Here is a 461,373-nt window from a genome sequence, read left to right as displayed (position 1 = left end):
GGACATTTTTATTATTCATAAAATAGATAAACATTTCTGATCGTTCATAATTTCGTGTAAAATATATGGGGATGGACCAAAGTGAACTATCATCAGATATCTGCATTAAGTTTCGCTTGGACTCTCCTGATTTTAAATCGATTTCAACTTTTGCAAATCCTCGTTTTGCAATTCTATCGGTGAAAATCTCAATTTCCTTCGGCTTTAAGAAATCACCTGTTTCCCCATAATTCTTCTGATGGTCATTAAAAAATAAATAATATGTATCATTCAAAAAATAACCACGCAAAGAACCTCCAATTCCGCTATCATTAAGCGACCATTGGTGTTTTGGAATTTCAACTATCCACTCAGCTCCACCATCTTCTTTCATTTTAAAAACAAATGCTTTTTTATAGTGATAACTCACTCCATTATCAGAAGATTTGCCATAATATTCTTCCATCAAAACAATCAAATCACCATTCGCATCCATATTAATTTCTCGAATGGTTTCATTCTTCGTAATTAAATCAGGTTTAAATTGCATGTGTTTAATCTCTTTCTTTTTTACAATATCAATGATTGAAAAGCTATAGCTATTCATTATATCTCCCTCATTCTTGAATGCTCCAAACAAAACCAACTGATTACTCGCAGGGATGAACGATTTAAAACTGGAATATCTCCTTCCATTAAAATCAATATCCAATTCACTTTCTTCTCCTCCTTGAAATAATTTCAACTGATAGGAAACCAACACTTTTGTTGGTTCACCTCTTTCATTCCTCTCATATTCTGCAAGCCCCATAATATACGTCCCGTCATCTGCAACAAGTGTATTGTTAATCATTTGAGACGATGGCTTGTATTCACCTTCTAACTTTACCGCAAAATTTGAATCTATTACTTTATAGCTTACTTGATTATTTCCGCCATTCTCAACTAGTTGGAAATACTCAAACAAAGCAAACATTTTATCCGAAGAGAGTTTAAAAGAAAAAATACTGCCTACTTGATCTGTATACTTGTTTTTATATTCGCCAATTAAAACAGGGTCTCCAACGGGATTACATGATTTGTCATATACTTGATAAAAAAACCTCTCAATGGTTTTTTCTTTTTGTTTTATGATAATAACCAGCTTACCATTGAAAGAAAACCCATCAAAAATCCATGCAGCATTACCCGGTATATTAAATGTGATTTTTTGTTCTGCAACTTTTACTTTATTCTCAAATCGAATCAATTGCGAAGAAATAATATAGAAATCACCACCTTCATCCCAGATCACTGTGGAAAAATCGGATTTATTTTTAGGAGTTAGCCATTCTACGGTTTGAGCATTTAAGGTGTTTACAAAAAATAAACAGCCTAGAATTAATTTAAGTGTTTTCATAGAGTTTGATTAATAGTTGGACAAATATAGCACAATAACAAGAAAAGACGCCCTAAAGCGTCTTTTCTCCTAATTTACAACTGAATCAATTCAACCCAGCCAATTTTTCTTCCAAAATGGCGATTTTTTGCAAAGCATCCGCTTCTTTCTTTCGTTCGCTAGCCAAAACCTGCTCTGGCGCTCCATTAACGAATTTTTCGTTACTCAGTTTACCTTGAACACTTTTTAAGAATCCTTTCGTATAGTTCAATTCTTCTTCCATCTTTTCTTTTTCTGCAGACACATCAATGGTATCTCCAAAAGGAATGAAATATTCGTTGGATTGTACCATGAATGAATTTGCATTGGCAACATTTTCTGTTGTGTATTCCATCAAGGAAAGATTTCCCATTTTTAAAATCACAGAATCGAAAGAAGGATCAATTTCACTATTCTTTTTCACGAATAATTCAATACGAACTTTGTTTGCAATATTGTTTTTCTTGCGAATGTTACGAATGTTTGTAACCACTTCTTCTGCAAGCGTGAATTGCTTCAATACAGAAGGATCGAACGCTTCAACTATTGGCCATTTCGCAATGATGATATCTTCACCTTCTTGGCGTTCTCTCAATAAATGCCACAATTCTTCGGCAACGAATGGAGTAAACGGTTGAACCAAACACAATAATTTCTCAAAGAAAACGATCGTTTGATCCAATGTCGCTTGATCAATTGGCTGCTCATAACCTGGTTTTATCATTTCTAAATACCAAGCACAGAAATCATCCCAAACCAATTTATAAATTGCCATCAATGCCTCAGAAATCTTGAATTTATTCATCAACTCATTGATGTTTTCCAATTCCTGATTGAATCGTGCGCTAAACCATTCGATTGCTTTGATAGAAGCTTTTGGTTGTTCAATTGGTTTTACTTCCCATCCTTTTACCAAACGAGCAGCATTCCAAATCTTATTGGTAAAGTTTCGTCCTTGTTCGCACTGACTTGAATCGAAAGGTAAATCGTTTCCTGCTGGTGAAGACAATAGCATCCCCAAACGAACTCCATCTGCCCCGTATTTTTCAATCAACTCAATCGGATCTGGAGAATTCCCCAAAGATTTTGACATCTTACGGCCCAATTTATCGCGAACAATTCCAGTGTAATAGACATTTTTGAACGGTAATTCGCCCATATACTCGTACCCAGCAATAATCATTCGAGCAACCCAGAAGAACATAATCTCAGGAGCCGTTACTAAATCATTCGTCGGATAGTAATATTTTATCTCTTCATTTCCAGGACGAGTCAATCCGTTGAAAACAGAAATTGGCCATAACCAAGAAGAGAACCATGTATCTAAAACATCTTCGTCTTGCTTTAAATCTGCTGCCGAAAGTGCATTATTTCCCGATTTAGCTTTTGCCAATTCAATAGCTTCTTCCATCGTTCTTGCAACAACGAAATCTTCTGGACCATTTCCATAGAAAAACGCTGGAATGCGATGTCCCCACCAAAGTTGACGAGAAATACACCAATCCTTTACGTTCTCCATCCAATGACGATACGTATTCTTGAACTTATCAGGATGGAATGAAATATTTCCATTCATTACGTTTTCCAAAGCTGGTTGAGCCAATTCTTTCATCGACACGAACCATTGCAAAGACAAACGCGGCTCGATGACGCAATTCGTTCTTTCAGAATAACCAATCTTATTGATATGATCTTCTACTTTTACCAAATATCCTTTATCATCTAATTCTTTCGCGATTTCTTTACGAACATCAAAACGATTCATTCCTGCATAATGCAAACCATTTTCGTTTACAATTCCGTTATCGTGGAAAATATCAATCGTTTCTAAGTCGTATTTCTTTCCCAATTCGTAGTCATTCACATCATGAGCTGGAGTTACTTTCAAACATCCTGTTCCAAATTCCATTTCTACGTATTCATCACAAATAATAGGAACTGTGCGGTTTGCAATAGGCACAATAGCATGTTTTCCATGCAAATGCTTGTAACGCGGATCATCTGGATGAATACAAATTGCCGAGTCACCCAAAATCGTTTCCGGACGCGTTGTTGCAATAGTTAGCCATTGATCTTCCGTTCCTGCAATTTTATAGCGAACGTGAAACAGTTTGGAATTTACTTCTTTGTGAATCACTTCCTCATCTGACAGAGCAGTGCTCGCTTCAGGATCCCAGTTGATCATTCGAACCCCTCGGTAAATCTTCCCTTTTTGGAATAAATCAATGAATATATTTACTACCGAATCAGAATACTCTGGATCCATTGTAAACGCTGTCCTTTCCCAATCACAAGAAGCACCTAACTTCTTCAATTGTTGCAAGATTACACCACCGTATTTTTCTTTCCAAGCAAATGCATGGTTCAAAAATTCATCGCGAGAAAGATCCGATTTTTTGATTCCTTCTTCACGCAATTTCTGAACGACTTTCGCTTCAGTAGCAATCGATGCATGATCGGTTCCAGGAACCCAACACGCATTTTTACCTTCCATACGCGCTTTGCGAACTAGTACGTCTTGAATGGTATTGTTCAACATGTGTCCCATGTGCAAGACACCCGTAACATTTGGCGGAGGAATGACGACGGTAAACGGCTCACGATCATCTGGTTCTGAATGAAAGTAACCCTTAGCCATCCAATGGCTATACCATCGTTCTTCTGCTGAACGGGGTTCGTACGTTTTTGGAATTTCCATGTTATTTTTTTATTTTAAGTTGCAAAGGTACTAAAAGAGGCCAATTTAATCAAGCCGTAATCAGAGTGATTTACACTATTTTTTACACGAAACAAGCTGTCGAATTTTTGCTATTTTTGCTCAAACAACCTCCATGAAAAAAGCTTGGAATATACTTGCTATCAGTGTCAGAACTTTCTTCGAGGTACTCTTTGCCTTCATTGCTGTTTACATCCTCATTTTCCTATCTATTTCTCCATTTACTTTTCAGGCCGAGAAAACAAGTGCTCCGAAAACCGAGATTATTTACATTTCCACCAATGGAATTCATTCGGATGTCATTCTACCAATCCAGCATCCATTAATGAATTGGAAGAAAACCCTGAACATGGAGAAAATGCTATCCGTTGATACGTTTCAAACGCATTTAAAATTTGGCTGGGGAGACAAAAATTTCTTCCTAAGAACAAAGGAATGGAGCGATATGGAAGTAGGAACTGTTCTAAATACAGTCTTCGGAAGAGGTCCTGGAGCTATGCATCTCATCTTATGCACCCCAAAAGATTTAGACAAAAAAAGTTTGGTGGAAATTCACCTAACAAAAAGGCAATATCAAAAATTATGCGCTTTTATCAAATGTAGTTTCTTGTTTGAAAATGGAAAAGCGAAAGTCATTCAAGATCATCCTTACGGAACGTATGATTTCTTTTACGATTCGAGTATTGAGTACAATATGAGTTATACCTGTAATACTTGGACGAATAATGCATTGAAACGTGCGGGACAAAAAGCGTGCGTGTGGACTCCCTTTAAAGGTGCCATTTTTTCGAAGTATTAAAATTTACCATGGTAAATGGTGGATAAGCTTGCACTTATCCCTAAAACATGAAAAACCAAAAGGGGCAGTTAACCCCTTTCTTGTTGTCTTAAATAAAAATTGGGATTATTTGATTTCCCTTTTTGACGTATTAAAATCTTTGTTTACGACTACGCTAACGCTTGTCTGTACTAAATCGTCAGCCGAAGCTGACTCTCATTTCTTTCCTTTTCCGTTGCCATTCGACTTGCCAGAATTCCCTTTCGACTTGCCGTTGCCATTTCCGTTACCATTACTATTACCAGTAGTTTTCGCTTTGGAATTACCTTTCGATTTATCTTTAGCTTTCCCTTTCAATGCATGAAACTCAGCAGAACCTGGTTTAATACCCAATTCTTTTGCCATAGCTCCCCAACCTTTTGATTTACTCGTTTTGTAAACAGTAATCACATCTTCAATGGGTTTTCTTGTAATATTCGAAATCTGGAACGCCATAAACGCATCACCTGCTGTCATTCCAACACTAAAACATGCTTCAACCTTTGGAAGAGTCACATTGAATGTTTTGGTTAAATCTAACTTAAATGAAGCCAAATCTTTGTTTCCATCTGTATTGACAATTTTAAGATTTGCATCAAGCTCCACATCACCAGATTTGTAATCTTGTCCTAAAGCGATTCCTGAAATCAGAATCACTGCTAAAAAAATAGTTTTTTTCATCGTATTATACTGTTTTTAATAAGTAAGTATACACTTTTTAAACCATTACTAACTCAATCTCTGCAATCCTACCCGTTTTCGCGCTTCATCAATTTCCATTACACGCACTTCAACGTGTTCATGCAGCGAAATAAACTGCGTTGGATCTTCGACATACACATCTGCCAACTGCGATTTGTGGATTAAGCCGTTTTCTTTAATTCCAATATTAACAAAAGCTCCGAAATTGGTTACATTGGTTACAATTCCAGTGAGAATCATTCCTTCTTTTAAGTCGGAAATAGTGCGAATGCGACTGTCGAACTCCAAAACCTGGGCTTTTTTACGCGGATCTCGACCTGGTTTTTTCAATTCCTTGATGATATCCGTAAACGTAAATGAATCGATTTCTGAAAAATCAGCATGTTTTACTTCATTTAATTTTGTTTCATTTCCAATCAAGTCTTTTAGCTCAATACCCAGTTTTTTAGCTACTTGCTTCACAAATTTGTAACTTTCCGGATGAACGGATGAATTATCTAATGGATTTTCACCGTCTCGAACACGTAAAAATCCTGCTGCTTGTTCGTAAGCCTTATCACCTAAACGTTTTACTTTTTTGAGTTCTTCGCGCGATTTAATTCCACCGTTTTCTGTTCTGTAAGCAACGATATTCTCTGCTAAACCTAAACCAAGACCTGAAACGTAACTCAATAAATAAGGAGAGGCGGTATTCAAATCAACTCCAACTGCATTCACAGCTGAAACAACTACATCATCCAAGGCATCTTTCAAGGAAGTTTGATTTACTTCATGCTGATACTGTCCCACTCCAACAGATTTCGCGTCAATTTTAACCAATTCAGCCAATGGATCCATTAATCTGCGACCAATTGAAACTGCTCCGCGAACAGTTACGTCGTAATCTGGAAATTCTTTTCTTGCAATCGGACTTGCGGAGTAAATAGAAGCTCCGTCTTCGCGAACAACATATACATCCAAATCTCTGTCGAAGCGAACGTGTTTGATAAAAGCTTCCGTTTCTCTACCCGCTGTTCCATCACCAATTGCAATAGCTTCAATTTTATAGGCTTGAACCAATTGAAAGATTTTAGAAGAAGCTTTGTCTTTTTCATTTTGAGGAGCATGCGGAAAAATTGTCACATTCGTCAATAAATTCCCATGTTCGTCCAAACAAACTACTTTACATCCTGTTCTAAATCCTGGATCAATTGCTAAGGTGCGCTTGTTTCCAACTGGTGGAGCAAGCAATAATTGGCGCAAGTTTGTAGAGAAAACCGAAATTGCTTCTTTGTCCGCTTTTTCTTTGGCTTGGGCAAGCAATTCATTCTCCAATGAAGAACACATCAATCTGGAATAAGATTCTTTACAAGCTTTGGCTACCAAATCACCACATTCGTCTTCTGTTTTCACAAAAAATCGTTCCAAAGATTCCAATGCATCATCCTTCTCTGGCTGTGCTTTCAAAGACAAAACCCCTTCTCTTTCCGCACGGATAATTGCCAAAAACCGGTGAGAAGCCACTTTGTAAAGCGGTTCTGAAAAATCGAAATAATCACGGTATTTTGCACCTTCTTCCTCTTTTCCTTTTACTAATTTGGAAGCAAAAATTGCCTTGCGCTGAAATAAAGTTCGCACTCGTCCACGGGCAATGGCATTTTCATTGATCCATTCTGCCATAATATCAACAGCGCCTTGAATAGCCATATCTTCGTCCACAACATCACCTTTCAAAAAGCGCTCTGCCATTTGCTCTGGATCACCACCACGCTGCGACATAATCATTCGTGCCAAAGGTTCCAATCCTAACTTCTTCGCTTTATCTCCTTTTGTTTGGCGTTTTTGCTTGTAAGGCAAATAAATATCTTCTAATACTATTGAATCAAAACAAGTCAACACTTTTGTTTTCAACTCATCCGTCAATTTTCCTTGTTCTTCAATTGAACCAATAATGGTTTGCTGACGCGAAATTAATTCCTCGTATTTTTTTGCTAAATCGCGAATCTGAGCAACTTGAACCTCATCCAAACCACCAGTCATTTCTTTACGGTATCTGGAAATAAAGGGAATCGTTGCTCCTCCGTCCAATAATTGTATTGTATTTTGAATTGCCTTTTCTTTTAATCCTGAGGCATTTAGTACGAATTCATTTTTTTGCATAGGTACAAATATAAAAGTTCGGAAAAACTCTTCATGAAACATCCGGAAAAAGAAGTCCACAATTCGATTTAAAGCAGTTTTTCAACTCTAAAATTAGTCGTTAAAACAGGCCTCAAATCAACTTTAAACCTGTTAACTAATTGTAAATACTTGGCATAGACTATCCAGTTTAACTATATTAGCTATCCAACTTTTAATTTTAGACGGTTTGAGATATTTGATTTTTGGAATAATTGCAGCAGGTTTTTTAGTAAGTTTTCAACTTGTGCCATCGCTAAAGCTACCGGCGACATGCGATCAAAACCCTTTTACACAAACAGGTAATGCGAGTTATTACGCAAACAAATTTCAAGGAAGAAGAACAGCTTCTGGTGCAACTTATCATAAAGACAGCATGTACTGCGCGCATAAATCATTGAAATTTGGGACCATTTTGAAGGTCACAAACACGAAGAATGATTCCGTAATTATTGTCAAGGTTGTTGACCGTATGGGAAAATCTTCGCCACACATCATTGATTTAAGTATGGCGGGAGCCCAAAAATTGAATTTTGTTCGAAATGGAATCGCCAAAGTCAAAGTAGAAGAAGTTATTCCAACTCCTGTGGCGAAAGCAAACTAAGATTTCATAATTTTACTTCATGTTTGAAGATTTAATTGTCATTGATTGCTCAACCGTTTTGGCTGGACCTTCTGTAGGAACTTTTTTTGCAGAATTAGGGGCAGCGGTAACAAAAATCGAAAATCCAGCCATTCCGGATGTTACTCGAACGTGGAAACTTCTTTCCGAAGAGAAAAATACTGCTATTTCTGCCTACTTTGCATCGGTCAATTATCACAAACAATACCTGCAACTCGACTTTAAAAATACCACTCATTTCAATGAGCTCGTAAGATTAATTGAAAAAGCAGACATTTTTTTGAGCAATTTCAAAAAAGGCGATGCTGAAAAATTTGGATTAACAGATACTTTCTTGCATTCCATAAATCCACGATTAATTATCGGGAAAATTTCGGGATTTGGAACAGAAAGTGATCGCGTGGCTTACGATTTAATCCTTCAAGCAGAAACCGGTTTTATGTCAATGAATGGAACAGCTGAATCTGGACCTGTGAAAATGCCAGTAGCTTTAATTGACGTTTTAGCAGCTCATCAATTAAAAGAAGGAATTTTGACTTCTTTATTACAACGAACTAAAACCAATAAAGGACAAACGGTTTCTGTTTCTCTCTACGATGCCGCTATTTCTTCATTGGCAAATCAAGCATCCAATTATTTGATGGAAAAACACATTCCACAACGCATTGGAAGTTTGCATCCAAATATTGCTCCTTATGGTGAAATTTTCGTTACCAAAGATGGAAAACTAATCACTTTTGCCATTGGCAGTAATAAACATTTTCAAATTCTTTGTTCGTTTTTGGAATTAAATGAATTTGTTTCAGATGTGCGTTTTGCAACAAATGTAGACCGAGTTTCAAATAGAAAAGAGCTAAAAGAATTTATTCAAACGGAAATATTAAACCTTGAAGCGAGCGAAATTCTAACATTCATGCATCAACATTTTGTTCCAGTTGGACTGATTCAAAATCTGAAGGAAGTATTTGAAAATTCCGAAAGTCAAAAACTTGTTAGAACCGAAACAATCGAAAACAAAGAAACCAAACGTGTGTCACAAATCGCATTTCAATTGAAATCATGATAGAAGTAAAAAATCCAAAGACAGAACAAGAATGGGAATCGTATTATGATCTCCGATATCGCATTTTAAGAGAGCCATTACGGAAAGAAAGAGGTTCTGAACGAAATGATGGAGATGAAAACGGGATTCATTTTGCTTTGTATGAAAATGATCAATTAATTGCGGTTGCTCGATTAGATGCTGTAGATCAAACAACTTGTCAAGCTCGTTTTGTAGCTGTTGAATCGAATTTACAAGGCAAAGGATATGGAAAAGAAATTATGACTGAACTTGAAAATAAAGCGGAGCGACTTGGATACAATAAATTGATTCTACATGCCAGAGATTACGCCTTACCTTTCTATGAAAAATTGGGTTATACTTTAGTGGGGCCTTCGTATAAACTATTTGATATTTTACAACACTTTGAGATGTACAAAGAACTAACGCATGGAGAATGAAACGCAAATTTTCATTCCGTTCGTTCCATCAATATCTAAGTTTCCATTGAGGTGTTCAACCATTCCACGAATTATTTCGACACCACTTCCTGTCAATTCTCGGTTTTCTTTGATTCCTTTTCCATTATCGCTAATTTCTAGTACTCCTTTTGGTCCATGCATTTGAAAATCGATCCGGATTACTCCAATTTCATTTTCTTCAAAAGCGTGTTTGTATGCATTCAAAACAGCTTCGTTGATAATAATTCCAATGCAAATTGCAAGTGAGCTCTTCACTTCGCAACTATCAATACTTGTCAATAATTGGAGTTGTTTCTGCGGAAAAGAGAGACTATCTCTCAAACTTTGAACTAGTTTGTTGATGTATTGATTCAATGATACACGTAAATTCTTAGAGCCTTCTGTTAACATTTCATGTAAATTCAAAATACTTTGCACCCGATTCACAGAATCTAACATCAAATTTTTGTGATAAGAATCACGCGCTTTATTCACTTGTATATTCAACAAACTAGAAGTGATTTTCAAATTATTTACTATCCGATGATTCGTCTCAACAAGCAATCTTTTTTGTTGACGCAAAGCAGCTTCCAATTCTTGTTGTGCTATTTTACGTTTATGTGTTTCAACAGCAAGAGATGTCATTTGAGCTGCTATTAAGCCAAATTTCTGGTCATTTAAAGTCCAATTCCGCGTTTGTTTTACTTGCTCAAAACAGATTACACCAATAATACTTCCTTCCGAACGGATAGGAATATCCATCAAGGAAACAATTCCATTAGGAACTAAATAGCTATCATTTAATTCAGAGGTATAAGGTGAGGTCTGCGCGTTTGCCGCTAAAATTATTTTCTCCGTCTCAAAAAGCATAAAATAGGTCGGCATTTCAATAACAGGCAACGATTCTTGAGGAATCATCTTACCTAGTCGCGTATCATAATTGCCAATGCATTCAATATGTTCATGGGATTCATCAAAGAGCCAAGCACTTACACGCGTTACTCCAACTGCTTTTGATGACATTTCCAATATTTCATAAATAGCATCATGCAACTTTCCATTTCGGATTTTTTTCGATTTTGAAAGTAATTCAATCGTCAATGTTTTTCGAAGTAAATCTCTTCTTTTTCGCTCAAGTTGTGTAGAATCAACTAAGCTTCCTAATACGACAAACTCGTTATCTGCCACTTTCCAAGAAGCCAATCTCATCCGAGCAGTGAAACTTCCAACTGACTTTTTCAAAACAACTTGTAGATCCATGTATTTGGAAGTATTCAGATCTCGCAAAAAATGCTCAACCCGTTCATGTTCGTAAGTTAAATGCTCAAAAATTGTAGTTCCAACAATATCTGATTTCTCAAGGAGTTTTTCTAAATCATAAGAAGCATGTAAAACACTTCCATTTTGATCAAAAATGACCAAGCTCTCATCCATGCCTGAGATCAGCTTTCGAAGTGTAGAGAGAATATCTTGTTGTGCCATAGCAGTTTAGAATGCTCAAAAGTAACTTATTTCTGTTAACTTTCATGACAACAACAACTTCATTTTGTGTAAATTTATCGTATTGTACTTGAGAATGAACAAATCCCATTTTTTAAGATAAATTAAACTGAAATAGGCGGCCTTAAATCAATCAAATTGAGCTAATTTACAACTAAAATAGTTATTTTTATTGATGAATCAATGAATAGACTCATGATATTGAATTCACAACTGTTCAGTCGAGAAATGACAACCTTTAAAAGAAATGTTCTTTGAAGAAATTATTATTACTATGCTTGCATAATAATATTATTATTTCTATATTAGCACTAGAAACGAAATTAAAAACAATATAAAATTATGTCACAAGCTATTAAAGGTGGAGAATTCATTATCCGCGACGTTACCCCAAATGAGATTTTCACTCCAGAAGAATGGACTGAAGAGCAAAATATGATTGCCCAAACATGTGATGATTTCATTGAACAAGAAATTACTCCATTATTAGATCGAATTGATAAAATGGAAGAAGGATTGATGCCTTCATTAATTGAAAAAGCTGGTGAACTAGGAATGTTAGGATTATCCGTTCCAGAAGATTTAGGAGGAATGGGCGTTGATTTTAAAACTTCTTTGCTTGCAACAGAACGATTAGGAAAAGGTCATTCATTTTCAGTAGCATACGGTGCTCACACAGGAATTGGTACTTTACCTCTATTGTATTACGGAAATGCTGAGCAAAAGGCGAAATACATTCCTAAATTGGCAAGTGGTGAATGGAAAGCTGCTTATTGTTTGACAGAACCAAGCGCTGGATCTGACGCAAACTCAGGAAAAACAAAAGCGGCATTATCTCCGGATGGGAAACATTACATCATCAATGGTCAGAAAATGTGGATTACTAATGGAGGCTTTGCTAACTTCTTCACAGTCTTTGCTAAAATAGATGATGATAAAAATCTTTCGGCATTCTTAGTTGAAGCAGATTCAGAAGGAATCTCTTTAAATCCAGAAGAGAAAAAAATGGGAATTAAAGGTTCATCTACTCGTCAAGTATTCTTTAATAACGTGAAAGTACCTGTTGAAAACATGCTTTCAGAACGAGAAAATGGATTTAAAATCGCATTAAACATCTTAAATATTGGTCGCATCAAATTGGCTGCTGGAGTTTTAGGTGGAGCTAAACAAACAATTACAGACTCTGTTCGCTATGCAAATGAGCGTGAGCAATTTGGAAGAATGATTTCTAAATACGGAGCCATTCGCTATAAAATTGCGGAACAAGCCATTAGAACTTACGTTGCTGAATCTGCCATTTACCGCGCTGGACAAAACATTGACGACGCTATTCAAGCATTTGTAGCTGGTGGAATGGAAAAAGGTCAGGCAACATTAAAAGGAATTGAACAATTCGCTCCTGAATGTGCAATTTTAAAAGTTGCAGGATCAGAGTGTTTGGATTACGTTGCTGATGAAGGTGTTCAAATTTTTGGAGGAATGGGCTATTCAGCTGAATCATCTGTTGAAAGAGGATACCGCGATTCTCGTATCAACCGTATTTTCGAAGGAACGAATGAGATCAATCGTTTATTAATTGTAGACATGGTTCTTCGTCGTGCAATGAAAGGTGAATTGGATTTAATGGGCCCTGCAATGAAAGTTGCTTCCGAGTTAATGAGCATTCCAGAAATGACAGAACTAGGTTCAAGTCCATTAGCTGTTCAACGTCAAGCTTTGGCTGGATTTAAGAAAACCATTTTGATGGTTGCTGGATCTGCTGTTCAAAAGTTGATGCAAACAATGTCGAAAGAACAAGAAATTTTGATGAATATTGCTGATCTTGCTATCTGGGTTTACCAAGCAGAATCAGTGTTATTGCGTGTAGAGAAATTAATTGAAACAAAAGGTGAAGCTGCAGCTGCGGTTCAAATTGCAATTGTAAAAACCTATTTCTACGATACAGCTGAACGCATTGACAAAGCTGCCAAAGATGCAATCTACAGTTTTGCTGATGGCGATGAAGCTCGCATGATGACAACTGGTGTAAAACGTTTTACTAAAATTGATCCAATCAATCCGAAAAATGAAAGACAAACAATTGCAGAATTTGTAATTGAGAAAAACGCATACACTTTGTAATCTCTTTACCGATAACTCGGAAATTACAAATAGGAGGAGCCATCTATCTTTTGATAGGTGGCTTTCTTGATTTATGGTGAATACTAGTTACTCAATCAAACATGGAATTCACCTATCCCATTCAACTTCCAACAACAAGTGCGTTTCACAATCAACTATTATTGAATATCTTTATAGCCATATTACTTATAATTATGAAAAAAACCATACTATTCATTACCTTTTTAGGAAGCTTTTTTAGTTTCTCACAAACCTATTATCTCGAAGATTTCGACGGAATTCCAGGGCCAACTGCTGGAGGAGCAGGAACCTACACTTTTCCTTCTGGATTTTTACTCAGAAATGTAGACAACCGAACACCAGCTGCATCAGTACCCTATGTGAATGAAGCTTGGGAACGAAGAGAAGATTTTGGAGGTAATGTGGCTGATTCCGTTGCATTCAGCACTTCTTTTTATACTCCAACCGGAGCTGCAGATGATTTCATGTGGATCCCTGCTCAGGTAATCCAACCAAATACCACACTCTTTTGGAATGCGAAAGCCTATGATGCTGCCTTTGCGGATGGTTATGAAGTACGTATTATGACCGTTGCTCCAACCGGCGGTACTGCGGTTATTGGAAATCAGTTAAGTAATTCTACTGTGCTTTTTTCAACTCCTGCCGAAAACTCAACATGGACAACTCATTCGGTTCCGCTAATTGCTTTCACTGGGCAAACTGTTTACATCGGTTTTAGAAACAATTCCAATGATAAATTTATCCTGGTAATTGATGATATCGAATTGCGTGTCATTAACAACTTCGATCTGGAGGTAACTACACCAACCCAAAATCCGTATACACTAGCTCCGGCAAATCAATTGACAACTACACAGAATTTAAAACTGGAAGCTGTTATCCATAATCAAGGAATACAAGCCATGACCAATGTTGCATTGGGCTGTCGTGTATTTAAAGATGGTTTATTGGAAACTACTGTAACAAGCAGCATCCTTCCTTCATTAGCTTCAGGAGCTGCTTCAGCCCCAATGACAGCAAACTATACTCCTACTTCAAATGGTGTATACACTTTCAAGTATTTCCCTATCGCTACTGAAGCAGATATGAGCACTAGTAATGACACCATTTTATCCACTATTCCAATTACCGTTACAGATGCAGAAATGGCCAGAGACAATGGCGTCATTGTTGGGCAGCTTGGAATTGGTTCCGGAACTGGCGGGTTTATGGGTCAAGTCTTCAACATTGAAAACACAACCTCCCTAAAAGAGGTCAAAGTACACTTCACCAGAGGATATACCGGAAAAAAATTGGCAACTGCCATTTTCAATACCAATGGCAGCGGTGTGCCAACCACATTCTTAGCGTCAACAGACACACTTCTTTACATTGATGATAGTGCCAGAACATACATTCTTCCGATGCACGGAGGTCCTTTAACACTTGCACCCGGAAAATATGGATTTATTCAAATCGAATTCGATTCTACCTTAGCTCTTGCTCAAACATCCGCTGTCTTTCAGTCAAATACTGTCTTTGTTAAATGGCCCGCGAACGGACCAAACTTTACTACTGTTGAGACCTTTGGGGGAAGCTTTGCAAAAACTTTCTTTATCAGACCTCAGTTTGATATCTGTTTCGGAGAAATCGGTGGAACACTTGCTTCATCCGACAATTCAACCTGTGAGCTTGCAAATGGAACTGCAACAATCACACTAGATCCTGGATATAATGTAACATGGGAAGACGCATCTACAAATCCAGTTATTACCGATTTAAGTGCTGGATACCATACTTATACTATTTCAAATGGAGATTGTTCATTTATTGATTCAGTTGAAATCACAACTACACAAGCTCCTGATGCAACCATATTATCTTCAACAAATCCATTATGTATTGGAGATTCTGGGCAGATCGAAATTGATATTCAAAACGGTCTGGCACCTTATAATGTGACTTGGAATATTGCAGGAAGTTCAACCACCTTAGTTGCTCCTGCAGGAACATATACTGCAACAATTACGGATGATAATGGTTGTATGACAACTATTTCAAGTACGCTATTAGATCCAACCCTAATTTTAGCAAATCCAACTTCAACGAGCACCACTTGTGCAACTTGCCCCGATGGTATTGCTACAGTTGCTCCAACAGGCGGAATAGCTCCATACTCATATGACTGGAGTAATGGTGCAACTACTCCTTCAATTACAAATGTGCTTCCAGGAACATATACGGTAACAATTACAGATGCAAACGGATGTGATATGATCGCTTCAATTACAATCAATGCATCTTCAGTTGGATTAGATGAATTAGTACAGTTCGGACTTTCAGTTTATCCAAATCCAGTAACTGATTTTGTTACTATACAATCAGAGAAGTTCGTTATTGAAAAAATTCAGTTAATTGATAATAGCGGGAAAATCGTTTCAGAAAATAAAGTAGGTACTACTTCAAGTACCATTGAAACCGCTCATTTGTCAAAAGGGACTTATCAATTAGTGATAAAAACTTCCAATCAGACTTTCACTACTGCATTGATTAAATAATATCGCATTCAGTCAAAGTAGGATTCAAGAAAATAGAAATTAAAAAGTCCCTGATAAACAAACATCAGGGACTTTTTAATTTTATCGAAAGCAGTGCTTAGAACGGCACTACCGCTTGTTCATGATCGAAAGCGTTGCTTTCTCCTATTTCAAATATTTATCCATCACATCTTGAAAAGTCATTTCCTGACCATTTACAGATACTGTACGCAAATCCAAAGCAACTAACATACGATTCATTACTTTAATATTCATTTCTTCATTTTTCAATAAAGTTAATTTCAGTTTATCTGTAGATTCATTAAAATCTACCGAAAAATAGTCTTTGTAATATCCTTTCACAGCATCAACCTTCTCAGAGGTGATTGATTCTGGAACTCCAAATTCATACACGCCATTTGACTTACCTGATTTCAATTGACCTTCACTAATTGAGGCAGAATTTTGACTAAAAGCAAATGAAGTTGCCAAAGACAAAACGAATAACATTACTAACTTTTTCATAATTCTATAACAGTTTAAATAAGTAGACGACAAAAAATACCCAAAGGTTGTTTGTGATAAATATACAATATTTTTAATAACATTTGCAGTATGCAATTATTAGACCATTTTGACGAAACAAAATTAGAAGCTGGATGCGATGAAGCTGGCAGAGGCTGTCTAGCTGGACCTGTGGTTTGTGCTTCGGTTATTCTTCCAAAAGGATTTTCACATCCATTATTAAATGATTCTAAACAACTTTCTGAAAAAAGCAGAAATTTATTACGACCTATTATTGAGCAAGAAGCATTAGCTTTCTCCGTTCAGTTTCTTCAACCAGACGAAATAGTTGTACTCAATATTTTAAAGGCTTCATTAACTGGAATGCATCGTGCGGCAATGGCCTTAAAAATCAGACCTGAGCTATTACTCATTGATGGTAATAAAACATTGCTTTCAAATGAGATTCCTTCGATTGCTTTCATCAAAGGAGATGGTAAATACAAAAGCATTGCAGCTGCATCAATTCTTGCAAAAACCTATCGAGACGAATACATGGAAAAATTGCATGAGGATTTTACTCATTACGATTGGAAAATAAACAAAGGATACCCCACAAAAGCACATCGAAAAGCAATAGAAATTCATGGAGCATGCATTCATCATCGTCCTGGATTTAATCTTCTTGGAAAAGGTCAATTATCACTATTTATGGAGTAAACACTCCACTGTTAACTTCTTCATGAGAAAAATGCAAACGGCTCTACACGAAGCATTATTTTTGACGAATAGTCAAAGAGTATGCTCAATCGTTCGATAATTATTTTTCTAGTAATCTGTTCCTTGGGTTGGATTAGTTACATAACTTTCACTCTTGTTGAAGGTTCTAGTACACCACCAACACCTGAAAATACTTTTTCCGAAAAAGATGACACCATTATTGTTGTCCATAATTATTTGGAGATTGATTATAATAATTCCATAGTTTCCTCCCTACAAAAAAATAGCTTTTACTCCATTTTGTTGAATGAACCAGAACGAATTCAACATTTTTATTTTTCAACCAACAGAGAGTTGGTTTTACTAGAAAGAAGCAAACCTTGGACGAGTGAACTTGTAAAAAAATACTTCGAAACCCTTTCTATTTCATCAACCATATCAACTCAAAAACACCTATCGTTATCCAATAATTGGAAAGGTGAATTTCATGGAAAATACTTAATTATCTACTTAAATGAATGGACTCCAACTGAAAAAAGTATCGTTTCTTGGAAGTATCTTGATCGAAAAAGTAGTCTTTCACTCGTTTATAAAACAGCTGATCAGACATACGAAATCGAAGATTCTTACTACATTTCAAGTAACCATGCAAAATACATCACGCATACAGGATCGAAAGCTTTACCTCTCATCAATGATCAAGAAATTTTTCAAGAACTGATTCCCGCCGATTTTCATTCTTACACTTTTTTTGAGAAAAACTACTTGAAAACAAAGTATCCTAAAAAATCCATTTTAGACGAATGGATGAATTACGGATTAGCACTTGTTTCAAATCAGAATGACACTTGTTTAATCACAGATTACAAACCAGGGCAAGATCCTTTAGCTATTTTAAGCGAACTAAACAACGTTGATATTTCTACCAAACAAAAGCAAGCTACTTTGAAAGGGCATTATTTTCCTTTTCTTCATTCAACTAAGAAAGTTTACATCGAAATTTTTAATAATAATGTTCTTATCTCAAACTCTCAACAAAGTATTAATCGACTGATTGGAGCTTATGAAACAGGTGGGAATTTAGAACAATCTACCACCTTGAAGTACAAACTATTCAGCAATAGTCCTCAAAAGGTTTCGTATCGAAATTTTGATCACAATCAGCAACTTACGATGAGTCGTTTAACACATGCCAATCACAGCACTCTTCAAGTGTACACTGAAAATAGTTCGCATGCTGATACAGATTCGAAAGAACTTCCAAAGCTAAATCCATTGCGTTTAGATGACAATCTAATCAGTCTCAATCCAATTCCAAATTCCAATTTTTTGGTTGCAATTACCCGATCAAACATGCTCTACTTTATTGGAAGCAAACAAATTCTTTGGAGTAAAAATCTAGAATCAGACCCCATTGGTAATCCTGTATTCATCGGCAATGGGGTTTTCTTAACAACCAAGAACGGAATTATTGGTTTAGATAGAGCTGGAAACAATTTGGGTGGATTCCCAATCTCAAGTAATGAGGTTACAAGCAATCTATTTTCCTATTACTGGAATAAGAAAGATTACATCGCTTTCGTTTCAGATGGTCAACTACAGGGATATAGCACCGATGGAAAACTCAGTTACAAAATCGGTATTGGTGGTAATCTTCAAAAAAATGCACAATTAGTTATCCAAGGCAAAAAAGGAGATCTGATTGCCCATATTTGCACAGAATCCACTTGGTCATCTATCTCAGTAAAACGAAAAAAAACGCTTAAAACGACTTCTCTAAATGAAGGAGAATGGAATCTCGTAAAAGTCAACGGAACAGTTAGTTTACTCGGTTTAGTCAAAAAACAATTTGTGAGAATCACTGAAAATGGTACCAAAGCGATGTTAATTGGAAATGTATCTTCTATTTTGTCCTCTCAAACACTTGGAGAAGAACGCATTTTCTTTTTGACACAACAAAATATTATTTATGTAATCAACGGTTCTGGGATAATTTTAGGGCAATTTAATTCCACTATTACTTCTATAGATGACGCCTCTATTATCAAGCTATCCACTAATAAAATTATCGTTGGAATAATTGATGGAATTGCCAATAATTGTTATATTTATACTATAAATGGAAACGAATTAAATAAAGAAAATTTAGAAGGTTCGAATAAAATCATGTTTCAAAAGCAAACAGATGGAACGGTTTTATTAGTTTCGCAAGCAAATGGTTATTTAATTCGTTACCCATTGAACTATTAAAAGACTACTTATGAAGAAACAGTTACTTAAATTAACTCTCTTTGCTTTTTCATGTTTAACTACTATCAGTGCAATTTCTCAAAATTACTTGGGTGTACATAGTAGTAATTATGCTGGAGTAATGGGATTAGACGCCCAACCAGCAAGTTTTGTTGACGGTCGATTTATCGTTGACATCAACCTTGGAAGTGCGAATGTTGGTGCATGGCAAAACGCCAAGTATTTTAAAACTGACGTAATGCCAAAATGGTGGTTGAAATCTTTCAAAAAAGATACTATGTGGATGCAACCAGACAGTACCCTTTATGAACGATCAATGTTTAATCTTTATGATTATTCAAAGGCTGGAGTTAAACCAAGAGGTGTTTATTTAAATTACCAGATTGACATCTTAAACTTTGCTTTCCATATTACGCCAAAAATTGCATTAGGCTTTTCTGCAAAAAGTAGAATGATTACCAATGTCGAAGATCTTGACCCAAAATTATCAAAATTAGCAGAAGAAGGTCTCGATTTCGCGGGTCTTTGGAACTTGCAATTGAATGATAAATTGGTAACAATGAATTCAATGGCATGGAATGAGTATGGTATTAATTATGGACAAGTAGTAATGGACAAGGGTGAGCATTTCTTGAAAATAGGTGGTCGTGTGAAATTGCTTCAAGGACTTGCATCTGCGTATGCTTATACTGATGAATTAGATTACAACTTACTAAATAAGGATACAGCAAACAATCTAAAAGCAAAAATCAAATACGGTTATTCGGATAATTTGGATCAATTAAAAGATTTCAATGCAAATTCCTTTTTTAAATCTGCATCAAAACTTGGATTTGGTTTAGACTTAGGTGTCGTTTACGAATGGCGTCCTAAATACAAAGAATTCAAATATGAAATGGATGGAAAAACTGACTTATGGATGCGTAACGAAAACAAGTATGAACTAAGAGCTGGAGTTTCCGTAATAGATATCGGTGGAATGAAATTCACCAAAGGAGGTAGCAGTAGAGATTTCTCTGTTGAAACAAGTGTTTTTGATTTACGTGTTTTTGAAAAAGCAAACTCATTCGCATCCTTTGATTCCATTATTGACAGTTTAATTACTTCTGGAAATGGATGGAATTCAAATGAAGGTACTGGTGAAACATATTATATGAATACACCAACTGCATTAAGCATTCAATTGGATTACCATATTTGGAAATGGTTTTACATCAATGCAACGGGTAACATTAACATGATTGGTAAAAGAAACCCTTCTAAAGTAAAAACACCACATCAATTTTCAATTACTCCAAGCTTTGATTATGCATGGTTCGGATTGTATGTTCCAGTTTCATACAACAATTATTCAGGTTGGAAAGCAGGTATTGCATCTCGTTTAGGACCAATCACTATTGGAGTGGTAGATTTTAATTCGCTTTTTGCAGTTGGAAAAGTAAGGGGAACCGAATTCTTTGTCGGACTTCGTCTTCCTATTCTTTATTCGAAACCAAACGATAGAGATGGTGATAAAGTATCTGACAAAAAAGATGAATGTGTTGATATCCCAGGAATTTGGACTTTCAAAGGTTGTCCTGATACAGATGGTGATGGAATCAAAGACACTGAAGACCTTTGTCCAGAGACACCAGGTTTATTAGAATTCCAAGGTTGTCCTGACCGTGATGGTGATAAAATTCCAGATAAAGATGATGCCTGTCCAGATTTACCAGGTCTTGCATTGTACAGAGGATGTCCAGATACAGATGAGGATGGAATTATCGATCCAAATGATAGCTGTCCTACAGTAAAAGGTTTGGCTGCATTCAATGGTTGTCCTGACCGTGATGGAGATGGATTACAAGATTCTGAAGACCTTTGTCCAGATCTTCCTGGCCCATTGGCAAATCAAGGATGCCCAGATAGTGATAACGACGGATTATATGACAACGTAGATAAGTGTCCAAACGAATATGGTTCAAGAGAAAACGAAGGTTGTCCTTGGCCAGATACAGACAAAGATGGATTGTACGATAAAGATGATGCTTGTCCAACAATTCCAGGTCCAATCGAAAATCGTGGATGTCCTAAGATTGAGAAAGAAGAGCAAGAAATTTTGAATACTGCATTTGAGAACTTAGAGTTCGCATCAGGTAAAGCAATTATTCTTGCAACTTCGTTCAAATCATTGGATGACTTAGCTGCATTGTTAATCAAAAAACCAGAGTGGAAATTACAAATCGCTGGTCACACAGATAACAAAGGTGATGCTAAGAAAAACTTAACATTGTCTAAAAACCGTGCTGAAGCAGTTAAGAAATACTTAACTAGCAAAGGTGTTGATGCGACTAAATTGAAACCAGAATGGTTCGGTCAAACAAAACCAATTGCTACAAATGCTACACCAGAAGGTCGTCAGAAAAACAGACGTGTTGAAATGAATGTGATTTTTGAATAAAATCATTAACTGATAAAACAAAGAAGAAGGGACGCAATGCATTGCGTCCCTTCTTTGTTTTAATCACTTCCCCAAAACTTCCTTTCGATGGGCCAAACCCCAATAGTGCAACTCTTCAATGACTTTCTCCAATGATTTTCCGTGTTCTGTAATTGTATATTCTACGGCTGGCGGAAACGTATCAAAAACTTTTCGAGTAATTAACTTATTCGATTCAAGTAGTTTTAATTCTCGCGATAATGTTTTGTCTGTAATCCATGAAACTTCTCTTCCAAGCTCCTTAAATCGTTTCGTTCCTGTGGAAAGGGAGAATAAAATCAATAGTTTCCAGCGACCTTCAACAGCTTCCAAAGCATCTTTGATTGACAAAATATTTTTAGGACATTTTCCGTTTGATAACATATTCGTTGTTTTTAGACGTTACTTTCCTTTTAGATAGTACTATCCAAAGGTAAAGCGCTTTCGTTTGGATAGCAAACCTACTTACTTTTACCTAACAATTCAAAACAATTTACAGATGAAAAAAACAACCAACGTGTTCTTATGGATTGCACAAACACTGTTATCGATTACTTTAATTTGGGCAGGTGCCTTAAAAAATATTCAACCGATTGAAAAACTGGAACTCATGTGGCCTTGGGCAGGTCAAGTTTCCCCAGCTTTTGTTCAATTCACAGGAGTCATTGATTTATTAGGAGGAATCGGATTAATTGTACCAGCTCTTTTTCGAATTAAACCGATTCTAACACCCATTGCAGCTCTTGGAATCATTCTACTTATGATTTCGGCTAGTGTTTTTCATATTTCTCGGGGAGAAGGAACACAAATTGGGTTCAACATCGTAGTTGCGGCAATTGCAGGTTTTATAGCTTATGGAAGATTAAAGGTTGTTGTGATACGTTCGAAATAATTTCCCGCATTTAAGGTAACAATCCTTTCACCCAAACATCTAACGTGATTTTGGCATTAAAGGCTACAATCCCTTTAACTTGTTCAATTAGATCTCTTAGTGTTTTTTCTGCTAATTCTTGATTATATGAAAATGAATACGTCGCTGCAATAAGTCTGATGTATGGATCTTCATCATTCAAAAAAGGTTCAATAACTTGTATTTCATGTGAATATCGAAATTTTTCATACAACACTTTTGTATGTTGAATGACCTCATTTGCTTCTTTTAATTTTTTATTTCGTTCTGAATTAGCTAAATTTTCTTTGTACAATAATTTCTGGGTTCTAGAATACTCAGAAAATAATTGGTCAAACTCATTAAACAGATTTTTCATAAATTCGTTTTCTACTGCAGTGAAAATTTTTGTTTACGACTGTACTAACGCTTACGAAGTAGCTTCAGCGAAGGCGCAACGTTTATTTGTATCAAATCGAAAGCAGTGCTTTCTCTTCTACTTCAACAAATTCACATGCCCCACATATTCGTGATGCTTGTCTTTATTTCGTTCCTTGATAGTAATCTTCCAAGTATAAACTCCTTCTTTACACAACTGTCCAATATAAGTTCCGTCCCAACCAAAATCCACATCGTGAGACTCGAAGATGATTTCCCCCCAACGATCAAAAATCAACAAAGTATAATTCTGCGCGTCGAATCCAGAACTGAAGACTGGGAAGAAGGTGTTATTAAATTCATCACCATCTGGTGTGAAGGTATTTGGAATATAAAAAATCAGCTCGTCAATTACTGACACAACAATTACAGCACTGTCATTACAACCCGCAGGATTCGATGCATACAAATAAATACGATACACCCCTGGCGTTTCTGTATATGTATGTGTTGGATTCGTTTGAGTAGAAGTTGTTCCATCTCCAAATTCCCACAAATAAGCCGTCGCATTTGTTGAATTATTTGTCAATTGGAATACCGGATTCAAAATTGATTGCTCAAGAACATTTACTCCGAAGGAAGCATCAACTTCAGGATAAATCGTAATCATTCCTGAATTAGTCATCGAATTTACGCAACCATTTGCATCTGTAATAGTTAAGCTTACATCAAAGACCCCAGCAGTATTGAACTGTTGAGTGATTGATCCACAACCAACTTGAGTTCCAACACCTGGAATGGTCCAAACACAATTGACAGAATTCGTAGGGTCGTCATTCGTAAATGTGATTGAAACGGGTGCGCAACCTTCATCAGAACTCGCTTGGAATGAAACAGCCGGTAATGGATGAATCGTAATAGAAACTTGATCCGTAGATTCACAACCTAATGTATTTGTCACTGTCACTGTGTATTGCGTTGTTCCTTGGACTGTTGTGTTCACCGTGGGATTGGAAATTGTTGCATCGCTCAAATCAGTTGCTGGGTTCCAAGAATACGTATTTCCTACAACAGCTGGCGATCCAATTTGATTTCCTGAAGTTGAATTGATACAAAGGCTTAAATCAACACCCGCATTTGCCGCTGGATTATTGCTAACACCAATTGTAAATGTTACCGCTAAACCAGAACAACCATTTAAAGTTGGGATAACGGTTATGGTTCCACTGATTGGAGTTGTTCCTGGATTTACCCCAACAAAATTTGGAATATCTCCACTCCCACTTGCTCCAAGTCCAGTAGCTGTATTTGTATTTGTCCAAGCATAAGTGGCTCCTGCTGGATTGGATGTAAAAGCTGGAATCGTAACGTTGTCTCCAGGACAAACCACTGTATTTGCAACTGGATTCATCACAGGAATTGGATTTACCGTTACAACAATTGATCCAGTTAAGGTATTTGTACAAGATGCCGGAGTTGCCGATTGGGCTGAAACCAACGTATACGTAGTTGTTGCATTTAGCACTCCTGTGTTTACAGTAGCATTTCCAGCAGCGTTCAACACGACATTCGAATTGACTGTTCCATTCGAATAAATTACGGTTGCATTTGGTGTTCCAGAAATGGTGAATGTTGTACTTGACCCAGCACAAATAGTTGAAGCACCTGCAATTGCTGCTGTAGGAAGAGCATTTACGGTAATACTTGCCGTTTGGGAACACGCATTGTTATTTAAATAAGTAATCGTTGCTGTTCCTGCAGAAACTCCAGTAACTAATCCTGTATTGGAAATCGTTGCTACCGAAGTATTCGAAGAAGTCCATGGATTTGTCGTATTTGCGGTACCAGAACCAGTCAGTTGAGTAGTTAATCCTGCGCAAACGGAAAGAGTTCCAGTAATTGTTGGCAATGAGTTAATTGTTACAACAGTTGTCGTTTGGCAAGAGCCCGAATTCGTATATGTGATTGTAGTAGTTCCTGCTGAAACTCCTGTAACAAGCCCTGTATTAGAAACCGTTGCAACACCTGTATTAGATGATGCCCATGGATTTGTAATATTTGGCGTACCTGTCGCAGATAATTGAGTTGTTGCTCCGATACAAGCATTTAAAGTCCCTGAAATCACTGGTAATCCAAGCACATTTAGAGTCATGGTATTGGAACACCCATTTGAATTTGTGTAAGTCATAACCGCAGAACCAGCAGAAATGCCATTTACCAAACCTGTAGCACTTATTGTTGCTATCGTAGGATTAGAAGAAACCCATGGATTGGTTGCATTAGCAGTTCCAGAAGCTGTTAATTGAGTAGTCGCTCCAATACAAACATCCGAACCTGTAATTGTTGGCAATGGATTTACGGTTAATACTTCATTATCCAAACATCCTGTTGAATTGGTATAAGTTATTGTTGTCGTTCCAGCACTTATGCCTGTAACTAATCCAGTATTGGAAACAGTTGCTACCGCATTATTTGAAGAACTCCACGGACTTGTTGTTGCTGGAGTTCCACTTCCCGTTAATTGAGTTGTCGATCCCGTACAAACATTTAGCGTCCCTGTAATTGTTGCGCCAGATGTAATTGTTACGGCTTGCGTAATCGAACATCCATCCGAATTAGTATAAGTAATGGTACTCGTTCCTGGGTTCACTCCAGCCACCAAACCAGTAGTAGAGATTGTTGCTATTGCTGTATTTGAAGAGGTCCATGGAGTCGCTAATGCTGGAGTTCCACTTCCAGTTAATTGAGTTGTTGATCCGGCACATACTGTAAAAGTCCCTCCAATTGTTGGAGCTGGATTCACCGTTATACTGAAATTTTGAGATATCCCAACACAGCCATTCAACGTTGGTGTTACTGTAATCGTAGCTGTAACAGGAGTAGCAGTTGCATTTGTTGCTGTAAACGAACCAATATTTCCTGTTCCGTTTGCTCCCAATCCAATGGAAGTGTTGTTATTCGTCCAGTTAAAAGTTGTTGTTGCTGTGTTATTTCCGGTGAAAGTAACCGTCGTTGCAGATGTGTTTGCACAAATCGTTTGTGGCGTTGGTACATTGACCGTTGGAATTGGATTGACCGTTATGGTGAAATTTTGTGAAGTTCCAACACAGGTGTTCAAAGTTGGAGTTACTGTAATGGTAGCCGTAACGGGTGAAGCAGTTGCATTCGTTCCTGTAAATGAAGCTATATTTCCTGTTCCATTTGCTACCAATCCAATGGAAGTGGTATTATTCGTCCAGTCGAAAGTTGTGGTTGCAGTATTATTACCTGTAAAAGTAACAGCCGTTGTTGATGTATTTGCACAAATCGTTTGTGGTGTCGGTGCATTAACAGTTGGAATTGGATTGACCGTTATGGTGAAATTCTGAGGAGTTCCACTACACACATTCAACGTTGGAGTTACTGTAATTGTAGCAACTACCGGTGCAGCCGTTCCATTTGTTGCTGTAAAAGCCCCAATAGTTCCTGTTCCATTCGCTCCTAATCCAATGGAAGTGGTATTATTCGTCCAATTGAAAGTTGTTGTGGCGGTATTATTTCCTGTAAAAACAACAGGTGTTGTAGATGTATTGGCACAAACCGTTTGCGGTGTTGGCGCATTCACAGTTGGAGTTGGATTGACCGTTATGGTGAAGTTTTGTGGAGTTCCAACACAAGTATTCAAAGTTGGAGTTACTGTAATGGTAGCCGTAATGGGTGAAGCAGTTGCATTCGTTCCTGTAAATGAAGCTATATTTCCTGTTCCATTTGCCCCCAATCCAATGGAAGTGCTATTATTCGTCCAGTCGAAGGTTGTGATTGCAGTATTATTACCTGTAAAAGTAACAGCCGTTGTTGATGTATTTGCACAAACCGTTTGAGGCGCTGGTGCGTTGACGGTTGGAATCGGATTTACGGTAATTACGGCTGTTCCTGGCTGATTTTGAGAACAACCCATTGCACTCGTTACACTCACTAAATTATAAGTAAATGTTCCTGAAACTGTAGTTGGTGCGGTAACGGTTGCTGTTACTCCCGCTCCGCTACTTACCGTTTGATTCGCCCCCCCATTGATATTGTAAGTAAATGTATAAGGCGCTATTCCATTCGCTCCCGTGAAAGTAACAGTTGGTGCCGTCGCATTCTGACAAACCGTTGTCGTTCCTGAGATTGTTGCTGTTGGAAGTGGGTTTACAGTTATCGTAACTTGATCCGTTGAGGTACAACCTCCAATTGAATTGGTTCCAGTTAAGGTATAAATGGTTGTGGTAGTTGGTGCAACTGTTGGAGTTAATGTCGTAGAATTGGTCATATTGGTAGTTGGCGACCAAACAAATGTAGGAGGAACAAAATTATTAAAGGTAATAGACCAATCGGTTAGTGTTCCTACATCTCCTACCCCCAAATCATACACCTGGAGTGTCCAAACCCCATTAACTGCGCAGGAATTCAATAAAGAAAAGGCCTGTTCTGGAGTGAAACTTCCAGTAAAAGGTGCAGTTCCGGTTGTGATAGAAGGAGAACCTGTCGGAACAAAAGTGGTGTTGGTATAGTTTTGCCCTGCCCCTCCATTATCAGATGTTAGCTCAATAGTGCTTCCGTTTGGACAGCGAAGCCAAACAGTCACGTCACCAACATATGTATGTGGAATATTCAGATTTACGGAAACAATTGGCAGAACTCCAGCTGTTTGTGGGGTAATTCCTGTTACTGTAATCGGAGAATTAATCGGCGTTACACTTCCATCATTCAACGAGAAATCCGTTGTATTCGTAAACGTCACCGGATTATTATAACCTGCGGGTGTAAGTGTTGCATTCAAATTCACACTTGCACCAGGACAAATCGCCTGATCAAGGGTTGTAACATCCGCCGTTGGACTTGCATTCACAACGACAGTTACTGGTTCTATTTCAAAGCACCCATTTGCATTTAAGATCCGAATGTAATAAGTTCCACTGACCGAAATAGCACTTGGAGAAGCTATAGGAATGGTACAAGCCGCATCCGAAAAATATCCAATCGTTCCTGTACCTGAATTAATTGTAACCACGCCAGCACTTGTCAAATTAACCGTCCCCGGCGAACAAACAGACGCTGGATTCGTAACCGTAATTTGCGGTGATGGCAAAACAGTAACAGATGTAGTCAAAGTCGAACTACAACCTGCAACCGATGTCATCGTACACTGATAATTAAACGTACCTGTTGTAGTTGGCGTAACGGAAAGCGTATTCGCAGTTCCTAAAACTGTTCCAGGAGCAGAAGTTTCCACCCAAGAATAAGTTGCTGCACCAGCAGGAGCTGTTAATGTAGAAGTTTGAAACTGACAAATAGTTGGTGGTGCAACAATACTCATTGGTCCACATGTTGCATCCAAATAAGCATAAGCATAGTGTGCTCCGATCGAACAATCACCTAAAGTAAATCTCATCGTTACACACGAACCAATATAAGGAGTTAGATCCAACATCACTGCTGTCCAATCTTTCCAGTAAATACCTGATGTTCCAAGCTGGGTAAACCCAGGGATTCCAGGACCTCCGGTCACCAATAAATTTCCACAAGCAATAGGAACTCCACCACAATCCAGTGCATCAATCTTAAAATAAGGTTGTTCTTGGTCGGTATGAGCTGTTGTACTTCCTCCACCGGCTGCTCCTCCATCTTGGATCACCAATGCATAATAATAAATAAACAATGCATTGGAAGCTGTGACTTGAAATTTCTGTTCAATACTCGCTCCGCCATAAGCTCCATTTGGTCCATCTCCGAGCAACAATGAATTCGTGTTTCCCGGAATTTGAGGGCAAACTTTCTGAATGGGTGCTTGTATGTCAATTCCTGGAGTTGTAATCGTATGATGACCACCAGTTGTATTATAAAAAATAGGCGTATAAGTTGGTGTTGGTTGTGGAGATACTCCAGTTTGCATCGAATGCCCCCAAGAACCTAACCAACCAGCTGTTGAAGCTGCATCAAAGCCAATATTTGTACAGGCTGGTTGTGTTGGATTCGCAGGATGTGGAGGAACAGTATTTGACATACTGATGTTGTAATTGAATCCTCCAGTTGCTCCATCATTATCTATCACAAAATAATAGCATTGTCCTGCAGTTGGTGTATATGGAATTCCATAAGTTCCTGAATTATCTCCGAAAATTTGTGTTTGTCCCAATAAAGTAACACCTGTAGCATCCAAAATTGTTATTGATGGCAATACGGGATTGGTGATATTTGGTGTAAAAGTGATCGTAACCCAAATGGTTGCATTGGATGTAGCACAGTGGTAGTAAAACCAATCTGGTCCATCATCTACCGTAGTACCTCCAATATCATAATTATTTGTTGCTGAAACGGTTGATCCCGTTGCTGCAAATGGTAAAGTAACTGGAACACCAGTTGCTCCGGCTTGAGTATCTGACCCTTGAGAGAATGCAGATAGACCTAAAAGGGTAAATAGAGGAAATAGGAAATAACCCCAAAAAATAGTTGTTTTCATACTGGAGAGAGTAGTATTAAGAATTATCTTGTTTTTGGATTCTTGTTGATGTACAACATTTCCATCCGCTGAATGAATGGATAAATCATCTCATTTGTTGTAGCCTCTTTGAATTGAATGAAAACATCCAAGCCTTGAATATCGACCTGTGTAATTGCATTCATTGATTCCAGATAATTTTCTAGTTCAACTAACACATTATCTTTCAATGATTCTGTCAAATGATATACAACTGTAGAAGTACCAACACCTGTAATGTGTTGATTTTGATAAATACTATCATCATGTCTATCAAGCTGTTGCCCATAACTATGAAACGCGGAGAATAAAGAGAGCGTAGTAGTAATGTACAAGCAGTTAATGAAATTTTTGTTCATTAAAAGTATATTTTAGTTCTGTACAAATGTGACGAAAAAATTGCGGAGGGTTGTCTTTTTTTTGAATAAAATCTATTTTTTAACAGTTTATTTTCATTTTTTCGTGTGATAATTCACAATGAAAAACCAATATTCGTCTGTGTTTTCAAGGTATTCGTCGAAATTGAATCATCTATCTGAAACAAATTGTAATTTCGTATCATGATAGAAAAAATCATTCAAAAAAGACTAAATCGTTGGTTGCTAAGTATATTATCTGGTATTCTTTTAACGATTTCTTTTCCCGAAACAGGTGGGATTACCTTTTTAGCATTCGTTTCTTGGATCCCACTTCTTTTAGTTGAATCCCATTTTCACACTCAAAAAAAGGCTTTTAGCTTGTTTCTACATGCTTATTTAACCTTCTTCATTTACAATTTGGGGACTACTTGGTGGGTTTACAATGCAAGTCCAGGTGGTGCGTATATGGCATTTTTTGCGAATAGTTTATTAATGGCACTGGCTTTTTTGTTATACCATTTACTGAAACGAAAATTAGGCACAAAATGGAATGGACCAATCCTTATATGTGTTTGGCTATCCTTTGAATTTTCTCATTTTCACTGGGAATTATCATGGCCATGGCTAACCTTAGGAAATGTTTTTGCTTCTAAAACCACTTGGATTCAATGGTACTCAATTACTGGAGTTTTGGGAGGATCGTTGTGGATTTTGATCCTTAATTTATTGCTCTATAAAATCCTCATCCAACCAAAAAACTGGTATAAAAGCACTTATTTTATTCTTGGGGTTATAGTTCTCTCCATTCCACTTATTTTTTCAACTATCCTTTATTTCTCGAAAAGCACGGAAGGAAAACCTTATAATGTGGCAATTCTTCAACCCAATGTTGATCCTTATGATGAAAAATTTGTACTAAGCAATGATGAACAATTGAAGATTCTATTAGAGCAAGCCGATAAATCCATTTCAAAAGAGACACAACTCGTAATCGCTCCTGAAACAGCACTTTATCCAATCGGATATATTTATGAAGACGGATTGCGAAAAGAAACATTTTTCCATATAATCAATGAACATCGTGCACGTTGGGCAAATGCCGGCTTCTTAATTGGTGCATCTACATTTCAATTATTCGATACTAAAAATTCAGCTGCCAGTCATTTTGAACCTCAATTCAATTCGTATTTGGAAAAATACAATTCTTCCATCCTTTTTGATAATACCCCAGAACCGAAAATCATTCACAAATCAAAACTGGTATTGGGTGTCGAGAAAATCCCTTTTGTTGGGATATTCCCCTTTTTAGAAGACCTAGCAGTAGAAATGGAAGGCGGATCAGGAAGTATGGGAATTGAAAAAGAGCCTAAAATTTTCGAGAAAAATCGCGTAAAATTCTCTTCAGCAGTTTGTTATGAATCAATCTATGGTGGTTTCATTGCAAAACAAGCTAAAAAAGGGTCGGAATTTATCGCTATTATTACCAATGATGGCTGGTGGGGCGACACTCCTGGCTACAAGCAACATTTTCAATTTGCGCGCTTGAGAGCTATCGAGAATAATAAATACGTTGTTCGATCTGCAAACACTGGAAAATCCGGAGTAATCAACAACCGTGGGGATATTTTGAAAGAAACCGCATGGTGGAAAAAAACACAGTTCAATTATACCATTCAGCTGAATTCAAAGAAAACACTCTATCAGATTCTTGGAGATTTTATCGGTTATTTTGCACTAGCTGGATTGGGCATGTTTGCATTCTTAAGATTTTTACGAATCTTTAAAAGAAGGACGGAAATTTGATTTGATAAACTAAGACTTTAGCTTATCAAATAACAATTAGCGAAACAGTCTCTTACTCAAAATGTAAAATTCCGTACTTGTCTTTTTTACTCATTGCAGAGAAAATAACCTGATGCGTTTGATAATTTACACACGATAATTTCAAACAAACAAAACCTTCAATGGCGTCGTAATGGGAAAATAAATTGCGTTTGGTATCTCCCGTTTCTAGATTCACAACCGTTCGTGCTAGGCAATATTCTTTGTATCTCAAAGAGTTTGAAAATGAAATTCGGGTTCCTTTGTAAGTTCCTAATTCATCGTAATTTTGAGTATTATCATTGAAAAATAAAATTAGGTCTCCCTTACTAAAATAGCTAATTAAAGAGGAAAACTGACCATAATCATTGATGGACTCTTGCTTTTTAGGAATTTTTCGAAACCAGTTTAACTCCCCCAATTTTGAAATAGAATAAACGATACAATCGTTGTAATTGTAATAATTGGTAATCTGATTCATTCCTCTGGAATCCGCAGAATTCACTTCATAAATGTAATATTGTTCTGCAAGTACATTGATGGAACCATCTGGCAACAAAGCAATATTTCTAAATGCATAATTGAGTAATTCTCCATTCACATTTTGCATCGAATAGATATCGTCTGAATCCTTGTTTTCTTGATCCAAAATTTCTTTAGGAAATTCTAAAAATCGTGTAGAATCTAAAGAATTCGTCAATAAAGAAAAGGTTGAATAAAAGATTCCTTTTGCCCCTTTAGATTCTTCATCTCCCCAAGTACCTGTGATTATTGCCAGTGAATCGTTAGATGTAATTGAAAAATTGTAAACTTTCGTCTGAACCATATCCAGTTCGTGAATTTTCAATGAATCTTCCGCGCTCATGTGAATAATCACCGATTTATCTACTAATCCAAAATCCTTCCAAGTACTAAGATATGCCTTTGAAAACACTGAAACACCTAAGAAATAATCTCCTTTGTTGGTTAAATGTCGGGCCTCAACAGATGTCACCTTCGAATCGTATGGAATTTCATACTCTCCCTCACGAATTGATTTCAATTGAACATTTAAGATATTGTATCCAAATCGATCATAGGTTTCCTTTTTAGCTGGAATTAAATAATCAACAACTAAATAGTTACTACTAGGCGAAATTTTTGTTGTCACCAAAACGTTTCTACTCCACCCTTTTGGAACCACATAAGAAGCAACCACAAAAGGCAAACCATACTGATCTACATCATCATCATACTCTTGTAAATACAGAGTAACTGAGGCCCCAACTTTATCAGAGAAAAGTGCGAAAAGACGATTATCGAATAGAAACACATCCTCCAATGTGACCATTTTTTGGTCAATTCTAGGTTCTATCTTTTTCGAAATAACCTCCATCCCATTTTCAAAACGCGAAACTTTCGCTGCTGGCATTAGGGATGAATTGGAATAATGAAATGTGAAAAACACCCCATTATTCTTGGGTAGAATTGCTAAAGTATTCGGACGGGAAAGATTATTCGGCCCCCAGTCAATTTGCAGTGGCAATTGCGCCCAAAAAGAAGTGCTTAATCCTAGAAAAAAGAGAAATTGAATAAATCGCAAGGCTTTTTTTCTGTAATATACTAAAAGATTTGTTACACCAGTTTAACTCCTGTATAATTCGATGGGGTTATCTCTTTCAATCTGTTTTTCATCGTTTCATCGACAGCTAGAGTATCAATAAATTCGTGAACGGTGGCCTGAGTAACTTTCTCATTCTTACGAGTTAATCCCTTCAAAGCCTCGTAAGGTTTTGGAAAACCAATACTTCTCAAAATCGTTTGAATTGCTTCTGCAACAACGGCCCAATTGTTCTCCAAATCTTCTTGAATCGCTTGTTCATTCAACAACAACTTTTTCAATCCAGCGATTGAAGCCTTGAAAGCAATCAATGAATGTGCTAATGGCATTCCAATGGCTCTTAAAACAGTTGAATCCGTTAAGTCACGTTGCAATCTTGACACAGGTAATTTAGCTGAAAGATGCTCATACAAAGCATTTGCAATTCCAATATTTCCTTCTGAATTTTCAAAATCAATTGGATTTACTTTATGTGGCATCGCTGAAGAACCAACTTCACCTTCTTTCAATTTTTGCTTGAAATAATCCATTGAAATGTAAGTCCACATATCACGGTCTAAATCCAAAATAATCGTATTGATTCGTTTCAAACAATCAAACAAATTTGCCAATTGGTCATAATTTTCAATTTGAGTGGTCAACTGACTTCTTGTTAAACCCAATTGATCATTGACAAATTTATTTGAAAATGCCACCCAATCAGTTTCTGGAAACGCCACTTGATGAGCATTGAAATTACCTGTAGCACCACCAAATTTGGCTGCAAATGGAATGGTTTTAAGAATTTCCAATTGCGTTTCCAATCGGTAAACAAAAACTCCAATTTCTTTTCCTAAAACAGTTGGAGAAGCTGGCTGACCATGTGTTCTAGCTAAAAGCGCAATCGAAGACCAATCGTTTGTATATCCTCTCAACACTTGAATTAACTCATTCAATGCAGGAATATAAACCTCACCAACAGCTTCTTTTAGACTTAAAGGAATTGATGTGTTATTAATATCTTGAGACGTCAAACCAAAATGAATAAACTCCAAGTAGTTTTCCAATCCCAGATTTTGCATTTTATCTTTCAAGAAATATTCAACCGCTTTCACATCGTGATTGGTTGTTTTCTCAATGTTTTTAATCTCTAAAGCATCATTCTCGGAAAAAGCGCTTACAATTTCACGCAGCCTCGGAAAAACGGAAGTTGATACTTCTTTCAAAGGACCAATTTCTGCTTCAACCAAAGCAATGAAGTATTCAACTTCCACATGCACCCGGTACTTAATCAATCCGAATTCGGAAAAATAAGGTGCCAATTCGTTCACTTTTGAACGGTAGCGCCCATCAACTGGACTAATTGCTGTTAGCGATGTGAGAGACATTGAATTACTCATACTTAGATTTTTTTGAAGGTGCAACACTTACGCTGAAGCTTCAGCGAAGGCGCAAAGATAGTTCTTAATTAATTACGAATTACGAATGCTTAATCCCTAATTGAGCGAAGTTCACTAACTTTGAGAATGCGATTTTTTAAAAACTTGCTGATTGGATATCGAGCTTACATCAAGGCCTTTCGTTTAATTCTTGATTACAAGCTTTATCTGTATATTATATTCCCAGCAATCTTGATGCTTGGAATTTATCAGATTGGGTTTATGATTCATATTCACGAACCAAAAGCGAACGCCACCAATATGAATGGGATTATTTGGTTCTTGATTAAATTAATGACAGAAATTCTCATTGCCACAACTTTGATGCGCTTTGCAAAATACTTGGTGGTGATTCTACTTGCGCCTCTCTTTTCTAAAATATCTCAAAAAGTAGAGTTTATTTTAACTGGAAACAGGTATCGATTCAATTTCAAACAGTTGGTTCAAGATATTCAACGAGGACTCAAAATTGGCATCCGAAATATCATGTGGGAAGTCTTTTTCTTCACGATCATTTTCCTTGTTGGAATACTTGGATGGGGAGATTTCAACCAAAGTCCTATTCGCCATATTTTATTTTTTATCAGTTTCTATTATTACGGCTTTTCCTTCATGGACTACATTCACGAAAGGTTGCAGATGAATGTTCAAGAAAGCACGCAATTAGCACGTGAAAACAGAGGGATTGCTCTTTCTATCGGATCTGTATATTCCATTTTAATTTGGAATTTCATTGATCTAAATACCCTTTTTGATTGGTCCACTTTTAGCACCGATCCTGGACATTTTATCCTCACCTTTTTAACCAATCTAGGACTTTGGCTTTGCGCTTCTTTTGCTCCAATTTGGGCAATCGTTGCAGCAACCATTGCTATGAATGATTTATTAGATTTGAAAACCACGCCCAAAGATCAATTTTCTGAGAATGTTTTGAGATGAAGGGAAAGTTCAAAAGGTGTTTAAGGAAATCTATATTGAACTATTGAACTATTGAACTATTGAACTATTGAACTATTGAACTATTGAACTATTGAACTATTGAACTATTGAACTATTGAACTATTGAACTATTGAACTATCAATAAATATGAATTCAACAACATCCGTTATTATTCTCTGCTGATTTTTAATTTTTTTGTATTACTTTGTCTCCAAATTATTCAACAAATAAATATGAAAATCCTATTCGGAACTCTATTACTACTGCTAGTTTCAACGAAATCTTTCGCTTTAACTGCTAATCCAAAAGATAGTATCACTGGAATTATCGATAAATCAGCAGCATTAATCAAAATTGATCAAGGAAAACAATTAGTCACAGACAATAAAATTCGTGAAGCATTATTGGTTTTTCGTGAAGCTGCAATTAAGGATCCTAACACTTGGAAAGCATCTTATTGGATTTCATTCTGTCATTACCGCTTGAAAAACTTCGGGTATGCAAAACAATATGGAGTTGACGCTATAACAAAAGGACCAGATGACGTGGATGCTGAAATATATGACATTTTGGGTGTCGCTTGTCAAAATTTAAATGAATTGGACTCAGCGGCAACGTATTTTCAACTCGCTTTAAAACACCTTTCAAAAGCAAGAGCGAAAGATTTAAATATTGAGCATAAGATTGCTTCGGTAGAATTTGCAAAACAAAATGCCACTCAGAAAAATTTAAGATTATCCTTATTGGGAGATGTGAATTCTGGTTACAACGATTATTCTCCTGTATTGACTAGTAACGGAAAACGCATTTATTTTACATCTCGTAGAGCCAATACAACTGGCGGATTGATGAATCCAGATGATCAGGAATATTTCGAAGATGTTTACACAGGTGTTTGGAATGAAAAGATGCAAAAGTTTGATAGTATCTCGAACAATGTGGAACGAATCAACGGACCTGGCTTTGAATCCATGTCTTGGATGTCAAAAGATGGACTTCATGCTTTTGTTACTTTAAACAATACTGCAACGAGTGCTAAAAAAATGACTGGAAGTTCTGATATCTGCGAAGTGGAATTCACCAAAAAAGGAAAGTGGAATGTTCCAAAAGTTATTTCAAACAAATCAATAAATTCCAGTTTCTTTGAAGGCTCAGCAGCATTAACTGCAGATGGAAATACGATGTATTTTGTTTCCGACAGAAAAGGAGATAAACGATCTACAGATATTTATGTCGTACAGAGAACTGGTAAAAAATGGGGTGACGCAAAAATATTAAGCGATAGTATTAATAGCGATTTCCGTGAAACTACGCCATTTATTTCTGCAGATGGAAGATTCTTGTTCTTCAGCTCTGAAGGCCATGTTGGAATGGGTGGATTGGATGTTTTTGTTTCTGAAAACACAGGAACAGGTTGGACAAAAGCTAAAAACCTTGGTGGTTCTGTAAATTCAGTAAATGATGATACTCATTTTGTGATTTACAAAGAATTAGGGAAAGCTTATTTAAGCGGACTAACTATCAACGAAAAGAAAAGTAGTATTGATATTTTTGAAATTGATTTAAGTAAATTGATTTTACCAGTTAAACTATAAATTGAACGAATTGAATAGATAAACGTACCTAACTGGGTACGTTTTTTTTTACCCCAATAAACCATGAAAAAAATCACATTTATTTTACTATTACTTCCTTTTTTCGGTTGGAATCAAAAGGAAAGTAAAGCAGAATCGGTTATCCAAAAAGTAACCGTTTTTAAAGAAGGTGCTCAAGTGGAGCATGCTAAAAAAATGAACCTAACTGCAGGGAAACAAGTAGTCGTCTTTCAAAAACTAACCGATTTCTTAGATCCTAGCTCTATTCAGTTGAAATGCTCTCAAGAAGCAACTATTCTAAGTGTTCGAACAAGAAAGAACTTTGATGATAAAACAATTGCTGAAACAGAATTGACTGAAAAGAATGACCGTAAAAAAACACTCGAAAAGCAAGAGCGCGTTTTACGTGATGAATACAAAGTATTGCTTCTCGATGAACAATTATTATTAAAAAATAATAGTTTAAGTAGTCAGCAGCAAGCCATGAAGATTGCTGAGCTAAAGGAAGCTTCCCTTTTCTTCCATGCCAAGTTATCTGAAATCAACACGCGTAAATCCCAATTGGATTCCGAGATTGAAATCGTCGTTCGAAAAATCAATACAATCGAGCAAGAAATCAATACGAGAAAAGGATTACCCGTTGTTAACTACACTGAAATTGAAGTTGAACTAGACGTTAAAAACGCTGGAAATATCGATTTCACATTTACCTACATTACACACAAAGCTTCTTGGAAACCCTATTACGACATGCGAAGCAATGGTGTTGGAGCTCCAGTAATTCTGGAAGCTAAAGGATTAGTGACTCAAAGTACGGGAATTGATTGGAAAGACGTCCAATTGATTCTTTCAACAAATGATCCTTATGACAACACATTGGAACCTACGATTTATCCTTGGGAAGTAGATTATTACAGACCTGCACCAAGTAAACAAATCATCGAACGAGAAATTCCAGAATACAACTTTGATGGAGAAACCATTCACGGAGAAATTACGGATGCCACTTCCGGTGAACCTTTAGCTTTTGCTAAAATTTCCATGAACAGCAATCCATTGAACAGTTTCACCACTGATGCTACTGGTCATTTTTCATTCGCGGTTCCAAGAGGAGAACGCGGTTATTCCATCACATATTTGGGATACCACACGAAATATGTAACAATCAATGCTCCATATATCAAAACACAACTATATCCCGAAGCCGTTGCAATGGAAAAATTGAACAATCCTTTTGGAGGAAATGGAAAATGGGCAGAATCGGAACAAGAAGTGAGTGATTCATATAAAAGTCTAGAAGAAGTTTCTATCAGTGCAGAATCGAGAAACACAAAATCGAAAGTTCAAATGAGTACAATTAAATTTGACAAGAAAGCTCTGGAACGAACTCCTGGAGTAGCTTCTAAAGATGTTTATTCTGCTACAATTGCAAATCAAGTGGAGAAAGACTTACGTATGGAATTCCAGATCGAAACACCCTTTTCAATTCCTTCAGATGATGCCGATCACCGTGTGGCAATTGCTACTTATCAAATGAAAGCCGATTATGAATACCACGCCGTTCCAAAATTGGATGAATCGGTTTATTTGGTAGCGCAAATATCTGGTTGGGAAAAATTGAATTTATTGAATGGAGAGTCAAATTTATACTTTGATGGAACTTATATTGGTAAAAGCTTCATTGATGTAAATTCTGCCAAAGACACTTTGAGTTTCTCTTTAGGAAAAGATAAGAAAATTGTTGTGCAAAGAAAACGAAGTGAGGAAATGAGTAAAACACGTTTGCTCGGAAATCGCTACAAATATGAAGTAACTTGGGATTTCACCATTCGAAATAACGGTGGAGCTGCAATTCCTATTATCGTTAAAGATCACTTCCCTATTTCCATCAATGATGATATCAAGGTGAAACAAGGAACGTATATTGGGGCAACTTTGGATGAAAAAACAGGAATCTTGACTTGGAAATTCATCACAAACAAAGGTGAATCAAAGCAATTCAAGTTTGATTATCAAGTAGATTATGGCAAAAACCAGCCAGTTTACTTGGAATGAAAAACCTTATAAACTTCAAAAGCATCCGTCAGTGACGGATGCTTTTACCTGATTATGAAGAAAAATTACTATTGCTTCACCAACTGAATCTGAAAGACCAGAAAGTGGCGCAATAAAATATGCTGTTAATTAAAATAATACCGTAGAACTTAGTAGTAAGTATGCAGTGTGTCTCTTAGCTTTCAGCATTACGAAATTAAAAAATCAATTTTAATCTCCAAATATTAATCTACCAGAATTATCGATTAAATGATAAGAGGTTCGTTTTCAGTCTAAACGGCAAAATGATTTGTTAGCCCACTCAAATGATTCCAAAAGTCAGGATAACTTTTAGAAACTGCTTCTGCATTCGTAATATTTGTTTCTCCTATTGCTAGTGTTCCAGCGATAGCCATACACATTGCAATCCGATGATCGTGGTGAGAATCGACAGCTGCTCCATTCAATAATCCAGTACCAAAAACGGTCATGAAATTGCCTTTCAGTTCGATTTTCAATCCCATCTTACCAAATTCACTTTGCAAAACCACTCCTCGATTACTCTCTTTGTGAATCAATCTATCGACTCCTTTGAAAGTCGAGATTCCATTACATTTAGCTGCCAAAACCACCAGTGCTGGAAATAAATCCGGGCAATCGGTCGCATCAAACATAAACGAATGAAGCTCCGAACCATCGATACGTATTGTTTGCGCTTCAAAACTGATTTTGCAACCAGCACTAATCAAAGCATCCAATAACACTTTATCCGCTTGTAAGCTATTCATCTTTAATCCTGAAACGGTGATTGAATGCCCTACAGCCGCAGCAACCAACCAATAACTCGCAGAGCTCCAATCTGCTTCTATGGAATAATCAGTTGATTGATACAATTGATTTCCCAATATTTCAAATTGACTACCAGCTTGTTCTATTTTGATTCCAAATTGTTTCAAGGTACGTATTGTCATCTGAATATAGGGTCCAGATTTCATGTCTAAAACAGTCAAAACACTTGATTGACGACTTCTTGGAAGTGCCATCAACAATCCAGAAATGAATTGAGAACTCAACGATCCATCAACAGTTATAGTCGTTCCTACAAGTGGCCCTTGAACTTCAAGCGGTAAAAATCCGTGATTCGATGCAACTGCGCAGCCAAATTGAGGCAAAACGGCATCTAAAAAATTCATAGGTCTTTTAAGTAAACTTCCTCTCCCAGTCAAAATTACTTTTTGATTAAAACTAGCAGCCACACAAGTCAACAAACGCAACCCTAGACCAGATTCTGCAGCAGATAATTCAACATTTTCAGGAAAGTGACTTATCCCACTAATTTCCACCTTCGAATCAGAAAGAACATTGATTTTCGCGCCCATTTCTGCAACTGCTCGAAGCATCGCTTGTTCGTCATCACTTTTACCAACTCCTGTTAAAACGGATACACCATCAGATAGTGCAGCACAAAGGATTGCTCGTTGAGAATCACTTTTAGATGCTGGAATTTGAATAGTTCCAGAAAGTAAACCAGGCTGAACAATCTGTTTCATCACTCTTCCTTCTTTGCGGAATTATTCATCACCCTTACTTGATGTCGAATCGATTCTTGATGAATGGCATCCATCACTTGTCTCACAAACCGCTCACTCAAATTATATTCAGTCGCTTTATTCAATCGAGCAGAAATCAGTTTTTTCCAATGCTCGGGCTGTAGAATCGTAATATTATGTTCCTTTTTGAAAAGCCCCAAATCTTCACTCAACAACATCCTTGCAGTCAGAATTTCGAATAAACGATCATCCAAATCACCAATTTTCTCTCGAATGATGGAAATTTGTTCGCTATCCAATTTTTCGGATTTCTGAGATCTTAAAACCAACGAATCTAAGAGAATTCCTAAATTTTCAGGTGTCAACTGTTGTGCTGCATCCGACCAAGCAGCATCTGGATTTCGATGTGTTTCAATAATCAATCCATCAAAATTCAAATCCATTGCTTTTTGAGAAACTTCTAACAACAAATTACGATTTCCTGTAATGTGACTTGGATCATTAATAATAGGCAAATTAGGAAGTCGTTCATGTAATGCAATTGGAATTTCCCAATTGGGCACATTTCTATATTTAGGGTGTTTATAGACCGAAAAACCACGATGAATGGCTGCAAGATCTTTGATCCCCACTTTTTCTAGGCGTTCAAAAGCCCCAATCCACAATTCTAAATCAGGATTTACGGGATTTTTGACCATTACTGGAATTGTTACTCCTTTCAACGAATCAGCAATTTCTTGCACAGCAAAAGGATTCACAGTTGTTCGAGCTCCAATCCAAAGCACATCTACTCCAGCTTTTAAAGCTTGTTCCACATGTTTGGTATTAGCTACTTCAGTAGTCGTTGGAACACCCAACTCTTTTCCTGCATTGACTAACCAACTCAATCCGATTTCTCCAACTCCTTCAAACGAGTCTGGTCGCGTTCGAGGCTTCCAAATTCCAGCCCGCAACATATCGATATTACAAAATTGTTTAATCTGAAGTGCCGTTTCTATTACTTGCTCTTCTGTTTCTGCACTACACGGTCCTGCTATAAGAATCGGTCTTTTGCTCCCTTTTTGAAAGATGCTATTCATGATAAAACCAAATTACCTAATAATTACGAATTATGAATGCCTAATTCGTAAGAATAGAATTTTATAGATGAATAATGGTCAGCTAAAGTAAGGGGGATTATTTTTAAAATAAGCACTTGAGTTAACAACTCTGTAACGAAGTAACAATTAAATTTGCAGCATGAAAGCGGATACGAAATCATACGACACAACAAAAACGACCTATCCGATTCTTTTCGCAATTGCTTTTGGGCATCTACTGAATGATTTGATTCAAGGAGTTTTGCAGCCCTTATTCCCTCTGATTAAAGAAACGCAGAATCTGGATTATGGACAAATCGGCTTCATCATGTTTGCATTTCAAATTACTTCCTCGCTTTTTCAGCCTATAATAGGTTCCATTACAGATAAATATCCCCAGCCTTATTCCTTTAGTTTCGGAATGCTATTTGCAATTGCTGGAATTATTATTTTGTCCTATTCAGAGAACTTCACCATGACCCTCACTGCAGCTTGTTGTATTGGGCTTGCATCGTCAGTATTTCATCCAGAAGCTTCACGTGTTGCTTATTCTGCTTCAGGCGGAAGGAGGAGTCTCGCTCAAGCCATTTTTCAATTAGGTGGAAACGGCGGCACAGCTCTTGGCCCAGTTTTAGTAGCCTTGTGCGTTATCCCATTCGGACAAAAATACACCTTGTTGTTTGTCATCGCTGGATTAGCTGGGTTTGCAATTCTGTTATTTGTTAGCCGCTGGTACAAAGGATATTTACAAGAGCATCTCAAAAACACAAAAGCAAGAATCATCACACATCAACTTTCCAAACGACGAATTTACATCTCGGTAGGAATCCTGTTACTATTGCTTTTCTCCAAATACTTTTACACTGCCAGTATTTCGAGTTATTTGATTTTCTATGCGGAAGAGCGGTTTAATTTGCAGGGAACACAAGGCCAATTGTTGTTGGCAGTTTATCTTTTTGCAATTACACTTGGAACAATAATCGGAGGATTAGCAGGCGACAAATACGGTCGTAGAAACATCATTTGGTTTTCAATCTTAGGAGCAGCTCCATTTACCTTGCTTTTACCTTACATGGATCTGACTGGAACGATTGTTTGTTTGGCATGTGCAGGTTTTATTCTCGCTTCAGCCTTTCCATCAATTCTTGTGTATGCTCAGGAATTACTTCCAGGAAGAATTGGAATGATCTCAGGAATGTTTTATGGTTTCGCTTTCGGAATGGGTGGAATTGGCGCTGCTTTCCTTGGCGATTTAATCGATAAGCGCGGAATTATTGAAGTATATCACATCTGCTCATATCTACCACTTATAGGAATTGCTGCAGTGTTCTTGCCTTCGTTTCGAGTGAAAAAGAATTCTTAATTTGGTGAGTTATTTTTTCGCTGGCGCCTGATAAAACTCTTTCAAATAAGCGGGTTCAAAATAAGCCACATCTTCGAACTGTTTATTCAAAAATTTCTGATACGCTATGTGAATCTGTCCTTTTGCAGACGGTTCCAGCTCTAGATCAAAAATAATGTTTCGAGCGCTCCAAATCTCTTGCATTTTCGAAGCCCCATCCCCAAAACAAACAAACGGCTCAAAATCACTATATGAATCTTCATCCAAAACATCCGCACTTACTGGTTTTAATATTTCCAACTCGAAATTGGTTATCAATGAAAAAACCTCCATTCTACGTGCGTCAATCATCGGACAGAGAACGGAATTGGGATATAAAATACTTGCCACTTCTGCCATCGATTGAAGCGTATCAACAGAAATAAGTGGAATATTCAATGCGTAACACAAACCTTTTACTGTTGAAACGCCAATCCGCAGCCCGGTATATGAACCAGGTCCAGCAGAAACTGAAACAGCCGATAAACTTTGAACGGTAATTCCTTGAAGATCCAACACTTTTTGAATGAGAATCGTGAGTTGTTCACCATGCGAATAACCATCATCTTTAAATTCCTGAAGCTGGGTTAATTCACCATTTAAGGACAAAGCAACCGAACATACTTTTGTGGCGGTTTCAATGTGTAAAATTGTTGTCATGCTATTTATTACAGGGATTCTAAATCACTAAAAACTTTTAAGGAAGAACTTCCAATTTAAATCCAATTCCATGAATATTAGAAATTGAAATTTGGGGATCCATCGAAAAATACTTCCGCAGTTTTGTGATAAATACATCCATACTTCTTCCTGCGAAATAATCATCTTGTCCCCAAACAGCAGTAAGGATATTTTCTCTTGGAACAACTGAGTTAATGTATTTACCTAATATTTTTAAAACCATTGCCTCCTTCTTCGTAAGCGTTTTTTCAAATTCAGGATGTTTCAATGTGAAATTTTCAGTGTCAAACAGATAAGATCCTATCTGAACAATTTTTTGTTCTGGCTCATCTTGAATATTTACACGTTTCAAAAGCGCTTTTACACGAACAGAAAGCTCATCAAAGGAAAATGGTTTTGTCAAATAATCGTCTCCTCCAGCATTGAATCCCGCCACCTTGTCTTCTGTCATAGCTTTCGCAGTAAGGAAAATAATTGGAACCTCTTGATTCATGGTACGAATCTCTTTCGCTAACGTAAACCCATCTTTTTTTGGCATCATTACATCAAAAATGCACAGATGAAATTCATCTTCTGAAAAACGCATGTGCCCTTCCATTCCATTGGAGCATAAAACGACCTGATATCCTTCAGATTTTAATTGATCAGAAATAACAAACCCCAAATTGGTATCGTCTTCAACTAATAATATTTTAGCCTTTGATTTCATTCTAAAATGATTGTTTGTGTGAAGATAGTAAGAAAATAATTGGAAGTGATTGTTGATAAGAAATAGAACCGAATAGCCTAAAAAAAGATAAGAGCTCAAGACGGGCGTCTCAAGCTCTTATCACACTAATCAACCTAACCTACTACTACTTCAGCAAAGATACGGCATATTAGTATTCCAATTTCACTTTTAATTGAGTCTTACAAAAATTGACAAATAAAGGATTTAAAGAATAGCGTAAACGATTTGGTGATCATCTGTTAAATTATTAACCTGTTTACACAATACATTGGCATTTGAACCGAATAATCAATCAATACACCCGATAAAATATTACCTAGGCAAGTATGATTACAAATTAAGATTCCAAGAAAGAGTAGTTTTTTTGACTAAAAAATTGGTGTTTTTTGATGTTGAATGGATGAATTTGTTGATGAGTGGAATATGCGTCCAAAAAGTGTAACTCATTAATTTCAAGCCTCTGAATCAGCTATCTCGATTTAGTGTATCAATATAATTAGTAATTAACTCGTTCACTCGAAATACTTTACTACCTTTGAAAGTATCTCAGAACTCATTAAGAATGGATAAAATTTTAATAGTTGATGATGAAGAAGATATCCGAGAAATCCTTGGATATAATCTGAAAAAAGAAGGATTCAAAGTCTTTCTTGCCGAAAATGGCCAAACGGGAATTAGCATTTGTAAAGAGGAGAAACCTGATTTAGTGATTCTCGATGTGATGATGCCTGGTATGGACGGAATCGAAGTGTGCGACCAAATTAGAAATACAAAAGGTTTAGAAAACGTATTGATTTGTTTTTTGACAGCTCGAAATGAAGATTATAGTCAAATTGCTGGATTGGATGCTGGGGCGGATGATTACATTTCAAAACCCATTAAACCACGCGTTTTGATTAGTCGTGTTCATGCACTATTAAGAAGAAAAGAGTCTGTGCAAGCCAAACCTACTGGCACCCCTGATTTAGTGATTAATCGGGAAAAGTATTTGGTCATCAAAAATGGTGAAACACTTCACCTTCCCAAGAAAGAATTTGAATTGCTTTCACTTTTGGCGTCAAGACCCGAAGTTGTATTTGAAAGAGATTTAATCTTAGAACGTGTTTGGGGAACCGACATCATTGTTGGTGACAGAACGATTGATGTTCATGTAAGGAAACTGCGTGAAAAAATTGGCGACGACTACATTCAAACAGTAAAAGGAATCGGATATAAATTTCGAGGAGAGAAATAAAAAATTAGGGGAGAAAATTATTTCTCCCCTAATTTTTATATACCTAATTCAATCTGGAATATAGCTCCAAACTTGCCTGCATTGGTTCGAGCTTTTAAATCATCAACTAGTTGATAAAGAATATTTCCTTGAACTTTCACGCGATGACCATAAATGTATTTAGTAACTCCTAATTGAAATTCTTGGTGTTTTTTCAGATTAATAGAGGGAAATGCTGAATTGTTATAAATTGAAGAAAAAGGCGTTATTTCTGCATAGCGCAAAGCAATCTCCCAATTGGATTTGAAACAATAACTTACTTGTTGTAAAAATCCATTTCCTGCATAAACGGGTTGAAGACTTAAGCTATCGGAAGTATATGTGATCGGATTCGAACAATTCCGTTGCATAAATTCAGTATACAATGCAAATCCTTTGTACTTAAATAACAAATCCAAAGACAAAGTACTCATATCCGTTTTCACAAACAAATCCCTTCCCAATTGGCCTCCAGCTCGAACAGCATCATCATTGAAATTGTAAGAAGCTCCAATAGACAATTTTGGTTTTTGCTCACGTTCCAAATCCCCTTCTTGATAATCATTTTTATCCGTGAAAGAACCAAATGGTAAAACTTCAACTCTTCCAGTATAGCTCAATCCACTATTCGACTGGCTACTATTTCTACCTTCACCTGAAGTAAGAGATCCTAAAATGGCGAAATATTTATGCTTATAAGCTCCAAAGAATCCAAAATCACGATCTATTGTAAAGGTTGCATTAACTATTGAACGATCTGCAAACTGCTGATCACCAGATGAAATAACGCGCTGTCTGTTTCCTGGAAGCTTTGTTTGACCGAAACTAAATTTCACATTTTTCCAAGGTTCATAGCTAATAACAGCATCACGCACAATATTAACACTTGTATTGACCTGAGACATTTGAGTCATGTCCCAATCCATATCACCTCTCGAAAAAGCCAACTGAAGTTTATAGGTCAATTTTGGACTATATACAAACCCTTCCATTTTCAATCGCACTCGGCGAACACGAAATTCATACGTTTCAGCAGATAAATCGGTATCACTTCTCGTTAGCATAGCCGCTCTATTCTGCATACGAAACTGAAGACGTAATGAGAATAATGAATCTTTTCCAATAAATTCAATACCTCTTTGGGGTTTAGTGAGAATCGATAGATCAATCTTTTTTTGTGCAAAAACCCAATTGCTAGCTAATAATGTACTGAAAATTAGAATATTCTTCATGCTTAGTAAGTCATTAAACGTGTTTCATTACTACTTCTTTTTGCGCTAACTATTGCAAAGCACTTCTAGAATTAGTTGTTTTCGGGAGCAAAACTAATAGCTTCACATTGAATTAACACACGGCAAATCACAGTTTAATTTTTTGATAACATTTTTAATATTTAGTTAACATTAGACGCGATTTTAACACTCATTCAGCATCTATTTTAATCTTACATGAGCAAATGTTTGCGATTCAAACAGGCTTTCTTAACATTTACATAACATACAAATTAATCTAAACACCTCTAACACTGATGCTTTAGTGATTTTTCCATCTTTCCCCAAGCTAATCGTCCCAACTTTACCATTTCGTTAACATTTACATTTAGCGAAACATCCTCTCTTTACAAGGATTACATTTGCGCCATCATTAATTAAGTTTAAAAAAATGGCATCAGGATTTTTAAAGTTTTTCTTACCAAAAGACAAAGTGTTTTACTCTTTATTTGAAGAGGCTTCTCAAAACTTAGAAGCAATTGCAGGAAAATTGGTATTGTGTGTAAACGAATCTGATTATAACAAAAGAGCGACCATTATTAAAGAAATGGAAGATCTAGAGCATCAAAATGATGATTTGACGCATAAAATATTTGTAGAGCTGGGAAGAAACTTCATTACTCCTTTTGACCGTGAAGATATTCATGCATTGGCTACATCATTGGATGATATTGCAGATTATATTTATGCTTCTGCGAAGAAAATCAATTTCTATAAAGTTGATCCGAACGATTCTGGAATTTTGAAAATGGCCGATGCCATTCACGATGCCGTTTTAGCAGTGAATGCAGCAGTAAAAGAACTTCGAAATTTGAAAAACACACAAAAAATTGTTGAGTGTGTAATCAAAATTAATTACGTGGAGAATCAGGCGGATGATATTTTTGATCTAAGTATCGAAAAATTATTTGATTCCGATATTGATGCGAAAAGCTTGATCAAAAAACGTGAAATCTACCAAATTATGGAGGTTGCAACGGACAAATGTGAAGATGCTGGAAATGTAATCGAATCGATCGTTGTAAAATACGCTTAATACTAATTGGAAAACCAATAAGATATGTTCTCATTATTAATTGCTATCATCATTCTTGCATTGTTGTTTGACTTGGTGAATGGTTTCCATGATGCTGCAAATTCCATTGCAACAGTTGTTTCTACCAAAGTATTGACTCCATTTCAAGCAGTTGTTTGGGCCGCAGTTTTCAACGTTGTTGCGTTCTGGGTATTCGACATGAGCGTTGGAAATACAGTAGCGAAAACAGTTGACAATAGCGCCATCGATTTATACGTAATCTTAGCTGGACTAATCGCAGCAATGATTTGGAACCTACTCACTTGGTGGCTAGGTATTCCTTCCTCCTCTTCGCATACACTAATTGGTGGTTTTGCTGGAGCTGCAGTTGCTCATGCAGGTTTCGATGTAATTGCTTCTGCTGAAATCATTAAGGTTACCATGTTTATCTTCTTAGCTCCTTTCATTGGTGGTATTATTGCTTTTGTTATTGCGATGATTACCGTGAGTAGAAGTTTCGCGAAAAAAATGATTTCCATTTTAATTCTTTCTACAGTTACTTATTTCATCATGGATTATATGGTTGAATATTTAGATGTGAAGCCAATAATGATGTATATCGTGATGGGAATGATCATTCTATTTATTCTTACTTACACTTGGTACCAAATAGTTCATGGAAAGCGTCAAACTGCCATGAAGGAATCAAATATGTATAAGAAATTACAATTACTTTCCTCAGCAGCCTTCTCTTTGGGACATGGTGGTGCGGATTCACAAAAAGTAATGGGTATTATTTGTGCGGCTTTGATGGTATTCGCAAATTCACAACGTAACGATCAGGGACAAATTACTGGGGACATCCCTAAAATGTTTCAGATATCTGAGGTTTTTCAAATTGAATTTGAAGACGCTGATGGTAAAAAGGCTAAGTTCAAACCTGAATACACAAAAAATGTCGATTCCCTTGAAATTGAAAAAGAAGATCACATTTTGATATACACCAAAGGTGAAGACATTTACGATGCAAAAACTCACGATATTATTTTCAAGGGAAAACACTTGAATCAAGAATATATGGAGGCAAGCATCTTTAATGAATATGTCAACAAAGAAGGTGAAATTCGCCAAGGACATAAAATAAAGGCAAAAGTGAATTCTGAAACAATGCCTGGTTGGATTGCTTTTTCTTGTTACTTAATGATTGGTTTAGGAACAATGATGGGTGGATGGAAAATTGTAAAAACAATGGGAACAAAAATTACCAAAGTAACTCCACTGGAAGGTGTTTGTGCTGAAACAGCAGGTGCTTTGACCTTGTTTACTGTTTCCAACTTAGGAATTCCAGTTTCTACCACACATACCATTACTGGTTCAATCATTGGTGTTGGAGCAACAAAACGTTTAAGTGCTGTTCGATGGGGAGTTACGATCAACTTACTTTGGGCATGGATTTTAACAATTCCAGTTTCAGGATTATTAGCCGCAGGAATTTACTATCTAACAAAGTTATTTCATTAAACTGTAGATAATTTACGAAGAGAGCTCTCATCATTTTTGGTGGGAGTTTTTTTTGTTTTACAGTACTTTGCACAGGATCAGGAGATCCAGCGCAGTGGTGGTGATTCGACGCAACCGTTTAAAACTTGCTCGCTGCGTAGGATTTCCTAATCCTACGCTATTTTTTCACTTCACGATAGTTAGAGGTGGTGTCAACCGATATATCTCAGGAAAAACGCTAATCATTTCCTGATAATTTGAAGCAGATGAATATTTCCAAAACTCCGCAGAAGTAACTAAACCAGCTCGAACAGGATTTTGATGAATGTACTGAACTTTTGTCCATGTGAATCTTTCATTATACAATTCAATCGCATGGTTTCCATCTTGCCAAACTTTGTGATTTTTTGTTTTTGAATGTATTATTGCTGCCGTCTCAAAATGTTTCAATAACCATTCTCGTCTGCTCTCTGGTTCAGTTCTAATAGTTTCTACTATTTTTCGCGAGGTGTATTTCTTAAAGTCACGAATGATATCGCTGAGACTAAATTCCATATCAACATTTACTATGAGGTGAATATGATTACTCATGATACAATAAGAGTAAACATGCAAAGTTTTGTTTTTTATATAATATTGAAGAGTTTCAATAATTATTTTTTGATAGCATTCTCTAGTAAAAATATCAACCCATCCTACAATTGTAAGTGTTAAGTAATAAGAACCCTGAGGCTTTTTAATTGTTAGTTTATTTCCTGAAAGCATATTTTAAGATAAGAACTATTTTTATCTTTTACTAATTTTTGGCGCAGGATCAGGAGATCCAGCGCAGCGATTAAGCTTCGCTCCATCGTCACTTTCGCACTGACGTTTGTCGTGCCTCAGTCTTCAAAAGCTTCGCTCCATCGTCACTTTCGCACTGACGTTTGTCGTGCCTCAGTCTTCAAAAGCTTCGCTTTTTCTTATATTTGCAAAAACACAAAACAATGACACTCAAAGAAACAATTTCAGCAGTTGAAGTATTTCACGACGCTTTCAAGATTTCAAATAATTATAAGCCAACAGCAGAATTGTCGGAAGCAGATATCACCCTTCGTTACAACTTAATGAAAGAGGAAAACGAAGAGTATTTGGAAGCTGCAAAAAATGGCGATATCGTAGAAATAGCAGATGCTTTGGGCGATCAATTGTATATTTTGTGTGGAACGATTTTAAAACACGGACTTCAAGATAAAATTGCCGAAGTATTTGCTGAAATTCAACGCTCAAACATGAGTAAGTTAGATGCTGATGGCTTACCGATTTACCGCGAAGATGGAAAAGTGATGAAATCAGAATTGTATTTCAAGCCAAACATTCTTGCTGTTTTAGAAAAATAAGATGCAGCGATTCAACATTCGTGTTTACGGTATTTGTCTCAACGAACGAAATGAAGTTCTACTTTCAGATGAATCTTATCGAAACCTGAATTTTACCAAGTTTCCAGGTGGAGGATTGGAATTTGGGGAAGGAATGATTGATTGTTTAAATCGCGAATTTCAGGAAGAATTTAATCTGGCAATTGAAGTCGGTGAATTGTTTTATTTAACCGACTTTTTTCAAGTATCCGCTTTCTCAGATAAAGATCAGGTTATTTCTGTCTATTATTTGATTCAAGCAAATCTAGATTCCTTGGATGAATTAGTGAGAAATCAATCAAGCGAAGAGAAACTCCATTGGGTCAATCTTTCAAAATTGAAGGAGGACTTACTTACTTTCCCCATTGATAAAATAGTCGTGAAACAAATTATAAATTATCAATAAAAATCTCCACTTTCTCGTTGAATCGCGGCAATTCTTTTTGATATGACATTTGTACAACTCATGTTGATTAATCTGGATGACTCTTATTTAAAGCCATTCATCAATCATTGTTAATCTCACAATTAGAATTATCTTTGGCTCATTACTGCTCGAATTAAATAAACCCAATAATCGTAATCACAATGTTTAAATTAATTCTTCTTTTAGCTTATATTTCAGCCTTAACCACTGCTCATTCCCAAGATTTATTCCCAATGAAAGGGGATTACATCTACTATGATTTCGAAGAAGAAACACACAATACAAAACATTGTTTGAAGTATTATTCTTCTCAGTTAGATAGTGCTAATCAATATAATCAGGGAGCAAGTGAATTGATGACAGCAGTCAGAAGTAAGGCTCAAAATTTGAATGAGTTGAAAGTTACTCTAGTCGGTCTGAAAAATACAACAGTGAACTTTACAGCGAGTCCATCGCTTGCAAAAATGACAAGCTGTATCGGTGAAATAAAAAATCCAGCGAGTCTTCTATTAGGTCTTCCAACTGGGGCTCAACTTTTGGAAGAGAGCTTACTGTTTTCTCTTTCCTCGGTTGGCAAGTTCAAAGTGTCTGGGCAATACATTACGGCTACTGTGAAAGTAGTTTTTAAATCGGACAATAAATACTCACTTGTATTTACAAACTTCCAGATCACGTATATTGGAACACAGGGTCTAAAGGCTGTTACTGAAGTTTTGAATCTTGAAGAAGTTTACAAAAGTTTGAAGAATGGAGATTCAAGGAGTAAGATGTATAATCGTGGAATGAAGTCGATGAAAGAGATTGATGATTTAGTTAAAAGCTGTGCCCGAATTTATTCTCAGGAACTCAAAAGAATTTACGAGATTGACGATTTGTAGGTTAAATTTGAGATTATGGTGAAACAACAATAAACTCCTTGAAACATGAACCAAACAGAATTAATGTTCGAATCATTAAAGATTCAAATACATGCTATTGCTTCAGTTCTTACTGACCAACAAAAAGAAAGATATAATAAAGAAGTTAATAATGCTATACTGAGTCTTTCTTCAACCAATAGTATCAATTATGGTAATGGAGGTTATTCAGCGAATTACTCTACTGAAGAAATTAAGCAGATAGTTGCTCATTTGAAAGCCTCACTTTATCCCTGACATTTAGCTGATTTATAAATTCAAAATAATAAAACATACCGTTTCCTAAGTTTTACGAAGAAATCTTCAACCTTTTGTACTTGTAACTCATTGCCATTATTAATTAACCCTTTGACAATCATTTGATTTCTTTAGGTAGCACAAAATATTTCTCTTTCAAGCCCAAATAATCCGTTGGAAAATACACTTTCAAGATAGCTGTATAGTAATTGTAAGGCTTGTGCTGCAACAAAGTCTTGTCTTTTTTGTATACACTTTTGTCTTCAAACACACCATTTGCATCACGTTTGTATATGCGCATCAATGAATCATTTGCCAACATATTGGAATCTTTCAATTCCAACGGATATTCTGTTGGAGGCAACAACAGCGGCGTGGAAGTATGCATGTAATTGGATTCTGGTTGATACTTCGGCATCTTAAAATCTCCCAATGTCTTCACCAACTGAGTTTGTACGTTTCCAGAGAACATATTACTAAACTGACCCATTTTACTTCCCATCATACTCATCAATCCATCCTTCATTCCATCTTTGAAACTGAAATTTTCACGATCTGAAATTAAATTTTGAAAACTGCTTTTCCAAAATGTGGTATCGTTGTAAGAAGCAGGCATCTTAGGAACCATGTCTGCCGGATTGTGAATCAAAAAGCTCAATCCTGGATCTGCAAATCGTTTTTGATATTCGTGCGCAAAATCCATGTTTCCAATCATTGGATTTGCGAAAGCGTACACTTTAAAAGTGTTTTTGGAATTCAACTTCGATTTCGGAACAAATTCCAAATATGCACGAGTCATCTGTGCCAAAGCTCCACCTTGTGAGTGTCCAGTAATGTAAATGGTGTAAATTCCTTGTTTGTTAAGAATTTCAATTTGTTTCAATACCTCATCCATGAGATAAGATGTTGCTAAAATATATCCCGCATGAATCCCCGCTTTTGAGCTCGCTGCGCATTTGTAATGAAAAGCAACTTTCCCTTTGTAAATCGTATCATCAGCAGGAACCATCGAAGAATACATATTCGCCAACCAACTTGATTGCTGATCGGTTGAACCTCTAAAATTCAAAATAGCTTTCGTTTTCGATTGATTGACATACACTTGGAACTTATTGTCCATTCCAAGGGACTCTGAAGTGTAAATTCGCTGGTAATCTTTCGGAATAATAACATCATCGGAACCAGTCAAATTCAAATATGTAAAAGAATTACAAATTTGAATGCAATCACGGGCTTCTTGTGCATCAAAACCTGAAGAATGTTGACTAAAAGTTGGTAAAGAAATACTAATCAGAAGAAAAAGAAGAAACTTATTCATGGAGCGTTTTATTACTGAATTCAATTGGATAAAACAAAAATCATTCCGCGGTTACAAAATATGTATACTTAACAAACAATTCAATGGATGTTTTGTTCTTGAAAAAATGCAATTAGTCTGTTAACTTCTTGTTTTCTTTATGTCGGGTTGAATCTCTTTGCGTTTTCTTATCTAAATTCTTTTTCAAAGCCTCTTCCAAATCAACACCTGTTTGATTTGCCAAGCAAATCAAAACGAAAAGTACATCTGCCAATTCGTCTCCCAAATCTTTGTTTTTGTCGGATTCTTTTTCACTTTGTTCGCCATATCTACGAGCAATGATCCGAGCCACCTCACCAACCTCTTCCGTTAGCATGGCCAAGTTGGTTAACTCATTGAAGTAACGAACTCCTACTTCTTTGATCCATTGATCGACTATTTTTTGAGCTTCTGAAATTTCCATTATTCTTTGTTTTTTGAATCAATTGTAATCGTAACCGGACCATCATTTACCAACGCCACTTTCATGTCAGCGCCAAACGCCCCACATTGAACCGATTTCCCCAAAGCAACTTGTGCTTTCCGTATAAATGATTCATACAAAGGAATGGCTTGTTCGGGTCGAGCAGCAGCAATAAAACTGGGTCTATTTCCTTTTTTTGTAGAAGCATGCAGGGTAAACTGACTAACAATAAGAAGTTCACCATCAATATCTTGCAAGGAACAGTTCATTTTCCCCTCTTGATCCGAGAAAATCCGCATTTGAAGTGTTTTTTGAATCAACCAATCCACATCTTCTTCCGAATCTTCGTGTTCAATTCCCAAAAGCACCAATAATCCAGATGCAATTTGACCAATTATTTGTTGATCTACCGTTACACTTGCTTGAGAAACTCGTTGAATGACTAATCGCATGTTCAAATTTAATATAATTACGAATGTCGAATTCCTAATTACGAATTGAATTTCCTCCTGAGGGCTTATGTCTTAGCCTTGGAGCAAGAGTTCTGTGGGAAAATCAAACCGAATTCTAGAAGAAAACTCAATTACACTATTCCAATCCGCGTTTATTTCTTCGGTGAACATCGTCATCATCGCCTGTCATTAGCTGCAAATAGGTGAAATACCGACTTTCATAAATGCCCCCATTCTTTACAGCTTCTTTTACTGCACAAGCGGGTTCATTCAAATGTTGACAGTTGTGAAACTTACAAGCTCCAATCAATTCACGCATTTCGGGGAAATAATGTGAAATCACTTCCTTTTCCAAATTAACGATTCCAAACGCTCGAATTCCAGGTGTATCAATAATGAATCCACCAGATTGTAAGGGATGCATTTCTGCAAAAGTAGTAGTGTGTTGTCCTTGATGATGCGCTGCTGAAATTTCTCCAATTCGCAAATCCAAATTCGGATCAAGAGCATTCACCAAGGTACTTTTTCCTGTTCCTGAATGACCAGCAATCATTACTTGCTTGTCTTTTATTTCCTCTCTCAAAAACTGAATATCTTTATCATTTGTAGCAGAAATTGCATGACAGGTATAGCCAATTGATTCGTACATGAACATGATTGCTTTCAAATCTAACAATCCCTCATCATCCAATAAATCCACTTTATTAAAAATCAAGGTAGTAGGAATTCGAAAAGATTCTGCGGCAACTAAAAATCGGTCGATGAAAACAAAATGAGTTTCGGGAAATTTCAAGGTAACCATCAAGTAAGCGCAATCCACATTCGCCGCCAAAATATGCATTTGCTTGCTCAGATTGGTGCTTTTTCTGACAATGTAATTATCACGCATTTCATAATCAACAATTACGCGTTTTCCTTCTTCATCGCTTTTAGGATCTAAAATCACAATATCTCCAACCGAAATTGGATTGGTTGTTTTCAACCCTTCCAAACGAAGTCTTCCTCGAATTCTACATTCAACAACCTCTCCAGTTGGCATCAAAACTTGGTACCATTTCCCTGTAGATTTTAAAACTCTTCCACGAAGACCATCACTCATGCTGTAAATTTAAGGAAAGGTTTTCCATAATTCTCATTTGACACCCATTTGTATCAAATTTGAAACAAAAATGACAATCGGTTTTAATCGAAACCAACTTTATTCCATTCCCAATCGTTATCTTCGTAGCCAAAGTTTTTAGTATGTCGATTGAAGTAAAGAACCTTTCCAAATATTACGGTGAACAAGCAGCAGTGAATGATATTACTTTTTCAGTTGGGAAAGGTGAGATTATAGGTTTCTTGGGGCCAAATGGCGCTGGTAAGTCGACTACAATGAAAATGATCACTGGATTCATTCCTTCAACACATGGCGAAATAAGTGTTTGCGGCATTCCTGTTTCCGTTGATGCTATTGAAACACGAAAATTGATTGGTTATCTTCCAGAAAACAATCCGTTGTATCTAGACATGTATGTGAAAGAGTATTTGGAGTTTGTAGGGAAAATCTACAAAATCAAAAACTTGAAGGAACGGGTGAAGGAAATGATACAGCTTGTAGGATTGGAAGTGGAACAAAACAAAAAAATTGGGATGCTTTCGAAAGGTTATCGCCAACGTGTTGGTTTAGCCCAAGCAATTATTCACAATCCAGATGTATTGATTTTAGATGAGCCAACTTCCGGATTAGATCCGAACCAATTGGTTGAAATTCGGGAATTGATCAAACAAATCGGAAAACAAAAAACGGTGATGCTTTCCACGCATATTTTGCAGGAAGTAGAAGCAATTTGTGACCGTGTAGTAATCATCAGACAAGGAAAATTAGTTGCTGACAATTTAGCTTCCAACCTTCAAATTGAAAATGACACACAAGTTGTATACGCTGAATTTGACGGTTCTGTTTCTAAAAGCTTGTTGCAAAAAATTCCAGGCGTTTCAAAAATTGAGCGTGTTTCAGATTCTGTTTACCTCATCGAGAGTCAATCTGTGGATGATTTACGTAAAACAGTGGCACAATTTGCACAGAAAAATGATTTACTCGTTCTGACATTAAGAACGGAAGAAAAATCATTGGAAGAAGTCTTCAAATCATTGACAAAGTAATTATTTAACCAAAAAAGACTCCAAATTTGGAGCCTTTTCATGTTTCGTGTTCGAATTCTATCTACTCGTTATTTGGAGCCAAATATTTATATACTAATCCAGCTATAATCGCTCCAACTATTGGCGCTACCCAAAACAACCACAATTGTTCCAATGCCCAACCTTGCACAAAAATCGCTTGACTCGTGCTTCTTGCCGGATTTACCGAAGTATTGGTAACAGGAATACTGATTAGATGAATCAAGGTTAATCCCAAACCAATTGCCATTCCTGCAAAACCAGCAGATGCTTTTTTATGAGTTGTTCCTAAAATGATAATTAAAAAGGCAAAAGTCATAACGATTTCAGTGATCAACGCAGACTGCATGTTGTAACCTCCAGGTGAATGTTCATCAAAACCATTTGCAGCGAATCCACCCAATTCAAAACCCGATTTTCCACTTGCAATGAGATACAAAATTCCTGCTCCAGCAATTCCGCCCAAAACTTGTGAGAGAATGTAAGGAAAAACATCCTTTCCTTCAAATCTTCCTCCAACCCATAGTCCAACTGTAACCGCAGGATTTAAGTGACAACCTGAAATATGTCCGATTGCATACGCCATCGTTAAAACGGTTAATCCAAAGGCAATAGAAACTCCTACAAATCCAATTCCAAGCTCTGGAAAACCAGCTGCTAAAACAGCACTTCCACAACCTCCCAATACTAACCAAAAGGTTCCAATAAATTCAGCGATTAATTTTTTCATAAATAGTGTTTTAGTAAGTAAAATTCTTCATCCTTTCGATGAATTTACACTAAATATAAAATTTTAGTTGAAATAAATCACTCGCTCTAAACTATTGATTGGCTTTCTCCCCTAAAATACTTTTCGCTAAATAATGCATCAAATAAACCAACGGCGTTAGACAAACTGCGATTACCAATTTTGTCAGATATCCAGTTATTGCTAAAACGAGTACCATTTTTAGAGGATATGCGCCGGAAAGATACAATCCGATTAGTGCTACAATAAATGAATCGACCAATTGAGAAACAACCGTTGAACCTGTGCTTCTTAGCCAAATCATCTTTCCTTTAGTTAGTTTACTGAAAAAATGAAACAGCTGAACATCCAACAATTGGGAGACAATGAAGGCACAAATACTTCCAATCATGATCCACAAAGAACCACCAAATGCTTTCGCAAATTCTTTATCAGACAGCCAAGAACCTTCTGCAGTTGGGAGTTGGACAGCAACATAAACAATGAAAAAACAAAATGCTATCAAACCAGTAGTGATCCAACTCAATCTGCGAACAGCCTGCTTTCCGAAATATTCGTTCATGACATCTGTTAGTAGAAAAACAACTGGCCAAGGAACAATTCCTGCAATCATTGGAGCTAAATAGGATCCCATGTAAACCAATTTGGCAGAAATCAATTCAGCAACAATGGCACTGGTAATAAAAATACCCGCCATGACCATAAATGCTATTTCTTTTCGTGTTCGAAGCATGGTCTAAATTAGCTAAAACTTTTTCAAGGGATTAACTATTCATCAAAAACGTTTGTTTCAACTCGACACAAGTGTATTTGAAACAAACGTTTTAACCATTGATCAAAATTTATTTAATCACTTTCACCTGTTTAAATATTCCACCAGCTGTTTGAATGCGAATTAAATAAATACCTTCTGAATAATAACTTAGATCAATCACTTTATCAGCAGTTGTTGACAAGATCTGTCCATTCATATTTACCACGTTTACTAGTGCATTTTCATCTAATAACAATGTAAACAGCTGATTATTGAAAATGTATTCATTTGGACTTAAATGCTCTTCGATAGAAGCCGTACTTCCTCCTGAAATTGTAAGCTTGTAATCTTCCGTTTCTCCCCAATCTGCATCGGTTCCATTAAACTGACAAGGTAATACAGGCATATCTGCTCCAGAGAAGGTGTAATCATCGTCTTCGTAGACTCGGATGCGCATACGTGTAGTTCCGCTTACGGCATTGGTTGGTATTGTTACGGAATATGTCTGTGAATTTCCAGTGGTCAAATCATCATCTCCAGGCCAAAGTGTTTCTCCCACTTTTTCTCCCGCGTCGTTAAAATCATTATCCCCATTGAAATCAATCCAAGCGGCCATTCCATGAATAGTTGTCCCGTCATCATGGGTAATTTTCAAGTTCAATGTTTGTCCTTTATTCACTGTTACCGACAAATTGTTGTAAAAAACATAATGAGGCGCAGCATATTGATTTGCACCCGAATTATTGTCCAATGTTCCAAATTGCACTCGTTCCACACTATGTGATACATTCATAAAATCATCTGAATATTGTGAAGCACAATACGGTGATGGATTGGTTGTTTGTGCTTGTCCAAATCCTGCAACAAACACGGAGAGATACATGTAGTTTTTCATTTCTATTACTTTTCTATTTAAACAAAAACAATCCTAGTTGCGTTGCCTTGTCAAACCTCCACAAAGCCCGTTACTATTGAATTCCCATGTCTTCTACTGGCTTTTCAAGTATTGCAATCATTTTAGAGGCAACCCTCTAACTTTAAATAAAGTTGATGATTCTATTTTCAAGCGCTTTGATTCAAAGCCAAAAGACCTATTTTTGCACCAACAATAAAAAAGTCATGAAAAAGAATGTCATTGAAGAATTAAGATGGAGAGGAATGGTACAAGATATCATGCCCGGTTTGGAAGAACAACTACTTAAAGAAATGACTTCTGGCTATGTGGGCTTTGATCCAACTTCAGATTCCTTACACGTAGGGAATTTACTTCCTATTATGTTATTGAAACATTTTCAATTAGCAGGACACAAACCTTATGCTTTGGTTGGTGGAGCAACTGGAATGGTTGGAGATCCTTCCGGGAAATCGGCAGAACGCAACTTATTGGATGAAAAAACATTGAATCACAATATAGCTGCCGTTCAAAATCAATTGCGTCAATTTTTGGACTTTGAAGAGGGCGAAAACAAAGCGGAATTGGTAAACAATTTTGATTGGATGCGCCATTTCTCCTTCTTGGAATTTATTCGCGACGTTGGAAAACACATTACTGTGAATTACATGAGTGCGAAAGATTCTGTGAAGAAACGTGTGGAAACTGGTATTTCATTTACAGAATTCTCGTACCAATTGATTCAGGGATACGATTTCTTGCACCTTTACAAAAACAACAACGTAAAAGTACAATTCGGAGGTTCAGACCAATGGGGAAATATTACGACGGGAACTGAATTGGTTCGTAAAATTGCAAGTGGAGAAGCATACGCTTTTACGTGTCCTTTGTTGACAAAAGCTGATGGTGGAAAATTTGGAAAAACAGAATCGGGAACCGTTTGGTTGGATCCAGAAAAAACGAGTCCGTATGCGTTCTACCAATTTTGGCTAAATGCTTCAGATGCTGATGCTACAAAATTGATTCGTTTCTATACCTTGAAAACAAAAGAGGAAATTGAAGCAATTGAAAAAGAGCACAACGAAGCTCCTCATTTGCGCATCTTGCAAAAAGCAATTGCAGAAGAAGTAACCATTCGCGTTCATGGAAAAGAAGCATTGGACATGGCAATTGCAGCTTCCAATATCTTGTTTGGAAAATCAACTTCAGAAGATTTGAAAAAATTATCGAACGATACATTCTTAAGCATCTTTGATGGTGTGCCAATGGCTACAGTAAAACGTTCAGAATTGATTGAAGGAATTAGTATTGTTGACCTATTAGCTTCTAAAACTGGATTTTTACCATCCAACGGCGAAGCAAAACGCGAATTGAAAGCCAATGCAATATCTTTGAACAAAGACAAAGTTGCTGATGGACTTCTAGTTGGTCCAAGTGACTTAATAAACGACAAGTTCATCCTTTTAGGCAAAGGAAAAAAGAATAATTACATTGTAATTGTAGAATAAAAATCAAAAAAAAGTAGTTGCGTAATTAATCGCGCAACTACTTTTGAATAACTGGAATTGTCATTTTTACAATTGTTCCAATTGGATTTCCATCCGAATCAACATTCGATTCCATCCTATATTTAAACTCACCACCATATCTTTGCTTAAATAAATCCAAGCGTTCTGTTGTGATTTTAGTTCCATATGATTTGTGTTCTAAATCGGATTTTTGAAGGGTGCTTTGAAACCCAACCCCATTATCAATAATTTCCACAAATAAAAGATGGCCCTCAATTTTCAAGAATCGAATGGTTATTTCACCTCCTCCTTTTAAATTTTTGAATCCATGAATAATAGAATTCTCAGCGAATGGCTGAACAAGCATCGGAGGAATAAACATACTTAATTCAGAGGCAGAAAGTGAAAGTTGAAAGTTGAACTCAAATCTATTTTTGAACCTCATTTGTTCTAATTCAAGATATTTTTTCAAGGCATCTATTTCTTTTTCGATGGTGATTTCACTTTCCCTTGAATTCGTCAATGTCATTCGAATTAATTGAGATAATTTCAACAAATATCTCTCCGCTAATTCATTTTCTTCATAAAGTAAAAAGCTTTGAATCGAATTTAGTGCATTAAAAATAAAATGGGGATTCATTTGTGCTAAAAGCGCTTTCTGCTCTAGGTGCTCCATATTTCGCTGGATCTCATTTTTTCTATTAATTGCCCGAATTCTTCTAGCTAAAATAAAAGCAACCAAAGCCAACAAACAAATAGTGACCAAAATAAAAAACCAAATTGTTTGATAAAATGGAGGTGAGATCTGTACAGAAATTAAAAAATAAGGTTTAGACCAAATTCCATTCTCATTCTTATACTGAATCTCAATATTGAATTTTTCATATGCTGGATTCAAAAGCAAAATCTCTCCACTGTAACCTTCAATCCATGACGAATTCTTAGACAATCGAAACTTGTAAGGCGACCTTTTTTTCGTCTTAAAATTAGTAGTTGATAAGCGAATTTTAATCACCTTAGACCGATGATCTAAAGCAATCAAATTCTTCCTAGTTCCAATTCTGCGGCCGTTTGCAAAAACATCTAAAACCGTTATCTGTTTAGTGTGGCTTGAATTAATCCAATTGTATGATTGATCTAATTTAGAAAGCCCGCCTTTTGTAGCCAGGTAAATCGTTTTATCGTATTTAAAACAAGCATTTACTTCTGAAGCACTAATCCCTTGGAAATTCGTTACATTTTGAATCTCATATCTCGTTTTTCCATCAAATAAAATTCTTGATACCCCTTTATTTGAACATACATATAAGTAGTTCTCATTATCAACATATAAACGATTAATATGATTCGACAAAAGTCCATTATGCTCTCCAATGATTTTAATCACTTTTTCATTTCGTACAATAAAAATTCCCTTCCCGCTGGTTGCAATGATTAAACCCCAATGATTTGAATATTCCAATGCTGCAATTCGCGTATCTTTCAGTTGTTTAAAAATCGTAACTGGTTTAAATACTCCATCAGTATACTTAAACAAACCTTTAAGATCTGCGATATACAGTTCTTTATTCGGTAATAAAACAACACTCTTAAATTGATATTTTATATGTCTAAACTTTTCACTTTCAACAATAGGGTGGTGAAGCATCTTTTTTTTTCCATGGATATTTACCCTTGCAACACCAGAACCAGATATTAAAACTGACGTATCGCTTTCTGGACACCAATTGGTGAATCCAAAATGAAAAAACACCAAACCTGTTTTTTTTTGCTCATTCAAGATATCTGATGTGGCAATGAATGGAGTTTTTCCTATAAATGGAATCACATTTGTATAACTTCTAGCTACCTTCGAAAGACTCTTCTTGGATTGAAAATTGTAATATCCATTGATGTTAGAGACTAAAATAACCTCCCTATTCTTATAAACGTCCTGTAAATTATTCTCTCTAGGATTATCCGAAAATTTAGAATTGAGAATCGTTAAATTGGGAGAATAAACAACCCCATTTTCTAAGGTTGAAAACCAATATCCGCCTTCATTATCTTTGCAAACACTTGTAACTGCATACTGTTTTAAGAATTGTTTTGGTTTACTCTTTAACCCTTTTTTTTCGATATTTTCAAAAAAATAAACTCCTTTCAAGGTTTCAACCCACAAATCCTTACCAATTTTATTCGTTCCCACTATAAAATCTACTATACATGAATCTCCCTTGGAAGAATAGACATTGGAATTATTTGTAATATAAATCGTATTTCCAAATTGCTGAATTTCCTGCCTATCAATAGCAAAGTCTGAAGCACTCGATCTTGAATCTATCCAGCTTTTATTCCCATCATAACATAACTGAATTTTTTCATGGATTTTGATTATCGGCGTACTAGAAAACAACCATCTCCCATTAATTTTAGTGTAGCTTATTGGTTCATTTTTGTTTAAAACAGTAGACTTACCCGTTTTGGAAATTTTAAGAATTGGTTTCTTTTTTACAGAAAAAAATAAATTATCCTGTTTATCTATACTTACCCATGAGAAAGGCACATAATTCCTTCCCCGGTATTTCTTGATAACGGCATTAAACTTATAGGGGCGAATTTTGTCATTCTCATAATAGCAGAGCAGATTATTATAACTAATAAACCAAATACGACCTTTATAATCCTCCATCACTTTAAAAACCACATTATCTACAAGTCCATCCTTCTTGGTAAATACTTTAAAACGATATCCATCATATTTCACCACTCCTCTATCGGTACAAATCCAAATAAAACCCTTTCGATCCTGATGTACGTAATACGTTTCAGAACTGGGTAAACCTTCATTTACAGAAAAGTTCGTAAACGATGGTTCCCAATCGATTTTTTGGGAATAGCCGATTCTTGTAGCAACAAGTAAAACAATAATTAATATGGTGGCTTTTTTATACAACAGTTGTTTTTTTTTATTTGAACACTTTCATTTATTCTCGTTTCGCTTTTCTGATCAAGAAATTTTCAGGATATTCAATATTCACCAAAAATAATCCTTTTGCTGGAACTGAAAGTTTCGCCTCTCCTCTATCTTTCAATGCGACAATTTTAGTGATGTCATTTTCGCCCAAATTACCATACCCTACTTCTAGCAATGTACCTACAACTGCGCGAACCATGTTTCTCAAAAACCGATCTGCTTTTATTTCAAAATACCACTCCGATTCAGAAACTTGATTCCATTTTGCTTCAGAAACCGTACAAATATTTGTTTTAACATCGGTGTGTAACTTGGAAAAAGAGGTGAAATCTTGGGTTCCAAGTAACAATCTTGCTGCGCGATTCATTGCTTCAAAATCAATTTCAGAGACAATGCGATGGCTGTCTAGCAAAAAAGGATTCTTCTTTTGATGAATGAAATAATGATATGTTCTAGTAGTTGGAGAAAATCGAGCATGAAACTCTTCGCTAACAAGTTGCGCTGAAAACAGAGAAATATCCTCTGGTAGCATTTTGTTTAATTTAAACACCAATTGCTCAGTATCCAACTCTTTTTGACTATCAAAATGCAACACATAATACGTCGCATGAACTCCCGTATCGGTTCTTCCACAGCCAACTACCGAAATAGGCAAATTTCCATTCAATTGAGTCAATCGTCGTTCAATTTCTTCTTGAATGGAAGAAGCATTCGGTTGGATTTGCCAACCGTGATAATTCGTTCCTCGGTAAGCCAGTTCTAGTGCATATCGAAATGTCATAGAACAAAGTTAATCAAACCTTTTGCTTCGTGAAAACTATTCGCATCAACCAAAACTGTTAACATTAAAGTAATGAATCCCTCATAAATTAATTATTTCGTAACACCGCAGTAATTATTAAGGAAACTGCCAAAGATACTTTTGCTTAAACTTTAACAAGAAGCGAAATGCAAGTAAGTAAGGGACAAACCATACTTTTAGTGGATGATGAAAAAGATATATTGGAATTTCTACAATATAATCTAGAGAGAGAAGGTTACAAAGTGTTTGTTGCAAGCGACGGCTTGGAAGGAGTTGAAATGGCACAGAAAGTTTCTCCCGATTTAATTTTGATGGATGTAATGATGCCTCGAATGGATGGTATTGAAGCCTGTCAAACAATTCGTCAAGATTTACAATTGAAATCTCCATTAATTGCTTTTCTAACATCTCGCGCTGAAGACTACTCGCAAGTTGCTGGTTTTGAAGCTGGAGCAGATGATTACATCACCAAACCTATCAGACCGCGTTTATTAGTCTCAAAAGTGGAGGCTTTATTGCGAAGAGCAGGAAGAATGAATGGTGGAGAACCTGAAATTAAGACTTCATCCATTACTGTAAACCGAGAAAAATTCTTAGTTTATATGAATGAGGAAGAAATTCAGCTTCCTAAAAAAGAGTTCGAATTAATTGAATTATTGGCATCTCGACCTGGAAAAGTATTTACACGTGAACAAATTCTGACAACTGTTTGGGGCGATGAAACGATTGTTGGAGAACGAACAATTGACGTTCATATCAGAAAATTAAGAGAGAAACTAGGAGAATCGTATATTCGTACCATTAAAGGTGTTGGTTATACATTTTCTGAGAAGTGAAAAAATTAAATCCGTTTACAATTGTTCTTTTAGGAAGCGTTATTGTTGGAGCTTGTTTAACACTTGTTCTTATAATCGTTAACTTCTTTTATCCAATTCCAGTTGGTCCTTTTATCTCGATCATCCTGTTTGGGGCATTGGCAACTTTTATTGCCTTTCATTTTCTTTTTCGCGAATTCATATACAATAGATTACGCATTCTTTACCGTTCAATCCGAAAAGGAAAAACCTCTTCAGATGATAAGGTGTATATCAACATGTCGAAGGATGTTATTGGAAATGCAGAAACAGATTCCAAAAAATGGAGTGAAGAACGCAAGTCTGAAATAACACAACTTCAGGAGCAAGATAAATTTAGACGGGAATTCTTAGGAAACTTAGCGCACGAGTTAAAAACACCCGTTTTCTCTATTCAAGGATATGTTTTAACCTTATTAGAAGGTGGTTTGGAGGACGACAAAGTGAATCGAATGTTTTTAGAAAGAGCTTCCAAAGCAATTGATCGAATGACAAATATCTTGAACGACTTGGATGAGTTGACCAAATTAGAGGTTAATGATCTGAAAATGGATTTGCGCCCGTTCGACCTGAAAGAATTAGCCAAAGAAGTATTGGAGAGCTTAGAACTTCGTTCGCAAGAAAAACACATCAAATTGCGCTTCGCCAAAGATTACTACAAAGAAATAATGGTGCGTGCGGACAGAGGAAAAATTGCCCAAGTATTGACGAATTTAGTCAGCAATTCCATTTCTTATGGAAACGAAAATGGAGAAACACTGATTCGCTTTTACGAAGTAGATGACCTAGTTTCTGTAGAAATTTCAGACAACGGGCCTGGAATTGAGCCGCATGAACTACCGCGTTTATTTGAACGCTTCTACCGCGTAGAAAAAAGCAGAAACAGAAATGAAGGAGGCTCTGGTCTTGGTCTTTCCATTGTGAAACACATTCTGGATTCCCACAATCAAACAATTTCTGTTCGAAGTACAATAGGTGTCGGAAGTACATTTACGTTCTCATTAGACAAATTTGAAGGAAGTTCAAGTACATTAATTTCTTCTCGAGGGGTTACCATAAAATAATTGAAAAATGTGAAATTGAGGATTGAAAAGATTTTTAATTCACCAAAATACTCCTGATTCAATTGTCCAGAAGTTGGAATCAAAACCGCTTTCTTCTCTAGTGTTATACTTCAAAAGACAGATAGACATGTGTCTATTTACCCAATCACAGCAATAAATTCAGGTGCTCTTGGTCCAACTCCAACTATCCTAGTATTAGAATCAAAACCACTTTCTTCTTTAAAAATTAGACTTCAAAATACGGATAGACATGTATCTATTTTGATCGAAAAAATGAAGCCAAATATTCTTGTTCCAATTGCCCCGGTGTTGGAATCAAAACCGCTTTTTTCTTTAAAAACTGAAGATCCATCAAGGTAGAATACCCATTGCGGGAAATGATTGTTTCTGCAGAAGCAATTTCCGCATCTCCGAGTTTCCAATCGCAGATTACAGTTATATTATTCGGTACTTCAGAATACAACTTCGGAGAAATGAGTGTGAGATTTTCTGTTCTGTATTTTTCGACAATCCACTGAAAAAACTGTTTAGAATACGGTTCTGGTCCGCTGATAATTCCCACTATTTTGTTTGAAATAACGGATGTTTCCTGATCCTGAAAACGAGAATAAAAACCAATGTATGTTGATTTTGGAACTGAATTACTTAAAGCTCCAGCAAGACGTTGTTGCGCATCATCCATGATCCAAATTTCGTTGAATCTGTTCATCCATTTCCGATGAACCTGTTGGGCGATCCAACCTGCTTTTGGAGGTAGCGAAACCTGATGTGTAATGAAAATTGATAAAACCTTCTTGGAACGAAAGCCGTAGCAATGATCTGATAAAACAAGTGAAATCTGATATTTACCTACCAATTTCTCCGTTTGTCTCTGTTCTTGCTTAATCCAACGGAAAAAATGCCACACATTTCGTCTCATTTCTGAAGTGAAATTCCCATCTCCTTTGAAACGAAATTGAAAGCCATCGTTCTTCAAATAAGTAGCCCTTATTTCGTACCCTTCAAAAATAGATTTCTGATTCGTTGTGCAACTAATAAATAACTCGTTACCCTGTTTGGATAATTGCTTCAGCAATGAAATGGATCTGGAAACATGTCCACTTCCCCAATCGAGGCATGCAACTAAAATGCGTTCTTGCGACAATTCGACTGGAATCATTTCTTACTCTCTTCTCGTCATTTTAATAGGAGCGGCTTTCGACAAGACATACGGAAATGTTTCTTCCACATAAGAACTTGGATCTAACCCGAATTCATTTTTCTCTGACAAACTTCTTCCTTTAATGAAGAAATAGGCATTCATAATCAATTTATGGAACCAAGGCAACTCATTATCATTTGATAGGAACTTGCGGATTACGATAAATTTAAAATCTCCAATGTGATCACTGTGATGATATTCACAAGCATATCTTGAGAGAATTTCGATTTCTTTATTTTCCACCAATTCTTCCACAACCTGTTTAAACATCATATCTAATTTCGGTTGAATTCGGAATCCTAACTTGAAATCAATCCGAATCAAATCGTTTTCATCGTGTTTGGTCACTTTATATTCCTTGGTATAAGGCTCATCCGTTGTATGAACGTGCACAAACCAATAACGCTCTGCACGCTTGGGTTGTTGTTCCAAAATGGAATAAAACACCTTCGATTCCACTTCATCTATACGCTCTGCACTCGTCAAATAAACCAAATGAGTTGCATACGTTGGAATTTGATCGTCGACAGAAAGCTTTTGTAAAATAGGGAGATAACTTTTTACTTTTACGAAATCGATGATGCTGTTTCGAATGATCTTACTTTTGAAAATCACATACATGACTGACATCACAGTAATCGCAATGGCCAATGTAATATAACCTCCATGAGGGAATTTTTCGATTTGAGCAATCAAGAAACTACTTTCAACAATGAGAAATAAGCCAATCAAACCGTGTCGCAAGATCGGATTCCAATGTTTACGGAGGAAGTAGAAATACAACAATACCGTGGAGCTAATCATTGTAAGAATAATCGATAATCCATAAGCGGCTTCCATTCTTTCCGATTTTCTTAGGAAGAAAACAATCGCAATACAACCCAACATTAAGAACCAATTAATCGAAGGAACGTAAAGTTGACCTTTTATTTCAGATGGAAAATTGACTTTCACACGAGGCCACAAATTCAAGCGAATTGCTTCATTAATCAAGGTAAACGAACCTGAAATCATAGCTTGGGAAGCAACAACAGCTGCGGCAGTTGCAATAATAACTGATGCTAATCGGAATCCTTCTGGTACAATAGAATAGAATGGATTTCCTTCAATATGACCGTTCACGTTGCTTAATAAATAAACTCCTTGACCAAAATAATTAAGCAGCAACATGGCTTTTACAAAAATCCAACTTACGCGAATATTCTCTTTTCCACAGTGCCCCAAATCGGAATAAAGCGCTTCACCACCAGTTGTACAAAGAAATACAGCTCCCAATAACCAAAATCCTTTTGGATAGTGGACAAGTAAATCATATGCATAATAAGGATTCAATGCTTTCAAGATCGTAGGATCTTTCATAAAATACATACAACCAATCGTTCCAATCATTAGGAACCAAATCATCATCACTGGTCCAAAAAAACGCCCGATGAATTTCGTTCCAAACTGCTGAATAACAAAAATTCCGATGATAATTGCAATGGCTATCGGAACCGTATTGATCTTTGGATTAATGTATCCTAAACCTTCTACGGCCGAAGAAACAGAAATTGGTGGCGTAATAATTCCATCTGCTAATAAAGAAGCTCCACCAATCATTGCAGGAATTACCAACCATTTTTTTTGCCTGCGAACCAAGGTATACAAGGAAAAAATTCCTCCCTCCCCTTTGTTATCTGCTCGCAAAGTGATAATTACATACTTTAATGTTGTTTGGAGTGTGAGCGTCCAAAAAATACAGGACAAACCGCCTAAAATTAATTGCTCAGTAAGTTTTCGTTCGCCTGCCACAGCTTTCAAAACATAAAGTGGCGAGGTACCGATATCTCCGAAGATAATTCCTACCGTAATAATCAATCCCGCGAACGAGAGCGCGTGATGATGCTTCTTTGACATAAGACGTATGTATTAAAGTGTAAATGTACATATTGCACTCTAACCAATACTAGAAAATAGGAAAAATTCGACAAAAAAATTTAACGCGGAAATGCGTACTTTTGCACCGATTTATGGCAAAGAATAAACTAAAGCGTTTCGCAGAAATGAAATCGTGGAACAATGTTTTTGAACCAACATTGGATCCCAATCCGCAGGATGTATTCCCATTGAAAGGAAAATGGCGAACAGACTACTTCAAGAATGACAACCCGATTGTGTTGGAGCTTGGATGTGGAAAAGGAGAATACACAGTTGGATTAGCCAAACATTACCCGAATAAAAATTTTATTGGTGTGGACATCAAAGGCTCTCGCATGTTTGTTGGAGCAAAAGAAGCGTTGGATGAAAACCTTCCAAACGTAGCTTTTTTAAGAACCAAAGTGGATTTCATAGAACAGTATTTTCTTGAAAATGAGGTAGACGAAATTTGGTTGACATTCTCTGATCCTCAACCTGAAAAACCCAAAAAACGATTGAGTTCTAGACCATTTATTGAGCGTTACCAACGTATATTGAAAAACGGCGGATTGGTTCACCTAAAAACAGATTCTGATTTGTTATTTGAATCTACAGAAGAACAAATCAACGAACACAAATACGAAGTTCTAGAATTAACATGGGATTTGTACAAAAGCATTCCTGCGGATTTAGATCCTACGATCCGAGATATCTTGCACATAAAGACACATTACGAACAGTTATTTACTGCAAAAGGATCGGTGATTAAGTATTGTTCGTTTAGAATTCACTAAAAATCATAGCAAGTATAACGCTTTCATCAGCAGGTTGAACCTTTCTATTTTTGGATTGTATTCATTATCAACTTACTAAACTAAATCGATGAATACGTTGATGAAATTACTCTTCTTAATGACTTTCTTACTGGGAAGCGGTTATTCGTTTGCTCAAACTCCGTCTGTCAAACCAGTTAAAAAAGAATTTTTTCTAAATGATACACTGAGCTTCATTTTCGATGGCGTAATACGCAATGATCGATTTCATGAATGGAAAAAACCAGTGTGGGGAGTATTAAGACGTTCAATAACTGGCTGGGATACACTTATTCACGTACAACGCCAGGAAAGGATGGATACCCTTGTACCATACAGTATATTTCAGAACTACAAACATGATTTTATCATTATCGATACTTTATACAGAGCATATAAAGACAATGAATTGTATCCAAAAGAATGTCTTTTTAAACAGAATGGAACGTACATGCTTACAATCTTGAGTGGTGACGGAAAAGAGATTGTTTATTCCGAACCATTTTCTATTTCTACAAAAACCACCATTGACGCCCAACTAGCAGAAGAGTTACGGTTAAGTCTGGATACATTATCTATTGGTGATAATAAATTTACATTAGAAGCAAGTTTATGGCGGGATATGTCTCAAAGAATGGGAGGTAATCAAACAAATTGTTACAGTGAGCTGAAGGAAGTTAATCATTTATTGCCAAACGAAATAGTATTAAAAAAGCAATACGTTGTACATGAAAACGAAGTTTGGATAGGTGATTATGAACAAATAAAAAAAACAAAAACGGTCATTGAAACAATAGTCAGAAATGGGCCTAAATGGTCAGAGAACGTCAAAGTAGATGTGATTTGTGAATTTGAATATGCGGGAAAAACCTACCGAGTAATTTCAAAATCACGATTAATTGGATCCGTAGAATAACAAAACCACAGATTGATTTCTAATGAATACTATTGTTAAAAACAAAAGGGATTCGTCTTTCTAAGACAAATCCCCTTAATCATTATTCCATTTATAATTGATAATTCTCTAAGCTACTTTCAATCGAGCAACTTTGCTTTTTGAGAATTGTGCTTTCGCATATTCCAAATCCACGCGGAATTCTGTTTCATTTTTAGATGGTAATTCGTACATCGCATCTGTAAGGATAGCCTCACAAATAGAACGCAATCCACGAGCTCCTAATTTGAATTCAATTGCTTTCTCCACAATGAAATCCAAAACATCTGCATCGAATTTCAAACGAATCCCATCAATTTCAAATAATCGCATGTATTGTTTGATAATTGCGTTTTTGGGCTCCGTAATGATTCTTTTCAGACTTTTTGCATCCAGTGGCTCCAAGTAAGTTAATACTGGGAAACGACCAATCAATTCGGGAATCAATCCGTAAGATTTCACATCTGTTGGTGTAATGTATTTCAAGAAATTATCTTCATCTACTTTCTCCGTAACCTGAGATCCAAACCCGATAGTTTGTCTGTTTACACGACTTGCTATGATGCGTTCAATTCCATCAAAAGCTCCACCACAAACAAATAAAATATTCTTTGTATCAATGGCAATCATCTTTTGCTCTGGGTGTTTTCTACCTCCCTGAGGTGGAACATTTACAACCGAACCTTCCAATAATTTCAACAAAGCTTGCTGAACACCTTCACCAGAAACATCACGAGTAATGGATGGATTATCACTTTTACGCGCAATCTTATCAATTTCATCAATGAAAACGATTCCGTGTTGTGCTGCTTGAACATTGTAATCTGCTGCTTGCAGTAAGCGAGAAAGAATACTTTCTACATCTTCGCCCACATAACCAGCTTCCGTTAAAACAGTTGCATCAGCGATACAAAACGGAACATTCAACATTTTCGCAATGGTTTTAGCTAACAATGTTTTACCCGTTCCAGTACGTCCCACCAAAATGACATTTGATTTTTCAATCTCAACATCCTCTATTTTGGTTTGGTGTAATCGTTTGTAATGATTGTAAACAGCTACTGAAAGTGTTTTCTTCGCATCATCCTGACCAATGACGTATTCATCTAAGCGCTCTTTAATATCTTGAGGTTTCAACACATTTACAGGAGCACTTTCTGATGAAACTTTGGTGGATTGATCTTCTTCCACAATTGTTTTCGCCTGCGTAATACAGTGATCACAAATATGACCTGACAATCCTGCTATTAATAAACCTACTTGACTTCGTGGTCTTCCACAAAATGAGCAAGAAGTTTCTTTTTTTGACATATTCTACTTTTTATCGACAAAAAAGTCATCCCAATTAGATAATCGAGATGACTTAGATTCTATTATGCAAAGTTAGATTATTTTGGGTTACGAAGCAATATCTCGTCTACCATTCCATAATCTTTCGCTTCAGCAGCTGTCATCCAGTAATCACGGTCTGAATCAGCCCACACTTTTTCGTACGTTTGTTTTGAGTGTGTTGCGATAATATCGTACAATTCTTTTTTCAATTTCTGAATTTCACGAGCTGTGATTTCGATATCAGAAGCCTGACCCTGAGCACCTCCAAGCGGTTGGTGAATCATGACGCGTGCATGTTTCAATGCAGAACGTTTTCCTTCAGCACCAGCACACATCAATACAGCTCCCATTGAAGCTGCCATTCCAGTACAAATCGTTGCGACATCTGGTTTGATGTATTGCATCGTATCGTAAATTCCTAAACCTGCGTAAACAGAACCTCCAGGAGAGTTCAGGTAAATTTGAATATCTTTCTTCGCATCAACTGATTCCAAGAATAACAATTGTGCATTGATGATATTTGCGACTTGATCGTTGATACCAGTTCCTAAGAAAATGATACGATCCATCATTAAACGTGAGAACACGTCCATTTGTGTCATATTCATATGACGTTCTTCAATAATATAAGGTGTTAATGAAGATTCGATGTAGCTTTCTAAGTGCATGCTGGAAAGTCCGACATGCTTTGTTGCGTACTTGTGAAATTCGTTTTTATCGAACATGTTTGATAGTTTTTTAGAAGTATTAAAATTAATAGGTTTCGACTGAATTGATTCTTTTTTTTGCAGAAATTAACGAGAATAATTACAACAACAAAAAGTTCAAAACTTAAATTCTAAAAAAGAGTTGTATTCCAAGTTTTTTTATTGTGAACCAAACTGATTGAAAAACCTTCTTTCTTTTGCATAATCAGATAGATAAACCTCACAGTTTTCCTTTGAGTAATTCCCGCAAAAATAAAACTTCTTCTTTTAGTACCTGAATCTGTGACTGGTGAGCTTCCAGCAACTCTTTCGGAATATTGTTGTTAACGGTATTTCCTGATAAAGTACACTGATACCAATAATTTGCTGGACTGAAGGAAATCAAAAAATCAAGCTGTACACCCAGTTCATTAGCAATCACATTAGCACGTTCAACATCAAGTTTAGTAACTCCGCTTTCAATCTTCTGATACGCCTGTTGGGAAATTCCTAATTGCATTGCAAGTGCTTGTTGAGACAAACCTTTCATATCTCTAAAAAAACGGATTTTGATACCTAAATTTAGTGTGGTTATTTGTTGTTCCATGATTCTGTAACTAGTGAGTTAATACAAAGGTACCAATTAGAAGTTGTAATCCACAATATGAGCTTGTAGCTTACAACAAGAGGGTTGTTATTTACAGTGTAAATCATTCGACTAGTGTGGTCTTCGAAGTATAATTTTGACTCAAATTTTAATCGTATGAAAAAAATAACCTTAACTTTTTATTCACTGCTGAGCATTTTCTTAGCTCATGCACAACCAGAAACTCCACCCGCACCAAAACCACCATCTCTTTTGATTAAACTGGCAACAAACGAAAACAACAGTAATGTTGTAAATTTTAACTCAATAGATTGGAAAGACTATCCCAACACAACGGAATTTGATTTTAGTAGAATGACACCTTTATCAAAACTTCAATCTGCCGTATCAGAATCTTGGGTTACCCCTGAGGATTTACCCATATCAATTATTGATATTGATGATGAGACATATACAATTGAAGGTACTGTTAGTCCGACATCAACTAAGACGCAAAAAATTATACTTGGAAACTCAACATATATGACTACGCGAGTTGAGTTTAAAGAGGAGTATAAACTCTTGAACAATGGATCAACTCTAGCAACTTACACAAGTCATTATTACTCGTATTTTGATAGTAGTCAATTAGTATTTGAAGTTTTTACTAAATGGCAAGATCTGGGAGATGATTTGAGTCAATTTTATGAGGGAATCTCTTTTAACATTGAAGATAAATCACAGCAACAAAATGATATTTCTCTTATTTTGAATCCAAATCCTTCCAATGGGGCGAATCAAGTACTTGCCAACTTTAACCTGTGGGCTAATGGTTTTACTACTGTTAGCATATCCAATCAATTATCGACTTTCAATCGAGTAGTTTATTCTGGAGATTTGCAGAGTGGTTCCAACAGTATTCCAATACCAATTAGAGACTTTCAGTCTGGTATTTATGTTGTAACCGTTTTGTTCAATGGGCAAATGTTTTCTTCTAATCTAATCATTCAATAACCATGAAAAATTTTATCATCGTATTTTTCACGCTTCTTTTACTTTGTGAAGCAAAAGCACAATGCCCAAATGGAAATGCTGAAAGTAACAATTTCAACAATTGGCAAACCTTCTACTCAAATGCTCAGCATCCTCAGGTATTGAATGCCTTTACTCCAGGGTTTAGTTCTGATCGTTTTGGAGTTCAAAGTAGTACTTCGACTTATCCTGCAGTAGCCCCTTATATGCTAGTAAACGGTGTTGATCAATACTCCGGCATTACCGTTCCAAGTCAGGGTGCATATTGTTTTAGTTTAAATAGTAATTTAGCAGGAGGTGCTGCTGAAATGATGAAATATACCTTTCTAGTGACAAATCAGAACAAAATATTTAAGTTCAGATATGCAATTGTTCTTAGGGATGGAGGACACAGTGAAGGAAATCCTGCTGGATGGTTCTATATGGTAAAGGGAAATAACACAGTTCCTACTTTATCTGGGATGACACTATATCATCAAACACAAAAAACATTTATTGCTAATACAAGTGATCCTTTTTTTAAGCGGTCAGCGATTCAATCTGATATCGTTTATAGAAATTGGGAATGTGTTGAATATAATTTATCGGCTTATGTAGGTCAAGTGGTATCGTTTGTCGCAATTGCTAGGGATTGTGTACCTACTCAACATTTCGGTTATATGTATATTGATGCTTTGTGTGACGCATGGCCCGCGACAGCAGAAGGCACTTTAAATGGGTCTGCTTTCTGTTTGGAGCAACCTATTATTTTAAATGCATCCGCCTCATCCGGAGAAGACAGTTATTTTGTAGAAGTATCAGAAGTAGATGCAAATGGAGATTATTACCCTGCGGGTAGTGGTACCATGCTCGTAAGTGATTGGTATATTGCACAACAGGCTCCGTCAAACTTTAATATCACTAACTACCTGAATAGCAAAGGTGTTAAACTAAAATGCGGAAAGAAGTACAAAGTAAAGATTGCCGTTACTAATCGATGTGCACCCTGGAACGAAAAGAGTATGTGGTTTGATATGGTATGCCCGCAAGTAAATGCAGGACCAGACATAACGAAATGTTGTTCAGGAGAGGTAATAGCAACCGATCCGCTTCAAATCGGTTCGCCAGCGATTCCTGGAAACACCTATAATTGGACCTCTGTTCCGTCAGGATTCACAAGCACCTCTTCATCACCTGGAATCAGTCCAAATAACACTACGGCATATTTGGTTGAAATGGCGCAACCTAATGGATGTATTGGCCGGGATACTGTTGTCGTCCGCTTTTTACCGCCTGGATATATGTTGTCCTTAACGTCAAAATATAAATTGTGTGATTATCAACCTTACGTAACAGCCCATGTTCTGTATAATGGTTGCCCTGCATTAGATCAACAATTTTTAAATACTTTCGGTTATCCAGATGCATCCTTCGTAAATTGGTATTTTAAACCAACAGGGGGTACAAATCAATTAATAGGAACAGGTGGCACTATCCATGCTCCTAATGCGGATGGGCTTTTAACGGCTACTATTTCATCAGCATGTGCTCCGAACCCTGTAAGCGTAACCAAGCAACTGTTTTATAGACCTGGCGGACATCAATTTGTTCAACCGAATTCATTTACACCAAATGGGGATGGCACTAACGACATTTTCAGAATACTGGAATCTGGTCCTGCCGCACCTCTCAATATTGGAGACGAACCAGCATACGGAATTAAAGACTTTAAATTACGAATTTACAATCGATGGGGAACAAACTTTAAAACAATTACTAAAGCAGATGTAGGTAGACAACCACATGAAAATGTTCGTCAAGGTGATATTTCATGGAATGGAACAGACAATAACGGGGTTGTTCAGTTTGGAACTTATGTTTACACATTAGAAGTCATGTATTGTGGCTCTGATACTTTTCAACGGATTCAATTATCAGGAGCTACAAAAGATCCATGTTTGAGATGGGTGTGGATTTTCTGTGTGAATAGGGTCAGCGGTTGGGCTTCACATGTGAATGTAATATTGTAATAAAATCATCGTTAATTATTGTGAACTGATCTCATTATCTGAAATCAGTTCACATTTTTTTATATCTGTGCGATCCTGAACAAAATTGGGGTTACCTTAGTTCGATAAAATTCTAAATGTTGGAAAAGAAAAAGAATATAAAAATTTTAACAGTAGCTCTTATACTGAATGCCCTTTTTTCATTTCAGCCACTTGCTCAAAAAGAAACAGCAAATTGGATTTTATGTCCCAATTCACTGTTAAACTTTAATAATCCAACACCTACATTTAATTATGATTCCGCATTACCCTTTAATACATGGGAGTCTTCTGCAAGTATTTCGGATTCCAACGGAAATCTACTTTTTTATACTGATGGAGATACTGTCAGAGGATCAAACGGAACTATTTTACCTAATGGAGAAGATGTATCCTATGTTAAATCAGTTGATTTACAAAGTACTACCCAAGGAGCATTATTCATTCAAAAACCAAATTCAGCCAATTTATATTATCTCTTTTCTCTGGGCTTTTATCAAGACAGATTTGACAAAGGACTTTTTAGCTACTCAGTAATTGACAAAAACTTAAATGGGGGACTAGGATCAGTTGTATCAAAGAATAATCACTTATGCTTAGATACTTTGGCTGAAAAAATGACTGCAACAAAGCATTGTAATGGAAAGGATTATTGGATTGTGGTCGTAAAATGTATCGCCACCAAGTTAAATGATGGCGCTCCTATTGAATATTTAACCGAGTTTCAAAGTTATTTATTGACTGAAAACGGAGTTCAAATATCTCCAATAAAATCAACTCTGAAAACCCATTGTGGCAGATTCGGACAAATGAAATTCAATAACAAAGGCAATGAGTTAGCCTTTGCACAAAATAATTACTTGACTCTTCTAGCGTTTGACAAATCAAGTGGAAAAGTCTCTTTAAAGACAGAAAGAAATTTACCTCTTAAAAATGGGTACGGATTAGAATACGCCCCAAATGATTCGATTATTTATATTAATCAGCTTCAATACGAAATTGCTTCGAATTCATTAACTCAATTGAATGACCCAAATTATCTTGCACAGCTTCAAAGAGGTATAGATGGAAAAATATATTCTATTAGAGTGACAGATGAAGGTGGAGGATTTTCGTCTGCTTCAATTCCTTTTTATTGGACTCAAAGTAATTGGGGTAATTCCTATTTTATCGGTTCACCAGATAATTCTACGAATTTGGTTGCCATTGAGAACCCTAATTTGGCAGGTCTATCCTGTCAATATAGTGCAAATTATTTGGTAGCAAATACAATTTCTTTCTCTTGGAGCGTTGCTCTGCCTAATTTTCCATCGTTTTATTTCAATCATCCTATTAGTGAATTCACATATTCAGGCACTTGTGTAGGAGAAACATTTCAATTTTCATTGGTAAACAATCCTGTTCCAGATTCGGTACATTGGATTTTTCATGATACAGGTTATGAAGTAACTTCATTGGGTGCATCATTCACTTTTCCGTCATCTGGAGAATGGGAAGTAAGTTGTTTTGTTTATATAAATGGTGTTGTAACATCCAGCACCCAATGTGTGAACGTTTGTGGGGTAAATGATGTTTCATTTCCTGACAAAATAAATTTGTGTGAAGTACCTACACCTTTTGAATTGAATGGATTAAATACATGTACTGCGAACTATTTATGGAATACAGGAGATACAACTGCTGCGATAACCATATTAAAAGAAGGAATTTATACACTAGAGACAACGAATAGCTGTGGTATTCATAAATACACGGTTGAAGTATTCAAAGGCGATGATTGTACTGTTTTAACAGAAATCCCAAATATAATTACAGTAAACAATGATCAAACCAATGACAATTTCAGTATTAAAGTAAAAAATGCCAAGTCGTTTACCTATTCGATTGTTAATCGCTGGGGAAATCTAATTACCCTAGGAGAAATAACTGTTCCTCCGACATCTGTTTTTGATTGGAGCACTTTTGATCTTTGGGATGGAAAAACTGAAAGAGGTGAAATCGTAAATGATGGTACCTATTTCTACATCATTGAATTCGTCTTGTTCAATGATTCTAAGTTTTCAAAAAATGGATTTGTGTTCGTAGTCAATTAACTTGAGTTCTGAATGAATCTTAATCGTGTGAAAATTCGATTTCGTAGCTCGTATGTTTCCGAATATTCAGAACACTTTCGTCCTCAAAAATCAAGTATTGACCTTTGATTCCTACTAGCTTACCTCGAATTATTGGTGTTTTGTCGAAGCTAACGCTTTTTACTTTTACGGGATATTTTTCAACGGGATAACTCAAGGAGATAATCGTGTCATCCATACTCACGAAATCACGCATATCGAATGGAAGAAAATCCTCTACCCTCCCTTTTTCATCGACCAAATCAATGTCTTCATTGATCTCATTCTTCAACATCCGTTGCCAATTCGTTTTATCGGTCATCATCGATTTCAAAGCAACTTCAATCATTCCTGCCTCATAGCGATTCGCTGTTTCGGCTAAAACAATTGCTTGTGAAGCTCCTTGATCCATCCAACGTGTCATTTTTTGTTCTGCCCTCGTTACACCTACTTTTACCGTATCGGAAGCAGCCAAATAAACAACATGCGGTTGATTATGGTGTTTTTCTTCCCATTCCACATCTCTTCCTTCACCCAAATGCGCTTTACATAGTTCTGGATTAATGATACAAGGTGCAGCTTGAGGAGCTGATTGAAAACAAGGATAACAAAAACCTTGACCAAAAGAGTTTTTCGTTTGTTTTCCACAATTGGAACAAACAATTTTCCCAGTCCAAGCTAATTCGATTTCTTTTCCAATCAACTCATTCATTTTAATTTGCGGTTCTCCATTGAGCACCAATTGATATTGAATTGGATCCGCAAAAGAAACCCTCATTTTATCTAATAATCCTTTCATTTCTTTTAGATTTTAAGACTGAAGACAAAAGACTACAGACAGATTTGTCTTAAGTCTTCTATCTTTTGTCTAATGTCTCAAAATATTAATCCTGTATACTTTCCAACTCTTCAGTTGCTTCGAGCCACATTTCAGAATAATAATCCAATTTTGATTTCGCTTCATCGAATGACTTTAAAACTGGAGCAGTTGATGAAGAATCGGTAAAATCCATCGTTGCTAATTGCTCTTCCAAACCTTTCACCTCCTTTTCCAATTCTTGAATGCGCTCTTCGTGCTGTCTTACTTTGGTTTGAAGTTGATTCTTTTTGCGTTTATTCTCCTTTCGTTCTTCCTGAGATTGTGCTTTCACAGGTTCTTCAACAACCACTACCTTCTGAACAACCTTTGCGGTTTCCTTTTTGGGAGTACTTGCATTCATTGCCATTTTGCGTTGTAAGTATTCATAAACGCCAAAATGATGAATCTTAAGGGTTTGATTTTCAATATCCCAAATACGATTCGTTAATCCATCTAAAAATTCGCGGTCGTGAGATACAATCAAAAATGTTCCTTCGTATTGCAACAAGGCTTTTTTGAGAACTTGCTTACTCTGAATATCCAAGTGATTGGTTGGCTCATCGAGAATCAATACGTTTGAAGGGCTCAATAACAATTGACACAAAGCCAAACGCGTTCGTTCACCTCCTGATAAAACGCCAACTTTCTTGTCGATATCTTCTCCAGAGAATAAAAAAGCTCCCAAAATAGAACGCAATTCTTTTCGAACTTCACCTGAAGCAACCAAATCAACAGTTTCATAAATCGTCAAATTCTTATTCAAACGTTCAGCCTGATCTTGGGCGAAATAGGTAATCTTCACATTATGACCATATTCTACCTTTCCATCGAAATCAATTTCTTTGGTCATACATTTAAACAAGGTCGATTTACCCACACCATTTGGTCCTAAAAGTGCAATCTTTTCTCCTCTTCCAACAGTGATGGAAATATCTCTAAACAACGTTCTATCACCATAGGTTTTCCCCAAATGTTCCATTTCAAGTACCCACTTTCCAGGTTGCACATTCAAAGGGAAGAAGATATTCATCTTTGCAACAGCATCGTTTTCTACTTCAATACGTTCTGTTCGATCCAATTTTTTGATCAATGATTGAGCAAATGCCGCCTTATTCTTTTTCGCACGGAATTTATCAATCAATTCCTGTGTTTGTTTAATGTCTTTATCTTGCTGTTTCTTCGCATCAACCAAACGATCCAATTCTTCGGAGCGCAATTCCTTGTACTTCGAATAATGGTATGGAAAATCGAGAATCTTCCCGAAGGAAATTTCCCAAGTTCTATTTGTGACGTTATCCAAGAACAATCTATCGTGAGAAATAACTACGACCGCTCCATCAAATTTCGTTAAGTAATTCTCTAACCATTGAATGGAAACAATATCCAAGTGATTTGTTGGCTCATCGAGCAATAACAAATTTGGGCGATTGACTAATATTTTAGCCAACTCAGCTCTCATTTTCCATCCTCCAGAGAAAGAATTCAGCTGCTTTTCGAAATCATCTTTGTGAAAACCAAGTCCATCTAAAACAGACGCAATTTTCTCTTCCCATTGGAATCCATCGTGAATATTGAATAAATCATTAGTAGCATTCAAATCATTCAACAACTCCAAATAAGATTCCGACTCATAATCTTGTCGTGTAGTCAATTGGTGATTAATCTCATCAATATGTTTCCGAAGGTGATTTAATTGTTCATTCGAAAAAAACAAATAATTAAACACACTTTGATTGGTGTCAATGACGATATCTTGAGTCAGAAATCCTACTTCCAGACCTTTTTGTCTGTGAATTTGACCATCAGTAGCCTTTTCAGTTTGGGCGATCAACCTCAACAATGTTGACTTTCCTGCACCATTTTTACCTACTAAACCAATTCTATCCCCTTGATTAACCTGAGCCGAACAATCCTCAAACAAATAACCCTGTGGGAAATGCACTCCCAATTTTTCTAAAACAAGCATGTGCAAAGGTAGACAAAGTCTGAGAGAATTGAGAATTGAAAAGTGAGAAGTTCAAAAATTGAAGATTAATTGAAATGGGGAAAGAATTTACAAAAAAGTCAAGCTAAGAAACCCTTAGCCTGACTCGTATTAACAATCTAAAATTCTATAGAACAAATGATGCTAATTTTTTTCTTACAATTTGATCTGGTCCAACATAATCCATTTTAATATTTACAATAGTTCCTGATTTTCCTTGTCTCAATAAACGTGTTGCGTCATCAGAAAGGTGATTTCCTTTTCCCTTCTCAGGTTTTGGAGCACTACTTAAACTCAATTCCCAATTCAAGATTGTGAACTTGGCGTCTAAAGGGCTGTTTTTATAACGTGAGAATAAATTCTTTTCTAGAGGAGAAATTTTTCCTCCTTCTTCTGCAGCCCCAAAGAAAAAGTCGGGATTTGGGAGAATCATTACGCGGAATGGGAATGAGCCCAATTTCACTTTTTTCTTTGAAACCGAATTTACTCCATAGATATCAATAGTTGCAGTTTTGCCACTCGTTGTCACTTTAGCGATATGTTGATTTCCATCTTTTGATAAACTCACTCCATTTCCCTCCAATATTGTTTGATCATAACCAGATGCCACACCTTCTACTCGATTATTGTATCCTTTATACAAGACATTCAATTGCGGCAATGAAATGGTTCCTTGCGGTTTCATGATTTTTACGGTATGCGTCCAATCTTCCATTTTCACCTGACCCGATTTATTTTTAATGGAAATCGTTCCTTTCAAGACCATTTCACCACTCGAACCCACTTTCGTGCGAATGATACCTTTTCCTTCAGAACCTAAAAAGGATGATCCATTGTAAGTCACCGTAGGTTGATTATCTGAATCAAAAGCGGCCATCATTACATTCAACTCTACTTCGTCGCCACTATTTGCAATCTCTGGTCCGTAAGCCAATCCAACTATGCTATTAAAGGAATATTCTCCAGTAGAAACTTTTGATTTTAAATGAGCCAAGGCCAAAGAACGAGCCGAAAGAATGTCTTGTTGCATGGAAGAAAGAGAAGCCAAGGCAGCAACAAGTGGCGAGTGATCAAAGGTTTGTCCAATCCAATGGACTCCTTCTATATCATTTTGTGTAACTCGTTCTTGTTTAGTAAGATTCATATAGATGGATGAGAGAATTTCTTCATCATCCCTCATATTTACGTGTGATGATCGAAGCATTTGAGCTACTTGTCTCTTCAAGTCTTTATTGTCCTTAAAACTATTAATCTCTTTCGGATTAACAGAATACGAATTCTTTCCTTCTTTGTAAGTTCCCACTGCATGAATCAACTTTGATCGAAAATTGTTGTAATGTTCCCAAATCATTTTTCCTTTTCCTGTGGGATTCTTGATATCATCTCCAACTAAAATATGCATTGGAATATCGTATTGATCCTTTGCCTGAACAGCCATCAAATTCATCCGTATTGGTCTGCAATCTTTTCCCTTTTCCCAAATAATAGTTTCTTTGTCTTCTGGTTTGATTATCGTAGTCTCTTCTCCAGATTCCCTCAATAGTTCTAATTTCACACGATCAATTTCTTGAATCAAACTAGCCGATAATTGATCAACTTGCTTCATTTGCTTCATCACCTTTTTTAATTTATGAAGCTTTTGAGCATTCTCTTTTCCGCGAGTTGAGGCAATCTCATTAGAAATGTCAGACACAAATTCAGAGCCTCTATCTACTTGCATCACATTCGATTTTTGGGTATTCTCTTCTATCGCTACAAACGCATCCAAAATGGTTTTCGATACGTTTAATGCCAAAAGTGCGGTGAGTACTAAATACATCATTCCAATCATCTTTTGTCTCGGTGTTTCTTTTCCTCCAGCCATGACTTAAATTTTTAAGGTTATACTTATCGAATGTTCTTTTTTCAATAAGTAACATGAAGGCAAAAAAAATGTCCCGACGTTCGCTATACGAAGTCGGGACAGTATTAACTTTCAAAAATTCCAAACATCTTGTTCAAAGGTTCGAATGCTTTCAATGATATCCGCAGATTCTATTAACGCATCAACTCCCGTTCGGTAACTATCGATTGAGCGATCAAACACATTGCTTTCCTTATAAACGGTACTCGAAAATCTTCTTTTCCAAAACAAATCATCGTAGCTCATCCATTGTGCATCATTTTTGTCGTTGTAGACATAATAATTGGTCAATAAATACCGCAAATGTGGAAAATAAACCCAAAATTTCGTTTCCAAGCCTGAAATCATTTTTTGTCCATTTGAACTCGTTTCCTCTTTCGCAATAACGGGAGCTATTCCCAAGATTCGAACATCCATTACAGAACGTTCCTTGTCAAAGAACCAGTCTTCTTTGATCAAATATTTTACAATATGTTCCGAATCAATCCAGGTAGTATCTCTTGGTGGATACACAAATTGGTTAATCCCATTGATTATTGCCGTTGAATCTTGTCCGTCATAGGTAGAATAAGGTACATCAGTTTGATCACCCAACTTTCCCAGATAATAAAACACATTGTTTCTAAAAACGGAATCATTGCAATAATTCCCTCCAGATTCAGGAACAATTGGATACTTGAACTGATCTCCATCAATAATATCAAATTGATAGGGATTGTAGGGGGAAAATACTTTGAGTTCTCCGTTCATAATGTGATGACGCATGATTGTCCATAAAGACCAACAATTGGTATTTCGAACATATTGCCCAGAAGGAGTATGGTGATCCAATGGGTAATAAATAGGGTGATTGATTTTTTCTCTCAGATCAATTTGTCGCCAAACCCGTTTACTCCAAACAACATCAGACTCACGCACATACTCATACGGTACGGTACGTTTGGTCAAAACATGTTCTTTGAGATACGGATTATCAATAGTAGGATTAGAGGAAAGAAAATCAGTGGATTCACATTGTGCAGAAGCATTCTGGGTCCCGATTAAAAATAGGATAAAGGAGTATTTTTTCATGGCATGGGGTTTTCTTAATAGTGAAAATCTGTTCCATTCGTTACATGATTAAGCCCTAATTATCATTACAATCTAATTAAAAATCAATTCCTACTTTTTGCCTAGGCATAAAAAGTAGGCAAAAATGCCTTTGTCTCAATTACTGCATTCAAACAGTCTTTCGTTTCTGACCGATCTAGGAAAGACGAGATCAGGACCTCAAATGACAAGCACTTTCCAAGATCGATAACAGAAACGAAAGGCTTTTCCTTCTATGTTACATAGAATAGGTCGGGTGACATTTTTTTTGCTTCGAAACAAAATTTTCCCTGTCGCGTAATTGAGACTTCTGTCCGCAACCAAAAATCCCACTAATTAGCAAGTCATTTTTAACGAAAAAAGCACTCTGCAAAATAGCTCTGAGTAACATCCAAATGAAATTCATTTATCTGAAATTCAAATTCTACGAACAATAATTATTCGTAGAATCAAAAAATCCCGTCTCAGCTAAGCCAAGACGGGATTCATTATTTTTAGTTTCAATTAGAAGTTCCAAACATCGTGTTCGAAGTTTCTAATCTCTTCTGTTACTTTTTCTGCTTCCATTAGTGCATCTACACCAGTTTTGTAACTATCAATCTTGCGATCATATACGTTACTTTCACGGTAGATAGTACTTGTGAAGCGACGTTGCCAAAACAAGTCATCGAAACTTTGCCATTGCGCATCATTCTTTTCGTTGTACACAAAGTAGTTAGCCAAAATGTAACGACAATGAGGAAAATACAACCAGAATTTTTCTTCCATACCAACGATGTTTTTACCACCCGTTGGGGATTCTTCTTCTTTGTAAACTACTGGTGCAATTCCAAGAATACGAACATCTAAAACCGAACGTTCTTTATCAAAGAACCAATCTTCTTTCAAACGATACTGAACAATGTGCTCCGAATCTACCCAAACTGTATCTGCAGGAGGATATTTGAAAGAGATAACACCAGTTACAGGGTCTGTAACCTCAATTGGATCTCCATTTTCATCAGTCAATGGAACATCACTTTGAGCTCCCAATTTCCCCATGTAGTAGAAAGCTTTGTCACGGAATAAAGAATCCGTTAAAAAGTTCTTTCCTGGTTCTGGTACGATTGGATATTTGAATTGATCTCCATCTAACATATCAAACTGATATGGATTGTAAGGAGAGAACATTTTCAAGTCCCCGTTGATAATGTGGTGACGTAAAATTGTCCACAAAGACCAACGACTCGTATTTCGAACGTATTGTCCAGAAGGAGTATGCTTATCTAATGGCAAATAAATCGGAAGATTCATTTTTTCACGCATATCAATCATTCGCCAAACACGATGACTCCAAACCACATCAGCTTCACGAACAAACTCGTACGGAATCATTCTTTTAGTTGGAATATGTTCCGTCATATAAACCCCATCAATGACATCCGCTTGCGGCACATTTACAGGTCCACCATTGATTTCTTGAGCATTAACAAATGCTCCAGTCAACAATGCACTTAATAGAACTAAACGTTTCATGTTTGACAAAAATTATTGATTAAATGGTGAATACACCACCTTTTTTACGTTGAATTTTATCTGGTCCAACTACTTTAGTCATAAAACTAATTTGAGAACCAGGCTTTGCTTGTTTCAACAAGTTCATTGCTTCACCACTCAAAACGTTTCCAGCGCCTTTAGCAGGTCTTGGAGCACCAGCAACATTTAATTCGTATTCTAATACTGTAAATGTTGCATTCAATGGGCTATTTGAGTATTTAGCAAACAAACGAGTTTCCACTTTAGATGCTTTACCGCCTTCTTCAGTTGCTCCAAAGAACAAAGAAGGATTAGGCAATGTCATCACACGGAAAGGGAAAGAACCTAATGTTACTGTTTTATTAGTTGTAGTGTTTCTTCCTGCAACAGTAATTGATGCAGTTTTACCTGCTCCACTAACCGTTCCGATATAGCCTGTTCCATTTTGAGTCAATGTAACTCCAGAACCAGTCAAAATTGTTTTGTCGTAACCAGAAGCTACACCCTCCACTTTATTTGCGTATCCTTTGTACAATACATTCAATTCAGGAAGAGAAACTGTCCCTTGTGGCTTCATTACTTGAATTTTCTTTGTCCAAGGTAATGTTTTTGCTACACCTGACTTATTCAAAATCGTAATTGTACCACTTAAATTCATTTCAGTAGATCCAGCTTTAGTCTTAATAAATGCTTTCCCGTCGCGAATATTCTCTTTAGAAACAGGTGCATTTCCCATAGTAACTGATGGTTGTTTATCAGAATCAAAAGCGGCCATCAAAACTTGAAGTTCAACATCTTCATTTTGATTTACTACTTCTGGTCCATAAGCAAGTGCCATAATTTTATTGAATGAGTACTCACCTCCACCAACTCTTAAACGAATCAATGATACAGCATCAGCACGAGCAGTCAAAATCTCTTTTTGCAAAGAAGACAATGACGCTAAAGCAGCTACTGATGGCGAGTGGTCAAAAGTACGTCCAATCCAATGTACATCCTTGATTTCACCCTCATGCATATCATCTAATTCTTTCTTGGTAAGTGACATGTAGATTTTCTTTAACATATCCTGATCATCTGGAGCAACATTCTTCATTGCTTTATCCAAAGTCTTACTCACTTCAGCAATTTCTTTATAATTACGAATGTTCGGATCTTTAAAAGAATACTTTTTTTCTTTAGTACTTGCAGACGAAGCAATCAATGATGCTAAATCTCCACGGAATTTCATGTAGCTATCCCACATTTTAATACCATTTCCAGTAGGACGCTTGATATCATCTGCAATACCCATAACATCCATTGGCTCATCGTATTTATCCTTACCATCCACTTTCATCAAGTTCATGCGGATTGGTTTCAATGGATCTTTATCCGTGTAGGCCTTAGTAACAATGAATTCAGGACCAACTTCTTTCACGTTTTCACCACATTTCTCTAAAATTTCCATTTTCAACCCATCAAGTAATTTGATCTGATCAATGGTCATTTTATCAATTTTGTCGACAACGCCCATCAAAATTTTAGCCTTCTTCATAGCTTCAGGATTACTTTTATCCTCTGCTACTTCTTTCAAATCGAGTCTTTTTTCTTCACCTCGACCGTATTCATTCAAATTTGATATTTGGATATTTTCTTCAATTGCCACGAAAGCATCCAATATGGCCTTCGAGACGTTTAGTGCCAGAAGTGCGGTAAGTACTAAGTACATCATACCGATCATCTTCTGTCTTGGGGTTTCTTTTCCACCTGCCATGACTTCTAAATTTTATTGGTTTACTTGTTAGTAATATTCAATTTTAATAAAGTAACTATCGATTAAAAAATTAATCTCTAGAAATTGTCATAGCTTTCAACATGTTGCCATAAACTGAATTTAAATCAGTTAAGTTTTTAGACAACATTGCCATATTTTCTTTATAACGTTTTGTATCTTCAGCTGAATCAGATAAATTCTTCATCATTTCAGTTACTTGACCTTGGAATTTCTCTGTTGCCTCTAAATGAGCCGAAGAACCTTTCAATTGCAATTCGTAAACATTGTTCAATGCAGACAAGTTTTTAGAAACTTTTTGCATTTGCTCACCGAACGACTCACCTTCTTGTGTGTTTGAAGTCATTCCAGAAATTGAAACTGATGCTCTTTCATAAGCTTCAGATAAATTAGATACTTTGTCAGACGCTGCTTGCAATGAAGAAACATAAGAGTCAGTTGCCGCTGCTGCAGATGTTACACCTTTCAATTGAGCAGCATTTTCACCCAACTGACGCATTCCATCACCTAAACGCTCTAACAATTGACCATCAATTTTTGCTTCCTCTAACATTTTGTCTAAGTGCTCAGTAATTCCAGATCCACCAGAATTTCTTCCTCCTCTTCCTCCTGCAGCTGGCAAAGCATCGTGATCTAAATCATCACTGTGACCTAAAGCTAACTCTGGGTACACCAATTCCCAATTTGGATCCTCATGAATCGGCTCAAATGCCGAGAAAATGAAAATCAATGCCTCTGTACTTAATCCGACGATCAACATGGGACCTGCAAAAGGCCAGTGCATGATTTTAAATAAGGCTCCTACGATTACGACTGCCGCACCGAAACCGTATAATTTCGCCATAAACTTTTTCCATCCTTTACTTCCTGGTTTCATAGTTTTCTTTGTTTTTTAGGTTTAACCAAATTTATTGTTTTGTAAATTGTTTGTTGTATTCCTAGCGAAGTTGGATATCGCTACGAATTTCTTCCCCACCCTCTTTCGAGAAGTCACGTCCACCACGTCCTAAGTGTGTTGCCACATTTCGGAATCCGACGTACGATTTGGCTGTATCCTGATACTCGTATGTACGAGTTGAAGTTTGCAAATAATAACCTACATCTTTCCAAGAACCCCCGCGGATAACTTTACGTTTCATTGCTGGCGGATCCCAGTCCATTGCATCATATCTATAATCAGTATTCAAATCATGAGAGAACTCATACATCGCTTCGTCATAAGCAGTTTCACACCACTCAGAAACGTTTCCAGCCATACAATATAACCCCCATCCGTTCGGATTGTAAGAATATGCTTTTACAGTATGGAAACCACCGTCTTCAAAATAACGACCTCGCATTGGTTTAAAGTTACCTAAGAAACATCCGCTCTGGTTACGAATATAAGGGCCTCCCCAAGGGTAAGGTGAGTTATTCAAATCTCCACGAGCAGCTCGTTCCCATTCAGCTTCTGTTGGCAAACGGAAATCATTTACAAATAAATCTCCCATTGCTGTTAACCAGCTATTCAATAATTGAGTTCTCCAAATTGAAAATGCTTTTGCTTGTACCCAAGTAATACCAATAACTGGATAGTTATCGTACGCTGGATGCCAGAAATACATATTCGTCATTGGATCATGGAAAGCATAAGTAAAGTCACGCACCCAAACCAAAGTATCTGGATACACATTAATTTCCTCATCAATGATAAAACGTTGACGATTCTCGTGACCACGAAGACCTGTACTTTGTCCTTTTTTATTGAAATAACTCAAATCCTTATCCAAACCTTGAGGTTCTTCAGTAAACGGATGGTTTGGAGTATTCAAGTCACGGTGCTCTGGACTAACCTCATTTCCATCTTTATCAATTCCATTGTGAACGATATCAATTCGACCTCTTCTAGCCGCTTCTCTCAAATCTATCCAATAGTACTTGAAATTCAATTTACGAGTATCAATTTCACGACGTCTGTAAAAACGCTCAGGCTGAGGATAGTACATGTCAGCTAAGAAAGGCATCAACTCTTCGTCAGTGTAAGAAAAACGACGATCCCAATTCAACGTAAATTGAGCGCGATTCACATCTCGATCAGAAGGCTCAAATTCAGCCATTTCTAAAGCACCTTCATCAAAATACATGTCTGCATAATTGATGTAGCGAGATGCATCTTCATCATCCTCCACTCCAGAGTAAATACGTTCACGAGCCATTGAGTCACGAACCCAATCAACGAATTGACGATACTCATTATTTGTAATCTCCGTTTGGTCAATATAAAATGCCTGAACAGAAACCGTTTTTGCACGTGTTTGGTGCAAGAAAGGAACATCTTGGTCATTTTCTCCCATAATATAGGAGCCAGATGGAACATACACCATCCCAAGAGGAATCTCAGGCTGGTAAACTCGACGACCCAAAGTCCCAGTCAAGTGACCGCTTCGCGAGCTACAAGAGGCAATTAAAGCCCCAATTAAACCGATAAACAACAGTTTTTTCATTCTAGTTCAATTTTACAGTTCCGGATTTATCAATTAACATTCTACAGGATCAATTTGTGATAATAACGGAATTGAATAAAAAATGGTTACAAAGATTCTTATTTTTTTTCAATTTTACAACCAACGTGGATTATGTGCTTTCGTAATTGGTATAATTGGAATATAACAAAACTTCAACGCAATCTCATGTGTACCAGTAGATATCTTAGCTAATTTACCTACCGTAATATCATAAGAATATCCAATCCACATAAACGCTCTACCTTTACCACTTGCCAATGTTTTATCAAAAGGTTTAAATCCAACCAATACAGATAATGCATCGCTATTACGGAAAGCTAAACCACCATACAAAAAGTTTCTAAAGATATAGCGTACATTCACGTTTCCAGATACTTTTCTCAAATTACTCTCCACAAAACCTTGAACATCGATATCACCATCACCAATTCTTCTAAAAGTATACCCACCCATCGCATAGAAATGGCGAGCCAAATCAAGCTGAACAGTTCCTGTTCCCGTTTGAGAAGTCAAAGGTAATGGAGATGCTTGTAAATGCGTTGCTGAAATACCTGCATACCAATTATTAGTTCGGTAATAGGCGCCTAAATTAATATCGTAAGTAATCGCAGAGCTTGCTCCAGGAAAAGTCGCATCGATTTGAGTCTGTGGACCAATCCATGTTGGACTCATCCCTAAATTAACCATTCCGACACCTAAGCCTAAACCTAGTTTCCCTTGTCCAATTTGGAAATGGTGAGAATAATTCAATGAAACATTATTCTGTCTATTAAATCCAATTGCATCATGCGTGAAATTCAATCCAAAGCCGCCCGACCACTTGCCGAAACTTTCCATGTTAATCTCAGCATTGAATAGAACTGAGTTTGGTGCTCCTGAAATCTTATCCCATTGATTGCGATACATCAAATTTCCACACAAACCTTCTTCTATACCTGAAGCTCCTGGGTTAACAGAGAACTTATTATAAAAGAAATGTGTTAGTGCAATGTCTTGTTGAGCTACTGCTCCAAAAGAACAGAACACAAACGCTGATAAAATACGTAACGTTTTATTCATATTAAAGGGTCCTAAATTTTGGTTTTAACATGTTTGACTTTAACAAATTTTAGCCAATTGGCGACTAAAATAAGTATTTTTTAGAACAAACAAAATTTTTTCGTGCATTCAATTCATCTTTTCCACAATGAAATGTTGAATAGATAAATATTTAACACACTACTCTGATACGAAAGTCTCCGCAAAAGGTTACCCTAACTTTTGATATGTCTTCCACCACAGGTTCGGTATATCACCATTCAAAGCGTTGTTATACTGGGATTTATCACACGGAACAAGGTGATGTCTTTCGTATTTAATTCCTTCTTTTGGAGGATAAGGAACCTCCATCCACCACCGCTCAGAGCGGTTGCTGCGGTAAAAAATAAGTTCGTGATTTATTTCGTCGAGAAAAACAGTAAACTTGGTATATTCCTTTTTTGAGCCAATTGGAAAGTCTCCAACCCTTTGAGCGTACCCATCCATAAAATACCAAATAATTTGAGCGATTTCTGCATGTGCGCTTTCAGCAATTTCTCCTGGTAATAGGTTAAACAAGCCCAAAGACGTTAGTTTGTCAGAAATTCCAGCGTATTTGGCTATTTGACACACATCTTGGTTATCCAACCCATTTGGTTGAGAAAAGTATTTTCCTTTAAAATCAGATGCTTTGATCGATTGCAAATCAATACTTAACAAATCTGTATTTCTTAACAAAGGCTCTGCGATTTTAAAATCTGCTTTAAATTCCCCTAAACGAATCGCATCAAAGAATAATTTTTCAAATAAATCGATTTCTGAAGACTTCACGAGTGGTGTTTGATAACCAACGACTGAAAAATTGAATAAGTAACAAGGTCGGTGCATCAATAATTTACTCACATACCCATCCTTGCTGATAGGAAGTTCGGGATCTCCCAAATCCAATTTAGAATCAATATTTAAGACATTGATTAGTTGTTCCAACTCTTCATATCCTTGATACATGGCGTAAGTTAAATCTTGAGAACCACCAATTACTAAAGGAATAACCGATTTTTTTACCAACTCAGCAACAACCTGTCTCAATGCAAAATAGGTGTCTTCTACTCGTTCTCCAGGCATTAAGTTTCCTAAATCATAACTTTTAAAGTTCCAGTTACTTCCCGAAAAATAAGTTGCTAAGTGGTTTCGAAAACGATCGTCGGTTTGGCCATGTAAAGAAGGTTCGCCATTTCTGAACTCAGGAATATAGATGATTGCAATTCCAGCTTGATCGATTTCAGGAAAGCCTGATCCGTCATTTCGAACAAATCGTTCACCCAAAGATTCTGCAATGGGATTTTCAATCGGATCAATTGGACTAAAATAAATAGAGATATCCTTCATTCTAAAAATGTCTTTGGACAAAAATAGCCGAATGACTCTTTGTTGAAACGTCTCATTCAATTAAGAATAAAGAGTCGAAAGTTAATAACTCGGGGAATTCAAAAATGAGAATTCAAAAGTCAAAAGTTTTATTGACCGTTTTATAACTTTTGACTACTCACTTTTATCCTGAATTAATTTCGCACTGACGCTTGTCGTAATTCAGTCTTCATCAGCCATAGCTGATTCTTATTTCTTCTTAGCCGCAGGTTTTTTAGCCGCAGCTTTCTTGGCAGGAGCTTTTTTCGCTGGCGTTTTCTTTTCAATCATTTCTTTCACCTTGTCAAGAGTCAGGGTCGTAGCTTCAACGGAACTTGGAAGTTCAATCTTCAATTTACCTTTCAATATGACTGTTTTCCCCCAACGTGCCTTTTCAACGCGAATACCTTCTTCTTTCCAATCGTAGATAACTTTATCTATGTCCTTCTGAATTTTTTCAGCGACTAACGTATCAATATCTTGCTGAGTAAGGTTATCAAAATCATATTTCTTGCTGACATTAATAAAGATTCCATTCCATTTGATAAATGGTCCAAAACGACCAACCCCTTTTTGAACAGGCAATCCTTCATAGGTCCCAATGGGTGCATCAGCCTGCAATTTTGAGTCGATGAGTATTATTGCCTGATCCATTGTGAAACCCATTGGATCATCCCCTTTTGCAAGTGAAATAAACTGATCTCCAAATTTTACATAAGGACCAAAACGACCAACATTTACTTCTACTGGAGAACCTTTATATTCCCCCAAATTTTTAGGTAATTGAAATAATTCAAGAGCATCTTCCAACGTAATCGTATGGATGGATTGATTCCCTAATAAGGATGCAAAGCGCGGTTTTTCTCCGTCTTCTTTTTCATCTCCAATTTGAATCATTGGTCCAAAACGACCAATTCGAGCAATTACTTTTTTATTAGAAGCTGGATCAATACCTAAATCGCGCTCACCAGTAGCACGGTCTGAATTTTCCAAGGTATCTTCTACACTGTGATGGAAAGGCTTATAAAAGGAAGTCAACATAGCTGTCCATTCCATTTTACCGCGCGCAATTTCATCAAACTGCTCTTCCACTTCAGCTGTGAAATGATAATCCATAATTCCTCCAAAATGGTCTACCAAGAAATCGGTTACAACCATTCCAATATCTGTTGGGAATAATTTATTTTTTTCTTTACCAGTAACTTCTTTCTTCGTTTGCTTGTCAATAGCAGAACCTTTTAGTTCCAATACTTGATAAGCACGCTCATCCCCTTCTCTTTCTTGCTTCTCCACATATCCGCGTTTTTGAATCGTTGAAATGGTTGGTGCGTAAGTAGACGGTCTTCCAATTCCTAGTTCTTCTAATTTTTTCACCAAAGAAGCTTCTACATATCTCGCAGAAGGACGTGTAAAGCGTTGAGTTGCACGAATAAAATCACGGTCTAGATTCTCTCCAACACGAACAGCTGGCAACAAACCTTCCGTTTCGTTCTCATTGTCTTCGTCGTCTATATTTGCTTCCAAATACACTTTTAAGAACCCATCAAATTTGATGACTTCTCCTTTTGCTTGGAAAACTTCAGCTAATTTTTGATTCCCAATAGAAATCGTTGTTCTTTCCAACTCAGCATGACTCATTTGAGATGCGATTGAACGTTTCCAAATCAAATCATACAGGCGTACCTCCTCTCTTTCACCCCGACTCAAAGAATGCATCCCAAAATTAGTCGGACGAATTGCTTCGTGAGCCTCTTGTGCATTCGAATTCTTATTGGTGTATTTCATTGGATGCGAATATTCTTTTCCGTAAGCAGAATGAATTTCATTTTTCGCACCTTCCATTGCTGTTTCCGATAAATTCACGGAATCCGTTCTCATGTACGTGATATGTCCAGCTTCGTATAATCTTTGTGCAACTTGCATGGTTCTTGAAACCGAGAATCCCAATTTCAAAGATGCTTCTTGTTGCAAGGTAGAAGTTGTAAATGGCGATGCGGGAGTTTTCTTAGCTGGTTTTTGTTGTACATCCAGTACTTCGAAATCAACTTTCGCACAATTTTCTAAGAATGAATTCACTTCGGTATCTGTTCCAAAATGTTTGGATACTTCCGCTTTGATTCGCTCTTTTCCTTTTAAAAACTCTCCTGTAACTCGAAAATAGCTTTCTGCGTTAAATTGTTGAATTTCTTTTTCCCGTTCAACAATTAATCGTACTGCAACCGATTGCACACGACCTGCTGACAAGCTTGGTCTCACTTTTTTCCATAAAACAGGAGAAAGTTCAAAACCTACCAAACGATCCAATACTCGTCTCGCCTGCTGTGCATCTACTAATGGTTTATTTATTTGGCGCGGGTTCTCAATTGCTTTTAAGATGGCACCTTTTGTAATTTCATTGAAAGTGATTCGCTTGGTGTCCTTTTTATCCAATCCAAGTGTTTCATATAAATGCCAAGAAATAGCTTCTCCCTCGCGGTCCTCATCGGTAGCGAGCCAAACCACATCTGATTCCTTCGCTAATTTTTTTAATTCTGCCACTAGGGCTTTCTTATCGGGGCTGACCTCGTATTCGGGTGCAAAATTATTTTCGACATCAATTGCTAAACCTTTCGAAGCTAAATCGCGCACATGGCCAAAACTTGATTTTACAGTAAAGTCTTTTCCGAGGTATCCCTCAATGGTTTTCGCCTTTGCAGGTGACTCAACTATGACTAAATTCTTGCTCATGCTAACTAATTTTCTGGCTCGAAACGATTCGAATCGGTGCAAATATAAACGGTTTTAAAAACAAAAAACAAGATAAAGCGTTTTGAAAAAAAATGAAGTCCCTATTAAACTATAGTTTATATTTTTTACAAAACCAATATTTCAGCCCGAAACCAGTTAAAGTTTTCCGAAAAATTAACAGAGAACATCTCCTGACATTTTGACATATCTGTCATAAAAACTATTTTTGCACACAATAAAATTCAAACATGTTAGAGAATCACGGATTAAATAAAGTTATTGACGAAGGCAGACAAGGAGAAGCGATCATTTTAGAAGGTGGTACTGGTTCCAAAAAACTTTATGTGGAAAGCTATGGATGTCAAATGAATTTCAGTGATAGTGAAGTAGTTGCTTCTATTATGACAAAGGAAGGTTATACTACCACTCGAAACATTGACGAGGCAGATGTCGTTTTAATTAATACATGCTCCATTCGTGAAAATGCAGAAACGCGTGTTCGTAATAGACTAACTGAATTTAAAAAACGGAAAGCGGAACAACCAAACTTAGTAGTAGGAATTTTAGGCTGCATGGCGGAACGTTTAAAACAAGCCTTATTGGAAGAGGAACAATTGGTTGATCTAGTAGCTGGTCCAGATGCTTACCGCGATTTGCCAAACTTAATAGATGAAGTTGGAACAGGTCAGCGCGCTGTGAACGTATTGCTTTCTCGTGAAGAAACGTATGCAGACATTTCTCCTGTGAGAATGGATCAAGGTGGTGTAAGCGCTTTCGTTACGATTACTCGTGGTTGTGATAACATGTGCTCATTCTGTGTTGTTCCATTTACACGCGGAAGAGAACGTTCGAGAGATCCACTTACAATTGTTCAAGAATGCAAAGATTTATTTGCAAACGGATACCGCGAAGTTACTTTATTGGGACAAAACGTGGATAGTTACCGTTGGAATATGAGTAGTAAGGGAGTATTGAAGGATGAAACAATTCCAACAACAAACTTTGCACAACTGATGGAGATGGTCGCATTGATTCATCCAGATTTACGCATTCGTTTTTCTACTTCTCATCCCAAAGACATGACAGACGACGTGCTGGAAATGATGGCGAAATATGAAAATATTTGTCCATATATTCATTTGCCCGTTCAATCTGGAAATTCAAATGTATTGGAACGTATGAATCGCGGGTATTCTCGCGAATGGTATTTAGAGCGCATCGCAGCCATTAAACGCATCATCCCAGACTGTGCTATTTCAACAGATATTATCACTGGATTTTGTGGTGAAACAGAAGAAGAGCATCAAGAAACTGTGTCTTTAATGCGTGAGGTTGGATATGATTTCGCCTATATGTTTAAATATTCCGAGCGACCGAAAACATTAGCAGAACGCAAATTTGAAGATGATGTTCCAGAAGAAGTGAAAGGAAAACGATTGGAGGAGATTATTGCTTTGCAATTGAAAAATGCTTCTGCCGCTCACAAAAGTCAAGTAGGTAAAATTGCAAAAGTATTGGTGGAGGGTCCTTCAAAACGTTCTGCAGAACACTTTAGCGGAAGAGATGGAAGAAATTCAAAAGTTGTTTTCCCGAAAGGAGATTCGAAAAAAGGCCAGTATGTATTCGTGAAAATTACTGATTATACCTCAGCAACGTTGATGGGAGAATTGGTAAATCACGCTAATTAAAATACTTATGAGTAATATGTCACTTCCCCAAATCAAACAACGATTTGGAATTATTGGAAATGCTCCTCAGCTAAATAGAGCTTTGGAAGTTGCTATGCAAGTGGCACCAACGGATATTTCAGTACTTGTAACTGGAGAAAGCGGGACAGGTAAAGAGATTATTCCACAAGTTATTCATCAATTGAGTACCCGCAAACACAATGAATATATTGCTGTAAACTGTGGTGCAATTCCAGAAGGAACGATTGATTCGGAATTATTCGGTCACGAAAAAGGATCTTTTACTGGAGCAACAGGAAGCAGACAAGGATATTTTGAAGTAGCAGATGGTGGAACCATTTTCCTCGATGAAGTTGCGGAATTACCCATGCAAACGCAAGTTCGTTTATTACGTGTCTTAGAAACTGGAGAATTTATTCGGGTTGGTTCATCGAAAGTAATTAAAACAAATGTGCGTGTTGTTGCTGCAACCAATGAAAATATGCATCGAGCAATCCAATCAGGAAAGTTTCGGGAAGATTTGCTTTACCGTTTGAGTACCGTTCCAATTCCATTGCCCCCATTACGTCAACGACAAGAAGATATTTATTTACTGTTCCGAAAATTCGCAAGTGACTTCGCGGAAAAATACCGCATGCCAGCAGTGAAATTAACTGGAGATGCTGTGGAAATATTAACCACTTACCATTGGCCAGGAAATATTCGCCAGTTGAAAAATTTGGTGGAACAAATTTCAGTTATTGAGCAAGAACGAGATATTGATGGTCCTCGCTTACAATCTTATTTACCGCAAGCAGAAGAATTTTTTCCAGCTGTGGTTGGTGCACAAGAAACTAAAATTGATGAACGCGAATTGATGTACAAGTTCTTGTTTGACATGAAAAACGACTTGAACGAATTGAAAAAATTGGTTGTCGAACTATTGAACCATCAAGGAGACTTTAGTCTTTCAAATGACCAAGCTGCTGTTGTGAACCGTTTATATCACGATATTAATCTAGGAGACCAGCGCATTTTACCTTCAGCTCCATTGAAGCCTGAAACAGTAAAGCCTGTTGTTTTTGATACTGAGAACTATCAAAACCCTGAAACAGAAGATTACGAGATTCACGAAGAAGTTCAGGAATCGCTGTCATTGGAAGATCGAGAACGAGAATTGATTCAAAAAGCCTTGGATAAACACCGTGGAAGAAGAAAATACGCTGCAGAAGAGTTGGGTATTTCGGAACGAACTTTGTATCGCAAGATTAAAGAATATGACATTCAAGGATGAAAAAACTCGCTTTAGCACTCATTTTACTCATAGGATTAGCCAGTTGTTGGCCGAAAACTTTCATGAGCCCATTTGATACCTCCATGCCTGAAGATTGGAAAACATTCTACATTGCTCCTTTGGAATTAACAGCAACAACAGCTCCATCTAATTATCCAGCAAATTTATCGGAAGCTCTTAGAAGTGGAATTCAAAACAATACGCGCTTAAAACTAGATTCCAATTTGGAAAATGCGAATTTAAAAATCAGCGGAATCGTTTCTGGTTACAACACTTCTCCCATTGCAATTCAACAAGGAGATTTAGCTGCAAAAAACAGATTAACAGTTTCGGTTAATTTCACTATACTTACACCTACAAAAGGCTTGGAAAAAATGGAATTTACCAGTTCGCGCTTTGCAGATTACGAATCCAATGAAAATTTGGTGGATGTAGAAACACGTTTGCTGGAAGCCATCAATCAACAAGTGGTACAGGATGTCATCAATAAACTTTTATCCAACTGGTAATGTTAAATACCGAGCAAATAGCTGAATTTATTGTCAATCCTGACTTGATGCGCCCAGAGGATGTAGATGTACTCCGCACACTTTCTGAAAAACATCCGTATTCATCTGTTTATTCGTTGTTGTATTTACAAGGTGTTTCACGCTTTCAATCTATTCATCTAGACGAAGTTCTTCCAAAGCAAGCTTACAAGTTATCAGATAGAACACGTTTATTTCACTTATTGCACTCCGCATTTAAAGGAGAAGCATTGATCGAAAATTCAACGGAGGAAGTAGTAGCAACAGAAGTTCAATCAAAAACAGAAGTCGTTACTCATGTTACAGAAAAGACATCCGAAGTTTCATCTGACAAAGAGGAAGAACCGACCCAAGAGCCAATTACTGCAATTACTTCAGAGGTGAAAACTGTTCTTGAAGATGCTCCTGAAATAGAATTAATCGAAGAACAAGCTACTAGCCCAGAACCAATTGTTGAGAAAGATATTTTTGATTTTGAAACGGTAGCAGCAACTTTGAGCCAAGATTACTTGACAGTTGAACCCGTTTTGCACGAAATCAATGAAGAACCATCTATCGAATCTCACATTCAAGAGACTTCGATTGAGGAGCCAATTCAGGAAGAGATTCCTGTAATAAAACCAGTTCAAACAGACGAAAAACGTTCTTTCAGCAGTTGGTTAAAAGCAGGTGAGCATGCCAATTCAGGAAGTAAATCATCAGAAATAAAAGAAGTCAAAGCATCGCAACAAGAAATCATTGATAAATTCATTGAAACGAGTCCAAGTATGCCAAGACCTAAAACAGAATTCTATTCTCCTTCTAAAAAAGCAAAAGAAAGTTTGGACGACGAAAAGATTCCTGTTTCTGAAACATTAGCCAAAATATATGCTGCTCAAGGAAATTTTCCGAAAGCAATTCATGTTTATCATCAATTAAGTTTGGCGTTTCCAGAAAAAAAGAGTTTATTTGCACTCCAAATCGAAGAATTAAAGAAAAAAATTACCTCATAAAATGATAGCATTAATTTCAATTTTACTAGTATTAGCAAGTGTTTTATTAATCGTAGTAGTGTTTGTTCAGAACCCAAAAGGAGGAGGTTTATCTTCTGATTTTGGTGCAGCACAACAGATTGGTGGTGTACAACGCACAAATGATTTCATCGAAAAAGCAACTTGGGTTCTTTCAGCAGTAATTCTTGTTGGAAGTATCGCAATGACAACCATGATGAAACCTGCAAAAGCAAAAGTTGATCCGAAAAAAGAACAACAAGGTCCTGGTGGTCAACAAGGAGGAACTGCTCCAGCTGGTGGTGCTCAAAAATAAGATTTTAAAATTTCTATATAAAATGTCAGTATGTCACAACGTACTGACATTTTTTGTTTCTAATCCTCTGTAAAAGGAAAATTTGACACGATTTGAAGAATGGCATAATCTTGGTCATTTTGAATCGTCAAATTTTATCTAAAATTAAAACAACAATATGTCAACAACATTTAAACCCTTAGCGGATAGAGTGCTTATCGAAGCAGCACCTGCAGAGCAAGTAACAGCAAGTGGTATTATTATTCCAGACACAGCAAAAGAGAAACCATTGAAAGGGAAAGTTATCGCTGTTGGAGTTGGAAAAAAAGACGAGCCAATGACTTTAAAAGTAAATGATACAGTTATTTATGGTCAATATTCAGGTACTGAAATTAAAATTGATGGTAACGATTACTTGATCATGAAAGAAGGTGATATCTACGGAATCATCGGATAGAAAAGAGTTCAAAAGGTTCCAACAGTTTAAAGGGTTCAAATTTGAACATTGTACAGAATTTAAATCAGTAAGAAATAAGAAAAAATGGCAAAACAAATATATTTTGACGTAGAAGCTCGCGAGAAGCTTAAAAAAGGAGTTGATGCATTGGCAAATGCAGTGAAAGTAACTCTTGGACCAAAAGGAAGAAACGTTGTAATCGGAAAAAAATTCGGTGCTCCACAAGTAACAAAAGATGGTGTTTCTGTAGCTAAAGAAATTGAACTGGCTGACCCAATTGAAAACATGGGTGCTCAGATGGTGAAAGAAGTAGCTTCAAAAACAGCAGATATCGCTGGAGATGGAACAACAACTGCAACTGTATTGGCTCAGGCAATCATCACTGCAGGATTGAAAAATGTTGCTGCTGGTGCAAACCCAATGGACTTAAAACGCGGAATCGATAAAGCAGTTCTTTCTGTGGTTGCCGATTTGAAAAAAATGTCAAAGGAAGTTGGTTCTGACAATGACAAAATCAAGCAAATTGCTACAATTTCAGCAAACAATGACGATACAATCGGTTCATTAATCGCTGAAGCAATGAAAGTGGTTGGAAACGACGGTGTAATCACTGTTGAAGAAGCAAAAGGAACTGAAACTGATGTGAAAACAGTGGAAGGAATGCAGTTTGACCGTGGATATTTATCTCCTTATTTTGTGACAAACACAGATAAGATGATTGCTGAAATGGAACATCCTTTGATTTTGATTTACGACAAGAAAATCAGCAACATGAAGGAATTGCTTCCAATTTTGGAACCAGTTGTTCAAAATGGAAAATCGTTGATCATTATCGCTGAAGATGTGGATGGTGAAGCATTGACGACTTTGGTGGTAAACCGTTTACGCGGATCATTGAAAATTGCAGCTGTAAAAGCTCCAGGTTTTGGAGATCGGAGAAAAGCTATGTTGGAAGACATCGCAATTTTGACAGGTGGACAAGTCATTACTGAAGAGCGAGGTTTAACATTGGAAAACGCGACGTTAGACATGTTGGGAACTGCTGAAAAAGTAGAAATCGACAAAGACAATACAACGATTATCAACGGAGCTGGTCAAAAAGAGAATATTCAAGCTCGCATTGGTCAAATCAAAGCTCAAATGGAGTCTACAACATCAGATTACGACCGAGAAAAATTGCAAGAGCGTTTAGCTAAATTGGCTGGCGGTGTTGCAGTTTTGTACATTGGTGCTCCAACTGAAGTTGAGATGAAAGAGAAAAAAGACCGTGTAGATGATGCTTTAGCTGCGACAAGAGCTGCTGTGGAAGAAGGAATTGTTCCTGGTGGAGGTGTTGCATTGATTCGTGCAATGGATGCGTTGGAAACATTGACAGGAATAAACGACGATGAAACAACAGGAATTGCAATCGTGAAACGTGCTATTGAAGAGCCATTGCGTCAAATCATTGCCAATGCTGGTGGTGAAGGAGCTGTAGTTGTTCAAAAAGTACGCGAAGGAAAAGGTGATTTCGGATACAATGCTCGCACAGATCAGTACCAAAATTTGTACGAAGCTGGTGTAATTGATCCAACGAAAGTAACACGTATCGCAATCGAAAATGCAGCATCAATCGCAGCGATGTTATTGACTACCGAATGTGTGATTGCAGATGAGCCAGAAGTTGAAGGAGCTCACTCACATGGAATGCCAGGCGGAATGCCAGGAATGATGTAATTTCGACTTCGCTCAATTACCTGGTGTAAATTTCCAGCGAAGTTATTTACTGATTATTTCAAAACATAGAACAACAAAAAAGCGCGGTGAAATTCACCGCGCTTTTTGCTATCCTAATTAGAGTTACTTCTATTACAATTTACCAATAACCATTTTAAAGTCAGATAATCTTGCAGCTACACCTGCTCCGCCACCTCTGTAATCGCAATGCACAAAAACAATTTCAGAACCAACTTTACGAACAACTACCCGATCGTCCTTAATCATGTAATTCATTTTAGTTTCGCTCAAAATCGGTTTTATTAGGTTATCCATTTCTTCCTCCGTAATGTCACGTTCCAATGTTAGAAAGCGCATTCGTTTAAGATCATTGTCATAGAATGCAAAATCCCAAGCAGCATGTTTCTCATGTCCATTTTTAAATTCAATAGTTCCTTCATTATCCAACATAACAACCATCGGAACTGGATTTTTGTCTTTTTTAGACTTTACAAAATTTCCTTGTACAAAAGCCCATTGCTTATTATTTAAGTCCGTATAATCAATAATTGGCAGGGGAATTGGTTTCATTAATGCAACAACTTCTTGTGGAAAATGAATAGTATTTTCTTCTATTTCAGATCCACCCTCTTTTAATCGATACGAACTGCTGTGTAAGGAGAAATTTGGTGTTCCAGTGATCGGCTCAACCCAGCTAAGTCTAACTGCATTCTCGAAATAAGAATAATTCATCGCTACAGAAGCTGCTGGTGCAGCAATTTCTACAGATTGAATTTTTTCCAGTTCCAACGATTTCAAATCCAAACTATACACTTCAAAAATACCCTTAGTCGATTGTCTCAAATCATAATAATAGCCTTCACTACCTCCACTCATTACAGATTTACATTTTCTCAAACCTAAAATCAGTTTGTTTTCATCCTGATTAAGTACTTTAAATTCCACATCGTTGTAAACATCTCTTGTTTCAGGAACCAAATCAATGCATGTATAGAATTCTTCCGTTTTCTTTTCTTTGATATTAATTCTCACAATTTGCAAAAAGGTATAAAGCTTGTCGGATGAAAATTTTTGGTTTGCATGAGACTTTTCTGATCTGGAGACATAACTAGCGTAATAGATTGCATTATAATCATCTATCATCTGAACTCCGGAACTATAGGAATGTACATCACGCGCTTTTGGGGCGGTTCCCGAGCTTGTAACACCTTTCATCTGTTTCAGTGGAACGTCGTAGACTTCATTCGGACCGTCAGACTTCATGTATGTGAATTCTATACTCTCGCCAAAACGATTATAGCGCAAATTTCGGTCGTTAAAATAACCACTCAAGCTCTCTGATGTAGGTGATGTAGAATTTGAAATCGTACTAGGAACGCGTTCAGGCTCTCCTAATTTATTTCCATTTGCATCCAGTTTGAAGATCCTTTTCATATTAGTCAACTGGATAGTTCCATCATTTAAAATATAGACTCCGTCTAGTCCCTCAAATTTACCATTGAAGAGTTCAAGCACATCAATGGTCTTTTGTTGAGCTGCGGCATAAAACACAGAGAGAATGGATAAGATGGTGAAGATTGATTTTTTCATTTTACTTGTTTTTTTTGCAAACATACTCAGATTACTGAAATCGTCAGAATTTTCGAGGTTAAATTTGCACTCCATTTATTCTAACAGTTACAACAATTGATTTGGTGTGTATTTTGAATTCAATAAAAAAGCGCCATGAAATCCAAGGCGCTTTTTTCTGCATTCGTTCATCTTACAATTCAATCTCAATAAATTGCATTAAAAATGTTGCCGGAGCAGCAGCATTCCCAAATCCAGTTTTAAATTCCATGAAATACTTCACTGCAATGAACTTCTTGTTTCCAACTTGTGTGATTGAACAATTTTTGCGAAGATCATACACATTCAGTCCCTTTTCAGCTAGGGGTTTACTTAGTTTAGCAATTAATTCCTGTTGGTCCTGAAATTCGATATCGAATTGATAATAGGCATCTTTTCCAGCATCAAAATAACCTAACCCTTCTTCGCTTCTATCAAAAACATCTGCATTTTGTTCTTTATTGATTAATACGTAAGCTGGTACTGGATCTTTACCTCTTTTGTTCTTAACAAAATCACCCGCAAGAACGCAATACTTATCACCCTTTAAATTCTCATAATCAAATACACCAAAAACCTGCGGTTGAAGAAGAGAAACCACATCAACAGGAAAAACGTAATCAGTCGTTTCAACTTCTCCAGAATCTAAAATCCTGTATGTCTTTCTTTTTAAAGCATATTTATCTGAATTTTCAATATGTTCCGTCCACGATACAGAAAGTGCATTTTTAGTCGTTTCAATCGAAGAGTATACCGAATTTTGAACAGGTTCAATAGTTATTTTCCCAATATTCTTTGTTTCCTTCGTTTTGATATTGTACGTGTACATTTCATAATCCCCTGAATACTTATATCCTCTAATTTGAGGATGGATCAACTTTTTATTGAAATTGGAAACTCCTATTTTAAATTCATCATTTTCGAATCCTAAAATTTCAATCAGCGCTTCAGTATCATTGTCCCTGTTGATTTTAAAAACATCTTTCATTACATACTCCTCATTGATTTCCATTGATTTCAAATTGATATATGTCAATCTTACGAATGAATTATACTTATCCTTTTTAGGCGCTTCAGATTCATGGCTATTCTTTGACATGGAGACATAGCTTCTTGCAATCAGAACATTGTCATCATTAAGAAAATTAATATTTGTACTTATAGCAGGTTTACTGGAATAATAATTAAAATCAGCCTTTTTGTCATCGTATTTATAAACTGAGCCTCTAAGATTCTCCAGTTTCGGAACCCCAACTTCTACAACTTCCGGTTTTTCAGATGAATAGTTCTTAACAAAAACGTAGTTCCCGTCCATCAACAAAAAAAATACATCATTCTGTTGATTATACCCCTGAGCTTGATCCAGATCGTATTTATATTTTTTAGCCGTGATCGGGTTTATTGCACGATGTACTATCTTTCCCTGCGGATTAATTAGTATTAATTCCGAGTCAAAACCAACAAGCATACTTCCGTCCTTTGTCTGGGTCATACTAGGCGCATTGTATTTGCCCTTTCCTAAAAGTTCTTTTACATCAATTACTTGGTTTTGCGAGACAGCTTTTGAAACAGATAGTAGACAGACGATGGTTAGAAAAATAAATTTCATAGTTGTTGTTTTTTAAGTTTTAGATTAATTACCTAAGCAAATATACGAACCAAATCAACAGACTCCTACTAGGATCTATTGACAATAACTAGACTTTAACCTGCGAAATTTAAGATTTCCTAAATTAGTTTCTTTAAGAGCGAAAGTCTGTATCTTTGAAACAACTATAGTCCCGAATAAAAAGTCGGGACTTTCCGATCCTCCTTCCCCATTCTTTAAGTTTGGGATAGACAGGAACGACACTATATAGAAAGGGCAGATATCAATTGACATCTGCCCTTTCAACTATAAATCTCAGTTCGATTACAAAGCAATCACTCCTGTTTTCAGGTAAAGTTCCTTGATCTTTTCCACGTGCCCTGTTTCAACAAGTTTATTGGCCGTTTCAATATGCACATACCTGATTTGATTTTCTACTTTTCTAAATCGTAGGATTCGAGTATGATTCGCTCCCCATTCTATTTCTTTTGGCAATCCAGATAAGTTTTCCAAATCAATCTCTGAGAGATTCTTAATTGTAGGTAAACACATCAACTCATTATCCGCAAGAATGTAGTTTTTGAGCAAATCCCATTTCAACTTATTATTATCAAAGACAGTCAGTTCTAATTGCTCATTCATACTCAAAATTGAAGGATATTCTGGATCACTCACACAAAATTGCTTTTTTCCTTGAAGATCTTTGAAGATTCGAATATTGGGCGTTTGCAATTTCTTCAATTTCAAGCTTTGAATAGGGAAATTCAATTTTACCTCATTTAGATCCTGATCTTTATCTAAAGCAAAAACTCGGGCATGAAAGGAATAATACTTGGCTTCGACTGATTCAGTCCAAGAGAGCATCCATCCATCACTCGTATAACTAAAACTTACTGATGATGCTTTTAATGGCGATTCTACAGAGGTGCTAATCACTTTCTTTTGCGAGAAATCATCTAGATTGACAGACCAAACATCCATGGAAGCATTACAATAATCCACTCCTTTGTAATCACTCAATGTTAATAGTTGCGCATTTCGATCTTTCAAAACGGCTTTACTTAGGCTAAAAAGTAATTCGTGCTTATCATTCAATCCAATGCATTTAAAGTCATACTTATCAAGCACTTCCTTCTTCTTTCCAAAGGTCGAATTAAAGACATCTATTAAAACATATTCGTAAGAAACAGAATAATCCTTTAGGTTTACAATACTCAATCTCAAATAGGTATTCATTCCTTTGGGTTTAAATAAATGGGGATGAGTATTCGTTGAAATCGCAAAATAGGTCTGATAAAGAATGATTTTATCCTCAATAGAAGTAATGATTCCAACATCTGTATGATTTGCAACATTTGAATATTCATCCCAAACACTTTTTACAACATGTGTCTGCTCTTCTAAACGGATTACTTTGTACTCATTCTTTTTATCCGAAAAATATTGCTCTACATGAATCAAGTTATCTTCTAACGTATAGCGAATATTCTTCTTCATATCGTAAGTAGTACATCCACCTGTTTTTTGAGCTGCTGTAGACTTCTCTTCACGAATAACCTGAATCAAATCCTTGTTCAGAATTCCTTGAGCATTGAATTTGAGCCTATAATCTCCATCCGAAATTTGGAACGAACCATCTTCAAAGAGGAACGGATTTAATTGATAAGGGGGCTTCTCTTTGAAATACTCTGAATTTTGCACCCATGGATTTGACTGAGAAAAACAATTATTCCAAAAGAAGCTCAAAAAGAATATTAGTAGGATGCGCATATTTAGGGTTTTTATTTTGTCAAATATAACATTTTAGAAATACCGCTTGGAATAGTTAGTACCTTTGCAAAAAAAACCAAATGGCTGATATTACAGTAACGATTATTGATAGAGAAGGGTTGGTACATGAATTAATTGGTCCAACTGATATGAATATGAATATCATGGAGCTTTGCAAGGCATATGAGCTTCCTGTAAAAGGTGAATGTGGTGGAATGGCTATGTGTGCTACTTGTCAATGTTATTTGGAATCAGAAACTGAATTAGAAGAACAAAGCGATGCTGAATTAGACATGCTCGATCAAGCGTTTTATGTGAAAGGAAACAGCCGTTTGGGTTGTCAAATTCCTATTACGGAAGAAATTGACGGAATTGTACTACGTTTGGCGCCAGAAGCAGAGTAATCTTTGATAATTACGAATTAAAATTTGGATTAAATGTGGTTAATTGTTTTTCCAATTTAACATTTGAATTCATTCGGAACTCGGAATTAGGAATTCGTCATTACAATGTAAAAGTCAATCCTGTTCCGAGACTAAAGATTCCTAATTGTCTTCGAAGATTGATCTTAGACCAAGTTTCTCTCGGTGAAAACCAATACTCAGATTCTTCCATTCTGCGGTATTTCTTTTTGCCAAATTGCAGAGCGTATTGATACCGAAATCCAATATGGAATAAAACCCGTTTGTTGATGGCGTAGTTCATCCGAAATCCATACATGAAGACCATTCCTTGGAAATCATCTCCTTTTGGATCGATTAATTGCTCTTTTACGGACGTTTGCAACCCACTGAATTCTGAATCCAATGCAATGTCCAAGTCTTTATTTGGCAGTTGAATCAAAGAATACCCAATTCCAATCTCACTGGCAAAACCACAAGGGATTCTACCGTCATTCAAGGCAATTAAGACCCGTGGCATAAAAACAGTTTCTCGAATAGGAAGATAGCTAACTTTTGCAGGCAAATACTGAGAAATCAAGGATCCGCTTGAATCTTTGAAACTTCTCGTAATCTCATCTATCGCTTCTAGATTGACTGCATAAAATCGTTGTGAAAATTCCAATCCAAATCCTACTCTTTCTGTAATTGCAATATTTAGACTCGCTCTGTAAGCCAAATCAATCAAATTAAAGGATCTCTTTGGAGAACCATTATGAAAAGTATATCCTTTTCGCTCACCAAAAATTGCTTGTAGGACCGGAATTTGACCTTGACCATCAATTTCCAAAAAAACGCGCTTCCCATAATAGCCAACTTCTTGCGCATTTGAGCACAAACAAAAAAACAACAAACAAACAAGTAATCCTCTTTTAATTCGCATTCTTTACTTGTTTTAATTGATGAAATAGTGCATTCAGTCGAGACCCGATAATATGTTTACTAGCAGGTTCATTTGCAAAATAAGACCGATCCAAAATCAATTCACCCGATTTCAAATCCAAAATATAGAATTGCCAATCAGAATAATGTCCAGAAAGGAGTTCTATGGGGAAATAAAACAATCCAACAGGCAAAAGAACTGTAAACAAAGCAATATTCCCAAAATACAAATCAGGCTTGTAGGTATGCTGATATTCCATAAACAGCAACTTTTCGGTGCCGTAAGTTTTTCTGATTTCATTTAACTGCACTACATCCATTACAAAATAATCGTTTTTATAGTCGCTTATTGCTCGCGTTAAACTCCGTTGAATAGCTGCATAATTGTTCCAATCTGAAGCTTTCAAAGTATCTAATTGTTGTAAGCTCAGGTTACGGACATGAATATCCTGATCTTCTGCATTATCGGAAACCTCTCTAAAAATCAAGTCCTTTGTTTTGAAAGTCTTATACACATCAATTTCTGAAAATTTCTTTGTTTCAAAAATAGCTGGTTGAAACAGAAGCATAGAATCTATTTTTAGATGCAGTTCTTCATTGTACTTTGAAACATTCAAATTCGCTTGCTCGTAGTCTGTCATTAAATTGAAATTATCATCGTCTTTTTCGATCAAATTTCTCTTCGCATTTAGCAGACGGATCTTTTTTAAGAACGAACTATCTTTTATAATATCCGAAATTCCATACATGTAGAACTTAGTAGAATCAATACCAAAATCCTCTGTCATTCCTTTCGACTGATTTTCGATCACTGCATATTTATCCCATTCTTCTCTAATGAATTTTGCTTTAGCAGAAGAATCACTTTTAATTTCATTCAAAAATGCTACCGTTTTCGAAAAGCTTTTATCTGAATAATTCGAAATCGAAAAGTCATTGCTTTTCACCAAAATACTCAATGCCGTTTCTAAGCATTTTTTAGCAACCAAATCAGTAGTGTCTTTGTTATAAGCATCATAAATAATCCTTAAACCCATTGTCAGTTTCCCCGCTTTTGGAAGCGCAGTAATAAGCTGATTCAGAACTGAAATTTGTCCTTCATAATACTTTGGTCTTTTGCGGTTTGCAATCGAAACGTATGCTTCTTGTTTGATAGTAGTTTTCATCACATCCAACCATGCTTGTGACTTACATTTTTTTAGAAACTTAGAATTCGGATATTTTTTTTCAAGGATATAAATGGCATACAATGCTTCTATCGGTTCTTCTGAATACACTTTGTTCAATACATATTCAAATCTTGATATATCACGGATGAAAAAAAAGCTTGTACTGTCTTCAAATAATTTTTCGCTATTCCAATTCTTAAAATTACTGACTTGATTAGAAACCTGTTCTTTGCGCTTTGCCAAGTTAGGATGCGACATCAAATAATCATTGTATTTGAACTTGGCAGAAATTTCATTTTTCTTGAATTCAAAAAACAACTCTGGAACATACATTTCATCGGTGTTGAAATATGCTTTATCTAACTTCAATTCTTCGAAAGGCAAGTATGAATAAAGCAAAACATCGAATGTTTTATTGATTTCATTCGCTTTGTACCCAGCATCGTGAACCATTTTAACTGCAATTCGATCAGCTTCCAATTCATTTTCTCGTGAATAGTTACTTAAGAATCGCGCTTTTTCATTGTATGAATAAAATTTCTCTTTCGTTGCATATTGATAAAAATCCAATACATGATGTTCCATGTAATGAACAATTTCATGAGATAGAACAAATGCCAATTGAGCTTCCGAAGTTAATTGAGCCAACAAACCAGTTGTTACGAAAACAATTCCTTGCCTCGTTGAAAAAGCATTTGCATCCGTAGAATTGTAGCAGTAAAAACGCAATTTCCCTTTTAAGTCCACATTGGATTCAATTAAACGATCACCCAATTTTTGAAGGTAAATACTAATCGTATCTCCAAAAGTCACATTTCCAGAATGAAGTACTTCATCAATCGAATAATTGATTTGCTCTACGAAAAATTGACGTTTTTTGGATGAAAGTGATTTCAAATCGGATTGATTGTCCTGTTTGATTTTAGTCAATGTGCTAACCGAAAAGTCTGCAGGAACCATTCCCTTACTGCATAAAGGCTGATAGTGATTAAAGGAGGTTTGTGCAATTGATTGAGAGATGCCAATCAACAAGAAGAAAATGAGTATTAATTGATTTCTTACCATTTACTATTTTCTGGAAGGATACAAACTGGAATAGGTTCCATTTTGTGCTTATTCGCCTTATTGAGTTTCTGGAAAATTTCCAAAACGTCTTTTTGTCTTTCATTCAAAATTTCTGGGTTACCAGTAAAATCCATAGCCCATTCCAATTCTGGATAGGTTGCTCCTATTTGGTCTTCATCTGACCTCCCATCTTCCCACAAACCATCCGTTGGTTTTGCGGTTAAAATAGATGGGACAATATTCAAAGAACCTGCTAACTCGAAAACTTCTGTTTTTGTTAAATCCGCAATTGGACTTAAATCTACACCTCCATCCCCATACTTTGTAAAGAAGCCAACTCCAAAATCTTCAATTTTATTTCCTGTTCCTGCAACAAGCAAACCATGTGTTTGACCCAAAGCATACAAGGTGGTCATTCTCAATCGCGCTCTTGAATTAGCCATTGCTAGATGATTTTCAACCGTTTGAACTGGAAATATTTTCTCTAACTGGAAAAAAGCATCCGTTAAATCAATTGTCTGAGCTTCCACATTTGAAAAATGAGTCTGTAACCAATCAATGTGTTCTGTAGCGCGTGTAAACTCAGCTTTGGTTTGACGAATTGGCATGTTTAACACCAAAACCTTCATTCCCGTTTTCGCACAAAGAGCAGATGTTACTGCGCTGTCAACACCTCCAGAAATTCCCACAACAAATCCGTTTACTCCTGCAGTTACTGCATATTGTTTCAACCAATTTGAAATATAATCAATTACTTCTAATTCTTTTTCCATAAATCTCGATAGTAAAAATAAAAAAAAATCCCGTCTCTGCTAAGCCTAGACGGGATTCTAATTTCTAATTTCTGTTAATTAGAACAGAATACCAATTTTCAAACAAAGTTGCGTTTGATTTGCTTTAATTCTAAAGTAATCATTCGTTGTATTTGAATCCACGCGGTTAAACATGGTCATATTATCTTCTTTTTTGTCTTTACTAACATGCATTGGAGTTAAACCATAGTAGAACCCAATTTCAGCAAATAACAAGGTGTTTCCTGTAAAATTCCACTGAGCACCACCTGCAATTCCTAAAGCACTTCGGATAATAAAAGCATCATTCCCATAAGGAACTTTCATTCCCTCATTCTCCTTAGGAGCCGCTGTAAAAGTAGATCCGGGAGCTTCAATTAAAGCTACATCATTCGTGGAAAATACATTCCCCACATCATTCATAGCTGATTTTACCAAAAAGCTTGTTCTAGCGCCGAATTTTCCATAGTAACGGAAATCTCCAATTGCATTTGTACGAAACATAAGCATCAATGGAATTGTTGCATAAATGTTTTTATACTTTCTTCCCGTTAATTCAAATAAATCTTCACCACCCTGAAGCTCATTCTTTTTAGAAATTTTCTTATCACTATAGTTATAATAAGTGCTTTTTGAATCAACAAAACTATACTTAAACGATTCAAAATCAAACTCAACCCCAGTTGAAAGACCGATGTTTTCATTGAAATTAAAATTGACATTCAACCCAATCATATTCTGAGCTCCAACTCCATCACGTTCAATTACGTTTGTTCCCGGTTTGTTGAAATTCATTCCAAATTGATATGCAATACCAACGTTTGCTTTTTTATCTGTACCAGTTTCTTGAGCAAAAACCAAAGCTGAAAAACTTACAGCCAAACATGTTACTATTAATCTTTTCATAAGTTATATAAAAGTGGGTCAAATATAGTTTCTTTAGTTGAAATTAGAATGATTATTTTTGAGCAATCTAAAATTTATGAGAAAAATTCAATTCTTATCTTGCTTCATGATACTGCTTCTAGCTATCCAATCATGTTCTAGCGACGCACTTGACGTAGATATTTCAGCTAGCAGCTACAACTTGTCAAGTATCCAATTAGACAGTATTCTCCAAAACACAAAAGAACAGAATCTGGAGAAAGAACTAAATCAGTTATCTCAAGAAATTCCAGAAATCATTGACTACGAATTTTACTATTGTTACAAAACTGGTCTACCGAAAGACAGTGCTTTTAGTGCAAATTGGACTGATTTCTCCAACAGTCCTTATTACAAACGTCTTTCAAAAAGAATTACGGAGAAATTTCCACATGTTTCATCGTCAACAAAAACGATTGAAGATGGATTCAAACGTTTACAAGTTCATTTACCGAGTGTAAAGCTTCCAAAAACAATCGTTTATATGAATTCTTATTTTTCTTCAAGTGTTTATTGCACAGAAAATGAATTGGCTATTGGCTTGGAGCGGTATTTGGGGGCTAAAACAGATGTCATCAAAGAGTTGCCTTCTGATGTTTTCTACGAATGGATCAAAGAAGCTATGGAACCTGAATACATGGAGCGAGATGCTGTGTGTGCTTGGATTTTGACACATATCTGTGAGCCAGGAAAAGATCACAATAATATCCAAGCAATGATTCAATGGGGGAAAATTCTTTACTTAACGAGAGCTTCCATCCCACAACAAGACGAGCGAATTCTTTTGCGCTACAACGCTTCCGACTATCAATGGGCGATTACTAACGAGCGAAGTATATGGGAGCACATTGTAAAGCAAAATATGCTTTTTACAAAAAGTGAAAAAGATCAAGCAGCATTTTTACAAGAAGGTCCATTTACATCCGGATTATCTCAAAAAGGCCCAGATCGTTTGGGACAATTTTTAGGTTATCGAATTGTTTGTAGTTATATGGAGCAAACTAATGTAACTTTGCAGCAACTTCTTGACAAAAGCTACAACGAAATTTTAGCAGAATACGAAATAAACGATTAAAAATGGAAGAAATAGTAAGCAAACAATCTGCAATTACCGTAAAAATTGGGCTGAATGCCAATAACCTACCTTTAGAAATGCATTGGTCTGCCGACGACGGTGGAATTAAAGATTCTCCCGCAAAAGCAGTAATGCTCTCCTTATGGAATCCGGAAGACAATAATACCATGAAAATTGATCTTTGGACAAAAGACATGTCAGTAGAAGAGATGAAACAGTTTTTTCATCAAACCTTACTTACAATGGCAGATACGTTTGAAAAAGCAACAGGGGAAAACCTAATTGCTGAAGATTTAAGAGATTATTGTTACCACTTCGCTGAGAAGATGGATATTATGCCAGAGAAATAAATGAAATTGTAATAAACAAAATGGGCGTCCTGGTTAAACCGGGACGCCCATTTTGTTTTCATATAATCATGTCATGTAGGCACGCGACGCATCGCGTGCCTACATGTTTTATATCGGATCGTTTTTACTTCACCAAAGTCATTTCGTCTACCAAATTTTTAGCTCCGCAATAAATATCCATTACCCACATCACATAACGGATATCCACCACTATATTTCTACAACGGTTCGGGTCAAAGTAAAAGTCACTCATGGTGCTTTCCCAACTGCGATCAAAATTCAATCCCATTAAATTTCCGTTTGCATCCAAAACTGGTGAACCTGAGTTACCCCCTGTCGTGTGATTGGAACCTGTGAAACACACCCACAACTCATCATCTTGAGCGTAATCTCCGTAATTTTTTGCTTTGTACAAATCAATCATTTTTGGATCCAAATCGAAATCCGGATTCCCTGTATTATACTTATCAATCATTCCCTTCAAGGTTGTATGCTCTGTATATGCCATACCGTCAACAGGAGCTGAACCTTCCAACTGCCCATAAGTTACGCGCAATGTCGAATTTGCATCTGGCCAGTTTTTCCCGTCAGGAAACATTTTCAGTTTTCCTTCTACGAAATCTTTCAACAAAGCATCCATTTCCATATTGTAATCAGTAGCTCCTGTCGCGATTTCATTGCGCATCAAAGAGAAACTCTCAACAAACAATTTGTAGCCTGGATCTTTCGCTAATTTGGAAAATGATTTTTCTGTCAGCTTATTCAGGAATCCGACAAACTTTTCTTTGTTTACCAAAATTGATTTGGAATAGATTGCTTCAGTCAATTTTGGATTAGTTAAAGAAGGAATTACAAAACGTTTGTCTAAATAATTTTTAAACGTTGGTGTTAGTGCATCAAATATTCCTTTATCCACATTTACATCGTAGTTTTTAAAGAATCCTTCAGCTCCTTTGATTATTGATTGAACCTTTGCGTCCAATTCTCCACTCTCACGATACTTTCCATAAAAACGTTCCAAATCTTCCATGCTTCTAGCTAAACGGAAAAATTCAGGACCTACAAACAAGTACTCTACGAAGAGTGTGTAATTGTATTCATACACGCTTTTTTCATCAACCAATTTATTCATCCGATCGATCAATGGAGCATAGCGATTCCATTCTTCTTTCGAATTTGCTTTCGCAATATATTCTGCTTCAAACTTTTTCTTTAATGAAACCGCATCTAATTGTTTTAGACCATCAATTTGACCAATGTATTTTTTCCATGCGTTTGCAATACGAGCTTGTTTAGCCATATATTGAATACGCGTTGCATCTGATTTTTTCATTGCTTCATTGATTACAGCTAAACTTTTTGTTCGCATATCAATTTCCATCGGTCTTTGCTTCTCCACATAGTATTTCAAATTTCCAGAAGTCAAATGTTGTTCTGTTTGCCCCGGAAATCCATAAACCATCGTAAAATCACCTTTCTTACGATCATTAAATGCAATTTTTAAGTGCTTGATAGGCTCATAAGGAACGTTTTCAACGTTGTACTCAGCCGGCTTGTTATCTTTTCCGGCATAAACACGGAACACCGAAAAATCTCCTGTATGTCTTGGCCAAACCCAGTTATCTGTATCACCACCAAATTTACCAATGGAGCTTGGAGGAGCACCAACTAGTCGAACATCTGTAAAAACCTCTTTAACCATTAAATAAAAACTATTCCCATAATCAAAAGCTTGAATATCTCCTTGATAATGCGTACCTCTTGTAGCATCTTCAATCAATTTTTTCATGTTTCTTTTTAGAACCTCAGCAATCTTATTTCCATCTTCTAAACCTTGAATTCCAAACATCATAGAGGCAGTTACATCTTCTATTCGAACAATCCGTGTAGCTGTAAGTCCTGCATTTGGTAGTTCATCCGTAAAATTTTTCGCCCAAAATCCATTTTTCAAATAATCGTGTTCGGTGGATGAATGTCTTTGAACGGCATCCAAGCCACAATGGTGATTGGTTAGCATTAACCCTTTATCAGATACTAATTCGGCAGTACAACCTCCACCAAAATGCATAATTGCATCTTTCAATGATGCATTATTCACTGAATAAATATCAGCTGCCGAAAGTTTCATTCCTTTTGCCTTCATATCAGACTCAAAAGCTTGAAGCAAGGAAGGGATAAGCATTCCCTCTTCTGCATGAAGAGTAAAGCCTAATAAGACAATAAAACCAACCAAACAATTTTTCATAATCACAATTTTGCTCAAATATACCAATACCCTGCCAAAACAAGTTGTTCAATTCAACCCTTTTTCGCATTTTTGCTTTGTGGAATTTATCAGTTTAATTTTTAGGCTAGGTGTTATTTTAGCCATCTTCAGTTTTATCTGGGGAATCTTAAAATTCGGTTTAGTATTGCTTAGAGGAGGTGTGCCTATGTCATACCCACTTAGTGTCGCTTTAAAAACCGTTCAATATTTGTTGATTGCGGATGTCGCGATTTTGTTTTGCACAGATGATCCTAAGGGAAATTTTTCTTCCGCAATAACCGTTGGATTCATTGTTTTGATGTATTTCATCGGAAAAGTTCAGAATATGCAATTCAAATCTATGATGTCTATTCAAATTCAAGGAAGAGTTCCAACAGAAGGTCCTAAGCCAAAAATGGCTCTTGAATTTGGAATTGTAGCATTGGCAATGGCTGTTTTTGGATTCTTGTTGTGGAAACCCGAGTTTGCAGAAAACAGCGTTTCTCATTGGTTCTATTCGAATATCATTGACATAGAGAAAACTCCGATCTTTGGATTTATTTTTAAAATAGTTGGATTCTTTTTCACAATAACAATGCTTTTACGTATGCTCAATGCATTAAGTATGATTTTTTCGGGACAGGCTCTTGGAAGAAGAAATAACAACGATTGCAACAATCGAAATGATGGTAACAACCAATCCAATCACTTTGATGATTACGAAGAAGTGGACTGATTTTTAAATTCTCTTGAGTAAATCAAGTATCTGAGGTACTAAAAACACATCTCCATTGTTGTATATGACAAAAGGCGTTAACTTCTTTTTTTCTTCTTCTAACATCTGAGAATTGAATCGCCCTCGAATTTCTTTTTCAGAGAGATTATCTCGCAACTTGATTCGTTCTAATCGCACTTTTTCAGATGCTGTAACAAGAATCACTCCATCAAACGCTTTATAATTTCCTGTTTCAAATAAAAGTGCTGATTCTTGAAAGACCAAATGTGAAACTTGATTTTCTGTCCATCTTTTAAAATCTGCTCGAACAGCAGGATGAACAATTTGATTCATTTGGATGCGCTTTGAATCATCCTGAAAAATTTGACTAGCGATAAAGGGTCGATTTAGCTCCTTGTTTAAATAAGCTTGGTTGCCAAATAGACTTGTCAATTGTTGGATGATTTTTTGATCCTCATGCATGATTTCTTTTGCACGCTGATCAGATGAGTAAACAGGATACCCTATGAGTTGCAGAATTTTAGACACAACTGATTTACCAGAGCCTATTCCTCCTGTTATACCGATAACTTTTGTCATAAAAAATCCTCCGTAAAAAACGGAGGATCGATTTAAATTTCTTCTACTTCAATGATTTTGAAAGGCAAACTGATGATAGCTTGGTAATCTTGACCAGCTTCTTCCATATCTTCATCATCTTCTTCAAAATACCAATTTACAGTCACGTTTGTTTTGGAACCAGAAATCGCTTCTAATTTTTTAAACAAATCCAAAATACATTTAGACGACGAAGTATTGAAATATTCCAACTTCACATCGACAGATGTTTCCGCAATCGGTTCTTTACCATAAGCATCAATCCAATCATTTAGTGGTTTGTAAAATTCAACTGAGTTTTCAGGGATAGAACGACCTTTCAACTCAAGTTTTCCTGAAATTGCATCAAAATGGATTGAAGGTGTTTTAGCAGAACCTTCTAGGTGTAAATTTTCCATATTCTTTATTAATCAATTTTAATATTCAAGCAGAAAAAACTATTCTCATCAGTAATTGGCAAAAACTGATAATCGAGTTTGTTTCCTGACTTTCTTGCTATATCAATCATACCGAGTCCAGCTGTTCCTTTTTCAGATAAAGTACCATTACTTAAGACATCTTGGTAATATTTTTTTAATTCTTCTTTGTCCATTCCATTAATGACATCTATGCGTCTCTGTAATTCAGTTGCGCTTTCGACATCAATATAATTCCCCGTACGAATGACAAAATGATCATCTTTCTTGGCAATCATGAACAAAGCAGATTTCGCTTCTATCCGAAGCATATTTCGTTCACGATCTTCATTTGAATCTATGTGATGATAGAGATTTTGCAAACATTCTACCAAAACATTGAAAACTTTCTTTTTCAATTTTGGAGATTCATCCATGTAGTCCATTTTAGATTCCATGATTGAAAGAACAGATGACAACAAATCTGAGGTCACCACACCCTTAAATGATAACAAGATGTTTTCCCGCTCCATTGTTTGGTATAGTTCGTAGATATCGTTTTTTATCATTGTCAGTTTTCGAAGTGGAACAAATATAATAATCCTATCGAACTAAATAAGCTATTCGACGAAAAAAATGATCAAATGGTAGAATTTATCATTGGAATTCACCAACTGAGTACCTACCTAACTTTGACACCATAATTGTTGTTTATTAGATGGGTTTTTGTACTTTTGCAACAATGATGCGTTTAGAGAAGCAAAAAGAATGGTTTTCAACCTGGTTTGACTCCCCATTTTACCATGTATTGTATGATGAAAGGAATGATGATGAGGCAAATGAGTTTCTATCCAACTTGGTTGCATACTTAAAACCTGCACAAAACTCAACGGCTTTAGATTTAGCTTGTGGTGCTGGTAGACATTCCAGAGCCTTGGCTTCTCACGGTTTACATGTTTCCGGTTGTGATTTATCTCCAAACAGCATTGAAGAAGCAAAACGCGTTTCAGATTCCAGTCTCACTTTTTTCGTTCATGATATGCGTGAAAAACTGGATAATCAGTATCAATACGTTTTCAATTTATTTACCAGTTTTGGATATTTTGAAGACATCAGCCAGAATGCACTAGTACTAAAAAGCATCTATGATTCATTAGTGGAACCTGGAATTTTGGTCATTGATTTCATGAATGCACAAAAAGTTATTCAAAATTTGCGTTTTCGGCAAGAAATCAGAAAAGGTGACATTCTATTTCATATCAAGAAAGAGGTTGTGAATGGTCGTATTATTAAATCCATTGCTTTTGAGGCTAATGGGAATTCCTATTTTTTCCAAGAAAAAGTTCAGGCACTGGAGCTTTCTGATTTTGAGAAATTAATTACCGAATCGAATTTTGAAATTGAAAGAATCGCTGGAAACTATCAATTAGATTCTTTTGATTCTGAAAACTCTGACCGTTTAATTTTAATTTGTAAAAAGAAATGAGTGAATTAATACTGATTATTTTTTTCCTCATCCTTTCAGTTGTTGTTGGAGGACTTTTAGTTGTCTTTTTGGAAAAGAAAAACCAAGCGGCATTTATCAAACTATCATTGGCATTTAGTGGCGGATTTCTACTTGCTATCGCATTCATTCATTTTTTACCCGAATTATACGCCGAACAGCATACAAAAATTGGAATCTGGGTACTTGTAGGCTTTTTAGTTCAACTTTTCTTGGAATATTTTTCTGGTGGAATCGAACATGGGCACATTCATGCTCACGCAAACAAGAAAATTCCATACGGCTTATTGATTTCTTTGAGTATCCACTCATTTATTGAAGGAATTCCTTTGGCAAATAATGCTTTACACAATCATAATCACGAGCATTTGGTTGGGAACCATCAAAATTCACTGCTACTTGGAATCATTTTGCATCAGCTTCCTGTGGCTATTGCTTTGATGACTTTATTGCGTAAATCTTTAATTAAATCAAGTACTTCTTGGCTACTACTGATCATTTTTGGAATGATGACTCCACTCGGATTAATTTTTGGAAAATTCATTCCAATGAGCGATAGTGTTCCAATTATGGATATTCTATTAGCAATTGTAGTGGGAATGTTCTTACATATTTCAACTACCATCATTTTTGAAACAAACGAAAATCACCGATTCAATCTCGCTAAGTTAACTGCCATATTGTTAGGTGTTGGATTAAGCATTGGATTGATCTAAAAGGAAAAAAACTCCATTCGACTAAAACATTTGAACATACCATATAATTTTTAATTTTACCTAAAAAATCAACTCATGAAAATCCTTTTCGTTCTTTTAGTAATCATTTGTGGAGCAACTATTTTCAAATTTAACGATCTCGAATTAAGCTTGTTAAATAATGGATTTTCTTGGACTATGTCTAAAATGATTCCTTATTTGATTCTAACAATTGGAGGTATATTAATCGCTTATTCATTTGCAAAAGCATTTAAAATCAAATCAAAAGTTCTAAAATTCAGTTTAATCATTCTTCTTTTTGCAACACCTTTCGCTCTTGGATTTATTTTGAATCCGATTTATGAAGGAGATTTCAGTTCTGAAGGAACAGATCTTAAAAATTCAGACGTTCGATTAGCGAAAGAAAATTATGATTTAGTAGTCATTACGATTCCAAATTGTCCTTATTGCCTTGAATCAATTGGAAAGTTAAAGTTGATTAAAAAGAGGAATCCAAACGCAAAAATTCTCTTTTCTGTTTGCACATCAGATAAAGAAAATTTGGCTTTATACCGTCAATTAATTAATGGTGATTTTGATATTGATTTAGCGAAAAATTTAGAAGAATCGAGCAAACTTGCAGACTTCGCATTCCCCTCTTTTGTACAGGTAAAAAAAGGAGTTCCTGTTTACAAATGGTCGAACGATCAATTTGGGGCCGGAGCGATGGATAAGTTTGAAGGAGAAGTTAAGTAAGTTTCCGGAATTGAGCTAGAATAAATAGAATTTCTCACAAGGAATCTATTAAATTTGCTTGCTATGTTCTTTATTGCCGGTTTCAGCATTGCTTGTTTTCTCCTGTTTCTTTTTTTGTTCAAAAAACGAAAAGAAGTACCCGACTACATTCTGGCTTCCTGGCTGGTAATCATCGCTCTTCACCTTGCACTCCATTACCTGCGTTTTTCGGAACTGGACATAAAACACCCATGGCTTTTGGGCATAATTCTTCCAATACCGGTTTTACACGCCCTTTTCCTGTACTTTTATACTATTACCCTTACCGAAAACCGCATTCCACGCGTACCAGTCATTTTCCTTCATTTCATCCCCTTCTTTTGTTTGATAGGTTTAGCAATTCCCTTCTATACATTAACACCGGCTGAAAAAGTTACGGTGTTTAAAAACCAAGGGCAAGGCTTCGAATGGTATTCCATTGTACAACTATCATTTATACTGCTTTCAGGAGCTTTTTATTCCCTTGCAACAATATTAAAGATTCGCACACATCGGAGAAAGATCCAGGATTACCTATCAAATACAGATCAAAAAATGCTCCGCTGGTTAGAATACCTGGTTGTTGGGCTTGGACTAATCTGGCTTCTCACACTGTTTTTCGACGACACCATCATTTTCGGAGGAGTAACCGTATTTATCTTATTCATTGGCTTTTTTGGAATTAATCAGATTTCTATTTTTACCACCATTAGCGTTGCGAACTCATCGGTTGATCCGAATCCAACTTCGATTCCTGATTCTGAAAACAAAAAAGAAAAATACCTCAAATCAGGTCTGGAACGGGAACAGGTTTCAATGATCATGTCAAAACTGGAACAATTCATGACGCAGGAAAAACCTTTCAAAGAAAGTGAACTGACCTTAAACGACCTGGCAAGAAGAATGGACCTAAATCCCAATCAGCTTTCACAGGTCATTAACTCTGAAACCGGAAATACCTTTTACCATTACATCAACACCTTCCGTATCAATGAATTTTTGTACTTGTTGTCACTCCCAGAAAACAAGAAATTCACCTTTCTGGCACTAGCCTATGATTGCGGATTCAATTCAAAAACCACTTTCAATAAATATTTCAGGATTCAAACCGGGAAAACACCCACCGAATACTTTTCAACGATATAACCTGATATACAGCTATTTACTGTATTAAATATTCTTCTTGTTGCATCCGCCTATAAGGACGAACGCCTGTTTCGCTTCCAAGTCATTGCTTTGCATCAAAAAAAAATCATGAACAAATTTACTTTCAGTCCGTTCCGCCATGGCAGACCAGCGCATTGGATACCTATCATTATTCTTATCAACTTATGCTGGACCACATCCTGCAAAAAGGTTGATATGTCGAAACCGGGGGCACTTGTCCCTCTAACCGTTGATCAGGACCCTTCAATACCTTCACTTACAATCAACGGAACAATGCTCCATGTTGAAACGCATGGAACCCCCTCAGATCCAATATTAATAATGGTTCATGGCGGACCAGGTGGTGATTATCGTTCCTTACTAAATGCAGTTGATTTCGTCAATGACGGATTTTATGTGGTTTTTTATGACCAGCGCGGTACTGGACTTTCTAAACGAGAAGATAAAAGTCAATACGAGCAGGCAGACGCTGTCCAGCTTTACATCAACGACCTGAATGCGCTGGTAGATCATTTTCAGCAAACATCCGCTCAAAAAGTGTTTTTGATGGGACATTCCTGGGGAGCCATGTTGTCTACAGCTTATATCAATCAACATCCCGAAAAGATCAGCGGAGTTGTTCTGGCCGAACCAGGAGGATTTACCTGGGATCAAACCAGTGATTACCTGAGTCGTTCAAACAAGATCAAATTCTTTTCCGAAGCATTGAATGATGCTGTTTTTCCAGAACAAATCATTGCAGGAAGAGACGATCAGGAAATCCTGGATTACAAAGCCAGTTTCTTTTCTACTTTTGAAAATGCTCCAGGAAATACGATTGGAAACCCGGGATCCTATCCTTTTTGGAGAAACGGAGCCGTCGTTTTTGAAAAACTGCTTGAAAATGCAGAAAAATACAATTTCGATTTCACCACAAACCTACATTCCTTTTCTACCAGGGTATTGTTCATGTACAGTGAGCGAAACCAAGCTTACGGACCTGATTGGGCTGCAACCGTTTCTTCACCCTATCCGAATGTCAAACTGGAACAAGTCCAGAATTGCGGTCACGAAATGCTCTATTTCGGTTGGACCGATCTTTATCCAAAAGCTGCTTCTTACTTAAACTCTTTAAAATGAAACCAATTTTACACATTTTTTTCTTGCTTTTAAGTATCCTGAAAACCAACGCCCAGGAAATTAACTGGCGTGCATTGAATAATCAATCAAACCATTTGATATCTGCTCATTTCGGAGCTGATTACAGCTCTTACTACGGGGTTTCTTATGCATATGGAATCAAAAACAAGTACAAACCCGTTTTTATCGGTACTGAATTTACGCTACCCTTCGGAAAACAAGTAACAGATGACTGGCGTGGAAACCTGAACATACAAACAGAACTTTGGCACAACGAACATTTGTCTCTTGGAACAAAGCTCTCGTTCTTTACCCGAAGATATGCCTCGCCAATGGCAACCATTTACAATACTTCTACCGCATTATCCATTCATTTTGGATATTTGCGACCTAAAGTGGGAGCAGTATTGGTAGTAGCTTACGACCAAACACTTGTAGCTCACGTCAGTCATAAATTAATGAAAGAGTACTATCCTCAAATCAGGGATGGATGGTATGATGCTTCAGGCGGAACTTTTAAATTCGGGATTCGCGGAAACTGGTCACACAAATCATGGAGTACAACCCTAACTCTGGGAAAAGCCTTTGCACGAAACTTCAAGGATAATCCAACACTGCCTTTTTTCGCAGAACTTAGTGTGCAGAAAAGATTTGGGAGATAGCCAAAAAGCGCGCGAAACAGTTTCGCGCGCTTTATTATTCAATCGATTATTAATGATCTGTTTTAGTAGTCATTTCTATACTCTGACATTGATTCGGAGCAGATCCAAAAGTTCCTGAAAATAGAGCGTTCCTATATTTGTGAACGTGCTTCATCTTTACCGCCCTTATTCTCAGAAATTGGTTCTCACCAAATCCTCTAAACAATCGATAAATCTCGGATGATCATTAGAACTCGGAACCAACTGCACTTTCTCGCCGCCATGTTCTTCGAAGATTTCTTGGTATTCTCCACCGATTTCGATCAAAGTCTCTAGGCAATCTGCCACAAAAGCTGGACTAAAAGCCAAAACGCGTTTGTTCCCTTCTTTCCCCCATTGCTCGATCACTTTATCAGAGAAAGGTTGAATCCATTTTTCATCCAAACGCGACTGGAAACTAACAATATATTGATCATCTGTCAAACCTAATTTAGCTGCAATTAAACGCGTAGTTTCATAACTTGTAGCTTTGTAACAGAACTTATTTTCTTCAGTGATTTCTTTCTCACAATCATGATCGGTACAAAGCCCTTCTTCATAAACTTTATCGACTTGTCTTTCAGGTAAACCGTGATACGAAAACATGATTTTATCATAAGAAGGAATATCGAACTCTTTGGCTCTTTCTATGATAGAATCAATATATCCTTCGTGATTGTAGAATTGAGAAATGATTTTTATTTCTGGAATTACCCACCATTTTTTGATAATACTCATTGCCTTTTCAACAGCAGAACCTGTTGAAGCACTTGCGTATTGCGGGAATAAAGGCAAAATAATCAATTGGTCATAATTTGCTTTATGCATACGGTCCAAAACAGAATCCATGGAAGGGTTTTGATAACGCATTGCCATTTCTATTGTCACATTATCCGAATCAAATCGCTTTTGAAGCAAACTTTTCACAGACTCTGTATAAGTCAAAAGTGGTGATTTTCCGTTTCCTAAATCCCACAATTGCTTATATATCTTAGCTGATTTAGGTGTTCTAAACGGAACGATGATTCCTCGAACCAATAACAAGCGAGAGAAAAACGGAATATCAATTACTCTTGGGTCCATTAAAAACTCTTTCAAATAGCGACGAACATCACTATTCTTAGGACTATCTGGTGTTCCTAACTGAATCAATAATACACCAATTTTTTTACTCATCGTTCTCGTTTAAAGGTGCTGCAAAAGTACATAAAAGTGAAGAATGGAAAATGACGTAAATCATTAATTTAAAAAGATAATTCTCTTTGATTAATCAAATAGTTATAGCAAATTTCTCTATATGTTCTTTGTGGCGCTATGTGGTTGTAATTATTAGATAGCCCTAGAACAACAAAAGCCCTTCCGAATATCCGAAAGAGCTTTTTTATTTTGTTTTGAGAATCTCTTAAATATGTAATGCTCTGTTATCCGTTGCAGCAAGCGCAGCTTCTTTGATTGCTTCAGAGAATGTTGGATGCGCGTGACAAATACGGGAAATATCTTCTGCAGATGCACGGAATTCCATTGCTGTAACAGCTTCCATAATCATATCTGCAGCGCGTGCAGCGATCATGTGAACTCCCAAAACCTCATCTGTTTTAGCATCTGCCAATACTTTTACAAATCCTGTAATATCCATCGAAGCGCGCGCTCTTCCCAATGCTTTCATAGGAAAAGAACCAGCTTTGTATTCAACTCCAGCAGCTTTCAATTCTTCTTCTGTTTTTCCAACTGAAGCGATTTCTGGCCAAGTATAGACAACTCCTGGAATCAAATTGTAATTGATGTGTGGTTTTTGTCCCGCCAATTGCTCAGCAACAACAACACCCTCTTCTTCTGCTTTATGTGCCAACATCGCTCCACGAACAACGTCACCAATTGCATAAATGTTTGGAACGGATGTCTGTAAATGATCATTCACATCGATTTGACCGCGGTTATTTGCAGTTAATCCGATATTTTCCAAACCTAAACCTTCTGTGTATGCTTTACGCCCAACAGCTACCAAACAATAGTCTGCTTCCAAAGTAACTTCTTCATTTTTCTTATTCAAAGCAGTCAATTTCACACCTTTTCCCGTGTTTTCGACTTTCTGAACTTTATGCTCCAAATGGAATTTGAATCCTTCTTTCTTCAATATTTTAGTTAATTCTTTTCCTAATGAAAGATCCATTGTTGGAAGAATCGTTGGTGCAAATTCAACTACATCAACTTCTGTTCCCAAACGGGCATAAACAGATCCCAATTCCAATCCAATAACTCCACCTCCAATAACAATCATTCTTTTTGGAATTTCTGTCATTTTCAATGCTTCAGTTGAAGTAATGATTCGTTTTTTATCGGGTTCCATTCCAGGAAAGAAATTTGGTTTTGAACCCGTTGCAATGATTGTGTTTTTTGCAGTAATGTTCGTGCTATTTCCCTTTTCGTCTTTAATTGCAATCGTTGTTTTATCAACGAATGAACCAACACCTTGGTAAACTGTCACCTTGTTTTTGTCCATCAGGAATTTAATCCCGTTACACGTTTGTGTGATTACCTCTTCTTTGCGCGCAATCATTTGAGTGATATCTGCTTCCACATTATCCACTTTGATTCCGTGAGTTGCAAAGTTGTGCTTCGCATTGAAAAAGTGTTCCGAAGAATCCAACAACGCTTTTGAAGGAATACATCCTACGTTTAAGCAAGTTCCTCCAAGAGTTGGGTATTTTTCGATCAAAGCAGTATTCAATCCTAATTGTGCACAGCGAAGAGCAGCTACGTATCCACCTGGACCAGAACCGATTATCGCAACATCAAACGTACTCATAGTTTCAATTTCTAAAATGTGGGTTAAAGGTAAGTATTAATTGAAAATGGAAAATGGAAAATGTGAAAGAATGTGCTAAAAAGAGATAGTGTGAAATGTTAGAATCGAAGGCTTAATACTTCTATCTATTAAGCGTTTCTTTTTTCCGAGGCTTTAAATACCAATAAAATCCTGGTCTTATCGTAACCCCGCCCCAACCAACAGAATAACCTTGAGAGCCAGCTAAGTTTGTCTGTCCCATAAAATTTATGTCTAGATGAAAATACATAACTGGAGTAAGTTTGAACTCCTGACTAACAGTAATATGAGGCCCCAACATAATACGAGAAGTTGGGTTAACCTTTGTATTTACTTCATGTTCCAACTGATTATTCGAAAAATAATACCAACTTCTTCGATACTTGTACATCAAAAGTGAGCCAACTGCAAATCCGGGTGCAAAAATTAAACGATATCGATCCCTATGGATAATTGGAATATGCCATTTTAATCCAACATTAAACACCTGCGACTTATAATGACTTACAGCATAAGTGGTATCGAACTCATAACTTTTGTAGTAATTATCTCTGGAATCTCCCACATAATTATATTCTGTGTACTGCAGATAAACCTCCATTCGTCTTTTGAAATCCCCCTTCTTTTTGATAATCGTACTCTGTCCTAGCTCATAGGCCATTCCCTTTCGATACTTTTCAGCAACAAGTGTAACTCCGGCTCCGGCATAGATACCGAATTGAACACGTCGTGGAGCTTCTTGGCTTTGCAAGCCAAAAGGAATGCAGATGATTAATAGAATTAAGGTTTTCATAACGATGATTTAAGTGAATTTATTTGATATAACAGATGTCTAAAAGATGTATGCCACACCCGTTGTTACATTTCCTCCTGAATAGATATTCCCGTCATAAAATTCAAATTCAAAGCTAGTAAACGCATTCAATCCCATGTTAAGTGCCCAGTGTTCAGCAAATTTATATTCAACAGCGATTGCTGCATGCATTCCGAAATAAGCGACCTCATTGGTTCCTCTTTTTTCCCAACCTTGCGTCGTTGTAATTCCATTTTCGGTTGTCACTCGTTTTTCTAGAAACGAATAAAAAGCACTAAATCTCGGACCAACACCAATATACATAGATACGAGTTCTTTATTCATAATCTTGAATTCAGGTCGGAAAAAGACACTTACTCCTTTGACCCTTCGTTCAATATCTGTAAACCTATTTATAGCTATTGTTTTGTCTTCCAACTTGTATTGGTCATAAATCATACCTACCGAGTAAACCAATCTCAGACGACCGTTTCTTGTAGAATGTTTGATGTTTATTCCAGCATCTAATCCAATCCTTGTTTTTACGGTTGAATAAGAAGTTGTAAAATCTCTTAGTCCACCATTTACAAAAGCCCCAAATTGAGGGCTCGAATCATATTGTGCAATTCCTAAAAACGGAATAAGTATTACAATAGCAAGAATAAGTTTCATAGTTGTCAATTTTCAGTTCTCAAAACTACCATTAGACCAGAAATTCAGAAAACGGAAAAATGCGTTTGCGAAAAGCATGTTGCGAAAAGCCGTACAATATAAGAGAATGAGATTGAGAGAACAAAGCAAACTCGGAAACTACAATTTGAAAATAGGCTTTTCAACATAATAGGAATCAACTACTTTTGAATAGACCTGAAAATGGTCACAAAAGTCAAACATTCCTCCTGACGAATCCACGATTTGGTGTCCAGCCAATTAAGGGATGAATGATAAGCGTTATCTACGCTGATATTTGGCTTAATATTTTCAGCGCTCATTTTTGAGAACAGGGAACTTAGAAACCCCATAGTAGTAGGTTTAGTTAATAAGTTATTAGTGCTTAGTTGTTGTTTTATTACAAGTCAAAAATGTGTTTTTCAGCATGATAGGAAGAACGAACAAGCGGGCCGCTTTCTACGAAACGAAAGCCCATTTCCAATCCTAATTTTTCGTATTTCTGAAAACGCTCTGGCTCTACAAACTCTACAATTGGCAGATGCTTTGGAGTTGGTTGCAAGTATTGTCCTAAAGTGATAATATCTACTCCAACGGATCTTAAATCTTGCATTGCTTCGATCACTTCTTCATCAGTTTCACCCAAACCAAGCATGATGCCTGATTTAGTTCTCATTCCTCCTTTTTTCAAACGGAACAAAACCTCTAAGCTCCGATCGTATTTTGCTTGAATGCGCACTTGTTTTGTCAAACGACGAACTGTTTCCAAGTTATGTGAAACAATTTCAGGAGCCACATCGATAATCTGTTGCAGGTTTTCCCATTTTCCAGCGAAATCGGGAATCAAGGTTTCCATCGTTGTCCTAGGGCTTTGATGACGAACCGCGCGAACAGTTTGTACCCAAATTCCTGCTCCGCCATCCTTCAAATCGTCACGGTCTACCGAAGTAATTACCGCGTGTTTGATCTGCATGGTTTTAATGGAATGAGCTACTTTTCCAGGCTCAAATTCATCGATTGCATCTGGTTTTCCTGTTTGGACAGCACAGAAACCACACGAACGTGTACAGATATTTCCAAGGATCATGAACGTTGCAGTTCCTTCACCCCAACATTCACCCATATTTGGGCAAGAACCACTTTCGCAAATAGTGTGTAATTTATGCTCATCCACCAATGCCCGAACCTTGCGGTAATTTTCTCCAATTGGAAGTTTTACGCGCAACCAGCTTGGCTTTTTGATGCGAACTTTATTATCTGCTGTTGTTATTTCTTCTGACATAGTCGTGCCTTTCCGCTATTCAAAAATAGATTTACCATCGGGACGCAAAATTCCGTACCTTTGGCCTCGCTAATTTTGATTTTACAAAAGTACAAAGAAGCATTCAAAAGAAGTGGAAAAAGTTCAAAAGGTTAAAGGGTTTAACAATTTTGAAGAAAGAATCAAAAGCTAAAGAATCATTTCTTAGAAGGAAAACCATCATCATTCACGAGAATGATCAATACTTCGTTTTTCATTTCAAATTTCAACAAATACTCTTTGAGTTTTTTGAGCATTATTTTCGAATAATGATTTGACCAAATATTCCAATAAATAACAATGGTATATTTTTTCTCTTGCGCGCCTAACAAAATTCGTTGCTCTTCTGATTCATTGATGTTCCATAGTGATAAATTGTCTTTGAATTTCAACTCATAATTCGTTGGTAAATGTTCAAATTTTTTAAATCCTTTCTCTGATAGGATATTCAGTCTATTCATATCTCCATAACATTGACAGTATCCATTTATTAATTTCCCAAGAGAATCATAAATACGAAGTTGCATTTGAGATTGCATAGTTCCTTTTTCTAATTTATATAAATCCAACGCATGTTTTTTAGCGGACAAGGAATCTATCAATTCATCTTTCATCAAAATACTGTGGTCGTAGTAGATGATATTATTTTTCGCAAGATATGTTTCTACTTCATACCTGGTTTTATCCATAAAAGGTTTTGTTCCCATATAATGAATCAAACCACAAGATGAAATTGTTGTTAAATATAATAAGGTTAGTATTATTATTTTCATAATTCATTAATTCATAACTGTTTCTACAAGCGCATAGTAATAATGTGTAGTTTCATCAAAAACAACAATATACTTTCCTTTTATAAACTTAATATTATTTTTGCCCATCGCACTAGACATATTCGAACTAGCTGATATATCATTTTCAATATAGAAATAACCATCCTTTGTGAAATCAGCTAAATCTAAATTAAAAACAAACATCATTGCTTGCTCATGAGTTTCTTTGTTTTCAATCAAACTTAATCCATAAACCCTCAGTCCGTCTGCATAAGTTTCAGGAGTTGCCGAATCACCATTATTATTATTTCCACTAATGGTAGCGCCACCTATACAAAGCCCAGGACAAGGGCCACATGCACCACCACCAGCACAACCCTGGAACAAATGTGTACCTGAGTGGTCATTGAACCATTTTTTAACCTTCTCAAACCAGCCTGGACCAACCTTTTCACTAGAATTTATTGATTGAATAATGCTTGTAACATCTTTTTCTGAATAGGTTTGTTCAAAATTAACAACAGATTCATTTTCTCTTTTAGAAACTTCTTGATTCTTGTTGCAAGACACAGCGATAAAGGATATCGTTACTAACGATAGATAAATTAACTTTTTCATTTTTGATTAAAATTTAGATATTTCCTTTTAAAACAGTAAGGAATTATTAGACTGACTTAAACGTGAATAATGGCCATTAAGTGAATTAAGTTTTTAAAACTAAAAAAAAAAAAATAGAACCCCACAACTTTTTAAAAAAAAATCGAAAATATTTTCCAATAATCATTTCTTTGCGCTCTTCCTTCTAATAAACCCTACATTTGCAATAATATTATTTTCTATGGCAACATCTACAGTGAAGTACTTGGGAGGATTGAGAACAGAATGTACTCATCTTCAATCTGGCACAGTCATTCATACCGACGCGCCTACAGACAATCATGGAAAAGGAGAGAAATTCTCCCCAACAGATTTAGTAGCAACGGCTTATGCTTCTTGTATGATCAGTATAATTGGAATATACTGCAATGAACATGGACATGCTTACGAAAATGGCTTTGCAACGGTGACTAAAATCATGGCTGTTTCTCCGCGAAGAATTGGAAAATTGGTGATTGATATTGACCTGAGAAACAATGGTTGGGACGAAGCAACTATTGAAAAAGTAAAACGTGCTGCTTTGGCTTGTCCAGTTGCAAAATCAGTTAGTGAAGAACTCGAACTAGAAATTACATTCAATGTATAATAAGAAAAACGACCGCGAAGAAAGAGGCGGAGGATTTAATCAAGACAAACGCAATTTTGAACGTAAACCGAAGGAAGATCCAACGGACATTATTTACGGAATTCGTGTGGTGATTGAAGCCATTAAAAATGAAGTTGAAATCAACAAAATCCTTATTCAAAAAGGAATTGACAAGGATCTATTTGAAGAGTTGAGAACCGTTTTAACTGGTAAAGAATATCAGTTGCAGTTTGTTCCAGTTGAAAAATTGAACAAATTGACGGTAAACAATCATCAAGGAGTGATTGCATTTACTTCTCCAGTGGAATATAAGAACATTGAAGAATTGTGTGACCAATGGCTTTCTGAAGGGAAAGAACCTTGCATCTTGGTGCTTGATCGCATTACAGATGTTCGAAATTTTGGTGGAATTGCACGTACGGCTGCATGTATGGGAGTGGATGCGATTCTAGTTCCATCAAAAGGTAGTGCATTGGTTTCTGCAGATGCCATTAAAACTTCAGCAGGAGCTTTACACAGCATTCCTGTTTGTAAAACCGATTTATTGAAAAACAGTTTGTTCTATTTGCAGCAAAGTGGATTCCAATTGGTTTCATGTACTGAAAAATCGAAAGTTTCAGCAGAAAATTATTCGTTCTTTGGCCCAACAGCGATTATTGTTGGATCTGAAGAGGATGGAATTTCTCACGATTTATTGAAAATGTCGGATGTGCGTTTGAGCATTCCAATGGCTGGAGATATTTCTTCGTTGAACGTTGGTGTGGCAACTGGAATGATTTTATACGAACGATTGAAGCAAGTGAAGGCTGCAAAATAATATAGATATTAAGATATCAGGACTTTAGGATATTAATACTGAATAGACAAAAGCCTTCTGAAATTCAGAAGGCTTTCGTTTTAAATACACTCCAATATTTGTAACTTTTCCATTTTATGAATTTATAGATTAAATGAGATTTTTTTATCTGTTTTTGTTTCTTCATCCATTAGTCTTATTGAGTCAAGCTCCGATACCACGACCTGATTGCGATAACTCACCTTATATCATCGTAAATAATTACAGTGATACCACAATTCATTTCGGACAGTATCTTTTTGGATTAAATGATCGTAATGGGAATGTGATTTTACCCATACAATACAATCAACTCTTTCCCATTCGGATTGTAAATGACAGCTGTGGCAGGATGACTTCCAAATTCATTGTTACTAATGGCAATTTTCAATACGTCTATGACGCAATCACAAAAGAGGAAAGCGAAAAACACCAGCATATTTTCTACTTGGAGAATTATTTTCTATTCAAAGACTCCTTGTATTGGGGAGTAATAGATAGTTCACTGAACACCATTTTAAGAAACATTCCTGGCGAACCCGGAACCACAACTATCCCTGAAAGTCTTTACAGCTTTAATTTGGATAAGTCATACAGTCCGTTTGACCTCTTCTATGAAGACCTTTTCGAGTATCGGCGTTATCTTGAGGAGGGAAATTCGTTAGAAAAATGGCCGAGTGTACTTTTATACAAAAAGGATTGCACAAAAAAATTTGCATCACCATTAGATGTCACATATTCCGATTTACCCTGGAATCATAAAATTCCAAGCAGTATGAACAAATACGGACTTTTTGATCTTCAAAGTAAAAAACTAATTCCTGCTATTTACCATGAAATCAGCTTCAAAACACTCGATAAAAAGATCTATTACTGGTGCGCGATCTTTAAACAATATAATACTCCAATCACAAACTGGTCATACCAGGGAGAATTACATATCTATGACCAATCTTTGAATCTCATTAAAAAACTTCCTTTTCATACAAATCCACCTGTTAAGTATGATTACAATAACGATTATCATCCTTACAAAACCAAACGAGATATTTATCCCTTAGAAAACCTACGCAACAAATATGGAGCAATTGATGCAAAAGGAATTACCGTTCTTTCATTCGAATACGATAATATCTCTCCTCCTGTTAATTACTCGTACTATAGTCCTTATCTAAAAGCCGTAAAAAAAAATAGTGTTCAGCTATTAGATACGGAAGGCAAACAAATTATTGATGGAAGCTATTTAGATATTAATGTATTATCAAAAGACCAACCATACTTTGCCGCAAAAACAGACACTGCATTAAACTCGTGGCATCTTATTTCAAAAGAAGGAAAAATCTTAACTTCTGGATTCGAGCAACTTTTCTACAATAAAGATTTGATCTATCATTTGGATATTCCATATGAATACAGAAGGAATGACCAACCGATTTTTTGTGCAATAGGAAACAGCAAAATGTACCTTATCAGTAACAATACCAGTTATTTATGCGACAGCACACGTTTCAATTTCAAACAAGAAACATTTTACATGAATCAATTCATCGTCAATAAAACAGGTGATCTCATTTATCACGGAAATTTCCTGGTCATGATAAACAAGTTGGGGTATGTAGATATCAACTCAGGATGCACCACAATTATATCAATTGATGGGAAACAAAAACAGGAGATTGATCTACCCTTCAGTGAAATTGACTGGCTAAATAATTTGGTTTGCCTCAAAACTGAAGATAATCAGTTTGTTACTTTTGACTTACGAAATTGGAAATGGTTGAAAGACTAACAGGCTTTCACAACTAAAAGTAAAAAGTCCTAATCCTGACAGATTAGGACTTTTTCAATATTATAGATTCGCTCCACCAGAAACTTCGATTCTCTGACCATTGATCCAACGAGATTCATCTGAACAAAGGAAGGCAACAACATCACCGATGTCATCTGGCATTCCTACTCTTCCTAAAGCCGTTTTGTCTGCAACCATCTTGTTGTAAACTGCATTATCACGTACAGCTCCTCCTCCAAAATCGGTTTCAATTGCTCCTGGTGCCACACAATTTGCGCGAATCTGACGTGTTCCTAATTCGCTTGCCAAGTAACGTGTGTATTGTTCAATTCCTGCTTTCAAAGAGCCATAAACGGAATAGCCGGGTCCTGTGAAACGCGCTAATCCACTGGAAATATTTACGATTCCTCCTCCATCATTCAATATAGGAAGGATTTCTTGTGTCAAGAATACAGGTGCTTTCATGTGGATATCTGAAAGTAATTCGAAAACAGCTAATTCAGTAGCACCAATTGGAGTCATTGCACCAATTCCAGCATTGTTTACCAAAAAATCGAGTTTATCTATACTGAAAGTATTAGTCATTACTGACCGTAAATCTGCTCCAAACTGCTGGAAAGTATCTACTTTACTCACATCCAAAGGAAGAGCAAATGCTTTTACTCCTCTTGCTTCTACTTCTGCAACTACTTTATCCGCTTCTGCTTTGTTTGTGTGATAAGTAATTACAACGTTGATTTCCTTATCTGCCAATTTGTTTGCCATGCTTCTTCCCAGACCACGGCTTCCTCCTGTAATGAGTGCTAATTTGTTTGGTTTCATCTGATTTAAATTTGATCAAACAAAGGTAGGCCGAACTTCCTCTCCACATTTGCAAAGAGCAATCCAACTATTGCAAAAATCAAATATTGATTATACTCTAAAAGAATTCGGAGTAACCTGGGTATGTTTTCGAAAGAAATTGGAAAAATGAGCTACTTCCTCAAATCCCAAACAATACCCGATTTCTGAAACTGTCCAATTTGTTTGTTTCAAGAGAATCTTTGCTTCCTGCGTAATTCTGTTTCCAATAACCTCTGTTGTTGTTCGTCCTGTATTTTCCTTCAGAACTTTATTGAGGTGATTGACATGAACTGCCAAGCGATTCGCATAATCTTTCGCAGTTCTCAAACCAATGCGCTGCTGATTAGATTCAATAGGAAATTGTCGTTCCAACAACTCGACAAACAAGGATGTTACTCGTTCAGAAGCAGAATGCTTCGGATATAAAACAGATGCTGGCTGTAGTTTTTGTCCCAAATGAATAAGCTCCATAATATAATTTCGAATCAAATCGTATTTGAAGGCATAATCGGATGCTTGTTCTTTCTTCATCTTTGAAAAAACAGTTCGTAGATAGTGATACTCACTTTCTGACAGCTCAAAAACAGGAATACTTCCCGGACTAAAGATTGGCAGTTCATCCAATATAAACCCTGTATTCGCTCTCGTTATAAAATCTACCGTAAAAACACAAAATACAGCGCTGTGATTTTCATCTTCAGAAGTGTAATTATAAGGAACTTTAGGTGTAGCGAAAAGCAATGCATATTTCTCAATATCAATTACTTTATCAGCATATTCAGCTTGGCTTTGCCCTTCAATCAAACTAATCTTGTAATACAAGCGTCGGTTGTAGGGCATTTTTCCTTTCGTTCCATTATTCTGTGCAAGCAATTCAACAGTGTCAAAAACATTGAAATGCCCTAACTCCTTACTGATTCCTTCTGGAACCAAAGACGAACCATTAATAGTACAGATTGATTGATAAAACTCCTCTAAGCTGATAAAATCCATGACCGAACAAATTGCAAAATTCAAAGATACGGAGATTAATGATCAATTAACAATGGAGAAATTATCAAGAAGATTTTTGCTTTTCGAATAAAACCCTCTTGATAATTGATAATTAAACCATTGCTAATTCGAATCAACGAAAGCTACTCTTCAATACATCACAGCAAAAGCACTAAATAACTGTTTCTATATTTAGTATATTCGCTTTAAAAATAGTTCCACAGTGTGGGTTATTGCATTTCTTACGCGGATACTTCTCTCCGCCTCGCGTTTTTGAGAAAAGAGGATGCTTTAGAAGCAAAGGATAAATTCTTTGAAATTTACAAATTAAGCAGAAACACATGAAAGGACACTTTATTGTAAACAAGAACACAGCTGTATATGTTGCAGATCGCTCTGAAAAAGAATTGCTATCTCAAGGAATTGAATGGCACAATCCAACAATCAACGATAAAACAATATTATGCGCAAATAAGGATTTAAAAAACTTCCCTTTTAAAACTATTGATCATGGAGCATTTCCTTATAAACTAGTTTTATTAAAATTGTTACAAGAAACTTTATTTGGAGATTCAAATATTGAGTACGCAGATGTATCAGAGGAAGAGAGAGATTATGTTTGGAGCAATCAGTTTTCACTTTCTTATATAGAACACTTTAAACTAAAAAGATATAAAGTAATACAAGCAATAAAATCTGCAACAAGTTTTGATAACAATGGAGTAACATATTATTTAAACAGAAAACAGGATGTTATTTATTTACTCCAAGCTTTGCAATACTGTTGTAAAGAATACATAGAGGAAGAAAGAAAATTTAAAATTGTTTTTCCAGAAGATTTTATAGAAAATTATAAACATTGCGAAGTGATTAATTTAAAAGGATCACTTTCATGAGACACGTGGATTACATAGGGTGGTCATTACCAAAAACAAACAAGACTATCTGTGGAATTTTCTCTGAAACACAAGTTGCGAAGGGATATGAAAATTACCGCCAATTAGTAGCAAAAACTGTATTGGCTCTCGGATTAGGTATTTCTGCAAATGCTCAAGCACAAGAAGAAAATGATCCTTTCAGATCTTCCTTGAAAACTCCTAAAGAACATGTCATAGCAGGAGTTGTCATTGATGAAACACCAACAGCCGATTATCCAAGTGGAATTGCAGCATTGTGCAGCTTTTTCAAAGAGAACATTATTTATCCTTCCGACAGTGTGGAAGGGAAAGTATATGTTTCACTCACCATTGACACGGTGGGTCGCGTAACAAATGTCCGGATCAAGAAATCCCTGAGTCCATTAGCCGATGCTGAAGTCATTCGAGTCGTGAGATTAATGGTTTTCAAACCAGCAATTATAAACGGAAAACCAGTGAATTCTAAGATCTCGCTTCCTTGTTCGTTCAGTTTAGGAAAGAACGATTAAGTGTATCTCTTCGATATATCTGATTCTTTTCATTTTCCCACGGACGAGCACGGAAGTACACTAAAGTTGATATCTTGAAAAACTCAACAAATTATAATGCTACCGTGTTCACTACATATGGATCCGTGTTCCTGCAGATAAGGCATAAGCGTTCTGTGGGAAATATAGACCAATCGAATTCTAAACCTCAACCGCGCCTTTACTCGCCATTCGATAAGTATGAGAAGAGAAAATATGTCTACGTGCAAAACGTTCTGGAGTAGCTGATTGTGTCAACTTTTTGTAAACGTTATTTGGAACCGCGAAATACTCAAATACTTGACCATTCAAGAATGTCACTTTTAATGTGAGTCCTTTGTAATGGAAATCAGCAATCATGGAAGTATTGATCGTTTCTTGATATTCCTCCATATTCTGTTCCAACGTTTCTGGTGCAATACTCACCAAAAAATGGTAAGCGTCGATAATTTCCAAGCTTTTCACTTCTGCTTCTGCTTTCATCGGATCTTCTTCCTGAAATTTATCCGGATGCCATTCTTTTACCAACTTGCGGTAAGTTGTTTTCAATTGAGCTAAGCTAATTTCCTCTTCTACTTGGAAAAGTTTTTTGTACAATGCAATGCGTTTCATATAATATGCGTGTTCCTGGGAATGGAGTTAATTATGCGTTTAAATCAAGTCCGTCTGTTTCTTCAAACGGAACCTGTTTTCCCATTTTCTTTTGGATAATTTTAAAATGATGTTCGTCTTCTGGTGTTACAAAAGTCAATGCCTCACCAGTTGATTCCGCTCTTCCTGTACGACCAATGCGGTGTACATAATCTTTGGGAGAGCGCGGTAATTCGTAGTTAATTACGAAGGGTAAAAATTCGATATCGATTCCACGAGAGATCAAATCTGTGGCGACCAACACTTTCAAATGTCCCGCTTTGAAATTACGGAGGACTTTATTTCGCGCATCCTGACTTTTCTTACTGTGAATGGCTTGCGCATCAATGTTATTTTTACGAAGCTTTTCAACTACTTGATCTGCTTTGAATGTAGAACTCGTGAAAATCAACACTTGTTTCATATTGCGAGACCGAATCAAATAACGCAACAACGGGCCTTTTCGCTCATCGGAAACACGGTAAGCTGTTTGCTGGATTAGCTCAACCGAATCCTCTTCATTTTCAATTTTGAGTACGATTGGTTCATGCAAAATCAATTGAGTGATTTCAGAAACTTTGTCATTCAGAGTTGCCGAAAACAATAAATTCTGTCTTTTCTTCGGGATCCAGCTCAAAATGCGTTTCATTTCCTCTTGAAAATCCAAGTTCAGCAATTTATCTGCCTCATCTAAAACCAAAGACTTTAAAGTACTTAAGTGAATTGCATTGGATTCAGCGAGTTCAATCAAACGACCAGGAGTTGCGATGAGAATAGAAACTCCCATCATTGCCTTCATTTGCGGATTGATGGAAACACCTCCGTAAACAGCTTTCACTTTTAATGGTTCAGGAAGTTTATGTGCAAAAGATTTGAAGACTTCTTCCACTTGAATCGCTAATTCACGCGTTGGAACTAAAATAAGCGATTGAATATGTCGGTTTTTTGCTTTTTCAACTTTAGATAGTTGTGCTAAAACAGGGAGTACATAACTCGCTGTTTTTCCAGAGCCTGTTGGGGCAATTCCTAGCACATCTTTTCCAGTTAAAATAGCTGGAATAGCCAATTCCTGAATCGGAGTAGGCTTCTCGTAGGTCATTTCGGTTAAAGCTTGAAGTAAAAAAGGCGATAAGCCGAAAGAAGAAAAAGACATCCAATTTTATTTGAGGGCACAAAGATAGGTAATTAGATTTTAAGATGTCAGGATATTAAGATATTAGGACTTCAAGATTTTAAGACTGAAGACGAAGACTTGATAAGAGAAACCAAAAAAAGTCTTGAATCTTAACTCTCCTCGTTTTAAATGTCTAAAAAAACAAGTGTTAATTCCCAACAATCGGCAACAAATTTACCACTTCAGGTATTTCCAACAGTTCACGAATGCGTGGAACATTTCGTTCTTTTTTGTACCTGTGCTCTGGATCAAAATGAATGGCAGTCCAACCCGCGTTTAAAGCTCCAATGATATCTGCTTTGAAATCATCACCGATCATAATGGCATGTTCTCTTTTGCAAGATGTTAATCGCTGTGCTTCTTGAAAAATTTCGCGATGCGGTTTTGTAACGCCAATTTCTTCTGAACATAGAACTGTTTTGAAAAACTGACTAATTCCGCTTTTTGCCAATTTAATGTGCTGTACTTCTTTGAACCCATTCGTAATGATGTGTAACGAATAATCCTGTTCTCGTAAAGATTCCAACATTTCAACAGCTCCAGGAAACAGGTTTGTTTGCTGAGGCGATAATTCAATATAACCATCACTCATTTGTTGTGCGAGCTCATTGTTGTTAATTCCGTGATGAGCTAGGGTTTGTTTGAAACGATTATCCCGCAATTCTTCCTTCGTCAATTTTCCATTCCCATATTTTTGCCACAAATCTGCATTGATCTTGATATACGTATGGTGAAAATGTCTGAAATGATCAATGGTATCCCCCAACTTTAAATCATCATACAACTGCTGTAATGCGAAACGCGAATTGGTTTCAAAATCCCACAGGGTTCTGTCAAGGTCAAAAAATAACTGACGAATTTTCATCTAAAAAAGTGCTTTGATTCCGTAGGCTAATCCAGTTGTAACAGCTCCATTGATGCAAATCCCCAATAAAATCAACGGAAATGTACGTTTTTCTTTTCCGTAGAATTTAGCCGTCACAATTGATCCAACGGGAACCGATAAAAATAAGGGGGCGTAAAATGCTATTCCATAAATTCCAAGGCGGCGTTTCAATTTCACAATAAGTTTGTTGAACCGTGTAAACTTTGGTTTATACTTTAATGGTGTTCCATTTGTAATGGATGCGTGTAAAAGTGCTTTGCGTTTCTTGTGTGCGCGAATCATGAAAAACTCACTCGAAAAGTAAAAAATAAATGCAGCCACGAAAGCTCCAGCTACGCAGGAAAGATAGGTTTCAAGAAAATTTAGTTTCATTGCTGGTCCTCCAAACGGGGCAAACATAAATTTGATCATTGATAAACCAAAGAGTGATATATATAAGTGCCAGTGCATAGTATTTTATCTCCTTAACATTTTACTCCATAAGCCAAATCTCCTGCATCGCCCAAACCTGGGACAATGTAAGATTGAGCGGTTAATTCTTTATCAATAGCACCTACCCAAATCGTAATTGTTTCTGGTAAATGCTTTTTCACATATTCAATAGCCTCAGGAGCTGCAATAGCTGCAACAATATGAACTTTAGCTGGTTTCCCTTGCTTTAAAAGCGCTTTGTAAACCATGACCATCGAACTTCCTGTTGCTAACATTGGATCTGAAATAATTACTGTTTTTCCATCAATAGAAGGAGCAGCCAAATATTCCACGTGAATGTCAAAATCTTCCGCGTTCTTATGTTTTCTATAAGCCGAAACAAAAGCACTTTCTGCGCGATCAAAGTAATTCAATAAACCTTGATGCATGGGCAATCCTGCACGTAAAATAGTTGCTAAAACAGGTTGTTGCTTTAACCTTGAAACCTCCGCTTCACCCAAAGGAGTTGTCACCAATTCTGTTTGATAATCCAATTGTTTGCTAACTTCATAAGCCAAAACCTCCGCAACACGCTCTAGATTCCTTCTAAATCGCATGGGATCAGTTTGAAGGGTGCAATCTCTTAATTCCCCCAAGAACGTATTGAAAATCGATGTCGATTGACCTAAATTGTGAACCATATTTATTGAATATTGGAGGTGAAAATTACTCGTTTACAGGAGCTCCTTTGTCTCCTCACAAATAAAAGCAATAAAAGGCAACAATGGAAATAAAAATGTGATTTCTTAATGAATTTTAGCAGTTAAATTATAGTTCTAAATCAATCCTTAGATGTAATTTTGCAACATGGCTAAACAAAGCAAAATTGATTTCCGAATTTTCAAACGCTTATTAAAGTTTGCAAAGCCCTATTCTGGACTTTTAATTTTAGCCCTTATTTGCACCATTCTCCTTTCAATTATTGGTCCTTTACGTCCAATGATCATTGGAAATACCGTAGAGCAATACTTAGTTAAAACCCAAAATGCATCGCTCTTTTTGAAATGGATTCTTATTGTAGCAGGAATGTTATTATTCGAAGGATTGCTGCAATTTTTGACCACTTTCTTCTCCAATTTCATGGCGCAATCCGTTATTCGAGATATTCGAGTAACCGTTTTCAATCATTTATCTACTTTCCGAATGCAATTCTTCGATCGTTCGCCTGTTGGTGGATTGGTTACTCGGGTTGTTTCAGATATTGAAGCCATCTCCGAAGTTTTCTCTTCAGGTCTCATCGATATTTTAGGCGATTTATTGATGCTGATTGTCGTTTTAACGCTGATGTTTTTAAGCAATTGGCAATTGTCTTTAATGGCATTGATTCCCATTCCGATATTGATTTTGGCAACGCGAATTTTTGCGAAAGCCATGCGAAAAAGCTTTCAACAAGAAGGAACGGCGGTTCATCGCTTGAACTCATTTGTTCAGGAACGTTTGACAGGAATGAACATTGTTCAAATATTTGGACGAGAAAAAAAGGAATATCAATCCTTTCAAGAAGCGAATAAAACGCATCGCCAAGCACATGTAAATGCAGTTTGGGCATTCTCAATTTTCTTTCCTGTGGTTGAATTTTTGAGTTCACTATCTATTGCCTTATTAATTGTTTGGGCAGCATTTTCAATGACTGGAAAAAGAATAGATGACAATCAATTATTTGGTACCGTATTCAGTTTCACCCTTTGGATTCAAATGCTATTCCGACCAATTCGGATGCTAGCAGATAAATTCAATATTTTACAACGAGGAATAGTTCGAGCAGATAAAGTATTTGAATTATTGGATACACAAGATCATGTGCAAGAATCTGGAACGATTGAGATTTGCGATTTTGAACAACCTTTGAAATTTGAACACGTATCTTTCGCTTACAAGGAAGAAGATTGGGTACTGAAAGACATTAATCTGATTATTCAACCAAAAGAAACAATAGCATTTGTTGGTGCAACAGGAGCAGGAAAAACGTCAATTGTCAATCTATTGAGTCGTTTTTATGAATATCAGAAAGGAACTATTCATATTGGAGAAGTTGAATTGCGCGAAATTCACATGGATACTTTACGAAAAAACATTGCAATTGTACTTCAAGATGTATTCTTGTTTTCCGACACGATTCACAACAATATTACCTTAGGTAATGAGGAGATTACCCGCGAAGAAGTTATCGCAGCAGCAAAAGCAGTTGGAGCCGATAGTTTCATTGAAAAATTACCAAATGGCTACGATTACCAAGTGGGTGAACGCGGAGGAGTGCTTTCTGTTGGACAACGACAATTGCTCGCTTTCATTCGAGCTTATGTTTACAATCCACACATTTTGATTTTGGACGAAGCAACTTCAAGCGTTGACAACGAATCTGAATTATTGATTCAACAAGCCACTGAAAGATTAACCAAGGGAAGAACTTCCATCGTTATTGCACACCGATTATCTACCATACAAGCGGCAAATAAAATCATTGTCCTTGACAAAGGTGAAATTCAAGAAATTGGATCTCACGAAGAATTATTACGCAAAGATGGTTTGTACAAAAAGCTGCATTCCATGCAATTTTCAAAGCAATGAAAAACGAATTAGGCCTAAAAATAGGTGGTGTTCCCGAACATTTTAACTTGCCATGGAGATTGGCAATTGAAGAAGGTAAATTTCAAGAAATCGGTTTAAATCTTCATTGGTCGGATATGAGCGGGGGAACTGGTCAAATGATTCGCGGTTTAGAAACTGGATCTATTGACATTGCGGTACTTTTAACAGAAGGAATTACCAAATCTATTTTACAAGGATTAGACGCAAAGATTCTTCAGGTTTATGTTGTTTCACCGTTAAGCTGGGGAATTCATGTTCCAAAAAATGGTGCAATTAAAAAACCAGAAGACATCGAAAATCAAACATTTGCCATTTCTAGATACGGATCAGGTTCACATTTGATGGCTTATGTGATGGCAGATCAATATGGTTGGAATCTGGAAGGATTAAAATTCAACGTAATTGGCGACGTTTATGGTGGTTTGTGGGCATTGGGAAACAAGGAAGCTGAAGCATTTCTATGGGAAAAATACACAACATCTCCATTTGTAGAGCAAGGGAAATGTGATTACGTTGGTGATGTAGTAACTCCATGGCCTTGTTTTGTAATTGCAGCTCGTACTGAAGTTGCCGAGAAGCATGCTGACTTATTAAAGCAAATGTGCGAAATCGTCAATCAAAAAGCAAGCGAGGTAAAAGCACATCCAGATTCAGCAGAAATCATTTCATGGCGTTATAACTTACCGTTGGATCAGGTGAAAAATTGGCTCAATGAAACAGATTGGAATTACAAAGGAATTGAGTATCCACTTGCTTTTGAAAAGACTACGAAATACTTGAAGCAATTAAATTTACTGACAGAAGAAGAAGCGGAAGGCTGGAAGGAAAAGCTGTTTGTCTAAAACAATGTTCAAATACAATTTGTTTTAAACATTTTGAACTCCTTTTAACTTTTTAAACCCTTTTCTATCATCCCCTCGAACCCCGAGAAGATTGCCGTTGTCTTCGGGCATTTCGTTTCACGCTTTTTTTAGCAGACTTGGATTGTTTTGACCAAAATGCCTTCTTCGATTTTTTTGCTTCTTTCTTAGCAGCTTTCGCATCTTTCTTTCTGCGTTTTGCAATTGTTTTCTCCGCTTTAGCAACCGATCCGTCTTGACTATAAGAGGAAGTTACGGATCCTGCACCAAAAATAAGTAGCCCACACAATACAAAGCCTTGTAAAATCGTTCTTAAGTTCATAAATTTATCATTCCAATAACGTAAAGTGAAAATACGAATCTTTTTATTGATATTCCTCTTGATTGGTGTTTCTTGTAAAAAAAACAAAACCCATCCAGTTCCAAGTATTGCTTTTGATTTTCAAATAGATCTTACTTTGCCAAGTTACCAAGACTTAAATAGTGTTGGTGGCTGGGCTTATGTTTCAGGTGGAATCAAAGGAATTATTGTTTACAGACAATCGTTTGATGTCTTTGTAGCTTGGGAGCGCATGTCACCGGAAGACCCAGAGAATATTTGTGCAACTGGATTAACTACTGATTCTACTAATTTTCTTCAATTAAACGATCCTTGTTCAAGCGCTCGTTTCTCCCTGTATGATGGATCGCCAATTGCCAACTCTAGTTGGGGATTAAGGAAATACGAAACCACTTGGAACGGAAGTAATTTATTGCGGATTTATAATTAATCCTTCACCTCCGTTTTCCAAATTTCTACATAAGAATTCGAATTTCTTGGATTTATCCCATGTAGGAACTTGTCTACAAAACTGGGATTTATTTGAGCCTCACGATGCATTTTTGGATAAATCACTTGAAAGGTATCTATTCGCTGTTCCAAGTTTTTTTGTCCGAAGAAGAAAATATAATCCTTCGGTTCTGCGGTGTAAAAACTTGCTGGATTAATAGTATCCAAACTCCAACGTTCGGTCACTGTATAATTCCACTTCCCTGAATAGAAAAATGGCATCATTTCAGGATTTGTTTCACCCGTAGCTTCAATCAAAATACGTTCGTTTCCTTTCACCCTTCCGTTAAGAGAATACATCGTATTAATTCGTGATTGCTTCGATGGCATTACTGTTAGAACACACAATAAAGGAGTATTCAAAATCCAAAAGGAAACCCATGATATTTTCCAAAATTTATTCCAGAATGGACGTTCTCTTAACTGCTCAATACCTAAGAAAACAAGAATAACCACTAAGGGGAAAATAGTCAAAATAAAGCGCTCTTGACGATTTGGAAACCACGAATGAAACAGTAAAAAGATAACCGTCGGCACAAATAAAATCGCATATTTTTTAGCACTTTTGAAATAGGCTACTAAGGCCATTATTCCTAATGGAAAAAGCAATAATCCAAAGAGGACATAGAAATACATAAAGTAATTGTGTCGATTCACTCCCATGTATTGTGTTCCTTCATTCATATTATACACCACATACCCTCTAAATTCTGCAAAAGGATACCCCCAAATGAAATAATCGACTACACCCTGAGTTAAAACGAACAGAAGGATCGAACCTGCCGACATTAATATCAGCTTCCGCCATTCTAATTTGAACACATAATAAATACCGAGCCCTACAGCATAAATGGCAATTTGATACCGAAAAGAAATCGCAACTCCAATGAGTAAACCTGCATAAAACAATGCCCATTTACTATTTTCTTTCAAAGTCAACCAAACTGCCCACATCAAGAATGGAATACTTACCACTTCAACTAAGTTTCTAACTGATAAGAAAGGCATTGCCCACAAAAGTGCCAATAACCAACCGACATAAGTTGCTGTTTTCTTACTTGATAATTTCTCAGTAATCAAATATCCAAATCGAATAATGAGCAATGAAAAGAGTGCATGAACAAACCGATTGATGAGCATCAATACTTTCGGATCTGAAATCCCAAGAGACTTTAGTCCTGAGAAAAAGAGGTAATTCAATCCAACATAGGTAAAACTATGGCCTTCTGGAGTAGAACCCGCTGGTTTGTTCCAAGGCAACCAATGATTGTAATCAAAACCATCTGCCCAAGAGCCAGCCGCCTCAATGACCAAAAAGTGATCGTCGTGCATGGCATAACCTTCTGAAAAAATGGCTGCAATTAAGCGCACAATCAATCCCACAAATAGGATTGTTTTTAATGAAGACCAGTCAATTGTTTTTATTCTTTCTGAAAGTTGCATACACGAAATTAGTGAAGTTCATGCATATAATTAAGTCTGGAGATAAATAACTTCTAAAAACAGATTGAAAACTTGATTTAGAAAATTGGAATCTATTCGAAAACTGTTAAAATTGAAAATTTATTTGGAACTAGTTGTTTTTTTTTTTTACCATTGAACTGTACACCTCGGCCGAAGTAATACATTGTATTATTAATTATTATTCACATTTTATGAAACGAACATTTTTAAGCCTGTCTATCATGGCAGCAATCACTCTCTCTTCTTGCGAGAAGGAAGCAATTAATCCACGAAGCTCAACAGAGAGCTCCTCTAAAACACAAACTTCAACAAATTTTGAGAAATCGAGTGGTGAACCTACTGCATCATCTACTTGGTTTGATCGTGGTGGGAATGACTTTGGTTGTGAAGGATCTCCAACAAACTGCCTGGAAGTAACAATTATAGGTCTTAGTGTGGCCGAGCTTATAACAGATTTTAGTAACAGTGATAACCAAGGAGGATTTGCAACTGCTCATCATGGCACTTTAAGAACAGTTATTGATCCATCTTTGCTAGACAACGTTGTTGCAGGAATAAACACTGTTAAACTAAAAGGAACAATCTCTGCTTCAACCACAGGTTACTTGGTTATTAAAGAACTTGGGGCAGCAAAAATGGTGTATCCATTTCAATTGTAATTTTAAATCTAAAGTTGGGAGAGAAATTTCTCTCCCAACTTAACCCTTCCTAAAATGATGAAATATCTATTCACAACGCTCACAATCTGTTTACTGATTAGTTGCTCTACTAAGAACACGACTATTAAACATGCTCATCTTCAATTGAAGTCGCCGCAATCTTGGTATAATTTATATGATTTTCAAGAAAACGGACTTAAATACTATTACACCTATGAGTTACTAACTGGAAAAAAAATCATTATTTATGATGAAAAAGGAAAACTTCAAAATGAAATTGAACTCACAAAATTTATGGAACAAAACGCTTGTGAATTAAGCGCTGTATTCATTGAAAGTAACAAACAGTTCATTTTACTTAGTAAGAATAACCATATTTTTATAGTTGATGCCGATTTGAAAATTAAAAAAGAATTTTCCTTTTCTAATTTTCACTACAAAGGTCTACATTTCAATCCACCTCTATTTGTAAGTAAAAATGAGATTATTACTGCCGTTTCTGCAACATGGCCTGATGGAAAAAAATTTGATTCAGACTATTCATCCAATGCTCATTTGCATAAGCAACCTAAATTTGTAAAAATAAATAGAACGACGGGAAGGGTGAAAACAACGGGGAGAGATCTCATTAGAAGATATTTAAAGCCGCTAAATCTTGATCTTCAGAGTGTCTTTTATACTTGTGCGAAGGATAGTGAAATAATTTATAATTCAGCATTCACTGATACCATTTATCACATTTCAAGAGCAGGAAAAACAACATCGATAACTCGTGTCGAATCAAAAATTGGAACAATTATTAGTCCTGCTTTTTTATCAAAAGAAATAAGAAAAAATCCAGATATGATACGCAATACGTATGTTTCAAATTCATGGATTTACAAAGTGCTTATTGATGACTTTCAAAAACTGAATTATGTCATCGTCCGAAGACCACTTGAACAATTCGAAGATTTTCCATTTAATGTCTTGATTTATGATGAAAACTGGGAAAAATTGGATGAATTGGAATTTAAAGGTGATACGTATAGACTCAATTTTTTGGTTACCAAAGATGGTTTGCTCATGGAACGTGCCAATAATAATTCAGAAAAACGGGTTTTTGATTGCTTGGAATATACTAACTAAAAAACTAACTATGAAAATGATAAAATATCTATTCACAGCACTCACAATCTGTTTACTGATTAGTTGCTCCACTAAAAACGCTACTATTAAACAAGCTCAGCTTCAATTGAAGTCTCCCAAATCCTGTTACTGGATAAAAATGTATCAGGATAAAGAGCAACATTACTATTATACCTTTGATTTTCTAACCCAGAAAATAATCATGGTTTACAACAAAGCTGGTTATTTGGTCAACGAAATTAATCTTACAAATTTCGAAAAAGAAAATTCTATTGAATTAATTGATGTATTAATCGTAAATCACAACCATTTCATTTTTCTCGCTAACCAGAATAAAATTTTCATTACAGATAGCAAACTCACTATCCAAAAAGAATATGCCTTTTTCAATCAATCTCATCAAGGACACAAAATGTCTCCTTTCTTGTTTTTGAATGACCAGAATGAGCTTACTACCTTCATTTTATCAACATGGCCAGATGGAATACGATTCAAAAACAGCTATCTTTCTGGGCAATACTTACATGCTCAACCTCATTTTGCGAAAATCAACATTGAAAATGGAAAAATGAGGTTAATTGGCAAAAACCTAAGCAATCGTTTCCTAAAACCGAATGAGTTGGAGGCTGATATGATAACACGAACTTGTACTCAAAAGGGCTCCATAATTTACAATACAGCATTCACAGATACCATTTATGAAATTAGTCCTCGTGGTAAAATAAAACCACTTATTCGCATAACATCAAAAATTGGAAACATTACTGTACCTGTAATAACTGCAGAGCAACATAAAAAAGATGCATCAATTGTTCGTTCTACATTTGTATCGAGCTCGTATATCAATAGGGTTTTTATGGATGACTATCGAAAATTGGCTTATGTTATTATTCGAAGACCACTTGAACAATTCGAAGATTTTCCATTTAATATTTTGATCTATGATGAAAACTGGGAGAAATTGGATGAATTGGAATTTAAAGGCGATACGTATAGATTCATTTTTTTGGTTACCAAAGATGGTTTGCTCATGGAACGTGCCAATAATAATTCAGAAAAACGGGTTTTTGATTGCTTGGAATATACTAACTAAAAAACTAACTATGAAAATGATAAAATATCTATTCACAGCACTCACAATCTGTTTACTGATTAGTTGCTCCACTAAGAACACTACTATTAAACAAGCTCATCTTCAATTGAAATCACCTCTATCCTGTTACCGAATAAAAATGTATCAGAATAAAGAGAAAGATTACTACTATACCTTTGATTTACTAACCCAGAAAATAATCATGGTTTACAACAAAGCTGGTTATTTGGTCAACGAAATTAATATTACAAATTTCGAAAAAGAAAATTCTATTGAATTAATCGATGTATTGATCGTAAATCACAACCATTTCATTTTTCTCGCCAACCAGAATAAAATTTTCATTACAGATGGCAAACTCACTATCCAAAAAGAATATGCATTTTTCAATCAATCTCATCAAGGACACAAAATGGCTCCTTTCTTGTTTTTGAATGACCAGAATGAACTTACTACCTTCATTTTATCAACATGGCCAGATGGAATACGATTCAAAAACAGCTATCTTTCTGGGCAATACTTAAATGCTCAACCTCATTTTGCGAAAATCAACATTGAAAATGGTAAAATGAGGTTAATTGGCCAAAACCTAAGCAATCGTTTCCTAAAACCGAATGAATTGAAGGCTGATGTACCAATTGAGAGAACCTTCACTCAAAATGGCACAGTCATTTACTGTGCACCATTCACAGACACCATTTATGAAATTAGTCCTCGTAGTAAAATAAAACCACTTATTCGCATAACATCAAAAATTGGAAACATTACTGTACCTGTAATAACTGCAGAGCAACATAAAAAAGATGCATCCATTGTTCGTTCTACATTTGTATCGAGCTCGTATATCAATAGGGTTTTTATGGATGACTATCGAAAATTGGCTTATGTTATTATTCGAAGACCACTTGAACAATTCGAAGATTTTCCATTTAATATTTTGATCTATGATGAAAACTGGGAGAAATTGGATGAATTGGAATTTAAAGGCGATACGTATAGATTCATTTTTTTGGTAACCAAAGATGGTTTGCTCATGGAACGTGCCAATAATAATTCAGAAAAACGGATTTTTGATTGCTTGGAATATACTAACTAAAAACTAACTATGAAAATGATGAAACTATTCATATCACTATTGTTTGTGAGTCTTGTGATTTTTTCTTGTGGAGATTCGAAAGGAAAGAAATCGGTACAAAAACTACTTTCTAATTATGAGAAATTGGTTCAATATTGTACAGATAAAAATCAGACTCTCGATCACTATACAACAATCATTGTGATTAATGAAATTGGAACATGTATCAATTGCAATAATATTTTCTCCAAAAGTCAGGGTAAAAATCTAGATTCCGATTCTATTCTTTTCATTGTTTCAGGCATTGGAACTAAAGTAGATCTTTCTGCATACGTAGACCGAAAAGCTCCGAATCTGATATACGACGATTCTGCTGGATTTGATACGCTCAATATTGTGAAATCCTGTGCAATTATTACCATTTCTGGAAAAAAAATCAATTCAATTGAAGAAATCAATGTGAAAAATGTGTATGAGGTTTCAAATCGCGGCCAAGGAGTGAATTAGATGAAGGTGTGGAACCAAGAGGATGAATCCCTTGGGACGCGCGTGCGTATGAAACAAAAAAGGAACCCCTTTGCGCTACAGCGTAAGCGTTCGGGATTCCTTTCCAGCAAATTAATGTCTGTTCTTAATATCTGTAAGCATCAGATTTGTAAGGACCATCAACCGTTACACCGATATAAGCAGCCTGCTCATTCGATAACGTTTCCAATTCTACTCCGATTTTTGCTAAATGCAAACGAGCTACTTTTTCATCCAAATGTTTTGGCAAAACGTACACATCATTCTCATAGTTTTTATGGTTTTCCCACAATTCCAATTGAGCCAATGTTTGGTTTGTAAATGAATTCGACATTACGAATGAAGGGTGACCAGTTGCACAACCTAAATTCACCAAACGACCTTCAGCCAAGATAATCACATCGTTTCCTTTTACATTGTAAATATCCACTTGTGGCTTCACTGTGTTTTTAGTACTTCCGTAATTTCCATTCAACCAAGCCATATCGATTTCGTTATCGAAGTGACCAATGTTACAAACGATCGCTTTGTCTTTCATGTTCTCAAAGTGACGACCAACGATGATGTCTTTGTTTCCTGTTGTAGTAACAATGATATCTGCGTTCGAAACAACTGTATCCAATTTTTTCACTTCATATCCGTCCATCGCAGCTTGCAACGCACAGATTGGATCGATTTCAGTAACAATTACACGAGCTCCAGCACCGCTTAATGAAGCAGCAGAACCTTTACCAACGTCACCATAACCACAAACAACAGCTACTTTTCCAGCCATCATTACGTCAGTTGCACGACGAATTGAATCTACCAAAGATTCTTTACATCCGTATTTGTTATCGAATTTTGATTTTGTAACTGAATCATTTACATTGATTGCAGGCATCACCAACGTTCCGTTTTTCTTACGTTCGTGTAAACGGTGAACTCCTGTTGTAGTTTCTTCAGATAAACCACGAATTCCAGCAGTCAATTCAGGAAAACGATCAAAAACCATATTCGTTAAATCACCGCCATCATCCAAAATCATATTCAAAGGTTCTCCACCTTCAAATGCGAAGATTGTTTGCTCAATACACCAGTCAAATTCCTCTTCATTCATACCTTTCCAAGCATAAACAGGAATTCCAGCAGCAGCAATTGCAGCAGCAGCGTGATCTTGAGTTGAGAAGATATTACAAGAAGACCAAGTAACTTCTGCTCCTAATTCAACCAATGTTTCGATCAAAACGGCAGTTTGAATAGTCATGTGTAAACATCCTGCAATACGTGCACCTTTCAACGGTTTTTTCGCACCGTAATCTGCACGCAAGGACATTAATCCTGGCATTTCTGCTTCTGCTAAAACGATCTCTTTGCGACCCCATTCAGCCAATGAGATGTCTTTTACTTTGTAAGCTAATTTTTCTGTTGTATTACTCATAAATGATTATTTGCTCTAATTTTAAGATTGCAAAGTTAGCAAACTGCTTTGTGAATAAAAAATTAAAATTAGAAGTATTATACATAATCATAAAACAGTTCATCCCAGAAAAAGTTCAAACGGTTTCGTACAAATATTCATTTTGAATCTATAACTTCTAAGAACCCTTCGGTTCGCCTATTAAATACAGAATACCAGCTGGGCCTGATTTTTGTCTTCCTACTTTCCAATCGAAATTTTCATGCCCATTCACTCGAGAAATCAACTCGTTCATTTCTGGTATGGTATAAGTCCTCAATGCAGATAGAATCCCATCGAGCATCACGAAAAGAGGAACTAAAGGAATAAGATAGGTGAAAACAATTCGACCGATTGAAAAGGGTTTAATAAATGGTGTCATCAACAGAACATTTATTGGAGAAAAAATCATAGCAAGGATACTTTTTAAATTGCGTTCCTGGGATTCAAAAATTGCAATCGAACTTTTGGAGTCGACCGCATTTTGAAGAATTTGAACCGCATCTTCTTCTTTGAAATGATGTAAGGACAAAAACTGAGTACGCACACCTTTTAAGTCAGAAGGAACTAAACGAGCATCTATCGATTGTGTTTCGTATTTAAAATTCGACGCTTGTTTGGCAACATACTCAAAGGCTTTCAAATTGGGATAATAATCTGTAAGAACAATTTCCAAATTTGGGTGTTCTTCTTTCAAGCGGTTAGACAACTTGAATAAACCGCCGCCGCCGCCAGAGGCCAAATCAATAATTCGTTGCTCTCCACTATTTTTAATCGTTTCTGATAAAAGCGGTGTAATTGCTTTATAAATATCAAATTGATTGGAAATAAACTGCAAAAAATCGGTCAAGTAATTTCTTAAAAAACCTGGAAACCAAGATTGATCTTCGAATTCAAATAATTGTTTACGCTTCATAACGGAATTTTTAATTATCTTTAGGTCAAAGGTACTAAAATTATTGATTTAGGTCAAGATTACTAAAAATAAAATGAAAACAAGAGATAAAATATTGCATACAGCCTTGAACTTATTCAACACCCATGGAGTTCCAAATGTTACTTTGCGGAGAATTGCAGCCGAAATGTTTATCAGTCAAGGGAATTTGAACTACCATTTCAAACACCGAGAAGATATTATTGAGGCACTTTTTTTCCAATTAATGGAAACATTTGAAGAAGAAAAGGCGAAATTGGATACCGAAAAAATGGATTTTCAGTTTGTTCTGGATTCTACCAGAAACGGCATGGAAGCATTATTCAAATTTCGATTTTTAATGATTGATTTCAATCAGAACATGCGTGAAAATCCAAAACTGCACGAACATTTCAAGCAACTCGAAGAAGTCAGACGAACAACTTATTTGTATTCCTTTGATTTAGCGATTAAAGCTGGAATCATGCGGGCACCTGCATTTGAAGGAGAATATAACGGATTGAATGAGCGCATTCGCGTTTTCAGTGATTATTGGATTGCATCCGCAGAAGTTTATGGCGAACCAGTTGAAAGTACGGTAGATAAATATCACAACTTGTTGGTAGAAATGTTCTTTCCATATTTCACGAAAGATTCGCAACGGGAGTTTTTGTTAAAGAGATTATAGTTTGTGGACGCTATGCATCGCGTCACAACAAAAAATCCCGCTCAAACGAACGGGATTCTCCAACAATAAAAACTGAGTCTAAGGAAAACTCGTTTATTACTATAATTCTATTTAGCCAATGCTTCTTTGACCAATTCAGCAACACGTTTTCCGTCAGCTTTACCAGCCAACTGAGCACTTACAGGCCCCATTACTTTACCCATATCTTGCGGTCCGCTTGCGCCAACTTCAGCAACTTTAGCCGCTATAATTGCACGAACTTCGTCTTCAGACATCATTTTTGGCAAGTAATCTTCTAATACTTTTGCTTGAAACAATTCTTCTTCCGCCAAATCATTTCTCCCTTGATCTACATAAATCTGATACGTTTCCATGCGTTGTTTGTGCAATTTCAAAACGATTTTATTCGCTGCTTCTTCGCTCAACTCGCCAGAACTACCCGACGTTGCCTCAAGTAATAATTTGCTTTTAATATCACGCAAAACTGCAAGGCGTTCTTTTTCCTTTGCAAGCATTGCAGTTTTTATATCCTGATTTATTTTTTCTGTGAAATTCATTTTCTTAGATTTAAGACTGAAGACACAAGACCAAAGACGGATTTGTCTTTAGTCTTAAGTCTCTAGTCTATTCAGTCTTTTATTAATCTACGTTATCGTGTAAGAAAGAGTTGTTTGTTTTGATTCCATCATCTGAAAGTCCGAAACGGCTTACATTCGATTCTTCACTTTTTACAACTTGATCCAAGTGAATGTTTCTACGAACAAATGCTGGCTCATCTTCCAATTCTTTCAAACCTTCAGCTTTCTTCAATTTACTGTTGTAATTTTTGATGCGATCCATACGCTCCATATTACGACGTTGCAATTCTTCAGCGCTTACTGGAGCTTTTTGAACGACGTTCTCCAATTCAACCTTCGCTTGTGTCTCATCTTCTAAGAAAAAACGTTTTGGCGCTTCCTTTTCTTCGATAGAAGACGTTGGACTCGTCATTGGTTTTACTTCCGATTTTACATCCCAGTCAAATTCAATAGTTCCAGCAGAAGGAGCAACTTTCACTTCCTCTACTTTAGCTTCCGCTTTTAAAAAAGGTTGTTCTTCTTCTTTTTTCTCAGGAACTATTTGATGCGTTGGAGATGTCAAGGGAGTTTTAATTTCATTTCTAGGCTCATCTTCCAAAACAGAAATCGTTTTTTCTGGAGCTTTTTCAAAACCCGTAAATGGTAAAGAATTAAATCCCGTTGCTACCAAAGTAACGCTCAATTTATTTCCTAAACTTGGATCGTAACCATGTCCCCAAATAACATCTGCAGAAGAACCTGCTTCATCTTGAATGTAATCCGTGATTTCACCGATTTCATCCATAGTAACTTCGATATCACCGTAAGTAATATTCAACAAGATGTATTTAGCACCTTCAATATTGTTGTCATTCAACAACGGAGAATTCAATGCTTCTTGAACTGCGTTGATTGCACGACCTTCACCTTCAGAAACAGAAGACCCCATGATTGCAACACCTGAATTACGCATTACCGTATTCACATCGTTGAAATCCACGTTGATTGCTCCAGTAGTTGTAATTACGTCAGCAATTCCTTTTGCAGCAGTTGCCAATACATTATCAGCCAAAGCAAATGCTTGAGCCAATGACATATTTCCACCCACTTCACGCAAACGTTCGTTATTGATTACCAATAAGGTATCAACACATTGACGCATAACATCTAATCCTTCTTCGGCCTGCTGACGACGACGACGACCTTCAAAAGCGAAAGGAATCGTTACGATACCAACAGTTAAAATATTTAATTCTTTAGCAACTTGAGCAATCACAGGAGCAGCACCAGTTCCCGTTCCACCACCCATTCCAGCAGTTACGAAAACCATTTTTGTTCCATTTGAAAGCAATGCGCGAATATCTTCAATGTTTTCAACGGCAGCATTTCTTCCAATTTCAGGAATTGCGCCCGCACCACGTCCTTCAGTTAAACTTGGGCCTAATTGAATTTTATAAGGCACTGGAGAAATATCCAAAGCCTGACGGTCTGTATTACAAACGATGAAATCAACACCTTTGATTTCTTGATCGAACATGTGGTTTACAGCATTACTTCCACCACCACCAACACCAATCACTTTGATAATTGACGTTGTTCCTTTTGGCAAATCGAACTCCATATGCTTTTTTTTATTGTTGTTGTTTTTATTGTCTTTTAATTTTCAGCTTCACTCTCACTACAAAAGCTAAGCTTTTTACCCCCCGATATCTATCCGTTGACAGACTCAATCGGGGCTAATTTACTATTACTCCTCTTCCGCGAAGAAATTTTTACTCTTTGTTAACAAAGTATCAAAGAAACTTCCTCTCGTTTTCGTAGAATGTCCTTTTACTTGCCCAGTTACAGCTTCTGTTACGGCCTTCTGAGGAACATCGTTTTCAAATCCTTTCATCACCAATCCAATACCCGTTGCATACATCGGAGACGTAATTGCTTCAATCGTATTTGTAGAAGCCAAATGCTCTGTTGGAAGCCCAATTCTTGTTGTCATCCCAGTCATATACTCAAACAACTGAGTGATGTGTTTCAATTGAGAACCACCTCCAGTAACTACAATTCCAGCTATCATTCTCTTCTCATATCCAGAATTCACAATTTCGTAGTGAACATGCTCAATGATTTCTTCCATACGAGCCTGAATGATACTTGCCAAATTACGAAGTGTAATCTCTTTTGGATCTCTTCCTCTTAAACCTGGAATACAAACAACTTCTGTTTCCAAACTTTCTGAAGCCAAAGCAGAACCGAATTTTACTTTCAATGCTTCCGCATGACGGCGTAAAATCGTACATCCCTCTTTGATATCGTCAGTAATCACATTTCCTCCGAAAGGAATAACAGCTGTATGACGAATAACTCCTTCGTGGAAAATAGCAACATCCGTAGTTCCACCACCGATATCAACCAAAACCACTCCAGCTTCTTTCTCTTCGTCGTTCAAAACAGCATCTGCAGAAGCAATAGGCTCCAAAATGATATCTTTTACTTGAAGTCCAGATTTATCAACACAAATCTTAATATTCTTCGCCGCATTTATTTGACCTGTAATAATGTGGAAATTTGCCTCTAAGCGAACTCCCATCATTCCAATTGGATCAATAATACCTGTTTCGTTATCAACAATATATTCCTGTGGCAACACATGGATAATTTCTTCTCCTGGAGGCATTACCAATTTATACATATCATCAATCAATGCATTGATATCCTTTTGAGAAATCTCAACATCTGGATTGTTTCTTGTATATATCCCTCGGTGCTGTAAGCTTTTAATGTGCTGACCAGCGATCCCTACATTCACCACGCGAATAATCAAATCTGCATCCACTCGGTTTTGAGCTTCTTCTACTGCCGATTTAATAGACTGCACTGTTTTCTCAATATTGGACACGATTCCTCTGGCAACACCTAAAGACTCGCTTTTTCCCATGGAAATAATTTCAATTTTCCCATGTTCATTCTTCGTTCCCACCAAACATGCAATTTTAGTGGTCCCAATATCCAATCCAACTACAATCTTTTTTCCCGCTGACATAAACTCTTCTTTTTCTTCAATTTACATCCCGACAACTATCGGGACTAAACTTCATCGTTTAACATTCCTCAAATAGAATTTATCCAATTAATTCCTGTCTTTATCGATTGAAAACCATCACATATCGATGTTTTGGTTCTTACCTATAATAGGGTATGTACAAACTTAAATTTTATTTCGCCCCGTTCCCCGTGAATTTAGAATACTTATTAAACAAGTATTGTTAATAAAGGTTACTCCTTTTTTCATCTCAAAACAGAGCTGGACAGACTGAAAACAGTGCCTTTCAACTAGTTACTTAATCGTTAAATTGGTCTCGTTTTTTAAATTGAAAATTTATGTATCTTTAATTTTAGCATTCAAACTGTTTTTTACAATGTCAAAACGACTACCATTAGTCTTCTTTTTCTTACTAATCATTCAATCATTAGCTGCTCAAAAAGCTGATTTGAAAAAGTTGGAGGATCTTAAGATTAAAATCAAGCAAGCAACATACTACGATAGTTCAACCGTTTTTTCACTTGGCGAACAGTTTATCCAACTCGCAAAAAAGCTACACAAGGAAAATGAAATTGGCTACATCTATCAGTATTATGGGAGTTTCAATTATTATTCAAACAATCTGAAAGAAGCAAAAAGGTACTACGCTAAGAGTATATCAATTGGAAAAAAAACAAAAGATTACAAGTTAATTAACTCAACAAAAATTAGACTAAACTTCCTCACCTTAGACCACGATATTTTAAAAGCAGATAATGGCTTCAAAGAACTGTTGAAGGATGCTAAAAAAGGAAATTATATCGAAAACCAATTAGAAATATACAACGGTATAGGAATCATGTATGAAGCTCGTCTGATGTATGACAAGGCAACCGAAAGCTATTTAAAAGGATTGCGTATTTCAGAAAAACATCGTGAAAAGTTTGCAACTGGATACTTACTAAACAACCTTGCACTTCTAAAATTAAAAGCTAAAAAATACAATGAAGCTAAGAAAGATTTAGAACGAGCATTGATTCTTGCAACGGAAACCCAGGAATCTCGTCTGCGACTAAATGTTTTAAATAACTTAGGTCTAGTAACTCATCAAATTCAAGATTTTAAAGGATCCATTATTCATTACAAACAAACGGTAATTGAAGCTAAAAAAATTGGTTTCCCAGCTGGAATTGCAGCAGCATATGTCAATTTATCATCTTCTTATTTAGATAACAAGCAATTGAATGAAGCATCGAGAAATAGTGATTCTGCACTTGCAATTGTACAAACCTATCGAGATCCAATGTACCTGATTACTTCATTTATAATGAGAGGAATGGTTTCCGTTGAACAAAAAGATTTCCAAACAGCAGAAAGATGTATTGATTCAGTAGAGTTTTACATTCAATCATACAACGACCCCTACTTTCAAATGGAATTAATTGCTCTGCAATCAAAACTAGCCTCTGCGCAGGGAAATTTCAAGTTAGCTTATGAATTAGAACGTAATTACAGCTCCCTTTCAGATAGCATAAGAGAAGTGTCTAATGAAAATGAACAAACACGACTACAGACTATTTACGGAAAAGAACGGCTTGAAAATGAGCTTTCAGACTCTAAACAAAGAAACAAATTTCTTCAAACAAAAAGTGAATTAAAATCAGCCAACTATCGTTTTACTTTCTTGGTCATTTTTTCAATATTCTTAGTCATTTTGGGAGCTATTTATATCTACAACGTTCGCAAATCTCGCAAGATAAAGTCCCTTTTTTCGCAAAAATTGATCGAACAAATTGATGAAGAACGCTCTCGTATTTCGAAAGATTTACACGATGATATTGGACAGAGTTTAGCAGTTGTAAAATCAAAACTCAATCTTTTTAGTACTGGAAAAATTACTAAAATTGATGGTGTAGACCTGGAAATTGGAGATATTTTAGAGCAAACAAGGGTCCTCAGTCATCAGTTACATCCAGCTGCATTGGAAAAAATAGGTTTGGAAACTGCTTTAAATTCCCTGATTGAGAAAACACAATCTGGTACAGATATGTTGTGCACCTTTGAGTATGAATTAAACGGCACAAATTTTAGCATTGAAACGAGTTCTCAAATTTACCGCATCATTCAAGAATGCATTTCTAACACCATTAAACATGCACATGCTAGCGCATTGAAAGTAACACTTGAACGCAAAAATGGCGAACTAATCATCCAATATCGCGACAATGGAATTGGAATTTCAGATTCACAAGATAAAAATGGGCTGGGTCTTTTAACCATTCGAGAAAGAACCGCAATAATCGGCGGGCGGTTAGATTTAAAAACAGGAAATAACAAAGGAATCTCTTTGACAATAACGATTTAAATGAAAGTAATTCTAGCTGATGATCATCCCATATTTAGAAGCGGGCTTCAATTTCTTCTTCAATCTTCCTTTGAAGAAGTGGAAATACAGGCCTACGAAAATGGATCTGAAGTCATTGAAAACATTCCTCATTTCAATCCAGACATTGTTCTTCTAGATATTGATATGCCTGTAAAAAACGGCCTGGAGACTTGCAGTGAAATTCAACAAGAATTTCCAGATTTAGCAGTCATTATATTATCTATCCATAAAACTACAGATGTTATTAAACTCGCCTTTTACAATGGCGCAAAAGGTTATTTAATCAAAGACAATACTTCAGAAGAAATTGTAGAATGCATCAATTGGGTACTAGCTGGAAAAACTTACCTTCCATTGGTCCTAAGAGACCAACACAACAAACGCGAAATAGATCCTCGCATGGATTTAATTACAGATGAAATCAAATCATTAACACCTACTGAATTAAAGGTTTTAAAGTTAGTTAGCAAAAAATACTCCAGCAAAGATATTGCTAATATGCTTTTTGTATCGCCCAAATCAGTTGAAAACTATCGTTCACGTATTTGCAAAAAACTGAATCTAGATGCCAGAAATAATAGCTTAATTCTTTGGGTTATGGAAAATAAATTCCTTTTGGATTCAGACCAACTTCAATAAAACAGCAAAGAGACTACAGGTGCAGTCTCTTTGTTTCGGGGCATAGTTGTGTGTGCTTATGCTTTGTAGTAGTAGTAGTGGGTAGTTATTTTAATCTTGTAAAAACACTTTTTCCGAGGTTCCATCTTCATATATCAATATCACCAATCCTTTTTGATTGTCTGAGATTGTCTGACCTAATAGGTTTGTTCTACCAATAATTACTTTTGACTGAATACGGTTATCAATAGAGACCATTTTATCCGCAACTACTCTTTTACCATCATTCTCTTTTTGAATCAATCGGTAATAATTTATTTTATCTCTCGTAAACGAATAATCACTCACCGAATAATCATGCGTTAATTCGTTGGAATTGCCACTTGGATCTACATTTGTAACAAATTCCCAATTGATTCCATCTGGACTTCTTTCAAGGATGAAATAATCTAAATCAACCTCATTTTCAGTAATCCAAATCAACTTATTTTCGCGCTCTTTTTTCTCTCCTTTAAATTCCAACAAACCAACAGGAAGCGGATTGCAATCAATCACCGCAATTGAACTCGCCATTGGGCATCCATCACAGCGTGTTGCAGTCATGGTGTAATTTGTTGCAGCAGTTGGATTAGCGGTAGCATTAACAGTACTAGCTGTAAATCCAGCGGGTGAAGAAACCCAAGCATAACTATACGTCGTGTTATCTGTAAATACAACATCATCTATACATGCAGCACTATTATTCGGTGAGCCAGGCGAAAATAATGAAGGTTCACTTCTCCATTGGAAAACGATACGAACAGATTGTCCAGCGTAATTTGCTAGACTTAGAACCACATTTGAAAATGCATTTGATCCAGAATATGGACCTCCCAATAAAACATTCCCTCCAGTTGCGGTAATCGCTGTACCAGCTGTTGGCGTAATTGTAGTTGGCACTGCCCAAATGGTGAGTTCAGAAGTTCCTCCTAAACCATTGCATCTCCAATTGAAGCTCAAAGTAGGACTACAATAGCTAGTAATGGTATAATTCTTATAGGCAAAATTAATGCTCGATTGAGCCAGACCCAAGAAGTTAGTAGTTACGTAATTATTATTCCCTGTAGCTGTTCCAACATAAATTGATTTTGTACCATTTGCTGCGGCTCCCGTTCCATAATACCACCTGTTAACTGTTCCATTTACAAATGTAAATGAATTAGCACTTTCAAAATTTTCAGTTTGAGTAATGTAAGTTTCAGCTGGTGCAGTTGAAGTTAAATTTACAGGAACTCCTGGACATGCTGATGCTGGACTTACATTTGTAGTCAAAGTACCCAAAGGATGAACTGGAACAGTTACGCTTGCACTACCCGTACAACCAACCGTCGTGCTTACTGCTGTATAAGTTGTTGTTGCACTTGGTGAAACTGTTAATGGTGTATTTGCCGTTCCAACAGGTGTCCCAGCCTGATTCCATGTATAAGCAGTCATACTTCCTGGCAATGTTAAGGTAACGGATGAACCTTGACAAACAAAAGGCGGCGCAGTTATCCCAAATGTTCCTGAACCAATGGTAATTTTAATAAAATCTTTTCCTGTACAACCTTGGGCATTTGTCACATTTACTTGATAATATATCGTTCCTGTAGGACTAGCAGTATATGACGAACCCGTTGCTCCACCAATGTTTGCCCAACCTGTTGGAGTTCCAAAGAAACCACCATTCGTTGTAGATTGCCATTGGTATGTTCCACCTCCACTTGCATTTAAGGTTACAGGAAATCCAGAACAAATCGTTTGATCTGGACCTAAATTAACAACTGGCGAAGCAGAAACAGTAACGTTTACCTGATCCGTTGAAGAACAATTACCTGAAATAGCTGTTAATGTATAAGTCGTACTTGAACTTGGTGAAACAGAAACAGAAGCACCCGTTTGCCCCGTACTCCAAATGTAACTCGTCCCTCCTGAACCGGTTAATGTAACAGAACCATAACTTGGAATCCCGAAGAAACCGATAGTAGAACAAGCAACTCTATCTGGTCCCGCATTAGCAGTTGGTGTAACCAATGTATTAATTGGATAAACCTGATTAAGTGGATTTCCGCAGAGATCATTCATATCATTGACTGTCATCGAATAATTTCCTGGAGGCATTGAAGGTGAAACTCCAAGTACAACACTATTGGTTTTTCCATTGACGCAATTTGTTGTAATAATTGTAACGGTATAGCCAGGAATCGCAAAATCGGATGCTTGTAACGTATTACAGTCGATATATTCTGAAAAATTTACTGTAAACGATGTCGATGCCGCACAATTCGAACTATATGCACTGCTAATCGTTGGGGGAGTATTATCCACAATATTTACGGTAGATGCAATATTATGAAATCCTAAAGTAAATCCAGCATTGGTTCCACCATAGTAATTGATACACAAAGCATAAACCTTTGTCGTTTGCACAGCCACCAATGAATTATTCGTGGTTCCTGACGCATCTTGTGAATTACTGGAACCAGATGAATTCAATCCTGTTGCTCCCTGTGTTGCAGAATAATTGCAGGAGAGCTGTGTTTTATTTGCACAACCAGCAGTAATATCCCACAACACAAAGTCATAATCAGTTGATCCTGTTGGATTAATCATGAAATCAAGATTCCCATTCGTTTGAGGGGAAAAAGAATACCACACAGAACCACCATTTCCTGTCCCTGAATAACAACTTCCGTTATCATCATTTACATTTCCTGTATTTTCATATTGGTTAGCAGAAGTATTTACCGTAAGATTACTACATAAAGGAATCGCTCCAATACAATCGCTTTCAGGCAAAGTAGCTTTTTCCATGACATCTTGCACCGGAATTGGTTGAACTAACCCAGAAAATCCAGGCGCTGTACCGACAGATGATTTGGGGTCATATACGATTGTAAATGATTTCCCAAAAAAATCCATTGGTTTATAAGTACCATTGTAAAGTCCGATTAATTGAATCGTGTCTTGACCTTTGTAGATTCGCAACTCGCTCCCACTGGGAATATCAATCGCTGTAAAAAAAGCGTGAATATAACCAGTAGGAGCTTTAATAGTTGCTCGCAAATATTCATTTGGCATCTCTCCATTTTCACCTCCTTGATCAAAGAAGCGTCCACTACCAAGTTGAACAATTTGCTGATGATGTAACGTAATATCTTGTTGCGATACAGAACTAAAATACACAACAGTAATAAAAAAAAGTAGTAGTAGATTATTACGTTTCATCTATGCTCTTAATAAATCCTTAATTTCATTTTAATAAGGCAAATCTAGATGGACAATCCAATATAATAAAGAGGGCTAGCCCCTCAAAAAAATGTTACTAAACTTTAGTTGCATTGAATTACAACAAAATAATAAACTAAATGTTAATATAACAACACTAGAGCGTGTCGTTCATATAAGTACATACCACTTGGTTGCGGTATTTCAGATTGATTGTCTTGTATTTATTCCAACCAACGAATGGTAATCCATTGTTGTAAAAGACCACCAACTTTTTCAATTTCTCATTTACATCCTTTTCAGTAGATGCAGGTCCTAAAACAATCCGTTGAGCTCCAACTCGAGGAATTAAAATAAAATCGCCCCATTTATCTCTATGGACTTGACTAATTTGTGCTGATAAAAATGGACTTTCATGAATAACTTTTGAAATGCGGAAAATCTCGTCCAAACTTCGTTCATTTTTGAGTTTTGGATTCGCCTCAATATCACTAACTAATAAAGTGTCTATTTTATCCTTAATGTTTCCGCTAAAAACTAAAATGCGAGCAGTGAAATTGGTCGACGGAGCCATTGTTGCTCCTTTTGAATCAACATAAAAACTTTCCCCAAATTGGTTAAAAACGCGCGCGTATGGCTGCCTGATTTTTAAACGAATCCCCCAATTTCCTCCCAACTGCTTAAAAACATTCACCTCTTCCACCTCGTGCATTTTCCGAATATGAACTTCAATATCTGTAGTTTTTAAGTTTTTCATAAGTTGATTTGGATAAAGCAGATTCAATCTCTCCAAACGAGCTAAGAGCTCCATTTCTGTCAAAAATGCATTCTCATCTACTACTGAAATAGAGATTGTTGGCTTCAAAGCAATTGCCTCATCCTGACTTTTACGTGCAAGATAAAGTATGGAGATGATTCCAACAGCAAATAATGCCCAAGCTGCTATTTTCAGTTTATCCTTCAAATTACTTATTCTCTAATATTTTACCTACTTCAGGTACTATTCGATCTATGTCTCCTGCTCCAATTGTTAAAACCACACCTTCATCAACGGAACTCATGAATTCCAGTACTTCTTTCGGTGTTTTTAAACTGGCTTTTTTTCCAATTTTCCGCACCAACTCATCGCTCGTTACTCCTTCAATCGGTTCTTCTCTTGCAGGATAAATAGGCATAATAATCGCCTGATCTAACTTTGATAACTCCACTACAAATCCATCTTCAAAATCACGTGTTCTTGAAAAAAGATGCGGTTGAAAAACACCAATTATTTTTTTATCCGGATAAAGCAAACGAATGGATGAAACCAATGCTGCAATCTCTGTTGGATGGTGCGCATAATCGTCTATGTAAATCAATTTTTCGGTGCGCAAATGATATTCGAATCTTCGTTTAACTCCTTTGAAATTTTTTAATCCTGATCGAATCTCTTCTTCGGAAAGTCCCAATTCTCTGCACATCATTGCAACTGCCAAGGCATTTTCCGCATTATGAATCCCTGGTAAACCAAGTGAAACACTTTCCCACAACTCGTCTTGAAACTGAATATCTAGTATGAATTTTCCATCTTCGTAATGCAAATTACTTCCATTCACTTGTGCACTCGGAGTATTGATTCCATAACTAATCCCTCTAAAACCGGTTTGTTTCAAAGGCAGATTATATTTATAAATGAGTAACTGATTGTCCGAATGCTTATTTGCATATTCTTGAAAGCCTTCTTGGAACAATTCTTCCGTGCCGTAAATATCTAGATGATCAGGATCCATTGCCGTAATAATACTCGCATAGGGTTTCAATCTTAAAAACGAACGATCAAATTCATCTGCTTCTATGACCGAATAATCTGCAGAAGCATCCACTAAAACATTCGAATTAAAATTGGAAGAAATTCCTCCCAAAAATGCAGAACATTTCAAGTGCGATTGACTCAAAACATAAGCTAGCATTGTTGAAGTAGTTGTCTTACCATGAGTTCCCGCAACTCCAAGTCCTTTGCTTGTTTGGGTAATCAAACCCAAAACCTCACTTCTCTTTAATACTTTATGCCTTTTCTCCACGTAAACGAGCTCTCCCATATTCTTGGGAATAGCTGGTGTGTAAACCGCTAATGTAGATTCAATAGTTCGATATTCAGAAGGAATGTTTTCTCCCAAATCGTCAAAATGAACAGGGATTCCTTCTTTTTGTAACTCATCTGTCAAAGGTGAAGGCGTTTTATCGTAACCAGCAACATCAAACCCTTTCGCTTTGAAATAGCGTGCCAAGGCAGACATCCCGATTCCGCCGATGCCTATGAAGTAAAAACGTTTTATATTGTCTAATTCCATTTTTATTGCTCCCATTTTGTATGGACGCGAGGCATCGCATCCCTACGCCAATTGTTCAATCACATCCACAATATCTTTTGTTGCATTGGGTTTTGCCATTCTTTTAATTGCAATACGTAACCCATGCCCCTTATCTTCATTATTTAAAATCCCAATAGCTTCTGAAATCAATTGTTCTTTTGCTACATCATCTTTAATCAAAATAGCTGCCTGACCATTCACTAAAGCCATGGCATTTTTGGTTTGGTGATCTTCAGAAACATTTGGGGAAGGAACCAAAATAATAGGTTTTCCTACAATGCACAATTCAGAAATAGATAATGCTCCGGCACGTGAAACAATCACATCTGCAACCGCATAAGCGGCATCCATTCTGGCAATAAAATCAGTCAAATAAATTGCAGCTTTTTTCCGAATCTCTACTTCTTTTTTCATGGCTTCGAAATAATACTTCCCGCATTGCCACAAAATTTGGGTGTTTGCATCAGCCAATTGATCCAATCCATAAATCACTCCTTCATTCAAAGTACGAGCACCTAAACTTCCGCCCATTACCAAAATGGTTTTCTTTGTAGGATCCAATACTGGAAATTCCGCAAAGGCTTCTTCTCTGCTTAAATTTGTTTGATTCAACTCTTCCCGAACAGGATTCCCCGTTAAACGAATCGTTTCTGGTGGAAAAACAGTATCCAAACCTTCATAAGCGGTACAAACTGCTTTCACTTTCTTAGACAATAAGCGGTTGGTTTTTCCTGGATATGAATTTTGTTCTTGAATCAGGGTGGGAATTCCTAAACGTTGCGCCATTTTCAATGTGGGTCCGCTAGCATATCCCCCAACTCCAATAACCACTTGCGGTTTAAAATCTTTCAAGATATTCTTTGCCAATGAAAGACTCTTGAGTAATTTGAAAGGAAGCGCTAAATTCTTCAAGGTCAATTTTCGTTGGAGACCAACAATAGGCAAACCAACAATTTTATAGCCCGCAGCTGGAACTTTTTCCATTTCCATTTTCCCTTCAGCACCAACAAATAGGATTTCTACTTGAGGAAAACGCTTTTTAATCTCATTCGCAATGGCCAAAGCAGGAAAGATATGTCCGCCTGTTCCGCCACCCGATATCACTATTTTTTTTAATTCTTTCATGCAAAAGCAGGTTCAGATTCTACAGAAACTTTTTCTTCTTGTTTTTGCGCAACACCTTGCACAATTCCAATTGCAACACACGCCATAATCATGGCAGATCCACCCATAGCTAAAAAGGGCATATTTTGTCCGGTTACAGGAAATATCCCTGTACAAACCATCATATTTACAGCTGCCTGAGAGAGCAATAAAATCCCAATCCCCAGACAAACATAAGTCTCAAAGAGATGCTCAGCTCGAAGTGCAATTCGCATAATGCGATAGAGCATAATGAGGTAAAGTAACACTAAAATAATTGCCGAAAACGAACCGAATTCCTCCACGAAAGAAGCAAAGAAAAAATCTGCATACGCCTCAGGAATAAATTCCTTTACTTTTCCTTTTCCAATTCCTTGACCAAGAAATCCTCCAGAATAAATAGCTTGTTCGGCACTCTTTGCCTGCAAATTTCCTGGCGCATCAATATCATCCGCATTTTCATACCGATTCGTAAAACGATTGACCCACGTTTCGTAACGAGGAAGAATATTCAAATCAGGTAATGCTTTGTGTAAACCGATGGCCATCACAAACAATAATATCCCTGCAAAAATGACCGAAAAAAGTTTGGAAAAAGGTACTCTTCCGAGGAAAAGCAACATAAAGCAAATCATGAACAGGATGGCAGCCGTTGAAAAGTTATCCTTAACAATCAACCCACAAATAATAACTATCGGTGCCATCACTGGTAAAAAGCCTTTTTTCCAATCATTCATTTCATCTTTCTTCTTAACGAGCATTCTGGACACATAAATCAACAAAGCCAATTTTGCAAAATCGGACGATTGAAAGGTCAATCCAACGAATGGAATTTTTACCCAGCGACCTGCTTCATTCACTTTAGTTCCGAAAAACAAAGTGAAAATCAACAAGGCAATTGAGCCGTAATAAATGATCTTCGACATCTTGGAAATGTACATCGGATCACGTTTATGAACCCAATACATCGCCAAGACAGCTAGAAGTATATAAATAAAATGTTTGAACAAATATTTGAATGGTGTTCCTCCCTCAATCTTGACTAAAATCGGAACGAAACTGTAAACAGAAACCAACGAAAACCCAAGCAAGATGAGTGTAACCACCCAAATCACCAAATCTCCTTTAAAGTGCTTTCTTAGAAACTGTACCATTTTTTATTGATGTAGCTTGACAAAATTTTCAAAGAGTTCCATCTTCGTTTTCCATTCATTTCCTTGAACGGTAAACAATAAAATATGTCTTGTTTGTTTTGTTGTTTTCAAAAATTCCAACGCATCTTCCAATGATTCAGTTCCAGTAACCAAATTCATTTCAGAGATAATATCAGAAGGAATTGAAAGTTGCGGATTATCAAACTGAGCACACCATTTTACCGAACGCAATGTTCCAGGATCCACTTGTGCCATTTCTTGAATATTCATTTCATTTGACAACCAAAAAACAGGAAATGGAAATGTAGAAATCGTCGCAGACAACTCCTCAACTTCTGGCTTGTACCACGTAAACACATCCATACCCCACAATTTACCCAATGGTCTGAGGGACATTCTTTCAGCTGCATCCAAAGACTCTCGTCGTGCTTGAAGCAATTGCGTTTGCTGATCTACCTTTTTAATTTCCATGACTCGTTGGTTTTAAAGTGAACGAACCGCCTCTTTAAATTGATTTCCTCTGTCTTCGTAATTTTCGAATAAGTCAAAGCTCGCACACGCTGGAGACAACAAAACTGTTTCGTCTTTCTTTGCCAAACGGTAACCATAAGCAACAGCTTCCATTGCTGAACCTGCCTCTACGATTGTTTCCACATGGCCAGAGAACGTATCGATGATTTTTTGATTGTCTTTTCCAAGGCAAATAATTGCTTTCACCTTTTCTTTCACCAATTCCACCAATTCGGAATAGTCATTTCCTTTATCAACACCACCAACAATCCAAATCGTTGGTTGCTCCATGCTTTCCAAAGCAAACCAAGTTGAATTGATATTTGTTGCTTTAGAATCGTTGATGAATTCGATACCACATACTTTGGCAACAAATTCCAAACGGTGTTCTACATTCACGAAGTCAGACAGACTTTCGCGTACAATATCCTTGCGAATATCAAGAATTCTTCCTGCAAGCCCTGAAGCTAAGGAATTTTGGGTATTGTGCTTACCCTTCAAAGCTAGTTCATGTATAGACATAGTGAATTGATTGTTAAAGTTTATGATGAGTTGTTTGTTTGCTGTATAAGCTCCTTGTTCAAATTCTTGCGTCAATGAAAAAGGAAGTTTTTGTGCTGAAATGGAGCGTTTCTCCAATTCAGCAAGTATTGTTTTATCGTCTGCGTTGTAAATGAAATAATCCCCCGCAGTTTGATTATTCAGAATCCGAAATTTCGAATTCACATATAATTGCATGTTGTATTCGTAGCGATCCAAGTGATCTGGAGTAATATTCGTCAGGATGGCAATTTCCGCTTTGAAATCTTCCATATCATCCAATTGGAAAGAACTCAATTCCAACACGTAAATCTCATTATCCTCTAACGCCACTTGCTTTGCGAAACTGTAACCGACATTTCCAGCCAATCCAACTTTTAACCCCGCTTTTTTCAGCATGTGGTGAATCAACATAGTTGTCGTTGTTTTCCCGTTGCTTCCAGTGATGCACACTTTTTTAGCAGTAGTGAAATATCCTGCGAATTCGATTTCTGAAATCACCTTGATTCCCTTTTCACGAATTGCTTTCATTACTGGCGCTTTCTGCGGAATTCCTGGCGATTTAATCACCAAGTCAGCTTCTAAGATGCGATCCATTGAATGCGTTCTTTGCTCCCAATCCAATTGATGCTCATTCAATTCCCCTTGAAAAGAATCCTTGATACTTCCAAAATCTGAAACGAACACATTCGCCCCTTTCACTTTTGCAAGAATCGCAGCACCGACACCGCTTTCGCCAGCGCCCAAAACAACCACTATTTTGTTTTGAATATTCATTAACGCAGTTTCAGAGTTACAATGGATACTACAGCTAGAAGAATCGCTACAATCCAGAAGCGGGAAACAATTTTCGCTTCATGCAATCCTTTTTTCTGGTAATGGTGATGCAAAGGAGCCATTCTAAAAATACGTCGGCCTTCACCAAATCGTTTTTTCGTGTATTTGAAATAACCCACCTGCATAATCACGGACAAGTTCTCAACCAGGAAGATTCCACATAGTACCGGAATCAATAATTCCTTACGAATGGAAATAGCGAATACCGCGATGATTCCTCCCAAAGCCAAACTCCCTGTATCCCCCATAAAAACCTGAGCGGGATAACTGTTGTACCACAAGAATCCGATACAAGCGCCAACAAATGCCGCAATAAATATTACGAGCTCTTCTGCATACGGAACATACATCACATTCAAGTAATCCGCGAAATGCACATTGGAAGTCACATAAGCCAAAACAGCTAAAGCAATTCCAGCAATGGCACTCGTTCCAGTGGCCAAACCATCCAATCCGTCGGTCATATTTGCCCCATTCGAAACAGCAATTACCACAATGATTACAAATGGAATAAACAATACCCATCCGTACGATTTATCGATATCACCAATCAACCAGTTGTAATTGAACTCATTGTTCTTTACAAAAGGAATTGTCGTTGTCATATCGCGCGTTACAATCCATTTGGAAGGAATTGTATCCACCACATCTTTCGAATGTTGGTGTGTTACGAAGGATTCACCGGCTTGCAAATGATAGTTTGCTGCTACTTTTTTATGAACTTGAACATCTGGGTGGAAATACAAAATGGAACCAACGATAATTCCCACTCCAATTTGACCAACTACCTTGAACTTTCCTTTTAATCCTTCTTTGTTCTTTTTGAAAACCTTGATGTAATCGTCCAATAAGCCAATTGCCCCCAACCAAACTGTTGCCACCAACATGGTGAACACATATACATTGTGCAGTTTTGCAAACAAAAGGGTCGGAATTAATATCGCTGAAAGAATGATAATTCCTCCCATAGTTGGCGTTCCTGATTTCTCAATTTGACCAGCCAAACCTAAATCCCGAACCGTTTCACCAATTTGCTGACGACGCAACAAGTTGATCAAACGTTTTCCGAAAATAATAGATACGATTAACGAAGTAATCAATGCCATTGCAGCTCTGAATGAGATGTACTGGAAAAGTCCCGCTCCCGGGAAATCCATTTGTGCTAAATAATTAAAGAGGTATGTTAACATAGCTTTTTAGTATTTGGTTTGTGCTCGCTCCGCTCGCTTTTTGCCACGAATTCACGAATTTTTGCTCGCTTAACAGGCTCGCTGAATCCAATGCATACTCGCTTTGCTCGTATGGGTTTGTATTCTTAATCGCTACCTGTCTGCTCATTATTTTTTCAGTTTAGTGAAGTAATTTTTTACAACATCGAAATCATCGAAAGGGTGTTTCACCCCATTGATATCCTGGTATTTTTCATGTCCTTTTCCTGCAATCAGGATAATATCTTTTGGTTGCGCCAAGGAAACTGCGGTTTTAATCGCTTGGTCTCTATCTAAAATGGTCAAAACCTTCATACTTTGATGCGCTCCAACTCCAGCTTCCATTTGTTTTAAAATCTCAGCTGGGTCTTCTGTTCGTGGATTATCGGATGTCAAAATCACCTTATTGCTCAACTCACAAGCTATGCGAGCCATTTCCGGTCTTTTCAACGCATCACGATCTCCGCCACAACCCACAACTGTAATAACCTGTTCGTTTCTTGTGCGAATATTTTCTATCGTTTTCAATACATTCTCCAAAGCATCTGGCGTGTGTGCATAATCCACAACTGCGGTAATATCTGTTTCACTTTTTGTGAACTGAAAACGTCCGTCCACAGCTTCCAACTTGCTTAAAACTGTCAATACCTCTGTGGAATCGGAACCCAGCAATTGACTGATTCCGTAAACTGTTGCGATGTTATATGCATTGAAGTCACCAATTAATCGTGTCCACAATTCAATTCCGTTAATTGTCAAAAGCAAACCGCTGAAGCTATTCTCCAAAACCTTCGCTTTGAAATCTGCATGTGTCTTCAATCCGAATGTGGAAACTTTGGCTTTGGTATTCTGAACCATCACCATTCCATTCTTGTCATCTGCATTTACCAATGCAAAAGCATCTTTCTTCAACTCATCAAAGAAGGTTTTTTTCGCAGCGATGTATTCCTTAAATGTTCCGTGGTAATCCAAATGATCGTGCGTAATATTTGTAAACGCTCCACCTTTGAAAACCAATCCCGCAATTCGATGTTGAGAGATCGCATGTGAACTCACCTCCATAAAACAATGCGAACAACCTTGATCAACCATATCTGCTAAAAGCGCATTCAATGCAATTTGATCTGGAGTTGTATGTGTAGATGGAATCACTTCTTTTCCAATCAGATTTACAACCGTGGAAAGCAATCCCACTTTATATCCCAATTCCGTATACAAATCATGTAAAAGCGTAGTAGTTGTGGTTTTTCCATTTGTCCCAGTAACACCCACTAATTCCAATGAACGAGAAGGATAATCGTAAAACGCATGTGCTAATTCTCCTAAAGCCAAAGCCGAATTTGGAACCACCAAAACAGTTACATGTTCAGGAACTTCAATAACTCTTTCAGCAACAATTACTCTACATCCTTTCTCAATTACCTGAGAAATGAAATCGTGTGCATCGACTTGTGTTCCCTTAACCGCAATGAAAAGCGTTCCTGCAAGAGCCTTGCGAGAATCTGAAACAAGCGCAGAAACCACCACATCAGTTGGACCAATCCACTGCGTAATTTCCGTTGCTTTTGCTAATTCATTTACCGTTTTCATTCTAATACTAATTCTATTAAACCTCCTGGAACAATTGGTGATCCCGCAGAGATTGTTTGTTTAACTACTTTTCCGCTTCCGCGCACATACACATGCATTTTCAAATGCTCAATCAACCAAACAGCATCTTTTGCAGTAAGTCCAATGACATTTGGAACTGTTGTTGATGAAATTTTTCGAGGTACAATTGAAATGTTTGAACCAGATGTTCGCACTCTCGACCATTCGCTATACGCATCTAATTGATACGGTAAATGCAGACCTTTCAAAACAGTCAACAAATCAGAGATATTCCCATCCTTGATTGAAGGCGCATCTTTGATTCGATTCTTTTCTTCATTGATTGCTTTGTGGTAATTCAATGAATTGGAGTACACTTTATTCGCAATCGCCGAGAAAACAGTTCCTGAAACAGTTGCTCCGTAAATATCTTTGGATGGAGCAGCTACAACAACAATACATGAGTAAAGCGGCTCATCTGCAGGAAAATATCCTACGAAAGATGCTTGATAGGTTTTATTTCCATCTTCTCCGTAACGTCCATCTGCATTTTGCACAACAGCCGTTCCCGTTTTCCCCGCAATATCGAAAAGCGAAGATTTCAATGCACTTCCTGTCCCTCTTTTCACAACGCCTTTCAAGCACTCCTGCATCAAACGAAGTGTTTTATCCGAACAAATTTTCGGACGAAGAACCACTGGTTTATACGATTTAACAATGCGTTGACCTCGACGAATGTGTTCCACGAACTGTGGACGAACCAAAGTTCCGTTATTCGCAACTGCATTGTAAAATGCCAAGGTTTGAAGTGGAGTTTGTTGAATTTCATATCCTATCGACATGATAGGAAGCGAAACCCCCGACCATTGCTTCGTTCCTGGCGAATACAACGTTGGTTTAGATTCACCTTGCAGATCAATCCCTAAGGAGTCTCCAATTCCGAAAGTACGCAGACGATCGATAAACAATTGAGGTTCTTTACGGTACGCATTGTTGATTACACGAGCAATCACATTGGAAGACAATTCAAAAGCTCTCCGAATAGTAATTCTACCATAACCGTAAGGATTGGAATCATCCAATTCTAGATCATAGAATTGATACTTACCAACCGCATTGACCGTATCGTCCAAACTAATCTTTTTATCTTCCAGCGCAGCCATTAGCGATGCCAACTTAAAAGTTGAACCAGGTACCTCTTTCGTTCCAATGGCATGATTGTACAACTCGTAATATTCACCATCAGAAGCTAATTGCAAGTTCGATATCGCACGAACAAAGCCCGTTTTCACATCCATCACAATCACACAACCGCTTTTCGCATTCTGGTTTTTCAACTGGCGATACAATTCCGTGTGTGCCACCTCTTGAATATCCATATCGATGGAAGTGATTAGATCCGCACCTTCTATTGGCTCGCGAATCATTTTACCCGTTTTCTTCCAACCAGAAGAAATTCGCTGTTCGATTTCTTTTCCAGGCTCTCCCGCCAATACTTCATTGAAAGCACCTTCGATTCCTACACGTAACTCTTTCGAATTCTCATTGTGCTGGTAATACCCCAAGGTTCTTTTTAAAATTTCACCATGAGGGCGTTTCCGCAAAATCGTTTCATCGGTATCAATCAACCCTCCTTTATTTCTTCCCAAATTGAAAATTGGCAATTCAGCCAATCGATGCTTTTGTTCATTTGTAGCTTTTAGTTTGATGGTAATATACCTTCTTCCTCTTGCTCGTCCTTTTCGAATGTAATTTTCAAAATCACGCGCTGAAGTTTCTGGAAACAACTTACTCAAACCGATGCTTAAAGCACCTATTTCTTTATCGAAAATTTCTTGATCCACAACAGTAGGATCCATGTGTATGTCAAAGAACGACACTGACGTAATCAGTGGTGTATAATTTCTATCCAATACTTCTCCACGTCTTGGGTAGCGCTCTACCGATCGTGTTGGAATCTTTTCTTCCGTTGCAGCAAACAAAGAAGTACTTCCTTCCGTTTGAATCATGATTGTTTTTACAATCACCACTATCAAGGCGATAAAAAAACCTATGTAAACCAGGTAAGCCCGCCACATCAAGTCTTTTTTATCACTCATCTCCACCACGTTTTAATCGTATCACCTTTGCAGGATTTACCGTTTCTTTCAACCCTCTTTTCTCCAATGCCTGCACCAAACGGTAACGCGAAGTCGATTCTTCTAAACGCGCTTTATTCTCAATATATTCAGCAGTTTGAGCATCTACATTCGTCTGTAAATCAGAAATGTCTTTTTGCAACTGCTTTCCATAATATCCTTTTGCAACCATCAACAACAAAAGCAACAAAATGAAGAAAATGAATGTCAAATTATTCAAGACAAAGTCTCTCGTCAAGATATCTCCGTTGAGTACCTGAATGATTATATTTGGTCGTTTCGCTTTAGAAGCAGCAGCCGTTTTCGGCTTAGCTCCCGAATTTGCCTGAGCCTTCTTTTCTTTTCGCTCCTTCTTTTCGGTTGGAGGGATTTCCGTTGAATACTTCTCACGGGTTGATTTCCCTCGCACAGCATCCATCGGATTCGCACCCTCACGTTCTCTGTACTCATTTTCCATCTTCAACTCGTTTAGCAATCCTCAACTTGGCACTACGCGCTCGTGTATTTCGCTGAATCTCCTCTTCACTTGGAAGAATCGGTTTTCTATTTATTTCCTCAAAAGGCTTCAGCACTTTCCCGAAAAAATCCTTCTCAATAGAACCATCTAAACTTCCGCGCTTCATCAAGTTCTTCACCAAGCGATCCTCCAAAGAATGGTAAGACATCACCACCAAACGTCCATCTGGCTTTAAGGAATCTGCCGTTTGAAGTAAGAACTTCTCCAAGACATCCATCTCCTGGTTCACCTCAATACGAAGCGCCTGAAATACTTGAGCAAAGAATTTATGATCTTTAAATTTCGGAGCAACAGGCATCAAAGCCTCCATCAACTCACCCGTAGTCTTGATTTTTGATTTGTTACGCGCTTTTACTAACTCAACAGCCGTTTTAAACGGATGATCCAATTCACCGTATTTTCTGAAAATTGCAGCCAATTGCTCTTCGTCATACGTCTGAACAATTTTAGCCGCCGTAAAATCTCCTGCTTGATTCATACGCATATCCAACACCTCATTGGAACGAATGGAAAACCCTCGTTTTGCATCATCAAACTGATGGGATGAAACACCCAAATCAGCCAAAATTCCATCAACAGCAGGAATTCCCATCACCCGAAGGTGATTTCTTAGAAACGCAAAATTGGCAGCTACGAAATGAAAATTAGGAGCTTCCCAAGCGTTTGCGCGAGCATCTGGATCCTGATCAAAAACAATCAGCTTGCCTTTTGGAGAAAGTTTTTCGAAAATTGCGCGAGAATGACCACCACCACCAAAGGTAACATCAACATAGATTCCATCTGGATTAATTACCAATCCATCCAGACATTCCTGCAACATGACAGGCACATGGTATGTAGCGTCGTTATTCGTCATCGTTCCCTAAATCACCCATTACTTGATCTGCTAAATCAGCAAAATCAGCCATGCTTCCATCAATCAGTTGGAAGTACTTAGACTTGTCCCAGATCTCAATTCGGTCGTTGTATGCGATAAGCATCACATCTTTATCCAAACCCACACGCTCCATGTGCATCACCGGAATCAAAACGCGACCAGCATTATCTAGCGCAATTTGCTTTGCTCCTTGATGGAACAAACGGTAAAACATACGATTCTGAGGCTTAAACAAATTCAACTTTGACAATTTCACTGACAATTTCTCCCATTCGTTCATCGGATAGAGCGTCAAACATTCTTCAAAGCCTTTATTCAACATGAATTGTTCCTGAGCATCCGGAGAAAGTTGTTTGCGCAAACCAGCAGGAAAAAGGAATCTTCCTTTTCCGTCCAGCTTCACCTCAAATTCTCCGACAAGTCCAGCCATAGCTATTAATAATGGGTAAAATTAGGGGAAATAACCCACTTTTTACCACTCAATTACACTTTGTTGATAACTTCTAACGTTAAACAACCTCACAAGGTTACAACAATTAATTCAAAAGGTTTGATTTTATTGATTTTTTAAGCTTTTAAAATGTAGTGGTAAAAAGTGGTAAAGAATTTTAGATTGTGGAAAAATAAGTCGCAATGACCTGTTTATGTCAGGTATACAAAAGGGACTATTGATCAGGAAATTGATGAGCAATCTGAAATTTATACAATAACCGTCCATACCAAAGAAAAAATCAAAATTATAGGTGAACACCCCTGTATTAAATTTAAAAACATGAATATCAGATAGTTAAATACAAAAACCTTCATGAAACCTCTTTCAAATTGCGGAAAACCACATTTGCATTTTCAGTATTTATACTGATGCATAACTGATATGAATCATTTACCTTTGTTGTATCACTATTCACAAATAGAGTCAGATTTGAAAACTGATTTAGGCAAACCGTTTGAAATAATAACAGGTACATTGTCTATACGGGTATTAGATGACTTAACAAGATTGAGTAAAGCTGGGTAATTGACCAATTATCCAGCCTATTCAACCGATAGGAAAGTATTATAAAATAGGAAGTAGCTTGCTATTCAAACAGCGCAAAATAGCAAGTCTTTAAAATACTCTTACGCAAGAGTTAGTTAGGTTAAGTTGTAGTAGAAAGCCCCGACATGTATCGTTGGGGCTTTTCCATTATATAAATCTGAGCTTAATTATTATTCTTGCTTTTTCACGAAAAGCAGATAAAAAAAGAAATTCAGCTAACCAAAATTTGGTTGTATAAAACGAGAGTGATTCTGAATTTAGGGTATTAGAAAGCGATTCCAAAAATCAGGAAACGGCTCTTGAAGCCACACTAACTCTCCTGTAAATGGCTGTTTAAATTTCAGACTTTGGGCATGTAAAAACAACTCGTGAATCCCAAGCACCTCTTGAAAATAGTGATTATGGTGGCGGTTTCCGTATTTGGGATCATTGATGATCGGATGCGCGATTTTATTTGCATGAATACGCAATTGGTGCATCCTTCCTGTAATTGGTGTCAACTCAACCAAACTATAGCGCTGTTTTTCATACGGAGGAATAACATACGCTCTTTCAAAATGCTCCAAACAAGTATATTTGGTCAGCGCATCTTTGTAATTTCCACGGTCATTTTTAACTGGCGAATCAATACTTCCTTCAGCTTCCAAATGACCGCGCAAGAGAGCTAAATACTTCTTTTCAATCTCACCATTTTCGAATAGCTTTTGAAAATCAGCTACCCATTCCGCTTTCTTTGCAAAGAGAATCAATCCAGAAGTTTTTCGATCTAAGCGATGAACAGGGCACGCTTCTAAGCAACCTTGCTCTCGGATCAAATCCGTCAATGAAGTTTCTTCAATATTTCGCGCATAGTAAGAATGATGCACAATGAGGTTACTTGGCTTAGAAACCACCAAACAATATTCATCTTCGTAAATTAACTTCACTGATTCCTGACTCACTCAATTTCTATTTAAAGAACAAAAGTAGTTTGGATAGAATTAGAAACAAAAAAACGCAGGATAAAGTCTCCCGCGTTTTTAATTCAGGTAGAGGTAATTTATTCGATCGTTACTGTTAATTGATTCACTCGCTCTTTACCGAAATAATAAGTTTTCCCATTAATTGTTGTTTGCATCAATTTATAAGGTACAATGCTTACAATTGACGTTCCTGAACTTAGCCCATTTAATTCAGCAGGTGAGAAAGTACATGAGTTCGCACTTCCTGAAACCGTTTTAGAAACATTTCCAACCATAAACAAGGTCGAATCTGCCCCAGAAACTGTTGCACAGGACAATGTATATCCGTTTGCTTTATTTACTGTTGCTGAACTTGTCACAGCTGATCCAGTAGGAAATACCAAGGAGCTTGCATCATAAGTAAAGGCTGCATGTCCACTTCCTCCAGTTACTGACCAATCTGTAGAAGAGGAAAAATCCAACCCCATCGGTGAAGTCTGACTTGGCGTAAATGTATACGCATTGTTTGTAGCTGCGGTTAAATCTTGTGAATTAACAGAAACTGTTCCCACATTTACCAAATCAGTGTTCCCATTCATGAATATTCCAACAGCAGTACCAATCTCTATGGTGATTCCTTGAATTGTACTCGATGATTTAATTGCCCACATAACTCCATCTGCATCTGTAGGTGTCGGAGTAGTACTCCCTGCAGGAGTATTTACTGGTGTTGGAGTTTCCACAACTGGTTCAGGTGTCTCTTTTTTACAAGAAACTACAAGCAAGCCCATTCCGAGTAGAATGGTAAAAATTGATTTTTTTGAATTTTTCATACGTTATTGATTTTGATTGAGACAAAACTACTGCTGCTTCAAGAACTAGTCAATACTTCAATTGCCTTATTTTGAGGGCTTCAGTAAATCCAAAACATTCTCTTACCCTCACGAAAAGAATCAATCCAAAGGTTGTATAATTCAACTGGTGAACAGGACAAACTTCAACGAAACCTTGCTCTGGAATCAAATCGGTCAATGAAGTTTCTTCGATATTTCTGACATAATCAGAATAATGCACTTGGTTTAGAAACTATCAAACAAAAGTCATCTTCATATACGAACCCCACCTGATTCACCTTAAAGAACAAATGTATGCGTTCACCAATAATAAAAAAGCACGAAATGAATTTCGTGCTTTCTTTCTTTAATTAAGGGATTATTATGTCTAATTGTTTTTTTCGGGTTATATCAAACATGTCTTAACACAAACAATCAACTACCTAATGCTTGTTAATCGATGTGAAAGTTCCTGTAACGGTGGTAATTGTGCCTCCAGTAACTGGCGCAGAAAAATTTCCCGAAATACTATTTCCAGAAACAGCTGTAATTTCAAGTGTTTGCCCACTTGTACCAGTATAAGAATCTGAATTTTTCAAAAAGGTAAACCCATAAGCTGAATCCAATGTTTTAATACCTACCGAATTATTGTCTGCTCCCTGCCAGTTAATCTCAAAGAAATTAGCCATACCACCTTTGTAAGCTCGGATTCCTGTTCCCCATGCTCCAGTAGTCCAAAATGCGCTATCTGCAACCATTTCAGAACCTCCGTTTTCCTTCCAGGTAAAACCAGTCTGAGCAACGGGTGGATAAGTACATGATCCATTATCTTTCTTTGCATCCTCGTTGTAATTACTTGCAGAAGAATCCGTACAACCTTCTTTTTTACAAGAAACTACAAGCAAGCCCATTCCGAGTAGAATGGTAAAAAAGGATTTTTTTGAGTTTTTCATAAGTTATTGATTTTGATTGAGGCAAAGCTAATGCTGCTTCCAGAAGTAGTCAATACTTCAATTGCCTTATTTTGAGGACATCAGTAAGCCAAAATATTCTCTTACCTTTGTGGTAAATAATGAAGTAATGATTATCAAGGAAGCCAAATTTATCATCAGTAATACGGACATCAAACTTTGTCCAACAGACGGAAAGCCAGAATATGCATTTATCGGTCGTTCAAACGTTGGTAAATCTTCCTTGATCAACATGTTGGTAGAGAAGAAAGACATGGCAAAAACTTCTGGGAGACCTGGAAAAACGCAATTAATCAACCATTTTTTGATTAATAACGAATGGTATTTAGTTGATTTACCTGGGTATGGTTATGCCAAAGCATCTAAATCAAGCAGAAATCAATGGGAGAAGTTTATTTCTCAATTTCTAACAAGAAGAGAAACCTTGATCAACACATTTGTATTAATTGACTCCCGTTTGGAACCTCAAAAAATTGATATTGAATTCATGTCTTGGTGTGCTGAAGAACAATTGCCATTTTCCATTGTTTTCACTAAAATTGATAAGCTTTCAAGTTCTGCATTACAGAAAAACTTAGCAGCCTATAAAAAAGAAATGTTGAAATATTGGGAAGCTCTTCCGCCTGTTTTCACCACTTCCAGCGAATCACATTTTGGACGTGAGAAAATATTAAATTACATTGACCAAATTAATCTTGACTGGCACGAAAGTAAGAACGGATAAGTGACAAATTTTGAATTTATTCCATTCTTCCTTTAATGGTAACATCGATGGTGTCTTCTAATTTTGTGAATTCGAAATCTGGAAAATCCTTTAGCAATTTTTCATTCGAGAATTTGGAGTCGCTGTGTGAACTTCTAGCGCTTTCTTTGGTAATAGTAGGTCTTGTACCTTGAATTCTTCCAAGAATACCCGATAATCGCCACGCAAGGGTTGTTAAGAAAGGTCCTGCCAATTTAGAAGGAGCTTTCACCTGTAGTTGCTTGCATATTTGATCAAATAATTGCTTGAACGATAAATTCGACCCAGTAACTAAATAACGGTGACCCGTTTTCTCGGTTTCAATGAGTTTCAAAATGAGTTTTGTGACATCCCGAACATCCACAAAAGAATTTGATCCTTTGGTATAATAACTCAATCCCTTATTCAATGTTCTAAAAATCTGCAAAGAACTTTCCTCCCAAGAACCAGGACCAAACATCACACTTGGATTTACGACAGAAACAGGCAATCCTTCTTCACTTGCTCGCCACACTTCTTTTTCAGCACTAAATTTAGACAATGAATAGCCACTCACCTCATCGTTTGGATTCCATAAATTGGATTCGCGTTTCAACCCATCTTTATATTGAGAATCACTTCCAATAGCAGCAGTTGAAGAAACATGAACAAATTGATTGACATTCGAATCCAGGGCAAAGTTCACCATGTTTGCAGTTCCCCTTCTATTGACTTTAAACAAAGAATTAAAATCTCTTCGATGAAAAGATACAAGAGCAGCACAATGAACGACTTTGGAGACTCCGATTAAAGAATTTTGAACATCTACCAAATCCAAAACATTTCCTTGAAACCACTTTAGTTTTTGGAGCAATGTTTCTTTTTCGGATGGGTAATAAAATTCTATTAAACGGAAAACGACTTCTTTTCTAATAGGATCACGATACATTGCTCTTACCTCATATCCTTTATGAAGTAATTCAACCACTACATGTGATCCGAGAAGTCCCGTAGATCCAGTTACTAAAATCATGTTTACAAATGTAATCAGTAATCTTGAGCAAGAATACGAATGCTTAGAATAATCAATTGACTATTTAATCGGAATCAATGAATATTTAACGCATTTAAAAAAACAACCAGTTTTTCTAATCAAATGCTTTGTTTGTACCTTTGAATTATGAAATGGACAAATCTTCTACAAGTCATTTCAATTCTTGCGTTAATGAGTTCATGTCAATCAGAATATGAGCGCCAGATTGAATGTGCGAAAAAATTAGTTAAAAAAGAGCGCGTTTTAATCGATCGCATGAGTGAAATTGAAACAGTTTCGCATAGCTATACCACTTTGGCATCAATTAAAGATGAACTGTCCATTCGAGCCCATCTTTCAGGAAATGAAGAGTTATTCAATAAACAGATTGCAAATTACAGAAGCGATTGTGAACTTAAAACTAAAAAGGAACAGAAACACTTGATTTCTAAATTCCCTTAATCAATTTGTAATTCAATCATTGGATCCCAAAAAACAATCTTCCAATTTACAATCTGATCATTCAAGACTTCAATCCCATCCAATCGGAGCAATTCTTCCATTTTGGTTGGTGTTTCAAAGTGCATTTTCCCAGTCAGTAAACCATTTCGATTTACTACTCTTTGAGCAGGAACATGCTCCAAACTATGTGCTGCATTCATGGCCCAACCAACCATCCGACTTCCACTTTTCGCACCCAAATAGTTAGCAATCGCACCATAAGACGTTGCTCTTCCTTTCGGAATGAGTTCTACAACTTGATATACACGATCAAAAAAATCGGCATTTGCCTCAGAAAGTTTAATTGGTTTTACCATCCTTTAAAAGTAGAAAATTGTTCAAAGAGTTGAAACAAAAAAATTGAACGATCAAATAATTATTTTTCATAAAGCTGTAACCTATCATTTAGAGAGTAGTTATTAATACAAATCCAAAAGCCATGAAAACCGTAGTTTTATTAGGTGGGCTACTCCTTATTTCCAGCTCATTATTTGCTCAAATTTCTGATCCGACAGAAGAAAATCAATTACCAAATTGGGAGCTAAAAGTTTATCCAAATCCAACGAGTGATTTATTAGTAATTTCATCCTCCATTGAAATTAAAGATGTTACGTTAATGGATTTGAATGGACAAGTAATCAAGAAAAATGCATTGCCAAACTGGTGTTACTCGTTACAAGAATTGCCTACTGGGTGGATCTTTGTTTACATCGAGAGCACAGATGGAAGAGTTGAAAAGAAAAACGTTTATAAAAACTAGCCTTCCAAGGCTGCAAGTTCAAATTTTTAAAAGGTTTAAGTGTTAAAACCTTATTTTGAACTATTCAAAACACAAATTGAACCTCGCTTTTGCGGGGTTTCTTTTTTGAATCTATTACATTTGCAAAAATGCTTTTATGAGAATACTCATTACTATTGCGTTGTTAATCGTTTCCAATTCATTTATGACATATGCTTGGTATGGTCATTTAAAAGAACAACCAGAAGACAAGAAAACGGGAATTTGGGTTTTTGCAACGACCATTTTAATTAGTTGGGGAATTGCCTTTTTTGAATACATTTTCATGGTTCCAGCAAACAAAATTGGTTATCAAGGAAATGGAGGTCCGTTTTCTTTGATTCAATTAAAAATCATTCAAGAAGTTACTTCCATTATTATCTTCATGATTTTCTCACTGATTTTTTTCAAAGGTGAAGTCTTCAAATGGAATCATGCAGTGGCGTTTTTATTGATATTGATTGCGGTTTATTTGGTGTTTAAAAAATAGAAAAGAGTTCAAAATTTAAGTGAATTTATTTGAACATTTGAACATTTGAACATTTGAACATTTGAACATTTAAATTATTTAACCATCTTCAAAAAAGTCAACCACATAATTTTAATGTCTTGACCTAAAGTTGGATTCGCAATGTATTTTTTATTTAATTCGATTTTAGCAGGCATGATTTCCTGAATATAGGTTTCTCTCGGGTTTTCTGATTTACCCAACAATTCATTTTCTGTGAAATACTCCAGCGAAGCATAATCGGTGATTCCTGGTTTTACTGTAAGAACCTCACGTTGTTCGAGCGTATACAAATCTACGTATTCTTGCACCTCTGGCCGTGGACCAACAACACTCATTTGCCCCAAAAAAACATTGATAAATTGAGGAAATTCGTCCAACTTAGACTTTCGAATGAAATAACCCACTTTAGTAATCCTCGAATCGCGCATCCCAACAGTCAACTTACCCAGTTTATCGGCATTGACACGCATGGTCCGGAATTTCCACAATCGAAATAATTTTCCGTTTTTACCCACGCGAATTTGTCTGTAAAAAACCCCTCCACGACTTTCACAAATAATCGCCATTGAAATCAAGATTCCAACTGGTAAAAAGAGAATCAAAACTAGGAGAGAAACAAGTATGTCGAACAGACGCTTCATTATCCCAACACCTGTTTTACGGCATTCTTTACAGCTTGAATAACTATCTGAACTTGTGCATCCGTTAAATCAAAATAGACTGGCAAGGTGATTTCATTTTGATATTTATCCCAAGCTTCTGGATAGTCTTCCATTTTATAACCCCTCTTTTTATATGCAGTTAAAATAGGAAGTGGCTGAAAATGAACATTTACAGAAACATCTTGATCGAAAATGGCTTGCATGATCGCATCTCTTTGCACTTCAGAAGCTCCTCCAATTCTCAATTGATACAAATGATAACATGTTTCACGCTTTTCGTCCTTCATTTTTGGTAAAAGAGCCCAAGATTCATTTTTAAATCCATCATTATATCCTAAACAAATTGCTTTTCTTCGGTCCAAATTTTCTTGAAAACGATCCAATTCAATTAAACCAATTGCTGCTTGAATATCAGTCATATTGCATTTGAAACCTGGTTCAACAACATCATATCGCCAATTTCCTTTTTGTGCTTTTGCTAATGCATCTTTACTTTGTCCATGAAGAATCTTGATACATAATTCTTTGTAAATCTCCTCATGATCAAAAGAGTCTGGTAAATTGATTGACATTGTTCCTCCTTCAGCAGTAGTCAAATTCTTCACAGCATGGAAGGAGAAACAACTCACATCCGCTATAGCTCCAGATCGTTTTCCTTTATAAGTTGCCCCAAAAGAATGTGCCGCATCAGCAGCAATTAGAATTCTTCCCAATTTTCGTTGGTAGTCTGAATTTGCTTGAAACAGGCTTTTTATCGAGGGTTCGTTTACAATTGCAAAAATGGCATCATAATCGCATGGAAGCCCCGCAATATCAACAGGCATTATTGCTTTCGTTTTCGAAGTAATCGCTTTTCGAATTGCCTCAACTGAAATATTAAAATCATCAGGATTGATATCTACCATCACTGGTTTCGCCCCTGCATGAATCACCACATTTGCTGAAGCGCAATAAGTAATTGCTGGAATAATGACCTCATCACCTGGTCCAATTCCCCACCAACGAAGGATTAACTCCATTCCAGCCGTCCAAGATGAAACCGCAACCGTACACTTATTCCCACAATATTCAGTCAATTGTTTTTCGAACAATTTCGTGCGAGGACCAGTTGTAATCCAACCTGAAGTCAAAGCACTTGTAACTTCATCAATTACACGTTGATCTATTCTAGGAGGTGAAAAAGGAATCATATTATTAATTTAATGTGAAATTAGTGAATATTTTGTCCTATCGAGACATTTTTTTGTACTTGTCGCCTGGTTTCTTATTCGCTATTAAGAAGGCAACGATGCCTTTCAAATAACCCCAGCCATAAGAAATATGCAAAATCGGAAATATGATAAAAATTCGATTGAAATCTGAAACACTTTCTGCTATTCTGGAAGTAATGAAAAGTCCGAGCATTATATATACTCCAAAAAAAGACAATCCATAAAGCCAAAGTAGCGGATGAATCAAAAATAAAAACTGAACGAGTATCAAGTATAGCACAAATACAGGCGGAACCAATTGGCGAAGTGTTGTTACTGCTTTGTGTTTCTTATTCACGTAAACTTTCCAATAACCGTATTGCATAAATTGTTTCCATAATTGAGAAACGCTTCCTCTCACATAATATTTCAATGAAATGGAATGATTGTATAGAATCTTTCCTCCAGCTTTTAGTACCCTGAAATTAAAATCATCGTCTTGATTGCGAATTAGCTCTTCATCAAAATAGCCAATTTTCTCAAAAACCCATGCAGGATACATCGGAGTACCAACTGTATCTACAAATCCCGATTCATTGAGAGTTCTAAAATTACCCAATCCCATTCCAAAGGAAGTACTCATTGCTTGAGCAATCATTTTACTTTCTTTATTCAAATAGACATTGTTTACTTGTCCTCCAACACACCAAATAGTCTCATCGCTTTGAAGACTTTCAACGGCTTCTTTCAAGTAATTCTGGCTTACAATTTGTCTCGCTCCGATTATCTGATAATAATCCGCATCTTTTGTTGCGTAAATTCCCAAATTAAAAGCAAAAGGAGTTAGTTGTTTTTCATTCGTAACAATGTGCAATTCTGCATATTTTTTCTGAAGTGATTCCAGGAGTTCTAATGTTCCATCATTACTGACTCCATCCACTACATTTACCACTAACTTCCAATCTGATGGTAAGTTGGATTGGTAAATGGCATCAATACATTCTTCGATGTTTTTGATTTCATTTCTGCATGGAATAACTACTGCAATTTTCATTTCTTCTCAAATGGTTTAGCTGGATTTCCTGCAACAACCGAATTTGCTGACACATTTTTCACCACAACACTTCCCAAACCAATAAGGGAATTGTCTTCGATAATTAATTTTTGTCTGACTGATGCAGAAGGAGAAACCCACACATTTTTACCAATTTCCACACTTCCAGCAATCATTGCATTGGCAATAATCAAACTGTTTTTTCCGATTTTTACGCCATGAGCTATGTGAACAAGATTATCCACCTTTACATTTTCTTCCAGTAAAGTTGAACCCATTACAGCACGGTCAATACATACATTATTCCCGATTTCCACCCCGTTTTTCAAGACAACGTTTCCAATGTGAGGCATTAATTCGTATTCATTTTCATCATTCAATTCGTATCCAAAGCCAACCCCTCCAATCGTGTTGTTAGATCCAATGCTACAATTGTCTCCAATAATAGTTCTTGATTTTATGACCGTATTTGCACCTATTGACACATGATTTCCTAAAATGCACTCCTTTTCAACAACCACATTTGCAGCAATATTGACTGTGTTGTGATTAAAAATCACGGAAGAATCAATGATTGCTGATGGATGTATAAATCCAACTTGCGGCTTTTCTGCAAAAAATTCTCGCAGTACTTGCAAAAATGCACTTCTCGGTTTTTCTACTGGAATTAGACTAATTTGATGGACCTGATTCTGAAATTGATTGTATGTTTCAAAACTTACAATGACAATACCTTCATTCAAAGTTGTTAGCAGTTCAGCATTCTTATCTGAACACCAACCAAGCGATTTTTGATCAAAGTCTGCATCCGTAATTGACCGAACATGTGAAATTTCCTGAGTAGAATTTAAAGTAGATGTTTGAAGATTCAATAACTCAACAATCTGGCTTAGCACTATCATATCAATCAATTATCCAACGAACAATATTAAACGCTTCCGCATATTTGGTTCCAATTTGAACCCCCCTTGTTCGTGCTACTGATCTTAAAAAATCTTCATCCGAATAGGGTCTATGAGCTTGAGATTGGTATTCTTTCAAGGCGTTTACCTTTGTTTGAACGTGTCTTTCATCCAAATGAACAAAACTAGAAGTTGTGAAGGACAAATTGTTCCATGGTAATTCGTATGATAAAATAGAAGAAAATTTAAACGCCCGCAACCCTTCTGTTGCAACAGTTGCATGATCTTGATGCACATCTTGCAAATCTGGCATAAGAATCAAATCCGGTTTAAAGTCTGCCCGAATCTTAATTAAGTCATCCAAAATTTCCTGACGGTGATATCCAAAAGTTCTCACATCGTAATCAAACAAAAGCAAGTTATCCGGTTTAATTCCAAGAACCTTAGTAGCTGCTTTTACCTCTGTAATTAAAATATCAGATGGAAATTGAGGAAGCACAGATTGCTGGCAAGCAGAAAATGCCGCATAAGTTACTTCATGACCTTCCTCTATGAATTTAGCAATTGTTCCTCCGCAACCAAATTCACCATCATCTGTGTGAGGCGCTAGAACAAGTACTCTTTTTTTATCTTTCATTATTCAGTGTTTTATTCGCTATTAATGTGTCTTAAATTGAAGTTACTCAAAATAGCTGTAATTAACTCAATTGATATTGTTTAATCCATTCAATCATGCGATGAACGGAATTTCCATCACCAAAACTGTTAGTTGGGATAGTTGTTGGATTAAAAGTTAATATGGCTTCTTGAATATGTTTTTCATTTGCTCCAACAAGTATATTCCATCCGTCTTGAACAGTTTCAACCCATTCGGTTTCGTCGCGCAAAGTTATACAAGGAATTTTTAGAAAAAAAGCTTCCTTTTGAACACCTCCACTATCTGTTACAATTTTCTTAGCTGCAGATTCCAATCGAACCATATCCAAGTAACCAATAGGTTCAATTATCAAAATGTGTTCTCCGATGGAAATTCCATATTCTTGAACGTATTTTAATGTGCGTGGATGAAGCGGAAGAACAATTTTCTCATTCACTGCATTTAACCCGTTGAAAATTGATTGCAAGCGATTCATGTCATTCGTATTCTCCGCCCGATGAATCGTACAAAGTATAAATTGCTTCTCTAAAAGATTCAAATCTTGAATGATTGTACTTTTCTTTTTCGCAATTTCAGTGAAATGTAAAATTCCATCATACATAACATCTCCCACTAAATGAAGTCCTTTTTTAATTCCTTCATTTTGTAGATTTTGAATCGCCGTTTGGGTGGGAGCAAAAAGTAATTCGGAAACATGATCTGTTAAAATCCGATTTTGTTCTTCTGGCATTGTTTTGTTGAAGCTTCTTAGACCTGCTTCTACATGAATAACTGGTATCAACATTTTGGAAGCCGCCAATGCTCCAGCTAAAGTTGAATTGGTATCTCCATAAACTAATACAAAATCAGGTTTTTCTTCAATAAGCACTTTTTCGATTGCAATTAACATCGCACCAGTCATAGCACCATGAGATCCTGAACCAATATTCAACTGATATTTAGGTTTCGGGATTTCTAGTTCTTGGAAAAAAACATCCGACATATTGGAATCGTAATGTTGACCAGTATGTACCAAAATCTCATCAAAATTCTCCTTGAACAAAGAAGAAACTGCTGCTGCTTTTATAAATTGTGGCCTAGCACCAAGTATAGTAACTATCTTCAACTTTCCCATTGACAACAAAATAAACTATTTCCTTTGAATACTTGAATAAATTCTTTTCAGGGAAGCCGAATCTGGGTAAGAAATTAATACTGCCTGATGCTTTCCGTGAAGTACAAATAAACTCCCTGCTGCTACCGCATTAGCTCCTGATTGAATTACCCACTGGAAATCAGCTATAGTATCAGCTCCTCCATAAGCTATGATTGGAATTGTTACTGCTTGACGAAGCAATTGAATTAATTCCAAATCATACCCCATTCTTGTACCATCACGGTCAATGGAATGGACAAATAATTCACCAACACCTAATTCTTCTAACTTTTGGGCAAAATAAACAGGTTTTAAATCCGTCGGAATAGTTCCTGATTGTGTCCATAAACAATATTCCCCGGAAGTATTTTTTTTTATATCCAATACAACACAAATACTCGAACTTCCAAATTCGGTGACGGCTTGTTTCAAAAAATCCGGATTCTGAATAGCTTCTGTTCCAATAATAACTTTCTCTATTCCCAACTGAATAATTTGACGAATACTTTCAATTGTTTTTATCCCACCTCCATATGATAGTGGCATAAAACATTCTTCCGCAATTTCTTTCAGTAATTTGAATGGAATTGGAGTACCTTTAACTGAAGCATCAATATCCAAAAATACCAACTCATCTACTTCCTTTTCATTGAAAATCCGAATTGTATTCAAAGGATCACCAATGTATTTTGGTTGCTGAAACTGAGTTGTTTTAACCAACCCTCCATTTTGAAGCAAAAGAACCGGAATGCATCTTGGTAAAGCCATCAGAATTTAGAAGCAAAATTGGTTAATAACTGCATCCCGTACTTGTGACTTTTTTCTGGATGAAACTGAACGCCCAAGATATTTCCCTTTTGAATTGCTGCATCAAATGAATGTACATAATCTGCCTCCAAAAGCACTTCTTCCCTATTTACACACGTTACATAATAAGAATGTGCAAAATAGAACTTCGTTTCTTCATTAAATCCGGACAATAAGCTGCTCTGACTTCCATTATCCGAAACATACTCCCATCCTAAATGAGGAACAGGAAAGGATTTAGGGTCTAAGAAACTAAATTTTTTACTTTCCTGATTGATCCACGACAAACCTGGCAATATTCCTTCTTCACTTTTGATTCCCATCAACTGCATTCCTAAACAAATTCCCAATATCGGAACTTGATCCACTAAAACCCTCTGATTTAAAGTAGGAATAAGACTTCTTTCATACAAATTAGTCATGCCTTGATCAAAAGATCCAATACCAGGAAGAACGAGTTTAGTAGCAGCTAAAAGTTGGTCTTGATTGCTTGAAATTACAGCGTCAAACCCAATATGTTGAAACATATTCTTTATCGAACCTAGATTCCCCAAACCATAATCAACGATTACTATCATGCACTCACATCCAATTTTGACAAATCAAAGATATAACATTCCTTCTTCCTTCAGTTATTGCAAACACCTATCATCAATGAATATTATCCTTTTTAGTATCTTTGTTCAACAATTCACCTCATGCGTTTAAAAGGAAAAAAAGTGCTAGTTACTGGTGCTGATGGTTTCATCGGTTCTCATCTAGTTGAAAATTTAATTAAAGAAGGAGCTCAAGTAAGAGCCTTTTGCTACTATAACAGCTTTAATAACTGGGGATGGTTAGATTCTTTTCCCCGCGAATTATTGCAGCAAATTGAAGTCTTTACAGGTGATGTTCGAGATCCAAACGGAGTAAGAACCGCTATGAAAGGAATTGATATTGTTTATCACCTTGCAGCTCTTATTGCAATCCCATATTCTTATCACTCACCTGATGCTTATGTAGACACAAATGTAAAAGGGACTTTAAATATCGTTCAGGCCGCTCGAGATTTGGGAACTGAACGCGTTCTTGTTACTTCAACTTCGGAGGTTTACGGAACAGCACAGTATGTGCCGATCGATGAAAAGCACCCACGTCAAGGTCAATCGCCCTATTCCGCAACAAAAATTGGAGCAGATAGCATTGCTGAATCTTTCTACAGAAGTTTTGAAATGCCGATTACCATTGTTCGACCTTTTAATACATACGGCCCTCGTCAATCTGCTAGAGCAATTATTCCAACGATTATCACCCAATTATTGAACGGATATAACGAAATCAACTTGGGAGATTTAACACCAACGAGAGATTTAGTTTTTGCCAAAGATACTGCTCAAGGTTTCGTTGAAATTTCCCTTTGTGACAAATTGAATGGACACGATGTAAACATTGCAACTCACAATGAAATTTCAATTGGTGATTTAGCCAATGAGTTGATTAAACAGATTAATCCTGGGGCAACAATTCAGCAGGAAGAGCAACGTTTGAGACCTGAAAAATCGGAAGTTTTTAGACTTTTTGGCGACAATAGCAAATTGTTCGAATACACTGGATGGAAACCCGAAACAACATTAGAGGAAGGTTTACGTCAAACAATAGAATGGTTCAAACAGCCAGAGAACTTGAAACAATACAAGGCTGATATTTACAATATTTAATTTTTCGTCATGGATTTCGCTTCCATTGTTAACACTGTTCGAAATCGCTTCGGGAAAGAAGGATTTATTCCACTTCATGCCCCCTATTTTGGGGGAAATGAAAAAGAATATTTGATTGAATGTATCGATAGTACGTTTGTATCTTCAGTTGGACCTTTTGTAGATCGTTTTGAAAAAGACATGTGCGAAATCACAGGTTCAAAATTTGCAATTGCTGCAGTAAATGGAACCGCCGCACTTCACATGGCACTAATTATTGCTGGTGTTGAACAAAATGATGAGGTGATTTCTCAAGCATTAACTTTCGTAGCAACTGCAAATGCTATTTCTTATATCGGAGCCTTACCTGTTTTTTTAGATGTAGACAAAGATACACTTGGACTTTCTCCCAATGCCGTTCTTCATTTTCTAAAAAATGAAACGCATCAAAATGAGAAGAACGAATGTATCAACTCTAAAACAGGAAACCGAATTAAGGCCTGTGTACCCATGCATACTTTTGGTTTTCCAATGCGTATCAACGAGCTACTTGAAATTTGTAACCAATATAACATTGTCTTAGTGGAGGATGCCGCTGAGTCCCTAGGATCTTACGTTGGAGAGAAGCACACTGGAACAATCGGTCATATTGCAGCTTTCAGTTTCAATGGAAACAAAACTGTGACTTCTGGTGGTGGTGGTGCCATTATTACAAATAACGAAGAATGGGCAAAGCGCGCAAAATATTTGACTACAACAGCGAAAGTTCCACACGCTTGGGATTTCTTTCACGATGAAATTGGATACAACTACCGCATGCCAAATATTAATGCTGCCTTGGCTTGTGCGCAATTAGAAATTCTGCCGAAGATTCTTGAAAACAAAAGAGAAACTGCAAACTCCTATCTCCAAGAACTTCCCAAAGTAGGTATACATGTTGTTGCTGAACGAGAAGGTACAAAAGCCAATTACTGGTTAAATACCATTGTTTTAGATTCGAAAGATGAACGTGATGCTTTCTTGAAATTTTCTAATGAACAAGGTGTAATGACTCGACCAATTTGGACATTGATGAATCGTTTACCTGCATTTAAAGATTGTCAAACAGATAGTTTGGAAAACTCAATTTGGCTTGAAGATAGAGTTGTAAATTTACCTAGTAGTGTAGTGAAATAGTACTTCCCACAGACGAGCACCGAAGAACACAGAAGTTTTACATTATATTAGCAAAACAAAAAAACTCCTCCGTGACCCTCTGTTTACCTCCGTGGGAGAAAATGAAAAGCAATATCTTTGTAGCTTTAAAAGAAAATTGTACATGTTTGGAGATAAAATATACATCATCGCAGAAGCTGGCGTAAATCACAATGGAGATATCAACTTAGCCAAAAAGCTAATTGATGCTGGAAAAACTGCTGGCGTTGATTGCGTCAAGTTTCAAACGTGGAAAACAGAGTCCTTAATTACAAAAGATGCTCCAAAAGCCGCTTATCAACTAGAAAATGATGGAGAAGGATCTCAATTTGAGATGCTGAAGAAACTAGAGTTATCCTATGAAGACTTCAAAGAACTTCAAGCATATTCGAAACAAGTTGGGGTAGCATTTCTATCCACTCCTGACGAACAAGAAAGTTTGAATTTTTTAGTGGATGAATTAAATATTCCCATAATAAAAGTAGGTTCAGGCGAAATAAACAACCTGCTTTATCTCAAGCAAATTGCACGTAAAAAACGTCCTGTAATCCTTTCAACTGGAATGTGTAATCTCGCAGATGTTGAGCGTGCCTATTTAACACTCGTTGAAAATGGTGCATCAGAAGTAGCTATTCTGCATTGCACATCTGAATATCCTGCACCGCTAGAGACGGTGAATCTGAAGGCAATGGATACGTTGAAAAATGCATTTCAAGTTACCGTTGGCTATTCCGATCATACCGATGGAATAGCAATTTCACTGGCTGCCGCAGCACGTGGAGCAAGAATCATTGAAAAGCATTTCACCCTAGACAAAACCATGGATGGTCCAGATCACAAAGCTTCTCTCGATCCAATCGAATTGAAAACCTTGGTTGATGGAATTCGCGCGATTGAATTAGCACTTGGCGACGGAATAAAACGCATACAAGAAGTTGAAAAAGCTACACAATTGGTGGTGAAAAAAGGAATTTACGCTCTCTCAAGCTTGAAAGCTGGAGATGTCATTATGGAAGAACACCTAGTCGGAAAACGTCCAATTACTGATTTAGGGATGGAAGAGTACGAATCTATTGTTGGCAAACGTCTAGCAACTGATGTAGAAAAAGATACAGCAATTAGTCGCAAACACATTTCATGGGAGTAGATAAAAAGAAAATTGCAGTTTTCACGGGAGCTCGCTCCGAATATGGCCCATTGAAACCACTTCTCTCGGCATTTCAAGAAGATCCTTATTTCGACATGGAATTGATTGTTGCAGCGGGACATCTAAGTCCATCACAAGGAAATACCATTTCGGAAATCGAAAAAGATGGATTTCCAATTGGAATTCGCATCCATAATATGCTAGAAGAAAACAATGCTTCAGCCATCAGTATTTCAAATGGCCAATTACAAATAGAACTTGCTGAATACCTGAATCAATGTAACCCTGATTTAGTGATTGTACTTGGAGATCGTTCTGAATTAGTCGCAGTTGTTTCAACAGCCTTGTTTCAATCTATTCCTGTAGCACACTTGTCGGGAGGAGAAGTTACCGAAGGTGCAACAGATAATCAAATCCGTCATGCCGTCACAAAAATGAGTCATATTCATTTTCCGACTACCGAAATTTATGGGGAAAACATTCGTAAAATGGGTGAAGAGGATTGGCGCATTTGTGTTGCTGGCGAGCCTGGATTAGATGATGTACTTCATCTTGTGGTTCCAACAGAAAAAGAATTCAGAACACACTACGGAATTCCAGAAAATACACCTTTTATTCTATCTACTTTTCACAGTGAAACAATCAATCAAACAATAAATAAGGCATTCATTTCAGAATTGATCGACAAACTTTGTTCTTTGACCAATTATCACCTGCTATTCACAGCAGCAAATACGGATGTTGGAGGAATTGAAATCAACGAAACATTATTAAAAACAAGTCAATCCAATCCAAGAGTTTCATTCGTTGAAAGCTTAGGAAAGACAAACTATTATGCGGCCCAACACTATGCATCATGCATGTTAGGGAATTCATCCAGTGGTTTAATCGAAGCACAGAGTTTTCAAATCCCTGTTGTAAATGTAGGTTCTCGTCAACAAGGCAGATTGCGAAATCCGAATTCGGTAGATGTAGCGGTTGACGTAAACAAAGTAATAGGAGCCGTTCAATTTGTTTCATCGGAGGAATTTAAAGACCAATACATCGGAAAACCTAATTTGTTTGGAGACGGAAGAGCGAGCGAGCGAATACTGCAGTTTCTAAAAACGATTGATTGGAATAATTTGCTCCTCAAAAAATCTACGTTCTAGACCGTTATGGAAGCTCAACTGAGAATCTATACAAAACACAATGTTTCACTTCTAAAAGCGGAACTAACTACTTTTTTGGAAGGTCTGGATATTTACTATCAACCTGAATTTCTAATCTGTGATGCAAAAATGCAACATGGAGAATATGAAATTGCCGTTTGTTCATCGGAGGAGAAAATTTGGTTATATCCTTACATTCTATTGCCTATAAAAGAAACAAGCTATTTCGATATCAGCTCACCTTATGGGTATGCTGGTCCAGTTTCAAATAGCTCGGAAATTCAAAAAATCGCAGAGGAATTGTTTTTACAGTACATTTCTAGTAAGCAAAATATCGTCACTGAATTTGTTCGGTATCATCCTATATACAACGAGAACAATTTTTTTCAAAAAGACATACAGAATCTATTGAATAGAAGAGTTGTTCTAGTTCCAACATGTGATCAAGAAGAAATTTGGATGAATGAATTCTCTGGAACCAACAGAAATCTTGTCCGGAAATTGGAAAAAGAAGAATTTCAATTTACAGTAAGTCCCTTTTCAAAAACAGACATCTCAGCATTTGATGAAGCATATAGAGCAAATATGATTCATTCTGGAGCAACCGATTTTTATTTTTTCTCTCCCGATTTTTATACAGAAATGATTGACCAACTCGGTCAGAAATTACTTCTAGCAAAAGTTGAAAAAGAAGGTGAAATTTATAGTAGTGCCTTGTTTTTTGTTTCTGGAGGGATTGTAACATATTACCTTTCTGCCCGAAATTTAAACTATCCAAAAGTTCCAGGATCCAATCTTTTACTTTCTAAAATGGTATTCTGGGCACAGGAAAACGGAATGAAAACACTCCATTTTGGAGGTGGTTTAAGCTTAGATGAAGCGGATTATTTATTCAAGTTTAAATCTAATTTCGGAAAGACAATCAAGGATTTTACTATTGGAAAACGAATCCATCAACCAACTTTATACAAAGAGCTCCAAGATAAATACATAGAAAAAAACGGAAATGAGGCTTATCAAAAGGTAAAGTACATTTTGCAGTTTTATAGATAATTACCAACTTCGCAACTTATGATCAATAGCGCAATACATACGCTTCCAGATAATGCATCTATAAAAGATGGTTTGGAACAATTAAACACTGTTAATGGAGAAGCAGTATTCGTACTCGATGCAAATGAGAAAGTGATTGGAACAATCACGGATGGAGATATCCGTAGAGGTTTGATAAACGGAAAAACAATCAACGATTCCATTCGCGAGGTAATGCACACGGAATTCCGACATATCAAATTAGAAAACTATCGCATTTCTGCTATTGATAAAATAAAGCAGCAATTGATTGGAATGCTCCCCGTGATTGATGAAGCAGGAAAATTGGTCAAATTACTTGATTTAAAAAAATTAAGAACCGTTCTTCCTGTTGAAGTATTGTTAATGGCAGGTGGCAGAGGTGAGCGTTTAAAGCCGCTTACTGACGATATTCCCAAACCTATGTTACAAGTGGGCACAAAACCAATTATTGAACACAATATTGATCGCCTTGCGCTTTATGGAATTGAAAAACTCCATGTCTCTGTAAAATATAAAGCAGAACAAATCATGGATTATTTCAAAGATGGAAGCGAAAAAGGGCTGAATATCAAGTATATTCGTGAAGAAGAGCCTTTAGGAACCCTTGGAGCTATTCGTTTGATTGATGAAATCGCAACTCCTGCAATTTTGGTGATGAATTCGGATTTATTGACGAACATTGATTTTGAAGATTTTTATCGATTGTTTGAGGAAAGTGAAGCGGATATGATTGTTGCAAGTACTCCGTATCGCGTAGACATTCCATACGGTGTTTTAGAGACCAATGGAAATCAAATTACTTCTTTGAAAGAAAAACCATCTTATGTGTATTTTTCAAATGCAGGGATTTACCTGATTAGAACCTCTTTATTAGACCGAGTACCAAAAGGAAAATTCTACAATGCTACGGATTTAATGGATGAATTAATTGCTGAAGGAAAGAAGGTAATAAATTATCCTATTGTTCATTATTGGTTAGACATTGGTAAACCCGAAGATTTCAAAAAAGCACAGGAAGATATTAAACACATTCGATTTTAAATGAAACCGAACAACTCAAATACCATTGCATTGATTCCTGCTAGAGCAGGATCAAAAGGTGTTCCTCAAAAAAACTCAAAATCGTTTGCTAATGGAAAATCGCTCGTCGAACGGGCCATTGAAATCGCATTAACATACTTTCCAAAAAATAAAATCATACTCAGCACAGATGATCAAGAACTCTTAACTCAAGGAGATGCATTTGGAATCAATTTAATCAATCGTGAACCACATTTAGCATCCGATACAGCCGGAATGCTGGAAGTAATGCTTGATGCAATTGATAAACAAGAAAATCAGCCAGAATATTTATTGCTTTTGCAACCAACTAGCCCATTCCGCACAGCAAAGAATATCGAAGATGCTTTTGAACTATTTCAAGAAAATGACGATGCAATTGTTGCCGTAAATGAACCTGCTGGACATCCTTTTTACACATTATTTCAGGAAGAAAACGGATACATCAGCAAGTTTCAGAAAAACCAGGTTGTACGCCGACAAGATCTCCCGCCTATGTATGATGTCAACGGCTTACTCTATCTTTTCAAAATATCCGAATTGAAGAAGCATAGTTGGGTAGAGTGTGAGAAAATTCGTCCACTGATCATACCGAAATGGCAAGCCTTGGATATTGATACTGAAGAAGATTGGTGGTTAGCAGAATTGATTCAACGAGGAATTGATTCTAGCCTTTGACTTTGTTGACAAAGAAATACAAACAAGAGGCAAAATGGAACAATTCCAGCTTGTGTTTCAATAAATGATTCGAACAACATTGTTATAAAAAAAGTCAACCCGAATAAAATTAGTTGAAAGGATTTTTGCTTAATCGCTATTGAAAATGCAACGATAAAAATACTTAGTAGTAATGTGAAACCAATTATTCCAAGTTGAACCCAGGTATTTAAAAATTGGTTGTGAGAATTTAGCTTTTTTTCCGCCACTCCCAAATTTTTCAAACGTAAATTTGTACTGATCAATTCGTCCTTTACATCACCCGTTCCAACACCCAACAACCAGTTTTGCTTAATAATTTTAATAGACGTTGACCACATAATTAAACGAGCCGCATTACTCTCCGTTTCATTATTCCCCTCCGTTTTAATATGGCTTATTGAATAAGGAATGTATTGGAAGCGTTGCGCTATTCTTGAATTAGAAAAAAACAAAAAGCAAACCAAAGCAATCATCCCAGCCAACGCTGAAAGTCCAAAAAATTTCCATTTTCGAATAATGACAACATGTAATACGACTATTGAATTCAGAAGAATCCAAATGATAATACCAGCCTTTGAAATAGTTAGAATTGTGGAAACACTTAATACCAACCAAGCTAAAAAATAATATTTCTTGAATTGCTTTTTACCTTTTGAAAAGAGCGAAAACAACATCCAAGTAGCAGCTAGGGCAGTATATGTTGCCCAATAACTTCGATGCATAAATGCTGAAAATTCACTTTCATAAAAATAGGAAAATCCAGTATGTTTCTTAGTAATGGAATTATACGTTGCGTAAAGAAAGAGCACTAGCGTAAGGAATGTTAAACACCAAGAAAAAAAGTATATCAACTGCGACCTTGTTATTGTAAACCTTCCAATTATTGCAATCAATGGCACGACAAAAAAGGACATCTTCATCCCCACATCCATCCACCCAAAAGCAGTATTCTCGCTCCAAAACATACCAACAAGGTGATAAACAAAAAATAGAATGAACAAATAATTCAAGATGGACAATGGGGAGAATAACTCCATCTTTAATTCACCAACTGATTTTCGTTTATACAGGCTCCATAAAAGCAGCACCACTAAAACTATTGGAGCTAATTTGATAACGGAAATTGAAAGCAAAATGGTCAAACAAAGTAGCAAATCGCTCATTGTATGTTCTCCCCAAAATCGTCTTACTACTTGTTTTAATTCTTCCATATTTTCCAATTACCCCAAGGCATCGATACAATTCTCAAACTCCATGCCCATGTCAACAAAAATTGAATAAAAAATGCGGTCATTGTAGCAATTGCAGCTCCTGTATACCCATATTTAGGAACCATCCAAAATACAAAAAAGACATTAACCACAGCAGTAAAAATGGAAATGATTGCTATGTAATTTGTTTTTTCAGTATAGAAAAAATAGACACTGACCATCTTATACATACCATTGAAAGCAAAACCTAATGAAATCCATAATACCAATGCAATTCCATCTTGATAGGCCTTTCCTAAAAAGGAGAAGATAATTGGTGTACACAAATAAAAGACTACTGTCACAAGAATAATCGCAATGAAATAAATATAGGTCCATTTAACGATCTTCTGTTTCACCACTTCATTCCCACTTTTTAACCCTTTAAAAACATAAGGCACCCAAGCTTGATTGAATGAATTTTGAAGTAATCCTATTGCTTGACCAACCATAAATCCAACACTATAAATTCCATTTGAAGAGAGACCTTCGTATTTTGTAATGACTAATTTATCCGTGTACATAATTAATGTGCTCCCAAGAACATGTGGAATTAATGGAGCTCCATACGTGACCAAATGTTTCACGTGTTTCCATTGAAAATCCCAGACCAGTAAACCTTGTCGGTACATAAAAAAAATAGCAACAATAGCACCTATTCCATAAGAGTAAGCAAGGGCATAAATTGACCCTTCAAAAGAGAGATTAAATGAGATAATTAATACTGTAGCAATACTCAATTCTACAATGGTTCTAACAATGCGAAAAACACCATAACCCCATGCTTTTTCTTCCATTCTCCAAATAGATAGCAGAATCTCAACAATGTTTTGATATGTTGCGTAAAAAGTTGTAAAAATCACTAGTTCTTCAGGTACTCCTGTTAGTTTCGCCAAGTTTGAAGCATTGAAATAAAATAACGCACTAAAAAACAAGGTAAGGGCAAGAATTGTAAGTAATCCGCTACTGATATAAGATGCAAACCCTGGACGATTCTTGATATATATCACTTGTAAGGATGACATCAAGTTGAAACTTACGAAAGGAATTATGATGCTAATTAGTGAATTATAATTTGTTAATACACCGTAATCGTCAGTAGCCAAATTTTGGGTTAACAAAGGCAATAAAAGAAAAGGTATTGCCGAATTGATAACATTCGAAATTGTATAAATCCCTAAGGATTTTACCAGTTTGCTTTTAAATAGATTCATTCAAAAGTTTTTTCAAATATTCTTTCGAGCGTTCCAAATAGCCATTGACAATATTGTCATCATTCGAAGATGCAATTTCCTCATTTGAAATAAGTGGTAAATTTTCTAAGTTTTTCACAAACTCCTCCACCGAATCACAAAAATAGACGTGTTTATTGTTTTCCAAAAATGAGCCCAAAAAATCTTTCGCTGCATTCTTGTAATTGTATAAAAATGTTGCTTTACCAATAGATAATGATTCAATTGATGTTGTTGAAAAAATAGTCAAATGTGCATCTGTTTTAGAAATAGCTTCATAAACAGAAACTTCCGAGAACTCAAAGTTTGAAGGGAAATCATACTTTGATTGATACTCAGAAGCACTCGTTCGTCTAGTCTGAATAATCCAAGTAATCTTATTACTCATAATTTTATCGCATTCCAATACAAAATTCAATAATTCAATACTCCAATCTGAATCCTGCAATGAAACAACAATACGTTTAATTGGAAGCCTATTTGGGCTGGCTTTAATTTTAAAATAATCGATGATAGAACGGCCCAATGGAGTTGCTTTCTGAACAGGCATTTTAGTGAACTCTTGAAAAAACCGAACATCAGCATCTCCAAAAACACAAATTTCATCTGGAAATTGAATACTATTCAATTTCTTTCCATAAAAATAACCGTAATGTTCCTCACCGATTAAACCATGTTGCATTTCAATAACTTTGATACCAGCTTCTTTCCATGCTTGAATATATCCGAAATTAGCGTAAGAAACTGTTAAGAAGATAAACTTGGGCTTGGGTAAAATTCGAAGGAAAAACTTCATTACCCGATACTGAGCTAAGTATTTCTTAATGATTCCATCTGTATCAACTGTTGTTTGCAACTTCTGCTGAACTTGATCAAGTACTTTGCGTCCTTCAATAACTGGTTTCCGACGCAAAAATAACAAGGTGTAAAACTCTTCCACAAAAATAAAAATGGATCTAGAAATCACATGCTTAGAAGCCACCGATTTGCGTTTGTATTTCTTAAACAAACAAAGTTCTACCGTTAACCATTTTAAATTGCTTTCTTTTGCAAGAAAATCAAAAGACTTATCCCAATATTTATTATCAACTAAAACACGTTCGCTGCTATTTGTAAAAACCCAAACATCATAGCGTTTGAACAAGTTGAAGAATCCGTAACTCAAAGATTTGAATTGGCTCCAGAAAACAGATTTATTTTTCTCCTGTAACACTTCATTTCCCATAATCACTTTATGAAAAATGCGACTTTTAATCCACGGATAAATTTGAAAGTTGCGATTATATTTCCGCACTATAATATTCTCAATCTCAAGATTTTCTATTTCACGAACGAGATGGTTTACTTCCAAAATTTACATTATTATAATTTGATATTATAAGAAAGACAAAAATAACATCTATAAACGACATTCCCCAAAAAATACCATATTGCATCATTGAATAAATAAGTATTGTGATAATAAATGGCGAATTTTTCTTTTGCCACCACATACCAATCATCAAAAGGTACATCAAACCTAGAAGAAGTCCGTTGGTTGCAAACAATTCTAAAAATGAATTATGCGCATGCATTAATTCTAATTCATTATTACGAGGATTCAAGGCTGTGAAATATAATTTCTCAGATCCATTTCCGACTAACGGATTTTTTTCAATAAACTGAATGTAATTTAACCAGATCAATTTGCGTCCACTAGATTGAATTGATTCTGTAAGAGCCAAAAAATTTCGCGTAAAAGCTCCTAAGGAATCTAATTCATAAATCTCCTTCAATTGGGGATAATGTAAAATTGACAACGAATTCTTCTGTGCATTTATTTGTTTGAGAGAAGAAGAAGTATCGCTTCGATTTTCCACTGAAACGTCATTATTCGACTGAACTGAACTAGAATCATTTGAATATTCGGTGTTTAATCCATTTTCACTATTTCCATCAAAAAACTTTTTTTCTTTTTCAGTAGTATTCAATTGTACTAATAATTCTTCTCTCTTAACACCATCTCGATTCATGCCCTTCATCATGAAGTCACTTCCAAAAACAAGGGCTAAAAGAATGAATGTTACTAACGAATCATAGAAATACTTATTTCTTACCAATTGTCTCAGTGAATGTCTTTGATTCCATGCCAATTGAACAAACTGTAATGAATAAAAAACAAGACAGCAAATGACCACACTTCTATTGAATGAAACAATGACCCCTAAGAATAAAATCACTTTAAATATCCATTTCAAGTATCTTTTCCAAGGGATGAATTCTAAAATGAAGAGTGCAATCAAACATCTTAATCCAAAAATCGGTGAATTAGTGGCAAAACCAAAAACACGTGTCCCATAAATCGATATATCGTTAAAAATCATCGATTCATTATTTAATGGTACAAAGAAACTCCTTGTTTTAAAATAATACTCTAGAATACCCACAAAGCATTCAATGATTACAAAAATCACTGCAACCTTAAAAACGCGAATCGAAAAAATCCCTCTGGCAGTAATCAGTAAGAAAGGAAGCAACATAAATGAGGAATACAAGTCCCTTAAGCTTCTTAATTCATGCCCATTAAATAATTTATTCAATCCAGCTAAAAAGAGAAACAAACATGGAATCCAAAAATATCTTATCGCATTATAATTCCATTTATTGTTCTTCCAATTAACATACATTTTTTTCCAAAACGAATGGTCATAAATAAGTGTAATTAAAGGAAGCGCGAGCATTATATACTCATTACCGAAATAATACCCAGGTGAAAAAAGACAGAAAACAATTAATATTTCTACCCACCACGGTCTACTATCTGCTAAAGAATTTGTTAAATCATTCACTGATTTGGATAATTGAATTAAAAAATCAGGTTAATTAAATAAAACCCACGATAGATGAATTTGTGCAAAATTAATAAAACCTAACACATTTGTTTCAATCCAATAATAGAAACACATTAGTTTAGAGTGATTCTATTCTTTGCAAAATTCAAGTACATCTTCAATACTATAACGTAAACAATAGACAAAAGGATAGTATTAACTACAAGAATAAATTCAAATGAATGGAAATTAATGGATAAAACCCTTAATCTCATCAAGCCTGAAAATAATAAAGGGAGAACACCAAAGCAAAAACAATGTATAAAGGCTACAATAATTCCAATTCCAAACATTGCTTTTTGCTTTGATAAAATAAGAGCCAATGTTGAAATTGGCGAAATCAAGAAATTTAGCACTAACGCTGGAGCTAAAATTTCGGCTATTCGACCCGACTCTTCCCACTGGTCTCCAAAAATGAATTTAAAAATCGGAACACCGTAAAAAAACAAAACGGTAAAAGGCACAACAGCAATCAAAAACAATGTTCGAGTTGTCTTCTTAACCAATGGATAAATATCTTGTCCCTTATTGATCATATCAGAACATTTATTGAAAAATACTTGTCCGATAGATTGCCCGAAAAATAGCAACGGTAATCTCAACATCATATATGCATGACTAAAAGATCCAAAAACATCTTTGTCATAAAACAGAACTATGAAGAAAGCTATCAACAAATCAATACCTAAATCCAATAAGGTATGTGGCAAATTAATTAATGGAAACGACTTGTATTCTTTTGCCAAAATTCGAAATCTTTTCAAATCCTTCGTTGGCCGATAGATTTTCAAGTCCGAAAGAAAGGTTCGTATAAAAACAAAAATAGATGCGAATGAACCTAATAAGCTACCTAAAATCAATCCAAAGGCACCAAAATTAGCCAGTCCAAAAAATAATCTCAATCCGTTTACCGACACTGAATTAACCACTCTTTGTCTCGAAACTTGATGAAATAGTTTCTTTCTAATCGACCAGGAGGTTCCTAAATTTATCCAGACCATGATGTAAGAACTCACTACAACAATGAGTAAAAAAACGTAGTTTGATAAATCGAATGGTTTTAATAAATAAAAAATAAATCCTAGTAATAATATCGAACTTAAAACAATTAAAGAAATCCTGAAAGACAATCGATACAATAAGAAAGCATGATGATCTTGTTTTGCAATTGGCAAGGTCAATTCATATCTTGCAGTAGCAAAAGCTGCAATAAAAGCAACAAGACGTGTATAAACTCCTAATTCACCTATATCCGAGGTAGAATATATACGGGTAAGAATTGGATAAATGAGATACGTAATTAGTTGAGCAATTGCGGTACCCGTCATCAAAGTGAGAACGGATTTTACAAAGTCAGATTTTAGCGCCTTTAGTTGCATTGTAATACATGACGAAGGTATTCATTGATTCCTTCCTCAAAGGTATATACGGGTTTATAATTCAAATATTGCTCCATTCGAGTAATTGATGCTAAAGAATCTTTGATGTCACCTTTTCTTGGCGGACCGTAAGTGATTGTGTTTTTTGGAGTCGTTCCCAAGAGAATCAATTCTGCTTGCAAACTGTTTATTACATCGTTCAGTGTTAAACTTCGACCACAAGCAACATTGTAAACCTTTCCAAACGCTTCCACATTATCAGAAATCAAAGCTAAAAGATTTGCATGAACAGCATTCTTCACATAGGTAAAATCACGGGATTGTTCTCCGTCTCCGTTAACAACAATTTCCCCGCCTTCCAACATTTTGTCTAAGAATTTTGGAATGGCCGCTGCGTAAACTCCATTGGGATTTTGAAAAGGACCAAAAACATTGAAATAACGCAAACCAATGGTTTCCATTCCATGTAATTGATGATATACTTGTCCATATTCTTCATTCAATTGTTTCGTTGCCGCATAAGGAGAAAGCACTTTTCCTTCTTGACCTTCATGTTTTGGCGAAGCAATAGAATCTCCATAAACGGATGAAGAACTAGCATATACAAACCGTTTCACGTTTGCTTGTTTTGCTTCGTGTAGAATCGTCAAAAACCCAGTACCATTGACACGATGTGTATTCAATGGAAATTCAATAGATCTTGGAACAGACCCTAAAGCTGCTTGATTCGAAATCGCATCGACTTCCTTCAACAAATCACGGTAATCATCTGGATTACAAATGTCGCCTTTTACAAAACGATAATTCTCGTAATGAGACAATCTATCGACATTTGATTGAAGCCCCGTTTCCAAGTTATCTAAAACAATAACAGAGGCTCCTATTTTTAATAGTGCCTCTGTTAAATTTGACCCAATGAAACCAGCTCCTCCGGTTACCAAAATGGTTTTATTTTTTAATCGATCAGATATAAGCTGAACATCTATCATACTACTTGGCGTAATTGACAGAACGTTTTTCACGAATCACAGTCACTTTTACCTGACCTGGATAAGTCATCTCTGTTTGGATTTTTTGAGAGATTGCAAACGACAATTCATCTGCACGCAAATCCGTTACTTTTTCACTTTCCACCAATACACGTAGTTCTCTACCTGCTTGAATAGCGTATGCTGAATTTACACCATCATAAGACAATGCCAAATTCTCTAAGTCTTTGATTCGTTTGATATATGATTCTACCACCTCACGACGTGCTCCAGGGCGAGCACCAGAAATGGAGTCACAAATTTGAACGATTGGTGAAATCAACGAAGTCATTTCGATCTCATCGTGGTGAGCCCCAATTGCATTCAATACATCTGGTTTCTCACCAAATTTCTCAGCAATTTTCATCCCTAGAATAGCATGTGGTAATTCAGGCTCTTCATCTGGAACTTTACCAATATCGTGAAGTAAACCTGCTCTTTTAGCAACTTTCACATTCAATCCTAACTCAGCCGCCATAATCGCACAAAGGTTTGCTACCTCGCGACTATGTTGCAATAAATTTTGTCCATAAGAAGAACGGTATTTCATACGTCCAACCATTCGGATTAACTCAGGATGCAATCCGTGAATTCCCAAATCGATACATGTTCTTCGTCCCGTTTCAGCAATTTCTTCTTCCAAAGATTTTTTTGTTTTCACAACAACCTCTTCAATCCGAGCAGGGTGAATACGTCCATCAGAAACCAATTGGTGCAAAGCCAAACGAGCAATCTCTCTTCTTACAGGGTCGAAACAAGACAAAATAATTGCTTCTGGAGTATCGTCAACAATAATCTCAACACCTGTTGCAGCTTCTAGCGCACGGATATTTCGACCTTCACGACCAATGATTCTACCTTTTACTTCATCCGATTCAATATTAAATACAGAAACTGCATTTTCAACAGCTTGCTCGGAAGCCACACGTTGAATTGTCTGAATAACAATGCGTTTTGCTTCTCTGTTTGCATTCAATTTTGCTTCTTCCGTAATTTCCTTGATGTGAACCATTGCAGAAGTTCTCGCTTCGTCTTTCAAAGACTCCATCAACAAATTCTTTGCATCCTCAATGGACATTCCAGTAATTTTGGTCAATTCTGCAACACGTTTTTGATGCATTTTTTCCAATTCCTGATAGCGCACTTCATTCGCTTCAACTTTCGTAGCCAACTCACCTTGCAGACGATCTGTATCTTTTTCTTTTCGAGAAACCTCTTCAATTTTTTGCGTCAACGATTTTTCTTTTCCTTTTACACGATCCTCATTAGATTGCATGCGTCTTTCGCGTTCTTTCACGTTTTCTTCATGCTCTTCCTTTAATTTCAAAAAGCGTTCTTTTGCTTGGAGAATCTTATCTTTTTTCATCGCTTCCCCTTCTAGATCCGCTTCTTTCAAGATTTGTGCTCTTCTGTTTTTGAGCATTGTATTTTGGATAATGAACGTGATAATACCACCTCCTATTAATCCAACCAATGCTCCAATAATTACATTTACCATAGTTTCTTAAATAAAAAAATCTCACAGCTTACGGATATGTTACGTAAACAAGTGAGAAAAAGACCAGCTATAAAGCAATTAATTCAATGCATCCAAATCATCGGAAAGTGCTTTCAATGCAGCCGTAGCTTCAGAGAAATCAGCTTGAGGAGCTGCGCCAGTTATAGGTGCTTTACCTCCTCTTGTAGACAATTGTAAGGCGGTCATCGCCAACAAGTCTTGCATATCACGAACAGCAAAATTATCTTGTAATTGTTTGATGGCTTTATTGATATCATCTGCTGCACGCTGTACCTTTTCAACTTCCGATTCTTGGACAGTTAATGGATACGTGCGACCAGCAACAACTACTTTTAAAGATACTTTACTCATTCGCTATTTTTAATTGTTGAATGCAGAAATCAATCTCCTTCACAAGCACATCAATTTCAACTCCATTTGCTGAAACAGGTGTTACTTGAACTTGTTCACGCGCTTGGTTCAATTCTGAATTCAAACTTTGGAGCTCTTCCTCCATTGTCTTTTTCTGATTTTGATACTCAGAAACCTCAGCATTCAGACGATTAATTTCATCAGTCATAGAACGAACACGTTCTCTTTCAGTCACCAACGATTGGTGTAACTGACGAGATTTCGCGCCAATATGTTCAATTAAAGATTTCAACTCAGACGTCATCCAATAAGCGTTTGTACAAAAATAACAGGTAAAACCAATTCTACAACAATTTTACAGGAAGTTGTGAACAGTTTTTTTGCGATAAATCAAAATAAGGGGGTTATTCTTAGAAAATGTTGATTGAAACAAATCACTATTTACAAAAATAGTTAGATCCATTTCTATCCTTTTGGATTCAATTCGATGGTGTTGTTTAAAGACACTATCTATTCAAGAATGCTTTTAACGGAAAGCACCCTTCTTTTTGAGCAATTCGGCATACTTCTCTTCCACTACCTTCATATTATTTGACCAGATTCCTTTTTCTTCAAATATTTGTTGATTAACTGGAGAAGCCTTAGACTGAAGCTCTAGATGATTCAAATACACTTTTCGAATTTTATCTGCTAAATTTTCCACATCATTTGTTTCCACTAGAAAGCCATTAAATCCATCCTTTACCCAAGGAAGGTTTGCTGGCAAATTAGTCACGATGCAAAACACATCACATCCAATTGCTTCGTTTAAAGAATTACTGCTTCCATCGGAAAGGGAAACTGAAACATATAAATGAGAATCCTTCAGAACCTTTGCAACATCCTCTTGATTCATTCTCCCTTTGAAAAAAACGACGTTTTCAATTCCTAAGTCTGCAGACAAATCCTCCAATTTCTCTTTCAAACTACCAGATCCAAATAAATTCACATGCAGATTAGGAATCTCCTCATGCAAAATTTTAATTGCGTGTAATAAATGTGGAATATTGTAAACCTCTTCAAAATTTCGAGTACTCGTAATTACAAATTTATCTTTGGATAGCTCTTTACCTTTTGCATTGAAAATAGCTGGATCTACGCCAAAAGGAAGGATTGTTACTTTTGACATATCCACTCCAATTTCACGAGTAGATTCCTTCATTTGTTCGGACATTACGATAATCCATTTTGCCCTTTTAAATGCAAATCGAAGTGCTTTTCGAATATTTGATGAAGACTTGCTGCTTATTAGTATATCTGAACCAAGAGCACTTATAACATAATTTCTATGTCCCGCTAGTGCGCCTGTAACTCCATAACTTGTTGCATAAAGCGCATGAAAAATATCAGGATTTATTTTTTTCAACAATTTTCTTACTTTCCAAAAACGAGTGATTAAATGCCAATTGCCTCCAGCAACTTTGATTCTCCCTCCATCAACTACATGAATATGAATATTTGGAATTGCAGTAATTGAAAACGTAATCAAATGTACTTCATAGCCTAACGAATAAAAATATTCGCACCACCTGATTGTATGAATGCTTTCACCGTCTGCAAAAAAACAAATCTTCATAAATTGATGCGTGAATCCGTACTATTGAAATTTAAATACTTGACAAGTTAACTCTTGACAAGACTAAATTAGCTATTAATTAGTTATCTGAAAACAAATTATTCTTTTCAAAGCCATACTTTATCTTTTGAGATCTGGTTTTACCTCAGTGCTTGAAATGTATCGTTGACAATCAAATATACTATTCAGCATTTAATGAACTTGAATTCTTAGTGGTTAATCATTTCCAGATATTTTTGCTCAATAACCTTCATGTTTTTCGTCCAAATGCCTTTCTCTTCAATGATTTTCTTATTGAAAGGAATTGCTTTCCCTTGCAAAGTTTCATAATTAGAATACACTTCTAAAATTCGATTTGCCAAGCCTTCTACGTCATTAATTTGAACCAAAAATCCATTTTCCCCATCCTGTATCCATTGTCGATTGGCAGGAATGTCAGTCGCAATACAAAAAGCACCGCAAGCCATTGCTTCATTTAGAGAAATATTGTTCCCATCTGATTGTGAAACAGAAACAAAAACATGAGATTGATTTAAGGTTTCTGCAATTTGAAATTGATTCACTTTCCCCCAGAAGGTAACTTGTTTGGACAAATTCAATTTGGTGTTTAAATCTTCCAACTTTTCTTGTAAACTACCCGACCCCATGATATTTACCCTGAGATTAGGAACTTTATCTTTTATTAAAGCTAACGCGTTTAAGAGATGTGGAATGTTATAAATTTGCTCCAAATTCCGTGTACTCGTAATAACAAATTCATCTGCCATTAGCGCTCTTGAATTAGAGTTAAACACATCGGGATTAATGCCAAATGGAACGATTGAAACCTTTGACATATTTGTTCCGATTTCTTGAGCAACATCCCTCATTTCTGGCGACATAACAGTAATCCATTTCGCCTTTCGAAAGGCAAACTGAATGGCTTTTTTATAGAGGAATGAATTCCTAACACTCACCAATAAATCTGACCCCAATGCCGTTATTATGTAGTTTTCATGTCCAACAAGCGCACCCGTTACCCCATAGCTAGTCGCATAAAGCGCATGGAAAATATCTGGATTAATTTGTCTAACTAATCTCTTAATTTTCCGGAAATGTGTCAGTAAATGCCAGTTCCCTCCCGAAACTTTTACGTTCCCTGAGTTTACAATATGTAAATGAATGTTTGGATAATCATCCTTTGAAACGTGAGCGAATGTTATCAGATGAACTTCATACCCTAATGAACTGAAATGATTGCACCATCTAATCGTATGATAACTTTCTCCAAAAGCAAAATAACAAATTTTCATACTCACAATTACTCCAATGCTTTTTCTAATCAAATACCCAACGAAGCTTCACGAAGTTACCTAATATATTGAAAATAATTGTGTAAATTAAATGTGTGACTAGGTAATTCCATTCGGCGGATTGAATACTCTCGGAATTGTATAGATATACGCTTTTAATTTTAAGTAATAGATTCTCTTAAACGGGGAAAGTAATCCGAAAACAATAATCTTAGAAAAGACGAGTGCCAAACTGATACAAACAATGATGAAGGTTGCAAATTTGGAGTGATGCTTTCTAAAAAACTTCACTTTATTATAAACCTGATTAGAGATTGAAATATTGTAATTTTTTTTTGCGCTTTGTCCAATATGGTGGATAATACGGGTTTCTGGAAAATACAAACATTTGAAATGATGATGATTTGCTCTCCAACAAAACTCGACATCTTCAATCCAAAACATCGTTTCATCTAAAGTTCCAATATTATCCAAAAGTTCCTTTCTAAAAAATAAAGCAGCACCAGAAAAAGTTTCTCCTTCAAAAATTTCATCGAAATTTTTATCCTGGTAATTTTTCTTTTTCAAGAAAGGTCTAAGGTAAAATGATTCACAAAACACAGAAGTAATCGATGGATATCTCCAAGTACTTTGTTGCAAGCTTCCATCCGTATTCATTAATTTGGGTGCAAGCAACATTGCTTCTGGATGATTATCCAAATAATTCAGCATTCTATCAATGGAATTTTCGGTGAATTCAGTATCTGGATTTAGCATAAAGATATAATCACCTGTCGCGATTTCAAATCCTTGGTTATTTCCTTTCGGAAATCCTGCATTATACTTATTTTCAAGTAATATCACTTGAGGAAATTCTTTTTTAATCGCCAAACAAGAATCATCAGCCGAATGATTATCAACAACAATAACCTCTACATTTTCTGAAGCGTTAAACTTGTATAGCGTTCTTAGACTTGTGAGAATTAAGTCTTTTACATTATAATTAACAATTACTACTGAAACCTTCTTTATTAGCATGTTTTTTTTGTTTCAATTTCAATACAAATAGCCCCAGTAAAAACCAATACAAATAGCTAAACAAATAAAAATCCAATGCATTGCTTGTAATATTTACCAAGCCTGTGGCAACAAAAATGGTAAAAATCACACTACCGATATCAAATACTTTTTTTCTGAAAGCACGAATCATCGTAATGAAGAACATGAGCGCCATACCCAAATACAAAATTAATGCAGTAATTCCTGTTTCAAGCATTAATTTGAAGTACCAACCATCTGTTGAGGTAAATGAAACACCTGGAGTATTCCGTGGAAACAGTTGTACCGCGACATGCCCAGCTTTGCCTAAACCTAACCCAGTTAAATTGTCATCAGCAGTATGAACTACGTCGTTCCATAATTCCACCCTTGTATTTGCAATATCAAGACTTACGGTTTGCTTGGATGAAAGGAAAAACCATTCGAATATTTCTGTGAACTTTGGGACAAACAGATACAAAGAAATAAACTCTAAGAGGAGAATACCTGCGATTATTAGTTTAAAGCGGAGGTTTATACCAATGATAAATAATATCAAAAGGGCAAAGAAAGAAGCAATGATTGGCCCTCTTGATACGCTAAAGAAAACAGCATTTAAAGTTATCAGTAAAAAAAGTAAAGCTAATTTATTTCCCGTTTTCAAATACCGATACGTCCAAAAACAAAAGGCACATAACATGAGTACTGCAAACACAACTGGAGTCCAAATAACGGAAGTCATGCGCACAAAATTTATTGCTGATGCCACAATTGGTTGGTTGGTTGACAACTTGTGAAAATAAAGTTGAACATTCGGAAAAAAGAATTGCAATAAAAATCCAAGCGCTGCCACCAATACCAAAACTCTAAAAAATCCAAGAAAAATTCGTTCGACATCTACTTTTTTATCCCAATAATAGGAAGTTACAAAGTAAGCAAGCATGGGTAAATAAGTTAATCGAAAGCCATATATACTGGCTTTAAAATCATGTGCGATATAAAATCCTACTAGGACATTGAATAAGAAATAAATAAGAACCAATTTGTCTAGCCAATGAATATCCCGATTTTTATCCTTTAGGAAAGCAAACAGAAACCAACCTAAAATGAATGCAAACAAAATTTCGGGAATTAATCCAACGAGTAAACGTACACCTGTTACATGTCCAGAACCTAATATAAGAAGCCTAGCTGTTGGAAAAAACACCAATAGGCTTAAGAAAATACTTAGCTGATTCGATTTAAGATAATTATAAACCTTCATTTTTTATTGGTGTGAATAGATAATGTTGTATCATAGAATTTAGATATTCGAATTATCCAGATAATAAGTACGAATATAAGTAAAACTTGTAAAGTTGAAAGTGTCAACAGAATTGTTCCTAAATTATATTGAAGAGATGAACCAAGGATGAAAAGAAGAAAAATACAACTATTACTTACAATAGAGAATCCCAACAAAACATGATGTCTATTAAATATGAGTGGAATTTGAGAAAGTGGTGCCCGAATAAAATCAATACAAACCCAAGCTGCCAAATATTGAGCATAGATCCCTGATCCTTCCCATGTTTTTCCATAAACAAATGAAAACAATTGTGGCCCTAAGAATACTAAACCGATAAAAACGGGAGCAATAATTAAACAACTCATTTTCAATGTTTTTTTCACAAGGGGAAACAATTTTTCATTTTGATGTATTAATGAATTTGCTTCTTGATAAAAAACTTGAGCAATTGAACTTCCAATGAATCCCATTGGTAAAAACAGAATTCGAATTGCTAATGAAAAAATACCGACATAGTAATCGCCAAAATAAAATGCAATTACATAAATCAACCCATTAATTTGCAAGGCATCTAATAGCGATTGAAAAGAGTTTATCAGTGGAAAACGGGCATATTTTTTTCCGACATAACGCATTCTTTTAAAGGAAATTCCTTTCGAAATCAAGCGGAAATCAGCCCTTATTTGATAAATAGCTACAAAGAGGGAAATAACACTAGAACTAAGGTATGCAACTAAAATCCCATTCAAGGGAAACTTAGCTAAGCTTGTGGAGATTGAAAATACATTATTTAATAACGACTGTGATATACGGAAATTAGCAATTTCTCGATACCTTTTTCTGCGATTATTCCAAGCAATAAATGACTGACTTGTTCCGACGATAAAAACAAAAATAGGTAATAGATAATACCAGACACCCAATTTATCTCCCCATCCAAGTACTGATAAAACGAATAAAGCACCGTAAAAAGTGATTGCAAAACCAATATTCACCAAAATAGAAAGCCCTAATAAATTAACGGCATCTACATTTCGCTTAGGAACTAATAGAGCAACATCGTATTTACCACCAGCAACTAAAGCTATCACACCATAAATGGAACTTACCAATGCGAAAAAACCCCACTCTTCCTGAGTGAACATCCGTTGCACAATTGGTGAAAAGGCAATAGTCAGTAACTGAGCTATCACCGTTCCTGTCATTAATTTCAGAATATTCTTTATGAATTCAGACCGATTTTTGAGATTCAGCTTACCGACCAATTTATTCTGATTAATTAATAATTATACTTAAAAAAATTATGCCTGGTTCGTCGTTCCACCAAAATTCATCGGAGGAAAAGGAGGTGTATCAACATCATTAATTACTCCATTCACTTGCTCATATTTTTGAACATTTTCTGCCAATGCGCGCATCAAACGTTTTGCATTTTGTGGAGACATAATTACACGAGAACGCACTTTCGCTTTGGGCATTCCAGGCATCATTTGAACGAAATCAGCTACAAATTCAGCTTGTGAATGTGTGATAATAGCCAAATTAGAATAGACTCCTTCAGCCAATTCTTCGTTTAACTCGATGTTTATTTGATTGTCATTATTTTCCATAAGACGAAAATACAAAAGCTTTCTTGAATTTAACGAAACATCTTTCGATATTGACTAATTTTGCCCCATGAATGAAAAACAGAATCCGCAATCCATGCTGACTATCGTCATGGTTTTTAGCATGATTATTTGGGGAATCAGTTGGCCATCGAATAAGGTTTTAACCACTTTTGGTTCTGCCGCTGACCTCGGATTTTTTCGATACGGATTCGTAATTATCAGTTTGATTTTACTCCTAATTCTACTCAAAACCAAACTCGTCATTTCCAAAAAAGGCATCCCATTTTTACTCATTTCTGGACTTCTCATGGCAACGTACAACTATACTTTTTTGGGTGGTTTAAAAAATGGAAGTCCCGGAGCTGGCGGAATTTTAGTTACCACTTTAAATCCTGTAATGGCTTATGGTCTTGGAATGCTTATTGATTGGAAGAAACCAACTCGAAATGAATCTATCGGGTTATTATTCGGAATAATTGCCGGTTTAACGCTCTTAAAAGTTTGGGGAAACGAGGATATTTTTGCAAAACCTGGAAATCTTTACTTTCTATTGAGTGCCCTCATTTGGTCTGTTATGAGCAAATTTACATCGAAATCTGCGAAATACGGATCTCCGTTTGCCTTTACTTGGTGGATGTATGTTGTGACGTTTATTTGTATTGTTCCATTTTGCGACTTTTCAGCAATTAATGGACTTCTTAAAACAACAGACATCCGCTTCTGGGGGAATGTGCTCTTTTCAAGTGTCATCACAACAACTTTAGCAACTACCACTTACTTTTTTGCTACATCTAAAATAGGTGCTGAAAAAGCCAGTAGCTTCATTTTTATTGTTCCCTTTAGTGCTGCGGTTTTTTCATTTGCAATACTCGGTGAACAATTAGAAATCCATACATTAATTGGAGGTCTATTGGGAATTTCTGCGGTGTATATGATTAACAAAAAGTAACGTTCTTGTTCAGAATTCGTTAGAAGTATATTAATCCTTTTATTTTCTATACTTTAGTCATTCGAAAACTTCAAAAAATGAAAAAACTTGCTCTTCTATTACTTCTTATATCAGCAATTTCTGTTGGATGTAAGAAAAAAGGTTGCACGGATTCAACGGCAACAAATTACAACTCTAAAGCTACTAAAGACGACGGAAGCTGTACATATCCAGAGGAAGAAACTGGACCTTATTTGATAATTAAATTGCATTTTGACTCTTTGGCTCCTCGATTAGATAATTTTGGAAATCCAACTACCATTCCTGCAAATCACGGAGCTCAATCTCCTATATTTTATGGAATGAGTGCGCATTACATTGAATTTGCTCAAAGTGCAATGACTCAGTTAGGTGGTGGCGACATTTTGTACCATGGGGCTGAAACAACTGCTGGAGGAAACAATGCAGTTGATTTTAGTAAAGCAATTATCAAAGGAGATAATGAAGTATTCTTAAAAATCCCATTGAAAAACATCAATCCAGACTCTTATAACTGGGTACGCATGTCTTTAACTTACCAAAACTATGCTTTAGACTACCGATACAGCGGTGTTAATTATAATGGTAGGTTAGCTTCATTTGTTGGATTCAATACGTATATTACGAACTACAAAGTTTGGAATCAAACAGTAACGCTTGATGCGAACAAATCGCAAGGTTACTGGGCTTTTGAAAATTTAGGAATGGTATTCCAAGGTCAGGCACCAGCAACTACAGTACCAAATCCTTTGTTTGCTACATCACCAGTTCCTGCAGGATCTTGTGTTGTTACAGGGCAGTTTGACACTCCATTTACCATTACAGGAAATGAAACACAAGATATTACTTGTGTGATGTCTCTATCCACAAATAATAGTTTTGAATGGTACGATGTAAATGGTGATAATAAATACGAACCGCTTTTATCAAATGGAGATGTGAATGATTATCCAACAGATATGGGATTAAGAGGTTTGAAACCGATTATCGTTCCATAAGGAAATTGATTCAGTGATCATTGATAATAAAAAATCCCCGTTTACCTGAGTAAGCGGGGATTTTTAGTTTATTCTTTTTACATCATCGTTTCAAAATCGAAGCACTTTCGAATTCTGATTTAAAGACAATAGATATACTCCGTTATCCAGTTCTGAAATCGAAATCTTTGATTGAATGTCAGATAAGGTGAGTTTCTTTACCAATTTACCATGAATATCATAAATTGCTAACTCTTGGACTAATGACAGATCATTTCCAGAAAGTGCTACAAAATCTGTTGAAGGATTAGGACTTAAACCTATATTCCGTAGCTTATTTTCTGTCATTTCTAGATCACATATATAACTCCAAGGGGTTTCTTGTCCTGATACTATTTGTGCACCATCTTCACGATAATAGAACTGATCTGCAACAAATTCCAATTTTTGAAAATTCAATAAACCTCTATAAGTATTAAAAATGAAAAAATCCCTCTCAGCTTCAGCCAAGAGGGATTTCTATTTTTTAGACTATTAATTCTTAAGAAATCGCGTCCAATTCTTCTTTGTTTGCAACAATGACTTTTTGGAAACGACGTACACCAGTACCAGCTGGAATTAAGTGACCAACAATTACGTTTTCTTTCAAACCTAATAAATGATCTTCTTTTCCAGAGATTGCAGCCTCGTTCAATACTTTTGTTGTTTCCTGGAAGGAAGCAGCAGAAATAAATGATTGTGTCTGCAATGAAGCACGTGTAATACCTTGTAACAATGGTGTTGAAGTTGCAGGAACTGCATCACGAGATTCTACCAATTGCTTGTCAGCACGTTTCAATTGTGAGTTTTCATCACGCAATTTACGAGCAGAAACAATTTGACCAGCTTTCAACGTAGAAGATTCTCCAGCGTCAACAACGACCTTCATTCCATAGATAGAATCATTTTCTTCCATGAAATCAGCTTTGTGAATCGACTGTCCCTCTAAGAAACGAGTATCCCCAGCATCAATGATTTCTACTTTCAACATCATCTGACGAACGATTACTTCGAAATGTTTATCGTTAATTTTTACCCCTTGTAAACGGTAAACCTCTTGGATTTCATTTACGATGTACTCTTGTACTTTCGTTGGACCTTGGATATTCAAGATATCATTCGGTGTTGTTGCTCCATCTGATAAAGATTGACCAGCACGAACGAAATCATTTTCTTGTACCAAGATATGTTTAGATAGTGGAACCAAGTATTTACGAACATCTCCATTTTTAGAAGTCACTTGAATTTCACGGTTACCACGTTTAATTTTACCAAACTCAACAATACCATCAATTTCAGAAACAACTGCAGGATTTGAAGGGTTACGCGCTTCGAATAATTCCGTTACACGTGGAAGACCTCCAGTGATATCCCCTGTTTTACCAGCTACACGTGGAATTTTAACCAAGATAACTCCTAATTCAGCTTTATCACCTTCGTTTACAGAAATATGTGAGTCAACTGGAATGTTATACTCGCGTAATACTTCTTTCGTTTTAGGATCAATAATGTGAATCGCAGGGTTTTTCTTTTTATCGCGAGATTCAATGATTACTTTTTCAGTAAATCCTGTTTGCTCATCGACTTCCTCGCGGTAAGTAACACCGTCAATTATATTTTCAAATACTACTTTTCCAGAAACCTCTGAAATGATTACCGCATTGTACGGATCCCACTTACAGATAACGTCTCCTTTTTTCACTGAAATGTTATTCTCAATCATCATTTCAGATCCGTAAGGAATGTTTGAAGTCATTAATACAACTCCAGTTTTTGGATCAGATATTTTCAATTCACCTGAACGACCAACAACAATAATCTTTTCAGTTCCATCAGAACCTTTACGAGAAATTGTTCTTAACTCATCGATTTCTAATTTCCCAGAAGATTTTGCTTTCAAATCGGATACATCAGCGATGTTAGATGCAGTACCCCCAACGTGGAATGTACGCAATGTTAACTGTGTTCCTGGCTCACCAATTGATTGAGCAGCAACTACACCAACAGCATCACCATCTTGTGCAGGGCGGTGAGTTGCCAAGTTACGTCCGTAACATTTAGAACAAACTCCACGACGCATTTCACAAGTCAATACCGAACGGATCTCAACTTCTTCAATACCTGCTTTTTCGATTTCATCGGCAACTGTATCAGTAATCAACTCACCCGCCTCAACAATTAATTGCTCAGTTTCTGGGTGGAAAATATCGTGTACAGATGTTCTTCCTAAAATACGGTCGATCAATGGCTCAACGATCTCATCATTTTTCTTCAATGATGTTGCAACCAAACCTCTTAAAGTACCACAATCCATTACGTTAATAACAACGTCTTGTGCTACGTCAACCAAACGACGAGTTAAGTAACCCGCATCCGCCGTTTTCAATGCTGTATCGGCCAAACCTTTACGTGCACCGTGAGTAGAAATAAAGTACTCCAAAATCGAAAGACCTTCTTTAAAGTTAGAAAGAATCGGATTCTCGATAATTTCTTGCGCAGAAGCTCCAGATTTTTGAGGTTTTGCCATCAAACCACGCATACCAGACAACTGACGAATTTGTTCTTTCGAACCACGAGCTCCAGAGTCAAACATCATATAGATAGAGTTGAATCCTTGATCATCATTCTTCAATTGCTCCATCAACGTGTTTGTCAATCGAGAGTTTGTATGTGTCCAAATATCAATAATTTGGTTGTAACGTTCGTTATTTGTGATAAGACCCATGTTATAATTGGCCATTACCTCTTTCACTTCAGTTTCTGCTTTCGCAACCAAAATTTCTTTTTCTTTCGGGATAATGATGTGATCCAAGTTGAATGATAATCCACCTCTGAATGCCATACCGTATCCTAATTCTTTGATATCATCTAGGAACTTAGCTGTTTTAGCTGTTCCACATATTTTCAATACATGTCCGATAATATCTCGAAGCGCTTTCTTAGTTAAGACATCATTAATGAATCCAACCTCTCTTGGAACAACTTCGTTGAATAATACCCGACCACAAGTCGTATCAATCATCATTAAAGCTGGTACACCATCTGCGTTTAAATCGTAAGATTTCACTTTGATTGGCGCATGCATATCCAATTTCCCTTCGTTATTCGCAATGATAACTTCTTCTGGAGAATAGAAAATACTTCCTTCACCTTTTACCTTATGTTCTGGGGTACTTGTACGCATCTTCGTGATGTAGTAAAGACCCAAAACCATATCCTGAGAAGGTACCGCAATTGGTGCTCCATTCGCAGGGTTCAAAATGTTGTGAGAAGCAAGCATCAACAATTGAGCTTCCAAAATTGCAGCGTTACCTAAAGGTAAGTGAACTGCCATCTGGTCACCATCGAAATCGGCGTTGAATGCTGTTGTTACCAACGGGTGCAAACGAATCGCTTTTCCTTCGATTAATTTTGGTTGAAATGCTTGAATACCTAAACGGTGAAGCGTAGGAGCACGGTTTAATAAAACTGGATGTCCTTTCAATACACTTTCTAAGATATCCCAAACAACTGGCTCTTTGCGGTCAACGATTTTCTTTGCAGATTTAACCGTTTTCACAATACCACGTTCAATCATCTTACGAATAATAAACGGTTTGTAAAGCTCTGCAGCCATGTCTTTTGGTAAACCACACTCGTGTAATTTCAAATCTGGACCAACAACAATTACTGAACGCGCAGAGTAGTCAACACGTTTACCCAATAAGTTTTGACGGAAACGTCCTTGTTTACCTTTCAATGAATCAGAAAGGGATTTCAATGGACGATTTGATTCTGTTTTAACAGCAGAAGCTTTACGAGAGTTGTCGAACAATGAGTCAACAGCTTCTTGTAACATACGCTTCTCATTACGCAAAATTACCTCTGGAGCTTTGATCTCGATCAAACGCTTCAAACGGTTATTACGGATAATCACACGACGGTAAAGGTCGTTCAAATCCGATGTTGCGAAACGTCCACCATCCAACGGAACTAGAGGGCGTAATTCTGGTGGAATAACCGGAACTACTTTCACAATCATCCACTCAGGACGATTGTCAATACGCGTTTGAGATTCACGCATTGCCTCCACAACTTGAAGTCTTTTTAGAGCTTCGTGTTTACGTTGAACAGAAGTTTCTGTGTTTGCTTGGTGACGCAATTTGTAAGATAAATCTTCCAAATTCAATTTACGTAACAAGTCATACAAAGCCTCCGCACCCATCTTCGCGATGAATTTGTTTGGATCTGTATCTTCCAAATATTGGTTTTCTCTTGGCAAAGTATCCAAGATATCTAAGTACTCTTCTTCTGTCAAGAACTCCTTTTCAGTAAGTGCACTACCATCTAAATTATTAGCGATACCAACTTGAATAACTACGTAGCGCTCGTAATAAATGATTTGATCCAATTTTTTGGTTGGCAATCCCAATAAATAACCAATTTTATTTGGTAATGAACGGAAATACCAGATGTGTGCAACAGGAACAACCAAAGAGATATGTCCCATACGCTCACGACGTACTTTTTTCTCAGTTACTTCAACACCACAACGGTCACAAACAATCCCTTTGTATCGGATACGTTTGTACTTACCACAATGACATTCGTAATCTTTTACTGGTCCGAAGATGCGTTCACAGAACAATCCATCTCTTTCCGGTTTGTATGTACGATAGTTAATTGTCTCAGGCTTGAGCACTTCTCCGCTTGATTGATCACGGATCACCTCAGGAGAAGCCAACGAGATCGTAATCTTATTGAAACTACTTTGTTTTTTCGGTGTTTCTTTTCTGTAAGCCATGTTATAACTTTCTTTAATTCAATTTGACAATTTGTTTCCTAATAAGATCTTAATCCATTGACACATTCAATCCAAGACCTCTTAATTCATGCAACAATACGTTGAATGATTCTGGAATTCCTGGCTCTGGAATGTTATCCCCTTTAACGATCGCTTCGTATGCTTTCGCACGTCCCATCACGTCATCGGATTTAACTGTCAAGATTTCTTGTAGGATATTAGCTGCACCAAATGCTTCCAATGCCCAAACCTCCATCTCACCAAAACGCTGACCTCCGAATTGAGCTTTACCACCCAATGGTTGTTGTGTAATTAATGAGTATGGTCCGATTGAACGAGCATGCATTTTATCATCAACCATGTGAGATAATTTCAACATGTAAATGATACCAACTGTTGCTGGTTGGTGGAAACGATCTCCCGTTCCTCCATCGTACAAGTAAGTTTTACCTGAACGTGGAACACCTGCTTTGTCTGTCCATTCGTTGATTTCTTCTGGTTTAGCACCATCAAAAATTGGTGTAGCGAATTTCACTCCTAATTTTTGACCAGCCCAACCAAGTACAGTTTCATAAATCTGACCTAAGTTCATACGAGAAGGTACCCCCAATGGATTCAATACGATATCTACTGGTGTTCCGTCTTCCAAGAATGGCATGTCTTCAGCACGAACGATATTTGCAACAATACCTTTGTTACCATGACGTCCAGCCATTTTATCACCTACTTTCAACTTACGTTTCTGAGCAACATAAACTTTCGCCATTTTAACGATTCCTGCAGGAAGTTCATCTCCAACTGAAATATGGAATTTCTTACGTTTGTAGATTCCCAACAAATCATTTGCTTTAATCGTAAAGTTATGCAACAAACGACTAATCAAAGCATTGATATGCGCTTCTGCAGTCCAACTTGTAGGATTAACGATTGTATAATCAATCACCAACAAATTTTTATGCGTAAACTTCGTACCTTTTTTAATGATTTCTTCTTTGAAATTATTAAAAACTCCAGCAGATTTTGTTTCACCTAAGATGGTCATCAATTTATCTGCTAATTTTTCTTTCAAATCAGCATAATCTCTATCGTATTCAGTATCCAAAACTTCCAAAACTGGTTTGTCCTGAGCTTTTGATTTACGATCCTTGATTGCACGAGAGAACAATTTTTTCTGGATAACAACTCCACGTAATGACGGACCAGCTTTTAAAGAAGCGTCTTTTACATCACCTGCTTTGTCACCAAAGATTGCACGCAATAATTTCTCTTCTGGAGATGGATCAGTTTCACCTTTTGGAGTAATTTTTCCAATTAGGATATCACCTTCTTTAATTTCAGCTCCAATACGAATCAAACCATTTTCATCCAAATCTTTTGTTGCTTCTTCAGAAACATTCGGAATATCAGAAGTTAATTCTTCCATTCCACGTTTCGTATCACGAACATCTAATGAATATTCATCGATATGAATGGATGTGAAAATATCATCACGTACAACACGCTCAGAAATCACAATTGCATCCTCGAAGTTATACCCTTTCCAAGGCATAAAGGCAACTTTCAAGTTTTGACCTAAAGCCAACTCTCCACCTTGCGTAGCATAACCTTCACAAAGAACCTGACCGAAATCAATACGGTCACCTTTGCGTACAATTGGCTTCAAGTTTATCGTTGTACTCTGGTTTGTTTTTTGGAATTTCGTTAAAGAATAACGAATAACTTCGCTATCAAAACTTACCAATTTGTCATCAGCAGACCAGTCGTAACGAATCACGATTTCATTTGCATCAACATATTCAACTGTTCCAGGACCTTCAGCATTAATTAACACACGAGAATCACGCGCAACCAATTGCTCAATTCCAGTACCAACTACTGGAGATTGTGGTTTCAACAATGGAACAGCTTGACGCTGCATGTTGGATCCCATCAAGGCACGGTTGGCATCATCATGCTCCAAGAAAGGAATCGAAGATGCTGCAATCGAAGCAATCTGGTTAGCACCAACATCCATTAAATGCAAATCTTTTGGTTGAACAACCGGGAAGTCACCTTCGAAACGAGCTTTCACTACATTTGAAAGGAAATTTCCTTTTTCATCCACAATTGCATTTGCTTGAGCAATCATTTTTTCATCTTCTTCTTCAGCAGATAAATAAATAGGCTCAGAAGTTGTATCTACTTTACCATTCGATACCGAACGGTAAGGAGTTTCGATAAATCCTAGTTTATTTACTTTCGCAAATACACATAGAGATGAGATCAAACCAATGTTTGGTCCCTCTGGCGTTTCAATCGTACACAAACGACCGTAGTGCGTGTAGTGAACGTCACGTACCTCAAAACCTGCTCTTTCACGAGAAAGTCCACCTGGTCCTAATGCAGACAAACGACGCTTGTGAGTTACCTCAGAAAGCGGGTTGGTCTGATCCATAAATTGAGACAACTGGTTAGTTCCGAAGAACGAATTGATAACGGAAGACAAGGTTTTCGCGTTAATCAAATCGATTGGAGTAAAGACCTCGTTGTCACGAACGTTCATACGTTCACGAATAGTACGAGCCATACGAGCCAAACCAACACCAAATTGAGCATATAATTGTTCCCCAACTGTACGAACACGACGATTTGACAAGTGGTCAATGTCATCCACATCCGCTTTCGAGTTGATTAGTTCAATCAAATACTTAATAATCGAAAGGATATCATTTTTAGTTAAAACGCGAGACTCTTCCGAGTTATCGATATTCAACTTTTTATTCATTCTATAACGACCTACTTCACCTAAATCATAACGTGCATCTGAGAAGAATAATTTCTCGAAAACACCTTTTGCTGTTTCATAATCTGGTGGTTCAGCATTACGCAACTGACGGTAAATATGCTCAACAGCTTCTTTTTCAGAATTTGAAGTATCTTTTTGAAGCGTGTTGTAAATAATTGTATAATCAGCTGAATTAGCATCCTCTTTGTGGAAAATTACTGTTTTCACTCCAGCGTCGATTACTAAATCAACATGGTGTTCTTCCAATACTGTTTCACGGTCAAGGATTACTTCATTACGTTCGATAGATACTACTTCTCCTGTATCTTCATCTCCAAAGTCCTCAATCCAAGACTTCAATACACGAGCTGCCAGTCTTCTACCAACACATTTTTTCAAATTAGCTTTATTAGCTTTCACTTCGTCAGCTAATCCGAATATTTCTAGAATATCTTTATCTGTTTCATATCCAATCGCACGGAATAATGTTGTAACAGGTAATTTTTTCTTACGATCGATGTAAGCATACATTACGCTGTTAATATCCGTTGCGAATTCGATCCAAGATCCTTTAAAAGGAATCACACGCGCAGAGTACAATTTTGTACCATTTGCGTGACGGCTTTGACCGAAGAATACCCCTGGAGAACGGTGTAACTGAGATACAATAACACGCTCAGCACCATTGATTACGAAAGAACCTTTTGGCGTCATGTATGGAATCGTACCTAAGTATACATCCTGCACGATAGTTTCAAAATCTTCGTGTTCAGGGTCTGTACAATATAATTTTAGTTTAGCTTTTAGTGGAACACTATAAGTTAAACCTCTTTCGATACACTCGTCAATAGTGTAACGGGGTGGGTCGATGAAATAATCAAGGAACTCCAACACGAATTGATTTCGTGTGTCAGTAATTGGGAAATTTTCCGCAAATACCTTGAACAATCCTTCGCTTTCACGATTTTCAGGTGTTGTTTCCAATTGGAAAAACTCCTGGAAGGATTTAAGCTGAATATCCAGAAAATCTGGATAAGCGAACTGATTTTTGCTAGAAGCAAAATTAATTCTCGTTGATGTATTGCTTGTTGTTGCCAAGGCGAAATAAATTTAATTGAGAAAAGGACTTTAAAATTGGCTAAACGCCGAAAAACAGGTTAAGGCATCCCGACATTTCGTCGGGACACCTTTCCTGGCAATTTTTTGTAACTAATTACTTGATCTCTACTTCAGCACCCGCTTCTTCAAGCTGAGTTTTCAAAGCAGCAGCTTCGTCTTTAGAAACACCTTCTTTCAATGTAGCAGGAGCTCCGTCAACTAAGTCTTTAGACTCTTTCAATCCGTTACCAGTTAATTCTTTAACCAACTTAACTACAGCAAGTTTGTTAGCACCACCAGCTTTCAAGATTACATCGAATTCTGTTTGTTCAGCAGCAGCTTCACCAGCTCCAGCACCACCACCAGCTACCATTACTGCAGCAGCAGCAGCAGGCTCAATACCGTACTCGTCTTTCAAGATTGTTGCTAACTCGTTAACTTCTTTTACTGTAAGGTTAACCAATGTTTCTGCGATTTGTTTTAAATCAGCCATTTTTATAAATTTTAAAAAAGGTTCTTAATAATTTTTTTACTTGTGCCTTCGCTGAAGCTTCAGCGCAAGCGTTATGCTCTTTCTTCGAGCGTTTTAAGGATTCCAGCAATTTTAGATCCACCACTTGTAAGACCAGAAATAACATTTTTCGCTGGGCTTTGTAGTAATCCGATGATGTCACCAATTAATTCTTCACGAGACTTGATTGCTTCTAACGTATCCAATTGGTTATCACCAATAAAGATTGCTTCTTCAATATAAGCTCCTTTAAGAACAGGCTTATCATTTTTCTTACGGAAATCTTTAATCAATTTTGCAGGGGCATTTCCTACTTCAGCAAACATGATAGATGTTGGACCGCTTAACACAGATGCTAAGTTATCGTAATTTCTACCTTCAACCTTAGCCATTGCTTTAGCCAACAATGTATTCTTAACTACACGTAGTTCGATACCTTGTTGAAAACAACGACGGCGTAATTGGTTGATTGTTTCAACTGTAAGAGATGCTGTATCTGCAAGATAGAAGATGTTTGCTTTCGATAAATCTTGAGCAAGATCTTCAATGTACTGTGCTTTTTGATCTTTATTCATACTTCAAGATTTTAAGCTACAACAGATTTAGCATCAATTTGGATACTTGGAGACATTGTAGAGCTGATATAGATACTTTTAATGTAAGTACCTTTTGCAGCAGATGGTTTCAATTTGATTAATTGTTGGATTAATTCATTTGCATTCTCACGAATTTTAGCTCCTTCGAAGCTAGCTTTCCCTACTGATGAGTGAATATTACCAAATTTATCAACTTTGAAATCAATTTTACCTGCTTTCACTTCTTCAACAGCTTTACCAACTTCCATTGTTACAGTACCTGTTTTTGGGTTTGGCATTAAACCACGAGGTCCTAAGATACGTCCTAGAGCTCCTACTTTACCCATCACTGAAGGCATTGTAATAATTACGTCGATGTCTGTCCAACCACCTTTGATTTTCTCAATGAATTCATCCAATCCAACGAATTCAGCACCTGCTGCTTTTGCTTCAGCTTCTTTGTCTGGAGTACAAAGTACTAGTACTCGTACGTCCTTACCTGTTCCGTGAGGCAATGCAACTGTACCACGAACCATTTGGTTCGCTTTACGTGGATCTACACCTAAGCGTACAGAAATGTCTACTGATGCATCGAACTTAGTAGTTGTAATGTTTTTTACTAAATCACACGCTTCTACCAAGGTGTAAGTTTTAGTCAAATCATACTTTGCTAAAACTTCTTTTCTTTTTTTAGAAATTCTTCCCATGATACTCGCGATTATTTAGTTGCGGGAGCTTCACCTCCTTTAACAGTTACACCCATACTACGTGCTGTACCAGCTACCATAGTCATAGCTGAATCAACAGTAAAACAATTCATATCTGGCATTTTATCTTCTGCGATAGCACGAACTTGATCCCAAGTCATTGTACCAACTTTGCTTTTATTAGGCTCAGAAGAACCTTTTTTAAGCTTAACAGTGTCGATAATTTGCACAGCTGCTGGAGGAGTTTTGATGACGAAATCAAATGATTTGTCACTGTAAACAGTAATCACACATGGTAATACCTTTCCTGGCTTATCTTGCGTACGAGCATTATACTGCTTGCAAAATTCCATAATGTTGACCCCTTTTGCACCAAGTGCAGGACCAACTGGAGGAGCTGGATTGGCTTGACCACCTTTGATCTGTAATTTGATCAATGCTGCTACTTCTTTAGCCATTGTTTATTTAAATTATGCAGTCATAACGTGGGAATTAAAGGGAAGCTTTAATCAATAAACCCACTGCTGCGGTTAATACATGTTATCCTTCTTTTTCGACTTGCATGTAGCTAAGCTCCAAAAGATTCTTACGACCGAAGATTTTAACCATTACTTTCAGTTTCTTCTTGTCTTCATTGATTTCATCAACAACTCCTGAGAAGTTATTGAAAGGTCCATCAATCACCTTAACCGATTCTCCGATAACAAATGGGATTTTCAATTCCTCTTCTGTTTCAGACAATTCGTCTACTTTTCCTAAGATTCTATTTACTTCGGATAAACGCATTGGTTGTGGGTCTCCCCCTTTTTCAGCACCTAAGAATCCAATTACATTTGGAATTCCTTTAATTACGTGAGGAACCTCACCTAACAATGCCGCTTCAATCAATACATATCCTGGTAAATATGCTTTTTCCTTTGAGATTTTCTTTCCATTACGGATTTGAAAAACTTTCTCAGTTGGAATCAATACTTGAGACACATAATCATCCAGTTTCAGGCGAGAAATTTCAAGATCCAAATATTCTTTAACCTTTTTCTCTTTTCCACTCACTGCACGTACTACGTACCAACGTTTTTTAATATCTCCCATTTTTATAATTAAAAGAAAGAATAGATAAATCCAATCGCACCCTTCCATGCAGAAGTGGTAGTTCCTGTGATTCCAAAAACAGTATCCATAGCGAAGACCAACAATGCAAAAATCACAGATGCAATAACCACAATCAGTGAATTGCTCTGTAATTCCTTCCACGTCGGCCACGTAACGTTCTGAGTCATCTCAGTAATTGTTTCGCTAAAATAATTTCTAAACTTTGACATGGTCAATTTATTTTATTTGCACGGGCGGTAGGATTCGAACCCACGACCAATGGTTTTGGAGACCACTACTCTACCAGCTGAGCTACGCCCGTGTAAAAAGGGTTAGAAAAAATTCTAACCCTTTTGTTTTATTATTTTTTCAGTCTAATTAAGCTGAGATAAGCTCTGTAACTTGACCAGCACCTACAGTTCTACCACCCTCACGGATTGCAAAACGTAAACCTTTGTCCATTGCTACAGGAACGATCAACTTAACAGTAATTGTTACGTTATCACCTGGCATAACCATCTCACGTCCGTCTGTCAAGAAAATCTCTCCAGTAACGTCAGTTGTACGGAAGTAAAACTGAGGACGGTATCTGTTATGGAATGGAGTGTGACGTCCACCTTCTTCTTTTTTCAATACGTAGATTTCAGCTTTGAAATCAGCGTGTGGTTTAACAGAACCTGGTTTACAGATTACCATTCCACGTTTGATTTGAGATTTCTCAATACCACGTAATAAAAGACCAACGTTGTCACCTGCTTCACCTCTATCCAAGATTTTGCGGAACATCTCAACCCCAGTTACAGTAGAAGTCAATTTCTCTTCACCCATCCCTAAGATCTCAACTGGATCTCCAGAGTTAATAACACCTGTTTCGATACGTCCTGTTGCTACTGTACCACGACCTGTAATCGTAAATACATCTTCAACTGGCATCAAGAAAGGCTTATCAACATCACGTGGAGGCAATTCGATATAAGTATCAACCGCATCCATTAATTCGTCGATTTTAGCAACCCACTCAGCTTCTCCGTTCAATGCACCTAATGCAGAACCTTGAATAACTGGAGCATTGTCACCATCATAGTCATAGAAAGACAACAATTCACGAACTTCCATTTCAACTAGTTCTAACAACTCAGCGTCATCAACCATATCCACTTTATTCATGAATACAACTAAACGAGGAACACCAACTTGTTTTCCTAATAGGATATGCTCACGAGTTTGAGGCATTGGACCATCAGTTGCAGCAACAACCAAGATAGCACCATCCATCTGAGCAGCACCAGTAACCATGTTCTTTACGTAATCCGCGTGACCTGGACAGTCAACGTGTGCGTAGTGACGGTTAAGAGTTTCGTACTCGATGTGTGATGTGTTAATAGTAATACCACGCTCTTTTTCTTCAGGAGCGTTGTCAATAGAAGAGAAATCACGAACCGCAGCCAATCCCTTAGAAGCTAACACGCTAGAGATTGCAGCTGTTAACGTAGTCTTACCATGGTCAACGTGCCCGATAGTCCCGATGTTAACGTGCGGTTTGGAACGATTAAAATTTTCCTTAGCCATTTGTTTTTATTTGTTACGTAGTTAATAAACCTTTTTCTTACTAATACAAAATTTCACCCATATAACGTAATGAGTGAATCCCTGCAGAGCCAATGACGAGAATTGAACTCGTGACCTCTTCCTTACCAAGAAAGCGCTCTACCCCTGAGCTACACCGGCCTATCCTTTTTATATCGTAATTGAGCGGGAGACGAGATTCGAACTCGCGACCCTCAGCTTGGAAGGCTGACGCTCTACCAACTGAGCTACTCCCGCTTATTATATTCTTTACTTTGTGTGGGAGTGGCTGGACTCGAACCAGCGATACCGTAAGGTGATAGATTTACAGTCTACTGCAATAGCCACTATGCGACACTCCCATCCTTTAATGCGAGCCGGTGGAGGGACTCGAACCCCCGACCTGCTGATTACAAATCAGCTGCTCTAGCCAGCTGAGCTACACCGGCATTAAAGTTTTGGTAATAAATACGATTTAAAAGAACGATTCTTTAAAGTGTTTTTCCCATTTGGGTTTGCAAATCTAGTAATTAATTAACTAACCGCAAGGGGTTGAATGAAAAAAAATCAAAAAAAAATGGGCAACCCTTCAAGTCGCCCATCTAAATAATTCATTTTCAATCACTAATTAACCAATTTACTCTTGTATTTTTTTACCTGTGTTCGCAAGGCATCGATACATAAATCTGCCGCTTCCTCAAAAGATTTGCATTGTTTCTTTGCAAATAGTTCTTTTCCGGGCATCAATATTTTCACTTCTGCTATCTTATTTTCTCCATCAGAATTCTTGTCCAACCTCAAAAAAACTTCCCCTACAATTATATGATCAAAAAAAACTTGAAGTTTTTCAACTTTCTCATTAACGAAATCAATTAATTTTTGATCTGCTTTGAAATGGATAGAATGCACTTTAACGTCCATGACTTTTACTTTTTGCGCCCACGTGGGTGAGCATGTGAATATATCGAGTTTATTTGCGCGAACGAATTATGCGTATAAACTTGGGTTGCAGATAAATTAGCATGCCCCAAAAGTTCTTTCAGAGTTTCCAGTCCTGCACCATTATTCAACATGTGCGTTGCAAACGTGTGACGCAAGATATGCGGACTCTTTTTTTGCACATTCGTTACACTTCCAAGATATGTATTTATTTTTCTATAAACAAACTTTGGAGATAATTTCCTGCCATCTTTTTTGACAAATAACAAAATTTGGCTATCGGGCCCACCTGGCTTTATGGATTGGTAGGCCAAAATAATTTCGTGCAATTCTTGACCTATCGGAATAATGCGCTCCTTATTTCTCTTTCCTAAAACTTTAATACTTACACTGGAAACATCTTTATTCTTCAACTCAATCAGCTCACTCAAACGAATTCCAGTTTGATAAAACAACTCAAACATCAATCGGTCTCGTACACCTTCAAAATTGGAAGAAAACAACCCTTCAATTCTAGCCCCGTCGATTTCTGTCTGTTTCACAAATTGCGGAAGTCTTTTCTCTACTTTAGGACCTCTAATCCGAAGCATTGGATTCTCTCCAATCTTCCCTTCGTTTATTAACCACTTGAAAAAAGAACGCAGACATGAAATCTTACGAGAAACTGTGCGATTACTCTGACCGCTCTCTAAAAGGCCCACAACCCAAGCGCGCACCAATTGATAGTTCACCTCCCTCCATTCCACAGATTCCTTTAATTCAGAAAAAGAAACAAATTGATTTAAATCCTCTTCATAAGCCAAGATAGTATGTTTCGAATACCGCTTCTCGACTTCTAAATAATGTATGAAGGAATCTTTATAGGACATAACAGAAATACAAGGTACAAAAAAAGGCCCGAATAAATCGGACCTTCAATTTCATTTAATGCGAATTCAACCGTATTAAATCTCTTGAGATTTCATTTTTTGAGCATAAGCTGCACGAATGTTCGCCTGACGATCAATAACAGATGGTTTCACGAATTCTTTACGACGACGTAATTCTTTCATGACATTTGTTTTGTCATATTTCTTCTTGTACTTCTTAAGCGCTCTTTCGATGTTCTCGCCTTCTTTAACTGGAATGATTAACATATCTATTTAAATTCTATTGTTAGCTTTTTATTACCTATACGTTTATAGGGAGCGCAAAGATAATTGTTTTTTCTTTTCAACAAAGCGTATTTCAAAAATATTTGCTGAAAACTTGCAAATAATATCATGTCACCGTTGAGCTAACGCTCAAACCTCGTTGAAGCAGTGCTTCAACTACTTCAAAAGTTCTCTTGAAATAACCAATTTTTGGATTTCAGAAGTTCCTTCACCAATAGTCATCAATTTTGCATCGCGCAAGAATTTCTCAGCAGGATACTCCTTTGTGTATCCGTAACCGCCCATAATCTGAACAGCTTCATTTCCACATCTAACAGAAACCTCAGAAGCGAAGTATTTAGCAAATGCACCTTGAGTCGTCATTTTTTGGTTTCTATTCTTGTAATCCGCAGCTTGGAATGTCAACAATTCTGCAGCTTCCACTTCAGTTGCCATATCAGCCAATTTGAATCCAATCGCCTGAAATTTACCAATTGGTTGACCGAATTGCTCACGCTCTTTCGCATATTTAACAGATGCTTCGTAAGCTCCACGAGCAATTCCACAAGAAAGTGCTGCGATTGAAATACGTCCACCATCTAAAATGTGCATTGCTTGTTTGAACCCTTGTCCTACTTCGCCAATCACTTGCGATTCATGCAAACGCACATTATCAAAAATCAACTCAGCCGTTTCAGATGCACGAACACCTAATTTATCTTTGATTTTTACAGCTGAAAATCCAGGTGTTCCTTTTTCAACAATAAAAGCAGTAATTCCATTCGAATCCAATAATTCTCCCGTACGGATCAAAACAACCGCTACATCTCCTGAAAGACCATGAGTAATCCAGTTTTTAGCACCATTCACTACCCAATAATCACCATCTTTCACCGCCGTACATTTCATACGCATCGCATCAGAACCTGTATTTGGTTCAGTCAGACCCCATGCTCCGATAAATTCTCCCGAAGTTAATTTTGGAAGATATTTTTTCTTTTGTTCTTCGTTTCCGTGGTAATAAATATGACCTGTACAAAGGGAATTGTGTGCAGCAACACTCAAACCAATTCCACCACATACTTTTCCTAATTCCATTAGTGCAGTTGCATATTCCATGTAGGAAAAACCGCTACCACCGTATTGTTCTGGGATGTATATTCCTAGTAAACCTAGTTTTCCCATTTCTTTCATGATATCTACTGGGAAATGCTCTTCCGCATCCCATTTATTCATGTTTGGACGGATTTGTCTTTCCGCAAAATCACGCACCATTTGCGTGATCATTAATTGATTCTCGTTTAGTTCAAAATTCATGATTAACAGTATTATCGGGGGTGCCGTTAATTTATTCTTCGATTATATAATTTCTAATAAATCACTAAATTAGTAATATTATTAGAGTAGTTTTTCAATTTTTCAATCCCATTCAGAAAATTTAATCCTACTAGGAAGTTAAATCCAGCTACTTCTCCTCCGCATTTCTGAATCAATTCCGCAGCTGCAGAAGCTGATCCACCAGTAGCTAATAAATCATCATGAATCAATACCTTCTCTCCTTTTTGAACTGCATCAATGTGCATTTCAATAGTAGCAGAGCCATATTCTAGGTCATAAGAATGGCTAATTTTATGATAGGGTAATTTTCCAGCCTTGCGAATCAATACAAAAGGAATTCCTAGTTCCATGGCCAGTGGGTAGCCAAACAAAAAGCCACGACTTTCAATTCCAGCGATTTTATCTAGGTTTTGATCTTTGTAAATAGAAACCAAATGATCGACAATTTCTTTTGATAATTTAGGATCTAACATGATTGGAGTGATATCTTTGAAAACTATTCCTGGTTTTGGAAAATCAATAACATCTCTAATAACTCCCTTTATTTTTTCTTCTATCATTATTCAACTATAAGGTAATGTTTCAGCTTTTCATACAGTTCATCTGTCATCAAAACTGATTTTTTAATCTCTTGCACTTCTTTGTAAGAACCGATTTGAGTGCGCAATTTTACGAGAGAATTTGCCAAATTCCAAGAAATATATGGATGAAATGATAATTGTTTCGAGCTACAGTTGTTGATATTGATTGTTTTGACGTTCTTCAAATCAATTTGAATATGCTTTTCCCAAAGGATTACTTTCTCTGGCGTAGCCTGCCAAACCTCATTTAATTGATCTTTTGAATAAAACCCTCCTAACTCATCTCGGTATTTGATAATTTGCTTTGCATCAAAAACACTGATATCTCGAGCTGCTAACATTTCATCCAATGTAACTCGATTGACATCTAATACAATCAGCTCTTGTTCTAAAATATATTCCGTTTGCTTATCAAAATTCTTTGGTCTTTCTGGATAAATCGTAGAATCTTTTATCAGCTCAAAAAGTTCGTTCGAAATCACAAAAACGCGTTTCAATTCTTCATTGGAGTAGATTTTTCGATTGGTGAATTTGAGAACGATGGCACTTTGTTTTTCCGAAAGCCCCAAAGCCATCCATTGCTCTAGAGTATATTCATTGGGATTAAATTTAGAAACAGGTTTTGAATAACGGCCTTCCTTCCAGTTTTTTCGATAATTAGTGGTGGTCTCTCTTGATAACTTTTGGACTGCTTGTTTCTCTTGAATAGTCCATTGATTTATTTCAATCTTCGATTTCGGTCGGAAATATTGAATCAAGTCGGGAAGTACGAAAACAGCAATCAACAGAACAGTGAAAATGAAGATGCCTCGTTTAGTAGATTTTGAATAGTGAAAGTGTGTCATAGTTGGTTCAAGTTAGCTATAATAATCAATGTCTCGCAACAAGAGAGGTATTGATTCTTGAATATCTAAAGGGAGATAATCCAATTTTTGAGCAGCTTTTGAGAGGTCGAAACCGGTTCTTGGTGGACGCTTTGCAGCCTGATTCAAGGTAGTAGAAGAAATTGTTTCGATGGCAATATTCTCTAATTCCAATGCTTTTCCAACTTCTTCCACAATTGCTTTGACAGATCTTGTTACTGGTCCGGAAAGGTGAAAAATCCCCCTTTCATTCCGTTTGATGATTTCAACACATCCATAAGCTAAGTCATCTGCCCAAGTTGGGGCACGAAACTGATCATCAACTAATTTCATGACTTCTCCTTTTGGTAAAGCTTCTAAAGCCCATAGAATCATATTGGATCGAGATAAGCCGAAACCTGTTCCGTATACGATAATTGTCCTGGCAATTGACCAATTCGTGTCCGAATCATTCAATAACAGTTCTTCCGCATCTACTTTCGACTGTGCATAAATACTTAATGGATTTACAGTGTCATCTTCCTTGTAGGGTCCGTTTTCACCATCGAAGACAAAATCTGTGGACAATAGTTGAAAATGTGCCTTCACTTTTTTCGCTGCTTCAAATAAGACATTCGATGCGCGAACATTTACAAAGTAGCATTCTTCGGGATGTAATTCACAATAGTCCACATTGGTTAATGCAGCAGTATGAATAATTGCTGTTGGTTTTTGGGCTTTAATCAAAGCCTCAACTTCTTCCGAATTCACCAAATCCAATTCAATGTAATTCTCTGATGGGCATTCTGGATTTCGGTTTACTCCTTTCGAAGTGGCAATAAATGAAATATGGTGTTTCAAACAGCGTTTGACGATTTTTTGTCCCAACAAACCATTAGAGCCCGTAATCAGAATTTTCATAAATATGGTTTTTTACAACTCCCAGATAGAGCGTTTTTTAGATTTGAATTGGAAATAGTGTTTGTGTTCTAAAATCCAAGCCATGATTAAGTACGGAATCAAAGGAGACCCTAATCCAATACACGTTGCATAGATAAATCCGAGTCGGACCTTATTGGTTTGAATACCCAATTTTCGAGCCCACCAAGAGCATACTCCAAAGGAGCGCATCTCAAAGAAAAAAGCTATTTTTTGAAGGGTTCTTTTCATCGTTTATTCCTGTATCAAAATTACACTTTTTTTGAATTGAAAAGTTTATGACTTTCTCTTCTTTTCAATTCTCACATTCTCCATTTTCAATTATACTTTTAAAACGGTATTCCCAATCACGCATTTCAAACATCCTTTCTTGGTGCAAAATTCATTGCTCAACTCAATCAATCCTTGAGATTCAAACGCATTTTTAGCGACAAAGCCTATTCGTTTCCAGGCCATCACTTTCTCATTATTCTCCGCTGGAAGTTGTTCCAATATCTCGAAAGCCCGATTTCGATAAACCTCATCGCTTAATTTTTCAGTCAGCCAACATAAAAAGGGAACAATGCTGTTAATGATAATCGTATTTGCAGTTCCAATACTCATGGAAGATGGAGCACTTTTTTCTTTATCGAAATCAAAATGTGTTTTCCAATATTCGTTGGCAGGCTTCATCAATTTACCTTGCAATTGTTGCACTAATTCTTTTGCAGACAAAAACCACAAGGAAGACGACCAGTCCATTTCATGCACAAAAGTTGCAAACTGTGCCAATCTTTGTGTTGGAAAACCACCAGGTCTGCACCCTTTAAATTTCCAAATATGTCTGTTTGCAGCATGTAATTTTAATTTGTAGCGTTGGAAATCCCATTCGGCTCTCAATTCGTTTTGGTAACTACTTTTGAATTCATCGTTTTCTAAAAAGCCACTAACACCAAAAGCTATGGCCATTTTCTGTTTTTGAGAGGCTTTGATAAATTTCTCAAACGGAATTCGGTTAGCCAGCTCTTGAAATGGAAGTTGATTGACTTTCATACCAAAAGCCTTTGAGATTATTCGAAATAAAACTTCTTTATAAGACATTTCGGAGGTTTGCAGAAGCAGATTTAACTCTGAAGTTTTTCGTTGAACTCTTTGGATAAGCGAGCGTTCTACCTGATTCCAAAAAATGGGAGGCGGAAGGCTTGAGAGGAAAGATTCGCAAAGAATGGTTTTATTGCCTTTGTAATACTGATTAAACCACTTGAAGTTTTCCCAATCGATGATTCTCTTCAATTCTACGGTTGGAATCGGAATTCCTTCAATGAAAATCAATTGATCGTGTTCGTAAACCACATGCAGAATCACATTGGAATAGGCTGGATCAAACTGATGTCCATGCAAGTTCCAATCGGAGGATTTGACGTGCATTTCAATGTTTCCAGAATAATGAATCTCATCTATACGAATTTGCCCGTTGAAAAAATCGGGGCCAGAATCGTGATTGTGAATTCCAACGTGTAATATTTCAATTTTTCGACCCTCAATTGTAGTCAAATTATGAGTCGGAAAACGTTTGTTTTTCCAGAGAAAGTGGAGGTAATTTTCATTCATCTTTCAATTATTTGCAAAATGCACTGAACTTGTTTTTTAATCAGAAGCAGTGCCTTTTCTTATTTAAGTTAGGAAAAAAGTTCGCCTGAACCAACTGAAAATCAAATATTTTGAAACCTTTTAACCTGCTAGGTACAGAAAAAGGGTTAGAATTGAAATCCTACACACATTTAAAGGTATCAAAAAAGTTCAGATGGTTTAGAATGAGGTCAGAAGGATTCTTCGGAAGATTCATCAATTCGTAACCAAATGAAAAAGTAGCCATTCTCGTCGTTGATTCTTAAATAATGTGAAGATTAGATTGTATCAGGTGTAACATATCGAAATTAATTTACTTTAGTTCAAGAAACTGAAACACATACTATTCATTATGAAAATCGAACGTAACCTCCTTAAGACAATTAAAGAAGATGAATACCTGGAAGCTGCAAAAAAGAACTTCGAATCTGCTGAAATGCACAAGAAATCGGCAGAAGCTGCATCCGAAACCGGTCATTATGGTATTCCGGTATCACTTCTTATTCTCTCTACAGAACAATCAGTCTCAGGTGTTCTGATTTATGCTCAGCATTTCGGATTTAAGCTTAAAGATATTCAAAGGATACACTTATTCTTTACTGATCATATTATTAAACATAATTTGGCGTCTTTAATAAGTATAATGTATCCTATCATGACGCTTATGATGGGCATAGTCGAAAAATCGAGAGATCAAATTTCGGGGAGAATTCAAATATCAGATTCTGGAGAAACAATCGTTCGTGAAGCAAAAAAAGAAGCGCTAGCATTATTCAGAACCCTACCTGAATTATTTGATTGGTGGGATAATGCGAATCTTCAAAAGAATAAAGGGTTTTACGTCGATTATTCTAATCGCATTGAAACACCAATGCAGGTGACGGAAGATGAATACCTGGTTGCACATAGAATAGTTGAGAATTTTCAAACCCAAATCTTGCAAATTGTCGAATACTTAGAAAGTATACCTGAAGAGAATAAAGAGATTTTTAAGAATATTAAGTTAGAGGAAAGAATTGCAGAAATAATCGCAAGTCGTAGAGATGAAATAAAGAATCGTAATCCAATTAAAATAACCAAGGATCCATCCCAGGAAGAAGTTAAAGATCCTAACGATTAACCATTAGAAAATGAGAGAAATTCAACGCAAAGACAAAATTCTTCTTTTGGGATTTAATTCTGAGTTAACTGAAATTAAGTTAAGTGATCATATAATCATTCGAAAAGGTGCCGATCATGAGTTAGAAGAAATATATGATCGAATAAAATATGACAATCTTAAAACCCAACAATTTATTATTGAATATGAATACACAGAAAGTAATGAAAGTACATTTCCAAGGAAATTATTCAAATTGCTCGATGATTTGAACCTTTTCTTTGCAATTTTCTTGGGTGGTAAAACGAAGGTTGCTTATGCCCTTCGTCATATTATGTCTGAAGGAGAATACCGTCAAGCTGGATTCACAACAAATCCTAAGGTATCAGCTCATTTTTCAGAGGAATATTTTCTCAAAATAGAAGACTCTGAAAAGATTAAAGATTATTGGAAAAGATATCAACTTCAATCTGAAAATCAACCGATTCAAATAGCTCTCCGTCGATACCTCTTCTCAATTCAAAAATCTGAACAGGAAGATCAAGTTATCGACTTAATGATCGCATTTGAAGCTCTATTAGTAAAAAACAATGAGGGTTCCATTAAACGAAATATTGCAACCAGATGTTCTAAATTTCTTTCAACTAAATATGATCGGGAAGAAGTATATAACATTCTTATTAAAGCATATGAACTAAGAAGTGAAATCGTACATGGGTCTAGTGTAGAACTCAATGAAATGGATTCAAGAGAGAAACATGCCTATTTAGGTAAAATAATCGTAAACCTCTCAGAACTATTGCGTTCTTGTTTGTACCGGAAAATATTGGAATTCACAAATCTTAATTCTTCAGAGTTTATCGAGGAACTGAAAAGAGAAATCGCATAGGAATTATACCCAATTTCAATCCTTATAAAGTGATAATAAATGACATGTTTAGATAATCGGCAAAATGATTAGGTGATAATAAATTCAAATCAAATTATATCTTTGAATAGCACTTGATTAATCCACTAAACTGAATAATGAAATTTGATTTAAATAGACTTCGAGAATTATCTATCACAGAAGTTGCTATAAAACTTGGAATCGAGGTAAAAAGAAAAAAAGTTCTTTGCTTCATGCATGAAGAAAATACACCTAGCTTGGAATTTGATGAAAAGAAAGGGATGTTTTTTTGTCATGGCTGCAATCAAGGAGGAGATGTAATAACTCTTGTTGAAAAATATAGTGGTTCAAATTTTTTATCATCATGTAGTTGGCTCGAAAATGCCTTTTTAGGTGGAACTGCTAATATTCAACAATTTTCATCACCATCCTTAAAAAAGAGAGTTATTCCTAAGATTGAAATACATGCTAATTCTGAAATTTACGAATGGTTAATAAGTCATGCTACTATTAGTAAATCAGGAATTGATTATTTGAAGAACAGAGGGTTTAAAGAATCAATTATTGAACAAATGCAAATACGTGATTTGCAACATCCGTCTATCTTTTTTGAAGACTTAAGAAAAAAGTGGGGAGATGATCAATTATTAAATTGCGGCCTTGCAAAGAATCATGATAAATACGGAATCACTTCAATTTGGTGGGATCCTGTGATTTTATTCCCATTTATTGATCCGGTATCAAGAGTCAATTATATACAAGCTCGTCGAATTAATAATAAAGAACCAAAATATCTAAACTTAATCGGGCTAATAAAACCTACTTACAATTTAAGTTGTCTACAACAAATGAAGCTTGGAGATCACTTATTTATTTGTGAAGGCATACCAGATACACTTTCTATGATACAGCTTGGTTATTATTGTATTGGTGTTCTAGGTGCTTCAAGTTTTGATAAATCACTTATTCCAGCCTTGATGGATTTTGAAATAATTGTCATACCTGACAGAGATGATGCTGGGGAAAGGTTTTTTCAAAAATTACGGTCCGAATTCAACAGCGTTGGTAAATCTATTGCAAAACGTCAGCTACCTAATAACTTTAAAGATGTCAATGAATACCTTAGATCAAATAGCAGAAACTAAAAACCTCACCTGGGCATGGGAAAAAGCGAAGTCTTTTTATCAGCCTGGAGATATTTGGTTCGATGAATTGGAAGTAGCTCAGTTTGAAATCAATCTCAAGGAAGAGTTGCGATCAATCCAAGAGAGTTTATTAAATGGATCATACAATCTTAACCCGATATTACCAGTTGCGTTTCCTAAAAAGAAGGATGATGACGGGCCGAGAACACGGCAAACATTTTGGATCAAAGTGCGAGATCAGGTTACATGGTTAGCTGTCGTGAATATCATTGGCAAAGAATTAGATTATCTCATGCCGTTTTGGAGCTATGGTAATCGATTGTATATATCTACTTTTTATGAATGGGATGCGGCATCAAAAAAACGCGAGTTGAATTTTGGATATTACAGGAACACCACGAAAAACACTTACCGTAAATGGTCCCAAAGCTGGCCTCTCTATCGTCGACATATAAATCTTACTTCAAAATTTCTTTCGGGTAATGGCGCAATATCTGAAGAGTTGGATGAAAACGAAATAGAAATGTTGGAGGTGAATAAAAAGTTAGACAATACTCATCCTCTCAAAGTCAACTATATCGAAAGTTCATATTGGACTGACAATCTTAGTGGTCAATTGTTCTGGGCTGGAGTAGATTTGGAAAAATTTTATCCTAATCTTAATAATGCTATAATTGAATCAAACATTAGAGAATACTTACCTAATCAAGAAGAAAAACTTTACGATTTAATAAGCAATTTATTGGCATTTGAAATTGATACCGTTGGATGGACTGATGAAGAATTAAAAAAAATATCAGCCCAATCTGGTGAGTTTAACCATTTGCCTACTGGACTATTTGTAGCTGGCTTCTTATCGAATGTGGCACTGCTAAAGATAGATAAGATAATTAATGATAAGCTTAACACTCAGAAAAACATCGCCCATTTCAGGTATGTTGATGATCACGTCATCCTTGCTACTTCGTTTGAAGACTTAACAAAATGGTTAGAGGAATACAGACAGATTATAGAAGGAGAAGAGTTGGGTACTAATTTCAATGTTACGAAAACGGAGCCGATAGAACTTGGTAAATATTTAGAAGCTAGTGAAGATCAGAAAAAAGATGGCAAATTATATCAGTCTGCTGTAGAAGCAGCAAAGTTAGATCCCGACTTCCCAAGCCCACTAATGACGCAAACTTTAGCTAAAGTGTCTAAAATTGCAAGCACCGAATTCCATCTTTTGGGTCCTGATGAAGAGAAAAGTCTCATAGCGGATATAGAACATTTGTTGGTTACTGAATTTCCAGATCAGGAATTGCGACGTGACACTAGAGTAGCCTTTGCTGCAAGAATGTTGTCATCACTCGTACCACAGCTTACATTTAATATTGAAGCTTATTATGGACTTCAAAGCAAACTGGTAAATCTTAGTATAGAATTAGAAAAGAGCAAAAAGAAGAAGGAAGACACTTCGGTAATTAAATCAGAAATTAAACTTACAAATGAGCTAATTAAAAAGGAGCAAATTGTTCTTGATACGAATGAACAAAAAATTTCTGATCGAACTATTAAATTATTGCTAAAGGCAATTAGAGAAAATCATCAAAAGGTTAGATTATGGTCTCGAATTTTAGAATTCTTATCAAAATCCGGTAGCTTACGGATTAATAAGGTCTTAAAAGAAATTGAGGATTTAAAAGGTGGTGGTGAAACTAACAACTTATCAATCACCTTTATTCATTCCTTAACACTTCAGGTAATTACTCAATTGCTATTAAAGGCATTTAGAATCGTCACGAGTAAAAATTCTTCGTATAAGCAATTGAAAAGAAGTAAGGGATTTATGCAAGATATTTTGAAAGATAGTCTTTTTAAATACTTTGATGGAAGTATAACAGAAAAGTCTAAGACTTATGAGAAGAATTCTCTTGATCTTTTTAAATTTTGTTCAGGAACAATTCTTTATCTTCTTGAAGAAGATAAAAAAGGGTTGATTCAGAAGTATAATCTAATAAATTGGGATGATCCTAATAGATTCTGTAGGAATACAAACTATGACTTCAGTGTTTGGATCTGGTGGTTATATAATCAGTTACCTTATGAAGAAAATAAAGAACCTTATCTGTGGAAAAACGTTGTCCCTCTTCTAAATCCATCAAAGATTAATGATCAGGTGCTTATCCAGCTTTTCCCAAAAAATTTAAATATTGAACTGCTTAAAGGAATAGATGAAAATAAATCTTCGTTCGAAAAAAATGAAGGTTGGCTATTCGATGTTTATCAAGGATTAGTTCACGAAGGGGCCAGCACAGAATATGATATTCTTGCAAAAATTAGACGAAAAACAGTTCCGTTAAAAGACTACATAACTTTATATGATTGGATTGAATGGTTGCAACAGAGAGAGGTTGAAGTAAATCAGGAATCTAAAGAGCATATAATATTTGATCCGCGTGTAGGAGAATGGATGGCTTTAGAAGTTATTAAACAGATAGCAGTTGCCCTAAAAGAAAAATTTGAGACAATCGATATTTTTGATTTTAGTCAAAAGGCAGATTACTCAAGAAATATTCATCCAAACAATTTTAAGCTTGACCGAGATTGGATTGATAAACCTTCTACCAGAACTGAGCCCCTAACTTGGGAAACACTAAGGCTAATGGTTCGAAAAAAACAAATAACTCTAAGGGCAAAAGATGACTTAATTTATGATAATCGCTTTATAGCATACGATACAGACAATTTTATGCCGTTTATTAGTAATAGAAGAAATGAAAGTATTATCAATTCACTGGGATCATTGCTTATCTGTTTGCTGTCAAAGAATAATGACTTGCCAAATAGATGGAATCCTTTGGGACATCAGCAAAACTGGCTCAGCCTTGCAAAGGTTAAACTCAAAAACGTTCCAATATCTTCTGTAACAAGAGACATTATAGACGGATGTTTTTCTAAAAGAAATCAAGAGACAGCAATGATTCGATATTTAGAAACAAAAAAAGGACATTCATTCGTTGATGACACTTCTTTAGACCCTCCTTATTTTGTTGATATTCAAGCATTCATTAAATATATTGATTTCAGTCAATTGGAATTAGAAAAGCAGCAGCTCTCGGTATCAAATCATCAACCTAGGCAACTTATCCCAATTCACCTCAAACAAATGAATAGGGATAATTACCAAGAATTAATCGAGGAATAAACTATGGTATATCAAGAAAATTTGAAAATCGGATTCATTCAGACTATTGTTGAAAGTGATGTTGCTTGGCCTAAAAATGCCCCTAATAAAATGTCTATTCATAGCGAGGAAAAAGCATGGTATGAAATTAAAAAAGGGTTTGTCGATTTAATGAATGGTTATGGAAAACCTAATATTATCCTTATTCCAGAACTTTCGGTTCCGCTTGGATATGAATACGAACTCAGAAAATTAAGTGCTTCCTCTGGAGCTATCGTGATAGCGGGACTTGATTTTGTCTGGAACGGAAACTGTGTTAGTAATAAAGCTGTCGTTATAGTACCAAAAAACTGGCCTGAGGATCAAAAATCTAGAAGTACTTCCTTCTTTTATTTCGGTAAAACTTTTTATTCAAGATACGAAGAAGAGATGTTTGCAGGAGCAACCCTATTGTCCCAACCAGAAATTTTTATTCTAGATGCTGACGAATTCGGAAAAATAGGTATTGCTATATGTTCTGACTTTTTTGATATTGAAAGATTTGTAGTGTACAAAGGACGGATTCATCACTTAGTAATTATTGCTCATAATCCGGACACAGAATCATACTATTTTTTGGCAGAAGCAATTTCACGCCTTGTGTTTTGTAATGTGGTGATTTGTAACACCGGTGAATTTGGTGATTCAATTGGCTTTTCACCTTTCAAAGATTCCTTCAAAAGAATCATATATCGCCACAAAGGACAAAACCTTTTTTCAACCCAAGTTATTTCATTACCTGTAAGCAGTCTTGATGCTGAACAACAAAAAAAAATTGATCCTAAAAAGAAAAAATTTAAGGCAACACCACCAGGATACGAAAAATTTGAATAATTAATTTTTAAGAATCAAATATCGATATGCAAGTTATTATGTTCCAAATGTCCTTTTGAAAACAAAGAATTTAAGCGTTACAAAAACTAATACACAATATTGGCTTTCAATCTCGTTAATCAATATTTATCACAATATTCATTTAAGTTATAGTTCGCTGTATTAGTGAGATGCATTTCTTTTACGATACCTCAGACGCTCGTCTCTAAATTGAAGCACATAATCACTTAATTTATGGGATTTTGCTCCTTGGGGTTGCTTGATAAATGAAAGTTTCAGGTTAATGTTTCTATTATCGCCGTGTTGTATATATTGAATGTGTTCTAACCCTTCATCGTCCTTATAGCGGGTATTGACTTCATAAAATTTTGTTCTGTCCTGTGTTCTAAGAGATTTGGCTTTATCTGAAAAACGAAATAGTTCAAACTCCTTAACAGAATCGTTAGTATAAATCATTTCTGTACAATTAACCATTTGAAGAAAGTTTAATTGGTCAATGTCACTTGAGTTTTGAGTGTAAATAATGTTATCTTTTTTATTCCCAACTTTATATGCCCATGTATCATAATATACTAACATACATTCTGGTGAAATTGGAAAAAAGAGTTGAAGACCTTTTGTGAATATGCCAAGATGCCCACCTGGGTGTTTTCTCTCTTCCAAGAATTGATTATATAAAACAGCTGGGTGATCAGAGGTTATGAATTTTTTGTTCGATTTATTTACGATTAGTTTAAGTCCTAAATCATACGCGTTTAAAACTTCTTTAGATATCATGCTAAGTGAAAATGCTGCGGGGTTTTTAAGTCCAACATGAATATTATCGTATTTATTATCATTAAATCTAGAATCAAGTTTTTTAATTTCTTGAAACGGTTTATCAACAACCTCATTCATATGCTTTACGGTATTCTTGGTCCTAAAAGAAAGTAACATGCTAAATAAGAATAAATTTTGGCTGTCTAAAGAATCCCGTTTAGGAATGGTCTTATTTGAGATTATGTTACTAACTATCGGGGCAGCATTACTTTCAAGTTCTCCGAGTGCGTTTTCAATTATGCCATCTTCTCCGTAGAAATAGCTTTCTTGTCCTTGACTTTTTAATGGGCAATTTGATTTATAGAACTTGCTGTCTGAATTAAAAATATTAATCAGTTTTTTATCTCTATCAGTCGAAAAATGTCTGAGCAATAATTGGGGAACAAAATGCTGTTTCTTTTTTTCTGCCATTTTTTAAGTGAGATTGAATGATAAAGTGTCTCTCCATTACTTTTGTATTAGAAAGAGTAATGATCTTATATCAAAGTTAGAAAAATGGAGAAACTACTATCAAAAATTGATTTGTCTAAAATCGAAAGGGACTTTTCAAATGATTTCGATAAATATATTGGGGCCGTGATATTTACAGGTGAATCTGATGAAACAACAATTAGAGCTGTATCTTCAGAAAACCACTTGATTTTTGTAGAAGGGAATGGTGACACCGGCTACGGTCATTTAAGAGATCGCCATAATTTCTTTTCATTTAAAAATTATTGGCTTCAAAATGAAGACAAAAAATTTAAACTAGACAATCCAAGTAAGTTTCACCCCAATATGATACCTATTATTGACTTTGTAAAAATTGCGGATGCTATTTATACAAATGAAAATAAAAATACAGCTAAGAACAAAAGACCAGATTTTTTTGATTTGTATACAGGAACTTATTGTTTTGAAGGAAGCACCGAAAAATATCATCTCTTGACTTATAAAGACTCGAAAGTAGTTCACACATTGTTTCCCGACAAAAAACGACATAATAGAAAAATAAGATTAGAATATGGTAAGGGTATTGTAAGTACCAAACTTAAAGTTCCCCCAGGCTATAATGATTTATTAGTTCCTTATCTGGACAGTCATGATGTTGTTGCTTATTCTATTCTCATTAGAAAGTTTTATAGTGAGAAAATTGAGAGAATATTTATACAAAAGCATGATAAGAATGGTTCACCTGAGACACTTTTTCTATTAGGATATAGAAACTTCGATGATTTTGAGACTTTTGAAAGAGACTTGATTGAATGGTATCAGCGTGGCGACTTATCAGATTTTGAAAAAATCATAAATCAAATAGACAAATGTGATAATGATTCTTATACTATTACTATTAACGACGCCAAAATTTCTTTTGAAAAACAGTATTGACTGATTACCGTTCTAAATTCAATATAATAAGATAACAACTGCAAACCAATGTATGAGTAGTTGTCTTTTTTGTCATCTTCTACGCATAATTAGATTTGCAGAAGAATTAGAATAAATCAAATTTTGGAGATCGCAGAATTTAATTCTACCAAATCCCAGCTTCTTGGACCTGAGTTACTATAAATTTGCATTAATTCACATAAATGACTTATACCACCACCATATTGCTTTAATGTATTCGTGCTTGTTCCCTCATTTATATGTTCGGTAAAATTGGTTCTCCATAGGAAATTAAATGATTCTACTTTTATTTTGAAATTTTCAGAATCCTCCACAGTCAATTCCCCTTTATTAATTTGTCTAGGTTGCAAAGCTAACCATGGAACATCGATAACCCCATCATGTGAAAATAAACTGTTTGATTTATCATTTTTCCATGATCTATAGAGCGCGTCCGTTTTTGTACGTTTGGAGCCACTGCTAACTTTTTTTAGATCTTCAATACAATTCGGATCAATAGAGATTAATCCACCAGTGGTATTCTTTTCTAAATAATAAGCTCTTACTATTCCCTCACCTGCTAAGAATTCTTTAGGGGAAATTCCTGAATATCTCTTTATCTTCTCTATTTCAACCGTTCCCATAATACCTAATACTTTACCTTTTGAGATTACAATTTTGGGCACTATCATATGAAAAAACAGGGGATGAGGGACTTTCTTCATTTGTACATAGTTGTGTAACAAACATTCATTTTGAATATTCGAAGCAGCAATAAGAGCTGACTTCGGGTTTTTTGTTATAAGATAGCAAGCATCTGTAAATTGGTATTTTACAATATCACTAATTCCAGCTAGAGCGTCGTTTATTGCACGATGAAAACGCACAATGTTGTTGACTGTAATTCCAGGACTGAGGACACACCTTTGTGCGAATGCTATTAAGTCTGCAAAGATTACATAATGATCATCCCAATGCTCATTCCATTCTGTCGCATTCACGATGCTAGCACCGTCTTCTTTTATCTTTTCGGCAACTTGTGTAAAGTTCATAAATATTTAGTTTTTCTTGCTCAAATGTATTTTTTAATCGTTTCCTGCTGGGCTGGGCTAAGTTCCCTGATAGTTCGTGAAAAGACTATTTCATTTTCATCTATTGAGTCGATATAATTCTTTATCCAATCAACATCATCATAACTAAACCCATACTTTAATAGCCAAATTTCCTTTGTTTCATTAGTGCCGTATTTAATATAGTTGTAAAGAGCAATAGCACGTTCATCAGAATATTTGTTGTTGAAAAGTTGTAATGCCCCGCAAATCGGATCAGTCAAAGACTGGCCTATAACTTTATCTAAGTAATCATATGTATCATAAACTAATTTGTCATAATCAAGATCAACAATAGACTCATCAGAATTAAACAAGCTTGGTGCTCTAACTTTAGAATCTGGAAGTGGCGCTGCCATAGGAGAACGAAGAATTTTAATCTCAGCAAGTTGACGTTTAGCATCAGATCCTGTAATTTCTTTTCTCTTAACTCTATTTCTAATATCTCTAACTAATCTACGACTGGTTAAATAACCATGACGAAGATTAACCATTTCTGCAAATGATCGACCCTGAATCTGCCAAAGTAAGATTGGAATAGAGGCACTTAAAATTGACTTTTCTCCTTTATTTAGCTCTTTTCTTCTCAAATGAGCTACAAATATTCTTTCAAAAGATTGTTTAATCTTTCGTCTATAATGGTCGCTAAGAGAATAATACTTTTTTCCTGTCAGAACTTTGTTATCTAATATCAGATTATCTAATATATAGCGGATGTCTTTATCAACGTCAAACTCTTCAATTCTGCGAACCTGAGTATTAGTTAAATGTAATTCATCATTGAAATCATCCTTTTTCATCGCATCAACAATGTCTATTAAATCGATATCGATGTTCTTCACCTCTTCAGCTAATTGAGAAATTGGCTTAATCACTGAAGGTTCTTGAAGCCTAGTGATAAACGTAGGAACATTCTTTTTTTCGATAATTACGTATCCGTAGTCAAAGGAATCGACAATTCCCGTACTTCTTCCAGCTCTTCCAATTAGGTTTTTTAAGTCTAATATTTTTTTTGAGTCAGATCCGGTAAAACGAAAATCACTAATCCAAACGATATCGAATGGCATATTAATACCTTGAATTAATGTTGAGGTAGAGAAACAAATTTTCGCGAAGTTGTCATTGACAAAAGCTTCAATTATCAATCGAGCTTTTAATGGTATTGATCCATGATGAATAACTATTCCTCTCTCCATCATTTCAATAAGGCTTGAATGTTTGTTTCCACTTTTAGAAGCACCTATAAACGCACGAAGTTCTTCTATATAGGTTAATGCTTTCGGGTCGGTCAGTTTATCACAAAGCTGTATGTACCGATCAAATTCGATCAAATATGTCCTGTCGTATATTTTTGTTTTCGAAGTGTAAATAAGTGCTGTTCCGTTTCGTTTTAGCTTTTCTTTAACGATGTCCTCCACCGAATTCAATAATTCTGTTTCGTTAAATTTGTATGGCGAGAAGTAATTGAAACGCTCATTTTCAATGCTCAGAAATATTTTTCCGACTGAATTTTGTTTGTAGCAAAACGCCGCTGAATGGTCATAAAAGTCATGTTTAGACAATTGTGCTTCTGGATTTAAAACGAATGGGTGTGTAAATACTTTCTTAACCTCCGGGAGGAATTTGTCAATGCGTCGGACGAATGAATCAAATCTCATTCCACGGACTTCTTCTTCTGAAATTTGAGCTTCATCAAATAGAATTAGATCAATTGCTAGTTTAGGAATATGCTTAAAAATTTCTACACCTCGTTCAGGTGTCAAAATGAAGATTCGTCTTTTTGTTTTTTTAATATTGACTATTTCTACAAACTGTAAAACCATAGTCTCAGTATCAACTAATGCCTCCAGGATAATCATGTATTCCGCAATTAGCGCACGAGATGGAACCATAATCACTATATCGCCATAATACCGATTAATCATTTCTCTAAAAAGGTATGATTTTCCTGCACTCGTTGGTGCTGAAAAAGAGAAATAGACATTATCTCGAATTTTCTTAAATGCATCGGCTTGGACAGGTGTGAATCGATTTCCAGTTTCTAATTCGATAGAATCAGCCATGATTGAATATACTTCACCCAAAAGGTTATTTGGCTTTGAAGCCTTGTAAAAAAGACCTACGAAATTCAATAACATCTGTTCATAACGCGAAAAAATATCCGCATGAAATTTTTTCGCGTAAGCAAGCTTTTCAAAGTCACTAGCTTCTATTGGACCTTGGGAATGAATACGCATCAAAATCATTTTAAGTGTTTTATGCAATTCTTCACCATTAATAATTTTAATCAAACTCATATTTCAATACCAATTAGATATAATTCAGCAAAATTCAACAAATTTTTGGCGGCGTCAGTTTTTAGCGCTTTCTCAAAAATTGCTGATTGGTTTTTTGCGTTTAAAGAAAAAGCAGCAATAAAACCTTTTTTATTGTCTAGAGCATTTTGGATAGATTTCTCACTAGCCAATTTTTGCAAATCAGCCAGTTCCATTACATCTTTTTGATCTGTTATAAAACTCACGATTTGATTAAGTGCAACAGTATATGGGCTTCCTGATGATTTAAATTTAGCCTCTCCAAAAATGACTAATTCCATAGGGCTTTCAGTATGGAAGTCAAATCCTGGGTTTCCGGTCATTTGTTCCTTCCATAGTTCTGCTAGGGCTATTTTCTTGTGCTTATGTACTTCACTAAGTGCATTACCGGCTGAATCCGAAATTAGATACTCTCCAAACTCTTCTGTAACAGTGTCCTCTACATGGTTTAGTATATTTTCAACAAGGTGAGTTATAGTTTTTTCTGCTCTCGCGTTGTATGCTTTTTGATCGATGACCCCAAGTCTTTTTATCCAACTACGATCGAGTAGAGTATCAATAATTTCTTTCGCTCTGTGGTTTATATCTAAAATTTTGACGTGAATCATATAAACTCCACATTCTGTTGAGATGCCATGAATAGACATATCGACTTTAGTTTGGTGGATTATTTTCATTCAATGGAGAATAAGTAAATAGTTGTTATTAAACACAATAGTAATCAAATTAATTTGATTACTATTCAGTCGATTAACGCAAATAACCGCTTTCGAATGATCATCTATCAGACAATTGAAAGATGAATTAGGTTGATTTTGAAGTATTGTATTTCAATTGAGGTTGAACCATTACAAACAAAAAAATAATATTTGATAGTCATTCTTACAAGTTTATTCCATGCTCAATCGTATATTCTTTAATAGCGTCGCAAGTTTCATAATCTTCATTTTCGATAGCTATTGCATTTATTCTTTTCAGAATCTCGACCGGTGGTTTCTTAGTATTCAGAAATTCAACGATGCTTTTTTTGTCATTGATACTTCTAATCATTTTAGAAATTAACTCTGCAAATTTATTTTGGGTTTCTTCGATTGCTCTATTTAATTCTTCTTGATGGCTCATTAATAGGTAGTTTAACACTATAACAATTATTACATACTAAAGCTACCAAAAAATACGTTCTATAAATTCAAACTAAGAAAATACTAAGTTAGATTATGCCTTGGCATCTTTTTTGATTCATTATAAAAAGTGAATAGTGGTTAGGTTAGATGGGCAGTAATGTAAGTTCTTTGCATTACTGCCTTTTTCTTTTTTATACTTATTTTTCATCTTATGAAAAAAGTGCCGAAAAAATCACCATGCCATTGTGGATCAGGACGACCGTATAAATATTGCCATATGGGATTAGACTTGCCTGACCGAATTTTACCACTCTTTAAAGATTCACGAACTGGGGCAACCTTATCAGTTGATCTAACAAATGATTTTACGAATCTAGCTTCTCAATTAGACGTTCCAATCAAGAACTTTTGTAAAGACAATGATTTTTACTATTTCGCTATTATTACTGTTGGTCAGTCGCAAATTCTAAGAGAAAAACTTCAAAATAATACTCTCTCAAAAGCAGATTTTTTCGAAGCTTACAAAACAACTTGCACTGAGGAACCAATGCTAAAAATGTTGGAAGCGTGTTGTGTGGAACTAGATTATATGGAAAAAAGAAGAGCGATTTTAACCGACGCATTTCAAGCACATTTCAATGGCTTATATACGCTTTCAATTCCTACTCTATTTGCCCAATTAGAAGGGGTAATTCGAGATTTCGGCAATATCCCTCCCAAAGACAACATTAGACCTGTTATTCCGCTCGATATTTGGGAACCCAAACTGTTATTTTACATGAAGGATAACGCAATTAACTTCAACGCTTTTACCCACAAGTTATTTGCTGGGTCTGGAAAGCCGGATGAATTTAATCGAAATCCGATACTACATGGGTTCAACGTGGATTATTTCAGTGAAGAACATTCATTACTTCTAATGCTATCTATAATAGAAATTCGTATGTTCGACTGGCACGATAAAAACACCGATAACTATGTTGACAAATTGAAGTCTAAACTGTCGAAAAGTGGTTAATAATTAAATATATTGAATTTGTTTATACAATGATTCAGCAATCTCTTCACCCTGATTATCAAAAAGGTTATTGAAATGTATTTCGTTTTGATAGATCGGCCATTTGCCTGTTTCTTTCCTTATTAGGTACACGAATTCTGCTTCAATGTTCTCTATTTTCTCTTTATCCAAACCTTCGAAGCACCAAACATGAAGTTTGATCGTTGGCTGACTTTTCCATTTGTAACCATGATAGCCGTTTTTTCCGGATGCTAATAAACCATAACGCAGTCTATTCTTTATTGAATTTTTGGTGGTGCCAATATAAAGTACATTTTCGTGATCCGTCAACAAATAAATTTTGAATTGACTCCCTGAAAAAGGATATTTAAATTTGGGAATTAGCACACTATCGGCAGAATTCCTTATTTCCAAAATTTGATTATTTGTTATTTGTAGATCAAAGATACCTAACTCAATGGAACCCCTATTGTTCATAAATTCTGTTTGGTTAAAATTTTTATTTACAACAACCCCAAGGTCTGTACTAAATCCATCAAATGTCTTGCTTTCAGACCATTTACTATCCTTTGATTAGCTTCTCCTGCAATCTGGTAAGTGGAAGTCCAAATTGTTTCATAACCTCGTCTTCCTGCCACTCGATCAACTGCTATTACTGTTTCACCTCTTGTTCTAGTAGAACACAAAATGATATTGCATTCATGGTTGTCAGCTAAATTCATTAAACGATTTTCTAATCCCGTACCCGGATCACCCTGACTAGTTATTCCGATCACTACCCCATTGATTCGCACAACAAGTATAAAATCTCCATTTGGAGGAACATTTGGAGGAACTGGAGTTATGGGTTCAAAATCTGGAAAAGTCGTAATCAATAAATTAGCAAATGCACGAATAGTTGCGCTTTTCCCCATGTCTGCAGAATGCCAGATTGCTATAATTGTTCTCATGCGGTTATTTCAATGAATAGTAGTGTAAATAGTGGAATTAAATTTTTGATGCTTTGAATTAAAAAGCGTTTATAATCGAAGAATCATTTTTCATCTCCGTCTGGTGTTGGAACGATCAGTCGTGTCGCATTTACTTTCAATACTGTTGCAATCATTCTTAAAGTTTCCAAAGATGGCTGAGAATTATTTGTACAGTAACTAGAAATACGACTTTTGGACAATCCCGTTAACTCGCTTAGTTCACTTTGCGACATATTCTTCTCTGCAAGAACAATTTTAATGCGGTTGTGAAGTGTTTTTTCGTCTTTGCCCAATGTCTTCATTTTGCTGACTAATATATGCAATACCAGCGATTTTTAAAGGCTTTCAGCATATATCACTTATTTGAAAAAGTGATTTTAAAAACACAAATTCAAAAATAAGGTAAAATAAATTAATCTATTTTTGAAAAATAACTCTTATTTTTGTATACTTGAACCAATAATATTTTTTAAAATTATTTGAAATTGGTTTAAGATTGAACGAAATGGTAACTTTGTATATAAACAAAGTAAGTTACCTAAAAATATTAGAGTAGCGTTAGCTATTAGATCTTGTTATCGAAAATCGCCAAATTAAGATCCGCAAGAACTGATAGACTAACCACTCCTGGAAACGGGCGTGGTTGTCTTTGGTTTACTGCGGATAGGTGTTTGGCGATACCTCGATAACAGTAAGCTGAGCACCACGCCTGCTTGTTTTTATGAACTTCCTGTTTTGGTGCTGAACGGGAATTAAACCTCCTCTCAATGGTAGCACTCCCAACTATCCCACAAACTTTCATCTGTAATAAGACCATCATAATCAATCTAATCAAGCAAGATTTAATTAATTGGAAAATGATCAACTTGCTTCAAAAGATGCAGGTTCGCGCAGATGATTATCAATTAGATATTAGTTCTATCATTTTTGAGATAATGGACCTGGAGAATCGCAATGATGTGGATGAAATCTTTGATAAGTATGTGGAAATGTCAAAGCCAGTACTAAAACTAACTGTTGGACAATCAAATAGAAAAATAGATGCCCTTACTGCTAAAATTTATGATTATCTGGAACAATTCATTAATGAACAAAATCTGTCGAATCTTTGATATTGGAATATCAGATTATCAAAGATGGTATAAAGTGCAAATGGAGTAAGACAGGCGTCATTACTCCATTCACTAATCAACCTAACCTAACCACCTAAATCGGTTGCAAGATAGAATTTCAGCATGATTCCTCAAACGCAACTGTGAATTATGTAAGCAGCCAAGAAGTGTTGCAATTGCACAATTCCGCCAAGTTTTACTTGTTTTCAATATCGAAAGCAAAAAAATGACCTAAAAACAACCTGATTCACTACATGAAGTTAGCTGATCCCAACATGAAGTAACATGGAGTGACTTGGGGTTTTACTGGGTTTCAGGAATTTTAACTAATTCAATGTAAGATTTAGGAGATTGAATGCGTTATAGGATTATGGAAGCAAATCACCCACCTAAAGAGTTGTTTTTGAAGGCTTATTCGCGATTCTATCATTCATTGAAGAAAAAGTACCTGGATGGTATCGAAAGGGCAAATAATAAAGCCTATGCAAGAGCATATTATTTTCAGACATTATTTGCTGAAAATAAGTCGATCCCCAGGTATTCTGTCTTTTTTCATTTACTTACTTCAATATTTAACCATTACCGGAAAGTGGATGAAAGTCATTCGTTGGAATTGACTCTTGGCAGGCTTTCTGAAATGGAAGAAAGGACCTCAACTATAATCGAACAGACAATGATAATCCGGACCACTTTATCGGAAAGATTTTATCAATTGAATGGGCTGTACATTCAAGCGTTAAAAGAGAGTCACACTTCGATTTTAGAACTCATCGCCACAGAACAGCGACTATTAAAATACAGCGAGAAAAAGATCCTGTTACTCTTAGCATTGAATGAAGCAGTACATGAACTTCACGAAGAATTTTCTTCTTTGGAAGAAGAGATAGAACAACCCCTTGAATCAAAACTAACACGTTCCCAACAGGTTTTAATATTCCATTACCTCTCCCAATCACGTGGAGGAAAGCAAAAAAAGAACGTCAGTAAATGTGCAGCTGCTTTGCATGATTTTTTAGGGATTCCATACACTAAGATCACCAATTCTGATTTATATAAAAAACTGCTTCGTCCGTTGACATTTTCAAGTCCAAAAACAACACTCCAAAACCTGGAGATTGTTCGGTCCTTTTTCGAAGATTGGGGATTAGTTCCCGTAATTTCCTTAATTGATTCAGACATTGAAAAAGTTAAAAAGACACTCAAATAGCAGGATGTTTTCGTCCTTTCCAGTCCTTTGGATGCTTCAAATGTTAAAACTTAGAAAAAGTTGAATTTTTGGGGTACCCCAATATTTTTTTAGGTCCCTTTTCTGAATTATAATTGTGTTAAAGCATTAAAACAGAAAATACAGCTTGCGCCAGTAGAAGAAGAAAGGCAAAGCACATTTGTTCCAATAAGACGATATCGGGAACAAATGATAAACAAGGGTGTCGGGGAAATGAGGACATATTCTCTATTTAAGGCAATCGAATGTGTTAAAACCGCCAGAGAAAACCGCCCCGCTTGTAAATAGCTGTAAAACTGTTTTGATATAAAACACGGTGACCGAATTGGATGACGACCGCGCAACTGTCAGATGATCGGAAGCCAAAATGATTATCAACTAATTAAACATCTTAATCATGGAAACAGTGGTTAGACTCGCTATTGAAAGAATGAGCGAGGAAATTGAAAAATTAAAAGCCCAAATCCGGGAACAGCAGCAGCGTATTTCCCAATTGGAAAAGACGGGAAACCGGGTAGCGCCTATTGAAACAAACTCATCCAAAAAGAATGAAGATGAATTGCTCACCAATGAACAGGTAAAGCAGATTCTAAGCATCGGTAAAAACTCACTCATTAAGTTGGTCCGCGATGGTGAACTAGTCGCAATCCGGCTCAATGAACGAACCGTTCGCTTTTCCAGGGCTGCAATTATGGAGTATATCGAAAAGAAACAGGGATCACATTAATCCTGGTTTTCGCAGTAGTAGTATCCACCACCGATTAAATCACCAGTATGGAACTCAAATTAGTGTTGATGGCCTTTGAAGGGCTGTCCAAAAGGGTTGACGATATCATGAAAGAGAATCAATCGCTCAAAAATGAAATCCGGGATCTGAGAAAGCAAATCGATTTAAGACCAACAGAATCTCCTGTTCCAGTAACGGAAAGCAAATCAGAGGATGAACTGTTGACACTCAAATCAGCGATTTCATTGTTGAAGGTGTCCCGCAGCGGATTCATCCGAATGGTCAACGATGGAATATTCAAGCCAATCAAATTGAACCTCCGGACATTGAGGTATTCGAGACACGATTTACTCAACTTTATCAACCGCCGTTAATGAAATAGCCCCGCAAATTGCGGGGCTATTTCATTTTTATGACTCTTTCAAATCAACCGAATCTTAAAGTGATCTTGATTACTCTCTTGTAACCTACCTAACTCTTTCACAAACAACACTGCATTTTCAAGCAAGGAAGTTTTGTTGTATCCAAAAATGATACTGGTTTCTTTGAGTTGGTGAGAAGTGATTTTGGTCAGGATGGTAACAGGAACGTAATTAATCAAATTGGTAATAAATGAACGTCTGCCTGTATGGGATGAGACAAAATTATGGAAAGGTTTGGTTTCAAACTCTTTCTTTCCCCTGCTGTTTGTAAAACTTAGGGTTATTTTCTCTTCCATCTCACACAGGCGAATCAATTCTTTTACGTTCAGATTGAATGCGACTTCAGTATACTGGTGAGCGATTGCACCCCCGTTTTGTTTCCAGGCATCCTTTAATGGCTTCAGGATCGGAATGACCACTTCTACATCGCGCTTTTGGGTGATGAATCGTGCGTAGTCAAAAGAAACTCCATTCTTGGAATAAGAAAACTCTGGTTTGACTTTGAATACATCGGAATACCTGCACCCGGTAAAAAGCAACGTTAGAAAGATCAATTTCGTATCCCTCATTCGCTCTGTATCTGGTTTATGCTTAATCACTTTCTGAATTTGCTCGAAGTTCAAATAGATTTTCTCTTCGAACTTTAAAAATCGAACCTTATCATTGGGAGATATTTCAACGGTTGGGATAAAAACATCCACATTATAAGTCTTTGCAATTCTTCGCATGACCGTCTTGAAATCTGCAAACGATAGCCAAAGGCTGTTTTGCTTTTTGACTTTCTCTCTTCTCATTTCCATATACTGAGCATACAACTGCTCATTCATGTCATTGCTATAAAGTGGTTTCCGAATCTCTTTTTCAAAATCTTCAAGACGCCTAACAAAGGATTCAAAACGTTGTTTGGTTTTAAGCGAATAGGAGTCGCGATGGACGAATTCCTGGTTGATGAAATCGATTAAACGAACTTTGGTGACAACCTCATCCGATTTCCCTTTAAGCTTCACATCCAATTCATTCTTGATTGCTTCGTTGGAAACTTTATCTTTCATTTGAAGATATTGGAAAACATCTTCTATGGTTTTCTGAATGTTCAGCAATTCATTCTGCTTACTCTTTTGGAAAGGTTGCTTGAGTGTTTCATTCCAATCCTGGCGAGCAATTTTGATTCCGGTGTAATACTTCAGGGGCTTGTAAACGTACTTTAATTTTAGTGCATCAAATTCTTTGTACCCGAAGTTGATAATGGCAATGACGGGAATTTCACCCTCCATTCCTGTCTTCAAGACAAAATTAATTTTTAATTTCATGGTGATTTTGTGTTTATCGTTGATTCAAATCTAGGTGGTTCAGAGCTTATACGGGGTACGAAAAAGGTGCAGAAAATTGTTCACCTATCACGAAATTCCGGTAAATTCCAAATCATTTGAATAAGTTACAAAATCTCCTGAAACGAAGCAATAGCGCGGGAGTTGAAATCCTATAAAATTTCTTAAAACAAATCGGTTATTTTTTAAGTTAGGAAAAAAGATGATTTGAAAAAAGAACTTTACTGTTAATTTTCAATGAATCTATCGCTTCTAAAATTTATTAAAACAGAAATAGTATGTTTGCGTAAATATTTAGCACCCTACATGAATCAATTTCAAACCTTCATCAAAAAGGTAATTCCATATTCAACTTCCTTATTTTTTGTATTTGTTTTTTCTAGAATCTTTCAGATCATCAACGAGCCAAAAGAAATATTTGGAATTCCATTAAAACCAATTTATCATTTAAAGGGTTTTATTATGGATTTGATGATGACACTAATTATCTCATCAATAGGAATGCTACTTATTCTACTTCTTAGGATTATTATCAGAAAAACAAACCTATTCCCCTTTCATCTCATTTCAATTTTAAGTATCCTTATAAATTACACGCTTACTGTTTACTTTGTACAAACAAATCAACTCCTTGGAGATGCTTTTTATCAGCTCACGAACTCTGAGTTAATTATTTCAGCCAATTTAGATTCCAATCTCACATTCCTATCCGTTTCGTTTCCTCTTTTGTTAATTATCTGCTATTTTTTGATAGCCAAACTGATTAAAAAATTTAGGCTTAGAAAGTATGTCTTCGTTGTTTTTTTCCTTTTAATGATCAGCTCTTTGATTGCCTATCCTTGGAAATTGATTCAATCAGAAGATTATGTAGGTGATCGTGTAATCAATAACAAACTACTAGCCTTTGTTGATGTTTCCGAAAAGCATTTTTTTGCTAAAAACGAAACAGAATCTATTAATTCAAAAACGTTCAGAGAATTAGACGACTCTTTCTTTCCAGATCCATCCACTAGAAATAACGAGTATTCATTAATTCATGAACTCAAAGCTGAAAGTGAATTTGCTAATTTCATTCACAAGTCTCCAAAAGGTCCGCCAAACATCGTCATCATTATTGTAGAATCTTTATCTACTTTCCTAGTAAAAGAAAGTGCTAAAAATCCCTGTAATGTAATGCCTTTCATGGATTCACTATCTTCAAAGAGTCTCTATTTTCCGAATTTCATATCTAGTTGTGAAAGAACTCATAATGTATTGCCTGCAATATTAGCTTCATCTCCAAACCCACCAGAAAAACAATTTATGCAAACCGAGGAATTGCCTCGTCATTGGTCATTAATCTCTCTTTTGAAAAATTATCACTCGCGATTTTATTGTGGTGTGGATCTTAGCTTTGTTAATATGAGGGATTTCATGGATTATAATCAGACAGATTACACCGTAAATTCCTGGGAACCTCGGTTTTCAAAAGTCAGAGACGGAGTAAAATCTTTTTGGGGTTATTCAGATGATCACCTTTTCGAAAAATCGATTCTAGATGATAAAAAACACCAAAATAAGAACCCAAAGCTAGATGTTTTCTTAACGATTAGTACGCACGAACCATATTCTTATCCAAACAAAGATAAATACCTCCTCTTATTGAAAGAGAAGATGAGCAAAATCAAGTGTTCTCCTGCTCAAAAAGCAGCCATTCACCATCATTCTGAACTATTAGGAAGTTACCTGTTTACCGATGAAGCTTTAAAGAACTATTTTAAGAAAGCTTCTAAAAAACCTGATTTCGATAATACGATTTTCTTTATTCTTGGAGATCATGGAAATTCATTACTTTGTGAAACGGAAATTCAACGTTATCAGACCCCATTACTTATTTATTCACCTTTACTAAAAAAATCGGAACAGTTTAACGCAATTTCTTCCCACAATGACTTGACCCCAACAATCATAAATTATCTAAGGGTCACTTATCCAGAATTAAAACTCCCCAAACAAGTTCCGTTTTTTGGAAAAGAGCTTTCATTCGAAAAGTCATTCAAATGTGAAAGAACCCTTCCTCTCGTTAGCTTAGACAGTGAAACAAAACACCTCATTTTGAATAACTACATGCAATTCGAGGGGCAGTTATTCAAAATCAATAAAGACTTAAAACTTGTTCGTATTAAAAACAAGCAAATCAATGAAAAAATGACGAAGCAACTTTCGGTCTATCAGAAATTGGCAAGATATTATCATGAATACGATAAAATACTTCCAAACGAACAATACAAGCAATTTGCACGACACGGAAAAAAAATAAAACTTTCTTATGCACCTGTCGATGAAATTGATAAAGGCTCAAAAAAGGATTTCATAGATCTTGGTCAAGCAATTAATATTCAAAAAAAATGGAAAAGACTAGAAATTCAGTTGGAAGGCGAAATTTTCTTAACCGATTATGATGATTTAAAAGAGTATGCCTACATCAATTTTACAATAGAGCAAATACATCCTAAAAAAATCGTCTTGTGGGGAAGTCATACAGCTAAGTATCAAGACCCACCTCGCTTAAAGAAATGGAATAAAATTAAATACTCCTTATTCATTGATACCAGAAAATTTAGTTCAAAAGGAGAGCTTTTTAGGGTGATTTATTATTTGCATAACCCCAAGCTAAAAAACATAAAAATCAGGAAAAACAGTCTGGAAGGAACCGCTTGGGAATAAGTCGGGCTTATTTGTACTCTGGAAATAAAGCTACTAATCCTTTTTCACTTGCTGCGCAAATTCCTCTTTCAGTGATTAATCCTGAAACCAATCGAGCTGGAGTTACATCAAAACCATAGTTGCTCGCATTTGTGGTTTCTGGACAGATTAACACTTCATCTAACTGCCCTGTAGCCTTGCTTTTTCCGACAATATAGCGAACCTCATCTTGGTTTCTTTGTTCAATTGGAATCTCTTTCAATCCATCACGAATAGTCATGTCTAAAGTAGTTGATGGAAGCGCTACATAAAATGGAATCTGATTGTCATGTGCAGCCAAAGCTTTCAAATATGTCCCAATTTTATTGGCAACATCTCCATTTCGAGTCGTGCGATCTGTACCAACAATACACATATCCACCATTCCATGTTGCATCAAATGTCCACCTTGGTTATCAACAATTAAAGTGTGTGGAATATTGTGTCTCGTTAATTCATAACAAGTCAGATTTGCTCCTTGCAAACGCGGACGAGTTTCATCCACCCAAACATGTACTTTGATTCCCTTTTGTGCTGCTTGATAAATAGGAGATGTGATTGTTCCCCATTCGATGCATCCCAACATTCCTGCATTACAATGCGTGAGAATATTGACAACTTCTTCTTGCTTTCTTTGAGAAATTTCTTCAATCAGCGGCAACCCGTGAACACCAATCATTCGACACGTTTCCACATCATCTTCCACAATTTGAGCTGCTTCTTCCCAAGCTGTTTGAACCAAATCAGAAGCATTTTCTAATTTCGTTTTCATGCGATCCAAAGCCCAGAATAAATTCACAGCCGTTGGTCGTGAAGCACGTAATGCTGTAAAAGCTTCGTCTAAATTAGCTCCTTCTCTTGCTGCCAAATAAATTCCATAAGCTGCTGTTGCGCCAATTAACGGAGCGCCACGAACCACCATATCTTTGATTGCACGTTCAGCATCTTTGTACGAAATCAATTTTTCAACTACCCATTCGTGTGGTAATTTGCGTTGATCGATAACTTCTACGTAGTGGTCTTCGGTTGTCCAAATGGTTCTAAATGCGCTCATGGTTCAATTTTCTGTCTGCAAAATTAATCTAATTCACAAAAATCACTTGACGTAAAGATGAATTTTAAGTTAAAGTCAAAAGCTTGCAAAAAATGCGTTAATCAAAATTCATTCAAAAGTTATCTCATCAAAAGAAGTTACAAATTGTTTCCAAGAAGGAGTCATTCCATCTCTCGACAACTGGATTGTTTGAAATCCATTTGAATCTGCAGCTTCCAATTCTTCCACAATATCACTCAAAAAAAGAATTTCTGAAGGATTTATTTGAAGTACTTGGGCAATTTTTTTGTAGGTTTCGGATTCTCTCTTTCCTCCTGTATTTGTATCGAAGTAGGAGGAAAAATAAGGCGTTAAATCACCCGAAATACTATACCCAAAGATTAATTTCTGTGCAGAAACAGAACCTGAAGAAAAAACTCCTAACTCGATTCCTTGTTCTTTCCAACTCTTCAAATTCGCAGCTACTTCCGGATAAACATGACCTTTCAATTCTCCTTCTTGATATCCTTTCTCCCAAAGAACTCCTTGTAAGGTTTTAAGCGGAGTAATTTTACGGTCTTCTACACTCCATTCGTACAATTTATCAATAATTTCCTGGTCGGTAGAAATTGTTTCTCCGTCTTCCGATTTTGCCAATTGAATCGTTTGCTCAAAAGCTGCTTTCACAATTGGATTTTCAGTCATTTCTGCTAAATCCAGAATGTTATTTCGGAAATAGGGAAATAATTTTTCGGCTACAAAAGAAATGGAAGAAGTGGTTCCTTCGATGTCAGTAAGAATGTATTTAGGGCTTTTCAAAATCATATTTCAAAATTACAAAGTAAAACAGAAGCGAACTATTTGTTGAACGAATTATTCCTCCTCTTCGTGATATGCCTCAATGGGAAGTGGCACAGATTTGAATCTTACATCTATATAAGACCAAATGAAGTTACAAATAAACATCCACAGCAAACAAACGTATCCGAATGTCTTAAAATCACTTACTAAGCTGTCAATAATAATCGCCACAATGGATCCCCAGAAATAGGCATTGAATTTAAATTTTGTGTTTTTAATCATTGGCAAAAAAATATTCCAATCTTTCATTTCATGAACATTTAATTTTTTCAAATCTCTTCTAAAACCAAGAAATTCGAAAACTAAAATGATTCCTGATACTAAAATAACATTCGACCATTGTCCATCCCATTTTTCCAGGAATTGTGAAAAATCATTCACTTTTAAAGCTTTATAGAAAAAAGAACCGGCAATAGCTCCTGTAATAATCAATGATATGGCAAGAGCAAAGGTAAACAAGAACAAATTGAAGACAAAAACGAATATTTGCCAAATAATCACCAATGGTTGAGATAAATCTTCATGCTTAAGCGTTCCCTTTATGGAGGCAATCACTGTGTTCTTGTAGGTTAATTCACACAAAGAGAAATAGTGATTTAGGAATAAGCTAAAGAATGAAACATTCAAGAATAAAATTGTTTGACCGATATCCCAAGACCAAAAAAAATAACCAATCAAAGTGATAACAATCCATATCCCATTGATAAAAAGTGAGTAATACTCTCTGAGTAAACTCATTTATCTTTCTACTCGAAATTCAGCAAATCGTCCTTCTAATCCTGAGCCTGTATAATCTGGGATCCAACCACTCATATCAATGAAAATGCGAATTGCTTTCACAAACGGATTTGTTTCTCCTGCATCAAACCAATGTTTTGTGCCTTCGGGAACGGAAATCAAATCTCCTTTTTCACAAAGTAGATTGAAAACTGGTTCATTTTCTAAATTGAACCAAAACAATCCTTCTCCATCCACAAAAAATCGAATTTCATCTTCAGAATGTGTGTGTTCTGCTAAGAATTTATTACGAATAGCTTCGTAATTTTCGGTCAATTTATTGATTGTAATTACGTCCGCCGTTTGATAACCACCTGAATTCATAAATGGAGTCAAACTAGATTCATAAGCTTTTAGAATTTCTTCTTGATTGGCGCTATCTTCAAATACAACATCTGCTTGCCATTGATCAAAAAAGATTCCGCGGGTGTTCAAAAAATGTCTAATTTCGCTTACGTCGTGAATCGTTTTGTTCAGATCTGGAATAGATAATATCGCCATTGTAACATGTTGGATTTGTCAATACTAAAAACGGCAACCCCGCTGTGATACAAATTTAAGATACTTTTTTCAAACGAACTCATTCTTAATAGATGTTCTATCAAATTACTAGATTAATTTTTTCTCGTCGCAGAATTCTTTCTATTCTAGTTTTTCTTTTTTCACTAAGCGCTCTTCCCGTAGTTGGTCAAAAAAAGGAGTCGTTTCCAGTTCGTTATTTCAAGCGTATCTTTTTTGATACGATGCCCAAAAACAAAGCTCAATTCTTGGCATATCCGACAGTAGCATATTCTCCAGAGACAAGCTTGGAATTGGGAATCAGTGCATTATATGTGCGCTACGCAAAAGGAGATACGAACAATCGATTGAGTGAAATAAACGGATTTGCTTTTTATACCTTGCAAAATCAATTTGGTGGAATTATTGAACACGCCATTTATTCGGATAAAAACAACTGGTTCTTTTTGGGAAAACTAAAGTTCCAAAGTTTTCCATTGACTTTTTACGGAATTGGCGCAAATGCTCCAAATGTCAAACTTTCAAAAGTAGAAGCGCTTCAATTTCAACTTAAAGAACGTTTACTGCATAAACTCTATGGAAATTTTTATGGGGGAATCGAATTTGATCTGCATCATCTGGGCAAAGTTCGTTTCAATGATTACGATACAAACAACAGCTATGAAAAACCCTTGGGACATCAAGGATCTACCAACTTAGGAATAGGTGCTGGTGTTTTATATGACAACCGACATAATGTACTCAATGTGCGTCATGGATTTTTCTCTGAACTAGCTTTTCTGTACTACGGACCCCAATTTGGTAGTAAATACGAATTCTCAACGATTTATTCAGACATTCGATGGTTTCACCCTATTAGAAAACGGAATGTACTTGCTCTTCATGCAGTAGGGCAATTCAGCATGGGAAATCCGCCTTTTAATCAATTAGCACTTTTGGGAGGAGAAAGCATCATGCGCGGATATTACTTAGGTCGTTTTCGAGATCGAAATTTAATCGCCGCTCAGGCAGAATACCGCATGCTTCCTTTCAGTTTTGCCAAGAGATGGGGAGCAACTTTCTTCGCAAGTACTGGTTTCGTTTATAACACTTTTTCATCCGTCGAATCCAATCATTTGTTAATCGCTGGAGGAGCTGGATTACGATTTTTACTATTTCGCAAGAAAGATGTTTGGGTGCGTTTAGATGTGGCTTTCACCAAAGAAGGTCAAGGATTTTACATCTTTATTGGAGAAGCTTTTTAGAGCTTATTGCTTAGAAACTCTTAAAAAACACTAATAATTCGAGATTTTTTTTCAGATTTCCTTTTCTTTAGCAGATCGAAATAATTAAAACAACGAGTTATGAATGTATTCAATAAATCCATGCTGATGGGAATTTTTTCCATCGGAATTATGGCAGTTTCTTCTTGCAAACCAATTTACACCTGTGGCGAACCTATTCCAGAGAAAAAGAAAGGTGGAAAACGACTTCAGGCGGTTGTAGCAGAGCGTGATTCATTATGTACGACTCTCGCTGACCAAAAATCGGCAAATGAACAGCTTACTGCTGTCAATAAGCAACTAACGGATGATAAGAAGAATCTTCAAATCAAACTTTCTGGACAAGAAAACCTCACTGAAAGTCAGCTGGCACAGTTGAGTCAAAAAGACAAAGATCTCCAAAATAAAGATCAAGATTTACAGGAAAAAGAACGTATGCTTCGTGAAATGCAAGCGATTATTGCTCGCCAAGATGAACTGACAAAAAAACTGAATCAAACTTTACGCGATGCATTGGTTGGATTTAACTCAGACGAGCTTACGATGGAAATTCGCGATGGAAAAGTATATGTCTCTATGTCAGATAAATTGCTATTCAAATCAGGATCTACAGGTGTTGAACCAAAAGGAGTTGAAGCATTGAAAGTTCTTGCAGATGTATTGAACAAAAATCCAGATATTCAAATTTTGGTAGAAGGACACACGGATAATGTTCCGATTAAAACCGCCGTATTCAAAGACAACTGGGATTTAAGTGTTGCCCGAGCAACTTCAATTACACGTATGTTGAATGAAAAATATGCCGTTGCAGCAACACGTATGACAGCTTCTGGTCGTGGTGAATACTTCCCGAAAGCTTCCAACGATACAACAGAAGGAAAAGCAAAAAACCGAAGAACGGAAATCATTCTTTCTCCGAAATTGGATGAGATTATGAATTTATTGAATGGTTCTGGGAAATAAAAAGACTTCAGACAATAGACAGAAGACTCAAGACGAAATTTACCTAAAGGGTAATGGTCTTAAGTCTTCCGTCTCTGCTGAAAACACTACTTTTAAAGTGAAATCTTTCCTATGAAAAACGCATTGCTAATCTTTTCTTTTTTGATTCTCGGATTCAAAGGCTATTCCAATTATGCTGTATTGTTTGAGAACCAAGCTTCCTTTCAAACGATTTCAAATGATTCATTGAAATTGAAGGTTTTAAAACAACTTGGGATAAAAGAAAGCCAATTGAGAAATGAATTATTTACAGCAAAAGTTCTTCCACATGCGAAAACGCAAACCGTAATGGTGATTCCCAAATTGATTTCTGAAGATGAGGGAATGTTCGATGTGGATGCAATTGTTCTAGTTGTCAATAATCAAACGGGAAAGATTATTCAGAAATTCAAATCTGAAAACTCCTTGTTTAGCGATGCTGTATACATTTCGAGCATTACGATTGATACTGCACCATATATGCTTACAAAAGAAATTCGCGCGTTTGGAATCCGAGTAAATTATGTTGGCAGCAGTAGACCAAATCCTTATAATGAAGAGCATCTTTCTTTGTATGTACAAGAGAAAAATTCATTACGTAGAGTTTTAACGGCCGAGCTCGTTGAACGTTTTAATGGAGAATGGGACACGAATTGCGCTGGAGAATTTCACTCTAAAAAATCAATACTTTCATTTGAAACGGAAACAACAAATGGCTATTTCAACCTTGTGATTAAAGAACATACTACAACTACCATCAACGAAAAAGTAAATGGCGAGTGCGAAGAAAAAATTACGGAAAAACGCGACAAGAAAATCGTTTTCTATTACAATGGGAAATCTTACAACTAGACTCAAGACTTTAGACAAAAGACTCGAGACAAAAAAACAAAGACTGAATGTTTAGTCTTATGTCTCTAGTCTTTCAGCGCAGCGATCTTTCGTCTTTTAAGTCTTCCTACGATTTCTCTTCCAAAGTTCCATCTGCATGTAATGCAAAGCGCGATTTTTCTCTTCCGTGAACCTGATCATAGCGCTCCCAGGGCCAACCACCGAATTGCGTAGCATGGTAATCATCAAAAGCTTGTTTTATTTCCTCTTTTGTATTCATCACAAACGGTCCGTACTGCATCACTTGCTCATCAATCGGTTTTCCTTGCAATAAGAACAAACTTACTGGCGTATCATGAGAAACCAAAACAGTTTCCAAAGATGGATCCGTGAAAAATCCGGAATAGGATTCAAATGTTTGCTCGTTAATCGTTAATTGATCTCCTTCGTAGAAAAACAAACTTCGATTCACCAAAGCAAGTGATTTTGGCAAAGTAATCGTTGAATTAGGTTCCATTTTGACATTCACAATCAACACCTCATTTTCTTTTGGAAAAGCCCATGAATCGGGTGGCGGAGTTCCTGCCTTATTTTCTCCCCAAGTTCCTGCAATTAATTCGACCAATACTTTATCGGAGTCAAACTTCAGGTTCGGAATACTTTCTCGCCACAACATTTTAAAATGTGGTTCTACCATTTTATCTTTTTTCGGAAGATTGAGCCAAACCTGAAACAATTCCAAAGGATTCTCTTCCGATTGCGACATCAACGGGAACATTTCTGAATGCTGCACTCCTTTTCCAGCTGTCATCCATTGCACATCGCCATTTCCATAACGACCCGCTGCACCTAAAGAATCAGCGTGATCGACCAAGCCTTTTCGAACGACCGTAATCGTTTCAAATCCACGATGCGGATGCCCAGGAAAACCAGGGACCTTCTTTCCGTGATACATGCGAAAACCATCTTTGATAATGAAATCATCGCCCATGTGCCGACCTTTGAAATAGTCCGAATCGGGCCCCATTTGTTCATTTCCTTTTGGAAACTGGTCTTCGTGATGGACACAAAACAAGAACGGATCTTGTGTTTCCCATTGAAAACCTAAGGGGAACGAACGTTTTATCGGATTCATATTCTTTTCTATTGTTGATTCAGATTCTCCCTTTCCACTTGCCAACCAAGGCAACGCGAATACTGACGCAGAAGCAGCTGAGAGCCGTTGAACAAAATTTCTACGTGTTACTTCTTTACTCATGGAATAATTTATTTACCATGGTACTAATTTACGAGAAAGTAGTTGAAAATAGATACATTTGATTGAATAAAAATGTAATCACTTGCGTCCCTCATCTAACAAAGATTCAAAAATATTTCAAAACCTATATCTTCCTTATCTTGTTTTGCTTTCTTCTCTTTTCATTCATAGCCAAATTATTCTTACCCGATTTAAATTTGATGAAACAAGCGTTCAATTGGCACCTTATCGTTTCAAAACAATCATATATGGTTATGAATCAAACATAATACTCTTTTTTATAGTTTTCACACTTCTAATTCAGGGAATTTCCTTCATTAAAAAATCTTTCTTTATTGAGTTTATCCTAGCCTTTTTGGCATCTATTTGGTTGGGATTAACTAGCTTTCTAATTTATTTTTATACGGATTATTTAGTTATAGGATTCTATTTCTGCATACTTGCATCAGGATATATCGTATTTTTAAATCTGAGAACGAGATTTTATTTAGATTAAATTATTACAACACAACCCAAAGAAATGAGTTGGAATTACAGAATAATGAAACGGAAAGTTTCAGATTCAGAATTTGAATATGGAATTCATGAAGTTTACTACAAAGAAAATGGCGAAATTGAAGGGTATACACAAAATTCAATCGTTTCAACAGTTCATAGTCCGGAAGGATTGAAATATGAACTTGAGAGTATGATGAAAGCTTTCGATTTAAAGATAGTAGACTACACAGAAAAATCCACCAATTAATGCTTCGTGAAAAACTGGTTGCTATTGCTCTAACTACTCTAGTTTTTTGCTCAACTGTCTTTGCTCAGGGCGAAGAAGAGAAGCTGCTTTCATTCTGTCAAAATTTTGACTCTTTTGAACTAGAAAACGGCCTCAATTGCTTAAAACCAAATTCCACTAAGAGAATTACCTATCATTGGGATTCTAAATTAGAACGTGAGCTGGTTAAAGGTTTCTTTGAACAAATCATTGAATTTAACATAGAAAGAAATCAGGAATGGAATACCGGAAAGCCTACTATTAGGAAGTATGAAATTAGCTTACTGAAAAAGAAAGACGGGAAAATAGCCTATTATAAAATTATTCGGTTCGAAGAAATGGAGGACGATGAATCAGTGGAATGCACACGAACTATTTCTCAAATATTCCTGAAAGAAGAATCCAATAATGAGTTGAAAGTCCTGAAAGCGAGTTTTCAAAAAACCTATCATACCCCATTAGATTTTAATGCATTATTTGAGGCAGGTATTGTTTACGGAACTCATTGCGGTTTCGGTGGATCTGAACCCGAGTACCGACAAAAAATGAATGAATTAGTGCGGTCTAAAAACAAAGATGGATTGATTAATTGGCTGAAATCTCCAGTTGCCGAAATTCAATTATATGCAATTGATGGTATCCTGACATTAAAGGAATCAGGGATAAAATTTAACCGATGTATTTTTAAAATGATTGACGCTGTTTCGAAGAAAAAAGGTTTCGCTCATTCTTGCGGTGGCTGTGAATATTCGAACGAATCTATCAGCTCATTGATTGAATCCATAAAAAAACACCACACTTCCCAAATTAAATCGATCAATCAAGTAGAAAACGAATAGAAGAATTACTGATTTCAAATGCTTAATAATGAACTACCACACTAAAAAATTTCGACCAGTTAACAACACTGAAAATGGAGAAACTTCAGAAGAAACTCTTTTCCACTATCAACAGGAAGGAAACATTTTAACTTGCTCTTATTCCGGCGGACAGATTGTTAGCGGACAACTCATTGGTTTGGTAGATGCTTACGGAAAAATCGATATGCGCTATCATCAAGTAAACAACAAAGGCGAGTTGATGACTGGAATTTGTCAATCTACCCCAGAAATTTTGAGCGACGGAAGAATCCGCCTGCACGAAACTTGGCAATGGACTTCGGGAGACTGTTCGAAAGGTAACTCGGTATTGGAGGAAGTGAATTAGATTAAAAAAAGATATCTTTGATACTATCAAATGATAGTATCATTCATGAATCCTCCTTACGAGATAACGCAACAGATTCTAATTCTAGTCAGTTCCATTTCCTGAAAATTGAGTCAAATAACCATTCCTGTAAATCACCTCTTTATTCTATAATATTTTAGAATCATCAGAGATAAAAGAACAGCATTCAATAAAAAAAGACCAAATACAACAGCTCTTCCTCTTTCATAAAGAGCGATTTGGTTTTCAGGAACAACTCCTTCATCAAGTGGAAATCCATACAAAAAACCGAAAATGAATGACCAAACGATACTGCAAATAGAAACCAAATAGAATAAATCTGAATTTTTTCTTAGCTTAAAATAAAAGGTCAACAAATTCAATCCCATCAACAAAAAACTAACACTTAAAATAAGAATGTCATACTTCATAATTTGAAAATGGATTAAATGCTTTACTCCTTCACCAATTTACGAATTACCGTTGAAGATTCTGATTTAATCACAGCCATATAAATTCCATCGGGAAAAGAAGTCAAATCGATTTGATTTCCTACTTCTATAAACGCTAAGCGTTCTCCGTTCACAGATAAAATTTCTATGGAAAAATCAGAATTCGCCTCGGAAGAAACATAGAAAACTCCATGACTCGGATTCGGACTAATCTGAATCATCAAATCAGCATCAGATTCCTCCATTCCTACAGTATTAGAAGCAAAACGAAGAATTGTTCCATTCAATCCGCAAGTAAAAGCCAAATTACTAGTTGGTATACAAACACCTAATTGACGGGAAGAAGTGGACGTTTCTAACGTCCAAGAAGTTCCTTGAGACGTTGTTTTATAAATAGAACTTGTATTTCCAGTGATACTTCCTCCAACTGCGTAACCAAGGGAATAATCCATGAAGCCAAGCGCATTCAAATACATATTGGGATAATTCGTAGAACTCCAAGTTTGTCCGCCATTCAATGTTCGTAGAATGACCGATTCATTAGAGCCAACAATTCCGCCAGTAGCAACTCCCACATTATCATCGATAAAATAGACACTTCTCAATGAATGCGTATTATTTCCACTTGTAAGAAAATTCCAAGCTTGGCCGCCATTATTCGTTTTTAGGATCGTTCCACCATCTCCAACAGCAAAACCCACAAATTCTGAAACGAAATACACTTTATTCAAATGAAATGAGGTACCTGAATTCACCGTTGTCCAAGCATTTCCGCCATTTATCGACGCCAAAACAATACCATTTGCCCCTGAAATGTATACCCGCGAACCATTTGCGAAAACACCTAATAAATCATTATTTGTATTGGAACTAACCGCTGTCCAACTTCCTCCAGCATTCGTTGTTTTAAGAATTGTACCTAATTTTCCGATGGCAATAAAAGTTGTTGCATCAATAAAAGTGACATCTGTTAAATCAACCGAGGTACCCGAACTGGAAGCTGACCAAGTCAATCCCGCATTTGAGGTTTTACGGATCACTCCAGAATTACCAACAACAATCCCCATTGATTGATTCGAGAAACTTATTGCGTTTAGTTGCGTAGAAACACCGCTGTTTAGAGGCAAGAACGTTTGTGTAAAGGAATTCATTGAAAGGCAACTTGCCAAGAAGATCAAAACTAATTTCACGGATGTTTTTTTAAGGGTGTTTTAATTGAATGCTCAATTAACAACGGAAGCAAGTCGTTTTTGGTTGGAAATTTCAAACAGATTTTTCAGAAAATTTCCAATCTACTTCAAATAAATATTCAGCTGTTTCCAGGTGTCTTTTTGCTTCAAACAAGTTTTTTCCCCACGCATAGGTTCCATGTTGGCGCATAATGAAAGCTGGAACAGTTAAACGAACTTTATCCTCCTCTAGCACATTAGCAAAAGCGGGCATATCTTGTGTATTATCGAAAATTGGAACTTGAACAGTTGTTTCATGCGTTTTGATCCCTTCAAATCCTTTCAATACTTCGTAACCACTTAATTCAACTGAAGTTTGGTTTTTCATGGATTGTAAAACAGAATACACCGAATGACTGTGAACAATACACATCATTTCAGGAAATAACTGATACAATTTACAATGGATGAGCGTTTCTGCAGATGGACGAATTCCCTCATAAGCCGCTAATGCATTTCCTTGCATATCGACTTCCATAAAATCATTTTCAGAAAAAAGTGATTTATCAATTCCCGATTTTGAAACAACGATAACGTTTGAATTAGTTGGAAGTCTGAACGAGTAATTCGTTGATGTTGCTGGAGACCATCCTTTTTGATGATACCCTCGAATTACTTGAGCCAATTGGCTTTTCAAATCTTCCATTTTAATTATTTTGCTCGTGTTTGATCTGTTTTCGCAATTGAGTAGAAGTCATTGTACTTCCATCATGACTCCATCCTGGAGGTTTAGTAATATACAACCATTTATTCTTAAGCCCTTTTGTTTTACGAACATCTTTGTAAATCGCACCCCATTCATGAAAAATCACATTGGCTGGATTTTGACTAATCTGCTTTTCATACAACCCATATTGAATTGGAAGACCTTCAATTTCTGCTTGGAAAGTTCCAAATAATTTATCCCAAACGATGAGAATCATTCCCATGTTTTTATCCAAATACTCTACATTGGAAGCGTGATGAACGCGGTGATGAGAAGGCGTTACTAAGAACGTCTCTAAAAATCCTAATTTGTATACAGCTTTCGTGTGAACCAATATTCCATAAGTCTGTGTAATCGAGTACATAATGAAAATATCAAAAGGTTTAAATCCTAAAAAAACAAGGGGGATAAACCAAATAAAACGATAAACTGGTTGAAAAACGGAAGAGCGAAAACCGGTTGTTAGGTTGTAATTTTCAGAAGAATGATGGGTAACGTGAATCGCCCAGAAAAAGCGCACAATATGATCAATTCGATGAATCCAATAGAAAATAAAATCTTCGGCAAAGAATAGTAAAGCCCAATAATACCAAGAAGTTGTATCCCAAGAAACAAATCTATAGTCGAAAAATGACAACAAAACAAAAAGGGTAATTCCACGCATTAATACGTCGACACCCATATTTGCAAGCATCAAATAAACATTTTGGACGGTATCTCCAACGGTATACAACTTTCTATTATGCCAATTACTGAGAATGATTTCTCCCAAAATCAGTAATGCATAAATGGGTGTGCTAATGAAAATGATGAGTTTTTCTACATAATCAACCATAAGCCGACTTTCTTAAAAATGTTTCTCCTTCAAAATTAGTTCCATTTCTTGTTGAAGTTTTTTAGCCTCTTCTCTGCCCTTTTCGGCAAAATCCGTACCATTAGATGCATAAATAATCGATCTGGAGGCATTCACTAGTAATCCGCAATCGTTATTCCACCCGTATTTCGCAACATCTTCCAAACTCCCACCCTGTGCTCCAACTCCAGGAACGAGGAAAAAGTGATTTGGAACAATCTTACGAACTTCAGCAATTCCTTCAGCACGCGTTGCGCCAACAACATACATCAAATTCTCTTCAGAACCCCATTTGGAACTCTTTTTCAGTACTTTTTTATACAATTCTTCTCCATTCGAATCTGTTGTGAATTGAAAATCTAAAGCACCTTTATTCGACGTTAAGGCTAGTAAAATGACCCATTTATTTTTAAACTCTTGAAATGGTGTCACAGAATCTTCTCCCATATAAGGAGCAACAGTTACTGCGTCGCAGTTTAAATATTCAAAGAATGTTTTGGCGTAATAAGTTGACGTATTTCCAATATCTCCTCGTTTCGCATCAGCAATTGTCAAACAGTGAGAAGGGATATAATCGATTGTTTTTTTCAAAGACTCCCATCCTTTTGGACCTAAAGCTTCATAAAACGCAACGTTGGGTTTATAAGCAACACACAAATCTTTCGTTGCATCAATGATTGCTTTGTTAAATTCGAAAATTGGATCTTCTAATTTCAACAAATGAGCAGGAATTTTATCCATGTCAGTATCTAATCCTACGCATAAGAATGATTTCTTTTCGCGAATTTGCTGAATTAATCCCTGTCTTGTCATCCACTTAATTTAAGAGCGTAAAGATACAAAGTATCCCTAAATAATTTCGTGTTTTGAATGAGCTAAAAACAACGTTTAAAAGTTTCGTATCACACAAATCGTTTTGGAAAGGTCAAAAAGAATACTTTTGCATCAAATTCCACCTTCATGAGGCTCATTCTATCTTTACTCCTGGTTGTTTTATACAACTCTTTTTCGGTTCACTCACAGTTTTCTGTAGGTGGGTTTGGAGGATATCAATTGAATTCTCGCGCAATTGTAGGTGTTTTTACGGAATATTCACTGGATGAAAATTGGCCTGGATCAATTCGTACTAGTTACTATTACACTTTTCCTTATTCGAAACTTGGAGATGAAACACCCGCTTTAAAATATGCAGGAACAGATACGGAAGTTTCTGATTACTATACACAAGCAAGAACGAAAGAAACGTTCAAACACAATTCCATTTCTATTGAATACAAGCAATACGCAGGAGATGCTGATGCATCAACTGGTGGATTTTACGGGAGATTCATCATTGGATTAACATTTTCAAAAGTTACACGAGAATGGTCTCCCATGGAAATTTCATTTTACAAAATGAAATACGATCTATTTACAATTACTCAACTTTCACTCAATCTTGGGGCTGCCATGGGGTATGAATTTCAACTAAGTGATCGATTTTTCATATATGGAGATATTTTAGGAATACTTCCATTCATTAAACTTCAAGCAAATAGCAAAGAATACGATGGTTTTCCAGAATTCTCTTTGGGACTTCAATTAGGAGTAAGGTATCAATTATTTTAATTATGAAAAAAACACTTCAACTTATCTGTATCATATTTCTGAGTACACAAACAATACATGCACAACTATTTGTTGGTGCAAAAGGTGGATACAATCGTTACTTTGAGCCAGGAATGAATGGGGGAAATATCGCTCTTTTTACAGAAGTTCCATTGGGAGAATATTACAATTCGTCCGTTAGAGCCAGTATATTTTACGATTTCCCCATGAAATACGAGGATGTTGGGACAATCTATGCCTATCCAGATTCCTATTTATTTGATGACCACGTACCCGTTTACTCCAAATATCAAAATGCGGGAATAAGTGTCGAATACATGCATTACTTTTCAGAAGATGCATTTGAAAGCACTCTTTATGCTGGGGGTAAAGTTGGCTTTTCCTATTCAACAATTAAAAGAACAATAGGCGATTTCAATACTAGTGATTACTACTTAAACGACTATGTTAAAGACAATAAACAATTTTCAGTTTATTTAGGAGTCTGTTTGGGATATCAATTTGCGTTAAGCCATAATAGCTTTCTTTTCATAGAATTCAACACTGGATTCCCTTTTTTACAACTAAACGGAAGTGATGCTGGATCGTCCTCTATTAGTGGGTATCCGATTATTATGGTTGCTGGAAATATAGGATTTAAACAATCTATCTTTAATTAACAACGATTGTTCTCGAATGGAAAGTTCGTGCAGAAAAATAACCCAAACAACCTCCAGTCATATTGGAAATAGGGTTTGCTGGAGTTGCTGAACTCGACGAATTTACTGATAACTGATTAAAGTAACTGTAAACCGGTTTATCAATACAAAACAAATCGACACGAACAATATCATTCACTTCCAAATCGGATACAAAAAGTGGTTGAAGAATTAAATTGCCATCCGTAAATTGATCATCTTGAATGTAGATACCCTTGTCTTTTTCACCATTTCTATAAATATGAAACTGGTAAAAATTAGTAACTCCAGCCTCATCGTAATGTGAAGGAACCAATGAAATCAATGTATCTGCACCAAAAGGATAATACTCTACGAATAAACTATCCAAAGGCATGTAATTGGGCATCGTACTACTGCCAGAATACGTTTCCCCATCAACCGACACTGTTAATGTATAAGTTCTTCCTTCAACACCTGGATAAGACGTTAATTCGTACCAACCATTGCCTACGGAAGTAAATGAAGCTGCATTCCCCAAATTATCGACAACACTCACCGTTGCATCATCGACAGCAGGAGGCGAAGTACTCTCATCAAAATTTTGTGTTTTAGTCACTCGAACTCGCTGAATCGTATCTCCGCGAAGAATTGTCCCTTCAACAACCACTTTTTGGTCCGTATCATTCAAATCAATATCAATGACTTTTTGACATCCTGAAAATACAAGAATAAAAGTAAAAGAAACTAGGGCTGTAAGTATGAATTTCATCTTTGTGCATTTAATTTATTTAATCCACTTTTGTGGGTGCTTTCTATTCATTTTAACTTTCGCAATCCACGGAAGTGGATTCATATCGAAAACAGTGCTTTTATGACCGCGCTAACGCTTGTCTTTTATCACCAGCCATTGCTGGCTCTTATTTGAATTTGAAGTTATAAGTGATCGCAGGGATAATACGGAATAACGTTGTTTGAACAGCTTCTGTTTTGGAAGGGTCATCCACATTCTCTCTAAAGGTTATTGAATAAGCATTCTCTCGAGCATACGCATTGTAAATGGAGATATTTAAACTGCTTTCAAACTTCTTGGTGTTTTTTAGTAAGCAAGTGACCCCTAAATCCAATCGGTGGTAATTTGGCATACGGTATCCATTTCTCTGAGTATAAATAAAATAGGTTTGTCCATCAATTTGGTATTTCCCTGAAGGAAAAGTAACTGCATTTCCAGTATAAAAAACAAACAATGCAGAAACAGACCATTTGGGTGTAATCTCATAAATACCAACCACTGATAAATCATGTGTTCTATCTTGTTTTGCTACATACCAATTTCCATCATTAATTCCATTTATTTTACGTTCAGTTCGAGAAAGCGTATATCCAATCCAGCCTGTGAATTTTCCTGATTTCTTCTTCAACATGATTTCCAAACCATAAGCTCTTCCTATTCCAGAAAGCAACTCTCCTTCCAAGCGCTCATTAGCTTGTTCATTCGCACCATTTTTAAAGTCCAACTGATTTTGAAGCGACTTGTAGTAAACTTCCGTGCTCAATTCTAACTTATTATCCAAGAAATTTTTGAACCATCCCAATGCTACTTGATCTGAAATTTCTGGTTTAATATTCAAGCTAGAAGAAAGCCAAACATCCGTTGGAGAACCCGAAGTGGAATTAGAAACCTGATGAATATTTTGTGTATTTCGAGCATACGCTGCTTTAATCGATTGACCTTTCAAGTACTGCCAGCTCAACGAAAGTCGCGGCTCAACATTGAAATAGGATTTCAACAATTTGTTCTTCGTATAATCTGTTGTTGTTGCAACTGTTCCATCTGGATTGTACGTATACATGTCATCACCATTTGCCAAGGCAATCAAATTAGAGCCTCTCAATCCGTAACTCATCGTCAAATTTTCAGTGATTGTGTAATCATTAGAGATATAGACTGCATTCTCAATAGAATTCGTTGGCTGAATTCGTTTCACATTGATTCCTGAACCCTCATTTGCATCAATCTGACCTGGAGTAATTCCGTGATTGATTACATTCAAACCAATTTTGACCTTGTTTCGATTATTTGGAAACCATTGGAATTCTTGTTTCACATTAAAATCTTGAATTTGAGACGTAATATCAAATTTCACATCACCCCCAGAAATAGAGATTTTATAATCATATTTACTATAGATAAAAGAAGTATTTGAAAACCATTTTTGATTGATAATATGATTCCATCGTAAGGTCCCAGTTGCATTTCCCCAATTGATTCCAAACACATCTCCTAAACCCAATTTATCTCTTCCAAAATAACCAGAAACAAACAAACGGTCTTTCTTTCCAAGTCTGTAATTTAACTTTGCATTCAAATCATAGAAGAACAGTTTATTGTCTTTAAATTTATCCGACAACTTCAAAAATAAATCCGCATAAGTTCTTCTTCCAGAAATCAAAAACGACGCTTTATCTTTTACGATTGGTCCTTCAATCATCAATTTAGAAGATATTAATCCTATTCCACCACCAACGTTGAAACGTTTCTGATTTCCATCATTCATTTTAATATCCAGCACAGAAGACAATCGGCCACCATAATTAGACGGTTGATTTCCTTTGTAAAGCATTGCATCTTTAATCGCATCTGAATTGAAGGTGGAGAAAAATCCCAATAAATGACTTGCATTGTAAACTGGAGCTTCATCCAAAAGAATTAAATTTTGATCGGCTCCGCCACCACGAACATAAAATCCAGAACTTCCTTCACCAGCATTTTTAACTCCAGGAATTAACTGCATCGTTTTGATAATATCCTTTTCCCCAAAAATTACTGGGATTTTAGAAATCTCTTTGGGATCAATTCTTTCAACTCCCATCAACGGATCTCTTACATTTCCATCTGGGCGATCTTTTGAAATAACAACTTCATCCAACTCCTTCTCATCTGCATCTGTTTTCAACTGAAAGTCCAGAGTTTGCGATGTCGTTAAATCGATTTCCTTTTCAATTAACAAGAAGCCTACAGAAGAGATTTGAATGGTATACTTACCAACAGGCAAAGTCAAAGAGTAAAATCCGTATTCATTCGTAACAGCACCCAATCGTTGGTCTTTCACACGAATTGTTGCCCCAATAACTTCTTCTCCTTTTGTAAAATCCTTCACTGTCCCGCTCAAAGTAGCGTTCGTTTGTCCAAATGAAATGGTGGTAATTAGAAGAATGAAAATTTGTAATCCTAATCTCATATTATTTAGTTGTGGTGTAAAATTCGTGTTTATATTCTCGCCTTAATACAAAAAAATGGTGAATGGTTTTCATTATTCGGCCAAAGGTACTAACCTAAACGAAAAAAACTCCCAAAAATTTGAGAGTTTCCTATTTCTTTTGAATTATTTCAAATCTATAACAGTCCAAGCTACAAAAAGTTCACTTAGTTCAATTCGCCTTTCATCTTCTCAGCATTTTCAGCCATCTTCAGTGCATCAATCATTTCTTGAACGTCTCCATTCATAAAAGCACTTAAATTGTAAATCGTTTTATTGATTCGGTGATCAGTAATTCGACCTTGGGGATAATTGTACGTTCTAATTTTTGCAGATCGGTCTCCAGTAGATACCAATGTTTTACGATGAGCGGCACGTTCTTGATGAACGCGATCCAACTCTGCTTGGTATAAGCGGGAACGCAATACAGAAATAGCTTGCGCCAAGTTTTTGTGCTGCGAACGACCATCTTGACATTCAACAACTGTTCCTGTTGGAATGTGTGTCAATCGAATTGCAGATTCTGTTTTGTTAATGTGCTGTCCACCTGCACCAGAAGCCCGAAAAGTATCCTTACGCACATCATTCATGTCTAGTTCAAAATCCACTTCTTCAGCTTCAGGTAAAACCGCCACAGTAATTGCTGATGTATGAACACGGCCTTGAGATTCGGTTTCAGGAACGCGTTGCACACGGTGAACTCCCGATTCGAACTTTAACATTCCATAAATTCCCGCACCGGAAATACTCATAGACACCTCTTTATAACCTTTCGCAGAACCTTCTGAAGAGTTTACAATTTCGTAAGCCCACCCCATTTCTTTGAAATACATGGTATACATTCTATAGATATCCTCCACGAAAATACAAGCCTCATCTCCACCAGTTCCAGCCCGTAGCTCGATAATTGCATTTTTATCATCTTCTGGATCCTTTGGAATCAAGAGCACTTTTATCTCTTCTTCAATGATTGGTCTTTGCTGCTCTAGTTCATTGATCTCCATTTTTGCCATTTCTCGCATTTCAGGATCTGTTTCAACCTCAAGCATTTCTTTCGAACTTTTGAGATTGTCTAGTACATTTTTATAGGACTTATATGCTGCATCTACCTCTTCTAAATCTCGATATTCCTTATTCAATTTCACATAACGCTCCATATCAGAAATAATTTCTGGGTCAGTAATCATCTTACCAACTTCGATGAAACGAAAGTGAATTGCTTCTAGTTTACTTAATAATTCTTGCATCTATTTTTCTAATCTTTTAATTCTCCATATCTATTCGAAACAGAAGATATTCAGCTTTTCGTAGTCTTTTTCTTTGCGGATAATACACGAAATCATACCGCTAAGAAGCAAAGAATGCAAAAGCGAATCCTTGTTATCCCTTGTAAATGAATTCTCCAACTTCTGAGCGCACTGTAACTTGCTTTCCAGTCATTGATTCAACGCGACCAATAATTTGAGCTTCAATGCCAAATGATTCACTGATTTCGATAATTCCTTGAGCGACTTCAGCTGGAACATAAATTTCCATACGGTGTCCCATATTGAAAACCTTATACATTTCCTCCCAATCGGTTCCAGACTCCTCTTGAATCATTTTGAACAAAGGTGGAATTGGAAATAGTTGGTCTTTTATTACATGAACATCATCCACAAAGTGGAGCACTTTTGTTTGCGCCCCTCCTGAACAATGAACCATTCCATGAATAGAAGCGCGGTATTTATCCAAAATGCTTTTAATAACTGGAGCATACGTTCTTGTTGGAGAAAGCACTAATTTTCCTGCATCAATAGAAACACCATCAATTTTGTCAGTCAAATTTTTAGATCCCGAATACACTAAATCAACTGGAACTGCAGCATCAAAACTTTCAGGATACTTAGCTGCCAATGTTTTATTGAAGACATCGTGACGAGCAGATGTTAGTCCATTCGACCCCATTCCTCCATTGTAAGAATCTTCGTAAGTTGCTTGACCGAAAGATGCTAATCCAACGATTACATCGCCTCCTTGAATGGTATGATTGGAAATTACTTCAGATCGTTTCATGCGGCAAACGACCGTTGAATCAACAATGATTGTTCGCACCAAATCCCCCACATCAGCTGTTTCGCCACCTGTAGAGAAAATTCCAATTCCCTGTTGACGCAATGTTTCCAATAATTCTTCGGTACCATTGATAATTGCAGCAATAACTTCGCCTGTGATCAAATTTTTATTTCTTCCGATTGTTGAAGAAAGTAAGATGTTTTCAGTTGCTCCAACACACAATAAATCATCGATATTCATGATCAATGCATCTTGTGCAATTCCTTTCCAAACAGAAACATCTCCTGTTTCTTTCCAGTACATGTAGGCCAATGAAGACTTTGTTCCTGCACCGTCTGCATGCATAACGATACAGTAATCTTCATCTCCTGTCAAGTAATCAGGTACGATTTTACAGAATGCTTTTGGAAACAAGCCTTTATCAACTTTTTTGATTGCATTGTGAACCTCTTCTTTTCCAGCGGAAACTCCTCTTAAATTGTATCGAATATCTGACATACTTAAATTTGAAAGGGCAAAGTTACGAAATTCCTTTGAGAGGATGGGATACAAAAAAAGCCCCAACAATAAATGTCGGGGCTTTTGTATCTTATTTCTTCAGCTAAGCGTCAATTAACTACTTTGCTTTGGGCAATGCTTTAAAGATTAAGAAGTCAGGATTAGCTGGAAGTGCATTTGTAGCATCGAATTCCAATGTAACCACTTTTCCTTCTGTACGTCTATTGAACTGTTGCAATTGATCAAACAATTTCTTGTTTGTTTTCTTGAACTGGTTCATATATGCTTCTTTCAGCACAATTACTTGCGCCCCAGGGATTGGATTTCCTTCTGCATCTTTCGGTTCAGACTCCAAGTATTTACCAGCTAACAAATAAACAGTTCTTGGCTCGCGCTCTCCTTTTCCAACTGGAATAATTCTGCGTGGGTCAACTCCTTTTTCTTCTACTAAGTACTTGTAACAAGCTTTAGCACGATTTTCAGAAAGAACTTGGTTATATACATCATTTCCACGAGGGTCAGTATGTGAACTCAACTCAAGAACTAACCCTGGATTTGCAATCAACAAGTCGTATACATAAATTAATGAATCCTTAGAATTAATTGTCGAATCAACTAACAAATCCCATTTTGCAAGAGGGTAACGAACCTCTGGAAGACGAATAGGTCTTGCTTTCGGGAATAATCCCATATCCAAAACAAAGTCTTGATTGTATTTCAATCCTTTTGTTGAGATTGAAGCACCATTTTTGTCTTCGTAGTATCCTTCTTTCGAGATTTGAATTTTATAATCAGAATCTTCTGCTATATAACGGTCTCCATTTGGTTTTTTATCCCAATAAACAGATCCGTCTTTTGCAGTTAAACCTTCCCATTTTTCATTTGCATTTGATCCGGTTACAATTACTTTTACCCCATCAATTTTTGTTTGACGTGTTTTATCTGTTAAATCAAACACGTTCACTTTCAAAGAGAAAATATTTGGAGGTAATTCATACATCCAGATATCTGGACTTGTTTGTACACCAACATTTCCTTTACGTTCAGAAGTGAAGTAACCTTTTCTGTCATTTACCTCAACCAATGCATAATCATTAAAGTCTGAGTTAATCGGGGAACCTAAATTTGTCGATTTTTCCCATTGGTTTTTATCTCCAACTTTTTCCGCACGATACAAATCCAAACCTCCCATTCCTGGAAGACCATTTGAAGAATAGATTAAATCTCCATTTTTTGCAAAACTTGGGAATAACTCATCTCCTGCGGTATTGATTTCAGGCCCCATATTAACTGGAGGAGTCCAAGTATCACCTTTTTTCTCATAAGTTGTGTACCACAAATCTTTACCTCCTTGTCCACCTGGCATATCAGAAGCAAAAATCAAGAACTTAGCATCATCCGTAACACATGGATGACCAACAGAAAGTGTATCACTTGGTTTCAAAGAAAGTTTTTTCGGACGTCCCCATCCTCTTCCCTCTAATTCAGACATGTAAATGTCACAACCTAAATTTCTCTTTTTAATATTAGGACAACGTGTAAAGAACATTGTTTTTCCACGACCATCAATACACAACGTACCCTCGCTATAATCCTCAGTATTGATACTATCTCCTTCAATTGGTTTAGGCTCTAGCCAGTTACCTTTTTTATCTAATTCAGCAACAAAGATATCCATGTAACGCCCTTCACATGTTAAAAGATCTTTTGCACTTTTAATACCTGGACGCTCACTAGATGTTCCAAAAGCAATTTTAGTTTCCTTTTTATCAACGAACATAGGGGCAATTTCGAACCCTTCTTTGTTCAATGCTTTCACATTGGATACTGTATGGCGTGTTCTGTTTTCTTTGAACTCTTCATACATTTTACAAGATTGAATTCCTATTTCAGCTCTTGGATCATCCGGAACCAAATTTTTATACGCAGTATAATTCTCAATAGCTTTTTTATTATCAGCCAATTGACGAAGCATATCTGCATTGTAAAGCAGTACTAATGGCTCTTTTTGCTGATATTTCAACAAAATAGCTCTTTCATACCACTCGTTAGCATTCTTAATATCATCCACAAATCTGTATGACTCTGCTGTTTTGAAAGCCATTTCGCCTTTCATGTTGAGACCAGATTTGGACTTACGATTGATTTTTGAGTAAGCTAGCGCACATTTTGCTGCAGCTTCACAATAATTCCCACTCCTAAACTGAGTATTTGCCTCTTTTAGTTGCTTTACAGGCCCACAAGAAACCACTGAAGCAATTAAAAGTCCAGATAAAATAAGCTTTTTAACATTCATAGCAAGGTGCAATCTTTTTATATATTAACACTGATAATCAAAGTTATACAATTATTACGGTATAGTTTCTCAATTATCATGATTGCCGAAATTAAATTAAAATTTTGAATACACACCATTTATTCGCCAAAAAAAACGTCAAATCGTGTTTTTGTGATAAATCATTCAGCAACGTATCTATCCCATTTTTGCAGTAAATCCTGAAAACCTAGCGGTAAATCAGTCTCAAATTGTTTCCATTCACCTGTTTTTGGATGTTGGAATCCTAATGATTTTGCATGCAAAGCTTGGCCTGGAATTAAATCGAAGCAATTGGAGATAAACTGTTTGTACTTATCATGCGTAGTACCTCTAACGATACGGTCTCCTCCATATTCCAAATCGTGAAAAAGTGGATAGCCTTTCCATTTTAAATGCGTTCGGATTTGATGTGTTCTTCCTGTTTCAAGTTTGCACTCTATCAAAGTTACCAACCCATATCTTTTAAGAACCTTTACGTGAGTTACTGCATGTTTCCCATAATCACCTTCTGGAAAAACGGTCATCACTTTTCTGTTATTGAGAGAGCGTCCCAAATTCCCTTCTATGCGCATATCTTCTTCCACATCTCCCCAAACAAGTGCTTGATACCTTCTTTCAGTCGTTCGGTCATAAAATTGCTTCGCCAAATTAGTCAAAGCATCTTCTGTTTTCGCCACAACCATTACACCTGTTGTGTGCTTGTCTAACCTATGAACCAAACCAGGTCTTCCAAAATAATCCAATTTCCGCTCAGGTAGATTATCAAAATGATAGACTAATGCATTTACCAAAGTTCCCGTATAATTTCCATAACCAGGATGAACGACCATGTTTGGTGGCTTATTGACCACAATCACCTCATCGTCTTCATAGACAATATCTATGGGAATATCTTGAGCAATTAATTCGAGTTCTCTAACTGGATACGGTAGAACAATCGTTACCTCATCTTTGGGTTTGATCTTGTAATTGGATTTCACCGAACTTCCATTCACAACTACACTTCCACTCTTGGCTGCAGATTGAATCTTATTCCGAGAAGTATTTGGCATTCGATCTAATAAATACTTATCAATTCGAACGGACTCTTGTCCTAAATCTGCCGTAAATCGGTAATGTTCAAAAAGTTCTTCTTCTTCTTGGTCAACATCTTGAACATCTTCATTCATCTTTTATCGAATAATTTTTTTGACTACTTGCGAATTCGTCAATTTAATAAAGTAAATACCACTAGGAGCATCGGTTAGGTCAAAACTCAGAGTTTCAGATGAAACATTCAAAATAATTCTACCTTGAGAATCAACTAAAGTGGCTCCAGGAAAATTTTCGGTTGATTTCCAATCGATATTTACCATTCCTGAAGTTGGGTTTGGATACACACTCCACTCAATTTCTTCTTTGAATTCATTTACGGACAAATCAAAATTGTCATTTGTTTGAAATAATGGACGAATTAAAGGAACGCCAGGATAACCTGTAGTGGCCCATGTTACCCCTCCATTCAACGAATAGAATGTTTTACTTTGTTGCGGGTTGTTTTTATCAAATCCAATATGTAAGGGATCTGCATCAACTTGTCTCGTTCCAACATAAAAAGCACCAGTTCCTAGCGGCAATCGTGTATCTTTCAATAAATAATCTGTAAAAACCCCTCTTCCTTCTTCATAAATAGGTGTTCTCGGAAAGAAAAATTGATCTTCGTACAAAACAGCTCCCGGCACACCATTATTATCTGCCCAAACGGTCAATAAAAACAGTTTATTTGACATGTCTTTTATCGTTGGGACAAAACACATCCTCACACCAAGCAAGGTATCAGCCTTATAAGGCTGAAACTTCACTGCAACTCTTCCTTGAACTTGATTGACACCATAACCAGCTTCCGCAGAACCATCATCATAAGCATAAACATTCTCAAACACCTGTTGTGTATAAGAAGAATCATTCATGGATAAATTTGGAAATGGAGCACCAGCGCTTCCAATAACATCAAAGGTTTTGATATCTGCTACTGGAGTTGTTGAAAAGGTGTAACCTCCTGTGAAATCATGAAAACTTTCATAAGTAGTTCGCGGTGCATAATTAATATTGTTTCCTGACAAGGTCTGACCAATTAAGGTAAATGAACCCTCCGTTGTTCCGTTGAAATCTACTTTCACCGTTCCATTCATATTGTTTTCAGAAATATTTGACCCATTTCGAACAACCACTTTTACATTTGGATTCATGTGAGTTGGATCACTTAACCAATGTTCCCAGGGAACCTGTGTATAAGCATCTATTAGTGAACCGACTTTATAAACAAAGGCATAATCTTTAAACAATGTATCTTGGTAACCACTACCACTTCTCAAATGCACATAATCTAGATGGAATTCATCCAGCATTCCAGAAAGTCCACCGTAATTTTTAAATCTGAATTTGAATCCATTTGTAAGGTAACTTGCATTTATTATCCGAAAATGAGCGATTTTAAAATTGTTTAAAGCGCCTCCATTTGTGTGCCAAACACGCTGCCATTTATCTGCTGCTTTGTTGTAAAACTCTAAAATTAGCGAGTCCTCCACTTCTGGAATATCTCCAAAACCTTGTTTTTGCACTAAAAAAGACATGTATATTGAATCATTTGGAACGTATGAAGACAAATCAATAACTTTAGAGGTCAAGTAATCTGCATAACCGGATTGAGTAGTTCCAATTGCATAAGGATAACCCGTTTCATCTAATCCATCAAACGATGCAACTCCAAGGGTCCAAGGATTTACAGCTGCTGTGTAGTTGTGATAAGTCGAGCCATCTACCCAGTACCTATTTAGATCCGTTTCATGAGAAAAGAATACCATAATTGAATCTTGCTTGGTATCCGGATTCGTCAACTGAATCGTATCGGGACTATTTGCAAAATCTAAGGAGTCATAGATATTGTATGGTGGATATAGTTGAATGGTCGAATAAATAACTGGATAATATTGAAAATTTGCCATTTTGATCGAAATCAACGGTAAATCAGCTTCGTTAGTTACATTATTTGTAGTAGTATATCGTTTTGTTGGAATTGTTGAAAATTTGATTGTATTTGCCAACGGAACATTTGCCTGATCTGTCAAATAGTAAAACTTTTGCTCTGTTACACCTACGTCCCCTGGCTGTGCATTTCTCAGCGAATATTTGGAATGAGAGAACTCATCTAGCAAAGGCAATGACAAGGTATCAAAAGAATAGATGACTGTACTGTCAATGGTTAGACCGCTTTTTGGCTTAAATCTAAGTGAATGTGCTCTTTTCATTGAACCAATTGGACCTAACACTTCTTGTCCAAAGGACGAAAAACACATTGCTAACGCAAAAACAAATAAAGGTAATCTCATCTGACACTTAAATTAACTACTTCTTATCAGCTGAAACTGTAATTGTTGACCCTGGTGAAACCATTACTCCTTCAATATATTCCGGACTTTGCGAATTGATAACAGCAGTAGTTGTATCGGCAGCATTTGCACATCCATTACAGACTCCAACGAAAAGATGAAGTGATATTCCACTTAAACGCGCTTTCGCTTCAGATATTGTTAAACCTGTCAAATCGATTGCTTCAACGGGCTGAGCTGTATCATTTTGTCCAACGACTAGAGTAATTACACTTCCAATTGGAACCTTCGTTCCCTCTTTGATTTCTTTGCCTTTATACAATTGTTTCAAAACTGCGCCATTCGACTCATTTGTCGCTACATAGGTTTTACGGTATTTCAATCCTCTGTTTTTCAAAACGCTTTCTGCGATTCGCTCTGATTTATCAATCAAACTTGGCATTTCAACTAGGCGTGATTTTTTGGAAACCTGAACCCGAATAATCCTGCCAGATTTCACGTAAACCATCGATTTTGAGGTTGGAAGTGGATCTTGCGAAACAATCGTTCCAGCAGGAACGTCTGGTTTATAAACAGAGTCTAAGACTTCTATTTTCAATTCCAATGCTTCAAGCTTAGCTTGCCCACTTTGAGAATTCAATCCTACGATGTTCGGCACATCAATCTTTTCACCATTATTGGTATATGAATCTAAGTACATTACTAGTATTCCAATTACTACAATATAAGTAAGCAAAATAAAAATGGAATGCTTTAAAAAATGTCTGCTCCAAACAAATGCTTTTAGCTTCTGAAAAAACTTCATAAATTGAACGTATGTTGCACAAATATAAAAAGAATGTTCCTGCAAGAATACAAAGAGGGACGAAGCTTTTAACAATCTATTCTGAAAACTTTTCTGTCTCATTAAAATCAAGCATAAAATATCCGCTAATTTTGTCCAAAATGACGATATGAAGCTAGTTGGTTTGTTTTGTGGTGGGTATTCTTCCGAATTTGAAATCTCTTTAAAAAGTGCTCAAACCATAATGGATAATTTCCCTCTTGGATATGAGGTTGTTCCTATTCATGTGGTTGAAGAAGGTTGGTTCGTTCCAATGAACACGGAAAAACTTCCGTTTTCTATTGAGAGTATGAGTTACTCTATCAATGGAAAAGAGCGAAAGATTGATATTGGCTTGATTTACATTCATGGAAATCCGGGTGAGAACGGGAAAATTCAAGCACTTTTAGACATAAAGGGGGTTCCTTATGTGAATTCAAATGCACTTGCTTCCGAATTGAGTTTTGACAAATGGTATTGCAATCAGTTTTTGGCACGTTTTGGAGTTCCTGTGGCAAAATCGCTTTTCTTAAATTCGCCTAAGAAATTTACGAACCAAGAAATTTTGGATCAATTGGGCTTACCTTGTTTTGTGAAGCCTTGCGATTCTGGTTCTAGTTTTGGAATTAGTAAAGTTTCCAAAGCGTCAGATTTACAAGTAGCTTTAGACAAAGCATTTGAAGAAGGAGACACAATTGTTATTGAATCTTTTTTAAAAGGAACAGAAGTTACTTGTGGGATTTATCGTTCAACTTCAGGATTGGTTACGCTTCCATTGACTGAAATCGTTACTGAAAATGATTTTTTCGATTACGAGGCAAAATACTTAGGTCAATCTCAAGAAATAACTCCAGCTCGCATTCCTGATTCAATCAAAGAATTGGTTTGGGAGCAGTCCAAACAAGTGTACAGTTTACTTCAATTAAAATCCATTGCTCGTATTGACTTTATGTTGGTTGATGATATTCCTTATGTCATTGAAGTAAACACAACTCCAGGTTTCTCTGCAGCAAGTTTAGTACCTCAAATGTTGGCAGAAGCTGGAATTTCAATCATTGATTTCTGGACAGAAATTTTTGAGGTGGAACTGAAATAAAAGAATTATTCTTTTTATTTTGAACCGCTAATGAACTGAGTAAGCAAAGAATTTTACAAAACCTTATAAAATGAAAAAGGGTACAATCCAAATAGTACCCTTTTCCAAACCTAAAACCCAATTTACCAAACCAATCAGAAAGATTTCTGATTTATACTTGACACCCTTTAGATACAAGACTTTTTAAAAGGTTGGAAAAAATAATTATTTTTTTAAAAATTTCTCAAATTAATGATGTAGATCAGCCTTCGTCCACTAAAGCAGACTCCTACTCTACGCAATGACATGGTGGATCAAAATACCACTTAACGTTTGGCATTCCTTCCATCCATTTTGCTTGGAATTGTGGACCAAACATGATACTACGCATATCAACATACTCCAATTTTTTTAGTGCAAATAATTCTTCCGGTAAACCAGAAAGCGGATTATCCCAGATATCCAGCACCTTTAATTCGGATAAATATCCAATACAAGAAGGCAATGTGGAAATTTCATTTCTTGCTAAATGCACTTTTTGAAGCTTGGGAAGCTGACAAATAACAACCGCATCTGGCAAGCTGTTTTTTGTTGCATCTAACGTTTTCAATTTTTTAAACACATTCATTGACACGGGAAGTTCTTCCAACTTATTTTTTGAAATATTTAAATATTTCAAATTCTTAAACGAATAAAGTTTATCTGGAAGAGTTTTCCATTTAAGCTTAGAAGCATCAATGGCATATATTGTATCAGGATTGGCTTTTTGAACCTCATCCCATTTGTAAATTCTCAGCGAATCTTGAGCAAAGATCCCATTAAATGAGAGAAGAAAAGTAATTGCGAGCAGAAATTTCATCCAATTGAATTTGATTTTTTAAATCTTCTATATTTTCAAAACGTTGTTCATCACGTATTCGTTGCTTGACTTCAACTTTTATGAATTGATCGTAAATGTCTTCATTAAAATCAAAGAGGTAAACCTCAATAGTAACAGAGCCATTGTTTGCAATAGTTGGGCGTGTTCCAATATTCATAACTGCATGATAGCTTTTTGAACCAATATGAACCTGCGCAGCATACACGCCATTTTTAGGAACAATCTTTTCTGTGTTATCTAAATCGATATTTGCAGTTGGAAAACCAATAGTTCTTCCAATTTGTTGACCTTTAACAACCTTTCCTTGCAAAACAAAAGAGCTTCCCAATAATTGATTCGCGTATTCAACATTTCCATCCAAAATAGCATTTCGAATCTTGGTAGAACTAATCGCTGTTTCTTCTAAGAAGATTGCAGGCAACTGAAAAACGCTAAAATCATACAATTCTCCTAGTTCTTGTAATTCTTGAAAAGATCCTTCCCTGTTTTTTCCGAAATGATGATCGTGGCCAATATGCATCTCGCTCACACCAATTTGATTCACTAAAACATCCCGCACAAATTCCATTGCGGATAGCCGCGAAAACTCTTTCGTGAACGGAAACAGAATAACAGTATCCAATCCCAATTCCTTTAACTTTTCAAGTTTCTCATCCACTGTGTCAATCAATTTAACAGAGTAACTCTCCGGATATAACACTTTTCTCGGATGCGGATCGAAAGTAAAAAGCACCGATTCTTTATTCTCTGTTCTTGCTTTTTCAACCAGGGAACGAATAATTTCCTGATGACCAAGATGAACGCCATCGTAAGTCCCCAAAGTAAGAATTGGTCTATTAAATTTTTCCTCTGAATTCAACTGCCGAACTACACGCATAGTACAAATGTAGTCAAACAAAAAAAGACTACATCAGATGCAGTCTTTTTTGATTCAAGTTTTACGTTTTATCTGATTAATTGAATATTTCCTTGACCAGTGAGCATCGTTCCATTAATTCCTTCGATTTCATATTTAAAGAAGTAAACACCTTCAGAAGACATATCTCCATTCACTGTACCATCCCACGAGCCATGTACATTGTCATAATCACACATTTTATTTCCCCAACGATTGAAAATAGAAACTTTCACAGATTTCACATAGCTAACCGTAATGAAAAATTCATCGTTGTTTTTATCATTGTTTGGAGTAAAAATATTTGGAATGACAATGATTGGATCAGGGAAAGGGATCACTGTAATCAAAAGCGTATCAGTATCAATACAAGAGCCATTTGCTGCAGTTAAAACAACCATGTATTGTCCAGAATTGGAGTAATTAGATTGCTGACCAACATCTGTAGTTGCATTCAACTCACTTCCGTTTCCAAAATTCCAATGATAGGTTGAAGCATTGGATGAATTATTATCAAAATTCACGGTCAAAACTGGATTTCCAGAATTCACATCGGAAGAAATAGATGCTGTTGGAATTGGAACCACTGAAATAGTTACTTGATCCGTATTCGTACAACCATTTACATCTGTGCCCGTTAGTGTATAAGTTTGGGTTGATCCTGGAACAAAAGGAACTCCATTTGAAACTCCATTATTCCAAGTGTAAGAAACTGCTCCTGAACCGTTCAAAATAATATTTCCTCCCACACAAACTGATAAATCAATCCCTGCAGAAACAGTTGGTAATGCATTTACCGTTACAACTACTTGGTCAGTGCTTTCACATCCATTGGCGTTCGTTCCAGTTACCGTATAGGTCTGAGTACTTCCAGGATTAAATGAAACTCCGTTTGCTACTCCATTACTCCAAACATACGTTTGTGGCGCCCCTGTTGCTGTTAAAATAACACTTCCATCTTGACAAACAGCCTGATCAATACCTGCATTAACTGGCGTAGAAGGATTAACGGTAACTATTACTTGATCCGTATTTGTACATCCATTAGAATTAGTCCCAGTAACCGTATAGGTTTGTGTTGAACTTGGTGTAAATGATGTTCCATTTGTTACTCCATTATTCCAAGTGTAAGAAACCGCGCCAGAACCGTTCAACGTCACACCAATACCTTGACATACTGATTGCGGCAAACCAGCATCAACTATTGGTAGTGGGTTTACAGTTACAACTACTTGATCTGTTCCTTGACAACCAAAAGCATCTGTTCCTGTTACTGAGTATGTTTGTGTGGAAACTGGTATAAATGAAACCGTATTCGTTACTCCATTATTCCAAACATAGGCCTGTCCACCTGTTGCAGACAAAGTAATTGATCCTCCTGCACAAACAGATTGATCAACTCCAGCATTCACAATTAATCCTGAACTAAGTGTTACTAAAACCTGATCGGTATTTTCGCACCCATTTACATCCGTTCCTGTTACTGTATAGGTTTGGGTTGAAGCTGGTGTAAATGAAACTGCATTTGTCACTCCATTATTCCAAACATACGTTTGTGCTCCTGAACCACTTAAAGTAATTGATCCCCCAGCGCATACTATTTGATCCGTACCAGCATTGACAGTAGGAAGTGGATTCACTGTAACAAGCACTTGATCTGTTCCCTGACAGCCATTGGCATCTGTTCCTGTAACAGTATATGTTTGCGTACTTGCAGGAGTAAATGAAACCCCATTGGTTACACTGTTGTTCCAAGAATACGTTTGGGAACCAGAACCAGAGAGAATAACAGTTTCACCTTGACAAATAGTTTGATCTATTCCTGCATTAACTATTGGAGCTGCATTAACAGTAATTGTCAAAGCATCGGTTGATGAACATCCATTTGCAGCTGTTCCAGTAACGTTGTAAGTTGTTGTAATAATTGGTGAAACCGAAACTCCATTTCCTGCCCCCAATCCATTATCCCAAGTATAAGTTATTCCTCCACTCGCAGTTAAAGTAGTATTTCCTCCCGAACAAATTGAAACATTTGCTCCAGCATCTATTACAGGTGGTGCACCAACAAAAACAGTAACCTGGTCGGTTGCAGTTCTTCCACATTGATCAGTTGCAGTTACTGTGTAAACGGTTGTAGATGGTGGTAAAACAGAAACAGCTTGTGTATTTCCCGCTCCATTATCCCAAGAATAAGTGACCGCTCCATTTCCGTTGGCAGCCGTTGCAGATAAATTAGCAGACGCAACTCCTCCACACACATCTGCATCTGGTCCTGCATTTACAGTTAGCGGAACTGCATCATCAATATTTATAATTGCCGTTCCCATCGCACAAACACTAATCGGATAACTACATTCAATGGTTTCAATTCCTTCAGCCAACGCATCGGTAAAAACATTGATCGGTAAATTAATGGAAGTTTGTCCAGCAGGAATCGTAATTGTTGTTGGTAATGAAGAGTAATCGACACCACTGGTTGCAGTTCCTCCCCAAGTTACGTTAAATGAATAGTCAGAAGCTTGGGCAGTTGGAATTGTAAATGTGATTGTATTAGAATTGAAACATTCTTCATACAAAGCAGTTCCAAAGGGATAAGTTGCGGCTAAAGAGAGTGGTGGATTTCCAACTGCAAATAAACCATCTTGTTGGATAAATACCCATGAATCATAAATCTGATCAAATCCATCAGCAAGCATCAAACGGATATGATATGTTTGACACGGCGTTACAGTCTGAGAAGCAGTAAGTACCGTTGTAAATCCATTCATTGCATTATTAAATGTGCTGCTGCAATTGTCATTGTAGTAAGTACAATTGTTACAAGGGCCTGAAGAACATGCATTGTTGCCAAAAAAAGTGGCTGCATACCCATTATTAATAGAATTGATTGTTACTGGAGTAGAGGTAGAGGGAACCAATGCGATATTCTGAGTCCCCGCAATTCCCGGTCCGCTAATAAGAAAAGCGAAAACATCGTTGTAAATATCATCCACAAAATTGTTATATTCCTCTGAGCCAAACTGAAAATTTACGTTAATCTGGTTAGTTATTGGCACAAAGTCAAATTCTAAAATAATTCCATCGTAAGTGCTAAAGCCAGCAATTGTATTCAGTTGAGAGATACCGTTAACTCCACTATTATCATTACTCTTTAATGCAGTCCCTGTAATTTCACCAGCTGTATTTACAAAACCCGTACTCATTACAACACCATTATTCATAGTAGCCCCCAAGCCTCCTGAAACACCACCTGTAAATTGAGCAATTGCACCTGCATCTCCAGTGAGTGTAACATTGGAAAAGGACACACCCGTTCCACAGATATTAGCCACATAATTGTTGATGGTTGTTTGTGACAAATTAATCTGACTGAAGCCGATTTTTCCGATTGCGAAAAATCCAATCATCAAAATAGTCGTATATATTTTTTGCATCATTCTGATTTTATGTGATTAATCGACAATTTGGTAACCTGCGTAACCAAATAAACGAGTTGAACTAATTAATAAACGGGTAGTGTTCTTCTCTTCTATCGTTTGAGTAGTTACTAATTCAACTTCATTCTGAGCATTGACTGAAAGAGAAATAAAACCTTCTAGTTTTCGAAAATTCTCTAATGAACGATCCAGCATGCTTTGCTCTGGAGAAGTAAGTACTTGAAATGAATAAACAATTTGGTTTTCCTTTTCAGCTCTGTGAATATTCACAGGTGCACTTTCAACAAATGAAATTGCATGAAATGCAGAAGGGTTGGATTGAAAAGAAAATGCAAGGGTTTGCGAAAGTACTAAGGCCAAAGACACAAGTACATACTTATTCTTTTCGAAGATTCGAAATGATAATCTCATATGTAGTAGTAATAGTATACTATCGACAAAAACCAACAATTCAGATTTTCATCAACAGATGTAGTAAGTAATAAGCTAAAAATAATTTATTAATTCTTTACAAACCAAATACTTGATATTTTATTAACACAATGCTTTTCAAGGGTTTAAATCCAAACATGGATTTTATATCAATCGGATACTTCTCTCTGATGAAAGAGGCATCCGATTGAATTATTATTTTAATCTCTAATCAATTGAATATCCCCATGTCCAGTTTGTGTAGTTCCATCTAAACCATTTACCGTATACTTATAGAAGTAAACACCTTCAGAGGACATATTTCCATTCACCTTTCCATCCCATGAGCCATTGATATCTGAAATTTTTGCCATAAAATTCCCCCATCTATTTACAATGATTAATTCTATAGAAGTTGCATTCTCCAATTTCACGAAGAACACATCATTGTTTGAATCTCCATTTGGTGTAAATATATTTGGAACAACAACACTTAAAGGTGCATAAGGGAAAACTATGACTTGCAATTCTGCAGTGTCTTGACAAACTCCATTACTTGCTGTAAGAACTACCGTATACGTTCCGGGTGTATTATAAGTTGAACTTGGGGTCAATGAGATATTTGACGTTTGAAAAGTTGAACCATTTCCATATTCGTAATGATATGAATTTGAGTTCGTACTTGCATTCGTGAATTGAACAACCAACCCAGGATGTCCTGACAATGGTGAATTCGCTCCTAACACTGCCGTTGGAATTGGAAGAACTGTAATTATTAAAGTATCTGTATTAGTACATCCATTTGCATCTGTTCCAGTCACTACTAATGAACTCACTCCTAAATTCGGCGTGAAGCTCGTATTGTTTGGTACTGAATTAGACCAAGAATAGGAAACCCCTCCTGCCCCACTTAATATGATTTGGCTTCCCAAGCAGATTGTTTGATCATTTCCAGCATTAATTGATGGTTTAGGATTAACCGTTACTTGAATTTGAGCAGTTGAATTACAGTTATTTACATCTGTCGCAGTTACAATATAAGTGGTAGTTGCTACTGGAGTAACTGTATTTGCTTGTCCATTCGGTAAGGAATTACTCCATGTATACACATAACCACCAGCTCCGCCAGCTGCTTGAGCATTCATAGTAACAGATCCCTCAATACATGTTGACAAAGGAGTATTTGTAGTTATGCTAATTACAGTTGGTTCTGTTATTGTAACAGAAACTGTATCACGGCAGTTATTTCCATCTGTTACCACGTAATTATATGTGCCAGCTCCTAAACCAGTAAATGTATTGGATGTTTGAGAAGTTCCCCCAACCAAAGAATACGTATATGGTGCTGGTGTTCCTGTTCCTCCTAACTGAACCGTTCCATCACTCAATCCGTTACATGAAACATCTTGATCATCAATTAAAAGTGCTGTTAGATTATTAATAACATCCACGATTGCGGAGGTAGAAGCAGAACACCCATTATCATCAACAACTTGAACGGTATATGTTCCTCCAGCTAGGTTAGCAAAAGTAGCATTTGTTTGAGAAGTTCCTCCATTCAACGAATAATGTAAAACTCCAGTTCCACCTGCTCCAGAAACAGTTAAACTTCCATCATTTCCAGAACAGCTTGCATCCGTTGACGAAACAAAAGATAAGGTAACGACAGCAGGCTCAGTAATCGTAACTGGTTGCGAATCCGTGCATCCATTTACATCTGTTACTTGAATGGTATATGATCCTGCAGCTAAATTTGAATACGTTCCACTTGTTTGGCTAGAGCCTCCATTCAAGGTATAATTAAGTGGGGCTTGTCCTCCAGAAACAGCAGTCACAGCAGAACCATTTGAATCACCATTACAAGATACATTTGTAGTGCTCGCAATTGTTAAATCAATAATAGTAGGTAAAGGAACATTTGCAGAAATACTTCCTTGACAACCATTTGCGTCTTGCACTAAAATCGTATAATTTCCTCCTGCCAAATTAGTAAATACACCACTTGACTGCCAATTTGCTCCATTATCAATTGAATATTGGTATCCACCTGCACCACCTGTTCCTAGTACCTCAACACTACCTGTCGCTCCTGTACAAGACGAAGGTGTTGAAGCAATCTCATTTCCTGATGGAGTTGCGGGATCCGGAGTCACAATCATATCATCCGTTTTGACAATAACAGTTCCATCACAAGCAGTATAAGTAACTTGTGCAGTATATGTAGTCGCTACAGTTGGACAGACATTTACACTAGTTCCAGTTCCGATACTTGTCGCACCTTGAAACCACTGAGTAGTATAAATTGGAGCTCCATTTGGAGTAAAACGCCATGCTTCAGGCGTTGTCACCGTCCAAGCTGGTGTAGCATTCCGACCTGGCGCAGCCACACCTGCAGTTCCTGCAGGATTTTGAATCCCAACAATTGCATATCCATCTTCCCAACTATTACATGTTGCTTTATTATTTACATATACATCAATCACATTGGTCGTTTCATACAAAACCATCATGTGAGTGCTATGCAAATTAGTACAATCAAAATGTGCCAAATTATTAAAAGACACAACGAAAATTCGACAAGGTGCAGCTCCTAAAACATACCAATTAACAGTACCATCTTCTGAAGGATCGATGTCATGGAGCACACCGTATACATCACCATAGGCTCTCAATGTTAAATTTGGGCAATTCCCAGGATATTCATAAGGCTGACTTGTTGGAGCATAAGTTCCAAACTTAATGGATCCATTAGAACCAATCTTACACGTTGTATAAGTCTGTCCATAATAGCAAAAATTAAATGGTAATGCAATCTGCGGACTCCAAACATCATCTGTATTTACCGAAACAGCAGTACCGCCAGCCTGATTGTAAGCAATTGGTGGTGTATGCGGAATAGATCCTACAACATAAGTTGACGTTGCTCCTGCATGAAATGGCACTGCATTTAATGTAGCGCAGGGCTGATTGCAAGTAAGTGTCTGATCTGAACCCGCATCAACACTTGGACAACCAGGGAATTGAGCATTAGCTGTTGAAATTACTGATAGTAAAGCTATCAGAGTAGTAGTAAGTTTCATATGTATGAAAGTAAAGTAAGTAACGATACATAAAACGATGGTTACTAAAAAAGGTTGCACAGTTATAATGAATAATTAAAAAATTCGTTGGGAATATTTATAAGAAAATAATTGCACCACTACCATAAATGTGGTATTTTTGTCAACGAAATAACTCTTTATTTAAAATTAATCTAAATAAAGACACAACATACTTGTCATGATTACAGTTACAGAACAAGCAAAAAAACAAGCAATCCGCTTGATGGAAGACGACGGCAAAGCAGGGTATTTTATTCGCGTTGGAGTTGAAGGTGGAGGTTGCTCCGGATTGATGTACCAACTTACATTTGATAATCAAGAAAAGGCAGACGACAAGACTTTTGAAGACAACGGAATTAAAGTTGTTGTTGATAAAAAAAGCTTTTTATACCTCGTAGGAACAACCTTAGATTTTTCGGGTGGTTTGAACGGAAAAGGATTTATTTTTTCCAATCCAAATGCAGGAAGAACCTGTGGCTGTGGAGAATCTTTTTCATTATAATATATAGACAGATTTAGATGGGTTATACTGAAAATGATTTAGCGAAAGATTTAGAAAATTCGGAATATAAATTCGGATTTACAACGGATATCGAGTCTGACAGAGCTCCTATTGGATTAAATGAAGACATTATTCGGTTTATTTCTGCTAAAAAAGAAGAACCAAGTTGGTTATTAGAATACCGATTAAAATGCTTTCATATTTGGTCGGAAATGACGGAACCTACATGGGCTCACATTTCTTATCCAAAACCCAATTTCCAAGGAATTTCTTATTACGCAGCTCCAAAACAGACTAAAAAGTACGAAAGTTGGGACGATGTAGATCCAGAGATGAAAGCAACCATGGCGAAATTGGGAATTTCAATGGAGGAACAGCAACGCTTAACTGGTGTTGCGGTAGATTTCGTAATGGATTCTGTTTCAGTAGCAACTAGCTTTAAAGCCAAATTGAAAGAATTGGGAATCATTTTCTGTTCTTTCTCAGAAGCTGTACAAGAACATCCTGAATTGGTAAAACAATACATGGGTTCAGTAGTTCCTGCAACAGATAATTTCTATGCAGCTTTGAATTCAGCTGTTTTTACAGATGGGTCTTTCTGCTACATACCCAAAGGGGTTCGTTGCCCCATGGAATTATCAACTTATTTCCGAATTAACGAAGCAAATACTGGACAATTCGAACGCACTTTAGTCATTGCGGATGAAGGTTCGTATGTTTCTTATTTGGAAGGTTGTACTGCGCCACAAAGAGATGAAAATCAATTACATGCCGCTGTTGTTGAATTAGTTGCATTGAACGATGCGGAAATTAAATATTCAACAGTACAAAACTGGTATCCTGGAGATAAAAACGGACAAGGGGGGATTTTCAACTTTGTAACGAAACGTGGAATTTGTGAAACGAATGCGAAGATTTCGTGGACTCAAGTTGAGACAGGTTCTGCTGTTACCTGGAAATATCCTTCGTGTATTTTGAAAGGGGATAACTCCATCGGTGAATTTTATTCTGTTGCGGTTACAAATAACTACCAACAAGCCGATACTGGAACGAAAATGATTCATTTAGGTAAAAACACCAAAAGCACGATTATTTCCAAAGGAATTTCTGCAGGTAAATCACACAATTCATACCGCGGATTGGTTCAGATCCATAAAAACGCACACAATGCCCGCAATTTCTCTCAATGTGATTCATTATTGATGACCGATGAGTGTGGAGCACATACATTTCCGTATATCGAATGTAAAAATCCAACTGCTAAAATCGAACATGAAGCAACAACCTCTAAAATTGGAGAAGATCAAATTTTCTATTGTTTACAACGCGGTATTTCGGAGGAAAAAGCGATTAGTTTGATTGTGAATGGATATTGTAAAGAAGTATTGAATCAGCTTCCAATGGAATTTGCTGTAGAAGCACAGAAATTATTGACGATTAGTTTAGAAGGATCGGTGGGATAGAAAAATTAGCAATGAGTTAATTATTAATTATCAAGAATAACGCTCAGTTTGATAATTGATAATTCAGCCATTCATAATTAAAGAATAGGATGTTAAAGATAAATAATTTACACGCGTCGATTGACGGAAAAGAAATTCTAAAAGGTCTAAACCTAGAAGTGAAAGCTGGAGAAGTTCATGCTATCATGGGGCCAAATGGCGCAGGAAAAAGTACCTTGGCCAACATTTTAGCAGGTCGTGAAGAATACGAAATCACAGAAGGTTCAGTTGATTTTGATGGAACAGATTTACTTGAAATGGCTACAGAAGATCGTGCTAGAGAAGGTTTGTTTTTGGCTTTTCAATATCCAGTTGAAATTCCGGGTGTTTCTAACGTTAATTTCTTGCGTACAGCATTGAATGAAATTAAAGAATATAGAGGTGAACCACAAATCTCCGCGAAAGACTTCATGGCTTTGGTAAAAGAAAAATCAGCAATCGTTGAATTAGATGCAAAATTAGCTTCTCGCTCTGTAAACGAAGGTTTTTCTGGAGGTGAGAAGAAACGCAACGAGATATTTCAAATGGCGATGTTAGATCCCAAGTTGGCGATTCTAGACGAAACAGATTCTGGGTTGGACATTGATGCATTGCGAATTGTTGCAAACGGAGTGAACAAATTGAAATCTGATAAAAATGCAACGATCGTAATCACACACTATCAACGTTTATTAGACTATATCGTTCCTGATTTTGTTCATGTACTTTACAATGGTCAAATTGTAAAATCAGGTCCAAAAGAATTGGCACTTGAATTAGAAGAAAAAGGATACGACTGGATTAAAGCAGAATTTGCTCAATAATTTAAATCATACAGATGCAAACCATTGAAAAAGAATCGGCAGCAAGTGTGAATTGGCAATTAAAAGGCAACTTTTTATTAAATGCCACATTGCGTCAAAAAGCACTTGAGATTTTAGAGCAAACGGCTTTTCCAACAACTAGAACAGAGGCTTGGAAATATACGCGTGTCGCAAAAATTAAAAACAGCACACTTTCCGTTCAGGAAAATCCAATAACTGTAAACGGGTATTTTGGTTTAGAAGAAAATTCGATTCAATATGTATTCGTTAACGGACATTTTTCAGCTGAATTATCCTCCAAATCATTTCCTGATGGAGTAAAAATTCTTCCACTTTCTCAAATGGATGAGGCGGAAGTACTTGTTTTGGGTAGAAATGTTGGATTGGACGGAGAAATTTTTTCTTCCATAAACACGGCTTATGTAACGGACGGATTGTATGTTCACGTATCTGCTAAAATGCAAATTGAGCCAACTATTGAAATCATTCAGATTAATACAGGAAAGAATATTTTGACAAATTTGCGGCATGTATTGGTTGCAGAAGCATTTTCAAAAGTTCAATTGATTCAACGATCTCTTTCTGTAAATGGAACAGAGAATTTCACCAACGTTATTTCTGAAATTCATGTGGGCAAAAACGCATATGTAACGATCGATAAATTACAAGAAGAGGATGAATCTTGTTCTCAAATTTCTACAGAATTAGTCAATCAGCATCAAGATTCTAATTTCACAATCAATACAGTGACACTGAATGGAGCTTTGGTTCGTAACAACTTGACTATTGAAGTAGACGGCCAAAACTGTGAAACACATTTGAACGGAGCATACATTTTGAACGGAAATCAACATGTGGATAATCATACAATTGTAGATCACAAAGTCGCAAACTGTGAATCCTTCGAATTATACAAAGGTGTGATTGATGGAAAAGCAACAGCTGTATTCAATGGAAAGGTCTATGTTCGGAAAGACGCACAAAAAATCAATGCTTTCCAGTCAAACGGAAATGTTTTATTAAGCAATGATGCAACAGTCAACAGCAAACCAGAATTGGAAATTTATGCCGACGATGTAAAATGCTCTCACGGATCAACAACTGGTCAATTAGACGAAGAAGCTGTTTTCTATTTACGTGCAAGAGGTCTAAGTGAAGCAAGTGCTCGTCAATTGATGGTTGGGGCATTCATTGAAGATGTCATTCAAAAAATAGAAAACCAAGCGGTGACAAACCGCATTCATACAATATTGAAAGAACGATTCAATTGGGTAATTGAATAAATCAATTCTTTTACAAAACAAAAAATCCCGCTTTGTTAAACATAAAGCGGGATTTTTTTATACCTAATTCGTTCTAATTTTCTCCGGATGTATTTTTCTTCTTTTCGACTTTCTCTAAAGCTAGTTCAGGAACTACATGTATCAAATTATTGTTCTTCGGATGGTTAACGGGGTCTTGAGCCCAAACAGCCATAATTGGTTCAGAAGTTTTTACTTCCAAACTGTTTTCTTTACTCTTTTGACTCAAAGAAAATGCTGCTAACGTTGGCGTTTCCTGTGCACAAATCCCTTGCAAAGAAATACAAAGCAGAAAAACAAAAAGAACCGCGAATTGATTTTTCATAGCTATTAAATATTTATTGAGCGATTGCTGAAAGTGTTGCATGCTGTCCCGTTTGTGTTACTGGATAAATCCCTACCCCAGCTGTACCATTAATCGCAGAACATCTGTATTGAACAACAACGGTATTGGATGCATTTGCATTTACAGGAACATTTTTGCTGTATCCTACACTCCATGATGTTGTTGAGTACCCATCCCAAGAATTATATACGCCTACCTTTTCAGAAGTACCTCCAACCGCAACTCCATTTACCAATACGCGAAACTCTACCAATGAATTAGAAGCAGTATAACCAAATCCTGACGCCGTGTAAATGATAAGCGCTGTTCCTGTTGTCGGAGTAAATGTAATACTCATTCCGGGAACATTTGTATAAGCTGTTGAGGTCATTGTATTATCTGCACCCATTGAAATTGAAGTCACATTTGCAGTTGGACCCGCTGGACCTTGAGGACCCGTTGCTCCTACTGCACCATCAACACCATTTGCTCCCGCTGGGCCTGCTGGGCCTTGAGGGCCTGTTGCTCCTACCGCGCCATCAACACCATTTGTTCCATTAGCTCCCGCTGGACCTGCTACACCTGGAGAACCTTGAGGGCCTGCTGGACCTTGAGGACCCATTGCTCCATCTATTCCATTTGCTCCAGCAGGACCTGTTGCACCCGCCGGACCAGTAGCTCCAGGGGTTCCTGCTGGACCTTGAGGACCAGTAGCTCCTGTTGGACCCGCTGGACCTTGAGGACCTGCCGCACCACCACTGCATAAATTTTGCCAAGATAGTGATGTGCTTTCATAAAAGAAAAAGCAATTTACATCAATATCATAAACAAGTAATCCTTCCGTAGGCACTGCTATAGCATTCCGTTGAACGGTTGTCATTCGCGGTACTAAAACCCCTTGGTTGGTCGATTGCATTTCCAAAATTGCATTTGCATTTGGAGTAGGAGTTCCAATTCCTACATTATTTTGTGCATAAGTCGCATTCAATCCAAAGACGAAAGCAAAGACAGCAATTAGTTTGTGTTTTTGTTGCATGATACTTTTTGATTAGTTTCTAATAACAGTTACGTTACCTTGATAATTGTATTCTTTTGAAGCAGACCCTGCCTTCAACTTATAAAAATAGACCCCTTCATCTACCAATTTCCCATCTGTTTTTCCGTCCCAAATAACTGCAGGATCATTGGATACAAACATGGTATTCCCCCAACGATTTACAATGATGAGATTGAATGTTTTAATACCTGCCGTTTTGATTAAGAAGATGTCATTTGTTCCATCATTATTTGGAGTGATAATATTTGGTACAACGATATCTTGAAAAATTTCAACCGTTTGTGAACCGCTACCTGTACATCCATTTAAGTCTGTAACTAGTAATGTTACATTATAGGAATCTCCTCCATCATACAAATGACTCGGATTCTCAATGGTAGAACTATTCCCATCACCAAATGACCAATCCCAAGTTGTAGCATTTGCAGTTTGATCCTCAAATGCGTAATTAAAGCCATCTTCCGTATAAGTAAATTGAACAACTGGTGACAGATGAATTGTTGGTATACAAGTTCCTGGCAAGGAATTACATCCATTTTGTCCAATCGCAATTGCGGATACTTCTCCAGATCCTGTTGCCCAATCAGCTGTTACACTATTCGTTCCTTGTCCAGAAACAATTGTTCCACTTGATGGAAAAGTCCACTGATAATTTCCAGTGCTTCCCGTAAGTGTAAACACGTTGTTTTCGGAATTTTCGCAAAATGTTGGACAATTCAAAACAGGTGCATCAGGCCTAAGTGTTGACAATATATACGGATGACCTGGATTTACAAAATTCCATCCAGTTCTTGTTCTTGTTGTAAATCCGCCACTAATTGTAGCTGCGGTAGTTCCCATATCATTCCAATTGGCACTTGCATTTCTCCAATGAGCTATTCCAGACCAATCACCATCAGCTGCAAGGACATAGAAGACTTTCACATCCGTAGCTGCAGTACCAATCAAACGATCAATTGAATGAAAGTAAGTTGGATTCAATGTACATTCATCTCCATCCGTTTGTGACCTGTCAAAAGATTGTGTATTGGAATCAAAATTATTAAAGCGAACCGTGTATTCAGCTCCTTGGTTACTTTGTGGAGTTAATTCAACAGGACGGAAACGTGTTGTTCCTACGCTCGACCCAGTGGGAAATATATAAGGACTTGCAAAATTAGTGATTCGAGAAAGGGTTCCTGGTAACAGGCTACTCACGAAACCTTCCGATCCAAATGTGTTATTATAAGTTATTGCAGAAATTGATGAATTCGTCACGAAAAAAGTATTCGTTTGTGTTTCTAATTCACTGGAATTGATCTGAAGAAGACCCGATGGTCCAGTAGAAGCATTTACACCTTGTAGTGTTTTCTTACGATTGTTTCCTATACCCGATCCTGTTAATATCAAATTATTAAAAACCGTTGAAACAGAATTCGTAGATGTAATGAATTGTTGCGTATTTCCAAAGAGAGTAACCGTTGAAGTTCCCGCATTAAATGCTCCATTATTGATCCAATCTTGCTCAATTAAATAAAATCCATTTCCACTTACCACAGAGTTGTTTCCAATATTAAAAGTTCCTGGTATTGGGAAAGAAGAGTTTTTGGTAATGGTAACCGAACCGTTATTTGTCAGAGTAGTTGATTGGGTCAATTCTGCTCCACCATTTATTTGAACCAAAGCTCCAGAAGAAATGGATAACATGGCTCCGTTTGAAACCAAAATCTGTCCAATAGAAAAAAATGGAAATAGTATTGCCAGTAGTAGCGTACTAGTTAGTAGTTTCATGTAGTATTCAATTAATGTAGAGCAAATATAAGTTAATGGTTTCATAAACCAACCAAATCACAGACGAATAAATGAATAAATTAGTTGCATATCATGCTGATAACGTATCAATTACGTGAAACAAACAATGTTTTTGTGAAATAAAAATTCATCCTGTTTCAGATTCTAATTTTTAAGTTAAATAATTCGTATTTCTTCTTTCTGAAATTCGCATCGATAATAGTTAGATAATAACTCATTTCATGCCACATTCGTAATTAATGAATTACTTTTGCACGATGGAAGAACGACTGGACAAAATATTATTCGACCGCGGATTAGTAACTTCAAGAACACGTGGCGAAGAACTCATAAAAAACGGTGATGTATTGGTCAACGGAATTTCCATTGAAAAACCAGGAAAAAAAATCCCTGTAGACGCTAAAATTTTGCTCCTGAACGAAGAATTGACCTGGGTTTCACGGGGGGCTTTGAAACTTTTGAAAGCTATTGAGCATTTTGAGCTTCCAATTGCAGACAAAACGTTTATTGATTTAGGTGCTTCCACAGGAGGATTCACTGAAGTACTTCTTAGCAAAAATGCCAAACACGTATTTTGTGTAGATGTTGGTCATGGACAACTTCATGAACGCATCCGATCCAATCCATCTATTACAAATATTGAGAAAACACACATTCGTGAATTAACAAACGCGCATGTTCCTGAGCCAGTGGATGGAATGGTGATTGATGTTTCGTTTATCTCTTTGGAAAAAGTACTTCCTTTTACAGGTGCATTCGTAAAAAAAAGCGGTATTCTTGTTGCTTTAATCAAACCTCAATTTGAATTAGAAAAACGCCTCTTAAATAAAAATGGAGTGGTTAAAAGCGCATCCAATTACCCTGGAATTCTTCAGCGAGTTGAAAAATCAGTGGCTGATTCCAATTTTGAAGTCAAAGGAATTATAGATTCACCCATTATTGGTGGAGATGGAAATAAAGAATTTTTGTTGTTCGCTACTAAAAAGTAAAAAAGAGTCCCACATATGCGGGACTCTTTCGTTCAAGCCAGTTCTACCTTGCCTCGACTATTTCGTTACCCAGTTTGAGTTGTAGTAATTTTTCAAACTCCTTTTGGAGAAGTTGATAACGAAACAAATATCTTTCTACCCACTAGATGCAACACTTTCTAAAAGGTTGGAATCTAGAAGGAATATTTTAATTGCAATTTCACACCGTGGATATCTTCAAATAATGCATTGCCACTTTTAAGTTGTGACAAGAACTGATATTGCAAACCGACCCCAAGTGCTGTTTTATTTTTAAACGGCGTGAAATGATAATCAATTCCAGCTGCTGCACCAACCTGTAATTTTTTAGAATTATAAACATTCGTAATCGCCGTTCTGCTTTCTTCGTATCCGCTCAATAATCGATTGACAGTAACACCTCCGTAAACTGTCACTCCTTTAAATGTATATCCGACCGACGACATGAAATAAACAGTATTCAACCGTTGATTTGAATTCCTGTAACGACCATTCACATAACTTCCATTCGATTGAGCGTATTGGCTAAATCCAAAATCTTGTGTAAATCGGATGTTTTTCGCATACAAATGATACTGAAAGTCTGCTGCGATTCCAATTCGCGGCAAAGAGCTCGAAAATGCGGTTCTATTATTCTCATTAATAAACGAAAACTGCCCACCTACTTGTACACTAAATCGTGGTTTGAAATCAAATTTTGGAGGCAAGAAGCTAAAATCACTCATTGTTTTAGGATCTAAAGTGATTTCTTTTCTACCCAAATCAGCAATGTCTTCAAAATTAGAGTCTGAATGATTGGAAGAGTCCAATAGTGTTTTTTCAGAAACAGAGTTATTATTCAGGTTCTGTTTTTCATTGAAGGCAATTTCTTTCGAAACTAATTGATTATTGACACCTGTTTTAGTCCTATTGGCAATGAATTTAGATTCTTTGTTTATACGCTTTTCTTTCAAATTATTTCTATCCAATTCAGTCGAAATATCATTCGGTAAATTCTGATTCACTGACCAATTCGTTCCGTTAACTTCATTTGATTTTAAACTCGTTGAATGATTCTCAAAACCCGATAATTCAGAAGAAGTTAACTTCATTTTTTGTGAATCTGAAAGCGTAAAACGATCTGTGTAGAAAGACACGAAAATAAACACCAACGATGCTGCGGTCATCTTCATCCAAGGAAGAGAGGTAGAAATTGGATAACTTAACGTTGTATTTAAACGCGTCCAAACACGCTCTCTCGAAAGTTGTTCTTCCAATTTAGACCAGCCATTCCCTGAATTATTGGGCGACCAATTTTCATAGGATTCAACCAAAGGTTTATCTGCGGGGCTTCCATTTGCTTCCAAGCTCTCATCCAAACGATCCCAAACTGCAGAAACAGCCAAATCAGCCTCCAAATCTTCCCAAACATCAGAAGACGGCAAACCCGCATCCCAATTTTGAAAGGATTTTTGAAGTGATTGAAACTCCTTATTCTGATTATTTAGATTTTCGAATGCCATGAATTATGAAACCAATTTTTGTTTTAATACCGAGCGGGCGTAATTTAATTGAGACTTCGAAGTTCCGATTGAAATTTCCAATTCCTCTGCAATTTCAGAATGTGACCATCCCTCCAAGGCATACAATTTAAGAACCAAACCAGCTTTTGTAGGCAATAAATTGATTTCCTCCAATACTTTTGCAAAAGGAATTCCTGATTCCATTTCTGTTTCTTCTACTTCAACAGATGGAATATCTCCCAATTGGGTGAAATTCTTTCTTTTTCGCAATGTTTGAAGACAACAATTGACCGTTACTCTTCTCAACCATCCTTCAAAAGAACCTGTGAACGTATAAGAACCAATGTTTTTATAAATGTGCATATACGCATCGTGGAGCATATCTTCCGCATCTTGTGTATCAGCACCGTAAAGCTTACAGACCTTGAACAAATCTTTGGAAAAAAGACGATACAACCTTTCCTGTGCAGATCGTTCCCAATTTGCGCAGCCATCGATGATATCTTTATACTCTGCAGACATTTATTCTACTGTTAAAACCAATGCATTTGGCAATTGCTCAGTAATTGTATTAAACAACTGAATATTATTTCCGTCATTAATTACTAATGTAGTAACACCATTTTCATTTGTATAACCAACTTGACTCCATTTAGTATTCGAAATATTTTCAAACAGTTTTTCAGCATCAAACCCAATATACACCTTGTAGTCTTTCTTTTTCTCCAATGAAAACGGGTTCAAAATTTTAAAGCTCAACTCATCCAATTGTTTCCATTCAATCACCATTGGAATTGGTTCCTGGCCTTTATAAAAAGTTCCCTCAAGCTTTAAACAAGGGTTATTTGCTTTATCAATGATTGTTTTAATCGTAAATTCAGTATAATCTCCCATTGGAATATCCAATGAAATGCCTAAATCATTTTGAGTTGTGAATTCTACTTTTTGAACAGGTAAACTTTGTGTAATGGAAACAGGAGAACCTTTTACACGAGTACCATTTACAGTAAATTCTTTCGAATAAAAAAAACCTTTCTCTATTCTCGCATTTCCTTGGCTAGAGGTGGTTGAGTTAAACTTCCAGTTCAAGCTCAAGTATGCAGGTTGTTTCAAGTTGTATTTCTCACAACCTGTACCAACAACCACCAATATCAATAATAGGTATAAGACCCTCATTTGTAATCAATTTAAAGCTAAGATACAGCTAAAATAAAAAGGTTGGAATTTAATCTTATTTAGAAACTTTACAAATAGCATTTTACTACCTTTGTAGGATGGAAAATGCAACAACAAGAAAAATGAGTGTGCGAGAGATCCGCCAAGATTTCCCAGCTTTGCGTCAGCAGGTTTATGGAAAGAACCTGATTTATTTTGACAATGGCGCAACATCTCAGAAACCGCAAATGGTATTGGATGCAATTAACCAGTATTACAGCATGGACAATGCGAATATTCATCGCGGCGTTCATCATTTAAGTCAAAAAGCAACTTCTGAATACGAAGAGGCACGAGAAACGATTCGCCGTTTTATCAATGCTGAAAAGAAAGATGAAATTATTTTCACGAAAGGAACCACAGACGGAATCAATCTGGTTGCAAGTTCATTCGGTGAATTATTGAGTGCTGGCGATGAAATTATTATTTCTGCCATGGAACACCACTCAAACATTGTTCCGTGGCAAATGCTTGCAGAACGCAAAAAATTAGTTTTAAAAGTCATTCCCATCAATAAACGAGGCGAATTGCTTTTGGAAGATTATCAAAACATGCTTTCTTCCAAAACAAAATTGGTAGCAATCACGCATATTTCAAATAGTTTAGGAACCATTAATCCAGTTGAACAAATCATTGAAAGTGCTCATGCGGTTGGGGCAAAAGTGCTAATTGATGGTGCTCAAAGTGTGCAACATACCAAAGTGGATGTTCAGGCAATGAATTGCGACTTTTTTGTCTTTTCAGGCCATAAAGTTTTTGGTCCAACAGGAATTGGAGTTCTTTATGGAAAAGAAGCGCTTTTGGATGAAATGCCTCCGTACCAAGGTGGTGGAGATATGATTTCGAAGGTGACTTTTGAGCGAACAACATATAACGAACTACCCTTCAAATTTGAGGCGGGAACACCACATATTGCAGGAGGAATTTGTTTGGGAACCGCTTTGAACTACTTGAATCAATTTGATTCCAAAGAATTGGAAGAATACGAACGCGACTTGACTGAATATGCGCAAGAAATGTTGGAAACCTTTGAAAACATTACCTTGATTGGAACTGCCAAAAACAAAACTTCAGTCGTTTCTTTCCATATTCCTGGGATTCATCCTTTTGACATCGGAACCTTATTAGACAAGCAAGGAATTGCTGTAAGAACTGGCCATCATTGCACACAACCATTGATGGATTTTTATCAAATACCTGGAACGATTAGAGCTTCCTTTGCTTTTTACAATACACGAGAAGAAATAGACGCATTTATAGCAGCCGTGGAAAAAAGTATTTCCATGCTGGGTTAAAAAAAACAGATGACACTAGAAGAAAAACAACAAGAAATTATTGACGATTTTGCCATCTACGATGACTGGATGGAGAAATACGAATACATCATCGAACTTGGAAAAGATTTACCATTAATCGATTCGAGCAAAAAAACAGAAGACCGTTTAATTGAAGGTTGTCAGAGCAGAGTTTGGTTAGACGCAAGTATCGAAAACGATCGCGTGCGTTTAACAGCAGATTCAGATGCAATTATCACCAAAGGAATTATTGGTTTATTGGTTCGCGTTTACGATAATGAAAGTCCGGAAGACATTGTAAAAAGTAATTTACATTTTATTTCAGAAATCGGACTTCAAGAACACCTATCACCTACTCGTGCAAACGGTTTAGCAAGTATGGTTAAAAAAATCAAACTATTGGCATTGTCCGCAATCGCAAAATAAAATGGAACATTTAGAAGATAAAATAGTAGAAATCCTAAAAACGATTTTCGACCCTGAGATTCCAGTAGATATCTACGAACTTGGGTTGATTTACGAAGTGCGCATTTCGAAAGAAGGTGTGGTTGAGTTGGATATGACTCTAACTTCTCCAAACTGTCCGGTGGCAGAATCTTTGCCAAAAGACGTAAAAGAAAAGGTAGAAAGCGTCGAAGGAGTTACAGAAGCACATGTAAATATTGTATTCGACCCACCATGGGATAAGGATATGATGAGTGAAGAAGCGAAACTGGAACTTGGTTTTCTGTAAGAAAACCGTTCAATGGTTGAAAATGTTCAATGGTTCAAATTTCTCTTGAACTTTTTGAACCTTTTTTGAACTTCTTAAACTAATTTTAATTAATCGAAATACATTTGTTATGACAAGAAGAGTTGTAATTACCGGTTTGGGAGCCCTTACGCCAATCGGAAATAACGTTCCTGATTTTTGGAACAACATAAAAACAGGTAAAAGTGGTGCGGGGCCCATTACCAAATTCGACACATCCAAGTTTAAAACAACTTTTGCTTGTGAAGTAAAAGGATACAATGCAGCAGATCATTTTGATGTAAAGGAAATCCGTAAATACGATCCATTTTCTCAATATGCATTGGTTGCTGTTCGCGAAGCTGTTGCGGATGCAGGAATCAATTTCGAAAATCTGAACAGAGATCGTATTGGAGTTATTTGGGGATCTGGAAATGGAGGAATTCAAACGTTCCAAGATCAGATGAAAGAATATTCTGCTGGTGATGGAACTCCACGTTTTACTCCTTACTTTATTCCAAGAATCTTAGTAGATATTGCTTCTGGTATTATTTCGATGGAATATGGACTTAGAGGAATTAACTACTGTGCTGTTTCAGCATGTGCTACATCAAATACCGCAATGATTGACGCCTTTAACTACATTAAGTGGGGAAAAGCAAATATGATTATCACGGGTGGTTCGGAAGCTGCAATTACTGAATCCGCAATGGGTGGATTCTCATCTGCGCAAGCTTTATCAAAACGCAATGATTCCCCTGAAACAGCTTCTCGTCCGTTTGATATTACCCGAGATGGTTTTGTAATGGGTGAAGGAGCAGCAGCTGTTATTTTGGAAGAGTACGAACATGCAGTAGAACGCGGAGCAAAAATTTATGGAGAAGTTGTCGGTGGAGGAATGGCTGCAGACGCATATCATTTAACAGGAACTCACCCAGAAGGTGATGGTGCCGTTCTTGGAATGGAAGAAGCTTTGCGCGATGCGGAAATTACTCCAGATCAAATTGATTACGTGAATATGCACGCTACATCTACTTCGCAAGGAGATAACAGCGAATTAATTGCGTTGAGACGCGTTTTTGGAGAAAGACAATCCCTGAGTGTTTCTGGAACGAAATCGATGACTGGCCACTTGCTTGGTGCTGCTGGTGCAGTTGAAGCCATTGCTTGTATTTTAGCAATTCAAGATTCTGTGGTTCCACCAACAATTAATACGACAGAAATAGAACCAAATTTCAAAGATTTATTTGATTTTCCATTGGAAAAAGGGAAGACAAAAGAAATCAAGTATGCGATGAGTAACACCTTTGGATTTGGTGGGCACATTGCTACGGTAATCTTTAAGAAGTTTGAAAAATAAAAGGTAGTGGAGACGCGAAGCATCGTGTCCCCACCCTTTATTTTTTCAGTTTTATCCAATCAACCACCTGCCCACAAAAAAACTGCAATTCTTCCGAATTGCGTTTCATAGGATGTGTTGTATTTAGCGTATGTCCTGCGTGTGGAATTGGAAGGAATGCATTTTGGAGATTATTCTTGTAAACCCAAGAGAAAATCGTTCGTCCATGCTCAAATGGAACAGCTTCATCTTCTACTGAATGAGCTACAAAACATGGAATCATTAGCTTTTCAATGATTGGTTGCATATTCCAGGTCGAATCACTCGCTAATATTTCAGCTAAAAATTCTGAACCTTGTGGCAAATCTTGTTTAGTTCGCATATTCGGTCGGAAATAAACACCTTTTGCTTTCCACTCTTCCATAATTTCTGGAGTCCGCGTATTCAAAGTTCTCAAGGAATTTAAAAAGATTAGACCAGAAAGTGCAATTCCTTTTTTTTCTATCACTTGACTCGCAAAAGCAGCCGAAAATCCACCCATGCTATGTCCCAATAAAAACAGATGATTTGGTTGTTGAAAGAAATCGTTTTCGAGTATCTGCTTGGTCATAAAAGTCAAATCTTCTACTTCCAATCTTCTGCAATTGTTCTTATACCTCTCTAAATCATCGAAATAATCTCCATTATCCGAGATTCCACAATGACTATAATTAAACGCTACGGATGAAATTCCGTTTTCTTCAAAATAGGCTTGAATGGTCGGAAACATGCCAAAATGATAAAATCCATTGTGACCGCAAGCCATCAAAACAATTGGAGTATTCTTTCCTGCAGAAGCATAGTTTCCTCTGAGTATTCCATTTGGACTTTCGAAGTGAAAACCTTTATTTTCCATTTTGATTTGTAAATTATATTTAAATCAACCTAAAACATTCCAAAATAACACACTCCATTTCTCCAAAACACAGCTGGCAAAGGTATTTTAACCGTATTTAATGGTTTCAACAGCTTTTTTAACCACGGTCTTTTAATGGGAAGTTGAGCCCAATCAATATCTAGTGAAATGGCATATTCTTGTTTGGCAAAATACGTTTTTCCAGTATTTAAATCCAAGTACGCATTTGAATCTCCGTTTAGTTTTGCATCAACACTGTACCCAAAACCAATCTGAATCCATTTTGGAAATTTCGATTCCTTGAAAAAAGTGCCTGGAGCCACACACAACCAATAACTTTGAGCATTATAATCTTTCAATAATCTTTCGGAAAAATTAGATCCCAAAGTATTTGGTCGAATGGCGGCATAAGGTGATGGTTTGTATCCAAATTTGAGCTGAAAACGCTGTTCGTCCCAACCCAATTGTTGCCCCATGAACAAACCTACACCTACTGTATTTGCTGCTAAATCTGACCATGAAAATCCCCACTCTGCACTAAATCCATCCAACACTTCTACCGAAAATTGATACGTCCAAGCAATTCCTCCAGAGACAAACACGGCTTTCTTCTTTGGCATTCTTGCCCAGCGCCAAGCAGCATAATTGGTCATCGATAATTTGTATGTGGTATATGCATGTCCGAATTTATCCATGTAAAGCCATTCATTTGAATCATCAAAAGAGTGAAATTTTGATTTGGGATATTCTTGGTACCAAACAGCGGAAAGGAGTGCAATACTTCCTCCTCCTAATGCGAGGTTTGTTCCTGCCACCCAATACGAACGCTTGTTCCAAGTGGTATCTGTTTTCTGAGCAGAAACACCAAATACAGCAAAAAAAAGACAGAAAAGAAGCACTTTCACAGGGGAAAAATACGACTTTCTGTCTTTATAAGTTATTCTGTACGACAAATAGTTTTCTATCTATCCAATGCTACTTCAAAGGAAATATCTACCAAATCTCCAATTTTAGAATCGGATGTCATCTTGTGTTTTGTTCTATCTACAACTGATTTCCCAACAAATACCAAAACTTCTTTTCCGTCTTTCATCATTTTAGAAACAAAACGCAAATCCAAAGCAACTTCCACTTTTGCTCCAACAAATTCCAAATCTCCCGTGATTTTATAGTCTTCGCCTACTTTCTGAATTGCTTTTGAAGTGTAGGTAATTTTTGGATATTTCTCAGATTGTATAAACTCATCACTCAATACAGATTCATCTCGGATATCGTTGAAAGTCGTCAAACTTCCACTTTTGATTTCCACATTCAAACTTTTCAGAATAGCTGATTTATCCAACTGAATGTCTGTTTTGAATTCCTTGAAAGCTCCTGCTGTTCTGCTCGCTGGAGGTCCAACTTCAAATTCCAATTTTGAATTAGACAAAATGCTTTTCCAAGCTCCAGCATCACCATCAGTGAGTGCAATTGCTGGAATATCCATCACATCTTTTTTCTCATTGGATTTATTTGTTCCAGTACTTGAGGTATCCAATAAGGTTTCAACTTTCAGTTTTTCGGGTTGAAAAACAGCATCAATACTGGTTGTGAATCCAATTAAAATAAGCGGAAAAACAATTCCTACAAAGGGTTTTTCACCTTCTTTTCGTTCCACCAAAGCCAAAGCTAAAGACGAACCAATAATTGCTCCTAAATAAGTGGGCATTCCACCGAAATTCTCATTGATTAATCCGAAACTTACTACTACTCCAACGACAAGCAATGGAATCACCAAACTAAAAAAAACACCTGATGATTTTTCGTTTTTAATCGACTTGCTAATCCATAAAGAACCCAAACCTACCAAAATTCCCATCCACAAATTCCCCTTCAGCAAAGAGTCTGAAATACCTTCCAATGAATTCAATGAGAACAACGTCCAAGCTATTGAAAACAATACTATTCCAAGTTGTAGTCCAGCATTTGAGCGCAAAGCCAAGCTACTTGCAAAGTATCCAGTTGCAAGTAAAATCACTCCGAATGTAGATACAAAGAAAGATGAAGCGAACACAAAAATTCCAAAGTAAATGAGTGAAATCCCAGTGTTAAAAGCTCCTTCTTCAGCACCAAACCAACGAATTGCAAACCAATCCTTGATTTTTGCCAGTAAAGGAATCAGCGTTCCAATAATTGCAAAAGAAGCCACTTCCATCGTCCAATTCACATCAAATCCTTGGTAATTTGCTTTTGCTCCAATTGGAATCAACGCCAAAAATCCAATAAAATAAGGTGCTACCTTTCGGATTTTTTCAGAAAGCAAGGAAACAAAATATCCTGCTCCTACCATTCCAATTAAAGTGAAACAAATCATTCCTAATGATGGATCCTCCTCAAATCCATTGGTCAAAGCAACAATCAAACAGATGATTGCGATGCTCAATGATGTTTTAAAAAAGAACGCTGATCGTACTAAAAAGGCGCTAATAATTGCTATTATTCCCACACCTAGTCCCAGATAATTTTCCATATAAGTAATTTTTTTACAAGTATACAACTAATTTAGTTACCGTGGTATTTATTTTTTTTGAAATTAATTTAATGAGAAAAATTAGTTCAAAAAAACGAGCTTTCCAAAGAAAAATGAATACAATAAGTTTTTGAAAATCTGACCGTTAGAGAAATAAAGGGTTTTTCACCTTTAACTCCATTAATTGATGAAAAATCGACTCATTTAAAGCACCTTGAAGGACTTCCAAATGCTGTAATCGGTGGCAATCGCTTCCAAGAATATCAATCAAGTCAGCTTTTAGGAGTCTAATTGCTTGATTCTTCACATCGGGACCGTAATGTCCTGTAAAGGAATTTAAGTTCACCTGAATCATGCAACCTCTTTCTCGGAACGATTTTGCCACTTCAATGGAGGGATGATAATAGATATAACGCTCAAAATGCGCTAAAATGGGTTGATATCCCGCAGATTTCAATTGAAAAATAAGGTCTTCTACTTGTGAAGGTTTGTTTCGGAATGAAAACTCAAAAAGAATGTGATTTCCTCCAAAAGGCAGTAAATCCTTTGTTTGAATGCGTTTCACAAAGGTTTCATCGTAAAAATACTCTGCAGAAGCTTCGAGAATTATATTCAATCCCAAATCCTGACTAACCTTTCTTACTTCATCGAGTTTGTTTTGAATAATTTGGTGAGAATTATCATAAACACCTGACATAACATGCGGAGTCATAATCAATTTTTGATATCCCAATTCTTCAAACTTCCGAAGCATTCCGATAGTATGATCCATCGTTGGTGCACCATCATCAATTCCAGGAAGCAAATGGCTGTGAATATCAACGAGGAGTTTTCCTCCTAAATCTACAGATTCCTTTTGTTTTCCTTTAAATAGGTTGAGAAAGCCCATCCTAACGTTGGTTGTACATGTTTTTGTAATAATCTTGGTAAGCACCAGAAGTAACTTCTTTCACCCAATCTTGATGTTCAATATACCATTTTACGGTGTTTCTTAATCCTTCTTCAAATGTAATACTTGGCTTCCAACCCAATTCATCAAACAATTTTGTCGCATCAATGGCATAGCGTAAATCATGCCCAGCTCGATCTTTCACATAGGAAATCAGTTCTGCACTTTCTCCTTCTTTACGTCCCAATTCGAAATCCATAATTGTACACAATTCGTGAATTAAATCAATGTTTCGCCATTCGTTCCATCCACCAATATTGTAATTACAACCGATTGCACCTTCGTGAAAAATAACATCAATTGCCCGAGCATGGTCTTCTACCCATAACCAATCGCGCACATTGATTCCTTCTCCATAAACAGGAAGAGGTTTCTTGTTCAATATATTATTAATCATCAGTGGAATTAGTTTCTCCGGATGGTGATGGCTTCCGTAGTTATTTGAACAATTAGAACGTTTTACCGGAAATCCATACGTATGATAATAAGCTGATACAAAGTGATCTGAAGCTGCTTTCGATGCTGAATAAGGACTTCTTGGATCATAAGAAGTAGTTTCCGTAAAAAACCCTTCTAGGTCAAGCGACCCAAAAACTTCATCCGTAGAAACATGGTAGAAAACATGTTCTCCCATTGTTTTCCAATAGGCTCTTGCTTGATTCATCAAATTGACAGTTCCAACGACATTTGTATGTACAAATTCCATCGGACCCTCGATGGAACGATCCACATGAGATTCGGCAGCTAAATGAATCACATCTGTTATTTGATAGTTCTCAAACGCTTCTTTCACATCTTGTTCTGAAGTAATATCTCCCTTTACAAAAACGTGATTTGGCGCATCGATAATATCTTTCAAATTTGCCAAGTTACCCGCATAAGTCAATGCATCAAATGTGATAATTTGATAAGACGGATATTTATTTACTAAAAGTCGAACCAAATGTGATCCAATAAATCCGGCACCACCCGTTACAAGAATATTCATACTAACAATTAATGGAGTAAAGTTAGTAAAACCGACTGAAACAAAACCAGATACCAATTGGAATAGCATAAACTGGTTTTTTTCAGGTTTAATTTGAACTAAATCGTTTTTTAAATCGTTGATTTGACTACTTTTAGCATCGAAAATTATTGCGCACCATGAAAATACTATCACGATTATCACTGATCACTATTCTATCCTTTTTGACATTTTCTGGAATTTCTCAGGAAAGTTACATGACAAAGGTTAATAAAAAGGAATTTCCACAGAAGATTGCAAAAGCAACAGGAGATCAAAAATTAGTTTACGAATATTTCTATACGCTATTTCTTAAAAAGGAGCCAACACCTAAGTTGTACGATGCTTATTTATCGAAGCTCAAGAAAAAAACGGATCGAAATCATCAGGAAATCGTTCAATTAATTGAGAGCGCTGCACTTTCTCCGGAAGAGCGTTTGGCATTTGCGGTGAAGTTTGTGGAAAAGAACAAGGACGTAAAAGTACTCAGTGTTCTGGGGAAACATTTTTTGGCAAACAGTTACGACTTATTGGATGATGAAGCCAAAGTGATTCAAACATATGAAAGAGAACTTCACAATTTCAAAAAATATCCCGGAATTCGCTTAAAAAATGTGTATCTGACTTTAGGGACGAGTAATTATTACTTGGGAAACACGGATAAGTGCCTTTATTACTTCAATAAAAGTGTAGAAGCTACAGATAAAAGAGATACTGCATCTTTAGCTGGTTTATTGATGAATGTTGGAGTAATAAATTACAGAACAGGAAATAATGCAGCTGCAATTAGCGCATACAAACGAGCTGATAAAATTAATGGATCTATCGACTTACAATTAAAAGGTATGATTCTGGAAAATTTAGCTCTTTCCTATACTAATTATGGAAGAACAGATCTTTCCATGAAATACTACGATGATGCTGGCGAAATCTATTTAAAGCTAAAAGACACCTTAAAATACAATGCGCTCATTCAAAACAAGGTTGGTGATTATATCAAACTCAATGATTTTGAATCTGCCATAAAGAGCCTAAAAACGAGTATGGCCTTTTTCAAGAAGACCAACAATAAAACCTTACTCCCTTCTGCTCATGCAAAAATGGCTGACATTTACCTCCAATTAAAGGATACCTCACATGCTATAACTGAAATTAACAAGGCAATTGGATTATCTAGGAATAACAATACATTTACCTATGTTACATCAGTATTTGCAAAATCAAGTATGGTTGCTGGTCAAGAGGGTTTAAATATTCTATTAAATCTAGAAAAGGAATTAATTCAGAAGAAATACGACGGTGAAAATGCTACTTTATACAATAAAATTGGTGTTCGTTATAAAATAATGAATCAATTGGTGCCCGCAGAAAAATACTTTCGAAAAGCCATTGAAGCTGAATTAACACATACACCTCCAAAACCTGAGGTAATGGTTGGAAATAATCAAAATTTGGGAGTGGTTTACTATGATCGAAAAGAATATGCTTTAGCGTTAAAAGCATATCAAGAAGCTGATAAATACCAAGATATAAAAAATATCACAGGTCAGCATCTTGCAGATCGGTTTGAACTTTATGCCAATGTCTATGGAAAACTAGGACAATACAAATTGGCTTATGAAAATTTGAGCAACTACAAACGCGTACAAGACTCCATAAACTCACTGAGTCTCAATGATAAAATCCTTTCTCTCAAACAGGAATTTCAGACCCAACAAATTGAAGATTCATTGAGTATTAATAAGAAGGAATTGAATCTTTCAAATCTCAAGATTATCTCCGAAAAAGCAACCAATCAACGAAATACATTCATCATTTTCGGGATGCTTATCGTTTTGGTGCTCATTTTTGGTTTGGTCATTCTTATCGCTCGAAGCAACAAACAACGAAAGGTAGCCAATTTAGCACTGACTGAGAAAAATGAAGAGATTAAGTTGCAACAAATGATCGTTCAACAAAAGAATGATGAGATTATTGATAGTATCAATTATGCAAAACGGCTTCAAAACACCATTCTTCCACCTCAAGCAGAGATTGATGATTTGTTCCCAAAAAATTTCGTTTTATACAAACCAAAAGACATTGTAGCTGGAGATTTTTATGTGTGCGAAAATATTGAAATGGCTGGCAGAAAGATAGGAATTGTTGCTGTAGCAGATTGTACTGGACATGGTGTGCCAGGAGCACTGGTTTCTATGGTTTGTTCTTCTGCTATCAAACGTTCTGTGGTTGAATTTAATTTGACTGATCCTGGTAAAATACTTGATAAATCAGCACAGTTAGTGGTACAATCCTTTCAATCGGCTCATGAAAAAGTGAAAGATGGAATGGATATTTCCTTAGCTTGTATCGATTTTAATTCGAAAACAATGCAGTGGGCTGGTGCCAATAATCCTTTTTGGATGATTCGCAACAATGAATTAATCGAAATAAAAGCAGATAAACAACCTGTTGGTTTAAGCGACAATAAAAAAGATTTTACGACTCATACGATTCAACTCGAAACAGGAGATAAGCTGTATTTCATCTCTGATGGTTATGCCGATCAGTTTGGAGGAGTTTCGGGGAAGAAATTGAAGACCAAAAATCTAAAAGACATGCTGATTGAAACCAATCAATTAAGTATTTCAGAACAGGGAAAAAAACTGGAGAATTACTTTGCGGAATGGAAAGCAGATTTCGAGCAGGTAGATGATGTCTGTATCATGGGAATTGAAATTGTATAAAATGAAAAAAGCGGATAAATGTTATCCGCTTTTTTCTTGGGGCATTCTTGTTTTATCGAATTAAATGTACAAACCCTTGCTGATTAAAATCTTTACCAGATCCCATTTTAGCAGTGATGTTGTAAAAATAAACTCCTTCTGTTGCATCATTTCCTCCTTGATCTTTCCCATCCCATTTAAAATCTGGTTTGTCAAATTCAGCCATCACATTTCCCCAACGATTGGAGATTGTAACATTCAAACTTGTAATTCCAGAATAAGACACTAGCGAGAAATAATCATTCGTTTGATCATTATTTGGTGAAAAAATATTGGGAACGTCCATATTGCAAACAAGTGACATATCTACATAGAATGAATCGATTTCAGAGATACAATTTCCATTTTGCGCATATACATAATACATCATCGAATTATCCGGATTCAAAGTGTTTGTTGGGCCAGTTAAACCTCCTGGCATCCAAATAAACGTACTATTTTGCAAATCAGAGCTTACAGTTGCAGTGACTGGTGTTCCTGGACAAACTTCAAAATCAGCTGGTACAGTGATCACCGGATTTGGAGAAAAACTAGTAAGTATCGAATCTTTTGCGGTTGGACATCCAAAGAATGAACCTTCTACATAAATCCATCCAACCGTAGAATTGGTTACTGTGAAAGTAGAATTAGTGCTTCCTGTTGGTGTCCAAACAGTTGTCATTCCAGGAGTGTTTCCAGATACAGAAAGTGTTGTGGAAGATCCACTACAAAAAGTAGGGATACCAGAAATAGAAACAGCTAAGGCCGGAACAACCAAAACAGATCCAGATTTAGCATCCGTACATCCATTTGGAGAGGTTCCAACTACAGAATAATTGCTCGTTAAAGTTGGCGAAACCAATCTAACAGCTTGAGTACTTCCGTCATTCCATTGATAAGTTGTTCCATTCACGGATGAAGAAGCCATTAGTTGAACTTGATCACCAATACAGATAGAATCTGTCGATATTTGCAATGTAACCGTTGGCTTCGGTCTAACAATTGCCACCGTAGATACAATATTCGAAACACATCCATTTACATCTGTTCCTACTACAGAATAAACTGTAGAGCTAGCTGGTGTAACAGAAATTGATGTTCCTGTTAAATTCCCTGGTGTCCAAACATAGTTCATTCCTTGAGCTACAGAAGATGCCGTAAATTGAGCTGCTTGCCCATTACAAACAGTGTCATTTGCAGAAACGGATATGACTGGTGGAGCATTAAAGGTGATGGTAAACGATTCTTGATCATCACAACCCACAGCCCCATCATAGACATAAATCGTTTGAGAATTTGAAATAATTGCACCTGGATTTAAGATTGTTCCCGTTCCACCTGGGCCAGTAGAATATTTCTGATTACCACTCATCAATGTCCCCGAAATTGCTGGTAACGTATATGAAGAGCAGGTAACTACATTTGTAATTGGATTCAATGTGGGAGTTTGAATAAACGCCACACTTAAATTTGCAACGGAATCGGCACAGCCAGGTGCACCATCAACCGTATATGTATAAAGTCCATTTGTATTGGTTCCTGATGTAAAGGTTCCTAAATGGTTATTTGTCAAAGCACTTGGGCCAGTCCAAACTCCTGACGAGGACAATATTGGGCTTGCAATGGTATTAAATAAATTTACAGAAGGTGTAGAAAGGCATTGAGTTACTGAGTAATTATGAGGAGTTGGTGCACATTGAAACATTTTCAAATCATCAAATCCCACATCGTTTCCTCCAGTACCAGCTAGGTTTGTACTGATTTCAAAAACAATTGAATTGGTTGTTGCAGTAAAGGAAGTCATCGTGATATCGTTCCAAGTACTTCCGTTAATGACATTTTGGGTAGCAAGTATATTTCCTCCATTGTCTTTCACACGGATTGTGAGGTCATTATTACTCACAAAAGCATCGCGTGTAGAAAAAGAAAAACGGTATTGCTGTCCCACACAAATATCTGTGAATGGTTGAGAATAAAGTAAACCGATATATCCGTCTACAATGTTCATATACATTCCGTAAGTTCCTGTGCGGACGCAACCAGCGTATGTTTGAGGTGTGTTTTGATAAGTGACTCCAGGTAAAAGTGCTGTAATAGGAGTCGTATATTCGTAGGACTCGTGATAGACTTGGGTCCAGTTACATTGAGAATATCCAACAGTGCTAGAGGAAATAAGGCATAGAAGGAATAAATATCGTGATAAGAACTTCATTTTTTGGAGATTATGTGGAAGTAAATAAATGTGGGCAAGATGAAGCTCCTACCCACATTTGAATAAAATTTGATTATTGAATAACCAACTTAACAATACTCAATTTAGTATCGTTTTGAACATGTAAAAAGTAAACTCCTTTATTCCAATCTCTCACAGATAATTCTGTTTGAGAAGCTGAAGTTTCAATAGTTTGAATCAATGTACCTTTCAAATCAAATGCTTTTACAGTAGCTTGCATTGTATTCGGCAAAGCGATTGTAACAAGATCTGTTGCAGGATTTGGATATATATTCAATCCATCAATTGTGTTTTCACCAACTGAAGCTGTACTTGTTACGACAATTGTTGTAACCACTGTTTCAGTTCCGCACTCATTTGTTAAAGTCACAGACACTTGTCTTGGACCAGCAGTCAAATAGGTATGAGAAACCGTTCCTGGTGCATTTGTAAGTGTTGTTCCATCACCAAAATCCCACGAATATTCATCCGCATTTTGTGGATTCAAAATAGTGAATGTATACGTTGGCATGTTATTCTGAACATAGATTGTAGAAGCAGTTGGCGCTCCAGTTACAGAAACGTTGATTGAACCAACACCCACACAACTGTTAGCAGCAGTTACATTTACAACATATAAACCAGTTTGAGTGACCGTTCTAGTCTGAGTTGTCAATTGAGAATTACTCCAAACATACGTTGAACCCGTATTTCCTGCATTTAATGTGATCGATTCGCCTTCACAAATTGTTGTATCATTTCCAAGTTCCACCAATGGATTGGTATTCAAAATCTCGATTGTTTCGATTTTTTTCGCACAAGTCGTGGAAGAATTACTACTCATCCAAACATCATACATTCCTGGTTGAATATTTGTAAATGTAGTACCAGTTTGCCATGCAGTTGGTGCAACATTAGTAGCAACCAAAGCAACTTGTGATATTGGAGCTGTAACAACCAAATTAGAAATCGCATGTCTTAAAGCATCACCTCCTGTTGAAGCACTAAATGCATGTTTCCAAGTAGCTGTATTGCTATTCACGTAAGCTGGAGGCATTTGAATGTTACTAAAAATTGTAAGTCCATCAATGATTAAACTCGCTTTTCCAAAAACATCAATTTTAAAATCAACTTGTACATCTGTTTTATTTTTCCATGCGCTCGTATTATTACTGTAGAACAATGTAGGAGCATCAACAGGGATAATTTGGTTAATTGTAATACCACCTGTATGACCATATACTAAATAAATTCCTGGAGCATTTGTATTATTGCTAGCTGCATCAAAAACTAATCTCAATTTAGAACCACTTCCATTTTGATTTCCATTATTCGCTACATCATTTGCAAAAGAGTAAGTAAGACCATCTGCCCCACCTGTACCATTTACATTAATTGGTAAATCAGCAGTCATTTTAAAAGAAAGAGACATTGCATTATTCGTTCCTGCATGAAAGTTTGGGTCATTAAAAATCACTGATCCGTTGTTGCCTGTTGCAGAAGGAGTTAATACTGCCCTACCTCCAGTAATTGAAGCATTTCCTTGTAAAGAAACATTTGTCAAATCTGTAGCAGCATCCGCCAATGGATTAGAATAAACAACACTTTCAGTTACCTGAGTAAATCGGTTATTCAAAGAAACTGTTCCTCCTAAATTGTTACAATCATAGTTAATAATGGAAACATCTGACCCAAATCCTACTACAACAACTGTTTCAATTGAATCGATTGCATCCGGACAAGTACTTGACCTAAAATCAGAATAAATCTTATAAATACTATCTGCAGCTGGAATAAAATTGTACGTGTTCGAAGAATTCCAAGCTTGTAATACTGAGCCATCACTAGCTACGAATCGGTATTCCCAAGTTGAACCACCATTAATCAATGCTGGAGCAACTGCAGCTGTAATTGTAACAGGAGATCCTGGTTCACAAATACTAACCGGAGAATAAGACGCTGTACGTGTTGCTTTAGATAAAGGAGTTACTGTTGTTGTAATAGTTGAAGTACAACCATGTGAATTTGTTCCAGTAGCTGTATATAAAGTTGGGTTTGCTGGACTTGCAGCTACCGTATCGTTATTGGCAACATTCAAGCCTAAAACTGGCAACCACGTAAAATTCGTTAGATTACTTGTGTCAGCTACGATAAGTTGTACGTTATCACCAGCACAATAAGCTACATTTGTAGAATTCACAGTCAATGAAGGAAGTGGATTCATCACTACTGAAATATCGTCAGAGATATCTTCATCACCTGTAGCATCACATGTTGTAATAACTCTCACGTTTATCGTTTCTGTAGGAATAGTAGAAAAAGTAGCCGCGTTTGAACTTGGATAAGCCAACCATCCTGACGTTCCATCATTGTATTCCCACTCATAACTTAAACCTGTTACTGGTATTGCACCAGTCATTCCGAAGTTTACCGTTTGTCCAGGACAAATAGAACCATCATTTACCGTTGCAGTTCGGTGTGAAGGAGTACCAGCACATGGTGGAGTAGATGTCCAAACAAACTGAATGTTTGGGGTCCATGATCCACGGGATGTAGCAGTTGGCGGTGAAGCCGGATCTGGATTGGTTGTTGCATTATTGTAGAAAATCGTTCTTTGATTCGCACCACCTAGATCGCTATATCTCCAAAAAGTATTTCCACCTGTTCCAGTTGCGTTCTCATCAACAGCAACTACGATATTATCAACTCCATTCCATTGAAAAGGTGTTGCTAATGTAATTTCTACCCAGCTGTTTGCTGCAAAAGTCACCGTACCTGTAAAACAATTTGTTAATCCAGAACCAGGAACCCAATCTGTTGTAGTTGTAAAAGCCACTTTATTTGTGTTTCCAAGATATACTGTCCAATTATTTGAATTCGCATTATTCGATCCTGTTCCCAAATAATAACGAATCTTGGAAATTAATCCTGGTCCTGTTGCACCACCCGCAATAAGATCCGAAGCCATATAGAGACTTTGAGAATAACTAAAATTACTTTGTGCCCTTACCGGTGCATTATCAGTTGTTGTTGTTGCAGTACCAACAGTAACCGTTGTTTGGGAAAAGGAGGAAAATGAAACCATTCCCAGTGCAAAAACAGAAATGTATTTGCTTAACAAAACTCGTTTACGCATTTTGTTAAAAATTAGTTTAGCCATAAGTTTATAATAAGTTTAATTTTTAGCTAACTTATGGAAATTGAGGGGGTTCAACATAAAATTGAGTGAGACAAAAAAGGGACAATTGAAAAAAAATCTATTCTCGTTTTGATACGGAATAAAAGGTGCTGTTTACAACTGAAAATTCACTTCAAAAGCCCCTGTAATATAGATATCTAAAGGATTCTATCCTATTTTTAAAACGGCTATTTTGGTAGGCTGATTTTCTATTGATTCTTTGCGAATCGTTTTTCGTCGCGTTTTTACTCTCATTTATTTCTAAAATCTACATTTTCACAAAATAAAACCATTTTAAACAAACTGAATTATGACTAAATAAGAAGTTTATTCTTAAATTATTAGTAATAATTCATACAACACGGAACTTTATTAAGTGGCTTGAAGAAGAAAAGATCTTAGTTCAGATTTTCAAATTAGTAGGCAAAAAAAATGTGGGTGAGAAAACTCTCACCCACATCCTTTCTAAATCATTAAACTTATTGGATAACCAATTTAACAATACTCAATTTTGTATCGTTTTGAACATGTAGGAAATAAACTCCTTTATTCCAATTACTCACAGAAATTTCTGTTTGAGCACCTGTTGTTTCCAAAGACTGAATCAATCCGCCTTTCAAATCAAAAACTTTCACAGAAGCTTCCATTGTATTTGGCAAAGCAATTGTTACCATATCCGTTGCAGGATTTGGATAGACACTCAATCCTTCAATGGTGTTTTCACCAACTGAAGCAGTACTTGTCACTACAATTGTCGTAACCACTGTTTCAGTTCCACACTCATTTGTTAAAGTTACAGATACTTGTCTTGGACCAGCAGTCAAATACGTATGAGAAACTGTTCCTGGCGTATTTGTAACCGTTGTTCCGTCACCAAAATCCCACGAATATTGGTTCGTGTTTTGTGGATTCAAAACAGTAAATGTGTACGTTGGCATGTTGTTCTGAACAAAGATTGTTGAAGCAGATGGTGCATCCATCACATCAATATTGATTGAACCTACTCCAACACATCCATTTGCAGCAGTAACATTTACAACGTAAGGACCTTCTTGAGAAATTACTCTCGTTTGAGTAGTTACTTGAGAGTTACTCCAAACATACGTCGAACCAGCATTACCTGCATCCAAAGTGATTGATTCACCTTCACAGATTGTTGTATCGTTACCTAACAAAACCAATGGATTTGTATTCACCATTTCGATTGTCTCGATCATTTTAGCACATGAAGCATTTCCATCATTACTCATCCACACATCATAAGTTCCTGGTTGAACACCTGTGTAAACAAGATTATTCCCCCATACTGTTGGAGCAACTGTTGTAGGAACGAGTGCAAACTTAGCTGAACCCGTAAAAATAGATAAATCAGTTATTGCTTGACGTAAAGCATCACCACCAGTTGTTGCGCTGAAAGCATGTTTCCAAGTACTCGTGTTAGCAGTCATGTATGCTGCTGGCATTTGGATATTCGAGAAAATTGAAACTCCATCTAACAAAAGACTCGCTTTTCCGGCATTATCAATTTTAAATTCAACCAAAACATCCGTTTTTAACTTCCATCCAGTTAAGTTATTGCTGTAAAACAGAGTAGATGGTGCAGTAGGAGTAACTGAAGTACTACTTACTCCACCTGTATTTCCATAAACAATATAGATACCAGCCATATTGATTGAACTATTATCACAAGCATCAAAAATTAATCGGAATTTTGAACCACTTCCATTTTGATTTCCAGTATTTACCACATCATCACCGAATGAATAAGTTAATCCATCAGCTCCACCAGTTCCATTCGTGTTAATTGGAAGATCTGCAGTTAACTTAAACTTCATTGAAAAAGAATTATTAACACCCAATGAAACACCTGTGTTTGGGATAATTGCTGAACCCGTATTTCCTGTAGCAGATGGCGTTAACACCAATCTTCCAGCAGTTATTGCCGCATTTCCTGATAAAGCAACGTTTGTTAAATTCGCTGAACTTGCAAAAGGATTTGAATATACTGAAATTCCTGTGGGGTCAAAAGTATTAGATAAAGAAACTGTTCCTCCTAAATTATTACAATCATAATTAACAACTGCAACATCAGCACCAAAACCTACAATAACAGAAATAGGTAATGAATCAACATAATCAGGACATCCGTTGCTTCTTACTTGGTAGTAAATTTTGTAGATACTATCTGCAGTAGGAATAAAATTGTATGTGTTAGAAGAATTCCAAGTTTGTAATTCTGAACCATTGCTAGCCAAGAATCTGTATTCCCAAGTAGAACCACCATTAATCAATGTTGGAGTTACAGCAGCTGTAATTGTAACAGGAGATCCTGGAGCACATATAGTATTCGGAGAATAAGATGCCGTGCGAGTTGCTTTAGAAACAGGAGTTACCAATGCCGTAGCTGTTGAAGAACAACCAGCTGCATTCAAACCTGTTACTGTATACGTTGTTGCATTTGTTGGATTTGCTAAAACCGTATCGTTGTTTGCAACATTCAAGCCAGTTGCTGGTAACCAAGTATAGGTTGTCGTTGGAGCTACATCAGCAACAATTAATTGAACATTCCCACCTGCACAATAAGCAGATTGTGGTGTGTTTACAGTCAACACAGGAGCTGCATTAACAGTAATTGTAATATCATCTGTAGTATCTGCAGCGCTAGTAGCAATACAAGTTGTGATTGCTCTTACATTCACTGTTTGCGTCAATGGTGTTGAAAAAGCAGCCGTAGTTCCTGTTGGAAAATTCACCCATCCTGGACCAGAACCATCATTATACTGCCATTGATAACCAAGACCAGTTGCAAAAGTTGTCCCTGTAAGGGATAAATTGACTGGTATATTTTCACAAACTGTTGAAACAGAAGATACTGCTGTTGCATGAGTAGGTGTAGCTGAACAAGCTGGAGCTATCTCGTGAACAAATTGAGCTTGAGGAACATAATTGAATCTTCCTAATCCAGTTGGTGGAGACGCTGGGTTCGGGTTATTGCTATCACTGTAATAATACATTGATCTATCAGCACCAGTACTTTGAGACCTCCAGTTAATTGTGGAATATCCTGTTGTATTTTCATCTACTGCAACGACGATGTTACTAACACCATCCCAAATAAATGGAGTTTGAAGTGTAATCTCCATCCAAGTATTTGCAGCAGGTGCAGTTAATGAACCTGAATAAACCTGAGTCATACTTGCTAATGGAACCCAATTAGTTGTCGATGTAAAACTAGTTTGAGAAGTAGCTCCTAAAAATACAGTCCAAGAATTAGCATTTGTAAGGGAGCCAGATGCATTAAAAAAACGAATTTTCGTAATAGCATTCAATTGACCAACAACTGCTGCGTCAAAATCAGTCGCTAAATAGATTTGTTGTGAATAAGTGTATCCAAAATAACCATAAATAGGAACATTTCCTTGAGTGGTTGTTCCAGTTGCAACCGTCGTTGTTATTGTCTGTGCAAAGGAAAGTAAAGAACCCATTGACATCAAAATTCCCAACGCGAGATTTTTTGAAGCCTTTCGATTCAGAAAGTTAAAAGTTGTGAGTTTCTTCATAATATAAGTTTAATATTGAGCTAACTTATGAAGAACTAGAATGTTTTACTAAATGATTAGTGAGACAAAAGCAGGACAAATACTCAATTATTAAATTCTTAACACGTGAATGCTTGTTTCGAATGAAAAAATCACTAAATCGATTTGATAAATCGATTCAAATCATCCAAAGACTCAATATTTAATTTCTTACGTAAACGCAAATTCGTCTTGCGAACTGAATCGGGTGAAATCGCAAGGGTTCTCGACATTTCCAAATTGGACAGATTTAGCTTAATTAAAGCTGCCAATCGAATCTCAGCGGATGTAATTTCAGGATATTTTTCATGAAAGAAGTCGAAAAAACCAGGATTCAACTTTTCAAACAGTCTCTTAAATTCAATCCAATCATTCTCTGTCAATAGTGAAAACGATTGCAAATCATTCAGCATTGTTTCTTTTTCTTGATCAGATTTGGTAAATTGACTTTTCTCAAAAGACTCCACTTGCTCCTGTAAATCAAAAATCTCTTTATTCTTGTCAAACATCGTTGAAAGTAAAGTGCGCATTTCTCGTTCTGTCGCATGCAATTCATCTTCTATTTTCTGAGAACGCAAAGTGAATAATTCCTTGTCTTGAGATCTCTTAAGTTGTATTTGTTTAATGATAACATAACTCGTCAGACCTACAATGAGACAGATTACAAAAAGCCCAATAATAATCAAATCATCTTTCTTCTTCTTCTCTTTATAAATAATATTCTCTCCTTGTTTTTTCTCGAATTCAATTTGAAACTCGGCATTTTTAATGTTTACAAACCGACTGTTTTCATTGTTAATCTCTTTATAAGAAATATATTTTTTGTAGTTTATCAATGCTAATTTGTCTTGATTTAGTTTCTCGTAATACGTATACTTTGTTCTGTATTGTGAAGCGAGTAACAATGGATTTTTTTCACCGCGCATTAAACTGTCAAAAATTTTCATTTTTTCTGCCGATTGCTCGATTTTATTCTCTTCTAAATCCAATTCGATTAACAATGCCAATGCATTAATTTGGCTGCTTCGCTGATTGCCTTTCGCACTGACTTGGTAGTCAAACTCAACTAGTTTTCTTGCTTGGTCATTTTCATGCTTGGTCATTGCGATATAACCTAAATTACCAGACAAAATACCTGTCCAAGCTTCATCTTTTAATTTTACCGCCTGATTGTAGGCCTTTTGGAGATACCATTCAGAAGTAGAATTTTCTAATTTTTCTCTATAAATAAGACTGAGGGTATTGTAAATTTTGATTTTACTCGTTTCAGAAATATGTGGGTGATGCAGCGCAATTTTCAAATGATTTTCAGATAAATCAAATCTTCTGAAAAAATAGTACAATTGACCTAATGTTTCATGAAAATTAGCTAAGTAAGGTTTCCGGGAATTGTAAACATCCTCTTCTTCCTTGAGTGTAATGTACAAAAAATAATATGCTTCCTGATAATTTTGCCCATCACAGAACCATTGACCAATCGTAAAACACAACTCAGGATAATCACTTCTAGAAATGGCTCTTTCTTCTTTACAAAGTTTCTTTAAAAAAGACTTCCATTCCGTATTAGAACTAAAATCTTCTCTGTGGTAATTTTCGAAGAGCCGAATAAATGAAGTTCCTCGATTTTTATTCTCAGAAACAATTTTTGCAACTCCCTGAACTGCAGTCATCTTAGCTCCAAAGCTGAAAGAAACTGAAAAACAGGTAAAAATGAATACAATGAAACTAACGCTATAATTCTTCAAGGTTGTAGTTTTTCTTCGCTCAAATATAAGCTAATTCCATTCGAAAGAAAAAATTCTTATCTCATCAAATTTATATGGCCTTTATATTCGTATTTTTCATCGTTATCATCATCCTTGAATCGAATCACCCAAGTGTATAAACCAGATTGAACCATTGCCCCTTTGTAGGTTCCATCCCAACCACTTGCGGTATCTTTCGATTCAAAAATCAATTCTCCCCAACGATTATAGACATAGAATTCATACGTCGCTGGAGAAAACCCTGCAGTCATAATTGGTAAAAACACATTATTATGTTGATCACCATCTGGAGTGAATGAGTTCGGAACATAGAATATCAATTGATCCTTAACAACCACAATTCGATAAGTTGTGTCTCTACAACCTTGATCTGAAATCACAATTAACTCAACGTTGTAATTTCCTACTAGTCCGATTGGAAATTGATGCGTTGGATTCTCTTCCTGAGAACCTGAACCGTCGTCAAAATTCCAGATATTTTGATCATTATTAATGGATGTATTATCAAAATGAACCGTTGGATCTATCGAAAATGCTTGTTGTGGATTGACATTGAAACTAGCAATCGGCAACGGATCCACGCAAATCATATCTGAAATCGTTCTGGAAGTAGTACACAAATTATCTGCCGTTATTGTCAAGGTCACATCAAAACAATCAATTCCTGTATATTGATGATTTACAATTGAATTACTAGAAGAAGTTGTTCCATCACCCAAATTCCATTCTACGATTGAATTCTGATTCGCACTGCTTTCATTGATAAATTGAACATCTAGTGGAAAACAGCCTTTTATTACATCCGATGAAAAGGCAATAATTGGATTCTCAGTAACCTGAATAGTGACCTTAACGGTATCATTGACACACATCGTATCTGCTGGTAACACATAAGAGAAATCATAATCTCCATTAGGTAAAAGAGATAAATCAAGAACTCCTGTTGAAGCATCAAATTGGTTTGTTGGAGAAGTAGATGTTTCTGTCCAATAAGGAAGCAAGGTTTGGAAAGAACCTGTTGTGTATTGATCCAGATCAACCGTTGAACCAGCAGTATTACATACATGTAAATTGGTTGGATTCGCAGAAATCGGTTGACTATTCACCGTAATTTGAAAATGACTTGTATCGTTCAGACAAAATGTACCGTGAACAACATACTCCGCTACATTAGAACCTTGAAGACCGTTGATTGTAAGCTGTCCACCCACCGTTAAATTCGCTCCCAAGGTATTTGCTGGATCTTCCCAAGTTCCGCCAGCAGTAGCGCCAGTAGATAACAAATCGGAAAGATCAACCGCTCCATTCGTTTCACACCAAACCGCAAGACTATCTAAACCTGCATGTTTTTGTGCCTCAAAAGAAACCATTATTTGATCTGTTTTTGCACATTGTGCTGCATTTTTCACCGTTACTTCATAAGTTCCTGCTGCCGTTACATTCAATGTTTGATTGGTTGTTCCATCATTCCACAAGTACGTTCCTCCAGGATTCAATGCATCCAAAAGAAGATTAGAGCCTTCACAAAGTGTTGTATCTGGCCCCAAATTCACAACAGGAAATGTACTGTAAGAAACAACTACTGTATCGTAAGAATAACAAATTGGTCTGAAGGTAATATCGTCCAACAAAAAGTCGTTTCCACCACCACCAGTATTCTGATTGTTAATACAAATCAGTGCTGAATTATTTAGTCCAGAATTCCAAACTTGGAAATATTGTTGCCAAGTACACCCCACTGTAGAAGTAGAAAACACAGGTCCAATTGAGCTTCCATTGATTGAAAATTGCAACTGAGCCACGTTTACTTCATTCAACGCATTTGAAACCCATGAACCAAATTGATAATCTGTATTTGCCTGCACAGGAACAGTTTGACACCAAACATTCACTCCAGGAGTAGCTGCACCATTTACAATCATCATTTGAGTTCCAGGAGCGGCAGAATGATCTGTACACGTAAAGAAATTATCATGGGCTGCATTTGGATTAGTGCCTATTGCATAAGTACTTGGTAACGAAAGCAATCCCCAAGTTCCACCTGTTCCCAAATTATAAGCTGTAGTAAATCCAGTATTCCCAGATTCAAAATCACCATTCACAATTTGATTATTTCCTAGTTTTCCTGCTCTTACACTATACGTTCCGGGTCCTGTAACAAACCGAGTGGAGCTAGTGGAATTGTTGTTCCATTTGTAAGTATCATACGTACCGCTAGTCGCAGCATTCAATGTAATTGTTTGATTGGTGCAAAGCGTAGTATCTGGACCAATGTTAACAGAATTGATATTCCCAATAGCAATCGAGAAATTAGCAACATCGTTTGCACAACCACCTGAACCAACTACAGTATAGGTAAACGTATAATTTCCTTGAGCAAGTCCGTTCGTGTTAAATGTTGATGTACCAGGATTAAAATTTCCAGATGCTGGAGTTGTTGTTTCTAACCAAGTTCCAGATGGTGTTGATCCAACAGACAAGAATGACGACATGGTAATCACTGGACCAGATCCACAATAATAAGCACCATTGTCAAATCCAGCGGATACTGGTTGAGTAATTGTAACCGTAAACATTTCTTCATCAGAACAGCCAGTAGCTCCACCAAATGCATAAAGCGTTTGACTTGTTGTAATTGTTTGTCCTGCATTAAGAGTCGTTCCTGTTCCTCCTGGGCCTGTATAATATTTTTCATTACCAGATAAAACAGTTCCCGTAATCGCTGGCAAAATGTATGACGAACATGCTTGCACATTCGCAATTGGATTCAATGTTGGAGTTGTTGTAAGAGAAACCGTAACGTTAGCAACTGAATCCATACAACCAACTGGGCCATCAATCGTGTAATTATATACCCCATTTGTATTCACACCAGAAGTAAAAGTACCTTGATAACCGTTTGTTAACGCAGAGGGTCCTGTCCAAACCCCAGCTTGAGATAATACCGTGTTAACAGTAGAATATAAATTGGTAGTTCCTGTTCCAGCACATGCTGACAAAGTTCTTAAAATTGGAAGTGGAGCACATTGAGATAAACGTAAATCGTCAAACCCCGCATCATTTCCAGGTCCACCAGCAATATTTGTGATTATTTCAAAAGTAACGGTTGTTGTAGTTGGAATAAAGGCAACCATCGTCACATCATTCCAGACGCTTGTATTATTTACAGTCTGAGAAACCAATGTTACGCCATTTGCATCCTTCACATTGATTGTCAGATTATTTGTACTCGTCCAAGCATCTCTTGTAGAAAAACTAAAGCGATACGACTGACTTAAGCATAAATCAGTAAATGGCTGTATGTACATCGCGCCTATATAACCATCGGTAATATTCAAATACATTCCCCTGCTGCCAGTTCGAACAACACCAGCATAGGTTTGAGGATCGTTTTGATACGTTGATCCCGGTACAATGTGAGGAATTGGAGTTGTGTACTCAAATGAGTCAAAAAATACAGATGTCCAATTGCATTGCGAAAAAGCATTTGAACTGATTAATAGCGTAACAGACAGTATCTGAATTGATTTTGAGAGACTTTTGAATATCATTGTAATTTTCTTCTATATGATAGATAAACTTCAAATGTAAGGGAAGGTTGCTTGATTGTATTGGGACAAAAGCGGGACAAAATGCGTTTTAATGAACAATTTGTTTCTATTTCAACAAAAAGCATGGTTATTTTTCCAAATTTGCGCCAATCGTTAAACAGTTGTATTGATTGTGTTAAAAATTTGGTATTTGGGGTTATGAATTCATTAACGTATGAAGCAACCTTATTTTAGTAGAGCGAAAGCTAGAAATGTCAACCAATAAAAGCTTTGGTAACAGAATCATAAACCAATTGAATTTTTAGTACTTGGGTTGTTGAACAAAAGATCAATTACAGACATAACAATCTAATCAGGAAAATTCTATGTCCTGTGAAGAAATCATTTAGCACGAGCTTATAGCTCACGCTAGTTTCGATTTTTTTAAAACCAGAGGTTATTACAAACTCCAGTATTCTAAATCATTAATTTTTCCTTTATAAATTCCTTTAATATCTACAAAAACTCCTTGGCCATCTTTCATCAAAGACTTGAAGTAGGTTTCATCTAGGTTTTTATAATCTCTGTGATTTACAGCTACGATAATTGCATCGTAATCTTTTCCAATTTCCACCAATGAAACGCCGTATTCGTGTTCCATTTCCTCAGAAGACGCGTGTGGGTCCACTAAATCTACTTTTACTTGGAATGATTTTAATTCATTCACTACATCAATCACTTTGGAATTTCGAATATCGGACACATCTTCTTTAAAGGTTGCTCCCATGACCAAAACCTTCGCATCTTGAATGTGTTTTCCTTGAGCAATTATTTTTTTGGTGGTTTGCTTTCCAATGTAGAATCCCATTGAATCATTCACATAACGACCACTGTTAATGATTTTTGCGTGATATCCTGCTTGTTGAGCTTTGTGTGTCAAATAATACGGATCAACACCAATGCAGTGTCCACCGACTAAACCGGGTGAAAAACGCAAGAAATTCCATTTTGTACCAGCAGCTTCAAGCACATCATAGGTATTTATTCCCAAGCGGTTAAAGATGATTGATAATTCATTGATCAAGGCAATATTTACGTCACGTTGCGTATTTTCAATAATCTTAGCAGCTTCAGCAACTTTGATTGAAGCCGCCCGATGAACGCCCGCATCAACTACTAATTCATAGGTTTTTGCAATTTCCTCAAGTGATTCTGCACCACAACCAGAAACAACTTTCACCACATTTTGAAGCGTGTGTTCTTTGTCTCCTGGATTGATACGCTCTGGTGAATAACCTACTTTGAAATCTTCCATGAATGTTAATCCTGAAAGTTCTTCCAAAACTGGAATGCAATCTTCTTCAGTACAACCTGGATAAACTGTAGATTCGAAAACAACGTAATCGCCTTTTTTAAGTGCTTGAGCAACACTTCTTGATGCACCCAGCAAGGGTTTTAAGTCGGGCAAATTGGCATCGTCAATAGGAGTTGGAACGGCTACAATAAAAAACTGAACGTCTTTTAAATCTTCCAAATCGGCGGTGAAATGAATATCACAATTTTCAAAAGCAGTAGCATCTAACTCGTTGCTTGGATCTTTCTTATTGCGCATTAAATCAACACGTGCTTGATTGATATCAAACCCTACAACTTTGATTTTCTTTGCAAATTCCAAAGCAATCGGCAAGCCGACATAACCTAATCCAATAACGGCTAGTTTTGCTTCTTTGGCGATTAATTTATTGTAGATTGAGTTGCTCATTTCTTACTTTATAAATGCGTTCAATAATTTCTACCACTTTCAATCCTTCTAGAGCATTGGTTGTGGCAGAAGTTCTTCCTTTTAATGTGTCGATAACATTCGTAATCACGAAGTGGTGATTTGCCGCCGAACCTTTGTAAGCTCCATAATCATTCCCTGGATTTGTTGGAGCTAATTCTGGCATCTCATATCCTGGAATATTACAAACCTCTACTTCATTCATGTATTGCCCACCAATTTTCACACTTCCATTTCGGCCAACAATGGTCATAGAACTTTCCAAATTTCGATCTGCAACTGAAGTGGAGTAATTAATACTTCCCATTCCACCATTGATAAAATCGAAGCTAACAAAACCCGAATCTTCAAAAGCAGTTGAATCTTTATGCGTAAAATCTGCAAATTTCCCTTGAATATTATCGATATCTCCAAACAACCAGTACATGATGTCGATGAAGTGGGAAAACTGTGTAAACAATGTTCCTCCATCTAAATCCTTGGTTCCTTTCCAGCCGCCAGCCTTGTAGTAACGCTCATCACGGTTCCAATAACAGTTCAATTGAACCATGAAAATATCTCCCAACACTTTTCGTTCTACCAAATCCTTAATCCATTCACTTGGAGGAGAATAACGGTTTTGCATCACACAGAAAACATGTTTGGATTGTTGTAGCGATTTAAAGATTACTTTTTCACACTGATCTTTTGTCAAACCCATTGGTTTTTCAACTACCACGTGTTTTTTATTTTCCAATCCTATTAAAGATTGATCCGCATGCAGTCCATTTGGAGTACAAACGTTCAAAACATCAAATTCGATACCTGAAGCTAAAAGTTCATCAACCGTTTTGAAAAAAGGAACTTGGTAACTTTCAGCCGCACATTCTTCCATTGTGCGCACATCAATCATCGCAACTAGCTCTGCTTCTGGGTCTCTATTAACCATTTCTGCATGTCTTTTGCCGATGTGGCCTGCTCCAAGAATGGCAAACTTCACTTTTTGATCTTCTGGTATCATAATCTTTTGATTGAAAAGCACAAATCTATTTTGTCTCGATTTGAGGCGCAAAAGTAATTAAATTTGCTCCTCCAACAAGCCTTATTTAAGGGCTTTAACTAGATTGTTGGTAAGCTGATACCTTTCATTGCTTTCCGGACATGTCGCAAATCCTTTCTCATCAAAAGTTAAGCGGTGTCCAAAAGCACTCATCCAACCGATTTTTCGCGCTGGATTACCTACAACCAATGCATAAGCTGGAACTTCTTTCGTAACCACAGATCCTGCTCCGATAAATGCGTATTCGCCAATATCATTTCCGCAAACAATTGTTGCATTTGCACCAATGGATGCTCCTTTTCGGACAACTGTTTTGGAATATTGATCTCTGCGATTCACTGCCGAACGTGGATTCATTACATTGGTAAAAACCATAGAAGGTCCCAAAAACACATCGTCTTCACAGATAACTCCCGTATAAATCGATACGTTGTTTTGAATCTTTACATTGTTTCCTAAAATAACTTCGGGAGAAACAACTACATTTTGTCCGATATTACATCTCTCACCAATCGTACAATTGGGCATAATGTGTGAAAAATGCCAAATTTTGGTTCCCTCACCAATGGTGCAACCAGCATCAACAACAGCTGTTTCGTGCGCAAAATATGTTGTCATTTTGTTGAATTATCGAACAATGTACTTCTCAAAATCAATGTGATCTGATTGGTACAATTCTTCTTTGGTTAAACTTTTAAAGTATGCGTAAGTTCTCTTTAAACCTTCTGCGCGATCAATTTTCGGCTCCCAATTCAAAAGAGCTCTTGCTTTGGTAATATCTGGTTGACGTTGTTTTGGATCATCGACTGGCAAGTCTTTGTAAACGACTTTCTGAGTTGTACCTGTCAATTTGATGATTTCTTCTGCAAACTGACTAATGGTAATCTCATCTGGATTTCCAATATTGATTGGATCCGAACAATCGCTATTCAATAAGCGCACAATTCCTTCCACTAAATCATCGACGTAACAAAAAGAACGCGTTTGAGAACCATCTCCAAATACCGTTAAATCTTCTCCACGTAAAGCTTGGCCAATAAACGCAGGCAAAACACGGCCATCATTCAAGCGCATACGTGGTCCATAGGTATTGAAAATGCGAACGATTCGTGTTTCAATTCCGTGAAAGGTGTGGTATGCCATCGTAATTGCTTCTTGAAAACGTTTTGCTTCATCGTAAACCCCTCTTGGACCAACAGGATTTACATTTCCCCAATATTCTTCCGTTTGCGGATGAACCGTTGGATCGCCATAAATTTCCGAAGTACTCGCAATCAATACCCGTGCATTTTTTACACGAGCCAATCCTAAACAGTTGTGAATTCCCAAAGAACCTACTTTCAAGGTTTGAATGGGAATCTTTAAATAATCAATTGGACTTGCTGGCGATGCAAAATGCAGGATATAATCCAAATCTCCACCAACGTGAATAAACTTGCTTACATCGTGATTGTAGAATTCAAAATTCTCCAGATGAAACAAATGTTCAATGTTTTTTAATCGTCCAGTAATGAGATTATCCATCGCTATCACATGAAAATCATCTTTCACAAAACGATCACACAAATGGGAGCCTAGAAATCCAGCTGCACCAGTAATTAAAACGCGTTTTCTTGCTGTACTCATGTTATTTCGAAACGATTGATCTGCCTATTGAGCTGTAATAAAACCCTTTTTTATTCATTTCTGAAATTTCGAACAGGTTTCTTCCATCGAAGATAACCGAATCTTTCATCAACAACTTCATTCTATCAAAATCAGGGTTTCTAAAAACTCCCCATTCCGTACAAATCAGCAAAGCATCAGCATCTTTCAATGCGTCGTATTCATTGTCTGTGTATGAAATTTGGTCACCGATTACTTTCTGAACATTCTCCATCGCTTCTGGATCATACCCAGTGATGTGAGCTCCTGCTTTCGTTAAAGCTTCAATCATATACAAAGCTGGTGCTTCGCGAATATCATCTGTATCTGGTTTAAATGCCAAACCCCAAAGTGCAATTTTTTTACCCTTCAAATCACCTCGGAAGAAATTTTCGATTTTTGGAAAAAGAACCGTTTTTTGTGATTCATTGACCTCTATTACTGCTTTCAAAATTTCAAAGGAGAACTTATTCTCAGAACCTGAATTGACCAATGCTTGAACATCTTTCGGAAAACAAGAACCTCCGTAACCTATTCCTGGAAACAAAAAGCGCTTACCAATTCGTTCATCAGAACCAATTCCAATACGTACTTTATCCACATCAGCCCCCACAATTTCGCAAAAATTAGCGATTTCATTCATGAACGTAATCTTTGTAGCTAAAAACGCATTGGCAGCATATTTGGTCAACTCAGCAGACTTTTCATCCATGAATAGAATTGGATTTCCTTGTCGAACAAATGGTTTGTATAACTGCTCCATGATTCGTTCAGCACGTTCGGAAGAAGTTCCAAGGACCACTCTATCTGGCTTCATAAAGTCATCTACTGCGAAACCTTCACGCAAAAACTCCGGATTGGAAACCACATCGAAATCCACCTGTGCGTTTTTTGCAATGGCAGCCTGAACTTTTGCAGCAGTTCCAACAGGAACAGTACTCTTATCGACAATTACTTTGTAATCCTTTAAGAGTTTACCCAAATCATCGGCAACTCCCAAGATATATCTCAAATCAGCCGAACCATCTTCTCCCGGAGGGGTTGGCAAAGCCAAAAAGATAATTTCAGCATCTTTTATTCCTTCTTCTAGATTTGTTGTAAACGACAAGCGATTAGCCTTTATATTCCGTTCAAAAAGCACATCCAAATGAGGTTCGTAAATCGGAACCTCGCCATTACGCATACGTTCCACTTTTTGACGGTCTATATCCACACAAATAACCTGATTTCCTGTTTCAGCAAAACAAGTTCCAGTTACTAATCCAACATATCCTGTACCAACTACGGCAATTTTCTTCATCTAGTTTGCGTTTACGAAATTGAGAATTTCAGAACAAATGTAACTTTGTTGATCTTCTGTCATTTCTGTATGAATAGGGAATGATATCACATTTTTCGTTAATGATTCTGTAACAGGAAGATCTAACTCACCCAAATTGAATGATTTAAACATTCCTTGTTTGTGAGCAGGAACAGGATAGTAAATCATCGATGGAATATCTTTTGTTGCCAAATAAGTTTGTAGCGCATCCCGATTAACCCCGTTCAATTGAACGGTATATTGATGAAATACATGTTTTGATTTTCCATCTCTGTATGGAACAACTATTTTATCTGAAACTCCCAAAACACGATCGTAAAAATCAGCTACATCAATGCGTTTAGCGACATATTCATCCAGTTTTGGAAGTTTTACATTTAAAATTGCTGCTTGAATTGCGTCTAATCGCGAATTACAACCAACTACATCGTGCTGATATTTTACTTTTTGACCATGATTTGCAGCCATTTTCAATTGAATTGCTAGTTCACCATCATTGGTGAAAATAGCACCTCCATCACCATAACAACCCAAGTTTTTCGATGGAAAGAAACTAGTACATCCAATGGTTCCAATCGTTCCCAGTTTTTTCACTTCCCCCGTTTCAGAATAATAATCTGATCCGATTCCCTGAGCGTTATCTTCGATAACGAACAAATTATGCTGCTTTGCGATTTTCATAATCGCATCCATATCACACGCCTGACCATACAAATGAACAGGGACGATTGCTTTTGTTTTAGAGGTAATTGCAGCTTCAATCTTCGATGGATCGATACAAAAAGTTTTAGGATCAACATCCACAAAAACAGGAGTTAATCCAAGTAAAGCGATTACTTCAGTTGTTGCTATATAAGTAAAAGAAGGAGTTATTACCTCATCTCCAGACTTCAAACCAAGTGCCATCATCGCAATTTGAAGTGCATCAGTTCCATTCGCACATGGAATCACATGCTTCACTCCTAAATAAGCTTCTAGTGATTGCTGAAAACGCTGCACAACTGAACCTCCGATGTAAACGGACGAATCCAAGACTTCTTGAATTGCCGTTTCAATTTCTGATTTGATTTCTTGGTATTGAGTGCCAAGATCTACCATTTGTATTTTTCTCACAGGATCGATATATGTCTGATAAGTAATTTTGTTCTATTCCTACAAAATTAATAAAAGAAGGGAATTGATGAAAACATGAATTCTAAGTTTATACTCTAATAAAAAGTTATCACATTCGAAATACTAAACGCTAGATTATGAAGAAAAAATCTATCATTCAAATAACACTATTTACCACACTTTTATTCAATCATTCATTTGCTCAGGAAGGTAAACTTAAACTCAAAAATCCATTTGAACATGTTACAAAAACTACGACTCTTGGAGCTATGTATTCTATGCCTGTTGGTAAATTTTCATCTACCAATTTAGAAGATGGGGGATTTGCTAAAGCAGTATGGGGATTATATTTCGACTCCAAAAGCACTTTCAAAAGTGGGATCTCATTCCTCTCCCACTCTACCTTTTCGTGGGTTCCGATTACTCTGAAAGAACCATTGCATTGAACACTTTCTCCATTTGTTCGACGGTATATTCTGACGAACAATTGAAATTATTAATGATGATTGAAAAACAAATGCGCTTTCCTGATTTCGTTTCAGCATATCCTGAATAAGCTTTGATTCGTTTCATTGTACCACTTTTCGCATGAATTTTTCCTTCCCCTGCTTGGTTTTTACAAACAGAAGAAAGCGTCCCAGAAACACCAGCTACTGGTAATGTTGCATAAAAAGCATTAAATTCCTTGGAGCTATTCATATACTTCAATAGTTCACAAAAATGCTTCGATGAAATGGCATTGCTACGAGATAATCCTGATCCATCGGTAATATACAACCCGATAGTATTGATTTTCCCTGACCAATAATTCATCATTCGAGAAATACTATTATCAATCGATCCGTTTCCTGATGTTCCATAACCAATCCAACACAACACTTCTTCGGCAAAAAGATTAACCGATTTCATATTCGTCCACCAAGCAATTGAATTTAGGGTCTTTCCTTTATACAAAAAGAACAATTTCATGTTCGAATATCGGGTGGTTGCTGATTGCTGGACTAAAGTTCTTGCAGATAATGCCGTTTCTTTCACCTGTACCCCTTTTGATTTTAAGATTTTTGTAAACTCTTGGGAAAACGTCAATTCTGGATCCGGCAAACTTCCTTTTACAGTAAAGCGACCTTGACCAGCCCCCAATGTCCCTGTTCCAAAACGATCCATAGAATAAGGTGCGCCGTATATGTATGAATTGTCTCCTTGACCTCCAGATTTAATATAATTCGAAAATTGCAATCCTTCAACGATTGGTGTCGTTCCCGTTAAATTAGTACTCGCTCCACTTTTTGCCCCTACCTGAAAATGGTATCGGAGCATATTGTCGTAAATCGGAAGTCCGGATGCACCCGCTCCGTAATAATTACCCATATCTCCCCAATTCCAACCATCAGGTGCACCTTCATATCCAAATTCCGATGCATCAGATACAACAGCTCCATTAATCTTCTTTATTCCAAGTTTTATTAACGTATCCGCCCATTTTTCTAGGAACTCTTTTTCTCTTCCATCTCCATTATAATAACGACTCCCAAGAGCTACATCGCCCCCACCTCGAATCCAAAGATTCCCATTCAACACCCCATCTTTACTTAATTCTCCATCTAGATAAATGCGCGTTTGAGGAGCGTAATCTTTTCCGAGTAACTGAAAAGCGGTTGCAGTTGCAAATAATTTGGTCGTGGAAGCTGGAGACAAAGACAAGGTTGGATTTTTTGAAGCTAGTATTTGGCCATTTGAACAATCCATTGCCGTAAAACTGATTGAAGCATTCGCGAAATAAGCATTCGAGGAAAATGCATCAATAGCTGTTTGAATGCTGTTTTGAGAAAAACCAACATTCTTTCCAGCAAAAAACAGGATTCCGATTGCAAAAATTCGTAACGAAAGCTTTAACTCAACCATACGATAAAGTTCTATAATCTATTCAAGCAAAATTTCTGCCAATTAAAAACTTTTGAACACATCAATCAGGAAACTTTCCATTTCACGGGATCCAATTATTATTTCAAGCACCCTTTCTAGAGATTATCCGTAATTTTGACTAAAAAATAACTGTAAACGCGAATGCCGAAAGTGCTGAGAATCATTAATCGATTCAACATTGGTGGACCAACTTATAATGCTACTTTCTTAACGAAATTCATATCAGAAGAATATGAAACTTTATTAGTTGGTGGTTTGCCCGAAAAAGATGAATCCGATTCCTTGCATATTTTAGATGAATATGGTGTAAAGCCCATTTTGATTCCTGAAATGAAACGAATTCCGAATTTCAAATCAGATCGTGAGGCGTATCAAAAAATCAAACAAATTATTCAAGAATTTCAACCTGACATTGTACATACACATGCTGCTAAAGCTGGAGCACTCGGAAGAAAAGCAGCGAAGGCATGTGGAGTTCCAGTTATTGTACATACATTTCACGGACATGTTTTTCACTCTTATTTCGGGAAAGCAAGAACATGGATTTATAAAGTAATTGAACGGCGTCTAGCTAAAATTTCAACTGGAATTGTAGCCATTAGCCCCATTCAAAAAGAAGAATTAAGCGCAACTCATCAAATTTGTACTCCTAGTAAAATCAAAGTAATTCCTCTTGGATTTGATTTAACGAAGTTTCACGAAAACCGCGACTCTAATCGTATGAAAACTAGAGAAAAGTGGAATTTGAATCAGGAAGAAGTAGCTGTGGCGATTATTGGACGATTGGCCCCCATAAAAAACCACTCCTTATTTTTAGACGTAATTGAAACGCTCGCAGAAAAAGGTGTAAAAGCTCGGTATTTCATCGTTGGTGATGGACAAGAAAAAAGGAGGATTGAAGAAAGGGCAAAAGAGCTTGAAAATAAATACGATATCCACGTAGAATTGACCAGTTGGATCACAGATATTGCAGTTTTTAATGCTGGAATGGATATTATTTGTTTGAGTTCAGACAATGAAGGGACACCAGTTAGTCTGATCGAAGCACAAGCAAGTGGAGTTCCTGTGATTTCAACAGATGTAGGCGGTGTAAAAGACATTTTACTCGAAGGCGAAACAGGGTTTGTTGTACCCAAAAAAGAGGTGAAACCATTCAGTGAAAAACTACAATTATTGATTGAAAACAAAGAAATTCGCATGAAAATGTCACAAAATGGTTGGAACTACGTAAGAGATAAATTCCATTATACTACTTTGGTAAAAAACATGGAGAATTATTACGCAGAATTAATTGAAAAGACTAGAAAAAATGAGAAATAAAAGCCTGCTTTTTTTCTTCCTATTAAGTGTGTTGCTTTTGCAATCTTGCGGGATTAATAGTAACCTCATGTTTCGTTCTCCGAAAGGTGTAAAAGAAGTAAAGGATAGTATTCCTTTAAAGCCAGTAGCAGAATACCAAATTTCGAGAGACGATCGTTTTTCATTTATGTTATACACCAATGATGGTGAACGAATCGTCAATGAAATGGCGGGTATGAATAAAGATGCTGTTGCAAAAGAAACCATTGAGTATGTAGTAAGACCAGATGGTACTGCAGACTTGCCCATTTTAGGTCCTACTCCTGTCTCTGGACTTACCGTGAAGCAATGTGAAGATACTCTTGCACATTTATTTGAACAAAAAAATGGATACAACAATCCTTTTGTTCAAGTAAAACTAACCAATCAGCGTGTGATAGTTTTTCCTGGAAATGGAAGTGCCGCTCGCGTAATTCCTCTCCAAAATAGCAATACGACACTTATGGAAGCCATCGCATTAGCTGGGGGTATTGCAGAAAGAGGAAAGGCAAACAAAGTGAAAATTATGCGTATTGTGAACAATGTTCGAACCATGTATATTATTGATTTGTCAAAAATTGAAGGTCTCAAGTATGCCGATATGATTGTCCAGGCCAATGACTTTATATACATCGAACCAAAAGAACAAGTTGCTCAAGAAACACTCAAAGTCGTTGCTCCGATTGTTTCTTTGATATCAAGTGCTTTAGTAATTATCACCATTTTTACAACTTTAAAATAACGTGAATAATTCAAATACATCCATATTCATCAATAAAGACTACAATCCAATTATTGCGCAAGTAATTCTTCGCCGTTATTGGTGGTGGGTTTTATTATTGATTATCTTCTTCATGAGTGTTGCATTCTTCTATTTGCGATACACAAAACCTGTTTATGATTCGACGACCCTTATTCAATTAGTTGAAAAAGATCAAGGGAAACAATTATTAGAAATCGATAATATTAATAAACGCATCGATATCTCTACAGAAATAGAATTACTCCGCTCTCAATTGCTCTTTGATATGACAATTGCAAGAATGAATATGAATGTTTCTGTTTTTTCCAAAGGGAAAATTCTTACGGAAGAGAAATACCATCAAAACACGTTCACCATTTTACCTTACTCTCTGAGCGATAGCAGTCTTTGTGATATTCCAATATGGATTGAAACCTTGGAGAATCGTAAAATTCGTCTTTCTTATTCTTTACTTGGCAGGAATTACTCGAAAGTTTCAGCTATTAATCAAACCATTAAGACCTCTCATTTTGAAATTGGGTTTAAGGTGAATAACTGGCAATCACTCAAACAGGAGGATGTCTCAAATGATCTCTACTTTACTTTCAACAATCAGAAAAACCTAGCAGCTCGATTAATTTCAAACTTAGAAGTCAATCCAGTGGATGCCAATGCCAAAACGATTGAACTTAGATATACTGGAAACAACCCTGAATTATGTCGGGACATCATTAAATCGGTTTCTTTGACGTTTTTCAATTACGACGAAGAAATGAAACGCAAAGGTGCTGATAACATTCTTGCATTTATTCAAATTCAGCTCGATTCTATTTCTGGAGAATTAAAAGACTCAAAAGATAGCTTGACCGATTTTCAACGGAAATCCCATCTAACAGACCCTGAAGGTACTGGTGGATCACTTTCTGAAAACATGGACAAGTTTCAAGATATTCTTTTTGATTTAGAAAATGAATTAACGACATTGAAAGTTGTGAATTCGAAATTAAAGACAGAACCAAATAGACTAGATATTTACAGGCTTATTCCGGAAATGCTTGGAAAAAGTTATGAATCATCTTTAACAAAACAAATTACCGATTTAAACACCCTATTGGAGCGAAAAGAAGAACTATTAACGAATGTTACTGAAAACAATTCCGAATTAAAGAATCTCAATACACGCATTCAATCGAAGATCCAATATATTCGAAGAAGTATCGAAGTGATTCAAGAGAGAATTCGATCACAAGTTCAAGTTATTAGTGGAAAGATCGGAGAAATTGAAGGAGAGTACATCAAACTTCCTCAAAAGAAAATGGAGTACAATCGATTAAAATCACTTCAAGATTTAAACGAAAAATACTATACACTTTTGACAGAAAAAAAAGTCATGTATTCTATTTCCAATGCAGGATATACTTCAAGTAATCGGGTTTTAAATGAAGCGTCTTTAAGCTCAATACCCTTTAGTCCGAATAGAAAAATGGTTTATGCATCATTTATTTTTATTGGATTTGTTTTTGGTATTGGCTTTCTTTTCATAAAATACATCACCTTCAATGAAATAAACACCATTGAAGATTTGAAAAATCTACTACCTGATAAAATAACCATTCTTGGAAATATTCCGCAATTAAAAGAAACTTCAGAATACAGTCAATTGATGGTTCACAGTAGTCCAAAATCTATTTTAGCGGAATCCATGCGGAATATTCGAACAAATCTAAGTTTTGTCAATCCAAATGCGCAAGTAATCGCTATTTCATCCTCAATTTCTGGTGAAGGAAAAACATTTGTCGCACTTAACTTAGCTGGAATAATATCGCTTTCAGGAAAGAAGACAATTGTTATCGACCTTGATTTAAGAAAACCAAAAGTACACCTTGGACTAAACGTTTCCAATGAGGCAGGAATTAGTAATTTAATTGTCAAACAAGCAGAATTAGATTCCTGTATCCGCAAATCCGAAATTGACAACCTTGATTTTATTACCGCTGGACCGATTCCCCCAAATCCTTCCGAATTGATTTTAAGTGATTCGTTTTTTGAAATTTTGGAAGAGCTGAAATCTCGATATGATATCGTTATAATTGACAATCCACCAGTTGGTTTGGTTACTGATGGTGTTCAAATCCTTGCAAAAGCAGACATTCCAATTTACATCTTTAAAGCTCATTATTCGAAACGAATTTTTGCAGGAAGAGTGCGTGAATTATTCGAAATGAATCAAATTAGTCATCTCAATATTATCCTAAACGGAACAAAAAATTTCAAAGGAAAATACGGCTATGGATATGGTTACGGCTATGGACAAGGTTACTACGAAGAGGAAAATAAAAAGAAGAAGAAGGGGCGAAGCTCTTGAAGACTGAAGCTATGTCTGAAAAGACAGGTAAGCTGAAGGAAATAGAAGAATTAAAACCGAAGAAATAAATGGAATTTAAACGAACAGCAATTGTTGATGTACTACTCATTCAACCAACCATATTTGGTGATGACAGAGGATACTTCTTCGAATCATTTCATCAACAAAAATTCAATGAATTTATAGGTGCAGAAATTAATTTTGTACAAGACAATGAATCAAAATCAGCAAAAGGTGTGCTCAGAGGATTGCATTTTCAAGCCCCACCCCATGCTCAAGGTAAGTTAGTTCGAGTAGTTCAAGGCAGTGTTCTAGATGTTGCATTGGATATTCGCAAAAACTCACCCACTTATGGTCAACATGTTTCATTTGTTTTAAGTGCTGAAAACAAAATGCAAGCTTATATTCCCGCTGGTTTTGCACATGGTTTTGTGACCTTAGAAAAGGATACTATTTTTCAATATAAATGTACCAATTGGTATAATCCAAGCAGTGAAGGAAGCATCCTTTGGAATGATCCTGCGTTAACTATTCAATGGCAAGAAATGAATCCTATCTTATCGGATAAAGATAAGTTGGGAATATTACTCGCCGATTTTAATTCTCCATTTGAATAGTGTTTTATGAGTTATGAACTGATTTTAGCTTGTTTGGGATTCCTACTATTCGGGATTATTATGAGTTATGTTTCGAACGGTATATTGCTGCGGTTTTCACAAAGTTTAGGAATTCGGAATAAAAACGATGTTACTGTTCGTTGGTCCAATGAATCAAAACCATCTTTAGGAGGAATTGGTTTCTTCGTTGCTTTTATCTTCGGAACCGTTGCCTATTCGATCATTTTTAATAGCGAAAACATTTTTCAGAATCGACAATTTGTTGGGCTCCTGACCGCTGGAACACTTTCTTTCATTATGGGCTTAGCAGATGATGCTTATAATACAAAGCCTTTCATGAAATTATTTGTCCAAATTTTGTGTGGGATTATTCTAGTTTTGTCACATACGATTATTGAACTAACAGCTATTCCATGGATAAATGCCCTCATTACAATCACATGGGTAGTTGGAATCATGAATTCGTTAAACATGCTCGACAATATGGATGGTATTTCAGGCACCACTTCATTATTCATACTTCTATCTTGTTTGGGAACAAACATTATTTTGTTTGATTGGAACATGAATATTTGGACATTGACAATACTTATCCAAATTGGAGCAATTATTGGTTTTTTAATCTACAACCTGCATCCTTCCCGATTATTTATGGGAGACGCAGGAAGTCAATTCATCGGATTATTTGTAGCGTTTTTTTCTGTTCATGAATTGTGGAATGTAGGAAAAACGGTTCAGTTAAACCCACTTGTTGGTGGAGCAATTACATTAATCGCCTTTACACCTGCCATCGCTGATACTTTAACTGTTGTAATCAATCGATTGAAAAAAGGCAAAAATCCAATGGTCGGAGGAAAAGATCATACAACACATCATTTGGTTTATTCTGGATTAAATGACAAACAAGTTTGGATCGTCTTTTTAGGAATTGGTTTCATGGCTACTTTAGTTACTCTATTGTCTGTAATCTTTGCCAAGATGGGAAATTTATGGATGGCATTATTCCTAACAAGCTACTTTTTTGCAGTATTTTTAGTTTTATATCGTAACACACTTATACACAAGAAGTAGATTGCTTAATTTTGTAATGCTTTAATCGCATTGCATGAATAAGATATTCCTTTTACTCCTTGTTGGATTTCTGGCTGCTTGCCAGAACGAAACTGTACAGAAAAAAAAAGAGGCTAAGCGCCAAGAAGTGCTTGCTTCGTCAGCTGTTGTTTTTCCAGATTTACCTCAAAGCATGGAATTTGCTGGTATCACCATCAATTTGCAAGATGAAGATTTGCGCGAGCGGCTAGACCGAGAAGTTCTCATGACAGCATATTATCAAAGTGCTTGGGTGGGCGCAATGAAACGAGCAAATCGTTATTTTCCAGAAATCGAGCGCATTCTCAAAGAAGAAGGCGTACCCAATGATTTTAAATACTTGGCAATTATTGAAAGCAACTTGCTACAAGCCATTTCTCCCGTTGGAGCACAGGGATTTTGGCAATTTATGCCTACAACAGCTAAATTATACGATCTCGAAATAGATGCCGAAATTGACGAGCGATTAAACATTGAAAAAAGCACGCATGCCGCTTGTCGCTATTTGAAAGATGCGCAAAGAACATTAAATGATTGGGTAATGACCACCGCAGCTTACAACAGAGGAGTTGGTGGCGTTTTAGAAGATATGAAATGGCAAGGAACCGAACATTATTTCGATACGTATCAAAATAGCGAAACTGGAAGATACGTTTTTAGATTACTGGCCACCAAATTAATCTATGAAAATCCGGAAGCTTACGGATATTATCCAGATAAGATGGAATTATATGAACCATTTCACATCCAAAAAATAATTGTGAATGAAACAATCCCAAACCTTTCTATTTGGGCAAATGATCAAGGCTTCAATATCAAAATTCTTCGTAAATTAAATCCGTGGTTGAAAACAACAAAATTGACCCTGAAAGGCGGAAAAAAATTCACCCTTATTCTGCCAGCAGCTTCTGAAAACCTCAAACCTTACAACGCTTACAATTAATATTTTAGATTACACATTTTTGACATGAGTCTTGACAAACAAACAAAAACAATCGAAGTTTACGGAGCCCGAGAGCATAATTTAAAAGACGTACATTTAGAAATTCCACGGGACAAATTGGTTGTTTTTACCGGTTTAAGCGGAAGTGGAAAATCATCCTTGGCATTTGATACCATTTTTGCAGAAGGTCAGCGCCGATATATTGAAACATTCTCTTCTTACGCAAGGCAATTTTTGGGTGGAATGGAACGCCCAGATGTGGATAAAATCAATGGTCTAAGTCCCGTAATTTCGATCGAACAAAAAACAGTTTCTCGAAGCCCACGCTCTACCGTTGGCACCATTACAGAGATTTACGATTTCATGCGTTTGTTGTATGCCCGAATTGGAACTGCCTATTCGTATGAGACTGGCGAACGCATGGTGAAATATTCAGACGATCAGATTACTGATTTAATCATTGAGCAGTTTGAAGGAAAAAAAGTATTGATTCTTGCTCCAAAAATTAAAGGACGAAAAGGACACTACAGAGAGCTTTTCGAGCAAATTGGCAAAATGGGTTATTCCAAAGTTCGAATCGATGGCGAAATTCAAGAAATTGAAAAAGGAATGCGTTTGGATCGCTACAAAATTCACGATATCGAGATTGTTATTGATCGCATCCTAGTAAAAGCAGATGACCGAAAACGCATTTACGACGGCATTACTACAGCAATGAAACATGGCGGGAAAAGCATGATGATTCAAGATTTTGAAACGAATCAAGCCCGCCATTTTTCGCGGTTACTCATGTGCCCCACAACGGGAATTTCATACCCAGAACCAGAACCCAATTTATTCTCTTTCAATTCACCTTATGGAGCTTGTCCAACATGTGTTGGCTTGGGAGAAATATCAGAAATTGATCGCGAAAAAGTAATTCCTGACCCCAAATTAAGTATCAAAAAAGGCGGGCTGGCTCCCATTGGAGAATACAAGCGCAATTGGTTTTTTGAGCGCATTGAATCGTTCTTACAACAAGAAGGTTATACCATCAATACTCCCATTTCAGATCTTCCAGATGAGTTGATTCATGTCATTTTGAATGGAAATGAAGGATTAGAACAAAATGGCAAAGATTCGAACATTCAATTTGAAGGCCTAGGAAACTTCATGGCACGTCATGCGGAAGAAAGTACTGCTGGAATTCAACGCTGGGCACAAAGTTTCATGAATAAAATAACCTGCCCAGAATGTCATGGAGCACGCTTAAAAAAAGAAGCCCTTCATTTTAAAGTTGCTGAAAAAACCTTGGGGGAAGTAGCTACATTAGATATTCAGGAATTAGCCACTTGGCTCGAAAATATTGAAGATTCCTTGAACAAGGAGCAAAAGCTAATCGGAGTAGAGATTTTAAAAGAAATTCGTGCGCGCGTTCGGTTTATTTTAGAGGTTGGATTAGAATACTTAACCCTTCATCGCTCAGCTAGAAGTTTATCTGGTGGTGAAGCACAGCGTATCCGTTTGGCCACACAAATTGGATCAGAATTGATGAATGTACTCTATATTTTAGACGAACCAAGTATCGGTTTGCATCAACGAGACAATACCCGCTTAATTAATTCCTTGAAGCGATTGAGAGATGGTGGAAATTCAGTAATTGTGGTGGAACACGACCGTGAAATGATGGAAGCTGCAGATTTTGTGGTCGATATTGGTCCTGGAGCTGGAGTTCATGGTGGACAAATTATGAATGCTGCTCCATTCCATGAATTAATTTCGAAAGATTCTATTACAACAAAGTATCTAAGAGGTGAATTAGAAATAGAAATTCCAAAAAAACGCCGAAAAGGAAATGGCAAAAAATTGGTGCTAAAAGGCGCTACTGGAAATAACTTGCAAAACGTTGATTTAACGATTCCGTTGGGAACATTGACTTGTGTTACAGGCGTTTCCGGAAGTGGGAAATCGACTTTGATCAATCACACGCTCTACCCTATTCTGAACGCACACATTTACAATGGGGTGAAGAAACCAATGCCCTACAAAAAAATTGAAGGATTGGAACACTTGGATAAAGTGATTGAAATTGACCAAAGTCCGATCGGTAGAACTCCAAGAAGCAATCCTGCAACCTATACAAACGTATTCACTGAAATTCGCACCTTGTTTGCAGCACTTCCCGAAGCACAAATCCGCGGATACAAAGCTGGAAGATTCTCTTTCAATGTAGCTGGAGGGCGCTGTGATACATGTGGTGGTGGTGGATTGAAAGTCATTGAAATGAATTTCTTACCTGATGTGTATGTAGAATGTGAAACCTGCAATGGAAAACGCTACAACCGTGAAACTTTGGAGGTTCGTTTCAAAGGAAAATCCATCAATGATGTATTGGAAATGACCATTGAAGATGCAGTCGTTTTCTTCGAAAGCATTCCGAAAATTCACCGTGTTTTAGAAACGTTGAACTCTGTAGGTTTAGGTTATATCAAATTAGGACAACCTTCCACAACCGTTAGTGGTGGTGAAGCTCAACGCATTAAACTAGCGGGAGAACTCACCAAACGCGGAACAGGAAATACAATTTATATCTTGGACGAACCTAGTACAGGGTTGCATTTTGAAGATATTCGCATGTTAATTGAAGTGCTGCAACGATTGGTAGACGATGGAAATACTGTTTTAGTGATTGAACACAATTTAGATATTGTCAAAGTAGCAGACCACATTATTGACGTTGGTCCAGAAGGAGGTCGTGGAGGCGGAAAAATTCTTTGTACAGGAACTCCAGAGGAAATCATTAAAAAATACACAGAGATTTCACATACAGCAAACTATTTGAAGAAGGAAATCGATCACATGGAGAAATTAAGGAAAGATTTGAAAAAGAAATAAAGAAAAGGCGCTGGTAGCGCCTTTTTTCGTGCAGGTAAAATTTTAACCGCAAAGAAAGAAGGGCGCTAAGGATTAAAATACTCTCTATTCTTCTTTTCTTTTTCCCTTTGCGGTTCAATAAAAAAGCTCTCATTCTTTGATTCGCCGTTTTGATTCAAATTCGCTACTTTTACACCTTCAAAATCACTTAATAAAACGAAATGAAACAACTTCTTCTTACTCTTCTTTCCATCACCGCAATCGGATTCAGCCAGTTTGCACAAGACGGTGCAAAAAAACCTTCCGGGAACAACACTAACAAGATCAACGTTCACAGACCACATAAATCGCACAATTATGAGCGGAACGGATCTGCCTGGGCATTTATTGACTCAACGGAATACCAATATAATGTGCAGGGGCAGGTAACAAGCAGCATCAGCCAGACAAATGGAAATTATACCGAAAGGACCTTTCATAACTACGACTACCTGTTCCAGTTAACTAGTGAAACACGGGATATTTACGATCCTTTAGCCATTACATGGAAACCAGCTAATAAAGCACAAATTACCTATAATGATCATTTCGATGAAACACTGCATGAGCGATCGATTTACAATGCCGGAAACTGGGAAATCTATTATGGATACAAATATGTTTATCAATACAACTCTTCTAATCAAATTACAGAGAAAATTGAATTCGCATATATTGATAATGTAATCGAATATCGTGAAAACCAAAAGTTTTCTGATATCGTTTATGATAACAACAATAACATGACTCAACAAATCATTTCCAATTGGAGTGGGAGTCAATTTGTTTACTATAGAAAATTCATAAAAACATATAATCCGGACAATACGCTGGCAACATGTAACGTATTTCTTTGGAATAGCACTACCATGAATTGGGACGAAGAATATCGCGAAACATATTCATATGGTCTAAATGGAAGCAATACGAATGTCTGTGAATATTATATCTCGAATAATTATGAAATCAGCTTCAGACGCATCATTGAGTTTGATTCTTTTCAAAATCTAACTCTTGATGTCATTGAACCCTGGGACAATGTAACTAATAATTGGAGTTCGAATTTCTTGGATAAATTTGAAAATACCTATACATACGATCAAAACGATTATCTAACTCAACAAACCAATCTATATGCTACCGACAGTTCGTCTACGATCTTTCACACACGCAAGGATTATTTCGATTTTGAAACTTTTGATAGTCAATTGGGAATTGAATCTATTCCTGAAGGAATTATTAGTATTTATCCTAATCCTATGGAAACGGAATGCACTATTGATCTAAGTACACTAAATGGGGAAGTAACTTCGGTTCGTTTATTTGATATGTCTGGAAATCTCATCTCTGAACTTCCTCTATCTGCAAATCAAAAAATAAATTTTTCAAGCAATGATTTATCTAAAGGATTGTATTTTTTAGAAATCGAATCCACAAAAAGAAAAATACAATCAAAAATCATGGTGAAATAAGGGAATTCAAAAAATAAAACAAAAATGGGATGTCTAAAAGTAGACAGCCCATTTTGTTTTATCGAACGAAGGATTTATAGCTGATTACTACAACGGTTGAATTGTTTCAACAGCTTCACATAATGGCGTTACTTGCTCGATTGTCAGAGGCGTAACACGTTTGTCGTAGAAGCGGTATAGTTTTCCGTCTATCTCAACATACGATTCGAAATGCGCCATCTCTCTACCCATCATCTTTTCCATGTAAATTACTGAATGTGCTTTCGTCGAAACAAGCTTTTTGTCAGGATTTGAAGCGATTTCCGCTTTCAATTTCTCGAGCGTCATATCATATGCAGACTCTACAGAAATGACAAAATTGGCTCCAGAAATGTAATAGCTGTACGTTTCTTCGATCGCTTTTACTCCTACGGGTACAACCATCGTAGCGTTGATTTCAATAGCAGCAAGGCTAATGCGATCCTTTCCGGCAGGAACAGCCGTTGTTGAAGTTGTTGTTCCGCTCTGCGCAGAAACAAATGTGGTGCAACCAATCGTTGCAACGATTGCGAATGCAATTGCTTTGTTCATGATGTACTGATTTTGATGGTAAAGATAACTCTCCTGGTTTAATCCAGTATTAAGTCAAAAAACAATCCCATTTAAACTAATACTAAAAAGGCATTCGTCAGTTGACAAATGCCTTTTTAGTTTTCTTCAAAATTGGTAAAAGCATTAAATCTTCACGACCAGAAATTCTGTTCTACGATTCACGGAATGTTGTGCCTCCGTATATTTTGGTTGTTTTTTTGGTCCTTCACAACTACAACCATTCAATATTTTTGTTTCTCCGTATCCTTTTCCTGCAATGCGGTACGGATCTTTAATTTTTGATTTGATATAGTTTGCCGAAGCATCTGCCCGTTTCTGGGAAAGTTCCAAGTTCTTAAGTGCCGTTCCTCTACAATCCGTATGGGAACCAAGCTCAATCACCATCGTTGGAAATTCATTCATAATTGCCACAATCTTATCCAATTCCACTGCTGCATCTGGTCGAATATCGTATTTCGCCAAATCAAAGTAAATAGGTTTTAAATCAATTGCTTTCGCCAGATCGGTTCCTACTTCCATTTTTTCCAGCTTTAAGGAAAGGTCTTTCGCCACATCGTAAACCCCTGGAACCGTTAACTCTTTATTGTAAGTCGTTCCTTTCGGCAAATATCCCTTTTTCTCCAATCGGATGTTGTAGGAAACGCGGTCGTTTAACTTTTTGTCGTAAATCGGTCGTTTAATCTGACCATCCTTATTCGTATAGAAAACGCCTTCTTCCTTACCTGTCATATTATTTATGAGTGTCACTTTCACACTATCCAGAACAGTACTTGATTTCTTGTCTAGCACTTGCACCAAAAGCATGAAGCCTGGATCCTTCTCCAATACCAGTTCTGTATTGAGTGATTCTGGTGAGTCATCAGTTAGAACTGCTCTTCCTTGTGACTCGAAATAGTCTTTTTTCATTCCATCAAAATTGAAAACTCCTATTTCTGAACTTTCATAAATTGCTTCTGCATTCGCATCGGTAGTGAGTGTTGTCAATTCTTTTCCAGAAGTATCTTTTACTTTGATCAATACACCTGGCAGTTTATTTCCTTTCTCATCTTTGGCTAAAACATGAATATTACGTGCGAAAGCAAAGGGTTTCTCCATCGAAAAGGTATACAAATCATCATTTCCTTTTCCTCCTGCTCTGTTTGAAGAGATCATTCCGGTAAGTCCATCTTTGTTCATCCAAACCGAAAAATCATCCCCAGAAGAATTAAAAGGGGCCCCCACATTTCGGAGTTGTCTAAAATCATCGTCCTTGTACTGTCCTATAAATACATCCAATCCTCCGTATCCGGGATAACCTTCGGAACAGAAAAAGAAAACTCCTGATTCATGCAAGAAGGGAAACATCTCGTTACTACTGGTATTGATTGAAGCCATATTTTCTGGGATTGACCAATTTCCATCCTGCCAACGGGAACGGTAAATATCCACACCGCCTTTTCCTCCAGGCATATCTGAAGCAAAAAACAGCGTTTTTCCATCTGGAGAAAACGTTGCATGTCCCACGCTGTAATCGTTGCTATTAAATACGACCGGTTCAGGCTCAGACCAGGTTCCTCCTACTAGATTGGAAACATACAAAGCGAAATGGCGGGTTCCATCAATAGATTTATCCCCATAATTATTTCGGGTGATATACGCCTGTTTTCCATCTGGAGAAAATGCTACTGGACCTTCGTGGTATTTCTTGTTGACCTTTTTACTTGGAATCGGTTGGATATTTGTCACGTCATTATTCGACGGATTGATATCTGCCACATACAAATCCAGGAAAGACAAGTGGTTTCCGAGCCAGGTACGATTCACAGCTTCACTTTTTCTCCTGGAAGAAGTAAAAAGCAATTTCCCATTGTAGATTACTGGGCCAAAATCCGCCTGCTCAGTATTGAACGGAGCATTTTGGACTTTAATCGTAGCTGCCTGAGCGGAGTATTTTTCCAATGATTCGTTCAATAATTCAAAACGATCCATTTCACTATCTTTCGGATTCAATTGAGAATAGATCTTCAATTGTGCCTCTGCTTCCTTATATTTTTGACTCTTCATCAAGCTACGCGCATATTCCAGATGATCATTCGGAATACGATCTTGTCGCTTACAAAGCGTTGCGTAACAAGCTTCCGCATTCGGATAATTACCAATCATATCATACCCCACTGCCAATTTTCGAAGTACTCCAGCATCTTTATCTTTTACCTTTTCAAGGGAATTAACAGACGCATAGTAATCGTAATCGCTCAATTGAGTTGTTCCAATCACTTCATTTTTTTCCTGTGCTGATACCCAACTTATTAGTAAGCATGAAGCAGCAAATAGTATTGTTTTTTTCATTTTTAGAAATATCTAGGTGATTTAATTTTTCCATCATTATTAAAGAGTAAATCATATCGAAGCATTACTTCATGACTTCCTCCATTGAATTTTCCAGTTCGCACACCAGTTGACCAGTCAAACGAATAACCAAATAAGAGTTGTTTTGAAATATGGACACCCAATAATGCTCCTACTCCATCTCCAGTGCGATACATGACTCCAAGATCTATCAAATCTCTTAAGATAAACGTTCCCGTTACATCCAATTGGAAAGGAGCGTTTTGCACAATCTTACCAAGCACTGTAGGCTTAAATTTTACAGAAGGAGAAATCGTGAAAATAGCACCTGCGATGATGTAGTAATGTCTTCTCTCTTTAGAAATAGACATTGAATTGTTACTCCCAGTTGCAAAAAGATTATTCTCCAGAATGGAAGGAGCCGAAGCTCCTAAATAAAAATTAGGTAGTTGAAAGTAAATTCCTGCCCCAAGACTTGGAAGCATTTTTCCTCTCCTATTTTCCATAAATGCCGCATCCGTCGGATCTGCCAAGGTCAAAGAATTCACATTCGCTGAAAAGCTATTAAATCCACCATTGATCCCAAAACACAACCTTGCTTTGCTGGATAATTTCAACCTGTATGCAAAATCTACATCCACCGAAGTATTGTTTGTAGGTCCAATTTTATCATTTGTAAAACTCAAACCAAGACCAATATTTTTTTTGGCAATTGGTGTATGAACAGTAAATGTTTGTGTAGTTGGAGCTCCTTTAAAACCAACCCATTGGAATCTCCCCAATGCTGTGAAAGTTAGCGCATCTCTACTTCCTGCGTAGGCAGGATTTATGACTAATGTGTTATACATGTAATGTGTATATGCTGCTTCCTGTTGTGCATGTAATTGATTAAAACCTAAAACAATCAATGCTAGTAATATAAATCTCTTATTCATGGTTATCGTGTTAAATAGATGTAACCTTTGATTATTTTATCTGCGTTTAATTGAAGGATGTAGAAGTATGTGCCTTCTGGTAAAACATCTTTCCCAACTGCCATTTTACCCTGCATAGTCCCATCCCAATCATTATTGTAAGGACTTGCTTTATATACTTCAGCTCCCCATCGATTAAACACTTTAAAGGAATGATCTGGATAATTACTCAAATTAGGAATGATTAATACCTCGTTGGAGTTATCTCCATTTGGCGAGAATCCTTCTGGAACAACAACACTCTCAATTCCACCTGTACCTGAATCACATGCGGGAGAATTTGGAAGTGGATCACATGGATTAAGCGGATCAGAAGTTCCTGTTGCAACATACGATGTTGAAGGGTTATCAATTCCATAAACTTCTTCCCCATCCAATACTCCATCACCATCCGTGTCTGGATCATTTGGATTTGTTCCATTTGTAGCCTCATCATCATCTGATACTCCATCTCCATCTCCATCACAAGCAACACTTGTTGGTAGCGGATCGCATGGATCAAGAGGATTTGAAGTTCCTGTTGGTGTATAAGGTGTTGATGAATCATTAACTCCGTGAACTTCTTCTCCATCCAATACTCCATCTCCATCCGTATCCGGATTATTTGGATTTGTACCAGCTGTAGCTTCATCGCCATTTGTCAATCCATCGCCATCACTATCACAAGCAACGCTCATATTATTTGGGTCACATGGATCTAATGGATCTGATCCGTTAGTTACTTCATATCCATCTGTGTATCCATCACCATCGGTATCTGGATTTGTTGGATCTGTTCCATTCGTTGCTTCATCCCCATTATTCAATCCATCTCCATCTGTATCACAAGCTGGACTTGTATTAATTGGATCACATGGGTCAAGAGGGTCTGAAGTTCCTGTAGCAACATAAGGTGTTGACGGATCGTCTACTCCATTCACTTCTTCCCCATCTAAAACACCATCACCATCGGTATCTGGGTTATTTGGATCTGTTCCCGTATCTGTAACCTCTTCAAAATCTGTCAATCCATCACCATCCGTATCAACATTACAATCGATTAAAGTAACTGAAGTTGGTAAAGATGCTTGTGAAGAACACGTTCCATTTGAAACCGTAACCGTATACGTTCCAGTTAAATGAACCCAGATAGATTGCGTTGTTTCACCATTCGACCATAAGTAACTAGCAGCTGTTGAAGAAGTCAATTGAACAGAATCACCAGCACAAAAATTGGTTGGACCACCCGCAGTGATTGTTGGTGTTGGTGGCGTTGGATTTACTGTAACAGTAGTTGGTGTACTTGAAGCCGAACATCCTCCTGTTGTAATCGTTACTGAATAAGATCCTGAACTAGATACCGTAATTGCTTGCGTTGTTGAGCCATCCGACCAAAGGTAAGAACCTCCAGTTGACGAAGTCAATGTGACAGAACTTCCCAAACAGAAAGTAGTTGGTCCACTAGGAGTAATTATTGGTACAGCTGGAGAAGTACTAACCGTTACAACAGTTGCTGAACTTGTTGCGCTACAACCAGCAGATGTGACTGTAACCGTATAAGAACCTGAAGTTGAAACTGTAATAGATTGCGTTGTCTCTCCAGATGACCATAAATAACTTGTACCTGCAGATGCTGTCAAAGTAACTGATCCTCCCATACAAAATGAAGTTGGCCCCCCAGGTGTGATTGTTGCTACTGGAGCAGGATTAACAGTTATCATCGTTGGAGCACTCGTAGCAGTACAACTTCCTGAACCAACGCTCACAGTATACGAACCACTCGTAGAAACAGTGATGGAAGGAGTTATTTCTGTTGTTGACCAAGTATTTCCTGATGGAGCGGAAGATGTTAAAGTAACTGATCCTCCAGCGCAAAATGTTGTTGGGCCTCCAGGTGTAATTATTGGAACTGATGGTGGGGCATTTACCGTAACAATTGTTCCAACACTCGTTGAGCTGCATGTTCCATTAGAAACAGTTACAGAATATGTTCCTGAGGTTGAAACTGTGATTGCCTGTGTTGTTGCAGTTGTAGACCAAGTATTCCCAGTTGCTGATGATGAAGTGAGCGTTACCGAACCTCCTGTACAGAATGTTGTTGGTCCACTAGCCATAATAATTGGCATTGATGGAGCTGGATTTACAGTAATCACTGTTGCTAAAGATGTAGCTACACATCCTGATCCGTTTCCTACAGTTACTGTATACGAACCACCCGCAGAAACACTGATGGATTGAGTTGTTTCTCCCGTTGACCACAAATAAGTGGTTGCTGCTGAAGAGGTTAAAACAACTGAACCTCCCGAGCAAAATGTCGTAGCACCTCCAGGTGTGATTGTTGGGGTTGCTGGTGCACTTGGTCCACTAAGGGTTTGTGCCAAGATATTAGATGAACAACCTGATGCCAATACCAGTGAAATATTATAAGATCCTGAACCCAAATTTGGAATGGTCGCTGGAAGAGTTACTCCCATTTGACTTCCTGAAGAAGTACCCGTCCAAATTAAATTCCCCGTTGCAGAACCCGTTACTTGAATACTTCCATCAGTTGATGAACAAGTTGTTGGATTAGACACTGTTCCTAATGCGATTGTTGCACTCGGATTAATGACAACAGAAGTTGCGCTTGCTGTTGAACTACATCCATTGACAATTGTAGTCACAGAGTAAGATCCAGCATTCACTGCTTGTGCATTTGGAATAATTGGATTTTGATCTGTACTTGAAAAACTATTAGGTCCTGTCCAAGAATAAGTTGCTCCTGAAACAGTTGTTGCTGCTAAATTGATACTTCCATTCTGACAAACAGGTGAATTACTTGATGCTGTAGCTCCTGTTGGAATTGGATTTACAATCACATTCGTTGTTGATGAAGTAATCGAAGGGCATCCACTTACGGTAATTTGCAAGGAATAGGTTCCTGCATGAATACTATTTACTGATCCAATAGTTGGATTTTGAAGCGTAGAGCTAAACCCATTTGGTCCTGACCAAAGATAAGTTGCACCAATAATACCTGGTGTCGTTAGGTTGATTGAAGAACCATTACAAACAGGTGAATTACTTGACGCTGCTGGCGCTATAGGTGCTGGATTGATAGTTACAGATGTGCTACCTGCTGCTGAACTACATCCTGCAACAGAAACGGTCACATTGTAAGTTCCTGCACCTGCCGCAGTAATTGCTGAAATTGAAGGATTTTGCAAAGAACTCGTAAAGCTATTTGGTCCTGTCCATGAATAACTAGCATTCAAGACAGCAGATGTTGTTAAATTTAGAGTAGCTCCTTCACACAAAGGTCCATTACTCATGGCGCTTGGTGTTGAGATTGGAGTACTTTGATTGATTACAACTTGATCGGAAGACGAATGACAACCATCTGTATAAATAATCCAATTATAGGTGTTCGCACCCGTATTCAAACTAGAAACTGTTGCTGTTGCAGTATGAATGTTAGAGAATGAACCTGCTCCAGATGCTACTGTCCAATAACCTTGACCTGAAACCGGCACGTTTGCCGCCATTGTATAAGTTGTTCCACATCCACTTTGATCATTTCCAGCAGCTGCTGTTGTTGGAACCGTATTTTCTCTCCAATCAGGAAGACCATCATTATCTGAATCTTGTCTTGGAGCAGTTGTTCCTCCATTATTTGGGTCATACGCGTTATCTAACCCGTCATTATCCGTATCAATATTGAGAAGATTGAAATCTGCCACACAATTGTGATTGGCATCATTTCCTTCCAACTGATCGGAGAACCCATCATTGTCTGAATCTAAATCAATGTAATCTGGGCTATCCGCTCCATCTGTATTAACTGGAACAATCAATGTTCCTCCAGTACTTACATCGTATGCATTGTCTAATCCATCACCATCCGAGTCTGATCCTGTTGGTGGAATAAATCCAGCTGAAGTTTGATACTCATGCAAATCCAAAATTCCATCGTTATCGGAATCCTGATCTTTCCAATCTGGTTTTCCATCATTGTCAAAGTCTTGTGAAGAAGCTACTGGAGAACAGAATTTTATTTCACCAAGTCCATATCCCTGATTTCCAAGACCTGCATCTAGGTTATCATAAACAAATCGAACAGAATCGACTAGAACTGGAATATTCACGGTAATGGTTCCATTTAACTCGGTGTTATCCATAGCTACTAAACCAAGAAATCTATTACTTCCAGTAAAGGAGTTAAAATTTCCAGATCCAATCGTATAATCCGCAGCTGTCAATTGATATAATTGTCCAAAAGAATAGGCATTTACAGTAATCCGGTCTTGGAATTGACCTGCTGCAATGTCAATATCTTGAAGCTTGAACGATAGATTACTAACTGGTTGGCTAAAACGAAGTACTTGAACTGATTGATCGATTGCAGCAGTAACATCTTGTTCGGTGTAAACTTCCAAACCAGTTACTGCAGAATAATTTTCAGAGATGTTAAAATTTACGATTCCCGCACCTGTTGTATTTCTACTAATCATATTTGCCCAAACACCCGATATAGTTGGATAAAACAACGTTGGATCTGATTGAGCAGTTAGTGGTAAAGTAGATGTTGCAGTACAAGGCAACAATTCCGCATTATTTGCAACTCCATCTCCATCCCAATCAATATCTGATACATCTTGAATACCATCATTATCTGAATCGCTTAATGGAACAAAATAGTAAACTCTGATACGAACTGCATCAATGTATGAAATAACCGTTGGAAGTAACAACCCCGCAGCTCTTGATTCCGCAGCTATTGCAACACCAAAGCCATTGCTGCTAACCTCCATGCCATTCAGAGTTGTTCCCCATAAATCGGAATTGGTTCCGTAAGTAAATGCTGTTTCACTTGTTGGCCAATTGACACCTGTATTTGCATGATTCGTTCCTGTAATTTGATTGTTTTTTAACAACCGAATATCCAAATCGCGGGTCCAATTTGAACCAGAGTTATCTGAACTTAATTTTCTTACTTCCACTTGAACACCACAAATTTGTGCGTTTACCGGAATATTTAAGTTTAGATTCCTGAAGACCAAAAAATTGGAACTTCTAACGGTTCCTCCAATCAATAAGGCTGCATTGGTCATAGTGGCATAACTGTTATTATCAGTTAGTGCATTTCCAGGATTGTTCCAAGGGTCTGTTCCTCCAGCAGCATTATTCAAACTGACTTGGGCATTGATATAACCCGTATTGGATCCGGGACACTGCGCAAGAGATGCTACAACGAAAAGAGAGCTAAACAAGAAGGACATAAGAATCCTAGCTCGATTCGAGTAAATATTGGTCATATAAATAGTTTTTATCGACTTTTATTACTCGAATATATCATGTTGAACCAACGATGACACTCTTCGCAATGAATAGTCGTAATTAAGTTATTCAACGTTAAAATTAAATTTTAACATTTCCAAATTTTTAACAAAAAATTTTAATCATTTGGATGATTTTTGTTAAAATTTGAATAAAAGCAATCTATATTAACTACTAATTATCAGTTAATTAGAACTAAAACTATAATTTTCATTTTATTACATATAAAACTGAAATAATTTGCGGTGATTCAGGATTTTTTGCTTCTTCTATTGCTTTTAAACTTCGAAACGTTCATAATTAATATACCAGCAAATCGATCATTGGTATTAGTAAGTTATTTTTACAGAAATGCAGTTTTCTGCCTCAAAATAGACACATGAACGCACTACGCAAAGACTGGAACGAGATAAAAACAAACGATAGCTGGGCAATTTTTAAAATTATGTCTGAGTTTGTAGAGGGATACGAGCGAATGGCCAAAATTGGTCCGTGTATTTCGATTTTCGGTTCAGCTAGAACCAAGGATGAAAACAAATACTATCAATTAAGTGTAGAGATTGGTGAAAAATTGGCGAAATCAGGATATGGAATCATCACTGGTGGTGGTCCAGGAATTATGGAAGCTGGAAACAAAGGTGCACATCAAGCAGGGGGGAAATCTGTTGGATTAAATATCGACCTTCCTTTTGAACAATTTCACAATAAATATGTGGATCGAGGAAGCCTACTAAATTTTGATTATTTCTTCGTGCGAAAGGTTATTTTCGTGAAGTATTCGCAAGGATTTGTCGTCCTCCCTGGAGGGTTTGGAACAATGGATGAATTGTTTGAAGCAATCACTTTAATTCAAACTAAGAAAATCACCAAAAGACCTGTTGTATTGGTAGGTCGAGATTATTGGACTGGTTTGGTAGAATGGGTTCAAAAAGTGATGTTGGAAAAAGAGAACAATATCCATCCAGAAGACATGCGTTTCTTAACAATCGTTGATACGGCAGACGAAGCGGTGAAATACATCGAAGATTTCTACAAAACACACGATCTGAGTCCCAACTTTTAAGATCTATTTTAGTGAACCACATAGAAACATAGGTCACATAGTTTTTAATGTTTCTAAAAGACATTGAGGGAGAATGGCGTGATTAAAAACCGTCAACCCTATTCAACCAAGTTATTCCCTAGACAAACATAGACTACATAGCTTTATAAATCTGGAAAGAACATGACTAACATATCTTCTATATGTGCTATGTTTCTATGTGGTTTAGCTTAACGAACTAATAATCTTCTTCGCTGCTCCTTGATTTCGTGCAAAAATCTCTGCAAGTTTTTCATTGATTTGAGCTCTTTTTCCAAGTGCATCCTCCACTGCTTTTTCAAAACTGAAACTATCTTCGATTGTATAAGCCACACCGTGATCCAGGAACAATTGAGCTTCTGGAAAACGCGCGTATTTTGGTCCAAAAAAAATGGGAATCCCAAAAGCTCCGGGCTCTAAGATGTTATGTAATTTACCTGTAAATCCTCCTCCGATATATGCTAAATCAGCATAGTGATAAGCATTTGTTAATTGGCCAATCGTATCTAAAATGAGGATGTCTTTTCCCAAATTTTGGAAATTAGTATAGCGTTCCAAATCAAAATCAAACTCTGCGGAAATTTGCTCAATATGCTTTTCAGAGATATCATGTGGAGCAATAATTAGCTTATATTTCTTACGCATTTCAGACAATGCAGGAACTAAAATTTCTTCGTCAATGATCCAAGAACTCCCCAAAATCAAAACAGGCTTTGCTTCCACAAAAGAGCGGATGATTTCATTTTCTTGAATTTGATCCTTTACGGCTATCATTCTATCGTAGCGCGTATCACCAGTAACTGTAACTTGATTTATTCCAATACTATTCAATAAATCCTTGGAACGAATATCTTGGGCGTAAAAATGATCAAATAATCGCAGCGCTTTTCTGAAAAATCCACCATACCATTTAAAAAAACGATGACTTGGTCGAAACAAACTGCTAACTCCGTAGATTTTCGCACCATTTCTTCGCGCGCATTTCAGGTGATTGTACCAAAATTCATACTTCACAAAAAATACCATTCGGGGATTGAAATGAGCAATGAACTTTTCGGCTTTTACTTTTGTATCTAAAGGCAAATACATAGCTAAATCGACCTGATGATCACGCTTGTTGTAAAATTCTATTCCCGAAGGACTGAAAAAAGTGACCAACAAAAATGAATCGGAATGAGCTTCTTTGTAGGCATTCATTACAGGAAGTCCTTGATCAAATTCCCCTAAAGACGCACAGTGAAACCAAACAACTTCTTTCTCTTTGGGAATATTGTACGAATCAATCGAAACACGTCGTCCTAGAATCCATTTCTTCGCTTTTGGATGAAACCAAGATACGAGCCACATGACGGCATAAAAAAAACGAATCCCAAAACCGTAAAATATCCTCATTTAGTCGAAATAAAAATCTTTCGGTTTTCTTTTATAAACAGGAATGAACCAACCTACTTTAAAGCCGTATTGTAAATCTAACCGTTGCGCTTTAGAAACTGGAATATCGGGTTGATCAAAAAAGATTTCTCTTCGATTGTAAGTGAGTCCTTCTTGGATATAAAACCCTCCATAGAAATTCAAAAATCCTTGATTCGCCATAAAAGCATATCCAACAAACTGATGAAAATTAACACCCGTTGTATACCTGTCATATCCTTTTCTGTATTTTTTTTCGAGGGTTGGAATTACTTGATCCTGAGTTTCTACACGTGCCTTATATTGCATATAACCAACTCCGCCATGTATGTAAATTCCAGAATTCTTATTTGGACTTAAAACTGGAAAAACCTTGCCAACCATTGCATTTAAATTGAAACCGCGCATTGTCACTACTACAATAGCTACATCACCATTTACATCCGTAATTTGTCCGTATGAATCTGTTAGATGGGAAAACATATCTGGAATCTTTATCTGATTCCCAAACATAAAGTTTCCATCTAAGCCATAGACCCAATTTTTGGAAGTTTTATATCCAGCCATCGCGCCTAGGTGATTCACTAATCCAAAACGTTCTTTCAAATCTCCTCCAGGAGCATTTAATCCATAATGAACAGCAATCCAAGGTGTAGCAATGGCGCTATCACGAATGTTTCTCTGGCCAAATCCGAAGAAGCTGGAGAGTATGAAACAAAAAATTATTCCTGCGTTTCTCATCTTTTTTATGTCGTTCAAAAATAACGATTTATTAGAGCAATTCGTATTCTTTTATCTGGAAATGGTTGAATTATCTATTAAACGGCTTATTTAAATCGGATAGATTTAGCTGGATTTATTCGACTAATCAAAAGTGATGGAACAAATAAAGCAATCAAACACACTCCCAAAGTAATGCAATTCAACACCCCAATTTTCAATAAGCTAAACTCAATTGGAACCGTATTTAAGTAATAAACTTTCGGATCTAATGGAATGATATGAAACTGATATTGCAACCAGCAAAGTCCAATTCCAACTACATTCCCCCAAATCATTCCCTTTAAAATTAATTGACCAATATGAACCAAAAAGATCTTTCGAACAAATCCATTATTGCCCCCCATTGCCTTTAAAACCCCTATAAAGTTGGTTCTCACCAAGATTAAAACGAGCAAAGCAGAACCCATATTTACGATTCCAATAACCAACATGAGAATTAGTACAATAGCCAAATTTATATCCAGAAAACTCAACCAAACAAACAAATCACGTTGATTGTCTTTGATGCTATTAACCTTTACTTGTTGTTGAAAATCGGGGTTATAAGCAACCACTTTTCGGATCTTGAATTTTTGATTTTCAATGTCTGAAAAATCTTTTACACTCAATTCATAAGACCCAATGTATTCACTAAATGATCCTTTTCCAGGGAAAGATTCCACATCTAGTGTTTTTTGACCACCATTTAATTGATAATGATATCCTTCTTGATCTAGGAACTTTCGAACCAATTTTTGTTCAGAGTCCACTTTGAAATTACAAAAAGCCATTTTATCGCCACGAACCTTGATTTTCAAATAAGTAGTATCAGGAATAGTCGTTTCTCCATCTCTTGCATCTAAACTTCCAGCAGGTTCGTCCATGAATGTCCAATAATCGGAAACAATCAATCGAATCGTTGTGTCTTTTGTAGGACAAATAGAAAACCCCGCATACTTTTCATAGCCTTCTCCCCAATCGAATCGGTAATTTCCATTTCCACCTGAAACTTGTGCGCGAATGATTAACTCACCATACGGCGAAAGTGTATCATCAATTAAAATTTCAGAGGTAATTCCCCAATCATTCAATTGCTGAACCTGTGGCAGATAACAAAAAACCAATTCTTTGTCGAAATCTTCCAAGCCCGTTTCGTAAATTCCAACAATGTGAAACTGGCGTTGAATTGGGCGTTGCTTCACAAAATAAGCATTGATGGTATCTCCCAATTTATAATGCAAATCATTGGCAATACGCTTGGAAATAAGCACCTCGGTTGAAGCTCGTTCTTTAAATGTGGGTAATTTCCCTTCTTTCAAATAGGATTTAAAAAAAGACCAATCGTAATTTTTATCAACACCTTTTAAAACAACTCCAAGGATCTCTTTTTGGGCTACATTTCCTCTCGATTGAATAAGAGCAGGCTTGTAAGCAACTGATTGAACATGGGTTACGCCGTTAATTTTTCGAAGTAATTTTTCGAACGTTGGATTACGCATGAGCGGTTCAGATTCTCTCAAAGAAATTTCTCCTTCTTTTTGAATGGAGATATGTGAACCAAAACCTATAACTTTGCGGCTCACTTCTTGTTGGAATCCTTCAACAACAGCAATTGTGACGATATTTACAACCATTGCAAGAGAAATGCTCAAAACAGCAATTCGTGTAATTGGCTTTGCAGCCCTTTTAGTTCCTTGCAAAGATTCGTCTACAACGGCCTGTTTGCGTTGAAGTTTTTTAGCTATGAAAAATATAACATTCCAATTATTGCCCATGCGGATACGAAAGTACATAAAGCTTTTGGCGTTGAAAAGTATTATTTTGCTTTTCACAGTTTCCTGCGCTACAAAACCAATAACTTCCAAAACAGTTGAAACTACTCCGAATACCAAAGAAAAAGAATATCCAGTTATTCAACCCATTGATGATGAAATCAAATACGATGCTTACGGGACTGAAAAAATCCCGGATTTACAGCTAGGAAATGCGCGAATGCACCTATACTTAGATTCCTTGCGCGGAAAAAGAGTTGCCATTGTTGCCAATCAATCTTCTTCTCTCGGATCAATGCATTTAGTGGATACTTTACTTGCTTTGGGAATCAACATTCGGAAAGTATTTGCACCTGAGCATGGATTTAGAGGAACTGCAGATGCTGGTGAAAAGGTTTGGAGTCACCAAGATCCTGTAACCGGATTACCCATTGTTTCGTTGTACGGAAACAACAAAAAACCACGTGCAGACCAATTATGGGATATTGACATCGTTTTATTTGACATCCAAGATGTAGGAGTGCGCTTCTACACCTATATTTCTACCTTGCATTATGTCATGGAAGCATGTGCTGAAAATAATAAAGCATTGATTGTTTTGGATCGCCCGAATCCGAATGCTCATTACGTTGATGGACCAATTTTAGAAAAAGATCAAACATCCTTTATTGGAATGCATCCAGTGCCTATTGTTTACGGAATGACCATTGGTGAATATGCTTTGATGGTGAATGGTGAATTTTGGTTGCACAACGATGTTACTTGTCAAATGTACATTGTTCCTTGCCGCAATTACACACACAAAACCAAATTTGAAATAGCCATTCCTCCTTCACCAAATTTGCGAACAGACTTAGCTATTAATTTGTACCCCAGTTTGTGTTTATTTGAAGCAACAACTGTGAGTATTGGAAGAGGAACTGAACGTCCCTTTGAACAGTACGGCCACCCCAGTTTTAGAAACACCGGATTTACCTTTGTACCCATGCCAACAACAGGTGCGAAAGATCCACTTTGGCAAAACCGCACGTGTAATGGCTACGATTTAAGAGCCAGCCAAAACAAGCGCATGTATGAAATCAATTTGAATTGGATCATCAATGCGCGCGATCAATTGGGAGATAGCATTGACTTTATCAATCAACGAAACTTCTTTGATCGCTTAGCCGGAACAGCGACTCTACGTGCTCAATTAAAAGCTGGTTTAAGCGCAAAGGAAATCAAAGAAACCTGGAAATTGGGGATTGAATCGTTTTTAAAAACGCGTAAAAAGTATTTGATTTACAGATAGATAAAATCTATCAAAACATGATTTTCCGAAATATAACTTCAATGTATTCACACTTGTTTGGTGTTTTAATATGTTGTATGTTTGTTTGGCCAGTAACCAATGAATTACTATTTATGAAACAATTACTATCAATAGTTGCCATTTTTGTTGTGTTGAACACGTCAGCATTCAGTAATCTTTCACCAATAGAGACATCTAAAATTTTTGATCATTTAACGGAAGTAAACAAAGAATGGGTAAAATTTAATTTGTCCATTTTTAATGAAAAAATTTCGTTTGAGAATGACTTAGATCGTATTCAATTTCACTTATTGCAAGTTGAAAAAATGTTGAGAAATTCGGAAAACGAACATTATTCGCAAGAGCAAATTCAAAACAGAACTGCATTATTAGATATTCTACATAACTACGCTCTTGAGAAAGTCTTTCCGATTAATTTACATCATTCGAACAGACAACCCTATTTCATAGACCATTTAGGAACGCATTGTGCAGTTGGTTTTCTACTTAAGGCATCTGGTTTTGGAAACATTGCACAAGAAATATCTGAAACACAGAATTACGCTTACGTAAAAGAAATTCAATCGAAAGAATTACTTGCTTGGGCAGAAAAAAATGGGTTTGAGTTAAATGAATTAGCATTGATACAACCTACATATCCTGATAACACGACTTATTACGCTATTGGAAATGGTGCTAATGGTACAATTACTAAAATTAACGGAGATGAGAATAAATTTGTAATTGCGGGTAAATTTACTCAATTAGACAATCTTCCTTGTTTGAATGTTGGACAATATGTGAATGGAAATTTGTCTTGCTTGGGAGTTGGGATAGATGGAATAGTGAATGAAATTGAAAGAACTGGACAAAATGAAATTACTGTATATGGAAAATTTGACCATCTGGGCGTGAGTTACCCAATTGCAATTTGGAATGAAGTAAGTTTGGATTGGGAGTTTGTCGCTATTCCAGGTAAAAGTAATTGTGAAATCAATGCAGCAGATAGTTACAATCTTGATCGATATATTTCTATTAAGACTGAAACAGGAACTTTTGAATTACTGCACAATAATGGTACAAATTGGTATCTGACTTGTTCAACTGATGGCCCTATCTACAGTATTGATGTTGAATATTCAAAGTATGTTTTTGGCGGGAAATTTAATCAGGCCATTATCAATGCAAATACCCCTTATATTTTAAATTCAAAAAATGTAATCAGTTCAACCAACGGACTGGGATGGCAAGTATACCCTTCGAATACTCCTGACACCGTTTTTACCACGAAAATAATTGGAAGTAACATTTTTGTTGGAGGAGCTGCAATAAATTTGGCTGGGCACAGTAATGTATTATTATCTCAATTAACGAATGGAACTGCACTTACACTCATCCAACTTTGGTCTGGTGCTGATCCATTAAGAATCTATGATATAGAACACCATACAAATGATATGAATAGATTGGTATTAGTTGGTAATTTACAAGCTATAGAGGGAGGGTTTGGGTTCATTATGGGAAAAGGAGCATTTAATTATTCCATCTCTGAAGGAGTAGTAACTTCCGCAGGTTGGTTCAATAAACCTGTTCACTCTGCAATACTAACAAATAACGGTGATTTAGTTGTTTCTGGAGAATTTACTGAAGGATACGAAACGAATTTTTCTCACCTTGCAAAATCAACTTTAATTTTGGGAGCAGACGAACTGTCTTCGACAACAAATTTAGTTGTTTATCCAAATCCAAGTACACATTCAATCTCTATTCATGGAATTTCAATTGGAAAATTTTTCAACTATCAAATTACTGATGCGCAAGGAAAAACTTGGAGAACAGCTGAAACCTCAAACCCTACTATAAATGTGGAAAATTTGAGTAGTGGAGTCTATTTCTTGAGCATTCAAAACGCCCAGAACTACAATTCAACCATTCGTTTTGTAAAGAATTAGATTTACTACTAAAGAATCAAGTACGGAAAATCGCAACAAGTCTTTCAAACCATTGACCTACATTTGTAGAAATTGACTACAATGAAAATGCCTACTCTGAAATCAACCCAAACTTCAATCCTTTTGGGATTATTATTGATTGCAATTCTAGGTTCATGTACAATCACAAAACGGCATTTTGGATCGGGTTATCACATTGAATGGAAACAACACTTTTCAGAGAAAAAGGAAAGTGACGATCAACGGGAATTAACTAGCCAAATCGAACCGAATAACTCAGTAAACTTTCTCTTAATTGAACATCAAATAGAACCATTCATTCCAAAATCTGATTCAATTGGTGACCGAACATTAAAACCCTCTCCAAAAGAGGAAACTTCTACTAAAAATCTAACGCTTAGAAAAAGTAGCTCACTATCTTTCAAACCCATTCAGATTCTGAAAAAGGAAATTACCGCCAAAAAACAATTAGTAAATGAACCGAAAAAACAACAAAAACCACCAGTTGACACACTAACTTGGGTCGCATTGGGATTTTTTATCACATTGATTGTTGCAGGATTTATTTTGCTTTTCTCCAATCTTCTTTTTGATTTTTTATACATTGCCATTTTAGCAATGTTCGCAATTGCAGGTCTCATTATCTCTGGAATTTCCTTGAAAAATGTTACATCATATCCAGACGATTATTCTGGAAAAGGACTTACAATAGCTATTTTTGTGCTAAATGCTATTATCTGTTTTGGATTAATTATTTGGGCATTCTACCTCCTCATCCAAGCGCTCTTGAATTTGTGGTGATGGTAAAATTGGATAGAATTACTTACTCGATTGCTCCACTTTCTTCGCGCCTTCCAAAACGGTTTCTTTCATCGTTTCCATGTATGTAAGCAATTTTTTTTGTAATTCAGGATTGGTTGCTCCTAAGATTTTTGCAGCCAAAATTCCAGCATTTTTAGCTGCGTTTATAGCAACTGTAGCTACCGGAATTCCATTTGGCATTTGAACAATGGATAACAAACTGTCCCAACCATCGATTGAATTACTTGATTTGATAGGAACCCCAATAACAGGAAGTGGTGTTAAACTCGCTGTCATTCCAGGTAAATGCGCTGCTCCACCTGCTCCAGCAATAATCACTTGAAGACCCCTTTCGGAAGCCGTTTTTGCATACTCGAACATCCGTTCTGGAGTTCTGTGAGCCGAAACAATGGTTAATTCAAAAGGAATTCCAAACTCCTTTAAAATATCAGCAGCATCTTGCATAATTGGCAGGTCTGAAGTGCTGCCCATGATAATTCCAACCATTTGTTTCAATTTTGTTTGCAAATCTAACGAATATTAGACAATCGTTGAAAACTATTCGCGCATTGTGGAGTAATTCCTCCCATTTTTATTGAATTTTCTGTTAGTTTTGGGATTCGCCAAGTAAAACTATGAATAGATCTATACTTACTAGTCTTTGTGCTTTTTTAATATTGGGGCACACCTACTTCTTTGCTCAAACCACCTTTGTAACCGATAATTTTGAAGGAACTTTCACCTGGAACACCGTGAGCAACTCTGGTCCAAACAACTGGATCCAGGGCAACTGTACGAATAACGGAGGTAGCTCTGCACTATATATCACATCGGGAGGTTCAACCAATGATTGTACACCAAGTGGAATAACTCATTATGGCTATGCAAATACTGCATCAGGATCCGAAACGGCAATCGTTTACCGCGAAGTGAATGCTAGTTGTTTCACTGCAATAACCGTTCTAGGCGATATTCAAATAGAAGGAGAAAGTGGAATTGATTACCTAGAATTAGTCATCAGTACAGATAATGGATTGACTTGGTCGTCTGCTTCTTCTCAACTAGTTGCCAATGCTACGTATTCCCCATTTAGTCAATTGCTCCCAGGAAGTTTTGACAATACCATTTTCTGGATAGGTTTCCGATTTAATTACAACGATTCCAATATTGGAAATAAAGCCCCGGCAATCGATAATTTCCGCATACAAGGAACATCTTCTGATATTGTTTCACCCACTATTACTTGTCCTTCCCCAAGCGCTGTGTATTCCGATCAATACTGTGAATTTCCACTTTTAGATTATGGAACTCTAGCAACTGTTAATGACGCTTGTGGAATTGTTTCTACCATTCAAACACCCGCAATTGGAACAACTGTCAATGCAAATACTTTAATCACTTTACAAGCAATAGATCCTTCCGGAAATTCAACAAATTGCAGTTTTACATTAACCGTTATAGACACCATTACACCAAAAGTAACATGTATTCCATTGGATTCAGTGTATGCAACTGCGGCTTGTAATGCAGCTGTGCCAAATTTGATTCCAACGGTTTCTGTAATAGAATTCTGTACACCAGCCAATTCGTTAATTTTCAATCAAACTCCAGCGGCGGGAACAATTATCTCTGCTACTCAAAACGTATTTGTAACGGTGACAGACCTTTCTGGAAATGTAGGTGGTTGTTTTACACACATGCTCCTTTTTGATACGATTTCTCCACAAATAACTTGTCCAGCAAATCAAACTGTTTCCACAAACAATGGCTGCACATACGATATTGGGACATTCACTACTCAAGCAACTGTTACAGATAATTGCTCTACGACGTTTCTGTTGAATCAAAGTCCTGCGATTGGTAACAGCTTACCGGTTGGACCACACAGTATCACTATTCAAGCCATTGATCAGCAAGGAAATGCGCAAGTTTGTCAATTCACGCTGACAGTGCAAGACTTAACCTTGCCAGTTGTCAATTGTCCTACCGGAATTACAGCGCCAGTTAACAATCAATGTTTGGCGATGGTCGGAAATTTAGTTCCATTGGTTTCTGCAACAGATAATTGTACGGCAAGTAATTTACTTGTATTTGCGCAAAACAAACCTGCAAATTTATTGTTCTCGGACACCATCACTGTTTTAATGACCGCCGTTGATTTGAATGGAAACATTGGAAGTTGTTCTATCCTTGTTACTGCAATTGATACTTTAGCTCCAGTTGTAACTTGTTTGAACGATACTATTTTGGCTATTTCAGGAACTTGTTCAATGACTGTTCCCAATTTAGCAGGAACACACAGTGCTGTTGAAAACTGTGCTCCTTCCAATTTACTTCTAGTTTCGCAAAACCCAATAGCTGGAACCGTTATTACAAACCCAGTTGGAATCGTTATTTCGTATACCGATACTGCTGGTAATATCGGAACTTGTATTACCCAAGCTATTCCGATTGAATCTATTAACCCAACAATTACTTGTCCACCAGCTCAATCTATAAACAATGGCGTCTCTTGCTTTGGACTTATTACCGATTTAACTGCTCTTGCAACTGTTACAGACAATTGCACCGGATATAGTTTAACACAAATACCAGCAGTTGGAACAAATCTTGTTTCAGGAACACACATCGTTACAATTACAGCAACCGATTTAGCTGGAAATAGTGCGTCATGTACAACTAGTTTCACCATTATTGAAACGAGCACTCCATCAATTACTTGTCCTGGGAATATGTCAGTGTGTAATCCACTTGTCAATTACACCAACCCAATAGGAACGGATAATTGTTTCTTTAAAATCACTCAAACAGATTTATCAGGAGTTTCTTCAGGAAGTATCTTCCCTATTGGAACAACCACACAAACGTATCAAATTGAAGATTCATCGGGGAATACTTCATCGTGTTCGTTTACGGTTCAAGTTCTTCCATATCCTGACACTGCATTTATCCCAAATAGCTTAATTTATCTTTGTGATACTTACACAACCAGTATTCAAGCACAAGCTATTCAATCAGGAACTGGATCTTGGAATGTGCTAACAGGAACTGGTACACTTACAAATCCAAACGCGCTTCAAACAACTATTCAAAATCTTTCTGCTGGGTCAAACACAGTTGAATGGGTTGTGACTTCTCCAACATGTGGAACAAGAAGAGATACCGTTCAAATAATCGTAAACATGCCTCCATCTCAGGCAGCTCTTCAAGATTCCATGTATGCTTGTGCAACAACAAACTACATTATTCAAGGAAACAATCCTGCTATTGGTCAAGGAACTTGGTCGAGTAATGCTGGAATAACTTTCAACAATATTCATGCGCCTGTTTCCACCATTCTATCTATTCCAAATGGATATCATACCATTTATTGGACAATCAACACCAGTGGCTGTCAAAGCACAGTGGATAGCGCAATTATTTACGCTCCAATTAGAGCTGAAGTACTCACACATGATACTACTTTGTGTCTGACACAATTGCCTTTCAATATCCAAGGAATTCAAGCAGGATTAGATCAAGCAACTTATTGGATTGAGATTGGTGGCTCTGGAACTCTAACTAGTAAATACACAGCCAATACATCCTTAACTGCTGCTGCGCCAGGTGAATTAATTTTACTTTACAAACTCCATCACGATTTTTGTGGAGCTACTCAAGATACTTTACATATCATATTGAATGCTTGTGATGACGCAAGTTTCAATATTCCAACCGTATTTACTCCAAATCATGATGGGTCGAATGATCAATTCATCATTCCAAATTTATATGAAACATACCCAGATTGTGAAGTAACCATTATCAATCGTTGGGGAGCGAAAGTGTTTCAATCTACCGGGTATTCAGAACCTTGGGATGGAACTTATAAAGGAGACGATTTACCGCTTGGAACTTATTTCTATGAAATAGTTTCTCCCAACAATGATTTTAAGCCTTTTAAAGGTTCAATTAGTATTATCCGTTAATCCCAATAGATATGAAAAAATTAGTACTTACTTCATTTATTGCAGTTGCAGGATTAGCATTCGGACAACAAGACATTCAATTTACGCAAACAGCTTCTTCCCCATTCTTAATCAATCCAGCTGCGGGCGGAATGATGAGTGTAGCTGAAGTAGTAATTGGAAACCGCATCCAATACGCTGGAATTGATGGAAGACCAATGACCACTTTTGCAGGAATTCAAAGTATGATTCGCTTCAAAAAGAAACGCACAAAAACCTTGCTTCATGAGTTAAGCTCAATTGGTCAAACATTCTATAGCACTCCGCAAAGAACAATTGGATACAAGCAAGTTGCTGGCTTAACGTTTATCAATGATGTCATTGGCCCCTTCACACGAACGAATGTCAAAGGAAACTTTGGGGTTCACATTCCCTTATCTCAAAAATTTAGCGCTGGACTTGGATTAGGCATTGGTTGGTCAAATTTTGGAATTGACAATTCAAAAGTGATTTTAGGCAATTCAAATGACAATGCTTATACCAATTACATTGGAATTTCTGCACGTCAAAATTACGTGGATGCACAAGCAGGATTGGTGGTTTACAGTGATCGATTATTAATCAGTTTAAGCGGAAGTCAGTTATTCAACAATAAAACACGCTTAAGTGATGTGACAACTGGAAGCACTTTTCAACCCCATTTGTTTGTATTGGCAAGTTATCGCTTTGATCTAGGTAAAAAGTTCGGATTAGAGCCAATCGTTCAATTCAAATCAGTGAAGCATGCACCCGTAAGTTACGATTTAGCGATGCGTTTACATTATATGCGTATGGGTTGGGTGAGTTTATCTTACAGACGTCAATCTTCCATTGGAGTAGGTTTTGGAATCAATTTATTGGCTCGATTCAACGTTTCATATTCATTTGAGTTCGGCAACGGAGTTACTGAACAGTTTGGAAATACATCCCATGAAATTCGACTTGGGTTTATTTTTGGACACCGCAGAAATACCAAACAGGAGCTAAAGCAAGATGAAAAAGAAAACCCAATTCCTGAAGAAACAAAGACAGAAGATTAAATGTCAGTTTTTCAGGTATTGCTAATTTTGTAAAAAAGGTTCAAGAAATGCGTCCGATTTATTTTTTACTCAAAATCTCATTAAACTTATCATTTCGATTATTCTACAAACGGATTATTGTGGTGAATAAGCACAAAGAGTTTTATGGTAGTACGATTTATGTCAGCAATCACTCAAATTCTTTCATGGATCCATTGGTGATTGGTGTATTGAACAGACCAATTGTTCATTTCATGACCCGATCGGATGTATTTGTTTGGTGGTTGAAACCCATTTTGTGGGCGGCACATATGCTACCAATTTACCGTCAGCAAGATGGAGCAAATACAAAGGGAAAAAATACAGATGTTTTCAACAAAGTAAACTGGGCATTACGGAATCGTCGTAACATCTTGATTTTTGGAGAAGGATTTACAGATGACGTACCTATTAGAGGGCTAAAACCTATTAAAAAAGGTTCTGTCAGAATGGGTTTTGGAGCTCTTGAATCCATTGAATGGAGAAAAAAAATATACATTTCAGGAATTGGAATTAGCTATTCCGATCGAAATAAAATAGGCTCAGAATTGGTGTTAGATAACGGGGCTAAAATTTGTTTAAATGACTACAAAGAAGCTTATTTAGAGAGTCCTAGTAGAATTATCAATGAAGTAACGAGATTGGTTGAACAACAAATGCAAGATTGTATTATTTATGTGGCTGATCCTTCGAATTACTCGTTGCTAGAAAACGTCATGCAGATTACCCGAAAAGGGTACAACAACGAAAATCACGATCATTCTATTCCATTATTAAAACGCTGGCAATATGCGAAAGATCTTGGCACTTGGATTAACCAACATGTAACAGATGAAAGTACCGAAATTAAATCCCTACAAAAGGATCTAGATTCATATTTCAACTTGGAGCAAAAAATGAAAATCCAAGATCGTTTTGTACTTGCTAAAAAACACCCTGAGTTTCTAAGCACCTCCAATAATTGGTTATTCTTAATTCTCGTTTGGCCTTTTGCACTTATTGGATTTTTTCATGGATTCATTCCTTATATCCTTGCTAAAAAAGTAACAGAGAAAATGATGAAACGACCCGTTTTTTGGGGCTCAGTAAAAATGATGCTTGGAAAATTACTTGGTTGTATATACAACATACCGCTAATTATTTTTCTCACAAAAAGATTTCTTCCACATTGGTCGTTTGGAGTACTGTATTTCTTCTTAATTCCAATTTTATGGAGATTGAGTTATGAATTTACCCTTCAAATCAAAGAAATTGCACTCAAACGAAAAATGAAATCTGTGGATTTATCAAAGTTTGAAGCAAAAAGAGCCGATTTAGAAAAAAGAATCCATGAATTAATCCCACTTGCGTAATCAATAAGAAACAGTAAATTTACAGAGTATTGAAATTGAACACCTTGAGACCATTATTGCTTATTCAACTGATACTCTGTATTAGCACAATTAGTTTTGCGCAATCCATAAGTACTTATGAAAACTTATTAGCGAAAATTAAACGAAATCCTACGGACACAGTCAGTGTCAATCAATACCTTGAAAAATTAAAAACAGACAAGGGATTAGCAGATCCTTTAAGTGTACATGCTGAAAAGCTTTACGAACTCATTGCTTTCACTAAAAACCACCGACACATTGCTCAAGTTGCCATATTCATCGGAAATAAATGCAACAATATTGGCAAATACTCACATGCACTCAAATATGAAATCATTGCTGAAAAGCAATTAAAGCAAATTCCACTTACTCATTTATTAGGAACTACTTACAGTTTAATGGGCAATACTTATCTCGGTTTAAATATTTCCGCCAAACAGAAAGAAAGTTATCAAAAGTGTTATGAAATTGGAAAGAAGCTCAAAAATCCAATGACAATGGCTGTTGGTGCCACGGGGTTAGGAAACTATTACACGAGTAGCTTCAACTACGAAGCTTCTAATGTTTGGAATTACAAAGCATTGGTTCAATTTGATTCAATTAAAAATCATTTAGCAAGTGGCATTATTCGGGTAAATATTGCAACAAATTACCGAAAACTAAAGCAATACACCGATGCCGAAAGATTGCTCCAAGCTTCCAAAAAAAATATTTTGTTGAGTGAAAACAACTATGCTAAATTGGGATATTATTTAGAAGTTGGCTATCAATTGATGGAAGTGAAAAAATACAAAGAAGCAATCAATCCGTTTAGAATTGCACTTGATCTTGCACTAGAAGACAAATCAAACGATGACATTTCGGACATCTCCAAGGCATTGTCAGAAGCTTACGATAAAACCAATCAGTATAAACAATCTGTAGAAGCCTTAAAAATGCATCTGCAGTATAAAGACAGTGTTTTCAATGCTACAAGCAACCAACAATTACTCTCTATTGAGGAACAGTACAAAACAGAAAAAAAAGATGCTGAAATTCAATTATTGAGTAAAACAAATGCCTTAAACAAGAGTGAATTAGGTAGAAAACAATCCTTGATTTGGGCTTTCGGATTCTTAGGTCTTTTATTTGTTGGTGTTGGGATTATTCTCTGGAGATCAAACAGAAACAAGAATAAAACAAACCAATTACTGGCTCAAAAAAACACCATCATTGAAGAGAAACAAAAGGAAATCTTGAGCAGTATTAATTACGCCAAACGCATTCAATACACACTCTTAGCGAATGATCAGCTCCTACAATCCAATTTAAAAAAACACTTTGTACTTTTTCAGCCAAAAGATATCGTTTCAGGGGATTTCTACTGGGCAATTAAAACCAAAACCCATTTCTTCTTAGCGGTATGTGATTGTACAGGTCATGGAGTTCCGGGGGCATTTATGAGCTTGCTGAATATCAACTTTTTAAATGAAGCCATTACCGAAAAACAGCTTGTAGAACCTGGTATTATTCTTGATTTCGTGCGGAATCGATTGATTGAAAATCTCGATCAAGACAAGCATTTTGACGGAATGGATGGAATCATTCTTTCGTTGGAATTGGCGACGAATGAAATTCATTATGCAGGCGCAAACAATGGACCTCTAATCATTCGTAATGAAGAAATCATTGAATTACCGTATGATAAAATGCCCGTTGGAAATGGAATACGAACCAATCTTTTCAAAACGCATTTTTTACCTCATCAAATAGGTGATTGGTTGTATCTTTTTACTGATGGATATGCCGATCAATTTGGTGGGGAAAAAGGGAAAAAATTCAAATACAGCAAACTCAAAGAATTACTTTTGAATACGAGTAAACATTCTGAAAAAGAGCAGTACAATACGTTGAAGAATACATTTACGCAGTGGAAAGCCAACTTGGAGCAGGTGGATGATATTTGTGTATTTGGAATGGAGTTGTGACTTTGGGTTCAAAGGGTTCAAAGGGTTCAAAGGGTTCAAAGGTGTTTAAGTAAAATTGAACTTTTATTGAACTTTTATTGAACTTTTATTGAACTTTTATTGAACTTTTATTGAACTTTTATTGAACTTTTAAATCGTCATTTTTCTTCCCAAATAAACCATCGCAATGCAAAAAGACACGGAGATTAAAATGTTTAAAATGGCAATGATCCATTGACCGCGTTCCATCAATTCCAAGTTTTCTTTTGCAAAGGTTGAAAACGTACTAAATCCCCCACAAATACCAACAATCCAAAATGCGTGAAAAGAATCTGCTTGAGGCCCTTTCATTTTGATAATTAGCGCGATAAAAAAGCCCAATAAGAGCGATGCTATTACATTAGCAGAAAGTGTAGCTATCGGAAAACTTGATTTTGGGAATTTCTGAATTAAATACGTCAATCCGAAACGCATTAACGCCCCTATTCCACCCCCCAAGAAAACATAAAACGCATTCATCACACTTCGTTTCTGATTTGAAAAAACCTATTATAACCCTTCCAAAATACAAAAGCCCATAAACATCCCCAAATAATTCCACAAAGTATGTCAGATAAATAATGGACTGACAAGTAAATTCGACTCAAACTAATTAAAGCAACGGTGAAGATTAAAATCCATTTTAGTTGCGGATAAATTTTGCGTAAAAAGAACCAACTGAGTAAAGCTACTGCAGCATTATTGGAAGCATGAGAGGAGAAAAAACCATATTTTCCGCCAACGTATAACTCTCCATTATTCTTATGATAAAAATGCAATTTATTTTCCAAGAGTAAATTATGCGAAGGCCGGTATCTTTGAATCGTATCTTTGAATAGCATCGTTGTGGTACTATCCACAATGACGACCATTAACAAAGCCATTCCTAGAAAAATAAGTGTGGTTTTAAACCCGTAATTTTTCCAAATGAAGTAAAGAAGCAAGCAATAAAACGGAATCCATGTAATCGTTTTGGTAACGATCCAAAAGAATTGATCTAAGAAAGGAGAATTCCAACCATTCACGGCTAGAACAATGCTTCTATCTATGGATTCCAGATAATCAAACATGATTCAAATGGGTCCAAATCATATCTTTCAATTCCGTAAGTCCTTGTTGAGCAACAGAAGAAATGAATACATACGGAATCTTGGGCAAATCTTTACTAATCGCAGCCTGTAACTCATCATCCAACATATCAGATTTGGTAATTGCAAGCAAGCGTTCTTTGTGCAATAATTCAGGATTGTATTGTTTCAATTCGTTGAGCAACAATTTATATTCTTCGTGAATATCGTCTGCATCAGCAGGAATCATAAAGAGCAAACAAGAGTTCCGTTCAATGTGACGCAAAAAACGCAATCCCAATCCTTTTCCTTCATGTGCCCCTTCAATAATTCCAGGAATATCAGCCATCACAAACGAACGATAATCGCGGTATTTCACGATTCCTAAATTCGGACGTAGTGTTGTAAACGGATAATCTCCAATTTCTGGTTTAGCAGAAGATAACACAGAAAGCAAGGTGCTTTTTCCAGCATTTGGTTTACCAACTAACCCGATATCTGCCAAAATTTTCATCTCTAGCACCATCCAATTTTCTCTACCCGGCTCACCTGGTTGGGCAAAACGTGGCGTTTGATAAGTCGACGATTTGAAGTGGTCGTTTCCTAAACCACCTCTTCCTCCTGGAACCAAGATTTTTTCCTCTCCATCTTCTGTTATTTCAAATAAAGCTTCTCCAGTTTCAGCATCTCGAGCAATGGTCCCAAGTGGAACTTCGATATACTTGTCTTCACCTTGAGATCCTTTTTGCAATTGGCCAGAACCATGTTCTCCATGACCAGCCTTCATGTGTTTTTGAAATTTCAAATGTAACAATGTCCACAACTGCTTGTTTCCACGAAGGTAGATGTGTCCACCACGGCCTCCATCTCCTCCATCAGGCCCCCCTTGAGGAATGTACTTTTCACGGCGAAAATGCGCCGAACCACCTCCACCATTTCCTGAAGTACAGTGAATTTTTACATAATCGACGAAGTTATCTGATGCCATGTTGCTGTTGCTTTATTGTGAAAATTTGAAACTTCATAAGACTTGAAAACCGCACTCTGTTCGAATGCGGTTAACGAGTTACGAATTTTTTTTGACTAAATATGATCAATCGCAGCAAACAATCTATCGGAAATATCATCGATACTTCCAATACCATCTACTGCAATGTATTTTTCTTGTTTTTGGTAGTAATCTTTCACAGGTGCCGTTTCATTCTTGTAAACATTGATTCTGTTTTGGATTACATCCGGGTTTGCATCATCAGGTCTTCCACTAACTTCCGCACGTTTTTTCAACCGTTCTCTCAATTCATTTTCGGCAACTTCAAGTCCAATCATCCGTGTAATTTCCGTATTAATTGAAGCCAAAAATGTATCTAAAGCCTGAGCCTGAGCATTGGTTCTTGGGAATCCATCAAAGATAAATCCTTTCGCATTTTCCTGCTTTAAAACCTCGCTTTTCAGCATATTAATGGTTACTTCATCTGGAACTAAATTTCCTTGATCCATGTAACTTTTTGCGAGCAATCCCAATTCGGTTTCACCTTTAATGTTGGCACGGAAAATATCTCCGGTAGATAAATGTACGAGATTGTATCTTGCGATTAATCTCTCAGATTGTGTTCCTTTTCCCGCTCCTGGAGGGCCAAATAATACAATATTCAACATACGTTTTTCTTTTAACGGGAAACTTCTCCCTTTAGTTGATAAATGTGTTCCGTATTTCGACCTAACTCATTGTAGTCTAAGCCGTAGCCGACAACAAATTTATTTGGAATCGAAAAACCGATATATGTTGGGGTGTGTTTTCCTTTAAATGCTTCTGGTTTGTATAACAAAGTGACAATTTCAAGACTTGCGGGCTTCTCACCAGATAAAAGCGTAAAAAGCTTCTCCATGGTAATTCCTGTATCCACAATATCTTCAATGATTATTACATGCTTATCTTTGATAGATGTATTTAATCCTATCACTTCATCCACTCTACCTGAAGAATGCATTCCTTGATAACTGCTTACTTTCACAAAGGTAATTTCACATGGATTTCGGAAATTTTTCATCAAATCAGCAGCAAACATAAATGCTCCATTCAGCACGGCAATAAAAACTACTTCTTTTCCCGCATAATCTTGTTCCAACTTAGCTGCTAAGGAGGAGATTTCTGCTTGAATATCTTCTTTTGGGATAAATATCTCGAATGTTTTATCGTTCAGTTGAAGCACTTTGTTATCAAATTGTAAAGTGCAAAAGTAGGGTTTTCGAACCAATTATTGGCTTAAATGACAAAGAAATAGCAATGTCGCAATAATTTTGGATGAATTTAAGGGAAATGATAGTCTATGTTATATGTTTAAAAGGACCTATCTTTGTGCCATGAAAAAGCAATGGAACGGAAACGCCTTTAAAATTGGAATGCTTGGTGGAGGCCAACTTGGAAGAATGTTTATTCAAGAAGCTTTGAATTATGATGTACATGTTCATTGTTTAGACCCCGACTCTGATGCCCCTTGTAAACACTTGGCAACTTCCTTCCAACATGGTTCCTTGCAAGATTACGATACCGTTCTTCAATTTGGATTGGATAAAGATGTTGTGACAGTTGAAATTGAGCATGTCAATGTACAAGCTTTACATGAATTGGAGGGTCGTGGAATCAAGGTTTTTCCCCAACCTGCTGTATTAGCAATTGTTCAAGATAAAGGATTGCAAAAAGAATTTTATCAAAAAAACGGACTTCCAACTGCCGATTTCAGATTAATTTCAGGTAAAGAAGAATTACTTGCTAAAAACCTTCCGTTTCCTTATGTGCTGAAATGGCGAAAAGGAGGATATGATGGAAAAGGAGTTCAAATCATCAAATCTACCACTGATTTGGAGAACCTCATCGACACTCCTTTTTTAATCGAACAATTGGTTCCATTTACCAAGGAACTTGCTGTAATAGTAGCCCGCAACGAAACAGGGGAAAGTGTTGTTTACCCAACTGTAGAATGTGAATTCAGTCCTGAAATAAATTTGGTGGAATTTCTATTCGCCCCAGCAGAGGTTTCACAAGAAGTTGAAAAGGAAGCTCGTGAAATTGCATTAAAAGTCATTCAATCCTTGAATATGGTTGGAATACTAGCTGTAGAGTTTTTCCTGACAAAGGAAAATCAATTGTTGATTAATGAAATTGCTCCACGTCCACACAACAGTGGTCATCATACCATAGAATGTTGCTATACTTCCCAGTTCGAACAGCATCTTAGAAGCATTGTGAATTCTCCACTTGGTTCTACCAAACTAATTACACCGGGAGTGATGATCAATCTATTAGGTGAACCTGGTTTTGAAGGAATTGCTAAGTACGAAAATTTAGAAAATGTAATTGCGAAAGAAGGTGTCAGTGTGCATTTATACGGTAAACAAACAACCAAACCATTTCGCAAAATGGGTCATGTAACTATTTATGGGCCAGATTTAGAGGTTTTAAAAAGCACAGGCAGAAGCGTTGCTAAGGAATTAAAAATCAAAGCTTAAATTCATTTATTCCTCTAGAATTGCTACATTTGGGTTTCTATTTTAGAACTTTTGAAACTACGTATATTTCTTTCCTTAATCTCTCTTCTCGTAGTAAGTCTGAAGCTCCATGCGCAGTTACATACTTTCAGGGAGTACAATCACCGAGACGGATTAAAAATCACTTCAACTCTTAGCACAACGCAAGATGAATTGGGATATTTGTTAATTGGTACGGATGGTGACGGTATTGTACGCTTTAATGGAACTAGCTTTGAATCCATTCATCCTCCCAAAGGATTGGATAGACCCTATCATGTTACAGGAATCTTACAAATCAATAACGAAGTTTATTTTTCAACCTTATACCAAGGAGTTCTTAGGTATTACAACAACGAAATTCATTCTATTTACAAACAGAATTTAGATGTAAATGGGGAAGTGTTGAGAATTAGCAGGTGCCAAAAAAATATTTCAGTAATCTGCAAAAATTCAATCATAATTATTGATCTGAAAGGCAAAGTCCTTTTAAAAAAGAGTTATCCTTCTGGCTCAATTACCCGCTGTATTGAACTACTAGAAGTTCCAAACGGATCTGTTCTATTTACGGATAAAGAATCCTATTTTATCAACTCTCATGAAGTTGTTAAGCTTAGTAAATGGGTTAATTCCGGAAATACGACCTTCAAAATGGCTTCTTATCAGGATAAAAAGCTGAATCTTTATAATCAAGAAGGAACCTTCAAATATTCTTATTTCTTTGGGGAGAATGGAACAATCATTCGCCAAACGAAAGAGGCTACCAATTTCAAATTTGCAGAACAAGCCATTGAGAATATTACTTCAAAAAATGAATTGATTCTTTTCAATACCACAGAAAATGATCTTTTTGAAATCAAAGGGAATAAACTGACTAAAATTGAACGGAACTACGATCAAAATTTAGCAGAAATTTCACAATTATTCATTGACGCATCTGGAGATTATTGGTTAAACACTTCTCAAGGTATTACCAAAGTAAGTGTGGAGCCCTTTACGAAACTGAAATTGAATCCCATTTTTGAGAATAAATTAATTACACATGTTTTCAAGACAAAGAAAAACGAATTACTTATTTCTAGTGGGAATCAGGGCATTCATTTTGGAAATCTCACAGCCAATAATTATCAATTAAAAACTAAATTAACAGCCAACCATATTTTAGAGTGTCCACTCGGAACATTGATTTGCACAAATGATGGAATTTATGAATTCAAAAATCATGAAATAATTCCTTCAAGCATTCCAAATCAAAAGGGTGAAAATATCCGATTTGCTATTTGGGATGGAAAAAAATTGTGGTTCGCGCCTGTCGGAAAAGGGCTTTTCAAGTATGATCCTCAATCGAAAATATCCACTAAAATAACAATCAAAAAAAGTGCTGATTGTTATTACTGCGGCCAAGTATCTGCTGATGGTAAATTTATCTATTTTGGCACGAATGAAGGTGTCAAAAAATTGAATCTGCAATCAAACAAGTTAATACATTTAAAGGCATTCAACGAGATTGGTTCTTATACGGGCAATTCAACGAAGGATATTTATGGCAATTTGTGGTTTACATTAGATCGTGGTATCGCAGGAATTGATCGAAATCATAACCTAACCAAAATAACTGATCGCAAGCTATTACCTTCCTTTTTATTCTATACACTTTCCTCTGATAAATCTGGCCATTTAATTCTTGGAACCAACCTAGGGATTCATATTTTAAAGGTGAACAACAAAGCCAAGGTCATCTATAACAAAGACTACAATGAAACCAACGGTTTTTTGGGATACGAAACCAATATGCGAGCAACTTTCCAAGACAACAATATCTGTTATGTTGGAACTTCCGAAGGTCTTTTCTTAATCAACACCGAAATACTCCAAAATTACCCTGTTCCTCCAAAACCAATCATTCTGAAAGGCCGATTGTTTCAAAATGGGGTTATTCGAGATGTTGATAATGGAAAATACCTAACCTTCAAAACGATTCTAGCCAAAAACAAAGGATTAGAATATCACTATCGAATAGATAAATTCCACAAATCTTGGCAGAAACTTACGAGTACCTCAGAAATGAAAATGCCTGAATTGGAAAATGGGACTTACAATTTGGAGGTGAAATCAACGTTTGATGGAATCAATTTTTCAGAAACTACCCTTTATCCTATTACCGCTCACACACCTGCCTGGCAATCTAAGTGGTTTATTCTAATTATTATTTTAATCCTTGGAATTTTAAATATCGCTTATTTAGAATGGACGAGAACTGGAATGCGGGTGAATTTATATGAAATCAGTTACAATTCATTAGATCCGCGTTTTATTCCAAAATTACTCCTATTTGCTTCGATTACAAACGTCCTTGTAGGAATCATTATTTACTACTTCGTTGATGAAGCCCTGGCTCATGTTACTGTAAATATTGTTGCAAGTTCTATTCTAATGCTTGGTTACTTTATACACCGCATTACAGCAAGGCGGAATCGTTTGGATTACATCAACAATCTAAGTCTGTATTTATCATTGATGGTTCTCTTCGTACAGTTCTTCTACATCCTTTTCATTACCAATATTCATTCTTATCCGATAGTAGCAATTATATTGGTTTCAAGCGCATTGCCTTATTTACTGAACAATATCCGTTCAATCATCATCATCTGTCTTCTGGAGATCTTTATTTCTGTATTGATGCTCTTATGGATAGAGAAACCGATATACAATGGGGTGCTTTTTGTACTGACGATTGGGGTTTCTTCCGCATTAACAGTGATGGTAACTTATTTAAGAAATGATTCCCTAGAGAAGCTGTTTTTTGTAAGTAACATCCTAAATAAAGGAAATATGATGGCCATTTCCTTCGATCAAAAAGGAATAATTACCTATTGTAGCAAAAACTTGTCAAGTTTATTGCATATTGACTCGAACATGATTGTGGGCAAATCACTTTCCACATTGAATCCAATTGTTGTTTCTGCAGAAATGCGTGAATTTTCATTGGGGGATGAGTTCTCCGATGGAAAAATATTCCTTGTTCCTATGTACAACAAAAAGGGTGAGGTTATTTGGATTGAGTGGTCTTGCAAGTATTTCTCTGATTCAGTTCGTGTTATTATGGGGCAAGATGTCACCGAAAAGCTCACTCTTACAACGAATTATCAATCATTGGTTGAAAATGCAAATGATATGATCTTCAATACAGACATTGACGGAAATTTCACCTATGTTAATGAGATGAGTAGTCGCGTATTTGGTTATCGAAACGAGAATTTGATCGGAAAAAACTCCATGAGCGTGGTACTTCCAGATTACCGCGAAATAGTCAAAGAGTTTTTCAGTAATCAGTTTTTGAACCGCATTCAAAACACCTATTTAGAATTTCCTATTCGAACAAAAGAAGGAAGAATTGTTTGGCTCGGACAAAACGCTTCTATTGTATTTGAACCAGGCTCAAGAAAACGAATCATTGGATTTACGGCACTTGCTCGCGACATTACAGAAAAACGTGCCAATGAATTGCTCATCGAGCAACAAAACAAAGACATTACGTCCAGTATCAATTCTGCCAAAAGGATTCAATATAGTTTATTACCAAAAGCTACTGAAATAGGAAGTTATTTTCAGGATTATTTCATTGTCTTTAAACCAAAAGATATCGTGAGTGGTGATTTCTATTGGTCCTACCAAATTGAAGATAAATTGATCTTAGTATTGGCAGATTGCACAGGACACGGTGTTCCAGGTGCATTTATGACCATTTTAGGGATTAATCTCTTAAATCAATTCGTCATTGAGCGAAACATTCATGATCCTGCTAAAATTCTAAACGATTTGAACAATGAATTGCACAAACTTCTTCAACATGAAGGAAATCCATTAACGAATGAGGGCTTGGATGCACTAGTCACTATTTTTGAAAATGATACGATTCAATTTGCAACAAGTGGTGTGGCATTAATTCACACAACTCCAACCGATTTTATCCTCTATCGCTCTACAAAAAAAGAGGTAGAAGCAGAAGTTGTCATCTACGAGAACAACAGTATTACACTCGCAGATGATGATCAAATTTATTTAATTACGGATGGTTTTCAAAAACAATTCGGATCGATTCGAAATAAAAAATTCTCCTTCAAACGTGTGAAAGAATTGCTCGAACAAGTCAAAATTGAATCAATGCCTTTGCAGAAAAAATACTTTGAGAATGCGTGGTCAAATTGGTCTGAGGGCCATGAACAAACCGATGATATCACAGTAATTGGACTTAAAAAATACATCCCAAAAAAGAAAAGCTAACGAATTGTTTTTCGGACCAAGTATCTGACAGGAAAGTAAGAAGATAAAGTGCTTAGAACGATCACTGTTCCTAGAATAAATAGAATATCCTTCACCCGAAGAATTACTGGGAATATTTCGCCTCCCGTATTAGGCATCTGAACGAATCCCCAATTTATTTGGGCATAACAAACCCCGATACCTAAAATAAGCCCAATGAGAATTCCCATCGCTGAAATCAATAATCCTTCAATAAAAAATATCTGGAAAATAAATCGTTTGCTTGCCCCAAAGCGCTCCATTGTTTCAATGTTCTCTTTCTTTTCGATAAAGAGCATATTCAATGATGCGACTAAATTAAAAGCTGCTAATACAAAGATGAATAATAAAATAAGCACCACGATTTTCTTTTCGCTTTCACTCGTTTTAAAAATCAATTCATTCTTTTCTGCCGCCGTTTTGAATTGAAATTTTTTTTCGAATTTTTGAGAAAGGATTGCTTTTACCTCATCAATGTTCTCCTTCTTTATCTGAAAATAAATCGCTGTAATGTCATCTTCATAATTCAATTGAATTTGGGCATATTGAATAGAAACTAATAAGTCAGACATGTTTACATCCTTATTGTAATTCATTCTACCAACAATTTTCAAAGGCGAAACTTTAAACGGGCTTTTCAATCGAGCAATTGAAGCGTCTCTCAAAGGAGTATAAAGCATTAATTCTTCGTGTCCGTCTAATTCAGAAATGTAACCATCTATTTTATCCAACAAACTAGCGCCAATTACTCCTGTAGGTTCTCCATTTTCTTCCAAATAAGGATAACCATCAACTAAATGTTTATCCAATTTACAAGCTTCAACAAAAGAAAGGTCTACTCCAATCATTCGGGCATTCACCCATTTTTTTCCATGCTTAATGATGACCGTTTCTTCGATGGCTTTAGAAACTGAAACTACGCCAGGTATTTTGCGAAGAGATTCTATATTTACTGTTGTTGAATCAAAGGTTTTTCCTTCCAATGAACGCATTGTTATAGCTGGATCATAATCTGAATACAGCTTGGAAACCATTTGCTCAATACCATTAAAAGCGGATAAAATAATGACCAATGCGGCAGTAATTACCGCAATTCCAACTACTGAAATCCACGTAATCCAATTCACCAGATTACGTTGTTTCCGAGTATGTCGAAGGTATCTTCGCGCTATGAAAAATGGAATTTTAATCTTTCAACAATTTATTGATCGTCTCAGCGTAATCTAAGGAATCATCGATGTAGAATAAAAGCTCTGGAATTTTGTGCATATTCTTCAAGCGATTTCCTACTTCGCCCCGAATTTTTTTTGAATTTACTTGGATATTTTTCAAAACTTCTTGTTTATCTGGACCCATAAAAACAGAAAGGTAGATACGCGCCAAAGATAGATCAGAAGTCACTCGAACGATAGTAACACTAACCATTGCACCCAAGCAAATCTCTTGTGTATTTCGTTGAAAATAAGTAGCCAATTCTTCTTGAATTACACCCTCAATTCGGTTTTGTCTAATTGAACTCATAGTGCAAAGTTAAGAATTGTAAACTCGTTCAACCACAAAGAACAACAAAAACATATCTTTGTACTACATGAAATCATTAGTCGCATTTTATAAATACACCTTTTCTTATAAGGTTCCAGCCATATTGACAATCATTTACAACCTGTTGTACGTGATTTTTAATTTATTATCATTGGTTTTATTTATCCCCTTTCTACAGCTGATTTTTAAGGTAAATGATGCAGTAAGTCTAGTAAAACCAAATTATAGCGGAGGATTTATCAATTTTTTCACCTATTGCAAAGATTGGTACAATTATACCATGAATGAAATGGTGAAAGAAAATCCCAAAGACGCATTACTCTTCGTCTGTATTTCTGTTGTTAGCGCTTTTTTCCTCAAAAATGTATTCCGCTATGGCGCCGTTTGGCATCAATCTCAATTAAGGATGGCAGTTGTTCGCGATTTAAGGGATCAATTATTCGCTAAAGCAATGAGACTTCCCTTAAGTTTTTATACCGAACAACGAAAAGGAGATTTGATGGCACGTATTAACAGCGATGTTCGTGAAATAGAATTAGCTGTTATTGCAATCCTCGAGTTAGTATTCAGAGAACCCTTTGCTATCTTGGTTTCTATTGCATCATTAATCTATATCAGTCCTCAATTAACACTTATTTCATTTGTTTTACTTCCAATTTCTGCCTTTGTAATTTCTCGCATTGGAAAGAGCTTGAAGAAAACCGCGAAAGCAGGACAAGAACAAACAAGTTTGGTTTTTTCGATTTTGGAAGAATCCATTAGTGGAATAAAAGTCATCAAAGCTTTCAATGCCATTCCATTTATCACGAAACGATTCAAAGGAGTAAATTTAAGACTTCAACAATTGAATACTGGAACTTTTAGACGTGGGGATTTATCTCCAATTCTGAATGAATTCTTAGGAGCAACTGTTATGATTTGCTTAGTTTGGTTTGGTGGAATAATGATTCTTGATGATTCCGATGGAATGCTTGGCGGAGCAGAATTTATCACCTTCATTATTGTCTTCTCCCAACTATTAAGGCCTATTCAAGGAATTGCTACTGCTGTGGGGAATTTAAACAAAGCAGAACCTTCCCTAGACCGAATCAACGAAATCTTGAATACGGAAGAAGTAATCTTAGAACAAGAAAATGCAAAAGACCTAAACACCTTAAAATCTGAAATTTCAGTTGAAAATGTTAGTTTCAAATATAAAGATGAATTTGTACTCAAGAATATCCATTTCAAACTACAACGGGGGAAATCAATTGCATTAGTAGGAGAATCAGGCAGTGGGAAATCAACAATAGCAGACTTACTTCCACGATTTTATGACGTAACCGAAGGATCCATTTTTATTGATGGAATCAACTTGAAGGAATTCAAGTTAGAAGATTTGCATAAAAACATTGGAATTGTATCCCAAGAATCTATCTTATTTAACGATACAGTTCGCAATAACATCGCTTTTGGTAGAGAAGATGTTACGATGGAAAGCATTATTCAAGCAGCAAAAATTGCGCATGCACATTCATTTATCGAACAACTAGAAAATGGATATGATACAGTTATTGGAGAGCGAGGAAACAAACTTTCTGGAGGTCAAAAACAACGATTAAGTATTGCAAGAGCTGTATTGAAAGATCCTTCTATTTTAATCTTAGATGAAGCAACATCTGCTTTGGATACAGAAAGCGAACGCATTGTTCAAGGAGCATTGGATGAATTAATGAAAGATAGAACCTCTTTGATTATTGCACATCGCATGAGCACAATTATTAATGCAGATGAAATTTTAGTCTTATCTAAAGGACAAATTATTGAACGAGGTAAACATCAAGAGTTGATTGCATTGGGTGGCACTTACGCAAACTTATGTGGCTTGCAAGGAATCTTTCAATAATTTAGGATTTTTTCACGGATAAATCATTGATTAATACCGTTTAATCATTACATTTCCATTTTGGTTCACTTTTTGCATTGTGAAAACAACCATTCCTTTACAAGGACGTTATTATACATATGAAGCTATTTTGGATTATATTAATTCTTCTCCCCTTTTCAGCGATTAGCCAATTGGTTACTACGCCGCAAAGTGCCGCTTCATTGGTTCAAAACACGCTTCTCGGTCCTGGGGTAACCGTTTCAAACATTGTTTTTAATGGAGGTACAACTGCAATCGGAAGATTTACAGCTGCAGGAACTAATCTAGGTATTAATTCAGGTGTTATTCTTACAACAGGAACTATTCTCAATAATGGTGATGGTCCTCAAGGTCCAAATAATTCGGCAAATTCTGGTATGGATAACAACAAACCTGGATTTTCAGCATTGAATGGTCAAGCAGGTGCTCAAACTTTTAATGCATCAATTTTAGAATTCGATTTCGTTCCTTATTCAGATACTGTTCGTTTTAAATATGTATTTGGATCGGAAGAATACCCTGAATTCGTAGGAACAGAATTTAATGATGCTTTTGCTTTTTTCATTTCAGGGCCAGGAATTCCTGGTGGAACTCAAAACATGGCAAAGCTTCCCAATGGGTCAACTGTTACCATCAACAACGTTAACAATGGAAATCCTGGAACTGGCGGTGTTGGTGGGGGACCTTCTCCTGCTGTAAATCCAGCTTATTTTGTTCCAAACGGAAATGGATCGCAAGCTCCATACAACAGTTCATCTAATTACATTCAATACGATGGATTTACCAAAGTATTGGAAGCTGTTTCAAAAGTTCAATGCGGTCAAACTTATCATCTTATTATTGCAATTGCCGATGCTAAAGATCCAATCTATGATTCTGGAATTTTTCTAGAAGCAAATAGCTTAACGTCAAAAGCTCCTGTTGAAATCAAATATACCATGTCGTCAGATCCGTTTAATGATGGTAAGACCATGGCTGAAGGTTGTGTAACTACAACCGTTACACTTAACAGAACAAAAAACATTTCACAAGCATTAACCATTCCGATTATTGTTTCAGGTACGGCTACCGAAGGAGTAGATTATACTAATATTCCAAATTCGGTTACTTTCTCTCCTGGTCAAAGTTCAATTTCCTTTAACTTTGATGCTTTCGCTGATGGAATTACAGAGGGAATTGAAACAATCATGTTGGATTTTCAGACTCTTGATGCTTGCGGAAACTTAACTCCTTTTATACTTAATCTTCAAATTGGCGATATTCAACCTGTAACGGTAACGGTAAATTCTGTAGATAAATTATGTCCTCAAGATGATGCAGTTCTGACAGCAGTTCCAGGGGGCGGATCGGGTCCATATACAATTCTTTGGAGCACTGGTGAAACGACAGAATCAATCACTGTGAATCCTCCTGCAACTCAAAATTATACTGTTTCAGTCACAGATGCCTGTTTACACCAAACGGTGAATGCAATAGCAATCGTAACTGTTCCTATTTATCAACCAATCGTTTTAGTTTCTACACCAGATATTACTGAAATTTGTCCTTACGTTCCAAAAGAATTAACAGTGCAAGTTACAGGCGGAGCTGGAAATTATGTTTATTCTTGGCACTTAGCAAACGGAACTGTTCTAGGAACAAATGATACAGTTGATGTTATTCCAAGTACTAGTACCATGTACTACATAAAGGTTACCGATCAATGTGACGTTTCGGCTTTGGATAGCGTGATGTATGTAATAACAAGTCCACCTTTGGTGTTGACCATGTCGCCAGATCAATTGATTTGTCCAGGAGATACTGTCTCAATAAGTGTTAGTGCAACGGGTGGGTATGGTCAATACTTCTATAATTGGTTGCACAGCGGAGAAACAACTCCACAAGTGAGTGTTCATCCCTATACTACAACTACTTACACGGTTTCAGTTTCAGATGAATGTCAAACTTTTACTGTAGAAGGAAGTACAAAGGTAAATGTTATTGAACCAATTGCCGATTTTATAATCTCAAGTCATACTCTTTTTGAAGACTTACCAATAACATTCCAAAATTTGACTTCAGGAGGAAATACATATGAGTGGGAATTTGGAGATGGACAGTCTTCAACACTAGTGCATCCTAACAATACGTACGATGTTCCTGGAACTTATTATGTCACATTAATTGCTACCAATATCATTGGTTGTAAGGATACAGTTGTGAAGCCAATTACTATCCAAGAAGAATATTGGATTTATGTTCCCAATACATTCACTCCAGATGGCAATCAATTCAACAATACTTTCAAGGCTTCTATGATTAACATCAAAGCAACGGAAGTATTCATTTATGACCGTTGGGGTCTTTTAGTATTCCATTCTACAAGCACACGTTGGGAATGGGATGGAACATATAAAGATTTAATGGTGCCAGACGGAACGTATACCTATAAAATAAAGTATACCAGTAAATCAAATATCGAAGACACGCTTATTGGGCATGTCAATGTATTAAAGTGATTTCGTTCTTCCTCCGTCAACAGGAATATTAATTCCATTGATATAACTCGCTTCTGGTGACGCTAGAAAGGCAACAGCAGCAGCAATTTCTTCTGGTTTAGCAATTCTTTTCATCGGTGACTCATCTGCCATTTCATCAAAAATAGTATCAACGGTATCTCCTGTTTTGGCAGATTTATTCGAGGCAATTTCCTGAAGCCTTGTTGTATTTGTTGCTCCTGGCAATACATTGTTTACTGTGATATTGAATGGACCGAGCTCATTTGCCAAAGTTTTACTCCAGTTTCCTACAGCACCTCTTATAGTATTAGAAACCCCTAAACCTGGAAGCGGTTGTTTTACACTTGTAGAAATAACATTCACGATTCTCCCTCCACCATTATGCTTCATTCCTGGAACAAGCGCTTGAACAAGAATGTGATTACATATAAGGTGTTGATTAAATGCCGCGATAAATTCACTGATATCGGCATCCATAATAGGGCCAGCTTTTGGACCTCCCGTATTGTTGATTAAGATATCGATTGTTTTACCAGTCTGCAAGAAGGTATCAACTTTGGATTTAAGTTCTGTAGGATTTGTAAAATCTCCCACTAAATATTCGTGGATTTGATTTCCAACTGTAGGAAGTTCCTCTTTTACGGTTTTCAATTTTTCTTCATTGCGTGCCAACAAAACAACAGTTGCTCCCATTTCTGCTAACTTCAAAGCAACTGCCTTACCAATTCCCTGTGTACTTCCCGCAACTAAGGCTCTTTTTCCTTCCAAACTCATCATGAGCAAAAGTATTCAATTTCTAGTTACCCATGAAATGCAAGACTTCAAAATTTTTAATAACGGAATTATTTCACTTCGGTCAACCTACTTTTAAGCGAAGAGTCTTTCTGTTTTTTTAGAGATTCAGGTAAATAGGGTGAAATTTCTCATTCAAGTTAAATTAGGATACCTAGGTAATCCCAAGATATAAATTACAACTTAAAAATGTTTAAAATAAAACTTAAATTGTTAGAATTAACCTGTTTTTTTGTCTTCTCACAATTTGTTAACTGGCGTTTTGTTGATTAATCAATATTTGAAACAATAGTTGATATAAATATTAACATGTCAATCATTTAATAAAAACCCAAAATTTTGAATTTAAAAATCAAACTCCCTCAGTAAAAATAAGGGTTTAGTTGATGTTCGCAAACTATCAGCGAATATTCACAGATAAGGAATTCAAAGTGTTACATCAATAAACAGTAAAAAAAAACATGTTATTGATATGTTAATTCTTTACATTTGTTTTGAATATAAATTATAACTTATGAAGAAAAATTACTATTTGAATAGGATGCTTCCATTGCTCCTATTCGTACTAACCTTCGGCTATGGTTTTTCACAGGTACAAGTCAATGTTGTGCCAAGTGGAGGAACTGCTGGAAACACTAACGGTACTGGAGCTGATCCCATCAGTGATCATTTTGAATCTATCCGATACCAGGTAGTTTACACTGCTGCTGAATTGACTGCTGCAGGATTACAACCTGGGATGCCAATAACTGCGCTTGCTTGGGATGTTACTGAAGCTCCGGGTACTTTAGATAATTATACGGTTAGAATGGGTCATACTGCAGCTACGAACTCTGCTGCTCACGATGCATCCCCTACAATGGTGGTGAAGAACGCTTTCGCCTATACACCTGCAGTTGGAATGACAGACATCGTTTTTGATGTTAATTTTGTTTGGGATGGTGTACAGAACATTTTAATTGAAATTTGTACAGGACCAGCAAATCCTTATGTATCTCCCTACGGAGGTGTTACCGTAAAAACGGGGATAACAAATGGTTCTCGTCATATTCAAGATGATGGTGCTGGATCTCAATGCGGAGAAGTAACTACCGATGTAAATAATAACAAGCCGTATGTTCGCTTAACTTTTACGACTCCTCCTTGTGCTGGAACGCCAACAGCAGGAACAGCTGCGGCAAGTGTTGGAAACGCATGTGCGAGTGTTCCATTTACAGTATCACTTACTGGTGCTACTTTAGCTACAGGTATCACATACCAATGGCAAAGTTCTCCTCAGGGGATGAATACATTTACTAATATCGCTGGTGCTACTGGAACGACGTACACTGTAAATAACCAAACTGCTGCTACAGATTATTTCTGTATTGTAACTTGTACTAATGGTGGAGCTTCTGATTCTACGAACATTCTTGCTGTTGGACAAAACTCTCCTTCACAATGTTACTGTACACCAACAGCAGGAGCTAGCAGTACTACGTATTACCTCAACAACATTACTTCTACAGGAGGAATTACGAACGTTGCTTACACAGCAGCTTCTTACTCTGCATATTCCAATGCATACACTACTGCTTCAGCTATCCAATTACCAGGTACGAATCTAAATGTATCATTAGCTGTGACTGGCGGAGGAACACATTATTTCCATGGTTGGGTAGATTGGAACAATGATGGTGATTTTTCTGATGCAGGGGAAGCTGTGTTTGCTACCACTGGTTATGTTGGTACTCCTTACAATAGTGTTATCCCAGTTTCTGCAGGACAAGCACCTGGTGATTACCGTGTTAGAATGGCCTCGAGCTTTATTGGAGCGGTTTCTTCTCCATGTGGACCTAATGCATACGGAAATTTTGTAGATTTTAAATTAGTTGTAGGTACTCCGACAGCATGTACTGGAACTCCAACAACTGTGAATATAACGCCTGCTGGTTCTGTAAACGCGTGTGATGGTTCATTAGTGCAACTTAATTCTTCTTATACCCCTGTACTATCAAATAACTTTACATATCAATGGTATAAGGATGGAAGCCCTATTGCAGGAGCAACAAATTCTTCTTATACGTATGCAGCAACTTTGGATGCAAACTTTGAATTAGCAGTTAAATGTGCTGGTAGTCCGGCAGATTCAACGATCTCAAATACGGTTTCAATCGTTGTAACAGGTCCTTGTAACGCTCCTTGTACTCCTACTGCTGGAGCAAGTAGTACAAGTTATTACTTAAGTAATATTACTACGACAGGTGCGATTTCAAATTTCGTACATACAAGTTCATCTTATAGTGCATATCAGGATAACTACAGTACAACTTCTTGTGTTCAACTTCCTGGATCAAGTGTCAATGTATCTATGGTAGCATCTTCGGGTACGAACTATTTCTATTGCTGGGTAGACTGGAATCATGATGGTGACTTTGCAGATGCGGGAGAAACTATTTGGGCTACAACTACATATACAGGTAGTTATAACGGCGTAATTGCAATTCCTGCTTCTCAAATGGCAGGTGACTACCGTGTACGTATGTCTAATAGCTGGTCACCAACTGTTACGTCTGCTTGTGGACCTTCACCTTACGGAAACTTTGTAGATTTTAAATTAGTTGTAATGCAACAAACAGCATGTAGCCTTCCAACTGGATTATCAGCTACAGCTTCTCCTGATTCATTGAAGTTAGTATGGAACTGGGCACAAAACGTACATCCAATTCAATCGTTCAAAATTCAATATGGAATGACAGGATTTCCATTAGGTTCTGGAGAAATTGTTCCTGCAAATGGAATCAATTTTGCAGATACAGTTCATGATGCAAGCTTAATGGGATCAGGTGTTTACCAAGTATACGTACAAGCAGTTTGTACAACAGACACTTCTGCATATACAGGACCTTTTACAGTTGTGATGCCTCTAACAAATGACCTTGTTTGTAATCAAGAATTATTAACCTTGGGCGAAACTTATACATTCAACAACGCTGGTCCAGGTGCAACTGTTTCCGCAAATGAAAGCACTATTGCTCCTCCTGCAACAGGCGCTCAAACAACAACTGGTTGGGTGAACTCCACTTTGAATGGAACACTTTGGTATAGTTTCGTAGCTCCAGCTTCGGGATCGGTAAGAATCAATTCAACTGCTATCCCTTACAATGGGCAAGCTGCTGTATATTCTGCAACTAACTGTGCTGACTTCAATACATTTACATTGCGAGCTGCAAATGATGATGCAATTGGTGGAACAAGTTTAGCTCCAAACTTTACAGTTTGTTCTTTAACTCCAGGAGCGACTTATTACATCATGTATGATAAATTTGATGCTACATCTGGTAACTTCAGCTTGAAAGTTTCTCCAATTGTACTAGAGGCTGGAACAGCAGATTCTGTAACAAACATTTGTTCTGGTGAGGTCTTGGATTTGGCAACAACTATCAACTTGAATAGTTATGGTGGAACTTGGTCTTCTCCAATTCCTAGCGTAAATGCAAGTATTACTGATTCAACATTTAATTCAAATGGATTGGCATTTTCGACGTTCAATTTTGAATATCGTGTGGTTGATGGTTGTGCGTATGATTCGATTATTTCTCAAGTGAAAATTTTCGCTCCGTCAAATGCTGGTATGGATGGTACAATCGCAGCTTGTAAAAACGAACCAATTGATTTATTGGCTGGTTTGAATGGAAATGCAGATTTGAATGGTCAATGGTATGATCCTTCAAATGTTTCTATGCCAAACTCTCAAATAACAACTGGTGGATTCCCTGGACAATTTAATTACGATTACATTTCTGGGAACGGCGTTTGTCCGAATGATACTGCAAATGTTGTAGTAACAGTATCCTCAACTTGTAACTGGTTATCTATTGAAGAAATGGCTTTCTTGGAGGAAGTGAAACTTTATCCAAATCCATCAACAGGAATTGTATTCATCGAATCTACTTTTGCAAACGGTAACTTTAACTTATCAGTAACAGATATCAACGGACGTACAATTCAATCTGGAAGTGAAATTATTTCTGGAACGAATACAGTAAACTTAAAAGAAGTTGAAAGAGGTGTATACTTCTTCAAACTTTCTACTGAGAATGCTGAAAAAGTATTCCGTGTAGTTATTCAATAAGAAAAAGCGCTGCTTTTGATAAAATACTAGCGTTATCGCAGTAATAAAACAAAAGCCCCGAAGCAATGGAAACATCTGCTTCGGGGCTTTTTTATGATCATTATATTGCAAATCGACCATTCATTTGGTACATTTGATAAAAACACACAGGATATGTTAATGCCATTTAATTTACATCAGTGGATAGCCGAAAACAGAGAGTTACTGAAACCGCCTGTTGGAAACAAAAACCTTTACAAAGAAGCTGGTGATTTCATCGTTATGATTGTTGGAGGACCAAATGCACGAAAAGATTATCACTACAATGAAAGCGAAGAGCTTTTCTATCAAATTGAGGGTGATATCACTGTTGGCATACAACATGAAGGTAAAGCAAAGGAAATTCACATTAAAGAAGGTGAAATGTTCTTGCTTCCAGCAAATATTCCTCACAATCCACGAAGAGGTGAAAATACAGTAGGGCTTGTCATTGAACGTGTTCGCAAAAATACAGAAATGCAAGATGGATTATTTTGGTTCTGTGAGAAATGTAATCATGAATTAAAAAACTACCGATTCAAATTAGATAATATAGAGAAAGATTTTCTTCCTCGATTTAAAGAATTCTACAATTCGGAAGAAATGAGAACCTGTACTTCTTGTGGACATCAAATGGAGGTAGATCCGAAATTCATTTAATCTGTATCAAAAAAATTGTGGGTTACGTTATCTACAATCACACTTTTGTGTAATCTGAGGTAATTGTTACTTTTACTAAAAAACGAATTCACTTAGAAAAATAATTTATATGCACTTTTTTGTTGGAATCATTTTCCCCCTTCTAATTTCTATAATCTCTGGTGGTGGAGTTTTGTTAATGGCTTACTTATTTCTAAAGAAAACGGGAGATCGTGAAATAAGAGCTGCACAAATCGAATTGAAGAAAGAACGTCAAAAACACTTCCTCCCTATGCGCGTGGAAGCTTATCAAAGAGCAGCACTTTTAATGGAACGTATCCATCCAGGAAGCTTAGTAATGCGTCTTCACAATCCTGGTCTTCCGGCAAGAAAACTTCAAACAGATTTGCTACAAGCTATTCGAGAGGAATATGACCACAACGTTTCGCAACAAATGTTCGTTTCACCACAATCATGGGAAATGGTCAAAAATTCAAAAGAAGAGACTATTAAAATTATAAATTTGGCAGGAAATCAAATGGATGCAACAGCACTTTCGACTGATTTGGCTGCGAAAATATTTGAAATCAACGCAGAAGTTGGCAAACTGCCAACAGAAATCACGGTAGAATACCTGCGAAAAGAATTACAGGAGTTATTCTGATAAAAGAGAGTTCAATTGGTTCAAACAATGTTTAAAGGGTTCAAAGTGTTTAAAAACAATTTTGAACTTTTGAACTTTTGAACTTTTGAACTTTTATTATTATTTCAAAACTATTCGGATTTCATCGCCTACCTCGATAATATCTCCAGCAACAAGTTTAGCACGTTTCCGCGTCTCTAATTCTCCATTCCGGAAAACTTCCTCATCTTCTACAATCAATTTCGCATGACCGCCCGTTTGTGCAACTCCAGTAACTTTTAAAAGCCCCAATAATTCAATAAACTCTCCGTTGATTGTGAATTCAATCTTTTCCATAACACAAAGGTAGGACTTTAAATAAAGGGATTAGAATCTAGTCATCGAAAAATAAAGCATCTTGGCAAATTCCAATTTACTTTACGTTTCTATAAAGACGATAAATTTCTTCGGCAGCTTCAAAAGCAGATGTATCTCCACGTCCAACCTCTTCTTCTTTAGCTTCAATAAAAGCTTTTGTTTTTTCTTGATGCCACAATCCTTGAAGCAATAAATCTTTGAGGGTTTCATGCATCCAGTTTAAATCTTGGTGTTTCCGTTTGGAATCAAAGCTCCCATTCAACTTCGTATGACGTTCAAATCGTTCGATCATTTCCCAAACAACATCAATATCCCTATTTTCAATAGAACTGCAAGTTTTCACTTCTGGAATCCAACCATTGGAAGTAGGTGGAAATAAATGAATGGCATTTTTCAACTCGCGAGAAGCCAATTTCGCTTTGTTTATATTATCACCATCCGATTTTGTAACCGCTAATCCATCAGCCATTTCCATAATTCCGCGCTTGATTCCTTGCAATTCATCTCCAGCGCCTGCCAGAAGTAGCAATAGGAAAAAATCTACCATGGAATGAACCATAATTTCAGATTGACCAACGCCTACCGTTTCAATCAACAAAACATCAAAACCAGCAGCTTCACATAGAATGATTGTTTCTCTTGTTTTGCGAGCAACTCCTCCCAAGGTATTTCCAGCGGCGGAAGGACGAATAAATACATTCTTGTTTTGCGATAACGTTTCCATACGGGTTTTATCTCCCAAAATACTTCCTCCAGTTCGCTCACTCGTTGGATCAATTGCTAAAACAGCTACCTTCTTCCGGGTTGTCAAAATAGTTTGACCAAATTTCTCGATAAAAGAACTCTTCCCTACTCCTGGAACACCTGTGATTCCAATTCGTAAAGAATTTCCTGAAAACGGAAGACACCAACGAATCAGGTCTCGAGCAATTACTTGATCTTCCTCTCGAGTGCTCTCCAACAAAGTAATCGCACCACTCAATGCAGCCCTGTCTCCCATACGGATAGCATCAAACAATCCATTTACTGTTCGATTTTCCCGCATTTTTTTTCGGGAAGAAAACCATTCTTCAAGCCGTTTTTCGTTCATCTTTTACTTTACTCCAAAAGGAAATACTAAAATATCTTTAATCCTGTTGAAAATCCAAGTCTTCCCATCTTGAGCAATCAAGACGATGCGAATGTCCTGCTTTTGACGAAACTCCGATTCAGCAATCACTTGTCTACAAGAACCACAAGGAGAAACACATTCATCTGGCGCAATTAAATCTCCTTTTGCCAATACAACAATAGTTTTTACAATCGTATTTGGATAATTCGCTCCTGCGTAAAATAAGGCAACTCTTTCGGCACATAATCCGCTTGGATAAGCAATGTTTTCTTGATTATTTCCTTTGATAATCGTTCCATCAGCCAATAACACTGCTGCACCAACATGAAAAGAGCTATAAGGTGCATACGCATCTTCCGCAGCCTCAAATGCTTTTTCTACCAAAATATATTCAGTGTCAGGAAGTTCCTTCCAATGATTTAACCACTCGTAATCAATCTTTAATTGCTTTTTCATACTTCACGTTACACGAACAAATATAGTTAATCCTCAATTATGCCTGACGACTTAGTTTTCTCATTAAATAAAGCTTCAATTCAAAATCAAAAAGGAAAATATCCTAGGATTCAATTGAATAGTTTCCTGCGGATTTTTCTATGGTCGCGGATTTGTCTATCTTTGTGCCTTCGCTGAAGCTATAGCCCAAGCGTTGTGCCCTCAATTCTTCAAACAATATGCAACAGTTTAAAAAAGTCGCGTTTTATACCTTAGGATGTAAACTGAATTTTTCAGAGACATCTACTATTTCCCGACTTTTCGAAAACGCAGGCTTTGCCAAGGTTGATTTTGAAGAAACTCCTGACATTTTGGTAATTAATACTTGTTCAGTTACCGAAAATGCAGACAAAAAATGCAAGCAACTCGTTAGGCGTGCGCACAAAATAAATCCAGAAGTTTTTGTAGCGATTATTGGTTGTTATGCTCAACTAAAACCTACTGAAATTGCTCAAATACCTGGTGTATCATTAGTTCTTGGCGCCAATGAGAAGTTCAATATTGTAGAGCATTTGGAAGCTTTAGAACATGAAAATCATACCGAAAATTCATCTGCAATAAATGGAGAGAATGAGAAACAAGGAGCAGTCGTAAAATTTGAAAACATCAAACAAACAACCAGCTTCATTCCATCACATTCCATGGGAGATCGCACTCGCTCGTTCTTAAAAATTCAAGATGGTTGTGATTATTTCTGTACGTTTTGCACCATTCCTTTAGCAAGAGGAAAAAGTAGAAATGCAAGTATTTCAGATACGGTATTGGAAGCTCGAAAAATCGCTGAAACAAATATCAAGGAAGTAGTGCTTACGGGGGTCAACATTGGTGATTTTGGTCAAGGAGAGGGAGAAAATTTCTTCGAATTGGTAAAAGCTTTGGATGAAGTAAATGGAATTGATCGTTACCGAATTTCTTCCATCGAACCGAATTTATTGAGTGATGAGATTATCCAATTCACTTTGGAAAATTCCAAACGTTTCGTTCCACATTTCCATATTCCACTTCAATCTGGAAGTAACCGTCTATTGAAAGCTATGCGCAGAAAATACCTGCGTGAATTGTATGTGGAGCGTGTTCAACATATTAAAAAACTACGGCCTGATTGTGCAATTGGAGTAGATGTTATTGTAGGATTTCCAGGTGAAACTGATGAAGAATTTATCGAAACAATGGATTTCTTGAAAGACCTTGATGTTTCTTATTTACATGTTTTTACCTATTCCGAACGCGCAAACACAACCGCTGCGAAATTGGGGGATCCTGTTCCAAATCAGGTCCGCGCACAAAGAAGTAAGCAATTACACATTCTTTCAGACAAGAAAAAAAGAGCCTTTTACGAATCACAAATTGGTTCCAAAAGAACCGTATTGTTTGAGTCCGAAGAAGAAGAAGGAATCATGTATGGATTTACGGAAAACTATGTGAAGGTTAAAACCCCTTTCAATCCCGAATTAGTAAATCAAATACAAAACGTTCAGCTTACTGAGATTGACCGCGATGGTGTGCTAAAATGCAACTTCTTATAAAAAATTACGGGTTCTATCTCAACAAATTAACGTGACCAACAAGTTGGTGTCGTAAATCTGAAATAACTTCACCATATTCAATTTTCCACGTGTAAACACCATCTGGACAAGGTAGGCCAACATAATTTCCATCCCACATTTGAGACAAGGCATCACCCGAATAAATCAATTCTCCCCATCGATTAAAGATTTCCAATTTGAAATCTCTGATATTTATTCCCAAAGCAAAGAACCGCTCATTGGTTCCATTATTATTTGGAGTAAATGTATTGGGAACATAAATAATTGCATCGTAATAAATTCGAACAATATCTGAAGCTTTACAGCCATTTATATCAACTGCAACAACCGTATAAACCATTGGTTTATCTGGTTGGGTTACTGGATTTTGACACACATTACAGGACAAATACTCTGCTGGACTCCAAACGTAGCTTACCGCGGTGTTTGAAATCGCATTCAATTGAACAATTTCACCCATTACCGCGTAAACATCTGGATTCGTTTGTACAAAAGGTATCGGGAAGAGATTCACTCTAACGGATGCTGTATCTATACATCCATGTTGATCAACTCCTGTAGCCACATAAACAGTTCCTGTTTGCGTTGGTTTTACAATTACCAGTGATCCATTCGATTGAAGCGCTCCATAAATACTTGGATTCCAAGTATAGGAAACTCCTCCTGAAGCATGAAGAATGGCAGTTTCACCCGGACAAATCGTAGTGTCATTTCCAGCTAAAATACTTGGAATATGGATTTTTACATAAATACTATCCTGAGCAGTTCCACATGCATTCGTGAATAAACAGTAATAATATTGATCATTTGGAGTGCTAATTGTGACCTGAGGTCCATTTACTGGATTAATATTGGTTGAAGGCGACCAATTATAGCTTGTCGCGCCAGAAACATTAACAACTCCTGACCCTCCCAAACAATATAGCAGAGAATCTGGCATTACAGGATTTGGCAAAGTCGTATCTACATGAATGTGGACGTTTCCTGTCAACTGACATCCATCGACAGTTGTTCCTGTAACCGAATACGTAATCGAAGCAAGTGGCGTTGAAACTGGAGTGAAACTTGAAGGGTTATCCAAATAGGTTGCTGGACTCCAAACAATTTGAGTCACACCATTTACAAATAAATTCACCGAATTCCCAATACATATTGCCGTATCGTTCGAAATACTTAAAGCACCATTTAATATATTAACTTGTGCATAAACAGTATCTATTCCACAGCTATCAGATATCACACAATAAATCTGAACACTTTGCGGTGAAGAAACCAATGGATTTGAGATATTGGGATTGTTGAACAACGCAGCTGGTTCCCAATGATAAACAGAACCACCAAACGCTTCCATCTGAAAAGGAACATTTGCACATGTTTCAGCAAGTGGATTCACTATTCCTCCATTAAAGTCGCCAATATTTACAATAAATTGAACCGTGTCAGGCGTGAAACATTGGGTTGTATCGGTAACAATTAAAGTGACTGTATACTGACCAGGGCCAGCATAAACATGTGATGGATTCACCAAAGAAGAACCCGTTCCATCTCCAAAATCCCAGTCAAATTCATTTCCATTTGCACTATTATTATTGAATATTACAGGATCAGGTAAGCAAATTAATGGATCTGGGGCAGCAACGATAGCCTCTATTGTACTCAATTCAAATTTAAAAGCTGCAAGATTACAATTCGGGCTAGGATTAGTGGGTGACCAAACACCTGGTGTTGTTGAAAAACCATTATTTACACTTCCACATGCCGCGCAAACAGCATGATAAATATTTCCATTTTTGTCAAATCGACTGGTTCCGCCATCTACATGGTTACTGGAAGAACCTGTAGTCCCTCCAATAAAAGTGGCATAATTCAGAGCAACAGCATCCTCTTCCAAGACCGCTATCCAAAAATTACTTCCCGTTGTGGTAGATTGATAGGCATCTGAAGTAACTGGCAAACCGGTAGTTGTGCTATGGATTGCTCCAGGAGAGTTCCCTACATTCGTCTGTCCTCCCCAACCTGCCAAATAAATTTCTCCACAATTAGAAACCAAGAAAGCCGTTGGCGATATTTCTATATGTCCAGAACCTGATCCAATTGGAGTCGTCCATAATAAATTCACAAGATTCGGCGAATATTTCGCAATATATTGGCCCGAATTTCCAATTCCATATTTACCTGGTGAAATTGGAATTGATCCTTCAGACTGAGCATAGATATAAACATTATCATTCAAATCCAACTGCACAAAAAATGCCTGATCATATTCATTAGTTCCCGAATAAGTTCCCGATAAAACAGTTCCTGTGGTTCCTGATAAACGAATCAAGTATGCATCTGAAATCCCTCCATTATATGATAAATCATTCCCTGTCGAAAACGGCATATTCGAAGAGCTTGTTCCACCAGAAACATACACATCTCCTGTACTTGATAGTTGGATTCCATTTCCTGAATCAGCTCCTAATCCTCCAATATATGTAGACCAAATTAAAGACGTTAACCCATTATTCATTTTAACTACAACTGCATCCTGACTCCCAATTAGTGTGGATTGAAAGGGACTTGCTAAAGGAAAATCATCTGAAGAAGTTGAACTTGTAATATACACTTCTCCAGATTTCACTACAATTTCACCTCTAAAAGCATCACCGTAATTAAAAAAAAGACTCCCTCCATTAATTCCATCAGGCCCACCTCCACCTAAATAAGTTGACCCAATCAGAGCAGAGCCATTCGCATCAAAATGACAAACGTAAATATCTGCCCCCAAAAAACCCAATCCATTTGTAACAATCGTTGGTCCACCATTAAATGTTTCATCAATGCAACCAGCTATTGTTGGAAAATTTGGAGAACTTGTGACACCCATTGCATATAAATGACCTTGCTCATCCGTTACTAAACTATGAACAGATTCATTTCCAGATCCACCAAGAAATGTCGAATAAATCAGATTTGTTCCTGTTGCATTAAACTTACTAATCGCTACATCAAATCCGGGAATACTTCCTCCTCCTGCAGAATAAGAATTCCCTCCATTAAAACTTAAATCAAAAGAACCTGTAATGGTTGGATAAGTTCCTGAACCAGCAAAAACAATTCCTCCTCCGTATAAATTTCCTGCTTGATCAGGAGTGGCGGTCATTCCCCAATTATCCATTGTGGATCCTGTAAAAGTTGAAAACACAATATCAGGGTCGATTATCAAAGTATCTGTCTCAGAAAAACCTTTGGGAAATTGATAACTAACACGATTGTCTTTCAGTGAAAAAGAAACCGCAACTTTGACTTTTTTTCCATTTTGAAGACTCCAAGCAATAGGAGATTTCTCAATAATTTCTCCAAACTCTGTTTCAGTAACCAAATCTCCCTCTCGCAAAAACACTCTTTTACTTCCTGTAATTTCAGTTACTATATTCTGAACATTCGCACCTGGAGCAACAATATAGGAATACTTCAAATAATCCGATTTCCCCTCTACTTTTAAATCAATTCCATCGTAAATATTGCGGTATAGAACTTGATTAGTGCTATAGACTTTTGACTTCCACCTCGAAGGGTCATTTCCTTGGTAATAGTTTCGATAAGCTTCGCTAGGAGAACCTTTCGTTTGTACACCTTTCCAAGTAGTATTCAAAAGAGCCGATTTAATAACTTGGCAATGAATTTTTAGTTCAGAAGTATCCTCATCAATATGATTTTCATGGTGATGAGTCATTGCATCGTTGAAAAAATAAGTAAATCCAGTTTGATTGAGAAAAATGGTTCCGCGATTAATGTCTACACTGTAGTGAATTTTCGAATCCCATTGCCCTTCGTTGGGATGCAATAAGATGTTCCCAGTTTGTCCAAAAGCAACTGAATATAAACAAATTACAAGGAAAGCGACCCGGTAGAACATTAAACGAATTTACAAATACTATTCAAAATAAAAAAACACAAAGTATGTTATTTATTTATCTGTAATTATAAGACTGTGAATTCAACAAAAAGTTGTTTTTTGATTGAATATTTCTTACCTGAATCGATTTAGATTCTGTACCTTTGCACCAAGATTTTTGATGCCCATGAGCGATGCAATTAAACATGAATGCGGAATCGCACTCATCCGATTAAAAAAGCCTTTACAGTTTTATGTTGATAAATACGGAACGGCTTTTTATGGTTTAAACAAGCTTCATCTTTTAATGGAAAAGCAACATAACCGTGGACAAGACGGGGCTGGTGTGGCAAACATTAAGTTAAACATGGAACCTGGTGAACGATACATTTCTCGTTACAGAAGCATCGATCCAAAACCTATCCAAGACATCTTTAATCACATCAATAGTCGTTTCTACGAAATTGGTGAAGAAAATCCGGAATTACTGAAGGATGTCAACTATTTGAAGAAACATGCAGGATTCACTGGTGAATTATTCTTGGGGCATTTGAGATACGGAACTTTCGGTAGGAATTCAATTGAGAGTTGTCATCCGTTTTTGAGACAAAACAACTGGATTACTCGAAATTTAGTCGTCGCCGGAAACTTCAACTTGACAAATGTAGACGAGCTTTTTGAAGTGTTATTGGAAATCGGTCAACATCCAAAAGAAAAATCCGATACTGTTACTGTACTCGAAAAAATCGGTCACTTCTTAGATGTTGCCAATGATGAAATGGTGAGTAAATACCAAGCACTTGGTTATAATAGTCATCAGATTTATGACAAAATTGCTGAAAATATTGATATTCCACAGATTCTAAAACAATCTTCAGAAGTTTGGGATGGTGGCTATGCAATGGCAGGCTTATTTGGGCATGGGGACGCATTTGTATTGCGTGATCCCAATGGTATCAGACCCGCATTTTATTTCGAAGATGAAGAAGTTGCGGTAGTTGCTTCAGAGCGACCTGTGATTCAAACAGCTTTCAATTTAAAGTATGACGACATTAAGGAATTAACTCCTGGGCATGCTTTAATCATCAAGAAAAATGGAACAGTATCAGAAGTAGAAATCAATGCTCCAAAAACGCCAACGAAATGTTCGTTTGAGCGCATTTATTTCTCTAGAGGAAACGACTATGATATTTATGAAGAACGCAAAAATCTAGGTCGTTTTGTGGTTCCGAATGTGTTAAAAACGATTGATTACGATTTAGATAATTCTGTTTTTTCGTTCATTCCAAATACAGCTGAGGGTAGCTTCTATGGAATGATTAAAGGATTAGAGGATTATCTAAATGAGCAAAAATATGAGCAAATTATAGCTCTTGAAGGGAAACCAAACCCAGAAAAGTTAAAAGAGATTTTAAATCGCAGAGCACGAATCGAAAAAATTGCCATCAAAGATGCAAAAGCTCGCACATTCATTACACAAGATGATGCACGAGATGATATGGTTGCTCAGGTTTACGATATCACTTACGGTTCAGTAGTTCGTGGAAAAGATAATTTGGTAGTCATCGACGACAGTATCGTTCGCGGAACTACTTTGAAACAATCCATCTTGCGAATTTTAGATCGTTTGGAACCAAAACGCATTTTAGTTGTTTCGTCGGCTCCTCAAATTCGATATCCAGACTGCTACGGAATTGACATGGCTAAAATGGGGGATTTCATTGCTTTTGATGCTGCAATTACACTTCTAAAAGAAAGTGGGCGCCAGCACGTGATTGACGAGTGTTACCGAAAATCAAAAGAGCAAGAAAAATTGCCGAAAGAACAAATCGTCAATTACGTCAAGGAAATCTACGCTCCTTTCAAAGCAGAAGAAATTTCTGCTCAAATTGCAAAAATGTTGACTCCTGAAAATATACAAGCAGAAGTAAATATTGTCTATCAAACAGTAGAAGATTTACACAGAGCTTGTCCTGGAAATACTGGAGATTGGTATTTTACAGGAAATTACCCAACTCCAGGAGGAAATAAAGTCGTAAACAAGGCTTTTATTAATTATATTGAAGGTAAAAACGAACGAGCTTACTAAAAACCATGCTTAAAAAACCCACAACTGTTTTCGTATACTTGTTGGGTGCTTATGTACTGATACAATTCCTTTGGTGGGGTTATCATTTGATTGATTTAACCCAAGCATCACAACATACAGATAAAATGATCACTAAACGTATAGTGATGATTATTGGAGAAGGGTCTGTATTCTTGATTCTTTTGCTCTTCGGACTTTGGAAAATAAAACGTTCCATCAAAAAGGAAATTCAAATAGCCCGACAACAGAATAATTTCATGTTATCTGTTACGCATGAATTAAAAACACCGCTTGCTGCAACAAAACTTTACCTACAAACGGTTCAGAAACACAAACTAAGCGAAGAGAAGCAAAATGAATTGATTCAAAAAGCATTGGATGAATCCAGTCGGCTGGAAAATTTAGTGGAACAAATCCTCACTGCTTCCCGATTAGAGCAACAAGCTTTACCGCGTTTAATGACCGCTATTTCTTTGAAAGACTTTTTGAATGATTTAATTTCAATTCAGGAAAAAAGATTCAATATTTCAATTAAAATCAATGATTTTGAAGATATTCAACTAGAAACCGACATGCTTATTTTCAGTAACATTCTCAATAATTTAGTCGAAAATGGTTATAAATATGGAAATACAAAGCACGGTCTATCCATTCATGTTTCCAAAGAAAATAATCAGTATGTTTCCATCCAAATCAGAGATTTTGGAAAAGGAATTCCATTCGAACAGCAAGATCTACTATTTAAAAAATTCAATCGCTTAGAAAACGAGGAAACACGTACTACCAAAGGAACAGGTCTTGGTTTATTCATCGCTAGAGAATGTGCCAGAACCCTTGGCGGAAGTTTGAGATTAATCAAAGTTGAAGGCCCTGGAGCATGTTTCGAAATACAAATGCCTTATGACGAATAATCAAAAAGTTGGTTTAATTATCCTAGATGGTTGGGGAATTGGTGATCGATCTGCAGCGGACGCCATATTCAATGCGAACACACCAGTCATGGATTCTCTACTGGAAAAATATCCACATAGCACATTAATTGCTAGTGGCGAATCTGTTGGATTACCTGACGGTCAAATGGGAAATTCAGAAGTTGGTCACTTAAATATTGGAGCTGGAAGAGTTGTTTACCAAGAACTTACACGAATCAATAAATCCATTAGAGAAGGTCATTTTTTTACAAATTCTGTTTTAGTTGATTGCTTTCAGAAAGCCAAACAAGCAAATAAAACGGTTCATTTCATCGGACTGGTATCCAATGGCGGAGTTCATAGTTCACAAGAGCACCTTCATGCGCTATTAGATATGGCAAAGAGTTATGAGCTTTCCAAGGTTTGGGTACACGCTTTTACAGATGGTAGAGATTGTGATCCAAAAAGCGGATTAGGTTTCATTGAGAATCTAGAGCAACACATGGAGCAATCTACAGGAAAATTAGCAACCATTGTAGGCCGTTATTATGCCATGGATAGAGATAATCGTTGGGAACGCATTCAAATTGCTTACGATGCGATGGTAAAAGGAATTGGATCGCATTTCTCAAATGCTCTCAAATCTATTGAAAGAAGTTATGAAGAAGATATTACCGATGAATTTATTCAACCACTTGTTATCAATACGGGAGAAGGAAGAATTAAGGATGGAGATACCGTCATTTGCTTCAACTTTAGAACAGATCGTCCTCGAGAAATTAGTCAAGTATTAACACAGCAAGCCTTTCCTGAATTTGGAATGCACCCTTTAAACATTAACTATTATACCATGACAAGGTATGATGCTAAGTTTAAAAATGTTCATGCTATTTTTGAAAAAGACAACTTACACAATACACTAGGTGAAATTTTAAGCAAAATGGATCGAACTCAGGTTCGTATTGCTGAAACCGAAAAGTATCCACATGTTACCTTTTTCTTCAATGGAGGAAGAGAGCAGGAATTTAAAGGAGAATCGCGGATTTTGGTGAAATCTCCCAAAGTTGCAACTTATGATCTTCAGCCAGAAATGAGTGCTCTTGAAGTAAAAGAACGAATCCTTGATGATTTAAGAATGGATAGACCCGATTTCTTCTGCTTAAATTTTGCCAACCCAGATATGGTTGGTCATACTGGAGTTTATGAGGCCATTCTAAAAGCTGTTCAAACCGTAGATACCTGTTTGGGAGAAATCGTAGAACTTGCATCCTCTTTGGATTATGAGCTGGTTATAATAGCCGATCATGGAAATGCGGATGTTGCCTTCAATCAAGATGGTTCTCCAAACACAGCACATTCCTTGAATCTCGTTCCTATTGTTTTGGTAACTAAAAATCCAGATATAAAGCTGAAAGCTGGAATTTTAGCAGATGTTGCACCAACGATTCTAGATCGCATGCGAATTGCCGCTCCATTAGAAATGGATGGTAAATCATTGGTTTCTAATTTTTAAAAAATCGAATCAGATTTGACTGGTGAAGCCCACCGTTATTAGAATTCTCAAAAAGACTCATTAAGAACTATATTCCACAAAAAAGCGCAAATCATCCCTGATCTGCGCCTTTTTAATTACCTATTACTCTCAATTACTTCACAAGTTGCAAGAACCCTTGCCCCGTGATTTCCTTGTTTTGCAAACCTTTTACAGTATACTGAACAAAATAAACTCCTTCTGAAGAAATCGTTCCATTGATTTTTCCATCCCAGAATGGATCTAACCCTGTACCTTCATATACCTTATTTCCCCAACGATTATTAATTCTGATAGTAACCTCAACAGCATTTGTTGTTGTCAATCTAAACACATCGTTATTCATATCTCCATTAGGTGTAAAGATATTTGGTACAATTACAGTTGGTTCTGGGAAAACACATGAGCCATCGTTCAATACTGCTGTCGGATCATAATTAACCGCCAATGGATCAGTACAACCACAATCAACAATCTGAATAGTTGCATAAGCTGTATCTCTACAAGGCCCATTAATTGCAATCAACATAATAGTTGAAGTCGATGTGTATACCTGAGTTTGCATGCTCAAATCAGCCACATTTGCAGTATTTCCATTGCCAAAAGACCACTCGTAATTTGTTGAATTTTGACTATTATTCGCGAATAAAATGGTTGCAGGATTACATCCTTCTGTCTCGTTTGGAGTAAAACTAGCAATCGGAGCTGGTTCACTATCTAATAGAATTGAATCCGTTACAGAACAAACATTATCTGTAATTGTGAATACATACCATCCTGGAGAAAGGTTTTGCATCACGGTAGCATCAATCTGACTTGGTCCTCCAGTATTTGGTCCTTCCCAATGGTATTGTGGTTGGCCTGTAATTCCTTCACCCATTCCACTAACTGCGCCGTCTGGAGTACAAGCTGATGCAGTAAACATCATCATTGTATCGATTGCCAAAGTTTGATTCATTGTCACCGTAATAGTATCTGTTCCAGTATTTCCACACTGGTCAGTAGCTGTTACATAATAATCAATGGTTCCATTTTGCAATATTGGCACATAAGCAGTTCCTCCCGTCTGTCCTTGATAAGACCATAAGTAAGTATATGGCGCAAATCCTCCACTGGCCACTGCTGTGACTTGAACGGAATCATTTGCACAAAACACATTCGGATTCGATTCATTGATTGGTAAAATTGGTCCATCAATAATATAAAGTGTACCAACTGTTACAATCGTATCGCCGCACTCTGTTATAGTATATGCTGTAATAATAACTGTTTCAGGAGCTTCAACAATTCCATCTCCAATTGGATTAAGGGTTAATATTACTGAATCTTCACCTGGAAGAAAAGTAACTGGATTTATCAAATTGTTATAATCAGCACCCATAGTTGCGGTTCCAGTAATATCGTAATTTACAATCAAGGTGTCGTTTATTTGACTCAAAGGTCTGGAGAAAATAAATTGCGCATTGGTACAGTTTTCTATAACAGTTGTATCACCTGTTAAAGTTGCAACAGAAACATTTACCGCATCTGAAGAAAAAGATCCTCCTTCAAGGAATACTCCTGTATCCAAAATCCCATCATTACAATCCGCAATAGCAAATTTAAAATGATAAGTTTCACCACATACCACAGGAAAAACAATTTCAATTGGAACCGTCAATCCATTTAAGGAATGCCCCACAGGCGTTCCAATGTAGTATTGACTATTAAAACCAGGATGAATCGTAGAAATTGTTATTGGTAAATTAGTACCTGGTACTAAGGCCAAATTCGTATTGCTATAATTTGGTCCAAGCGGATTGGGTCCAGTCAAGTAAAATCCAAAAGCATCATTATATTGCGTATTAATCCAAGCAGTATATTCTTCCGAGCCAAATACGAACCTAAATTTTACGGTATCACCCAATGGAACAAAATCAAATTGAAGAACTGCAGCATCTTGAGTGGAAGTTATAAAGCCAGCATTTGGATTTGTTGTAACAGATTGCGCAGTAGCCAAAATCATTGGATCGCCTGGCCCTGGATAATCAGTGGAAGGATTTCCACCAGAAACCAATGAGTTAACATTCCCTGATGACAAGACAATTCCAGTAGGTAAGGCAATATTCGAACCCGCGGCATTAAAACTCCCAATCTGGTTGGGATCTCCACTAAACGTAACGTTAAAAGCAGACACTCCATTTCCAATTAGAACATTTTGAACTAATGATGCTGCGGGTTGCCCTGTTTGAACCGCAATTTGAGCTTGAGCATTCGTGCCTATAGACAATAAAAAAAGCGAGAGTATTTTAGTAATTTTCTTCATAATCATAATCAGTTCTGTCCTCTAGACTTAAATAAAGTGTTAAAGGTTGCATTTATATGTCAATATTATTAAATTTTGTTTAAATGTTAAATTTTAATCGTAATTATTCGATAAAAAACGCGCCGATTTAACCAAATTTGCTTCAGAAATATAAATTTTATGCAAAATACCCAAAAATACATACAAGATTCTAAGGACAAGTTTCTGAATGAACTGATCGACTTATTGAAAATTCCAACTGTTTCAGCTGATAGTGCGTATGCTCAGGAAGTGATTCGCGGTGCTGAAAAGGTATCCGAATTCCTGAAAGAAGCTGGTGCTGAAAAGGTAGAGATCTGTAAAACAGCTGGACATCCAATTGTTTATGGGGAAAAAATCATTGACCCAGCACTTCCAACTGTTTTGGTTTACGGTCATTACGATGTGCAGCCTGCCGATCCAATCGATTTGTGGACTTCTCCTCCATTCGAACCGGTTGTTAAGAAAACAGAGATTCACCCGGAAGGTGCCATTTTTGCGCGCGGAGCATGTGATGATAAAGGGCAATTTTTCATGCATGTAAAGGCTTTTGAAGCGATGATGGAAGCGAATGAACTTCCTTGTAACGTGAAATTTATGATCGAAGGTGAAGAAGAAGTTGGATCGGTGAATCTGGGTGTTTTCATCAAGGAGAATAAAGAACGTCTGAAAGCTGATATCATTTTAGTATCTGATACTGGAATGTTAGCGAATGATGTTCCATCTATTACAACTGGTTTAAGAGGGTTGAGCTATGTTGAAGTAGAGGTGACAGGACCAAATCGCGATTTACATTCGGGACTTTACGGTGGTTGTGTTGCGAATCCAATCAACATCTTAACAAAAATGATTGCTTCCTTACACGATGAAGATAACCACATAACTATTCCTGGTTTCTATGCAGATGTGGTTGAACTAAGTTTGGAAGAACGTGCTGAAATGGCAAAAGCTCCATACAGTGAGGAGAATTATAAAAAAGCATTGAATATCACTGCTGTTTATGGTGAAAAAGGATATTCTACTCCAGAAAGAGGTTCTATTCGTCCAACATTGGATGTAAATGGAATTTGGGGAGGATACACTGGAGAAGGTGCTAAAACAGTCATCGCTTCTAAAGCGTATGCTAAAATATCGATGCGATTGGTTCCAAATCAAGAACCCGAAAAAATTACCGAATTATTCTCTAAACATTTTGAATCAATCGCTCCTGCAGGTGTGACCGTTGTTGTAAATCCACATCATGGTGGAGAACCTGTGGTAACTCCAATCGATTCCATCGCATACAAAAGTGCCGCGAAAGCTTATGAGGAAACTTTTGGAAAAACACCCATTCCAGTTCGAAGTGGTGGAAGTATTCCAATTATCGCATTGTTTGAACAAGAATTAGGTTTAAAAACGGTAATGATGGGCTTTGGATTGGATTCTGATGCTATTCACTCACCCAATGAGCACTACGGTTTATTTAATTTTTACAAAGGAATTGAAACCATTCCGTATTTCTTCCATTATTTTACTGAAGCAATGAAGTAATTATGAGAAAAATCCTTTTTTTATGCATCCTCTTAATCGCAGTTTCAAGCTGTGAATTTATAGAACCTGAAGTTTCTGGATATTCCAATTTTCAATTTGGAAAGCTGGAGGGAAGAACCCTCCATGTGAGTTTTGATGCCACCGTAGATAATGAAAACGGTTATAGTTTTAAAATCAAAAAGGGGAAATTAAATGTTTCTGTAAACGATTTGGAGTTAGGAGTAATTGACTTAGATAAAAAAATCAAAGTAAAACGCAAATCCAAAAATGTATACACCATTCCTTTGCAGTTAAGTTTAAGTGATGGTGTGTTATTTCGAATTCCAAAGCTTATCAATGCTACTAAATTTGAATTGAAACTGGATGGAAAAGTACGCGGAAGTGTTCTAGGTGTCGGAAAGAATTTCGATGTGCATGAAACTCACAGCCTATCTAGTGGTGATATTAAATTTGATGGTTTGTTACAAGGAATTATGAAAGGCGCTAGTAGAGATTAAATGTCTGATTTATAACAAAAAGAGGCTGTTTTGAAATTCAAGACAGCCTCTTTTTATTCGTGTTAATTATCAGAGCTCAATTGTTTGGTCAAGTTCAATCGAAAGAACCTCATCAAGTGACGCAATTGCTCTAATTTCCTTTCCAGTCAATTCTCCACTGAAAATAGTATCCATCAATCGATGCAATTCAATCTGCCCGAAATTGGGTTTTGATGAGCAGGTGACTATCACAGCATGTTTCTGTTCTGGATTTCGGGTAAGTAGATTTTCTAATTGCGCTTTCATTTTTGACATGGGAATCTTCTCTTTTACTATGGAAAGTTACAATTTATATTATCGCTGTCGCCTTCTCACAATTAATCAACCCATAACCATAGGTTTCATTTGGTGTATTTACCCCCAAAGCACTGGCGGTAGCCAAAATATCTGCTTTGATCTGAAGAGGCGTCAATTTTTTGTCTTTTTGTGCCATCAAAGCCGCCAAACCTGCAACGTGCGGACACGCCATACTCGTTCCTGACATTGTTACATATCTATTATTCAAATAGGTTGAATAAATATTAACTCCTGGAGCAACGACTCCTACTCCATTCCACAAAATCCCTGGTTTGCCTCCTCTAGAAGAACTCATAGCAATAGTTGAAGCCGAATCGACCGAGCCAACAGCAACCGGACTTGCAATGGCAAGCCCCTGATAACAGGAATTTGCCGGAGAATTCACAAATGGGAAATCGGTTTGGTTTGAATTCCCAGATGCACATACCACCGTAATTCCTGCTTCTTGGCATACTTTCACTGCTACCGCATAAGCTTCACTCGGATTGTTTTTTCCTCCCAAACTCATGCTCATCACATTCATTTCGGAAGAAACGCACCATTCCATCCCTGCAATAATCCATGAAGTCAAACCTCTTGATATTCCATCTGAATCTTTTTTAAGCACTTTCACAGCATATAATGACGCATCCGGAGCAACACCTTTTACATTTTCAGGTTTGACACCAAGGCCAGCGGCAATCCCTGCACAATGGGTTCCATGACCATCATCATCATTGTAACTTAAAATATTCGGAACCGTTGATACTCCTCCTTTAATCGACAAATCGGGATGGGTCGCAATTCCAGTATCGAGGATTGCCAGTTTAACACCTTTTCCTGTGAATCCTTTTTTCCAGGCTCCTGGAGCTTTGATCATTCGCATATTCCAGGAATCCTCACCCGCTAAAAGAACTTTCGATTTCGCGGAGGACAGTTCTCCCAACGTGGTCATCCAGCTGTCTTCTTCGATGAAATCGATTTCCGGATGTTCTTTCAATTCATTTGCTTCTGATTCATTCAGAACCGCTGAAGTAATATCCAGATTCGGAAAATGGTAATTTCCTTCTGCCATCAATCCACTTTTGAGATTAAATTCGATTAATTGTTTGCTTTCACCCAATAGAGAAGCTGCTTTTTTGGTGCTTACATTATTCTTTTTGTAAACAATCAGATATCTTTTTTTCATCATTTTTTAGTTTAATGTGTTTTATTTAAGCCCATTTTATAGTGTACAATTCCGCGACATTCACTGGCCTAGTTTCCTTGTCTCCGGTTTCTTTTGTTTCCGATTTCATATTGGATTTAATCCCTTCCGCGGGTGATCCCTGAGGTGCAGAAACAATTGGTACTGGAGCAAATTTTAATTCATGCAAATGCATTTTAAAACAATCGGGCTCAATTGTTCCGACATAATCTCCCACGATATTATTTTGCCCCATCATTTTGCGGTCAGCCGAATTTTGGTCGAGTTTCATTCCATTATCCCAGGCACGACTGAAATAACCAGAAACATTCGGAAGCAAATTTTTTCCAAACCGGCCATTCAAAACAGAATTCAAGCGGGTGTGATTTTTACTGAGATCTACGGTAGTATTATTACAAATTGAAAATTCTTCAACAGGAGCAACCTGCATAGAAATATAACTTTTGCGTTCCCCGATTATCCCATTGACCATTGGAGGAAGACTTTCAAGAGCAAGTTCACCTACATTTCCAAATACTTTTGAAAGTGTAATAGTGGCAGATGCCGTGGAACTTGAAAGTTCTAAAATCAATTGAGAAGGAGTATTACTTACATCCATTTTCAACTGCATGATTATGTCTCCTCCATCTGTACTCTTCAATTCTTCCGTCACGCTTTTAATACCATCGGAAAGACTAACCTTCATAACACATCCTATTGAAAGTGTCATCTGAATTTCGATTGAAATTGTCTTCCCTGCAATCTGCTCGACCCATCTCGGAAACTCATGAAGTGCCTGACTGATTGTCATCACTTTACTATCTGAATTGACGGTGATTCTACACTTATTTTGAGATGGCTGAATAGTTCCATTCGTACCGGGATTTGAATAGACCCAGCCGTCTGGATGGCCAGATGAAAGCGAATTCGGTTGTGTATTATAATTACTGAAATACCTGAAATTGTAATTATAAACCAGGTTTTTCTGTTGCAGAACATAAAAGTATTCTTCTATATCCGTTTTGCGAAAAAGATCTTTTTTCATGGATGCAGTTTTAATTGATTAAATAAGTTTCCATTCCTGATTTTCGTAAAGACAGGTGAGTGATTGTTCGGAAGTCAAATCCAAACTGATAGAATTGGACGGTTTCTTTGAAATCATCATACCAACCTGAATACTTTGCTGGAACCAAACACACAGAATGTCTTTAGGTGTAAGCAAAATCTCTCCTTTCAGCTGATTCAATTTTGAAACGTATACCGGAGAACTGAGCATTTGCCCACTTATTCCTGTTGAAAGTTGTTTCAAACCGCCGTGAATAAATCCGTATTGGTTTTCCATTGTAAGAGCGCCTACATTCCCTCCAGATTTTTGTTTTTCCAAAAAACCTGCCTCGTTGAGAACACAAGTATTTCCCAAGCTACAATTTTCAACGTTTGTTATTGTTTTAATAACCTGTTGCGGAATAAATGCATTGGTCCCGAAAAGTTGAAATTGTGGAGTCCAGGAGAAAACATTGGTCGACAAATAATCCGAATAACATTGCCAAACTACATCAAACTCCTCGTTCACATTTTTTGCAAAACAGAGTTTATATCCTCCCTGCTTCAATGCTTTGAAATCAAGTTCAGCAATTTGAATAGTAACTTCTTTTGTTGCATTTTCCAATGCAAAATTAAAATGGATGTACAAATTGAGATCACTCGACATAGCTATTGGTTTTTTAACGAATGAAGATTCGGGACAGACAATCAGATGAATGTCCCGAATGCTGTTAAAACAGTAATTTTATCCCACGATAATCCACTCACCTTCGCTGTAGTTAACAGAAATCTGATTGGTTCCTGTTAAATCCAATTCAACTGCGTTGGATCTGGATGTACTGAACATCGTTGATGTTTCAATATTTTGTTCGAACCATACCAAAACCGATTCTTTCGGAGTTAGATCATTTGTGCCTTTGATGATTTGTTTTTCACTTACGTAAATCGGAAGTGCTTCTTCTTTTCCATCAATTCCCGTAACCATTTGGTTCACTCCCGCATGAACGGGCCCATATTGATTCGTTAAATGGAGTGCTGTTTTTGAACCGCCGTCAACTGCAGAGCTCAATTTTCCATTTGCATCCAGCGTACATGTTTGTCCTAAACCACATTTTTGATTGTATGTACTTGCTTTCACCGTTACACCTCCTTTAAACGAGTTTGTTCCGAACAATTGATAAAGTGGTGTCCATGTAAATGAATTCAACATCAAAAAATCTTTGGAAGACTTCCATACCACATTGAAATTATCCCCTACTTTTTTTGCGAAGCATAATGCATACTTTCCGTTCTTTAATAAATCAAAATCAGCCTCTGCGATTTCGACATTTACTCCTTTGTTTGCTGCCCCCAACAATTCAACTAACTGTGCATTTAATGCTGTGATTTCATTCGTTTTCATAATGTATTAATTATAGGTCTCATAAATGAGTGATTAAAAATCCTGCGTAAACAGGGTGCCAATTTTTGGCTTTTTGCATCATCTTGCTAAAAACAAATCTGTTGACCACATAACTTATTGATGGAATAACCTTCCTGGATCTGGTTCTTTTCAGTGAATTTTATAGCCGTTAGCTGCACTTCAAAGTTGAAAAGAATAGAAAGCTTGGAACAGGTAGAAATTACCTGTTTTAATCAAAGAGGTATTTTTACGGAGACTAAACTGGTGGCAGAGATGATTGATCTATTATATTATTCTGAATAGCGTAAATAATCAATCCAGCAATATTCTTTGCACCTGTTTTTGCAAACATATTGTTCTTATGGCCTTCAACTGTGCGCTGGTTGATAAACAATTTGTCAGCAATTTCCTTCGCTGTTTTCTGTTCACAAATCAATTGGATAATTTCCAGTTCTCGTTCGGATAACAATTCTTTTTCATCCAGATTCGGAGGAACCAATTTAGACGAGATTTGGTTACGCATCGTTGCCAACTGTTCTTCATCGAAATAATATCCCTGACCCACTACTTTCTCAACGATTTCGAGCAATCTAACAGGAGACACCCCTTTCGGGAAAAATGCCGACGCGCCAATTTTAAACATGAAACCAATATGGGAACTTTTATAATGGGAAGAAAGGATGATTACTTTGACGGAAGGATAGTCTGATCTCATTTTTTCGGTAATATCTATTCCCGTTAATTCAGCCATTTTCAAATCAACCAACAAAACATCTGGCAATTTATCCAACTCTTTTAATCTTTCGAAGGCTTCTAATCCTTTATCACATGAAAAAAGGACTTCAAACAATTCCTGGGCATCAAAGAAGGAATGCATTAACTTTAATAAAAGCAGATCATCATCGACCATAGCGACTCGTATCTTATTCATTTTCTTATTTATTAAGTTGAATAGCGAAAAGATAGGACGTTCCATTTCCTTCACTCGTTTTCAATTTATATTTCCCCTTTAAATAATGCATACGAGTCTCTATATTTTTCAGTCCCAAACCAGAAACAATCTGATCAGAACGAAATCCTGAACCATTATCCGAAATTTTCAAAAACAAATACTCCCTGAAAGTTTTCATCTGTACGAAAACTATTGTTGCCTGAGCATGCTTCTTACTATTGGCAAGACACTCCTGAACAATTCTCATAAGTTGGGTTTTGACTTCGAAATCTATTGATTTGGATTCCTCAACAGTAGAATAAACCCCGCAATTCAGCAGTTTAGAGAAAGGTTCAAGTATTCCGTAAATTAATTCGTTCAAAGACGACAATTCGATTAATGGCGGAACTAAATCATGGGAAATACGCCGTGCCGTCGAAATACATTCGGAAAGAAGCGCATTCTTTTCCGCAATCGAAATGGGAATTTCCAATTGTAACTGAAATGCGATTAGTTTTCCAATAAGTTCATCGTGAATATCCGCAGCAATTCTCGTCCGTTCTTTTTCCTGCACCAGAATACTCGTTTCAAGTAAAGTGGTCTGATGTTCCAGTTTCAATTCTGTTTCTTCCAGTTTCGTATCGATCATTCTTTTAAAAGAAATCCTGACCAATAAAACAATAAATACGACTAGAACCAGAACAACTGACATGAACGATATAATCCAATATCCTATTGTTCCTGAATTTTGCCATGTTCCCATATTGATTTAGCGAGATATAAGTAAAAAATAATCAGCATGATCAAATGAACGATCCAGAAATAAAATTTCAGATTCGTATCATCATGAATGAAAAAATTAATCGGAATATAGAACATCAGTTTCACGGAGAAATAAACCAAAATCACTGAATTTAAGGCGAAAACAGTCCACTTCAATTCATTGTAAGCTTGTATACGGTCAAAAAAGAATAGAAATGCTAAAAAAATAATACTCAACGCTTCTATTATACTAGAATAAGAATGTGTCATTACATTCTGATCCAGAAACAATGGAATTACATCCGAACCGAAGGCAGCCAAGAAAACTACTGCAACAACCAGCAGCAATAGCTTCCTGGTCTTCTCAAAGAATAGGTAATAAATTTTCAAGAAAAGAAGCAATTCCAACAGATTGAAAATTGGTAATAGAATCAGATTACTCTGATCCATAAAACTCAACAACCGACTTGCGAAATCTGTTAAAAGTGCGATAATCAGATATATTGTAATCAGCCTGTAAATTTTATTCAGTGACAAATACCGGTAAATTCCACCTACTATTCCAATACCTAAACCTATCGGAGACAAAATTGTCAGTTTATCCGCAAACTCATAGATGTTCATTGGGGACGGGGCAATTCAGAAGATAAAAATTTTCATGAGCTCTAGCAGTACCTTTTTTGAATGGTGGAACTGGACGAGCCAAATCAGAAAATGCCTCTCCGTTTAAAACAACTCGATTTTCCAGATCACTGAATACCAGATCTGCCGTGAAATTTAAAACTTCTTTTTCTCCCTTGTTAAGATTTTCCTTCAGTGCAAAAAAACCTTTTAACTCTTTATTTACAGGAATGTCTGAATCTGGAATGGTGAATGCGCGATACATTCCATCTTTACTAACCGTTTGCAAAGGAATCCATGCTTGATGGAAGTTTTTCCAATTTCCAATCAATCTTCTTGCTTCTTCATCGGAGATCTCATTATCAGCTCCATTGTAATTGTCGGAAATGTCACACTCAATGATATGAGATCGAATTACTCCCTCATCAAATTGGTATTCCGTATCATAAATCGAATGGATCATGTAATATTTTAATGTTCCTTCCTTACTTATTCCAACATATGCGTGATAGCAAGTTTCAACTTCTTCCATCAAACGGATCTTCTTTTCTTTACGAATAAGATCACTCATTTCATGAGGAATACAAAAATAAAATCCAACGCCCTGATTCAGTGTTCGGGCAATTTTATTCGAATCTTTTTGAATACACAAATCTTCCCAGAACCGGAGATTGTGAATAATGGTTTCTAGGTTTTCCATCAGTGTTTGAATTTAAACCAAGCAAATTTGCTTCAGTGAATGAATATCAAAGATATTATAATCTATGAAAACATTGTAAAAAAACTCAAACAAGAATGAATGTCTAAAACAATTTTTGGAATTTAATTCTCAACAAAAAACCCTTCCGAAAAATCTCAGAAGGGTTCTCAATCAAATCACTGATTTTATTTTGAAAGTAAGTTTCTCCAACTCACTTTCTCGTCAATCTTTGCTCTCAATTCTGAAATAGCAACGCGTTCTTGCAACATCGTGTCGCGATCACGGATAGTTACCGTATTGTCTTCCAATGTTTGGTGATCCACCATGACACAATAAGGAGTTCCAATTGCATCTTGTCTGCGGTAACGTTTTCCTGGAGAATCTTTCTCATCGTACTGACAATTGAAATCAAAACGCAAATCGTTCAGAATCTCCGTTGCCTTTTCAGGAAGACCATCTTTCTTCGTCAATGGCATGATTGCAACCTTATAAGGAGCCAATTGAGCCGGCAAACTTAAAACGGCACGTTCAGAACCATCTTCCAATTTTTCATTCTTGAAAGAAGCACTCATAACAGCTAGGAACATCCGATCCAAACCAACCGATGTCTCAACAACATACGGAACATAATTCTGATTCAATTCCGGATCAAAATACTGTAATTTCTTTCCTGAGAATTGTTCGTGTTGTTTCAAGTCGAAATCGGTTCTGGAGTGAATTCCTTCCAATTCTTTGAAACCCATTGGGAAATCAAATTCAATATCGCTTGCCGCATTCGCGTAATGCGCTAATTTAATGTGGTCGTGTTCGCGGTAGTATTTATCTCCTAATCCTAAAGCCTTATGCCAAGCCAAACGAGCAGCTTTCCAATGGTTGTACCACTTCATTTCATCTCCTGGACGAACGAAGAATTGCATTTCCATTTGTTCAAATTCGCGCATGCGGAAAATAAACTGACGAGCTACGATTTCATTTCTGAAAGCTTTACCAATTTGAGCTATTCCGAAAGGAATTTTCATACGCCCGCTCTTCTGAACATTCAAAAAGTTTACGAAAATACCTTGAGCTGTTTCAGGACGCAAATAAATGGTAGAAGCATCTCCAGCTACAGAACCCAATTCCGTAGAAAACATCAAGTTGAACTGACGAACTTCCGTCCAATTTCTGGAACCACTGATTGGACAAACAATCTCTAAATCTTCGATAAGAGTTTTCACTCCTTCCAAATCATTGTTTTCCAAAGTAGTACGCATGCGATCTTCAATTTCTTTGATTTTCTCTGCGTTGCGCAATACATTCGGGTTGGTAGCACGAAACTGAGCTTCGTCAAAAGCCTCTGCAAATTTCTTCGAAGCTTTCTCTACTTCTTTATTGATCTTTTGGCGAATTTTCTCCATGTGCTCTTCAATCAACACATCCGCGCGGTATCTTTTTTTGGAATCTTTATTATCAATCAATGGATCATTGAACGCATCTACGTGACCTGAAGCTTTCCAAGTTGTTGGGTGCATGAAGATAGCGGCATCAATTCCGACAATGTTTTCATTCATCTGAACCATGGATTTCCACCAATATTGCTTGATGTTATTCTTTAGTTCTGAACCAAGCTGACCGTAATCATACGTTGCAGCTAACCCATCATAGATATCTGATGAAGGAAAAACAAAACCATACTCTTTGGCATGAGAAATGATGTCTTTTAATAAATCTTCTTTCTGTTCCATGGGGCAAATTTAGTGGAAATAAGGCAAATGAGCTATCGAGTCTTAGAGAATGTTCAAGTATTTTTGTTACGAAACCAATTTTAACTCATTACACTAAAAAAAGCGTTATGAAAAAACCTCTAATCCTCGCATTAACAGCTGGTTTAATTACTTGCTGCTCTAGTCCTTCCCCTTTAAAAGATTCCAATAAAGAACCTATAGTTGAAACACAATCAGCAATTAAACCGATTGATGGACTTGAAATTCCCATTCGCACATTTCAAGTTTCTGCTGAAAAAAGTAGTGAAATTATTCTACCAAACGGAGGTTCCATCTCCTTTCCAAAAAACGCATTTGTAGGTAAAAATGGAAATGCAATTACAGGAACTGTTGACATCAGCTGGCAGGAATATCACAGTATTTCAGATATTTTATTCTCAGGAATACCCATGTCATATGACTCTGCAGGGGTTTCAAGTGCGTTCGTTTCAGGAGGAATGTTCACAATCAATGCGCATCAAAACGGAGAAGAAGTTGAATTAGCAAGCGGAAAAGATGCCCGTGTTAGTTTAGCCTCAAACAATGAACAAGAATCCTTTAACTTTTATTCGTTGAATGAAAAAACAGGTGAATGGAGCTACAAAACATCCGCAAAAGCTACTCAAAACCCCAATTTCAAGGAGGAAACTCCTACCTCGCAAAAAACAAACTACGTAACTCTGGATGTTACTCCAAGTTTCTCTAAAGATTCCTTTCCGGAGTTAAATTCCGATGAAATCATAGGCTGGGAAACATTAAAAATGAGACTTTCTACAAAAGATCTTACGATGTTTCGAACAAATTATCTAAAAGCTCAAATCGTTGGAAAAGAGAATAACGAATATGTGTTACTTGTGAAAGACAAGAACTACTCTAAAACGTTTCATGTGAGTCCCATTCAGTTTGGACAAAAAACAGAACGCAGCGAAGCCGTTAAAAATAAACTGGAAGCAAAATTGAAAAATGAGGAGGAATATCAGAATCTGGCAGCTCAGGGAAAATTAATCCGTACCATGAATATTCCAAATTTCGGAACTTACAATTGGGATTGTATGTATAGCAAACCCACTCAGGATTTGTATGTCAACTTGAAAATTAAAGATCGAACAGATGAAGAATACACCGCGTTTTTCTATGTAATTCCGGAAGACAAAGTAATTATTCCCATTGACGAAAAAAGCCTCGTTAAAATCGCAAAAGACAAACAAAGTGCAATTATTGCCATTACGAAAGATAAAGAAGTCTATTCGGTAAAAAACAACGAACTGAAAGCAGCAGCAGCTGAAAAGAAACGCGAATTCACTTTTCAATTATCCGGAAGAAAAAGCATTCTCCGAACTCCGGAAGATATGACGAAAGTATTATCAAGCTGCATCTAATAGCCATGAGAGGACTTCTTGTTTTTACAGCACTTTTGTGGACACAATTAGTCCTTTCTCAGGGAAATGTCCTTCCGCTCATTCGTGATGGACATTGGTCATTGATTGATACCACGGGGAAAACTGTTACCAAAACCAATTACGAGTACATTGAAGTATTTGACAATGCAGGAACAGCCTTTGCTTTAAAAAATTCACTCTACGGAATCATTAATGAAAAGGGCGAAGAAATTGTTGAGGCGAAATACAAAGATATCCAAGCTATCGGAAACGGAATTTATGCCTTGCACAATGGAACATGTTGGATGTTGATGGACGTACGCTCTTCCATCCGAATTCTCATTGACAACTTAAAAGAAACACCAGAGGTTATTTCCGAAAATTGGATTGAACTGACAGAGGAATCCGGCAATACCAAACAGCTGCTTTGTGTTCCCAATCGGAAACTCATTGCCATGACCGGAAAGAAAATCCATAGCCAGGCTTTCAATTATATTTATTTCAGTGACATCGATACCATTTTTGATGTTCTGGATCCAATGGGAAATCTGCTCGCACATAATGGGGAACTTCAATTTTTGAATTATTCCTCCAGATTACTTCAAATTTCCGACACAAATGGAGTCTTATTACTTTTAGATGCAAAAGGATTGTGGCCGATGAAAGAAAAAATCCGGAAGGCCAGTTTGTCCCAAAACGAGCTAACCGTGTATACCCAAAAAGGCATTATCATCTATGACTGTCAAAATAGAACCCAAAAATTTGCAGGTCCTTACAAATGGGTATATGATTGGGATAAAGATTTCTATTTGGTGGAACGCTTAGATGGATTTCAAAACATTATCCATAAGAAAACCCAAAAAGCACGTTTTCCATACAAGTACACATCCATTTGGTCATTTTCTTACGATTCGTGGTATCAGGTTACTTTTCCTAACGGGAATATTGCTTTGATCAAATCAACCGGTGAAGAAGTAATTTCGGGAGCTTACAGTTACTTTCAAATACAAGGTGATTTCTTGTTGACTTATCGAAAAAACCTAAGCGGAATCTTTTCATTAAAAACAAATCAAACAATTTTACCCTGTATTTTCAATCGGATCAGCATTTCAGAAAAGGTCATTAAGGCAAGTAACAAAGAGGCGATAATGGCATTGAAAATTGACCAAAATCACTGCGTTCTAGATAAAATGTACAGTCCAAATCCGGTGAAAATTCTCACGCAACTTGAAAAAGAACCCAATTCCAGAGAAGCATTTTATGCAGATCCGCGCTTACTGGCTATCGGTTGGTTTGTGGACAGTACACTTGTAAGTTCTAAAGATGGAACAACGAAAATGACCTATAAATGGGGGCTTAAAAAGAATCAGGATTCTGTGCTGATCCTGCCAAGTTTTAAAAGTTTGAACTATGTTTACGGATCCTATACTTTCTCGTTCGGAAAAATGCGGGAAATTGGAGAGAAACAAAATTATTGGTCTAAATTTCAAGCGAAAGAAGCCATTTTTTACCAAACCGGAAAGAAATTAAATACCAAAGAGATTTTGGAAATCGACACAACAGATTTTACCAAAAGAAACTTTATGCGCTACGCAACCAGCGGTGATTTTGGGATTCTTTCTGATTCCGGAACGTTTAAGGAGTATGATTATTTACAAATTTCGGACGCAAAAATTCTCAGGGCCTGCACCGATTCAAAATTGGAACTTCGAAATGGTTCTGATATCAAATTTGATTTAGAGACCATTGAACTGAATACCCTAAATTTTTATCTCCCCCAAATTGCCAGATACAACATCAAATTTACCAAACAAGGCATTAATTTTAACGAGGGAAAATGGCATTACATCCTTCCCGATGGACGTTATTTGAATGAAAAACCACTCGATTATGCATTTGAATTCGTTGGTTCGAATGCCATTTGTAAATCAAATGGAAAATGGGGAGTCATCTCTGAAGAAAGCGTGTTAATCCCATTTAATTTCGGATCAATTGAACGAATTATTAAAAACAAAGACACCTTTTTTCTCTGTAAGAAGTTTCAACATGGAATCCATATTTTTGATACAAGTCTTGTAAAACGTTTCGATGTGGAAAGTGTAGGCAAAAACACGGATGAGCTCAGCATTTTCAGCAAAAGCGGAAAACAATCTGTTTTTTCCAATAAGTACGAGCTGATTGATGAGCCACGCTCTTCTTGGAAACTTTACGACAATGGATTCCTGGTTTTCAAAGACAAAAAGAAATGGATTGTCCTCGATCAGAACGGAAATGCATTGGGAGAATCGCCCGTGAAAATGGAATCGTTTTTTGGAGATCGGTATTACCTCTTCAAAGAAGGAAACAAATGGAAATATGGTTCTCTCATCAATCCGGAATTCGTTTCGGATAATTATCAATCGATTAGCCAAATTGGAGATAAACTAATACTGGAAAGCGCTGAAACAAGCAAACTGATTAATTCCGATCAACAGGAGATTTTCACCTGGAAATCAGGAAAAGTGGTTGTGGATTCTACCAGTGGAAATTTTGCCCATACCACCAAAAAATCTACAATTATTTACGCTCAAAACGGAGTCAAAATAGCTAAAATAAAAGCAATTGATCCTGAATATTTCATTCAAAATGCGCTCATCGTAATCAATCAACGAACAGAGATCTACAACACACAAGGAATTCCAATTCATAACTTGGACAAACTTTCGAAGATTCAACAATTTGGTCAAAACTTCATTGGAATAAAAACAGACTCGGCAGGCTGGATGCTGTTTGATGCTTCCTGGAAGCGAATTTCTTTGGGAACAACTAAAATTCGAACCTTGCAATATCATGGAAACCATACATTTTCCTACTTCGATAAAATGGATCTATGGAGTGTTCTAAATGTGGAAACAAACCAATCCGCTGCCGATTTTAAATCTGTTGAAGGAAATTTTCAGGAAGGTTCCTTACTTGTGAAGAAAAAGAACCGCTCTTTCTATTTGAATCAGTCATTGCAGCTGGCAAACAATTTCACTTATTTGGATGCAAAACCTTTTAGAAACGGGTTGGCTTCTGTAAAAGATTCAAGGGGTTGGACTTTGATCAACCAGCAGCACCTTCCAATCAGTTATCCAAATTTCACGGAAATCAATTATTTAGCAAAAGGTGTGTTTTATGCAAAAGCACAACCCGTTCATGCGCTTTATTCATCCAAAGGAAAAGAACTAATTCCTTGCGAATACGAACGACTAAAATTCATTTCAAATAAACTTGTGCAATGCATTCTGCGCGGAAATATTTATTATTTCAAAACAACCGGCGAGCAAATTGCTAAATAAAAAAAGTGCTGAATTTCTCCAGCACTTTCACTCATACAATGGTTTATTGATATTATTTCTTAGAACTGCAAACAAAATCAGTTGTTGGAATACCTGCTTTTTTAATAGCCCCAAATCCGCCAGCAATGTCAATGAGGTTCTTAAATCCTTTCTGCTTCAATAATGAAATGGCAATTACACTTCGGTATCCACCAGCACAATGCACATAATAAGGGTTATTCGGTTTCAAATCTCCCAAATCATCTAGCATGAAATCTAATGCAACATGTTCCGCATTTTCTAAATGCTCTGCTTCATATTCGCCTGGTTTGCGTACATCCAAAATAGGAAGTGAATCAATCTTCGAAGCGATACTTTCAGCTGTTACCGATTCAATGGTTTCAATCGATTCTCCTGACTCCACCCAAGATTGCATTCCGCCGTTCAAATAACCAACACAATTATCATAACCAACGCGGGCTAGTCTCATAACCGTTTCTTCTTCTTTTCCTTCTGGAACAACCAAAACAATTGGCTGGTTGATATTCTCAATCAAAGCTCCAACCCACATCGCAAATGTTCCATTTAAACCAATGAACAAACTTTGAGGAATTGAGCCTTTAATATATTCATCCTGATTGCGCACATCTAAAATCAATACCCCATCTTGAATCAATCTTTTCACTTCATCAACGCTCAAAGCTGTGTTTCCTTTCGAAATAACTTCATCTATCGATTCGTAGCCATTTTTGTTCATCATAGCATTCTTTGGAAAATATTGTGGCGGAGGCAAAATTCCTTCCGTTACTTCTTTGATAAATTCGGCACGAGTCATATCTGCTCGCAAAGCATAATTGGTTTGTTTTTGCTCTCCCAATGTTCCAACTGTTTCCGAGCTCATACTTTTCCCACAAGAACTTCCTGCACCATGACCTGGATAAACTATTAATGAATCTGGCAAAACCATCAACCTGTTTCGCAATGAGTCGAATAACATTCCTGCCAAATCGTATTGTGTCAAATCACCTTTTATTGCTAGGTCAGGTCTACCAACATCTCCTAGAAACAGAGTGTCTCCAGTGAAAATAGCGGATTCTTTCCCATTTTCGTCTATCAGCAAATAAGTAACAGACTCAGGAGTGTGACCTGGAGTATGTAAAACCTTAATTGTAATTTTTCCGACTTTAAATTCCTGATTGTCTTCCGCAATAATGGTTTCAAAATTCGTTTTTGCCGTTGGTCCGTAAACGATCTTTGCTCCAGTGCGTTTTGCTAGGTCAACGTGTCCTGAGACAAAATCTGCATGGAAATGTGTTTCAAAAATATATTTGATTTCTCCGTTCCATTCTTTGGCCAAATCAACGTATGGCTGAACTTCTCTCAGTGGATCAATAACTGCAATTTCTCCTTCGCTTTCAATAAAATATGCCGCTTCGGCTAAACATTTGGTGTATAATTGTTCTATGCGCATGTCTGTGTTTTTGTAACACAAATTTCGTGTTTTTTTCGAAGCAAAAAATGATTTTAATCACAAGAAAGGTCAATTCCAATTTCACCTTTGAATTCCTACTGACTATTTTAACCGCAAAGGCGCAGAATACGCAATTTTTTGCATATCACAGTCTTCGCAATCTTATACTCTTTGCGGTTCAAATGAAATATGCCAAAAATTATTTTGTTTTAAGTGAAGTTTGGACTGATTTTTGATTTTTCGAATGCAGTTCGCAAAATTGCACTATTTTTAAACTCAAATTATTAACTATGAAAAAAGGACTTAAATACATCTCTGCATTCGTGCTTTTATGTATTACTAGCGCTTCACTTTTTGCACAAACCGTAGCGTTGCCAAAAGATTCAGAGCCTGGTATTTATGCAGCTTTTGTCACTACAAAAGGAACTATTATCACAAAATTAGAGGCAGATAAAACGCCTATGACAGTAGCAAATTTTGTTGGTTTAGCAGAAGGGAATTTCACAATCTTTGATTCCATAAAAATCTCAAAACCATTTTACGATGGATTGAAATTTCACCGTGTGATTAAAGATTTTATGATTCAAGGAGGCGATCCACAAGGAACAGGAATGGGTGGTCCTGGATATAAATTCCCAGATGAAACGCGTGCTGATTTAACACATAGTGGACCTGGAATTCTTTCGATGGCAAATAGTGGACCAGCAACAAATGGAAGTCAATTTTTCATTACACACAAAGAAACATCTTGGTTGAATGGAAAACATACAGTTTTTGGTCATGTAGTAGAAGGACAAGATGTGGTGAATAAAATTGCTCAAGATGATGTGATGACGAAAGTGATTATCATTCGCAATGGTAAAGCTTACAAATCATGGAATGCCACGCAAACATTCAAAACGGCTTATGCGAAAGTTCAAGCTGAACAAGAGATTAAAAAAGCAGAACAAGCAAAATTAGATGCTATTGAAAAAGAGCGTATTTCAAAATGTGCTGCAATGAGTGAAGCTGAATATAGCGTGTATTTGTTGGCCGAGATTCGCAAAAAATACCCAACAGCACAGCAAACTGCTTCTGGATTAGTTTATGTCATCCAAACACAAGGAAATGGCGAAAAAGCGAAAAAAGGAGATAAAGTATCTACTCAATATATTGGAACTTTCTTAAATGGAACAAAATTCGACTCATCTCGTGATCGTAATCAACCATTAGATTTCACACACGATTCTGGACAAATGATTCCAGGATACGATGAAGCAATCTCTATTATGAGCAAAGGTGCAAGAGGAGTTTTTGTTATTCCTTACTTCAAAGCGTATGGTGCTGCTGGACGACCTGGAGCAATTCCTCCGTACTCAGATTTAGTGTTTGATATTGAGCTATTGAACATCATGCCTGCTGCAGCAACTCCAAATACACCTATTCAAATAGAAGGTACACAAGATAAATAAGAGCTAGTTACACTATAGTATTCTAGAAAAAAACTAAAAGCCTCGATTTCGCATGTGTGAAATCGAGGCTTTTTAGTTAAATAAGATTACTGACGAGTCTGTTCCTTCTTGTAGAATCTAAAATAATCTACTTCCATTGTACTTGGGAAATCGGAGTCTGAACCTGCTTCATACTGATTGCGATTGTACTGAATGGCTAAATTAAATCGTACCGTCATTTTATCAGTAAATGGCCATGATTCATTCACTTTGTATACCGCACCAAGTTCTACATTATTACAATCAATCATTTCACCTCCTTTTCCGCTAAACCGATATAACGAATGAACTATTTCTCCATCAATGTACCAAATGATTTTGTAGTAATCCCATTCTAAGGCGTAGACATGAAAGTCTTTTCCATAATCTATTTTAGAATTCCCCCAATTTCCATAACAAGGATACATGTCATCTGCACAATGCGAACTTCCCCGATTAATGCTATCTCCGTGAATTGTAAAATGGGGATTTTTCGATAAACGGTTTTTCTTGTAACGATTCAAACAATTAGTTTCGTTCCAAAATTCAAAAATATCAATTTCATATCGGTGATTATTTTCTCCGTTGAACAACCAAAACGCAGGCCAAATTCCTTTTGTAGTAGGAATTTTAATCCGTGCTTCATACTTTCCGTATCCAAGCATTCCCTTTGAATCAACCCATGCGGAAGAATATTGGAAGGAAGAAGAATCTTTTGTTGGAGGATTAGTCCCCCAATTTACTACATACTTTCCAGCTATTGGGCTGCTTTCTTTTCGTGCAATTAATTTTAGCACCCCATTTTCAATGGCTATATTATTGGAGGGAGGAAGACTTGGAGTTGAGCCCGTATTCGCATACCATGTTTTCGAGCCACTATTTGAAAAATCATACCCAGCCAAAACTCCTTGATAAGGAATTTCCCAGTTTTTAGAACCTAATTCTTTTCTATCAAAATTATCTTCGAATTTCAATACCCAAGTCTGATCATCGCATGGGATACAATCTGTTTGGGTAATTGTGACAGTTGTATTGTCAAAACACTGCGCGATGGCTTCATTCCCCATCAAGAACGAAAAAATTATTAGTATCTGTATTCTTTTCATTGGTTTAATTATAGATTTCATTGAATCTATGAAGATAAAAGGAATAATTGGATCATCACCTTCTTTTAAAGGTTGTCTGTCAAAGCAAACACCATTTTGGATCTTAAATCACTGTTTATTTAGAAAATTGAATTCCCAAACTTATTCGACAAAATAAATAATCCATATCATTATATGTTTGATAAGTACTTGGTCCCAAACCACCATACTTATCTTCCGCATTCGCTTTCTGATGACAAATGCTAGCCTTCACATACAAAGATTGTCTTTTGATAGCGAAATTATAACCAAGTCCATAAGCGGCATAAAATCCTCCTGTCTCATGAACTCCAAAATAATTTTTACGTATTCCGAATTGATACCCTATATCTCCATGGATAAAAAGACCTGTTTTCCACAAGTCTAACGAGACATGACCAAAAAGCGGAAAGCCAAAACCACCCCCCCGCCAGCTGCGTATGCCCACTCCAATGCCTACAAACCAAGGGTTGTAACGAATTCCATTGATACTTGTCAGTTCCAATGCCCACTCCAGGTTCCTTACAACATAATCATTCGGATCTTTAATACGACCAATTCCAATTAAACCTCCTAATTCGTTCTTCGAACAAAATGAGGCTTTTGGTTTGGAAATGGAATCCTTAGTTTGAGCATAAGAATTCAAACTCCCAAACAGGAACGCAACTAAAATGAGTATCTGATTTACTTTTATCATCTGTTTATTCTAAAATTATCTTTTCAGAAATGCTATTTTCTCCAAAGTTACCAACCAAATAATAAATACCTTTTGGTAAGTGTGCAATATCAATATGGAAGTTTTCCTTTATTCCTGATTTTGTAAACACGATCTGTTCCATGCTATTTATCAATTGAATTTCAACTTCTCCAAAAATACGTCCTTCAAACTCAATGTTTATTTTTCCTTGTGTCGGATTAGGATAAATCTTCGTATAAAACGATTCCTCTCTTTGTTCGACTGGTCCCATAATTGCTTTATCATCCGTATTTGGTGAATTGGCTGATTTATTCAAATCTTCTGTAAACGACACATCCCCATTATTTTCTGAATTGCCAGGAAAATGATCGTCTTGCGGATATTCAGATGTATTCTTCGGAACACCTGGACAATTGATTATTTTTGCTGAAAAAAGACCTCGCATGTCTGCTCCAGGCAGTAATTGGATATTATCAGTCGCTATCAAATCCAAATTCTCCGTGCTCTCCAAAACAGCTCCAAAACACGAGGCTCCACCAAGTGTAATCTGAGATCCTGTCAATACTGTCGGGCTCGTTAAAATATGATTATAATTACAAATATTAATAGTTTGCTGACAATTGATTTTATTAAAGACTCGAATATAATCAATTTCAAAAGTGGATGGATAAGGCGTTGTAGCGTCAATAGCAGGTGGAAATGGACCATTATTTCCATTTAAATTTAAGTTTGCAATCAAATTCGCCTGATAATTTAAATCACCAAGCCAACCTTGAAACTGTCGACCATTACAATACCAAAAGAACATTCCTGGGCTCCATTCTCCCATTACGCTATTAAACCCCGAAACAAAATTTCCGGAAGAAGCAGTTGCCCAGCCCCCTACACTTGAGCAATTACTTGGACAATGCACATCCCAATGTAATTGAGCTGGTCTTTCCCCTTCATTTCAAAAATGTCAAATTCTTCGTTCGGATTCGCTCCATACAACCAAAACGCAGGCCAAATTCCTTTTGTAGTAGGAATTTTAATCCGTGTTTCATACTTTCCGTATCCAAGCATTCCCTTTGAATCAACCCATACGGAAGAATATTGGAAGGAAGAAGAATCTTTTGTTGGGGGATTAGTCCCCCAATTTACTACATACTTTCCAGCTATTGGGCTACTTTCTTTTCGTGCAATTAATTTTAGCACCCCATTTTCAATGGCTATATTATTGGAGGGAGGAAGACTTGGAGTTGAGCCCGTATTGGCATACCATGTTTTCGAGCCACTATTTGAAAAATCATACCCAGCCAAAACTCCTTGATAAGGAATTTCCCAGTTTTTAGAACCTAATTCTTTTCTATCAAAATTATCTTCGAATTTCAATACCCAAGTCTGATCATCGCATGGGATACAATCTGTTTGGGTAATTGTGACAGTTGTATTGTCAAAACACTGCGCAAAACTGAACGAAGCACTTACCAATCCAGGTGCAAAAATCAATGCACTTAATTTATTTTTAATCATCTTTTCAAACTTTACAGCTTGAATTTACTCAATTTCATTGTTCAAATTGATTCTAATTCCAAAACAAAGCCGGAAATAGAGAAAATGACTATTAAAATCGCTTCCGGGTCCGTAGACATTAACATCGAAATTTTTTTGGAATAAAAATTCTGGTTTCAGATAGAGGTCTATGCGCTGAGATACCGGAAAAATGACCCCTAAACTTGCTGCTGGAGATACTGAAAAATATCCTTCGAACTTTTCCGTTCTTGGTTCATTCACATTGGTTCCTCCCGGGAAGTAAGAATAGGAATGATACTCTGAAGTGGTATTTCCTATCAAGGGAATACCCAAATAAACGCCCCCTTCAAGGAAGAATTTTACTTTTTGTCCCACATGCAATCGCAAAAGTATAGGAATGGAGAGATTCCAAAATTTATAATGCACATCAGATTTGCCAGACATTTTCCCCAAAGAAACACTTTTATTCCAAGTATGAAAAAAATTAGTTTCGATGCCAGTTTTAAAACTGAGCAGTTTCCTATCTCTGAAAATAAGATTTGCGCCAAAACCTCCGCCGAAGAATGTTCGATCTTCCGAGTTATTGCTCAAGGGATGGTTTGCAGAACCGTGCAATTCAAAAGTAGGGATTCTTGATTGAGCATAAAATGCTGAATTTATTCCAATAAATCCTACTAAAAATAACAATACACTTTTTTTCATAGATTGGTGATTTAAAAGAAGATTACACTAAACAAAAAAGGTTGGGAAAATTCCCAACCTTTTTATCATTTAAATATCGTCTATTAACGAATAATACCAGCATCCAATAATGCTCGATTATCCATTACATTCATTTTTTTCTGTAATGCTTGTCTAGAAACATTTGCAATTGATCCTTTTATTTGACTCAACATTTGCATCTTCTCAGCATCGTAACTTGTTACAGTTTGAGCTTTCACTGATTTATTTACGCGAATAACATAAACACCAGATTGACCAACAGTAGCTTTTGAAGATGATTTGTCTTTAATTTTTCCAGAGAATAATGCACCTATAACTTCTGGTTCATATCCTCCACCTTGAATACTTGGAGTAGCAAAAGTAACTTCAGCATTCATCACCTCTGTTTTCAATTTTTTAGCTAAAACTTCCAAGTTCGTAACTGAACCAATTTTTTTCAAAATTTTGTTCGCTCTTTTCTCATTCATAGCATCTGTTCTCATTCGCTCATAAACATCAACCAATTGAGGAACTCCTTTTTCACGAATCGAAGAAACCATTGCAATCACCAATCGTTTGTCATCTTGAATTGGAGCAGAACACATATCGCCTACTTTCGCTTCATCGTTGTATGCCAATTCCAAAATAGTTTGAATAGCCATTTTCGTAACAAAACCTTGTACTTTTGGAGACTCATCAAACATTCTCAATGGTCGTGAGTAGTAACCCGCTTTACGTGCAATTGTGTCAAACAAAATCACTTTATCCGTAATATCTGACTTTTTCTCTAATTCTCTGTCCAATTTAGCCAATAAAGTATATGCCTTGTCTTTCAAATCAGCTTTCGTGTCTTCAGAAGGTAACATTGTTTTCTCAACAACTGCCAATACTGGAAATTTAGATCCAGCTTTTCTGTCCATTACTTCCATAATATGAAATCCGAATTGTGTTTTTACAACTCCAATCGTTCCAATTGGTTTTTCCATAGCGAATTTAGAGAATGGCTCTACCATTTCGTAATCCATGAAATCTTCGTATACACCTCCTTTTTCTTTCGAACCTTGATCTTCAGAATATTTGGTTACAAACTCTGCAAAGTTTGCATTGTTTACCAATTTCACCAAGCTATCCGCCAATTTTTTAGCAGACGCAACTTTCTTCGCATCACCTTCAGGCGCATTAATCAAAATATGACGTGCTTTTAATACCGTGCTATTGAAACCCAGTACTTTCGCTATTCTCGTTTTTCCTTTATCATCATATGGTCCAACAATTTGACCAACAGTTGCAGTTTTGAAAACTGTATCCATCGCAACAGGGTAAGTCATTCCTTGACGCGCTTTTGCATCACCTTCTGGGCGGAATGTCAATTGATTTCCTGAAGCATACATTCTTGGAAGCTCCGAATTTTGTAAAATGAACAATGAATCATTTGTTGAAGCAGCAAAAGCAGTTTTAATTTTCTTCATTTCAAGATTAAACGTATCAATATCTGATTTTGAAGGTTCAATTGCAATGTCAAAGAATTTAACATCACGACCTGCCATTACTTGATACTTTGGTTTCTCTTTATTCTTTTCGTAATAATCACGAATTTCTTTGTCTGAAACTTTTACATCTTCGTCTTTAATCTCACGGAATTGACCAACAACAAATGAAATTGATTTTGACTCATTCTTCGCCAAATATTCATTCTTCGCTTCCAATTTGGTAACATAAGCACCTTGACCTAAAAATTGAAAGTATTTCTCTTGCATACGTTGATTACGAATTGCTTCTTTTGTTTTTTTCCAATTTGCAACTGCAGTAGCATCCGTTGATTTTTCTTGCTCCTCAATATATTTTGTCAATTGAGCAGCGTTGAATTGACCTGTATTCGGGTCAGAAAAATTTTGTTGAATTTCTGGAATCAATGAAAAACCATCTTCACCAAATAAAAACGATGTAAACTCTTTTTCAGAAACAGTCAAACCAAGTGCTTCATATTCACCATTCAAAACAATCTCATCTACCGTTGCAGACCATGCTTTGTCAGCACTTTGTTCTGCATCTTGATCGTTATATTGACGCTGTTGTTGTTGTTCTACTTGTTGTCTATCAGTATTCTGAAACTGAATTAATTTACTGTTGTAAATTGCCGTATCGACAACTTCACCATCAATAGTTCCATAATTTCCAGATTCAACAGATGAACCTATTTTGTCAAATAATCCTGTAAGGATGAACGTTAAAAGAGCTAGTCCCGTGATACCTACAAGGAGGTAACGCATATTTCTAATTCTACCAATGATTGCCATTCTATAATTTCTTTAAGGGTGCGAATATAATCAGTTGTACTGACTTTTTAAACCTTTCTCTATTTTTTTGTTGCTTTAATGTCATTAAACGAGACATCTAAGGGCAATTTTTTCGCTAGAAAGGTTAAAAAAATAGAAGAGAAAACCAAAATAACTTCTCTTTCGTAACTTGGACAAAACAAACTCATGAAAAAGCTTATTTCCTCAATTCTTGTTTTACTAATTTCTCTGAGCGCATGTGGTCAGAAAAATAAATCTGTTACAACAACTAAAACTTCTAAAAAACCCAAGGAATTAGCAAATTATCAGGTTGCTTATTTTGGAAGTGGTTGCTTTTGGTGTGTCGAAGCAATTTACGAATCTGTAAAAGGAGTAGCAGAAGTTGAAAGCGGTTATGCAGGCGGTCATGTGGTAAATCCAACGTATGAAGAAATTTGTACAGGAACAACTGGCCATGCCGAAACGGTGAAAATTTATTACGATTCTACAGTCATTTCTTACGACGAACTATTGAAAGTATTTTACGACTCTCATGATCCAACAACTTTAAACAGACAAGGTCCTGATGCAGGAACTCAATACCGTTCTGCCATTTTTTACCAAAACGCTTATGAACGCGATCATACAAAAGCATTCATTAAAGAATTATTGGCGGACAAAAAATTTCCAACAATTACCACAGAGGTTGTAGAATATACCGCGTTTTACAAGGCCGAAGAATACCATCAAAATTTTGAATGTAAAAATCCAAATAACGGATATGTTCAGGCTGTTTCTGTACCCCGATTGAAGCAATTTCAGATTAAATCTCCTGAGATGTTGAAAACAGAAGAGAAGAAATAATAATTGAAAACCCTTGAGGATTTGGGGACGCGGTGCATTAAAACATGTAGGCACGCTGCGCATCGCGTGCCTACATGTTTTTTAAATAATTTTCCACCTCATATGGGAGCACCATTGGAATTGAACAAACACCTTCGGCACAAACCGTAGCTGTATTTTCATTCGTAAAACGAACCACTACAAAGGGTGAACTCAATTTTCTTAAATTAATCCAGTCTCCTGATGACGGAATTGTCAATAACCGAACTTCTTTTTGGAATCTGAGTAATAAAAGCGCCCAATTGGAATATCCTGAGCCATATTGCTCCATTCCATCAATCACATTTTGCAGCATTTGTTTGGCTTTCAATTCCCAATCTAATTCATCAACCAATAAAGAAAGTGACAACAAATTATTCGCCATAATACTGTTCGTTGAAGGAATCACATTGTCGTTGATTTCCATTTTTCGAGCAATTAAATCGTGGTCATCAGCCGTAAAATAGAACATTTCTGATTGTTCGTCGTGAAAATGCTTCAAAGCATAGTTACAAAGTTCTTTCGCAAAAATTAAATCTTCTTCATCAGCCGTGATTTGGTAAAGTGTCAAAAATGCCTGAATCGAAGTTGCGTAATCATCCAGAAATCCGGTAATGAATGAACGCCCATTTTGTCTGGTATGGAATAATTGAAAATCACTAGTTGTTTGAAACGTTCGAATCCATTTTGCAATTTGTAAAGCCAATCTCAGATAAGAATGATCTTCTGTTGCCTTGAACGCTTCGATCAATCCTGTTAGTGTGAGCGCGTTCCAAGCTGTTAAGCATTTGGTATCCGTAACTGGCGCAATTCGTTTTTTACGAACATAGAATAAGGTATCTAATTGATCTTGAATTTTTGAGGAATTTACATCCGGATTCGCTTTACAGAATTCTTCCCATGTTTCATTCCGCAACAAAACCCATTGCTGATCTTCCCAATATCCTTTGTTTCCTGGATTGTAAAATTTCCAAAACCACGATGCATTTTCGCCTAAAGTAGCTTCAATCTCTTCTTTCGTCCAAACGTAATATTTTCCCTCTACTCCTTCCGAATCTGCATCTTGAGCTGCGAACAAACCTCCTTCTTCACTTTGCATTTCGCGCTCCAACCAAGTTAAGGTTTGATCTAAAACGCGTTTATATTCTGGATTTTTTGTCTCGCGATAAGCTTGGGCGTAAACACTCAATAACTGACCGTTATCGTATAACATTTTCTCAAAATGCGGTATTTTCCACAACAAATCAACTGAATAGCGCGAAAAACCACCTCCAACTTGATCGTAAATGCCACCCAATGCCATTTTATGCAATGTCAAATTCACGTATTTTTGAATCTCTTCATGCTTTTCTAAAACTCCGTAATAAAGTAAGAATTCAAGATTGCTCGGAAGCGGAAATTTAGGCGCAGAAGTTGGACCACCTTCCACCATGTCCATACGAGATTGCCATCTTCGTACCAATTCAAACAATTTGTCTGTTGGAAAAGGCTTTATTGGTTCTGCAACAGCAATTAAATCCGACTGCTGAACTCCATCTGAAAGTTCTTTGGCATACTCTAGTACTTTTTCGGGTTCCGAAGTGTACGTTTGATTCAAGGATTTCAATACATGCATCCATTGTTCTTTAGGGAAATACGTTCCTCCATAAATTGGTTGACCATTGGGAATGGTGAAACAATTTAGCGGCCAGCCACCTCTTTGGGTCATTAATTGAACGGCGGTCATATAAACTTGATCCACATCTGGGCGTTCTTCCCGATCAACCTTGATACACACAAAGTGTTTATTCATCAAAGCAGCCACTTCTTCATCTTCAAAACATTCGTGTTCCATGACGTGGCACCAATGACACGCTGAATATCCAACAGAAACAAGCACCAACTTGCCTTCCTTTTCAGCACGTTCAAATGCCTCTTTTGACCACGAAACCCAATTTACGGGGTTATGCGCATGTTGTTGTAAATAAAGACTGCTTTCGTGAATGAGTTCGTTTGTGTACTGTTCCATGAGTTAAAGTTACGAATAGTCATGGAATGAATTCATCAATTTGATAGAGATTTTTACTTTAAAATAGTTCCTAAAGCAAGACAAACAGTGGTCTGTTCGCAATATCGCGAACTTGCAACCCAATACACCTTCATCCTTCAAATAATACCCAATTCCTCGCAGATAATAAACAATCATTGGTCGATTCCCAATTTGGATTAATTTTGTAGCTCAATTTTTATATAGGTGAAGCAATTACAACCCTTTCATGTTCTTATTTATCTTGCTGGAATTCTAGTATTACTTACTGGAATCAGTTTTTTAGTCAATGGAGACAAAATCAACTTGTTTGGAGCAGATATTCGCTTTCTTACATTCAATGATGCGTTAACACCCGCAAAGCCTGCAGAAAAAAAAGATATTACTGATATCGTAAAGGTGGATACAGTGAATATTGAAGGGGCAACTGCCGATACCACGATAAAAAACACATTCGAATCGGACGGGAAAATGGGTGCCCCTGCTGGTGGAACATTGTCTGCTGAGGCTGCTACGAGTATCCAGTTCAATGAAAAAGGACAAGCAGCACTCCACGCATTTTTCGAGAAGCTGGATGGAGCTGCGAAAGGAAAAAAAGTACGTGTTCTGCATTATGGAGATTCTCAAATTGAAGGAGATCGCATGACCTCTTATATTCGGCAGCGTTTACAAACTCAATTTGGCGGTTTTGGTCCAGGAACTATTCCTGCCAAAAACGAATACAATACCATTACATTCAAACAAACCTGTTCTCCCAATTTCTCCCGATACACTGCTTTTGGTGGTGCAAGACTGAAATCAAAGAAATACGGATCGATGAATACTGCTGCCCGATTTACTTCTGAAATGGATAGCGTTCAAATGTTGAGTGCTACTACTGTGAAAGAAGCATTTATTGAAATTGAACCAACCAAAACAGCCTATTCACGAGCAAGAACGTACAACAATTCAAAAATGTTCTACACAAGCTGTTATGCACCTTGCAAGATTAAAGTCTATAACGGAACAACTTTGGTACATGAAGACAGCTTGGAAAATGATGGGAAATACCATGTACTTTCATTAGAGTTTCCTTCAACACCAGGCAAATTGCGTTATGAGTTTTCTGCCACAGTAAGTCCAACAATTATTGGATTCTCTCTTGAAAGCGATTACGGAGTAATGGTTGACAATATTGGAATGCGCGGATCGAGCGGTACTTTCTTTGGTAAAATTGACCACAATACAGCTGCCAAAATGTATGAGGACTTAAATGTTGAAATGGTAATCATGCAATTTGGAGGAAACGGAGTTCCATACATGAATGATTCTTCATCTGTTCGTCATTATGCGAAGCAATTTAAAGGACAATTATACACGGTGAAAAAATTGCGTCCTTCAGCTACAGTTCTCGTAATCGGACCAAGTGATATGTCTATGCAATCAGCTTCAGGTCGCGTGACCTATAAAATGCTTCCATTCTTGGTTCAAGAAATGACCCGAGTTTCTAAGGAAGTTGGCGCTTGTTATTGGGATTTATTCAGTGCAATGGGTGGAGAAAATTCGATGCCTAGTTGGGTAGAAAAAGGATTAGCTGGAAATGATTATATCCATTTCTCCAATCGGGGCGCAAGTATTGCTTCACAGTTATTCTTCGATGCACTGGCTGCAGAGTATGTCAAATGGAAACAAGGAGCTCAATAAAAGCGGCATGCTCATTGCTCAAATCAAATATTGGATGAAGTTTAGTTTTTATACCGCATTTGTTATTGCCTCATTAATTGCTTGCACTTCGCAATCGCAAGTGGGGATAATACGCGAAAAAACTCCGCTTGACTCATATATTTACCCAACTTTTCATCACCTAGATACCAATCTGAAATATCAATATCCGTTTATCAATTTTAATGCCAATGCTTTCCGTTTTTACAGTCCGCAAAGTGCCAATTGGGAACATCTTTTTCAAGACTTTAGAAACATGGTCACCGAAAAGAACTGCAAATTAAATTTTTACCACATTGGAGGTTCGCACCTTCAAGCGGATGTTTACACACACGATATCCGCACGTATTTGCAAACGCATTGGTTGGATATTCCAGGAGAAAGAGGCCTCATTTTTCCGTTTGATTTAGCCAATACAAACAATCCTTGGAACTACGAATTCAAATCTAAAAACAACTGGAAAACCTACCGAAGCGTGAATTTCAACAGACCAGTTGGAATTGATTTCGGATTACTTGGGGTAGTCATTGAAACACCTGATTCCATCGTTGAGATTGTATTTAGACATGACAAAACAGATGTAAAACCAGGATTTACAAGGCTTCGCGTTTATCACAACAAAGGACCATTTCCATTTGAACTCAATTTTGGCTCGGATGAAATGTTGATTGTCAATAAATTCCGGAATGAAACACTGGGTTACACTGAAGCCGTGTTTACAGATCCTGTTGACACCTTCAATCTTCAATTTACACGTTTAATTGCTGGACCTTACAATTTGCAAATCAATGGTTTTCAGCTAAGTAACACTTATGCAGGTATTTCATACACAACCATCGGAATTAATGGGGCAGGACTCTACACCTACTTAGCCAATAAAAATTTTGAGGAACAACTGGCTGAATCACCACCCGATTTTTTTGCATTTTCAGTTGGAACAAATGATGCCAATGTACCCTATTCTTCATTCAATCCGGATGTTTTCAAGTATAATCTAGAAAGCATGATGAAGAAAGTTCTCGCAGCGAATCCTGATTGTGCTATTCTATTGACTGTTCCAAATGATGCTGGTTATAAGAAGAAATACCTCAATAAAAACGTAGCTCGCGAACGTGAAGTTATTATTGAATTGGCTAAAAAATATGAATGTCCCGTTTGGGATTTTTACGGAATCATGGGTGAACTAGGTTCATCGCGTACTTGGAAATCAAATGGACTTATGCGAAGTGATTTAGTTCACTTTACAGTTCCTGGTTATCACCTCAAGGCAGACCTATTCATAGATGCTTTTGAAAAGTGGTTCCAGCAAATGGAAAAAAGAAAATATATCAATTAAAACTGTTTAAAGACCTCTATGGAATCGTTGCACCGTATTTTTAGTTTCACAAGCATGTCAGCCGAAGATTTAGCGTTTAATCGACTAGATTTCTGGATTTTCTTTTTGGCATTTATGGTGCTCTTTAGCGTTTTACATAAAAATAAGCTTGTTCGCAGTATGTTCATTGCGGCAGCAAGTTTGTTTTTGTATTTCAAAACTTCAGGCTTCTTTGTTACACTTCTAGCACTTTCAGTAGTTGTCAATTTCTTCCTCGGAAAATGGATTTTTAAGGTTGACAACAAATTGGGACGAAAATGGATCATTGCATTTTCCGCAATTTTCAATCTATTTTTTCTATTTTTCTTCAAATACGCCCACTTTTTCACAGATTCATTCAACAAAATGTTTCACACGAAATATGAGGTCTTCAACACCTTTGCACAATGGGGAAATGGATTTTTCGGAGCTGGAACTTTCGAAGAAATGATCTTGATGCCAGCAGGTATCAGTTTCTTTACTTTTCAGTCGATTAGTTATGTCGTAGATATTTACCGCAAAGAAATTGCACCAGTAAAAAACATTTGGGATTATGCTTTCTACGTAACGTACTTCCCACACGTACTCATGGGACCAATTGTTCGAGCACGCGATTTCATTCCACAGATTTATCAGAAATTCCAACTAAGTCAAAAAGAATTCAGTGAAGCCGTGTTCATGATTATGAAAGGTCTTTTCAAAAAAATTGTATTGGCAGATTTCATTGCGACCCATTTCATTGATTCGGTTGTGGATAATCCAGAAGGTTTCCCAGGTTATGTTAGTGTAATAGCGATGTGGGGATATTCACTACAGATTTATGGAGATTTCTCTGGTTACACAGACATCGCAATTGGAATATCCAAATTAATGGGATTCGAACTTTTACCCAATTTCAATTCTCCCTACAAAGCAAACAGTGTGGCCGATTTCTGGCGTAGGTGGCACAAATCATTGGGTTCTTGGCTGAAAGATTACTTGTACATTCCGCTGGGAGGAAACAAAAAAGGAACGATTGGAACCTTCGTTGCAATCATTATTATCTTCGTTTTTCTCATCTTCATTACAGGTTGGTATGAGCTGATTTTTGTCTACGTAGGTTTAATGAGTTTGTATGGAATTGCGATTTTGATTAGTCCAAAAGTAAAAACATTCATGTACCGCGATTTGAACTTGTTAATCACGATGATTTTAGGTGGATTGTGGCACGGAGCTTCGCAAAATTTCGTGATTTGGGGAGCAATGAATGGATTGGCTTTGGTGATTTATAACCATTGGAAAAAGGTTTCTCCTTATGAAAAAAGTTCTTGGTGGATTGTCCATTTCTGGAAAATTCTCTTCACTTTCAACTTCATTACATTCACACGTATTTGGTTCCGACTAAAAACAGAAGGGGCGCCAAATAAAATGTTGGATCGCATTTTCAATCATTTCGATTTCGAATGGGAGAAATTCACAGTTATTTTATCTACTTATGCTCCTGCCCTTTTAATCATGTTATTAGGATTTTTCATTCATTGGATTCCTCAAAAATGGAAAGATTTTATGGTTTCGAGCTTTGTGAAAACACACATGGTGGTTCAGATGTTAATAATTGCTGTATTCATAGTAATCTTGTATCAAGCAGCTTCTGATTCATTCCATCCTTTCGTATATTTGGAGTTCTAAAATAGAGGATATCAAAAGGTTGAAAGAGTTCAATGTGTTTAATCTCAAATTTGAACATTTGAACATTTGAACATTTGAACATTTGAACATTTGAACATTTGAACATTTGAACATTTGAACATTTGAACATTTGAACATTTGAAACAGTTAATCATTACTTTAAAAAAGGTCTAGGCATATGTTACCAGAAGTTCATTTTCAAGATTTGGGGTTGATTGATTATCAAGAAGCTTGGAATTACCAAGAAAAAATCTTTGGGGAAACCATTGCATTAAAAATTGAACGTAGGAATGAAACAAGCACGGAAGAGACAAAAAATCACCTATTGTTTTGTGAGCACCCACACGTTTATACACTTGGAAAGAGTGGAACTACCGATCATCTTTTACTGAATGAAGCCGGATTGGATGAACACCAAGCAAAGTTTTACCAAACCAATCGCGGTGGTGATATCACGTATCACGGCCCCGGTCAATTGGTCGCTTATCCTTTATTAGATTTGGATTATTTCTTCACGGACATCCACAAATACATGCGTTATTTGGAAGAAGCAGTCATTCATGTTTTGGCACATTACGGAGTCAAAGGAGAACGTTCTTCTGGATTTACTGGAGTTTGGATTGACGTAGAAACACCAAATGCTCGAAAAATCTGTGCCATGGGCGTCAAATCATCACGCTGGGTAACCATGCATGGGATTGGATTTAACATTAATTCGAATCTTTCTTATTTTTCTCACATCGTACCTTGCGGAATTGAAGATAAATCTGTAACTTCCTTGCAACAGGAACTTGGTAGAGCAGTTGATATGCAAGAAGTGAAAGACCTCTTGAAAGAAAAACTAGCTTCCCAATTCGGATTTACATACGCACAATAGTCATGAAACGTACCCTACTCAAATGGTCTAAACGAATCGGTTGGTTTGTTCTGATTCTATTTTTATCGCTGAATGTTTTAATTCTTCTAAGTGGCCGATTTTACCTTTACAAAGGAGTTTATTACACGTATTTACAAGGAGAAACCTCACCGACCATTTATGATTTGAATAAATTCTACAATGCTACTGTGAAAGCTCCTAAAAAGAGTGAACCGTGGAAATTCGAATTGTCAAAAGCCGAATTACTCAACAGTAATGACTTGAAATACATGGATACTTGGAAAACATCTTCTTTCTTAATCGTAAAGAATGATCAAGTTATCTATGAACGTTATTGGGATGAACACCATCCGGAAACAGTTTCCAATTCTTTTTCAGCAGCGAAAACAGTAGTGAGCATGCTCATTGGAATTGCGCACGAAGAAGGAGCTATCAAAAGTTTAGACGAACCCGTTGTTAAATACATTCCTGAATTTTCTGGAAAAGGAAAAGAGAAAATCACCATTCGGCACTTGTTGATGATGGCATCTGGATTGGATTGGGGTGAAAGCGGAAAAAATCCATTGTCTGAAAATGCAGAATCTTATTATGGATCCGATTTACGTGGGTTGGTCACTCGACAAAATGTGGAACGCGCTCCTGGTAAAGAATTCATTTACCAAAGTGGAAATTCGCAACTGCTTGGTTTTATACTTGAAAAAGCAACTGGTAAAGATTTGGCACAATATGCTTCTGAGAAGTTGTGGAGACCCATTGGTGCAGAATCAGATGCATTTTGGAGTTTGGATAAAGAAAATGGTGCAGAAAAAGCATTCTGTTGTTTATATAGCACTACTCGTGATTTTGCCCGAATTGGAAAAACATTGGCAAATCATGGAAAATGGAACGACAAACAAATTATTCCAGCAGCTTTTTTCGATGAAATGGTAAAAAACCCGACCATGTCAACAGAAGAAGGTGTTCCAAACACACGATACGGATTACACATTTGGACTTACGTGAGCAACGGGCATCCTGTTTATTACTGCCGCGGAATAAAAGGCCAATACATCATTGCTATCCCAGATGAACAGTTAATTATCGTGCGGACAGGTCATAAAAGAGCTCCAGATGTTGAAAAAGACCTTCTCAAAAAATCAAACACAAAAGCAAACCAAGAAAAAATTGGTCATCCTTCCGATTTATTTGAATATATCCGAATGGGAAGAAGTGTAGCAACTGCAAATCATTAACTTTGTAACCCAAAATTGTATAAACAATGCGAGAAGAGTTAAAAGGACCTGTTGTAGAAAATGTAAGAATTGTTATCGTACCTGAAATCAATGAAGAAGGGGGAATTCAACACTACGTGTATTTGCTCAATCTGCGCGATGATATCATGGAAGGAATTATCATTACAAGTCGTGGTTACGGAGAAGATGTGAATACGGGGGAGAAAATAAAAACTTCCACCTTGAGACATTCTTTGGAAGTACTCTTACCCGATGAAGCAGCAAAATTAGAACCAATCATGGAAGAAGTTTTTGGGCTTACAAACGAGTATTGGGTTTCCTTTTGGGCGGATGAAGTGATGTATGACAAACGTTTTATCTTCCTACCAGAAACTATCAGCGAAAAAAATTACACAGAAATTCCAAAGTTGGGTCGTAAAGGAATTATGGTTGGATAATTTTTTAGAGTCAAGATACAAGACTATAGACAAAAGACTTAAGACAGATTCATCAAATAAAAAAACCTCAGCTCCATTGATATTGGATTACTGAGGTTTTTCCTTTTATTTATAATTTGTCTTACATCTCTAGTCTTGTATCTAAAGTCTTATTGTCTCTTAAAGAGTTCCTCTCTTCTCTTGTTCTCTTTCAATCGACTCAAACAAAGCTTTGAAGTTTCCTGCTCCAAATCCTTTTGCACCCATTCGCTGAATTACTTCAAAGAATAAAGTTGGTCTGTCTTCAATCGGTTTGGTAAAGATTTGCAACAAATATCCTTCCTCATCCGCATCAATCATGATTCCCAATTTCTGCAATTCATTGATATCCTCTTTGAATTTAGACATGTGATCTTTCAAACGCTCAGGAATTGCATCGTAATATTCTTGTGGAGGAGTTGATAAGAACTCAACACCTCGTGATTTCATATCAGCAACCGTCTTGATGATGTCGTCTGTTGCAACGGCAAGATGTTGAACACCTTCACCTTCATAAAAATTAATGTACTCCTCGATTTGAGAACGCTTTTTACCTTCAGCAGGTTCGTTGATCGGGAACTTGATTCGGCCATTTCCGTTCGACATTACTTTCGACATCAAAGCTGAATATTCTGTTGTGATCTGTTTATCATCAAACGATAAGAAATTGACAAATCCCATGATATCTTCGAACCATTTTACAGCATCATTCATTCTATTCCAATCCACATTTCCTACCATGTGATCGATGAACTTCAACCCAACTGGAGCCGGATTGTAAGCTGATTGATGTGCTACATAACCTGGCATAAAAATTCCTTTGTAATTTTTGCGTTCAACGAATACAAAAACGGTCTCACCATAAGCTCCATAAATTCCGGAACGAACAACTTCTCCATGTTCATCCGATTCAACCATTGGTTCAAAAAATGACTTCGCTCCTCTTGTGGTTGTTTCTTCGTAAGATTTTCTAGCATCCTCTACCCAAAGTGCAATTACTTTTACTCCGTCACCATGCTTTTTTACGTGCTCACCAATTGGTGAATCACTATTCAATGCCGTTGTTAATACAATTCTGATTTTGTCTTGCTTCAGTACGTACGATGCACGATCTTTCACACCTGTTTCTAAACCAGCGTAAGCTAAATCCTGAAACCCAAATGCTGTCTTATAATAGTGCGCAGCTTGTTTCGCATTTCCTACATAGAATTCTACGTAATCTGTTCCCAACAAAGGCAAAAAGTCTTGTGCGCCTTCAAAAATTTTCTCTAAACCGTATTCTACGTTTTTAATCTCGTTACTCATGTTTCTTTAATTATCAATTTTTATATATTCTTAGCCTCTCCCCTTGAGGAGAGATTAAGAGGGGTGGCTGCCATCCCCCTTAGTCCCCCTTCAAAGGGGGAAACAATATTACTTATCCAGCCAACTCATTGCATAGGAATCATCTTCCATATCAATCGCAGCTTGTGTTAATTTCAACGGTCTGAATGTGTCAACCATTACAGCTAACTCACCCGTTTCTTTTTGTCCAATACTTCTTTCATACGCACCTGGATGCGGTCCATGAGGTATTCCACCTGGATGCAAGGAAATATATCCTCTCTCCACATGATTTCTACTCATAAAGTCACCATCTACATAGTACAATAACTCATCCGAGTCAATATTACTGTGATTATAAGGTGCCGGAATAGAAAGCGGATGGTAATCATACATTCTTGGTACAAATGAACAGATTACAAAATTGTGCGCTTCGAACGTTTGGTGTACTGGCGGCGGTTGGTGTACACGACCAGTGATCGGCTCAAAATCATGAATTGAAAAGGCATACGGAAAATTGTATCCATCCCAGCCCACAACATCAAATGGATGTGAAGCATACTGCAATTCATGCAACATGTTTTCCTTTTTAATTAGAATAGTGAAAGTTCCCAATTCATCGTGTGTCTCCAATTCAGAAGGTCCTCTAAAGTCTCTTTCACAAAACGGAGAGTGTTCCAATAACTGTCCAAATTTGTTGCGGTAATTTTTGGGTGTGTAAATCGGTGAAAAAGATTCGACGATAAATAACCTATTTTTTTCCGTTTCAAACTCCATTTGGTAAATCATTCCACGAGGAACAACCAAATAATCGCCATAACTAAACGGGATATTTCCCAACATTGTTCTCAAGGTTCCAGTTCCTTCATGAATGAAAATGACTTCATCTGCATCTGCATTTTTATAGAAGTACGTAGTCATTGATTTTTTAGGAGCTGCAAGTGCAATGTTTAAGTCGTTATTAAATAGAACAATTTCACGAGATTCTAAAAAATCGTCTTTGGGAGTCACATTGAATCCCTTCAACATGCGTGAAGTGATATTTTTATTAACAGCGGGAACAGGTGTCAAATCTTTCAATTCCTTTACAGATTTCACCATTGTTGGACGGTGAACGTGATATAACAAGGACGAAAATCCGTGAAATCCTTCCGTACCAAATAACTGTTCGTAGTACAGTTCTCCTGATTCCTTTCGGAATTGCGTATGTCTTTTAGGAGGTATTCTCCCTAAACTAGAATAAAAAGGCATTTTTTAAACAATTTACTTTAAATATTAACAAAAGAACAAATTACCTTGCTCAAAATTTTAAAACCTGAAACAGTAAGGTTTCACTGCAAATCACAATCATACAGTATCTGAAAGATACACAAAATTAACCATACCATAAAGCATAAAAAATGAGAATTGTCAGTTTTTCGTTAATAACTAAATCGTTTATCGGAAGGAAAAAATACTACATTTGCGCACAAATAACACCCCATGAAAAAAATCCTAGTTTTAGGTTCTTGTGGACAAATTGGAACCGAGTTAGTTCTTACACTTCGTGAAAAATTTGGCTCTGAAAATGTTGTTGCAGCTGATTTGAAAGACGCTTGTCCGGAAAATCTTTCTAATGGACCATATATTCAACTAGATGCTTTAAATAAAGAAAGTGTTCGCTCATATATCATTGATCAAAAATTTTCAGATGTTTATCTTTTAGCAGCTCTACTTTCTGCAACTGCAGAGAAAAATCCAGATTTTGCTTGGAAACTAAACATGGAAAGTTTGTTTATTATTTTGGATCTTGCAAAAGAAGGACATATTTCTAAAATTTTCTGGCCATCATCGATTGCTGTTTTTGGGCCAACAACTCCAAGGATTAAAACGCCGCAATATACCGTAATGGAACCAAGCACTGTTTACGGGATTTCGAAGCAAGCTGGAGAAAGATGGTGTGAATATTACTTCAATAAATTTGGGGTTGACGTTCGCAGTATTCGCTACCCTGGATTAATCTCTTACAAAAGTTTACCTGGAGGAGGAACAACCGATTATGCAGTTGACATTTATTACAAAGCAAAAGCTGGAGAGCACTTCACTTGTTTCTTAAAAGAGGATACCGCACTTCCAATGATGTTTATGGACGACGCAATTCGTGCAACGATTGAATTGATGGAAGCTCCAAAAGAACAAGTTAAAATTCGTTCTAGTTATAATCTATCCGCTTTAAGCTTTACGCCAAAGCAAATTTTTGAGACAATAAAAAAAATAATTCCTTCATTTTCAATTGAATACCAGCCAGATTTTCGGCAAGCAATTGCAGATTCATGGCCAGCATCTATTGATGACTCGTATGCGCGAGAAAATTGGGGATGGAAAGAAAGTTATGATTTGGACAAAACAACAATGGAAATGTTAAATAACCTGTGATTCAGGTAAAAAAATCTATTCCATTCAATATTAATCGAAAAAAAAAAGGACTTCAGCGAAATTTTGATAGTATTCAGGCAACTATAACAAAATAATTCTATCTTTAGAATGCGCTACAAAACTTATTCAAAACATGTGGAAATATAAACAAGTCGGACTCATTGTTTTTTTCCTGTTACTATTTACGGTTGTCGAAGCATCCCCTATTACGGATCAAGATGGTAAGTTAAATGTTACGGATGCAAACGGTAAAAAGCAAGGTAAGTGGATTTACTACGGTAAAGACCGTCCTGATTCTGGCGTACCCGCAAGTGGCAAAGTTGAAGAAGGAAAATTCATTGATGACCGCAAAGAAGGTATTTGGATTAAATATCATCTAGATGGAACTACTCCCGCACTCAAAGGAACTTATGAACATCACCGCCCAAAGGGAGAATATACTCGATTTTGGCCAAATGGTCAAGTAAAAGAAAAGGGAAGTATTGATAAAGCAGGTTACAAAGATTCTTTGATTCGTTACTATGAAAATGGAACTGTGGCATTCGCAGGATTCTATACTGCTACAGGTAAAGAAAATGGAAAAATCAGTTACTATTATCCGAATGGACAATTAGAAAAAGAATACAACTCTAATAATGGTGTGGTTACAGGAAAATCTACTGATTATTATGAAAATGGAGATGTAAAGAAAATTACTTATTTTGATGGGACAGGAACTGTTACTAATACTGTAGAAAAAGAGCCTGTTCACCCAATGATTAAAGTAAAAGACCCAAATGATTCCAAAGAAAAGGCACCAGCTATTGTTGGAGCTCCTAAAACACAAGGAGTGAAATGGGCACCAAATGGGTATAACAAAGTATATAACAGCGACGGTGAAATCTCTCAAGACGGAGAATTTAAAAACGGAGCACTTTGGGATGGTAAGGTGTATGTTTACGACAATGACGGAATTCTATTGAAGGTTAAAGTATACAAGAATGGTGTATATCATTCTGACGGACAGCTCTAAAAAAATTAAATCCTCATCAGAAGATGAGGATTTTTTATTTCTATTATCCTTCTTTCTTCTTGAAATTAGCTAATTTCGTTTCATGTTCAATGAGATCAATAAACTTTCTATTATCGTTCCAGCCTACAATGAGGAAAAAACCATTCTAGAAGTCATTACACTTTTAGAAAAAATAAAATTGGTCAACGATATTGAAAAAGAAATTATTATTATCGACGATCATTCAAAAGATAAAACCGCCCAACTGGTTTCTGATTACATTGCCAAAAACACAGATTCACCACTGATTTTCTTTTCACAAGTAATGAATCAAGGTAAAGGTGCAGCAATTCATAAAGGAATAGAACTCGCTTCTGGAAATATCATTGTAATTCAAGATGCAGATTTGGAGTTGGTTCCAGAAGAAATAAACTCTTTGTTAAGCCTGTATCTAAAATCACCGAATCAGATTGTATACGGATCCCGTTTTCTGGAAGATAAACATTCAAAAACCAATTTCATCTGGCACATCATGGGAAATGGTTTTTTGACCAAGCTTTCCAATCTATTTTCAGGATATCGATTAACAGACATGATGACCTGTTACAAAATGATTCCAGCAGCAACCTTAAAATCTCTTAAACTAAAAGAAAAGCGTTTTGGATTCGAACCAGAAGTAACCATGAAACTATCTAAAATCAAGTCATTAAAGATTCACGAAGTTCCGATCACCTATATTGCTAGAAACAAAGAGGAAGGAAAAAAAATATCCTGGAAAGATGGTATGAAAGTGATTTGGTGCGTGGTTCGTTATCGGTTTGGAAACTAGTTCTTCATTTGATTGCTATCTTCTTCACAACAACACTAAAATCATTAATTTTAAACTGTTTTTTTGCTCTGTTCCAAATGTAAAAACCGATTTTTTCACTTGAATTAGCATACGGATATACTTCCTCCTGAATTTCAAAATCAATAGCTTTCTCTTTGCCTTCTTTATAGAATGAATAGAGCGGAAAAGCATAATAATAAACTTGTTCTTCCTTCTTATTCTGAGCCGCAAAAATAATTTCTATATCTTTCCAATCAGAATCCTCCAATAATTGCTTTGTTAGATGAAACTCGAAAAAATAGCGAATGTTTCGTCTTCTATCCTTCAGATGATAAGTTAAACCTTGTCCAAATTCTATAGAACCATCGTATTTCTGGTTTTTCAATTCAGTTGGAACCAACTCTTTCGTAGATACAACGGTGCCAAAAGGTTGGCAGTTATACAGAATGGAATATTTATTAGGAATCTTGTAATTAAAATCCAATATGCTTTTCCAATACGTATACGCTGTGAATCGCTGTTTCGGATAAACTCCTGAAACACATTGGTATGAACGAATTCCCATGTATCCAAAAACGAGTGTGAGCAATCCATATTTCACAACAGAATTTCTAATAATCTGCAATGTAACAATGAGTGGGAACGTAAAAAGAAATTGAAACTCTATAAATCCACGGTGGCCAAAAAATGATTGATAATCCCAGCACCACCAAGATGAAAGAACATAAGTAATCGTAATAAATGGTAATATCCATGAAACAAATAAGTACCGATTGGTTCGAAGCCAATAAACCAATCCTATAATTGAAAGTAAGGCAATTGGCGCGTGAACAAAAATTCCAATACGGTAACTAATCCATGTTTCAAGTAAGTGTTTCCCACTAAAATCAAATCCTTCACCTTGATAAGACCAGTAAAAAAAGTGCCCCGTCTGCCAGTAGGTAATCAATGGCAATAGCATCAAAATGGTTAAAAAAGCAGAGATAAATCCTGCCAACTGTCCATTTCTTACTTGTAGAATTTTCTTCAGTGCTCCTAAAAAGGAATCCCTCGTTTTAAATAAAAAGGGAAGAATCGCCAAAATCATCATGTTAGTAGGACGAACTAAAAACAGTAAGCCTAAAATAATTCCAAGATAAATGAGAAACTTCATTTTATAATCTCTCTTATAACGGAGTATATTCCAACAGAACAATGAAAACAAAAACAAACTATAGTGGTGAGATAAGCCTCCATAGAAAAACCCATGGTACCATACATTAGTAGCAAAAATGAGTGCTATACTAACAAGCCATGTATACTTAGAGGATTCAAAATAAATTGCCAGTACTTTTTGGAAGAACAGAATACTCAAAAAGACATACAACAATGATCCGAAAAAAAAGAAAATCAAATGATTATCAGAATATCCATCAAAATTTTTTCCACCTATCCAATCCACTAAGGTGGCGGTTGCATAAAATGGACTTTGAAGAATTGCAACCCCTGGATAGCATTTGTTTACAGCTAAACCCTCCTCTGTTTTAAGAATATACAATTGAGGAGCGTCTTTACCAACGATTTTTTGCTCAGATTGAAGTGTTTTTTCAAATGTATTATCGCTGGTGCTGACTGCTGGTAAAAAATAGTAGTAACCTCTTCCATCGGAATTAATGATACTATTTCTCCAATGAGGACCATGAAAACTCATTATTGCTATTCCTAAAAGAAGCATCACACAACCCACCCAAAAAATTGGGTTACGCAAAATATATTTTAAGAGAAATTGACTCTTCACTATATTTAAGGTTTATCCCAAAAGGTTGGTTCTGTAAACCGAATAATAGAAATGAAATTAGAACTCACTTCACGTGTAATAATAGAATAAAGCAAACCTGTTAATCCGCTATAAATAATCTGATATTCTGTAATGAATACACCGTCTTTATACACCAATTTAGATTGTAAATTTCCAAATGCATCATAGGTAAAATGTGATTCACTTACAGGAACTGGTTCCGTGTTTTTATACACTGAAATTCGCTCTATCAAACCTTTATCGGAATACTTATACTTGGTTGTAAGCTTATTCCTCGTAATTGTAAATAATTCTTCTTCCTGAGATAAAAAGCCTAAACTGTCATTGTATTTAGTTAATTCTAAGTATTGATTTCCATAACTATTGAAAATTTTCTTCTTGAATTGTCCTTCATAAACCTGATAGCTCATTGTTTCCGTATTCCAAAGAATACTTCTTTCAATCGATGGAGTTAATAAACTATTCATCGTATCAATATCCCGATAAACTTCTTCCTTTACAACTTGACCTTCCGAATTATAGGTGTAATAGGTTGAAAGAAAACCCTTTTTCTGCGAAATGCGTCTCCGAACCATTCTTCCATCATGTGTGTAATCATAAAATCGAACAGTGGTGTCTGTAACTAAATCACCTTTCGCTGTTTGATAATGGCGTGTTAAATTACCCAATGTGTCAAAATTAAACACATATATGTAATTCGATTCGCGCATAATATCACCTTGCTTTTTGAAAGTATACGTCCCGCGAATTTCCTTAATTTTACTTGCTTTTACAAATCGAGTGTTAAAAAATGGAGCATCCGTAAAAGCCAATCCTTTGGAGTTGTCCAAAAGTTGAGCTGAGCCCTCGAACGCAAAAAAAATGGCTGCTAAAAAAAAGCTATACTTCGAAATCATCACACAAAAATGGGTTGAATTTCGAAGCATAGCTAGTATTTTATGAAAAATTGGAGAACTCTTGATTATAACCAAGAAAGGATAAAGCTAAATCCTAACATTCCGATTAGAGCAATTGTTAAAACGGCAATTGTCAATGGTGATAATTTAATTTTTTCTTGTTCTTCCTCTGCAGGCGAAACAATTGTTCCGATGACTTTTAAGTAATAATAAATACTGATCCCGGAATTAATTAGAGCAATGATTACCAACCAAGAAGCATTTTCCCAAGCAGATGAGAATAAAATGTATTTTGCAAAGAAACCAGATGTTGGAGGAATTCCAGCAAGTGATAACAAGGAAACAATTCCTACAATTGCCAAGAATGGATTTCGTTTACCTAAACCTTTCAAAGAAGAAATGCGATCTTCCGAATCATTTACCGCAATCCCCACAGCTATAATTCCTACGATTGAGAATCCATAAGCAAACATATAGAACCACAAGATCTCTGCAGAAATATTATACGAAATTCCTGAAACAAAAAGCAATAAAGTATATCCAACATGTGTAATGGATGAATAAGCCAATAAGCGCTTAAATTTCGTTTGGCGAATTGCTGATAAATTTCCTACAAACAGCGTGATTATAAGCATCACTACCAAAGCATCTT

At 36.6% G+C, this 461,373-nt stretch carries 385 protein-coding genes and 5 tRNA genes (2 of these 390 cut by a window edge); 151 read left to right on the top strand and 239 right to left on the bottom strand.

Features of this window, described 5'->3' with window-relative positions:
- Positions 1 to 1,378 carry the 5' portion of a hypothetical protein gene (locus FLUTA_RS11810; protein ID WP_013687114.1) on the bottom strand. 23 nt of this gene lie to the left of the window's left edge, so the window shows 1,378 of its 1,401 coding nt (coding positions 1-1,378); its start codon is at positions 1,376 to 1,378; its stop codon lies off the left edge, out of view.
- Positions 1,379 to 1,463: 85 nt separating this feature from the next.
- Entirely contained in the window at positions 1,464 to 4,094 is a 2,631-nt protein-coding gene (locus FLUTA_RS11805; RefSeq protein WP_013687113.1) for a valine--tRNA ligase, read from the bottom strand.
- A gap of 133 nt (positions 4,095 to 4,227) precedes the next feature.
- Between FLUTA_RS11805 and FLUTA_RS11800 the strand changes: the two genes are divergently transcribed.
- Positions 4,228 to 4,911 carry a DUF2459 domain-containing protein gene (locus FLUTA_RS11800; protein ID WP_013687112.1) on the top strand — a complete coding sequence of 228 codons (684 nt, stop codon included), beginning with the start codon at positions 4,228 to 4,230 and terminating at the stop codon, positions 4,909 to 4,911.
- A gap of 195 nt (positions 4,912 to 5,106) precedes the next feature.
- Here the strand turns inward: FLUTA_RS11800 and FLUTA_RS11795 are convergent, their stop codons facing one another.
- Entirely contained in the window at positions 5,107 to 5,610 is a 504-nt protein-coding gene (locus FLUTA_RS11795) for a hypothetical protein (protein WP_013687111.1), read from the bottom strand.
- Positions 5,611 to 5,658: 48 nt separating this feature from the next.
- Positions 5,659 to 7,770 carry a Tex family protein gene (locus tag FLUTA_RS11790; RefSeq protein ID WP_013687110.1) on the bottom strand — a complete coding sequence of 704 codons (2,112 nt, stop codon included), beginning with the start codon at positions 7,768 to 7,770 and terminating at the stop codon, positions 5,659 to 5,661.
- Between the two features lie 208 nt (positions 7,771 to 7,978).
- Between FLUTA_RS11790 and FLUTA_RS11785 the strand changes: the two genes are divergently transcribed.
- From FLUTA_RS11785 to FLUTA_RS11775, 3 genes are read left to right on the top strand one after another with little or no spacing between them, the layout of a single operon-like run.
- On the top strand, positions 7,979 to 8,392 hold the full coding sequence (locus tag FLUTA_RS11785; RefSeq protein WP_013687109.1) for a septal ring lytic transglycosylase RlpA family protein: 414 nt from the start codon (positions 7,979 to 7,981) through the stop codon (positions 8,390 to 8,392).
- Between the two features lie 19 nt (positions 8,393 to 8,411).
- A complete protein-coding gene (locus FLUTA_RS11780; RefSeq protein WP_013687108.1) occupies positions 8,412 to 9,473 on the top strand; it encodes a CaiB/BaiF CoA transferase family protein in 1,062 nt (353 codons plus the stop codon).
- Positions 9,470 to 9,913 carry a GNAT family N-acetyltransferase gene (locus FLUTA_RS11775; protein WP_013687107.1) on the top strand — a complete coding sequence of 148 codons (444 nt, stop codon included), beginning with the start codon at positions 9,470 to 9,472 and terminating at the stop codon, positions 9,911 to 9,913. Before FLUTA_RS11780 ends, FLUTA_RS11775 begins: the two co-directional genes overlap by 4 nt.
- Here the strand turns inward: FLUTA_RS11775 and FLUTA_RS11770 are convergent.
- The gene (locus FLUTA_RS11770; RefSeq protein ID WP_013687106.1) at positions 9,896 to 11,395 is read right to left on the bottom strand and encodes a histidine kinase dimerization/phosphoacceptor domain -containing protein; all 1,500 of its coding nucleotides are present in this window, start codon (positions 11,393 to 11,395) and stop codon (positions 9,896 to 9,898) included. The two genes, FLUTA_RS11775 and FLUTA_RS11770, sit on opposite strands and share 18 nt — an antisense overlap.
- Before the next feature lie 360 nt (positions 11,396 to 11,755).
- On the opposite strand from FLUTA_RS11770, the gene FLUTA_RS11765 reads away from it, so the two are divergent.
- Both FLUTA_RS11765 and FLUTA_RS11760 read left to right on the top strand, forming a co-directional pair.
- Complete coding sequence (locus tag FLUTA_RS11765; RefSeq protein ID WP_013687105.1) at positions 11,756 to 13,534, top strand: acyl-CoA dehydrogenase family protein; 1,779 nt, start codon at positions 11,756 to 11,758, stop codon at positions 13,532 to 13,534.
- Between the two features lie 194 nt (positions 13,535 to 13,728).
- Positions 13,729 to 16,092, top strand: coding sequence for a T9SS-dependent choice-of-anchor J family protein (locus FLUTA_RS11760; RefSeq protein ID WP_169312081.1), 2,364 nt, complete (start codon positions 13,729 to 13,731; stop codon positions 16,090 to 16,092).
- Positions 16,093 to 16,236: 144 nt separating this feature from the next.
- Here FLUTA_RS11760 and FLUTA_RS11755 read toward each other — a convergent pair whose 3' ends face one another.
- Entirely contained in the window at positions 16,237 to 16,596 is a 360-nt protein-coding gene (locus FLUTA_RS11755; protein ID WP_043023793.1) for a hypothetical protein, read from the bottom strand.
- A gap of 90 nt (positions 16,597 to 16,686) precedes the next feature.
- Between FLUTA_RS11755 and FLUTA_RS11750 the strand changes: the two genes are divergently transcribed.
- The 3 genes from FLUTA_RS11750 to FLUTA_RS20815 all read left to right on the top strand — a co-directional run bounded on the left by FLUTA_RS11750 (position 16,687) and on the right by FLUTA_RS20815 (position 21,985).
- On the top strand, positions 16,687 to 17,295 hold the full coding sequence (locus tag FLUTA_RS11750; RefSeq protein WP_013687102.1) for a ribonuclease HII: 609 nt from the start codon (positions 16,687 to 16,689) through the stop codon (positions 17,293 to 17,295).
- Positions 17,296 to 17,418: 123 nt separating this feature from the next.
- The gene (locus FLUTA_RS11745; protein WP_013687101.1) at positions 17,419 to 19,545 is read left to right on the top strand and encodes a hypothetical protein; all 2,127 of its coding nucleotides are present in this window, start codon (positions 17,419 to 17,421) and stop codon (positions 19,543 to 19,545) included.
- 10 nt (positions 19,546 to 19,555) lie between these two features.
- The gene (locus FLUTA_RS20815; RefSeq protein ID WP_013687100.1) at positions 19,556 to 21,985 is read left to right on the top strand and encodes a DUF5723 family protein; all 2,430 of its coding nucleotides are present in this window, start codon (positions 19,556 to 19,558) and stop codon (positions 21,983 to 21,985) included.
- A gap of 63 nt (positions 21,986 to 22,048) precedes the next feature.
- Here FLUTA_RS20815 and FLUTA_RS11735 read toward each other — a convergent pair whose 3' ends face one another.
- A complete protein-coding gene (locus tag FLUTA_RS11735) occupies positions 22,049 to 22,387 on the bottom strand; it encodes a winged helix-turn-helix transcriptional regulator (RefSeq protein ID WP_013687099.1) in 339 nt (112 codons plus the stop codon).
- A gap of 115 nt (positions 22,388 to 22,502) precedes the next feature.
- Here FLUTA_RS11735 and FLUTA_RS11730 point away from each other — a divergent pair, with 115 nt between their 5' ends.
- Positions 22,503 to 22,895: a DoxX family protein gene (locus FLUTA_RS11730; RefSeq protein ID WP_013687098.1), complete on the top strand. Its 393-nt coding sequence runs from the start codon at positions 22,503 to 22,505 to the stop codon at positions 22,893 to 22,895.
- A gap of 10 nt (positions 22,896 to 22,905) precedes the next feature.
- Here FLUTA_RS11730 and FLUTA_RS11725 read toward each other — a convergent pair whose 3' ends face one another.
- From FLUTA_RS11725 to FLUTA_RS11715, 3 genes are all read right to left on the bottom strand, one after another.
- The gene (locus FLUTA_RS11725; protein WP_013687097.1) at positions 22,906 to 23,271 is read right to left on the bottom strand and encodes a hypothetical protein; all 366 of its coding nucleotides are present in this window, start codon (positions 23,269 to 23,271) and stop codon (positions 22,906 to 22,908) included.
- A 117-nt stretch (positions 23,272 to 23,388) separates the two neighbouring features.
- Entirely contained in the window at positions 23,389 to 29,751 is a 6,363-nt protein-coding gene (locus FLUTA_RS20810) for an Ig-like domain-containing protein (protein WP_013687096.1), read from the bottom strand.
- 23 nt (positions 29,752 to 29,774) lie between these two features.
- On the bottom strand, positions 29,775 to 30,128 hold the full coding sequence (locus FLUTA_RS11715; protein WP_013687095.1) for a hypothetical protein: 354 nt from the start codon (positions 30,126 to 30,128) through the stop codon (positions 29,775 to 29,777).
- A 201-nt stretch (positions 30,129 to 30,329) separates the two neighbouring features.
- Between FLUTA_RS11715 and lnt the strand changes: the two genes are divergently transcribed.
- Positions 30,330 to 31,931: an apolipoprotein N-acyltransferase gene (lnt, locus tag FLUTA_RS11710; protein WP_013687094.1), complete on the top strand. Its 1,602-nt coding sequence runs from the start codon at positions 30,330 to 30,332 to the stop codon at positions 31,929 to 31,931.
- A gap of 52 nt (positions 31,932 to 31,983) precedes the next feature.
- Here the strand turns inward: lnt and FLUTA_RS11705 are convergent, their stop codons facing one another.
- Together FLUTA_RS11705 and purB are read right to left on the bottom strand one after the other, a co-directional pair.
- Complete coding sequence (locus FLUTA_RS11705) at positions 31,984 to 33,360, bottom strand: hypothetical protein (protein WP_043023791.1); 1,377 nt, start codon at positions 33,358 to 33,360, stop codon at positions 31,984 to 31,986.
- Between the two features lie 203 nt (positions 33,361 to 33,563).
- Positions 33,564 to 34,916, bottom strand: a complete 1,353-nt coding sequence (gene purB, locus FLUTA_RS11700; RefSeq protein ID WP_043024274.1) for an adenylosuccinate lyase — start codon at positions 34,914 to 34,916, stop codon at positions 33,564 to 33,566.
- A gap of 138 nt (positions 34,917 to 35,054) precedes the next feature.
- Between purB and FLUTA_RS11695 the strand changes: the two genes are divergently transcribed.
- The 3 genes from FLUTA_RS11695 to FLUTA_RS11685 all read left to right on the top strand — a co-directional run bounded on the left by FLUTA_RS11695 (position 35,055) and on the right by FLUTA_RS11685 (position 39,557).
- A complete protein-coding gene (locus tag FLUTA_RS11695) occupies positions 35,055 to 35,906 on the top strand; it encodes an EI24 domain-containing protein (RefSeq protein ID WP_013687091.1) in 852 nt (283 codons plus the stop codon).
- A 234-nt stretch (positions 35,907 to 36,140) separates the two neighbouring features.
- Complete coding sequence (locus FLUTA_RS11690) at positions 36,141 to 37,502, top strand: PD40 domain-containing protein (protein ID WP_013687090.1); 1,362 nt, start codon at positions 36,141 to 36,143, stop codon at positions 37,500 to 37,502.
- Between the two features lie 63 nt (positions 37,503 to 37,565).
- On the top strand, positions 37,566 to 39,557 hold the full coding sequence (locus tag FLUTA_RS11685; protein ID WP_013687089.1) for a mucoidy inhibitor MuiA family protein: 1,992 nt from the start codon (positions 37,566 to 37,568) through the stop codon (positions 39,555 to 39,557).
- 272 nt (positions 39,558 to 39,829) lie between these two features.
- Here FLUTA_RS11685 and aroA read toward each other — a convergent pair whose 3' ends face one another.
- Positions 39,830 to 41,086: a 3-phosphoshikimate 1-carboxyvinyltransferase gene (gene aroA, locus FLUTA_RS11680; protein WP_013687088.1), complete on the bottom strand. Its 1,257-nt coding sequence runs from the start codon at positions 41,084 to 41,086 to the stop codon at positions 39,830 to 39,832.
- Positions 41,086 to 42,165 carry a chorismate mutase gene (locus FLUTA_RS11675; RefSeq protein ID WP_013687087.1) on the bottom strand — a complete coding sequence of 360 codons (1,080 nt, stop codon included), beginning with the start codon at positions 42,163 to 42,165 and terminating at the stop codon, positions 41,086 to 41,088. Before FLUTA_RS11675 ends, aroA begins: the two co-directional genes overlap by 1 nt.
- A 160-nt stretch (positions 42,166 to 42,325) precedes the next feature.
- Here FLUTA_RS11675 and FLUTA_RS11670 point away from each other — a divergent pair, with 160 nt between their 5' ends.
- Positions 42,326 to 43,528, top strand: coding sequence for an MFS transporter (locus FLUTA_RS11670; protein ID WP_013687086.1), 1,203 nt, complete (start codon positions 42,326 to 42,328; stop codon positions 43,526 to 43,528).
- A 9-nt stretch (positions 43,529 to 43,537) separates the two neighbouring features.
- Here the strand turns inward: FLUTA_RS11670 and tsaB are convergent, their stop codons facing one another.
- Positions 43,538 to 44,206, bottom strand: a complete 669-nt coding sequence (tsaB, locus tag FLUTA_RS11665; protein ID WP_013687085.1) for a tRNA (adenosine(37)-N6)-threonylcarbamoyltransferase complex dimerization subunit type 1 TsaB — start codon at positions 44,204 to 44,206, stop codon at positions 43,538 to 43,540.
- Between the two features lie 37 nt (positions 44,207 to 44,243).
- Positions 44,244 to 44,936: a response regulator transcription factor gene (locus FLUTA_RS11660; protein ID WP_013687084.1), complete on the bottom strand. Its 693-nt coding sequence runs from the start codon at positions 44,934 to 44,936 to the stop codon at positions 44,244 to 44,246.
- 583 nt (positions 44,937 to 45,519) lie between these two features.
- Between FLUTA_RS11660 and FLUTA_RS11655 the strand changes: the two genes are divergently transcribed.
- Positions 45,520 to 46,191, top strand: coding sequence for a response regulator transcription factor (locus tag FLUTA_RS11655; protein ID WP_013687083.1), 672 nt, complete (start codon positions 45,520 to 45,522; stop codon positions 46,189 to 46,191).
- 35 nt (positions 46,192 to 46,226) lie between these two features.
- Here FLUTA_RS11655 and FLUTA_RS11650 read toward each other — a convergent pair whose 3' ends face one another.
- A complete protein-coding gene (locus FLUTA_RS11650; protein WP_013687082.1) occupies positions 46,227 to 47,441 on the bottom strand; it encodes a porin in 1,215 nt (404 codons plus the stop codon).
- 430 nt (positions 47,442 to 47,871) lie between these two features.
- Between FLUTA_RS11650 and FLUTA_RS11645 the strand changes: the two genes are divergently transcribed.
- Together FLUTA_RS11645 and FLUTA_RS11640 are read left to right on the top strand one after the other, a co-directional pair.
- Positions 47,872 to 48,516, top strand: a complete 645-nt coding sequence (locus tag FLUTA_RS11645; protein WP_013687081.1) for a DUF47 domain-containing protein — start codon at positions 47,872 to 47,874, stop codon at positions 48,514 to 48,516.
- A 24-nt stretch (positions 48,517 to 48,540) separates the two neighbouring features.
- On the top strand, positions 48,541 to 50,016 hold the full coding sequence (locus FLUTA_RS11640; RefSeq protein WP_013687080.1) for an inorganic phosphate transporter: 1,476 nt from the start codon (positions 48,541 to 48,543) through the stop codon (positions 50,014 to 50,016).
- Between the two features lie 165 nt (positions 50,017 to 50,181).
- Here FLUTA_RS11640 and FLUTA_RS11635 read toward each other — a convergent pair whose 3' ends face one another.
- A complete protein-coding gene (locus tag FLUTA_RS11635) occupies positions 50,182 to 50,760 on the bottom strand; it encodes an REP-associated tyrosine transposase (RefSeq protein ID WP_013687079.1) in 579 nt (192 codons plus the stop codon).
- A gap of 221 nt (positions 50,761 to 50,981) precedes the next feature.
- Between FLUTA_RS11635 and FLUTA_RS11630 the strand changes: the two genes are divergently transcribed.
- From FLUTA_RS11630 to FLUTA_RS11615, 4 genes are all read left to right on the top strand, one after another.
- Positions 50,982 to 51,374 (top strand): pyrophosphohydrolase domain-containing protein, encoded by a 393-nt coding sequence (locus FLUTA_RS11630; RefSeq protein ID WP_013687078.1) that lies wholly within the window; start codon positions 50,982 to 50,984, stop codon positions 51,372 to 51,374.
- 1 nt (position 51,375) lies between these two features.
- The gene (locus FLUTA_RS11625) at positions 51,376 to 51,798 is read left to right on the top strand and encodes an NUDIX hydrolase (protein ID WP_013687077.1); all 423 of its coding nucleotides are present in this window, start codon (positions 51,376 to 51,378) and stop codon (positions 51,796 to 51,798) included.
- Between the two features lie 182 nt (positions 51,799 to 51,980).
- Positions 51,981 to 52,697: a hypothetical protein gene (locus FLUTA_RS11620; RefSeq protein ID WP_013687076.1), complete on the top strand. Its 717-nt coding sequence runs from the start codon at positions 51,981 to 51,983 to the stop codon at positions 52,695 to 52,697.
- A 45-nt stretch (positions 52,698 to 52,742) separates the two neighbouring features.
- Positions 52,743 to 52,973, top strand: a complete 231-nt coding sequence (locus tag FLUTA_RS11615) for a hypothetical protein (RefSeq protein WP_013687075.1) — start codon at positions 52,743 to 52,745, stop codon at positions 52,971 to 52,973.
- Positions 52,974 to 53,091: 118 nt separating this feature from the next.
- On the opposite strand, the gene FLUTA_RS11610 is transcribed toward FLUTA_RS11615, so the two are convergent.
- From FLUTA_RS11610 to rsgA, 4 genes are all read right to left on the bottom strand, one after another.
- A complete protein-coding gene (locus FLUTA_RS11610; protein WP_013687074.1) occupies positions 53,092 to 54,291 on the bottom strand; it encodes a lipase family protein in 1,200 nt (399 codons plus the stop codon).
- Between the two features lie 112 nt (positions 54,292 to 54,403).
- Positions 54,404 to 54,733 (bottom strand): nucleotide pyrophosphohydrolase, encoded by a 330-nt coding sequence (locus FLUTA_RS11605; protein ID WP_013687073.1) that lies wholly within the window; start codon positions 54,731 to 54,733, stop codon positions 54,404 to 54,406.
- Positions 54,733 to 55,185 (bottom strand): D-aminoacyl-tRNA deacylase, encoded by a 453-nt coding sequence (dtd, locus tag FLUTA_RS11600; RefSeq protein WP_013687072.1) that lies wholly within the window; start codon positions 55,183 to 55,185, stop codon positions 54,733 to 54,735. Before dtd ends, FLUTA_RS11605 begins: the two co-directional genes overlap by 1 nt.
- Before the next feature lie 136 nt (positions 55,186 to 55,321).
- On the bottom strand, positions 55,322 to 56,284 hold the full coding sequence (gene rsgA / locus FLUTA_RS11595; RefSeq protein ID WP_013687071.1) for a ribosome small subunit-dependent GTPase A: 963 nt from the start codon (positions 56,282 to 56,284) through the stop codon (positions 55,322 to 55,324).
- A gap of 143 nt (positions 56,285 to 56,427) precedes the next feature.
- Here rsgA and gldA point away from each other — a divergent pair, with 143 nt between their 5' ends.
- Positions 56,428 to 57,330, top strand: a complete 903-nt coding sequence (gene gldA / locus FLUTA_RS11590) for a gliding motility-associated ABC transporter ATP-binding subunit GldA (RefSeq protein WP_013687070.1) — start codon at positions 56,428 to 56,430, stop codon at positions 57,328 to 57,330.
- Between the two features lie 61 nt (positions 57,331 to 57,391).
- Here gldA and aqpZ read toward each other — a convergent pair whose 3' ends face one another.
- The 3 genes from aqpZ to FLUTA_RS11575 form a co-directional block, all read right to left on the bottom strand.
- Positions 57,392 to 58,102: an aquaporin Z gene (gene aqpZ, locus FLUTA_RS11585; protein WP_280985165.1), complete on the bottom strand. Its 711-nt coding sequence runs from the start codon at positions 58,100 to 58,102 to the stop codon at positions 57,392 to 57,394.
- 67 nt (positions 58,103 to 58,169) lie between these two features.
- Positions 58,170 to 58,829: a queuosine precursor transporter gene (locus FLUTA_RS11580; protein WP_013687068.1), complete on the bottom strand. Its 660-nt coding sequence runs from the start codon at positions 58,827 to 58,829 to the stop codon at positions 58,170 to 58,172.
- Positions 58,830 to 58,938: 109 nt separating this feature from the next.
- A complete protein-coding gene (locus FLUTA_RS11575; protein ID WP_013687067.1) occupies positions 58,939 to 59,745 on the bottom strand; it encodes a T9SS type A sorting domain-containing protein in 807 nt (268 codons plus the stop codon).
- A gap of 224 nt (positions 59,746 to 59,969) precedes the next feature.
- On the opposite strand from FLUTA_RS11575, the gene tyrS reads away from it, so the two are divergent.
- Positions 59,970 to 61,250 carry a tyrosine--tRNA ligase gene (gene tyrS / locus FLUTA_RS11570; RefSeq protein ID WP_013687066.1) on the top strand — a complete coding sequence of 427 codons (1,281 nt, stop codon included), beginning with the start codon at positions 59,970 to 59,972 and terminating at the stop codon, positions 61,248 to 61,250.
- A 37-nt stretch (positions 61,251 to 61,287) separates the two neighbouring features.
- Here the strand turns inward: tyrS and FLUTA_RS11565 are convergent, their stop codons facing one another.
- Positions 61,288 to 64,185, bottom strand: a complete 2,898-nt coding sequence (locus FLUTA_RS11565; RefSeq protein ID WP_013687065.1) for a sensor histidine kinase — start codon at positions 64,183 to 64,185, stop codon at positions 61,288 to 61,290.
- Positions 64,186 to 64,216: 31 nt separating this feature from the next.
- A complete protein-coding gene (gene truA / locus FLUTA_RS11560) occupies positions 64,217 to 64,987 on the bottom strand; it encodes a tRNA pseudouridine(38-40) synthase TruA (RefSeq protein ID WP_013687064.1) in 771 nt (256 codons plus the stop codon).
- 167 nt (positions 64,988 to 65,154) lie between these two features.
- Between truA and FLUTA_RS11555 the strand changes: the two genes are divergently transcribed.
- Both FLUTA_RS11555 and FLUTA_RS11550 read left to right on the top strand, forming a co-directional pair.
- The gene (locus FLUTA_RS11555) at positions 65,155 to 65,844 is read left to right on the top strand and encodes a response regulator transcription factor (RefSeq protein WP_013687063.1); all 690 of its coding nucleotides are present in this window, start codon (positions 65,155 to 65,157) and stop codon (positions 65,842 to 65,844) included.
- Complete coding sequence (locus FLUTA_RS11550; RefSeq protein ID WP_013687062.1) at positions 65,841 to 66,926, top strand: ATP-binding protein; 1,086 nt, start codon at positions 65,841 to 65,843, stop codon at positions 66,924 to 66,926. Before FLUTA_RS11555 ends, FLUTA_RS11550 begins: the two co-directional genes overlap by 4 nt.
- Before the next feature lie 256 nt (positions 66,927 to 67,182).
- Here the strand turns inward: FLUTA_RS11550 and FLUTA_RS11545 are convergent, their stop codons facing one another.
- Positions 67,183 to 68,085 (bottom strand): glycosyltransferase, encoded by a 903-nt coding sequence (locus FLUTA_RS11545; protein WP_013687061.1) that lies wholly within the window; start codon positions 68,083 to 68,085, stop codon positions 67,183 to 67,185.
- A gap of 3 nt (positions 68,086 to 68,088) precedes the next feature.
- Positions 68,089 to 70,023 (bottom strand): KUP/HAK/KT family potassium transporter, encoded by a 1,935-nt coding sequence (locus FLUTA_RS11540; protein WP_013687060.1) that lies wholly within the window; start codon positions 70,021 to 70,023, stop codon positions 68,089 to 68,091.
- Between the two features lie 113 nt (positions 70,024 to 70,136).
- On the opposite strand from FLUTA_RS11540, the gene trmB reads away from it, so the two are divergent.
- Together trmB and FLUTA_RS11530 are read left to right on the top strand one after the other, a co-directional pair.
- On the top strand, positions 70,137 to 70,817 hold the full coding sequence (gene trmB, locus FLUTA_RS11535) for a tRNA (guanosine(46)-N7)-methyltransferase TrmB (protein ID WP_013687059.1): 681 nt from the start codon (positions 70,137 to 70,139) through the stop codon (positions 70,815 to 70,817).
- Between the two features lie 100 nt (positions 70,818 to 70,917).
- Positions 70,918 to 71,751 (top strand): hypothetical protein, encoded by an 834-nt coding sequence (locus FLUTA_RS11530; protein WP_148235435.1) that lies wholly within the window; start codon positions 70,918 to 70,920, stop codon positions 71,749 to 71,751.
- Between the two features lie 108 nt (positions 71,752 to 71,859).
- Here the strand turns inward: FLUTA_RS11530 and clpX are convergent, their stop codons facing one another.
- The 3 genes from clpX to FLUTA_RS20805 form a co-directional block, all read right to left on the bottom strand.
- Positions 71,860 to 73,080: an ATP-dependent Clp protease ATP-binding subunit ClpX gene (gene clpX / locus FLUTA_RS11525; protein ID WP_013687057.1), complete on the bottom strand. Its 1,221-nt coding sequence runs from the start codon at positions 73,078 to 73,080 to the stop codon at positions 71,860 to 71,862.
- A gap of 77 nt (positions 73,081 to 73,157) precedes the next feature.
- Complete coding sequence (gene clpP, locus FLUTA_RS11520; RefSeq protein WP_013687056.1) at positions 73,158 to 73,826, bottom strand: ATP-dependent Clp endopeptidase proteolytic subunit ClpP; 669 nt, start codon at positions 73,824 to 73,826, stop codon at positions 73,158 to 73,160.
- Positions 73,827 to 74,028: 202 nt separating this feature from the next.
- Positions 74,029 to 74,394, bottom strand: coding sequence for a helix-turn-helix domain-containing protein (locus tag FLUTA_RS20805; RefSeq protein ID WP_013687055.1), 366 nt, complete (start codon positions 74,392 to 74,394; stop codon positions 74,029 to 74,031).
- Between the two features lie 156 nt (positions 74,395 to 74,550).
- Between FLUTA_RS20805 and FLUTA_RS11510 the strand changes: the two genes are divergently transcribed.
- From FLUTA_RS11510 to FLUTA_RS11500, 3 genes are all read left to right on the top strand, one after another.
- Positions 74,551 to 75,387, top strand: coding sequence for a T9SS type A sorting domain-containing protein (locus tag FLUTA_RS11510; protein WP_013687054.1), 837 nt, complete (start codon positions 74,551 to 74,553; stop codon positions 75,385 to 75,387).
- A gap of 2 nt (positions 75,388 to 75,389) precedes the next feature.
- On the top strand, positions 75,390 to 77,414 hold the full coding sequence (locus FLUTA_RS11505) for a T9SS type B sorting domain-containing protein (protein ID WP_013687053.1): 2,025 nt from the start codon (positions 75,390 to 75,392) through the stop codon (positions 77,412 to 77,414).
- A gap of 116 nt (positions 77,415 to 77,530) precedes the next feature.
- On the top strand, positions 77,531 to 79,525 hold the full coding sequence (locus FLUTA_RS11500; protein WP_013687052.1) for a T9SS type B sorting domain-containing protein: 1,995 nt from the start codon (positions 77,531 to 77,533) through the stop codon (positions 79,523 to 79,525).
- Between the two features lie 19 nt (positions 79,526 to 79,544).
- On the opposite strand, the gene FLUTA_RS11495 is transcribed toward FLUTA_RS11500, so the two are convergent.
- The 11 genes from FLUTA_RS11495 to topA all read right to left on the bottom strand — a co-directional run bounded on the left by FLUTA_RS11495 (position 79,545) and on the right by topA (position 96,322).
- Positions 79,545 to 80,342, bottom strand: a complete 798-nt coding sequence (locus FLUTA_RS11495; protein ID WP_013687051.1) for a DUF2797 domain-containing protein — start codon at positions 80,340 to 80,342, stop codon at positions 79,545 to 79,547.
- A gap of 85 nt (positions 80,343 to 80,427) precedes the next feature.
- Entirely contained in the window at positions 80,428 to 82,368 is a 1,941-nt protein-coding gene (locus tag FLUTA_RS11490; protein ID WP_013687050.1) for an ABC-F family ATP-binding cassette domain-containing protein, read from the bottom strand.
- Between the two features lie 145 nt (positions 82,369 to 82,513).
- A complete protein-coding gene (gene porM / locus FLUTA_RS11485; protein WP_013687049.1) occupies positions 82,514 to 84,250 on the bottom strand; it encodes a type IX secretion system motor protein PorM/GldM in 1,737 nt (578 codons plus the stop codon).
- Positions 84,251 to 84,361: 111 nt separating this feature from the next.
- Positions 84,362 to 85,360: a type IX secretion system ring subunit PorN/GldN gene (gene porN / locus FLUTA_RS11480; protein ID WP_013687048.1), complete on the bottom strand. Its 999-nt coding sequence runs from the start codon at positions 85,358 to 85,360 to the stop codon at positions 84,362 to 84,364.
- A 522-nt stretch (positions 85,361 to 85,882) separates the two neighbouring features.
- Positions 85,883 to 86,893 carry a type IX secretion system ring subunit PorN/GldN gene (porN, locus tag FLUTA_RS11475; protein ID WP_013687047.1) on the bottom strand — a complete coding sequence of 337 codons (1,011 nt, stop codon included), beginning with the start codon at positions 86,891 to 86,893 and terminating at the stop codon, positions 85,883 to 85,885.
- A 19-nt stretch (positions 86,894 to 86,912) separates the two neighbouring features.
- Complete coding sequence (locus FLUTA_RS11470; protein WP_013687046.1) at positions 86,913 to 88,649, bottom strand: GldM family protein; 1,737 nt, start codon at positions 88,647 to 88,649, stop codon at positions 86,913 to 86,915.
- A 70-nt stretch (positions 88,650 to 88,719) separates the two neighbouring features.
- The gene (porL, locus tag FLUTA_RS11465) at positions 88,720 to 89,544 is read right to left on the bottom strand and encodes a type IX secretion system motor protein PorL/GldL (RefSeq protein ID WP_013687045.1); all 825 of its coding nucleotides are present in this window, start codon (positions 89,542 to 89,544) and stop codon (positions 88,720 to 88,722) included.
- Between the two features lie 61 nt (positions 89,545 to 89,605).
- Positions 89,606 to 91,150 (bottom strand): T9SS ring complex lipoprotein PorK/GldK, encoded by a 1,545-nt coding sequence (gene porK / locus FLUTA_RS11460; protein WP_013687044.1) that lies wholly within the window; start codon positions 91,148 to 91,150, stop codon positions 89,606 to 89,608.
- A 114-nt stretch (positions 91,151 to 91,264) separates the two neighbouring features.
- Positions 91,265 to 92,230: a PorP/SprF family type IX secretion system membrane protein gene (locus FLUTA_RS11455; RefSeq protein ID WP_013687043.1), complete on the bottom strand. Its 966-nt coding sequence runs from the start codon at positions 92,228 to 92,230 to the stop codon at positions 91,265 to 91,267.
- A gap of 189 nt (positions 92,231 to 92,419) precedes the next feature.
- A complete protein-coding gene (locus tag FLUTA_RS11450; protein WP_013687042.1) occupies positions 92,420 to 93,577 on the bottom strand; it encodes a formimidoylglutamase in 1,158 nt (385 codons plus the stop codon).
- A gap of 228 nt (positions 93,578 to 93,805) precedes the next feature.
- A complete protein-coding gene (gene topA, locus FLUTA_RS11445; protein ID WP_013687041.1) occupies positions 93,806 to 96,322 on the bottom strand; it encodes a type I DNA topoisomerase in 2,517 nt (838 codons plus the stop codon).
- A gap of 248 nt (positions 96,323 to 96,570) precedes the next feature.
- Between topA and miaB the strand changes: the two genes are divergently transcribed.
- The 7 genes from miaB (at position 96,571) to groL (ending at position 103,267) form a co-directional block, all read left to right on the top strand.
- Positions 96,571 to 98,010: a tRNA (N6-isopentenyl adenosine(37)-C2)-methylthiotransferase MiaB gene (gene miaB, locus FLUTA_RS11440; RefSeq protein ID WP_013687040.1), complete on the top strand. Its 1,440-nt coding sequence runs from the start codon at positions 96,571 to 96,573 to the stop codon at positions 98,008 to 98,010.
- A 7-nt stretch (positions 98,011 to 98,017) separates the two neighbouring features.
- Positions 98,018 to 99,283 carry a sigma-54 interaction domain-containing protein gene (locus tag FLUTA_RS11435; RefSeq protein ID WP_013687039.1) on the top strand — a complete coding sequence of 422 codons (1,266 nt, stop codon included), beginning with the start codon at positions 98,018 to 98,020 and terminating at the stop codon, positions 99,281 to 99,283.
- A complete protein-coding gene (gene lptE, locus FLUTA_RS11430) occupies positions 99,280 to 99,792 on the top strand; it encodes an LPS assembly lipoprotein LptE (protein ID WP_013687038.1) in 513 nt (170 codons plus the stop codon). Before FLUTA_RS11435 ends, lptE begins: the two co-directional genes overlap by 4 nt.
- Entirely contained in the window at positions 99,792 to 100,802 is a 1,011-nt protein-coding gene (locus FLUTA_RS11425) for a hypothetical protein (protein ID WP_013687037.1), read from the top strand. The genes lptE and FLUTA_RS11425 overlap by 1 nt, the downstream gene beginning before the upstream one ends.
- A 1-nt stretch (position 100,803) precedes the next feature.
- On the top strand, positions 100,804 to 101,115 hold the full coding sequence (secG, locus tag FLUTA_RS11420) for a preprotein translocase subunit SecG (protein WP_013687036.1): 312 nt from the start codon (positions 100,804 to 100,806) through the stop codon (positions 101,113 to 101,115).
- Positions 101,116 to 101,272: 157 nt separating this feature from the next.
- Positions 101,273 to 101,551 (top strand): co-chaperone GroES, encoded by a 279-nt coding sequence (locus FLUTA_RS11415; RefSeq protein ID WP_013687035.1) that lies wholly within the window; start codon positions 101,273 to 101,275, stop codon positions 101,549 to 101,551.
- A gap of 84 nt (positions 101,552 to 101,635) precedes the next feature.
- Entirely contained in the window at positions 101,636 to 103,267 is a 1,632-nt protein-coding gene (gene groL, locus FLUTA_RS11410) for a chaperonin GroEL (RefSeq protein WP_013687034.1), read from the top strand.
- A 132-nt stretch (positions 103,268 to 103,399) separates the two neighbouring features.
- Here groL and FLUTA_RS11405 read toward each other — a convergent pair whose 3' ends face one another.
- From FLUTA_RS11405 to FLUTA_RS11395, 3 genes are all read right to left on the bottom strand, one after another.
- A complete protein-coding gene (locus FLUTA_RS11405; RefSeq protein WP_148235434.1) occupies positions 103,400 to 104,857 on the bottom strand; it encodes a hypothetical protein in 1,458 nt (485 codons plus the stop codon).
- A gap of 172 nt (positions 104,858 to 105,029) precedes the next feature.
- Positions 105,030 to 106,484: a hypothetical protein gene (locus FLUTA_RS11400; RefSeq protein WP_013687032.1), complete on the bottom strand. Its 1,455-nt coding sequence runs from the start codon at positions 106,482 to 106,484 to the stop codon at positions 105,030 to 105,032.
- Positions 106,485 to 106,787: 303 nt separating this feature from the next.
- Complete coding sequence (locus tag FLUTA_RS11395; RefSeq protein ID WP_013687031.1) at positions 106,788 to 108,233, bottom strand: hypothetical protein; 1,446 nt, start codon at positions 108,231 to 108,233, stop codon at positions 106,788 to 106,790.
- A gap of 80 nt (positions 108,234 to 108,313) precedes the next feature.
- Here FLUTA_RS11395 and FLUTA_RS11390 point away from each other — a divergent pair, with 80 nt between their 5' ends.
- Positions 108,314 to 108,637, top strand: a complete 324-nt coding sequence (locus FLUTA_RS11390; protein ID WP_013687030.1) for a 2Fe-2S iron-sulfur cluster-binding protein — start codon at positions 108,314 to 108,316, stop codon at positions 108,635 to 108,637.
- Positions 108,638 to 108,737: 100 nt separating this feature from the next.
- Here the strand turns inward: FLUTA_RS11390 and FLUTA_RS11385 are convergent, their stop codons facing one another.
- The 4 genes from FLUTA_RS11385 to FLUTA_RS11370 all read right to left on the bottom strand — a co-directional run bounded on the left by FLUTA_RS11385 (position 108,738) and on the right by FLUTA_RS11370 (position 113,486).
- Positions 108,738 to 109,556 (bottom strand): hypothetical protein, encoded by an 819-nt coding sequence (locus FLUTA_RS11385; RefSeq protein WP_013687029.1) that lies wholly within the window; start codon positions 109,554 to 109,556, stop codon positions 108,738 to 108,740.
- The gene (locus tag FLUTA_RS11380) at positions 109,546 to 111,789 is read right to left on the bottom strand and encodes a M48 family metallopeptidase (protein ID WP_013687028.1); all 2,244 of its coding nucleotides are present in this window, start codon (positions 111,787 to 111,789) and stop codon (positions 109,546 to 109,548) included. Before FLUTA_RS11380 ends, FLUTA_RS11385 begins: the two co-directional genes overlap by 11 nt.
- Complete coding sequence (nadE, locus tag FLUTA_RS11375; RefSeq protein WP_013687027.1) at positions 111,783 to 112,562, bottom strand: NAD(+) synthase; 780 nt, start codon at positions 112,560 to 112,562, stop codon at positions 111,783 to 111,785. The genes FLUTA_RS11380 and nadE overlap by 7 nt, the downstream gene beginning before the upstream one ends.
- A 78-nt stretch (positions 112,563 to 112,640) precedes the next feature.
- Positions 112,641 to 113,486 (bottom strand): outer membrane beta-barrel protein, encoded by an 846-nt coding sequence (locus FLUTA_RS11370; protein ID WP_013687026.1) that lies wholly within the window; start codon positions 113,484 to 113,486, stop codon positions 112,641 to 112,643.
- 76 nt (positions 113,487 to 113,562) lie between these two features.
- On the opposite strand from FLUTA_RS11370, the gene gldB reads away from it, so the two are divergent.
- Both gldB and gldC read left to right on the top strand, forming a co-directional pair.
- Positions 113,563 to 114,579, top strand: coding sequence for a gliding motility lipoprotein GldB (gene gldB / locus FLUTA_RS11365; RefSeq protein WP_013687025.1), 1,017 nt, complete (start codon positions 113,563 to 113,565; stop codon positions 114,577 to 114,579).
- Positions 114,580 to 114,581: 2 nt separating this feature from the next.
- A complete protein-coding gene (gene gldC, locus FLUTA_RS11360) occupies positions 114,582 to 114,929 on the top strand; it encodes a gliding motility protein GldC (protein WP_013687024.1) in 348 nt (115 codons plus the stop codon).
- Between the two features lie 124 nt (positions 114,930 to 115,053).
- Here gldC and FLUTA_RS11355 read toward each other — a convergent pair whose 3' ends face one another.
- Positions 115,054 to 117,174, bottom strand: coding sequence for a S46 family peptidase (locus tag FLUTA_RS11355; RefSeq protein WP_013687023.1), 2,121 nt, complete (start codon positions 117,172 to 117,174; stop codon positions 115,054 to 115,056).
- 187 nt (positions 117,175 to 117,361) lie between these two features.
- Here FLUTA_RS11355 and FLUTA_RS11350 point away from each other — a divergent pair, with 187 nt between their 5' ends.
- The gene (locus FLUTA_RS11350; protein ID WP_148235433.1) at positions 117,362 to 117,910 is read left to right on the top strand and encodes a hypothetical protein; all 549 of its coding nucleotides are present in this window, start codon (positions 117,362 to 117,364) and stop codon (positions 117,908 to 117,910) included.
- Between the two features lie 3 nt (positions 117,911 to 117,913).
- Here the strand turns inward: FLUTA_RS11350 and coaE are convergent, their stop codons facing one another.
- From coaE to FLUTA_RS11335, 3 genes are read right to left on the bottom strand one after another with little or no spacing between them, the layout of a single operon-like run.
- The gene (gene coaE / locus FLUTA_RS11345; protein WP_013687021.1) at positions 117,914 to 118,489 is read right to left on the bottom strand and encodes a dephospho-CoA kinase; all 576 of its coding nucleotides are present in this window, start codon (positions 118,487 to 118,489) and stop codon (positions 117,914 to 117,916) included.
- 32 nt (positions 118,490 to 118,521) lie between these two features.
- Positions 118,522 to 118,905 (bottom strand): DUF1987 domain-containing protein, encoded by a 384-nt coding sequence (locus FLUTA_RS11340; RefSeq protein ID WP_013687020.1) that lies wholly within the window; start codon positions 118,903 to 118,905, stop codon positions 118,522 to 118,524.
- A gap of 8 nt (positions 118,906 to 118,913) precedes the next feature.
- A complete protein-coding gene (locus FLUTA_RS11335; RefSeq protein ID WP_013687019.1) occupies positions 118,914 to 119,471 on the bottom strand; it encodes a SiaB family protein kinase in 558 nt (185 codons plus the stop codon).
- 149 nt (positions 119,472 to 119,620) lie between these two features.
- Between FLUTA_RS11335 and FLUTA_RS11330 the strand changes: the two genes are divergently transcribed.
- The 6 genes from FLUTA_RS11330 to FLUTA_RS11305 all read left to right on the top strand — a co-directional run bounded on the left by FLUTA_RS11330 (position 119,621) and on the right by FLUTA_RS11305 (position 124,823).
- Complete coding sequence (locus FLUTA_RS11330) at positions 119,621 to 120,388, top strand: class I SAM-dependent methyltransferase (RefSeq protein ID WP_013687018.1); 768 nt, start codon at positions 119,621 to 119,623, stop codon at positions 120,386 to 120,388.
- A complete protein-coding gene (locus FLUTA_RS11325) occupies positions 120,385 to 121,122 on the top strand; it encodes a ZIP family metal transporter (RefSeq protein ID WP_013687017.1) in 738 nt (245 codons plus the stop codon). The genes FLUTA_RS11330 and FLUTA_RS11325 overlap by 4 nt, the downstream gene beginning before the upstream one ends.
- 75 nt (positions 121,123 to 121,197) lie before the next feature.
- Positions 121,198 to 121,857 carry a hypothetical protein gene (locus FLUTA_RS11320; RefSeq protein WP_013687016.1) on the top strand — a complete coding sequence of 220 codons (660 nt, stop codon included), beginning with the start codon at positions 121,198 to 121,200 and terminating at the stop codon, positions 121,855 to 121,857.
- A 63-nt stretch (positions 121,858 to 121,920) separates the two neighbouring features.
- The gene (locus FLUTA_RS11315) at positions 121,921 to 123,021 is read left to right on the top strand and encodes a helix-turn-helix domain-containing protein (RefSeq protein ID WP_013687015.1); all 1,101 of its coding nucleotides are present in this window, start codon (positions 121,921 to 121,923) and stop codon (positions 123,019 to 123,021) included.
- Positions 123,022 to 123,129: 108 nt separating this feature from the next.
- Positions 123,130 to 124,161: an alpha/beta fold hydrolase gene (locus FLUTA_RS11310; RefSeq protein ID WP_148235432.1), complete on the top strand. Its 1,032-nt coding sequence runs from the start codon at positions 123,130 to 123,132 to the stop codon at positions 124,159 to 124,161.
- Positions 124,158 to 124,823 (top strand): hypothetical protein, encoded by a 666-nt coding sequence (locus FLUTA_RS11305; RefSeq protein ID WP_013687013.1) that lies wholly within the window; start codon positions 124,158 to 124,160, stop codon positions 124,821 to 124,823. The genes FLUTA_RS11310 and FLUTA_RS11305 overlap by 4 nt, the downstream gene beginning before the upstream one ends.
- A gap of 171 nt (positions 124,824 to 124,994) precedes the next feature.
- Here FLUTA_RS11305 and hemH read toward each other — a convergent pair whose 3' ends face one another.
- The 7 genes from hemH to FLUTA_RS11270 form a co-directional block, all read right to left on the bottom strand.
- Positions 124,995 to 126,017 (bottom strand): ferrochelatase, encoded by a 1,023-nt coding sequence (gene hemH, locus FLUTA_RS11300; RefSeq protein WP_013687012.1) that lies wholly within the window; start codon positions 126,015 to 126,017, stop codon positions 124,995 to 124,997.
- Positions 126,018 to 126,243: 226 nt separating this feature from the next.
- Positions 126,244 to 127,647 carry a dihydrolipoyl dehydrogenase gene (lpdA, locus tag FLUTA_RS11295; protein WP_013687011.1) on the bottom strand — a complete coding sequence of 468 codons (1,404 nt, stop codon included), beginning with the start codon at positions 127,645 to 127,647 and terminating at the stop codon, positions 126,244 to 126,246.
- Between the two features lie 121 nt (positions 127,648 to 127,768).
- Complete coding sequence (locus FLUTA_RS11290; RefSeq protein WP_013687010.1) at positions 127,769 to 128,458, bottom strand: hypothetical protein; 690 nt, start codon at positions 128,456 to 128,458, stop codon at positions 127,769 to 127,771.
- Positions 128,459 to 128,497: 39 nt separating this feature from the next.
- A complete protein-coding gene (locus FLUTA_RS11285; protein WP_013687009.1) occupies positions 128,498 to 129,130 on the bottom strand; it encodes an outer membrane beta-barrel protein in 633 nt (210 codons plus the stop codon).
- A gap of 397 nt (positions 129,131 to 129,527) precedes the next feature.
- Positions 129,528 to 130,409: a lipoyl synthase gene (lipA, locus tag FLUTA_RS11280; protein ID WP_013687007.1), complete on the bottom strand. Its 882-nt coding sequence runs from the start codon at positions 130,407 to 130,409 to the stop codon at positions 129,528 to 129,530.
- A 176-nt stretch (positions 130,410 to 130,585) separates the two neighbouring features.
- Entirely contained in the window at positions 130,586 to 131,200 is a 615-nt protein-coding gene (locus FLUTA_RS11275) for a hypothetical protein (protein ID WP_013687006.1), read from the bottom strand.
- Between the two features lie 6 nt (positions 131,201 to 131,206).
- The gene (locus tag FLUTA_RS11270) at positions 131,207 to 131,818 is read right to left on the bottom strand and encodes a hypothetical protein (RefSeq protein ID WP_013687005.1); all 612 of its coding nucleotides are present in this window, start codon (positions 131,816 to 131,818) and stop codon (positions 131,207 to 131,209) included.
- A gap of 220 nt (positions 131,819 to 132,038) precedes the next feature.
- On the opposite strand from FLUTA_RS11270, the gene FLUTA_RS11265 reads away from it, so the two are divergent.
- The 3 genes from FLUTA_RS11265 (at position 132,039) to FLUTA_RS11255 (ending at position 135,067) form a co-directional block, all read left to right on the top strand.
- On the top strand, positions 132,039 to 132,443 hold the full coding sequence (locus FLUTA_RS11265; protein WP_013687004.1) for an OsmC family protein: 405 nt from the start codon (positions 132,039 to 132,041) through the stop codon (positions 132,441 to 132,443).
- Positions 132,436 to 133,260 (top strand): 23S rRNA (guanosine(2251)-2'-O)-methyltransferase RlmB, encoded by an 825-nt coding sequence (gene rlmB, locus FLUTA_RS11260; RefSeq protein WP_013687003.1) that lies wholly within the window; start codon positions 132,436 to 132,438, stop codon positions 133,258 to 133,260. The genes FLUTA_RS11265 and rlmB overlap by 8 nt, the downstream gene beginning before the upstream one ends.
- A 133-nt stretch (positions 133,261 to 133,393) precedes the next feature.
- Entirely contained in the window at positions 133,394 to 135,067 is a 1,674-nt protein-coding gene (locus FLUTA_RS11255) for a hypothetical protein (protein WP_013687002.1), read from the top strand.
- A gap of 60 nt (positions 135,068 to 135,127) precedes the next feature.
- Here the strand turns inward: FLUTA_RS11255 and FLUTA_RS11250 are convergent, their stop codons facing one another.
- Entirely contained in the window at positions 135,128 to 135,889 is a 762-nt protein-coding gene (locus FLUTA_RS11250; protein ID WP_013687001.1) for an SDR family NAD(P)-dependent oxidoreductase, read from the bottom strand.
- A gap of 90 nt (positions 135,890 to 135,979) precedes the next feature.
- Positions 135,980 to 136,903: a helix-turn-helix domain-containing protein gene (locus FLUTA_RS11245; protein ID WP_043023787.1), complete on the bottom strand. Its 924-nt coding sequence runs from the start codon at positions 136,901 to 136,903 to the stop codon at positions 135,980 to 135,982.
- 341 nt (positions 136,904 to 137,244) lie between these two features.
- Between FLUTA_RS11245 and FLUTA_RS11240 the strand changes: the two genes are divergently transcribed.
- Entirely contained in the window at positions 137,245 to 137,799 is a 555-nt protein-coding gene (locus FLUTA_RS11240) for a hypothetical protein (RefSeq protein ID WP_013686999.1), read from the top strand.
- Positions 137,796 to 138,329, top strand: a complete 534-nt coding sequence (locus FLUTA_RS11235) for an energy transducer TonB (RefSeq protein WP_013686998.1) — start codon at positions 137,796 to 137,798, stop codon at positions 138,327 to 138,329. The genes FLUTA_RS11240 and FLUTA_RS11235 overlap by 4 nt, the downstream gene beginning before the upstream one ends.
- A gap of 180 nt (positions 138,330 to 138,509) precedes the next feature.
- Here FLUTA_RS11235 and FLUTA_RS11230 read toward each other — a convergent pair whose 3' ends face one another.
- The 5 genes from FLUTA_RS11230 to upp all read right to left on the bottom strand — a co-directional run bounded on the left by FLUTA_RS11230 (position 138,510) and on the right by upp (position 142,149).
- Positions 138,510 to 138,959, bottom strand: a complete 450-nt coding sequence (locus tag FLUTA_RS11230) for a KTSC domain-containing protein (RefSeq protein WP_013686997.1) — start codon at positions 138,957 to 138,959, stop codon at positions 138,510 to 138,512.
- Positions 138,960 to 138,990: 31 nt separating this feature from the next.
- Positions 138,991 to 140,130, bottom strand: coding sequence for a DEAD/DEAH box helicase (locus FLUTA_RS11225; protein ID WP_013686996.1), 1,140 nt, complete (start codon positions 140,128 to 140,130; stop codon positions 138,991 to 138,993).
- 169 nt (positions 140,131 to 140,299) lie between these two features.
- Entirely contained in the window at positions 140,300 to 141,016 is a 717-nt protein-coding gene (locus FLUTA_RS11220; RefSeq protein ID WP_013686995.1) for a YjjG family noncanonical pyrimidine nucleotidase, read from the bottom strand.
- Positions 141,017 to 141,487, bottom strand: coding sequence for a hypothetical protein (locus FLUTA_RS11215; protein WP_013686994.1), 471 nt, complete (start codon positions 141,485 to 141,487; stop codon positions 141,017 to 141,019). It abuts the gene before it with no gap.
- A 14-nt stretch (positions 141,488 to 141,501) separates the two neighbouring features.
- Complete coding sequence (upp, locus tag FLUTA_RS11210; RefSeq protein ID WP_013686993.1) at positions 141,502 to 142,149, bottom strand: uracil phosphoribosyltransferase; 648 nt, start codon at positions 142,147 to 142,149, stop codon at positions 141,502 to 141,504.
- Positions 142,150 to 142,315: 166 nt separating this feature from the next.
- Between upp and FLUTA_RS11205 the strand changes: the two genes are divergently transcribed.
- Both FLUTA_RS11205 and FLUTA_RS11200 read left to right on the top strand, forming a co-directional pair.
- Positions 142,316 to 144,076 (top strand): ABC transporter ATP-binding protein, encoded by a 1,761-nt coding sequence (locus tag FLUTA_RS11205; RefSeq protein WP_013686992.1) that lies wholly within the window; start codon positions 142,316 to 142,318, stop codon positions 144,074 to 144,076.
- The gene (locus FLUTA_RS11200) at positions 144,073 to 144,939 is read left to right on the top strand and encodes a substrate-binding domain-containing protein (protein WP_013686991.1); all 867 of its coding nucleotides are present in this window, start codon (positions 144,073 to 144,075) and stop codon (positions 144,937 to 144,939) included. Before FLUTA_RS11205 ends, FLUTA_RS11200 begins: the two co-directional genes overlap by 4 nt.
- Positions 144,940 to 145,006: 67 nt before the next feature.
- Here FLUTA_RS11200 and FLUTA_RS11195 read toward each other — a convergent pair whose 3' ends face one another.
- Complete coding sequence (locus FLUTA_RS11195; RefSeq protein ID WP_013686990.1) at positions 145,007 to 145,279, bottom strand: hypothetical protein; 273 nt, start codon at positions 145,277 to 145,279, stop codon at positions 145,007 to 145,009.
- A 25-nt stretch (positions 145,280 to 145,304) separates the two neighbouring features.
- Here FLUTA_RS11195 and FLUTA_RS11190 point away from each other — a divergent pair, with 25 nt between their 5' ends.
- Complete coding sequence (locus FLUTA_RS11190; protein WP_013686989.1) at positions 145,305 to 145,727, top strand: hypothetical protein; 423 nt, start codon at positions 145,305 to 145,307, stop codon at positions 145,725 to 145,727.
- Here FLUTA_RS11190 and FLUTA_RS11185 read toward each other — a convergent pair.
- On the bottom strand, positions 145,724 to 147,229 hold the full coding sequence (locus FLUTA_RS11185; RefSeq protein WP_013686988.1) for an ArnT family glycosyltransferase: 1,506 nt from the start codon (positions 147,227 to 147,229) through the stop codon (positions 145,724 to 145,726). The two genes, FLUTA_RS11190 and FLUTA_RS11185, sit on opposite strands and share 4 nt — an antisense overlap.
- Before the next feature lie 212 nt (positions 147,230 to 147,441).
- Between FLUTA_RS11185 and FLUTA_RS11180 the strand changes: the two genes are divergently transcribed.
- Genes FLUTA_RS11180 through FLUTA_RS11160 form a run of 5 tightly spaced genes read left to right on the top strand, consistent with a single transcriptional unit; the run spans position 147,442 to position 151,712 of the window.
- Positions 147,442 to 147,909: a hypothetical protein gene (locus tag FLUTA_RS11180; RefSeq protein ID WP_148235431.1), complete on the top strand. Its 468-nt coding sequence runs from the start codon at positions 147,442 to 147,444 to the stop codon at positions 147,907 to 147,909.
- 54 nt (positions 147,910 to 147,963) lie between these two features.
- Complete coding sequence (locus tag FLUTA_RS11175) at positions 147,964 to 149,037, top strand: hypothetical protein (protein ID WP_013686986.1); 1,074 nt, start codon at positions 147,964 to 147,966, stop codon at positions 149,035 to 149,037.
- 10 nt (positions 149,038 to 149,047) lie between these two features.
- Positions 149,048 to 150,130: a hypothetical protein gene (locus FLUTA_RS11170; RefSeq protein WP_013686985.1), complete on the top strand. Its 1,083-nt coding sequence runs from the start codon at positions 149,048 to 149,050 to the stop codon at positions 150,128 to 150,130.
- 10 nt (positions 150,131 to 150,140) lie between these two features.
- On the top strand, positions 150,141 to 151,226 hold the full coding sequence (locus FLUTA_RS11165) for a hypothetical protein (RefSeq protein ID WP_013686984.1): 1,086 nt from the start codon (positions 150,141 to 150,143) through the stop codon (positions 151,224 to 151,226).
- A 9-nt stretch (positions 151,227 to 151,235) separates the two neighbouring features.
- Positions 151,236 to 151,712, top strand: a complete 477-nt coding sequence (locus FLUTA_RS11160; protein WP_013686983.1) for a hypothetical protein — start codon at positions 151,236 to 151,238, stop codon at positions 151,710 to 151,712.
- A 124-nt stretch (positions 151,713 to 151,836) separates the two neighbouring features.
- Here FLUTA_RS11160 and ahcY read toward each other — a convergent pair whose 3' ends face one another.
- Positions 151,837 to 153,150 carry an adenosylhomocysteinase gene (gene ahcY / locus FLUTA_RS11155; protein ID WP_013686982.1) on the bottom strand — a complete coding sequence of 438 codons (1,314 nt, stop codon included), beginning with the start codon at positions 153,148 to 153,150 and terminating at the stop codon, positions 151,837 to 151,839.
- Between the two features lie 157 nt (positions 153,151 to 153,307).
- Complete coding sequence (locus tag FLUTA_RS11150) at positions 153,308 to 154,084, bottom strand: class I SAM-dependent methyltransferase (RefSeq protein WP_013686981.1); 777 nt, start codon at positions 154,082 to 154,084, stop codon at positions 153,308 to 153,310.
- Positions 154,085 to 154,157: 73 nt separating this feature from the next.
- Between FLUTA_RS11150 and FLUTA_RS20800 the strand changes: the two genes are divergently transcribed.
- Positions 154,158 to 154,769: a TetR/AcrR family transcriptional regulator gene (locus tag FLUTA_RS20800; protein WP_013686980.1), complete on the top strand. Its 612-nt coding sequence runs from the start codon at positions 154,158 to 154,160 to the stop codon at positions 154,767 to 154,769.
- A gap of 107 nt (positions 154,770 to 154,876) precedes the next feature.
- On the opposite strand, the gene FLUTA_RS11140 is transcribed toward FLUTA_RS20800, so the two are convergent.
- From FLUTA_RS11140 to ftsA, 3 genes are all read right to left on the bottom strand, one after another.
- Entirely contained in the window at positions 154,877 to 155,326 is a 450-nt protein-coding gene (locus FLUTA_RS11140; protein WP_013686979.1) for a GatB/YqeY domain-containing protein, read from the bottom strand.
- Positions 155,327 to 155,408: 82 nt separating this feature from the next.
- On the bottom strand, positions 155,409 to 156,947 hold the full coding sequence (gene ftsZ, locus FLUTA_RS11135) for a cell division protein FtsZ (RefSeq protein WP_013686978.1): 1,539 nt from the start codon (positions 156,945 to 156,947) through the stop codon (positions 155,409 to 155,411).
- A 126-nt stretch (positions 156,948 to 157,073) separates the two neighbouring features.
- A complete protein-coding gene (ftsA, locus tag FLUTA_RS11130) occupies positions 157,074 to 158,363 on the bottom strand; it encodes a cell division protein FtsA (protein ID WP_013686977.1) in 1,290 nt (429 codons plus the stop codon).
- A 376-nt stretch (positions 158,364 to 158,739) separates the two neighbouring features.
- Between ftsA and FLUTA_RS11125 the strand changes: the two genes are divergently transcribed.
- Together FLUTA_RS11125 and FLUTA_RS11120 are read left to right on the top strand one after the other, a co-directional pair.
- Positions 158,740 to 160,707 (top strand): tetratricopeptide repeat-containing sensor histidine kinase, encoded by a 1,968-nt coding sequence (locus FLUTA_RS11125; RefSeq protein WP_013686976.1) that lies wholly within the window; start codon positions 158,740 to 158,742, stop codon positions 160,705 to 160,707.
- Positions 160,708 to 161,367 (top strand): response regulator transcription factor, encoded by a 660-nt coding sequence (locus FLUTA_RS11120; RefSeq protein WP_013686975.1) that lies wholly within the window; start codon positions 160,708 to 160,710, stop codon positions 161,365 to 161,367.
- Between the two features lie 90 nt (positions 161,368 to 161,457).
- Here FLUTA_RS11120 and FLUTA_RS11115 read toward each other — a convergent pair whose 3' ends face one another.
- From FLUTA_RS11115 to FLUTA_RS11035, 16 genes are all read right to left on the bottom strand, one after another.
- Complete coding sequence (locus FLUTA_RS11115; RefSeq protein ID WP_013686974.1) at positions 161,458 to 164,592, bottom strand: Ig-like domain-containing domain; 3,135 nt, start codon at positions 164,590 to 164,592, stop codon at positions 161,458 to 161,460.
- A gap of 157 nt (positions 164,593 to 164,749) precedes the next feature.
- Positions 164,750 to 165,556 (bottom strand): cell division protein FtsQ/DivIB, encoded by an 807-nt coding sequence (locus tag FLUTA_RS11110; protein ID WP_013686973.1) that lies wholly within the window; start codon positions 165,554 to 165,556, stop codon positions 164,750 to 164,752.
- Position 165,557: 1 nt separating this feature from the next.
- Positions 165,558 to 166,937, bottom strand: a complete 1,380-nt coding sequence (gene murC, locus FLUTA_RS11105; RefSeq protein ID WP_013686972.1) for a UDP-N-acetylmuramate--L-alanine ligase — start codon at positions 166,935 to 166,937, stop codon at positions 165,558 to 165,560.
- Positions 166,938 to 166,964: 27 nt separating this feature from the next.
- Complete coding sequence (murG, locus tag FLUTA_RS11100) at positions 166,965 to 168,068, bottom strand: undecaprenyldiphospho-muramoylpentapeptide beta-N-acetylglucosaminyltransferase (protein WP_013686971.1); 1,104 nt, start codon at positions 168,066 to 168,068, stop codon at positions 166,965 to 166,967.
- Positions 168,065 to 169,240, bottom strand: coding sequence for an FtsW/RodA/SpoVE family cell cycle protein (locus tag FLUTA_RS11095; RefSeq protein WP_013686970.1), 1,176 nt, complete (start codon positions 169,238 to 169,240; stop codon positions 168,065 to 168,067). The genes murG and FLUTA_RS11095 overlap by 4 nt, the downstream gene beginning before the upstream one ends.
- Before the next feature lie 3 nt (positions 169,241 to 169,243).
- Entirely contained in the window at positions 169,244 to 169,711 is a 468-nt protein-coding gene (locus FLUTA_RS11090; protein ID WP_013686969.1) for a hypothetical protein, read from the bottom strand.
- A gap of 12 nt (positions 169,712 to 169,723) precedes the next feature.
- On the bottom strand, positions 169,724 to 171,067 hold the full coding sequence (murD, locus tag FLUTA_RS11085; protein ID WP_013686968.1) for a UDP-N-acetylmuramoyl-L-alanine--D-glutamate ligase: 1,344 nt from the start codon (positions 171,065 to 171,067) through the stop codon (positions 169,724 to 169,726).
- Complete coding sequence (gene mraY / locus FLUTA_RS11080) at positions 171,067 to 172,317, bottom strand: phospho-N-acetylmuramoyl-pentapeptide-transferase (protein WP_013686967.1); 1,251 nt, start codon at positions 172,315 to 172,317, stop codon at positions 171,067 to 171,069. Before mraY ends, murD begins: the two co-directional genes overlap by 1 nt.
- 147 nt (positions 172,318 to 172,464) lie before the next feature.
- Positions 172,465 to 173,925, bottom strand: a complete 1,461-nt coding sequence (locus FLUTA_RS11075; protein ID WP_013686965.1) for a UDP-N-acetylmuramoyl-L-alanyl-D-glutamate--2,6-diaminopimelate ligase — start codon at positions 173,923 to 173,925, stop codon at positions 172,465 to 172,467.
- A complete protein-coding gene (locus FLUTA_RS11070; RefSeq protein ID WP_013686964.1) occupies positions 173,922 to 176,024 on the bottom strand; it encodes a penicillin-binding protein in 2,103 nt (700 codons plus the stop codon). The genes FLUTA_RS11075 and FLUTA_RS11070 overlap by 4 nt, the downstream gene beginning before the upstream one ends.
- Positions 176,017 to 176,520, bottom strand: coding sequence for an FtsL-like putative cell division protein (locus FLUTA_RS11065; RefSeq protein WP_013686963.1), 504 nt, complete (start codon positions 176,518 to 176,520; stop codon positions 176,017 to 176,019). The genes FLUTA_RS11070 and FLUTA_RS11065 overlap by 8 nt, the downstream gene beginning before the upstream one ends.
- Positions 176,510 to 177,436 (bottom strand): 16S rRNA (cytosine(1402)-N(4))-methyltransferase RsmH, encoded by a 927-nt coding sequence (gene rsmH / locus FLUTA_RS11060; protein WP_013686962.1) that lies wholly within the window; start codon positions 177,434 to 177,436, stop codon positions 176,510 to 176,512. The genes FLUTA_RS11065 and rsmH overlap by 11 nt, the downstream gene beginning before the upstream one ends.
- Positions 177,426 to 177,887, bottom strand: a complete 462-nt coding sequence (gene mraZ / locus FLUTA_RS11055; RefSeq protein ID WP_013686961.1) for a division/cell wall cluster transcriptional repressor MraZ — start codon at positions 177,885 to 177,887, stop codon at positions 177,426 to 177,428. The genes rsmH and mraZ overlap by 11 nt, the downstream gene beginning before the upstream one ends.
- 866 nt (positions 177,888 to 178,753) lie before the next feature.
- Positions 178,754 to 179,437, bottom strand: coding sequence for an RluA family pseudouridine synthase (locus FLUTA_RS11050; RefSeq protein WP_013686959.1), 684 nt, complete (start codon positions 179,435 to 179,437; stop codon positions 178,754 to 178,756).
- 98 nt (positions 179,438 to 179,535) lie between these two features.
- A complete protein-coding gene (locus FLUTA_RS11045) occupies positions 179,536 to 180,270 on the bottom strand; it encodes a hypothetical protein (protein ID WP_013686958.1) in 735 nt (244 codons plus the stop codon).
- A gap of 443 nt (positions 180,271 to 180,713) precedes the next feature.
- On the bottom strand, positions 180,714 to 181,223 hold the full coding sequence (locus FLUTA_RS11035) for a hypothetical protein (RefSeq protein WP_013686957.1): 510 nt from the start codon (positions 181,221 to 181,223) through the stop codon (positions 180,714 to 180,716).
- Positions 181,224 to 181,350: 127 nt separating this feature from the next.
- Between FLUTA_RS11035 and yihA the strand changes: the two genes are divergently transcribed.
- Complete coding sequence (gene yihA, locus FLUTA_RS11030) at positions 181,351 to 181,965, top strand: ribosome biogenesis GTP-binding protein YihA/YsxC (protein ID WP_013686956.1); 615 nt, start codon at positions 181,351 to 181,353, stop codon at positions 181,963 to 181,965.
- A gap of 16 nt (positions 181,966 to 181,981) precedes the next feature.
- Here yihA and FLUTA_RS11025 read toward each other — a convergent pair whose 3' ends face one another.
- Positions 181,982 to 182,995, bottom strand: coding sequence for an NAD-dependent epimerase/dehydratase family protein (locus FLUTA_RS11025; RefSeq protein WP_013686955.1), 1,014 nt, complete (start codon positions 182,993 to 182,995; stop codon positions 181,982 to 181,984).
- A gap of 147 nt (positions 182,996 to 183,142) precedes the next feature.
- Between FLUTA_RS11025 and FLUTA_RS11020 the strand changes: the two genes are divergently transcribed.
- Positions 183,143 to 183,457, top strand: a complete 315-nt coding sequence (locus tag FLUTA_RS11020) for a hypothetical protein (RefSeq protein ID WP_013686954.1) — start codon at positions 183,143 to 183,145, stop codon at positions 183,455 to 183,457.
- Here the strand turns inward: FLUTA_RS11020 and FLUTA_RS11015 are convergent.
- A complete protein-coding gene (locus FLUTA_RS11015) occupies positions 183,454 to 183,813 on the bottom strand; it encodes an MGMT family protein (protein WP_013686953.1) in 360 nt (119 codons plus the stop codon). The two genes, FLUTA_RS11020 and FLUTA_RS11015, sit on opposite strands and share 4 nt — an antisense overlap.
- 122 nt (positions 183,814 to 183,935) lie before the next feature.
- Here FLUTA_RS11015 and FLUTA_RS11010 point away from each other — a divergent pair, with 122 nt between their 5' ends.
- Complete coding sequence (locus tag FLUTA_RS11010; protein WP_013686952.1) at positions 183,936 to 184,256, top strand: T9SS type A sorting domain-containing protein; 321 nt, start codon at positions 183,936 to 183,938, stop codon at positions 184,254 to 184,256.
- A 136-nt stretch (positions 184,257 to 184,392) separates the two neighbouring features.
- A complete protein-coding gene (locus tag FLUTA_RS11005) occupies positions 184,393 to 184,764 on the top strand; it encodes a DMT family protein (protein WP_013686951.1) in 372 nt (123 codons plus the stop codon).
- A 74-nt stretch (positions 184,765 to 184,838) separates the two neighbouring features.
- On the opposite strand, the gene FLUTA_RS11000 is transcribed toward FLUTA_RS11005, so the two are convergent.
- The 8 genes from FLUTA_RS11000 to hisH all read right to left on the bottom strand — a co-directional run bounded on the left by FLUTA_RS11000 (position 184,839) and on the right by hisH (position 191,771).
- Positions 184,839 to 185,426 carry a sugar transferase gene (locus FLUTA_RS11000; RefSeq protein ID WP_013686950.1) on the bottom strand — a complete coding sequence of 196 codons (588 nt, stop codon included), beginning with the start codon at positions 185,424 to 185,426 and terminating at the stop codon, positions 184,839 to 184,841.
- Entirely contained in the window at positions 185,426 to 186,637 is a 1,212-nt protein-coding gene (locus FLUTA_RS10995) for a DegT/DnrJ/EryC1/StrS family aminotransferase (RefSeq protein WP_013686949.1), read from the bottom strand. Before FLUTA_RS10995 ends, FLUTA_RS11000 begins: the two co-directional genes overlap by 1 nt.
- A gap of 37 nt (positions 186,638 to 186,674) precedes the next feature.
- Positions 186,675 to 187,691: a glycosyltransferase family 2 protein gene (locus tag FLUTA_RS10990; protein ID WP_013686948.1), complete on the bottom strand. Its 1,017-nt coding sequence runs from the start codon at positions 187,689 to 187,691 to the stop codon at positions 186,675 to 186,677.
- Complete coding sequence (locus tag FLUTA_RS10985) at positions 187,688 to 188,593, bottom strand: UDP-3-O-(3-hydroxymyristoyl)glucosamine N-acyltransferase (protein WP_013686947.1); 906 nt, start codon at positions 188,591 to 188,593, stop codon at positions 187,688 to 187,690. The genes FLUTA_RS10990 and FLUTA_RS10985 overlap by 4 nt, the downstream gene beginning before the upstream one ends.
- 1 nt (position 188,594) lies before the next feature.
- Positions 188,595 to 189,230 (bottom strand): PIG-L deacetylase family protein, encoded by a 636-nt coding sequence (locus tag FLUTA_RS10980; RefSeq protein WP_013686946.1) that lies wholly within the window; start codon positions 189,228 to 189,230, stop codon positions 188,595 to 188,597.
- 61 nt (positions 189,231 to 189,291) lie between these two features.
- Positions 189,292 to 190,365 (bottom strand): non-hydrolyzing UDP-N-acetylglucosamine 2-epimerase, encoded by a 1,074-nt coding sequence (wecB, locus tag FLUTA_RS10975; protein ID WP_013686945.1) that lies wholly within the window; start codon positions 190,363 to 190,365, stop codon positions 189,292 to 189,294.
- Between the two features lie 15 nt (positions 190,366 to 190,380).
- The gene (locus FLUTA_RS10970) at positions 190,381 to 191,154 is read right to left on the bottom strand and encodes an AglZ/HisF2 family acetamidino modification protein (RefSeq protein ID WP_013686944.1); all 774 of its coding nucleotides are present in this window, start codon (positions 191,152 to 191,154) and stop codon (positions 190,381 to 190,383) included.
- Positions 191,154 to 191,771, bottom strand: coding sequence for an imidazole glycerol phosphate synthase subunit HisH (gene hisH, locus FLUTA_RS10965; protein WP_013686943.1), 618 nt, complete (start codon positions 191,769 to 191,771; stop codon positions 191,154 to 191,156). The genes FLUTA_RS10970 and hisH overlap by 1 nt, the downstream gene beginning before the upstream one ends.
- 120 nt (positions 191,772 to 191,891) lie before the next feature.
- On the opposite strand from hisH, the gene FLUTA_RS10960 reads away from it, so the two are divergent.
- From FLUTA_RS10960 to FLUTA_RS10930, 7 genes are all read left to right on the top strand, one after another.
- The gene (locus tag FLUTA_RS10960) at positions 191,892 to 192,890 is read left to right on the top strand and encodes an NAD-dependent 4,6-dehydratase LegB (RefSeq protein WP_013686942.1); all 999 of its coding nucleotides are present in this window, start codon (positions 191,892 to 191,894) and stop codon (positions 192,888 to 192,890) included.
- Positions 192,891 to 192,899: 9 nt separating this feature from the next.
- Positions 192,900 to 194,045 (top strand): LegC family aminotransferase, encoded by a 1,146-nt coding sequence (locus FLUTA_RS10955; RefSeq protein WP_013686941.1) that lies wholly within the window; start codon positions 192,900 to 192,902, stop codon positions 194,043 to 194,045.
- 142 nt (positions 194,046 to 194,187) lie between these two features.
- Positions 194,188 to 195,210 carry an N-acetylneuraminate synthase gene (gene neuB / locus FLUTA_RS10950; protein WP_013686940.1) on the top strand — a complete coding sequence of 341 codons (1,023 nt, stop codon included), beginning with the start codon at positions 194,188 to 194,190 and terminating at the stop codon, positions 195,208 to 195,210.
- The gene (gene neuC / locus FLUTA_RS10945; protein WP_013686939.1) at positions 195,201 to 196,361 is read left to right on the top strand and encodes a UDP-N-acetylglucosamine 2-epimerase; all 1,161 of its coding nucleotides are present in this window, start codon (positions 195,201 to 195,203) and stop codon (positions 196,359 to 196,361) included. Before neuB ends, neuC begins: the two co-directional genes overlap by 10 nt.
- Positions 196,362 to 196,367: 6 nt before the next feature.
- Positions 196,368 to 197,414 (top strand): GNAT family N-acetyltransferase, encoded by a 1,047-nt coding sequence (locus FLUTA_RS10940; protein ID WP_013686938.1) that lies wholly within the window; start codon positions 196,368 to 196,370, stop codon positions 197,412 to 197,414.
- Between the two features lie 18 nt (positions 197,415 to 197,432).
- Entirely contained in the window at positions 197,433 to 198,476 is a 1,044-nt protein-coding gene (locus tag FLUTA_RS10935; protein ID WP_013686937.1) for a nucleotidyltransferase family protein, read from the top strand.
- Positions 198,477 to 199,172 (top strand): acylneuraminate cytidylyltransferase family protein, encoded by a 696-nt coding sequence (locus FLUTA_RS10930; protein WP_013686936.1) that lies wholly within the window; start codon positions 198,477 to 198,479, stop codon positions 199,170 to 199,172. It abuts the gene before it with no gap.
- On the opposite strand, the gene FLUTA_RS10925 is transcribed toward FLUTA_RS10930, so the two are convergent.
- The 15 genes from FLUTA_RS10925 to FLUTA_RS10855 all read right to left on the bottom strand — a co-directional run bounded on the left by FLUTA_RS10925 (position 199,145) and on the right by FLUTA_RS10855 (position 215,644).
- Positions 199,145 to 200,404, bottom strand: coding sequence for an O-antigen ligase family protein (locus FLUTA_RS10925; RefSeq protein ID WP_013686935.1), 1,260 nt, complete (start codon positions 200,402 to 200,404; stop codon positions 199,145 to 199,147). The two genes, FLUTA_RS10930 and FLUTA_RS10925, sit on opposite strands and share 28 nt — an antisense overlap.
- Positions 200,392 to 201,657 carry an oligosaccharide flippase family protein gene (locus tag FLUTA_RS10920; protein WP_013686934.1) on the bottom strand — a complete coding sequence of 422 codons (1,266 nt, stop codon included), beginning with the start codon at positions 201,655 to 201,657 and terminating at the stop codon, positions 200,392 to 200,394. Before FLUTA_RS10920 ends, FLUTA_RS10925 begins: the two co-directional genes overlap by 13 nt.
- Positions 201,644 to 202,900, bottom strand: coding sequence for a hypothetical protein (locus tag FLUTA_RS10915; RefSeq protein ID WP_043023781.1), 1,257 nt, complete (start codon positions 202,898 to 202,900; stop codon positions 201,644 to 201,646). The genes FLUTA_RS10920 and FLUTA_RS10915 overlap by 14 nt, the downstream gene beginning before the upstream one ends.
- Before the next feature lie 100 nt (positions 202,901 to 203,000).
- Entirely contained in the window at positions 203,001 to 204,503 is a 1,503-nt protein-coding gene (locus tag FLUTA_RS10910) for an O-antigen ligase family protein (RefSeq protein WP_148235429.1), read from the bottom strand.
- A 116-nt stretch (positions 204,504 to 204,619) separates the two neighbouring features.
- Positions 204,620 to 205,873, bottom strand: coding sequence for a lipopolysaccharide biosynthesis protein (locus FLUTA_RS10905; protein WP_043023780.1), 1,254 nt, complete (start codon positions 205,871 to 205,873; stop codon positions 204,620 to 204,622).
- 41 nt (positions 205,874 to 205,914) lie between these two features.
- Positions 205,915 to 206,946, bottom strand: a complete 1,032-nt coding sequence (locus FLUTA_RS10900) for an SDR family NAD(P)-dependent oxidoreductase (RefSeq protein WP_245545444.1) — start codon at positions 206,944 to 206,946, stop codon at positions 205,915 to 205,917.
- Positions 206,915 to 208,450, bottom strand: a complete 1,536-nt coding sequence (gene rny, locus FLUTA_RS10895) for a ribonuclease Y (protein WP_013686929.1) — start codon at positions 208,448 to 208,450, stop codon at positions 206,915 to 206,917. The genes FLUTA_RS10900 and rny overlap by 32 nt, the downstream gene beginning before the upstream one ends.
- A gap of 78 nt (positions 208,451 to 208,528) precedes the next feature.
- The gene (locus tag FLUTA_RS10890; protein WP_013686928.1) at positions 208,529 to 208,822 is read right to left on the bottom strand and encodes a cell division protein ZapA; all 294 of its coding nucleotides are present in this window, start codon (positions 208,820 to 208,822) and stop codon (positions 208,529 to 208,531) included.
- On the bottom strand, positions 208,815 to 209,126 hold the full coding sequence (locus FLUTA_RS10885; RefSeq protein ID WP_013686927.1) for a hypothetical protein: 312 nt from the start codon (positions 209,124 to 209,126) through the stop codon (positions 208,815 to 208,817). The genes FLUTA_RS10890 and FLUTA_RS10885 overlap by 8 nt, the downstream gene beginning before the upstream one ends.
- A 222-nt stretch (positions 209,127 to 209,348) precedes the next feature.
- The gene (locus FLUTA_RS10880) at positions 209,349 to 210,437 is read right to left on the bottom strand and encodes a glycosyltransferase (RefSeq protein WP_013686926.1); all 1,089 of its coding nucleotides are present in this window, start codon (positions 210,435 to 210,437) and stop codon (positions 209,349 to 209,351) included.
- Between the two features lie 209 nt (positions 210,438 to 210,646).
- Entirely contained in the window at positions 210,647 to 211,729 is a 1,083-nt protein-coding gene (locus tag FLUTA_RS10875; protein ID WP_013686925.1) for a glycosyltransferase family 4 protein, read from the bottom strand.
- A 99-nt stretch (positions 211,730 to 211,828) separates the two neighbouring features.
- The gene (locus tag FLUTA_RS10870) at positions 211,829 to 212,746 is read right to left on the bottom strand and encodes a glycosyltransferase family 2 protein (RefSeq protein ID WP_013686924.1); all 918 of its coding nucleotides are present in this window, start codon (positions 212,744 to 212,746) and stop codon (positions 211,829 to 211,831) included.
- The gene (locus FLUTA_RS10865; RefSeq protein ID WP_013686923.1) at positions 212,712 to 214,010 is read right to left on the bottom strand and encodes an O-antigen ligase family protein; all 1,299 of its coding nucleotides are present in this window, start codon (positions 214,008 to 214,010) and stop codon (positions 212,712 to 212,714) included. The genes FLUTA_RS10870 and FLUTA_RS10865 overlap by 35 nt, the downstream gene beginning before the upstream one ends.
- Positions 214,007 to 215,239 carry an oligosaccharide flippase family protein gene (locus FLUTA_RS10860; RefSeq protein ID WP_043023779.1) on the bottom strand — a complete coding sequence of 411 codons (1,233 nt, stop codon included), beginning with the start codon at positions 215,237 to 215,239 and terminating at the stop codon, positions 214,007 to 214,009. Before FLUTA_RS10860 ends, FLUTA_RS10865 begins: the two co-directional genes overlap by 4 nt.
- 96 nt (positions 215,240 to 215,335) lie before the next feature.
- Positions 215,336 to 215,644 carry a DUF3467 domain-containing protein gene (locus FLUTA_RS10855; protein WP_013686921.1) on the bottom strand — a complete coding sequence of 103 codons (309 nt, stop codon included), beginning with the start codon at positions 215,642 to 215,644 and terminating at the stop codon, positions 215,336 to 215,338.
- 67 nt (positions 215,645 to 215,711) lie between these two features.
- Between FLUTA_RS10855 and FLUTA_RS10850 the strand changes: the two genes are divergently transcribed.
- The gene (locus FLUTA_RS10850; RefSeq protein ID WP_013686920.1) at positions 215,712 to 216,593 is read left to right on the top strand and encodes a DMT family transporter; all 882 of its coding nucleotides are present in this window, start codon (positions 215,712 to 215,714) and stop codon (positions 216,591 to 216,593) included.
- Between the two features lie 77 nt (positions 216,594 to 216,670).
- A complete protein-coding gene (locus FLUTA_RS10845; protein ID WP_013686919.1) occupies positions 216,671 to 217,609 on the top strand; it encodes a hypothetical protein in 939 nt (312 codons plus the stop codon).
- Between the two features lie 90 nt (positions 217,610 to 217,699).
- Here the strand turns inward: FLUTA_RS10845 and FLUTA_RS10840 are convergent, their stop codons facing one another.
- The 24 genes from FLUTA_RS10840 to FLUTA_RS10725 all read right to left on the bottom strand — a co-directional run bounded on the left by FLUTA_RS10840 (position 217,700) and on the right by FLUTA_RS10725 (position 238,085).
- Positions 217,700 to 218,098 (bottom strand): T9SS type A sorting domain-containing protein, encoded by a 399-nt coding sequence (locus tag FLUTA_RS10840; protein WP_013686918.1) that lies wholly within the window; start codon positions 218,096 to 218,098, stop codon positions 217,700 to 217,702.
- Between the two features lie 31 nt (positions 218,099 to 218,129).
- Positions 218,130 to 222,410: a DNA-directed RNA polymerase subunit beta' gene (rpoC, locus tag FLUTA_RS10835; RefSeq protein WP_013686917.1), complete on the bottom strand. Its 4,281-nt coding sequence runs from the start codon at positions 222,408 to 222,410 to the stop codon at positions 218,130 to 218,132.
- Positions 222,411 to 222,459: 49 nt separating this feature from the next.
- Positions 222,460 to 226,272, bottom strand: a complete 3,813-nt coding sequence (gene rpoB, locus FLUTA_RS10830; protein ID WP_013686916.1) for a DNA-directed RNA polymerase subunit beta — start codon at positions 226,270 to 226,272, stop codon at positions 222,460 to 222,462.
- A 115-nt stretch (positions 226,273 to 226,387) separates the two neighbouring features.
- Positions 226,388 to 226,765 (bottom strand): 50S ribosomal protein L7/L12, encoded by a 378-nt coding sequence (rplL, locus tag FLUTA_RS10825; protein ID WP_013686915.1) that lies wholly within the window; start codon positions 226,763 to 226,765, stop codon positions 226,388 to 226,390.
- 71 nt (positions 226,766 to 226,836) lie between these two features.
- Entirely contained in the window at positions 226,837 to 227,358 is a 522-nt protein-coding gene (rplJ, locus tag FLUTA_RS10820; RefSeq protein WP_013686914.1) for a 50S ribosomal protein L10, read from the bottom strand.
- 11 nt (positions 227,359 to 227,369) lie between these two features.
- Positions 227,370 to 228,065 carry a 50S ribosomal protein L1 gene (gene rplA / locus FLUTA_RS10815; RefSeq protein ID WP_013686913.1) on the bottom strand — a complete coding sequence of 232 codons (696 nt, stop codon included), beginning with the start codon at positions 228,063 to 228,065 and terminating at the stop codon, positions 227,370 to 227,372.
- An 11-nt stretch (positions 228,066 to 228,076) separates the two neighbouring features.
- Entirely contained in the window at positions 228,077 to 228,523 is a 447-nt protein-coding gene (gene rplK, locus FLUTA_RS10810; protein WP_013686912.1) for a 50S ribosomal protein L11, read from the bottom strand.
- Between the two features lie 82 nt (positions 228,524 to 228,605).
- Positions 228,606 to 229,157, bottom strand: coding sequence for a transcription termination/antitermination protein NusG (gene nusG / locus FLUTA_RS10805; RefSeq protein ID WP_013686911.1), 552 nt, complete (start codon positions 229,155 to 229,157; stop codon positions 228,606 to 228,608).
- Positions 229,158 to 229,165: 8 nt separating this feature from the next.
- Positions 229,166 to 229,387: a preprotein translocase subunit SecE gene (gene secE / locus FLUTA_RS10800; RefSeq protein WP_013686910.1), complete on the bottom strand. Its 222-nt coding sequence runs from the start codon at positions 229,385 to 229,387 to the stop codon at positions 229,166 to 229,168.
- Positions 229,388 to 229,406: 19 nt separating this feature from the next.
- Positions 229,407 to 229,479 (bottom strand) — tRNA-Trp (locus FLUTA_RS10795).
- A gap of 56 nt (positions 229,480 to 229,535) precedes the next feature.
- Positions 229,536 to 230,726 (bottom strand): elongation factor Tu, encoded by a 1,191-nt coding sequence (gene tuf, locus FLUTA_RS10790; RefSeq protein ID WP_013686909.1) that lies wholly within the window; start codon positions 230,724 to 230,726, stop codon positions 229,536 to 229,538.
- A gap of 87 nt (positions 230,727 to 230,813) precedes the next feature.
- Positions 230,814 to 230,885: transfer RNA gene (locus tag FLUTA_RS10785), tRNA-Thr, on the bottom strand.
- 23 nt (positions 230,886 to 230,908) lie between these two features.
- Positions 230,909 to 230,981 (bottom strand) — tRNA-Gly (locus FLUTA_RS10780).
- Positions 230,982 to 231,003: 22 nt separating this feature from the next.
- Positions 231,004 to 231,085: transfer RNA gene (locus FLUTA_RS10775), tRNA-Tyr, on the bottom strand.
- A 13-nt stretch (positions 231,086 to 231,098) separates the two neighbouring features.
- A tRNA-Thr gene (locus tag FLUTA_RS10770) sits at positions 231,099 to 231,172 on the bottom strand.
- 175 nt (positions 231,173 to 231,347) lie between these two features.
- Complete coding sequence (gene hpf / locus FLUTA_RS10765; RefSeq protein ID WP_013686908.1) at positions 231,348 to 231,644, bottom strand: ribosome hibernation-promoting factor, HPF/YfiA family; 297 nt, start codon at positions 231,642 to 231,644, stop codon at positions 231,348 to 231,350.
- A gap of 5 nt (positions 231,645 to 231,649) precedes the next feature.
- The gene (locus FLUTA_RS10760) at positions 231,650 to 232,531 is read right to left on the bottom strand and encodes a tyrosine-type recombinase/integrase (RefSeq protein WP_013686907.1); all 882 of its coding nucleotides are present in this window, start codon (positions 232,529 to 232,531) and stop codon (positions 231,650 to 231,652) included.
- Positions 232,532 to 232,606: 75 nt separating this feature from the next.
- Entirely contained in the window at positions 232,607 to 232,798 is a 192-nt protein-coding gene (rpsU, locus tag FLUTA_RS10755; RefSeq protein WP_013686906.1) for a 30S ribosomal protein S21, read from the bottom strand.
- Positions 232,799 to 232,972: 174 nt separating this feature from the next.
- Complete coding sequence (locus tag FLUTA_RS10750; protein ID WP_013686905.1) at positions 232,973 to 234,112, bottom strand: acyl-CoA dehydrogenase family protein; 1,140 nt, start codon at positions 234,110 to 234,112, stop codon at positions 232,973 to 232,975.
- A 53-nt stretch (positions 234,113 to 234,165) separates the two neighbouring features.
- On the bottom strand, positions 234,166 to 234,693 hold the full coding sequence (locus FLUTA_RS10745) for an adenine phosphoribosyltransferase (protein ID WP_013686904.1): 528 nt from the start codon (positions 234,691 to 234,693) through the stop codon (positions 234,166 to 234,168).
- Positions 234,693 to 235,559 (bottom strand): ComEA family DNA-binding protein, encoded by an 867-nt coding sequence (locus FLUTA_RS20795; RefSeq protein WP_013686903.1) that lies wholly within the window; start codon positions 235,557 to 235,559, stop codon positions 234,693 to 234,695. Before FLUTA_RS20795 ends, FLUTA_RS10745 begins: the two co-directional genes overlap by 1 nt.
- A gap of 12 nt (positions 235,560 to 235,571) precedes the next feature.
- Positions 235,572 to 236,477 (bottom strand): SDR family oxidoreductase, encoded by a 906-nt coding sequence (locus FLUTA_RS10735; RefSeq protein ID WP_013686902.1) that lies wholly within the window; start codon positions 236,475 to 236,477, stop codon positions 235,572 to 235,574.
- 12 nt (positions 236,478 to 236,489) lie between these two features.
- Positions 236,490 to 236,726, bottom strand: coding sequence for a PspC domain-containing protein (locus FLUTA_RS10730; RefSeq protein WP_013686901.1), 237 nt, complete (start codon positions 236,724 to 236,726; stop codon positions 236,490 to 236,492).
- Positions 236,727 to 236,816: 90 nt separating this feature from the next.
- On the bottom strand, positions 236,817 to 238,085 hold the full coding sequence (locus tag FLUTA_RS10725; RefSeq protein ID WP_013686900.1) for a DUF2851 family protein: 1,269 nt from the start codon (positions 238,083 to 238,085) through the stop codon (positions 236,817 to 236,819).
- A 370-nt stretch (positions 238,086 to 238,455) separates the two neighbouring features.
- Between FLUTA_RS10725 and FLUTA_RS10720 the strand changes: the two genes are divergently transcribed.
- The 5 genes from FLUTA_RS10720 to FLUTA_RS10700 all read left to right on the top strand — a co-directional run bounded on the left by FLUTA_RS10720 (position 238,456) and on the right by FLUTA_RS10700 (position 245,275).
- Positions 238,456 to 239,223, top strand: a complete 768-nt coding sequence (locus tag FLUTA_RS10720; protein WP_013686899.1) for an AbiV family abortive infection protein — start codon at positions 238,456 to 238,458, stop codon at positions 239,221 to 239,223.
- 10 nt (positions 239,224 to 239,233) lie between these two features.
- Positions 239,234 to 240,091 carry a HEPN domain-containing protein gene (locus FLUTA_RS10715; RefSeq protein WP_013686898.1) on the top strand — a complete coding sequence of 286 codons (858 nt, stop codon included), beginning with the start codon at positions 239,234 to 239,236 and terminating at the stop codon, positions 240,089 to 240,091.
- 137 nt (positions 240,092 to 240,228) lie between these two features.
- A complete protein-coding gene (locus FLUTA_RS10710; RefSeq protein WP_013686897.1) occupies positions 240,229 to 241,236 on the top strand; it encodes a CHC2 zinc finger domain-containing protein in 1,008 nt (335 codons plus the stop codon).
- Positions 241,205 to 244,423, top strand: a complete 3,219-nt coding sequence (locus FLUTA_RS10705) for an RNA-directed DNA polymerase (RefSeq protein WP_043023778.1) — start codon at positions 241,205 to 241,207, stop codon at positions 244,421 to 244,423. Before FLUTA_RS10710 ends, FLUTA_RS10705 begins: the two co-directional genes overlap by 32 nt.
- Positions 244,424 to 244,426: 3 nt before the next feature.
- On the top strand, positions 244,427 to 245,275 hold the full coding sequence (locus tag FLUTA_RS10700) for a carbon-nitrogen hydrolase family protein (protein ID WP_013686895.1): 849 nt from the start codon (positions 244,427 to 244,429) through the stop codon (positions 245,273 to 245,275).
- 162 nt (positions 245,276 to 245,437) lie between these two features.
- Here the strand turns inward: FLUTA_RS10700 and FLUTA_RS10695 are convergent, their stop codons facing one another.
- A complete protein-coding gene (locus FLUTA_RS10695; RefSeq protein WP_013686894.1) occupies positions 245,438 to 246,505 on the bottom strand; it encodes a DUF4238 domain-containing protein in 1,068 nt (355 codons plus the stop codon).
- A gap of 84 nt (positions 246,506 to 246,589) precedes the next feature.
- Here FLUTA_RS10695 and FLUTA_RS10690 point away from each other — a divergent pair, with 84 nt between their 5' ends.
- Positions 246,590 to 247,462: a hypothetical protein gene (locus FLUTA_RS10690; protein WP_013686893.1), complete on the top strand. Its 873-nt coding sequence runs from the start codon at positions 246,590 to 246,592 to the stop codon at positions 247,460 to 247,462.
- Positions 247,463 to 247,578: 116 nt separating this feature from the next.
- Here FLUTA_RS10690 and FLUTA_RS10685 read toward each other — a convergent pair whose 3' ends face one another.
- The 4 genes from FLUTA_RS10685 to FLUTA_RS10670 all read right to left on the bottom strand — a co-directional run bounded on the left by FLUTA_RS10685 (position 247,579) and on the right by FLUTA_RS10670 (position 252,008).
- Positions 247,579 to 248,514, bottom strand: a complete 936-nt coding sequence (locus FLUTA_RS10685) for a hypothetical protein (protein WP_013686892.1) — start codon at positions 248,512 to 248,514, stop codon at positions 247,579 to 247,581.
- Positions 248,515 to 248,534: 20 nt separating this feature from the next.
- On the bottom strand, positions 248,535 to 250,868 hold the full coding sequence (locus FLUTA_RS10680) for a DEAD/DEAH box helicase (protein ID WP_013686891.1): 2,334 nt from the start codon (positions 250,866 to 250,868) through the stop codon (positions 248,535 to 248,537).
- The gene (locus FLUTA_RS10675; RefSeq protein ID WP_013686890.1) at positions 250,865 to 251,533 is read right to left on the bottom strand and encodes a hypothetical protein; all 669 of its coding nucleotides are present in this window, start codon (positions 251,531 to 251,533) and stop codon (positions 250,865 to 250,867) included. Before FLUTA_RS10675 ends, FLUTA_RS10680 begins: the two co-directional genes overlap by 4 nt.
- A gap of 235 nt (positions 251,534 to 251,768) precedes the next feature.
- Positions 251,769 to 252,008 (bottom strand): hypothetical protein, encoded by a 240-nt coding sequence (locus FLUTA_RS10670; RefSeq protein WP_013686889.1) that lies wholly within the window; start codon positions 252,006 to 252,008, stop codon positions 251,769 to 251,771.
- Positions 252,009 to 252,287: 279 nt separating this feature from the next.
- On the opposite strand from FLUTA_RS10670, the gene FLUTA_RS10665 reads away from it, so the two are divergent.
- Positions 252,288 to 253,028: a hypothetical protein gene (locus FLUTA_RS10665; RefSeq protein WP_013686888.1), complete on the top strand. Its 741-nt coding sequence runs from the start codon at positions 252,288 to 252,290 to the stop codon at positions 253,026 to 253,028.
- Between the two features lie 3 nt (positions 253,029 to 253,031).
- On the opposite strand, the gene FLUTA_RS10660 is transcribed toward FLUTA_RS10665, so the two are convergent.
- The 3 genes from FLUTA_RS10660 to FLUTA_RS10650 form a co-directional block, all read right to left on the bottom strand.
- Positions 253,032 to 253,505 carry a hypothetical protein gene (locus FLUTA_RS10660; protein ID WP_013686887.1) on the bottom strand — a complete coding sequence of 158 codons (474 nt, stop codon included), beginning with the start codon at positions 253,503 to 253,505 and terminating at the stop codon, positions 253,032 to 253,034.
- 26 nt (positions 253,506 to 253,531) lie between these two features.
- A complete protein-coding gene (locus tag FLUTA_RS10655) occupies positions 253,532 to 253,978 on the bottom strand; it encodes a hypothetical protein (RefSeq protein WP_013686886.1) in 447 nt (148 codons plus the stop codon).
- Positions 253,979 to 254,061: 83 nt separating this feature from the next.
- Complete coding sequence (locus tag FLUTA_RS10650) at positions 254,062 to 254,301, bottom strand: helix-turn-helix transcriptional regulator (protein ID WP_013686885.1); 240 nt, start codon at positions 254,299 to 254,301, stop codon at positions 254,062 to 254,064.
- Between the two features lie 465 nt (positions 254,302 to 254,766).
- Here FLUTA_RS10650 and FLUTA_RS10645 point away from each other — a divergent pair, with 465 nt between their 5' ends.
- The 4 genes from FLUTA_RS10645 (at position 254,767) to FLUTA_RS10630 (ending at position 257,437) form a co-directional block, all read left to right on the top strand.
- Positions 254,767 to 255,111 carry a hypothetical protein gene (locus FLUTA_RS10645; protein ID WP_043023776.1) on the top strand — a complete coding sequence of 115 codons (345 nt, stop codon included), beginning with the start codon at positions 254,767 to 254,769 and terminating at the stop codon, positions 255,109 to 255,111.
- Positions 255,112 to 255,466: 355 nt separating this feature from the next.
- Positions 255,467 to 256,318, top strand: a complete 852-nt coding sequence (locus FLUTA_RS10640; RefSeq protein ID WP_013686883.1) for a hypothetical protein — start codon at positions 255,467 to 255,469, stop codon at positions 256,316 to 256,318.
- Between the two features lie 415 nt (positions 256,319 to 256,733).
- The gene (locus tag FLUTA_RS10635; RefSeq protein ID WP_013686882.1) at positions 256,734 to 257,063 is read left to right on the top strand and encodes a helix-turn-helix domain-containing protein; all 330 of its coding nucleotides are present in this window, start codon (positions 256,734 to 256,736) and stop codon (positions 257,061 to 257,063) included.
- A gap of 47 nt (positions 257,064 to 257,110) precedes the next feature.
- On the top strand, positions 257,111 to 257,437 hold the full coding sequence (locus FLUTA_RS10630; protein WP_013686881.1) for a helix-turn-helix transcriptional regulator: 327 nt from the start codon (positions 257,111 to 257,113) through the stop codon (positions 257,435 to 257,437).
- Between the two features lie 47 nt (positions 257,438 to 257,484).
- Here FLUTA_RS10630 and FLUTA_RS10625 read toward each other — a convergent pair whose 3' ends face one another.
- Entirely contained in the window at positions 257,485 to 258,795 is a 1,311-nt protein-coding gene (locus tag FLUTA_RS10625) for a site-specific integrase (protein ID WP_013686880.1), read from the bottom strand.
- Positions 258,796 to 259,119: 324 nt separating this feature from the next.
- Between FLUTA_RS10625 and FLUTA_RS10620 the strand changes: the two genes are divergently transcribed.
- Positions 259,120 to 261,519: an LTA synthase family protein gene (locus tag FLUTA_RS10620; protein ID WP_043023774.1), complete on the top strand. Its 2,400-nt coding sequence runs from the start codon at positions 259,120 to 259,122 to the stop codon at positions 261,517 to 261,519.
- Positions 261,520 to 261,526: 7 nt separating this feature from the next.
- On the opposite strand, the gene mtnA is transcribed toward FLUTA_RS10620, so the two are convergent.
- From mtnA to FLUTA_RS10600, 4 genes are all read right to left on the bottom strand, one after another.
- Positions 261,527 to 262,591, bottom strand: a complete 1,065-nt coding sequence (gene mtnA / locus FLUTA_RS10615; RefSeq protein WP_013686878.1) for an S-methyl-5-thioribose-1-phosphate isomerase — start codon at positions 262,589 to 262,591, stop codon at positions 261,527 to 261,529.
- A gap of 108 nt (positions 262,592 to 262,699) precedes the next feature.
- Positions 262,700 to 263,395, bottom strand: a complete 696-nt coding sequence (gene mtnC / locus FLUTA_RS10610) for an acireductone synthase (protein ID WP_013686877.1) — start codon at positions 263,393 to 263,395, stop codon at positions 262,700 to 262,702.
- Between the two features lie 48 nt (positions 263,396 to 263,443).
- Positions 263,444 to 264,169, bottom strand: coding sequence for a hypothetical protein (locus FLUTA_RS10605; protein WP_013686876.1), 726 nt, complete (start codon positions 264,167 to 264,169; stop codon positions 263,444 to 263,446).
- Positions 264,170 to 264,709, bottom strand: a complete 540-nt coding sequence (locus FLUTA_RS10600; protein WP_013686875.1) for a 1,2-dihydroxy-3-keto-5-methylthiopentene dioxygenase — start codon at positions 264,707 to 264,709, stop codon at positions 264,170 to 264,172. It lies immediately after the preceding gene.
- 242 nt (positions 264,710 to 264,951) lie between these two features.
- Here FLUTA_RS10600 and FLUTA_RS10595 point away from each other — a divergent pair, with 242 nt between their 5' ends.
- The 3 genes from FLUTA_RS10595 to FLUTA_RS10585 all read left to right on the top strand — a co-directional run bounded on the left by FLUTA_RS10595 (position 264,952) and on the right by FLUTA_RS10585 (position 267,822).
- A complete protein-coding gene (locus FLUTA_RS10595; protein ID WP_245545443.1) occupies positions 264,952 to 265,971 on the top strand; it encodes a BamA/TamA family outer membrane protein in 1,020 nt (339 codons plus the stop codon).
- Positions 265,972 to 266,070: 99 nt separating this feature from the next.
- A complete protein-coding gene (locus FLUTA_RS10590) occupies positions 266,071 to 266,952 on the top strand; it encodes an OmpA family protein (RefSeq protein WP_013686873.1) in 882 nt (293 codons plus the stop codon).
- A gap of 111 nt (positions 266,953 to 267,063) precedes the next feature.
- Complete coding sequence (locus FLUTA_RS10585; protein ID WP_013686872.1) at positions 267,064 to 267,822, top strand: PA3715 family protein; 759 nt, start codon at positions 267,064 to 267,066, stop codon at positions 267,820 to 267,822.
- A 106-nt stretch (positions 267,823 to 267,928) separates the two neighbouring features.
- On the opposite strand, the gene FLUTA_RS10580 is transcribed toward FLUTA_RS10585, so the two are convergent.
- Positions 267,929 to 269,059, bottom strand: coding sequence for a pirin family protein (locus FLUTA_RS10580; protein ID WP_013686871.1), 1,131 nt, complete (start codon positions 269,057 to 269,059; stop codon positions 267,929 to 267,931).
- A 541-nt stretch (positions 269,060 to 269,600) separates the two neighbouring features.
- Between FLUTA_RS10580 and FLUTA_RS10575 the strand changes: the two genes are divergently transcribed.
- The 3 genes from FLUTA_RS10575 to FLUTA_RS10565 are packed head-to-tail and all read left to right on the top strand — an operon-like array spanning position 269,601 to position 271,028.
- Entirely contained in the window at positions 269,601 to 269,804 is a 204-nt protein-coding gene (locus FLUTA_RS10575; RefSeq protein ID WP_148235427.1) for a hypothetical protein, read from the top strand.
- Positions 269,804 to 270,661, top strand: a complete 858-nt coding sequence (locus FLUTA_RS10570; RefSeq protein WP_013686868.1) for a hypothetical protein — start codon at positions 269,804 to 269,806, stop codon at positions 270,659 to 270,661. The genes FLUTA_RS10575 and FLUTA_RS10570 overlap by 1 nt, the downstream gene beginning before the upstream one ends.
- Positions 270,662 to 270,689: 28 nt before the next feature.
- On the top strand, positions 270,690 to 271,028 hold the full coding sequence (locus FLUTA_RS10565) for an avidin-fold protein (protein WP_013686867.1): 339 nt from the start codon (positions 270,690 to 270,692) through the stop codon (positions 271,026 to 271,028).
- A gap of 134 nt (positions 271,029 to 271,162) precedes the next feature.
- On the opposite strand, the gene FLUTA_RS10560 is transcribed toward FLUTA_RS10565, so the two are convergent.
- The 5 genes from FLUTA_RS10560 to pyrF all read right to left on the bottom strand — a co-directional run bounded on the left by FLUTA_RS10560 (position 271,163) and on the right by pyrF (position 275,081).
- A complete protein-coding gene (locus FLUTA_RS10560) occupies positions 271,163 to 271,459 on the bottom strand; it encodes a hypothetical protein (protein WP_013686866.1) in 297 nt (98 codons plus the stop codon).
- A gap of 23 nt (positions 271,460 to 271,482) precedes the next feature.
- Entirely contained in the window at positions 271,483 to 272,670 is a 1,188-nt protein-coding gene (locus FLUTA_RS10555; RefSeq protein WP_013686865.1) for a YCF48-related protein, read from the bottom strand.
- Between the two features lie 73 nt (positions 272,671 to 272,743).
- The gene (gene mtnB / locus FLUTA_RS10550) at positions 272,744 to 273,355 is read right to left on the bottom strand and encodes a methylthioribulose 1-phosphate dehydratase (RefSeq protein ID WP_013686864.1); all 612 of its coding nucleotides are present in this window, start codon (positions 273,353 to 273,355) and stop codon (positions 272,744 to 272,746) included.
- Between the two features lies 1 nt (position 273,356).
- Positions 273,357 to 274,250, bottom strand: coding sequence for a sterol desaturase family protein (locus FLUTA_RS10545; protein WP_013686863.1), 894 nt, complete (start codon positions 274,248 to 274,250; stop codon positions 273,357 to 273,359).
- A 12-nt stretch (positions 274,251 to 274,262) separates the two neighbouring features.
- Positions 274,263 to 275,081, bottom strand: coding sequence for an orotidine-5'-phosphate decarboxylase (gene pyrF, locus FLUTA_RS10540; protein ID WP_013686862.1), 819 nt, complete (start codon positions 275,079 to 275,081; stop codon positions 274,263 to 274,265).
- A gap of 147 nt (positions 275,082 to 275,228) precedes the next feature.
- On the opposite strand from pyrF, the gene FLUTA_RS10535 reads away from it, so the two are divergent.
- Positions 275,229 to 275,876, top strand: a complete 648-nt coding sequence (locus FLUTA_RS10535) for a hypothetical protein (RefSeq protein WP_013686861.1) — start codon at positions 275,229 to 275,231, stop codon at positions 275,874 to 275,876.
- A gap of 2 nt (positions 275,877 to 275,878) precedes the next feature.
- Positions 275,879 to 276,535 carry a hypothetical protein gene (locus FLUTA_RS10530; RefSeq protein WP_013686860.1) on the top strand — a complete coding sequence of 219 codons (657 nt, stop codon included), beginning with the start codon at positions 275,879 to 275,881 and terminating at the stop codon, positions 276,533 to 276,535.
- Here FLUTA_RS10530 and FLUTA_RS10525 read toward each other — a convergent pair.
- The 8 genes from FLUTA_RS10525 to FLUTA_RS20790 form a co-directional block, all read right to left on the bottom strand.
- Positions 276,528 to 277,304: a DUF4249 domain-containing protein gene (locus tag FLUTA_RS10525; protein ID WP_013686859.1), complete on the bottom strand. Its 777-nt coding sequence runs from the start codon at positions 277,302 to 277,304 to the stop codon at positions 276,528 to 276,530. The two genes, FLUTA_RS10530 and FLUTA_RS10525, sit on opposite strands and share 8 nt — an antisense overlap.
- A 148-nt stretch (positions 277,305 to 277,452) precedes the next feature.
- Positions 277,453 to 279,774, bottom strand: a complete 2,322-nt coding sequence (locus tag FLUTA_RS10520; protein ID WP_013686858.1) for a TonB-dependent receptor — start codon at positions 279,772 to 279,774, stop codon at positions 277,453 to 277,455.
- 185 nt (positions 279,775 to 279,959) lie between these two features.
- On the bottom strand, positions 279,960 to 281,039 hold the full coding sequence (gene prfA / locus FLUTA_RS10515; protein WP_013686857.1) for a peptide chain release factor 1: 1,080 nt from the start codon (positions 281,037 to 281,039) through the stop codon (positions 279,960 to 279,962).
- A 133-nt stretch (positions 281,040 to 281,172) separates the two neighbouring features.
- Positions 281,173 to 282,345, bottom strand: coding sequence for an AIR synthase related protein (locus tag FLUTA_RS10510; protein WP_013686856.1), 1,173 nt, complete (start codon positions 282,343 to 282,345; stop codon positions 281,173 to 281,175).
- A gap of 118 nt (positions 282,346 to 282,463) precedes the next feature.
- Positions 282,464 to 284,641, bottom strand: coding sequence for an OmpA family protein (locus tag FLUTA_RS10505; protein ID WP_013686855.1), 2,178 nt, complete (start codon positions 284,639 to 284,641; stop codon positions 282,464 to 282,466).
- A gap of 161 nt (positions 284,642 to 284,802) precedes the next feature.
- Positions 284,803 to 285,831, bottom strand: coding sequence for an RluA family pseudouridine synthase (locus tag FLUTA_RS10500; protein ID WP_013686854.1), 1,029 nt, complete (start codon positions 285,829 to 285,831; stop codon positions 284,803 to 284,805).
- A 3-nt stretch (positions 285,832 to 285,834) separates the two neighbouring features.
- On the bottom strand, positions 285,835 to 288,030 hold the full coding sequence (locus tag FLUTA_RS10495; protein WP_013686853.1) for a T9SS type A sorting domain-containing protein: 2,196 nt from the start codon (positions 288,028 to 288,030) through the stop codon (positions 285,835 to 285,837).
- A gap of 16 nt (positions 288,031 to 288,046) precedes the next feature.
- Positions 288,047 to 288,835 carry a PASTA domain-containing protein gene (locus FLUTA_RS20790; protein ID WP_013686852.1) on the bottom strand — a complete coding sequence of 263 codons (789 nt, stop codon included), beginning with the start codon at positions 288,833 to 288,835 and terminating at the stop codon, positions 288,047 to 288,049.
- Positions 288,836 to 288,983: 148 nt separating this feature from the next.
- Here FLUTA_RS20790 and FLUTA_RS10485 point away from each other — a divergent pair, with 148 nt between their 5' ends.
- On the top strand, positions 288,984 to 289,949 hold the full coding sequence (locus tag FLUTA_RS10485) for a D-alanine--D-alanine ligase (RefSeq protein ID WP_013686851.1): 966 nt from the start codon (positions 288,984 to 288,986) through the stop codon (positions 289,947 to 289,949).
- A gap of 268 nt (positions 289,950 to 290,217) precedes the next feature.
- Here FLUTA_RS10485 and FLUTA_RS10480 read toward each other — a convergent pair whose 3' ends face one another.
- The 5 genes from FLUTA_RS10480 to FLUTA_RS10460 all read right to left on the bottom strand — a co-directional run bounded on the left by FLUTA_RS10480 (position 290,218) and on the right by FLUTA_RS10460 (position 298,631).
- The gene (locus FLUTA_RS10480; RefSeq protein ID WP_013686850.1) at positions 290,218 to 290,787 is read right to left on the bottom strand and encodes a leucine-rich repeat domain-containing protein; all 570 of its coding nucleotides are present in this window, start codon (positions 290,785 to 290,787) and stop codon (positions 290,218 to 290,220) included.
- Complete coding sequence (locus FLUTA_RS10475) at positions 290,747 to 291,685, bottom strand: bifunctional riboflavin kinase/FAD synthetase (RefSeq protein ID WP_013686849.1); 939 nt, start codon at positions 291,683 to 291,685, stop codon at positions 290,747 to 290,749. The genes FLUTA_RS10480 and FLUTA_RS10475 overlap by 41 nt, the downstream gene beginning before the upstream one ends.
- 68 nt (positions 291,686 to 291,753) lie before the next feature.
- Positions 291,754 to 295,140, bottom strand: coding sequence for a choice-of-anchor L domain-containing protein (locus FLUTA_RS10470; protein WP_013686848.1), 3,387 nt, complete (start codon positions 295,138 to 295,140; stop codon positions 291,754 to 291,756).
- A 15-nt stretch (positions 295,141 to 295,155) separates the two neighbouring features.
- Positions 295,156 to 295,551, bottom strand: coding sequence for a hypothetical protein (locus FLUTA_RS10465; RefSeq protein ID WP_043023770.1), 396 nt, complete (start codon positions 295,549 to 295,551; stop codon positions 295,156 to 295,158).
- A 221-nt stretch (positions 295,552 to 295,772) separates the two neighbouring features.
- A complete protein-coding gene (locus FLUTA_RS10460; RefSeq protein WP_043023769.1) occupies positions 295,773 to 298,631 on the bottom strand; it encodes a T9SS C-terminal target domain-containing protein in 2,859 nt (952 codons plus the stop codon).
- Positions 298,632 to 298,830: 199 nt separating this feature from the next.
- On the opposite strand from FLUTA_RS10460, the gene FLUTA_RS10455 reads away from it, so the two are divergent.
- The 4 genes from FLUTA_RS10455 (at position 298,831) to sufD (ending at position 302,742) form a co-directional block, all read left to right on the top strand.
- Complete coding sequence (locus FLUTA_RS10455) at positions 298,831 to 299,154, top strand: HesB/IscA family protein (RefSeq protein ID WP_013686845.1); 324 nt, start codon at positions 298,831 to 298,833, stop codon at positions 299,152 to 299,154.
- Between the two features lie 17 nt (positions 299,155 to 299,171).
- Positions 299,172 to 300,617: a Fe-S cluster assembly protein SufB gene (sufB, locus tag FLUTA_RS10450; RefSeq protein WP_013686844.1), complete on the top strand. Its 1,446-nt coding sequence runs from the start codon at positions 299,172 to 299,174 to the stop codon at positions 300,615 to 300,617.
- A gap of 89 nt (positions 300,618 to 300,706) precedes the next feature.
- Positions 300,707 to 301,459, top strand: a complete 753-nt coding sequence (gene sufC / locus FLUTA_RS10445) for a Fe-S cluster assembly ATPase SufC (protein ID WP_013686843.1) — start codon at positions 300,707 to 300,709, stop codon at positions 301,457 to 301,459.
- 14 nt (positions 301,460 to 301,473) lie between these two features.
- Positions 301,474 to 302,742 carry a Fe-S cluster assembly protein SufD gene (gene sufD, locus FLUTA_RS10440; RefSeq protein WP_013686842.1) on the top strand — a complete coding sequence of 423 codons (1,269 nt, stop codon included), beginning with the start codon at positions 301,474 to 301,476 and terminating at the stop codon, positions 302,740 to 302,742.
- Between the two features lie 73 nt (positions 302,743 to 302,815).
- Here the strand turns inward: sufD and FLUTA_RS10435 are convergent, their stop codons facing one another.
- From FLUTA_RS10435 to FLUTA_RS10425, 3 genes are read right to left on the bottom strand one after another with little or no spacing between them, the layout of a single operon-like run.
- Complete coding sequence (locus tag FLUTA_RS10435; RefSeq protein ID WP_013686841.1) at positions 302,816 to 303,085, bottom strand: hypothetical protein; 270 nt, start codon at positions 303,083 to 303,085, stop codon at positions 302,816 to 302,818.
- 13 nt (positions 303,086 to 303,098) lie between these two features.
- A complete protein-coding gene (locus FLUTA_RS21955) occupies positions 303,099 to 304,121 on the bottom strand; it encodes a collagen-like domain-containing protein (protein WP_013686840.1) in 1,023 nt (340 codons plus the stop codon).
- 12 nt (positions 304,122 to 304,133) lie between these two features.
- Positions 304,134 to 305,912 carry a T9SS type B sorting domain-containing protein gene (locus tag FLUTA_RS10425; protein WP_013686839.1) on the bottom strand — a complete coding sequence of 593 codons (1,779 nt, stop codon included), beginning with the start codon at positions 305,910 to 305,912 and terminating at the stop codon, positions 304,134 to 304,136.
- A gap of 260 nt (positions 305,913 to 306,172) precedes the next feature.
- Here FLUTA_RS10425 and FLUTA_RS10420 point away from each other — a divergent pair, with 260 nt between their 5' ends.
- A complete protein-coding gene (locus FLUTA_RS10420; protein WP_013686838.1) occupies positions 306,173 to 306,922 on the top strand; it encodes a TlyA family RNA methyltransferase in 750 nt (249 codons plus the stop codon).
- Positions 306,923 to 307,095: 173 nt separating this feature from the next.
- On the opposite strand, the gene FLUTA_RS10415 is transcribed toward FLUTA_RS10420, so the two are convergent.
- From FLUTA_RS10415 to FLUTA_RS10405, 3 genes are read right to left on the bottom strand one after another with little or no spacing between them, the layout of a single operon-like run.
- Complete coding sequence (locus tag FLUTA_RS10415) at positions 307,096 to 308,442, bottom strand: hypothetical protein (protein WP_013686837.1); 1,347 nt, start codon at positions 308,440 to 308,442, stop codon at positions 307,096 to 307,098.
- Positions 308,443 to 308,445: 3 nt separating this feature from the next.
- The gene (locus FLUTA_RS10410) at positions 308,446 to 308,964 is read right to left on the bottom strand and encodes an RNA polymerase sigma factor (protein ID WP_013686836.1); all 519 of its coding nucleotides are present in this window, start codon (positions 308,962 to 308,964) and stop codon (positions 308,446 to 308,448) included.
- Positions 308,965 to 309,618, bottom strand: a complete 654-nt coding sequence (locus tag FLUTA_RS10405; protein WP_013686835.1) for a hypothetical protein — start codon at positions 309,616 to 309,618, stop codon at positions 308,965 to 308,967.
- A 98-nt stretch (positions 309,619 to 309,716) separates the two neighbouring features.
- Between FLUTA_RS10405 and FLUTA_RS10400 the strand changes: the two genes are divergently transcribed.
- The 4 genes from FLUTA_RS10400 (at position 309,717) to fabF (ending at position 313,042) form a co-directional block, all read left to right on the top strand.
- Entirely contained in the window at positions 309,717 to 310,952 is a 1,236-nt protein-coding gene (locus FLUTA_RS10400; protein WP_013686834.1) for an aminotransferase class V-fold PLP-dependent enzyme, read from the top strand.
- A 9-nt stretch (positions 310,953 to 310,961) separates the two neighbouring features.
- Positions 310,962 to 311,378, top strand: a complete 417-nt coding sequence (locus FLUTA_RS10395) for a SufE family protein (protein WP_013686833.1) — start codon at positions 310,962 to 310,964, stop codon at positions 311,376 to 311,378.
- A 1-nt stretch (position 311,379) separates the two neighbouring features.
- Complete coding sequence (locus FLUTA_RS10390; RefSeq protein WP_013686832.1) at positions 311,380 to 311,685, top strand: SUF system Fe-S cluster assembly protein; 306 nt, start codon at positions 311,380 to 311,382, stop codon at positions 311,683 to 311,685.
- Positions 311,686 to 311,794: 109 nt separating this feature from the next.
- Positions 311,795 to 313,042: a beta-ketoacyl-ACP synthase II gene (fabF, locus tag FLUTA_RS10385; RefSeq protein ID WP_013686831.1), complete on the top strand. Its 1,248-nt coding sequence runs from the start codon at positions 311,795 to 311,797 to the stop codon at positions 313,040 to 313,042.
- Between the two features lie 37 nt (positions 313,043 to 313,079).
- Here fabF and FLUTA_RS10380 read toward each other — a convergent pair whose 3' ends face one another.
- From FLUTA_RS10380 to rfbB, 5 genes are all read right to left on the bottom strand, one after another.
- Positions 313,080 to 313,916, bottom strand: coding sequence for an alpha/beta hydrolase family protein (locus tag FLUTA_RS10380; RefSeq protein ID WP_013686830.1), 837 nt, complete (start codon positions 313,914 to 313,916; stop codon positions 313,080 to 313,082).
- 29 nt (positions 313,917 to 313,945) lie between these two features.
- Entirely contained in the window at positions 313,946 to 314,821 is an 876-nt protein-coding gene (locus FLUTA_RS10375; RefSeq protein WP_013686829.1) for a DUF2279 domain-containing protein, read from the bottom strand.
- Positions 314,822 to 314,877: 56 nt separating this feature from the next.
- A complete protein-coding gene (locus tag FLUTA_RS20785) occupies positions 314,878 to 316,425 on the bottom strand; it encodes a YceI family protein (RefSeq protein ID WP_013686828.1) in 1,548 nt (515 codons plus the stop codon).
- Positions 316,426 to 316,570: 145 nt separating this feature from the next.
- Positions 316,571 to 317,314, bottom strand: a complete 744-nt coding sequence (locus tag FLUTA_RS10365; RefSeq protein ID WP_013686827.1) for a tyrosine-protein phosphatase — start codon at positions 317,312 to 317,314, stop codon at positions 316,571 to 316,573.
- Position 317,315: 1 nt separating this feature from the next.
- Positions 317,316 to 318,362, bottom strand: a complete 1,047-nt coding sequence (gene rfbB / locus FLUTA_RS10360; RefSeq protein WP_043024245.1) for a dTDP-glucose 4,6-dehydratase — start codon at positions 318,360 to 318,362, stop codon at positions 317,316 to 317,318.
- A gap of 158 nt (positions 318,363 to 318,520) precedes the next feature.
- Here rfbB and FLUTA_RS10355 point away from each other — a divergent pair, with 158 nt between their 5' ends.
- On the top strand, positions 318,521 to 321,106 hold the full coding sequence (locus FLUTA_RS10355; RefSeq protein WP_013686825.1) for a SpoIIE family protein phosphatase: 2,586 nt from the start codon (positions 318,521 to 318,523) through the stop codon (positions 321,104 to 321,106).
- Between the two features lie 52 nt (positions 321,107 to 321,158).
- On the opposite strand, the gene FLUTA_RS10350 is transcribed toward FLUTA_RS10355, so the two are convergent.
- The 11 genes from FLUTA_RS10350 to FLUTA_RS10300 all read right to left on the bottom strand — a co-directional run bounded on the left by FLUTA_RS10350 (position 321,159) and on the right by FLUTA_RS10300 (position 342,270).
- Positions 321,159 to 323,336, bottom strand: coding sequence for a T9SS type B sorting domain-containing protein (locus FLUTA_RS10350; protein ID WP_013686824.1), 2,178 nt, complete (start codon positions 323,334 to 323,336; stop codon positions 321,159 to 321,161).
- Positions 323,337 to 323,409: 73 nt separating this feature from the next.
- Complete coding sequence (locus FLUTA_RS10345) at positions 323,410 to 326,496, bottom strand: T9SS type A sorting domain-containing protein (protein WP_013686823.1); 3,087 nt, start codon at positions 326,494 to 326,496, stop codon at positions 323,410 to 323,412.
- 497 nt (positions 326,497 to 326,993) lie between these two features.
- A complete protein-coding gene (locus tag FLUTA_RS10340; protein WP_013686822.1) occupies positions 326,994 to 330,074 on the bottom strand; it encodes a T9SS type A sorting domain-containing protein in 3,081 nt (1,026 codons plus the stop codon).
- Positions 330,075 to 330,208: 134 nt separating this feature from the next.
- On the bottom strand, positions 330,209 to 331,837 hold the full coding sequence (locus FLUTA_RS10335) for a helix-turn-helix transcriptional regulator (RefSeq protein WP_013686821.1): 1,629 nt from the start codon (positions 331,835 to 331,837) through the stop codon (positions 330,209 to 330,211).
- Between the two features lie 56 nt (positions 331,838 to 331,893).
- A complete protein-coding gene (locus FLUTA_RS10330; RefSeq protein ID WP_013686820.1) occupies positions 331,894 to 335,409 on the bottom strand; it encodes a PKD domain-containing protein in 3,516 nt (1,171 codons plus the stop codon).
- A gap of 439 nt (positions 335,410 to 335,848) precedes the next feature.
- Positions 335,849 to 337,150 (bottom strand): nucleotide sugar dehydrogenase, encoded by a 1,302-nt coding sequence (locus tag FLUTA_RS10325; protein WP_013686819.1) that lies wholly within the window; start codon positions 337,148 to 337,150, stop codon positions 335,849 to 335,851.
- A complete protein-coding gene (locus FLUTA_RS10320) occupies positions 337,128 to 338,168 on the bottom strand; it encodes a Gfo/Idh/MocA family protein (RefSeq protein WP_013686818.1) in 1,041 nt (346 codons plus the stop codon). The genes FLUTA_RS10325 and FLUTA_RS10320 overlap by 23 nt, the downstream gene beginning before the upstream one ends.
- An 81-nt stretch (positions 338,169 to 338,249) precedes the next feature.
- Positions 338,250 to 338,825 (bottom strand): acyltransferase, encoded by a 576-nt coding sequence (locus FLUTA_RS10315; RefSeq protein WP_013686817.1) that lies wholly within the window; start codon positions 338,823 to 338,825, stop codon positions 338,250 to 338,252.
- 9 nt (positions 338,826 to 338,834) lie between these two features.
- Positions 338,835 to 339,833 carry a UDP-glucuronic acid decarboxylase family protein gene (locus FLUTA_RS10310; protein ID WP_013686816.1) on the bottom strand — a complete coding sequence of 333 codons (999 nt, stop codon included), beginning with the start codon at positions 339,831 to 339,833 and terminating at the stop codon, positions 338,835 to 338,837.
- Between the two features lies 1 nt (position 339,834).
- A complete protein-coding gene (locus tag FLUTA_RS10305; protein ID WP_013686815.1) occupies positions 339,835 to 341,151 on the bottom strand; it encodes a UDP-glucose dehydrogenase family protein in 1,317 nt (438 codons plus the stop codon).
- A complete protein-coding gene (locus FLUTA_RS10300) occupies positions 341,152 to 342,270 on the bottom strand; it encodes a DegT/DnrJ/EryC1/StrS family aminotransferase (RefSeq protein ID WP_013686814.1) in 1,119 nt (372 codons plus the stop codon). It lies immediately after the preceding gene.
- Positions 342,271 to 342,422: 152 nt separating this feature from the next.
- Here FLUTA_RS10300 and FLUTA_RS10295 point away from each other — a divergent pair, with 152 nt between their 5' ends.
- Positions 342,423 to 342,731 carry a hypothetical protein gene (locus FLUTA_RS10295; protein WP_013686813.1) on the top strand — a complete coding sequence of 103 codons (309 nt, stop codon included), beginning with the start codon at positions 342,423 to 342,425 and terminating at the stop codon, positions 342,729 to 342,731.
- Here FLUTA_RS10295 and dacB read toward each other — a convergent pair.
- A complete protein-coding gene (gene dacB, locus FLUTA_RS10290) occupies positions 342,706 to 344,187 on the bottom strand; it encodes a D-alanyl-D-alanine carboxypeptidase/D-alanyl-D-alanine endopeptidase (RefSeq protein WP_013686812.1) in 1,482 nt (493 codons plus the stop codon). The genes FLUTA_RS10295 and dacB overlap by 26 nt on opposite strands.
- Before the next feature lie 162 nt (positions 344,188 to 344,349).
- Between dacB and FLUTA_RS10285 the strand changes: the two genes are divergently transcribed.
- The 8 genes from FLUTA_RS10285 to FLUTA_RS10250 all read left to right on the top strand — a co-directional run bounded on the left by FLUTA_RS10285 (position 344,350) and on the right by FLUTA_RS10250 (position 355,666).
- On the top strand, positions 344,350 to 345,528 hold the full coding sequence (locus tag FLUTA_RS10285) for a glycosyltransferase (protein WP_013686811.1): 1,179 nt from the start codon (positions 344,350 to 344,352) through the stop codon (positions 345,526 to 345,528).
- 67 nt (positions 345,529 to 345,595) lie between these two features.
- Positions 345,596 to 346,288: a polysaccharide biosynthesis/export family protein gene (locus FLUTA_RS10280; protein WP_043023765.1), complete on the top strand. Its 693-nt coding sequence runs from the start codon at positions 345,596 to 345,598 to the stop codon at positions 346,286 to 346,288.
- Between the two features lies 1 nt (position 346,289).
- Positions 346,290 to 348,653 (top strand): GumC family protein, encoded by a 2,364-nt coding sequence (locus tag FLUTA_RS10275; protein ID WP_013686809.1) that lies wholly within the window; start codon positions 346,290 to 346,292, stop codon positions 348,651 to 348,653.
- A gap of 68 nt (positions 348,654 to 348,721) precedes the next feature.
- Positions 348,722 to 349,270: a dTDP-4-dehydrorhamnose 3,5-epimerase gene (gene rfbC / locus FLUTA_RS10270; RefSeq protein ID WP_013686808.1), complete on the top strand. Its 549-nt coding sequence runs from the start codon at positions 348,722 to 348,724 to the stop codon at positions 349,268 to 349,270.
- 6 nt (positions 349,271 to 349,276) lie between these two features.
- Positions 349,277 to 350,341 carry an MraY family glycosyltransferase gene (locus FLUTA_RS10265; RefSeq protein WP_013686807.1) on the top strand — a complete coding sequence of 355 codons (1,065 nt, stop codon included), beginning with the start codon at positions 349,277 to 349,279 and terminating at the stop codon, positions 350,339 to 350,341.
- A 34-nt stretch (positions 350,342 to 350,375) separates the two neighbouring features.
- Positions 350,376 to 351,302 carry a lytic transglycosylase domain-containing protein gene (locus FLUTA_RS10260; RefSeq protein WP_013686806.1) on the top strand — a complete coding sequence of 309 codons (927 nt, stop codon included), beginning with the start codon at positions 350,376 to 350,378 and terminating at the stop codon, positions 351,300 to 351,302.
- Between the two features lie 24 nt (positions 351,303 to 351,326).
- Positions 351,327 to 354,176, top strand: a complete 2,850-nt coding sequence (gene uvrA, locus FLUTA_RS10255; RefSeq protein ID WP_013686805.1) for an excinuclease ABC subunit UvrA — start codon at positions 351,327 to 351,329, stop codon at positions 354,174 to 354,176.
- A gap of 200 nt (positions 354,177 to 354,376) precedes the next feature.
- Complete coding sequence (locus FLUTA_RS10250; protein ID WP_013686804.1) at positions 354,377 to 355,666, top strand: T9SS type A sorting domain-containing protein; 1,290 nt, start codon at positions 354,377 to 354,379, stop codon at positions 355,664 to 355,666.
- Positions 355,667 to 355,753: 87 nt separating this feature from the next.
- On the opposite strand, the gene FLUTA_RS10245 is transcribed toward FLUTA_RS10250, so the two are convergent.
- The 4 genes from FLUTA_RS10245 to FLUTA_RS20780 all read right to left on the bottom strand — a co-directional run bounded on the left by FLUTA_RS10245 (position 355,754) and on the right by FLUTA_RS20780 (position 364,832).
- Positions 355,754 to 356,236 (bottom strand): hypothetical protein, encoded by a 483-nt coding sequence (locus FLUTA_RS10245; protein WP_013686803.1) that lies wholly within the window; start codon positions 356,234 to 356,236, stop codon positions 355,754 to 355,756.
- A gap of 144 nt (positions 356,237 to 356,380) precedes the next feature.
- Positions 356,381 to 358,585, bottom strand: coding sequence for an OmpA family protein (locus FLUTA_RS10240; protein ID WP_013686802.1), 2,205 nt, complete (start codon positions 358,583 to 358,585; stop codon positions 356,381 to 356,383).
- Positions 358,586 to 358,587: 2 nt separating this feature from the next.
- Positions 358,588 to 359,520 (bottom strand): PorP/SprF family type IX secretion system membrane protein, encoded by a 933-nt coding sequence (locus tag FLUTA_RS10235; protein ID WP_013686801.1) that lies wholly within the window; start codon positions 359,518 to 359,520, stop codon positions 358,588 to 358,590.
- Positions 359,521 to 359,522: 2 nt separating this feature from the next.
- On the bottom strand, positions 359,523 to 364,832 hold the full coding sequence (locus FLUTA_RS20780; protein WP_013686800.1) for a T9SS type B sorting domain-containing protein: 5,310 nt from the start codon (positions 364,830 to 364,832) through the stop codon (positions 359,523 to 359,525).
- 401 nt (positions 364,833 to 365,233) lie between these two features.
- On the opposite strand from FLUTA_RS20780, the gene FLUTA_RS10225 reads away from it, so the two are divergent.
- A complete protein-coding gene (locus tag FLUTA_RS10225; RefSeq protein WP_013686799.1) occupies positions 365,234 to 365,917 on the top strand; it encodes an LOG family protein in 684 nt (227 codons plus the stop codon).
- Between the two features lie 204 nt (positions 365,918 to 366,121).
- On the opposite strand, the gene FLUTA_RS10220 is transcribed toward FLUTA_RS10225, so the two are convergent.
- From FLUTA_RS10220 to FLUTA_RS20775, 3 genes are all read right to left on the bottom strand, one after another.
- Complete coding sequence (locus FLUTA_RS10220) at positions 366,122 to 367,327, bottom strand: 3-deoxy-D-manno-octulosonic acid transferase (RefSeq protein WP_013686798.1); 1,206 nt, start codon at positions 367,325 to 367,327, stop codon at positions 366,122 to 366,124.
- Positions 367,328 to 368,086, bottom strand: coding sequence for a hypothetical protein (locus FLUTA_RS10215; RefSeq protein ID WP_013686797.1), 759 nt, complete (start codon positions 368,084 to 368,086; stop codon positions 367,328 to 367,330).
- Positions 368,087 to 368,172: 86 nt separating this feature from the next.
- Complete coding sequence (locus tag FLUTA_RS20775; RefSeq protein WP_013686796.1) at positions 368,173 to 369,900, bottom strand: ABC transporter permease; 1,728 nt, start codon at positions 369,898 to 369,900, stop codon at positions 368,173 to 368,175.
- On the opposite strand from FLUTA_RS20775, the gene FLUTA_RS10200 reads away from it, so the two are divergent.
- The 3 genes from FLUTA_RS10200 (at position 369,881) to FLUTA_RS10190 (ending at position 373,923) form a co-directional block, all read left to right on the top strand.
- A complete protein-coding gene (locus FLUTA_RS10200; RefSeq protein ID WP_071841681.1) occupies positions 369,881 to 371,170 on the top strand; it encodes an exo-beta-N-acetylmuramidase NamZ family protein in 1,290 nt (429 codons plus the stop codon). The genes FLUTA_RS20775 and FLUTA_RS10200 overlap by 20 nt on opposite strands.
- A 113-nt stretch (positions 371,171 to 371,283) precedes the next feature.
- Positions 371,284 to 373,122 carry a T9SS type A sorting domain-containing protein gene (locus FLUTA_RS10195; protein WP_169312080.1) on the top strand — a complete coding sequence of 613 codons (1,839 nt, stop codon included), beginning with the start codon at positions 371,284 to 371,286 and terminating at the stop codon, positions 373,120 to 373,122.
- Between the two features lie 81 nt (positions 373,123 to 373,203).
- Positions 373,204 to 373,923 carry a hypothetical protein gene (locus FLUTA_RS10190; RefSeq protein ID WP_013686793.1) on the top strand — a complete coding sequence of 240 codons (720 nt, stop codon included), beginning with the start codon at positions 373,204 to 373,206 and terminating at the stop codon, positions 373,921 to 373,923.
- A gap of 18 nt (positions 373,924 to 373,941) precedes the next feature.
- Here FLUTA_RS10190 and purE read toward each other — a convergent pair whose 3' ends face one another.
- Positions 373,942 to 374,430 carry a 5-(carboxyamino)imidazole ribonucleotide mutase gene (gene purE / locus FLUTA_RS10185; RefSeq protein WP_013686792.1) on the bottom strand — a complete coding sequence of 163 codons (489 nt, stop codon included), beginning with the start codon at positions 374,428 to 374,430 and terminating at the stop codon, positions 373,942 to 373,944.
- A gap of 128 nt (positions 374,431 to 374,558) precedes the next feature.
- Here purE and FLUTA_RS10180 point away from each other — a divergent pair, with 128 nt between their 5' ends.
- Genes FLUTA_RS10180 through FLUTA_RS10165 form a run of 4 tightly spaced genes read left to right on the top strand, consistent with a single transcriptional unit; the run spans position 374,559 to position 382,307 of the window.
- Positions 374,559 to 377,891, top strand: a complete 3,333-nt coding sequence (locus FLUTA_RS10180) for an HYR domain-containing protein (protein ID WP_013686791.1) — start codon at positions 374,559 to 374,561, stop codon at positions 377,889 to 377,891.
- 11 nt (positions 377,892 to 377,902) lie between these two features.
- Positions 377,903 to 378,949, top strand: coding sequence for a PorP/SprF family type IX secretion system membrane protein (locus FLUTA_RS10175; RefSeq protein ID WP_013686790.1), 1,047 nt, complete (start codon positions 377,903 to 377,905; stop codon positions 378,947 to 378,949).
- Positions 378,950 to 378,996: 47 nt separating this feature from the next.
- Complete coding sequence (locus FLUTA_RS10170) at positions 378,997 to 380,319, top strand: lysophospholipid acyltransferase family protein (protein WP_013686789.1); 1,323 nt, start codon at positions 378,997 to 378,999, stop codon at positions 380,317 to 380,319.
- Between the two features lie 44 nt (positions 380,320 to 380,363).
- A complete protein-coding gene (locus FLUTA_RS10165; RefSeq protein WP_148235425.1) occupies positions 380,364 to 382,307 on the top strand; it encodes a SpoIIE family protein phosphatase in 1,944 nt (647 codons plus the stop codon).
- A 129-nt stretch (positions 382,308 to 382,436) separates the two neighbouring features.
- On the opposite strand, the gene crcB is transcribed toward FLUTA_RS10165, so the two are convergent.
- From crcB to hpt, 5 genes are all read right to left on the bottom strand, one after another.
- Complete coding sequence (gene crcB / locus FLUTA_RS10160) at positions 382,437 to 382,805, bottom strand: fluoride efflux transporter CrcB (protein WP_013686787.1); 369 nt, start codon at positions 382,803 to 382,805, stop codon at positions 382,437 to 382,439.
- A complete protein-coding gene (locus tag FLUTA_RS10155; RefSeq protein ID WP_013686786.1) occupies positions 382,805 to 383,395 on the bottom strand; it encodes a phosphatase PAP2 family protein in 591 nt (196 codons plus the stop codon). Before FLUTA_RS10155 ends, crcB begins: the two co-directional genes overlap by 1 nt.
- On the bottom strand, positions 383,388 to 384,380 hold the full coding sequence (gene obgE, locus FLUTA_RS10150; protein WP_013686785.1) for a GTPase ObgE: 993 nt from the start codon (positions 384,378 to 384,380) through the stop codon (positions 383,388 to 383,390). The genes FLUTA_RS10155 and obgE overlap by 8 nt, the downstream gene beginning before the upstream one ends.
- 95 nt (positions 384,381 to 384,475) lie before the next feature.
- Positions 384,476 to 385,048, bottom strand: a complete 573-nt coding sequence (locus FLUTA_RS22000) for an adenylate kinase (protein WP_013686784.1) — start codon at positions 385,046 to 385,048, stop codon at positions 384,476 to 384,478.
- Between the two features lie 11 nt (positions 385,049 to 385,059).
- Positions 385,060 to 385,602 carry a hypoxanthine phosphoribosyltransferase gene (gene hpt, locus FLUTA_RS21995; protein WP_013686783.1) on the bottom strand — a complete coding sequence of 181 codons (543 nt, stop codon included), beginning with the start codon at positions 385,600 to 385,602 and terminating at the stop codon, positions 385,060 to 385,062.
- A 151-nt stretch (positions 385,603 to 385,753) separates the two neighbouring features.
- Between hpt and FLUTA_RS10135 the strand changes: the two genes are divergently transcribed.
- Together FLUTA_RS10135 and FLUTA_RS10130 are read left to right on the top strand one after the other, a co-directional pair.
- Positions 385,754 to 386,899 carry a 5-(carboxyamino)imidazole ribonucleotide synthase gene (locus FLUTA_RS10135; RefSeq protein ID WP_043023761.1) on the top strand — a complete coding sequence of 382 codons (1,146 nt, stop codon included), beginning with the start codon at positions 385,754 to 385,756 and terminating at the stop codon, positions 386,897 to 386,899.
- 51 nt (positions 386,900 to 386,950) lie between these two features.
- Complete coding sequence (locus tag FLUTA_RS10130) at positions 386,951 to 391,201, top strand: PAS domain S-box protein (RefSeq protein ID WP_013686781.1); 4,251 nt, start codon at positions 386,951 to 386,953, stop codon at positions 391,199 to 391,201.
- Here the strand turns inward: FLUTA_RS10130 and FLUTA_RS10125 are convergent.
- Both FLUTA_RS10125 and rbfA read right to left on the bottom strand, forming a co-directional pair.
- Positions 391,198 to 392,346: an ABC transporter permease gene (locus tag FLUTA_RS10125; RefSeq protein WP_043023759.1), complete on the bottom strand. Its 1,149-nt coding sequence runs from the start codon at positions 392,344 to 392,346 to the stop codon at positions 391,198 to 391,200. The genes FLUTA_RS10130 and FLUTA_RS10125 overlap by 4 nt on opposite strands.
- A gap of 58 nt (positions 392,347 to 392,404) precedes the next feature.
- Complete coding sequence (rbfA, locus tag FLUTA_RS10120; RefSeq protein ID WP_013686779.1) at positions 392,405 to 392,740, bottom strand: 30S ribosome-binding factor RbfA; 336 nt, start codon at positions 392,738 to 392,740, stop codon at positions 392,405 to 392,407.
- 67 nt (positions 392,741 to 392,807) lie between these two features.
- Between rbfA and FLUTA_RS10115 the strand changes: the two genes are divergently transcribed.
- On the top strand, positions 392,808 to 394,646 hold the full coding sequence (locus FLUTA_RS10115) for an ABC transporter ATP-binding protein (protein ID WP_013686778.1): 1,839 nt from the start codon (positions 392,808 to 392,810) through the stop codon (positions 394,644 to 394,646).
- 119 nt (positions 394,647 to 394,765) lie between these two features.
- A complete protein-coding gene (locus FLUTA_RS20770; protein ID WP_013686777.1) occupies positions 394,766 to 397,165 on the top strand; it encodes a choice-of-anchor L domain-containing protein in 2,400 nt (799 codons plus the stop codon).
- Here the strand turns inward: FLUTA_RS20770 and FLUTA_RS10105 are convergent.
- On the bottom strand, positions 397,157 to 397,942 hold the full coding sequence (locus FLUTA_RS10105; RefSeq protein WP_013686776.1) for an SDR family oxidoreductase: 786 nt from the start codon (positions 397,940 to 397,942) through the stop codon (positions 397,157 to 397,159). The two genes, FLUTA_RS20770 and FLUTA_RS10105, sit on opposite strands and share 9 nt — an antisense overlap.
- Positions 397,943 to 398,471: 529 nt before the next feature.
- Here FLUTA_RS10105 and FLUTA_RS10100 point away from each other — a divergent pair.
- The 3 genes from FLUTA_RS10100 to FLUTA_RS10090 all read left to right on the top strand — a co-directional run bounded on the left by FLUTA_RS10100 (position 398,472) and on the right by FLUTA_RS10090 (position 403,392).
- The gene (locus FLUTA_RS10100; RefSeq protein ID WP_013686775.1) at positions 398,472 to 402,071 is read left to right on the top strand and encodes a T9SS type A sorting domain-containing protein; all 3,600 of its coding nucleotides are present in this window, start codon (positions 398,472 to 398,474) and stop codon (positions 402,069 to 402,071) included.
- 153 nt (positions 402,072 to 402,224) lie between these two features.
- Positions 402,225 to 402,749 carry a 3-hydroxyanthranilate 3,4-dioxygenase gene (locus tag FLUTA_RS10095; protein ID WP_013686774.1) on the top strand — a complete coding sequence of 175 codons (525 nt, stop codon included), beginning with the start codon at positions 402,225 to 402,227 and terminating at the stop codon, positions 402,747 to 402,749.
- 109 nt (positions 402,750 to 402,858) lie between these two features.
- A complete protein-coding gene (locus FLUTA_RS10090) occupies positions 402,859 to 403,392 on the top strand; it encodes a DUF7935 family protein (protein ID WP_013686773.1) in 534 nt (177 codons plus the stop codon).
- A 99-nt stretch (positions 403,393 to 403,491) separates the two neighbouring features.
- Here FLUTA_RS10090 and FLUTA_RS10085 read toward each other — a convergent pair whose 3' ends face one another.
- From FLUTA_RS10085 to FLUTA_RS10075, 3 genes are all read right to left on the bottom strand, one after another.
- Complete coding sequence (locus tag FLUTA_RS10085; protein ID WP_013686772.1) at positions 403,492 to 403,707, bottom strand: RNA-binding S4 domain-containing protein; 216 nt, start codon at positions 403,705 to 403,707, stop codon at positions 403,492 to 403,494.
- Between the two features lie 76 nt (positions 403,708 to 403,783).
- Entirely contained in the window at positions 403,784 to 404,773 is a 990-nt protein-coding gene (meaB, locus tag FLUTA_RS10080) for a methylmalonyl Co-A mutase-associated GTPase MeaB (RefSeq protein ID WP_043024235.1), read from the bottom strand.
- Positions 404,774 to 404,821: 48 nt separating this feature from the next.
- Positions 404,822 to 405,295 carry a cytidine deaminase gene (locus FLUTA_RS10075; RefSeq protein ID WP_013686770.1) on the bottom strand — a complete coding sequence of 158 codons (474 nt, stop codon included), beginning with the start codon at positions 405,293 to 405,295 and terminating at the stop codon, positions 404,822 to 404,824.
- A gap of 218 nt (positions 405,296 to 405,513) precedes the next feature.
- Between FLUTA_RS10075 and mtaB the strand changes: the two genes are divergently transcribed.
- Complete coding sequence (gene mtaB / locus FLUTA_RS10070; protein WP_013686769.1) at positions 405,514 to 406,860, top strand: tRNA (N(6)-L-threonylcarbamoyladenosine(37)-C(2))-methylthiotransferase MtaB; 1,347 nt, start codon at positions 405,514 to 405,516, stop codon at positions 406,858 to 406,860.
- Positions 406,861 to 406,873: 13 nt separating this feature from the next.
- On the opposite strand, the gene FLUTA_RS10065 is transcribed toward mtaB, so the two are convergent.
- On the bottom strand, positions 406,874 to 410,782 hold the full coding sequence (locus FLUTA_RS10065) for a DUF7948 domain-containing protein (protein WP_013686768.1): 3,909 nt from the start codon (positions 410,780 to 410,782) through the stop codon (positions 406,874 to 406,876).
- Positions 410,783 to 410,948: 166 nt separating this feature from the next.
- Between FLUTA_RS10065 and FLUTA_RS10060 the strand changes: the two genes are divergently transcribed.
- Genes FLUTA_RS10060 through gpmI form a run of 3 tightly spaced genes read left to right on the top strand, consistent with a single transcriptional unit; the run spans position 410,949 to position 415,274 of the window.
- On the top strand, positions 410,949 to 412,850 hold the full coding sequence (locus FLUTA_RS10060) for an amidophosphoribosyltransferase (RefSeq protein ID WP_013686767.1): 1,902 nt from the start codon (positions 410,949 to 410,951) through the stop codon (positions 412,848 to 412,850).
- 5 nt (positions 412,851 to 412,855) lie between these two features.
- Positions 412,856 to 413,761 (top strand): sensor histidine kinase, encoded by a 906-nt coding sequence (locus FLUTA_RS10055; RefSeq protein ID WP_013686766.1) that lies wholly within the window; start codon positions 412,856 to 412,858, stop codon positions 413,759 to 413,761.
- Positions 413,751 to 415,274, top strand: a complete 1,524-nt coding sequence (gene gpmI / locus FLUTA_RS10050) for a 2,3-bisphosphoglycerate-independent phosphoglycerate mutase (RefSeq protein WP_013686765.1) — start codon at positions 413,751 to 413,753, stop codon at positions 415,272 to 415,274. The genes FLUTA_RS10055 and gpmI overlap by 11 nt, the downstream gene beginning before the upstream one ends.
- 133 nt (positions 415,275 to 415,407) lie before the next feature.
- Here gpmI and FLUTA_RS20765 read toward each other — a convergent pair whose 3' ends face one another.
- On the bottom strand, positions 415,408 to 417,597 hold the full coding sequence (locus tag FLUTA_RS20765) for a choice-of-anchor L domain-containing protein (RefSeq protein WP_169312079.1): 2,190 nt from the start codon (positions 417,595 to 417,597) through the stop codon (positions 415,408 to 415,410).
- Between the two features lie 159 nt (positions 417,598 to 417,756).
- Here FLUTA_RS20765 and FLUTA_RS10040 point away from each other — a divergent pair, with 159 nt between their 5' ends.
- Complete coding sequence (locus FLUTA_RS10040) at positions 417,757 to 419,145, top strand: dipeptidase (RefSeq protein WP_013686763.1); 1,389 nt, start codon at positions 417,757 to 417,759, stop codon at positions 419,143 to 419,145.
- A 2-nt stretch (positions 419,146 to 419,147) separates the two neighbouring features.
- Positions 419,148 to 419,642 (top strand): LEA type 2 family protein, encoded by a 495-nt coding sequence (locus FLUTA_RS10035; RefSeq protein ID WP_013686762.1) that lies wholly within the window; start codon positions 419,148 to 419,150, stop codon positions 419,640 to 419,642.
- Positions 419,643 to 419,711: 69 nt separating this feature from the next.
- On the opposite strand, the gene FLUTA_RS10030 is transcribed toward FLUTA_RS10035, so the two are convergent.
- The 10 genes from FLUTA_RS10030 to FLUTA_RS09985 all read right to left on the bottom strand — a co-directional run bounded on the left by FLUTA_RS10030 (position 419,712) and on the right by FLUTA_RS09985 (position 428,327).
- Positions 419,712 to 419,927, bottom strand: coding sequence for a hypothetical protein (locus FLUTA_RS10030; RefSeq protein WP_148235424.1), 216 nt, complete (start codon positions 419,925 to 419,927; stop codon positions 419,712 to 419,714).
- A gap of 43 nt (positions 419,928 to 419,970) precedes the next feature.
- On the bottom strand, positions 419,971 to 421,149 hold the full coding sequence (locus FLUTA_RS10025; protein WP_013686760.1) for a S8 family peptidase: 1,179 nt from the start codon (positions 421,147 to 421,149) through the stop codon (positions 419,971 to 419,973).
- Positions 421,150 to 421,171: 22 nt separating this feature from the next.
- Positions 421,172 to 422,188, bottom strand: a complete 1,017-nt coding sequence (locus FLUTA_RS10020) for a hypothetical protein (RefSeq protein WP_013686759.1) — start codon at positions 422,186 to 422,188, stop codon at positions 421,172 to 421,174.
- Between the two features lie 18 nt (positions 422,189 to 422,206).
- Positions 422,207 to 422,854, bottom strand: a complete 648-nt coding sequence (locus tag FLUTA_RS10015; protein ID WP_013686758.1) for a hypothetical protein — start codon at positions 422,852 to 422,854, stop codon at positions 422,207 to 422,209.
- Between the two features lie 78 nt (positions 422,855 to 422,932).
- Entirely contained in the window at positions 422,933 to 423,589 is a 657-nt protein-coding gene (locus FLUTA_RS10010; RefSeq protein ID WP_013686757.1) for a hypothetical protein, read from the bottom strand.
- 256 nt (positions 423,590 to 423,845) lie between these two features.
- Positions 423,846 to 424,520, bottom strand: coding sequence for a response regulator transcription factor (locus FLUTA_RS10005; protein ID WP_013686756.1), 675 nt, complete (start codon positions 424,518 to 424,520; stop codon positions 423,846 to 423,848).
- A 4-nt stretch (positions 424,521 to 424,524) separates the two neighbouring features.
- Positions 424,525 to 425,283, bottom strand: coding sequence for a sensor histidine kinase (locus FLUTA_RS10000; RefSeq protein ID WP_013686755.1), 759 nt, complete (start codon positions 425,281 to 425,283; stop codon positions 424,525 to 424,527).
- Complete coding sequence (locus tag FLUTA_RS09995; RefSeq protein ID WP_013686754.1) at positions 425,253 to 425,906, bottom strand: hypothetical protein; 654 nt, start codon at positions 425,904 to 425,906, stop codon at positions 425,253 to 425,255. Before FLUTA_RS09995 ends, FLUTA_RS10000 begins: the two co-directional genes overlap by 31 nt.
- The gene (locus FLUTA_RS09990) at positions 425,893 to 426,603 is read right to left on the bottom strand and encodes a hypothetical protein (protein ID WP_013686753.1); all 711 of its coding nucleotides are present in this window, start codon (positions 426,601 to 426,603) and stop codon (positions 425,893 to 425,895) included. The genes FLUTA_RS09995 and FLUTA_RS09990 overlap by 14 nt, the downstream gene beginning before the upstream one ends.
- A gap of 185 nt (positions 426,604 to 426,788) precedes the next feature.
- Positions 426,789 to 428,327, bottom strand: a complete 1,539-nt coding sequence (locus FLUTA_RS09985; RefSeq protein WP_013686752.1) for a glycine--tRNA ligase — start codon at positions 428,325 to 428,327, stop codon at positions 426,789 to 426,791.
- Positions 428,328 to 428,434: 107 nt separating this feature from the next.
- On the opposite strand from FLUTA_RS09985, the gene FLUTA_RS09980 reads away from it, so the two are divergent.
- A complete protein-coding gene (locus FLUTA_RS09980) occupies positions 428,435 to 429,724 on the top strand; it encodes a hypothetical protein (protein ID WP_013686751.1) in 1,290 nt (429 codons plus the stop codon).
- Between the two features lie 5 nt (positions 429,725 to 429,729).
- On the top strand, positions 429,730 to 433,044 hold the full coding sequence (locus tag FLUTA_RS09975; protein ID WP_013686750.1) for a WG repeat-containing protein: 3,315 nt from the start codon (positions 429,730 to 429,732) through the stop codon (positions 433,042 to 433,044).
- A 52-nt stretch (positions 433,045 to 433,096) separates the two neighbouring features.
- Here FLUTA_RS09975 and FLUTA_RS09970 read toward each other — a convergent pair whose 3' ends face one another.
- Positions 433,097 to 434,494, bottom strand: a complete 1,398-nt coding sequence (locus FLUTA_RS09970; RefSeq protein ID WP_043023757.1) for an MBL fold metallo-hydrolase — start codon at positions 434,492 to 434,494, stop codon at positions 433,097 to 433,099.
- Between the two features lie 290 nt (positions 434,495 to 434,784).
- On the opposite strand from FLUTA_RS09970, the gene FLUTA_RS09960 reads away from it, so the two are divergent.
- Positions 434,785 to 435,945 (top strand): peptidylprolyl isomerase, encoded by a 1,161-nt coding sequence (locus tag FLUTA_RS09960; protein WP_013686748.1) that lies wholly within the window; start codon positions 434,785 to 434,787, stop codon positions 435,943 to 435,945.
- An 86-nt stretch (positions 435,946 to 436,031) separates the two neighbouring features.
- On the opposite strand, the gene FLUTA_RS09955 is transcribed toward FLUTA_RS09960, so the two are convergent.
- From FLUTA_RS09955 to FLUTA_RS09930, 6 genes are all read right to left on the bottom strand, one after another.
- Entirely contained in the window at positions 436,032 to 437,069 is a 1,038-nt protein-coding gene (locus FLUTA_RS09955) for a glycoside hydrolase family 16 protein (RefSeq protein ID WP_013686747.1), read from the bottom strand.
- Between the two features lie 115 nt (positions 437,070 to 437,184).
- A complete protein-coding gene (locus FLUTA_RS09950) occupies positions 437,185 to 437,784 on the bottom strand; it encodes a hypothetical protein (protein WP_013686746.1) in 600 nt (199 codons plus the stop codon).
- A gap of 4 nt (positions 437,785 to 437,788) precedes the next feature.
- Positions 437,789 to 438,697 (bottom strand): T9SS type A sorting domain-containing protein, encoded by a 909-nt coding sequence (locus FLUTA_RS09945; protein WP_148235422.1) that lies wholly within the window; start codon positions 438,695 to 438,697, stop codon positions 437,789 to 437,791.
- Positions 438,667 to 439,296, bottom strand: coding sequence for a glycoside hydrolase family 16 protein (locus tag FLUTA_RS09940; protein WP_013686744.1), 630 nt, complete (start codon positions 439,294 to 439,296; stop codon positions 438,667 to 438,669). The genes FLUTA_RS09945 and FLUTA_RS09940 overlap by 31 nt, the downstream gene beginning before the upstream one ends.
- Before the next feature lie 24 nt (positions 439,297 to 439,320).
- Positions 439,321 to 439,998: a hypothetical protein gene (locus FLUTA_RS09935; protein ID WP_013686743.1), complete on the bottom strand. Its 678-nt coding sequence runs from the start codon at positions 439,996 to 439,998 to the stop codon at positions 439,321 to 439,323.
- Positions 439,999 to 440,081: 83 nt separating this feature from the next.
- Positions 440,082 to 442,295 (bottom strand): peptidylprolyl isomerase, encoded by a 2,214-nt coding sequence (locus FLUTA_RS09930; protein WP_013686742.1) that lies wholly within the window; start codon positions 442,293 to 442,295, stop codon positions 440,082 to 440,084.
- A gap of 186 nt (positions 442,296 to 442,481) precedes the next feature.
- On the opposite strand from FLUTA_RS09930, the gene msrA reads away from it, so the two are divergent.
- Positions 442,482 to 443,138 carry a peptide-methionine (S)-S-oxide reductase MsrA gene (gene msrA / locus FLUTA_RS09925; protein WP_013686741.1) on the top strand — a complete coding sequence of 219 codons (657 nt, stop codon included), beginning with the start codon at positions 442,482 to 442,484 and terminating at the stop codon, positions 443,136 to 443,138.
- A 70-nt stretch (positions 443,139 to 443,208) separates the two neighbouring features.
- Here the strand turns inward: msrA and FLUTA_RS09920 are convergent, their stop codons facing one another.
- Complete coding sequence (locus tag FLUTA_RS09920) at positions 443,209 to 445,164, bottom strand: thioredoxin domain-containing protein (RefSeq protein WP_013686740.1); 1,956 nt, start codon at positions 445,162 to 445,164, stop codon at positions 443,209 to 443,211.
- Between the two features lie 225 nt (positions 445,165 to 445,389).
- Between FLUTA_RS09920 and FLUTA_RS09915 the strand changes: the two genes are divergently transcribed.
- The 6 genes from FLUTA_RS09915 (at position 445,390) to FLUTA_RS09890 (ending at position 452,451) form a co-directional block, all read left to right on the top strand.
- Entirely contained in the window at positions 445,390 to 446,865 is a 1,476-nt protein-coding gene (locus FLUTA_RS09915) for an SGNH/GDSL hydrolase family protein (protein WP_013686739.1), read from the top strand.
- Positions 446,762 to 448,219 (top strand): GDSL-type esterase/lipase family protein, encoded by a 1,458-nt coding sequence (locus tag FLUTA_RS09910; protein WP_083800547.1) that lies wholly within the window; start codon positions 446,762 to 446,764, stop codon positions 448,217 to 448,219. The genes FLUTA_RS09915 and FLUTA_RS09910 overlap by 104 nt, the downstream gene beginning before the upstream one ends.
- 18 nt (positions 448,220 to 448,237) lie before the next feature.
- Positions 448,238 to 449,905, top strand: a complete 1,668-nt coding sequence (locus tag FLUTA_RS09905; RefSeq protein ID WP_013686737.1) for an MBOAT family O-acyltransferase — start codon at positions 448,238 to 448,240, stop codon at positions 449,903 to 449,905.
- A gap of 178 nt (positions 449,906 to 450,083) precedes the next feature.
- The gene (lipB, locus tag FLUTA_RS09900; RefSeq protein WP_013686736.1) at positions 450,084 to 450,782 is read left to right on the top strand and encodes a lipoyl(octanoyl) transferase LipB; all 699 of its coding nucleotides are present in this window, start codon (positions 450,084 to 450,086) and stop codon (positions 450,780 to 450,782) included.
- A 2-nt stretch (positions 450,783 to 450,784) separates the two neighbouring features.
- A complete protein-coding gene (locus FLUTA_RS09895) occupies positions 450,785 to 452,014 on the top strand; it encodes a serine hydrolase domain-containing protein (RefSeq protein WP_013686735.1) in 1,230 nt (409 codons plus the stop codon).
- Between the two features lie 26 nt (positions 452,015 to 452,040).
- The gene (locus tag FLUTA_RS09890) at positions 452,041 to 452,451 is read left to right on the top strand and encodes a hypothetical protein (protein WP_013686734.1); all 411 of its coding nucleotides are present in this window, start codon (positions 452,041 to 452,043) and stop codon (positions 452,449 to 452,451) included.
- A gap of 159 nt (positions 452,452 to 452,610) precedes the next feature.
- Here FLUTA_RS09890 and hppD read toward each other — a convergent pair whose 3' ends face one another.
- Both hppD and FLUTA_RS09880 read right to left on the bottom strand, forming a co-directional pair.
- Positions 452,611 to 453,774 (bottom strand): 4-hydroxyphenylpyruvate dioxygenase, encoded by a 1,164-nt coding sequence (gene hppD / locus FLUTA_RS09885; protein ID WP_013686733.1) that lies wholly within the window; start codon positions 453,772 to 453,774, stop codon positions 452,611 to 452,613.
- A 108-nt stretch (positions 453,775 to 453,882) separates the two neighbouring features.
- A complete protein-coding gene (locus FLUTA_RS09880) occupies positions 453,883 to 455,043 on the bottom strand; it encodes a homogentisate 1,2-dioxygenase (protein ID WP_013686732.1) in 1,161 nt (386 codons plus the stop codon).
- Positions 455,044 to 455,274: 231 nt separating this feature from the next.
- On the opposite strand from FLUTA_RS09880, the gene FLUTA_RS09875 reads away from it, so the two are divergent.
- The 3 genes from FLUTA_RS09875 (at position 455,275) to FLUTA_RS09865 (ending at position 458,027) form a co-directional block, all read left to right on the top strand.
- Complete coding sequence (locus FLUTA_RS09875; RefSeq protein ID WP_013686731.1) at positions 455,275 to 456,207, top strand: NAD-dependent epimerase/dehydratase family protein; 933 nt, start codon at positions 455,275 to 455,277, stop codon at positions 456,205 to 456,207.
- Positions 456,208 to 456,340: 133 nt separating this feature from the next.
- Entirely contained in the window at positions 456,341 to 457,219 is an 879-nt protein-coding gene (locus FLUTA_RS09870) for a toxin-antitoxin system YwqK family antitoxin (RefSeq protein WP_013686730.1), read from the top strand.
- An 82-nt stretch (positions 457,220 to 457,301) separates the two neighbouring features.
- Positions 457,302 to 458,027 carry a glycosyltransferase family 2 protein gene (locus FLUTA_RS09865; protein WP_013686729.1) on the top strand — a complete coding sequence of 242 codons (726 nt, stop codon included), beginning with the start codon at positions 457,302 to 457,304 and terminating at the stop codon, positions 458,025 to 458,027.
- Positions 458,028 to 458,031: 4 nt separating this feature from the next.
- Here the strand turns inward: FLUTA_RS09865 and FLUTA_RS09860 are convergent, their stop codons facing one another.
- From FLUTA_RS09860 to FLUTA_RS09850, 3 genes are all read right to left on the bottom strand, one after another.
- Positions 458,032 to 459,717, bottom strand: coding sequence for a hypothetical protein (locus FLUTA_RS09860; protein WP_148235421.1), 1,686 nt, complete (start codon positions 459,715 to 459,717; stop codon positions 458,032 to 458,034).
- 92 nt (positions 459,718 to 459,809) lie between these two features.
- Positions 459,810 to 460,751, bottom strand: a complete 942-nt coding sequence (locus FLUTA_RS09855; protein ID WP_148235420.1) for a hypothetical protein — start codon at positions 460,749 to 460,751, stop codon at positions 459,810 to 459,812.
- A 35-nt stretch (positions 460,752 to 460,786) separates the two neighbouring features.
- Positions 460,787 to 461,373 carry the 3' portion of an NADH-quinone oxidoreductase subunit N gene (locus FLUTA_RS09850; RefSeq protein WP_013686727.1) on the bottom strand. The gene runs 793 nt beyond the window's last position, so 587 of the gene's 1,380 nt are visible here — the last part of the coding sequence; its start codon lies beyond the right edge, outside the window; it ends in the stop codon at positions 460,787 to 460,789.

Origin of the sequence: Fluviicola taffensis DSM 16823 (assembly GCF_000194605.1) — a bacterium.
Classification (GTDB): Bacteria; Bacteroidota; Bacteroidia; order Flavobacteriales_D; family Crocinitomicaceae; genus Fluviicola; species Fluviicola taffensis.
Note: the sequence above shows the minus strand (reverse complement) of the source record. Positions and strands in the feature narration are given on the sequence as shown.

Coding starts and splice junctions, on each gene's coding strand:
- FLUTA_RS11805 (WP_013687113.1), bottom strand. CDS start 4,094: ATGGAAATTCCAAAAACGTACGAACCCCGTTCAGCAGAAGAACGATGG.
- FLUTA_RS11800 (WP_013687112.1), top strand. CDS start 4,228: ATGAAAAAAGCTTGGAATATACTTGCTATCAGTGTCAGAACTTTCTTC.
- FLUTA_RS11795 (WP_013687111.1), bottom strand. CDS start 5,610: ATGAAAAAAACTATTTTTTTAGCAGTGATTCTGATTTCAGGAATCGCT.
- FLUTA_RS11790 (WP_013687110.1), bottom strand. CDS start 7,770: ATGCAAAAAAATGAATTCGTACTAAATGCCTCAGGATTAAAAGAAAAG.
- FLUTA_RS11780 (WP_013687108.1), top strand. CDS start 8,412: ATGTTTGAAGATTTAATTGTCATTGATTGCTCAACCGTTTTGGCTGGA.
- FLUTA_RS11775 (WP_013687107.1), top strand. CDS start 9,470: ATGATAGAAGTAAAAAATCCAAAGACAGAACAAGAATGGGAATCGTAT.
- FLUTA_RS11770 (WP_013687106.1), bottom strand. CDS start 11,395: ATGGCACAACAAGATATTCTCTCTACACTTCGAAAGCTGATCTCAGGC.
- FLUTA_RS11765 (WP_013687105.1), top strand. CDS start 11,756: ATGTCACAAGCTATTAAAGGTGGAGAATTCATTATCCGCGACGTTACC.
- FLUTA_RS11760 (WP_169312081.1), top strand. CDS start 13,729: ATGAAAAAAACCATACTATTCATTACCTTTTTAGGAAGCTTTTTTAGT.
- FLUTA_RS11755 (WP_043023793.1), bottom strand. CDS start 16,596: ATGAAAAAGTTAGTAATGTTATTCGTTTTGTCTTTGGCAACTTCATTT.
- FLUTA_RS11750 (WP_013687102.1), top strand. CDS start 16,687: ATGCAATTATTAGACCATTTTGACGAAACAAAATTAGAAGCTGGATGC.
- FLUTA_RS20815 (WP_013687100.1), top strand. CDS start 19,556: ATGAAGAAACAGTTACTTAAATTAACTCTCTTTGCTTTTTCATGTTTA.
- FLUTA_RS11735 (WP_013687099.1), bottom strand. CDS start 22,387: ATGTTATCAAACGGAAAATGTCCTAAAAATATTTTGTCAATCAAAGAT.
- FLUTA_RS11730 (WP_013687098.1), top strand. CDS start 22,503: ATGAAAAAAACAACCAACGTGTTCTTATGGATTGCACAAACACTGTTA.
- FLUTA_RS11725 (WP_013687097.1), bottom strand. CDS start 23,271: ATGAAAAATCTGTTTAATGAGTTTGACCAATTATTTTCTGAGTATTCT.
- FLUTA_RS20810 (WP_013687096.1), bottom strand. CDS start 29,751: ATGAAAACAACTATTTTTTGGGGTTATTTCCTATTTCCTCTATTTACC.
- FLUTA_RS11715 (WP_013687095.1), bottom strand. CDS start 30,128: ATGAACAAAAATTTCATTAACTGCTTGTACATTACTACTACGCTCTCT.
- lnt (WP_013687094.1), top strand. CDS start 30,330: ATGATAGAAAAAATCATTCAAAAAAGACTAAATCGTTGGTTGCTAAGT.
- FLUTA_RS11705 (WP_043023791.1), bottom strand. CDS start 33,360: ATGCCAGCAGCGAAAGTTTCGCGTTTTGAAAATGGGATGGAGGTTATT.
- purB (WP_043024274.1), bottom strand. CDS start 34,916: ATGTCTCTCACATCGCTAACAGCAATTAGTCCAGTTGATGGGCGCTAC.
- FLUTA_RS11695 (WP_013687091.1), top strand. CDS start 35,055: ATGCGATTTTTTAAAAACTTGCTGATTGGATATCGAGCTTACATCAAG.
- FLUTA_RS11690 (WP_013687090.1), top strand. CDS start 36,141: ATGAAAATCCTATTCGGAACTCTATTACTACTGCTAGTTTCAACGAAA.
- FLUTA_RS11685 (WP_013687089.1), top strand. CDS start 37,566: ATGAAAAAAATCACATTTATTTTACTATTACTTCCTTTTTTCGGTTGG.
- aroA (WP_013687088.1), bottom strand. CDS start 41,086: ATGAAACAGATTGTTCAGCCTGGTTTACTTTCTGGAACTATTCAAATT.
- FLUTA_RS11675 (WP_013687087.1), bottom strand. CDS start 42,165: ATGAATAGCATCTTTCAAAAAGGGAGCAAAAGACCGATTCTTATAGCA.
- FLUTA_RS11670 (WP_013687086.1), top strand. CDS start 42,326: ATGAAAGCGGATACGAAATCATACGACACAACAAAAACGACCTATCCG.
- tsaB (WP_013687085.1), bottom strand. CDS start 44,206: ATGACAACAATTTTACACATTGAAACCGCCACAAAAGTATGTTCGGTT.
- FLUTA_RS11660 (WP_013687084.1), bottom strand. CDS start 44,936: ATGAAATCAAAGGCTAAAATATTATTAGTTGAAGACGATACCAATTTG.
- FLUTA_RS11655 (WP_013687083.1), top strand. CDS start 45,520: ATGGATAAAATTTTAATAGTTGATGATGAAGAAGATATCCGAGAAATC.
- FLUTA_RS11650 (WP_013687082.1), bottom strand. CDS start 47,441: ATGAAGAATATTCTAATTTTCAGTACATTATTAGCTAGCAATTGGGTT.
- FLUTA_RS11645 (WP_013687081.1), top strand. CDS start 47,872: ATGGCATCAGGATTTTTAAAGTTTTTCTTACCAAAAGACAAAGTGTTT.
- FLUTA_RS11640 (WP_013687080.1), top strand. CDS start 48,541: ATGTTCTCATTATTAATTGCTATCATCATTCTTGCATTGTTGTTTGAC.
- FLUTA_RS11635 (WP_013687079.1), bottom strand. CDS start 50,760: ATGCTTTCAGGAAATAAACTAACAATTAAAAAGCCTCAGGGTTCTTAT.
- FLUTA_RS11630 (WP_013687078.1), top strand. CDS start 50,982: ATGACACTCAAAGAAACAATTTCAGCAGTTGAAGTATTTCACGACGCT.
- FLUTA_RS11625 (WP_013687077.1), top strand. CDS start 51,376: ATGCAGCGATTCAACATTCGTGTTTACGGTATTTGTCTCAACGAACGA.
- FLUTA_RS11620 (WP_013687076.1), top strand. CDS start 51,981: ATGTTTAAATTAATTCTTCTTTTAGCTTATATTTCAGCCTTAACCACT.
- FLUTA_RS11615 (WP_013687075.1), top strand. CDS start 52,743: ATGAACCAAACAGAATTAATGTTCGAATCATTAAAGATTCAAATACAT.
- FLUTA_RS11610 (WP_013687074.1), bottom strand. CDS start 54,291: ATGAATAAGTTTCTTCTTTTTCTTCTGATTAGTATTTCTTTACCAACT.
- FLUTA_RS11605 (WP_013687073.1), bottom strand. CDS start 54,733: ATGGAAATTTCAGAAGCTCAAAAAATAGTCGATCAATGGATCAAAGAA.
- dtd (WP_013687072.1), bottom strand. CDS start 55,185: ATGCGATTAGTCATTCAACGAGTTTCTCAAGCAAGTGTAACGGTAGAT.
- rsgA (WP_013687071.1), bottom strand. CDS start 56,284: ATGAGTGATGGTCTTCGTGGAAGAGTTTTAAAATCTACAGGGAAATGG.
- gldA (WP_013687070.1), top strand. CDS start 56,428: ATGTCGATTGAAGTAAAGAACCTTTCCAAATATTACGGTGAACAAGCA.
- FLUTA_RS11580 (WP_013687068.1), bottom strand. CDS start 58,829: ATGCTTCGAACACGAAAAGAAATAGCATTTATGGTCATGGCGGGTATT.
- FLUTA_RS11575 (WP_013687067.1), bottom strand. CDS start 59,745: ATGAAAAACTACATGTATCTCTCCGTGTTTGTTGCAGGATTTGGACAA.
- tyrS (WP_013687066.1), top strand. CDS start 59,970: ATGAAAAAGAATGTCATTGAAGAATTAAGATGGAGAGGAATGGTACAA.
- truA (WP_013687064.1), bottom strand. CDS start 64,987: ATGACATTTCGATATGCACTAGAACTGGCTTACCGAGGAACGAATTAT.
- FLUTA_RS11555 (WP_013687063.1), top strand. CDS start 65,155: ATGCAAGTAAGTAAGGGACAAACCATACTTTTAGTGGATGATGAAAAA.
- FLUTA_RS11545 (WP_013687061.1), bottom strand. CDS start 68,085: ATGATTCCAGTCGAATTGTCGCAAGAACGCATTTTAGTTGCATGCCTC.
- FLUTA_RS11540 (WP_013687060.1), bottom strand. CDS start 70,023: ATGTCAAAGAAGCATCATCACGCGCTCTCGTTCGCGGGATTGATTATT.
- trmB (WP_013687059.1), top strand. CDS start 70,137: ATGGCAAAGAATAAACTAAAGCGTTTCGCAGAAATGAAATCGTGGAAC.
- FLUTA_RS11530 (WP_148235435.1), top strand. CDS start 70,918: ATGAAATTACTCTTCTTAATGACTTTCTTACTGGGAAGCGGTTATTCG.
- clpX (WP_013687057.1), bottom strand. CDS start 73,080: ATGTCAAAAAAAGAAACTTCTTGCTCATTTTGTGGAAGACCACGAAGT.
- clpP (WP_013687056.1), bottom strand. CDS start 73,826: ATGTTCGATAAAAACGAATTTCACAAGTACGCAACAAAGCATGTCGGA.
- FLUTA_RS20805 (WP_013687055.1), bottom strand. CDS start 74,394: ATGGAACAACAAATAACCACACTAAATTTAGGTATCAAAATCCGTTTT.
- FLUTA_RS11510 (WP_013687054.1), top strand. CDS start 74,551: ATGAAAAAAATAACCTTAACTTTTTATTCACTGCTGAGCATTTTCTTA.
- FLUTA_RS11505 (WP_013687053.1), top strand. CDS start 75,390: ATGAAAAATTTTATCATCGTATTTTTCACGCTTCTTTTACTTTGTGAA.
- FLUTA_RS11500 (WP_013687052.1), top strand. CDS start 77,531: ATGTTGGAAAAGAAAAAGAATATAAAAATTTTAACAGTAGCTCTTATA.
- FLUTA_RS11495 (WP_013687051.1), bottom strand. CDS start 80,342: ATGAAAGGATTATTAGATAAAATGAGGGTTTCTTTTGCGGATCCAATT.
- FLUTA_RS11490 (WP_013687050.1), bottom strand. CDS start 82,368: ATGCTTGTTTTAGAAAAATTGGGAGTGCATTTCCCACAGGGTTATTTG.
- porM (WP_013687049.1), bottom strand. CDS start 84,250: ATGGCTGGAGGAAAAGAAACACCGAGACAAAAGATGATTGGAATGATG.
- porN (WP_013687048.1), bottom strand. CDS start 85,360: ATGAAAAAATACTCCTTTATCCTATTTTTAATCGGGACCCAGAATGCT.
- porN (WP_013687047.1), bottom strand. CDS start 86,893: ATGAAACGTTTAGTTCTATTAAGTGCATTGTTGACTGGAGCATTTGTT.
- FLUTA_RS11470 (WP_013687046.1), bottom strand. CDS start 88,649: ATGGCAGGTGGAAAAGAAACCCCAAGACAGAAGATGATCGGTATGATG.
- porL (WP_013687045.1), bottom strand. CDS start 89,544: ATGAAACCAGGAAGTAAAGGATGGAAAAAGTTTATGGCGAAATTATAC.
- porK (WP_013687044.1), bottom strand. CDS start 91,150: ATGAAAAAACTGTTGTTTATCGGTTTAATTGGGGCTTTAATTGCCTCT.
- FLUTA_RS11455 (WP_013687043.1), bottom strand. CDS start 92,230: ATGAATAAAACGTTACGTATTTTATCAGCGTTTGTGTTCTGTTCTTTT.
- FLUTA_RS11450 (WP_013687042.1), bottom strand. CDS start 93,577: ATGAAGGATATCTCTATTTATTTTAGTCCAATTGATCCGATTGAAAAT.
- topA (WP_013687041.1), bottom strand. CDS start 96,322: ATGAGCAAGAATTTAGTCATAGTTGAGTCACCTGCAAAGGCGAAAACC.
- miaB (WP_013687040.1), top strand. CDS start 96,571: ATGTTAGAGAATCACGGATTAAATAAAGTTATTGACGAAGGCAGACAA.
- FLUTA_RS11435 (WP_013687039.1), top strand. CDS start 98,018: ATGAGTAATATGTCACTTCCCCAAATCAAACAACGATTTGGAATTATT.
- lptE (WP_013687038.1), top strand. CDS start 99,280: ATGAAAAAACTCGCTTTAGCACTCATTTTACTCATAGGATTAGCCAGT.
- FLUTA_RS11425 (WP_013687037.1), top strand. CDS start 99,792: ATGTTAAATACCGAGCAAATAGCTGAATTTATTGTCAATCCTGACTTG.
- secG (WP_013687036.1), top strand. CDS start 100,804: ATGATAGCATTAATTTCAATTTTACTAGTATTAGCAAGTGTTTTATTA.
- FLUTA_RS11415 (WP_013687035.1), top strand. CDS start 101,273: ATGTCAACAACATTTAAACCCTTAGCGGATAGAGTGCTTATCGAAGCA.
- groL (WP_013687034.1), top strand. CDS start 101,636: ATGGCAAAACAAATATATTTTGACGTAGAAGCTCGCGAGAAGCTTAAA.
- FLUTA_RS11405 (WP_148235434.1), bottom strand. CDS start 104,857: ATGAAAAAATCAATCTTCACCATCTTATCCATTCTCTCTGTGTTTTAT.
- FLUTA_RS11400 (WP_013687032.1), bottom strand. CDS start 106,484: ATGAAATTTATTTTTCTAACCATCGTCTGTCTACTATCTGTTTCAAAA.
- FLUTA_RS11395 (WP_013687031.1), bottom strand. CDS start 108,233: ATGCGCATCCTACTAATATTCTTTTTGAGCTTCTTTTGGAATAATTGT.
- FLUTA_RS11390 (WP_013687030.1), top strand. CDS start 108,314: ATGGCTGATATTACAGTAACGATTATTGATAGAGAAGGGTTGGTACAT.
- FLUTA_RS11385 (WP_013687029.1), bottom strand. CDS start 109,556: ATGCGAATTAAAAGAGGATTACTTGTTTGTTTGTTGTTTTTTTGTTTG.
- FLUTA_RS11380 (WP_013687028.1), bottom strand. CDS start 111,789: ATGGTAAGAAATCAATTAATACTCATTTTCTTCTTGTTGATTGGCATC.
- nadE (WP_013687027.1), bottom strand. CDS start 112,562: ATGGAAAAAGAATTAGAAGTAATTGATTATATTTCAAATTGGTTGAAA.
- FLUTA_RS11370 (WP_013687026.1), bottom strand. CDS start 113,486: ATGAAAAGATTAATAGTAACATGTTTGGCTGTAAGTTTTTCAGCTTTG.
- gldB (WP_013687025.1), top strand. CDS start 113,563: ATGAGAAAAATTCAATTCTTATCTTGCTTCATGATACTGCTTCTAGCT.
- gldC (WP_013687024.1), top strand. CDS start 114,582: ATGGAAGAAATAGTAAGCAAACAATCTGCAATTACCGTAAAAATTGGG.
- FLUTA_RS11355 (WP_013687023.1), bottom strand. CDS start 117,174: ATGAAAAATTGTTTGGTTGGTTTTATTGTCTTATTAGGCTTTACTCTT.
- FLUTA_RS11350 (WP_148235433.1), top strand. CDS start 117,362: ATGTCATACCCACTTAGTGTCGCTTTAAAAACCGTTCAATATTTGTTG.
- coaE (WP_013687021.1), bottom strand. CDS start 118,489: ATGACAAAAGTTATCGGTATAACAGGAGGAATAGGCTCTGGTAAATCA.
- FLUTA_RS11340 (WP_013687020.1), bottom strand. CDS start 118,905: ATGGAAAATTTACACCTAGAAGGTTCTGCTAAAACACCTTCAATCCAT.
- FLUTA_RS11335 (WP_013687019.1), bottom strand. CDS start 119,471: ATGATAAAAAACGATATCTACGAACTATACCAAACAATGGAGCGGGAA.
- FLUTA_RS11330 (WP_013687018.1), top strand. CDS start 119,621: ATGGGTTTTTGTACTTTTGCAACAATGATGCGTTTAGAGAAGCAAAAA.
- FLUTA_RS11325 (WP_013687017.1), top strand. CDS start 120,385: ATGAGTGAATTAATACTGATTATTTTTTTCCTCATCCTTTCAGTTGTT.
- FLUTA_RS11320 (WP_013687016.1), top strand. CDS start 121,198: ATGAAAATCCTTTTCGTTCTTTTAGTAATCATTTGTGGAGCAACTATT.
- FLUTA_RS11315 (WP_013687015.1), top strand. CDS start 121,921: ATGTTCTTTATTGCCGGTTTCAGCATTGCTTGTTTTCTCCTGTTTCTT.
- FLUTA_RS11310 (WP_148235432.1), top strand. CDS start 123,130: ATGAACAAATTTACTTTCAGTCCGTTCCGCCATGGCAGACCAGCGCAT.
- FLUTA_RS11305 (WP_013687013.1), top strand. CDS start 124,158: ATGAAACCAATTTTACACATTTTTTTCTTGCTTTTAAGTATCCTGAAA.
- hemH (WP_013687012.1), bottom strand. CDS start 126,017: ATGAGTAAAAAAATTGGTGTATTATTGATTCAGTTAGGAACACCAGAT.
- lpdA (WP_013687011.1), bottom strand. CDS start 127,647: ATGAGTACGTTTGATGTTGCGATAATCGGTTCTGGTCCAGGTGGATAC.
- FLUTA_RS11290 (WP_013687010.1), bottom strand. CDS start 128,458: ATGAAAACCTTAATTCTATTAATCATCTGCATTCCTTTTGGCTTGCAA.
- FLUTA_RS11285 (WP_013687009.1), bottom strand. CDS start 129,130: ATGAAACTTATTCTTGCTATTGTAATACTTATTCCGTTTTTAGGAATT.
- lipA (WP_013687007.1), bottom strand. CDS start 130,409: ATGTCAGAAGAAATAACAACAGCAGATAATAAAGTTCGCATCAAAAAG.
- FLUTA_RS11275 (WP_013687006.1), bottom strand. CDS start 131,200: ATGAAAATAATAATACTAACCTTATTATATTTAACAACAATTTCATCT.
- FLUTA_RS11270 (WP_013687005.1), bottom strand. CDS start 131,818: ATGAAAAAGTTAATTTATCTATCGTTAGTAACGATATCCTTTATCGCT.
- FLUTA_RS11265 (WP_013687004.1), top strand. CDS start 132,039: ATGGCAACATCTACAGTGAAGTACTTGGGAGGATTGAGAACAGAATGT.
- rlmB (WP_013687003.1), top strand. CDS start 132,436: ATGTATAATAAGAAAAACGACCGCGAAGAAAGAGGCGGAGGATTTAAT.
- FLUTA_RS11255 (WP_013687002.1), top strand. CDS start 133,394: ATGAGATTTTTTTATCTGTTTTTGTTTCTTCATCCATTAGTCTTATTG.
- FLUTA_RS11250 (WP_013687001.1), bottom strand. CDS start 135,889: ATGAAACCAAACAAATTAGCACTCATTACAGGAGGAAGCCGTGGTCTG.
- FLUTA_RS11245 (WP_043023787.1), bottom strand. CDS start 136,903: ATGGATTTTATCAGCTTAGAGGAGTTTTATCAATCAATCTGTACTATT.
- FLUTA_RS11240 (WP_013686999.1), top strand. CDS start 137,245: ATGAAAGGACACTTTATTGTAAACAAGAACACAGCTGTATATGTTGCA.
- FLUTA_RS11235 (WP_013686998.1), top strand. CDS start 137,796: ATGAGACACGTGGATTACATAGGGTGGTCATTACCAAAAACAAACAAG.
- FLUTA_RS11230 (WP_013686997.1), bottom strand. CDS start 138,959: ATGAAACGCATTGCATTGTACAAAAAACTTTTCCAAGTAGAAGAGGAA.
- FLUTA_RS11225 (WP_013686996.1), bottom strand. CDS start 140,130: ATGTCTTTTTCTTCTTTCGGCTTATCGCCTTTTTTACTTCAAGCTTTA.
- FLUTA_RS11220 (WP_013686995.1), bottom strand. CDS start 141,016: ATGAAAATTCGTCAGTTATTTTTTGACCTTGACAGAACCCTGTGGGAT.
- FLUTA_RS11215 (WP_013686994.1), bottom strand. CDS start 141,487: ATGCACTGGCACTTATATATATCACTCTTTGGTTTATCAATGATCAAA.
- upp (WP_013686993.1), bottom strand. CDS start 142,149: ATGGTTCACAATTTAGGTCAATCGACATCGATTTTCAATACGTTCTTG.
- FLUTA_RS11205 (WP_013686992.1), top strand. CDS start 142,316: ATGGCTAAACAAAGCAAAATTGATTTCCGAATTTTCAAACGCTTATTA.
- FLUTA_RS11200 (WP_013686991.1), top strand. CDS start 144,073: ATGAAAAACGAATTAGGCCTAAAAATAGGTGGTGTTCCCGAACATTTT.
- FLUTA_RS11195 (WP_013686990.1), bottom strand. CDS start 145,279: ATGAACTTAAGAACGATTTTACAAGGCTTTGTATTGTGTGGGCTACTT.
- FLUTA_RS11185 (WP_013686988.1), bottom strand. CDS start 147,229: ATGCAACTTTCAGAAAGAATAAAAACAATTGACTGGTCTTCATTAAAA.
- FLUTA_RS11180 (WP_148235431.1), top strand. CDS start 147,442: ATGAAACGAACATTTTTAAGCCTGTCTATCATGGCAGCAATCACTCTC.
- FLUTA_RS11175 (WP_013686986.1), top strand. CDS start 147,964: ATGATGAAATATCTATTCACAACGCTCACAATCTGTTTACTGATTAGT.
- FLUTA_RS11170 (WP_013686985.1), top strand. CDS start 149,048: ATGAAAATGATAAAATATCTATTCACAGCACTCACAATCTGTTTACTG.
- FLUTA_RS11165 (WP_013686984.1), top strand. CDS start 150,141: ATGAAAATGATAAAATATCTATTCACAGCACTCACAATCTGTTTACTG.
- FLUTA_RS11160 (WP_013686983.1), top strand. CDS start 151,236: ATGAAAATGATGAAACTATTCATATCACTATTGTTTGTGAGTCTTGTG.
- ahcY (WP_013686982.1), bottom strand. CDS start 153,150: ATGAGTAATACAACAGAAAAATTAGCTTACAAAGTAAAAGACATCTCA.
- FLUTA_RS11150 (WP_013686981.1), bottom strand. CDS start 154,084: ATGAAGCGTAAACAATTATTTGAATTCGAAGATCAATCTTGGTTTCCA.
- FLUTA_RS20800 (WP_013686980.1), top strand. CDS start 154,158: ATGAAAACAAGAGATAAAATATTGCATACAGCCTTGAACTTATTCAAC.
- FLUTA_RS11140 (WP_013686979.1), bottom strand. CDS start 155,326: ATGAATTTCACAGAAAAAATAAATCAGGATATAAAAACTGCAATGCTT.
- ftsZ (WP_013686978.1), bottom strand. CDS start 156,947: ATGGAGTTCGATTTGCCAAAAGGAACAACGTCAATTATCAAAGTGATT.
- ftsA (WP_013686977.1), bottom strand. CDS start 158,363: ATGTCAGCGGGAAAAAAGATTGTAGTTGGATTGGATATTGGGACCACT.
- FLUTA_RS11125 (WP_013686976.1), top strand. CDS start 158,740: ATGTCAAAACGACTACCATTAGTCTTCTTTTTCTTACTAATCATTCAA.
- FLUTA_RS11120 (WP_013686975.1), top strand. CDS start 160,708: ATGAAAGTAATTCTAGCTGATGATCATCCCATATTTAGAAGCGGGCTT.
- FLUTA_RS11115 (WP_013686974.1), bottom strand. CDS start 164,592: ATGAAACGTAATAATCTACTACTACTTTTTTTTATTACTGTTGTGTAT.
- murC (WP_013686972.1), bottom strand. CDS start 166,937: ATGGGAGCAATAAAAATGGAATTAGACAATATAAAACGTTTTTACTTC.
- murG (WP_013686971.1), bottom strand. CDS start 168,068: ATGAAAGAATTAAAAAAAATAGTGATATCGGGTGGCGGAACAGGCGGA.
- FLUTA_RS11095 (WP_013686970.1), bottom strand. CDS start 169,240: ATGGTACAGTTTCTAAGAAAGCACTTTAAAGGAGATTTGGTGATTTGG.
- FLUTA_RS11090 (WP_013686969.1), bottom strand. CDS start 169,711: ATGGAAATTAAAAAGGTAGATCAGCAAACGCAATTGCTTCAAGCACGA.
- murD (WP_013686968.1), bottom strand. CDS start 171,067: ATGAATATTCAAAACAAAATAGTGGTTGTTTTGGGCGCTGGCGAAAGC.
- mraY (WP_013686967.1), bottom strand. CDS start 172,317: ATGTTAACATACCTCTTTAATTATTTAGCACAAATGGATTTCCCGGGA.
- FLUTA_RS11075 (WP_013686965.1), bottom strand. CDS start 173,925: ATGAAAACGGTAAATGAATTAGCAAAAGCAACGGAAATTACGCAGTGG.
- FLUTA_RS11070 (WP_013686964.1), bottom strand. CDS start 176,024: ATGAGTGATAAAAAAGACTTGATGTGGCGGGCTTACCTGGTTTACATA.
- FLUTA_RS11065 (WP_013686963.1), bottom strand. CDS start 176,520: ATGGAAAATGAGTACAGAGAACGTGAGGGTGCGAATCCGATGGATGCT.
- rsmH (WP_013686962.1), bottom strand. CDS start 177,436: ATGACGAATAACGACGCTACATACCATGTGCCTGTCATGTTGCAGGAA.
- mraZ (WP_013686961.1), bottom strand. CDS start 177,887: ATGGCTGGACTTGTCGGAGAATTTGAGGTGAAGCTGGACGGAAAAGGA.
- FLUTA_RS11045 (WP_013686958.1), bottom strand. CDS start 180,270: ATGAAAAATTCAAAAAAATCAATTTTTACCATTCTACTCGGAATGGGC.
- FLUTA_RS11035 (WP_013686957.1), bottom strand. CDS start 181,223: ATGAAAAACTCAAAAAAATCCTTTTTTACCATTCTACTCGGAATGGGC.
- yihA (WP_013686956.1), top strand. CDS start 181,351: ATGATTATCAAGGAAGCCAAATTTATCATCAGTAATACGGACATCAAA.
- FLUTA_RS11025 (WP_013686955.1), bottom strand. CDS start 182,995: ATGATTTTAGTAACTGGATCTACGGGACTTCTCGGATCACATGTAGTG.
- FLUTA_RS11020 (WP_013686954.1), top strand. CDS start 183,143: ATGAAATGGACAAATCTTCTACAAGTCATTTCAATTCTTGCGTTAATG.
- FLUTA_RS11015 (WP_013686953.1), bottom strand. CDS start 183,813: ATGGTAAAACCAATTAAACTTTCTGAGGCAAATGCCGATTTTTTTGAT.
- FLUTA_RS11010 (WP_013686952.1), top strand. CDS start 183,936: ATGAAAACCGTAGTTTTATTAGGTGGGCTACTCCTTATTTCCAGCTCA.
- FLUTA_RS11005 (WP_013686951.1), top strand. CDS start 184,393: ATGAGAATACTCATTACTATTGCGTTGTTAATCGTTTCCAATTCATTT.
- FLUTA_RS11000 (WP_013686950.1), bottom strand. CDS start 185,426: ATGAAGCGTCTGTTCGACATACTTGTTTCTCTCCTAGTTTTGATTCTC.
- FLUTA_RS10995 (WP_013686949.1), bottom strand. CDS start 186,637: ATGATTCCTTTTTCACCTCCTAGAATAGATCAACGTGTAATTGATGAA.
- FLUTA_RS10990 (WP_013686948.1), bottom strand. CDS start 187,691: ATGAAAATTGCAGTAGTTATTCCATGCAGAAATGAAATCAAAAACATC.
- FLUTA_RS10985 (WP_013686947.1), bottom strand. CDS start 188,593: ATGATAGTGCTAAGCCAGATTGTTGAGTTATTGAATCTTCAAACATCT.
- FLUTA_RS10980 (WP_013686946.1), bottom strand. CDS start 189,230: ATGAAAGATAAAAAAAGAGTACTTGTTCTAGCGCCTCACACAGATGAT.
- wecB (WP_013686945.1), bottom strand. CDS start 190,365: ATGGGAAAGTTGAAGATAGTTACTATACTTGGTGCTAGGCCACAATTT.
- FLUTA_RS10970 (WP_013686944.1), bottom strand. CDS start 191,154: ATGGCTTTACCAAGATGCATTCCGGTTCTTTTGCTTCAAAATGGAGGG.
- hisH (WP_013686943.1), bottom strand. CDS start 191,771: ATGATAGTAATCGTTGATTATGGTTTGGGGAATCTAGGTTCGATAAAG.
- FLUTA_RS10960 (WP_013686942.1), top strand. CDS start 191,892: ATGCGTTTAAAAGGAAAAAAAGTGCTAGTTACTGGTGCTGATGGTTTC.
- FLUTA_RS10955 (WP_013686941.1), top strand. CDS start 192,900: ATGGATTTCGCTTCCATTGTTAACACTGTTCGAAATCGCTTCGGGAAA.
- neuB (WP_013686940.1), top strand. CDS start 194,188: ATGTTTGGAGATAAAATATACATCATCGCAGAAGCTGGCGTAAATCAC.
- neuC (WP_013686939.1), top strand. CDS start 195,201: ATGGGAGTAGATAAAAAGAAAATTGCAGTTTTCACGGGAGCTCGCTCC.
- FLUTA_RS10940 (WP_013686938.1), top strand. CDS start 196,368: ATGGAAGCTCAACTGAGAATCTATACAAAACACAATGTTTCACTTCTA.
- FLUTA_RS10935 (WP_013686937.1), top strand. CDS start 197,433: ATGATCAATAGCGCAATACATACGCTTCCAGATAATGCATCTATAAAA.
- FLUTA_RS10930 (WP_013686936.1), top strand. CDS start 198,477: ATGAAACCGAACAACTCAAATACCATTGCATTGATTCCTGCTAGAGCA.
- FLUTA_RS10925 (WP_013686935.1), bottom strand. CDS start 200,404: ATGGAAGAATTAAAACAAGTAGTAAGACGATTTTGGGGAGAACATACA.
- FLUTA_RS10920 (WP_013686934.1), bottom strand. CDS start 201,657: ATGAATCTATTTAAAAGCAAACTGGTAAAATCCTTAGGGATTTATACA.
- FLUTA_RS10915 (WP_043023781.1), bottom strand. CDS start 202,900: ATGGGAAATGAAGTGTTACAGGAGAAAAATAAATCTGTTTTCTGGAGC.
- FLUTA_RS10905 (WP_043023780.1), bottom strand. CDS start 205,873: ATGACGGGTACCGCAATTGCTCAACTAATTACGTATCTCATTTATCCA.
- rny (WP_013686929.1), bottom strand. CDS start 208,450: ATGGTAAATGTAATTATTGGAGCATTGGTTGGATTAATAGGAGGTGGT.
- FLUTA_RS10890 (WP_013686928.1), bottom strand. CDS start 208,822: ATGAGTAAAGTATCTTTAAAAGTAGTTGTTGCTGGTCGCACGTATCCA.
- FLUTA_RS10885 (WP_013686927.1), bottom strand. CDS start 209,126: ATGACGTCTGAGTTGAAATCTTTAATTGAACATATTGGCGCGAAATCT.
- FLUTA_RS10880 (WP_013686926.1), bottom strand. CDS start 210,437: ATGAAGATTTGTTTTTTTGCAGACGGTGAAAGCATTCATACAATCAGG.
- FLUTA_RS10875 (WP_013686925.1), bottom strand. CDS start 211,729: ATGAAAATTTGTTATTTTGCTTTTGGAGAAAGTTATCATACGATTAGA.
- FLUTA_RS10870 (WP_013686924.1), bottom strand. CDS start 212,746: ATGCTAATAAAGAAGGTTTCAGTAGTAATTGTTAATTATAATGTAAAA.
- FLUTA_RS10865 (WP_013686923.1), bottom strand. CDS start 214,010: ATGAAGGTTTATAATTATCTTAAATCGAATCAGCTAAGTATTTTCTTA.
- FLUTA_RS10860 (WP_043023779.1), bottom strand. CDS start 215,239: ATGACAGGAACGGTGATAGCTCAGTTACTGACTATTGCCTTTTCACCA.
- FLUTA_RS10855 (WP_013686921.1), bottom strand. CDS start 215,644: ATGGAAAATAATGACAATCAAATAAACATCGAGTTAAACGAAGAATTG.
- FLUTA_RS10850 (WP_013686920.1), top strand. CDS start 215,712: ATGAATGAAAAACAGAATCCGCAATCCATGCTGACTATCGTCATGGTT.
- FLUTA_RS10845 (WP_013686919.1), top strand. CDS start 216,671: ATGAAAAAACTTGCTCTTCTATTACTTCTTATATCAGCAATTTCTGTT.
- rpoC (WP_013686917.1), bottom strand. CDS start 222,410: ATGGCTTACAGAAAAGAAACACCGAAAAAACAAAGTAGTTTCAATAAG.
- rplL (WP_013686915.1), bottom strand. CDS start 226,765: ATGGCTGATTTAAAACAAATCGCAGAAACATTGGTTAACCTTACAGTA.
- rplJ (WP_013686914.1), bottom strand. CDS start 227,358: ATGAATAAAGATCAAAAAGCACAGTACATTGAAGATCTTGCTCAAGAT.
- rplA (WP_013686913.1), bottom strand. CDS start 228,065: ATGGGAAGAATTTCTAAAAAAAGAAAAGAAGTTTTAGCAAAGTATGAT.
- rplK (WP_013686912.1), bottom strand. CDS start 228,523: ATGGCTAAAGAAGTAGCAGCATTGATCAAATTACAGATCAAAGGTGGT.
- nusG (WP_013686911.1), bottom strand. CDS start 229,157: ATGGGAGATATTAAAAAACGTTGGTACGTAGTACGTGCAGTGAGTGGA.
- secE (WP_013686910.1), bottom strand. CDS start 229,387: ATGTCAAAGTTTAGAAATTATTTTAGCGAAACAATTACTGAGATGACT.
- tuf (WP_013686909.1), bottom strand. CDS start 230,726: ATGGCTAAGGAAAATTTTAATCGTTCCAAACCGCACGTTAACATCGGG.
- hpf (WP_013686908.1), bottom strand. CDS start 231,644: ATGGACGTTAAAGTGCATTCTATCCATTTCAAAGCAGATCAAAAATTA.
- FLUTA_RS10760 (WP_013686907.1), bottom strand. CDS start 232,531: ATGTCCTATAAAGATTCCTTCATACATTATTTAGAAGTCGAGAAGCGG.
- rpsU (WP_013686906.1), bottom strand. CDS start 232,798: ATGTTAATCATTCCAGTTAAAGAAGGCGAGAACATCGAAAGAGCGCTT.
- FLUTA_RS10750 (WP_013686905.1), bottom strand. CDS start 234,112: ATGAATTTTGAACTAAACGAGAATCAATTAATGATCACGCAAATGGTG.
- FLUTA_RS10745 (WP_013686904.1), bottom strand. CDS start 234,693: ATGATAGAAGAAAAAATAAAGGGAGTTATTAGAGATGTTATTGATTTT.
- FLUTA_RS20795 (WP_013686903.1), bottom strand. CDS start 235,559: ATGACACACTTTCACTATTCAAAATCTACTAAACGAGGCATCTTCATT.
- FLUTA_RS10735 (WP_013686902.1), bottom strand. CDS start 236,477: ATGAAAATTCTGATTACGGGCTCTAATGGTTTGTTGGGACAAAAAATC.
- FLUTA_RS10730 (WP_013686901.1), bottom strand. CDS start 236,726: ATGAAAAGAACCCTTCAAAAAATAGCTTTTTTCTTTGAGATGCGCTCC.
- FLUTA_RS10725 (WP_013686900.1), bottom strand. CDS start 238,085: ATGAATGAAAATTACCTCCACTTTCTCTGGAAAAACAAACGTTTTCCG.
- FLUTA_RS10720 (WP_013686899.1), top strand. CDS start 238,456: ATGAAAATCGAACGTAACCTCCTTAAGACAATTAAAGAAGATGAATAC.
- FLUTA_RS10715 (WP_013686898.1), top strand. CDS start 239,234: ATGAGAGAAATTCAACGCAAAGACAAAATTCTTCTTTTGGGATTTAAT.
- FLUTA_RS10710 (WP_013686897.1), top strand. CDS start 240,229: ATGAAATTTGATTTAAATAGACTTCGAGAATTATCTATCACAGAAGTT.
- FLUTA_RS10705 (WP_043023778.1), top strand. CDS start 241,205: ATGAATACCTTAGATCAAATAGCAGAAACTAAAAACCTCACCTGGGCA.
- FLUTA_RS10700 (WP_013686895.1), top strand. CDS start 244,427: ATGGTATATCAAGAAAATTTGAAAATCGGATTCATTCAGACTATTGTT.
- FLUTA_RS10695 (WP_013686894.1), bottom strand. CDS start 246,505: ATGGCAGAAAAAAAGAAACAGCATTTTGTTCCCCAATTATTGCTCAGA.
- FLUTA_RS10690 (WP_013686893.1), top strand. CDS start 246,590: ATGGAGAAACTACTATCAAAAATTGATTTGTCTAAAATCGAAAGGGAC.
- FLUTA_RS10685 (WP_013686892.1), bottom strand. CDS start 248,514: ATGAACTTTACACAAGTTGCCGAAAAGATAAAAGAAGACGGTGCTAGC.
- FLUTA_RS10680 (WP_013686891.1), bottom strand. CDS start 250,868: ATGAGTTTGATTAAAATTATTAATGGTGAAGAATTGCATAAAACACTT.
- FLUTA_RS10675 (WP_013686890.1), bottom strand. CDS start 251,533: ATGTCTATTCATGGCATCTCAACAGAATGTGGAGTTTATATGATTCAC.
- FLUTA_RS10670 (WP_013686889.1), bottom strand. CDS start 252,008: ATGAGCCATCAAGAAGAATTAAATAGAGCAATCGAAGAAACCCAAAAT.
- FLUTA_RS10665 (WP_013686888.1), top strand. CDS start 252,288: ATGGGATTAGACTTGCCTGACCGAATTTTACCACTCTTTAAAGATTCA.
- FLUTA_RS10660 (WP_013686887.1), bottom strand. CDS start 253,505: ATGAACAATAGGGGTTCCATTGAGTTAGGTATCTTTGATCTACAAATA.
- FLUTA_RS10655 (WP_013686886.1), bottom strand. CDS start 253,978: ATGAGAACAATTATAGCAATCTGGCATTCTGCAGACATGGGGAAAAGC.
- FLUTA_RS10650 (WP_013686885.1), bottom strand. CDS start 254,301: ATGAAGACATTGGGCAAAGACGAAAAAACACTTCACAACCGCATTAAA.
- FLUTA_RS10645 (WP_043023776.1), top strand. CDS start 254,767: ATGGTAGCACTCCCAACTATCCCACAAACTTTCATCTGTAATAAGACC.
- FLUTA_RS10640 (WP_013686883.1), top strand. CDS start 255,467: ATGCGTTATAGGATTATGGAAGCAAATCACCCACCTAAAGAGTTGTTT.
- FLUTA_RS10635 (WP_013686882.1), top strand. CDS start 256,734: ATGGAAACAGTGGTTAGACTCGCTATTGAAAGAATGAGCGAGGAAATT.
- FLUTA_RS10630 (WP_013686881.1), top strand. CDS start 257,111: ATGGAACTCAAATTAGTGTTGATGGCCTTTGAAGGGCTGTCCAAAAGG.
- FLUTA_RS10625 (WP_013686880.1), bottom strand. CDS start 258,795: ATGAAATTAAAAATTAATTTTGTCTTGAAGACAGGAATGGAGGGTGAA.
- FLUTA_RS10620 (WP_043023774.1), top strand. CDS start 259,120: ATGAATCAATTTCAAACCTTCATCAAAAAGGTAATTCCATATTCAACT.
- mtnA (WP_013686878.1), bottom strand. CDS start 262,591: ATGAGCGCATTTAGAACCATTTGGACAACCGAAGACCACTACGTAGAA.
- mtnC (WP_013686877.1), bottom strand. CDS start 263,395: ATGATTTTGAAAAGCCCTAAATACATTCTTACTGACATCGAAGGAACC.
- FLUTA_RS10605 (WP_013686876.1), bottom strand. CDS start 264,169: ATGAGTTTACTCAGAGAGTATTACTCACTTTTTATCAATGGGATATGG.
- FLUTA_RS10600 (WP_013686875.1), bottom strand. CDS start 264,709: ATGGCGATATTATCTATTCCAGATCTGAACAAAACGATTCACGACGTA.
- FLUTA_RS10595 (WP_245545443.1), top strand. CDS start 264,952: ATGCCCAAAAACAAAGCTCAATTCTTGGCATATCCGACAGTAGCATAT.
- FLUTA_RS10590 (WP_013686873.1), top strand. CDS start 266,071: ATGAATGTATTCAATAAATCCATGCTGATGGGAATTTTTTCCATCGGA.
- FLUTA_RS10585 (WP_013686872.1), top strand. CDS start 267,064: ATGAAAAACGCATTGCTAATCTTTTCTTTTTTGATTCTCGGATTCAAA.
- FLUTA_RS10580 (WP_013686871.1), bottom strand. CDS start 269,059: ATGAGTAAAGAAGTAACACGTAGAAATTTTGTTCAACGGCTCTCAGCT.
- FLUTA_RS10575 (WP_148235427.1), top strand. CDS start 269,601: ATGAAACGGAAAGTTTCAGATTCAGAATTTGAATATGGAATTCATGAA.
- FLUTA_RS10570 (WP_013686868.1), top strand. CDS start 269,804: ATGCTTCGTGAAAAACTGGTTGCTATTGCTCTAACTACTCTAGTTTTT.
- FLUTA_RS10565 (WP_013686867.1), top strand. CDS start 270,690: ATGAACTACCACACTAAAAAATTTCGACCAGTTAACAACACTGAAAAT.
- FLUTA_RS10560 (WP_013686866.1), bottom strand. CDS start 271,459: ATGAAGTATGACATTCTTATTTTAAGTGTTAGTTTTTTGTTGATGGGA.
- mtnB (WP_013686864.1), bottom strand. CDS start 273,355: ATGGAAGATTTGAAAAGCCAATTGGCTCAAGTAATTCGAGGGTATCAT.
- FLUTA_RS10545 (WP_013686863.1), bottom strand. CDS start 274,250: ATGGTTGATTATGTAGAAAAACTCATCATTTTCATTAGCACACCCATT.
- pyrF (WP_013686862.1), bottom strand. CDS start 275,081: ATGACAAGACAGGGATTAATTCAGCAAATTCGCGAAAAGAAATCATTC.
- FLUTA_RS10535 (WP_013686861.1), top strand. CDS start 275,229: ATGAGGCTCATTCTATCTTTACTCCTGGTTGTTTTATACAACTCTTTT.
- FLUTA_RS10530 (WP_013686860.1), top strand. CDS start 275,879: ATGAAAAAAACACTTCAACTTATCTGTATCATATTTCTGAGTACACAA.
- FLUTA_RS10525 (WP_013686859.1), bottom strand. CDS start 277,304: ATGAAATTCATACTTACAGCCCTAGTTTCTTTTACTTTTATTCTTGTA.
- FLUTA_RS10520 (WP_013686858.1), bottom strand. CDS start 279,774: ATGAGATTAGGATTACAAATTTTCATTCTTCTAATTACCACCATTTCA.
- prfA (WP_013686857.1), bottom strand. CDS start 281,039: ATGCAAGAATTATTAAGTAAACTAGAAGCAATTCACTTTCGTTTCATC.
- FLUTA_RS10510 (WP_013686856.1), bottom strand. CDS start 282,345: ATGTCAGATATTCGATACAATTTAAGAGGAGTTTCCGCTGGAAAAGAA.
- FLUTA_RS10505 (WP_013686855.1), bottom strand. CDS start 284,641: ATGAATGTTAAAAAGCTTATTTTATCTGGACTTTTAATTGCTTCAGTG.
- FLUTA_RS10500 (WP_013686854.1), bottom strand. CDS start 285,831: ATGAATGAAGATGTTCAAGATGTTGACCAAGAAGAAGAAGAACTTTTT.
- FLUTA_RS10495 (WP_013686853.1), bottom strand. CDS start 288,030: ATGAGATTACCTTTATTTGTTTTTGCGTTAGCAATGTGTTTTTCGTCC.
- FLUTA_RS20790 (WP_013686852.1), bottom strand. CDS start 288,835: ATGAAGTTTTTTCAGAAGCTAAAAGCATTTGTTTGGAGCAGACATTTT.
- FLUTA_RS10485 (WP_013686851.1), top strand. CDS start 288,984: ATGAAGCTAGTTGGTTTGTTTTGTGGTGGGTATTCTTCCGAATTTGAA.
- FLUTA_RS10480 (WP_013686850.1), bottom strand. CDS start 290,787: ATGAAATTTCTGCTCGCAATTACTTTTCTTCTCTCATTTAATGGGATC.
- FLUTA_RS10475 (WP_013686849.1), bottom strand. CDS start 291,685: ATGCGTGTAGTTCGGCAGTTGAATTCAGAGGAAAAATTTAATAGACCA.
- FLUTA_RS10470 (WP_013686848.1), bottom strand. CDS start 295,140: ATGATGCAAAAAATATATACGACTATTTTGATGATTGGATTTTTCGCA.
- FLUTA_RS10465 (WP_043023770.1), bottom strand. CDS start 295,551: ATGAGATTATCATTTCGAATCTTCGAAAAGAATAAGTATGTACTTGTG.
- FLUTA_RS10460 (WP_043023769.1), bottom strand. CDS start 298,631: ATGAAACTTACTACTACTCTGATAGCTTTACTATCAGTAATTTCAACA.
- FLUTA_RS10455 (WP_013686845.1), top strand. CDS start 298,831: ATGATTACAGTTACAGAACAAGCAAAAAAACAAGCAATCCGCTTGATG.
- sufB (WP_013686844.1), top strand. CDS start 299,172: ATGGGTTATACTGAAAATGATTTAGCGAAAGATTTAGAAAATTCGGAA.
- sufC (WP_013686843.1), top strand. CDS start 300,707: ATGTTAAAGATAAATAATTTACACGCGTCGATTGACGGAAAAGAAATT.
- sufD (WP_013686842.1), top strand. CDS start 301,474: ATGCAAACCATTGAAAAAGAATCGGCAGCAAGTGTGAATTGGCAATTA.
- FLUTA_RS10435 (WP_013686841.1), bottom strand. CDS start 303,085: ATGAAAAATCAATTCGCGGTTCTTTTTGTTTTTCTGCTTTGTATTTCT.
- FLUTA_RS21955 (WP_013686840.1), bottom strand. CDS start 304,121: ATGCAACAAAAACACAAACTAATTGCTGTCTTTGCTTTCGTCTTTGGA.
- FLUTA_RS10425 (WP_013686839.1), bottom strand. CDS start 305,912: ATGAAACTACTAACTAGTACGCTACTACTGGCAATACTATTTCCATTT.
- FLUTA_RS10420 (WP_013686838.1), top strand. CDS start 306,173: ATGAATTACTTTTGCACGATGGAAGAACGACTGGACAAAATATTATTC.
- FLUTA_RS10415 (WP_013686837.1), bottom strand. CDS start 308,442: ATGGCATTCGAAAATCTAAATAATCAGAATAAGGAGTTTCAATCACTT.
- FLUTA_RS10410 (WP_013686836.1), bottom strand. CDS start 308,964: ATGTCTGCAGAGTATAAAGATATCATCGATGGCTGCGCAAATTGGGAA.
- FLUTA_RS10405 (WP_013686835.1), bottom strand. CDS start 309,618: ATGAGGGTCTTATACCTATTATTGATATTGGTGGTTGTTGGTACAGGT.
- FLUTA_RS10400 (WP_013686834.1), top strand. CDS start 309,717: ATGGAAAATGCAACAACAAGAAAAATGAGTGTGCGAGAGATCCGCCAA.
- FLUTA_RS10395 (WP_013686833.1), top strand. CDS start 310,962: ATGACACTAGAAGAAAAACAACAAGAAATTATTGACGATTTTGCCATC.
- FLUTA_RS10390 (WP_013686832.1), top strand. CDS start 311,380: ATGGAACATTTAGAAGATAAAATAGTAGAAATCCTAAAAACGATTTTC.
- fabF (WP_013686831.1), top strand. CDS start 311,795: ATGACAAGAAGAGTTGTAATTACCGGTTTGGGAGCCCTTACGCCAATC.
- FLUTA_RS10380 (WP_013686830.1), bottom strand. CDS start 313,916: ATGGAAAATAAAGGTTTTCACTTCGAAAGTCCAAATGGAATACTCAGA.
- FLUTA_RS20785 (WP_013686828.1), bottom strand. CDS start 316,425: ATGGAAAATTATCTGGGACTAGGTGTGGGAATAATAGCAATTATTAGC.
- FLUTA_RS10365 (WP_013686827.1), bottom strand. CDS start 317,314: ATGGGCTTTCTCAACCTATTTAAAGGAAAACAAAAGGAATCTGTAGAT.
- rfbB (WP_043024245.1), bottom strand. CDS start 318,362: ATGAATATTCTTGTAACGGGTGGTGCCGGATTTATTGGATCACATTTG.
- FLUTA_RS10355 (WP_013686825.1), top strand. CDS start 318,521: ATGAAAATACTATCACGATTATCACTGATCACTATTCTATCCTTTTTG.
- FLUTA_RS10350 (WP_013686824.1), bottom strand. CDS start 323,336: ATGAAGTTCTTATCACGATATTTATTCCTTCTATGCCTTATTTCCTCT.
- FLUTA_RS10345 (WP_013686823.1), bottom strand. CDS start 326,496: ATGGCTAAACTAATTTTTAACAAAATGCGTAAACGAGTTTTGTTAAGC.
- FLUTA_RS10340 (WP_013686822.1), bottom strand. CDS start 330,074: ATGAAGAAACTCACAACTTTTAACTTTCTGAATCGAAAGGCTTCAAAA.
- FLUTA_RS10330 (WP_013686820.1), bottom strand. CDS start 335,409: ATGATATTCAAAAGTCTCTCAAAATCAATTCAGATACTGTCTGTTACG.
- FLUTA_RS10325 (WP_013686819.1), bottom strand. CDS start 337,150: ATGAGCAACTCAATCTACAATAAATTAATCGCCAAAGAAGCAAAACTA.
- FLUTA_RS10320 (WP_013686818.1), bottom strand. CDS start 338,168: ATGATACCAGAAGATCAAAAAGTGAAGTTTGCCATTCTTGGAGCAGGC.
- FLUTA_RS10315 (WP_013686817.1), bottom strand. CDS start 338,825: ATGACAACATATTTTGCGCACGAAACAGCTGTTGTTGATGCTGGTTGC.
- FLUTA_RS10310 (WP_013686816.1), bottom strand. CDS start 339,833: ATGAGTACAGCAAGAAAACGCGTTTTAATTACTGGTGCAGCTGGATTT.
- FLUTA_RS10305 (WP_013686815.1), bottom strand. CDS start 341,151: ATGAAGAAAATTGCCGTAGTTGGTACAGGATATGTTGGATTAGTAACT.
- FLUTA_RS10300 (WP_013686814.1), bottom strand. CDS start 342,270: ATGGTAGATCTTGGCACTCAATACCAAGAAATCAAATCAGAAATTGAA.
- FLUTA_RS10295 (WP_013686813.1), top strand. CDS start 342,423: ATGAAGAAAAAATCTATCATTCAAATAACACTATTTACCACACTTTTA.
- dacB (WP_013686812.1), bottom strand. CDS start 344,187: ATGGTTGAGTTAAAGCTTTCGTTACGAATTTTTGCAATCGGAATCCTG.
- FLUTA_RS10285 (WP_013686811.1), top strand. CDS start 344,350: ATGCCGAAAGTGCTGAGAATCATTAATCGATTCAACATTGGTGGACCA.
- FLUTA_RS10280 (WP_043023765.1), top strand. CDS start 345,596: ATGTTTCGTTCTCCGAAAGGTGTAAAAGAAGTAAAGGATAGTATTCCT.
- rfbC (WP_013686808.1), top strand. CDS start 348,722: ATGGAATTTAAACGAACAGCAATTGTTGATGTACTACTCATTCAACCA.
- FLUTA_RS10265 (WP_013686807.1), top strand. CDS start 349,277: ATGAGTTATGAACTGATTTTAGCTTGTTTGGGATTCCTACTATTCGGG.
- FLUTA_RS10260 (WP_013686806.1), top strand. CDS start 350,376: ATGAATAAGATATTCCTTTTACTCCTTGTTGGATTTCTGGCTGCTTGC.
- uvrA (WP_013686805.1), top strand. CDS start 351,327: ATGAGTCTTGACAAACAAACAAAAACAATCGAAGTTTACGGAGCCCGA.
- FLUTA_RS10250 (WP_013686804.1), top strand. CDS start 354,377: ATGAAACAACTTCTTCTTACTCTTCTTTCCATCACCGCAATCGGATTC.
- FLUTA_RS10245 (WP_013686803.1), bottom strand. CDS start 356,236: ATGAACAAAGCAATTGCATTCGCAATCGTTGCAACGATTGGTTGCACC.
- FLUTA_RS10240 (WP_013686802.1), bottom strand. CDS start 358,585: ATGAAAAAAACAATACTATTTGCTGCTTCATGCTTACTAATAAGTTGG.
- FLUTA_RS10235 (WP_013686801.1), bottom strand. CDS start 359,520: ATGAATAAGAGATTTATATTACTAGCATTGATTGTTTTAGGTTTTAAT.
- FLUTA_RS20780 (WP_013686800.1), bottom strand. CDS start 364,832: ATGACCAATATTTACTCGAATCGAGCTAGGATTCTTATGTCCTTCTTG.
- FLUTA_RS10225 (WP_013686799.1), top strand. CDS start 365,234: ATGAACGCACTACGCAAAGACTGGAACGAGATAAAAACAAACGATAGC.
- FLUTA_RS10220 (WP_013686798.1), bottom strand. CDS start 367,327: ATGAGGATATTTTACGGTTTTGGGATTCGTTTTTTTTATGCCGTCATG.
- FLUTA_RS10215 (WP_013686797.1), bottom strand. CDS start 368,086: ATGAGAAACGCAGGAATAATTTTTTGTTTCATACTCTCCAGCTTCTTC.
- FLUTA_RS10200 (WP_071841681.1), top strand. CDS start 369,881: ATGCGGATACGAAAGTACATAAAGCTTTTGGCGTTGAAAAGTATTATT.
- FLUTA_RS20775 (WP_013686796.1), bottom strand. CDS start 369,900: ATGTACTTTCGTATCCGCATGGGCAATAATTGGAATGTTATATTTTTC.
- FLUTA_RS10195 (WP_169312080.1), top strand. CDS start 371,284: ATGAAACAATTACTATCAATAGTTGCCATTTTTGTTGTGTTGAACACG.
- FLUTA_RS10190 (WP_013686793.1), top strand. CDS start 373,204: ATGAAAATGCCTACTCTGAAATCAACCCAAACTTCAATCCTTTTGGGA.
- purE (WP_013686792.1), bottom strand. CDS start 374,430: ATGGTTGGAATTATCATGGGCAGCACTTCAGACCTGCCAATTATGCAA.
- FLUTA_RS10180 (WP_013686791.1), top strand. CDS start 374,559: ATGAATAGATCTATACTTACTAGTCTTTGTGCTTTTTTAATATTGGGG.
- FLUTA_RS10175 (WP_013686790.1), top strand. CDS start 377,903: ATGAAAAAATTAGTACTTACTTCATTTATTGCAGTTGCAGGATTAGCA.
- FLUTA_RS10170 (WP_013686789.1), top strand. CDS start 378,997: ATGCGTCCGATTTATTTTTTACTCAAAATCTCATTAAACTTATCATTT.
- crcB (WP_013686787.1), bottom strand. CDS start 382,805: ATGAATGCGTTTTATGTTTTCTTGGGGGGTGGAATAGGGGCGTTAATG.
- FLUTA_RS10155 (WP_013686786.1), bottom strand. CDS start 383,395: ATGTTTGATTATCTGGAATCCATAGATAGAAGCATTGTTCTAGCCGTG.
- obgE (WP_013686785.1), bottom strand. CDS start 384,380: ATGGCATCAGATAACTTCGTCGATTATGTAAAAATTCACTGTACTTCA.
- FLUTA_RS22000 (WP_013686784.1), bottom strand. CDS start 385,048: ATGTTGAATATTGTATTATTTGGCCCTCCAGGAGCGGGAAAAGGAACA.
- FLUTA_RS10135 (WP_043023761.1), top strand. CDS start 385,754: ATGAAAAAGCAATGGAACGGAAACGCCTTTAAAATTGGAATGCTTGGT.
- rbfA (WP_013686779.1), bottom strand. CDS start 392,740: ATGAGTTCAATTAGACAAAACCGAATTGAGGGTGTAATTCAAGAAGAA.
- FLUTA_RS10115 (WP_013686778.1), top strand. CDS start 392,808: ATGAAATCATTAGTCGCATTTTATAAATACACCTTTTCTTATAAGGTT.
- FLUTA_RS20770 (WP_013686777.1), top strand. CDS start 394,766: ATGAAGCTATTTTGGATTATATTAATTCTTCTCCCCTTTTCAGCGATT.
- FLUTA_RS10105 (WP_013686776.1), bottom strand. CDS start 397,942: ATGATGAGTTTGGAAGGAAAAAGAGCCTTAGTTGCGGGAAGTACACAG.
- FLUTA_RS10100 (WP_013686775.1), top strand. CDS start 398,472: ATGAAGAAAAATTACTATTTGAATAGGATGCTTCCATTGCTCCTATTC.
- FLUTA_RS10095 (WP_013686774.1), top strand. CDS start 402,225: ATGTTAATGCCATTTAATTTACATCAGTGGATAGCCGAAAACAGAGAG.
- FLUTA_RS10090 (WP_013686773.1), top strand. CDS start 402,859: ATGCACTTTTTTGTTGGAATCATTTTCCCCCTTCTAATTTCTATAATC.
- FLUTA_RS10085 (WP_013686772.1), bottom strand. CDS start 403,707: ATGGAAAAGATTGAATTCACAATCAACGGAGAGTTTATTGAATTATTG.
- meaB (WP_043024235.1), bottom strand. CDS start 404,773: ATGCGGGAAAATCGAACAGTAAATGGATTGTTTGATGCTATCCGTATG.
- FLUTA_RS10075 (WP_013686770.1), bottom strand. CDS start 405,295: ATGAAAAAGCAATTAAAGATTGATTACGAGTGGTTAAATCATTGGAAG.
- mtaB (WP_013686769.1), top strand. CDS start 405,514: ATGCAACAGTTTAAAAAAGTCGCGTTTTATACCTTAGGATGTAAACTG.
- FLUTA_RS10065 (WP_013686768.1), bottom strand. CDS start 410,782: ATGTTCTACCGGGTCGCTTTCCTTGTAATTTGTTTATATTCAGTTGCT.
- FLUTA_RS10060 (WP_013686767.1), top strand. CDS start 410,949: ATGAGCGATGCAATTAAACATGAATGCGGAATCGCACTCATCCGATTA.
- FLUTA_RS10055 (WP_013686766.1), top strand. CDS start 412,856: ATGCTTAAAAAACCCACAACTGTTTTCGTATACTTGTTGGGTGCTTAT.
- gpmI (WP_013686765.1), top strand. CDS start 413,751: ATGACGAATAATCAAAAAGTTGGTTTAATTATCCTAGATGGTTGGGGA.
- FLUTA_RS20765 (WP_169312079.1), bottom strand. CDS start 417,597: ATGAAGAAAATTACTAAAATACTCTCGCTTTTTTTATTGTCTATAGGC.
- FLUTA_RS10040 (WP_013686763.1), top strand. CDS start 417,757: ATGCAAAATACCCAAAAATACATACAAGATTCTAAGGACAAGTTTCTG.
- FLUTA_RS10035 (WP_013686762.1), top strand. CDS start 419,148: ATGAGAAAAATCCTTTTTTTATGCATCCTCTTAATCGCAGTTTCAAGC.
- FLUTA_RS10030 (WP_148235424.1), bottom strand. CDS start 419,927: ATGAAAGCGCAATTAGAAAATCTACTTACCCGAAATCCAGAACAGAAA.
- FLUTA_RS10025 (WP_013686760.1), bottom strand. CDS start 421,149: ATGATGAAAAAAAGATATCTGATTGTTTACAAAAAGAATAATGTAAGC.
- FLUTA_RS10020 (WP_013686759.1), bottom strand. CDS start 422,188: ATGAAAAAAGATCTTTTTCGCAAAACGGATATAGAAGAATACTTTTAT.
- FLUTA_RS10015 (WP_013686758.1), bottom strand. CDS start 422,854: ATGTCGAGTGATCTCAATTTGTACATCCATTTTAATTTTGCATTGGAA.
- FLUTA_RS10010 (WP_013686757.1), bottom strand. CDS start 423,589: ATGAAAACGAATGAAATCACAGCATTAAATGCACAGTTAGTTGAATTG.
- FLUTA_RS10005 (WP_013686756.1), bottom strand. CDS start 424,520: ATGAATAAGATACGAGTCGCTATGGTCGATGATGATCTGCTTTTATTA.
- FLUTA_RS10000 (WP_013686755.1), bottom strand. CDS start 425,283: ATGGGAACATGGCAAAATTCAGGAACAATAGGATATTGGATTATATCG.
- FLUTA_RS09995 (WP_013686754.1), bottom strand. CDS start 425,906: ATGAACATCTATGAGTTTGCGGATAAACTGACAATTTTGTCTCCGATA.
- FLUTA_RS09990 (WP_013686753.1), bottom strand. CDS start 426,603: ATGGAAAACCTAGAAACCATTATTCACAATCTCCGGTTCTGGGAAGAT.
- FLUTA_RS09985 (WP_013686752.1), bottom strand. CDS start 428,327: ATGGAACAGAAAGAAGATTTATTAAAAGACATCATTTCTCATGCCAAA.
- FLUTA_RS09980 (WP_013686751.1), top strand. CDS start 428,435: ATGAAAAAACCTCTAATCCTCGCATTAACAGCTGGTTTAATTACTTGC.
- FLUTA_RS09975 (WP_013686750.1), top strand. CDS start 429,730: ATGAGAGGACTTCTTGTTTTTACAGCACTTTTGTGGACACAATTAGTC.
- FLUTA_RS09970 (WP_043023757.1), bottom strand. CDS start 434,494: ATGCGCATAGAACAATTATACACCAAATGTTTAGCCGAAGCGGCATAT.
- FLUTA_RS09960 (WP_013686748.1), top strand. CDS start 434,785: ATGAAAAAAGGACTTAAATACATCTCTGCATTCGTGCTTTTATGTATT.
- FLUTA_RS09955 (WP_013686747.1), bottom strand. CDS start 437,069: ATGAAAAGAATACAGATACTAATAATTTTTTCGTTCTTGATGGGGAAT.
- FLUTA_RS09950 (WP_013686746.1), bottom strand. CDS start 437,784: ATGATAAAAGTAAATCAGATACTCATTTTAGTTGCGTTCCTGTTTGGG.
- FLUTA_RS09940 (WP_013686744.1), bottom strand. CDS start 439,296: ATGATTAAAAATAAATTAAGTGCATTGATTTTTGCACCTGGATTGGTA.
- FLUTA_RS09935 (WP_013686743.1), bottom strand. CDS start 439,998: ATGAAAAAAAGTGTATTGTTATTTTTAGTAGGATTTATTGGAATAAAT.
- FLUTA_RS09930 (WP_013686742.1), bottom strand. CDS start 442,295: ATGGCAATCATTGGTAGAATTAGAAATATGCGTTACCTCCTTGTAGGT.
- msrA (WP_013686741.1), top strand. CDS start 442,482: ATGAAAAAGCTTATTTCCTCAATTCTTGTTTTACTAATTTCTCTGAGC.
- FLUTA_RS09920 (WP_013686740.1), bottom strand. CDS start 445,164: ATGGAACAGTACACAAACGAACTCATTCACGAAAGCAGTCTTTATTTA.
- FLUTA_RS09910 (WP_083800547.1), top strand. CDS start 446,762: ATGATTATATCCATTTCTCCAATCGGGGCGCAAGTATTGCTTCACAGT.
- FLUTA_RS09905 (WP_013686737.1), top strand. CDS start 448,238: ATGGAATCGTTGCACCGTATTTTTAGTTTCACAAGCATGTCAGCCGAA.
- lipB (WP_013686736.1), top strand. CDS start 450,084: ATGTTACCAGAAGTTCATTTTCAAGATTTGGGGTTGATTGATTATCAA.
- FLUTA_RS09895 (WP_013686735.1), top strand. CDS start 450,785: ATGAAACGTACCCTACTCAAATGGTCTAAACGAATCGGTTGGTTTGTT.
- FLUTA_RS09890 (WP_013686734.1), top strand. CDS start 452,041: ATGCGAGAAGAGTTAAAAGGACCTGTTGTAGAAAATGTAAGAATTGTT.
- hppD (WP_013686733.1), bottom strand. CDS start 453,774: ATGAGTAACGAGATTAAAAACGTAGAATACGGTTTAGAGAAAATTTTT.
- FLUTA_RS09880 (WP_013686732.1), bottom strand. CDS start 455,043: ATGCCTTTTTATTCTAGTTTAGGGAGAATACCTCCTAAAAGACATACG.
- FLUTA_RS09875 (WP_013686731.1), top strand. CDS start 455,275: ATGAAAAAAATCCTAGTTTTAGGTTCTTGTGGACAAATTGGAACCGAG.
- FLUTA_RS09870 (WP_013686730.1), top strand. CDS start 456,341: ATGTGGAAATATAAACAAGTCGGACTCATTGTTTTTTTCCTGTTACTA.
- FLUTA_RS09865 (WP_013686729.1), top strand. CDS start 457,302: ATGTTCAATGAGATCAATAAACTTTCTATTATCGTTCCAGCCTACAAT.
- FLUTA_RS09860 (WP_148235421.1), bottom strand. CDS start 459,717: ATGAGTTTTCATGGTCCTCATTGGAGAAATAGTATCATTAATTCCGAT.
- FLUTA_RS09855 (WP_148235420.1), bottom strand. CDS start 460,751: ATGCTTCGAAATTCAACCCATTTTTGTGTGATGATTTCGAAGTATAGC.